This window comes from Rhizobium sp. BE258 (assembly GCF_031457345.1).
In the GTDB taxonomy this organism is placed as follows: domain Bacteria; phylum Pseudomonadota; class Alphaproteobacteria; order Rhizobiales; family Rhizobiaceae; genus Rhizobium.
The window spans coordinates 609,233-1,056,605 of record NZ_JAVDWL010000002.1; the positions used below are offsets into that span (position 1 = coordinate 609,233).

A 447,373-nucleotide genomic window follows, 5' to 3' on the forward strand; every position below is an offset into this window, starting at 1 on the left:
TCGAGCGCAGCGCGATCGCCCGCTTCCGCAAGGGCTAGTAGAGGCCATTCGGGAAATAACGCAGGTAGATTTCCTGCAGGCGGCCGTTGCGCGACAGGGCCGCCAGAGCGTGATCCAGCGCCGCCGTCAGGATCGCATCGTTCCGGCGCAGCATGATCGTCATGCCCTCGCCCAGGAACTGCTCCGACGGATAGGGGCCATCGAACAGCGAACAGCATTTTGCCGATGCCTGTGACGACACCCAGAAGGAAAGCTGCAGCGCATCTGCGAAGGCGGCATCGACCTTGCCGTCCTTCAGAGCCGTCAGCAGCGCTTCCTTGTTGTCGAACGGCACCGCCTTGATGGCCGGGAAATAGGCGGCGAGCATCGCTTCATGGACAGTCGACTTGACAACACCGACCGGCTTGCCTGCCAGTGCCGCTGCCGTATCGCCCTTGATCGCTGCCTTGCCGTTTCGGGCAAAACGGGCCGGAAGCATCAGATAGGGCCGTGAAAATGTGAACTTGCCGCGCAGATCCGGCGTCACCGCCAGGCCTGCGATCACCGCGTCGCCCTGCGACGCTGCAAGCGCCTCCGCAAGATCGGCGAAGGGCAAGGCCTGGATTTCGCATTTATCTGCAATCTCGAGTTCATTGCAGATATCGCGTGCCAGATCGACATTAAAACCCGACAGCTTTCCGTTTTGATCGGTAAAGTTGAACGGTGGAAAATCCACGGATGTCAGGAACCGCAGCCGCACCAGCGATGAGAGGTCCGGCTTGGCAAGGCGTTCGCGGGAATCAAAAAGTAGCGGCAGAGAGGGCGAGGCCTGCTGCGCCCCGGCCGTCACAGGAAAAAACACAACCAGCGACAACCAAAAAGTTAACAATCCCTTAAAAGCTAGGGATGCAATTGAGGATTGTGTCATTACTATCCAGCCTCGGATCAGGGGCAGGGTGTCGCCGCTTCGGTGACGGTGTATCAGAGTCATGCGTATCGGGGAATATGCGCCGGGCGGCGCCATCGACCGCCTGCGAACAAATCACAGCCAGAATGACCGGGTCGTCGTTGAGGCTGAGGACGATGAGCTTTTCCGCACAGAGGCTCGCGTTCTGCAGGAACTTGGCATCGGGAAACCGATGATCGCCGAGGCCGCCGGACTGGCGCGGCAAAACGGGACAACGATCGAGCAAGAACTGCTGTCCAGCGGCTGGATTCTTGCCGAGAACTATTATGCCGGATTGGCGCGGTTGCTCCGGCTGGAGTTTATCGACCGGCTGAATCCGGAACTCATTCACGACAGTGATGTCCTCGATACGCAGCTTATCGAGACCAAGGTTCTCAAGCTCCAATACCTGCCGCAGCATGCCCATGCGATCGTGCCGCAAGCCCGGCAGATTCCAGCCCTGCAGGCGCGGCTCGCCGCTCGCCCGGATTTGCGCGAGCAGCTGCTGATTACGACCCCGGCAGAGATGCGCAGGGCGATCTGGGAACGTGGCGCCCAGCGACGGGTGAAGCAGAGCGTCAATACGCTTTTCGAGCGTGACCCGGATGTGAGCGCACGTATCGTGCTGCTTGGAAAGCAGGGTTTCATTGCCGGTGTAGCGGTGACGGCCCTTGCTGCTGGAATTCTGGCGAATGCCAATGTCTTGCTCGTAGCGCATATCTTCGTTTCGCTATTCTATCTGGCATCGATGCTGATCCGTTTCATGGCACTCACGAAGCCGGTGCCCCGTTTCAATCTCCGCACAGCGGATGGTGATCCGCTGCCTGTCTATACGGTTATGGTCGGTCTCTACCGTGAGGCGGCGGTCGCCGAGCAGCTGATCACCTGCCTGAAGCGGCTGAATTGGCCGGTCTCGAAACTCGATATCAAGCTTGTCTGCGAGGCTGACGATCGCGAGACGATCGCAGCGCTGACGGCGCAGGCACTCGGCACGCAATTTGAAATCATAGAGGTTCCGCCTGCCCGGCCGCGAACGAAGCCGAAGGCGCTGAACTATGCACTGGCTTCGGCACGCGGCGAGCTGCTCGCCGTTTACGATGCCGAAGACCGGCCGCATCCGGACCAGCTGCGCGAGGCCTATGCGACCTTCCGGGCTTCCCCTGATGACGTCGTCTGCCTGCAGGCGCCGTTGATCATCGCCAATGCCCGCGACTCCTGGATATCGGCTGCGTTTGCGCTCGAATATTCCGCGCTGTTCCGCATGCTGCTGCCGATGCTGGCCCTGATGCGCCTGCCGATGCCGCTCGGCGGCACCTCAAACCACTTCAAGACCAGCATCCTCAAAGAAACAGGTGGCTGGGATCCGCACAATGTCACCGAGGATGCCGACCTCGGCATGCGGCTTTACCGCAGGGGATATCGCTGCGGCGTGCTGAGTTCCCAGACGCTGGAAGACGCGCCTGTCACTGCCGCGACCTGGCTCCACCAGCGCACCCGCTGGTTCAAGGGCTGGCTGCAGACGTGGCTGGTGTTGATGCGCGATCCCGCGCTGCTTATGCGGGAGATGGGCCCCGCGGGCTTTGCGGTGTTTCAGTTGCTGATCGCCGGAATGCTTTTGTCTGCGCTCGCGCATCCGTGGATGCTGTTCTTCATCAGCGCGGCTTTGCTCGACCTCGCCGAACGAAACAGTGCGAAAGATCTGGTCCACTAGATCCTGCTTGCCGTCGATAGCTGCAATGTCATCGCCAGCTACGTGCTTTTCGTCCTGCTTGGGCGCAAGGCAATGACGCGCTGGGAGCGCCGGGCGCTCAGGCTGCGCTGGCTGGCATTGCCGCTTTATTGGCTGATGCTCTCGGCGGCTGCATGGCGTGCTGTCTGGCAGCTTCGCAGCAATCCGTTTTTCTGGGACAAAACCCCGCACGTGCCCTGCCGGAAACCTGCATAGACCGCCCGGGCCATTTGCCCGCCGCGCATTGCTTGCCATCTTTTCTGTGGTTTGCCCCGCGGCGTTAGGGCAGCATTAAGCAATCTGGATTCTTATCGCCGGCGACGACACCGGCCCCCTCCCGCCGCTTGCATGATGCGCGCTGTCGAGCCTCTCCGAGGTATTTCGGAATGCCGCAAGAACCGCAGCAGATTTCGCTGAGTTTCACACATTGATTTCAAACGCGCTGCGGCAAGCAACAGGCCGCGCCGAACGCAACGGGCTTTTTCCATGCTCAAACATCTGAAAATCCGGACCAAGATCCTTTCCGTCATCGCGCTTCTCGGCGTGATCACCGTCGCCGGTGTGGGATATATCATCTCTGAATTCCTCCGCGCTGACGCAAATTACAGTGCCTTCATCGATCATGAGGCACTGGCGGCCATGCAGGGCTCGCGCGCCAGCGCTTCGCTGATTTCCTCCGTTCTTCAGACAACCACGCTCTCGAACATGAAGCCCGATACGCCGGCCTTCAAGACGGCTCTGTCGGTGCCCAGCAAGATCCCGCAGGCCCGCGACCGTCTGCAGCAGGCCTCCGATCTGGTTCCGGCGCGCAAGAGCGCGATCGATGAGCTCCTGAAGGGTATCGACGAAATCGAAGCCCTGTCGGCGAAAGTCGTCGAAGCTGGAAAATCCGGCGACATGACCAGCGCCCAGTTGGCAGCTGTCATGATGACGACAAAGCTGAACGCCCTGACACCGAAAATGACCGCCAACAACGACGCGATGATGTCGATGCTCAACGACGGCGGCGATGCGCTCTCCGTTGCCGTTCGCACGCGGATCAACATCTGCCTCGCCGTCATTGCTGCATCGATCGCCGGTGCGATGGCGCTGGGCTTCTACATCGCCCAGGCAGGTATTGCCGGGCCGATGGTGCAGCTGCGCGAGCGCATGACGTTGCTTGCCGAAGGAGAGACGGAACGCGACGTGCCCGGCCTCGATCGTGGCGACGAAGTCGGCCAGATGGCCGCAGCACTTGCCGTCTTCCGCGACAACGCCCTCGAGCGCAAGCAGATCGAGGCGCGTGCCGAGAGCGAGCGCAATCTCAGCGACAACGAGCGCCGCCAGCGCGAAGCCGAAAAGATCCGCGAAGCCAACGAACTCGCCCGCACCGTGGACGAATTGGCAAATGGCCTGAAGCGCCTGTCATCAGGCGATCTCGTCGCCCATATCGAGACTCCTTTCCCGGATCATCTCGAAGGCCTACGCGCCGACTTCAACAGCTCTGTCAGCAAGCTCAACGGCACGATGAACGCCGTCGGCGCCAATGCCCGCGCCATCGGCGCAGGTGCCAACGAAATCCGCTCCTCGGCCGACGAGCTGTCGCGCCGCACCGAACAGCAGGCGGCCTCCGTCGAACAGACGGCAGCAGCGCTCGAGCAGATCACCACAACGGTGCGAGATGCCGCCCGCCGTGCTCAGGAAGCCAGTGAGCTGGTGACACGCATGCGCAGCGGCGCCGAAAAATCCGGCGCCATCGTCCAGAAGGCTGTCGGCGCGATGCAGCAGATCGAGCAGTCGTCGGTGGAAATCGGCAACATCATCGGCGTCATCGACGACATCGCCTTCCAGACCAACCTGCTGGCATTGAATGCCGGTGTCGAGGCGGCGCGTGCCGGGGAAGCCGGCAAGGGCTTTGCGGTCGTTGCGCAGGAAGTCCGTGAACTCGCCCAGCGTTCCGCCAATGCCGCCAAGGAAATCAAGGCGCTGATCACCAATTCCGGCACGCATGTGCAGACCGGTGTGGCGCTTGTTGGCGAGACCGGGAAGGCGCTGGATGCGATCGTCCAGGAGGTGCAGGAGATCAACCAGCACGTCCACGCCATCGCCGAGGCCGCGCGCGAGCAATCGACCGGCTTGCAGGAGATCAACACGGCCGTGAACACCATGGACCAGGGCACGCAGCAGAATGCCGCGATGGTCGAGGAAAGCACCGCCGCCAGCCACAGCCTGGCAACCGAAGCGGCATCGCTGAACAATCTGCTCGCCGAGTTCAGGCTGACGGGAACCGGCGGCTTCGCTGCAGCCGCTCCGGCATCGCAAGCAACGAGCCGCCCGATCGCCTCACGCCCGGCAGCAATCCAGGCGGCCGCACCGGTAACCAAGCCGCGCCCGGCCTCGATCCGCGTTGCCAACTCCGCAACCGCCCGCCCCAAGGCCTCGCCCGCACACGCGCTCGGCCAGAAGCTTGCCAGCGCCTTCGGCGTGAACAGCCCGGCGATCGAGAGCAAGGACGCCGATTGGACGGAGTTCTGACCGCTATCGACAGGTGGCGCCTGACCAGGCGCCATTTTGCTTTCCAGCACCATCTTGCGCAGCCAGAAGAGGCGCGGCAAACGCCAGCAAGTGTCGCCAATGCTCATAATGTTATTCTCAAAGGCGCGGAGGCGATACCTTGAATATCATTCGCCTCCCGGTACATAGGCCGAGAACGCCTGTGAATTAACCTCTGCCAAATTTCGACTTTGACTTTTCAAAGTGACTGCCGCTTACTCCACTAAGGGTGGTAGAGGGCTTAAAGTCGTGCGTTGTCTTCGGGTTGCTGCGTGTATCTGGTTTTCGTTGCTTTCATCCCTGGCGTGGTCGGCCGATATTCAGATCGAAAAGCTGAAGGATGAGATCTCGCTTATCTCCGTCGTCGGGGAGTTTGTTGAAGGCGATGACACCCGCTTCAAGAATCTGGCCATTTCGACCGACAGTGCCGTCGTCTTTTTGAGCAGCTCCGGTGGACTTGCCGGCGTCGGTATGGAGATCGGCCGAACAATTTCCATCAAAGGGTTTTCGACAGCGGTAGGGGAAAGCACAATTTGTGCATCATCGTGCGGTCTTGCCTGGCTCGCAGGAAAGAATCGCTTTCTTACTGAAACATCGAAAATCGGCTTTCACGCTGTCTTCGTCGACACCACCGGCCAGCAGGATGTCAGTAGCGCCGGAAATGCCTTAGTCGGATCCTATCTCCAGCAGCTTGGCCTAGGCGCAAAAGCCATCGTCTATGTCACTGACGCGGCACCACAATCAATGCAATGGCTAACGGCTGACGATGCCAAACGCATCGGGCTAGATGTCACCCTTCTGCCCAGCGATAAGCAGGGACAAGCTTCAACGCCAGTTCCTTTCGGAACGAATGGCACGGCGAGCTATGCCCCGACAACAGTGACCGTCACGCCGCAATCTCAGCCTCAGGAGCCGGCATGGAAGTTGTTTGAACACACCGACCTACCGGGCTACGACCTTCCTGACATGCCGTTGAAACTGTTCACTGTCGAAGACTGCAAAATGGAATGTGACGGCAATGACCGCTGCCGGGCGTTCACTTTCAACGAAGTCCACAACGTCTGCTTTCTTAAGGGGATGGCGACCGAGGCGCTGCAGTTTTCCGGCGCAGTATCTGGCTATAAAGGCGATGCGTCAGATATTCGTCGGATAGGCCAGGACTTTGGCCCATCGCTTGAATTTCGCACCAGCAAGAACGTTGAAATCAAGGGTAGGCCGTTTGCAAAGTTCAATGGCTCGACGTTGGACGCGTGCCAAGATCAATGCGTTCTGACCCCTACTTGTCAAGGGTTCAACTATTATCGAAGCGGCATGTGCGTCATGCTCAATATCCGCAAGCCGACACGCGGCAACCTGCTGTCAACCGCAGGGAGCCGGTCAAATTGAATACACCACGAAGATATTTGGAGCGGGTGAAGGGAATCGAACCCTCGTATTCAGCTTGGGAAGCTGCTGCTCTACCATTGAGCTACACCCGCGCAGTGCAAGCCTTCCAACAGATGGGAGGCGGTGTCAAGGCGGTCAGATGCGGAAGTGTTTCGAGAGCTTCAGGCCCTGGGCCTGGTAGTTGGAGCCGAGGCCGGAGCCGTAGAGGCTTTCGGGTTTTTCCAGCATGTGCTCGTAGATCAGGCGGCCGACGATCTGGCCGTCTTCGAGGATGAAGGGGACCTCGTGGCTGCGCACTTCGAGAACGGCGCGGCTGCCGCGACCACCCGCCGGTGCATGGCCGAAGCCCGGGTCGAAGAAGCCGGCATAGTGGACGCGGAATTCGCCAACCAAGGGGTCGAAGGGCGTCATCTCAGCGGCGTAGTGCGGCGGGACATGCACGGCTTCGCGCGAGACGAGGATGTAGAACTCGTCCGGGTCGAGGATCAGCTCGTTGCGGCCGCGGCTATAGAGCGGCTCCCAGAAATCGAAAATGTCGTGCTGGGCCTTCTTGTCGACATCGACGACGGCGGTGTGGTGCTTGCCGCGATAGCCGATCAGGCCTTCCTTGTCGCCTGCGAGATCGATCGACAGGGCAATGCCGCCGCCTGAGACGTTCGGCTTGGCGCTGGCGACCAGCGTCTCGCTGTCATGCAGCGCCTGAAGGTCCGGTTCGCCAAGAATGGAATGGCCGACGCGGAAGCGGATCTGCGACAGGCGCGAGCCGCGGCGCACGACGATCGGGAAGGTACGCGGCGAGATTTCGAGATAGAGCGGGCCGGAATATCCGGCCGGGATCTTGTCGAATTCCTGGGCGTAGTCAGTGATGACGCGGGTGAAGATATCGAGGCGGCCGGTGGAGCTCTTCGGATTGGCGGAGGCCGACATGCCGGCCGGCAGATCCACACGCTCCATCAGGGGAACGATATAGACGCAGCCGGTTTCGAGAACAGCCCCTTCGGAGAGGTCGATGACATGCAGGCTCAGACGATCGAGCTTGTCCGACACCAGATGCGAAGGGCCAGGCATGAAGCTGGCGCGCACCCGGAACGCCTTGGCGCCGAGGCGCAGGTCGAGGCTTGCCGGCTGAATCTGGTCACGGTCAAGTTCCCGTTCGGAGATCAGTCGGCCGGTCTCAAACAACGCAGCAATGGCACGGTCGGCCAAGATTCCAGTTTCGCGAGCCATCATGCTCCATCCATAGTTCGTGGCCGACAAAACCAAATACGGGGAATTGACGCAAGCAGCTAACGGCAGTATTGCAGCTTTATCCCGTGGTGATTTGGCCGGTCGGCTTGCAGCCACGTTAAATAAGTGGCTAAAAAGACCGGGTATGAAACCGGTCTGCTTTTGCGGCCGGTTTTTTTTGTTTTTGAGGTGATGGCATGAGCAAGTCCTGGCGCCCTGCAACCCAACTCGTTCACGGAGGCACTCTGCGCTCGCAATATGGCGAGATGTCGGAGGCAATCTACCTGACGCAAGGCTTCGTCTACGACACGTCGGAGGCGGCCGAGGCCCGCTTCAAGGGCGAGACCGAAGGCTTCATCTACGCCCGCTACGGCAGCCCCACCAACGACATGTTCGAGAAGCGCATGTGCGCACTCGAGGGTGCGGAAGATGCACGCGCCACGGCCTCCGGCATGGCCGCCGTCACCGCTGCAATCCTCTGCCAGCTGAAGGCTGGCGATCATATCGTTGCGGCCCGCGCCCTCTTCGGCTCCTGCCGCTGGGTGGTCGAGACGCTGGCGCCGAAATACGGCATCGAATGCACGCTCGTTGACGGCCGATACCTGGAAAACTGGGAAAAGGCGATCACGCCGAAGACCAAAGTGTTCTTCCTGGAAAGCCCGACCAACCCGACACTCGAGATCGTGGATATCGCCGGCGTTGCCAAGCTCGCCAACCAGGTCGGCGCCAAGGTCGTGGTCGACAACGTCTTTGCGACGCCGCTCTTCCAGAAGCCTCTGGAGCTCGGCGCTCACATCGTCATCTATTCGGCGACCAAGCATATCGACGGCCAGGGCCGCTGCCTCGGCGGCGTCGTGCTCTCCGACAAGGCGTGGATCGACGAGCACCTGCACGACTACTTCCGCCATACTGGCCCGGCCATGTCGCCGTTCAACGCATGGACGCTCCTGAAGGGCATCGAGACGCTGCCGCTGCGTGTGGCCCAGCAGACCAGGAATGCCGCAAAGATTGCCGATTTCCTGGCCGAGCAGAAGCAGGTTGCCCGCGTCATTTATCCCGGCCGCAAGGACCATCCGCAGGCCGACATCATCGCCAAGCAGATGACCGGCGGCTCGACGCTGGTCTGCTTCGAGCTGAAGGGAGGCAAGGAAGCTGCCTTCAAGCTGCAGAACGCACTCGATGTGGTGACGATCTCCAACAATCTCGGCGATACGCGCAGCCTGATCACGCATCCGGCGACGACAACGCACAAGAACCTCTCGGATGAGGCGCGTGCCGAACTCGGCATTTCGGCCGGCACCGTGCGTCTTTCGGCAGGCATCGAAGATACCGACGATCTGCTTGAAGATTTCGCCCAGGCTCTGTCGAAGATCCCGGCTTAAGCAGTAAGCCGCCGGACTTGCCGGTCCGGCGGCCCGCCCCACCTAAAGCTTCAGTCAGCTCTGCTTTATTAGAGTCATTAACTTTGAATGTTAGGATTAACAATCAAAACGGCGTGCAATCGCCTGTATTTGGCTGATGATACGGTGGCATTTCTTGACGGAGCCAATGCCGTATAAGATACGAGTAAGATATCCCGACTAAGGTGTAAGGCATGTACCGGGCCCTCACACGCGATATAGAAGTTGTTGTCGAGCCGTTTTATCTGGAGGAGCAATCCGATCCGGACGACGATCGCTATGTCTGGGGATACCGCATCGTCATCAGCAACAATTCCGGCCTGTCAGTCAAACTCGTCAACCGTTACTGGAACATAACGGACCAGAACGGTGTGGTCGACGAGGTAACGGGACCGGGTGTGGTCGGCGAACAGCCGCGGCTGGAGCCCGGCGATACCTATGAATACTCGTCAGGCTGCCCGCTCGATACGCCATCGGGGCTGATGTTCGGCCACTACCAGATGGAAACGGACGAAGGCGAGCTCTTCGATGTCGAGATACCCGCCTTCTCCCTGGATTCGCCCGGCCTTCTCAGAGTGCTGAACTGACCGTCATTCGGCCGGCTGCAGCTCTGCCGGCTCGAAACGATAGGTGGTCGAGCAGAATTCACAGGTGACGGCGATCTCACCGTTTTCCTGGCTGGCCTCGATCTCCTCCGCCGAAAAGCCCTTCAGAACGCCGCCGATCTTTTCACGCGAACAGCTGCAGCGGTCGTAGACCTGCTTGGCCTCGAAAACCCGCACGCCGCGCTCGTGGAACAGGCGATAGAGCAGCCGCTCGGTTCCGACCAGCGGATCCGTCAGCTCATCGGCGTCGATGGTCTCGACCATGGCGCGGGCTTCTGCCCAGGCGTCATCTTCCTTCAAACCTGTCGCAATTTCATCGCCGTCTCCGCCATGCAGATCCGGCTGGCGCATGCGCTCGGGCGCTTCCGGCAGGAACTGCGCGACAAGCCCCCCTGCCCGCCAGCGATGCCGCGGCTTGCCGCTGCTGTCGCGGTCGAGAAGTTCGGCAGCCGCCAGACGGACGCGCGTCGGGATCTGCTCGGATTGGCGGAAATAGACGCCGGCGATATCCTCGAGCGAGGTACCGTCGAGTTCGACGATGCCCTGATAGGGCTGGCTGAACTTGCCCTGATCGATGGTGAAGGCCAGCACGCCCTTGCCGAGCAGCTGCTCGGGTTCTGTCTGCCCGGCGGCGATCGCCTGATCCAGCAGTGCCTGATCGAAGCGCGCATAGGCGCGTACGTTCTCGGGTGTGGCAAAATCGGCAACAAGCAGGTCGACCGGGCCATCACCCTTGGTCTGCACCGTGAACTTGCCTTCGAATTTCAGCGACGTGCCGAGCAGAACCGTCAGGACCACGACTTCGGCCAGAAGCCGGGCGACGGGTGCGGGATAGTGGTGGCGCTCAAGGATGGCGTCGAGCATCGGGCCGAGCTGGACGGCGCGGCCGCGCACATCCAGGCCTTCGACCTGAAAGGGGACGACGTGATCATCGCCCGCGAAGTGAAGCTCGTTGAGAGCGGCGGCTGTGTCTGCCATGGTCTTACTCCTAGTCGTCAGAGCGGCAGACCAAGCTGTCTTCCCGCTCGCGCGGCCACCAGGCCATCAGGCCGGATGTGGCGTCCAATATGGTTCAGATCGCGCCCAGGCACCATGCAAGAATCGACTTCTGCGCATGAAGACGGTTTTCCGCTTCATCGAAGACCACGGATTGCGGGCCATCGATCACATCGTCCGTCACTTCCTCACCACGATGGGCGGGCAGGCAATGCATGAACAATGCATCCTTGCCTGCTTTCGCCATCAAAGCCTGATTGACCTGATAGGGCTGGAAGACGTTGTGACCGCGAGCCCGATGTTCCTGATTCATGGAGACCCAGGTATCGGTTACCACGCAATCGGCGCCTTCGACCGCACGGTCGGCATCATGGCCAAGCATGATTTCGGCGCCCTCATTGCGGGCCCAGTTCAGATAGTGATCCTTCGGCTCAGAACCAAGGGGTACCGCCATGTTCATGCGATAGCCGAAACGGGCAGCCCCTTCGACCAGCGAATGCAGCACATTGTTGCCGTCACCGGTCCAGGCGATCGTCTTGCCCTTGACCGGGCCGCGATGCTCTTCGAAGGTCATGATATCAGCCATGATCTGGCAGGGATGCGTATCGTCCGTCAGCGCGTTGATGACCGGTACCGTCGCGTGTTCGGCAAGCTCCAGCATGCGGTGATGCTCGGTCGTACGGATCATGATCGCATCAACGTAGCGCGACAGAACCTTGGCGGTATCGCCGATCGTCTCGGCGCGGCCGAGCTGCATCTCGGTGCCCGAGAGGAACAGCGTCTCGCCGCCGAGCTGCCGCATGCCGACATCGAAGGAGACGCGCGTCCGTGTGGAAGGCTTTTCGAAGATCATCGCCAGCATCTTGCCGGCCAGCGGCTTGTCGCCCTTGCCTGCTTTGAACGCCTGCTTGCGCAGCATCGCGTCGTCCATGATGACACGCAGATCGGCAGAGCTCATCGCCGAAAGATCGAGGAAGTGTTTGGGGGAAGCCATGTCGTCCTTACCTGTTTGCCCCGGAAGGCATCTATCCGTTCAAGCCGTCTTCTTGGCCTTCGATGCGCGAATGCTTTCGGCGGCCTGCTCAATGCGGGCGAGACCCTCGCGAGCTTCCTCCGCCGTGACGACCAAAGGCGGCAGCAGACGCACAACGTTGTCGCCGGCGGGCACGCCAAGCAGATGCGCATCGCGGATGGCAGCCAGAAGTTCAGTCGAGGGAACGGCGGCCTTGATACCGAGCAGCAAGCCCTCGCCGCGGATATCCTCGATCACGTCGGGATAGCGGTCCTTGAGCGATGCCAGGCCTTGGCGGAAGACCAGAGCGACGTCACGGACATGCTGGAGGAAGCCTTCGGCAAGGACGATGTCGAGCACAGCGCCGCCGACAGCCATGGCGAGCGGGTTGCCGCCATAGGTCGAGCCGTGGGTACCGGCCTTCATGCCGGACGCAGCTTCCGCCGTTGCCAGGCAGGCGCCGAGCGGGAAGCCGCCACCGATGCCCTTGGCGACAGCCATGATATCAGGGGTGACGCCGGACCACTCATAGGCAAAGAACTTGCCGGTACGGCCGACGCCCGTCTGGACCTCGTCGAGAATGAGCAGCAGCTCCTTCTCGTCGCAGAGCGCACGCAGCGCCTTCATGAACTCCGTGGTCACCGGGCGAATGCCACCCTCGCCCTGAACCGGCTCGATCAGAATGCCTGCGGTCGCATCGGTGATTGCGGCGCGCACAGCGTCGATATCGCCAAAGGGCACCTGGTCGAAGCCAGGGGCCTTGGGGCCGAAACCTTCGAGATACTTCTCTTGCCCGCCGGCAGCGATCGTCGCCAGCGTACGTCCGTGGAAGGCGCCTTCGAAGGTGATGATATGGAAACGCTCGGGATGGCCCTTCGAATACTGATAGCGGCGTGCGGTCTTGATCGCGCATTCCAGGGCTTCCGCGCCGGAATTGGTGAAGAACACCTTGTCGGCGAAAGTCGCCTCCGTCAGCCGCCTGGCGAGTTGCTCCTGACCGGGGATTTCATAGATGTTGGACAGGTGCCAGACCTTGTCGGCCTGTGCCTTTAGGGTATCCACGACATGCGGATTGCTGTGGCCGACCGAGGTCACGGCAACGCCGGCACCGAAATCCAGATATCGTTCGCCGCTTTCGGTAATCAGCCACACGCCCTCACCTCGCTCGAACCGCAATGGGGCACGAGAATAGGTATCATATAGCGGCGCGGCTTCAGCCATGGCGCGGTCTCCTGTCAGCGTTACGGGCAACCGGACTCCGGCTAAAAAACCAGGTCCGAAAAATTAAAAATGCCGCCTTTCGGCGGCGACTGGCACTATTTACTTTTCGCACTGCAATGTCAACAAAACTGCGGCTTTCGTGGCTTCTGAGAGACGCTCAAGCAATGTCGCGTTTTATCAACAGCTAATGTTGCAGAAATGACTCTCAGGGGAAGCAAGTTGGGGAAAACCCCGAATTCGATTCATCCGGATTCCTGCGACTCTTGTCACGGAGTCAGCCTCACACTAGGTTAAAACTCAATTACTAGACTGCATGCGGCGGAACTAGTCACCAAAATTAGTCAAGCGTTTCTTGTGCCGGATTCGTCCGGGGCAAACAGTGAGGGATTCTGCCTTCGCAACGCTTAAACGGCGGAGACACAGGGCATGAACTGGACAGACGAGCGGGTCGAGAAACTCAAGAAACTGTGGTCCGAAGGGCTGAGCGCGAGCCAGATCGCTGCCCAGCTTGGCGGCGTCAGCCGTAACGCCGTTATCGGCAAGGTTCACCGTCTGGCGCTGCCGGGCCGTGCGAAGGCCGGCGGCAACGCCACGGCTGCCCGCGCTCCCAAGCGTACGGCGGCAGCACCCCGCGCCCCAACCTACGCATCGCGTCTGGCGACGACCCGTACGGTCACCCGCCAGCAGGGCGCGACGATGCTGAAGGAAGAGATCGAGATCGACGTCATGGAGGAGATGGAATACCGTCCCGCCAAGAACGTGATCGTCCCGATTTCCCGCCGTCTCGGCCTGACGGAGCTCACCGAGCGCACCTGCAAGTGGCCGGTCGGCGATCCCTTGAAGGACGATTTCCACTTCTGCGGCTGCGAAAGCCCGGATTCTTCGCCTTACTGCACCTACCACCAGCGCCTGGCCTACCAGCCGGTCAACGAGCGCCGCAGGGCAGCAGCCCGGGCAAACTGAGCCGGGTAAGCACAAACGAAAAACGGGCCTTACGGCCCGTTTTTTTGTGTCTCAATTCCGAAAGCTTCAAGCTTCCATCGAATATCCAGCGCCGCGAACGGTGCGGATGACATCCTGCATGTTGGAGAAATTCAGCGCCTTGCGCAGACGGCCGACATGGACATCGACGGTGCGCTCGTCGACATAGATGTCGTGACCCCAGACGCCATCCAGAAGCTGCGAGCGCGAGAAGACGCGGCCGGGAGAGGCCATCAGGAATTCCAGCAGGCGAAACTCGGTCGGTCCGAGACGGACTTCGCGGGTCTTGCGATGAACGCGGTGCGTCTCGCGGTCGAGTTCGATATCGCCGCATTTCAGCACGGTCGAGAGAACTTCGGGCTTGGCGCGGCGCAGCATCGCCTTGACGCGTGCGACGAGCTCAGGCGTCGAGAACGGCTTGACGACATAGTCGTCGGCACCGGTCGAGAGGCCGCGAACGCGTTCACTTTCCTCGCCGCGTGCCGTCAGCATGATGATCGGCAGGCGCTCGGTCTCCGGGCGCATGCGCAGCCGGCGGCAAAGCTCGATGCCTGATACGCCAGGCAGCATCCAATCAAGGATAAGAAGGTCCGGCGTCCGCTCCTGAAGGCGGATTTCCGCCTCATCGCCGCGCAGGATGGTGTCGACCTCGAAACCTTCGGCTTCGAGATTGTAACGAAGAAGCACGCTCAGTGCTTCTTCGTCTTCAACGACTGCAACTCTCGGGATCATTCTGCTCTGTCTCCTGAGGCCCGGTCCGGATATTATTCCGTGACCGCGCCGACGGTGTTGGCGGTGTCGTCCTTCGGACGCTCGCCCTCCGGCTGGGCGCCGGTCGCCATGTAGTAGATGGTTTCTGCGATGTTGGTGGCGTGGTCGCCGATGCGCTCGATGTTCTTGGCGCAGAACAGAAGATGCGTGCAGCTGGTGATGTTGCGCGGATCTTCCATCATGTAGGTCAGGAGCTCGCGGAACAGCGAGGTGTACATCGCGTCGATTTCCTCGTCGCGCTCGCGGATCGACTTCGCCTTATCGGCAGCGCGCGTCGTGTAGACGTCAAGCACTTCCTTGAGCTGCACGAGAGCCAGTTCCGAGAGATGCTCCAGGCCGCGGCCAAGCTTACGCGGAACGCCGGTGCTCTGCACGGCGATAACGCGCTTGGCGGTGTTCTTGCCGAGATCGCCGACACGCTCGAGGTCAGCGGCGATGCGGATCGAACCCATGATCTCGCGCAGGTCCGACGCCATCGGCTGGCGGCGGGCGATGGTGACGATCGCCTTGTCGTTGATCTCGCGCTCGGCGTGATCGAGGATCACGTCGTCGGAGATGACCTTCTGCGCCAGTGCGCCGTCGCCATTGACCAGCGCGCGCACAGCGTCGGAGACCATCTGTTCCGCCAGACCGCCCATTTCGGAAATGCGGCGGGTCAGGAACTTCAGATCCTCGTCATATGCAGAAAAGATATGTGTCGATGCCATGGGAAATGTCCTTGAGTGTCTCTATCGGAAGTCGTGACGCCAAAGATCAGCCGAAGCGGCCCATGATGTAGTCCTGGGTGCGCGGATCGTCCGGATTGGTGAACATCTTGTCGGTGTCGTTCTCCTCGACGAGGTTGCCGAGGTGGAACATGGCGGTGCGCTGCGAGACGCGGGCCGCCTGCTGCATGGAGTGCGTCACGATGACGATCGTGTAGCTTTCGCGCAGCTCGTGGATCAGCTCCTCGACCTTTGCGGTTGCGATCGGATCGAGCGCCGAGCAGGGTTCGTCCATGAGGATGACCTCAGGCGAGACCGCGACGGCACGGGCGATGCAGAGACGCTGCTGCTGACCGCCGGAGAGGCCGGTGCCGGATTCATGCACGCGGTCCTTGACCTCGTTCCAGAGGCCGGCGCGCTGCAGGCTGGTCTCGACGATCTGGTCCATGTCGGCCTTCGACTTGGCGAGACCGTGGATGCGCGGGCCGTAGGCGACGTTTTCGTAGATCGTCTTCGGGAACGGGTTCGGCTTCTGAAACACCATGCCGACGCGGGCGCGCAATTCGACGACGTCGATATCCGGATCGTAGATATCATCGCCATCGAGCGTGATCTTGCCGGTGACGCGGCAGTTGTCGATCGTGTCGTTCATACGGTTCAGGCTGCGCAGGAAGGTGGACTTGCCGCAGCCGGACGGGCCGATGAGCGCAGTCACTGTATTTTCGCGGATGTTCAGCTTGACGTCGAAGAGAGCGCGCTTTTCGCCGTAATAGACGGAAACGTCCTGGCCGATCATCTTGTAAGGGATGCTGTTCATCTTCTGGTCCAGAGCCTTCTCAACTGCTGCTTCTGTCAACATGTTCATGGGTTTGTACTCCGTTTACCAGCGGCGCTCAAAGCGACGGCGCAAGAGGATGGCTCCGATGTTCATGACGATCAGGAACAGAAGCAGGACGATGATGGCACCCGAGGTACGCTCCACGAAGGCGCGTTCGGCTTCGTTGGCCCACATATAGACCTGGACCGGAAGTGCCGTGGACGGATCGAGCGGCGTGGTCGGGGCATTGGCGACGAAGGCGACCATGCCGATCAGCAGCAGAGGCGCGGTTTCGCCGAGCGCATGAGCCAGGCCGATGATGGTACCGGTCAGGATGCCCGGCATGGCAAGCGGCAGAACGTGGTGGAACACCATCTGCATCTTCGATGCGCCGAGACCGAGAGCGGCCGAGCGGATCGACGGCGGCACGGCACGAAGCGCAGCACGCGTCGCGATGATGATGGTCGGCAGGGTCATCAGCGTCAGCACCAGGCCACCGACCAGCGACGCGGAACGCGGCAGACCCATGAAGTTGATGAAGACGGAGAGGCCGAGCAGACCGTAAACGATCGACGGAACGGCAGCGAGGTTGTTGATGTTGACCTCGATGAGATCGGTCAGCTTGTTCTTCGGCGCGAACTCCTCGAGATAAATCGAGGCGGCGACACCGATCGGCAGAGCAAGAACCAGAACGATCAGCATCAGGTAGAGCGAGCCGATGAGAGCAACGCCGAGCCCTGCCGCTTCCGGACGGCTGGAATTGCCATTGACGAACAGGCCTGTGTTGAACTGCTTGAAGAGAGCACCGCTCGCCTTAAGCTCGTTCATCCAGCCGACCTGCTTGTCGTTCACCTTGCGGTTCTTCTCATCGACAGAGAGATCGATCTGGCCTTTGCTGGCGCTATCGATATTGGCGTCGGCAAGCACCGTGACATTGACCGTCTTGCCGATGATCGACGGGTCGGAAACAACCATGTCGCGCAGCTGGATCGGAGCGCCCTTGGAGAGCATGGCCGAAGCATCGCGGACGTCAGGACGGCTCGAGGCGTTGACATTCAGCTGCTTGACGATGGCGTCACGCAGCAACGCGCCGTAGTTGGCAGAGACGAGGACCGACGGATCGGTCGCACGCTTGTTGCTCGGGTCAATGGTCTTTTCGGTGAATTCCACCGGAAGCGTGATCGCCGTCTGCTGGAAGGCGGTATAGCCCTGGCGGATGACCGTCGAGAGCAGGATCGCCAGGAAGATCAGGCCAAAAGATATGGCAGCGATGCCATAGGCCTGGAAGCGGCGTTCTGCGGCATAGCGGCGCTTGATGCCGATGTCGCGGCGTGCCGGAGCCTTGGAGACAGTGATGCCTGCAACGGGAGAAACAATATTCGTCATTCGTACTGCTCCCGGTATTTGCGCACGATGTAGAGCGCGTAGATATTGAGGCAAAGCGTGATGAAGAAGAGCGTAATGCCGAGCGCGAAGGCAACCAGCGTCTGCGGCGAGGTGAACTCGAGGTCACCCGTCAGCTGATTGACGATCTTGACCGTGACCGTCGTCATCGGCTCGAACGGATTGATCTGGATGCGGGCGGCAACACCGGCCGCAAGCACAACGATCATCGTTTCGCCGATGGCGCGCGATGCGGTCATCAGCAGCGCACCGACGATACCCGGAAGAGCGGCCGGTAGCACGACCTTCTTGATGGTTTCGGAGCGCGTTGCGCCGAGGCCGAGCGAACCGTCACGCAGCGCACGCGGCACGGCGGTGATGATATCGTCGGACAGCGAGGACACGTAAGGGATCAGCATGATGCCCATGACGATACCGGCGGTCAGAACACTCTGTGCCTGGATGAAGTTCGTGTAGTCGCCGGTCAGGAGACCGCTGACCTGCGACGACAGATCGCGCAGGAACGGGCCGACGGTGACGAGCGCGAAGAAGCCGTAGACGATGGTCGGGATACCCGCCAGAACTTCGAGCAGCGGCTTGGCAAGCGAACGAATTTTCGGCGAAGCGTATTCGGCCATGTAGATGGCGGCGAAGAGGCCGACCGGCACGGCGACCAGCATGGCGACGGCGCCGATATAGAGCGTGCCGAGCAACAGCGGGATCAGGCCGAACTGACCAAAGGACGAGCTGCCGGCACCCGCGAAGCGCGGATCCCAGACGGTGCCGAAGAAGAAGTCCGCGGCGGGAACGCTGGCGAAGAAGCGAATGGCTTCCGACAGCATCGACAGAACGATGCCGATGGTCGTCAGAATGGCGATAGACGAAGACAGCAACAGGCCCCAGAGCATGACGCGCTCAACGCGGTTGCGGGCCCTGAAGCGTGGCTTGACGCCGCGCAGGGCGTAGAGCGCGCCACCGACGGCAAGCACGAGCACGATCGCGCTCATGATCAGACGGCTGGAGGCGCTTTCGGCATTCAGCAGCTTGGCGGCATCGAGCATGTAGGGCTGCGGTTCACCGGCGAGCGGGACGCCCTTCTCGTTGAGCTTGGCCTGAACCGCCTTGGTGTCGGCACCGACTGCCGTGACTTCGTCGGATGTGAGCAGGTTCAGGCCACGACCAACGGTCGCGACCATGCTGTAGCTCAGATCCTGCTCGGCAGTGGTCTTCGCCTTCACATCGTCGGGAAAGGATTTGCGGACGGTGGATTCGATGATGCCTGGGCTGGCGGCGAGCCAGACACAGAGAACGATCAGGGCCGGAAGGATGGCCCAAATGGCGGCATAAGCGCCGTAATAACCCGGCCGCGAATGCAGCACGGAAGACTTGCCCCCGGCAAGTGCCGTGGCCCGGCTGCGGGCGGCCACATAGGCCAGCGCGCCAAGCACCACGAGACACAAGAGTATAATGGATGTGCTCATTCTTTACGTCCCCAGGCGCTCGGCCCCAAAAGCACAGGCTGCGATATCGCCGCCGGCTTCCCAATCATGGAGAAACTCGAAACCTTGCGCCTGACCGGGCAAGGGTACCTCAGTCGAAGACCGGCGCGGCACCCCCCAAGGCACCGCGCCGGCTTATTGATTACATCGTTTTTTCGGCTTCTACGGCCTTGCGGATCTCTTCGCGCTCGGCGTCCGGAGCAGCAACGAGGCCGTATTCGACGAGCGGGCTGTCAGGGCCGATCATCTGGTCGGATACGAAGAAGTTGACGTATTCCTTCAGGCCCGGAACGGCGCCGAGATGTGCCTTCTTGACGTAGAAGAACAGCGGGCGGGAAACCGGGTAGGTGCCGTCAGCGATGGTCTCGGTCGATGGAACGATACCGCTCATCGAAGCAACCTTGAGCTTGTCAGCGTTGTTTTCGTAGAAGGAGAGGCCAAATACGCCAACGCCGGTCTTGTTGGCAGCGATGCGTGCCAGCGTTTCCGGATAGTCGCCGTCGATATCGACTGCAGCGCCGTCCTTACGGACTGCGACGCAAGCCTTCTGCTGAGCAGCCTTGTCGGTGATTTCCTTGGCGATGACGTCGAGTGCGCCCGAAGCCTTGCAGCCGGCGGCCAGAACGTTCAGTTCGAAGACTTCGCGGGTGCCGTGCTTTTCGCCCGGGATGTAGGCAGCGATATCAACAGCCGGGAGCTTCGGATTGACTTCCGACCACTTCTTGTAAGGGTTGGCAACGAGCTTGCCGTCAACGACGACCTGCGCAGCGAGAGCCTTGTAGAGGTCCTCAGGAACGTAGGCGACGTCAGGGTTGGACGAGTCGGTTGCGAAGACGATACCGTCATAACCGATCTTCACTTCCTGGATGTCGGTGACGCCAGCGGTCTTGCAGGCTTCCAGTTCGTTCTTGTTGATCGGACGCGAAGCGTTTGCAACGTCGATGGTGTCTTCGCCAACGCCCTTGCAGAATTCCTTGAGGCCAGCGCCCGTGCCGCCAGATTCAACGACCGGCGTCTTGAAGTTGGTGAAGGTTTCGCCGAAGGATTCAGCGACGATCTTAGCGTAAGGCAGAACGGTGGACGAGCCGGCAACCTGGATCTGGTCGCGAGCGGCTGCAGCGCCTGCAAAAGCAACGGTTGCGGCAAGAGCGGCAACGGTAAGTTTAAGCGTGTTCATCAAAAAATCTCCCGGCATTGGGCTTTGTGTGGGCAGGCCCCCCAGGGCCCTCGCATTGCCTTTTTTCATCGGCAGCCACTCTTTAGCCCCTGATGCACAGAGCTTTTATGTCACTTTGGTGAAACATTTGTGACAGGTTAAATTATTGAAATGAAATAATAAAAATTTTGGATGTTATGGATGTGTTGCGGCTTTATGTCAAAACCGCACCGTAAAGGCCGTTCCCTTACCAACCTCGGACTTGACGATCAGCCGTGCACGATGGCGCGTGAGGATGTGCTTGACGATCGCAAGCCCCAAGCCGGTGCCCTTTTTCGACCGGCTGTCCTCGATGCTGACGCGGTAAAAGCGCTCGGTCAGGCGCGGAACATGCTCTGCCGGAATGCCCGGCCCCTTGTCGGCAACGGTAACTTCAACCGGCTGTCCGGACCCGTTCTTGACCGTCACATCGACGGCCTTGCCTTCCTGGCCATATTTGCAGGCGTTTTCGATCAGGTTCTCGAAGACCTGCACCAGTTCGTCGCGATCGCCGAGCACCTCGGCCTGACCTTCCGGCAGATGAAGGTTGATCTCGACGCCGACATCCTTCGCCAGAGGGGCGAGCGAATCCCGGACATGGCCGAGCAAGGGGACAAGATCGACCTTCTCATCCGGCGCGATATGCGACTTCAGCTCGAGGCGCGACAGAGACAGCAGATCATCGACCAGCCGGCTCATGCGCGTCGTCTGGTCGAACATGATGCCGAGGAAGCGCTCCTGCGCCTTCGCGTCGTTCTTTGCAGGGCCCTGAATGGTCTCGATGAAGCCGCGCAGGGAGGCGAGCGGCGTGCGCAGCTCATGGCTGGCATTGGCCACGAAATCTGAGCGCATGCGGTCGATACGCCTCACCTCGGAAATATCGCGGAAGGACAGAATGAAGAAGTGCTCGGCATTTTCGCCACCGCCGAGATCGATCGGCGCGCTGCGTACGATATAGACCCGCTCGGAGGGAAGCCGTTCGGAATGCTCGATCTGGTTCGGCGCGTTGGTGACGATGGTTTCGCGCACCATGTCGAGAATGCCGGGCGAACGGAGACGAGCGGAAATATGGGCGCCGATGATCATCTCGCCGAAGGCCTTCTCGGCCGCCCGGTTCTGGAAGAGAACCGAGGCATCGCCCGAGAGCACCATGACGGGAATATCCAGTCCGGCAAGCGTTGCCGAAACCTCCGGCAGACGGCTTTTCGGCGCTTCCGGTTCAGGAACGGGCAGCTCGGCGAGCTTTGCCTGCACGGCTGGCTCGGCATTCATGATGACGACAAGCAGCATGAGGGCAACAAGGGCCAGGACGCCCCATTTGTTCATGTCTGCCGCCAGCGCCACCATTCCGATGACGAGTGCGGCCAGAAGCACTGGCCGTTCCTGCCTGATGCGGGCCATCAGCCCCGATGTCCACGGCGTTTCCTCTTCCACGTGCCCCTCGCCCGCATCGGGTCCTGTTTATCGCTTCAAACTTTGCCTGATAGCGCTGATTCATGACAGAAGTTTTCGGCTGCGGCCACCAGCCGCGAAACAAGCCGTGGAAACACACAGCTTTTTCTGAATTCCCCGAGAGATTTGATTTTTCACACGAAATATGATCGCCTGCTCAAAAGCCGACGTTGCTGGAGGAAATTATGGGCGAGGATGTCGAAAGCCGCGCAGTTGAACTGGAGATCAGGGGCAAGAAGCGTGTCTTCGACGTCGATGATCCGGTCCTGCCCGATTGGATCAGCGACAACGCGCTCGAATCCGGCGACTTTCCCTACAAGAAGAAGCTGAAGGAAGAAGACTATCTCGAAGACCTCGAGAAGCTGCAAATCGAACTGGTCAAGGTGCAGTTCTGGCTGCAGGCAACCGGCAAGCGGGTGATGGCGCTGTTCGAGGGCCGGGATGCCGCCGGCAAGGGCGGCGCGATTTCCGCATCGTCTGCCCGCATGAACCCGCGTCTTGCCCGCGTCGTCGCGCTGGCGAAACCGACCGAACGCGAAGCCGGTCAATGGTATTTCCAGCGCTATATCAGCCAGTTTCCCACGGCCGGCGAATTCGTGCTCTTCGACCGCTCCTGGTATAACCGCGCCGGTGTCGAACCGGTCATGGGTTTCTGCACGCCGAAGCAGTACGAGGATTTCCTGGAACAGGCGCCGCAACTTGAGAAGGTGATTGCCCACGAGGGCATTCATTTCTTCAAGTTCTATCTGGATATCGGCCGCGAAATGCAGCTGAAGCGCTTTCACGACCGCAGACACGACCCGCTCAAGGTTTGGAAGCTATCGTCCATGGATATCGCGGCACTGACGAAATGGGGCGACTACAGCGACAAGCGCGACCGGATGCTGAAAGCGACGCATACCGAATTCGCGCCCTGGACCGTCATCCGCGCCAACGACAAGCGGAGAGCACGGATCAACCTGCTTCGCCACATGCTGAAGACGATGGACTACGACGGCAAGGACAAGAGCGCGCTCGGCGAACTCGACGACAAGATCATCGGCTCGGGTCCCGGCTTTCTGAAATAGGATGGGTTAATGCGGCCTGCAGCGGCGATCGGCGGATTTTTGACGGTATTTGGGCTCGCCGCACAGGCACATGCCTGCGTGCTGCTGCAGGATGTTGATTACAGCGTGCTCTATCGCTCAGATACGATCGTCAGGGCGAAAGTTGTCGGCTACCAGAGCCGTCCGGAGCAGAAGGACGCGCTCTTCCGTCTTGAGATCGAGCAGGTGCTCACCGGCAAGAGCGTCGAGCCTCATATCATCGAGGCGCGCTGGGAGCGGAAATACAAGCCGGCGCCGCAAATCTGGGACGGCTATACCAACGTGATCGTCGGCCTGCGGCTTTCCGGCGGCGCACCGGCGCAGATCGTTCGTGAAAGCTGTGGCTTCGACGGTATCGTCGAGGATACGCCGCAGGACCTCTCGATCCTGCTCAGCCAGGCGCCCGCCGGCAGCTGATCGAGCCTGCTTATTGCCCGGGCAGGATACGCACCGCGTAAAGATTGATCCCGCGGGCCCTGCCATCGACATCGCTGTTGATCAGCAGCTTGCCATCCGAACTCGGCGCCAGAGAGCGATCGAATCTGACTTGCAGCAGCGCATCCGACTTTTCCCGCGTGACGCTGAAACGGTGACGGGCGCAGTTCCCAAGCGTCTGGAAATCGCACTCGACGGTGATCTGCGTCGGCTCGTCGGTGGTCGATTGCAAGGTGATGGCGATGGTGGACGACTTTCCGGCGAGCTGCTGCAGCACGGCGGCGGGTACGGTGATGCCGATATTGCCGTCGGCGCCGTTGCTCTGCGAAATCAGCCGGACTGCGGCCGCGTCGTTCTCCGTCACGTTTTCCGTATGCGCCTGCGCACCATTGGCGATCTTGCTGGCATCGGATGGCTTGAAGACCTCGATCCATTCGGCCGAGAAACTGTTCTGCGGGTCGATGGTTACAGGCTCGTCGGTGTGGCTGCCGGAATTATCTGCCGTCTCGTTCTGGCTGCCGTCGAAATCCTCAGGCTGGGTGCTGGCAGGCGGATTGGCAACGCTGGTATCGCGCTCCGCGGCCGTCAGCAGCAGGCCTGACTTATGCGCCCACCAGGCCCCCATGCCGAGAAAGGCGATCAGCACGCACCAGACCAGAAGCCGGGAGAAAAACTTGCGCGGCTTTCGACGCTTGGCCGCCCCTTCCGGGCGGAAATCCATATTGCCGGGAGCCGCAGCCTTGGCCGCCGGACGTGGTTCGGCGGCAAAGGCTTCCTCCGCAGCGGGCGCAGCACCCAAGTGATCGGCAGCACCGGCATGCACGCCGTCGAGGCTCGCATCGTCATAGGCGCTGCGCGGCTCTTCAGCATGGCGTGTCTCGCCTGCCAGTTCCGGCGCGGCCGCCTCAGGCGACGGGGCTTCATGATGATAGGGTTCGGGCACTTCGACAACAGGCGGAACCGGCACTTCCGGCGGCCCCTGGCGCGGATGCATACGCTCGCGCTCTTCGGCCTCGATCATGTGGATCGTCGTCTCAAGCCGGTGACGGTGGTGCGCGACAGCATCGCGGTCGGTGACGTCCTGCTTGCGCAGCCCTGCCTCCAGCGCCTGGCGCGCGGACTGATAGATTCTGGCGCGGATCTCTGGATTGTCGCGATCGGAATTGCCAAGCGCCGTTCTGATGGCCGTTTCTAATCCGCTCACGTGCGATCCTTCACTCTTGAAACCGGCATTCCGCTCAAATCTTTACAAATGCCTAACAAAATCCGGTAGCGGCAACAGCGCCAAACCGCAAGCCTCCGGCACGCCGCCCGGCCGATCGGCAGGGGAAAACGCCGCCTTTCAGAATATCCGAAAATCGCAAAATCGGTAGCCTGCCCAGTTGGGTGGCCTTTTCGGCGCAATGTAACTCTGTTATCAAATTGACGCTTCCGTAAACGTCAATTCATGGTGACCTCATGGCGCTGCCCGAAATCCTGACGAAGAACCTGCGACTCCCGGTCGTGGCCTCGCCGCTGTTCATCATCTCGCATCCGGCCCTGACACTGGCGCAATGCAAGGCAGGCGTCATCGGCGCGTTTCCGGCGCTCAACGCCCGGCCGGAAAGCCAGCTCGACGAATGGCTGGCGATGATCACCGAGGAGCTTGCCGCCCACAATGCCGCCAATCCGGACCGGCCGGCCGCGCCGTTTGCGGTCAACCAGATCGTCCATATGTCGAACAAGCGGCTGGAGCACGACCTGATGCTCTGCGTGAAATACAAGGTGCCCGTCGTCATCTCCTCGCTCGGCGCCGTGCCGGAGGTGAATGCCGCCGTGCATTCTTATGGCGGCATCGTGCTGCATGACGTCATCAACAACCGCCACGCCAACTCGGCGATCCGCAAGGGTGCCGACGGGCTGATTGCGGTCGCCGCCGGCGCCGGCGGCCATGCCGGCACGCTGTCGCCCTTCGCCCTCATCCAGGAAATCCGTGAATGGTTCGATGGCCCGTTGCTGCTTGCCGGCGCCATCGCCAATGGCGGGGCGATCCTGGCGGCCGAGGCGATGGGCGCCGACATGGCCTATATCGGCACCCCCTTCATCGCCACCGAGGAGGCCCGAGCGAGCGACGCCTACAAGCAGGCAATCGTCGACGGGGCGGCCAACGATATCGTCTATTCGAACTATTTTACCGGCGTGCATGGCAATTATCTGAAGCCATCGGTGAAATCCGCAGGCCTCGACCCCGACAACCTTCCCGTCGCCGATCCCTCGAAGATGGATTTCGAACAGGCAGTCGGCGGCGCTAAGGCCTGGAAGGATATCTGGGGCAGTGGCCAGGGCATCGGCGCCATCAAGGCTGTCGAGCCGGTTGCAAAGCTCGTCGATCGCCTGGACAGCGAATACCGCGCCGCCCGCGCCCGCCTCAGCCTCTAGGACGATTTCCACAACGCCGGTCTTTTTTGCCAAAGCCGCCAGACGGCGCTTGAAATCTTCAAACAATGGCTGTATCAGCGCCATGCAAATCGCGGGCCGCCTGGTTCGGCCGCACGGATTGCCGCTTTAGCTCAGGTGGTAGAGCACATCATTCGTAATGATGGGGTCGCAGGTTCGAGTCCTGCAAGCGGCACCATTTGCTTTTCCCAGTCGTTTCAATACCGCTAAAAACACAGCCTATGGCTTTGTTAAGCTTTTTCATAGTTACGCAATGATTGAAATACATGGTTAACCCTTGATTGATATCCTTTCCTCCAGTTGTGATTTGGGGGATAGTTTCTATGAAAGGTTTGGCTGCCGCGGTTTTGGCGTCGGCGTTTTCGGTCGTTGGCGTTCACGGGGCGATGGCTGCCGATCTGGCGCCTAACGATCTGATGATCCCGAAGTTTCTGCTCGATGAACCGGAGAAAGTACCGGCAACGGCGAGCCGGTTCACCGGATATATCGAAGGGGGCTTCGAGACCGGCACATCGCGCGACACCGAGCTCGACAGCCGCTCGTGGCGGTTGCGCGGATCGATGAATGCGAGTTCCGACACCGGGCTCAACCTGCAGGCGGATGCCGATTACGCGCATTCCTATCTCCAGGAATACGGCTGGAACGACAATATCGGCGGTACGCTGCATGTTTATTACCGGCCTGACGGCAACTATGCGTTCGGCGTCTTCGGCCAGACCGGACGGTTTGAATCGCGCTTCCTGCCGGATACGACCGCACGCGACTATCTCGGCGGCCTGGAAGCCGCATGGCTCGGCACCGACATGACCATCTATGGTCAGGCCGGCCTCGGCACGACCGATATCGGCGGCTTTGACTATGATCACTATGCCGGCCGTGCCGGGATGCGCTATTTCTTCACCGACAATATCCGCGCCGATTTCGAAGCTGCATTCGACCGCTACCAGGATGACATCGAGACGGCCGATATCTGGAAGATCTCCGCGATCGGCAACTACCGACCGGATGGCACGCCGGTCTCCTTCTATGCGGGCTACCGCTTCGAGCATGCCAAGCTCGCTGTCGACGACTTCGGCAGCGACAGCGACATCTCCAACAACTTCCTCGTCGGCATGCGCTATCACTTCGGCTCGACCAGTCTTAAGGACGAAGAGAGCAACGGCCCGATCTGGCGCGGAGCGTCGTTCTAGGCAGAAACGGGATTGACCATGGCCGCCGCAGCGAAACCATCGCTGCGGCGGTTTTGCGTTGTGTAACCGGAAGGATAATTGGCTTTACAGAGCCCGCAGCAAGGGCCTAAAAACCAAAGCAGCACTTCGCGCCGGCGCTTGCCCCTTTCTGCCGAGCCGCCTTCGATGACGGCATAGCGAAGCATCCTGAAAGGTAAGTCATGTCTGATACGGCCCAGCGCTCGAACCGCGTTCTCGTTGTCGCGACCATCATGTTTGCCACCTTCATGGTGGCGATCGAAGCCACGATCGTGGCGACCGCAATGCCGCGCATCGTCGGCCAGCTTGGCGGTTTCAGCTATTACAGCTGGGTATTTTCGGCCTTCCTGCTGGCGCAATCGACGACCACCGTCATCTACGGCAAGCTCTCCGACATCTTCGGCCGCAAGCCGGTACTGATCGGCGGCATCGTGGTGTTCCTGATCGGCTCGCTGCTTTGCGGCTTTGCCTGGTCGATGACCTCGCTGATCGTCTTCCGCCTGCTGCAAGGCCTCGGCGCAGGCGCCATCCAGCCGGTGACGATGACGATCATCGGCGACCTCTTCAAGCTCGAGGAACGTGGCCGTGTCCAGGGCATCATGGCAACCGTCTGGGCAACCTCGGCGGTGGTCGGGCCTCTCGCCGGCGGCGTCATCGTCGACAATATTTCCTGGGCGTGGATCTTCTGGATCAATCTGCCAATCGGCGTCTTCTCGATCATCGCCTTCTCGCTGTTCCTGAAGGAAACCGTGGCGCACAAGGAGGCCAGCATCGACTATCTCGGCGCGATCCTGTTTTCGATTGCCATCATCGCCGTGCTGGTGATCCTGACCGAGACGGATGCCAGCGCCTGGATCCTGCTCTCGCTCGCCGCCGTCTTCGTCATTTCGGGCGCCCTGTTCTTCTGGCAGGAGAAACGCGCGCCCGAGCCGATCATCTCGATCGCGCTGTGGAGCCGCCGCCTCGTCGCGACGAGCAATATCTGCATGCTGCTTGCCGGTATGGCGCTGATCGGGCTTTCCACCATTCTCCCTGTCTATATTCAGGGCGTGCTTGGCCGCTCGCCGATCGTGGCCGGTTTCACGCTGACCATGCTGGTTGTCGGGTGGCCGCTGTCGGTGATGATGTCGAGCAAGCTGTTCAAGGCCTTCGGCATTCGCAACACCCTGCGTTTCGGCAGCCTGCTGTTTCCGTTCGGTGCGCTTTTCCTGCTGTTCCTGACGCCGGACAGCTCGCCGATCGTCGCCGGTGCCGGCTCGTTCTTCATGGGCTTCGGCATGGGCCTGATCAACCTGACCAGCATTGCGCTGGTTCAGGACAGCGTCGAATGGTCGATGCGCGGCAGCGCCACGGCCTCGATCATTTTCGCCCGAAGCCTCGGCAATACGCTGGGCGCCACCGTCCTCGGGGCGATCCTGAATGCCGGGATCAATCACTATGCCAGCGGCGACACCGCCGAGAACCTGCACAACGTCCTGAACCAGCCGACCGGATTGACCGAGCTCGCAGGCGATCCCGTTGTGCGCGGCATCTTCGATGCGTCATTGCACTGGAGCTTCTGGGGCATCGTCGTGGTGGCGGTGATGACGCTGATCTCGACGTGGCTCATCCCGGTCGGCGATCATCGTCGCAGGACGACGAGCGTTTCCGCTAGCGAAGCGGCATCGCACTAAGGATCAGACATCGGCCGGATTCTGCGGCAGCGATTGCAGCAGGGTCTGGCGGGCCGAGCGCAGGTGCAGGCGGGCCGAGAAATCGATCTGCGCCTGATCGCCGGATTCCAGCGCAGCGATGTAATCGAGATGCTCGTGAATGGCGCGCTCGTTGCGCTGGCGGGCGGCCGCCTTGTTCCACTGGTAGTGATAGTGGAACACGATGGCGATGGCATCGTAGAAATCGGCGATGAAGCGGTTCTTCGAAGCGCGGTGGATCAGCAGGTGGAAGCGCTCGTCGAGTGCCGAGAACTCCTTATAGCGGCGATCCATGTCGGCAAGCACATCGAGATGGTCCTGCTTGATGACGGCCAGATGCTGCCAGGCGGCATGATCCTTAGGCAGACGGCCAAAATCGGCGGCCGAGTGGAGCTCGAACATTTCGCGCACATCGGCGAGTTCCAGCGCGAATTCGCGGGTGAAGCCCTTCAATATCCAATGACTGTTCGGCCGCTTCTCGATCAGCCCGAAACGGGAGAAGCGGATCAGGAATTCGCGAACGCTTGTCGTCCCGGTACCGATCTCGCGGGCCAGTTCCAGCTCGTTGATCTGCATGCCGGGCGCGGCATCATCCGAGAGGATGCGCTGCATGAAGCTGCGCTCGATGATGTCGTGCAGCGAATCCGTTTCCTCGGATGGAAAAAGATCCTTGGCGGTCGGCGCCCTGAGCACGATCTTCTGGCGCTTGTTCCAGCGGATGATCCCCTCGTCGCTCAGGCGCGTCAGGATCGCCCGCGCGGTGCTGCGGCTGATGCCCAGCTGGGCGGCAATTTCGGGCTCCGACGGCAGCGCGGCATCCGGACGCAGTGCGGCCGCATACCTGTTGTACGCTTCCTTGAAGACGGTATTCTGTCTTGCCATGCCACCCCGCTCCTTCCCGTGCGCCGAGACCCTGCACGCGATCGTGCGGCCAGTGCGCCGGGGGCTTATCCATTGCAATCCTTATATTATTCTGGATTGCTTGCGGCTGTTTGCCTCCCTCGTCCACAGGAACAATATTCCCGTTGACTTCAAAATGTTTATTGTAGATAAAAAACAAAATCAATGCGCATTTCGCCAATGCAGCGAGCGTTTTCCTCAGGGAGAAGACAATTGGACAAACTTCCTTGGCTCATCCTTTCGGCCGGAGATAATGTCGCCGTCGCCACGTCGGCCATCGAGCCCGGAGCCATTGTTGCCGGCGTCGCCGCACGGCAGAAAATCGACCCCGGCCACAAGGTTGCGATCGCCGACATCCCGCTCGGCACGCCCGTTGTCAAGTATGGCCAGGCCATCGGACGCACGACCGCAGAAGTGAAAGCGGGTGACCACGTCCACAGCCACAATCTGCATTTCGAAAACGACCGCCTGGCAGCGACCGCCAATTCCGCGCCGGAAGCGGCGACCGCCGAAGACAAGGCCCGCACCTTCATGGGTTACAAGCGTGCCGATGGCCGCTCCGCGACCCGCAATTACATCGGCATCATCGCCAGCGTGAACTGTTCCACCACCGTCTGCCGCGCCATTGCAGACGAGGCAAACCGGACGATCCTGCCGCATTACGAAGGCATCGACGGCTTCGTGCCGATCGTTCACGACCAGGGCTGCGGCATGAGCTCGACCGGCGACGGCATGGCTGTTCTGCACCGGACGCTTGCCGGCTATACGCGCCACGTCAATTTCGGCGGCGTGCTGATGATCGGCCTCGGCTGCGAGGTCAACCAGCTGACGCTTTACGGCCAGAGCGGCGCCGGCGACACCAAGCGGCACTTCAATATTCAGGATGCCGGCGGCTCGCGCCGCGCCGTCGAGCGCGCCATGGGCATGCTGCGCGAGATCGCTGCCGATGTCGGCAAGGAACGCCGCGTGGCGCTGCCGATCAGCGACATCATCATCGGCCTGCAGTGTGGCGGCTCGGACGGCTTTTCCGGGATCACCGCCAATCCGGCGCTCGGCGTCGCGGCCGATCTGCTTGCGGCAGCGGGCGGCACATCCATTCTCTCGGAAACCTCGGAAATCTATGGTGCCGAGCATCTGCTGCGCAGCCGTGCCGTCAGCGACGACGTGGCAAGGAAGCTCGACGAGAAAATCGTCTGGTGGGAAAAATATGTCGGCCTGCATGGCGCATCGCTCGACAACAACCCCTCGCCCGGCAACAAGCGCGGCGGCCTGACGACCATTCTCGAGAAGTCGCTTGGCGCCGTCGCCAAGGGTGGGCGCTCGCCACTGACAGCCGTCTACGGCTATGCGGAACGCGTCACGGCGCCGGGTCTGGTCTTCATGGATACGCCCGGCTACGACCCAGTTTCGGCAACCGGCCAGGTCGCGGGCGGCGCCAACATGATCGCATTCACGACGGGACGCGGCAGCTGCTTCGGCTGTCGTCCCGCTCCATCGCTGAAGCTGTCTAGCAACTCGGCGCTCTATGCGGCGATGGAAGAGGACATGGATATCGACTGCGGCACGATCGCATCAGGTGACGCGACGATCTCGGGCAAGGGCCGCGAGATCTTCGAGCTCATCATCAACACCGCATCGGGCAAGAAGACCAAGAGCGAAGAGTTCGGCTACGGCGATAACGAATTCGTGCCGTGGCATCTTGGAGCAACGCTCTAATATACAGACAGACAAGTCTTCAGAGGAGGAATGATGAAGACGAGGAGGATCGGCAAGACGGATCTGCAGGTGACCGAAATCAGCTTCGGTGCTGCAGCTCTCGGCGGCCTCTACCGCGCCTGCCCGCGCGAGCAGGCGATGGACACGCTGGATGCGGCATGGAATGCCGGTATCCGCTATTTTGACGTGGCGCCCTGGTATGGCCTCGGCCTCGCCGAGCGCACTGTCGGCGACTTCCTGCGGTCCAAGCCGGAAGCCGAGTATGTGCTGTCGACCAAGGTCGGCCGCCTGCTGCGGCCGGTGCCGACCGGCACTGTTCCCGATTACAGTTATGTCGATCCGCTCTCCTTCGATGCGGACTATGACTATTCCTATGACGGCATCATGCGCTCGGTCGATTTCAGCTATGCGCGGCTTGGTCTCAATCGCATCGACATTCTCTATGTGCACGATATCGGCGGCTATACGCATGGCGCCGCGAAAAATGCCGTCCATCTGAAGCAGTTTCTCGACAGCGGCATCAAGGCGCTGGAGCAGCTGAAATCGAGCGGCGCCATCAAGGCTTTCGGCCTTGGTGTCAACGAGGTGCCTGTTTGCCTCGACGTGATGCGCAATGCCGATATCGACGTGATCCTGATGGCCGGGCGCTATACGCTGCTCGACCGTTCCGCGGTGGCCGAGCTCATTCCGCTCTGCCAGCAGAAGGGCACGAGCCTTGTGGTCGGCGGCGTCTTCAATTCGGGGATCCTGGCGACCGGGCCAGTGCCCGGCGCGCATTTCGACTATATGGCGCCGACGCCTGATGTCGTTGCCAAGGTGACCGCGATGGAAGAGATCGCCAAGCGCCACGGCGTTCCCTTGGCCGCGCCCGCGTTGCAATTCCCGCTTCGCGATTCATTCGTCTCATCGGTGCTGATCGGCACGGCCAGGGCATCCAGCCTGGAGCGCAACATGCAGCTCTTCGAGCCGCGCCTGCCCGACAGCATCTTCCCGGAATTCGAAAGCCAAACGCTCGTTGCTAAGCCATTGGGCAGCGATGCCGTTCGTATGTAGGAGCCACGCATGCTTAAGGGTGTCCACCCCGTCCTCAGCCCCGACCTGCTTCTGGCGATCGCCAGAATGGGGCATGGCGACGAGATCGTTATTGCCGACGCCAACTTCCCGTCCGCCAGCATGGGCCCGGAAATGATCCGCGCCGACGGCGTGAGCGCCACCGATATGGCCGAAGCGATCCTGACCCACTTCCCGCTAGACACTTTCGTGCCGGAAAGCGCATGGCGCATGGAAGTCGTCGGTGACGCGGCAGCCGTGCCCGAGGTCTGCGCCGAGTTCCAGGCGATCGTCGACCGCAAGGCGGGTGACAGCTTCCGCATCGCCACGCTGGAGCGCTTCGCCTTCTACGAACGGTCGCGCAAGGCCGCCTATATTGTCGCGACAACCGAATTCCGGCTCTACGGCAATCTGATCCTGAAGAAGGGCGTCGTCCTTCCCGAAGAGGTCTATCGCGGCTGACGACAATTTTAGAGTATCTTTGAATTGATGGAAAAACATAAGCTTAGGGAGGATTGAAGGAAGCGAAAAAGGCGAAATTGCCCCACTTGCAATTTCAAAAAGCCTCAGCTAGCTTCATCCGGCAAATGTTTTTTATCGATAAAAATCGTCCGCCTGCGTTCAGCGGTTTGGTTTTCTGGAGGAGAACGCAACTTGGGAGGAGAACCCACAATGAGCATGAAGTCCATCCTTTCCCGCCGGGCGTTTAGCGCTCTCGCAGGTGCAGCCTTTATCGCAACGGCAATGCCGATGCCGTCCTTCGCTGCGGAAGTGACGATCCCGATCATCGTCAAGGACACCACGTCCTTCTACTGGCAGATCGTTCTGGCCGGCGCCCGCAAGGCCGGTACCGATCTCGGCGTCAAGGTGCCGGAACTCGGCGCGCAGTCTGAATCCGACGTCAACGGCCAGATCAGCATTCTCGAAAACGCTGTTGCCGGCAAGCCGGCCGCTGTCGTCATCTCGCCGACCGAATTCAAGGCGCTCGGCAAGCCGATCGACGAAGCTGCCAAGTCCGTTCCGATCATCGGTATCGACTCCGGCGCTGACTCCAAGGCCTTCAAGTCGTTCCTGACCACCGACAACACCCAGGGCGGCCGCATCGCTGCTGACGGTCTTGCCGCTGCCATCAAGGGCGCCACCGGCAAGGAAGAAGGCGAAATCGCCATCATCACCAGCATTGCAGGTGCAGGTTCGCTCGAACAGCGCCGCGAAGGCTTCCTCGATCAGGTCAAGACCAAGTATCCGGGCCTGAAGGTGATCGCCGACAAGTATGCTGACGGCCAGGCAACCACCGGCCTCAACATGATGACCGACCTCATCACTGCCAACCCGAACATCGTTGGCGTTTTCGCGTCCAACCTGATCATGGCACAGGGCGTCGGCCAGGCGATTGCTGAAAACAAGCTCGGCGACAAGGTCAAGGTCATCGGCTTCGACAGTGACGACAAGACCGTCGGCTTCCTGAAGGACGGCGCACTGGCCGGTCTCGTGGTGCAGGACCCCTATCGCATGGGTTACGACGGCATTAAGACCGCACTCGCCGTCTCCAAGGGTGAGAAGGTCGAACAGAACGTCGATACCGGCGCAAACCTGGTCACCAAGGCCAACATGGCAGAGCCGAAGATCGACGCTCTTCTGAACCCGAAGATCAAGTAATCTTCAGTCGAGGCCGCGCGTAAGAAATTCCGCGCGGCCTTTTCTTCACCTGTGTTATCGTCCGCGTGGTAGCGCGGAACCTGGGTGGAGAAACAGGAATTCGCATATGGGAGGAGAGGTCCATGGACGGACTGGAAGAGGTCAGTCATCGCCACGATGACAGTGCCACGCTGAAAGAGGCAAGCCGTATTCCGGCAGGTTCGCCCATCCTGGAACTCAAGGGATTGCAGAAGAATTACGGCTACGTCCAGGCGCTGAAACCAGCGACGGTGACATTTCTGGCCGGTGAAATTCACGCGATCGTCGGCGAAAACGGCGCCGGAAAATCCACCCTCATCAAGCTTCTGACCGGCGTCATCACCCGCACGGCGGGTGAAATTCTCTGGTGCGGCCACCCCGTCGGTCTGTCCTCGCCGAACGAGGCGATCGCCCGCGGCATCAACGCCGTCCATCAGGAAGTGGTGCTCTGCCCGCACCTGACCGTGGCCGCCAACCTTTTCCTCGGCGACGAGGTCAATCAGTTCGGCCTGATGCGCAAGAAGCAGATGGTCAACATGGCCCAGACCGTGCTCGACGATCTCGGCTTCGGGCTGCCCGCCAGTGCGCTGCTCAGCGATCTGACCATTGGCCAGCAGCAGCTTGTGGCGACCGCCCGGGCCGCGATGCGCGGCACGCAGTTCCTGATCTTTGACGAGCCCACAGCCTATCTGACCCGCCAGGAATCGGCCCAGCTCTTCAAGCTGATCCGAAGGCTGCAGGCGGAAGGCGTGACGATCGTCTATATCAGCCACCGCATGGAAGAAGTGTTCGAGCTCGCAGACCGCGTTTCGGTTCTGCGCGACGGAACCCATGTCGGCACACGCCTGATCGGCGAGACAAACGAGACCGAGTTGATCGCCTTGATGATCAATCGCTCGATCGAGCAGATCTACCACAAGGAAGAAATTCCGATCGGCGAGACGATCGTCGAAGTGCGCGGCCTCTCCGGACCGGGCTTCGACGACGTGTCCCTGAGCGTCAAGGCCGGGCAGATCGTCGGGCTTTACGGCCTCATCGGTGCGGGGCGCAGCGAATTCGCGCTCGGCCTCTACGGCCGGGAAAAGACGACATCAGGTGAAATTCACTGGATGGGCAAGAAGGTCGATATCAAGAACGAGCGCGCCGCCATGGATCTCGGCATCGCGCTGGCGCCGGAAAGCCGCCGCGACCAGGGGCTCTGCCTCAACCTGCCGATTGGCCTCAATATCAACCTGCCTGTCTTCAAGCGGCTGAGCAGCGGGCCCGTCATCAATCATACCGTCGAGACAGCGAACGCCGACAAGCAGATCCGCGATCTCAGCATCAAGACGCCGAGCCGCCGCGTGAATGCATCCAGCATGTCCGGCGGCAACCAGCAGAAGATCGTCATCGGCAAATGGCTGAGCCATGGCGCGCGGCTGTTCATTTTCGACGAGCCGACTGTCGGCGTCGATGTCGGCACCAAGGCGGAAATCTACCGGCTCTTTGCCAAGCTATTGAAGGAAGGCGCGGGCATCATCCTGATCTCCTCCTACCTGCCTGAAGTCTACGAGCTTGCGGACCGGCTGCATGTGTTCCGCGGTGGCAAGCTTGTCGCCAGCCATGATTTCCACGCAGCGTCGCATGAAGAAGTGCTTGGCGAAGCGATCGGCGTCTGAGCAAGAAGAATAAGAGGGAGAGAGAACAGTGACTGCAACCCCCACCGAAATTGCGCCTCCGCCGCCACGCCGCAAGGTCAACATTCTGTTCGGCCTGACCCTGATCGGTCTGCTGCTCTTCCTCTGGCTGATGCTCGGAATTTTCACCGCCAGCTTCTGGACGCCCCTAAACATCAGCAACCTGCTGCGGCAGGGGTCGATGACGGCTATCCTGGCGCTCGGGCAGACCTTCGTGATCATCACGGCGGGTATCGACCTTTCGGTGGGCGCCATCGTCGGCTTTGCCGGGGTCATTATCGCCTGGCTTTTGCAGGCGGGCGTCCCGGTCTGGGCGGCTATCCTGCTTACCCTGCTGTTCGGCGTGCTGATCGGCACCTTTCACGGCTTCGGTATCGTCAAGATGGGCCTGCCGCCCTTCATCATCACCCTGGCAACGCTGACATCGCTGCGTGGTATCGGCCTTTTGATCACCAATGGCTCGTCGATCAATATCGTCAACGAGGACTTCTCGAACTTCGCCCGCGCCGACTTCCTCGGCATTCCGAGCCTGTTCTGGATGGTGATCCTGGTCGCGGTGCCGAGCTTCGTGTTCCTGCATCTCAGCCGCTGGGGCCGCTATCTCTTCGCGGTCGGCTCGAATGCAGAAGCCGCGCGCCTCTCCGGCGTCAACGTCAACCGGATGATCTTCCTCGCCTATATTCTCTCCGCCACCTTCGCCGCCTTCGTCGGCGTGCTGCTGGCCTCCCGTATCGCCATCGGCAACGCGACACAGGCGGACGGCTGGGAGCTGCAGGCGATTGCTTCCTCGGTCATCGGCGGCACGTCGCTCTTCGGTGCGGTCGGCTCCGTCCACGGCCCGCTGATCGGCGCCTTCATTCTGGCGACCATCAACAACGGCGCGAACCTGCTCAACGTCAACTCCTTCTGGCAGCGCATCATCACCGGTCTTCTGATCATCGTGATCGTCTACTTCGACCAGTTGCGCCGCCGCCGGAGCGTCTGAGACGAAAAGCGAAGCCGGTCATCGACCGGCTTCTTCACTTCTGAATGCGAGAAACAAGATGAAAGCAGTGCTTTGCCAGAAGCCCGGTGTGCTCGAAATCGTCGAGCGCCCTTCCCCCGGCACGCCCGCTCCCGGCTGGGTGCGGCTGGCGGTCAGCCATGTCGGCATCTGCGGCACGGACTACCACATCTTCGAAGGCAAGCATCCGTTTCTCGAATATCCGCGCGTCATGGGGCATGAGATATCCGCCACCGTCGTCGAGACCGGCGACGGCGTGGCGATGGCGGTGGGAATGCCTGTGATCGTCAACCCCTACCTTTCCTGCGGCACCTGCGTTGCCTGCCGGAAGGACAAGCCGAACTGCTGTACAAACATCAAGGTTCTCGGCGTCCATACCGATGGTGCCTTCTGCGAAGAGATCACGGTACCCGCGGGCAATCTCTATGCCGCAAAGGGTCTCAGCCTCGAAGCGGCGGCGACCGTCGAGTTTCTGGCGATCGGCGCGCATGCTGTTCGCCGGTCGATGGCAGCCGCCGGTTCGCGCTCGCTCGTCATCGGTGCCGGCCCGATCGGGCTCGGGGCGGCCATCTTCTCCCGTATCGCCGGTCATGAGGTTACGCTGCTCGATACCAGCGCCGAGCGTCTGCAGATGGCCGCCGATCGTTTCGGCTTCCAGTCGGGCATCGTCGCGAACGAGGCAACCGCCGATGCAGTGAAGGCTGCAACAGATGGCGATTGTTTCGATGTGGTCTTCGATGCCACCGGCTATGGCCCGTCGATGGAAAAGGCCTTCTCCTTCGTTGCCCATGGCGGCGCACTGGTACTGGTCAGCGTCGTCAAGGACGAAATCCGCTTCTCCGATCCCGAATTCCACAAGCGCGAAATGATGGTGATCGGCAGCCGTAACGCAACGCGGATCGATTTCGAACATGTGGCGGATTCGATCGCCAAGGGCCTCGTGCCAGTCGACAAGCTGATCACCCACCGCACGACGCTCGCGGACGCGCCACGCGATCTCGCCCGCTGGGCGCATGAGAAGAGCGGCCTGATCAAGGCCGTGATCAAGGTCGCGGGTTGATCAGACCGCTTCGATGACCTGACGCATCTGACGGACGATGCCTGTATCCGTCTGGTTCGAGCTCGGCGCTTCGAAACCGAAGGCAACCGCGCGCGGGTCCATGCTGGCCAGCGCCGAGCTGCAGGAGCCGTGAATTTCCCGGGCGCCGGTAGCACGCAGGATTTCGGCTGCATTGGACGGGCGCACGCCGCTGCCCGGCATGATCGAGATGCGGCCAGCGGCCGTGGCCGAAAGCCGCTTCAGGGTTTCGAGACCGTCCATGGCCTTCGGCACGCAGCCGGACGTCAGGATGCGCTCGCAACCGAGTTCGACGGCCTGTTCAAGCGCCTCATCGGCATCCGGAACCAGATCGAAGGCGCGGTGCAGCGTGGAGCCCAGACCTGCCGCATGAGCCTTGAGGCGATGGATGAGCGGCATGTCGAGCGTCCCGTCCGGCCGGTTGGCGCCGATGACGACACCTGCGAGGCCGAAAGCTCTGACGGCATCGATATCCGCCATCATCGACGCCTCGTCGGCCGCATCGAAGATGAATGGCCCGGCATGCGGGCGGATCATCGCGTAAACAGGGATCGGCGCTGCGGCTGCGGCTTTCATCATGCCTGCAACGGGCGTCAACCCGCCGAGTTCGAGAGCGGAGCAGAGTTCGATGCGGTTGGCGCCGCCTTCGATCGCGGCAGCAAGCCCCTTGGCGCTATCGACGCATACTTCAAGCAAAACCGGCATTTCTCATCTCCCGAATTGGCGCGCCGAACGCTCTACGCCATGACCGGCGATTTTGCGATGGGTTGGCCGACGATTTTGCGTACGGCGTCGATGATCATCGTGCAGGCATCGGCGGAAGCTTTCCGGTGATTGAAGGCCACATGATAGGAAATCGGGATCTGCTCGGCCAGATCGACGATCCGCACGCGATCGGCAATCGGCAGCGCGCTGACGCGGCCGAGGAACGAGACATAGCCGTGATTGGCGACGAGATCGACGATCACGGGCAGCGAATCCGCCGCACGGATATCCTGATTGCGGAAGCGGCGGCTCACCATGCCGGCGCGGCTGAGCGCCGTCGCAGCGTCGCCGAGACCCGTGCGCTCGCTTGGGGTGCAGATCGGGTGAGCGGCGACCAGTGCGGCGACATCCGTCTCCGTGCTCTCCGGCGGGGCGATGGCGACAAGATCGGTGCGCAGCAGTTCGCGGTTCTGGAAGCTCTCGAGTCCGAAAACGGAATCGAGAATGGCAACGTCGATGCGGCCGGATTTCAGCGCCTCGCGCAGATCGTCGGCGGTCATCGAGATCAGCGAGATGGCATTCTTGTTGCGGCCGGTGTTCCAATCGGCAACCAGGGCGCCGAGGCAACGTGCCACCCAGCTTTCGGCGCCGGTCGGGATGATTGAACCAATCCTCAGCGATCGGGCGGTGCGCTGATAGCGCTCGTCGGCTGCCGATTTCAGGTCGTTCCATGCCTGGCTGATCGCCGAGAAGATCGCGTAGGCGCGCCTGCCCTCCTCGGTCAGGGCCGAGCCCTGCGCCTGCCGTTCGAACAGCTTGTGGCCGGTGAACTTCTCCAGATTGGCGATCTGCAGCGAAAGCTGCGGCTGACCGAGGCCGAGACGGCGGGCAGCACGGTTGATGCTGCCTTGATCGGCGACCTCGAGAAAACGCTCCATGGTCGCGACCTTCACCGGGATGCGGGCAGCCCAGCCTTCGAAGTCTTCCGGTGCCTCACCCGAGAGATCGGCAAGTTGGTCGATCGCCTCCAGAACGGGCACCAATCCCTCGCCCACCTTGCTGCTGGCGATCAGCGTCACCAGTTCGCCGGAACTGCGTTCCGTCAGTTTCAGCGCCAATTCGCTTTCGAGATTGGAGACAGCCGCCGATACCGTCGAGGCAGCCAACGTGAAGCGCCGCGCGGTCTCTCTGACGGACCCCGATGACAGGACATGGCTGGCGATGAAAAGGGCGCCCAGATGCAATGCGTGGGTCTCCGGAAGTCACTGAAAATCGGACACTATTGTGTGTTCACGAAAAAAGATATCCCATTTCGGAATTCGCAGGCTATCGTCACCGGACAAGAAAAACGGGGCAATGGCTGATGAAGCCGTTGAGCACTCGATGATCGTGGAAACACGCAAGGGAACAAAAACAAATCCCGCCAGCATTGCATAAAGGAATGCAATTGCGCGCGCGGGACTGCTTTCACGGCGATAATCGCGCCGCGATCGCAAATACTGGAGAGGGGTTGCATCGATTTTTCGAGAACGCACACTATTTCCATGATGCTCGCAGGTCCGGCATGACGGCGGCTTTCGCCCGAGCCGGGGGACTTAACACGTGAAGGGCTCCGCCAGAGCCCTAGCGCTTGTAAACGGTGCAAACCAAGGGGACACTCCATGCTGAAGAAACTCGCACTTGCCGTTTCTATTTCCGCCTTTGCGGCGGGTGCGGCCCATGCTGCAGACGTCGTCGTTTCGTCGAAGATCGATACCGAAGGCACGCTGCTCGGCAACGTCATCGCGCTCGCTCTGGAAGCCAACGGCATCAAGACCAAGGACCGTATCGCGCTCGGCGCAACACCTGTCGTGCGCAAGGCGATCACCGCCGGCGAGATCGACATCTATCCCGAATACACCGGCAATGCCGGCTTCTTCTTCAACAAGGCCGATGACGCCGCCTGGAAGAACATCGACCAGGGTTACGCGCTCGCGAAGAAGCTCGACTACGATGCCAACAAGATCGTCTGGCTGACACCCTCGCCTGCCAACAACACCTGGGCGCTCGCCGTTCGCAGCGATGTCGCCGGTCCGAACAACCTCAAGACCATGTCGGACTTCGGCAAATGGGTTGCCGGCGGCGGCGCTGCGAAGCTCGCGGCTTCTGCTGAATTCGTCAACTCGGCTGGCGCCCTGCCCGCCTTCCAGACGACCTACGGCTTCAAGCTGACGGCCGATCAGGAAGTGGTGCTCTCTGGCGGCGACACGGCTGCGACCATCAAGGCCGCGGCCGACCAGACCAACGGCGTCAACACTGCCATGGTCTACGGCACCGACGGCGCGATCCAGGCTGCCGAGCTCGTCGTTCTCGAAGACGACAAGAGCGTGCAGCAGGTCTATGCACCGACCCCGATCATCCGCGAAGACGTGCTGAAGGCCAACCCCAAGATCGAGGAAGTGCTCGCTCCGATCTTCAAGAGCCTGACCGCCGACGAACTGCGCAAGCTCAACGCCAAGATCCAGGTCGATGGCGAGCCGGCAAAGTCGGTTGCCGAAGGTTACCTGAAGGAAAAGGGCTTCCTCAAGTAATTCACATTGCTCCGCCCTTCGGGGCGGAGCTACCTTCTTGGCGGACAGGGATGGATCGATGGAAGAAACCTTAGCGGTCCGCAAACTGGACCGGCTCGGCGTGGTGTTGGTGACTGCTGGCGTTGTTGCCGCTGCTCTTCTGCCCTTCATCTATGTGAAGGCGAACCGCATTGCCTCAGGCAAGCCGATGCTTCTCACGCAGCTTCTCGACCAGCCCGCCACCATCGTTCTCACCCTCCTGCTCATCGCCACCGCCTTTGCCGCGCTCTTCCTGCAAAATGCCGTGCTGCGGCTTGCCATCAGCACGCTGGCGCTGGCCGCACTGATCGCCGCAATCGGCTTGGCCGCCACGGCCTTCACGCCGCCGAACAGCAATGCCGCGCGCATGACGCCCGGCGGCAGCTTCTGGATCCTGCTCGGCGTCGTCGGCCTGATCGTCTCGGATGCGCTGGTGAAAATCCGGCTGACACCCTGGATGCGGGTGGCAGCACTTGCCGCCTACAGCGCGTTGCTGGCGGTCTGCCTCACCTCCGGGCTGCTCGACAGCCTGTCGATCATGAAGGAATTCTCGACGCGTTCGGCGCAGTTCTGGTCCGAGGCCTGGTCGCATCTGCTGCTGGCCTTCGGGTCGCTAGCGATCGCCATCGTCATCGGTTTGCCGCTCGGCACCTTCTGCTTCTGGGTGCCGAAGCTACGCGCCGCCGTTCTGCAGGGGCTCAGCCTCATCCAGACCATTCCGAGCCTAGCACTGTTCGGCATCCTGATGCTGCCGCTCGGCTATATCGCAACACATGTGCCGCTGGCTGCCGAGCTCGGCATCCGCGGCATCGGCACCGCGCCGGCACTGATCGCGCTGGTGCTCTATTCGCTGCTGCCGATCGTCGCCAATACCGTGGTCGGCCTTGAGGGCGTTGATCCCTCGGTGCGTGATGCGGCGGCAGGCATGGGCCTGACGCGCCGGCAGATACTGACCGGGATCGATCTGCCGCTGGCGCTGCCTGTCATCGTCACAGGCATCCGCATCGTGCTCGTGCAGGCAATCGGCCTCGTCACCATCGCGGCACTCATCGGCGGCGGCGGCTTCGGCATCTTCATCTTCCAGGGCATCGGCCAGACGGCGATGGACCTGGTCATGCTCGGCGCCGTGCCGACCGTCTTCTTCGCCTTCTCATCGGCCGTCATCCTGGATGCGGTCATCGACAGCATACGGGGATCCGTCGCATGACCATGATCGAGATCAGGAACGTCACCAAGCGCTATGGCGCTGCCACCGTTGTCGATAACGTTTCGATGAGTGTCGAGAAAGGATCGGTCACGGTGATCGTCGGCACCTCGGGCTCCGGCAAATCGACGCTGATGCGGATGATCAACCGGCTGGTGCCGATCACTGAAGGAGAGATTTTCGTCGCCGGGCAAAACGTCATGGACGTGCCGGTGACCGAACTTCGCCGCAAGATCGGCTATGCGATCCAGGGCCACGGCCTCTTCCCGCATCGCACCGTGGCGCAGAACATTGCGACCGTACCGCAGCTTCTCGGCTGGGATGGCGCGCACATCGCCAAGCGCGTCGAAGAACTGCTAGGTCTCTTCAATCTCGATCCGGCGACCTTTGCCGAGAAGTATCCGCACCAGCTTTCCGGCGGCCAGCAGCAGCGCGTCGGCGTTGCACGCGCCTTGGCGGCAGAACCCGAAGTGCTGCTGATGGACGAGCCGTTCGGCGCGCTCGACCCCGTCATCCGCGGCAAGGCGCAGGACGACCTGCTGGCGATCCAGAAGCAGTTCGGCACCACCGTTATCCTTGTCACCCACGACATGGACGAGGCCTTCCATCTCGGCAACCAGATCGCCGTGATGAGCGGCGGCAAGCTGCTGCAATGCTCGACGCCGGAGAAGATCCTCACGGAACCTGCCGATCCCTTCGTGCAGCAACTGACGGGAACCTCGGACCGGGCGCTTAAGCTGATGTCACTCTCACCGCTCAAGGAAAGCATGGCGCCCGCCAAGAGCGGCCTCGGCTTGTCGCTGCCGCAATCGCTGAGCCTGCGCGATGCGCTGGCCGAGATGATCTGGCAGGGCTCCGAGGAAGCTGCGGTCACTGATGGCGCAAAGACAGCGGTCGGGTCGATCTCGATGACCAAGCTGCTCGAGCTGGGCCGCAAGGCATGAAGTTCATCGTCGCCAATATCTTCCGTGTGGCGGCTTTCCTGCTGCTTCTGATCCTGCTGTTCAGGACGGAGTGGCTTTCCTTCATGCTCGTGCCGCTGACCAATAACAACGCGCCGCCCGTTTACACGCAAAACAGCCTGCCCTCCCTGGCGTTGGCGCATCTGGAGCTTGTGATCGGCTCGATCGTCTTCACCGCCATTCTGGCGATCCTTGCCGGCGTGTTCGTGACCCGCAAAAGTGGGGAGGATTTCCTACCGCTGTCGCGCGCCATTGCTAATGCCGGGCAGACATTCCCGCCGGTCGCAGTGCTGGCGCTTGCGGTTCCTGCCACCGGTTTCGGGGCTGCGCCGACGCTGATTGCGCTCTTCCTCTACGGGCTGCTGCCGATCTTCGAAAACACCGTCTCCGGCATTCGCCAGGTCAATCCCGCCATTCTCGATGCCGCAGACGGCATGGGGATGAACCCGACGCAGCGGCTGTTCAAGGTGGAATTGCCGCTCGCCTTGCCCTTGATCCTCGAGGGTTTGAAGGTCGCGACCGTCATCAATATCGGCACGGCAACGATCGGCTCGACCGTCGCCGCCAAGGGGCTTGGTGAGGTCATTATCGCCGGCCTGATCTCCGACAATACCGCGTTCATCCTGCAGGGCGGCCTGATCGTCGGCCTGATGGCGGTGCTGATCTATGATGCGATGGGTCTCGTCGAAAGCGCGATCACCCGCAGAATTGGCTTGCGCCCCGCCTGATCCGGCGGCTACCAAGGCTGCCGTGATACGGCATGAGGAGGCTGCCTTGGCAAAAATGATTCACTCCATGATCCGCGTTGTCGATGAGGCGCGATCCGTCGAGTTCTACGGCAAGGTGTTCGGCCTCACGGTTGCCGATCGCATCGATTTCGAGACCTTCACGCTTGTTTACATGAGCAATCCGGAGACCGGCTTCGAGCTGGAGCTGACAGTCAACAAGGGCCGCACCGCGCCCTACAATCTTGGCGACGGCTACGGGCATCTTGCTGTTTCCGTCGATGAAGTCGCCGTCGAGCACGCGCGGCTGGAGAAGGCCGGACTCAATCCCGGCAAGCTGGTCGAGCTCAATCGCGACGGCAAGCTTTTCGCCTTGTTCTTCTTCATCACCGATCCTGATGGCTACAAGATCGAAGTTCTGCAGCGCCACGGCCGTTTTCGGTAAGAGCATCCGATGATCGAAAAGACAGAACTGCATACCGGCTGGACCCTTTCCTGCAACGATACAGGTCGGCCAGGACTACCCGATAACGTTCCGGCCACCGTGCCCGGCTGCGTCCATACCGACCTGCTTGCGGCACGGCTCATCCCCGATCCCTATCTCGACGTCAACGAGATCACCAACGACTGGATCGGCCGTTGCGAGTGGGTTTACCGGCTGAGTTTCGACGCTGTGCCCGATGAAGCCAGGATCCAGGAGCTGGTCTTCGATGGACTGGATACGATCGCGACGATCCGGTTGAACGGCGAAGAAATCGGCTGGACCTTCAACCAGCACCGCACCTACCGCTTCGATGTCTCCGAACGTCTGAACGCAGGCTTGAACGAGCTCTCGGTCACCTTCCACTCCGCCTATGCCTACGGCGCCGAGATGGAGAAGCAGTATGGCTACCGGCCGAACAACTATCCCGGCCCAGGCAACCTGATGCGCAAGATGGCCTGCAATTTCGGCTGGGACTGGGGTCCGACGCTGGTAACGGCGGGCATCTGGAAACCGGTGCGGCTGGAAAGCTGGGACCGGGCGCGGCTGGCGGAGACACGTGTTTCAGCGACGCTTGCCGGTGGTGATGGTCTCGTGACGATCAACGCCAGGATCGCGGCTCAACAGGACTGCCAGGGCTGCTCGATCGTGGCACAGATCGGCGGCGTTTCGCATGCTGTCGAGGTCGGCGCTTCTGGCGAGACAAGCTTTCAGGTGACGGTTACCTCGCCGCAGATCTGGTGGCCGCATCATCTGGGCGGCCAACCGCTTTATCCGCTCTCCATCGAATTGCGCGATGCCGGCGGCGATGTTCTGGACAGCTATGCGAAGGAGATCGGCTTCCGATCCATCCGTCTCGACACCGCGCCGGACGAGCACGGCTCGGCTTTCACCTTCATCGTCAATGACGTGCCGCTGTTTGTGTGCGGCGCCAACTGGATCCCCGACGATTGTTTTCCGTCGCGCGTGACTGCCGAACGCTACGCCGCACAGATCGATGAGGCGAAGGCGGCGAATATCAACATGCTGCGCGTCTGGGGCGGCGGCATCTTCGAGCGGGACGAATTCTACGAGGCCTGCGACCGCGCCGGCATGATGGTCTGGCAAGATTTCCTCTTTGCCTGTGCGTCCTATCCGGAAGAGGAGCCGCTGCGTGGCGAGGTGGAAGCCGAGGTTCGCGACAATGTCGTCAGGCTGATGCCACATGCCTCGCTGATGCTCTGGAACGGCAATAACGAGAATATCTGGGGCTTCGACGAATGGGGCTGGCGGCCGATCATCAAGGACGGCGTCAGCTGGGGGCTCGGCTACTATCTTGATGTTCTGCCGAAGCTCTGCGCCGCGCTTGATCCCGACAGGCCGTACTATCCCGGCAGCCCCTATTCCGGCAGCATGGATATCGAGCCGAACGATGACCGGCACGGATGCAAGCATATCTGGGACGTCTGGAACGATGTCGGCTGGGAAGTCTACCGGAACTACATTCCGCGCTTCTGCTCCGAATTCGGCTGGCAGGCACCGCCGAACTGGGCAACTCTGGAAGAGAGCGTCCATGATGCGCCGCTGACGCCGCAGTCACATGGTGTCTTCCACCACCAGAAGGCAACCCAGGGCAATGAGAAGCTGATCCGCGGCCTCTCGGGCCACCTGCCGGTGCCTGAGACGATGAATGACTGGCATTTCGCGACACAGCTCAATCAGGCGCGGGCGATCCGCTTCGCGATCGAGCACATGCGCTCGCACCGCGCGATCTGCAAAGGCGCCATCGTCTGGCAGTTCAACGATTGCTGGCCAGTAACCTCCTGGGCAGCGCTCGATTCCGCCGGCCGCCGTAAGCCACTCTGGTATGCGATGCAGCAGGCCTTCGATCCGCGCCTGCTGACCATCCAGCCGCGCGGCCGCAAGCTGGCAGCGGTCGCCGTCAATGAGCGGACGCTGTTCTGGCGATCGAAAATTGCGGGCAAGCGCATGCGCCTCGACGGCACCGTGCTGGCGGAATTCGAATTCTGGCGGCTGCTCTGCGACCGGTTCGAGGCGAAGGAATTCGAACTTGCAGACGACATCGCGGCGCCGGACAACGCAGCGAACGAAGTCGTGATGGTACAAATGCTCGACAAGCGGGCGTTCCACTATTTCGTCGAGGATATCGATCTGAAATTGCCGAAGCCCGAGATGACGGTTTCGATCAATGCGACCGCCGATGGTCTCGATGTCACCGTCACGGCGGGTACTTTCCTCAAGGATCTCTGCCTGATGGCGGACCGGCTGGATCCGTCTGCTGTTGTCGATAGCATGCTGATCACGCTGTTGCCGGGCGAAAGCCATGCGTTCGCGATCAAGACCAGCAAGACATTAAAGGCTCAGGATATCACTCCGGGCATCGTTCTTCGCTGCGCCAACGATCTCCTCCCCTAAACGCCAAAAGGCCCCGCAAACAGCGGGGCCTCTTCCGGCTCGTCCCGAAGAACGAATTACATCCAGTAAGGCGGCACGCCATAGTAATCGTAAACACGGCGGCCGTTGTCGTTGTACCAGGTGTCGTCATCATCCGCGTAGCTCGGCGCTCCCTCGATCTGTTCCTTGGTCAGATCGATGCGGTAGCCGTCCAGCTGGGTATCGTAATTCAGCTTTTCCCACGGCAGCGGGTAATGATCGTGACCGATACCGAGGAAGCCGCCGAAGCTCAGCACGGCATAGGCAACACGCCCATCGCGCTTGCCGATGATCAAGCGCTCGATCGAGCCGATATGCTTGCCGTCTGCACCATAAACGCGGGTGCCTTCCACGCGGTCGCTGGCAATCAGCGAATGCGTGTCCTTGACGTTGGGATCACGGCGGCTGGCGTCTGTATCCTGGTTAAGCATTGTCTGCTCCTTTGCTGTTTTTGATGATGGGAGAACGCCACGCTGGAGTCATTGTTCCACGCCTTATCGCAAATGCGCGATTGCATATTATTGACGTTTACGTCAAAGTTAGTGTAACGCTGAATGCGGCTTGAACCATTCGGCCATTGGCATAAGCTGCCCGCAAGGATGATGGAGGATTGTCCGCCGGCAGCCGCAAACCGGCATTCGTGGCCGGATAGGGAGAGAGACACGATGAACAGCATTTCCGTCCATCCTGGCGGCGACAAGCGGGAAAGGCCCTGGCTTGCCACCTATCCGGATATTGTGCCCCCCGAACTGCCGCCGCTGGAATATGATTCGCTGGCCGAACTGCTGGAAAAGTCCTGCGAGCGCTATGCCAATCGTGTCGCCTTCTCCAGCATGGGCAAATCGCTGACCTATCGCGAGCTGGAAGTGCAGACCCGCAAGGTCGCCTCCTGGCTACAGAGCCTTGGCCTGCAGAAGGGTGATCGCGTCGCCGTCATGATGCCGAACGTGCTGCAGAACCCTGTTGCGGTCTACGGCATCCTGCGCGCCGGCCTGACCGTCGTGAACGTCAATCCGCTCTATACGCCGCGCGAACTCGAGCATCAGTTGCGCGATGCCGGTGCGAAGGCGATCTTTGTGCTGGAGAATTTTGCCCGCACAGTGGAGCAGGTTCTCGTCAAGACCGACGTGCGCCACGTCGTCGTCACCTCGCTTGGCGAGATGCTCGGCGCCAAGGGCCTGATCGTCAATCTGGTGGTGCGCAAGGTCAAGAAACTTGTGCCCTCATGGTCCATCCCGCAGCACAAGACCTTCAAGCAGGTCTTGTCGGAAGGCGCCGGTCGGTCGCTGCAGCGTCCGGCGCTCAGCGGCGATGACATCGCCTTCCTGCAATATACCGGCGGCACGACCGGCGTTGCCAAGGGTGCAATGCTGACCCACCGCAATCTGCTTGCCAACAAGCTGCAGCTGCAGCTCTGGCTGAAATCGGCCTTCGACAAGAAGAAGCAGCCGGAGGTGCTGAACTTCCTCTGCGCCCTGCCGCTCTACCATATCTTCGCGCTGACGGTGAATTCTCTGATGGGCATGTCGCTTGGCGCCCATAATATCCTGATCGCCAACCCGCGCGATATTCCGGGCTTCGTCAAGGAGTTCGGCAAGGCGAACGTCCATATCTTCCCGGGCCTCAACACGCTGTTCAATGCGCTGATGAACAATGCCGAGTTCGCCAAGCTCGATTTCTCGTCGCTCGTCATGTCGCTCGGCGGCGGCATGGCCGTGCAGCGTCCCGTGGCTGAGCGCTGGCTGAAGATGACCGGCTCGCACATCACCGAAGGTTACGGCCTCTCCGAGACCTCGCCGGTCGCGACTGCCAACCGCTTCGACTCTCCTGAATTCACCGGCTCGATCGGTCTGCCGATCCCCTCGACGGAACTCGATATCCGGGACGAAGACGGCAATTCGCTGCCGCTCGGCGAGATCGGCGAGATCTGCATCCGTGGGCCGCAGGTCATGGCCGGCTACTGGAACAAGCCGGAAGAAACGGCCCGGGTGATGACCCCGGACGGTTATTTCCGCACTGGCGACATGGGATTCATGGACGAGCGCGGCTATACAAAGATCGTCGACCGCAAGAAGGACATGATCCTGGTTTCGGGCTTCAACGTCTATCCGAACGAGATCGAGGAAGTGGCGGCAATGCATCCCGGCATTCTCGAGGCAGCAGCGATCGGTGTTCCGGATGGCCACTCCGGCGAGACGGTGAAGCTGTTCGTTGTTCGCAAGGATCCCAACCTGAGCGAAGCCGAGGTGAAGGCGCATTGCGCTGAAAACCTCACGAATTACAAGCGTCCACGCATTATCGAATTCCGCACCGAGCTGCCGAAGAGCCCGGTCGGGAAAATCCTTCGCAAGGATCTGCGCGGGTAAACTCACGTATAATTGAAAACAACCATAAGATGTGATTTGATCGCACTGTTTCCGGGCAAAAGCAGTACGGGTCGAGACCAGCCGGCCCACCGGTGAGGATGGGCCGCGCCGGCTCAGGCAAGAGCCTTGCTTTGTGAAACGGAGGTAATGCGATGTGGTATAAACCGCTAAGCGTTACGCTTATGGTAAGGAAAACCCGGACGAGCTGGTCAGTGTCCGTCCGGGTCACAATCCTTAAGTCATAGGCCACGGCAGGCGGAGCACCAACTCCGTCTGCCACTTCTTAAATATACCTGCACTCCCCCTTTTCATCAAGCGCGGCACAACTCGTGTCATTTTTTGCAGGCAGCCTGTGGCTGAACTTGATTTGCGCCCTACAAAGCGAATAGTTTCCGCAACCCTCTCCGCCTCCAAAGGAGCCTCCCATGAATGCCATCGTCGAAAAGCTGAAGAGCACTGCGGCCGCCACCAAAGCAACCGATATCCGCGCTGCCTTCGCTGCCGATCCCAAGCGCTTCTCGCGCTTCACCGCCTCTCTCGACGATCTCTTGATGGATTACTCGAAGACCGCGGTGAACGATGAGATCCTGGCTCTTCTCGTCAAGCTCGCCGAAGAAGGCGGCGTTGCCAAGAAGCGTGACGAAATGTTCTCAGGCGTGGCGATCAACTTCACGGAGGATCGTGCCGTTCTGCACACCGCGCTGCGCAACCGTTCCAACACACCTGTTATCGTTGACGGCAAGGACGTCATGCCTGACGTCAATTCCGTGCTTGCGGCCATGGGCAAGTTTGCCGACGGTATCCGCTCGGGCGCGCTCAAGGGCGCGACCGGCAAGAAGATCACCGACGTCGTCAATATCGGCATCGGCGGTTCGGATCTCGGCCCGGTCATGGCAACACTGGCGCTCGCTCCTTTCCATGACGGCCCGCGGGCGCATTTCGTGTCGAATATCGATGGCGCGCACATTGCCGACACGCTGAAGCTGGTCCAGCCGGAAACCACGCTCTTCATCATCGCCTCGAAGACCTTCACCACTGTCGAGACGATGACCAATGCGCAGACGGCGCGCCAGTTCATCGCCAAGGCCCTTGGCGATGCCGCCGTTCAGCACCACTTCGCGGCCGTTTCCACGGCGCTCGATAAGGTCGCCGCATTCGGTATCGACAGCGCTCGCGTCTTCGGTTTCTGGGATTGGGTCGGCGGCCGCTACTCGCTGTGGTCTGCGATCGGGCTGCCGATCATGATCGCCATCGGCCCCGACAATTTCGGCAAGTTCCTCGATGGCGCTCATGCTGTCGATAACCACTTCCGTAAGGCGCCTGTTGCCGAAAACCTGCCGATGCTGCTCGGCCTGATCGGCTTCTATCACCGCAACGTTCTCGGTTATGCGACCCGCGCTGTGCTGCCTTATGACCAGCGCCTGTCCCGCTTCCCGGCCTATCTGCAGCAGCTCGATATGGAATCGAACGGCAAGGGCGTGACGATCGACGGCACGCCGGTCGAGGGCAATTCCGGCCCCGTCGTCTGGGGCGAGCCCGGCACCAACGGCCAGCACGCCTTCTACCAGCTGATCCACCAGGGTACGAGCATCATCCCGGCCGAATTCATGATTGCCGCCAACGCCTTCGAGCCCGAGCTGCGCCACCAGCACCAGCTGCTGATGGCCAACGTGCTTGCCCAGTCGGAAGCGCTGATGAAGGGCCGCACCTTCGAGGAAGCCAAGAAGCAGCTCACCGACAAGGGCATGGAGGACAAGAAGGCCGATTTCATCGCGCCTCACCGTGTCTTCACCGGCAACCGCCCGTCGATCACCTTCGTCTATGACAAGCTGACGCCCTATGCGCTCGGCCGCCTGATCGCGCTCTATGAGCATCGCGTCTTCGTCGAAGGCGTGCTGTTCCGCATCAACTCCTTCGACCAGTGGGGCGTCGAGCTCGGCAAGGAACTGGCGACCGGCCTGCTACCTGTCGTCGAAGGCAAGGAAAGCGCTGCCGGCCACGACTCTTCGACTCAGGGTCTCGTCGCTGCGCTGGCGAAGCTTGCCAAGTAAGGCGACCCCCCAATCAACTATCAAGCCCATCCGCCAGCGCGGGTGGGCTTTTTTGTTTGCTGCTGTCGAATGGCGGGACATCTGTTCGTCTTATGGGAAATGCACGAGGAGATTGCCCATGGAATTCACCGACGACGAGCTTTTCAAATTTGTTAAAGATGGCGCTGAACCGCTGCCAGCTTCCGGTACGGAGGGTCGCGTTGCGAATGATGGGGTCGAGATCTGGTATGCCAGCTATGGCGATGGTCCGGCGGTGATCCTGTTGCATGGCGGGCTCGGCAATGCCGGGAACTGGGGCTACCAGGTGCCAGCGCTGGTCGATGCCGGATATCGCGTCATCGCCATCGATAGCCGCGGCCATGGACGCAGCACGCGCGACGATCGGCCGTTCAGCTATGTCCTGATGTCCGATGACGTGCTTGCCGTCATGGATCATCTGGAGATCGGGAAAGCCGCGGTGATCGGCTGGAGCGATGGCGCCTGTACAGCGCTGATCCTTGCCGACCGGCATCCAGAGCGCGTATCGGGCGTCTTCTTCTTTGCCTGCAACATGGATGCAACCGGCACGCTTGAATTCCGGCCGACGCCGGTCATCGACCGCTGCTTCAGCCGCCATCGGAAGGACTATCAGGCGCTCTCGGCAACGCCCGACGGCTTCGAAGTCTTCGTTGCCGATGTCGGGAAGATGATGCAGAGCGAACCCAACTACACCGTGGCGCAGCTACAGGCGATCAAGGTGCCGGTCGCGGTTGCGATCGGCGAGAGCGACGAATTCATCCGGCGCGAGCACATGGATTATCTTGCCAAGACCATTCCTGACGCCGAGTTCATTCTCATCCCCGGCGTCAGCCATTTTGCGCCGCTGCAGCGGCCCGCGCTCTTCAATGAAGAGGTCCTGGGCTTTCTCAAACGCAGGACCTGATCTCAGAGGCCGATTTCGCGCGCCCAGGGCGGGTTGGCGCCGGCACGCGAGACGGTGACAGCCGCAGCCTTGGCGCCGAGCGCCAGAGCGTTGCCGAGCGCCTTTTCGTCGAGCGAGGCGACCTGCGCCTTGGTCAGCAGGTTGTCCATCTTCAGCGACGCGAGAACGCCGGCATCGAACGTGTCACCGGCACCGACGGTGTCGACCACGGTCACGCGCTCGCTGGGAACAGTGACCTTGCGCTCGTTCGTATAGCCCGACGCGCCTTCGGCGCCCTTGGTGATGACGACGAGCTTGGCACCGTGCTTCAGCCAGTAGGCGGCGAGATCGTCATGGCTGCCTTCGAGGCCGAACCACTCCAGATCCTCATCGGAGAATTTCAGGATGTCCGACTTGGCCGCCATGCGCTTGATGCGCGCCATGTGGGCTTCCTTGTTCTTGATGAAGCCCGGACGGATGTTGGGATCCAGCGAGATGACGCGCTTTGCGGCCTCGCGGTCAAGCAGCGCCTCATAGGTTTCGCCGCAGGGGCTTGGGATAAGGCTGATGGCGCCAAAGTGCAGCGCTTCGCAATCGTCACCAAGAACAGGAAGGTCGTCAGTGGTGATCATGCGTCCTGCTGTTCCTTCGTCGTAGAAGGCATAGGTGGCCTGGCCGTTGACCAGCTTGACGAAAGCAATGGTCGAGGGCCGTGGCGTGATGGCGCAAGGGCTGTAGTCGACATTGCTGGCCTTCAGAGTGCCGAGCAGGATTTCGCCCATCATGTCATCGGCAATGCCGGTGAAGAAGGCGGTCGGCACGCCGAGGCGGCCGAGCGCGATCGCGGTGTTGAAGATCGCGCCACCGGCATAGGGTGCAAAACCCTTTTCGCCCTGGGTCGTCTCACGCGGCAGCATATCGATCAGCGCTTCGCCGCAGCACAAAATCATCGGATTTCCTCCCAAAAAGGCCGTGTTGCCTCAATCCATTAAGTGAGCTTTTGTCAAAAGGCTAGAGCGAAAGCTCACTGACGCCACCGCTCCGGCCGGACCAGGCGAGTGGCGCGTCCAGGAAGGCTTCCACTTCGCTCAGCGTCTTCTCGTCGAAAAGCTTCTGCTCCTTGGCTACAGCCAGAACGTTGCGCCAGGTGGCGATATGGTGGAGCTTCACCTTGCCGTCAGCAAAGCGCAAGGCACCTTCGTTGAAGATCCCGTAGTAGAACAGCGCCATGCCGTGATCGACGATGCCACCGGCTGCGCGGATCGCATCGATGAAGGTGAACATGCTGCCACCGGCCGTCGTCAGATCCTCGATAACGAGAACGCGCGAACCTTCCGGCATATGCCCCTCGATCTGCGCGTTGCGGCCATGACCCTTCGGCTTCTTGCGCACGTAGATCATCGGCAGGCTGAGACGATCCGCCAGGAGTGCCGCGAAAGGGATGCCCGCGGTCTCGCCACCGGCAATGCAATCGAAGCGCTCGAAGCCGGCGTCGCGGGTGATGACGCTAGCTGCGAAATCCATCACGGCCGAACGGACGCGCGGATAGGAGAGCAGCTTGCGGCAATCGATATAGACCGGGCTCGCCATGCCGGAGGCCAGCTTGTAGGGCTGCTCGGCGTTGAAATGGACCGCCTTGATTTCCCAGAGCATCTTCGCAAGGAGTTCTGCCATAGTGGCGCGATCGGGAAATGTCGTGTGGGTCATTGCTCTCTCCTTGGCTCACGGTGTTACGCGGCAATAGCAGCAACCAAAAAATCTTTCCAGTGCCGGAACTTTTTGACCTTTCGACGCGGGCGCGAGATGGCGCGCAGACCACAAAACCATAGCGCGCCTAAACTGATACAGCCCGCGATTTTTCCACAATGCCGAGCATACTTCAGTAATTTATGATATTCATTGCATTCCAGAGCGTTCAGCCATTTCGCCACGCCAGATCCCTGAAATTACTCGAATTTTAACGATCCATTTAACATTTGGATGAGACCTGACGGGTCACCTTCGCCGCGGTTATGAGAACCGGGCAAGGAGTCTAGAATGAGTCTGACGGTATCCGAGATTACTCAGAAGGTCAGCGCTTCCCTGACGTTCAAGATTTTCTCCATCTGCTTTGCATCCACCCACATCCCGCTCTTGGCATTGGTCGTCTATCTGGTTACCGGCTTCCGCAGCGAAGCGATGCCCGTTCTCGGTACGGTGCTTGCCGCGACGCTGCTCGGAACGGGCTTTTGCCTCGCCTCAGTCTGGATGCTGATCAAGCCTCTGCATGAGATTTCGGTCGCCGTCGAAGCGTACCGTTCGACAGGCGCAGTCAAACCGATCCGCAGTAAACGGACCGACGAGGTGGGCATCGTCACGAACGGAATTTCGATGCTGATCACAGAGCTCGATGCAACGCTCTCCCAGCTTCGCCGTCAGGCAACAACCGACGTTCTCACCGGGCTCGGCAATCGCCGCTGGCTGAAAGAGATCGGATCCATGGAAATCACCCGGGCAATGCGCGAGCGCACGCCGGTATCGGTCGTCGTCTTCGACCTCGATCATTTCAAGTCGATCAACGACGAGTTCGGTCACGACGTCGGTGATCAGGTGCTGATGGCGACGGGTGCGACCATTCAGCACAATCTCCGGCCCTACGACATCGCCGCGCGCATCGGTGGCGAGGAATTCTGCCTGGTCCTGCCGAAGACCGGCACGGCGGCAGCCATCGCAATTGCCGAGCGGCTGCGCAAGGAACTGGCATCGAGAGCGATCGGCGTCCTGCCGGCTGGGCGCGTGACTGCGAGCTTCGGCGTCTATCGCGGCGACCCGGCGAACGAAAGCTTGAAGGTCATGCTGACAGCAGCCGACCGGAAACTCTACTCGGCAAAAAACAGTGGCCGCAACGCGGTTCACTGGGCGGTGGCGAAATCGATCACCGGAGAAAGCGTTGCAAGCTGAGTGTTCCGCGGTCAGGAAGCACTTGAGATCAGCCTTTCGATATCGGCGGGCAGCATCCTCTTGTAGAGCGTGATCGCCCTCTCCCCCTCTTCCTCATCCAGCGAGATTGCATAGCGGACGGCGGCGGCGAGAAGCTGCATCAGCAACCGCGCGGGCGGCAGAAGCTCGCCCGGCGGCCGCGCGGGCCAGAGCCTTGCGAGGACTGCAAACAGGGCCTGCGCGTGAAATTCCATGTCTTCGGCATCGACCGCGCGCAACAGCCTGTCGGCTTGTGTCGCGTGCCAGATATCGCGCATGACCGGTTCGCGGCGGAAAAACTGGTAATATTCGTCGGTAATATTGGCGAGCGCCCGATGCAGCGATGCGGCATCCGAAACACGCGACAGCTCATCCTCGACGCAACGCCTGCCCTGCTCGTTGAAACGTTCGGCCAGGGTTCGGATGATCGAACTCTTGTCGGGAAAATATTGATAAAGCGCGCCGAAAGACAGATCCGCCTTTTCGACGATCTCGCTCATTTTCAGTGCGTCGCTACCCTTCTCCTCGATCAGCCCCGCTGCCACCGCCAGGATCTTTTCGAAGCGCTCGCGGCCGCGCTGCTGGCTTGGAATGCGGCGTGGCTGGCCGGTATTGTCAGCCGCGCGCTTGCGCCGGGCCGGCATTTTCTCATCCATGGTGCGCCTCTCGAAAGTTGACAAGAAAAATAAGAGAGTTTATCTCATTTTGCAAATGAGAGATTTTCTCTTGTTTTAACCGGAGGGATTCGCATGGCCGCCACTCTTCCCATTCTTCTCGTCGCCGCCGCGATCGGTAGCGGTCTCATTGCAGGCATATTCTTCGCATTCTCGACCTTCATCATGAGCGCCTTTTCGAAAATTCCGCCGGAACAAGGCATCGCGGCAATGAACTCGATCAACGTCACCATCGTTCGATCGCCCTTCATGCTGCTGTTCATCCCCGTCGCTGTCATCTGCGTGGGGATTGCGATCATCGCCTTTACGGACTGGCGCGGCAGCGCAAGCCTCTGGATGATTTTCGGTGCCGCCTGCTATCTAATCGCATCATTCGTCTCGACGATCGTCTTCAACGTACCGATGAACGATGCGCTGGCGAAAGTCAGCGGCAATGGCAGCGCAGCGGCCGATCTGTGGAATGTCTATCTGAGGGATTGGACCTGGTGGAATCATGTCCGCACCGTAGCATCGCTGGCTTCGGCGATTGCCTTCGTGCGTGCGCTGGTGCTGCTCTGAAAGCGAGGCAGGAGATATAGCTCCCGCCTCGTCGATCACTTTACGTCCGCTCGCAGAAGGCAATCTTGTTGCTGAACGGATCGATGACAGTCATCTCTGCGCCCCACGGCGCGGCCTCGACACCGGGTTTCATATAGCGATAGTCCTTGACCGAAAGCTCGGCCTGAAAGGCGCGGACACCCTTCATCCAGACGAAGGCCTTGGCCCCGGGGCTGGCATCGCCGGAATGTTCGCTCAGATGCATGATCATGCCGCTGCGCGACACCTGGCAATAGAGCGGAAAGTTTTCGCCGAAGCGGTGCTCCCAATCGAGGGTGAAGCCCAGGAAGCCGCAATAGAATTCCATGGCCTTCGCCACGTCGAAAATGCGAAAGATCGGGATCGGCGGCTCGATCGCGATCGATGGCTCGCCGCCTTTGGTTTCATCGAGCTTGGAGGCGAGGATGTTCCATTGATCGAAGCCGAATTGCCTGGCAACGATCTCCAGCGTCTCGCTGTGCGTCAGGGAAATGTCGCGGCTGGCCAGCGCCTGCCGCAGTGCTTTTGCCATGGTCTTGGCATCGCGAAAATCGCGCATCGTTCATCCTTCCATCGGCAGCGAACAGGAAGATCAGTGCCCGCGTCTGCTGACCCGTTCGCCATCGTTCGCCATTGGCAAGGATGTGAAGGATTTCATCTGGATGCATTCACCTTAGCGCTTGCGCGCCGCGGGACGGCTGGCTGCATCCGGCCAGCGCCGACATTAGCGATTAATGTTGGATGATCAAGAGGCGCTACGAACGGAGGGCGCGTCGGGAACAGCCAGCAGATGGCTGGCAAGTTCAACGCGGTTGCGGCCGGCGCGCTTGGCGGCGTAGAGCGCCTTGTCGGCTTCACTCAGCATGGTGTCGAAATCCATCGGTGTCGCGCGGCCCGGCGCCACGCCGATGCTGACGGTGCAGCGCAACGTCTCGTCTTCGACATAGATTTCGCGCTCCTCAAAGGTGCGGCGGATGCGTTCGGCAATCATCTCCGCCCGGCCCGGCATGATCTCCTTGAGGACGAGGGCAAACTCCTCGCCGCCGAGACGAGCGACTGTATCCCCATCGCGGCAATGAGCGCCGAGCTCGCCGGCGAAGACCCGCAGCACACGGTCTCCGACAGCGTGGCCATAGCGATCGTTGATCGACTTGAAATGGTCGAGATCGAAAATGATGACGGCCGTGGAGGCGCCCATCAGACGCTCGCCGTGACGATCGAACAGCGCGCGGCGGTTCATCAGGCCGGTCAGCGGATCGGTAATCGCATCCTGCCTGTGGCGGGCCGCCAGACGCCATTGATGCAGCGCCAGCGACAGGGCGCCGATACCGGTCATGCTGGCGATGCAGACGGCAAGGCTCAGGTCCTCGGCCCAGTTGTTGGGCGCAGCGCCAAGCACCATCTTGCCATCATAGATCAGCACCGCAGCGCAGAGCGCAAAGGATATGCCCGTCAGCGTATAAAGGACGGTGATACCCATGATGGGTGCCGGCGCCTCGGCCCGCGCCCGCCAGTATTGATAGGCGGTGGCGAGCAGCAGCAGGGTGATCGACGTGTTATCGGCGATGAAACCGAGCCCATCGTAGCCAGCAATCATGCTGCCGACCGGCACCAGCATCGCAAGCAGCGCATATGAGAAAATGCCCGCGAGCGGCAGACGGTTGGTGCGGAATTGATAGCCGGCACCCCATATGGCAGCGAAGCCCGCTTGAAAGAGGACAAAGCTGGCGGTGCCAGAGATCAGGCCGGGCGATGAAACATAGACACTGTAGACGAAGATGCCGCTGACGACGAGAACGAGGCCGCAGCTGCAGGTCAGCAGAAAGGTTTCGGCACGCCGTGCAAACCAGCTGCCCATCAGGGTCACAGCCAGACACGTTGCTGAAACGCCGAGCGCCAGCAAAAGGGAATTATAATCCAGCATCATGCTTTCAAAACTCCGCGGCTTCTGCCGCGCCCTACAATTCGTCCAGAAACTAGCCTGTCACTGGTGACGAATGTCTTATGCATTCTGTTAAAAAATCATGGACCGCGAACGCGAATATTCGAACCGCGAGCCTGTCATAGTATCGGCAACACGGATACCCGCCGAAATTGACGGTAAAGCCGGTTTTCTTTAGCGTTTTACATCCCAATGCAGCGGGAACATCGGATCGAAGACTGTCACAGGGCCCGCGCCCGTCTCGATCTTTGACGGAAACGTGATCGCTTCATCCCGCCTGACCAGCGTGACCTTCTCGTCATTCGGCTGCAGGCCATACCAGGCCGGGCCATTCAGCGAGGTGAAAGCCTCGAGCTTGTCGAGCGCATTCTCCTGTTCGAAAACATGCGCCAGGCAGCTCATCGTATTGATCGAGGTATAGATACCGGCGCAGCCGCAGGCGCATTCCTTCAGCGGATCGACATGGGGAGCCGAATCCGTGCCGAGGAAGAAGCGCGGATCGCCGCTGACGGCCGCCGCCCTCAGCGCCAGGCGATGGTTCTCGCGCTTGGCGACCGGCAGGCAGTAATAATGCGGACGGATACCGCCGACGAGGATAGCGTTGCGGTTGATGATCAGGTGATGCGTTGTGATCGAGCCCGCCAGATTGGCTTTCGACGACTTGATGTAGTCGATGCCATCGGCCGTCGTCACATGCTCCATCGTCACCTTCAGTTCCGGCAGACGCTTGCGCAGCGGCTCGAGCACGGTTTCGATGAAGACGGCTTCACGGTCGAAGATATCGATCTCCGGCGTCGTGACCTCGCCGTGGACGCAGAGCGGCAGCCCGATCTTCGCCATGCGCTCCAGAACAGGCATTGCCTTGTCCATATCGCGCACGCCGCCGTGAGAATTGGTGGTGGCGCCGGCTGGGTAAAGCTTCACCGCGGTGATCAGGCCACTCTTCTTGCCCTCTTCGACATCGTCGGCGCTCGTATGCTCCGTGAGATAAAGTGTCATCAGCGGCTCGAAGCGATCGCCCTGCGGCAGCGCCTTCATGATCCGCTCGCGGTAGGCGCGCGCATCCGCCGTCGTCACCACCGGCGGCACAAGGTTCGGCATGATGATCGCCCGGGCGAAATCGCGGCTGGTATCGCCGATCACCCCCTCCAGCATGGCGCCATCGCGCAGATGCAGGTGCCAGTCATCGGGACGGCGGATGGTGATCGATTGCATGGGAGCCTCCGGAGCGCTGCGGGTGGCGCTTCGATAGCATCAACAGGCCGATGGAAACAACCGTTTAGACAGCGCCGAAATCACTTGTGGGCCTCGCGCGTAGACCGGCCGGCGACAACTGCCAAAGCGGAGGCACCAACTGCGTAGCATGCATAGGCGACCGCCTGGCTCGTGAGCGGAATGCCGGCATCCAGCAGCTTACCGGCGATCAGGGGAGCGCTGCCGGTGACGACGATCCGGATCGCTTCGAAGCGCGAGCGGACATAGCCGAATTGCCCGGTGCCGAACAGATCGGCCCACAGGATAGTCCCGAGCTTGAGGTCGATCGCCGCGGATATTCCGAGAAGACCCATGTATACGGGCGCGACCCAAAGGCTGTCAAAGAGTGCAATGATACCCAGCCCTATTGCCAGTGGCAGAAGAAAGACCGGTAGAATACGGATGACGCGGATCCTGTCGATGAGGGGCGCCACGATTACGGATGTCACGGCCTGCGCAATGGCGAAGGCGGAAAAGCATCCTGCCAGCCATTCAAGCGGCCAGCCTCTTTCCGTGGCGAGGGCCGCCTGATGGAAGATCATGGCCGTCAAAATGAAGGAGACAGCCAGCATCGTGGGGCACAGAAGCAGCATCAATCCGAGCTTTGGCCGGGCTACTTCCGGCTGAGCAAATGGGCCACTGACCTTCGCCGCACGGCTGGCCGCATCATCACGCGGCAGCAAGTGGCATGCTGCGCAGACGCCGAAAACGATGGTTGCGCCGGTAAACAGCCACGTCCACCGCCACCCGGCAAAACCTACGACGGCAACCGCAGCGCCCGGTATGAAAACCAGGGCTGCCGAGTAGACGAGGCTGACGACAGCCATCGCTTTTCCGCTATCCGCCGGGAAGAACCGGACCATCGCCGTCATTGCCGTGTGGACCATCAATCCCTGACCGGCTAGCCGAAGCAGAAAGAGGCAGATGCCGAAGACGATGACCGATGCAGGCGAGAGGGCAATCAGTGCGCAGGCGGCACCGAGCAAAAGCCCGGCGCCCAGCGTGAATTTGCGAAGGCTTACCGCATCGACCTTCTGACCGAGATAAGGCAGCGCGAGCGCCGACGCGAAAGTCGCAATGGCAAACACTGCTCCCAGACTTCCGTCACCGATCGCGTAGTGGGTGCGGAACGCATCCGAGAACAGCGAGATGAAGAAGGTCTGTCCCGCGCTCGACAGGATCATCAGGATGATCGCGGAACTGAGGAGCCGGGGGTTCCGGCGTGTGAAGGCAATATAGGATCGGAGCATGTGGCAAAGGCAGACTTGAAAACGCGCGTGAGGCCTAAAAAACAAATGCCTGCAGCTGAAAATGAAAAACCTCCGGCTAGAGAAGCCAGAGGCTGAATGGATGTCGCGATTCTTGCCGATCAGCAAGAGCCGTTGATTGCCAGCCCTAGAGCGCAATCTCCAATGTCATGTCGGACGGGCGGCGGTTCTCCAGGATGAGGCGGCCGTTGGGGAGATCGTTGCCGTAGACCTTGGCGCTGGCCTCTTCTTCGGTGAGCTTGTAGCCGCGCCAGCGCTCCCAGAGGCGCTCCTCGAGCACTTCCATCGGCGGCGCTAGCATGATCGTGTAGTCGAAGATACCGTCCAGGGCAGCCCACTTGCCCTGCGTGAAGAGCAGGTAGTTGCCTTCGATGATGATGAAACGGTCGTGCGGCGAGATGGGGCGGGCGGAAGCGATCGACAGTTCGCGGGAACGGTCGAAGACCGGGACCAGAACTTCCTGATCGGCCGGACGCACGGCGCGGACGATATCGAGGAAGCCGCGGACGTCGAAGGTCTCCGGGATGCCCTTACGGGCGAGCAGGCCGCGCTCGATGAGCACGGCATTGTCCATGTGGAAGCCATCCATCGGCAGGACGGCGGCGGTTTCGCCGCGCGCCTTCAGGCCGTTGGCGAGGTTGTCGGCCATTGTGGATTTGCCGGCGCCGGGCGGGCCGGCGATCGCCACGAGGAAGCGCTTCGCACTTCCGGCGCGGTCGAGAACCGCGCCGGTGATTTCGTCTATCCTGAGGTTCATGCGGCGACCGTCTCCTGCGGAGCGGCCTTTGCACCGGTCATGAAGGCAACAGCATCCGACATTGTGTATTCCTTCGGATTGATCACCGTCAGGCGGCGTCCGAGGCGGTGGATGTGGATGCGGTCGGCCACTTCGAAGACATGCGGCATGTTGTGCGAGATAAGCACGATCGGAATGCCGCGCGAGCGGACATCCAGAATGAGCTCCAGAACGCGGCGGCTTTCCTTGACGCCGAGCGCTGCCGTCGGCTCATCGAGGATGATGACCTTCGAGCCGAAGGCGGCGGCACGTGCCACGGCAACGCCCTGACGCTGACCGCCAGAGAGCGTTTCCACCGCCTGATTGATGTTCTGGATGGTCATCAGGCCGAGTTCGGAGAGCTTGGCGCGCGCCTGTTTTTCCATCGCCGAATGATCGAGCTTGCGGAAGAACTGACCCATGAAGCCCGGTTTGCGAAGCTCGCGTCCGAGGAACATGTTGTCGGCGATCGACAGCGCCGGCGACAGAGCAAGGTTCTGGTACACCGTCTCGATGCCCGCCTTGCGGGCTTCGATCGGTGACGAGAAGTGGATCGGCTGACCTTCCAGCCGGATCTCGCCTTCGTCGGGGCGGATCGCGCCCGAGATCGCCTTGATGAGCGAAGACTTGCCCGCGCCGTTGTCACCGATCACGGCGAGGATTTCGCCGGGATAGAGGTCGAAGTCGGCATGATCGAGGGCTGTGACGCGGCCATAGCGTTTGACCAGACCGCGCGCCGTGAGAAGGGGTTCGGTTGCCATCAGCCTGCTGCCTTTCTGATCCACTGATCGATACCAACGGCGGCGATGATGAGCACGCCGATCAAGAGATAGGTCCACTGAACATCGGTGCCGAGAAGACGCAGGCCGAGCGAGAAGACGCCGACGATGAGCGCCCCGAACATCATGCCGAGAATGGAGCCGCGTCCGCCGAAGAGCGAGATGCCGCCGATCACCACGGCCGTGATGGACTCGATGTTGGCGAACTGGCCCGCTGTCGGAGAGACGGAGCCGATACGGCCGATCAAAGCCCAGCCGGCAAGCGCACAGATCAGACCCGAGAGTACGTAGGTCGACACCAGCATGCGCTTGACGTTGACACCGGAAAGGCCGGCGGCTTCAGGGTCATCGCCGACGGCATAGAGATGCCGGCCCCAGGCGGTATGGTTCAAGACATACCAGAGGACGGCGACGAGCAGGACCATGGCGATGACGCCGTAGGTGAAGACTGCGCCGCCGATGCGGAATGTATTGCCGAAGAGTTGCAGCAGCGGCGCCTGGGTTTCGATGTCCTGAGCGCGGATCGTCTCATTGGCCGAATAGAGGAAGTTCGTGGCAAGCACGATCTGCCACATGCCGAGGGTAACGATGAACGGCGGCAGCTTCATTCGAGCAATCAGCAGGCCGTTGATATAGCCGCAGAGAGCGCCGACGGCAAAGCCTGAGAGCACCGCGATCTCGACCGGAAGGCCGTAGCGGAACACGAACTGTCCCATGACCACCGACGACAGCACCATGATGGCGCCGACCGAGAGATCGATACCGGCCGTCATGATCACAAGCGTCTGCGCGGCGCCGACGATGCCGGTGATCGCCACCTGCTGCAGGATCAGCGTCAGCGAGAAGGCCGAGAAGAATTTCGTACCCAGGAGGGCGCCGAAGATGATCAGCGAAAGCACAAGAACGATCAGCGATACGGCCGAAGGCGACGAGTGCAGGAAATGCCTGAATTTCTGCAGGACCGAATTGTCATCCGTGTCGAAAGACGCGACGTCCTTCGAGCTGTCCTTGAGAACTTTTTCGTAGTCGTGATGCGGTGCGGCTGTTGTTGGCTCGCTCATGGAAATCCTCCGCGTGACCCCACTCCCTAAGGGGTGTCCGGCCGCTTTCGGGCAAGACGTGGGTTAAGCTGCACCCAATTCGGCGCGCTGTCAAAGATGAGCAGGGAGCGGAGACGCCGCTGGGCATCTCCGCGTTTTGGTTCAGGCTAGGCTGGGATCAACCCCAGCACTTGCCGAGGCCTTCCTTGGTGTCGATCGACTTGACGCCGGAGACCGGCTTGTCGGTGACGAGGGTCACGCCCGTGTCGAAGAAGTTCTTGCCTTCGGTCGGCTTCGGCTTTTCGCCGGAGTCTGCGAACTTCTTGATCGCTTCGATGCCGAGCGCGGCCATCTGCAGCGGGTACTGCTGCGAGGTGGCGCCGATGACGCCATCGGCAACATTCTTGACGCCCGGGCAACCGCCGTCGACGGAGACGATCAGCACGTCCTTCTCGCGGCCGACAGCCTTCAGCGCTTCATAGGCGCCGGCAGCAGCCGGTTCGTTGATGGTGTGGACGACGTTGATGGTCGGATCCTTCTGGAGAAGGTTTTCCATCGCGGTGCGGCCGCCTTCTTCGTTACCGTTGGTGATGTCGTGGCCGACGATGCGCTTGTCATCTTCGTCACCAATCTTGTTCGGATCCTTCGGGTCGATACCGAAGCCCATCATGAAGCCCTGGTCGCGCAGAACGTCGACGGAAGGCTGGGACGGCGTCAGGTCGAGGAAGGCTACCTTGGCATCGGCAGCCTTGTCGCCGAGCGTTTCCTTGGCCCACTGGCCGATCAGCTTGCCGGCGAGCAGGTTGTCGGTCGCAAAGGTCATATCGGCGGAATCGATCGGCTCAAGCGGGGTGTCGAGCGCGATAACGAGGAGGCCGGCATCGCGGGCCTTCTTGATGTTTGGAACGATGCCCTTGGTGTCGGAAGCAGCAATCAGGATACCTTTGGCGCCATCGGCGATGCAGGTTTCGATAGCAGCAACCTGGCTTTCGCTGTCACCATCGATCTTGCCGGCGTAGGATTTCAGCGTGACGCCGAGTTCCTTGGCCTTGGCGGTCGCGCCTTCCTTCATCTTGACGAAGAAGGGGTTGGTATCGGTCTTGGTGATGAGGCAGGCCGAGACGTCGGCAGCCATTGCCGGAGCCGAGAAGGCGACGCCGAGTGCGAGCGCGCCGAAAGCGAGAACTGATTTCTTCACGAGAACTCCTCCCAGAGAGTAAGCGGATCGCCGTCATGGCCAGACCCGTATTTTCAAGCACGAACGCCGCCTCGGATTTCGCCGGAAGCCTCCTCCAAGACCGTTCGATGCCGTTCACGATGGCGATTAAAAGCGAAAAGAAAATCGCTTGTCAATAAATAAATCCAATTGAATTATTAATTCGATGTGGCATGGTGGTTGAAAATAGGGCATAGGCCGATGATCGGGAGGAGTGCCCAATGTCGTCCCTGGAAGGCCCGGCGCATGCGCCGGCCGCACCGCCAATTCTGAACCCCGCCGGGGGCGCAAACCAGATCCGGGTGCGCGCCTATAACGAGCGGCTCGTGCTATCGCTGGTGCGCCTCTACGGCGCCCTGTCGAAGGCGGATATCGCGCGCCGCAGCGGCCTTTCGGCCCAGACCGTCTCGGTCATCATGCGGGAGCTGGAAAAGGACGGGCTGCTCTCGCGCGGCGCTCCCGTGCGCGGGCGCGTCGGCCAGCCATCCATTCCCATGCATCTCAATCCGGATGCCGTCTATTCCTTCGGCGTGAAGATGGGCCGGCGAAGTGCCGATCTGGTGCTGATGGATTTCGTCGGCAATATCCGCATGCAGCTGCACAAGACCTATGCCTATCCGTTACCCGGCGATTTTCTCGATTTCATCGTGTCGGGGATTGCCGAACTCGAAAGCCGTCTGGATGCGAAAGAGCGCAGCCGCATCGCCGGCATCGGCATCGCCGCCCCCTTCGAGCTCTGGAACTGGGCGGAGGAGGTCGGCTCGCCGCCTGGCGCCATGGATGTCTGGCGCGGCTTCGACCTGCAGGCCGAAGTGACGAAACGGGTCTCCTATCCCGTTTTCCTGCAGAACGACGCCACCAGCGCCTGCGGGGCCGAGTTGGTTTTCGGGGTCGGGCCGTCCTATCCAGATTTCGTCTATTTCTTCATCGGCTCGTTCATCGGTGGCGGCATCGTGCTGAATTCGGCGATCTTTTCCGGCCGTACCGGCACCGCCGGCGCGATCGGCCCCCTGCCCGTCCGCGGCAAGAATGGCGAGACGCTCCAGCTGCTTGAAATCGCTTCGATCTTCGTGCTGGAAAACATGTTGCGCGAGCGCGGCATCGATCCCGAGCCGCTCTGGTATTCCGCCGATGATTGGGTCGATTTCGGCGAGGCGATGGAGCTTTGGATCCAGGACTCTGCCAAGGCACTGGCACAGGGGATCGTCGCTGCCGCATCGATCATCGATTTCAGCGCCGCAGTGATCGATGGCGGCTTCCCCGGCTGGGTGCGCGAACGGATCGTGCGCGCGACCATCCGCGAGGCGGAAAAACTCGACCTTCAGGGGGTCGTCATGCCGGAGATTATCGAAGGTGCGGTGGGATCACAGGCGCGGGCGATCGGCGGGGCGAGCCTTCCGATCTTTGCGCGCTATCTCACCGACCAGAACGTGCTGTTCAAGGAGATTGAAAATGCTGAAGGGGCTTGATCCGCTCTTGAGTCCGGAACTGCTTTCGACGCTGCGCGCCATGGGCCACGGCGACGAAATCGCCATCGTCGACGGCAATTATCCAGGCGTCGAACACGCGCGACGGCTGATCCGCCTCGATGGCCACGGCCTCATCCCGGTTCTCGATGCCGTGCTCAGCGTGCTGCCGATCGACGATTTCGTGCCTGAAGCAATCTTCCGCTCGACGGTAAAGGCCGAGCGCGACAAGCTCGATCCGGTGCACGAGGAGATGATCGACTGCTGCGCCAGGCACGAGCCGCACCAGCAGGTCGTGCCGCTCGTCGGCCAGGATTTTTACGGACGCGTTCGCGCCGCTCATGCGCTGATCCAAACCAGTGAGCCTCGGCTGTATGCCAATATCATCCTGCGCAAGGGGGTGATCTATCCGTATGCCGCCGGTCAGCATGCCACAGCAAAGGGGAAGACCGACCCCTTCGAGTATTGAGCGGGCTGCGCACTTCCTGTTGCCAACGCAAATAAACGTAACTACATTAAATTATGACGATCGTTTGGGACGAACCGAAACGGCAGGCAAATCTGGATAAACACGGATTCGACTTTGCCGAGGTCGGCGAGTTCAACTGGCAAAATGCCGCGATCGAAATCGCGAGGCCCGACGCGGACGGCAGACAGCGGATGAAAGCAGTGGGCTACTACCGCGACGGAACGGCCGTCGTGATCTTCGCGTTGCTTGGAAGTGAAGCGATTTCAATCATCAGCTTCCGTAAGGCAAACGCCAAGGAAGGGAGCAAGCTTCAATGGCCAAGATAATAAAGACCTTTCAGCCTGGCCGCGGCTACTCCAAGGACGATTGGGATGCGGTCGATTCACCGCCGCTAACCGATGAAGAACTCGCGGCCCTGCGTCCTGCGAAGGAGGTTCTGCCTCAGGCGTTCTTTGACGCAATGGACGAGCAGCGCCGTTCGCGTGGCCGGCCTCCTGTCGAGCATCCAAAGAAGCAGGTGACGCTGCGCATCGACGAAGATGTCATCGCCAAATTCCGGGAAACCGGCCGGGGATGGCAGGGGCGAATGAACGCCGCCTTGCGAAAAGCTGCCGGGCTCTAAAGCCCGGCATTCCGTTTAAATCTCACCCGCCTGCGGACCCCAGACGTCCGTCAGCGCGAAACCACCGGGATGCGGATCGAAGGGGTCGAGGGCGACCTGGGAGAGGCCGAAGGTGAAGCCGCGGCCGGTGATGGTCGGGATGATTGCCGGGCGTCCGGCGACTTCGGTGACCGACTGCAGGCCGACTTCAAATTCCGAGCCGATGATCGAACGCGACGTGAAGATATCGCCGGGCTTTGCCTTGCCGCGGGCATGCAGTGTCGTCAGGTTTGCCGAGCTGCCGGTGCCGCAGGGCGAGCGGTCGGCGCGGCCGGGCCACATGGTCGTGCAGGTGCGCACCGCGCCATCCGGCTCGATATCGCGGAACATGACATAGGCCACGCCCGAGATCGCCGGGATTTCGGGGTGAACGACCTTGATGTCGCGGTTGATGATATCCTTGAGAACCATGCCGGCGCGTACCAGCTCGGCGGCATTGGACTTCTCGATCTTCGAGCCGATCTGACCGACATCGACAAGCGCATAGAAAATGCCGCCATAGCAAAGATCGACCTTGATCGTGCCCCATTCCGGCGTCTCGACGTCGACATCGAGCTCGTGAACGAAGGCCGGGACCATGGTCAGGCGGACCTTCTCGCAGCGACCGTCGTGGCAGGTTGCGACTGCCTTGACCAGTCCGGCGGCGGTCTCGAGCGTCACCACCGTTTCCGGCTCCTTCATCTCGACGATGCCGGATTCCAGCAGGGCCGTCGTCACGCAGATCGAGTTCGAGCCCGAGCTTGCATGCGCCTGATCGGGCTGCAGGATGATGAAGGCCGCATCGGCATCCGGATGCTTGGCGGGGAGCAGAAGGTTGACCGAGCCAATCGGCGCGCCGCGCGGCTCAAGGCAGAGAAAGCGGCGAAGCTCGGTGCCCTTCGGATCGGTGTTCAGCCAGTGCAGCTGAGCCGCCACCGTTTCGCCAGGAATCTTCGGGACGCCGCCGATCGCGACCTTGCCGATTTCACCTTCGCAATGAACATCCAGAAGCTGGATCGTGCGCTTCCATCTCATCCGTCTCGTCCTTCCAAAGCGAGCCAGACCGGCTCGTCGTGCAAATCAATATCTATCGATGCGGAACGGCGTCATGTCGATCGCCGGCTTCGTGCCCGAGACCATATCGCCAATCAGCTGCGCCGTCGTGGCGGCCAGCGTCAGGCCGAGATGGCCGTGTCCGGTGGCATAGAAAACACCCGGCACCTTCGACGACGCTGAGATAATCGGGATCGTATCCGGCAATGCGGGGCGATGGCCCATCCACTCGCTGGTATCCTCGACCTTCAAGCCGGGCAACACGCGCTGCGCATGGCGCACGAGAACCCGCGGGCGGCGGAAATCAGGCGCGGCATCGAGGCCTGCGAGCTCGACATTGCCGCCGACGCGAATGCCGCCCGCCGTCGGCGTGACCATGAAGGCGCGATGCGGCCAGATCACCGAATGGCGCATGGCAATGCCGGGCTTCATGATCTGCGTGTGATAGCCACGCTCGGTTTCCAGCGGGACCGGTTCTCCAAGCTTTGCAGCGAGATCGCGGGTATGGACACCGGCGGCAACGATAACGGAATCAACCTCGATGCGGCCGCCGCTTTCCAGGATAACGACCGAGGTTCCCTCGGGCTTTCTGTCGATGCTGCGCACGCTACCCGACAGGAACCGCGCACCGGCTGCCTCTGCGGCAGCCGCCAGCTTGACGACGAGCTGGTAGGGCTCGCGGATCGATTTATTGTCCGGCAGCAATACCGCCTTGGCGACCTTTGACGACAGCGCCGGCTCATAATGCTGGATCGCGCCGCCATTCAGCACTTCGAACTCGAAGCCATAGCGCTGCATCATCTCGATATGGCCGCGATCACCGGCAAACTCCGACTCGGTCTCGTAGATCGCGAGGCAGCCTTCGTCGGTCATCAGTTCGGGGGCGCCGATTGCCGAAAGCATGGCGCGGGTATCGGCGAGCGCGCGTCCGGTCAACAGCATTCCGGCATCCTCGATCTGGCGCAGACGCGAGGGTCGTCCGGCGGCGATGAAACGCAAGAACCACGGCAGCATCTTCGGCGCGTAGGATGGGCGAAGCCAGACCGGACCTTCGGGATCGAGAAGCCAGCGGGGGATCTTCTTCCAGGTGGTAGGGCCGGATCCGGCGGCGAAATCGAGCGCGATGCTCGCCATGTTGCCGTAGGAGGTGCCACGACCCGGTTCACCCTTGTCGATCAGCGTGACCTGAAATCCGCGCCTCTGAAGCTCGAAGGCAATCGAGGCGCCGATCACGCCCGCGCCAATCACTGCAACTGTTCGCTTCCCGTCTTCAGTCATCGCGTCATCCATCATAGCGGGGCCGCCTGCAGCCACCGTCAATCGATGTGATATATCAGATCGCGGACCTTGCCTATGGAAATTTTCACTGGCTCGGCAGCCCTGCCCCGACGCTGTCGCCCACTGAGCCTGCCGTGTTTTCCACCGACTGGCCAAGACGCTTCAGCTGCGCATCATAATTGCGCCGGGTGCGCGGATCGAAGATCGCAATCGGCGTGCTGACGGCAACACTGGCGGCGCTGCCGACGGTCTGCGCGGCGCCGATCGCGACGGCTCCGACGGCCTCGCCGAGACCGACATTCGAGTCGGTGATGGCCTGACCTGCAATCAGGCGATCGCCAATCAGCTTCACGACTTCGGGACTTTCTGCAAACTTTCCGTGGTTCAGCCGGTCGCCGCCCTTGAGCTTGGTCAGGTCGAGCACGGTGATGCCGGCGGCTTCCAGCTTGCTGCGATAAGGCTCCACCGACGGGTCGATCTGGCCGAGGCGATCGACATTACCGGAGATCCGCCGCGACAGTGCCAGTGCGCGGTCGTCGCGCGACACGAAGATCGTGAAATGCGGCTTCTCCTTGCCGAGGCTGGCGAACTGGCGGCCGAAGACGTCTACATCGAGATCGGGAGACGCAAGGATGACGTTGTTGATCTTCGACGCGACTTTCCCGTCGCGGATCGCCATCTGCCGGAGCGCCTCGACGGTCAGCCAGGTTCCCATCGAGTGAGCCATGATGGTGACGTCGCTGACAGCGGGGTTATCGGCCGTGCGCCGTAGCAGCTCCTCCAGCGCATCGCGCGAATAATTGGTGCTTTCCTTGTCGTAATTGTAGTCGAAGATCGAACCGCGGGATGGCCAGGTAAAGACGACGGGCGCCACATCCGCATGCGAATCGTGGACGATCTGGGCAAAGCGGTAGACGGCGTCTTCATAGAGATTGTTGAAGCCGTGCACGAAGATCAGCACGCGGCGGCTCTTCGGCATGTGGCCCTTCAGCCATCCCTCGCCTGCCTTCTCGCCCTGTAGTGGATCAACGGAAACAGTCACGAAATTGCGCAGGGGATCGGCGGGCAAGCGTGTCGGCCACTGGACCTGACCGACCTTGCGATTGGCCTCAGGCGGGATCGAGACATCGACGGCATTGACCATCAGACCGGTACCGCGTTCGCCGGAGAACAGCACGCCGGGATCGGTATCCGGCGCGCGCGTCGTGGCGACCAGCAGATTGACCTGCGATGTGCCGGGCTGAACGGATCCGACTGGCGTCATGACGCCGGTCGCGCGGCCACCGCATCCCGACAGGACAAAGGCCGACAGCATCACCGCCGCAAGCGTCCTGCGCATGGCTTCCGAGCCGCCCAGCATGCATTCTCCTCTTCGAATACCGGCGATGCGGCTCCGGCTCAAATAAGACGCCGGCAGGAGCGGAGTCAAATAAGGCAGCGATCGCGGCCATGATGAAACTTTGCGCCCGGCTTTGCCGTTACTGCCTCTGACCCCGGGACAAATCGGATGGACGCCATGAAAGCCGTTCTTATCGCCCTTGCTTCGACGACCCTGCTGCTTCCATCCCTCGCCCGCGCGGAACGTCTCGCCGAAGACGATATCCGCCGCGACATCATTGGCAGGACGATCTATCTCGCAACGCCGCTCGGCGGCGAACTGCCGCTCAACTATCACACGTCAGGCGCAGTGGACGGCAGCGGCAAGGCGATCGGCCTCGGGCGCTATTTCAAGCCCAGCGATACCGGAAAATGGTGGATCCAATCGGACCAGCTCTGCCAGAAGTTCCAGACCTGGTACAAGGGCGCACCGATGTGCTTCCTGCTGGAGCGGGCGGGCGCTGGCAAGGTGAAGTGGACGCGCGACAACGGCGAGACCGGCGTGGCTCGGATCGGCGAATAATTTTCGAGAGCTGAAATAGAAAAGAGCTCGGTGCGGGAGGAGGTGCACCGAGCTCTTGATCTTGACTGGCAACTGGGAGGAGGAGTGTTACCAGTCGGCGTAAGAGCGCTGGGAGGAGGAGTGCGCTGCTTACGGAGATATAGATAGCCCATTCATTTGGTCAGGAATAGGGATAATACCGCAACGCAGCAATGCACAATACGCATGACTAACTGTATCAATCTTGAGAAGACGCCTCATTTTGCAGCAATTTTAATCAGACGGTCAAATATTTGCGCAGAGTTTGATGGTGAAGAAGGACACGGCAGCCTAATTGCCGCCGCGTCCCGATGATGACGTCAAGCGGCCCTGAAGAGCTTCCTGCCTTCTGCGTCGAGGGCGGTGAATTCCTCCTCGGACAGCGTTATGCCGACAGCTGCAACGTTCTCTTCCAGATGCTTGACCTTGGAGGTACCAGGGATCGGGAGCATCACCGGGCTGCGCTTCAGCACCCAGTCGAGCGCGATCTGGCTTGGCGCGGCATTGTGCTTCCTGGCGATCGTATCCAGCAGCGAGCCTGGCTTTGCCAGATCGCCTGCAGCCAGCGGATACCACGGGATGAAGCCGATATTGTGCTTTTCGGCATAATCGAGCACGTCCTCGCTGGTGCGATCGACGAGGTTGTAGCGGTTCTGGACCGTTGCGACCTTGAAGTATTTCGATGCGGCCTGGATATCGGCCACCGAAACCTCGCTCAATCCCGCATGCCGGATCAGCCCGGCGGCCTGCAGCGACTTGATCGTATCGAATTGCTCGCCGGCCGGCACCTTCGGGTCGATGCGGTGCAGCTGCCAGAGATCGATCTGTTCGACACCGAGATTGCGCAGGCTCTTGTGCACCTGCTGGATCAGATATTCTGGGCGGCCGAGCGGCAGCCAGATGTCGGGACCATGGCGGGTCAAGCCACCCTTCGTGGCGATGACCGAGCCGTGGCTATAGGGATGCAAGGCTTCCTTGATCAGCCATTCGGAAACGTCGGGCCCATAGGAATCGGCCGTATCGATGAAATTGACGCCAAGCTCTGGAAGACGCTTCAGCGTGCGGATGGATTCGGCGTGATCGGCAGGCTCACCCCAGATACCCCGGCCGGTGACGCGCATGGCGCCGAAGCCCAGACGGTTGACCTCGAGATCGCCGCCGATCTTGAAGGTGCCGGATTGCGCAGCATTCAAAACGGACATGGTCTTTCCTCTCGTATGGATGCGTAAAAACAAGCGAAGTCGCCGAGCTGGCGGTGTGCTCCCTGGCGCCTGATGACTGCGCCGGCGGCGTCAGCCTCCTGCAGGCGGAACGATCCCGTTCCGTGCCAGCTTTACATGGGCAGGCAGCTCGCCGGAGGCAATATGTCTGATGCCGCCGCAGCTGCTTTTTCAGCCACAGTGCGATCGGGCGCCGGTGGAGGCCGCTCCTAGTGTCGAGAAGAAGCGTGTAGCGCCTTACTGATCGTAGACGGCGCGATAGCCTTCGGACGAAGCACAGGCGGTATAGGCCCGCCGGGCAGCGCTACGCGACACGGCCTCGCCCTCGCCCTGGTCGTATTGGCCGCTGATCTGCGAGCGCTCTTTGTGGAGCCGCATGGATTCGTCATAGGCGGCATTGCCTTCGCCCATGCACATCGTATGCGCGACGAAGGACGGATTGACCGGCGTACCGACGGGATAAAGAACCGGAGAGTTGGCCCGATCGACGCAACCGGAAAGCAAGGCTGCCGCTCCAGCAACCGACACCGCAACCAACATTCTTGCCTTCATCGCATTCACTCCTGCCTGCCTCCGGACAATCCGGCGCCAGACGCAGATAGCCGCGCAAGGTTGCGCGAAGCTAGGCTACTCGATGATTTTCAAGGAAAGAAAATGAGTGGCGCACCCGAAGAGATTCGAACTCCTGACCCCCAGATTCGTAGTCTGGTGCTCTATCCAGCTGAGCTACGGGTGCGTCTCGAAGCGGCTGAACCGCTTGCGTGGCGATCCTCTAAAGCCTCCTCCGGGGGAATGCAATAGGCTTTGTGAAAAAATCGCGACTTTCGATCTGCAGAGCTGATCTGTGAATTTTGCTTTACTTTTCAGCGTGGCTGCGGATGCGGTAATCTTCCAGCGAAACCGGGCGATCCGGCACTTCGATGCGGAACTGCGTGCCCGCTGAGGGCTTTTCCACAAGGGCAATGGTGCCGCCGTGGGCAAGCACAAGCTCACGAGCAATCGCCAGACCGAGGCCGGTGCCGCCGGAGCGGGCCGAACCGCGGAAGGCGGTGAAAAGGTTCTGACGAGCTTTCAGCGGCATGCCAGGACCGGTATCGTCGATGATGATGCTGACCACGCTGCCGACGCGTTGCGCGGAGACGGTGATGCGCTTGACGCCATCGGCACCGAGTTCGCCCGGCATCATCAACGCCTGCAGCGCATTGCGGCAGAGATTGTGGATCACCCGGAAGAGCTGTTCGTTGTCGCCGTCGATCTCGATGTCGGCGGGCATCTGCTCCAGAAATTCGATGCCGCTGGCCGGATCGATGGCCAGCATGTCACGAACGTCCTGGGTCAATTCCAGCAGCCGGATCCGGCGGCGGCGCGGCGCCGATTCGGTTGTCTGGCCATAAGACAGGACTTCGGTCGTGTAGCCGACGGCGCGGTCGATCGTTCTGAGCAGCTTCGGCGCAAAACTCTTCACCATCGGATCGTCGACATCGACGAGACGGTCAGACATCAGCTGCGCCGAGGCCAGAATGTTGCGCATGTCATGATTGATCTTGGAGACAGCAAGGCCGAGCGCTGCAAGGTTCTTCTGCTGCTTCAAGGTTTTCTGCAATTCGATCTGCATCGCCGTCAGATGACGGCCGGCGACTGCCAGCTCGTCCCGTCCGCCATCGCCGACAAAGACGTTCTGCGGGTTCTCCGGATCCGTCGAAAACTGCTGCATGCTGCCGCTCAGATTGCGGATCGGGCGGATCAGGATGCGGTTGATAACGAAGAAAACCAGCGTCGCGGTGAACAGCGAGATCAGGACCGACAGAAGCAGAACGTTTCGTGCATAGACGAACATCGCATTGCGCAACGCCCTGTCCTTCATCACCACTTCGACGCCCGTCGCAGTATCGCCGACCGGGCCATAGACGCGAATCATCCGGTTGCCGCCGAAGATCAGCGTATCGAGCGCATCGCAGATGGCGTTTACTGGAGTGACTTTCGTCAGATCGTACTGCTCATCGACGGAGGTCGGCATCTCGGTCATGGCCAGAAGCCGCGAGGTGCCGTCCTTGCGAAGGACGATCGCCTTGGTGCCGGTTGCCTCCAGGGTTTCCTTCTGCAGCATGCGCGGCAGCTCGACGGGCTGAAGGCCATCGATGACGATGGCGGCAGCGGCAGCAGTGTTGAGCTTGTCGTCAAGCCAGCGGATGCGCATGCTGGCAACCGACGGGAAGAAGATCAGAACTTCGGCCAGCATGATGAAAAGCACGGTCATCCAGAGCAGCTTGCCGGAGAGCCCACCAAACCACCCTGCAGGGCGTTCGCCGCCCGCAGCCGTCATATTCACTGGCATTTCACTTTGGTCTTGCACCGGCATCGCTGTTTCCGTTCGGCGCAAGCGCCTGCGAGGCAGAGACTTATAATAGACGGTTTGCAATCTGCTTTCAAATCTTCGCGAGGCGCGGCAAGTCGTCACAAAAGAAAACGCCGCCCGAAGGCGGCGTTTCCGATTAGAAAGCTCTGGATTCGGAGATCAAAACTCTTCCCAGCTCTGCTCGGCGACGGCCGCATTGCCGTTGAAGGCGCGGGCGACGGTGTTCATGGCGCGGCGCGCGGGCGAGGCGACCGGGCGATGTTCTTCGCGGCGGGCAACGGCCATCTGCGGTGCGGGGGCGTTGGAGACCTTGAAGCGCGAGATGAGGCGGACGAGGCCATCGGCTTCCGCAGACAGCTTGTGGGTCGCAGCCGAGGTTTCCTCGACCATTGCCGCATTCTGCTGGGTGACCTGGTCCATCTGGTTTACGGCGGTGTTGACTTCCTTGAGGCCGGTCGACTGTTCCTTCGCCGCGGTTGCGATCGAATGGATGTGGTCGTTGATGGCGATGACGCGGGTCTCGATTTCCGACAGCGCCTCGCCGGTTGCCTGCACCAGCTTGACGCCGACATTGACTTCATCGCCCGACTTGGTGATGAGCGCCTTGATGTCCTTGGCAGCGGTTGCCGAACGCTGAGCCAGTTCGCGGACTTCCTGAGCGACAACCGCAAAGCCCTTGCCTGCCTCGCCGGCACGCGCTGCCTCGACGCCTGCATTGAGCGCCAGCAGATTGGTCTGGAAAGCGATCTCGTCGATGACGTTGATGATCTGGCTGATCTCGCGGGATGCCTGCTCGATGCGGCCCATGGCATCGACCGCATTGCGGACGACGACACCGGATGCACCCGACTTGTCCTTGGCTTCGGAAACCATGACGCTGGCTTCCTGGGCACGCTCGGTCGAATTCTGGACAACCGCCGTGATCTCGTCGAGAGCGGCAGAGGTTTCTTCCAGTGCGGCAGCCTGCTGCTCGGTACGCTTCGACAGGTCGTCGGTGGCAACGCGCAGTTCGTTGGTGTTGCCGTTGATGGCTTCAGTCGTTTCGCGAACTTCGCGCATCGTTGTCTGCAGCGTCACGAAGGTGCTGTTGACGTTCTGCTGCAGTTCGGCGAAGGCGCCTTGGAATTCGCCACGCATCGTCTGCGTCAGGTCACCATCGGCAAGGCTTGCAATGACGCGGCGGGTTTCGTTGACGCCGGTGTCGACGCTGGAGAGCAGCGAGTTGATGTTCCCTGCGAAATGGTTGAGGCTTTCGTCCTCGTAGTCCTTGTCGATGCGGCGGCTGAAATCACCGGCGGCAGCGGAGGCAACGACGACGGACATGCTCGACTGCAGGTCATCGCTCTTGGCGCGCATCGCCGTTTCCTGGGCGTTGAGGCGCTTGATGGCGAGGCCGTTTTCCTTGAAGACGGCAACAGCCGCGGCCATGTCGCCGATTTCATCCTGGCGGCCTGCATAGGGCACTTCGGCTTCGAAATTGCCGTCGGCGACTTCCTTGATCGCGGTCGTCACTTTCTTGATCGGGCGGCTGAGGTGGCTGGTGCCAATATAGAAGCCAAGGCCGACGCCCGCAGCGATACCGATCGTGGTGATCGCAAGCACAAGCCAGAAGACAGAGTTGCGGAAAGCCTCGATCTCGTCATCGACGGCATCGAGTTCGGCCTTGTCGGTCTTGACGATTGCGTCGATCTCGGCCTGGAAGGCCTTGCGGTTGGCGCGGTTGGCGTCGTTATTGCCCTGATCGTTTGCGGCTGCAGGGCCGACTTCGGTGCCGAGACGTGCAGTCTCGGTGCGGAAGGCGCGGAATTCCTTGGAGCGATCGACGAGCTTGCCGAAGCTATCCTTCTGGCTCTCAGGAACCAGCGGCGCCCAGCCAGCGATCACCTTGTCGATCTCGTCGAGATCGGTGTTGATGCCTTTGGCAAAAGGAGCGACGTCCTTGATCTCCTTGGAAGCATAAATGCCACGGGCTTCCATCACGGTTGCCGTGACGAAACGATTGAGACGCTCGCCGGCATAAGCGCGGCTGGAAGCGCTTTCATAGGCGGTCAGCTTATTGTTATACTCGTTCATAGCGAACAATGCCGTCGCGCCGATGACCAGCGCAACGCCAGCCATAACGCTGACAAGCAAATTGATCTTTCCACGAATTTTCAAAGTATAGTCTCCCTAGGGGGTGAAGAGAGACTGGAAAGCAAATTCCCAGCCGAATGACCAAAATATCGGCGAAATTTCTTAAAGTTATGTTTCGGATTTTAGCTATTACGACTACAAGAAATTATCCCTATTATTCGGGCTCACAGCAGATTTTTCGCAAAAATTGCAATCAGCAAGACCGAACCAATGGGAAATCGTGGCTGCCTCAGAAGAACTTCGGCAAAATTCAACCTCATGGGGTATTGTCGTAGTCGTTAACACCCTGATGCGACTTTTTGCACATTGGCGCTTTAGCGGGCAGGCCGCGTGGATGATTTTTCCGGCTATAATTGACTTTTTTGGCGACCGTCCCTATAAGCCGCCGCACGTCCGGTCACTATAGGTCTTTTGGCCTCGCCCGTTCGCAAAAATAACGCTCCTTGCACTTTGCAAAACCTAAGAAGGGCCGCACTCCGCGGTATTAAAATAAATGAAGCGTACTTACCAACCATCCAAGCTTGTCCGCAAGCGCCGCCACGGTTTCCGTGCACGTATGGCTACTGCCGGTGGCCGCAAGGTTATCGCCGCTCGCCGCGGACGTGGCCGCAATCGTCTTTCGGCTTAAGGCCGGAATTGCCCGATAAGAGATGGCGGGCGAATTGACGACCAAACAAGAACAAGAAGAAATGACTGTCGGGCGGCTGAAAAGCCGCCCGCAGTTTCTTGCTGTTCGCGTAGGCGAAAAGCGCAGGGGCGGCTTCTTCCTGCTCGAGGTACTCGACCGCAAGGAACCCGACACCGAAGCCCGCGTCGGCTTCACAGTCACCAAGAAACACGGCAACGCAGTCGAAAGAAACCGCATGCGGCGGCGTCTTAAAGAGGCGGTGCGGCTTCATGCAGGGTTTGCAATGCAAGCCGGACACGACTATGTGGTTGTCGCGAGAAGGGATGTCTTGAAGGCATCTTTCCAACAATTGACTGCGGAGCTCAAAGCCCGCGTTGAAAACAAGCCGAAACAAAAGCGGTCGAGTGAAGACCGCTCCAGGAACGTATGATGCAAAACAACCGCAATTATTTCATTGCGATCGCTCTTTCGGTGCTGATCGTTCTTGGCTGGCAGTTCCTCTATATGAATCCGCGCATCGAAGCGCAGCGCAAGGCGCAGGAAGCTCAGAAGGCGCAGCAGACCACCGAGCAGACGCAGACGCCTGCCGCCGGTGGCGCACAGCCGGCTCAGACGAACGGCGCTGCTCCGAGCGGCCAGGTGGCAACGGTCGCGACGCGCGAAGAAGCGCTCGCCAAGTCGCCGCGTGTCGCGATCGATACCGCGGCTCTTTCGGGCACGATCAACCTGACGGGCGCCCGCCTCGACGACCTGAAGCTCAAGGGCTATCACGAGACCGTCGACAAGAGCAGCCCGATCATCACGCTGTTCTCGCCGGCTGAAACCAAGGACGGCTATTTTGCCGAACTGGGTTATGTCGGCAGCGATCAGACCGGTACGGTTCCGGGCGCATCGACCGTGTGGACGGCACCGGAAGGCGCGAAGCTGACGGAAAAGACGCCCGTTACGCTCACCTATACGAACGACAAGGGCCTGACCTTCGCTCGCACGATCTCGGTCGATGAGCGCTACATGTTCACCATCGCCGACAAGGTGACGAACAGCGGCACGAATGCCGCGGCGATCTCTTCCTACGGCCGCGTCACGCGCTACAATAAGCCGACCACGCCTTCGGTCTACGTTCTGCATGAAGGCTTCATCGGCGTCATCGGCGAAGACGGTCTGGTCGAGAGCAAGTACACGGCTGTCGAAAAGGAAGCCGTTACGCCTGCCAAGTCCACCGGCGGCTGGCTCGGCATCACCGACAAATACTGGGCGGCAACGATCGTTCCGCCGCAGAAGTCCGCCTATGAGGCGCGCTTCGCCTACTATCCCGGCACGCAGCCGAGCTATCAGGCAGACTACAAGGAAGACGCCGTCAGCATCGCTCCCGGCCAGTCCGTCGAGCTGAAGAGCCTCGTCTTCGCCGGCGCCAAGGAAGTCCCCGTCATCGACGGCTATGAGGCCTCCTACGAGATCCCGCGCTTCGATCGCCTGATCGACTGGGGCTGGTTCTACTTCCTGACGAAGCCGATGTTCAAACTGATGGACTTCTTCTTCCGTTACTTCGGCAATTTCGGCGTGGCGATCCTGCTGACCACCATCGTCGTCAAGGCGCTGTTCTTCCCGCTCGCCAGCAAGCAATACGCTTCGATGGCGAACATGAAGCGTATGCAGCCGAAGATGGAGGAGCTGAAGGTCAAGTTCGGCGACGACCGCATGGGTCTGCAGCAGGCGATGATGCAGCTCTACAAGGACGAGAAGATCAATCCTGTCGCCGGTTGCTGGCCGATCGCGCTGCAGATCCCGATCTTCTTCTCGCTCTACAAGGTGATCTACATCACCATCGAAATGCGCCACGCGCCGTTCTTCGGCTGGATCAAGGACCTTTCGGCTCCGGATCCGACATCGATCGTCAATCTTTTCGGCCTGCTTCCCTTCGAGGCGCCGACCCTGCTGCATCTCGGCGTATGGCCGCTGATCATGGGCATCACGATGTTCCTGCAGATGCGCATGAACCCGACGCCGCCGGATCCGACCCAGGCCATGATCTTCACGTGGATGCCGCTGGTATTCATGTTCATGCTGGCGAGCTTCCCGGCCGGCCTGGTCATCTACTGGGCGTGGAACAACACGCTCTCGGTGATCCAGCAGTCGGTGATCATGAAGCGCCACGGCGTGAAGATCGAGCTCTTCGACAATCTGAAGGGCGTCTTCAAACGAAAACCGGCGCCATCCAAGTAGACTTAGAAAAGCCCCGCTCCGGCGGGGCTTTTTCTTGGCGGCAGAAATGATCTATAAGGCAGCCCATGACAGAAAAGAACGATAAGCCCCTCTTCGGGCGGCCCTGGATCTTCATCCGTGGCGTGCCCTCCATGAAATTCCTGCCGCCGGAAGGCCCATTCGAAATCGCCTTTGCCGGACGCTCGAATGTCGGCAAGTCGTCGCTGATCAATGCGCTGGTCGGGCACAAGGGGCTGGCGCGCACCTCGAACACGCCGGGACGGACCCAGGAACTCAACTATTTCGTTCCCGACGGCTATTCCGGCGCCGAAGGCGACATGCCGCCGATGGCGCTCGTCGACATGCCGGGCTACGGCTATGCCCAGGCACCGAAGGATCATGTCGACGCCTGGACGAAGCTGGTTTTCGACTATCTGCGTGGCCGCGCTACGCTGAAGCGCGTGTATGTGCTGATCGACAGCCGTCACGGCATCAAGAAGAATGACGAGGATGTGCTGACGCTGCTCGACAAGGCTGCGGTCTCCTATCAAATCGTGCTGACCAAGACAGACAAGATCAAGCCGCCGGCGGTCGTGAAACTGCTCGCGGAAACGCTCGAGAAGATCAAGAAGCGGCCTGCCGCCTACCCGTTCGTGGTCGCGACCTCGTCCGAAAAGGCGGAAGGGCTCGATGACCTCAGGCAGGCGATCGCCGAGACCGTGGAAATCAGCAACTGGAAATGAAAGAGGCGCCCCGAAAGGCGCCTCCCCACATTCTCCTGCCTGCAATCATTTACATCTTCGGCAGAAGCACCTTGTCGATGACGTGGATGACGCCGTTCGACTGCTTGACGTCGGCGATGGTGACATGAGCGACGCCGCCGTTTTCATCGGTCAGCGTGATCTTGCCCATGCTTTCCTTGGCCTTGATGATGCAGCCGCCGACCGTCTTGATGTCGTGCTCGCCGCCATCATCCTTGATCATCTTGGCGACGGTCTTCGACATCGCGTCGGCCGCGACGACATGGCAGGTCAGAACCTTGGTGAGCTGCGCCTTATTCTCCGGCTTCAGCAGCGTATCGACGGTGCCGGCCGGAAGAGCTGCGAAGGCTTCGTTGGTGGGCGCAAACACCGTGAACGGGCCCTTGCCCTCAAGCGTCGAGACCAGGCCCGCGGCCTTGACCGCGGCGACCAGGGTGGTGTGATCCTTGGAATGCACTGCGTTTTCGACGATGTTCTTGGTGGGGTACATCGCGGCACCACCGACCATCGGATTCTTGGCCTGCGCTGCAAAGGCGATTGCGGACACGGCAGTGGCAAGCGCGATGGTGCGCAAAGCGGACGTAATCATGATTGTTCTCCTCGACGCCGGCTGCAGTACACTGGCCTGATGCCTCGTGCTGCCCGGTCATTGAAGCTACGGGCGGCAGGCAAAAAGAGTTTCGGAGACAGGAAAGAATTTTACGGGCGGTGTGCCGCGCCGCTGGCAACGACGGGTCCCGTCGGAGCGCCCGTCGATGAGCCGCCGAACGGCTCGAGGCTGACGGCGAAGGTCGCGCCCTCGCCGATCTGGCTGCGCAGGTTTGCCGGGATGACCAGCTCGCCGCCCTCGCCCGGCTGGAACACGCCCAGCGACTGCGGGCCGCCGCTGCCCGGAACGAGCCAGAGCTGCAGCGACTTTTCTTCCGGCTTGCCCGCGGCGACCGGGATAATGCGCAGGTGGCCGGTATCGGCCTGATACGACGCCAGCAGATTGACCTGGCTGCCGGCTGCCGACAGTTCCGCCACAAATGGTGCCGCTCCCTGTGGCGGCGGTACGATGCCGGAGGCGAAGATGATCGCCCCCGCGGCAACGACCAGCGAGGCGAAAGTCAGCGAACGCCAGAAGACCGCCGAATTCCACAGACCGCGCGAGAAAGACGGCGAATGCGCGGGATCGCCGAAGAGACGGGCCTCGACCTGCTTGAAGGTTTCGCGGCTAGGCGCGACCGTCTCGTATTCGTCGTTGAAGGCGGAGAGATTGGTTTCCCAGCGGCTGACGATCGCCGCAAACTGGCGGTCGCGGCGCATGCGCTCTTCGACAACCCGCCGATCCTGGTAAGAGAGAACGCCAAGCACATACTCGCCTGCGAGCACTTCGTCGCGAGAGCGGCCTCCCTTGCTTTGATCGGGCGATGTCATCGTTCCATGCACTCTCTCAGCTTCAAAAGGCTGCGCCGCAGCCATGTCCGCATGGTGTTGAGCGGAACGCCGAATTGGTCGGCAAGTTCCTGGTAGCTCAGTCCTTCGACATAGGCCCGCCTAACCGACGTCGCCCTGTCAGCTTCCAACTCTTCCATGCAGGTGTCAATCCGCCTTCCTTCATCACTCATCACAGCTTGCTTTTCCGGATCGAGTGCGGAGTCGGCAAGATCATAGGCACTATCGAGCTCGTCGCTGACGGGCTTTCGCGCGCGCATGGTATCGATCGCCTGGTTGCGCGCTATTGCCGCAAGCCAGGCAGTGGGTGCGCCCTGCGACGACGCGAAAACCTTGGCGCGCTGCCAGATCTTCACATAGATCTCCTGCAGCGCCTCTTCGGCTTCCGCCCTGTCTTTCAAGATACGCAGGCAGATGGAGAAAAGTTTCGGGCTCGTTTCCCTGTAAAGGGCGACGAAGGCCTGCCGGTCGGACATCGCCACGCGGCCAATCAGTCTTGCGAGTTCATCGCCGGTCATGCCGCTGCCGCTCTCCCTAATATACCCTTACATAGAGGGACGGGCGCAAAATTGACAAGAGGCCGTCAAACTAATGCGCAACGCATTATTCCATCTGTCAAAAACTTGAGATAAAAGGCCCGCGATCCATTCTGCGGGGTAAGCCATGAACCAGTCCGAAAGCGAAATGCAGGCGCATCTTCTGGCGCAGGCGCTGCCTTTCATGCAGCGCTACGAGAACAAGACGATCGTCGTGAAATATGGCGGTCACGCCATGGGCAATCCCGAGCTCGGCAAGGCTTTCGCCAGCGACATCGCGCTGCTCAAGCAATCCGGCGTCAACCCGATCGTCGTCCATGGCGGCGGCCCGCAGATCGGCGCCATGCTCACCAAGATGGGCATCGAATCCAAGTTCGAAGGCGGGCTGCGCGTCACTGACGCGAAGACCGTCGAGATCGTGGAAATGGTTCTCGCGGGCTCGATCAATAAGGAGATCGTCGCGCTCATCAACCAGACGGGCGAATGGGCGATCGGCCTTTGCGGCAAGGACGGCAACATGGTCTTCGCCGAAAAGGCGCAGAAGAAGATCAAGGACCCGGATTCCAACATCGAGCGCGTTCTCGATCTCGGCTTCGTCGGCGAAGTCGTCGAAGTGGACCGCACGCTGCTCGACCTGCTCGCCCGCTCCGAGATGATCCCCGTCATCGCGCCGGTGGCTCCCGGCCGTGACGGTGCGACCTACAACATCAATGCCGATACGTTTGCAGGTGCGATCGCCGGTGCGCTGAACGCCACCCGCCTGCTGTTCCTGACGGATGTTCCCGGCGTTCTCGACAAGCAGGGCAACCTGATCAAGGAACTCTCCGTCGCCCAGGCGCATGCGCTGATCGCCGACGGTACGATCTCCGGCGGCATGATCCCGAAGGTCGAGACCTGTATCGACGCCATCAAGGCGGGCGTCCAGGGCGTCGTCATCCTGAACGGCAAGACGGCGCATTCCGTCCTGCTCGAAATCTTCACCGAACATGGTGCGGGCACGCTGATCGTGCCCTGATCACTGGTCAAGGCGCGGCGGCATAAACCGCTGCCGTGGCTTCCTTCAACTTTTCCATCATTGCCCGATAGGGCCCGGGTCCGTAGCTGACCCGGCCGACGCCGAGGCTTGCCAGCGTCTTCACGTCAGGCACGCCGGCCCGCATCATGATGTTCACAGGCAGCGGCGACGCAGCGCAGATCTTCTCGATCAGCTTGGCATCCGCAAGGCCCGGAACGAAGAACCCACGGGCACCGGCTGCCGCATAGGCCTTGCCGCGCTCGATTGCTTCATCGGCGAGAGCGGCATGTTTCGACGGATCGCTCTCTGCCAGGAAAAGATCGGTGCGGGCATTGATGAAAAACGGAATGCCGCGGGCATCGGCCATGGCGCGGATCGCGCTGATCTTGGCCGCCTGCTTTTCCGGGGAATGCAGACCCTTGCCGCCGACGACCTGATCCTCGAAATTGATGCCGATAGCCCCTGTATCGATGACCTTGGCAACATTGGCGGCAACGCCATCCGGCTCTTCCGAATAGGCGCCTTCGAAATCGACGGAGAGCGGCAGATCGGTTGACGCAGCGATCGACCGGGCGGTGGCGATGAGCACGTCCATCGGCAGCTTCTGCCCGTCCGCATAGCCCTGCGCTGCGGCGACCGACCAGCTGCCGGTCGCCAGCGCCTTGGCGCCGCCTTCGGCAACTGCCTTTGCCGTTCCGGCATCCCAGATATTGTAGAGAACAACGGGCGTTCCCTTCCGGTGCAGCGCTTCGAATGCCTTTGCCTTATCCGCCTGGTTCATGATGCTTCCTCCATTTCGGGCCTTGCTGCCCGCATTTCTGCTTCGTGTTTCAAAAGCCACTGCTTGCGCCAGAGACCACCGCCATAGCCGGTCAGCGATCCATCCGCGCCGATCAGCCGATGACAGGGGATGACGACGGCAATCTGATTGGCGCCGTTTGCCCGGCCGACAGCCCTGACGACCTGTGGATTGTCCATGTCGCGGGCAATGTCGCCATAGGCACGCGTCTCGCCCACCGGGATGCGCATCAGCCTCGACCATATCTCCCGCTCGAAAACTGTTCCGAAGGCAAGCGCAAGCGGCGTTTCGAACTCCGTCAACCGCCCCGCGAAATAGGTTTTCATCTCCGTCTCGATCCGTTCGATCGCCGGCGTACGCCCGGCAGCAACGGTGGAGCGCGTCTTGCGCTGCAGGCTTTCCAGCTCCTTCGGCAGCGCCTTGCGGTCATGAAATTCGAGGAGATGCAGATGCGTCTGATCGGCAACCGCGATCATCGGCCCAAGCAGTGTATCAAAGAGATCGGCAAAGAGCAGTTCGCGATTCTGGACGATAACAGGCGCCATGCCGATCATCCGGTGAAAGGCGGCGCGAAAACTGCCGGCCGATTCATAGCCCGCGTCCAGCTGCGCATCGATGATACGGCCGCCATCGGCGATTTGCTTGGCGGCCTGCCCGAGGCGCCGGTAGCGGGCGATATCAAGAAAAGTCATCCCGAGCGCGCGTTTGAAGGCGCGGCGTACCGTCGAAAGATCGTAGCCGAGATCGGCGAGGCGATCCTCGGTCCAGCGCGCGGAGGGATCACGGTCCAACGCCTTCAGGAGATCGTCGACAACAGGCTCGCGCCCCGCCTGCTCCAGCGGCCTGCACCGCTGGCACGGCCGGAAGCCCGATTGCATGCAGGCTGAAATCGAGCCGCAAAAGAGCGTGTTCTCCCGCTTCGGCTTGCGCGCCGGGCAGGTCAACCGGCAGAAGACGCCGGTCGTCTTCACGCAGGCATAGGCGAGCCCCTCGTAATCGGAGCTTCGGGCAAGCAGCGCATCGTAGAGCGCGTCATCGTCAGGCAGATCGAACAGCATAAAGCCTTTCTACCACCCCGCTGAACCGCCGTCCGCCCGAAATCGGGCGTCTATTTTCGATTGTCGATGATCCCGGGCTCATGCCATAAGACGCGCATGACAAAGATCGATCGCACCCCTGAAAAATCCGACTTCGAGCATGTGAGCGAGTGGGTCTTCGACCTCGACAACACGCTCTACCCGCATCACATCAATCTCTTCGCGCAGATCGACAAGAACATGACGGCCTATGTGTCGGCGCTTTTGCAGATGGAGCGTGATGAGGCACGCAAGCTGCAGAAGCAGTATTATTACGACCATGGCACCACGTTGCAGGGTCTGATGATCCATCACGGCATCGATCCGAACGACTTTCTGGAGAAGGCGCACGCGATCGACTATACGACGCTGTCGCCGCATCCGGAGCTTGGAGACGCGATCAAGGAGCTGCCGGGGCGCAAATTCATCTTCACCAATGGCAGCGTCAAGCATGCCGAGATGGCGGCGGGGGCGCTTGGCATTCTTGAGCATTTTGACGACATCTTCGATATCGTCGCCGCCGATTTCGTGCCGAAGCCGGCGCAGGCGACCTATGACAAGTTCACGGCCTTGAAGCGGGTGGAGACGAAGAAGGCTGCGATGTTCGAGGACCTGCCGCGCAATCTCGTTGTGCCGAAGGCGCTTGGGATGAGCACCGTTCTCCTGGTGCCTCACAACCTTGAAGACACGGTCGTCGAATGGTGGGAAAAGACCAGCGGCGAGGAGGATCACATCGATTTCGTGACCGATGATCTGACCGCATTCCTGGCCAAGATTACCGGCTGACTTACGAAAGTTTCATCCAGCTTACGGAGGTTTAATTGGGTTTTCCGGAACCGCAGCCTTACCTTTTGGTCGTGAAGGGATACGAACCGAAAGGAAGTCTCATGTACCGCAACAAGCTTATCCTGGCAGGCCTCTCCGCCGTTTTGATCGCCGGTGCCGCAGGCGCGAGCTTTGCTGCTCCCGGCCATCGCCCCGATGGGCCGCAGCACCATCGCGAGATGATGGGCGGGCCGCGTGGCGCCGCTTTCCGCGAGATCGCCTTCGTGCGCATGCTGAAGCAGTTCGACGAGAACAAGGACAGCAAGATCTCGAAGCAGGAAGCGATCGACGGCGTCGACAAGATCTTCGCAGCCGCCGACAAGAACAATGACGGCAGCCTGACGCCGGGCGAAATTCGCGAATATCATCAGGCGCAGCTCAAGGCCTGGCGCGATGCACACAAGGACGCCAAGAAGGATAGCGGCGACGATCGGCAGATGGCACAGAACGACGGCAAGGGCCAGAATGGCGGACCGGACGGCCACCGCAGGGGCAAGCGCCACGGCGGCGACATGATGTTCGCCTCGATGATGCGGCGCGTCGACAAGGACGAGAATGGCCAGATTTCCAAGCAGGAAGCCGAAGATGCGATGACCCGGCTCTTCACCCGCCTGGATACCAACAAGGATGGCTTCATCTCGATCGACGACATGCCCGATCGCCCTTTCCTCTAAGGGAGGAAACAGGAAGCCCCGCCGCTCACGCGGCGGGTTTTCTTATTCATGCGGTTCGTAGAAATCCTGGATGATCTTCCAGGCCTGATCGGCAGTTTCCACGAAACTGATGAGCTTGACGTCGTCAGGCGCGATCGTCCCAAATTCCGCAAGCGCCTCGAAATTGACGATCGTCCGCCAGAACTTTTCGCCGAACAGGATCAGCGGCATCTTTTCCATGCGGCCGGTCTGGATCAGCGTCAGGCACTCGAAGAATTCATCGAGCGTGCCGAAACCGCCGGGAAACACGGCGATCGCCTTGGCGCGCACCATGAAGTGCATCTTGCGGATCGCAAAGTAGTGAAAATTGAAGCTGAGCTCCGGCGTCACATAGACGTTCGGCGCCTGCTCGTGCGGCAAGACGATGTTGAGGCCGATCGACGGTGCGCCTTCGTCGGCAGCGCCGCGGTTGCCGGCCTCCATCACGCCCGGTCCACCGCCCGTGACGATCACGTATTCATGGAAATCATGCGCTGCCGAATAGCGTGAGCAGAGACGGGCGAACTTGCGGGCCTCGTCGTAATAGACCGACGCAGCTTCCAGGTTGACCCGCTGCACATCGTTGCGTGCCGCCCACGCGCTCTGGCCGGGCGCTGGAATGCGGGCGCCGCCGAACATCACGACTGTGGATTTGATACCGCGCTCGGCCAGCAGCATTTCCGGCTTCAGCAGCTCGAGCTGCAGGCGGATCGGCCGCAGTTCCTCGCGGCAGAGGAAATCCTCGTCGACATAGGCAAGACGATAGGACGGAGAGAGCGTTTGCGGTGTTTTCGGTACGGCGCGGGCGCGATCCTTGTCCGTTTCGCTGGTCTTCAGCGGATCCCAGACCCCATCCTTACGCCGGAGCCTGCCATTCTTACCCTTCGCCATTCAAAAATGCCTTTCAGTCCTTACCAAACGCGTCTTTAACGCCTTGAATCCAGAAACGATCTGGTTCGAAAAATCATTCCATTTTGGGCGCCCATGCGATAGAGCAGATCGCATCCCGCCGATCACAATTCCCGGAGGCCCTGTAGCCTTCAGGATAAAGTTCGAAGTTTAAGGAATTCTCATGAGCGCCACCGATCTTGCATCCCTCGAAAAGACCATCGAAGCGGCCTTCGACAACCGCGACAGCGTCAGCCTCTCGACCAAGGGCGAAATCCGCGATGCGGTCGAAGCTGCGCTCGAACTGCTCGATGGCGGCAAGGCACGCGTCGCCGAACGCGGCGCTGACGGCGCCTGGACGGTCAATCAGTGGCTCAAGAAGGCCGTACTGCTCTCTTTCCGCCTGAACGACATGGAAGTCGTCAAGGGTGGCTCGGGCAACTCGACTTGGTGGGACAAGGTCCCCTCGAAGTTCGAAGGCTGGGGCGAGAACCAGTATCGTGACGCCGGCTTCCGCGCCGTTCCGAACTGCATCGTCCGCCGCTCGGCCTATATCGCAAAGAACGTCGTGCTCATGCCCTCCTTCGTCAACCTCGGCGCCTATGTCGGCGAAGGCACGATGGTCGATACCTGGGCGACGGTCGGCTCCTGCGCGCAGATCGGCAAGCATGTGCATCTTTCCGGCGGCGTCGGCATCGGCGGCGTGCTGGAGCCGATGCAGGCCGGCCCGACGATCATCGAGGACAACTGCTTCATCGGCGCCCGTTCGGAAGTCGTCGAAGGCTGCATCATCCGTGAGGGCTCGGTGCTCGGCATGGGCGTCTATATCGGCAAGTCCACCAAGATTGTCGATCGCGCCACCGGCGAAGTCACATACGGCGAAGTGCCGCCCTATTCGGTCGTCGTCGCAGGCTCGATGCCCTCGGGCAACAAGACCATGGCGAACGGCCTGCCGGCGCCGCATCTCTACTGCGCCGTGATCGTCAAGCGAGTCGACGAGCAGACCCGCTCGAAGACCGGCATCAACGAGCTGCTGCGCGACTAAGCTTGAAGTGACAGCCGGACATCGATCCGGTAAACAGACGGCGCTCTTTTTTAACGCGAGGCGGCATTCGCCTCGCCATTTCTTTGCCATCCCCGCCGGATAATTCGACCGTCATGACCGCTACCAATCCCGTCGCCAATCTCCAGACACTCATCCGCTGCCCGTCCGTCACGCCGGCTGAAGGCGGTGCGCTTTCGGCGCTCGATGCCATGCTGTCGCCGCTCGGCTTCACGGTCGACAAGGTGATGGCGACAGAGGCTGGAACACCCGATGTCGAAAACCTCTATGCGCGCATCGGAAACGATGGCCCGCACCTGATGTTTGCCGGCCATACCGATGTTGTTCCGGTTGGTGATGAGGCCGCCTGGACACACCCTCCCTTTGCCGCCGAGATCGCCGGTGGCGAGATGTTCGGCCGCGGCGCGGTGGATATGAAGGGTGGCATTGCCTGCTTCGTTGCGGCTGTTGCACGCCATATCGAAAAGCACGGCGCGCCCAAGGGCTCGATCTCTTTCCTGATCACCGGTGACGAAGAGGGACCTTCGATCAACGGCACGACCAAGCTGCTGCAATGGGCGGCGGAACGCGGCGAGCACTGGGATGCCTGCGTCGTCGGCGAACCGACCAATCCGGATGCGCTCGGCGACATGATCAAGATCGGCCGGCGTGGGTCGCTGTCGGGCAAGATCACCGTTCACGGCGTCCAGGGCCACGCAGCCTATCCGCATCTCGCCGATAATCCGGTTCGCGGCCTGCTGCAGCTGACGACGGCGCTGATGGATCCGCCGTTCGACACCGGCACGGAGAGCTTCCAGGCCTCCAATCTCGAAGTGACGACGGTTGATGTCGGCAATCCGGCAACCAACGTCATTCCCGCGAAAGCGACGGCGAGCTTCAATATCCGCTTTAACGACACCTGGACCGCCGACACGCTGCGGGCCGAAATCATCAGCCGTCTCGATGCCGCCGCTGCCGAGGGCGCATTGCGCCCTGGCCGTGATGCTGTTCGCTACGAGATCGTCTGGGCCGACCGTCCCAGCCATGTCTTCCTGACGCGCAACAACGCGCTGATCGCGTCTCTGTCTTCGGCCGTCGAGAGCGTTACCGGCAAGGCGCCGAAGCTGTCTACGACAGGCGGTACGTCGGATGCGCGGTTCATCAAGGACTATTGCCCCGTCGTCGAATTCGGCCTCGTCGGCCAGACCATGCATATGGTCGATGAGCGCGTTGCCGTCGCCGATCTGGAGACGCTGACAGTCATCTACGAAACCTTCATCGAGCGCTGGTTCGAGAATGCCGGGGCTTAGGGAAGTCCAATATTATCTGGCGGGGCTCTGGCTGCTGATCCGCATGGATCCGCGCGGCTTCCGATTCCTTGATGTCTCGGAGCGCGGCGTGAACCGCTCGTTCTGGGCGATGGTCTGGTGCCTGCCGCCGATGGGTATTTCCTGGCTCTGGTGGCGCCAGGCCTTCCTGCAGACGATGCCGCCGCATTACGATGTCGGGCTGCCTTTTTACCTCCGTCTTGGAATGGTGGAGGTGGCGAACTGGTTCGCGCCGCTGGTGCTGGCCGGGCTTTTGCTGCTGATCTTCAAGATGGGCAACCGCTTTGCCGCAGTCGTCGTCAGCGTCAACTGGCTGGGCGTGCCGCTCTCCTACATCAACGGCCTGCTGCTGGCTCTGGTCTTCTTCATTCCGGGAACGGTGAGCGTCGTCTCGATCCTGCTGCTGATCCTGATGATCGCGCAGGTCTTCATTCTGGCGCGCATCCTGCGGATGATCTTCCATGGACACGGGCTAATGGTCGGGGCGCTGACGCTGGCGCTGCTGGTGCCGACGATGATGCTTGCCGAATATCTTCAGAAGTTTCTCGGAATCTATCCCGCGTGACCCCGCGCGGGCACGACTTCACCGTCTTCCTTGGTGAATAGGCCGATATCCGGATTGGGAAGAAGATCCAGCACCCGTTCCGAAGGGCGGCAAAGTGCTGCGCCTTTTGCCGTCACGACGACAGGCCGGTTCATCAGGATTGGATGCCCTACCATCGCATCCAGCAACTGGGCGTCTGACAGGGATTGATCGCCGAGGCCCAATTCGCCGTAAGGCGTACCTTTCTCGCGCAGCAGATCGCGCACCGGAACACCCATTTTCGCAATCAGCGCCGCAAGCTCGTGCCGCGAAAGCGGCGTCTTCAGATATTCGATGACAACGGGCTCTTCGCCTGATTGACGGATCATAGCCAGAGTATTGCGCGAGGTTCCGCAGGCGGGGTTATGATAGATCGTCACCGTCATCGCTATATGCTCCCCTGCGTCTGTCCGGAATCACCTCCGGATAATCGACCTGCATGAAATAAAGCCCATCCGGCGGCGCTACCGGACCGCAAGCCTTGCGGTCACGGGCTTCGAGGGCTGCCTGCACGTCATCCGGCGTCCGCTTGCCTTCACCCGCCAGCTTCAGCGTTCCGGCGAAGGAGCGGATCTGGTTGTGGAGAAAGCTCTGCGCCGTCGCACGTATCTCGATCAGTTCGCCTGTACGCGTGACATCCAGCCTGTCCAGCGTGCGCACCGGGCTCTTGGCCTGGCAGTGAGCTGACCGGAAGGTCGAGAAATCGTGATTGCCGACCAGCCTCTGTGCCGCTTCATGCATCGCTTCATGGTCGAGTGTCTTCGGCACCCACCAGGCCTTGCCCGCTTCGATCGCAAGCTGCGCGCGGCGGGTGATGATCCGGTAGAGATAGTGACGGCGAAGCGCCGAGAAGCGGGCATCGAAAAACTCGGGCGCGGCCTGGACATCGATGATCGACACCCGCTCGCCGGCCAATCTCAGATGCGCGTTCAATGCGTTCTGAAGCTTGAAGTCAGCCCATTCCTTGGAGAGATCCGCGTGGATCACCTGACCCAGCGCATGGACGCCGGAATCGGTACGTCCTGCGCCGCGGACGGAAACCGTCTCGCCGCTCAGTGACAGGATCGCCGCCTCGATCGCGCCCTGGACCGATGGGCCGTTGTCCTGGCGCTGCCAACCGACATAGGGCGCCCCGTCATATTCGACGGTCATCCGGTAGCGCGGCATCAGGTGAGCCTTGTGCCGGGCGAAAGCGGCGTGCCACGCAGGAAATCTGCGGCAGGCAGAGGTTTGCCGCCGGCCTTCTGAAGCCTGGTCAACCGAACGGCGCCGCTCGCGCAGGCCACGAGCAGCTCATCGTTCAGCAATTCGCCCCCCGCGCCACTGCCTTCGGCAAGTTCGGACCCGAGAACCTTGACGCGCTCCGGCTTGCCGCCGATCTCGATCTCGAACCAGGCACCGGGGAACGGCGCCAGGCCGCGGATGTGGTTGTGAACGTCGGCCGCAGCCCTGTTGAAATCGATACGGGTTTCGCCCTTGTCGATCTTGCTCGCATAGAGCACGCCGTCTTCCGGCTGTGGGGTCAGCGGCAGATTGCCGGATTCGAGCGCGACCATCGCCTCTCCGATCGCCTTGGCGCCGACATGCATCAGTTTGTCATGCAGCTCTCCAGCCGTCATTTTCGGGCCGATCTCGACTTCGCGGGTGAGCGCGACAGGGCCGGTATCCAGGCCCTTGTCCATCTTCATCACCATCATGCCGGTCTTGGTATCGCCTGCCATGATCGCCCGCTGGATCGGGGCTGCGCCGCGCCAGCGCGGAAGCAGGGACGCATGGCCATTGTAGCAACCGTCCCGCGTGCCGGTCAGGATAGCTTCCGGCAGCAGAAGGCCGTAAGCGACTACGACCGCAACATCAGCATCGAGGGCGCGAAATTTCTCACGCTCTTCGGGGTCCTTGAAATTCACCGGCGTGAAGACCGGCAGGCCCAGCAGTTCGGCAGCCTGGTGGACCGGCGATTTCTGCAGATCGAGCCCACGGCGGCCGCCCGGCCGCGGCGGCTGGCTATAGACGGCAACGATCCGATGCCCGGCATCGACCAGCGTGCGCAGCGTCGGAACGGAAAATTCGGGCGTCCCCATGAAGATGATGCGAAGTGACATTCTATTCCGCCGTTTACCGATCAGCCATCTTCAAACGGGTTTACGAGCTTGAGATCAAGCCCCTCGAAGTCTTTTATGTTGCGCGTCGCCAGTGTTGCACCATGTGACAGGCAGATCGCAGCGATCATGGCATCCTGAACCGAAATAGGCCTACCGATCAATTCGCGGCGGGCACGGAGCCTGCCCGTTTCGACCGCAGTATGTCTTTCGAAAGCAAGTATTCGACCGCTGTAGACGACCAGTAGCCGATCGAGCACTTCGCGGTAGCGGGGAGACTTGTCTCGAAGCCAAATTCGTTCGGCTCCGTATGCTTGCTCCATGAGGACCACATCAGAGAGATAGAGGCGGTCTTCAGACTGGGCGGCAGCCCATGTAAGCACACGCGAATTTGAAGTCGGCCTGGCAATCTCAGATATCACATTGGTGTCGAGAACGATCAATCGAAGCCCTCAAGCGGCCGGCCAAAATCCTTTTTCCGCTCAGCTTCGATCTCGTCCATGATCCCAGCGAATTCTTCCTGCTCTTTTTCGGTCAACGGCGAGAATATTTCACGAAACCCCTCCAGCGCGGAGCGTGCCGGCGCGTTCGTGCCCGAAGTGCCTATCATCGCCTTCTGCAGCAGGCTTTTCGCCTCGTCGGAAAGGCTGTTGCCGTTCTTCTCAGCACGCGAAGCGATATCGCGCTTCATCGCGTCGGGAATATTGCGGATCAAAAGATCACCCATGCCGCACCTCCATTATGATATCACTGATATCATAATGCTTCCGGGTGAGCTTTTCAACGACGAGTCAGATCGCCTTCGACTTGGCGGCCTTGGTGAACTTCTTGATCACCATTTCGCGTTTCAGCCGCGAGATATGGTCGATGAACAGCACACCGTTGAGGTGATCGATCTCGTGCTGCAGGCAGGTGGCCAGCAGGCCGTCGGCGTCGACGATCTGCTCCTTGCCGTCACGATCGAGATATCTCAGCGTGACGACGGCGGGGCGCTCGACCTCGGCGTAATAATCCGGGATGGACAAGCAGCCTTCTTCATATACAGAACGCTCTTCCGAAGACTTGAGGATCTCCGGATTTATGAACACCTGCGGCTGCTTGTCTTCGCCTTCGCGCGCCACGTCGATAACCAGCATCCGGCGCGGAACGCCGATCTGGATCGCGGCAAGGCCGATGCCGGGGGCATCGTACATGGTCTCCAGCATATCGTCGGCGAGACGCTTCAGCTCGCCATCGACGCGCTCGATCGGCTTGGAAGCCTGGCGGAGAACGGGATCGGGAAGAATGATAAGTGGCTTGATGGTCATGGCGTTCCCATAACCTATCTTTTTAAGCGAGGGAATTATCCCGGAAGTGCTGGAGGCGCTTTTTTATGCGCGCCTCCGGAAAATTGCCGTATTCGTCTCAGGCTGCACGGCGGCTGGGCGCGCTGCTGCGCATTTCCATCCGGGTACCGAAGCGCTGCAGCAACTCCATCAGATTGTTGACTTCGCCGCGCAGGCGGCGGGTCTCGGCCGAGGTGTGCTCGACCATGCCGGAATTCTGCTGGGTGATCGTATCCATGTTGCGGATGGCAACGCTGACCTCGTTTACGCCAGTCGCCTGGTCGCGAGCGGCGGCGGCGATTTCAGCGACCACGTGATTGATCATGTCGATGCGGCTGATCATGTCGCCCAGTGCTTCGCCGGTGCTGCTGACGATGCCGACGCCCTGGTCCACCTGTGCAGAGCTCTGCGAGATCAGGTTCTTGATCTCCTTTGCCGCTTCTGCAGTGCGCTGGGCAAGCTGGCGGACTTCCTGGGCGACGACCGCGAAGCCCTTGCCTGCCTCGCCTGCGCGTGCAGCTTCGACACCGGCATTCAGCGCCAGAAGATTGGTCTGGAAGGCGATCTCGTCGATGACGCCGATAATCTTGGCGATTTCATCCGACGACTTCTCGATGCCGGCCATGGCGGAAACGGCGCTGTTCACAAGCTCGCCGGAATTCTTCGCACGCTGCTGTGTTTCGCGCACCGCATCCGAGGCCTTCTCGGCATTGGCGGCGGTCAGCCCGACGCTGACGGACAGCTGCTGGAGCGCCGCCGAGCTCTCTTCGACGCCGGCCGCCTGCTGTGCGGTGCGAAGCGCCAGATCGTCGGCAGCCTTGGAGATCGTGTCCGTGCCGCGCAGGATTTCAGCCGAGCTGCTGCGAACCGAGCCGAATGACGTGCGCAGCGCAGCGACGGCGCGATTGTAGTCGTCGGCCATATGCTTGAAATTGCCCGGAAGGTCGGCAGGCAGCTTGGCATCGAGGTCTCCGGCGGAGAGCGCTTCCAAGCCGCGGCGCAGATGGTCGAGCGCCATGGTCTGGTCGGCCTCCGCCTTGGCGCGGTCCTCCTCCAGCTTGCGGCGCTTTTCTTCCAATGCCTCGAGATAGACGGAGATCGAATAGTCCATATCCAGCATCCCGGCCTTGATGACGGCGGAAAGCTTCTCGGCCAGTACCTTGCCCTGCTGGCGGCCGAACATCGACGGCCACTGCTTGTCCATGATGCCCTTAACGAGCTCGGACATGACGATCGCGTAGCCACCGATATACCACCGCGGCTCCAGGCCGATGCGGGCGTGAGTGCGGCCGACTGCGGTGACGCCCTTCACGTAGGTTTCGTCGAAATTGCCACCAGCCAGATTGGCCCAATGGTTCTCCTGCGCCTTCTTGGCGTGGCCCATATGGGATTTGTCGGAGAAGAAGCTGGCAACGGCCGGGGTCTTGGCGATCTTCTGATAGAATTTGTCAAGCGCACCGCCGACCAGCGAGCTGATGACAGGCCGGATATCGCTCATCGTCTTGCGGGCAGCATCGTCGAGCTCGATGAAGTCGAGGCGCTGCTTGAGGTCGGATTGCGATTGCTGGCTGCTCATGATGTTCTCTGTCTGCGCGATGCGCGGTAAGGATATGTTTCGCCAGAGACATTTCTAAAATATGGTTGAGCAATCGTTAAGCATGGCCACGATTTGTCGTCCCTCTCCCAAAGTGGACTGCGGCCTTTTGATCATACCAAAGCTACCTGTGGATTCGTTCACGTTTTGATCTGGTCAATGATTTGAAGTTTGCTATGGTGGCCGGATGAACAATTCTGCCGACTCGCTCACTATCTCGCTTGCCGCCGTCAATCCGGCCATTCTCGCCATCACAGGCGGCGCCATCGCCGCCATGGTCGTCGTCCTCGTGTTCTTGCTGTTCAGAAGCAGCAACTTGCGGCGCGAGCAGAATGAGGAAGCCGCGATCCGATCGGCGGAAGCCGATATGCGCATGTCGGAGCTTCTGAAAATCCAGGCGGAGATGCAGGGCCGCATTTCGACCATGGCGGAAGTGTTCGGCACGCGGCAGGCAGAGCTCAATCAGGCGATCAACCAGCGTCTTGATGGCATGTCGCAGAGGGTCAGCCACACGATCACCGAACAGACGAAATCGACCCACGAAAACCTGCAGAAGCTGCAGGAGCGGCTTGCTGTCATCGACGTCGCCCAGAACAACATCCAGATGCTTGCCAAGGACGTCGTCGGCCTGCAGGCGATCCTTTCCAACAAGCAGACGCGCGGCGCCTTCGGCCAATCGCGGATGGAGACGATCGTCGCCGACGGACTGCCGATGGGCGCCTACGCCTTCCAGCAGACGCTTTCCAACGGCTCCCGGCCGGACTGCACCGTGAAGATGCCGAATGGCGCACCGCCGCTCGTCATCGACGCCAAGTTTCCGCTCGAAGCCTGGAACGCCATCCGCGACGCCGGCGGCCCAGATGCCACCAAGATCGCCTCCCAGCAGTTCCGGCGCGATATGGAAGTGCATATTCGCGATATCTCGGAAAAGTATCTGATCCAGGGCGAAACCCAGGACACTGCCTTCATGTTCGTGCCCTCGGAATCAATCTTTGCCGAGGTTCACGAGAATTTCGAGCCGATCATCCAGAAGGCGCATCGCGCCCGGATTGTCATCGTGTCTCCTTCCCTGCTGATGCTGTCGATCCAGGTGATCCAGGCGGTTCTCAAGGATCAGCGTATGCGCGCACAGGCGCACGTCATTCAGGGTGAAGTCGCAAACCTCATGGACGATCTCGGCCGCCTGGACGAGCGCGTGCGCAAGCTGCAGGGGCATTTCGCCATGGCGCAGAAGGATGTCGACATGATCGTCACCTCCGCCGACAAGCTGACCAAGCGTGGCTCGAAGATCGAGGCTCTCGAATTCGAAGCGACGGGCGATACCGGCAAACCGGAGCGCGAAGACCAGCCAGCTGCGAAATCGGTCGAGAGCCGGACAGGCCTTCTCAAGCTCAGGGTGGTTGACGAGGAGTGAGCCCTTCGGGCAGTGTCGCGCCAATTAAAGGACGGGACATCTACCATGATCACTGTGTTCGGCTCCATCAACATGGACCTCATCGCCACCACCGCGCGCCTGCCGAAGCCGGGTGAAACCGTGGCTGGGACTGGCTTTGCGACTGCCGCCGGCGGCAAGGGTGCCAACCAGGCGCTTGCTGCGCGCCGTGCAGGCAGCACGGTCAATATGGCTGGCGCAGTCGGCAAGGATGAATTCGCCGCCCCCGCCATCGCGCTTCTCAGTGAAGCCGGTACAGGACTTTCCAAGGTCAATCATGTGGACGGCCCAACCGGCACCGCCCTGATCCTCGTGGGCGGCGACGGCGAAAACATGATCGCGGTCGTTCCCGGCGCCAATGGCACCGTCAGCCCCGATGACGCAGAGGCCGCGGTTGCGGCAATGCAACCCAAAGACATTCTCATGCTGCAGCTCGAGGTTCCCCCGGCCGCCGTCGAGAAGGCTCTTGATGCGGCCCGCAAGAAGGGCATCCGCAGCGTACTCAATCTCGCACCGCTGATTGCCGACGCGCCGCACCTTGGGCGGCTAGCAGATATCGTCATTGCCAACGAGACGGAATTCGAGCTTCTGGCCGGACAGGAAGGCATGACCGCTGGCGATCGCGAGGCCGCCTTGAAGCGCCTTCACGGCGAAACCGGACAGACGCTGATCGTCACACTTGGCGCCGATGGCGTCATTGCCATTCGCGATGGCGAGCTCGTCCGGGCGAAAGGACTGAAAATCGAGCCCGTCGATACCGTCGGTGCCGGCGATACCTTCTGCGGCTATTTCGCTGCAAGCCTCGACGACGGTCTCGATTTCGAGACGTCACTGCGCCGCGCCGCCATTGCCGGATCCCTTGCCTGCCTCAAGGCGGGAGCCCAGCCGTCGATCCCGCTCAGCGCCGAAGTCGCAAACAAGCTATAGACTTTTCTGTTTCCGATACACTCTACGAAAACCCTGTGCCGCCCAGGCAATTCAGGGACTCAATTCGTACAGTTTCATTCAAATTTAAGAGATTTCTGGCGATCTTTCTGGCGATCGTCAGGCTTCAATTTTAACGGCGCCTGGACTTTTGCACGGCTGCTCCATGACGGTGCGGCTCACCCTCGCCTGTGCCGGAAATGTTCGTCCGGCAAGTCGCCCCGCCGAGGCACCATGTTCATCTTCCGCATGAAGTCGCTTGCCGCAAAACTCATTGTCATCACCGGCGTCGCCATCGCGCTCGTCCTTTTTGTATCAAACTTTTTCCTCATCGATCAGACGCGCAGCCGCGTGCAGACGCTGACGATGGACCAAGCGAATCTTGAGGCAAAAGCTATTGCCAACGAAATCGCCGCCAATGTCGGCGAACTGGCGAGTGCTGCGCGCTCCATGTCCGGCGTTGTCGGCCGCGGCCACGAAGGTGGCAACTTCGACCGCAAGGGCATCATCAATATCCTGAAGGCCAATCTCGAAAAGAACGCCTTCGCGTTCGGCAGCTGGTTCTGCGAACAGCTCGGCGCCTTCGACGGCAAGACCACCGAGATTGCCGACAAGCTCGACGAGGGCACCAACAAGGCCGGCGCATTCACGCCTTACTGGTCGAAGACCAAGGATGGCGCGATCCAGTTCTCGACCTTCGACAACGACTATACGGCCGAATGGTGGAAGCTCGCTGCCGAAAGCGGCAAGGGTGCCATCACCACGCCTTACCTTGCTGAAGGCACGGATGTCCCGACGCTGCTGACCTCGATCGCTTATCCCGTCGTTTCCGGCGGCAAGATGATCGGTGTCGAAGGCGTCGATATCTCGCTGAAATCGCTGACCGACAAGCTGCAGGCCCTGCATCCTTTCGGCTCCGGCCGTGTAACGCTGGTTGCCCAGAACGGTAACTGGATCGTCGCGCCGACGAAGGAGCTGATGTCGAAGCCCTACGGCGACGCTGAGGGTTCGGCCCAGGTCAAGTCCGCCCTGAGCTCGATGACGCCTGGCGTTGTCAAGAATCTCTCGCTCGACGGCTATGAGCCCTTCGATCGCGTCGTCTATCCCTTCGCCGTTCCCGATCTCAACGCCACCTGGGTCGTCCTCGTGGACGTGCCGCACAGCGCCATCAATGCTCCGGTGCAGGATCAGACCTTCATGATGATCATCGGCGGCATCCTGGTGCTCGGCGCCGTGATGCTGGCCCTCTATTTCGCCGTCCGCTCTCTCGTGCAGAAGCCGCTCGGCCAGCTGGTCGCCGGCGTTAAGAAGCTCAGCGATGGCCAATACGAGCAGCCCGTGGCCGGTCAGGAGCGTGCAGATGAAATCGGTTCGGTCGCCAAGGCACTCGAGGGCTTCCGATTTGCGCTTGCCGATACGCGCCGCCTCGAATCCGAGGCCGACAGCCAGCGCAGTGCCGCTGAGTCCGAACGCAACCGCTCCGAAAGCGAGCGCCAGCAGTCGGTCGCGCTCCAGCGCCAGATCGTTGCCATCGTCGGTGCCGGTCTCTCCGAATTGTCGCAGGGCAATCTCGGCCACCGGATCAACGACGAGTTCCCTGGCGAATATGCAAAGCTGAAGCAGGACTTCAACGCTGCACTCGCCAGCCTCGAAGAAACGATCAACACGATGAACCTCAGCGTCGGCAACATCGGCTCCGGCACCAGCGAGATCAGCAACAGTGCCTCCGATCTTGCCAAGCGCACAGAACAGCAGGCCGCAAGCCTGGAAGAGACCGCAGCTGCGCTGAACGAGCTGACCGCACAGGTCAATTCGAGCGCTGAGAACGCCCGGACTGCTGCCGAGAATGTCAACTTGGCCTGCGAGGACGCAGAGAAGTCTGGTGAAGTCGTGCAGAAGGCAATCGCTTCGATGCAGGGCATCGAGCAGTCTTCGACCGAAGTGTCGCGCATCATCGGCGTCATCGACGAGATCGCCTTCCAGACCAACCTGCTCGCTCTGAACGCCGGCGTCGAAGCTGCTCGTGCAGGTGAGGCCGGCAAGGGTTTTGCGGTCGTCGCGCAGGAAGTCCGCGAACTGGCGCAGCGCTCAGCGAGTGCTGCGAAGGAAATCAAGACGCTCATCAATACCTCTGCCGTCCAGGTCAAGGAAGGCGTCGATCTCGTCGGCCGTGCGGGTGGTACGCTGCACAAGATCGCCGATCAGGTGATGAGCATCAACGAGCTGATCCGCCAGATTTCCGCCTCTGCCAGCGAGCAGGCGATCGGCCTCAAGGAAGTCAACCAGGCCATGAACCAGATGGACCAGGTGACCCAGCAGAACGCCGCGATGGTGGAAGAAGCGACCGCAGCCAGCGTCACGCTCAACGACGAGGCACAGACTCTGAAGGCTCTGGTACTGCGTTTCCGGGTGTCCGGTCAGACAGACGGCGCGGCTCTCCGGGCCACCGCCGAGCACATGCGTGCTCCCGCGGCCCCTGCCCCGGCCTATCGCGCTCCGGCGCCGCGCCGTGCCGCAGTCGCCCATGGCTCGGCTGCAGTCGCACAGGACAATTGGGAAGAGTTCTGAGAGCTATCCCATCTCAAACGAGAAGAGGCGCCCGGTCATCCCGGGCGCCTCTTTCATTTCTACACTTGAAAATCTCAGGCGGCGTTCGAGGCCTGCTCTTCGTTGAGGAAGGCATAGATCGCCGAGGCAGAGTCCGTCGCGCGAAGCTTGGCAACCAGATCCTGGTCACGCAGCACACGGGCGATACGCGACAGCGCCTTCAGATGGTCGGCGCCCGCGCCTTCGGGAGCGAGCAGCAGGAAGACGAGATCGACGGGCTGATCGTCCAGCGCTTCGAAATCGACCGGGCTTTCGAGCCTTGCGAAGACACCGACGATCGAGCGGACGCTGGCAATTTTCCCATGCGGGATTGCAATGCCGTTGCCGACGCCCGTCGAGCCCAGGCGCTCACGCTGCAATACGACGTCGAAGATTTCCCGTTCGGAAAGGCCGGTAATCTTGCTGGCCTTTGCCGCCAATTCCTGAAGCAGCTGTTTCTTGGAATTTACCTTGAGGGCGGGAATAATCGCATCTTGGTGCAGCAGGTCTGCCAATGCCATTTCTTTTTCCTTCTGTCGCCAAAGCCGGGTGATTGGAAGAGCGGCGCAACGCGCCGCTCATCGCCCGATCTCAGCTCTTGATATTGGCTGCGTCGATCCAGCCAATATTACCGTCATGCCTGCGGTAAACGATGTTTAACTGTTCCTTGCCCGGGCTGCGGAACAGAAGCAGCGGCTCGTCCGTCATGTCGAGCGCCATCACGGCGGTCGCAACGGACATGGTCTTCAGCTGCTTCGTGCTCTCGGCTACGATAGCCGGGGCAAAATCGTCGGGAACCTCTTCTTCGTGGTCAGGAACGCCGTCCATGACCGTATAGGCGACTTCCGCAAAACCGTTCAGATGATTTCCGGCATGATGATCTTTCAGCTTCCGCTTGTAGCGGCGAAGGCGCTTCTCGATGCGTTCCGAGGCGGCATCGAATGCGACCTGCGGATCCATTGCTTCTCCTGCAGCATGCAGCACCACCCCGCTATCGAGATGAAGCTTGCAATCCGCAGAGAAGCGCGAGCTCGACTTCTCAACGATCACCTGACCAGAATATCCCCCGTCGAAGTATTTCGTGACGGCCATGGCCATTTGCTCCTCGATCTTTTGACGGAACGAGTCACCAATTTCCATATGTTTACCGGATACACGCACACTCATGGAGTTTCCCTTCTTATAGTGGTTTGCGGTACCAGTTTACGCCAAGCCTACCTCTCATCCAAGCACTTCACGCAAACTCAAGCAAGATCGGCTTAAGTCTCGTGCTTCAAGCGCCCTGAGGATGATGGGGATAAGTCTGAACGCTGTTTCACAGCGCCAATTGCGGCGGGCTAATAAAGGCAGGTTACCAAAAAGTCAACGCCAACCGCGGGAGTCCGCCTAGAAGCCTGCAACCTTTGCCAGCGCACGCTTTTCGCGCCGGCGCTGAACCGAAGAGGCGATATTCATCGCTTCGCGGTACTTGGCGACCGTGCGGCGGGCCAGATCGACGCCGCCTTTTTTCAGCATATCGACGATATCGTCATCGGAAAGCACTGCTTCCGGGCTTTCCTGCATGATCAGCGCGCGGATCTTGTGACGTACCGCCTCGGCCGAATGGCCATCGCCGCCCTCCACTGCGCTGATCGACACCGTGAAGAAATATTTGAGCTCGAAGAGACCGCGCGGCGTCAGCATGTACTTGTTCGACGTCACGCGGCTGACAGTCGATTCATGCATCCTGATGGCGTCGGCGACGGTCTTCAGGTTGAGCGGGCGCAGATGATCGACCCCGTGGAGCAGGAAGGCGTCCTGCTGGCGGACGATCTCGGCCGCGACCTTCATGATGGTCTTGGCGCGCTGGTCGAGGCTGCGTGTCAGCCAATTGGCATTCTGCAGACATTCCGAGAGGAAGGCGTGATCGTCGCCATTCTTGGTGACATTCGCAAAATAAGCCTGACTGACAAGCACGCGGGGCAGCGTGTCCGGATTGAGCTCCACCAGCCAGCTGCCATCGGACGATGGTCGCACGACGACGTCGGGCATGATCGCTTCTGAAACGCCCGCCTCAAAGCCGCTGCCCGGCTTGGGGTTCAGCTGGCGGATCTCGGTCAGCATATCGAGGAGATCCTCCTCATCGACGCCGCAAAGACGCTTCAGGGTCGCAAAATCGCGGCGCGCGAGAAGCTCGAGATTGGAGACGAAGGCTTCCATCGCCGGATCGAAGCGATCTTTCTGACGAAGCTGGATTGCCAGACATTCGGCGAGATTACGGGCGAAAACGCCGGGCGGATCGAGCGTCTGCAGTTCGGCCAGCACCCGTTCGGCGTCGGCGGTTGCAGCGCCGAGGCGTTCGGCGGCTTCGGCAATATCGCCATGAAAGTAGCCGGCCTCATCCAGCTGATCGAGAAGATGCTGACCGATCAGCCGGTCTGCAGCGTCAGTCAGAATGAAGGGAATCTGCTGGATGATGTGATCTCGCAGCGAGACCTGACCGGCGACGAAGTCGTCGAGATCATAGCCCTCGCCCTCGGAGCCGCCCGGCATCGATTTCCATTGGCTGAGAAGCTCCGGCGCATCGGCGCGCTGCGGCGCACCGTCATCCTGAAAGACGTTGGAATAATTGGCGTCGAGTTCGTCGCCGAGATGGCTGACACGGCCTTCGCCGCCATTGTCGTACCAATCGCCGGAGAGCGCGTCGCCGCTATCGCCGTCTTCGGCCTGATGCTGCGCGTGCCCCTCATCTTCGCCGTCACGGTCGCTGCCCGTTTCCGCGTCATTTGACGGAAATTCCAGCAGCGGGTTCTTTTCGACTTCCTGGGCGATGAACTGGACGAGTTCGAAATGCGTCATCTGCAGCAACTGAATGGACTGCATCAGCTGCGGCGTCATGACGAGGGATTGGTTCTGTCGCAGGAAAAGATTGGCTGACAGGGCCATGGCGGACGCGAAACTCCCGTTCATTTCCTCCGGGAAACCGCGTCGAAATAAGAATTTCGGACCACGGATATCCAGTTGGCCCAAAAATTGCTTTTTTATTCTATTTGGTCAAGCGCAAGTATGGCGGAAGGTGAATTTCCGTCGGCTTCAATCCAATCAAAGGCTGAAATTGTCGCCAAGATAGAGGCGGCGAACCTCGGGATTGTTGACGATGTCATTCGCGCGGCCATGCGTCAGCACTTCACCGGCATGGATGATATAGGCGCGGTCGATCAGGCCCAGCGTTTCGCGAACATTGTGGTCGGTGATCAGCACGCCGATGCCGCGAGCCGTCAGATGATGCACAAGGTTCTGAATATCGGAAACAGAGATCGGATCGACGCCGGCGAAGGGCTCGTCCAGCAGCATGAAGGTCGGGTCGGTCGCCAGCGCGCGGGCGATTTCCAGGCGGCGGCGTTCACCGCCCGATAGCGAAACTGCTGCAGCCTTGCGGAGCTTGGAGATATGGAATTCTTCGAGCAGCTCGTCGAGCTTCTTTTCGCGCGCTGCCTTGTTCTTCTCGTGCACTTCGAGAACGGCGCGGATATTTTCCTCTACCGTCAGGCCGCGGAAAATCGAGGCTTCCTGCGGCAGGTAGCCGACACCCAAGCGCGAACGGCGATACATCGGCATCGTCGTGACGTCGTTGCCGTCGATCTCGATCGTGCCTTCGTCGACAGGCACCAGGCCGGTGATCATGTAAAAGCAGGTCGTCTTGCCCGCGCCGTTCGGCCCGAGAAGACCCACAGCCTCGCCGCGGCGAACCACCAGCGACACGCCGTTGACAACGCGCCGGGTGCTATAGGTCTTGGTCAGACCGCGCGCAATCAGCGTGCCCTGGTAACGGCTCTTGTCTCCGGCGGAACCGTCCGCGGCCTGCGGCGCGGACTGGCCGAACATTTTGGGAAGCGAGAAAAGTTTCACGAGAGGGCCGGATCAGTTCTTCTTCTGGGACTTCGGATCAAGCTGGATCTGGACGCGGCCCCCGCAGCTATCCAGTTGCGCCTGCCCGGTCTCCATGTGAACGGTAAGCTGGCAGCCGGTGAAGACGTTCGGGCCATCGGAGAGAACGACTTTGTCGCCCTTCAGAACGAAGGTCTGTGCCGCCATGTCGAAGGCACCGTTATCGGCCGTCGCCGTCTGCGTTCCGGAGCTGACGAACACCTTGTCGCTGACCAGAATGTGGTCGATATCGGCATTGCCGGACGAGATCGACGCGGCACCTGCATCGGGCTTCGCCTTTGCATCGGTCGCCTGTCCGTCTGCTGCCGCCTTGGGCTTGTAGAACACGGTCATGTGCCCGGCCTGCAGGGTCGTCTTGCCCTGCACGACCTTCACGTTGCCGGTGAAATCGGCCTTGTGTTCCTGGTCATGAATTTCGAGCTTGTCGCTCTCGATCTGGATCGGCTCGTTCTTGTCGAGCTTGAGGCCATCCATCTGGCTGGTGGTCGCCTGCGCAAACGCGGCTCCCGCGATCATCAGAAGTGCCAGAGCGCCGCCGGTTGCTGCTGCGCCAAACTTACGTATTGAAGAGTGACAATGTTTTGTCATTAAATAACCCGGCTGTTAGGTGCCCTGTTTGCGGATGGCGGATGGATCAACGTTCATACGAACTTTCCCCTCGAACGTGATCACGCGACCCTTATCCGCCATCTTGAGGGAGTTCGCAACAACCGAAGTTCCCTCTTTCGTGATGGTAACGGGATCATCAGTCGACATGCTGCCGCCCTTGATATCGAGCTTTGCAGACTTGAAATCGGCTTTCAGTCCATTGCTCATGATAACAGTGAATGGTGAAGTCAGCGCTAGCTTGTCCGTCGCGCGGTCATAATCTGCGGAAGAGGCCTCGACGCTGGCGACTAGGCCGTCACTGACGGGAACGGCTGCCTTGATCGTCTCGAGCGTGATGAGGCTGGGGTTCTTGATATCCTGCAGTGCGCGCTCGGCGAGCATGGAATAATTGATGCCGTCGGAATTGCGGCCCGAAATCGCGGGCTTCGCCATGACGACCTTGCCGTTCTCGATCTTGGCGCCTTCGATCTTGATATTCTCCGGCAGATAGGCCCGGATCATAGAGACGGCGATGAAGATCAGCGAGATGATGACGGCGGTGACCGGCAGTAGCACTTTCAGGCGGCGGACGCGCGCGGAGTGATGCAACGCAGCGCCATAGGCGTTGCGCTCGGGTCTGGCAATTGCAGCCCCCCCGCCGCTGTTGATGGTGTTGAGCATCGGTCTGTCCGTGTCTGTTGATCGGCTTCCTATATAGGAACTACTACCGTCGATCACAGATCGTTTCGCATTATTACATTAGCTTGCCAATATGGATTTTTTTCTGCAACAAGCAACAAACGGATGAAAACGAGGTAAACCGGCATTTTCACAACACTATGCCGCCTTATCTCATGCCGCAGTGAATGAGGCCGCCGCCGGCCCTGGAGGACTTATGGACAGCTCGACGATCGCCGACCGCCGCAAACTTCGCCGGCGCCTCGGATTCTGGCGCATCGCCGCAGCGCTGCTTCTCGTCGCACTCGGCTTCTCTCTGTACCAGTTCTTCCGTGCTGATATCGAGCAGAGCCGGCCGCAGATCGCCCATGTGACGATTTCAGGACTGATCACCGACGACGACGAATTGCTGGAGCGGCTGAAGAAGATCGAGGAGAATGATCAGGTCAAGGGCGTGATCATCTCGATCTCCTCGCCAGGCGGCACGACCTATGGCGGCGAAAAGATCTTCAAGGCGATCAGGGCGATTTCAGCCAAGAAGCCTGTCGTTTCGGATGTCAGAACACTGGCCGCTTCGGCCGGCTATATGATTGCCACGGCAGGCGATACGATCGTCGCCGGCGAGAGCTCGATCACCGGATCGATCGGCGTCATCTTCCAGTACCCGCAGATCCAGCCGCTGCTCGACAAGCTCGGCGTCTCGCTGCAGGAGATCAAGTCCTCGCCTTTGAAGGCCGAGCCCTCGCCCTTCCACAACACCAGCGAGGAAGCCAAGGCAATGATCAACAGCATGGTCCAGGACAGCTATGCCTGGTTCGTCGATCTCGTTGCCGATCGCCGGAAAATGCCACGCGATGAAGTACTTAAGCTTGCCGATGGGACGATCTATACAGGCCGCCAGGCGCTGAAGGTCAAGCTTGTCGATCAGCTCGGCGGCGACCCCGAAATTCGCGACTATCTTGCCAAGCGGGATGTCAGCAAGGACCTGCCGGTGGTCGATTGGGACAAGAAGAGCAACACGCCTTTCCTGCTTGCCGGTGCGCTTTCCAAGGTCGCGACGCTTCTTGGTTACGGCGACCTCGTTAAAAGCCAAGCGCTTGAGGGCATTCTGCCACAAAAGTTGCTCCTTGACGGGCTCGTTTCAGTTTGGCAGTTTGGCCGCGATTGATAAGAAATCAATAATTTAAGGGGGCGACCGTGATCAAGTCGGAACTGGTGCAGATAGTTGCCGCGCGCAACCCGCATCTCTATCACCGCGACGTCGAGAATATCGTCAATGCCGTTCTCGACGAGATCACCGATGCACTGGCGGCGGGCAACCGCGTCGAACTGCGCGGCTTCGGCGCCTTTTCTGTCAAGAACCGCCCGTCGCGCTCTGGCCGGAACCCCCGTACCGGCGACACCGTGTTCGTCGAAGAGAAGTGGGTTCCCTTCTTCAAGACCGGCAAGGAACTGCGCGAACGGCTGAACCCCGGCCAGGCCGATCAGGACGACTGAGACCTGCCCTGCGGCGAAACCGCGCTTGAAGTTCGCCCGCCGATTCCTATTCTGCATAAAGTCTGAAAGCGCCGTTTGAACGCGGCGCTGATAATGCGCGGAGGCCATCCATGGCGAAGAAGATCACCAACCTTTTGATTTTGCTGCCGCTAGGCATCATCCTGATCATCTTCTGCGTCGCCAACCGGAAGATCGTGACGCTGGCCTTCAATCCCTTCCGGCCCGAGGATCAGGTCCTGTCGCTATCGGCGCCATTCTTTGTCTTCATCTTCATCGCGCTGATTATCGGCATGTTTGCAGGCTCTGCCGTCACGTGGTTCAGCCAGGGCAAGCACCGCAAGCGGGCGCGCAACGAAGCCAAAGAGGCCGTACGCTGGCAGAGCGAGGCGGATCGCCACAAGGCGCGCGCCGAAGAGATCGCAGGCCAGCTTCCATCGCGATAATCAGCGCGGCGGATCGAAGGTCAGCTCCTCATACTCGCCTTCCGACGACGTCCCTCCGCTGGTAACGGCGAAGCCCTTGGATAAATAGAAGGCTTTCGCCGGGGCATTGTTGACCAGGCACTTCAGCCGGTATTTATGCCGTGGCCAGTCCGGAAGTGCGGCAAGCAGCGCTGTGCCGACGCCCCTGCCCCGCCATTCCTTGCGGATATAGAGCATGTGAATGAAATCGTCGGCTGCCCAGAGCGTCATGAAACCGGCGGTCGTGCCATCGGTCGCCTCGGCGAGCCAGACGAGTTCGCCTTGCGTGTGAGCTGCAAAATCCTCGTGCCGGAACTTATACGGATCGACCCAGGTGAAGGTCTGGCGGCGAACCTGGAGATAAATGTCGGCCAGCTCTTCGCGATCCGAGTGCTGCGGGGTCCTGATCGTCACGTTCATGCTTCAGGCTTAGCTTAGACATCGCAAGCCGCCAATGGCCCGAGGCTCAGATCGCTTCCTTTTCCGAGACTGCCGCATTGAAATCGGCAAAGAATTGCTGTGCCAGTTTCTGCGACGTGGAATCCACCAGCCGGGCACCAAGTTGCGCAAGCTTTCCGCCGACCTGTGCCTTCGCCGCATATTGCAGGATGGTTTCGCTGCCGTCTTCCTTCAACACGACATCGGCGCCGCCTTTGGCAAAGCCTGCGATGCCGCCCTTGCCTTCGCCGGAGATCGTGTAGCTTTCAGGCGCGTTGATATTGGATAGCGTCACCTCGCCGTTGAAGGTGGCCGAGACCGGGCCGATCTTGATCTTGACCGTCGCCGCCAACTCGGTCGGCGATGTCATCTCCAGCACCTGACAGCCCGGAATGCATCGTTTGAGGATGTCTGGATCGTTGAGCGCGGCCCATACGGCATCGCGTGGAGCGTTGATGCGTTCCTCTCCGGTCATATCCATTCGAAATCCTCCCATTTCGGATCGCTAAACTTATCACAGCGGGAAAGCGCTTTGCCAAGGTGAAACGGAATGCTATTTGCACGGGCTCTATCGAATTGAAGACGCGGAACACCACGTTGAAACAAAAAGAACGCCGGCCGGGCGCAAAGACGCCTTCCGGCTCCTCCGGCCACCGCCGCAACGACGAGCGCCCGAACCGCCCGGCAAAGCCTGCGACAAAATCCGCGGCTGCCCGGGAAACAATGCGCGAGGCCGCCACGAGCCCTGCTGTCGAACGGCCATTGCAGACCCGGACGGGCGACCGGCCGGCTGAGCGCGTGCCTGTCATTCTGGAATCGCTGGGTGCCGGCGATTTCCACCTGATCGACAGCGGCAACGGCCAGAAGCTCGAACAATACGGGCCCTATCGCATCATCCGCCCCGAGGGACAGGCGTTGTGGCAACCGTCACTTCCCCCGCATGTCTGGGAAAAGGTCGATGCCGCCTTCACCGGTGACGTCGATGAAGAGGGCACCGGCCGCTGGCGTTTTCCGAAGGACGCGCTCGGCGAAACCTGGCCGCTCCATTTGCTCGGCGTCGATTTCTTCGGCCGCTTCACGTCGTTCCGGCATGTCGGCGTATTTCCGGAGCAGATCGTCCATTGGGCCTGGATGAAGGAACAGGTCGAGCAGGCCGGCAGGCCGCTCAAGGTGCTGAATCTATTTGGTTACACCGGTGTCGCCTCGCTGGTGGCAGCTGCAGCCGGTGCCGAAGTGACCCATGTCGATGCCTCTAAGAAGGCAATCGGCTGGGCACGCGAGAACCAGGCGCTCGGACGGATGGAAAAGCTGCCGATCCGCTGGATCTGCGAAGACGCGATGAAGTTCGTCCTGCGCGAGGAGCGCCGCGGCAACACCTATGACATCATTCTGACGGATCCGCCGAAATTCGGCCGTGGGCCGAATGGCGAGGTCTGGCACCTCTTCGAGCATCTGCCTCTGATGCTTGACATCTGCCGCGGCATCCTGTCGCCCAAGGCCGTCGGCCTAGTGCTGACTGCCTATTCGATCCGCGCCAGCTTCTATTCGATCCACGAACTGATGCGCGAAACGATGCGCGGCGCCGGTGGCGTCGTCGAATCCGGCGAGCTGGTGATCCGCGAAGGCGGTCTCGACGGCAAGACGCCGGGCCGCGCCCTTTCTACGTCTCTCTTCTCCCGCTGGGTGCCGAAATGAACGAATATCACGACCGCGGACCCCGCCGGGTCGGCCAGGTGAAGGAAGTCACCTCGCTTGCCAATCCGATCATCAAGGACATCAAGGCGCTCAGCGACAAGAAGACTCGCGAGCAGAGCGGCACCTTCATGGCCGAGGGCCTGAAGCTCGTGATCGACGCGATCGAGCTCGGCTGGACGATCCGCACCCTGGTCTATGCCAAGGCCGCGAAGGGCAAGCCGCTGGTCGAGCAGATGGCGGCAAAGACCGTCGCCTCGGGCGGGCTGGTGCTTGAGGTGAGCGAGAAAGTGCTTTCCTCGGTCACGCGCCGCGACAACCCGCAAATGGTCGTCGGCATCTTCGAGACCCGCTGGAAGCCGTTGCGTGATATCCATCCCCAGCAGGGCGAAACCTGGATTGCACTCGACCGCGTCCGCGATCCCGGCAATCTCGGCACGATCATTCGCACCGCCGATGCGGCAGGCGCCTCCGGCGTTATCCTTGTCGGCGAAACGACGGATCCTTTCTCGCTGGAGACCGTGCGCGCCACCATGGGATCGGTCTTTGCCGTGCCGGTCACCCGCGCTTCGCCAGAGGACTTCATTGCCTGGAAGAAGACGGCCGGTGTTTCGGTGGTCGCAACGCATCTTGCCGGATCGGTGGACTACCGCACGATCGACTACAAGAAGAAGCCCGTTGTTATCCTGATGGGCAACGAGCAGTCCGGCCTCCCGGATCAGCTTGCAAGCCAGGCCGATGCGCTGGCCCGCATTCCGCAGCAGGGCCTCGCCGACTCGCTCAATCTTGCCGTTGCCAGCGCCGTGATGCTCTTCGAGGCCCGGCGCCACCTTCTCTCATTATCCGAGGCAAAATGACCGAACAGACGCTCCTGCGCCCGGCCCTCTTTTCACGCCCGCTGCCGATCCTTCTGTTCATCGTGGTGGCGGTGATCCTCGATCAGGCCGTGAAGATCGCCGTCGACCACTATCTGCCGCTGCAGGAGATGGTTCCGGTCATTCCGATGCTGGCGCTCTATAGAACCTACAATCTCGGTGTCGCCTTCTCGATGCTCTCGGGTATGGACGGCTGGTTCATCGTGGGAATGCGCCTGATCATTGTCATCTTCGTGATTTGGATGTGGCACCGCACAGCGAAGGACCGCTGGATCGCGCATACCGGCTTCGCGCTGATCATTGCCGGCGCGCTCGGCAACCTCTTCGACCGCTTTCTCTACGGGCACGTGATCGATTACATCCTGTTTCATACCGAAACATGGTCATTCGCAGTTTTCAATCTTGCCGATAGTTTTATCACCGTCGGCGCGGGATGCGTGATTCTTGACGAGTTGCTGCAACCGAAAAAGGCCGAAAGCTAAAATTTTAGCTTTTTCCTGAAGGCATTCGGAAGAGCGCCTATGTTAGCCAGCATTCATGCAAAGCTTGGCTCAACTGCAGGAAAGATTGACCGCGGCATTCGGTCCCGCCAAACCGCAGGCAATGCGGACGGCGGATGATAACCTGCAATCCAAGGCTGACGCGCTGCCCGAACACCGGAAGCGGCCGCTTCGCAGCATTGTGTCATATTGGCTCGGTGGCGCCGGTCTGATTGCGGCCTGCCTCCTCATTTTTCTCGGACAGGCAGGCGGCATTCTGTTTCTATCCGCCGGACTTGCCTTCATTGCTGTCGTGTTGATCGCCTATGCCGCCGCGTCGAGCCGCAGAACGAATTCCCATCTGGCAGCGAAGACCGGACACGCTCGCGCACCGGCAAGCGAGGCAGCAGACCTTTTTGCCAATGTCCACGACGTCCTTGGCGATATCACAGTCACCCGCAGCATCGACCGGCGCATCCTTGGCGCCAACGCGACGTTCCGGCGTCTCACCGGGCGGCTGAAGCCGGAAGGACAGACCTGCGAGGAAATCGGCATTGCCTTCCGCCCCGGCGCCGAGCCGCATCGCTTCGACGTCGAGATCTCGACGCCGGAGGGACAGCGCATCTTTGTCTGGAACGACGTCGTCACCCGCGACCCCACGAGCGGCAATCTGCTGATCCAGAGCGTCGCCCGGGACGTGACCGCCGAGCGCCTGACGGCACAGGCCCGCGAAGAGGCGCGGCAGAAGGCGGAATACAACAGCGCGGCAAAGTCGCGTCTGCTTGCCACCGTCAGCCATGAAATCCGCACGCCGCTGTCCGGCATTCTCGGCATGACGCATCTGCTGACCCAGGCTCAGATGACGCAGGAGCAGCAGAACTATATCGGCGGCATCCGCCAGTCCGGCCATGCGCTGACGCAACTGGTTGAAGACCTGCTCGATTTCTCGACCATCGAAGTCGGCCGCTTCCAGCTGCGGCCGCGATCGGAATCGCTCCGGCAGTTGCTGGAAAGCGTCGTCGAAATGCTGGCACATCGCGCCCATGAGAAGGATATCGAGATCGGCGCGACAGTGTCTTCGGATGTTCCGGAATTTATGAGCTTCGATCCGGCCCGGCTTCGGCAGGTGCTGTTCAACGTCATCGGCAACGCGGTGAAATTCACCCAGGCTGGCGGCGTCTTTATTCGCGCGGCCCTGACGGACGACGATCTCGTCATCACCGTGACCGACACCGGACCCGGCATGACGGCGGAGGAGCAGTCGCGGATTTTTGCCGAATTCGAACAGGGAGGAACGATGATGGAAAAGAGCGGCGGCACCGGGCTTGGGCTGACGATCTCCGCCCGCATCATGCGCGAATTCGGCGGCTCGCTGACGGTTGCCAGCGAAAAGGGCAAAGGCAGTGAATTCACCATCCGCTTCCCGGCAGGCATGACTGAAGAAAGCCGCGGACGGCGCAAAGGGCTGCTGGCAGGAAACACGGTCCTATTGCTCGCACCGGCCGGTGCGGCGCGGGCCGCTATAGCTGAGACGGTGACGGCACTCGGCGGCGATTGCCACCTCGTCGAAGACGGCGAGACGGCCCGCGAAACGCTGCTTTACATGGCCGGCCGCGGACAACGCCCGACCGACATCATCATCGATCATCGGCTATCGGCCGAGTTCTCCAGCCACCTTGCCGATCGCGCCGACATTGCAGCGCTCGGCCTGCGCAAGATCCTGCTCGTCAATCCGGAAGAACGCAACTCCCATGCGCTCGATCTCTTCGACGCCTGGCTGATCCGGCCGCTGCGCGAGCAGTCGTTGATCGACGTACTGCGCGGCCGCATGCGCGGCATGGAAAAGCGCGACGCTCTGAACGACAATCAGCCAGGCTTCAGCGCCTCGATCCCGGAAGCCAGTCAGCAGCACGGACTGAATATCCTGCTTGGCGAAGACGATCCGATCAACGCGATGCTTGTGCGTGCGATGCTGGAGAAGGGCGGCCACACCGTCCGCCATGTCGAGGACTTCGAGGCGCTGCTCGATGGCGCCCTGTCGGAGAATGGCAGCAGGCCTGATATCATCATCAGCGACCTGACCATGCCGGGCGGCGAAGGTGTCGACATGATCGGCCGCCTGCGTGGTCACGAGCGCCGGCTCGATCTGCTGCCGGTGCCCGTCATCGTGCTGACGGCCGACAAGCGGGACGAGTCGCGCCGCGCAGTTCTGCTCGCCGGGGCCAACCGCGTCATGATCAAGCCGATCGACCCCATCCGGCTACTGACCGAGGTTCAGGCCGTCGCCGCGCTCTCCGCAAGACGCGCCGAAGCGCTCTGATGATGAGTGACACCAGCTGCATTTTTCCGTAACATTGATGTCACTTTCCTGTCGCACATTAGTGTTTTATGGCAGCTCATGAGCCGGCAACGGGAGAATCGTCAATGGACATCGACACCTTGAATCGTGAGACATTGGTGGAGGCCACACGGCCTGCAACTTCGGCCCCGCCGAAGGAAAGCGACGTTCTCGGCCGCATCGGCAACCTCGAAACCCGGCTGGCCCGCACTGCAAGCGAAATCGACGCTTCGCAGCATGTCCGCTACCGCGTTTTTGTCGAGGAAATGGGCGCGCAGCTTCCGGCTGAGACGATGCGCCGTGAGCGCGACGTCGATGCCTATGACGCCTTCTGCGACCACCTGCTCGTTCTCGACCGCTCGATCGAGGGCGACAGCGAAGACCAGATTGTCGGCACCTACCGCCTGCTGCGGCAGGACGTCGCAATGGCGAATGGCGGCTTTTACTCGGCTTCCGAATTTGCCATCGGCGAGCTGCTCGCCCGGCACCCCGACAAGAAGTTCATGGAACTCGGCCGCTCCTGCGTGCTGCCCGCCTACCGCACCAAGCGTACGGTCGAGCTTCTCTGGCAGGGCAATTGGGCCTACGCCCTAAAGCATGGCGTCAGCGCGATGTTCGGTTGCGCATCGTTTCCGGGCGTTCATCCGGAAAGCCATGCACTGGCGCTTTCCTTCCTGCACCACACGGTCGTTGCCAAGGACGAGTGGGCTGTCGATGCCCTGCCGCATATGGCACGCGCCATGGACCTGATGCCGCCGGAAGCGGTCAATCCAAAGAAAGCGTTGATGGCGCTGCCGCCGCTGATCAAGGGTTACCTGCGTCTCGGCGCCATGGTCGGCTCCACAGCGGTCGTCGACCACGCCTTCAACACCACCGACGTGCTGATCGTGCTGCCGATCTCCAGCATCTCGGACCGCTATCTGAACTACTACGGCGCTGACGCGGGACGTTTTGCGAGCTGATAGCCGTGGGCAGGCGCCGTCACTCTTGACGGCGCCCGGTTGGACATTCATCCTGAAGTCAGCGTTTCAGTAGGGCGCATCGGCATGGTGCCGGCTGGGCTATGCCCGCCTACGATCTTCAACGTTGCGCCATGCCCAATTTCGAAAATCTCAAGAAAAAAGCCAAACAGTTCAAACGCTGGCATCAGGATCGCTATTATCCTGTTGCTGCGGAAATTGGATATTGGCTCCCGCGCTTCAGGCACCTTGACGACAAGGCTATCCTCAACGCCGAGTTCAAGCTGGTTGATGCTCAAGAGTTGGTCGCCGCTATGGAGGGCTTTGAAAGCTGGGCCGCGCTGAAAGAGGGACTTAGCGAAATGAGTTCAGCAGCCAAGCAGCAGTCTGCATCAACGCCTCGAATGATCGATTCACAGCCTCAGCTGTTCGTGAGGGACATCGATTTATCGCTTTCATTTTATGCCCATAAGCTGAAATTCGAAACCACCTTCGCCTACGGCAATCCGCCCTTCTATGCCCAGGTCGCCCGCGATGCTGCGAAGCTGAATATCAGGCACGTCGATAGCCCAGCCTTCAGCGTTGAATTTCGGCGCCAAGAAATCGATGCGCTCTCGGCAACGATCACTGTCGACGACGTGAAGGCATTATTTCTGGAATATACGGCGGCCGGCGCTCCATTTTATCAGAGCCTGAAAACGGAGCCTTGGGGCGCGCGCACTTTCATCGTTCGCGATCCCGATGGCAACCTGATCATGTTCGCGGGTTGAGGACAGACTGAACAAAGCGGATGTGTCGCCAATTCCGCCTTGTCATTGCTATTCGCTTTACGACCCGGCCGCATAGGCGGCAATTGCCGCCATGTTGACGATGTCGCTGTCCTTGGCGCCCATCGAGGTGATCTGGACGGCCTTGTCGAGGCCGACGAGGATCGGGCCGATGACGGTGGAGCCGCCGAGTTCCTGCAGCATCTTGGTGCTGATGGAGGCCGAGTGGAAGGCCGGCATGACGAGGACGTTGGCCGGGCCGGACAGGCGGCAGAACGGATACTGCTCCATCGCCTTGCGGTTCAGCGCGACATCGGCCGACATTTCACCGTCATACTCGAAATCGACGCGGCGCTTGTCGAGGATCTTCACTGCTTCGCGGACGCGCTCGGAGCGCTCGCCCGACGGATGGCCGAAGGTGGAATAGGCAAGCATGGCGACGCGCGGCTGGTAGCCCATGCGGCGGGCGAGGCCTGCGGCTTCCTCGGCGATATCGGCCAGCTCTTCCGCCGTCGGCATGTCATGCACGGCGGTATCGGCAACGAAGACGGTGCGGCCGCGAGCAAGCACCAGCGAGACACCGATGACCCGATGACCCGGCTTCTCGTCGATGCAGCGGCGGACGTCTTCCAGCGCCGTCGAGTAATTGCGGGTGATGCCCGTCACCATGCCGTCGGCATCGCCGAGCGCCACCATGGTGGCCGCAAAGTGGTTGCGGTCGTTGTGGATCAGGCGCTGCGCATCGCGGTGGAGGTAGCCCTTCCGCTGCAGGCGGGCATAGAGATAGTCGATATAGGCCTCGACGCGAGTGGAGATGCGGGCGTTGACGATCTCCAGACCGGGACGGTTGAGATCGATGCCGGCGCGCTCGGCCGTTGCCTTGATCAGGTCCTCGCGGCCAAGCAGGATTGCCGTGCCGAGCTGCTGGTTGGCATAGGAGAGTGCTGCGCGCATTACCTGCTCTTCTTCCGCCTCGGCAAAAACCACACGCTTCGGACGGCGGCGGACGCGCTCGTAAAGGCTGGCGAGCGTCGAAGCGATAGGGTCGCGGCGGGCGGAGAGCTCGCGGCGATAGCCCTCCATATCGGTGATGACCTTGCGGGCCACGCCGCTTTCAATCGCAGCCTCCGCGACGGCGGCCGGGATCGCCGAGATCAACCGCGGATCGAAGGGGACCGGGATGATATACTGCGCGCCGAAGCGCGGGCGATTGCCCTGATAGGCGGCAACGACATCGTCGGGCACGTCTTCGCGGGCGAGACTGGCGAGCGCCTTGACGGCGGCAATCTTCATGTCGTCGTTGATCGTCGTGGCGCGAACATCGAGCGCACCGCGGAAGATATAGGGGAAGCCGAGGACGTTGTTGACCTGGTTCGGATAGTCCGAGCGGCCGGTCGCCATGATTGCGTCGTCGCGGATGCGGGCGACTTCTTCAGGCGTGATTTCAGGATCCGGGTTCGCCATCGCGAAAATGATCGGCCGATCGGCCATCGAGCGGATCATGTCTTCCGAGAAGGCGCCCTTCTGCGACAGGCCGAAGACGACGTCGGCGCCCTTCATGGCTTCTTTCAGCGTGCGTGCCTTGGTCTTGACGGCATGGGCCGACTTCCACTGGTTCATGCCCTCGGTGCGGCCTTGGTAGATCACGCCCTTGGTGTCGCAGAGCACGATGTTTTCCGACGCGAAACCCATCGCCTTGATCAGCTCGACGCAGGCGATCGCCGCGGCTCCGGCCCCGTTGCAGACGAGCTTCGTCGTCTTCAGGTCACGGCCGGTGAGCTCCAGCGCATTGATCAGACCGGCTGCGGCGATGATTGCGGTGCCGTGCTGGTCGTCGTGGAAAACCGGGATGTCCATCAGCTCGCGCAGGCGCTGCTCGATGATGAAACAGTCCGGCGCCTTGATATCTTCGAGGTTGATGCCGCCGAAGGACGGGCCGAGGAAGCGGACGCAATTGATGAACTCATCGACATTCTCGGTATCGACTTCAAGGTCGATGGAATCGACATCGGCGAAACGCTTGAAAAGGACCGACTTGCCTTCCATGACCGGCTTGGACGCCAAAGCGCCGAGATTGCCGAGACCGAGAATGGCCGTACCGTTGGAAATGACGGCCACCATGTTGCCGCGCGTCGTGTAGTCGTAGGCAGTGGCGGGATCGGCGGCGATCGCCTTGACCGGAACGGCGACACCAGGCGAATAGGCCAATGAGAGATCACGCTGTGTCGCCATCGGCTTGGTTGGATTGACCTCGAGCTTGCCCGGCCGCCCGATAGAGTGGAAGTCCAGTGCTTCCTTGTCGGTGATGCCGTTGGCGGGGCGCTGCTTGCTGTTCATGTCGGGCATATGTCCTCCAAATCTCCTGGCAACCATCTTCGATTGCGCCGTTATCCCTCTATAGACACGCTTATTTGGGCCGACACGACGCCTTGCGAAAAAGCCGTACGGCTACAATCGATTAAAATATCCGCCGGAGCTGACAGGTGTCCTCTCAAGGGGTTCCTGACCTCGCGGTTCGCCGAATACCTCCCTCAATCCTCCTGTGGGCTAACGGCTCCCATTTCCCGATAGCTGTTGTCTTCTATAGCCGCGCTTCGATAGGGTGGCACCTGTTTTTTAGGGAAAAGCCGACCGACGTGAACGACAGAATGGATCCTCGACACGAAGCCTTTTCGGCTGCCGAACTTTCGACGGAGGAAAGCCGCGCCTCGGCGACGCCGATGATAGAGCAGTTCATCGAGATCAAGGCGAACAATCCGGATTCGCTGCTGTTCTACCGCATGGGCGATTTCTACGAGCTGTTCTTCGAAGACGCGCTCGATGCCTCACGCGCGCTCGGCATCACGCTGACAAAGCGCGGCCAGCATATGGGTCAGGATATCCCGATGTGCGGCGTTCCTGTCCATGCCGCCGACGATTACCTGCAGAGGCTGATCGGCCTTGGTTTCCGCGTTGCCGTCTGCGAACAGGTGGAAGATCCGGCGGAAGCCAAGAAGCGCGGATCGAAATCGGTCGTCAAACGCGATGTCGTCCGCCTGGTGACGCCGGGCACGATCACCGAAGAGAAGCTGCTTTCGCCATCGGAATCGAATTATCTGATGGCGCTCACTCGTATCCGCGGCGCATCCGAACCGCTGATGGCCCTTGCCTGGATCGACATTTCAACCGGTGTTTTCCGTCTCGCCGAAACAGAGAGCTCCCGCCTGCTGGCTGACATCCTGCGCATCGAACCGCGCGAGCTGATCGTGCCGGATACGATGTTCTACGACCCGGAACTAAAGCCTGTTTTCGATGTGCTTGGCCGGGTGGCCGTGCCGCAGCCGGGCGTGCTGTTCGACAGCGCGACGGCAGAGGGCCGCATCACCCGTTATTTCGGCGTCTCGACGCTCGATGGCTTCGGGACTTTCTCGCGGGCAGAACTTGCGGCTGCGGCCGCCGCTGTCGCCTATGTCGAGAAGACCCAAATCGCCGAGCGGCCGCCGCTTGGAAAGCCCGAGCGCGAGAGCGGCGCTTCGACGTTGTTCATCGATCCGGCGACCCGCGCCAATCTCGAACTGGCGAAGACGCTCTCGGGAGACCGCAACGGATCGCTCCTGAAGGCTATCGACCGTACAGTTACCGGTGGTGGCGCACGGTTGCTCGCCGAGCGGCTGATGTCGCCGCTGACCGATCCGGCAAGGATCAACGAGCGGCTGGATTCAATCGGCTTTCTGATCGAAGAGCCGTCACTTTGCGGCGATCTGCGGGACGCCTTGAGGCATGTGCCGGATATGCCGCGTGCGCTTTCCCGCCTGGCGCTCGATCGTGGCGGACCGCGCGACCTCTGGGCGATCCGCCAGGGCCTTGGTGCCGCCAGCGAACTGGCGCGCCGTCTTTCGGATGCCCTGTTACCCGCAGAACTCGATAGCGCCTCGACCGAGCTTCGTGCGCTTCCGCCCGCGCTGGAAGCCCTGCTCGGCGAGACGCTGGCCGACGAATTGCCGCTGCTGAAGCGCGATGGCGGCTTCCTGCGCGATGGTGCGGATGCCGAGCTCGACGAAGTCCGGGCACTGCGCGACCAGTCCCGCCGCGTGATTGCCGGACTGCAGCTGCAATATGCAGATGAGACCGGCATCAAGTCGCTAAAGATCAAGCATAACAATGTGCTCGGCTATTTCATCGAGGTGACGGCGGGCAATGCCGGGCCGATGACGGATACCGCCGAAGCCAAGGCGCGCTTCATCCATCGCCAGACGATGGCCAATGCCATGCGTTTCACGACGACCGAGCTTGCCGATCTCGAAAGCCGTATTGCCAACGCCGCCGACCGGGCGCTGCAGATCGAGCTGAAGGCCTTCGACCAGATGACCGCGGCCGTCGTTGCCGAGGCCGAAGCTATCAAGGCTGGCGCCCGGGCGCTCGCGATCATCGACGTTGCCGCGGCCTTGGCCCTGCTCGCCGACGAGCAGGCCTATTGCCGCCCGATGGTCGATGGCTCGAAGATGTTTGCGATCGAAGGTGGCAGGCATCCTGTCGTCGAGCAAGCGCTGCGCCGCCAGTCGTCCGGGCCCTTCGTCGCCAACAATTGTGATCTGTCTCCCGCTTCCGACGGCAAGGACGGCGCCATTTGGCTGCTCACCGGCCCGAACATGGGCGGTAAGTCGACCTTCCTGCGCCAAAACGCCCTGATTGCGATCCTGGCGCAGATGGGCTGTTTCGTTCCGGCGGCATCGGCGCATATCGGCATCGTCGACCGGCTGTTTTCCCGCGTCGGCGCATCCGACGACCTCGCCCGTGGCCGCTCGACCTTCATGGTCGAGATGGTCGAGACCGCGGCGATCCTCAATCAGGCTACGGAGCGCTCGCTCGTGATCCTCGATGAAATCGGCCGCGGAACGGCGACGTTCGACGGCCTGTCGATCGCCTGGGCCGCTGTCGAGCATCTGCATGAGGCCAACCGGTGCCGTGGCCTCTTCGCCACGCACTTTCATGAGCTTACGGTTCTGTCGGAAAAGCTTGCCCGGCTATCGAACGCCACGATGCGCGTGAAGGAATGGGATGGCGACGTGATCTTCCTGCATGAAGTCGGCCCGGGCGCGGCGGATCGCTCCTATGGCATCCAGGTTGCACGGCTGGCCGGGTTGCCGGCCTCGGTGGTTGCCCGCGCGCGCGACGTGCTGACGCGTCTTGAGGACGCCGACCGCAAGAACCCGGCGAGCCAGTTGATCGACGACCTGCCACTTTTCCAGGTGGCGGTGCGCCGCGAAGATGGCAATCGCGGGCCGTCGAAGGTCGAGGAAGCGCTGAAAGGCATGAGCCTTGACGACATGACGCCGCGCGAGGCGCTGGACGCGCTTTACGCCCTCAAGAAGCAAGTGAAGTAGGAGCCCGCCGGATGTTCATGCGCAGCCTCGTCCGCGAGACACAGCGGCTTTCCGATATGTTCACGATCCTCGAGGCGCTGCGCAAGGCCGACGAGCATGGCAATCCGCGGGGCTGGAACTCGCCCTATGGCCTACTGGAAGTGACCCGCAGCTGCGCACTGATCTGCGAACTGGCGTCGATGATCGCCAAGGCGGGATACCGCGAATGCGACAGGCCGACGCTCGAGGCGATCACCGGTGAAGCCCGACAGGTGCTGTATTCGGTCCAGGCCCAGGCCGCCTGAAAGCCGGCGCCCGCCGAACTTGCGGCAAACCGCCTCGCCACAGCCCGCGCCAACACCTTTTCGCCAAAATTAAAGGTTCTTGAGGTATGAAGCCGGTGTCATTCGCCGGGCAGAGAGGCTATAGCGCATGCAGACGAAACGAGAGGCGCAGAACGATCAAGCCGCGCCGCGCGAACAGAGCATGGCGAAGCAAGACATCGACTTTTCCAGCATTCTTGATACCGCCTACCTGCAGAGCCAGTGCGACGCCGTCGCCGAGGCCAACAGGAACCGGCCGGATCTACTGCGCTCCGACCTTCTGGCGCTTCTCAAGAAAGCGAGCACAGAGGGCCGCCAGAAAGCCCGGACACTGCTTTCGGAAGACGGCAGCGGACTGAATTGCGCTTACCGCATCTCCTGGCTTCAGGACCAGATCATCGCGGTCCTCTACAATTTCGCGATCACCCACGTGTTTCCGAAGCAGAAGGACAAGTTCGCGGTGACCGCGGTCGGCGGCTATGGCCGCGACACGCTGGCGCCGGGCTCCGATATCGACCTTCTGTTCCTCTTCCTGCCGAAGCCGGGCGAGGAGACCCACAAGGCCGTGGAGTTCATGCTCTACATCCTCTGGGACATGGGCTTCAAAGTCGGCCACGCGACCCGCACCGTCGAAGAATGTATCGCGCTGTCGAAATCCGACATGACCATACGCACGGCGATCCTCGAAATGCGCTATATCTGCGGCCTCCAATCGCTGGAGACCGATCTCGAAGCACGCTTCGACAAGGAAATCGTCACCGGCACCGGCCCGGAATTCATTGCCGCCAAGCTTGCCGAGCGCGACGAGCGCCACCGCAAGGCGGGCGACACGCGCTATCTCGTCGAACCCAACGTCAAGGAAGGCAAAGGCGGTCTTCGCGACCTGCACACGCTGTTCTGGATTTCGAAATACTATTATCACGTCCGCGATCCCGCCGAGCTCATCAAGCTCGGCGTTCTCTCGAAGCAGGAATACCGGCTCTTGATGCGCGCCGAGGATTTCCTCTGGGCCGTGCGCTGCCATATGCACTTCCTGACCAACAAGGCGGAAGAGCGGCTTTCCTTCGACATCCAGCGCGAGATTGCCGAAGCGCTGGGTTATCAGCCGCGCCCTGGCCTTTCGGCCGTCGAGCGCTTCATGAAGCACTACTTTCTGGTGGCCAAGGATGTTGGTGATCTGACGCGCATTCTCTGCGCCGCGCTCGAAGACCAGCAAGCAAAGTCGACCCCGGGACTGAGTGGCGTGCTGAGCCGCTTCACACACCGGACCCGCAAGATCGCCGGAAGTGCCGAATTCGTCGAGGATCGCGGCCGTATTACGCTTGCCGATCCTGAGGTCTTCAAGCGTGACCCTGTCGCCATCATCCGGCTCTTCCATGTGGCCGATCTGAATGGACTGGAATTCCATCCCGATGCCCTGAAGCGGGTCAGCCGCTCGCTCGGCCTGATCGACAACGATCTGCGCGACAACGAGGATGCGAACCGGCTTTTCCTGTCGATCCTGACCTCACACCGCGATCCGGCCCTGATCCTGCGGCGGATGAACGAGGCAGGCGTGCTTGGCCGCTTCATTCCCGAGTTCGGCAAGATCGTCGCGATGATGCAGTTCAACATGTATCACCACTATACGGTGGACGAGCATCTGATCCGCAGCGTCGATGTTCTCTCGGAAATCGACAAAGGCAAGGCCGAGGAACTGCACCCGCTTTCCAACAAGCTGATGCCCGGGATCGAGGACCGCGACTCGCTCTATGTCGCGGTGCTGCTGCATGATATCGCCAAGGGCCGTCAGGAAGATCATTCGATTGCCGGCGCCCGTGTTGCCCGCAAGCTCTGCACGCGCTTTGGCCTGTCGCAAAAGCAGACCGAGACAGTGGTATGGCTGATCGAGGAACATCTGACGATGTCGATGGTCGCCCAGACCCGCGACCTGACGGACCGCAAGACGATCACCGATTTTGCCGATCGCGTGCAGTCTCTGGAACGGTTGAAGATGCTGCTGATCCTGACGATCTGCGATATCCGCGCCGTCGGCCCCGGTGTCTGGAACGGCTGGAAGGGCCAGCTGCTGCGCACGCTCTATTACGAAACCGAACTGCTGCTTGCCGGCGGCTTCTCTGAAGTGTCGCGCAAGGAGCGCGCCAGTTTCGCCGCCGAAGCCTTGTTCAACGCGCTCTCCGACTGGACGCAGAAGGACCGCAAGACCTACACGAAGCTGCACTACCAGCCCTACCTGCTTTCGGTTCCGCTGGAAGACCAGGTGCGCCACGCGCATTTCATCCGCCAGACCGACAAGGCCGGTCAGGCGCTGGCGACCACCGTTCGGACCGACAGTTTCCATGCGATCACCGAGATCACCGTGCTGTCACCGGACCATCCGCGCCTGCTTGCCGTCATTGCCGGCGCCTGCGCAGCGGCCGGAGCGAATATCGTCGATGCGCAGATCTTCACGACATCGGACGGACGCGCGCTCGACACGATCCATGTCAGCCGCGAATTTCCCAATGACGAAGACGAGCTTCGCCGTGCAGCAACGATCGGCCGGATGATCGAGGATGTGCTTTCGGGCCGCAAGCGGCTGCCTGAAGTCATCGCGACACGCACCAAGAACCGCAAGAAGAGCAAGGCCTTCGTCATTCCGCCGTCGGTCAACATCACCAACAACCTGTCGAACAAGTTCACCGTCATCGAGGTCGAATGCCTCGACCGCGCCGGTCTGCTGTCGGAAATCACCGCCGTGCTGTCCGATCTGTCACTCGACATTCAATCCGCCCGCATCACAACATTCGGCGAGAAGGTGATCGATACCTTCTACGTCACAGACCTCGTAGGTCAGAAGATCACCAGCGACAGCAAGCGCTCCAATATCACCGCCCGGCTGAAAGCCGTCATGGCGGGTGAAGAGGACGAACTGCGCGAGCGCATGCCTTCGGGCATCATCGCGCCTGCCGCCACCAGGACTTCACAGCCGAACGACAAGAAAGCCGGTTCGCCCGCATGAGCCTCGTCAAGAAATTTGCCACCGTCGGCGGCGCCACCCTCGGCAGCCGTATCTTCGGTTTTGCCCGCGAAACGCTGATGGCCGCCGCCCTCGGCACCGGGCCGATGGCCGACGTGTTCTACGCCGCCTTCCGCTTTCCGAACCTCTTCCGACGGCTGTTTGCCGAGGGCGCATTCAATGCCGCCTTCGTGCCACTGTTTGCCAAGGAAATCGAGGCAAACGGTACCGATGGCGCCAAGCGTTTTTCGGAAGAAGTCTTCGGCGTACTCTTCTCGGTACTGCTGCTCATCACCATCGTGATGGAGCTCTGCATGCCGCTTCTGGTGCGCTTCATCATCGCGCCTGGCTTTACCGACGATCCGGACAAGTTTTCGATCACCGTGCGCATGGCGGCTGTGATGTTCCCGTATCTGATGTGCATGTCGCTGACGGCGATGATGAGCGGGATGCTGAATTCGCTGCATCACTTCTTTGCCGCCGCGGTTGCACCTGTTTTCCTCAACGTCGTCATGATCGGCGCGCTGTTTTATGCGCTCTACACGGGCTCCGAGCCACTGCAGACGGCCTGGTATCTTTCCTGGGGCGTTCTGGCGGCGGGTATCCTGCAGCTCGCCGTCGTCTATATCGGCGTCCTCCATGCCGGCATGAGTATAGGCCTGCGCCGTCCGCGCATGACGCCCAACGTCAAGCGGCTGCTGATCCTCGCGGTTCCCGCAGCCGTCACCGGCGGTATCACTCAGATCAACCAGATGATCGGCCAGGCGATCGCCTCATCGCGCGAAGGTGCGATTGCAGCGCTTCAATATGCCGACCGTATCTATCAGCTGCCGCTCGGTGTCGTCGGCGTTGCGGTCGGCGTCGTCCTGCTTCCGGAACTGGCGCGCGCGCTCAAGGGCGGTAATCTGCGCGAAGCTGGCAACCTGCAGAACCGCTCGATCGAATTCGTGCTGTTCCTGACGATCCCGGCTGCCTTCGCCCTCTGGATTCTCTCCGACGAGATCATCCGCGTGCTCTACCAGCGTGGCGCGTTCCACCAGGAAAACACTGCTATCGTCGGCTCGATCCTGGCAATCTACGGTATCGGCCTTCCGGCTTTCGTGCTCATCAAGGCCTTGCAGCCGGGCTTCTATGCCCGCGAGGACACCAAGACGCCTATGCGGTTTTCAGCTGTTGCCGTCGGCGTCAACTGCGCAACGGCGCTGACGCTGTTCCCGCATCTTGGCGCCCCCGGCATCGCCGTTGCCGAGGCGACGGCGGGCTGGATCAGCACGGTGTTGCTGTTCACCACTCTTATTCGGCGCGGCCACCTCGCGTGGGAATGGGCGCTGGCGCGGCGCGCGGCGCTGCTCGTGGTCTCGGCCGCCGTCATGGGTGGCGTCATCATCTATCTGCAGCATCGCTGGGAGCCGTGGCTGGCCTCAAGCGCTCATCTGACAACCAAGATCGGCACGCTGGGACTGCTGATTGGGATCTCGATGATCGTTTATTTCGCCACGGCATTCCTGATCGGCGGCGCCGATCTCGGCATGATCCGCCGCAACCTCAACCGCAAGCCGGCACCTTCCACTGAAGGCTGAGGCTCAACAGTAGGTCCATCGCCGCTTCGGCCCGGTATCGACATGGACGATGCCGTTGCAGTAGCGGCCGATACCACCGATGCCCGGTGCGCTCTGAGCGGCTGCAATAACCACCCGCTCGGAAACGCCGGGCACGCGGATATCGGCAGCATTGCAATGCCGGTGCTGAGAGTGCGACCGGCCGGAATGCGGCCGGAAACCCGATGTGACCATCGGGCGCCTGCCGGTCTTGGCGGCGATATGGGCAAGAATTCCTCTCAGGCGCGGCGGAAAGCAGCCGACACGGACGCTGACGGTCTGCACCGTGTAGGCGGATGTGACGGCATTCTTGAGCAGCCTGACGGATGGCTTCTTGGCGGTCTGGGCATTGGCATTCAAGCAACAAGACACGGCGAAAAGACTGGCGAGCGCCAGGGATAGAATGGTGTGCATCGACGTCCCTCCGGAAAGGGCCGGGCTGAAAGGGCAGCGCCCGGCCGGATGGCGCCAGGAACGTTGGTTTCAATTGTGACCATTTTGTGAAATTTTCTACCGATTGAAAATGTGAAAATACCTCATTTATAGGATATTAACATTTTCAACATAGCTATAAATGAGTATAAAATACTCCTGACAGCCAAAACGGAATCAAGGCTTTGCCCGTTGCGCGCATAGCCCATCCGAAATCGCTTTCTGCGCGCAAAAAATGCGGCTCGGCGGCTGAAAAAAGTTTAAGAAGGGAGCCTTCATCCCGTTGAAATGCCTTGAATCAGGAGCCCGGACCCATGCAGTCGCTGTTTCTCGTCACGCTTGTTGTCGATGACTATGATCGCGCAAAGGCTTTCTATTGTGGTTCGCTCGGCTTCGACTGCCTGCAGGATGAGGCGATGCCGGACGGCAAGCGCTGGGTCGTGGTCAAGCCGCGCGGCGGCGAAGGTGCGGCCTTCCTGCTTGCGCAGGCCGCGGACGAGCAGCAGAAGACCGCGATCGGCAATCAGACCGGAGGGCGCGTCGGCTTCTTCCTGAAGACCGACGATTTCGCGCGCGACCATGCGGGAATGACTGCATCCGGCGTTCGCTTTCTAGAGGAGCCGCGGCACGAGATTTACGGCACCGTCGCCGTGTTTTCGGATCCCTACGGCAACACCTTCGACCTCATCCAACACGCCGCACCAGCAGGCTCTTGATTGCCGCGTTTGACGCGTGCATAAGCGCGCCCGTTAGCAACATGGGCGTCGTGCCCTGGGGCCCTCCACCAGCCTAATCGAGGACATCATCATGGGCGAATTCAAGAAGCTCGTATTCTCCGGCGTTCAGCCGACCGGCAATCTTCATCTCGGCAATTATCTCGGCGCGATCCGCAAGTTCGTGGCGCTGCAGGACGGCAATGACTGCATCTATTGCGTCGTCGACCTGCATTCGATCACCGCGCAGCTGGTCCACGAGGATCTGCGCGGCCAGATCCGTTCGATCGCTGCGGCCTTTATCGCCGCCGGCATCGATCCAGAAAAGCATATCGTCTTCAATCAGTCCGCCGTGCCGCAACATGCCGAGCTTGCCTGGGTCTTCAATTGCGTTGCCCGTATCGGCTGGATGAACCGCATGACGCAGTTCAAGGACAAGGCTGGCAAGGACCGCGAGAATGCCTCGCTTGGCCTGCTTGCCTATCCGAGCCTGATGGCAGCCGACATTCTCGTCTATCGCGGCACCCACGTGCCTGTTGGCGACGACCAGAAGCAGCATCTGGAGCTGGCGCGCGACATCGCCATGAAGTTCAATCTGGATTATCAGGATCACATCCGCCGGGCCGGTCATGGCACCGATATCGTGGTCGGCAACGAGCCTGTTCACGCCTATTTCCCGATGGTCGAGCCGCTGATCGATGGTCCGGCGCCGCGGGTCATGTCGCTGCGCGACGGCACGAAGAAAATGTCGAAATCCGATCCGTCCGACCTGTCGCGCATCAATTTGATGGACGACGAAGAGGCGATCTCCAAGAAGATCCGCAAGGCAAAGACCGATCCCGATGGCTTGCCGAGCGAAATCGAGGGGCTTAAGGGCCGCCCGGAAGCCGACAATCTCGTCGGCATCTATGCCGCGCTCGCCGACAAGACGAAGGCGGAAGTTCTTGCCGAATTCGGTGGTCAGCAGTTCTCGGTCTTCAAGCCAGCCCTCATCGATCTGTCGGTGCAGGTTCTCGCGCCGATCACCGGCGAGATGCGCCGGCTGATGGACGACACGACCCATATCGACGCGATCCTGCGCAACGGCGGCGAGCGCGCCCGCGCCCGTGCCGAAGCCACGATGAAGGACGTCCGCGACATCATCGGATTTCTTTACTAGGCAAACATTGTTCGAGCCGGGCGTTGTCAGCCCGGCTCAAGCTTTGCCTGCCATGGATTTCCAGCATTGTCCGGACAGTCCGGACGATCATCCAACGCTGGCGCGCTGCAAGGAACATCCATGACCCCGTCTGCCTCCACTCCAGGTGCGGCGCATTTGCCGGACGTCGAACTGCTGAGGGCCAAGGTCGCCGGGAACGGATGCCTCGTATACCAGCCCTATCTGAACGATCAGCAGCTCGCCTCGCTGGATCCGCAGGCTGTGCCGCTCGACATATCGTTCAATACCGAGGCCGCGACGCGCGAATACGAGCTGTTCCGGACGCTCTACGATCACCATAGAGCCATCGGGTTCGACCCTTCCGCCTTCTGGGGCCTTGTCTCCAGCAAGTTCGCGTTGAAGGCTGCCACGCCATTTTCCCATTTCGTATCGCAGGCGAGCGAAGCGCAACGCGCCGGTTTCGACTGCTATGCCTACAATCCGATGCTCGCCAACGCCGCGATCTTTCTCAGCGCCTGGGATCAGGGTATCGCGACCGGCCATGTCGGCATGGACAAGATCTTCGATTACCTGGCCGCAACCGGTTACCCGGTCGGCGAGCCGCAGGGGCCCGATACATTCTTCTTCTGCAATTATTTCGTGGCAAACGACCGCTTCTGGAGAGGCTACTTCTCCTATTGCGAGGCTATTCTCTACGCCCTCGAGCAAGAGGCCGCCGCCGGCAGGCAGGCAGGTCTGGCCTATATCGGCCACGGCAATTATGCGCGCGACAAGAACACGAGCATGCGGCCGTTTGTCATCGAGCGCCTTCTCGGCCTCTACATCGCCTCCGCGCGCACCAGCGGACTGAAGGTTGCCGGTTTCGTTCCCCAGGCCGAAGACTTCGCCCGCAAATTCGGCGACCGCATGGGCAGCGCCTTGTTCGATCTCTGGTCAAAAAAGAACGATGGCATTGCAGGTGAAGGCGCTTCACGTTTCGAGACGTGGAAGGAAGCCCGCTTCGCGATCGCATCGCAGCCGATCCTCGCTTTGCATGCCGACGATCCGCCGGCCTGGCTCCCCAGGATCAGCAAGCTCTAGGTGCCGAGCGAATCCGTCCGGAAGGGCTTGCCCTCGTAGGAGGGGCTTGCAAATTTTCGGGTTAGGGTGTCAGAGTCCGCGCCATGGTATCAAAGCGACTCTCCCGTCTTGAAGGTCATCGCCGCAAGTTCATGGCGGTCATTGACGGTACACCCGAATGCCAGCGCGCCGTTCACTATGCCGGCCGGCGTGCCAAGAATTCCAACGGCGGCCTCGTCCTCGTCTACGTGATTCCTGAAGGCGATTTCCAGCAGTGGCTGGGGGTCGAGGAGATCATGCGTGCGGAAGCGCGCGAAGAGGCGGAAGCCGTGGTCGCCAAATCGGCGCAGGTTGTGCGCGAGACGATCGGCATCGAACCGGAAATCGTCATCCGCGAAGGCAGTGCTGCCGAGCAGATCAATCTGGCGATCGAAGAAGACCGAGATATTGCTATCCTGGTGCTCGCGGCAAGTTCGGCGAAAGAGGGACCAGGACCCCTGGTCTCCTCGGTTGCCGGCAAGGGTGCGGCTTTTCCGATCCCCGTCACCGTGCTTCCCGATACGCTGACGAACGAAGAGTTGGACGCGCTCGCCTGAGAAGGGCAATTCTGGAGTCATTATCTCTTGAATGGCGCGGCCAAACAGCCTATTTTCTTTTGAAGAATTCTAAAGACGGCCCCGAGCGACGGCTTGGCCGCATGGAGAGCGAAATGTTCATTCAGACCGAAGCCACCCCGAACCCCGCCACGCAGAAGTTCCTGCCGGGCAAGGTGGTGATGGAGAACGGCACGGCCGAATTCCGCAGCGCAGACGAAGCGCAGGCTTCACCGCTCGCCGCGCGCCTCTTCGAAATCCCGGGCGTGACAGGCGTCTATTTCGGTTACGACTTCATTTCCGTCTCCAAGGACAATGCCGAATGGCAGCACCTGAAGCCGGCGATCCTCGGCTCGATCATGGAACATTTCATGTCGGGCAAGCCTGTCATGGGCGATGCATCGATCCTTTCCGAGGATGCGGATGCCGGCGACGAGTTTTTCGATGCAGGCGACGAGTCGATCGTCCTCACCATCAAGGAACTGCTGGACACACGTGTGCGTCCGGCTGTGGCCCAGGACGGTGGCGACATCACCTTCCGCGGCTTCAAGGACGGCAAGGTCTATCTCAACATGAAGGGCTCCTGCGCCGGTTGCCCCTCCTCTACCGCAACGCTGAAGCATGGCGTTCAGAACTTGCTTCGCCACTTCGTTCCCGAAGTGCAGGAAGTCGTCGCGGCCTAAACAACAGTATTTGCGCATCGATTCACCCGACCGGGCTATTGCAGCACGGCCGGATGAATTTATTCTGCGCGCGGAAGAATTTATTCGGAAATTGATGGCATGATAATTCTGGCGCTCGACACGGCAGGTGTGGATTGCGCTGCCGCTGTTTTTGACAGCGGTAGTGAGACGGTGCTTGGGGAGGCATCGGAGATGATTGGCAAGGGGCATGCAGAGCATCTGATGGGCATCGTCGACCGCGCATTGTCGCAGGCCGGCAAGAAGCTCGCGATGGTCGAACGCATCGCCGTGACGATCGGCCCCGGCTCCTTCACAGGCATTCGAGTGGGCGTGGCTGCCGCCCGCGGTTTCGCCCTCGCACTCGGCATCCCGACGGTCGGCGTCACGACGCTGGAAACCATGGCAGCGGCACAAAGGCTGAAGACGCCCGGCCGAGCGGTCCTTGCCGCCATGGATGCCAAGCGCGACGAAATCTACCTCCAGAGTTTTTCGGCCGAAGGCGAGCCTCTCGATGATCCGCGCGCCTTGCCGGTCGGGGAAGCCATCGCTTTCGCATCGTCTTTCGACGGCGAAATCACCGGCTCGGCCGCGCCGCTGCTGCGGCCCGAACTGACTGGGGACTATGTCAACGCATTTCCCATTTCCATCGTGGCGCGCCTCGGTGCTGCCGCTGATCCGTCTTCCGGAAAGCCGAAGCCCCTTTATCTGCGTGGACCCGACGCCAAGCCACAGGCGGGGTTTGCGATTGCGCGAGTATAACGATGCTGGAAGCCTATCTGTCGCTTAAGCCGGAATTCGAGATTGTCGCGATGGACAGCGACGACTGCCATGGGGTTGCGGTGCTCCACGGCGAACGATTTGCCCGCCCCTGGGGCGACGGCGAGTTTCACAGCCTGCTCAGCCAGGACAATGTCTTCGGTTTCGTCGCGCGCCAGACCAACGCTTTCCTCAAGAAGCCTCTGCCCGGTTTCGTTCTTGCCCGGCAGGTGGCAGGCGAGGCGGAAATCCTGACGGTCGCGGTGCAGACGAAGGCCGCGCGCTCCGGCCTCGGCTGGCGGCTGATGCAGGCGGCGATGCGTGAAGCGCATGCGCGGGGTGGTGAAAGCCTGTTCCTGGAAGTCGATGCGGGGAACGTGCCGGCACTCGGTCTTTACCGCAAGCTTGGCTTCGAGCAGGTTGGCGAACGCCGGGGCTATTACAAGGACGACAAGGGTGCGGTTTCCACGGCGCTTGTCATGAAGCGCGTTCTTCGCTAGTTCCCTCTTGGAACTGGAATCTCTTGTGAAGGCCGCCAATGACCGACGTAGCCAAGACCCTTGAGGAGCTTTGCGCCGAACGCGGCATGCGGATGACCGAGCAGCGCCGCGTGATTGCACGCATTCTCGAGGAATCGGAAGACCATCCCGATGTCGAGGAACTCTATCGCCGCTCCGTGAAGGTCGATGCGAAAATCTCGATCTCGACCGTCTACCGCACCGTCAAACTGTTCGAAGATGCAGGCATCATTGCCCGCCACGATTTTCGCGACGGCCGCTCGCGCTACGAGACGGTACCGGAAGAGCATCACGATCACCTGATCGACCTGAAGAATGGCGTCGTCATTGAGTTCCGCTCGCCGGAGATCGAGGCGTTGCAGGAACGCATCGCCCGCGAGCATGGCTTCAAGCTGGTCGATCACCGGCTGGAGCTCTACGGCATACCGCTGAAGAAAGACGAACGCTGATCCTATGACCGCAGCCGCAGGAAGTGCCCGCTGATGGTCTGGCTGCGCATTGTCTATGCCGCGATCGTCGTGGCGCTGGCGAGCCTGCTGCTGATGCCGTTCCAGCTGCTCGCGCTTTACTTTGACTGGAAGCTGCGCCGCACCCTTCCCCGGTTCTGGCACAGGATTGCCTGTCACGCACTCGGCATCCGGGTCCATGTTCACGGCAGCCTGGAACGGCGACGGCCGCTGATGCTCTGCGCCAACCATGCATCCTGGATGGATATCATGGTGATGTCGTCAGTCGCCGACGTTGCCTTCATCGCCAAATCCGAGGTGCGCAGCTGGCCAATCTTCGGACAGCTTGCGAGGCTGCAAAAGAGCGTCTTCATCGTCCGCGAGGAAAAGCGCAGCACCGGCAACCAGGCCAACGAGATTGCCGGACGCATGGCCGATGGCGAGATCGTCGTGCTGTTTCCCGAGGGCACGACATCAGATGGCAACCGCCTGCTGGAAGTGAAATCGTCTCTCTTCGGCGCGGCCGCCATGGCGGTTCCGCATTCGCCCAACGGTTCGGTCTTCGTTCAGCCTGTGGCAATCGCCTATACCAAGGTGCACGGCGTCGCACTCGGCCGCTATCATCGCCCGCTCGCGGGTTGGCCCGGCGACGTGGAGCTGATGCCGCATTTCATGGACGTCGTGAAAAACGGCGCCATCGATGTCGAGGTTCGCTTCGGCGAGCCCGTCGATTACCGCGCAGATTCGAACCGCAAAGACGTGAGTTCGACCATCGCGCGGCGCATCCGCGCGATGCTGAACAGCAGCCTGCGCGGACGCGAGATCAACTGACGCAAGATTTCGATTTTCTAGCGGGCAAAAAACCACTAAATAGCCCGCCATGACCCAAGACAGCGCCCTTCTTCAGGCCCCGGAACTCCCGAGCGAGAGCCTCCGTGATGGCAGCAACAGCCGCAAGGTCTTCATCAAGACCTACGGCTGTCAGATGAACGTCTATGACTCGACGCGGATGAGCGACGCTCTGGCCCGCGACGGCTACGAGCCGACCGAGGATATGGAAGAGGCCGACCTCGTCCTGCTCAACACCTGTCATATCCGCGAGAAGGCGGCGGAGAAGGTTTATTCCGCCCTTGGCCGCCTGCGCGAAATGAAAAAGAAAAAGGCTGCCAAGGGCAAGGAGATGATGATCGGCGTTGCCGGTTGCGTTGCCCAGGCCGAAGGCGAGGAAATCCTGCGCCGGGCGCCCGCCGTCGATGTGGTCATTGGCCCGCAGACCTATCACCGTCTGCCGGAAGCACTGCGCAAGGCCAAGGAAGGCCAGCGGATCGTTGATACGGAATATGCGCTCGAAGACAAATTCGAGCACCTGCCGATTGCCGAGGCCAAAAAAATCCGCTCGCGGGGCGTGACGGCTTTCCTGACCGTACAGGAAGGCTGCGACAAGTTCTGTACGTTCTGTGTCGTGCCCTATACGCGCGGCTCGGAAGTGTCGCGCCCGGTTTCGCAGATCGTCGATGAAGCAAGACAGCTTGTGGAAGCCGGCGTGCGCGAAATCACGCTGCTCGGCCAGAACGTCAATGCCTGGCACGGCACGGGCGCGAACGGCGAAGAGTGGACGCTCGGCGACCTGCTCTACCGGCTTGCTGAAATTCCTGGCCTCGCGCGGCTGCGCTACACCACCAGCCATCCACGCGACATGGACGACCGGCTGATCGCCGCGCATCGCCACCTCAGGGCTCTGATGCCCTATCTGCATCTGCCGGTGCAGGCGGGATCGGACCGTATTCTGAAGGCGATGAACCGCCGTCATACCGCTGCCGAATATCTGGCGCTGATCGAGCGCATCCGCGCCGCCCGCCCCGACATAGCCCTATCGGGCGATTTCATCGTCGGCTTCCCGGGGGAGACAGATCGCGATTTTGAGGATACACTCAAGCTAGTGGAGGACGTGCGCTATGCGCAGGCTTTCTCCTTCAAATATTCGACACGGCCGGGCACGCCCGGCGCGGACTTGAAGGATCAAGTGCCCGAAGAGGTCAAGGCAGAAAGGCTCGAACGCCTGCAGGCGCTTCTCCTGAAGCAGCAGCAGGAATTTGCCGAATCCTGTATCGGGAAAACGATCGATCTGTTGCTGGAAAAGCCCGGTCGCATGGAAGGACAGCTTATTGGGCGTTCTCCCTGGCTTCAGTCAGTGAATGTTGATGCAAAAGCATCGCAAATCGGTGACATTATTAAAGTGCGAATCACCGGAACTGGAACGAACAGCCTGTTTGCCGAATTTGCAGAGGGCTGAGGTTCAACAAAGGAGCTCGACCGCTTGAACGGACAAGAATTGGTTTCTTCTTCACCGCGCCACCCACGCATTGCGAGCGACGCCAATCACTTTGTCCTGACGTTCGAGAACAACCGGTTCGCCAGCGAACTTTTTGGTCAGTTCGATCAGAACCTGAAGCTCCTCGAAGAGCGGCTTCACATCGATGCACGCGCCCGCGGTAATTCCGTTGTCATCACCGGCGATGTGGTAACCACCAATCAGGCGCGGCGCACGCTCGATTATCTCTATGAAAAACTTCAGAAAGGCGGCAGCGTGGAACGATCCGACGTCGAGGGTGCCATTCGCATGGCCGTTGCGGCCGACGACCAATTGAGCCTGCCGACGATGGAGAAGAAAGCCAAATTGACCATGGCTCAGATTTCAACGCGCAAGAAGACCATCATTGCCCGGACCCCGACACAGGACGCCTATATGCGGGCGCTGGAGCGCAACGAGCTGGTCTTCGGCGTCGGCCCTGCCGGTACCGGCAAGACCTACCTCGCGGTCGCCCAGGCCGCCCAGCTGCTGGAGCGCGGCGCGGTCGAGAAGATTATCCTGACCCGCCCGGCCGTCGAAGCCGGCGAGCGCCTCGGCTTCCTGCCCGGCGACCTGAAGGAAAAGGTCGATCCGTATCTCCGCCCGCTTTATGATGCGCTCTACGATATGATCCCGGGCGACAAGGTCGAACGCGCGATTACCGCGGGCGTGATCGAAATCGCACCGCTCGCCTTCATGCGCGGACGCACACTTTCGAACGCGGCAATCATCCTTGACGAAGCGCAGAACACGACATCGATGCAGATGAAGATGTTCCTGACCCGTCTCGGCGAAAATTCGCGGATGATGATCACCGGCGACCCGAGCCAGATCGACTTGCCGCGCGGCGTGAAATCCGGCCTTGTCGAGGCCCTTCACCTGCTCACCGAAGTCGAGGGCATCTCGATCGTCCGCTTCAAGGATGCCGATGTCGTGCGCCACCCGCTTGTCGGCCGCATCGTCAGGGCTTATGACGCCACCTACACAGCGCGCGAAGAAGACGCGATCAAATAGGACTTATGGCCTTACTCGACATTCAGATCAGCGTTGAAGAAGGCGGCTGGCCTTCCGAGGACGAGTTGCAGCCTTTGACGGACCGCGTGCTGGAAAAGGCCGCGGACTATCTCAAGGCCAGTGCCAAGCAGAAGTTTCCCAAGATGGCCACCGAGGTTTCGCTGGTCTTCACCGACGACGAGTCGATCCGGGCGATCAATGCCGAATGGCGCCAGAAGGACAAGGCGACCAACGTGCTGTCCTTCCCTGCCTACCCGATCACGCCGGGCAAGATTCCGGGGCCGATGCTCGGCGACATCATCATCGCCAGGGAGACCGTGGCGCGCGAGGCGGAAGAGCTTGAGAAGCCTTTCGAAGACCATCTGACCCATTTGATGGTGCATGGTTTCTTGCATCTGTTCGGCTACGACCATATGAATGATGCAGAAGCCGAAATTATGGAGGGGTTGGAGACTCGTATTTTGGCAGATCTCGGCCTATCTGACCCCTACGAAGGTCAAGACCTTAAATTGGAACCATGAGCGACTTTTCAGCAAAGACCACGGCAGACAGCAAGGATGCCGATCAATCTTCCTCCTCCGACGAGGGTGGAAGTAGTAGAAACGCCGGGCGATCTTTCTGGGCACGCGCAGCCCGCATCCTCCGGCCACAACAAGGCTCGCGCCTGCGCGAGGACCTCGCCGACGCGCTGATGACCAGCGATACCGGCGACGACGCCTTTTCGCCCGACGAGCGGGCGATGCTGCACAACATCCTGCGCTTCCGCGAAGTTCGTGTTGCCGACGTCATGGTGCCGCGCGCCGATATCGAGGCCGTCGACCAGACGATCACCATCGGCGAGCTGATGATCCTGTTCGAAGAGTCCGGGCGCTCACGCATGCCTGTCTACGCAGACACGCTCGATGATCCTCGCGGCATGGTGCATATCCGCGACCTTCTCTCCTATGTCGCCAAGCAGGCGCGCAACAAGCGCCGGACCGGCATCAAGGCAAAAGCCGCCGAACCGGTCGTCGAGATCGCACCCGAAAACCTCCAGAAGGTCAGCCGCTCATCCAAGCCGAATTTCGATCTGGCACGGGTCGATCTGCAGAAGACGCTTGCCGAGGCAGGCATCATCCGCAAGATCCTGTTCGTCCCGCCGTCGATGCTGGCGTCGGACCTTTTGCGCCGCATGCAGGTCAACCGCACGCAGATGGCGCTCGTGATCGACGAGTATGGCGGAACGGACGGCCTGGCATCGCATGAAGACATTGTTGAAATGGTTGTCGGCGATATCGACGACGAGCATGACGATGACGAGGTGATGTTCAAGCGCGTCTCCGAGGACATGTTCGTTGCCGATGCCCGCGTCGAGCTGGAAGAGATCGCCGCGGCGATCGGCCCGGATTTCGACATTGCAGAGCAGGTGGACGAAGTGGATACGCTGGGTGGCCTGATCTTCTCCGCACTCGGCCGCATCCCGGTCCGCGGCGAAGTGGTTCAGGCGCTGCCGGATTTCGAATTCCACATCCTCGATGCCGATCCGCGGCGCATCAAGCGCGTCCGCATCACCCGCAAGCGCCAGGCGATCCGCCGTCGCGTGAGGGACGGAGACGGCGCAGGCGGCTCCGAACAGGGCGACGACAGGCCCGCAGAATCCTCTGCGGCAAACTGAGCGCCCGTAAGGCACGACAAACAGCTGCTTTTTTGAAAGACTGCGAGCCGGGTTGATTCGCGGCTTGATGGGGACTGTGCATGGAGCGGCTTGCGGACAGGGTTATCCTGCTCTGGGGTTTCAAACGGGCGTTGCTGGCAATCCTTGCGGGCGCCATCGGCGTCATCGCCCTACCCCCGATCGGCTTCTTTGCCGCGATGTTCATCTCCTTCACGCTGCTCGTGTGGCTGATCGACGGCGCGGCCGCCTCGCCGGAGGCAAGCTTCATCGGCCGGCTCTGGCCGGCCTTCGTCACCGGCTGGCTTTTCGGCTTCGGCTATTTCGTCGCCGGCCTCTGGTGGCTCGGACATGCGCTGCTGATCGATTCCGATGCCTTCGCCTGGGCGCTACCGCTGGCCATTCTGGGACTGCCCGCCGTGCTGGCGATCTTCTACGGCCTGGCCGCTGCCGCTGCCCGGATTTTCTGGTCGGAAGGTCTAGGCCGGATTGCCGCGCTAGCCGCCAGTTTCGGCCTGTTCGAATGGCTTCGCAGCGTCGCGTTCACCGGCTTTCCGTGGAATGCCATCGGTTACGGCATGATGCCGGTGCCGCTGATGATGCAATCGGCCCATGTTCTTGGTGTCATGGGCGTCACGGCGCTTTCGGTCTTCGTCTTTGCTGCACCGGCGCTACTTGGCACCCGCCAGGGCGCCAGGACGGGTGTCCTTGCCGCAGCCCTGCTGTTTGTCGCGCATATCGGTTATGGCGGCTATGTCCTCTACTATCTGCCGAAGCCAACGCCGGCGCCTGGGACCACGCTGCCTGTCGTCCGCCTGGTGCAGCCGATGATCGACCAGGCGGCCAAGCTCGACAGCGATGCCGATCGCTCGGCGATCTTCGAAGAGCATCTGAAGCTCTCCGCGGAAGCCCCGAAGAATGGCACCAAGAAGCCCGATATCATCGTCTGGCCGGAAACCTCTATCCCTTTCATCCTGACCGACAACCAGGATGCCTTGACGCGGATCGCCGATACGCTTGACGATAACCAGATCCTGATTGCGGGCGCCGTCCGTGTCGAGGAGACCGGTCCCGGGAATGCGCCGCGCTATTACAACTCGATCTATGTCATCGATGGACGCGGCCAGATCATCGCGGCATCCGACAAGGTTCATCTGGTGCCTTTCGGCGAATATGTGCCGTTCGAGAACATTCTGGATAATTTCGGCATTCAGAATATCGTCGAGATGCCGGGAGGCTTTACCGCGGCCGCTAGCCGCGAAATGCTGAACCTGCCGGGTGGCCTCGCACTATATCCGCTGATCTGCTACGAAATCATCTTTCCCGGCGAAATGACCGGGATCAATCAGGCCAACGCCATTCTCAATATTACTAATGATGCATGGTTTGGGTCTACGCCTGGGCCCTATCAGCACTTTCAGCAGGCGCGAATCCGCGCAGTTGAGACAGGATTACCGCTGATTCGCGACGCCAATAGCGGCATTTCAGCGCTGGTGAATTCACGCGGAGAGATTATTGCCGGGCTTGGGCTCAATGAGAGCGGTTTCATAGACGCAACTCTTGATGGCGAACAGGGCGATTCCACAGCGCGCTATCCACATCATGCTTACTTTTGGTTGACTGAAACGTTGCTGTTTATGATTGCGCTGATTTCTCGCATGGGTTTTATTTTCAAGCAGAATTGACCAAAAACCCCTAAAATTGCATAGTAGTTCAGATCGGCGTTGTTAACGTATGCTTGAGAGTGGGTTAATGCCTCTTGCAACGTGGCGTTACGGATGGGTTCAGGGGATGCCGGTTTCACTCGTTGAAATATCTTTTGTTAGGGCACAACCATGATTGAGAACAAGAAGAAGCCGAACCCGATCGACATCCATGTTGGCAGTCGCATTCGTCTTCGCCGTACTATGCTTGGCATGAGCCAGGAAAAACTTGGCGAAAGCCTGGGCATTACATTCCAGCAGATTCAGAAGTACGAAAAGGGCACGAACCGCGTCGGCGCCAGCCGCCTGCAGAATATTTCGAGCATCCTGAACGTTCCTGTTTCCTTTTTCTTCGAAGACGCGCCAGGCGAGCATGGCGGCGGAATGAGCGGTCTGGCGGAAGCTTCCAGCTCGAACTACGTCGTCGACTTCCTTTCGTCGTCGGAGGGCCTCCAGCTCAACCGCGCATTCGTCAAGATTTCCGATCCTAAGGTTCGCCGGAAGGTCGTCGAACTGGTAAAGGCGCTGGCCGCGGAAGCGGACGCCGACTAAGCGATCCCTAAAGCAGGTAAATTAGAAAAGGCGGTCGAAAGGCCGCCTTTTTTACGTTTTTAAGGCAAAATTTGTCATTTCACCGCAGATATAAAGATATATTTATGTCCTTCTGCGCTTGTTTTTCGAGCCTGAACTGAGTACCAATTCGTCGAACTTATTCTTTGAGGGGAATCCCGGAATGCGCGCTAATTACCTCTTCACAAGTGAGTCTGTTGCCGAAGGTCACCCGGACAAGGTGTGTGACCGTATCTCCGACGAAATCGTGGATCTGGTTTACCGCGAAGCGGCGAAAACCGGCGTAAACCCATGGGGCGTGCGCATTGCCTGCGAGACCCTGGCAACCACAAACCGCGTCATCATCGCCGGTGAGGTTCGCCTGCCGCCGAGCCTGATGAAGAAGGACAAGGACGGCAAGGACGTCATCAACCCGTCGAAGTTCAAGGCTGCTGCCCGCCGCGCCATCAAGGACATCGGCTACGAACAGGACGGTTTCCACTGGAAGACCGCGAAGATCGACGTTCTCCTGCACTCGCAGTCTGCCGACATCGCCCAGGGCGTCGACAGCGCCGCCGACCAGCAGGGTGACGAAGGTGCCGGCGACCAGGGCATCATGTTCGGTTACGCCTGCAAGGAAACCCCGGATCTCATGCCGGCGCCGATCTACTATTCGCACAAGATCCTGCAGCTGCTCGCCACCGCCCGCAAGAAGGGCGACGGCGAAGTCGCCAAGCTCGGCCCCGATGCCAAGAGCCAAGTGACCGTGCGCTACGTCAACGGCAAGCCGTCTGAAGTCGCATCGATCGTTCTGTCGACCCAGCATCTCGACGAGAGCTGGGATTCGAAGAAGGTTCGCGCCGTCGTCGAGCCCTACATCCGCGAAGCCCTCGGCGACCTACCGATCGCCAGCGACTGCAAGTGGTACATCAACCCCACCGGCAAATTCGTCATCGGCGGTCCGGATGGTGACGCCGGCCTCACCGGCCGCAAGATCATCGTCGATACCTACGGCGGTGCAGCCCCACATGGCGGCGGCGCATTCTCCGGCAAGGACACGACCAAGGTCGACCGCTCGGCAGCCTACGCCGCCCGCTACCTCGCCAAGAACGTCGTTGCCGCCGGTCTCGCAGACAGCTGCACGATCCAGCTTTCCTACGCCATCGGCGTTGCCCAGCCGCTGTCGATTTATGTCGATCTGCACCAGACCGGCAAAGGTGTAACGGAAGACCAGGTCGAAGCGGCGATCCGCAAGAACATGGACCTGTCGCCGACGGGTATCCGCCGCCATCTCGACCTCAACAAGCCGATCTATGCCAAGACCTCCGCTTACGGACATTTCGGCCGCAAGGCTGGCCGTGACGGCTCGTTCTCCTGGGAGCGCACCGATCTGGTGAAGGGCCTCAAGGAAGCCATCAAGGTCAAGGCTGCAGCATGACGGATATGGAACGCCGCGGACGCGCGACCGAAGCCTTCTTCGGCCGTCGCAAAGGAAAGGCCCTCCGCGGACAACAGGCGGAAAAGCTGAGTACCCTGCTCCCGGCTTTCCTCATCGATCTTTCAGCGGCTCATCCCGAGCCGCTGAAAAGCCTCTTTCCGGTGCCGGTGGAGAAACTCCGCCTGGAAATCGGCTTCGGCGGCGGCGAGCATCTGATCCACCGCGCGACCGAAATACCCTCGACCGGCTTTATCGGCGTCGAACCCTTCATCAATTCCATGCAGAAGCTGCTTTCCAGTGTGGAGGCGAAGGGCGCCAGGAACGTCCGAGTCTATAACGACGATGCGACGCAGCTGCTCGACTGGCTGCCCGATGGCTGCCTTGACCAGATCGATCTGCTCTATCCCGATCCCTGGCCCAAGCGGAAGCATTGGAAACGCCGTTTCGTCTCAAAGACGAATCTCGCTCGTTTCCATCGCGTGCTGAAGCCCGGCGGACTGTTCTGCTTCGCTTCGGATATCGATACTTATGTGAACTGGACGCTGCTGAAATGCCGCGACCATGGCGGCTTCGACTGGCTGGCAAGCAATGCCGCCGACTGGCTGACGCCCTATGAGGGCTGGCCAAGCACCCGCTACGAAGCCAAGGCGCGGCGTGAAGGCCGCTCTTCCGCCTATCTGACTTTCAAGAAAATATAAGCCTGCAACTTAGTGCAGGCTTACCGTCTTCAGTTCGTCCTCGGCAGCCTTGAAGAAGGTGCTCGAGCGATTGTCTGTCAACAGGATCGGCGTGCCGTCCGCGCCGAACAGGGCCCATAGATCGACGCCAGGGTCGATATCGGGCGCTTCGGGGAAGCACTTCGATACTTCTTCGTTACGCATTTTGCGGACGTAGGCGACCTCCCCGTTGCCGATACCGGCAAGTTCGGATTTGGTCAGGTGAGAATTCGCTTCTTTCATCAACATTCCTGTACCTCCAAGAGAAGGGACTAGCGGCTCAACTCGAACCGTTGTCCTACTGTGGGACCGAAATGTTAATTTTCTTGACCATGCGGGCGGGCTCCGGCCGAATAAGATCGACTGAAAGCAAACCGTTTTTTAGCCCCGCGCCAAGCACTTGCATGCCATCGGCAAGCACGAAAGTACGCTGAAACTGGCGGGCCGCAATGCCGCGGTAGAGATACTCGCGCTCGCCTTGTTCGACCTGCCGGCCGCGAATCAAAAGCTGGTTTTCTTCCGTCGTCACATCCAGCTCATCCTCGCCGAAACCGGCAACGGCAAGCGTGATTCGAAGACGCTCGGGCTGGTCATGACCGGCGGCGATGCGCTCGATATTGTAGGGTGGATAGCCATCGCTTGCCTTGGAAATACGCTCCAGCGTCTTTTCCATGGCGTCGAAGCCCAGAAGCAGCGGGCTGGCGAAGGGAGTGATACGGCTCATGTTTCAAGTCCTTGATGCAAGCGACCTTTCCGGACCTAAACTAGCATCCGGCTGTTGCTAATATGGGAATTGGCGGGCAACCGCGCAAGGTTTTGCGGACCTCGCGACAGGACCAGGAAATTTTAGGGTAAACGGTGCCTTCGTCCTTGCTTGACAAAGCGCATGCGGGCTCGCATCAAATCGTCACCCGCAAGGGCTGCGCCGATTTGCGACGCAATCATAAACAAATGGTGCCTGCCAAAACGACGTGCACCTGAGGAGGGACGACGTATATGGCAAACCCCAGAAAGATCATCATCGATACCGATCCGGGCCAAGACGACGCCGCGGCGATCATGCTCGCCTTCGGCAGCCCCGAAGAGCTCGAAATTCTCGGCATCACCACGGTCGCCGGCAACGTCCCGCTCTCCTATACCAGCCGCAATGCGCGCATCATCTGCGAGCTCTGCCAGCGCACCGATATCAAGGTCTTTGCCGGCGCCGACAAGCCGATCGCCCGCAAACTCGTCACCGCTGAACATGTCCACGGCAAGACCGGCCTCGACGGCCCGACGCTGCCCGAGCCGACCATGCCGCTGCAGGCACAGCATTCCGTCGATTTCATCATCGAGACGCTGCGCCGCGAGCCTGAAGGCAGCGTGACGCTCTGCACGCTCGGCCCGCTCACCAATATCGGCCTTGCCTTCCAGAAGGCGCCTGACATCGTTGCGCGTGTCCGCGAGCTTGTCATGATGGGCGGCGGCTTCTTCGAGGGCGGCAACATCACGCCGGCCGCCGAATTCAACATCTATGTCGATCCCGAAGCGGCCGACATCGTCTTCCGTTCCGGCGTGCCCGTGGTGATGATGCCGCTCGACGTGACGCACCAGCTTTTGACCCGCAAGGACCGCGTCAAGCGCATGGCCGATCTCGGCACCGCGCCAGCGCAAGCGATGGTCGAGATGCTGGAGTTCTTCGAGCGCTTCGATATCGAGAAATACGGTTCCGATGGCGGCCCGTTGCACGACCCGACCGTTGTTGCCTACCTCCTGAAGCCAGAGCTCTTCAAGGGCCGGGAATGCAATGTCGAGATCGAGGTGAAGTCGGAACTGACCGTCGGCATGACGGTCGTCGATTGGTGGCATGTGACCGACCGCAAGCGCAATGCCAAGGTGATGCGCTTTGTCGATGCCGATGGTTTCTTCGATCTGCTGATCGAGCGTTTCGCCCGCATCTGAGCGAAGAACAAAGACCAAAAGAAAAGGGCCGCTTCTCAGCGGCCCTTTTTCATTATGCGTCCTTCTGATCCAGATAGGAATTGGCAGCCTCTGCCTCGGGCTTCGGACCGCCCTTGGCGACGCCGACCATGGCCGGGCGCAGCACGCGCTCGCCAATGGTGAAGCCGGCCTGCACCACCTGGACGACAGTGTTGTTCGGAACTTCCGTGTTCGGCACTTCGAACATCGCCTGATGGAAGTTCGGGTCGAACTTCTGGCCGACAGGATCGAGCTGGCGAACGCCATGGCGCTCGAGCGTCGATAGCATGGAGCGCTCGGTCATCTCGACACCTTCGATCAGGGTCGTCAGGCCAGCCTCGCCCGCAGCCTTGGCTTCGGCCGGAATGGCATCGAGCGCCCGGCGCAGGTTGTCGGATACGGCGAGCATGTCACGCGCGAAACCGGCAACGGAATAGGACTTCGCGTCCTTCACTTCACGCTCGGTGCGGCGGCGCAGGTTGTCCATCTCCGCGGCAAGACGCAGATAGCGGTCGCGCAGCTCGGCATTTTCTGCCTTCACGAGTTCCAACGGATCCGGCTGGGACGATGCCTCAGCGGCCGCTTCATTCTCGACGTTTGCGGCTGCGTCCGCAGCAGCGTCAGCCGCAACAGTCTCAGGTCCGTTTTTCGTCGTTTCGTCAGTCATGACGGTCTCCGGGTAAAGGGTTCTTTCGGGATGCGCCCGATATCGAGCTTTGACCGCAAAAAATCAAGTCTGCGTGACAAAGAACCGGAAATTCCGGCTTTTTCAGAGCGACCCGCGCGACAGGCGGGAAATCAGCTGGGCGGTATAATCGACCATCGGCACGATACGGGAGTAATTCAGCCGGGTCGGACCGATGACGCCGACGGCGCCGACGATCCGGTCGTCGTCGTCACGATAGGGCGCGACGATCAGCGACGAGCCGGACAGTGAGAAAAGCTTGTTTTCGGAGCCGATGAAGATGCGCACGCCGGGGCCGCTTTCCGCGAGGTTCAGCAGCTCGATCAGACTGTCCTTCTTCTCTAAATCATCGAAGAGCATGCGCAGGCGGTCGAGATCGCCGGCACTATCCAGACCCTCGAGCAGGTTGGCACGGCCGCGGATGATCAGCTGCGCCGGCTTGCCTTCATCCGGGCTGCCGGACCAGACGGCAATGCCGCGCTCCACGAGGTCACGCGACAAGGCATCGAGCTCGTGGCGCACATCCGTTTTCAGCCGGTCGAGTTGCTTGCGCAATTCCGGCAGCGTCTGACCGGTCATGTGGGCGTTGAGGAAGTTGGCGGCTTCGGTTAGCTGCGACGACGTCACGCCCGCCGGGAGCTCGATGATCCGGTTTTCGACCTGATCATGTTCGCCGACGAGAACCGCGAGCGCCTTCGTTGGTTCCAGGCGGATGAACTCGACATGTTTCAACACCGGATCGTTCTTCGAGGTGATGACCAGGCCGGCGCCGCGGGAGATCCCCGACAGCATCCGGCTTGCCTCGTTCATCATCGATTCCACCGGATTGTCGCGGCTTTCTGCGCGCACCTGGCGGTCGATGCTGGCACGCTCTTCGGCCGAGAGGTCTCCGACCTGCATGAAGGCATCGACGAAGAACCGGAGCCCGACCTGGGTCGGCAGACGCCCGGCGCTGATATGCGGCGAATAGATGAGCCCCAGCTCTTCCAGATCGCTCATCACATTGCGGACCGAGGCCGGGGACAGCGACATTGGAAGAATACGGGAAAGATTACGCGAGCCGAGCGGCTCACCGTTTTCCAGATAGCCTTCGACGATACGGCGGAAGATTTCCTTCGAGCGTTCATCCAGCGCAGCAACGGCATCCGAAACCGACGTAGATCTGAAGCCCATGAATCCTGACACACCCACGCTGATGACAATCTGCAAAATATAATCAATCTCGCCCGCGTGGCAAAAGGGAATTTGCAAATGGCCGCGGCCAATCGTAGAAGCGGGGCAGCATCACGAAACAACGCATGATCATGCCGTGCCGCCACCCGCGGCCTAACGGACTCATGCATCAGGAGACAGAGAATGCGGCCGTCAGGCAGAAAAACCGACCAGATGCGCAAGGTCAGCTTCGAGCGCAATTTTTCCAAGCATGCCGAAGGCTCCTGTCTCGTGAAATTCGGCGACACGCATGTGCTGTGCACGGCAAGCCTTGAAGAAAAGACGCCGCCGTGGCTGCGCAACACCGGCAAGGGCTGGGTCACATCCGAATACGGCATGCTGCCGCGCGCCACGGGCGAGCGCATGAAGCGTGAAGCGGCGACCGGCAAGCAGGGCGGCCGCACGCAGGAAATCCAGCGCCTGATCGGCCGCTCGCTGCGCGCCGTCGTCGATCTCACTGCACTCGGCGAGCGCCAGATCACCATCGACTGCGACGTTATCCAGGCTGACGGCGGCACGCGCACGGCTTCGATCACCGGTGGCTGGATTGCGCTTTACGACTGCCTGAAATGGATGGAAAGCCGCAACATGATCAAGGTCGATCGTGTTCTGAAGGACCACGTCGCGGCCATCTCCTGCGGTATCTTCGCCAGCCAGCCGGTCATCGACCTCGACTATATCGAAGATTCCTCGGCCGAAACCGATGCTAACTTCGTCATGACGGGTGCCGGCGGCATCGTCGAAATTCAGGGCACGGCCGAAGGCACGCCGTTCAGCGAAGCCGAATTCGCATCGCTGATGGGCCTCGCAAAGAACGGCATTGCCGAACTCGTGGAACTGCAGAAGCAGGCAATCGCCGGGTGAACGACATGCTGGAGGGCATGCTGGAAACGGCGCTTTACGCGAAGGACCTGGACAGAGCCGAAGCCTTCTATGAAGGCGTTCTCGGTCTTTCCAAGATCACGCGGGCTGCTAACCGGCATGTCTTCTTTCGGTGCGGTCCTGGGGTGTTGCTGATCTTCAACCCGGACGAGACGGTCAAGCCACCGGCGCCGGGCGCGCTTCAGGTTCCGCCGCATGGCACCAAGGGACCGGGCCACGCCTGCTTCCGCGTTTCGGCCGGGAATATCGATGCGATGGCCGCCAGGCTGACGGAGGCCGGCATCGCCATCGAATCCGAAGTTCACTGGCCGAATGGCGGCCGCTCGATCTACTTTCGCGATCCGGAAGGCAACAGCCTGGAATGCGCCGAAGCCCGTATCTGGGGCATCGAATAGGAAACAGAATGCGCAAGCTCGACACCAAGACCATCATCGTCGCCAGCCACAATGCCGGCAAGATCCGCGAAATCCAGGACCTGATCGGCCCGCTGGGCTTCACCGCCAAGTCGGCAGCCGAGCTCAATTTCGTCGAGCCTGACGAGACCGGCACCACTTTCGAAGAGAACGCGAAAATCAAGGCACTCGCCTCTGCCAGCGTTGCCAACATGCCGGCGCTGTCTGATGATTCCGGTCTGGTGGTCGATGCGCTCGGCGGCGATCCGGGCGTTTACACGGCCAACTGGGCCGAGACCGCCGATGGCACGCGCGATTTCGCGATGGCGATGCAGAAGGTCGAGACGGCGCTCGAGACAGCCGGAGCGGCAAAGCCCGAGCAGCGTACAGCCCGCTTCGTCAGCGTTCTCTGCCTTGCATGGCCGGACGGACATACGGAGCTTTTCCGCGGCGAAGTCGAAGGCACCGTTGTCTGGCCGCCGCGCGGCACGCAGGGTTTCGGCTACGATCCGGTGTTCCAGCCGCAAGGCTATGACACCACCTTCGGCGAGATGAGCGCCGAACAGAAACATGGCTGGAAGCCTGGGGATGAGCGGGCGCTGTCGCATCGTGCGCGCGCCTTCAAAATCTTTGTCGAAACCTGCCTGGAAGCGTAAGGTCGGCTCGTGGACGATCTGAACAACCTGACTTCGCTGCGTGATGCCAAGCTTCTGCCGGATACCGGGGAGCCCGGTTTCGGCGTCTATGTGCATTGGCCCTTCTGCGCCGCGAAATGCCCCTATTGCGATTTCAACAGCCATGTGCGGCACCAGCCTGTCGATCAGGAACGTTATGTTGCGGCCTTTCTGAAGGAGATGGCCGCGATCCGCCAGTTGAGCGGGCCGAAGACGGTGACCAGCATCTTCCTCGGCGGCGGCACGCCCTCGCTGATGAAGCCGGAGACCGTGGACGCGGTCCTGAACGGCATTGCCCGGGAATGGCACGTGCCCTCGGGCATCGAGATCACCATGGAGGCCAATCCTTCGAGCGTCGAGGCGGAGCGGTTCCGCGGCTATCGCGTCGCCGGCGTCAACCGCGTCTCGCTCGGCGTTCAGGCGCTGAACGATCGCGACCTGAAATTCCTCGGCCGACTGCACAATGTCGAGGACGCGCTGAAGGCGATCAAGCTGGCGCGTGACATCTTCCCGCGCATGTCGTTCGACCTCATCTACGCACGTCCCAATCAAACAGTGGACGAATGGGAACGCGAGCTCAAGGAGGCCATCTCCTATGCCGTCGATCACCTGTCGCTCTACCAGTTGACGATCGAGGAAGGCACGCCTTTCTACGGTCTGCACAAGGCCGGCAAGCTCATCGTGCCTGACGGCGAGCAATCGGCCGTGCTCTACGAGGCAACGCAGGAGATCACCGAGCGCGAAGGCATGCCTGCCTACGAGGTGTCCAACCACGCCCGCCCCGGCGCCGAGAGCCGCCACAACCTGACCTATTGGCGCTATGGCGATTACGCCGGTATCGGCCCCGGCGCCCACGGCCGATTGACCCGCGGCTCCGAGAAGCTCGCCACGGCAACCGAGCGCAAGCCGGAATCCTGGCTCGAAATGGTCGAGCGTGACGGACACGGCGTTCTCGAAGAGGAACGGCTGGGCTACGAAGAGCAATCGGATGAATTGCTGCTGATGGGCCTGCGGCTGAAGGAAGGCGTCGATCTCGCCCGGTGGCAGCAGCTCTCGGGACGCGATCCGGATCCGGCGCGCGAGGAGTTCCTGCTGGAACACGGCTTCATCGAGCGGCTCGGCAATTCGCGGCTTCGCTGCACGCCATCGGGGATGCTGATCCTCGATTCCGTCGTGGCCGATCTCGCCTGCTAATCCTCAGGCCGCGCGCTTGCGGCCGAGCGCCAGCAACCGCCCGTCGATCGCCGCAAGGCCGATGGCAATCATCGCCATGCCGATCAGATGCTTTGTCTGCAGCTGTTCTCCCAGGATCAGCGCGCCGAGCAGGATGGCGCTGACCGGGATCAGGAAGGTGACAAGCATCAGATTGGTCGCACCCGCCGTCGCCAGAATCCGGAAGAACAGGATGTAGGCGATTGCCGTCGAGAGGATGGCGAGGCCGAACAGCGCCACCCAGGTTTCTGCACCGGGCATTGCCAGCGTCCACGGACGGTCGGCGATCAGGGCGATCGGGATCATCAGCACGGTGGAGGCCGTAACCTGGCCGGCAGCCGGCAATAGCGGCGGCATGCCCATGGCGCGGAAGCGGCGTCCCCATATCCCGGCAAAGGAATAGGAAATCGCCGCACCGAGGACGGCGAGCTGCGCCAGCACGTTCGAGCCGAGATCATGCAGCGCATCGAAGCCGATCATATAGGCCACACCGGCAAAGCCGACGACGACACCGATCAACCGGTTGGCCGTCATCTTCTCGTCCGCCGTCAGGAAATGGGCAACGACGACGGCGAAGAGCGGCGTCGTGGCATTGAGGATCGAGGCAAGCCCGCTGGCGATATGCGTCTGGCCCCAAACGATCAGGCAGAAGGGGATCATGTTGTTCAACACCCCCATGCCGAAGAATGCGATCCAGCTCTTGCCGTCGCGCGGCATGGCATGGCCCATCATCCGCACAATCAGATTAAGCGCGATGGCGGCCAGCAGCACGCGGCCGGTGACGATGGTGAAAGGCGGCAACGCCTTGACCAGGATGCCGTTGAAAAGGAACGAGCCGCCCCAGAGCAGGGAGAGAACCAGCATCATGCCCCATTCGGCCAAGCCCATCTGCTTCTGCATCGTCATCCTCCATCGCACGCAAGCGTCATAGAGCGGCCAGGCGGTAGCGGCCACCCGATTCCTGCAGACGCAGCATGCAGCTACATTCGATTTATTCTCGTCCGATATCGGCAGGCAATGTGCATTGCGGATCCGTTTGATGCCGATATTATTTCCATAATCGGATCGCGGCAAACGAGTCTTTTTCGCCTTACACTTTAGCTGAGCTAAATCATGAGCGACTATCTACCCTCGCTATCGGCCTTGCGGGCCTTCGAAGCCGCAGCCCGGCACCTCAGCATGACGCTCGCAGCCCGGGAGCTGAACGTGACGCCCGGCGCCGTCAGTCTGCAGATCCGCGACCTGGAAGCCGCGCTTGGCGTGCAACTGTTCGACCGCAAGCCGCGGGCGCTGGCGCTGACCGTCGAGGGCGCCGACTACTTCACCACGCTGAGGGCGGCATTCCGGCTGGTGCGCGAAGCGACGGCGGCGATCACCGCCCGGGCGCGCGGCGCGATCCTCAACGTCACCTGTACCGCCGGCTTTGCGACCTACTGGCTGGTGCCCCGGCTTGGCCGGTTTGAAACACTGCATCCGGAGATCGACGTGCGGATCAGCGCCTCACACCGCGTCCTCGATTTTCAGCGCGACGGGATCGATCTGGCGATCCGTCATGGGCTCGGCGGCTATGAGGGGCTGGTCAGCGAACGGCTTGTCGATGACGAGCTCGTGCCGGTCTGCATACCGAAGCTTGCCGGAGAGCTCGGCGAGCATCCCGCCCCCGGGGCGCTGGCGCCCTTCACGCTGATCCATGATGTCTACCGCCACGACTGGCAGCTCTGGCTGGAGGCCGCAGGCGCGACCGGCGTCGATGCGTCCCGCGGGCCGATCTTCATGCATGGCAATGGCGCCTATGAGGCGATGAAGGCCGGTCTTGGCTTCGCGCTGATGCGACGCTCCTTCGTCGACACGGAGCTCAAGGAAGGCGCCGTCATCGCACCCTTCCCGATCGGCGTCGCCAGCCGCCTCGCCTTCCACCTCGTCTATCCGGGCGCCGCCCTTGAACGCCCGGCCGCGGCCGCGTTCCGCCGCTGGCTACTCTCGGAGGCGCAGAGCTAGGCACGTCGATAAATCAAAGGTGAATTATTTAGTCACCTTTATCTTCCTTTTCGCTGATAGTGCGGCTATCAAGCAGTGACTGCCTGTATTGAAGCCGAACGGTGCCATGAATATCCGTTGTTCTGCCATTCCATCTGTATGGCGCGTTAAGGCGCGCTCCTGCCGCGTGGTCAGCACATGGCGGTGCTAGCAGCCACCGAGGCCCAGAGAGGCGCCTACCGCCCGTCAGAACGGCTTGCGTCACTGTTTACCGGCGAGCATGCGTGGTGTGCCGAAAAGCTCATGCTGTCGGCGAACCTGGAAGGCGCGATGTCTCTCAACAGCTTCTTCACCGGCGGAGCGTCGGAACAAGCAATCGACGGCTACGCCGCCATCTCGGGCGGAACCGACCGCCGTGCTGCCGTGTCGATGTGGACGCTCTACTACTTTGCCGGTCTGACGATCGCCTATCTGATTGCGAGGCGCGCCGGAGGCCGGAGGCTGCCGGTTGCTTTCGATGAGATGACCATTGCACTCAACGAGGACGGATTGCCGCGCGCCTTCGGCGTGCCGCATAGCGGTTGGGATGATGGCGCTGCCCGCGGCTCTTTCGAGGCGATCGATCCGCTTCTTGAAACCCATCTCTTCAAGGCCGTAGGCCAGTTGGTGAAGCACGGCATTTCCGCCAAGCTCTGCTGGAACAATGCGGCCGTCTATATCGACTATGCGCTGCGGCTGACCGCAGACAAGGACGACCCCGACTTGGCCCAGGCCGACCTGCCGGTTTTCGTGCGTGGCTGCCTGCCCGATGGCGGCGTCAATCCGCTCTCCGGCTGTATCCGGCACGTGGAGGAGAACGGCGAATGCGTGGCGCGCCGAAAGGTCTGCTGCCTTCGCTATATGCTGCCCGGCATACCCAGCTGCGGCAAGCTCTGTGCGCTCCCCGAAAGGCGCAACCAGTAGCTCAAATACGATCTCCGCCCGCGCCTAATGCCGGCTGGCGCTTCTGGCCTTGAACAGGCTGCCGGTTGGCGTCTGCAGGAACATCTCCAGTGGTATGTGCTCCTGATGCAGGAAGCCCGTCGATGGCAGCAGTCCGTCGCGCACCATCTCGATGACGGCGACGACCGAGGCTGATGTGGTCCAGGCGATCGCCGTCCGTCTCTCTCCGGCAACCTCGATCGGATAATAGGCGCGGACGAATTCCTTGCGGCGCAGGCTGCCTCGCTCGGTGCCTTCGGCGGCGACATGGACATAGACGACATCGTCATCGACAGGCGGCTTGGCGTCGGTCAGGATCTGGCCGGCAAGCTTGCGCTGGTCGCGCATCAACAGTTCGTGGAAGAAGAAATTCATCAGCTCCATGTGGCCGGGATAGCGCATGGTCTTGTAGTCGAGGTTCTCGACCTTGCCGAGCAGCGTATCGCACATGGTTCCGAGCCCGCCGGAGGTGGTGAAGGCCTCAAGCTTGACGCCTTCGACATAGATCGTCTCGTGCCACTCCATCGGCGAAACGAGCTTGCGCACACCGCCCTCGATAACCTCGCAATCGTTCAGATATTCGTTGACGACACCTTCGGGAGACCAGTTGAAGGCATAGCCCAGAAGCCCGGTCGGATGCTGCGGCAAGGCGCCGACGCGCATGCGGATCGAGCGGCAGCGTTCGAAACCGTCGGCAAGGCTCGCGCCGACGATGCCGACGAAGCCCCGCGCCAGACCGCATTGCGGCGCCATGAGGCCGCGTGCGGTCTTCGACAGCTCGATGATGAAATTCGTCGTCGGCACGTCTTCAGTGAGATCGAAATAGTGGACGCCGGCGGCATGCGCAGCGCGGGCAAGCGCGATGTTCAGGTGATAGGGCAGGCAGGACAGGACGGCCTCGACGCTGGACAGGAGTTCGGCCGCGACAGCGGCGTTCGAGATATCACCCGTCCGGCAGGCGAAGGGCACATCCGACAGCGGAAGCTGGGCATCGACGCCGGTGACCTCGAAACCGCCTTCATGCAGAAGCGTTGCGGCGAGACGTCCGACCTTGCCGAGACCGACAACGGCGATTTTCCTGAAGCTCATCCTGTTCCCTCCCAAGCAGCGACCGCTTCACTTTGAGCCGTCTTTGGAGGGGATGTACAGGATAAAAGACCCGTAAAAAGCAAAGGCCGGGATTGCTCCCGGCCGTAGATTTCCAGCGCTCAAAGGCGCACTATTCGTTGATCAGGCGCTTCAGCAGCTCGATCTCGTGTGACAGCTTGGTGTCTTCGGAGATCAGTTCCTCGATCTTACGAACCGCGTGAAGCACGGTCGTGTGGTCACGTCCACCGAAGCGGCGGCCGATCTCCGGGAAGGAGCGCGGCGTCAGCGTCTTCGACAGATACATGGCGATCTGGCGCGGCTTGACGATGACACGCGTGCGGCGGTTCGAGACCAGTTCCTGCCGCGAGACGTTGTAGTGGCGCGCGACGATACGCTGAATGTCTTCGATGCGGACGCGGCGCGGTTCGCCGGAGCCGACGAGATGCGCGAGAAGCTCATCGACGCGCTCGATCGACAGATTGGGCTCGAAGGAGCGGCGGAAGATCAGCTGGTTGAAGGCGCCTTCCAGCTCGCGGCCGCTGGCGGTGACGCTGCGGGCGACATGCGACATCAGTTCGGCCGGAATTTCTAGCGACGGATCTTCGACGCGGGCAACGGCCAGACGGCGCTTGAGGATTTCGAGACGCATCTCGTAGTCCGGGCCGTCGAGCTCGATCGCCACGCCGCCCTGCAGACGCGAACGGACGCGCGGATCGAGCGATTCCAGCTCCCACGGAGCGCGGTCGGCAGCGACCACGACCTGCTTGGCGCTGTCGAGCAGCATGTTGAGCAGGTGGCAGAACTCGTGCTGGATCATCTTGCCCTGCAGGAACTGCATGTCGTCGATGATCAGGAGGTCGATGTTGCGCAGCGAGTCCTTCAGCGTCAGCGCATCATTGTCGCGGATCGCCGTTGCGAAGCGCCACATGAAGTATTCGGCCGTCAGATAGACCACGCGCAGGGCGCGGGGGTTCTGGACAGCGGCATTGGCAATTGCCTGCAGCAGATGCGTCTTGCCGAGGCCGACCGTCGAATGAACGAAGAGCGGGTTGAAGCGCACCGCGCCCTGGCCTGCTTCCGCGATGGTCTTGGCAGCTGCCAATGCAACGCGGTTGGAGCTGCCCTCGACGAAGGTGTCGAAGGTGAAGCGGGAATCCAGCGGCGAGCCAAACAGCGGCTGGCCGAAGGTTGCCGGACGTGCCGCTGCTGCAGCGGAAACGGCCTGCTGGACGGCGTGACCGGCCGGCTGGGCCGATGCCGGACGGCGGATCGGCGTAACCTGCGAAGACGGCTCTTGGGTAGCCACCTCATCGGCAGGCTTGACGCCAGCGCGCGTTGCGGTGCGCACGAGAATTTCGACTTTCAGGATTTCCGCATCTTCCTGCTGGAACAGGCTGGTGATCAGATCCAGATAGCGGTTGTTGATCCACGACTTCAGAAAGGTCGTCGGAACAGTAAGCCGTACGACGCTCTTGGAGACCGAATGAAGCTTCAGACGCTGGAACCAGCTTGCATATACGTCCGGGCCGACCTGTGCCTTCAGACGGGCGCTAACGCGCTCAAAAAGTACGCCATGTTTCATGTCTCCCTTTTCTCCTGCCGCCTCAAGCGAAGTAGAGCCAAACGCCGATGCCTTGTCCCCGTTCTCAAGTGCACCCGCTGCCATAGAATTCATCTGCATCATGCCGCCTTCCAATTTCATTTCACCGGGCGGTCATCCGAAAAAACGGCCGCCCGATCAATTTTCCCCGTTAGACAGGCTGGCGTCCCCTCATGAGCCGCAGGCTTGCCGGTTCACTCAATACAGATGTTCCAGCTCCAAAAGAGAGCGGCGCAGAAACCCGTGGCGGAAACCGCCATCATGGGGCCTCCGTCATGTTGTCTCTTAACCGTACTGGCTGGCGGCCCTCGTTCGCCCGCTAACCAACCGGAACACAAATGTAGTTTCCCCATCCCCTTCGGCTTCACCTTAAACGTGCAGCCGTCGAGCGCACAAAAGCTATCCGTTCCGAGACCAGCCACGGCCGCGGTGCAAATATGCTCAAGTGCTTGAAAAAACGGAGAGATAGACTGCTCCGCGACAAAAGATACAAACTCATCGCCCTGCCGGTATGGCAGTTAAGACTGAACCTTTTCAGGTGATGTCCGCGCCCTTTGCTGGAAGTCATTTAGGCAGGATCGGTTGCGGATATCAACGATGAATTTTACGCAAAATTAAGGAGGGGCCATTGACTCCGGGCACCGGTTTAGGGCGTCACGCCGGTGTCAAAAAAGAATCGCAGAAGAATCAATGAGATTCCCAAAGTGGGTATTTTCGACACGCTATGAAAGAAAAAAAATAAAAATCCGCTTGACTCATTTCGCCCCCCTTCCGGAGGGGGGAGAGTCGCGCAGCGTTGAAAGAACCTAGCGCAAGTATTTGATATTAAACGATTTTTAGTGTCATCCGTCCGACACGAAATCGTCGCTGAATTCGCCATACAAAGGCTAGATCGCGGAATCGAAAAAGCCCGGTAAAATTACCGGGCTAATCATAACGAGCAGTTCGTTAACGAAATGTTATGCGCTTGCGGACGCCGAGAGCGTCTTCAGACGGGCAGCAAGACGCGAGATCTTGCGGGATGCCGTGTTGGCGTGAAGGACGCCCTTGCTTGCGGCGCGTGCCAGTTCCGGCTGCGCTGCGAGGAAGGCTTCCTTAGCCTTGGAAGCGTCGCCGGATGCGAGTGCCTCTTCGACCTGGCGGACGAACGTGCGAACGCGCGAGCGACGAGCCTTGTTGACGTCGGTGCGGCGGGCGATCTTGCGGGTCGCTTTTTTCGCCGAAGCTGTATTGGCCATGGATGCCTCTCAAAAGAATTCGAACAAAACTCCGCCATCACCGCGGGCCCTGCGGCCACAATATCCAGCAATGCGGGAGCATAATCGGAAAACCAGAGCGGCTTCCCGAACCGTGGGCGGGCATATAACTCTAAAGCCGGGCGGCGTCAACGCGGATTTTCACGGAAACGCAGCCTTTCTCCACTGAATGCCCATCAGCGGTGCTTGAAGTCTGGTTTACGCTTTTCGATGAACGCCGTCATCCCCTCTTTCTGATCGTCGGTGGCAAACAGGCTGTGAAAGAGACGGCGCTCGAAACGCAGACCTTCTTCGAGCGTCACCTCGAAGGCGCGGCTGACGGCTTCCTTGGCCATCAGCACCGATGGGCGCGACAAGGAGGCGATCTTGGCGGCGGCCTCCAGCGCCTCGTCGAGCAGGCGCTCCGGCGCCACCACACGCGAAACGAGTCCCGCGCGCTCGGCCTCGGCCGCATCCATCATCCGGCCGGTCAGCACCATATCCATCGCCTTCGACTTGCCGACCGCCCTTGTGAGCCGCTGCGAGCCGCCCATGCCGGGAATGACGCCGAGGGTGATTTCCGGCTGGCCGAACTTGGCCGTCTCGGAAGCGATGATGAAATCGCACATCATTGCCAGTTCGCATCCGCCGCCGAGTGCGAAGCCGCTGACGGCGGCGATCACAGGCTTGCGTGCCTTGGCAATCTCGTCCCAGCCGCCGATGAATTCGGCCTTATATATATCGGCGAATTCGAGCGGCTGCATTTCCTTGATATCGGCGCCTGCCGCGAAAGCCCGTTCTGAGCCGGTCAGGACGATCGCGCCAACGGCGTCGTCGGCATGAAAATCCGCATAGGCCTGCTTCAGCTCGCTCAACACCCTAGAATTCAGCGCATTGAGGGCCTGCGGCCGGTTCAGCGTGATCAGGCCGACATTGCCGCGGGTTTCGACGATCAGGGTTTCGTAGGCCATGCGTTTCTCCCTATTTCTGGCAGACGGGGCAATAGAAGGTGGAGCGGCCCGCCTGGACGATACGCGAAACCGTACCGCCGCAGCCGGGCGTGCGGCAAGGATCGCCTTCGCGATCATAGACAGAGAAGGAATGCTGGAAATATCCCAGCGAACCGTCCGTCTGGATATGGTCGCGCAGCGACGAACCGCCGGCCTTGATCGCATCGGCGATCACATCGCGGATCGACGAGACGAGCAGCTCCAGCGATTCTTTCGGTTTCCCGCTCTTGGTGACGAGGGTCTTGGCGGCTTGCGTCGGCAGGATATGCGAGCGCCATAGCGCTTCGCATACATAGATATTGCCGAGACCCGCGATGTTCTTCTGATCGAGCAATGCGCTCTTCAGCGGCTGCGCCTTGCCTGCGAAACGTTCGGCGAGATAGGCGGCGCTGAGCTCGTTGCCGGTCGGCTCCGGCCCGAGGCCAAAAAGGAACGGATTGGTCTGCAGTTCCGAACGCTCGGCAATATCCATGAAGCCGAAACGGCGGGGGTCATTATAGATGACGCGCCTTGGTCCCTTGCTGCTCTCCAGATGGAAGATGGCGTGGTCGTGCTTCTCGTCTTTCGAGCGCTCGTGATGGAAGTCGCCGGGCACGGTTTGCTGCGCGCCCTCCTCGATCCGGAAGGAGCCAGACATGCCGAGATGCGAAATGATGGTCTTGCCGCTATCGAGATCGATGAGCAGATATTTGGCGCGGCGCCCGAGACCGATGATCGTGCGGCCGGTGACATCGGCCTCGAATTTCTCCGGAAAGGGGAAGCGCAAATTGCCGCGGCGAAGCTCCAGCCGCTCGATGCGCGTGCCCTCCATCGCGGGGGTCAGGCCGCGCCTGACGGTTTCGACTTCTGGCAATTCCGGCATCGTTACCCATCTGTAGCTAAACGTATTTCAACCGCTGGCGATGTGCGCTATAGCGCCAGAAGGCCGCGGCTTGCGATCCGCGCCTACAGATAGCGTCCAAAGCATCGTTTCGCTATGGTCGCCGCACCGATTTCGAGTAACGGAGTTTTCCGATGTCAGACAGCCGCACCTCCGCCGATGGCGGCATGGAAACGTCCTACGGTTTCCGCGAAGTGTCGAACGGCGAGAAGCAGGGCCTCGTCAACGAGGTCTTCCACAAGGTCGCCAAGCGCTACGACATCATGAACGACGTCATGTCTGCCGGCATGCACCGCGTCTGGAAGGACGCGATGATCGCATCGCTGAACCCGCGCAAGGAACCGGGCTACAAGGTGCTCGACGTTGCCGGCGGCACCGGCGACATCGCCTTCCGGATCATCGAGGCTTCCAACCGGCTGGCGCATGCGACCGTGCTCGACATCAACGGCTCGATGCTCGGCGTCGGCGCCGAGCGGGCCGAGAAGAAGAAGCTCTCCGACAATCTCACCTTCGTCGAGGCCAATGCCGAAGACCTGCCCTTCGAGGCCAACAGCTTCGATGCCTATACGATCGCCTTCGGCATCCGCAACGTGCCGCGCATCGACGTGGCGCTGTCGGAAGCCTGTCGCGTGCTGAAACGCGGCGGGCGTCTGCTCGTTCTCGAATTCTCGGAAGTCGATCTGCCGCTGCTGGACAAGGTCTATGACGCCTGGTCGTTTAACGCGATCCCGAAGTTCGGCAAGGCGATCACCGGCGATGCCGAGCCCTACCAGTATCTGGTGGAATCGATCCGCAAGTTCCCCAACCAGGAGAATTTTGCCGCGATGATCCGGGGCGCGGGCTTTTCGCGCGTCAGCTACACCAACTATACGGGCGGTATCGCAGCCCTGCACTCGGGCTGGAAATTATAGAATAGATGAGTGCTTTCGGCGCATATTTCCGGCTTTGGCGCGTCGGCTGGGTGCTGGTGCGCGAGGGTGTCGTATCGGCCCTGCCGTCCGAAGGGCTTCCGCCCGTGGTGGCGCTCGCCAAATCCTCGGTAACGATCTTCGAACGCAGCAAGGCCAAGCGGCAGAAGCGCAGCGACCGCCTGGCGCAGGCCGTCGAGCGGCTCGGCCCTTCCTATGTGAAGATCGGACAGTTCCTGGCAACGCGGCCCGATGTCGTCGGCGTCGATTTCGCCAATGATCTGTCGCAGCTGCAGGACCGGATGACCTTCTTCCCGATTGCGGCGGCAAAGGCCAATATTGAGGGCTCACTCGGGCGTCCTATCGAAGAACTCTACGCAAGCTTCGGCGACCCGATTGCGGCGGCCTCGATCGCTCAGGTTCATCCGGCAGAAGTTGATGACAACGATGGCCGCAAGAAGGTGGCTGTCAAGGTCGTCCGGCCCGGCGTGCGTCAGCGTTTCGGCCATGACATCGAGGCGATGTATCTCGTCGCCCGCTTGCAGGAGCGCTTCATGCCCTCCAGCCGGCGTCTGCAGCCGGTGGAAGTCACCAAGACGCTGGAGCAGACCACCAAGGTGGAGATGGATCTGCGCCTAGAGGCCGCGGCCCTTTCCGAGATTGCCGAGAATACCGAAAAGGATCCTGGCTTCCGCGTTCCCAAGGTCGATTGGGAGCGCACCGGCCGCGACGTCATTACCATGGAGTGGATCGACGGCGTGAAGATGTCCGATGTCGAGGGGCTGCTGGCCGCCGGACATGATCTGAACGCGCTCGCCGACACGCTGATCCAGTCCTTTCTTCGCCATACGCTGCGCGACGGCTTCTTCCATGCCGATATGCATCCGGGCAATCTCTTCGTCGACGCACAGGGCATGATCGTCGCTGTCGACATGGGGATCGTCGGACGGCTCGGGAAGAAGGAGCGGCGCTTCTTGGCCGAGATCCTCTACGGCTTCATCACCCGCGATTATATCCGTGTCGCCGAGGTGCATTTCGAGGCCGGTTACGTTCCCGGCCACCACAATGTCGAGAGCTTTGCGCAGGCGATCCGGGCGATCGGCGAACCGATCCACGGCCAGCCGGCAGAGACGATCTCGATGGGTAAGCTTCTGACGCTGCTCTTCGAAGTGACCGAGCTCTTCGACATGCAGACGCGGCCCGAGCTGGTGATGCTTCAGAAGACCATGGTCGTGGTCGAAGGCGTATCGCGCATGCTCAATCCGCGCTTCAACATGTGGAAGGCGTCGGAGCCTGTCGTCGGCGAATGGATCCGCAACAACCTCGGCCCGAAGCGTATCGTCACCGATCTGAAGGACGGGTTGAAAGCGGCCGTGAAGCTTGCCGAAGCCGTGCCCGAGATCGCTGCGCAGACGGAGAAATTCCATCACCAGCTGCTGCATATGAGCGAGCATGGATTGCGCTTCGACGAGCAGACCACCGAGGCGATCGGCAAGTCCGAGGCACGGCACAACCGCTCGGCGCGCATCGCTCTCTGGATAATTGCCTTGACGCTTCTCTATATTGCCTGGACGTTGAGCTGACTTCAGGCAAAGCAAATGCATGCTGTGTTCGGCATTTGGGATATCCCATGGTGTGACGCACTCGCTTAGTCTCGCCTTCAAGGAGACCAGCAGATGAAGCATGAACGCCCCGGCATAGAATTGTCCGGCCAACCTCTCGGCTTTGCGGAGATGGTGAGGATCGGATCGGGCAAAGTGGCGCTTTCTGCTTCGGCAGCGGGCATGGCGCGGATTCAGCACGCCCGCTTGATCGTCGAAGAGGCCATCAATTCCGGCGTGCCGGTCTATGGCTCGACGACCGGCGTCGGCGCGATGAAGGATGTCGAGTGGTCGAATGACGAGCTCGAAGCCTTCAATCTCGGGCTGGTGCGCGCCCACCATTTCGGCACAGGCACTCCCTTTTCCTGCGCCGTCGTGCGCAATGCGATGGCGATCCGCATCAATACGGCGCTGACAGGCCAGGTCGGTTGCACGGCGGAACTGATCGAAGCTTATATGCGGCTTCTCGACGCCGATCTTATTCCACTGGTGCGCCGGACAGGCTCGATCGGCTGCGCCGATATCGGCCTGATGGGCCAAATCGGCGCAGTGCTCACGGGCGTTGGCGAGGCCGTCTATCGCGGCAAGCGCATGCAGGCGGCCGAAGCCTTCCAGGCGGCTGGGCTGGAGCCTGTCAGGATGGCGCCGCGTGACAGCCTGGCTTCGCTCAGCGTCAATGCCGTGAGCTTTGCCGCTGCCGGCGAAGCGACCCGCAATGCCGCCGCTTCGATCCGCGTCCTTCTTGCGACGGGCATGATGGCAGCCGGCGCGCTTGGCGCCTCACGCGATCCCTGGAAGGCCGTCCGCCATGTGGGCACGGCCCGCGAGGCGCTAATCGGATCATGGCTTTGCAACGCGTCGGACCCTTGGGACTGGCCGGTCGCAACGCATGTTCAGGACCCGCTCAGCCTGCGCATGATCGCCCAGGTGTTCGGTGCGGTGATCGAGAACCTTCTGTCGACAGGGCATAAAATTCTGGCTGCAACGGGCCGCTCCGACGACAATCCTGTCGTCGTCGAGGGCCGGGTGATGACATCGGGCGGTTCGCTACCGCTCGACGTGACGATCCTGCTCGAATCCGCAGCGCTCTGCATGGCGCACGCGGCGCGCAACGCTTTCAACCGTTGCGTCATCCTCGGCAACGGACAGCGCCGCGATCTTCCTGTCAATCTCGTTCCTCCCGGCAAGATCGCCACGGGCTTCGGGCCGATCATCAAGCTCGCCGGTGAAATCTTCTCCCGCGTGCTGTCGATGTCCAATCCCGTCTCGGCGCAGTCTCTCGTTGTGGCCGCCGGTCTGGAAGACGAAGCCGCTTTCCTGCCGCTGGTCATCGAGCGTTTCGAGCGCCAGACGCGCGCGCTCCGGCGCCTCGCGGCGTTGGAGGCCCTGTTGTCGGCGCAGGCGGCCGACATCCTTGGCGACAAGCCGAAGGGTGTGGCGGGGATGATCTATGACGTCGTTCGCAGCCATGCCGAATTCTATACGGTGGACCGGCCGCTTTCGGCCGAGGTCGAAGCGATCGAAGAGGACCTGGGCTCTGACGCCTTTGTTTCGAAGCTGATAGCCGAAATGCCGATCGCCTCCTTCGACGATTTCTTCGCGCTCGGCTCGCTGGAGCGCATCGAAGAACGGCTCGCCACCGAGCCGATGGTTCTCTGAAATTCAAGCATAGAGGAAAGCGGCATGGCTGATTTCGATCTCGTTCTACAGGGTACGGTCGTTCTGCCGGAACGCATTCTGGAGCAGGGCTATGTCGCCGTCCGCGACGGCAAGATAGCCGAAGTCGGCCAAGGCATCCCGCCTGCCGCCCGGGAAAGGCATCTGCTCGGCAAGGCTCTGATCCTGCCCGGCGCGATCGATGCGCAGACGCATTCGCTGTCTCAAAAGGATCAGGAAGACTTCATCTGGTCGACCCGCTCGGCTGCCGCAGGCGGCGTCACCACGATCGTCGACATGCCCTATGACGAGGGCAATCTGGTCTGCTCGGCTGAAGCGGTGAAGAAGAAAGTCGACCATGCCAGCCCGCAGGCACGCGTGGATTTCGCGCTCTATGGTACCGTGGATCCCGAGGAAGGCGCGAAGCGCATCCGCGAGATGGTAGATGCCGGTGTTGCCGCTTTCAAATTCTCGACCTTCGGCACGGATGCCAAGCGCTTCCCGCGCATTCCCCCTGCCCTGCTCGACGAATGCTTTGCGGCCATCGCCCCGACCGGCCTGACGGCCGGCGTCCATAACGAGGATGACGAGGCCGTCCGCACCTATATGGAAAAGGTCAAGGCGAGCGGCATCACCGACTGGCGTGCCCATGGCCTCTCCCGTCCGCCGATCACCGAGCTGCTGGCGATGCATACGATCTTCGAGACCGGCGCCAATACCGGCTGCCCGTCGCATGTCGTGCATTGCTCGCTCGGCCGGGGTTACGACATTGCCCGCGCCTACCGCCGCGACGGCTTCGCGGCAACGGTCGAGTGCTGCATCCACTATCTTACGCTGGACGAGGAAAACGATGTGAAGCGCCTCGGCGGCAAGGCGAAGATCAATCCGCCGATCCGCCCGCGCGCCGAAGTCGAGACGCTGTGGCGCAAGGTCGCTGAGGGCAATGTCTGGCTGGTTTCGACCGACCACGTCAGCTGGTCGGAAAACCGCAAGACCAATCCGGATATGCTGGCGAACTCCTCCGGCGTACCGGGCCTTGAAGTCATGTTGCCGTTGTTCGTGAAGGGCGCGCTGGAGCGCGGCATATCGCTCACCTGGGCGACCAAGCTGATGGCCGAGAACCCTGCGAAGCATTTCCGCCTCGGCCACATCAAGGGTGCGCTGACGCCGGGCAAGGACGCCGATATCGTCGTGCTCGAGCCACGCGAGACCGTTTACGACGCGGCCGCGAGCGGCAACAATATCGTCGGCTGGAGCCCCTATCACGGCATCCGCCTGCCCTGGACCGTTTCGGCCGCCTATCTGCGCGGCGAAAAGATAACCGATGGCGCCAAGGTGCTTTCCGAGCCGGGCAACGGCAAGTTCGTCCGCCCGCTGCCCCGCCACGTCCTTTCTGGAGAACCCGCATGAGCCGCAACCTGCCCGTCAACGCGGGACGCATCGCCGAAGACATCGATGCGCTGGCAAAGATCACTGAACCGGATCACCCCTGGACGCGCCGCGCCTTCTCGCCGCTTTTCCTTGAGGGCCGTGCCTATATCGAGGCGCGGATGAAGGCCGCCGGGCTTGAGACGCGGATGGACGCCGCCGGCAACCTGATCGGCCACCGTGCTGGCACCAAGCCGGGCCTCGGGACGATCATGGTCGGCTCGCATTCCGATACCGTGCCTGACGGCGGGCGCTTCGACGGCATTGCCGGGACGATCACCGCGCTGGAAGTGGCGCGATCGCTGGCGGATCAGAAGATTCAGCTGGATCACGACCTGGAGATCATCGACTTTCTGGCCGAAGAAGTCAGCATCTTCGGCGTTTCCTGCATCGGCAGCCGCGGGATGACCGGGCAGATCCCGGAAGCATGGCTCTCGCGCACCAATGGCGACCGCACGCTTGCCGACGGCATCACCGAGGTCGGCGGTGACCCCGCGACGCTGCTCTCGCAGAGCAGGCCAGACCTGAAGGGTTTCCTTGAGCTGCATATCGAGCAGGGCCCGATCCTCGAGAACGAGAAGAAGGATGTCGGCATCGTCACGGCGATCGCCGGGATCACCCGCATCGAAATCACGGTCGAGGGCCGCGCCGATCATGCCGGGACGACGCCGATGGATGGCCGTGCCGATGCGCTGGTCGCCGCCTCGCAGCTGGTCCTCGACATTCGCGAAGCCGCGGCCCAGCGGGCGAAGACGCCGGGGCATTTTGCGGCAACGGTCGGCGAATTCCGGATCGAACCGAATGCCGCCAATGTGGTGCCGTCGAAAGTCGTGTTGCTGATCGACGGACGCGCCGAGATCCGCGGTGACATGGAAGCCTTCTGCGAGTGGCTGGATGCCCATGTGATCAAGCTGGCGATCGCGCAAGGCGTGACCATCAAATCGCCGAACCGCGTTTCCGACAATTATCCGACGCCCGGCGATCCGCGCCTGCTGAAAATTCTGGAGCAGGCCTGCGACACCGTCGGCGCCAAGCATCGGCGGATGGCATCGGGTGCCGGTCACGATACGGCCTGGGTCGCCAAGGTCGCGCCCGCCGCGATGATTTTCGTGCCCTGCAAGGAAGGCCGCAGCCATTGCGCCGACGAGTGGGCGGAAAATGACGACATCGCGCTCGGCGCCGCCGTGCTGTTTGAGGCGGTCCGCGACATGGACAAGAGCTTGAATGAGGAGAAGGCCTGATGGGACGCATACTCGTTGAGAAGGACGTCGAGGCTGCGGTCAAGGGTGGCTCCGTCTATGCGGCAGGCGGCGGCGGCTGGGCCGACCATGGCCGGATGCTCGGCTATGCAGCGGTCAATGTCGGCAAGCCGGAGCTGGTTTCCATCGACGAACTCAAAGATGACGACTGGATCGCGACGGCTGCGGCCATCGGCGCGCCCGCCTCGACCACGCCTTGGGAAATGCAAGGCATCGACTACGTCAAGGCCGTGCAACTGCTGCAGGAAGAGCTTGGCGAGAAGCTGTCGGGCCTGATCATCGGCCAGAACGGCAAGTCTTCGACGCTGAACGGCTGGCTTCCCTCTGCCATTCTCGGCACCAAGGTTGTCGACGCCGTCGGCGATATCCGCGCACATCCGACCGGCGACATGGGCTCGATCGGCATGGCCGGTTCGCCGGAGCAGATGATTCAGACGGCGGTCGGCGGCAATCGCGCCGAGAACCGCTATATCGAACTGGTGGTCAAGGGTGCGACGGCGAAGATCTCGCCGATCCTGCGCGCCGCCTCGGATCAGTCGGGCGGCTTCATCGCCTCCTGCCGCAACCCGCTGCGGGCCTCCTATGTGCGCAAGAATGCCGCACTCGGCGGCATCTCGATGGCGCTGGCGCTTGGCGAAGCGATCATCGCTGCCGAGAAGAAGGGCGGATCGGCGGTGATCGACGCGATCTGCAAAACGACAGGCGGCAGCATTCTCACCGAAGGCATCATCACCAAGAAGGACGTGGTCTATACCAAGGAAGCCTTCGATATCGGCACCATCGTCGTCGGCTCCGGCGACAACGCGGTGACGATGCATGTGATGAACGAATATATGGCGGTCGACGATGCCGGCGGTACGCGCGTCGCGACCTTCCCGTCCGTCATCACCACGCTCTCTCCTGACGGCGAGCCGCTGTCTGTCGGCCAGCTGCAGGCAGGCATGCATATCTTCATCCTGCATGTGCCGATGGAGATCATTCCGCTTTCGGCCAGCGTTCTCGATCCGACGGTCTATCCCTCCGTCGAAAAGGCAATGGGTATCGAGATCGCGCGCTACGCGCTGTCATCGAAGGCCTGAGCTAAAATCCCTTTCCCCGGCGGGGCAAGGGAAGCCGCAATCAAAGAGGAATATCGCGATGCCGAAGCAGAATCCACGCCACCCGAAATTTCCGATCCCCGGCGGGCCGGAGCTGCGCGCCAAGGGCTGGCGGCAGGAGGCTTTGCTGCGGCTTCTCGAAAACGTGCTGTCGGTCGGCGAAGACCCGGAAAATCTGATCGTCTACGCGGCCCTCGGCAAGGCGGCGCGCAACTGGGCGGCCCACAAGGGTATCGTCAAGGCACTGACCGAGATGGACGAGGACCAGACACTGCTGATCCAATCCGGCAAGCCGATCGGTCTGGTGAAGACACACGCCAAGGCGCCGCTGGTGATCATGGCGAACTGCAACATCGTCGGGCAATGGGCGAAGGCCGAGGTTTTCTACGAGCTTCAGCGCAAGGGGCTGATCTGCTGGGGCGGGCTGACGGCCGGCGCCTGGCAATATATCGGCAGTCAGGGCGTCATCCAGGGCACCTACGAGATCTTCATGCGCATCGCCGAGCGCCGTTTCGGCGGCGATCTCTCCGGACGCTTCGTGCTGACGGCGGGCCTCGGCGGAATGGGTGGCGCACAGCCCCTCGCCGGGCGCATGGCGGGTGCCGCGATCCTCTGCGTCGATATCGATGCCGACAGGGCGAAGAAGCGCCAGGAGATCGGCTATCTGCAGGAAATCGCGCCTGACCTCGATACGGCTTTGAAGATGATCGATGACGCCGTCAAGGAAAAGCGCGCGCTTTCGGTCGGCCTCGTCGGCAACGCGGCAGAAGTCTACCCGAAGATTGCCCGGCGCGGCATCGTGCCCGATGTGGTCACCGACCAGACCTCGGCGCATGACCTCGTCTACGGCTACGTTCCGAAGGGCATGAGCATCGCGCAGGTGAAGGAATTGCGCGACGACGGTCAGGGGCAACTGATGGCGGCCAGCCGCGCCTCGATCGTCCAGCACGTCACGGCTATGCTGGAATTCCAGAAGAAGGGTTCCGAGGTCTTCGACAACGGCAACCTTATCCGCACCCAGGCCAAGGAAGGCGGCGTTCAGAACGCCTTCGACATTCCGATCTTCACCGAGGCCTATCTGCGCCCGCTCTTTGCCCGCGCCATCGGCCCCTTCCGCTGGATGGCGCTGTCGGGTGAAGAGAGTGACATCGCCCGCATCGACGATCTGCTGCTCGAGATGTTTCCCGACAACAAGATCATCACCAACTGGATCCGGCTGGCCCGTGAACATGTGCCCTTCGAAGGCCTTCCCGCCCGCATCGCCTGGCTCGGCCACGGTGAGCGCACGGCGCTGGCGCGGAGGGTCAACCAGCTGGTCGCCAGTGGCGAATTGAAGGGGCCCGTCGCCTTCTCCCGCGACCACCTGGATGCGGGCGCCATGGCGCATCCAAACATCATGACCGAGCGGATGAAGGATGGCTCCGACGCCATAGCCGACTGGCCTCTGATCGACGCCATGATGCTCTGCTCCTCGATGGCCGACCTCGTCGTCGTCCATTCCGGCGGTGGCGGCTATGCCGGCTACATGACGAGCTGTGGCGTCACCGTCGTTGCCGACGGCACCGATGACGCCGACGAGCGCCTCGACCACGCGCTGACCAACGACACGGCGCTGGGCGTCATGCGCTATGCGGATGCGGGCTATGAGGATGCGCTTGACGAGGTTGCCAAGAAGGACGTGCCGTATATCCGGCTTGGTTGAGATTTCGCCTAACCCCGGACGCTTGAAAACCGCCTTGCCGCATAGGCAGCGGCAAAGGCGCAGGCGAGCATGGCAAGTGTGAAGAAGACGACCGCGGACCATCCTTCGGCCGAGAAGAACCAGCCTCCGGCCGAGCCCATGACGCTGGAGCCGACGTAATAGGCCAGCATATAGAGCGACGACGCGTGGCCCTTGGTGTCTTTGGCAAGCTTGCCGACCAGGCCGCTGGCGATCGAGTGGCTCATGAAGAACCCGCTGGTCAGCACGATGATGCCGAGGATGATGACAGGCAGGGACGCCGAAAGTGTCATCGCGCTTCCGGCTGCGGTGACGGCAAGGCCGGTGAGCAACACGGCGAAATGGCCGAAACGATCGCCGAGAATGCCGCCGATCGATGAGGCGCCGATGCCGAACATGTAGACGGTGAAGATCAGGCCGAGTTCGGTTTGCGTGAGTTCATAGGGCGGCGCGACGAGCCGGAAGCCTGCGTAATTGTAGATCGTCACGAAGGAGCCCATCGCCAGGAAGGCGATGGCGAAGACGACGGGAAGTGCCGGATTGCGGAGGTGGCCGATCCATGCCCGGAGATGAAAGCGCGGGTCGAAGCCCGAGCGGCGGACAAAATTGCGCGACGCCGGAAGCAGTAGGATGAAGCCGATAGCGGCAGCAAGGCCTATGGTCCCCATCAGCGCCATCGCCGGGCGCCAGCTCAGATATTCGGCAAAGATCCCGGTCAATACCCGGCCGGACATGCCGCCGAAGGCGGTTCCGCCGACATAGAGGCCCATAGTGGCGCCGAGCCCTTTCGGATCGATCTCTTCGGCAAGATAGGCCATTGCCACAGCGGGCACGCCGCCGAGAACGAAACCTTGCATGCCGCGCAGCACCAGCAGCAAGTGCCAATCCGGTGAGAAAGCGGCGGCGATCGTCAAGAGCGAGGCACCGATGAGCGAAATCGACATCAGGCTGCGGCGGCCGAGACCTTCGGAAACGGCGGCGGCGCAGACGATGGCGATTGCCAGAAATCCCGTTGAGAGCGACAGCGCCAGAGAGCTCTCAGCCGGGCTGACGGCGAACTCGGAGGCGAAGACCGGAAGCAGCGGCTGGACGCAATAAAGCAGCGAGAAGGTCGAGAAGCCTGACAGGAACAAGGCAAGGCTCGCCCGCCGGTAGGACGCGGTGCCGCGGGTCAGATAATCCCTTGCAGGCGCCATCGCCTGCGCCTCGACCGGAGAAATGTCGCTCATTCTTGCTGCTGTCTTTGGCATATCAGGCGCCTTTCGCCTTTGATCTAGCCAGCGGGGCGCAATTTGTCCAATATATGGAACAACCATTCTCGATAGCTTTCGGAGATAGCGCAGATGGAGCTCCGGCATATCCGTTATTTCTTGGCCGTTGCCGAGGAGCGCAATTTCACCCGCGCCGCAGCCAAGCTCGGCATCGGCCAGCCTCCGCTCAGCCAGCAGATCCGCGATCTGGAGGCGGAAGTGGGCGCTGCGCTTTTTCATCGAGTGCCGCACGGGGCGGAACTGACGGCGGCCGGTGAAGCCTTTCTCGGTGAGGCGAAAGCATCGCTCGCCGCCGCCGAGAAAGCCAAGCTTGCAGCGCAACGGGCGAACCGCGGCGAGACTGGGCGGCTGGCGCTCGGCTTCACCGCGTCCTCGGCATTCAACACCGTTGTCAGCGCAACGATCCGGCGATTCCGGGCACAATGGCCGGAGGTACGGCTGTCATTGACCGAGATGAACACGCTGGCGCTGATGGAGAAGCTGCAGCGTGGCGAGCTCGACGCGACCTTCATGCGCCCGAGCCTGGATGATCCGCCCGGTGTCCGGCTGAAGCGGCTTGCCGACGAACCGATGGTCATCGCACTTCCGGCACGCCATCCGCTGGCAAAGCGCGCCGCACTGCCGCTCTCGCTGCTCGCCAACGAGCCGTTCATCCTCTTTCCGCGGCTTGTGGGACTCAGCCTGTTCGATGACGTTGTGCTCGCCTGCCGGAAGGCCGGATTCGAACTTGAAGTGGCACAGGAAGCGCCGCAGATCTCCTCGGTCGTCAATCTGGTCGCCGCGGAACTCGGCGTGTCCATTGTTCCGGAATCGATAGCGCAGATCAGGCTCGACGGCGTCGCCTACCGGCCGATCGAGGGACCGCCCGCCGTTGCCCGGCTGGCGCTCGCGGTTCTCAAGACCCAGCGCTCGCCGGTCACGGAAAACCTGATGAGCCTGCTGTAGATCTCCAGCTTCAGGATGCAGGCCGATCCCAATAGGGCGGATCGCCGAAGACCTTCTTCAGATGATCGGCAATGGCGCGCAGCTTGGCCGAGGGATTGCGGCCTTCGGGATGGGCCATGTAGATGAATTCCGGTTCCGGCTTGCTGCCGACGTCGATCTCCGCAAGCGCGCCTTCGCGAATGGCAGGTCCGGCAATGAAGGCCGGCAGAAGCGCAATCCCGAGACCCGCGATCGCCGCATCGCGCAGCATGTCGCCATTGTTCATGCCCATCGCCAGTTGGGCGCGCACTACGGCGACACCCTCTGCGGTCTGGAAGCGCCAGTCGGCAACACCGCGATTGGTGTAGAAAAGTCCCCTGTGCTCCTGAAGACTGGCCAGAGTGCGCGGGATGCCCACCTTGGCAAGATAGTCCGGCGAGGCGACAAGCATGCGGCGGCTCGGAGCGAGCCTCCAGGCGACAAGACGCGAGTCAGCGATGGGGCCGTTGCGAATGATGGCGTCGTAGCCCTCCGATGCCGCATCGACGCGGCGATCGTCAATATCGAGCGTCAGGGCGATCTCCGGATGTTCGGCGAGAAACGGATAGAGGGCAGGCCCAAGATGCATGCGCCCGAAAGTGACGGGGGCGGCAATCCGCAGCGGACCGGCGAGCGTGCCGCGGCGCTCCGCCACGCTGGCCGACGCCTCCTCGACCTCGTGGACGATGCGCAGCGCGCGCTCCAGAAAGGCAGTCCCATCCTCCGTCAGCGTCAGCTTGCGGGTGGTGCGATGGAGAAGCAGGCCGCCCAGCGTTTTCTCAAGTTCCGCAAGGCGTTCGCTGACGACGGATTTCGACAGGCGGAGCCTACGTGCCGCTTCGCTCACCGAACCTGCCTCGACCACGGCGACGAAAGCCGCAATTCCCTCAATCTTGATCATTGTTCGGTATTTCCGAAATCGAGTTCCACCATTTGCAGACTAATCCGAACAAATAGAAAATGCCATCTTCCAATCATCGAAGGGGCACAACGCCCCGCAAATAGGAGATGGAATTATGAACCGCCTGAACAACAAAGTTGCAATCGTAACCGGCGCAAGCTCGGGTATCGGCCGTTCGACGGCCAAACTGTTTGCCGCCGAAGGCGCCAAGGTCGTGGTCGGCGCCCGCCGTCAGGCGGAGCTCGATAGCCTCGTTGCCGAAATCAAGGAGGCCGGTGGCACTGCCATCGCGGTTGCGGGCGACGTACGCTCGGAGGATTACCACAAGGCACTCGTTGACGCTGCCGTCGGCAATTACGGCAAGCTCGACATCGCCTTCAACAATGCCGGCATCCTCGGCGAAGCCGGCCCGAGCACCGAGGTTTCCGAAGCAGGCTTTACCGAAGCGCTGACGATCAACCTCGTCGCCTCCTTCCTTGCCGCCAAGCACCAGATCGGCGCCATGGTCAAGACTGGCGGCGGCTCGGTGATCTTCACCTCGACATTCGTCGGCTACAGCTTCTCCTTCCCCGGCGTTGCCGGCTATGCAGCCAGCAAATCTGGCCTGATCGGCCTGACACAGACGCTTGCCGCCGAATTCGGGGCGCAGAATGTGCGCGTCAATGCCGTGCTGCCCGGTGGCGTCGACACTGACATGTATCGCGAGATGAACGACACCGAAGACAAGCAGGGCTTCATCACCAACCTGCATGCGCTGAAGCGCGTCGCCAAGCCGGAAGAGATTGCCCAATCGGTGCTCTACCTCGCCTCCGACGACTCGAGCTTCGTCAGCGGCACGGCATCGCTGGTCGATGGCGGCGCATCGATCACCCGCACGTAAGCCTTTCAACATCGAAGCAAGGCCGCGGTACGAGAGCGCCGCGGCCTTTCGCGTCAGCGGGTTTCGATCAGCGTGCGGATCGCCGTTTCGAAATCCGTCTTTGCCTTTCGCGAACCGCTCGCGCCGGCTTCGAACTCGATCCAGCCTTCGTTGAAACCATCGAGCATGCGCATACGCGGGCCGGGGTTCTGCATGCCCTGCGAAAGGAACAGTTCCTTCCAGCTTTCCCTTGCAACCGCCTCAGCATGGACCTGCCGGCCGAGTGCTAGCGAAAGAGCTTCCGCCATCTGTAACGGCGTGATGCGGCAGGGACCTTCCAGCTCGACGATGCGGCTCCCCGTCCAGATTTCCTGCAGCAATCCGGCGCCGGCCGCGCCGACATCGCGAACCGCGACCATTGGCACCGGCTTGTCGAGCGGTTGAAGGAAGCTCGGCAAGACGCCGCCTTCCCGCGCTGAAGCGATATCCCAGGCGGAATTCTCCATGAACCAGGCGGCCCGCAGGAACGCGACCCGCACCGGCAGCGCGGAAAAGACCTGCTCGGCAATACCGAGCTGGGTCAGAAGGTTTTCCTGCTGCGCCTGAGCGCCGATGGTGGAGAGGCAAACGATCTTCTTCGGGCTTGCCGCAATCACCGCCGCCTTCACCGCCTCGATGATGGCGCGCGCCTGCGGAAAGCCCGGTGCCGGATCGAAGGCAGGTGGCAGCAGCACGAAGACGCCTTCGGCACCCTCGAAAGCCTTGGCGAGCGCATCCGCATCCGTCATCTCGGCGATCGCGATTTCGGCACCGTGATCCCGCCACGCCTTGCCCTTTTCCGCGTTGCGCATCACGGCGCGCACGGCATGGCCTTCAGCCAGCAATCGCTCGGCCACCACCGCGCCGACCTGACCCGTCACTCCAGTTACTGCAAACATCGTCACGCTCCTTTTCCGGCAGCAACAGGCTGCCGCGATGCGCGGAAGATGCACGCAATTTATTTTTGACTGAATTGCGCTTTTGTCATACTATTCATGACAGAAAATCACGGATCAGATGATGTTGGACGGACGACTGTTGACTGGTGTCAGCGTTCTGGCGGCGGTGGTCGAAAGCGGCAGTTTTGCGCGTGCCGCCGAGGCACTTGGTTTAACCGCATCGGGCGTTAGCCGTGCCGTATCGCGGCTGGAGGGGCGGATCGGCGTCCGGCTCCTCGACAGGACGACGCGGTCGCTCAGATTGACTGATGACGGCGCGCGTTTCTACGAACAGGTCGTACCCCTGCTCGGCGGCATCGAAGAAGCGGCCAGTTATGCCGCCGGCACCGCACAGGCGGTGCGCGGGCGCCTTCGCGTCAACGCCGATCCCTATTTCTCCAGGCTGATCCTGGCGCCGGAGCTTGGCACCTTTCTTGATCGCTATCCTGATCTCCAGCTCGAAATCATCACCCGTAACGAGATCGGCGACCTGGTGGCCGATGGCATGGATGTGGCGGTGCGCTTCGGAGAGATCCCGGCCAGAAGCGCGCTGATTTCCCGGCAGCTGTTTCGCACACGGGTCATCACGGTCGCGGCCCCCACCTATCTCGAACGCTATGGACGCCCCAGACTTCCGGCCGATCTCGGCGATCACACCTGCATCCAGTATCAGGATCCGCTTACCGGAAAGCCCTTCGAGTGGGAATTGCGGCGCGGCGCGGAAGTGGTGCCGATCGCCACGCGCGGGCGGATCCTCGTCAACGATGCCGGGACGACGCTTGCCACATGTCTCGCCGGCATCGGCATTGCCCAGGTATTTTCGCTCGGCATGAAGCCCTATCTCGACAGCGGGCAACTGGTCGATCTCTACCCGGATTGGCCGGGCGAAACCTTTCCGCTGCACTGCTTCTACCCCTCGCGGCATCACGTGCCGGCCAAGGTCCGTGCCTTCATCGATTTCTGCGCCGAAATCGCCCGCTAGATGTCGCTGGTGAGACTTGTTTCCAGGTGCGGCCAGGCCTATCAACGATGCTGAAATCCACTTCATCTTCCGGCCCTTGCGCCTCCGGTGCCTCATGCTTCTCGGTATACTTTGCGGCCTCGCCACCTGTGCGTTGTGGGGACTGACCTTCGTCGTGCCCCGCGCCATCGCGCCGTTCACGACCATGGATTTGACGGTCACGCGCTACGGACTGTTTGCGCTGGCCAGCATCGTGCTGATGGTCAGCCCGCGGTTTCGGCCGAAAAATATCAGGCCGCGCATGGCGATCACCGCCCTATTGCTCGGCGGCATCGGCTATGTCGGCTATTTCGTCAGCGTCGCCTATGCGGTGCGGCTTGCGGGCGCGGCCATTCCGCCGCTCGTTATCGGCACTATGCCGGTATTGCTCGCCATCATCGCCAACCTGCGCGACCGCTCGGTTGCCTGGAAGCTGCTGGCGCTGCCGCTGATCCTGATCGCGACCGGCATCGGCTGGGTCAATGTCTCGATCTTCGCGGCAACACCTTCGGGCGACCAGAGCGCGATCTGGCTCGGCATCGGATCGGCGCTGATTGGCCTGACGCTCTGGGTGATCTACGGGCTGGCGAGCACGGCGGCGATGCAATCGCCCGATGCGCCAGATATCCTGCAATGGACGGGCTTGCAGGGCATCGGCGCCGGGATCGGCTGCCTCGTGCTGATTCCCTTTACCTCCATCGGGACTGATATCGTCTTCACCGGAGCGGAACTTCTGCGCTTCATCCTCTGGTCGCTGATCATGGGGCTGGCCGGCGCCTGGCTTGCGACCTTGCTCTGGATGATCGCCTCCAAGCGGCTGCCGCTGGCGCTTGCCGCGCAGCTGATCGTGGCGGAAACCGTATTCGGACTGATCTTCGGCTTCCTGTTCGAGCAGCGGCTGCCGACGATTGCCGAAGCGGGCGGCTCGATCCTGCAGCTTGCCGGCGTCGGCTTGGCGATTGCCATCTTCACGCCCTCCCGCAAGCGGCGGGCCCACTGACCAGCCGCGCATTGCATGTTATTCGCCAAAGGCTTAGGGTCGTTCGACGAATAGGACGACGGGTAAAAGGCCATGGCTCTCAGCGGCAAACGCATCCTGCTTATCATCTCGGGTGGCATCGCGGCCTATAAGAGCCTCGACCTGATCCGCAGGCTGCGTGAACGCGGCGCATCGGTGCGCCCGGTCATGACATCAGGCGCGCAGGAATTCGTGACGCCGCTTGCCGTCGGCGCGCTTGCTGCCGATCATGTCTTCACCGATCTCTTTTCCCGGCAGGACGAACAGGACGTCGGACATATCCGCCTGGCGCGCGATTGCGATCTGGTACTGATCGCGCCGGCGACTGCCGATCTGCTGGCGAAGATGGCGAATGGGCTGGCAGACGATCTTGCCTCGACCGTGCTGCTCGCGACCGACAGGCCGGTGCTTGCCGCGCCTGCGATGAACCCGAGGATGTGGGCGCATCCGGCCACCCGGCGCAACGTCGCGACCCTTGCTGCCGACGGCATCCGCATGATCGGGCCGATGGCCGGCGAGATGGCCGAGAGCCGCGAGGCCGGTGTTGGCCGAATGGCGGAGCCGCTGGAAATCGTCGCCGCAGCCGAGGCGCTTCTGGACGACGGACCGAAGCCGCTTGCCGGACGCAAGGCTGTGGTCACGTCAGGCCCGACCCACGAGCCGATCGACCCGGTCCGTTACATCGCCAACCGCTCATCCGGGCGCCAGGGGCATGCGATCGCGGCAGCACTTGCCAAACTCGGCGCCGATGTGACGCTGGTTTCGGGACCGGTGACGATCCCAGACCCTTCTGGCGTGAAAACCATCCATGTCGAGCGGGCCGAAGAGATGCGCGACGCCGTGCTGGCAGCGCTGCCTGCCGATATCGCTGTGATGGTAGCCGCCGTTGCCGACTGGCGGGTGGCCTCGGCCGCCGACCAGAAGATCAAGAAACAGCCCGGCGAATCCATCCCGACGCTGGCGCTGACCGAGAACCCGGACATCCTGAAAACCGTCGGCCATCATACGATGCGGCCGAAGATCGTCGTCGGTTTTGCAGCCGAAACGCAGGATGTCGAGAGCAATGCCAAGACCAAACTGGAGCGCAAGGGTGCCGACATGATCGTCGCCAATGACGTCTCTCCGGCGACCGGCATCATGGGCGGGACGCGTAACAGTGTGAAGCTCATCAGCCGCGCAGGCATCGACCAATGGCCCGATATGGCGAAAGAAGATGTGGCGGAAAAGCTTGCTGTCCTGATCGCCGAACGGCTCAGGCAGGGATAGCGAGGCTTGCTGCTCTTTCCACCCGCCGCTCGGGCTGGAATGGTGTAATCGTGATTCCCGCCTCGTTGACTGTGACGGCGCTGCCATCCGGGATTTCCATCCAGGCATCGACGTCATCATTCAACGGCTCCGACACCAGGCAATGACCCATGCGCATCGGCGATGCGTAAAGGGTCGGCGCCTTGCGGTCCGTCGCATAGCGGATGCCGTAGAGCGATGCGCCATCGGAAAAGGCGGCGGTGAAGCGGAGATGGGCGTCACCGAGAATGTTTTCGGCCAGTCCTTCGACAAAGCTCACCATCTCCGACATGGCGGCGACCGGCGCCTGACGGAGGCCGAACTGCATGGCGAGCAGAAACATCAGCTCCGAATCCGTCGTGCCGCTTCTGGCGTGGAAGAGTTCGTCATCGAGCATCGCTTCCATCGGCCGGCGCAGCCTCTCGAAGCCGCCAATCTGGCCATTGTGCATGAACGACCAGTTTTCATGGGTGAAGGGGTGGCAATTGTCGCGGCGCGTACCGCCGCCGGTCGCGGCGCGCACATGGGCGAGGAACAGCGGCGACCGGATCTGCCGCGCCAGGCTCTTCAGATTGCAATCGGCCCAGGCCGGGAGAATATCGCGGTAACGACCAGGCTCCGGACGGTCGCCATACCAGGCGATACCGAAACCATCGCCGTTGGTGGCGGTCTTGGCGCGGGTGGCGCAATGCGACTGTTCGATCAGCGAATGGGCAGGCGACGACACCAGCTCCTCCAGATAGAGGGGGTCTCCGCGATAGGCTGCCCAACGACACATGCTCTTTGCTCCAGCCCGCCGTCTGTGCAGCAGGAATGCCCGAAAACACGAGACCCGATTGTCGGGCGACGTGGTGAATAAAAACTTAAGGGTTGTAGAGCTGGCAAGCGTTTGTGATGGATTGTTGGCAACGCCAGCAAGCGTTTGTGACGGATTGTTGGCAACGCCGGCGATCACATTGCGTAGCCGCCAGCATTTCAGCGTGAACGGCGAGACCAATAGGCGTGGTAGCATCGCGCTGATTATTCTTGGAAAACACCTTTGAGACGTAGCGGGGGGAAAACCCGCGCCATCTCACCACTTCCGCCGGACTGCCGATTTTTTCTTGCATCGACGGCGAATCGGCCTACCTTCAAGGTGTGTTCAACGAAATGAAAGGAAGGTGATCCAATGTCTAATGAGATTTCGGTCTTTGTAGCAGGCATGGAAGTGGTGACGAAAGCGGGGCAGCCCTCGCTCTAAAGCCTACCTTCCTAGGATCGCTTTGACGGTCCGGCCAGTTCAAGGCCAAACTCATGGAAAGGGTCGCGAAAGCGGCCCTTTTTCACGTCCGGCAGAATCCATTTGACCTCATCAGCCACCGGGCATATTCATAAAGTCATCTGATGACTTTATGAATATGCCGATGCAGCCTCTGAGCAAGACCAATCTCGCCGATACAGCAATCGAAGCGATCCGCAGCGAAATCGTCGCCAAGCGCTGGGCCGTGGGCGAAAAGCTGCCGAACGAGGCTGCCCTCTGCAGCATGCTGTCCGTGAGCCGCGGGACCGTGCGCGAGGCAGTTCGCGTCCTGGCGTCACAGGGATATCTTGAGACGAGACAGGGGTCCGGCACCTACGTGCTGTCGACCGCCGACGCCAGCCGGCCGCTCACCATGGCGAGACGCTCAAGCTTGCGCGACCAGTTCGAGGCGCGTTGCGCGCTGGATGTCGAGGCTGCGCGTCTGGCGAGCCTCAGGCAGACGCCAGAGATTATCGCCGGATTGCGGGCGCTGCTCGAAAAGCGCGGCAACTACGAGGGCGGCGACAAGGCTGCCTTCATCAGGCGCGATCTGGCTTTTCATCAGGCGGTTATCGCCGCATCGCAAAACCGCGCGATGATCGAAATATACGATTTCTTCTCCGCATCGATCGCCGAGACCATCGAGGCGACCCTCGGCCAGGACGTGCCGGAGCCGGATATGCAGGCGCATGCCGATATCGTCGATGCCATCGAAACAGGCGATCCCGAACGGGCGGATGCGGCGGTTCGCCGTTTCATGGCCCCCGTCATCGCCGCACTGGACCGGATGCTGCTTTCATGAATACCCCTCACGCCGATACCGCGCATGCTTTCGATGCGTCCGGCGAGCAACTGATCGATGCCGAGGCAGACAGCATGCCGCCGGTTCAACCACCTGCGAAACTTTCCGCAACAGCCCGCATATTGCTTGGCGTGAGTCTGGTGCTGATTGCCTTCAATCTCCGGCCGGTCTTTTCCAGCGCTTCTGCGCTGCTTCCCGAAATCCGCTCCGGCCTCGGTCTGTCGGCGCTTGGCGCCAGCCTGCTCACCACCCTGCCGGTCGTCTGCCTCGGCGCCTTTTCGCCACTCGCACCACGGCTTGCCCAGCGCATCGGCTCGGAGCGGACACTTCTCTGCGTCATCTTCCTGCTGGCGCTTGGAACGGCGATGCGCGGGCTGAACTCGATACCGCTGCTGTTTCTGGGAACTGCCCTTGCCGGTGGCTGCATTGCCGTCGGCAACGTGCTGCTGCCGGGTCTGGTGAAGCGCGACTTTGCGGACCGGGCCGCGCTGATGACCGGTTGCTACACCATGGCGCTCTGCGCCGGTGCTGCCAGCGCCGCCGGGCTGACGCTGCCGGCCGAGCATATGCTGGGCGGCTCTCTTTCCGGTGCGCTTGCCATCTGGGCCCTACCCGCCCTTGCCGTTGGACTGATCTGGCTTCCACAGGTGCTGCGCACCAAGAACACCGCCAAGCGTAGTGGCTTCCGTGTCGAAGGTCTCTGGCGCGACAGGCTCGCCTGGCAGGTGACGCTTTTCATGGGGCTGCAATCGGCTCTTGCCTACTGCGTCTTCGGCTGGCTGGTGCCGATTCTCCGCGAACGCGGCCTCGACGGCGTGACCGCCGGAGCGATCGTTTCCATGTCGGTCATGGTTCAGGCCGCGGCATGTCTGGTTGCGCCGCAAATTGCCGTGCGCGGCAAGGATCAGCGCGTCATCAACGCTTCGCTCTGCATCGTCGCCGTCGTTGCGCTGCTCGGCCTGCTGTTTGCGCCTCTCTGGACCGTCTGGTTCTGGGCGGCGCTGCAGGGCATCGGCCAGGGCGGACTGATTGCCGTCGCGATGACCGCCATCGTGCTTCGCTCGCGCGATTCCCACATCGCGGCCCATCTTTCCGGCATGGCGCAATGCGTCGGCTACCTGCTTGCCGCCATCGGTCCGCTTGTCGTCGGCATGATCCGCAGCTGGACGGGCAGTTTCGCCTGGTGCGCGGTGCTGTTCGTCATCCTCGGCCTTGGTGCTGCGATCAACGGCTGGAACGCCGGGCGGGCGCTGCATGTCAATGCGAGGACGATCGAGACGCCTTAAGGAGACCTTTTCTCCTTGAGGGATGAGCTGCGCTCACCCTGGGATCACCATGTCTTGATGAGCCTTCGCGGCAGGCGATGGTAGGTTAGCTCCGGGCTGGACCAATCCGACGGAGGAGATCATTTGCCGCATCGCTCTCTCATGCTGACCATCGCGCTCGCCGCATCCCTTGCCGCCGCACCGGCATTGTCCCAGGAACGCCCGGGCGTGCTGAAGCTGTTGCCCGGCAATGCTGTGACCGAGCACGAAGCGACGATCGGCGGCCGCAAGCTGGACTATACGGCAACCGCGGGAACACTCGATCTCTTCAGCCAGGACGGCAACCAGACGGGGGCGATCTTCTACACCGCCTATACCGCCAAGAATGCGGGTACAAATCGTCCAATCACCTTTGCGTTCAACGGTGGACCCGGGGCAGCGTCCGCCTTTCTCCATCTCGGCCTCGTTGGCCCGCGCATCCTCGATTTCGGGCCTCAGGCGCGCGACGGAGCCAATGCCAAGCTTGCCGACAATCCGCAGAGCTGGCTCGACTTTACCGATCTTGTGCTGATCGATCCGATCGGCACCGGGTGGAGCCGGACGGCGAAGGCCGACGATGCCAAGGATTATTACAACGTAGGCTCGGACGCGCAGAGCATCGCCAAGGCGATCGCGCTTTACGTTGACCATAACAACCGCTCTAATTCGCCGAAATACCTGCTCGGCGAAAGTTATGGCGGCTTCCGCGCGGCGCGGGTCGCGGGTGCTTTGCAGCAGAACCAGGGAATCATCGTTTCGGGCGCCGTCATGCTCTCGCCGCTCATCGAGGCGCAGCTGATGTTCAATGCCGACGAGTTCGCTTTGGGTGCCGCTCTGGAGCTTCCCTCGCTCGCAGCCGCCGACATGGACCGCCGCGGCGCCTTTTCGGAGGATGCGCAGCGTGAGGCGGAAAAATTCGCGCTCGGCGACTATCTGACGACGCTTGCCGGCCCAGAGCCAACAGGCGACGCGGCAAAGGCCTTTTACGGCAAGATATCGGCGATAACCGGCATTCCGGAGGATGTCGTCACCCGCAACCGTGGCTTTCTGGGTGACGCCTATGCCAAGCATTCCGGCAAACCCGCCGGTGAGGTGATGAGCCCGTATGATGCGGCTTTCGCATCTCCCGATCCCTATCCCGAATCCGACTATGACCGCGGTGACGACGCCATTCTCGACGGGTTCACCCGCGCCTATGGCGGTGCGTTTTCCGGCTATGCCCGCAACGAGCTCAGCTTCAAGACGGAGATGACCTATTCGCTGCTCGACAGCGATATCAGCCGTCAATGGGAATGGGGTGGACGCGGCGGCGGATCGCGGCTGCAGGCCAGTATAACCGGCGATATCCGCCAGCTGCTGGCGTCAAACCCATCCTTCCATCTGTTGATCGCTCATGGCTACAGTGACCTCGTCACGCCTTATGGCGTCAGCCGCTATGTCGTCGATCACCTGCCGCAAAGTCTCGCGAAAGACCGCGTCAAGCTGGATGTCTATCGCGGCGGCCACATGTTCTACACGAATGCCGAACAGCGGGCCGCCTTTACGGCGGATGCGAAGGCATTCTACGCGCAGAGCGGCACAGCGCAGCCCGCGGACTAGGCTCCGGTTGGCGTATGAGGGTTGCCGCAGTGCAGCACTGACCTAGATAGACCCCATGTCCTACCAAAAGCAGCCGCTTGTTATCGCGGAGCCGGATGCGGCTTCAGGCGAGGAGTCCATGCTTGCCGCACTCGCCGGAGCGCCGCAAGACTGGGCGCTCTTTCTCGATATCGACGGGACGCTGCTCGATCTCGCAGAAACACCCGACGGCATCGAAGTCCCCACCGGTCTCCCGGGCCAGCTCGATGCTCTCTCGCAAAAACTTGGTGGTGCGCTGGCGCTGGTCACGGGCCGCGGCCTTGCCTATGCAGACAGCTTATTTGCACCGCTCCGCTTTCCGATTGCCGGGTTGCACGGCGCCGAACGCCGCGATGCCGACGGAACGCTCACGACCGCCGCGGCAACCGCGGCCTTCGACGCCGTGAAGGCTGATCTCGCCGCCCAGACGGTCGGCTGGCCGGGCATCCTCATCGAGGATAAAGGTGCAGCGGTCGCCGCGCATTACCGTCAGGCGCCGGAGCGGGAAATCGATCTGGAGCCGCTGATGCAGCAGGCACTCGACCGTGCCGGCCCCGGCTGGCACATCCAGCATGGCAAGATGGTGATCGAAATCCGTCCCTCAAGCGCCGACAAGGGACATGCCGTCGAAGCCTTTCTTGCGCAGCCGCCCTTCGAAGGACGGCGCGCCATCGCTATCGGCGACGACGTGACCGACGAGGCGATGTTCCGTGCCGTCAGCCGGCTTGGCGGCTTGTCGATCCGCGTCGGCCCGCTTTCGCCTGCCAGCGAGGCGACAGCCTCTTTCCCGTCCGCTGCTGCCGTGCGCGATGTCATCGCCCGGCTGACGGCGTGAACCATTTCAGCATCTAAAACATTTCCTGAGAAAAGGACCCTTTCATGAGCCGCCTCGTCGTCGTTTCCAATCGCGTCCCCGTTCCAGAGAAGGGCGGCATTGCGCCCGCCGGTGGGCTTGCGGTTGCCCTCAAGGCAGCGCTCGAAGAGCGCGGCGGCATCTGGATGGGCTGGTCGGGGAATTCCAGCGGCGCGCAGGAGCCGGAAAAGCTGAAGGAAATCCAGCAGGGCAGTATCACCTACGCGCTGACCGATCTCACCGATACCGATGTCGAGGAATATTACCACGGCTTCGCCAACCGCGTGCTCTGGCCAATCTGTCACTACCGGCTGGATCTCGCCGAGTATGGCCGCAAGGAGATGGCGGGATACTTTCGCGTCAACCGTTTCTTCGCCCACCGGCTTGCGCCGCTGATCAAGCCCGATGACGTCATCTGGGTGCATGACTATCACCTGATTCCGCTGGCAGCCGAGCTGCGGCAGATGGGGTTGAAAAACAAGATCGGCTTCTTCCTGCACATCCCCTGGCCGCCGGCGGATGTGCTGTTCACCATGCCGGTCCACGAAGAGATCATGCGCGGGCTATCCCATTACGATCTCGTCGGCTTCCAGACCGACCATGACCTCGAGAATTTTGCGGGCTGCCTGCGCCGCGAGGGCATTGGCGACGAGCTGGGCGATGGCCGCTTCAGTTCGCATGGGCGGACCTTCAAGGGCGGCGCCTATTCGATCGGCATCGAGACGGCAGCCTTTGCCGAATTCGCCCGCAAATCGGCAACCCACAGCATGGTCAGGAAAGCACGCGAGAGCATCAAGGGCCGCAGCCTGATCATCGGCGTCGATCGCCTCGACTATTCCAAGGGACTGACGCAGCGCATCGACGCTTTCGAGCATTTCATCCTGACAAACCCGGCCCAGCAGGGCCGCGTGACCTATCTTCAGATCACGCCGAAATCGCGCTCTGAGGTGCCGGAATACGAGGCGATGCAGCGGACGGTCGCCGAACAGGCCGGGCGGGTGAACGGCGCTCTGGGTTCCGTCGACTGGGTGCCGATCCGCTACATCAACCGTTCGGTCGGACGCCCCATTCTTGCCGGCCTCTACCGGCTCGGCAAAGCCGGTCTGGTGACGCCGCTGCGCGACGGCATGAATCTCGTCGCCAAGGAATATGTAGCGGCGCAGGATCCGGAGGATCCTGGTGCTCTGGTGCTTTCCCGCTTTGCCGGCGCTGCCCGCCAGCTGAAAGGCGCGCTGCTGGTGAACCCCTATGACATCGAGGGAACTGCCAACGCGCTGGCGCGCGCACTCAGCATGCCGCTGGAAGAGCGGCAGGAACGCTGGAAATTGATGATGGATCAGCTCCTCGAATTCGATGTGTCGCGATGGTGCAGGGATTTCCTGAAGGATCTGGCGCCTTAGGCTTCACGCGGTCGCGACTTCGGATTGCAGCCACGCAATAAGCCTGCCGGTCTCCTCCGTCATCTCTTTCGGCGGCGCCAGCCAGTAGCCGCGGTCCGAGGCCTCGACCATCGGGCCGGCCACGACCAGCATGCCTGATGCCAGCAGTGAGTCGACTAACCCCATCCAGCCGATCGCAACACCCTGTTCGCCGACAGCGGCCTGCACCACCAGCGAATAGGTGTTGAAGCTGATCTCGCCGGGCGCGGCAGCGGCATTGCGGCTGATGGCGAACTCGTCAAGATAGCTCGTCCAGTCGAACCAGGGCGGCGTCCCGCGGGCATCGAGATGCAGAAGGCGCGCAGCGGAGAGACGCTCCGGCGTCCCGAGCGGACCGTGCCGCTCGGCAAAACCCGGCGAGCAGACCGGCACCACTTTTTCCGGCAGCAGCAAGATGCCATGCCCGCCAAGCTCGCGCCGGCTTCCAAAGACGATCGCGGCGTCGCTTGCGTCCGGCGCGCCCTGTTCGACGAATTGGGTGGCGACGATCTGGATATCCATGCCGGGGTAGAGCTGGCGGAAGCCATGCATGCGCGGAATCAGCCAGAGCGACGAGAAGGCATAATCGGTGCGCAACCGCACCGTCGATCGCTCCGCCTCGTTGCGAAAACTGCGCGCAAGCGCGTCCACGTCTCCGACAGTGCGGGCGGCGACATCGAAGAGCCTGCGGCCCTCGGCCGTCAATTCGACGCCACGATGACGCCGCTGCAGCAGGCTGACCTTCATCTGCTCTTCGAGGCGGCGGATCTGGTAGCTGACGGCCGGTTGCGTCAGCCCGAGGGCGCGAGCCGCCGACGACAGATTGCCGAGTCTGCCGATCTCCGCGAGAATGCGAAACCATCCGAGATCCACCGGCCGCTCAGCCATAAAAAATCCTTTTGGCACGCATCGAAAAATTTCAGCTTCACAAGGGCCGTGAGCCGTTGTTGAATAAAATGCTCGAATAGCGGGCGGAACGCAACGACCTTCGAAGACCGCGCGTGACCCTGCTCCACATCATCAGGACATGACAGCATGGCGCGCCCGAATATTCTCATCCTCATGGTCGACCAGTTCAACGGTACGCTGTTTCCGGATGGCCCTGCCGATTTCCTGCATGCGCCGCATCTGAAGGCGCTGGCCCAACGCTCGGTACGCTTCGCCAATACTTATACGGCGAGCCCGCTCTGCGCCCCGGCGCGCGCCTCCTTCATGTCCGGCCAGCTGCCGAGCCGGACGCGCGTCTATGACAACGCCGCCGAATTCGCCTCCGATATTCCGACCTACGCCCATCACCTGCGTGCCGCCGGTTACCAGACTGCGCTATCCGGCAAGATGCATTTCGTCGGCCCGGACCAGCTTCACGGCTTCGAGGAACGGCTGACGACCGATATCTATCCGGCGGATTTCGGCTGGACGCCTGACTATACCAAGCCAGGCGAGCGCATCGACTGGTGGTATCACAATCTCGGCTCGGTCACCGGCGCGGGCGTCGCCGAGATCACCAACCAGATGGAATATGATGACGAGGTCGCCTACAACGCGACCCGCAAGCTTTACGACCTGTCACGCCGCCAGGACGACCGGCCCTGGTGCCTGACCGTCAGCTTCACGCATCCGCACGACCCCTATGTCGCCCGGCGCAAGTTCTGGGATCTCTACGAGGATTGCCCGGCGCTCAACCCGGCCGTTGCGCCTCTGCCCTTCGAGGAACTCGATCCGCATTCGCAGCGCCTGCTCGAAGCCTGCGACTACAAGGCGTTCGATATCACGCCCGAGCAGATCCGCCGCGCGCGGCAGGGCTACTTCGCCAATATTTCCTATGTCGACGAGAAGATCGGCGAGATTCTCGATGTGCTTGATCGCAGCCGGATGGCAGACGACACCATCATCCTCTTCGTATCAGACCATGGCGACATGCTGGGCGACCGCGGTCTGTGGTTCAAGATGTGCTTCTTCGACGGCTCTGCCCGCGTGCCGCTGATGATCGCGGCGCCCGGCTGGACCCCGGCAAAGATCGACCGACCGGTTTCGACGCTCGACGTGACGCCGACGCTCGCCGGTCTCGCCGGCCTCGACATCTCGTCGCTGAAGAAATGGACCGACGGCGAGGATCTGGCGCCGCTGGCAACCGGAAACGGCAGCCGCAGCCCGGTGCCGATGGAGTATGCCGCGGAAGGGTCGATCGCGCCGCTCGTCGGCATCCGCGACGGCCGTTTCAAGCTTTCGCTTTGCGTCAAGGATCCGCCGATGCTGTACGATCTCGACGCCGATCCGCACGAGCTGAACAATCTCGCTGAGAACCCTGACTATGCTCAAGTCCTGGCGTCTCTCAAGGACCAAGCCGATGCCCGCTGGAACCTTGAGACCTTCGACGCAGCCGTGCGTGAAAGCCAGGCGCGCCGCTGGGTCGTCTACGAAGCGCTGCGCAATGGCGCTTACTATCCTTGGGACTACCAGCCGCTGCAGAAGGCATCGGAGCGCTACATGCGCAACCACATGGACCTCAACATCCTCGAAGAGAGCCAGAGGTATCCGCGCGGAGAGTGACCTTTCCAGCCTATTACAGTGCCTTCGGCAGAGCCGCGGCCACCCGGCGTTCGGCCGGCCAAAGCAAGGCGGCCATGAACAGACTGTAGAGCGTCGCGAGAATGATATAGCCGATGCGCGTGGCGAATGTTTCCGCCGCCGTACCGGGCAGCGGCGATATTCCCGATCCCAGCACCACGAGGAATATCGTCAATGCACCTGCAAACACCTTGGCGGAAGGCCGCGGCAACACCGCACGGCCACCGAGTATCAGACTTACCGCGAGAATGCTGAGGAACATAAAAAACAGCGAGTGCCGCAGTGTGACGAAACCAAAGACCACACTCGCCGCAGCGCCACCGAATATGTTGACAAGGATGAGGCCAAAGGCCGCTCTTGCGCCGGCAAGGACATCCAGCTGCATCAGCATCGACGCGACGGTAATCGGAATGACCAGCGCTGTGGCGAAGCGATCATTTGTCAGGCAGATGGCGACAGCGCCCAGCAATATCGCTCCGCTTGCCAGCGCCCGGGCTATCGGTCTCTGGTGATGAATAGCGGGCGGCTGACCGCTGCCAGGTAATCCGCGGTGGGGAAAGGCGGCGTGCGCTGCCCAGCCCCAGACGATACCCTCGACGATGCCCCCGACCAGCAGCGCGAGGACCGAGCTGCCGAGGTCGTAGTGCAGCAACGTCAGAAGCGGCAGCATGACGGCCACGACGAGGATCATGAATGGCAGCGCGCCTGCCCTTCCTGTCGCTTGCGCGAGAAAGCAAAGGAAGTAAATCGCGCCAAGGAAGATGAGGATCACCGGTGGATTATCGGCGGTGACCGCCAGGAACATCTGCAGGCAGAGCCCTGTGAGCGTCACAATCAGCGCCATGCCGAGTGCCTTGCCGAATGGCATCGGCGTGCGATCCGTCAGCAGGAACTGGACGGCGAAGAGCGCGCCGAGAAACGGGATAACGTCTCCAGCGGCAACGGACCAGGTAAACGAAAGCGTGGCGGCGAATGCCACGCGAAGACCTTGCGAAGCCTCAGGCGAATGCCACCAGCGATGACCCGATACGGCGTCAGCTGACATAGGTCAGAACCGAGATGATGCGCATCCACAATGCACCCAGCGCGTTGGTCACCGGATTGTCTCCGGTATAAATCACCACATTCGCCTGAGCGCCGTAGCGGATGCCCTTCGGCCGCTCGCCGTCGAGAATGAGCCGCACGGGGAAGCTCTGTGGCGTGCGGATCCAGCCGCTCTGATCCGATACTTTCGGCAGGCCCGTATTCGGATCGACATTGCCCTGAGCGACACCGAAACCGACGCTTTCGACATGAGCAGGAAACAGCTTTCCGGGCAGCGCATCGAACAGGATTTCCGCCTTGTTGCCGCTTGCGACATTCTCGAGGCTGTTCTCCTTGAAGTTGGCCGCTATCCAGATCGTGCCTGCATCGATGAAGGTGACGGCGCTCTTTCCGGTGTTGACAAAGCCACCGACGGACAGCTGAAGATTGGTGACGACGCCATCGGCGGGCGCGAGCACGGTGGTGCGGAGCAGATCGAGCCTGGCCCGCTCCAGCGCTGCAAGAGCGTCCTGTAGCTGCGGGTTATCCTGGCCGGCCGGTCCGAGCTCTTTCTCGGCGCTCGCAAGTTCTGCATCGGCCGCAGCTGCTCCCGCCTGCGCCTGCTGGAGCGTGGTCCGCGCCTGATCCGCCCGCGTCTGCGCGATGACCCCGCGTTTCAGCAAGGCCTCCGAACGGTTGGCCTGTTCCAGCGCGTTGTCGCGTACGGCGCGCGCTTCGACGACTTTCGCCTGAGCGCCATCGAGCGCGGCGATGGAGGCGCCGATCGACTGGCCGACCTTGGCGAGCTGCGCCTCTGCTTGCGCCAGCGCCAGTTCGTACTGTTGCGGATCGATGCGAAACAGCATCTGACCCTTGGTGACCGGGCTGTTGTCGGAAACCGCGACATCCACCACCCGGCCGGAAACTTCAGGCGCGATGCCGACCACATAGGCGTTGACCGTCGCCTGCGCAGTTATCGGCGTGCGGCGCTCCATGAAAACAGAAACCGCGAAGGCGAGGACAAGAAACACGAGGACGCAAATCGCGGCCCGACGCAGCGGGTTTCGTGCGCTCACCGGCGCGGCAACGTCCTGCGCAGCTCTGTTGTCCTGCTGATCCATTCGCCCCTCCCGAAATCTCTGCGAGAATGATCAGCTGGCCTGGACGTTCTCAGCGGTGTTTACCGAGCGCGCGGTCCGCACAAACAAGGCCCGGATCTTGCCCCAGAAATTGCCGCCGAGAACGAAGATGCTGGCAATCAGCATAAGGTCGCCGAGCAGCTGAAATTCCCAGCGGTTCGGGCGAAAATCCGGCCAGATGTTATCGACATAGGGTTCGAACAGCGCGGAAACGAGCGGCAGGCAGAACATCACGAGGCCAATGACATGGCGCACTGGACTGACGATCTCGTCTTTCAGCGATGGCAGATAGCCGCCGAGCGTCCGCTTCAATTCCTGGAAGCCCGCTTTCCCCATCACGGCGATCATTACGACAAGGATGATCTTGTTGCCGACGAAGATGGCGCCCGTCAGCGCCGCGACGCGCGCCGGCGGCATTCCGGACATCGCCAGAACCGGGATTGCTACGACCAGCAGCAACATCAGCGCAAAGAGCGCAATGCCACATTTGAAACGCCAGCCGCCACTAGCAGGCACATTCTCCAGCTCGATATTCGTGCTCACGTTCGCCAGCCCCCCATGGATGAACGATTTACGAATATCTAATGTACATTAGTATGATTGCGCAGTCATCCCAGCATTTCGGCGAGATCACGCCGCCTTGGCGACGTGATATTCCTTGATGGCGTCCATCTTGATTGCCGGGAAACGCTCGGCTTCGTAACGCAGCGAAAAGCTGTCCTGCGCGAGGAACACCGGGTCGCCGTCGAGATCGCGGGCGATATCGCCGCGCTTGACGGTGAGGAACTTGTCGAGATCAGCGCCATTCTCGGACGAAACCCAGCGGCAGACCGAGAAGCGCGACATTTCGAAGGAGACCGGCAGGCCGTATTCCTGCTGCAGGCGCTCCTTCAACACGTCAAGCTGCAGAGCGCCGACAACGCCGACGATCGCCGGCGAGCCGTCTTCGGGCGAAAACAGCTGGACGACGCCCTCTTCGGCCATCTGCTGCAGCGCTTCCTTCAGCTTCTTAGCCTTCATCGCGTCTTCGAGACGGACGCGGCGAAGAATTTCCGGCGAAAAGTTTGGCACGCCCTGGAAGACCAGCGGTTCACCCTCGGTCAGCGTGTCGCCGATGCGCAGCGTTCCATGGTTCGGGATGCCGACCACGTCACCAGCATAGGCGGTATCGGCCAGCTGGCGCTGCGAGGCGAAGAAGAACTGCGGCGCAGTGAGGCCGAGTTGTTTGCCGGTGCGGGCAAGACGGGCCTTCATGCCGCGCTCCAGCTTGCCGGAGCAGATGCGGGCAAAAGCGATACGGTCCCGGTGGTTCGGGTCCATGTTCGCCTGGATCTTGAAGACGAAGGCGGTCATCTTGTCTTCGTTGGCATGGACCGTGCGGATATCGGCCACCTGGTCGCGCGGCGGCGGCGCAAAATCGGCAAGCGCGTTGATCAGATCGCGCACACCCAGATTGCGCAGCGCCGAACCGAAAAAGACCGGCGTCATATGGCCTTCCAGAAATGCCTGGCGATCAAAGGGGCGGCACGCCTCCTTGGCGAGGTCGACCTCGTCGATGAAAGCCGCGCGTTCGTTTTCCGGAAGGCGATCGGCCACGCCCTGCGGGCCATTGACCACGATCGCATCTTCGTTGTCCGATCCGCGCGCCCGGTTTGCGGCGAGGTGGTAAGTGCCGCAGAAGCTCTTTGAGCGGCCGATCGGCCAAGTGACCGGGGCGGTATCCAGTGCCAACTTTTCCTCGACTTCATCGAGAATTTCGAAGACATCGCGGCTTTCACGGTCCATCTTGTTGATGAAGGTGATGATCGGGATGTCGCGCATGCGGCAGACTTCGAAGAGCTTCAGCGTCCGCGGCTCGATACCCTTGGCGGCATCGATGACCATGATGGCGGCATCCACCGCCGTAAGGGTGCGGTAGGTATCGTCGGCGAAGTCTTCGTGACCGGGCGTATCGAGAATGTTGAAGACCTTGTCGGCATATTCGAAGGTCATCACCGAAGTGACGACCGAAATGCCGCGCTCGCGCTCGATCTTCATCCAGTCGGAACGCGTCTGGATGCGATCCTTCTTCGCCTTGACTTCACCGGCGAGCTGAATGGCGCCGCCGAACAGCAGCAGCTTTTCGGTCAGCGTCGTCTTGCCCGCGTCCGGGTGCGCGATAATAGCGAATGTGCGGCGGCGGGAGACCGCCTCGGCGAGTGTTTCGGCCATCATGTGAATCCTGTGGAATTGCGGGCTATCTAGCGATTTAGGCCGGGCATTGCAATTGACCTTCGGCGGCCGGACGCAAACTAATGCCCGCATGGACATTCAAAACGACCTCCGCCCGAAGCTCAATCTCGTCCGCCTCGCCAATGGCGAAGGGCTGGACCTGCCCTCCTACGAAACGTTAGGGGCTGCCGGGATGGACCTGCGCGCCGCTGTCGATGACGGCGCACCGCTGGTGCTGGCGCCGGGCAAGCGCGCTCTGGTGCCGACAGGTTTCATCTTCGAGGTGCCCGAGGGTTTCGAGGCGCAGATCCGCCCGCGCTCCGGCCTCGCCTTCAAGAACGGCATCACTTGCCTCAATACGCCGGGCACCATCGACAGCGATTACCGCGGTGAAGTGAAGGTGCTTTTGATCAACCTCGGCGACGAGGCTTTCGAGATCAGCCGGGGAATGCGGATTGCCCAGATGATCATTGCGCCAGTGACCCAGGTCCGCGTTGCCGAGATCACCGAGACCAGCGCCACGGCGCGCGGCGCCGGCGGCTTCGGCTCCACCGGGGTATGAGCGCCGCGCCTGACACGACGGGTCTGACGTTCCGGCAGGATTACTTTGCCGACCGAACCGCCTGGCGGGCACTGGTTTCGCTTCTCCACGACACATTCGGCATCGATATCGGCCCATTGATGGAGCTCGGCGGGCCTGATCCATCCAGCATGCCCTTCGGCTGGTTTGCCGAAGACGGGACGCTGGCCGCCAATCTTTCGGCCTTCGCCATGCCTATCGTCGTCAACGGCCGCCGGATCAGTGCAGCTGCTCTACAATCTGGCGCCGTGCGGCCGCCCTGGCGCGGCCGCGGGCTCTATCGCGATGTGACGAATAAGGCGCTCGACTGGTGCTCGTACCAGGGCTTCGAGGCGATCGTGCTCTATACGGACAAGCCTGCGCTCTATGAGCCCTACGGCTTCCGGACATTGCCGATGCACAGCTTCGAGGGTGATGCGCCGAAACCGGATGGCGCCCCTGACGCAAGAACGCTCGATCCCCGGGTCGCTGCTGACCTCGCCTTGCTCCAGGATCTGCTGGCGCGACGGGAGGCGGTGTCCGACACGCTGGCCGTCACCGGCAGCCCGGCGATGTTTCTGATCAATACCCAGCTCGATCCCAATGTGCAGCTGACATTCATCGAGAAGCTCGATGCGGTCATTGCCTGGAAGCTCGATGGCGAGCGCTTTATCCTGCTCGATGTGCTGGCGCCCTCGATCCCGTCCCTTGCCGCCATTCTCGGCGGGCTCGGCATCAAGCCCTCGCGCGCTGAGATCCTGTTCAACCCCGAGAAGCTTGGCTGGAACGGCGCGCCGCTGCCTTCGTCTTTGCACGGGACGCATTTCATGATCCGCGGACTGGACGGCCCTGAGCTGCAGGCCCCCGCCATGCTCTCGCCGATGGCGGATTTCTGATCAGACCGGCGGCAGGCGGCGCTTGACCGGCGACGACTTGATCATCGAGGTGTTGGTTTCGGCGCGCTCCGCGATCTTGTCGAGGATGCCATCCAGCTCTCCCATCGAGCGCACGACGAGGCGGGCGATGAAGCAATCGTCGCCCGTCACCTTGTCGCATTCGATAAATTCAGGGGTTTCCTGGATCAGCTTCTCGACGATATGCAGCTGACCTGGCAACGGGCGGACGCGGACGATCGCCTGTAGGGGATAGCCGAGTGCGGCCGGATCGATATCGATGGTGAAAGCCCTGATGATACCGCGTTCCTCCAGCCGGCGCAGCCGCTCGGCGGCACTCGGCGAAGACATGCCGGCGGCCTGGGCGAGTTCCTTCAGGGAGAGGCGGGCATTGACGGCGAGCGCATCCAGCAACTTCTGGTCCGTTTCGTCGATTCTGTCGTAATTAGCCACAACACTCCTTTCACCTAAAATTATTAGGCAAGACGCTTCCACTCTGTTTTACACGATATAGAGACGGCAGCGTTTGCGCAATAATCTGCGCCTCCATCACGGGAGAGTTGCGATGCAGAGCGAGATCAGGCGGGGAAGCGCGGAAATGACGGCGGCAATGCTGATTTCGGGCAGCATCGGCTGGTTCGTTATCATGTCAGGGCAGCCGGTTGGCAATGTCGTGTTCTGGCGCTGCCTGTTCGGGGCCATCAGCCTGCTTTTCATCTGCGCGTTGCTCGGGCTTCTCAATCCTCGCCTGCTGTCGTTGAAGAGCTTCGGCATCGCCGTTTTCGGTGGCATCGCCATCGTGCTGAACTGGCTGATGCTATTTGCTTCCTATTCGCATGCGTCGATCTCGATCGCCACGACGGTCTACAATACCCAGCCCTTCATGCTGCTGGCGCTGGGTTCGGCCTTTCTCGGCGAGAAGATCACCGGCACGAAGCTGTTCTGGCTCGGGCTCGCCTTCGCGGGCATGGCGACGATCGTCGAGGCGAAACCGGATAGCGGCGCGATCAGCGGCAGCTATGGCATGGGGATCGCGCTGGCGCTCGGAGCCGCCTTCTTCTACGCGCTCGCGGCGCTGGCGGCCAAATGGCTAAAGGGCACGCCACCGCATCTGATCGCCCTCATCCAGGTTTCGACCGGCATTCTGATGCTGGCGCCCTTTGCCGATTTTTCGGCCATGCCTACGGCGGCGGGGACTTGGTCGCTGCTGGTGACCATGGGTGTCGTCCATACCGGGCTGATGTATGTGCTGCTCTATGGCGCGATCCAGAAGCTGCCGACCCATCTCACCGGTGCGCTGTCCTTCATCTATCCGATTGCCGCAATCGCGGTTGATCGCATCGCCTTCGGCCACGCGCTGCAGCCCCTGCAGGTGGTGGGAGCGGCGATCATTCTGCTTGCCGCTGCGGGCATGAACCTCGGCTGGACGCCGGGGCGGTTTCTGCGCGTGGTCAGAAGCTGACCTCGGCGGCCTTTGACAATCCGACGCCGTGAGAGCCGGCACCGAATCCCCAGAGAACCATGTTGTGATGTGCGATGATCTGCTCGAAGCCGAGTGCGCCGATATCGCCGCTCATGTGACCGTCCGTGATTAACGTCACATCGAAGCCGAGGGAGACGGCGCGGCGAACCGACGTGTCGATGCAGAAGGGCGTGACGCAGCCGCCGATGACGAGATGGGTGATGCCGCGCCTGCGCAGCTCGGCTTCCAGCGGCGTCTCGAAGAACGCATCGCATGCCTGCTTGTTGATCAGCAACTCACCCGGCAGAGGCGCGACTTCGGCCCTGATTTCCCAGCCCTTGCTACCCTTGGCAATCGGATCGCCTTCGGCTTCGTCATGCTGGACGATGATAACAGGGACGGCTTCCGATCGCGCTTTTGCGAGCACGGCTGCGAGCCGCCTGGTCACCGCATCGTAGGCTTCCTGGATCGCCGGTGCACGCTCTTTCGCACCCATGCCTTCCAGCACGGCATTCTGGACATCGATCAGCAGCAAGGCCTTGGACATTTCATCCCCCGTGACGTCATTTTCGAAGTCGCTTGAAAGCCATTTCGCACAGACGTAGATAGGCGGCAATCAGGGAGAGACAAATGACGATTGCAGCGCTCATTGCCTATAGCGGCGCACTGTTCATTGCAGCAGCCATTCCGGGGCCGGGTATCACGGCGATCGTGGCGCGGGCGCTGGGCTCGAACTTCCGCGAGACCTTCTTCATGGGTCTCGGCCTGGTGCTGGGTGACATGACCTATCTGACGGCGGTCATCCTCGGCCTCGCCTTCGTGGCGCAGACCTTCACCGAGATCTTCCTGGTCATCAAGTTCGCAGGCGTGATCTATCTCTGCTACATCGCCTACAAGCTCTGGACTTCCGGACTTCTGCCGCAGGATATCTCAGCGCGCAAATCGAGCAGCATGGGCATGTCTTTTCTTTCGGGCCTGCTCGTAACCCTCGGCAATCCGAAAACGATGCTCTTCTATGTGGCATTGGTGCCGACGCTGATCGACATCCATACCATCGGCCTGCGCGAATATGGCCTGCTGCTGGCCGCGACCTTCATCGTTCTGCTGACGGTGCTGATCCCCTATATGCTGCTGGCAACCCGTGCCCGCAGCATGCTGAAGCAGCCGCGCGCATTGCAGGCCCTGAACCGGACGGCGGCCGGCATTCTGGCGGGCACCGCAGCCTTTATCGCCACCCGCGCGGCCTGAAAAATTCATCCGTCAAACGGCGGTTTTCAAAGGATTTTTTCTCTGGCTTGCCACTCCCGCGCGTGAGGCCGGTCTGGTCTGGCGCGCGCTTTGACCCTATTGTCTGCGCAACACACTTCAAGGGAGAGCACTCATGTCGAAAAAACCGGGCCGCGGCCGCATCTACTCGTCGATCACCGAAACCATCGGCGATACGCCGATCGTGCGCCTCGACAAGCTTGCCAAGGAAAAGGGCGTGAAGGCCAACCTGCTGGCAAAGCTCGAGTTCTTCAATCCGATCGCCTCGGTCAAAGACCGTATCGGCGTGGCGATGATCGAGAGCCTGGAAGCACAGGGCAAGATCTCGCCCGGCAAGACGACGCTGATCGAGCCGACCTCCGGCAACACGGGCATTGCACTCGCCTTCGCCGCCGCTGCCAAGGGTTACAAGCTGATCCTGACGATGCCGGAAACCATGTCCGTCGAGCGCCGCAAGATGCTGGCGCTGCTTGGCGCCGAACTGGTGCTCACCGAGGGGCCGAAGGGGATGAAGGGCGCCATCGCCAAGGCCGAGGAGCTGGCCTCGACCCTGCCTGACGCGATCATTCCGCAGCAGTTCGAAAACCCGGCCAACCCTGAAATCCATCGCAAGACGACGGCCGAGGAAATCTGGAACGATACCGACGGCGCAGTCGATATCTTCGTTTCCGGCATCGGCACCGGCGGCACGATTACCGGCGCTGGACAGGTGCTGAAGTCGAAGAAGCCCGGCATCAAGGTCATCGCTGTCGAGCCGGAAGAATCGCCCGTGCTTTCGGGCGGCCAGCCCGGACCGCACAAGATCCAGGGCATCGGCGCCGGCTTTGCGCCCGCCATTCTCGACACCAAGATCTACGACGAGGTCGTCACCATCAATAGCGCATTGGCCATGGAAACCGCCCGTCTGGTCGCCAGGCTCGAAGGCGTGCCGGTCGGCATCTCGTCCGGTGCGGCGCTTGCCGCCGCCATCAAGGTCGGCAGCCGCGAGGAAAATGCCGGCAAGACCATCGTGGTGATCATCCCGTCCTTTGCCGAGCGCTATCTTTCGACGGCGCTATTTGATGGGCTCGGGAGCTGATCAGCGAATAGCGAATAGCGAATAGCGAATAGCGAATAGCGAATAGCGAATAGCGAATAGCGAATAGCGAAGCTTGCTCGGCCCTGAGTGCTAAGCAAGCTTTTCTTTTTCTATTCGCTATTCGCTACTCACTATTCGCTTCCCTTCATGCTGCAGCCGTCAGCCGCTCGCCCGCGATCCGATAGGAGATCGCTTCAGCCAGATGGATACGACCAACCGTTGTCTTTCCATCGAGATTGGCGAGCGTACGCGCGACTTTCAGAACGCGATGATAGCCGCGGGCGGAGAAGCGCATCTTCTCCGCCGCATCCCGCAACAGCCGCAAGCCGCCGGCATCCGGCTCGGCGTATTTCTCGATGAGCGCCGTCGAGCAGCGCGCGTTGGTGACGATGCCGCCGAGGCCCGCAGCGATGAACCGGTCGGCCTGCAAATCTCGCGCCCGCGCAACGCGGGCCGCCACGGTGCTGCTCGCCTCAGCCGGCATCGGCCGGATCAGGTCGGTCGCGGCCACGGCCGGTACGTCGATATGGATATCGATGCGATCCATCAGCGGGCCGGAAATCCGCCCCTGATAGTCGGACTGGCAGCGAGGGCCACGGGCACAGCTGTGGCCGGGCTCTCCGGCCATGCCGCAGCGGCAGGGGTTCATGGCGGCGACCAGCTGGATACTGGCCGGATAGGAGACCCGGTGATTGGCGCGGGCGATGATGCATTCGCCGGTCTCCAGCGGCTGACGCAATGCATCGAGCGCCTGCGGCGAGAATTCCGGAAACTCATCGAGAAAGAGCACGCCATGATGGGCAAGCGACGCCTCGCGGGGCCTTGCCCGCAAACCGCCGCCGACCATCGCGGCCATGGTTGCCGAGTGATGCGGGGTACGGAATGGACGCCGATCGGACAGCTTGCCGCCGGAGAGCTGCCCGGCGATCGAGTGGATCATCGACACTTCGAGAAGCTCGGCAGCCGAAAGCGGCGGTAGAATCGATGGCAGCCGCGCTGCGAGCATCGATTTGCCCGAGCCGGGAGGCCCAACCATCAGCAAATTATGATTTCCGGCAGCGGCGACCTCTAGGGCGCGCTTAGCGCTCTCCTGTCCTTTGATATCAGCAAGATCAGGCAGGTTGGCAGCGTTGGCGCGGATCGACGGCTCGGGGCGCGACAGAACCTGCGTGCCGCGGAAATGATTGGCGAGAGCGATCAGGCTTCTCGGCGCCAGTATATCAAGGCCGGTCCCGGCCCAGGCCGCTTCCGGGCCGCTGTCGGCCGGGCAGATCAGGCCTTTACCAAGGCCATTGGCTCCGATCGCCGCCGGAAGCGCGCCGGCAACCGGGGCAATCGTGCCATCCAGATTGAGTTCACCAAGCACGACATAATCCGCGAGCGCATCGCCGGGAATGGCGCCGAGCGCCGCCATCAGGCCAAGCGCGATCGGCAGATCGAAATGCGAGCCTTCCTTCGGAAGATCGGCAGGTGCCAGATTGACGGTCACCCGCTTGGCCGGAAGCGCCAGCCCCGACGCATGAAGGGCCGCCTGAACCCGCTCGCGGCTTTCCGCCACGGCCTTGTCGGGAAGGCCAACGATCTGCATGCCGACCTTGCCCGGAGCGACCATCACCTGGACCTCGACCGGCACGCCCTCAATGCCCTGAAATGCAACAGTACTGACGCGCGCGACCATGCCCCTGCCCCCGCAACCAACTACATCGCGTTTTACGACCCATCATGGCCGTCAATTGCAATCTGGCATGGAAAACAGAATAAAACAAGAACAATAAACGAACAGATTCCCGCACCCGCTGCGCTCAGGTTGCAGCGGGTTGTATCGGCTCATCAAAATGAGAACAAAACACCCTTTTAGGTGCGCTTGCGCTCGATGGCATCCCAGAGAAGGCTTGCGATATCGGCGCCCCCGAACCTGGCGACTTCGCGTAAGCCAGTGGGAGACGTGACGTTGATCTCCGTCATGTAGTCGCCGATGACGTCGATGCCGACCAGCAGGAAGCCGCGGTCCTTCAGAGCCGGGCCGATGCGCTTGCAGATTTCCATCTCGCGCGCCGTGAGCTCGGTCGCCTCGGCGCGGCCGCCGACATGCATGTTGGAGCGGCTGTCATGCTCGGCCGGAACGCGGTTGATCGCGCCGACAGGCTCGCCATCGACAAGGATGATCCGCTTGTCGCCTTTGCGCACGTCAGGCAGATATTGCTGGGCGATGAAGGGCTCGCGGAAGAGCTGGCCGAACATCTCGAGCAGCGAGGAGAGGTTGCGATCGTCCTTGGTCGAATGGAAGACACCGGCGCCGCCATTGCCGTAGAGCGGCTTGAGGATGATATCGCCCATTTCATCGCGGAAGCGGCGGATTTCGGCGGCATCCTTGGTGATCAGCGTCTTCGGCATCAGATCGGCGAATTCGGTGACGAAGATCTTTTCCGGCGAGTTACGCACCCAGGCCGGATCGTTGACGACGAGCGTCTTCGGGTGGATGCGCTCGAGCAGATGCGTCGAGGTGATGTAGGCCATGTCGAAGGGCGGATCCTGGCGGAGCAGGACGACATCCATGGTCGCGAGATCGATACGCTCGGGGGCGCCGAGCTCGAAATGGTCGCCCTTGACGTCGCGCAGGATCATCGGCTCAACGGAGGCGAAAACCTGGCCATCGCGGAAACTCAGACGATCCGGCGTGTAGTGAAAGAGCTTGTAGCCCCGGGTCTGCGCCTCAAGGCTCATGGCGAAGGTGGAATCGCCTGCGATGTTGATGCCCGAAACATGGTCCATCTGGACCGCTACGTTCTTGATCTTGGCCATTTCCGTCCCTCACTGAATGCCGGACAGATGTAGGTCGCAAGACGGCTGAACGCAACGGCCAATCAATGGCTTCGTGATATCGCGATCAAGGTTTCTTCAGGCCGCGAGGCCCTGCTGTCCGGTGTTGCGCAGCATGTTGCGGAGGCGGTAGGCGAGCGCCACCGGCTTCGGGAAAGGCTTGCGCAGGAAGGCAACCTTGCGGACGTAATTGTCGACCCGCCAGCTGGCCCAGGTGCCGCCGGCAAAGAAGGCGACGTCGCCGGCGCGGAGTGTGCGCTCGGTGCCGTCTTCCGCAGTGATATGGACCTCTCCCTCGATGATCATCACGGTCTCGTCCCAGCCGAAGAACCAGCGGAACTCGCCTGCCGTACAATCCCAGATCGCCGTCAGCGAAGCTTCGTCGTGGCCGCGCGAGTGCTCGGCGGTGCGGGCCTGCGGGTCACCGCTGACCACCCAGTCCGGGTTGATCGGCGTCGACTTCATCGGCAGATGGTCGCTCGAATGCGCGATGAAGGATTTGCCGCGCGGCATCGCCACAGCATACGGCACCGTGCGCGCAGCCATTGCGACCGCACTTGCAAGCATAAGCTTCCAGGCCATGAAACACCCCGTTTGCTACCCCAATGTTCGTGGAATAACAGACAAGTCGTAAGAGAGGCGTTCAAGCAGCCGCTAAAATTTTAACGTATCCTGACGAAGCCTACTGGACTGGCTCGGCGGCGACCGGCGCGCTTGTGCTGGCCGCAACGCCGGCACCGATCCTCTTGCCGCTATCGGCCGCGAAGAAGTGAAGCTTTTCGGGAGCGATGATGAAGCGCATTTCACTGGCGATCGGCGTTTCCGGCGAGACGACCGCAGTCAGCTGCTGATCGCCGAGCATACCGTGGACGAGGCGCTGCGAGCCGAGTTCCTCGACATATTCGACGGCGAGCGGCATCGCATATTCGTCTGCCCGCGCGAGACGCAGGTCCTCGGCGCGCATGCCGATGGTAACGGGACCGGAGGCCGGAGCGTTGCCAGCGAGATCGATCAGGCTCGGGCCGATCGCCAGCTTGTCGCCATGGAGCTCCGCCTTCAGGAGGTTCATGGCCGGTGAGCCGATGAAGCTGGCGACGAAGGTGGAGGCCGGGGTGTGGTAGACATCGAGCGGCGCGCCGATCTGCTCGATCTCGCCGCCGTTCAGGACGACGAGGCGGTCCGCCAGCGTCATCGCTTCCAGCTGGTCGTGGGTGACATAGATCGAGGTGGTGCCGAGGCGGCGCTGCAGACGCTTGATCTCGCCGCGCATCGAGACGCGCAGCTTGGCATCGAGGTTTGACAACGGCTCGTCGAAGAGGAAGACGGCCGGCTTGCGAACAATGGCGCGGCCCATGGCGACGCGCTGGCGCTGACCGCCCGAGAGGGCTTTCGGCTTGCGCTCCAGATATTGCTCGATCTGCAGCATGCGGGCGGCTTCGGCGACGCGGGCGTCGATTTCCGCCCGAGGCGTCTTGCGGTTCTTCAGGCCATATTCGAGGTTCTGGCGGACCGACATATGCGGGTAAAGTGCATAGTTCTGAAACACCATGGCGATGTCGCGATCGGCCGGCTCCACGTTGTTGACGACGCGGTTGCCGATCTTCACCTGTCCCTCGGAAATGCTCTCAAGACCGGCGATCATGCGCAGCAGGGTGGACTTGCCGCAGCCGGACGGTCCGACGAGGACGATGAACTCGCCGTCCTTGATGTTGATGCCGACACCCGAGACAGCCTTGACGCCGCCCTGATAGATCTTGCCGACGCCTTCTACATCGATAGAGGCCATTGTCATTTCTCCGTTTCGACCAGGCCTTTGACGAAAAGGCGCTGCATGACGATGATGATGAGAACCGGCGGCAGGGCGGCGAGGATGACGCCTGCCATCACGAGGTTCCATTGGGTGTCGCCGTCCAGTACCGAGGCCAGACGCTTGATACCCATGACCGCCGTGTAATAGCCGGGATCGGTGGTGATCAGCATCGGCCAGAGATACTGGTTCCAGCCATAGATGAAGAGGATGATGAACAGCGCCGCGATATTGGTACGCGACAGCGGCAGCAGGATATCCCGGAAGAATTTCATGGCGCCTGCGCCATCGACTCGGGCCGCTTCCATCAGTTCTTCCGGGATGGTCAGGAAGAACTGGCGGAACAGGAAGGTCGCGGTCGCCGAGGCGATCAGCGGGATGACGAGACCCGGATAGGAATTCAGCATGCCGAGATCGGCGACCACCTTGTAGGTCGGCAGGATGCGGACCTCGACCGGCAGCATCAGCGTCAGGAAGATGATCCAGAAGGCCACCATGCGCAGCGCAAAGCGGAAATAGACGATCGCGAATGCGGAGATGATCGAGATGGCGATCTTGCCGACGGCGATCATGACAGCCATCAACAGGCTGTTTGCCAGCATCAGCGCGAAAGGCGGCGCACCGGCCACAGAATTGCCGGCGCTGAGCAGCTGGTCGAAATTGGTGATCAGCTGATCGCCTGGAAGCAGTGGCATGAGGCCACTCATGAAGTCGGTCGGACCATGGGTGGCGGCGATGAAGGCGAGGTAGACGGGGAAGACCACCGTGACGACGCCGACGATCAGGATGAAATGCGTCAAAAAGTTCAGAAAGGGACGGTTCTCGATCATCGCACGGGCCTCAATACTGGACTTTTTTCTCTATCCAGCGGAACTGGATGACGGTCAGGGCGACAACGATCAGCATCAGCACCACCGACTGCGCAGCCGACGGGCCGAGGTTCAGGCCGACGAAACCGTCGGCATAGACCTTGTAGACGAGCGTATTCGTCGATTGCGAGGGTCCGCCTGACGTCGTGGAATCGACGATCGGGAAGGTGTCGAACAGCGCATAGGTGACGTTGATGACCGCCAGGAAGAAGGTGGTCGGTGAGATCAGCGGGAAGACCACCGTCCAGAACCGTTTGAACGGTCCGGCGCCATCGATCGATGCAGCCTCGATGACGGACTGCGGGACGGATTGCAGGCCTGCGACGAAGAACAGGAAATTGTAGGAAATCTGCTTCCAGGCCGATGCGATGACGATGAGGATCATCGCGTCATTGCCGTCGAGGCGGTGGTTCCAGTCATAGCCGAACTGGCGAAGGATATAGGGCAGGATGCCGATGCTGGGGTTGAACATGAACCACCAGAGCAGGCCGGCAGCGGCAGGCGCCACGGCATAGGGCCAGACGAGCAGCGTCGTATAGATGCGGCCGCTCTTCAGAACGCGATTGACGCAGACAGCAAAGAGCAGTGACAGACCCATCGACAGAACGGTGACGGAGACCGAGAAGATCAGCGTCACCCACAGCGCGTTCATATAGTCGGCGCTGCCGAAGAGCTTGGTGTAATTGGCGAACCAGACAAAGGTGGTCTTCATGCCGAAGGGGTCTTCGCGCAGGAAGGACTGCCGGAAGGCCTGAAAGGCCGGCCAGATGAAGAAGACCAGGGTGACTGCGAGCTGCGGCGCCAGAAGAAAATATGGCAGGACGCGGTTCGAGAAGATTGTGCGCTTTGTCTGCATGGCTCGCCCGATATGGAAAGGCCCTCCCCGGACTGGGGAGGGCTCAGCTTCTGCTTCGAAAGCTTAGTTCGAGTTGGCGGCTTCGAATTCGCGCAGGATGGCGTTGCCTTCCTTGACGGCTTCGTCGAGTGCCTGCTGGGCGGTCTGCTTGCCAGACAGCACGGTTTCGAACTGCTGGTCGATGACGTCGCGGATCTGGGTCAGGTTGCCGAAACGAACGCCCTTGGAGTTTTCGGACGGCGTGCCGCGGAGTATCTGCTTCAGACCGACGTCGGAGCCCGGGTTCTTGTCGTAGTAACCCTGCGACTTGCCGAGATCGTAAGCAGCGTTGGTGATCGGCAGGTAGCCCGAGAACTGGTGCCAATCAGCCTGAACTTCCGGCTGGCTGAGGTAGGTGTAGAACTTGGCAACACCCTTGTAGACCTCAGGCTTCTGGCCGTTCAGCGTCCAGAGCGTTGCGCCGCCGATGATCGAGTTCTTCGGATCCTTGGTGACGTCGTCGTAGTAAGGCAGCGTCGAGAAGCCGACCTGGAATGCTTTGGCGTTGTTGATCACGCCAGCGCGCGAGCCCGAGGAGCCCATGTAAATGGCGCATTCCTGCGAGTAGAACTTCGGAGCTGCATCGGGGCCGCCGCCCGGACCGCCGTACTGGAAGTAACCGGCATCCTGCCACTTCTTCAGATCGCTCCAGAGACGAGCCTGGTTCGGACCGTTGAAGCTCAGCTCAGCCTTGGTGCCGCCGAAGCCGTTCTGCAGCGTGCCGTAGGGCAGGTCGTGGATGGCCGAGAAGTTTTCGAGGCCGAGCCAGGTCGCAGCATAGGTAATGGTGAAGCCGCACTTGGCAGCGCCGGAGTCAACGATCTTCTTCGAGAACTCAGCCAGTTCGGCATAGGTCTTCGGGGCAACTTCCGGATCGAGGCCAGCCTTCTTGAAGACGTCCTTGTTGTAATAGAGGATCGGCGTCGAGGAGTTGAACGGGAAGGACAGGATGTTGCCTTCCGGATCGGAGTAGTAGCCGACGACAGGCGCGATGAACTTCGACGGATCCCAGGGCTCGCCCTCGTCGGCCATCAGCTTGTAAACCGGATAGACGGCGCCCTTGGCGGCCATCATCGTGCCGGTGCCGACCTCGAAGACCTGAACGATAGCCGGCTGCTGACCTGCGCGGAAAGCGGCGATAGCGGCAGTCAGGGTCTCAGGATAGGTGCCCTTGAAAACCGGGGTCACGTGATATTCGGTCTGGCTGTCGTTGAACTTCTGAACGATCTGCTCGAGCTTCTGACCGAGTTCGCCACCCATGGCGTGCCACCAGGTGATCTCGGTTGCGGCGAACGATGCCGACGAAGACAATACGACCGCGGCAGCGGCCAGAGAAAACGTCTTGAACATGGATAAATCCTCTCCACCAATTGTTGGGGTGAGGAAGCCAATAGAGGCCTTACGTGACGCCTCCTTTACATTTGCATGACAGAAAAATTACAAAGCCTGGCTGTCTGCACGCCTATGCAATGCTGCTAGAAGGCATTTGGGAAATGCCGGGGCAAGCGGCCGGGCAACACGGCCACGATGTCGTAACGCTGCGATAGCAGGTGATTGGCTGGCTGGCGGGCAAGCCAGAGGTCGCTGGCATCACGGATGCGTTTCTGAGCCGCATAAGAAACAGCGTCCACCGCGCCGCGCTCGTCACGCCGCGCTTTGACCTCGACGAAAATGGCGAGATCGCCCTTGCGGGCGATGATATCGATCTCGCCGAGCTTGGTGCGATAGCGGAAGGCGGCGATGCGGTAGCCCTTCAGGATAAGAAACAGTGCGGCCGCGTATTCCGAGAACCGGCCCCGGCGCAGCGCCTTCTGCCTGTCCGCGCGAGGGCCGCTACCGCTCATCCGCCTTCATCTCCAGCAAGCGGTGATAAAGCTCCTTGCGGGGCAGACCCGTCAGCTTTGCGGCCTCGGCTGCCGCCTTGGCTGTCGGCATCGTGCCCGAGAGATCGGCAAGGATCGCATCGACATCGGCCGCATCGGCCGGCTTCTCGGCGGCCGGTGCCACGACGAGCACGATCTCGCCCTTCACATTGTCGTTCTCGGCGTAGTGGGCGGCAAGTTCCGCGAGCGTGCCGCGTCGGAATTCCTCATAGGTCTTGGTCAGTTCGCGGCAAACCGAGGCAAGGCGTTCACCGCCCAGCACGTCGGCCGCAGCCGCCAACGTCGCGCCGATGCGATGCGGGGATTCGAAGAACAGCAGTGTCGCCGGCGTGGTTGCGAATTCGCCCAGCCGGTCGCGGCGCGCCTTGTCCTTGACCGGTAGAAACCCGGCAAAAAGAAAGGCTTCGTTTGGCAGACCGGAACCGACGAGGGCCGCCAGCGGGGCCGAAGCACCCGGGATTGGAACGACCTTGTAGCCGGTCTCGATGGCGGTCTGCGCCAGACGATAGCCCGGGTCGGAGACCAGCGGCGTTCCGGCATCCGAGACCAGCGCGACCGATTTTCCGGCCTCGATCGCCTGCATCAGACGCGGACCGGCCTCGTCTGCATTGTATTCGTGATAGGAAAAGGGCCGGTTCTGGATGCCGTAGCGGTCGAGAAGCACGCGCGTCACACGCGTATCCTCGCAGGCGAGCACATCGGCTCCCGCCAGCGTTTCCAGCGCGCGAAGCGTGATATCGCCGAGATTGCCGATCGGCGTTGCGACCAGATACAGCGCCGCTTCGAGCGGGCGGGCGGGGATGCTGACATTGTGCAGGCGGTAGGTGCGAAGCTTGCCGCCCTCGCCCGCCGTCTCTTCATTACTCAATTTCAAAGGCCCTCTCTGGCGTCGGCTCTTTATGCGCGCAGGCTTCGTTCGCGGCAAGGGTTCGGATTTCTGTGAGGATCATTGGGTAAATGCGCCTTTGCAGGCCTGCAAAGCCTTGCACCCCTTGCAATGCCCGGCAAAGTTCTGCCATTTTGCCCGTCCACTCCTCCGGCCATGGAGCCGGAAAGGCATTTTTCTGGCGCGCTCGCGCGCCCGGACAGTCACGGTCGAAAGCGGTAGCATCCCATGCGTATTACGATTGAGCGTTCCAACCTCCTGAAGTCGCTGAACCACGTTCACCGCGTCGTCGAACGACGGAACACGATCCCGATCCTGTCCAACATCCTGCTGCGCGCCGACGGCCAGAACCTCGACATGAAGGCGACCGACCTCGATCTCGAAGTCACCGAAGCGACGCCCGCCAATGTCGAACAGGCCGGTGCGACCACTGTTCCTGCCCATCTTCTTTACGACATCGTCCGCAAGCTGCCCGATGGTTCGGAAGTTCTGCTTGCGACATCGACCGATGGCGGCTCGATGACCGTCCAGTCCGGCCGCTCGAAGTTCTCGCTGCAGTGCCTGCCGCAATCCGACTTCCCGGATCTGACCGCCGGCACCTTCACCCATTCCTTCAAGCTGAAGGCAACGGATCTCAAGATGCTGATCGATCGCACCCAGTTTGCGATCTCCACCGAAGAGACCCGCTATTACCTGAACGGTATCTTCTTCCACACGATCGAAAGCGAAGGCGACCTGAAGCTGCGCGCCGTTGCGACCGACGGCCATCGTCTCGCCCGCGCCGACGTGAAGGCGCCTTCGGGCTCCGAGGGCATGCCCGGCATCATCATTCCGCGCAAGACCGTCGGCGAGTTGCAGAAGCTGGTCGATAGCCCGGATGCACTTGTTACCGTTGAAGTTTCCGACGCCAAGATCCGCCTCAGCATCGGCTCGATCGTCATGACATCGAAGCTGATCGATGGTACATTCCCGGATTACCAGCGCGTCATTCCGACCGGCAACGACAAGGAAATGCGCGTCGATTGCACCACTTTCGCCCAGGCCGTCGACCGCGTCTCGACGATTTCGTCCGAGCGTGGCCGCGCCGTGAAGCTGGCGCTTTCCGACGGACAGCTGCTGCTGACGGTCAACAATCCGGATTCCGGCAGCGCAACGGAAGAAGTCGCCGTCGGCTACGACACGGATTCGATGGAAATCGGCTTCAACGCCAAATACCTGCTGGATATCACGGCGCAGCTTTCCGGCGATCAGGCGATCTTCCTGCTCGCCGATGCCGGTTCGCCGACGCTCATTCGCGACACGGCTGGCGATGATGCTCTCTACGTTCTGATGCCGATGCGCGTGTAAACGCGCGTCGCATTTGGCGGGCAAAGTTTTCAGATTGCGACGTTTGGTCTTGTTTTACTGCCGGATGATTGCAATTAGATAGCCAGCGGTTTGTTGCTTGACGAGGAGGACGGCATGGCGTTGCGGCTGAAAGAACGGCTCGGCAAAAAGTTCGATGAGGAAATCCGTTTCTTCAAGGGAATGATGCAGGGGCCGAAGACTGTCGGCTCCATCGTTCCCACCTCCTCGATTACCGCCAAAAAGATGGCAAGCGTCATCAACATCAATTCCGGTCTGCCGGTGCTTGAGCTTGGACCCGGTACGGGCGCGATCACCAAGGCGATCCTCGGCCGCGGCATTAAGCCAGAAAAGCTTGTCGCAATCGAATATTCGACGGATTTCTACGAGCACCTCGTTCGCCTCTATCCGGGCGTCCACTTCATCAACGGCGACGCTTTCGATCTCGACAAGACGCTCGGCGCACTGAAGGGACAGATGTTCGATTCCGTGGTGTCCGCCGTGCCATTGCTGAACTTTCCGATGCAGGCCCGCAGCGCACTTCTGGAAAGCCTTCTCGACCGCGTTCCGGCTGGCCGGCCCGTCGTCCAGATTTCCTATGGGGCCATCTCGCCGATCATCGCGCGGCCGGATCGTTACCACATCCAGCATTTCGACTTCATCGTCCGTAACATCCCCCCGGCTCAGCTCTGGATCTACCGCCGCGGCTGATGTTCGCGCTCTATATCACTCACCCACAGGTCAGGATCGATCCCGATGTCCCCGTTCCGCAATGGGGTCTGTCGGAAACAGGTGCTGCCCGCGCCGGACTAGCCGCCGAACGCCCGTGGGCCACGCAGCTGCGGCGGATCGTCTCCAGCGACGAGACCAAGGCGATAGAGACAGCAGGCATTCTGGCCGAAGCCGCCGGGATCCGTGTTGAGATCATCCATGGCATGCATGAGAACGACCGGTCGGCGACCGGATTTCTGCCGCCAGCGGAATTCGAAAAAGCCGCCGACTGGTTCTTTGCCAATCCGGACCTCAGCTTCAAAGGCTGGGAGCGGGCTATCGATGCGCAGGCCCGCATCGTTTCCGCCGTCGATCGCATCCTGTCATCGCACAATAAGGACGATCCGATCGCCTTCGTCGGGCATGGCGGCGTCGGAACCCTGCTGAAATGCCACCTGGAAGCAAAGCCGATTGGGCGCGACCGCGACCAGCCCGGCGGAGGCGGCAATCTCTACGCTTTCTCCCTTGCAGACCGGCGCTTATCATGCGACTGGACGCCCATTGAAAGCTGGCAGGGGTGGATGCGATGAACGCACGCGAACGGTTGATCGTCGGGCTCGATGTTCCGACACTGGGCGAAGCGGAAAAGATCGTTTCAACGCTCGGCGACGACATTCTCTACTACAAGATCGGCTATCAGCTGGTCTTTGCCGGCGGGCTGGAATTTGCTCGCGAGCTTGCCCAGAGCGGCAAGAAGATCTTCCTCGACATGAAGCTCCTCGACATCGACAACACGATCGCATCGGGTGTCGAGAACATCGTCAAGATGGGCATGTCGATGCTGACATTGCATGCCTATCCGAAGGCAATGAAGGCGGCTGTCGAGGCCGCAAAAGGCTCCGATCTTTGCCTGCTCGGCGTTACGGTGCTGACCTCGATGGACGAGCAGGATCTGACAGCGGCCGGTTACGAATATGATCCGCACACCCTGGTGTTGCGGCGCGCCGAACAGGCGCTCGCTGCCGGGATGGGTGGCATCGTCTGCTCGGCCGAGGAATCGTCAGCCGTCCGCAAGATCGTTGGCCCTAACATGGCGATCGTTACCCCGGGCATCCGCCCGGCCGGCAGCGACAAGGGCGACCAAAAGCGCGTGATGACGCCGGCAGACGCCTTGAAGGCGGGCTCCAGCCATCTTGTCGTCGCGCGCCCGATCGTCAAGGCGCCGGATCCGAAGGACGCCGCCCGCGCGATCCTGGCCGAGATGGACGCAGCGCTCCGTTAAGCAAAGAGAGGGAGAGGAAGATCATGGCTAAGGGTTACTGGATCGCGCGCGTCGATGTTCGCGACGCCGAGCGCTACAAGGACTATGTCGCGGCCGCAAAACCGGCCTTCGAGAAATACGGCGCCAACTTCCTCGCCCGCGGCGGTGCGATCACCGAGCTCGAGGGCAAGGCGCGGGCGCGCAATGTCGTGATCGAGTTCCCGTCGATGCAGGCAGCCGTTGATTGCTACAACTCGCCGGAATACCAGATCGCCGCCAAGATCCGCCAGGAAGTCGCGGATGCCGAAATGGTGGTCGTTGAAGGAGCCTGAGGCACCTTCGCAGATGCGAAACTGCGGCGCGATGGGCCTTTCCGTCGCGTCTGGATTGGGCTAATACGGGAGCCAACAACCACTCTCTCCCAAGCCTTTCGAGGAACCTGCCATGACACTTGCCAACCTGCCGCCGCTCGTCACCGTGTTCGGAGGCTCCGGCTTCGTCGGCAGGCACGTGGTTCGCGCGCTTGCCAAGCGTGGATACCGCATCCGGGTCGCGGTGCGCCGCCCCGATCTCGCAGGTTTCCTGCAGCCGCTCGGCAATGTCGGCCAGATCTCCTTCGTGCAGGCCAATCTGCGCTACCGCCAGTCGGTCGAGCGCGCCGTCGAAGGCTCAGACTGTGTGATCAACTGCGTTGGCATTCTTTTCGAGACCGGCCGCAACACCTTTGACGCGGTGCAGGATTTCGGTGCGCGCGCCGTTGCCGAAGCAGCGAAGAATGCCAAGGCTCGTCTGATCCACATTTCGGCGATCGGCGCCGATGAGAAGTCGGAATCGAGCTATGCCCGCAGCAAGGGCCGCGCCGAGACGGCGGTGCTGTCGATCAAGAAGGACGCGGTGATCTTCCGCCCGTCGATCGTTTTCGGACCCGAGGACAGCTTCTTCAACAAGTTTGCCGACATGGCCCGTTTTTCGCCGGTTCTGCCTGTCATCAGCGGCGGCAAGACCAAGCTGCAGCCTGTCTACGTCGAGGACGTTGCCGAGGCCGTGGCGCGCGCTGCCGACGGCAAGGCTCTCCCTGGCAAGATCTACGAACTCGGCGGTCCTGAAGTCCTCAGCTTCCGTGAATGTCTCGAGATCATGCTGAAGGTGACAGCGCGCAAGAATCCGCTGGTATCGATGCCGGCAGGTATCGCCTCGCTGATCGGCAGCATCGCATCGCTGATCCCCTTCGTTTCACCGCCGATCACGCCTGACCAAGTTCGCCTGCTGAAATACGACAACGTCGTATCGGCAAAGGCGGAGAAAGAAGAGCGCACGCTGAAAGGCCTCGGCGTCACGCCGACGATGGCGACCTCGGTTCTGCCGTCCTATCTGGTGCACTACCGTCCGCATGGGCAGTACACGGGCACCGGCAAGGCCGCTTGATTCGTCCCATTAGAATTAACCGAAACGCCGCCTGCGGATTTCCACAGGCGGCGTTTCTGTTTTGGGTGAAAGCTCAAATCTGGCGCAAGTTTCGCGTGTTTTTGTGACCTGAAAACCGGATTGGCGTTGCATAAAAGCCGCATGAAAAAATTAGTGAAATTAACGTCACATTTAGCAGGAACATTTATTGCTATTTGCCATTCCACTGACTACACACCCGGCGCGCAACTAGCGGCTCACGAGGCTTGGCAGGCGCGTTCAATCGATTTGAAAGGCTTTATACCGATGGGCAAGTCAATCGCGCTTCTCTTTGCGTGTGCGGCACTGGTTATCCTGGCCGGCTCCTTCATCGCGCCCGGCTCGGTCGCGGCTGTGAAGGATGGCTGTGCGCCGGCTTACGGTGTCGACCCCTGCTCGACGGCAAGCATTCCCCAATAAGTGGGAGCTTTTCCGCGCGGCTGAGTTGAACAGCCCGCTTGGCGGAAAGCAACGATTTTCAAAATAGTCTGAATTGGTTTCAGCCCCCTGCCTGCCGGCAAGGGGCTGTTTTTCGTCGAGGCTCAGGCAATGATGCCGGCATAGGCCATGCCGAGCAGCACGGCGCCGAGAATGATGCGGTAGATCGCAAAGACGGTGAAGCGGTTGCTCTGGATATAGGAGAGCAGCCATTTGACGGCGATGAAGGCAACGATGGTCGAGACCACGAAGGCAATGCCGAGCGCGGTCCAGTCTTCGTTTGCCGCCCCGCCATCCTTCACGGTCTTGAACAGCTGATAGGCACTAGCCGCGTACATGGTCGGAATGCCGACGAGGAAGGCGAATTCGGTGGCCGCGGCGCGATTTGCCGTTCCCGCCAGCATGGCGACGAAGATCGTTGCGCCGGAGCGCGAGGTGCCCGGGAAAATTCCGGCGACGACCTGAGCAATACCGACCAGGATGGCAACCATCCAGGTGATGTCCTTGTAGGGCGGCTTCTTGGCGGCTGCCCATTCGGCAAAGATCATCCAAAAGCCGCCGATAATCAGCGCCCAGGCGATTGGTGTGGCATGTTCCGGCAGCTCGAAGCCGAGCTTCTTGACGATCAGGCCGAGCACGGCGGTGATCAGGAAGGCGACGATGAGCCTGGAGGCGTAGCGGCGGTTCTTGGGTTCCCGCCAGCCGACGACCAGATCCACGAGGCGGCGCCAATAAATGATGGTGACGGCCAGAATGGCGCCAGCCTGAATGACGATATTAAACGTGTCGGACCGGGCGCCGAGCCACTGCTCTGCAATGATCAGGTGGCCGGTACTGGAGATCGGCAGGAACTCCGTTATCCCCTCGATGATACCCAGGATGATCGCGTTTATATAATCCATCTATAGTCTCCGGTTAAAATTCCTGGCCGCCGAATCAGGACCGGGCAAGCGCCGGCGGCGGGCAACTCATTGGTCATCAGGATGGCGGAAAAAGGCCGGATCTTTCGGGAGATCATGAAAAACCCATCATTGGCCGCACTTAGAAGCGGCTGTAACCCTGCTTCGCAGTTGAAGCCGCCATCCAATCCTATATCTTTCTTAAACTCTAATTGTTAGGAGTTTGAGAAGGACACAATGTCGCCGAAACGCGGGCGGACCGAAAACCCATAATGCCAGTACTTTATCATCACCCCATGTCGACCGCCTCCCGGTTTATCCGGCTGGTGCTTGCAGAATACGGCTATCAGGTCGATCTCGTCGAAGAGCAGACCTGGGACAAGCGCCGTGACTTCCTGGCGCTGAACCCCGCCGGGACGCTGCCGGTCTATGTCGACGACAGCATGCGCGCACTCTGCGGCGCCATGGTCATCTCCGAATATCTCGACGAAACGCACGGCGTCCTCAAGCGGGACCGCCGCCTTCTGGCAGAAGACCCATTCCAACGCGCCGAAATCCGCCGCCTCGTCGAATGGTTCATGCTGAAGATGGAAACCGACGTGACGCGCCCGCTGGCGCGCGAGCGGGTCTACAAGCTGCAGATGACAGCGGAGCAAGGCGGCGGCGCGCCTGACTCCAAGATGTTGCGCACCGCGCGCAGCAACATCCGCCAGCATCTGAAATATGTGACCTGGCTTGCCGGCTCGCGCCAGTGGCTGGCGGGCGAGCGCATGAGCTATGCGGATCTGGCCGCTGCGGCATCGATTTCGATCCTCGATTATCTCGGCGAGATCGACTGGGCCGAAACTCCTGTCGTCAAGGACTGGTACCAGCGCATCAAGTCGCGGCCGTCCTTCCGCCCGATGCTCAACGAGCGGGTTCGCGGCCTGACGCCGGTTTCCCATTACGCCGACCTGGATTTCTGACGGGGGCTCTCGATGCCCCCACGATCAGAGCAGGATAAAGAGCGAAAGAAGCGCGAGAGCCTGACCGCTTTCGTGCGCGCCGAGGCAGCAAGCCTCGGCTTCGAGCTCTGTCGCGTGACCCGGCCGGACTCCATTCCTGAAGCCAAGGCACGGCTCGGTGAATTCATTGATGCCGGACGGCACGGAACGATGGAATGGATGGCCGAGACGCAGGAGCGGCGTGGCGATCCCCGCACGCTCTGGAGCGATGTCCGGTCCGTCGTGGTCTTCGGACTAAATTACGGCCCGGAAGAGGATCCGCGCAGCATTCTCGAGAAGCCCGATAAGGCGGCAATCTCGGTCTACGCCCGCAATCGCGACTATCATGATGTCATCAAGGGCCGCCTGAAGGAAATCGCCACGCGCTTTGCCGCACGCGCCGGAGCCGATGTGAAAGTCTTCGTCGACACCGCGCCCGTCATGGAAAAGCCGCTTGCGGCGGCAGCCGGGCTTGGTTGGCAGGGAAAGCACACGAACCTGGTCAGCCGCGCGCATGGCTCCTGGCTGTTTCTCGGCTCGATGTTCACCACCGCCGACCTTGATATCGACGCGGCGGAGAGCGATCATTGCGGCTCATGCCGCGCCTGCCTCGATGCCTGTCCGACCAATGCCTTTCCCGCCCCCTACCAGATCGACGCGCGGCGCTGCATCTCCTACCTGACGATCGAGCACAAGGGGCCGATCGCCCCTGAATTCCGGCCGATGATCGGCAACCGCATCTATGGCTGCGACGACTGTCTCGCCGCCTGTCCCTGGAACAAGTTTGCGGCGTCTGCCTCCGAGATGAAGTTGCAGGCCCGCGAAGACCTGAAAGAGCCGGAGCTCGCTTTCCTGCTGACGCTCGACGATGCCAGCTTCCGCACGTTCTTCAGCGGCTCGCCCGTCAAGCGGATCGGCCGCAACCGCTTTATCCGCAACGTCCTGATCGCCGCCGGCAATTCCGGCCAGCGGCAATTGATCGATCTCTGCCGCAGCCTCAGCCGCGATCCCTCGCCTGATGTGCGCGGAATGGCGGTGTGGGCCCTTTCGCGGTTGATGGACGCTGGCGAATTCCAGTCGTTTGCGGCAGAAAGGCAAGTCGAAGAGGACGGCGACGTCCTGAACGAGTGGCGGCTGGCGGGAGTATTGTGATGAAGCTGATGATCTTCGGATGTGGCTTTTCAGGGATGGCGATTGCCAAGGCATTTGCCGCAGCGGGTGCCAGCGTCGGCGGCACGACCCGCAGCCACGACAAGCTGGATCAGCTGCGCGCCGCTGGGATCGACGGCCATATCTTCGACGGCGAGAGCTTGAGCCCGGAGCTGATGGCGGCGATGTATGGGGCAACGCATCTCGTGCAATCGATCGCGCCACGCGAAAGCGGCGATCCCCTCGTCAATATTGCCGGATCGTCCCTCCGGACGCTGATGCCGCAGCTGCAATGGATCGGTTATCTTTCGACAGTCGGGGTCTATGGCGATCACAAGGGTGCCTGGGTCGATGAGGAGACCGTGTGCGTGCCGGTGTCCGGCCGTTCCAAGGAGCGGCTGGAGGCGGAGCAGGCCTGGAGCGACCTCGGCACAGCACTGAATGTACCGGCTGCCATCCTCCGCCTCTCCGGGATCTATGGACCGGGGCGCAACGCCTTCGTCAATCTTGAGCGTGGCACGGCGCGGCGGCTGATCAAGAAGGATCAGGTCTTCAACCGGATCCGTGTCGAGGATATCGGCGGTTCGGCGCTGTTTCTTTCGCAGAGAAAACTGGGTGGCATCTATAATGTCACCGACGATCTGCCAGGCCCACCGCAGGATGTGATCGTCGAGGCGGCCCACCTGATGGGTGTCGAGCCGCCTGCCGAACAGGCCTTCGAGACCGCCGAACTGACGCCGATGGCCCGCTCCTTCTACGGGGAGAACAAGCGGGTCTCGAACGCCAAGCTGAAAGCCGCCGGTTTTGCTTTCGCCTTCCCGAACTATCCCATGTCGCTCGCCCAGATGTGGCAGGACGGGCGATGGAAAATCTAACACTTCCGAGCTACCGATCTAACCCCTCAAAGAGCAGAAAATTCCTACTTCCGAATTTTAGCAATCAAAATTTCGCGCCCATTTATGGTTAACGGCCTCTAAATTTGCGCAAATACGGCAACAAATATGACGGTCTAGCAAAATTATTTTTGTGATCACCGTAACATTCCGTGAGCAGACTCAGCCCTCGGAAAAATTGTTCTAATTTTACCTGATTCTATTGTCTTTTTTCCATGAATGCCGCAGCAAGACTTTATTGACCTTAATCCGCCGGGAATCACGAATATTACAGACTGTAACATTCCGTGATTGCGGATGGCACTTTTTCGCCACTTTTGAGCGGATTCAAGCCCTCACCGCCCCCAAGGCGCAAGTTCAATAGTTGAGGGATACTCCGTTTTGAGGAAAACCAGCCGTTCTCTAATCACTGCCGCGGCGATTGCAGCCTGTTCTTTCATCCTTCCTGCCGAAGGATTTGCTGCAGCCGGATGTGGTGGTGCTTCGTGGTACGCACTGCACTCCAAAACAGCTTCCGGCGAACGCATGAACCCCGCCACACTGACTGCTGCACATCGCTCGCTGAAGTTCGGTACCAAGCTGAAGGTCACCAACCGCAACAATGGCCGTACGGTCATCGTTCGCGTCAATGACCGTGGCCCCTTCATTCGCGGCCGCGTCCTCGATCTTTCCCGTGCCGCCGCTCAGAACATCGGCATGGTCAGCTCCGGCACCGCCAAGGTCTGCTACGAAGTCGTCGCCTCCCGCTAGGCGTCCATCTGCTTGCGCCGAGGCGCTTGCTCTTGCCGTCAATCGCGTTTACCACGCGCTTGAGACTTGTGAATTATCCGCTGCATCCGTCTTCTTTCCCGCGGATCGTTCACAAGCCGTTGGCAACAGGAGACTTGTGAATGCGTTTGGGCGGCCGCCTCGAAGGGGCGATTTCGGTTCTGGCTGACATCGAGCAGCGAAAGAGACCTGTCGCCGACGCTCTCAAGGACTGGGGCCTGGCGCACCGCTTTGCCGGATCTGGCGACCGCGCCGCGATCGGCAACATCGTCTATGACGCGCTGCGCATGCGGCTCTCGCATGCTTTCCTGATGGATGACGACAGCCCGCTGGCGCTTGCCTATGCGGTGATGCTGCGTCAGTGGGGCTTTACACAGGAGAGCCTCGCTGCCGAACTTTCCGGCGACAAATTTGCGCCGCCGGAACTGCCGGATGCGGCAGCCGCCGCTTTCGCAAGCCGCGACCTTTCGTCTGCTCCCGCGCATATACAGGGCGACATACCCGAATGGGTGCAGCCGTCCTTCGAGACTGCCTTCGGCGGCAGCTGGCTTGCCGAGGCGCAGGCGCTTGCCGCCCGCCCGACACTCGACCTGCGCGCCAATATCCTCAAGGCCAGCCGCGAGAAGGCCGTGAAGGCGCTGGAACGCGCAGGCGCGCAGGATGCCAAGATCGCCCGCTACGGCATGCGCATACCGGCCGGCGAAGGTGCCTCAAGACTTCCAAACGTCACGGCAGAGCTTTCGTTCCAAAAAGGCTGGTTCGAAGTTCAGGACGAGGGGTCGCAGATCGTCGCCGATCTGGTGCTGCCGAAGGATGGCGAGCAGGTGCTCGACTATTGCGCCGGCGGTGGCGGCAAGACACTCGCCATGTCGGCGGCCATGCATAACAAGGGTCAGGTCCACGCCTATGACGCCGATCGCAAGCGCCTTGCGCCGATCATCGAGCGGCTGAAGCGGGCGGGAACGCGCAATGTCCAGGTTCATGACGACGCGAGAGCGCTCGCAAGTCTCAAGGACCGCTGCGACAAGGTTCTGGTCGATGCGCCCTGCACCGGCACCGGCACCTGGCGCCGCCGCCCAGACACCAAGTGGCGGCTGACCGCCAAGAATCTCGACGAGCGCACCAGCCAGCAGCAGGACGCGCTGACCCAGGCCAGCGCCTTCGTGCGTCCCGGCGGCGAACTGATCTATGTGACCTGCTCGGTCCTGCCGCAGGAGAACGAGGAACAGGTCCGCAAGTTCACCGCCGAGAACCCGGAATTCTCGATCGCCAGCGCCCTGCCTGCCTGGAAAGACCTGTTCGGTGCGGCAGCGCCGCAACCGCGCTCCTCCGATCAGCAGACGATTACGCTGACGCCGGCATCGACCGATACCGACGGCTTCTTTTTCTGCCGGATGCAGCGGAAGGCGTAAGGCGCTTTCGGCACTGTCGCGAGATATCCACGCCACCGCGGGATGCGTTTTTGAAACGCGGACGTTTTAGCACTTTCGATCCTTAAAACCATTCCAAACTAGAGTGTTTGACACCAGTTTGCTTTTGGGCGATGAGACTCCCGCATTTCAGACGGATACCCGTCAAGGAGAGGACCATGAAGCTCAACAAGAATGTCTGCGCAGCACTGGCGCTGGCGGTAGCGCCCCTATCCGCCGCTCCGGCTCTCGCAGCAGCCCCGAAGGCTGCCGAAGTCGTCAAATATTATACCGAAGTCGCGCATGCGAAATACGAGGACTCGCTGACCACGGCGAAGACGCTCGACGCAGCAATCGACGCCTTCCTGAAGGCGCCGACCGACGAGACGCTGAAGGCTGCCCGCGACGCCTGGATCAAGGCACGCGTTCCCTATCAGCAGACGGAAGTCTACCGCTTCGGCAACCCGATCGTTGACGATTGGGAAGGCAAGGTGAACGCCTGGCCGCTCGACGAAGGCCTGATCGACTATGTCGACGCCTCCTACGGCACCGAAAGCGACGAGAACTCGCTCTACGTTGCCAACGTCATCGCCAACAAAACGATCAAGATCAACGGCAAGGATGTCGATGCATCCAAGTTGACGCCCGAGTTCCTCTCCGGCACGCTGGCTGAAGCAGGCGGCGTCGAGGCAAACGTTGCGACCGGCTACCACGCCATCGAATTCTTGCTCTGGGGCCAGGATTTGCACGGCACCGGGCCGGGTGCCGGCGAACGTCCTGCCAGCGACTACGACCTGAAGAATTGCACGCACGGCAATTGCGACCGCCGCGCCGAGTATCTGAAGTCGGCCTCCACCCTGCTGGTCTCCGACCTGCAGGAAATGACCGACAACTGGGCTCCGGATGGCGCTGCCACCAAGCATGTCGAGGAAAATGCCAAGGCTGGCCTCACCGCCATCCTGACCGGCATGGGTTCGCTCTCCTACGGCGAGCTTGCCGGCGAGCGCATGAAGCTCGGCCTTCTGCTGCACGATCCCGAGGAAGAGCACGATTGCTTCTCCGACAACACCTACAACTCGCACCTCAACGATGCGATCGGTATCGCCGCTGCCTACACGGGTGACTACACCCGCGTCGACGGCAAGAAGATGACCGGCCCGTCGCTTCACGACCTCGTCGCCGCGAAGGACAAGAAGCTCGACAAGGAAGTCGAAGGCAAGCTGAAAACCACGCTCGACGCCATGCACGCCATGGCCAAGCGCGGCGAGACGGTCGAGAAGTACGACCAGATGATTGCCGAGGGCAACAAGGAAGGCAACGCGACCGTTCAGGCCGCCATCGACGGCCTCGTCGATCAGACCAAGTCGATCCAGCGCGTTATTGCCGCACTCGATCTCGGCAAGGTCGAGCTTGAAGGTTCGGACAGCCTGGATAATCCTAACGCTGTCTTCAAGTAAGCAATAAAGGCGGGCCGTCCTGAAACAGGGCGGCCCGAACTCCGAAATGCCCCATCCACCGGCTCGCCGTCTCTATCTCAGCGTCGCGCTTCTCGCCACGCTTGCCGGTCTTCCCGTCGCCCTCGCCGCCAATTTCGATCTGCCGGTGAAGCGGACCGATCTTTCCGACGCCGACATGAAGCGCGTTGCCGACGTGACGCGCCCAACCGCGGATTTCGCGAAAGCGGAGCCATACGAGGCCATGCAGGCCGGGGCAGCGACATCGATCGATCCCGTCACCGAAGACAGTTTCTCGCATATCTCCGCCAACATTCCCTTCGAGGAAGAGCAGAACTTCAAGCTCGGCAATGCGCTGTTCAAGAAGCTTTGGGTATCCGCGCCATCCTCGACCCAGGCATCCGACGGGCTTGGCCCGCTTTTCAACGCGCGCTCCTGCATGAGCTGCCACGTCAATGACGGGCGCGGCAAGCCGCCGGAGGGCGGTGCCAGCGCAACGTCGATGGTCCTGCGGCTGGCGCGGCCACCAAAGACATCAGCGGAAGAAAAGGCGATCGCCGATGCCGAAACGGTGAATTTTCCCGATCGGGTCTACGGGCACCAGCTGCAGGACCTCGCAGTTCCTGGCCTTGCCGCCGAAGGCAAGATGGCGATCCGCTATACCGAAAGAAGCGTGATGCTGGCGGGCGGCGAAACCGTCATGCTGCGTACGCCCGAATATTCGGTGACCGGTCCCGCCTATGGGCCGCTCGATCCGGCGACGACAATTTCGCCGCGCGTCGCACCGGCAATGATCGGGCTTGGCCTCATCGAAGCGATCCCTGCGGCAGATATCCTGGCGCATGCCGATCCTGACGACCGAGATGGCGATGGAATCTCCGGCAAGGCGGCGATCGTGCGCGACCACCGCACCGGCGACATCGCGCTCGGCCGCTTTGGCTGGAAGGCGCAGAACGCCACGGTGCGCGACCAGAGCGCTGATGCGTTCTCCAACGATATCGGCATCTCCACCCCGGACCGGCCGGATGCCTATGGCGACTGCACGGATGCCGAGACCAAATGCCGCAAGATGCCGACGGGCGTTCAGAAGCGGCTCGGCAACGAGGAGGCGCCGGGGCCGGTGCTTGATCTCGTGACCTTCTACTCCGCCAATCTCGCCGTACCCGCCCGCCGCAAGGCGAGCTTTCCGGATACGCTGCGCGGCAAGCAGCTGTTTTATCAGTCCGGCTGTATCTCCTGCCACGTTCCGAAATTCGTCACCCGCCGCGACACGGCTGAAAAAGCTCAATCTTTTCAGCTGATCTGGCCCTATTCCGATTTTCTGCTGCATGACATGGGTGATGACCTGGCCGACGGTCAGCAGGTCGGGCTTGCAAGCGGACGTGAATGGCGCACCCCGCCGCTATGGGGTATAGGACTGACCCGGACTGTCAGCGGACACAGCTTTTTCCTGCATGACGGCCGCGCCAGGAACCTCACCGAAGCGATCCTATGGCATGGCGGCGAAGCAGAAAAAGCCCGCAACGCATTCTCCTCTCTGCCGAAAGACGATAGAGAGGCCCTGATCAGATTCCTGGAGTCCCTGTAATGCGCCTTTGGCAGCCTCTCGTTCTTTCGCTTGCCCTTGCCGGCCAGGCAGCCGCACAGACGGCAGCGCCTCCCTCAGGTCTCAACGAAGATGCCGTGCCGCAGGTGATGGCCCGCGCCGTCGACGAGGTGATCCGCCCCGGCTACCGCAACATGCAGCAGTCGGCGGCCCGGCTGACGACGGTGATGAAAGACCTTTGCGCCGACGGCACGCAGCAGACGCTCGACAAGGCGAAGTCGACCTTCGACGATACGATCCGCTACTGGTCGAATATCGAGATCGTCCAGACAGGACCGGTCATTCACGACAACCTCTTCGAACACATCCTGTTCTTCCCCGATCGCAAGGGCGTCGGCCTCAAGCAGGTGCAGGCGCTGATCGCCAAGGCCGATCCGAAGGATACGACCGTCGATGCGATTGCCGGCAAGAGCGTTGCGCTGCAGGGTTTGACGGCGCTGGAATACGTGCTCTACGGAAACGGTTCGGAAGACCTGATCAAGCAGAAGAACGGCTTCCGCTGCCAGTACGGCGCGGCCGTCGCCGGCAATATCCAGCGCGAGGCCGGTGAAGTCGTCGCGGCCTGGGAAAAGCCGGATGGCGTGCAGGCGAGCTGGAAGCATCCAGGCCCTGAGAGCGAAGACTTCATGGACAACAAGGAAGCCGTCACAGCACTGCTCGGCATCCTCGTCCATGGCGCCGAGACGGTGCGCGACCAGCGGCTGGAACAGTTCTATAAGGGCAAGGACACCGCGCCGCGTCCGCGCATGGCGATCTACTGGCGCTCCAAGAACACCTGGAAGTCGATGACGGCCAATATCGACGGTCTGCGCACGCTCTGGCAGAAGGCCGGCATGGCCGAGCTGCTGCCCGCCGACAAGAAGCCGATCGCCGATGCGATCGACGCCAATTTCAAGACGCTGCTCGACACCGTGCCGAAGCTCAACCCTGACATCGACATCGCGACCAGCGATGCCGAGAAGGCCAAGCTCGATGCATTTCTGGCGACCAGCCGCGACCTGATCACCCGGATCAGCGACGATTTCGGTGGTGCGGTCGGCCTTTCGGCCGGCTTCTCCTTCTCCGACGGGGACTGATGCCGATGTGGCGCAGCGCTGCGATCGACCGGCGCGGCTTCATGAAGGCCGCAGGCGTGACGTTTCTTGCGGCGCTGCAGCCACGCAGCCTTTTTGCACTCGAGCGCGCCGACGCCGTCTATGCCTCCGGTATCCGGGCGGCGGACGGTTCTTTCGCGGTGGCCACGGTCACCGAACGCGGTGAAATCATCGATCAGGTAGCCTTGCCTGCCCGTGCGCATGGCATGGCCTTCAGCAAGGCGACCGGCAGGACCGTGGCCTTTGCCCGCCGTCCCGGCACCTATGCGATGATCTTCGATCCCTGGAACAATGGCGAGCCCGTTGTCATCACTTCGGTCGAAGGCCGGCACTTCTACGGGCATGGTGCCTTCTCTCCCGATGGCCGCATCCTCTATGCCAGCGAGAACGATTTCGACGCCAATCGCGGCATGATCGGGCTTTACGACGCGACCAACCGCTTCGCCCGGATCGGCGAATACGAGACCTACGGCGTCGGCCCGCACGACATGACCGTTTCCGATGACGGAAAGATGCTGATCATTGCCAATGGCGGCATCGAGACACATCCGGATTTTGGCCGCACCAAACTCAATCTCGACAATATGCAGCCATCTCTGGCGCTGATCGACGCTGCATCGGGCGCGCTCATCGAGCGGCGAACCTTGCCGCCGCAATGGGCGCAGGTCTCGACCCGGCATGTCGATCTCGATGATGATGGCCGCGTCTGGTTTGCCTGCCAGTACGAAGGGTCGCGGCGCGATCTTCCGCCGCTGGTCGGCCACTTCTCCAAGGGCGAGGATCTCACCCTCATCGACCTGCCCGAAGAGACGACGCGCCGGCTCGGCAGCTATATCGGCGCCATTGCCGTCAACCGCGCCGACCGGCTGATCGGCATCACCTCGCCGAAGGGTGTTTCGGTCACCATCGATGCCCGCACGGGACGGATGGTTGCAGAAGACGCTCTGTCGGATGCGGCAGGTATCGCGCCCGCGGAACACGGGTTCGCAGTGTCTTCCTACGAGGGTGAATTCCTGTCGACCCAGAGCGATGTGGCATGGGATCAACACATCGTCCGAATTCAGCGCAAAGGCGCCTGACATCGCTGGACCGCGGGCCGCACGGCCCTAACTTCGCGGCATGAACAAAGCGCTCACCTATATCGTCTTCATTGCCGTCTCCCTCGGCGGCGGCCTGCTGATCGGCACCAACAATCTGCCCGGCGAATGGTACCAGTCGCTGGCCAAGCCGGTCTTCAATCCGCCGAACTGGATCTTCGGCCCCGTCTGGTCGATCCTTTACGTGCTGATCGGCATTGCCGGCGCACGGACCTGGCTGCGCGGTCACCTCTCGGCAGCCATGCTGATCTGGGCCGGGCAGATGGTCTTCAACTTCCTCTGGTCGCCGTTCTTCTTCGGCGCCGAGATGCCCAAGGCGGCGCTGGTGGTCATCGTTATCCTGCTCGGGCTGGTGCTTGCGTTCATTGCCAATCGCTGGTCCTCGGACCGGATATCCGCCACCCTTTTCCTGCCCTATGCCGCATGGGTCGGCTTTGCGACAATTCTCAACGCCTCGATCGCCTACCTGAACTGATTTACCCCTTGGCATCCTTGTCGAATCCGGCGCGCCGTGCCACTTTCGCGGTTCGAAGGGGACAAGGCATGAGCGTCGGTAATAACGGTGATTTCCGCGAACGGATCAGGCAGAGCTTTTCACGCCAGGCGGCGATGGAAACGATCGGAGCGGAACTGACGCGCGTGGAACACGGCGTCGTCGAGATCGAGCTGCCGTTCGACGTGAAACTGACACAGCAGCACGGCATTTTGCACGCGGGCATCATTTCCGCCGCGCTCGACAGCGCCTGCGGTTTCGCCGCCTACACGATGATCGATGCCGATGCCTCGATCCTGACGATCGAATTCAAGGTGAACCTGATGTCTCCAGGCCGCGGTGACCGCTTCCTCTTCCGCGGAGAGATCACCAAGCCGGGCAGCAACATCATCGTCGCGGACGGGCGCGGCTACGCGATCGGCGACGGTCCGGCCAAACTGATCGCATCGATGACAGGCACGATGATGGTCGTGCGGGGAAGAGAGGGAATTACCGGATGAAGTTCGAACTGAAATCCGTTGCCGGAAAGTCGATCCTGTTCGTGATGGCAGCGGAGGCGGAATATGGTCCGTTCCTCAAGTCGCGCTTCGAACCGCTAATGACCGGTATAGGCCCGGTCGAGGCAGCTGTGGCGATGACGAAGACGCTGACGCGGCTCGATGCAGCCGACGATCTTCCGCAGCTCGTCGTCTCTTTGGGATCGGCCGGTTCCGCCAAGCTGGAGCAGACGGAAGTCTATCAGGTTTCCTCGGTCGCCTATCGCGACATGGATGCCTCGCCGCTCGGTTTTGAGAAGGGCAAGACGCCGTTTCTCGATCTTCCTGCGACGCTCGACCTGCCTCTGCGCATTCCCGGCATCCCCGAGGCGACGCTTTCGACCGGCGGCAACGTCATTTCAGGCGCCGCCTATCAGACGATCGATGCCGATATGGTCGATATGGAAACCTTCGCGATCCTGCGGACCTGCCAAGGATATAACCTGCCGCTGATCGGGCTGCGCGGTATTTCCGACGGCATCGAGGAACTGCAGCATATTTCCGGCTGGACGGAATATCTGCATGTCATTGACCGCAAGCTTTCCTATGCCGTGGACAGCCTCTTTACAGCGCTCGAAGACGGTGTCTTCTGGTTCTGAAAGCCTTGCAGGCAGGGACAATCGGGACAATAAAATCGGCCAGGCCGTGATTTCCCGCATTGCAAGACCGGGTGCTATTCATTAAAGGCTCGCCATGACCCAGACAGCACATCCCGACAGCGTTCTCATCGTCGATTTCGGCAGCCAGGTAACCCAGCTGATCGCGCGCCGTGTGCGCGAAGCGGGTGTCTATTGCGAGATCGTTCCCTTCCAGTCCGCCGAAGAGGGCTTCAAGCGCCTCCAGCCGAAAGCCGTGATCCTGTCCGGCAGCCCGGCCTCGACGGTCGATGAGGGTTCGCCCCGCGCGCCACAGATCATTTTCGACAGCGGTCTTCCTGTCTTCGGCATCTGCTACGGCCAGCAGACGATGTGCATGCAGCTCGGCGGCAAGGTCGAGAGCGGCCATCACCGCGAATTCGGCCGCGCCTTCCTTGAGGTCGACGAAGACAGCAAGCTGTTCGAGGGCCTCTGGTCGAAGGGTTCGCGCCACCAAGTCTGGATGAGCCACGGCGACCGCGTTACCGCGCTGCCCGACGGCTTCAAGGTCGTGGCGACCTCGCCGAACGCGCCTTATGCCTTCATCGCTGACGAGAAGCGCAAATATTACGGCGTGCAGTTCCACCCGGAAGTGGTGCATACACCCGATGGCGCCAAGCTGATCGGCAACTTCATTCACAACATCGCCGGCATCAAGGGCGACTGGTCGATGTCGGCCTACCGCCAGAAGGCGGTCGATATGATCCGCGAGCAGGTCGGCGACAAGCGCGTGCTCTGCGCCCTCTCCGGCGGCGTTGACAGCTCCGTTGCGGCGCTTTTGATCCACGAAGCGATCGGCGACAAGCTGACCTGCGTGCTCGTCGACCACGGCCTGATGCGCAAGGACGAGGCGGCCAATGTCGTCGCCATGTTCCGCGAACACTACAATCTGCACCTGATCCACGTCGACGCGTCCGACAAGTTCATCGGCGAGCTCGAAGGGGTCAGCGATCCCGAGACGAAGCGCAAGATCATCGGGCGCCTGTTCATCGAGACCTTCGAGGAAGAGGCCAAGAAGCTCGGCGGCGCAGATTTCCTCGGCCAGGGCACACTTTACCCTGACGTGATCGAAAGCGTCTCCTTCACCGGCGGCCCGTCGGTGACGATCAAGTCGCACCACAATGTCGGCGGCCTGCCCGAGCGCATGAACATGCAGCTCGTCGAGCCGCTGCGCGAACTGTTCAAGGACGAAGTGCGCGTGCTCGGCAAGGAGCTCGGCCTGCCCGACAGCTTCATCGGCCGCCACCCCTTCCCGGGTCCGGGCCTGGCGATCCGCTGCCCAGGCGGCATTACCCGCGAAAAGCTGGAAATCCTGCGTGAAGCCGACGCCATCTATCTCGACGAAATCCGCAAGGCCGGTCTCTACGACGCGATCTGGCAGGCTTTCGCGGTACTGCTGCCGGTCCAGACCGTCGGCGTCATGGGCGACGGCCGCACCTACGAATTCGTCTGCGCGCTGCGCGCCGTGACCTCGGTCGACGGGATGACAGCGGATTTCTACCACTACGACATGGAATTCCTCGGCCGCGCCGCCACTCGCATCATCAACGAAGTCCGCGGCATCAACCGCGTGGTCTACGATGTGACGAGCAAGCCGCCCGGCACGATCGAGTGGGAGTGAGGGCGACAACGCCCTCGCTTTTGCCTGGATCGCTTCGATCCTGATCGGCACCGCCTATTTTTTTGGTTCGATCAGACTTGCAATGACCGGTGTCAGCAATTCGACGAGCAAAGCCGGTTCGGCTTTCGTCAGCGGCTCGAGTTCGAGCATCTGACGCATCATCTGCACACCGGCAACAACCGCCAGAAATAGAGCTGCACGCTCCGAAGCGTGGTCCCCTGAAATGGCCTCTGTCGCGGCTGCGTGATGTACCTTGGCGATACGCTCGCGGGCAATACGCGCTGCTGTCGCACTTCCAGTAGAGCGAAACAGGATCAGAAATCCGTCAAGCGGCACCTTGCCTTGCGTAGTGACCCCGACGAGCGCTTCCGCAAAGGCGCGGGATAACTCGGCCCGCTTCAGATTGTCCTGTGACAGGATGATCGGATCCCGCATCGTGTCGGTGACCACCTCGCCGAACAAGCCCTCCTTCGATCCGAAATAGCGTCCGACCATCATCGCGGTAACACCCGCTGCTTCAGCGATGCCACGCAGGCCCGCGCCGTCATAGCCATGTTCCACAAAGGCTCTTCGCGCCGATGCGAGGATCGCGGCACGTGTCGCGTCGGCCTTGGCGGCGCGGCTATTGGGCGGCGGCGTTGATTTCATCATACACCTGTAGACTTAACTCGAAATTCAGTATACGGTCGTATATCGAATGTCACAACCGCGATCCGTTCGTACCCTATAACGCCGATCGCTCAATATCCTCAGGAGTTTCATATGGACGAACTTGTCCTCGTCACAGGCGGAACCGGCTTTATCGCACAACACTGCATCATCGCCCTGATCAATGCCGGCTACCGAGTCAGGACAACAGTGCGATCGTTGTCGCGCGAGGCAGAAGTGCGCGCCAACTTGAAGGCCGGTGGTGTCGAGCTTGGCGAGCGGTTGTCTTTCATTGCTGCCGATCTCAATTCCGACGATGGATGGGCAGAAGCGGCAGCCGGTTGCGCCTACGCCTTTCACGGTGCTTCACCCACGCCATCCGGAAGCTATGCGAGCGAGGAGGAATGGATCAAGCCTGCAGTCGATGGCAACCTCCGCGTTCTGCGTGCATCGCGCGATTCAGGCGTCAAGCGGGTCGTTCTCACCTCGGCCTTCGGCGCAATCGGCGCTGGGCACAAGCCGCTCGCCCGTCCGTTCGTCGAGACCGACTGGACCGACCTGACCGGAAACGTCGCGCCCTACCAGAAATCGAAGACCCTTGCCGAACGGGCGTCATGGGACTTCATTGCCAACGAAGGCCGCGGGCTGGAGCTCGCGTCTGTCAACCCCACCATGGTACTCGGACCGGCGCTGGGGCCGGATTATTCGCATTCGATCCGCACGATCAGAGAAATGCTGGAGGGTCAGCCCGGATACCCGAAGATCAAGACCTGCGTGGTCGATGTGCGGGATGTCGCCGACCTGCATCTGCGTGCCATGACCGATCCTGCTGCAAACGGCGAACGCTTCCTGGCCACCTCAGGCGAAGGGCTTTGGCTGGCGGAAATTGCTAAGCTGCTTAAAGAGCGTATGGGCATGGCTGCTAGCCGTGTCTCGACGCGTGTGTTGCCAAACATACTCGTGCGTTCGATGGCTCTCGCCAACCCAGCAATGAAAGGTCTCCTGCCGCTTCTGGGGGCCAAACTGGACGCCAGCGGAGAAAAGGCAGAACGCCTGCTCGGCTGGACGCCTCGCTCGCGAGAAGAGGCAATTGTGGCCAGCGCCGAAAGTCTGCTAAGGTTGGGCCTTGTCAAAACCTGATTGCCGATCAGCAGATCCCGCCGTAAACTCGAAAGGCAGATGGGAGCAGAACCCCTCTCGCTGCCTAAAACCCCAGCGACTGTTGGGCCGGTTCAGGCGGACCGAGGTTGACACCCTCCAGTTCCAGCATCTTCGCTTTGGAGTTCGACCCGCCAGGGGCCGAGAAGCCGCCGAGCTTGCCGCCGGCGGCAAGGACGCGGTGGCAGGGGATGATCAGCGCGACCGGATTCTTGGCCATGGCCTGGCCAACGTCGCGGGCGGCTTCCGGGCCGCGGCCAAGTTCCCTTGCGAGCGTGCCGTAGGTCGTCGTCCTGCCCCAGCCGACGCGACGGGCGGCGGCGTAGATTTCCCGGAAGAACTCATCCTGATTGGACAGATCCACCGCAACATCTGAGAAGTCCACGGTCTCCCCGGCGAAGTAGCGTTTAACGGATTCGATCGTCGCCGCGACCGCAACCGGCGGATCGGCGCGCAGGCCCGACGACAGGCGTTTCAGTAGAAGTTGTTCGGTCGAACTTTCAGCCTTTGTCGGCAGCTGGAAGCGGGTGATTCCCGCTGCATTCCAGGCGACGCCGCAATAGCCGCCGGCGGTCTGAAAAATGCAGTAGTGATGCGTTGCCTCGCTCATGACGCAACCTCCGTGATTGACTGCCCCAAAGATCGTATGCCTGCGCTCGGCCTTCAACCCGATTCTTGCGCGTAACCGTCATCTCAACATTTCGATTATTTGTTCTCTTTTTGTTCTTGTCAATTCCTGCACTGATTGCTAGCCTCTGGTCCTTCATGAGGAGGCGGCGGTTGCCGGTTGAAGATGGTTGCTCAGAACCAGGCGGAATTTTCATTTGACCGTGCGCCTGACCCCGCGGCGCCAGGTCGCGGCGGAGCGGATCGAAAGCCTTGCAATTTTTACTTCGCGCTGCGCCCCGACGAGCGGGCGGCAGAGCAGACGAGGCGCATGGCGGGTGATCTGCGGCGGCGTTTCGGCTTGCGGGAGAAGCCACGGCCCAAGCGCCTGCTCCACGTCTCGCTCTGCCATCTCGGCGAGTGGGATGCGATCCCGCCGAGCATGCTGTTCGATGGTTTGGCGGCCGCCGCTGCCGTCAGAATGCGCCCCTTCAAGCTGACCTTCCGGCGCGCCGTGAGTTTTCGCCAGGGCAAGCCGGCACTGGTTCTGCGGGCAGACGAAGGGCGGCAAGAGGTTCTCTCATTGCATGCGCAGCTCGCCTTGTCGCTGCTCAACCGAGGCGTCAGCGTCCGGGTCCAGCCGAAGCTCGAGCCGCATATGACGCTGCTCTATGATTATCGCAGCGTGCCCGAGACGATCCTTTCGGAGCCGATCGTCTGGACGGCGAAGTCTTTCGTGCTGGTGAACAGCCTCGTCGGCGAAGGCCGGCATGTGGATATCGAAGAATGGCCGCTGCTTGGATGAGGAGCCCCTATTGACGCTTGCGCCGGTGCGGCGGAGTTGCTTAAAGCTGCTCCCAGCAGATTTTGCGGAGTGCTGACATGGATACGACCGAGATCATCATTCCTGGCGATACGCCGGGCATCGAATGGCGCCTGCCGGTGCTGCATTTCAAGGGCAGCGATCCGCATGCGCCGCGGATCTACATTCAGGCAGCTCTGCATGCCAACGAGCTGCCGGGAACGGCACTGCTGCATTTCCTCTGCCGGAAGCTCAGAGCTGCCGAAGATGCCGGAAGGATCGCCAGCGACATTACCATCGTTCCGCAGGCCAACCCGATCGGCGCGGCGCAATCGCATTTCGGCGAGCTGCAGGGACGTTTCGATCTCGGATCGCGCACTAACTTCAATCGCGACTTCCCGCTGATTTCGCTGCGCGACCGCGATACGCTGGTTGAGGATCTCGACCGGTATCCGGCTACGGATCGTCTCAAGCGGCAGCTGATCCATATGGCACTCGGCGCCGATCTGGTGCTCGACCTGCATTGCGACGATGAATCACTGCAATATGCCTATATCGACGAGGCCTTCTGGCCCGAGGCGGCCGATCTGGCCAGCGCTCTGTCGATGGATGCCGTGCTGCTTTCGGATGGCGAAAGCTCGGCTTTCGAGGAAGCTGTCGGTTTTGCGTGGAAATACGAGGTGCCCGGCGAGAAACGCAGCCGCTTGCCCGGCAAGCTCTCCGTAACGGTGGAGCTTCGCGGCCGCCGCGACGTCTATCCTGACATGGCATCTGCTGATGCCGATGGCGTCTTCGCCTTCCTCGCCGCCCGCGGGGCGATCAGGGACAGCGCAACTCTCGGTGCTTTCACCGGACCCGCCGTGCCGCTCGACAATATCGAGATGATCCGCACGCCGGTTGCCGGCACCCTTCTTTTCCACCGCGACATCGGCGAGACGGTCGCTGCCGGCGATCTTTTGGCAACCATCGTCGCGCGGCCGGGTATGGCCGATGGCGAGACGGAGATTCGTGCCCCGCAGGCAGGCTTGATCGTGACGCGCACGTCCGACCGGCTGGTGCGGCGGCGCGCAGACCTGATGAAGATTGCCTGTGGCGAGCCAAGCACGGCGCTGCGCAAAGCCGGAACGCTGGAAGACTGACGATGGCAACGACGATTTACGGCATTAAGAACTGCGACACGATGAAGAAGGCGCGCACCTGGCTCGAGGAGAATGGGGCGGGCTACGACTTCCACGATTACAAGGCCTCGGGCATCGACCGGGCACATCTGGAAGCCTGGGTCGGCAAGGCCGGATGGGAAACGGTGCTGAACCGTGCAGGAACAACCTTCCGTAAGCTGCCCGATGCCGATCGCGAGAACCTGACGCGCGACAAAGCGATCGCGCTGATGCTGGAGCAGCCTTCGATGATCAAGCGCCCGGTACTGGAGCATGACGGCAAGCTGCTTATTGGCTTCAAGCCTGATCTCTACGCTGCCGAATTCGGAAAGTGATCATGTCGAAGACGACGCGTGCCACGCAGGTCCTTGCCAAATCGGGCGTCGAATTCACGGTCCATACCTATGACTACGATCCGAACGCTCAACTCGTCGGCCTGCAGGCGGCGGAAGCGCTCGGCGAGGAGCCGCACCGGGTTCTGAAGACACTGATGGCCGAAGTCGATGGCAAAGCGGTCTGCGTCGTCGTGCCATCCGACCGTGAAGTGAGCATGAAGAAGCTGGCCGCAGCCTTCGGCGGCAAGTCCGCCAACATGATGAAGCCTGCCGACGCCGAACGGCTGACCGGGTATCATGTCGGCGGCATCAGCCCCTTCGGCCAGAAGAAGCTTGTGCCGACGGCCCTTGAGGAAGCAGCGCTGACAGAAGCCCTGGTCTATATGAACGGCGGGCAGCGCGGGCTGCAGGTGAGGCTCGCGCCTGGAGATGCGCTCAAGGCGCTGAACGCAAAGGCGGCATCGCTGATCGCCTAGGCCGACAGGTTCTTCAAAAGGCCTGCGAGCGCTTTTGCGGACGCATCGTCGAGCTTCGAGCCGACATGCCTTTCGATCGCCTTCGAATAGACCACCCACATCCGCTCGCGAAGCGCCCGGCCCGCATCGGTCACGACCACCCATCGCCCACGGCCATCCTCCGCAAATGTCTGGCGGCCGACCAGCCCCTCACGTTCGAGCCGGTCGATCAGGCGCGAGAGATTGTATTGCGCCAACAGCGTGCGCTCTTCGATCTCGAAGGGCCTCAGACGGCTATCCGGCGCGCGGACCAGTTCCCACAAGACATCGTACCAGCCGAGCGGCGGCATGCCCGCCTGTTTCAGGTCGGCCTCGATTGCCAGAAGCAACTTCTGCTGCGCACGCATGATACCGATCCACGCTTCGGTGGCGGCATCGGATGGGGTGGTTTTCTCCGGCATGGATGCAATTACATCTATCTTGACGGATGCCGCAAGCGTATTTATATGCAATTGCATCTATCATGGAGATACCGATGCTCAAGCTGACCCTCATCTCGCACCATCTTTGCCCTTACGTGCAGCGCGCCGCGATCGCGCTCGGCGAAAAGGGCGTCCGCTTCGAGCGTGTTGTCATCGACCTCGACAACAAGCCCGAGTGGTTTTCGAAGATTTCGCCGCTCGGCAAGGTTCCGCTGCTGCTCATCGAGGACGATGGCGAACAGACAGCGCTCTTCGAAAGCGCTGTAATCTGCGAGTATCTGGACGAAACACAGCCGGGACCGAGACTGCATCCTGGCGATGCGTTGCTGCGGGCACGGCATCGCGGCTGGATGGAGTTCGGCTCGTCCATCCTCTCCGATCTCTGGACCTATGAGACGACAAGCGATGCACGGCAGCTGGAAGACAAGCGCAAGGTGATTGCCGGGAAATTCAAAACCATCGAGGCGGAGCTCTCGGCCGGCCCGTTTTTCGCTGGCGATAATTTCAGCCTGGTCGATGCCGTCTTCGCGCCGATTTTCCGGTATTTCGACGTTTTCGATACGCTCGGCGAAAGCAATATCTTCAACGGGCTGCCAAAGGTGCAGGCATGGCGTAGCGAACTTGCGAAACGCCCCAGCGTGCGCGCGGCGGCCGCACCCGATTATCCGGAAAGGTTGATGGCATTTCTTGAAAAGCATCAGTCGGCACTGCTTCGGCAAACGGCTGCCTAGGGCCACATTCTCAAGCGGCGAATTCGATGCATCGAGCTTCATTTTCGCCGCAAACGGGTCTAAGTCTGCTGCCTGCAATTTATCAGGAGGTCCCGACCATGAACTTCATGCCCCAGAACCATTCGATCGACCCGGTCAAGCTGGATAAGCTTGCCGAGGTCGCGGTGAAGGTGGGCCTGCAGCTGCAGAAGGGCCAGGATCTGGTCATCACGGCGCCAGTCGTTGCCATTCCGCTCGTCCGCCTGATCACCAAGCATGCCTACCAGGCCGGCGCCGGCTTGGTGAATGCCTTCTATTCCGACGAGGAATCGACGCTCGCCCGCTATCAGTATGCGAGCGACGAGAGCTTCGATCGCGCCTCCGGCTGGCTCTACGATGGCATGGCCAAGGCCTATGCCAACAATGCCGCCCGGCTTGCCATCGCTGGCGACAATCCGATGCTGCTTTCGGACCAGGATCCGGGCAAGGTCAGCCGCGCCAACCGCGCCAACTCGAGCGCCTACAAACCGGCGCTCGAGAAGATCTCGAATTTCGACATCAACTGGAACATCGTTTCCTATCCAAACCCTTCCTGGGCCAAGCTCGTTTTCCCCAATGATCCCGAAGCGATTGCCGTTGCCAAGCTCGCCAAGGCGATCTTTGCCGCGTCGCGCGTCGATCTCGATGATCCGATTGCCGCCTGGGCAGAGCACAACGGCAACCTCGCCAAGCGTTCGGCATGGCTGAACGGCCAGCGCTTCGCGGCCCTGCACTTCACCGGACCGGGCACGGATCTGACGGTCGGGCTTGCCGACGGCCACGAATGGCATGGCGGCGCATCGACGGCGAAGAATGGCATTACCTGCAACCCGAACATCCCGACCGAAGAGGTCTTCACCACGCCGCATGCGCTGCGCGTCGAAGGCCATGTGTCGAGCACCAAACCGCTCTCGCATCAGGGCACGCTGATCGACAATATTCAGGTGCGTTTCGAAGGCGGCCGCATCGTCGAGGCCAAGGCGTCGCGCGGGGCCGAAGTGCTGAACAAGGTGCTGGATACCGACGATGGCGCACGCCGCCTGGGCGAGGTGGCACTGGTTCCGCATTCCTCGCCGATCTCGGCCAGCGGCATCCTGTTCTACAACACGCTGTTCGACGAGAATGCCTCCTGCCACATCGCGCTCGGCCAGTGCTATTCAAAGTGCTTTGTGGATGGCGCAACGCTCAGCCAGGACCAGATCAAGGCGCAGGGCGGCAATTCGAGCCTGATCCATATCGACTGGATGATCGGTTCCAACAAGGTCGATATCGACGGCATCAAGCCGGATGGATCGCGGGTGCCGGTCATGCGCCATGGCGAGTGGGCGTAACGCAACACAGGCTGGCGCACGATACCATCGAGCGGCCGGCTCTCCGGGCGTCCTAGAAGAGGCTTCCCTGCTTCGGAGGGGGCGCCTGTTCGCCGGACTTGGGCGCACGCTTCTTCGTCGCTGGCGGCGCTCCGCCCTCGGTGGTTACGGCACCGACGCGGCCATCCGAGAATTCGATCGAGATCCCGGCACCTGCCGTCAGCATGGCGGCCTGCGAGACCGGCCGGTCATCGTCATCCCTGATCAAGGCATAGCCGCGCTTCAGCACGTTCTTGTAGGAAAGCGACTGCAGCACCCGATCCTGAGCGGCCAGCTCTCCCCGCGCCCGTGTCAGCTGATGGCGCACGGCCGTGTCGCCATGGCGGGACAGATTGGCAAGGTGATCGCGCATGCGGGCGGTCTGCGTCGTCAGGCGCGCGGGGACAGACGACAGCGTCACGCCGAAACGCTCGACCCGGCCTTTCAAGGCGTCGATACGGCGCTCGACGATGCGCTCGGCCCGCGTCATCCGCTCGGCCAGCATCTGCCGCCGCTCGGTGATCCTGTTGGACAGCACATCCGGGCGCAGATGCGATGCCACGCGCTCGAAACTGCGGCGCTTGTTGATGGTGTTGAGTTCCAAACCACGCCCGAGACCGGAGGCCGCTTCGTCGAACCGGCGGCGCGGCAGGGCCAGCAGCTGATCGAGCGATGGCAGCGCGCGCATCAGCGCCCGCACGGACTGGCGACGATGATCCATCTGCCGTGTGATACAGGCCTGAAGACGGGCGGAAAGGCCGGCGATCTGCGCTTCGAGTTCCGCCTTGACCGGCACCGCCATTTCACCCGCACCCGTCGGCGTCGGCGCCCTGACATCGGCCGCGTAATCGATCAGGGTCCAGTCCGTTTCGTGCCCGACGGCCGAAATCAGCGGGATGGCACTTTCGGCCGCGGCACGAACAACGATCTCGTCGTTGAAGCTCCATAGATCCTCAAGACTGCCGCCGCCGCGGGCAACGATCAGCACATCGGGCCTTGGCATCTCGCCCGCAGGCTCGAAAGCGTTGAAGCCGCGGATGGCATTGGCAACCTCTTCGCCGGATCCCTCGCCCTGCACCTTCACCGGCCAGACAAGCACATGAACGGGAAAGCGATCGGAGATGCGGTGAAGAATATCGCGGATGACGGCGCCCGTCGGCGAGGTGACCACACCAATTACCTTCGGCATGTAGGGAAGGCGGCGCTTGCGCGCCGGATCGAAAAGCCCCTCGGCACCGAGCTTGCGCTTCCGCTCCTCGATCAGCGCCATCAGCGCGCCGGCACCGGCCGGCTCCAGCGTTTCGATGACGATCTGGTATTTGGACGATCCCGGGAACGTCGTGATCTTGCCGGTGGCGATAACCTCCATGCCTTCCTCAGGCCGGAAGCGGAGACGCGAGAAAACACCCTTCCAGATGACGGCATCGATGCGTGCGCGGTCATCCTTCATCGAAAAATAAGCGTGGCCGGACGAATGCGGCCCGCGATAACCGGATATTTCGCCGCGCACGCGGACCTGATCGAATGCGGTCTCGACCGTGCGCTTGATCGATCCCGATAGTTCGGAAACCGAATATTCCGTGAGGTTTGTCGGCGAATCGCCGTCGAAGACATTGCTCATGTCTTCGTTCTATCCGAAGTGGGGCGAAAGATCAGCCGGAAGATCGCCAGTCGGGGGCGTCAATCCACCGGCTTGAAGAGGAAATACTGGACGCCTTCAGCCTTGGCATAAGGCTGAAGATAATCCGGCACATTGCCTTCGGCGAGCTGGGCGTAGAGGCCGTCTGGCTTGAGTTTTGCGAGCTGCGCCGACGACACATCCTCCTGGCAATAAGCCAGTGCAGTCGCCCCCACGCCACGCAGGAACGCCTCTGCCTCCTTGGGCTCGGCCAGGCCGATATGCAATTCCGTGAGCATGCCTCGCGGGTTGCGGTGATAGGGAGCCGTCAGCACATGCTGGGCGCTGAACCGGAGGATCGGTACGCCCATTTCCCAAGGCGCGACGACCATCCCTTGTGGCATGTTGTCGAGCGGCGCTATCGCCTGACGCGATTTGCAGGCGGATTCGGGTTCGTCTTCGCTTGCAACGGCGCTGGCCGCCGGGTTCACTTGCATGGCAACAAGATCGCCGGCGACGCCCCAAGCTGCCGGAACGCTGCCGATCACTACGAGGATGTAGCAGAGTGCCGCTGCGATATTTTCCCGGTCTGCATTGGAAACCTTGCGCACATCAATGATCAGAAGGGTCAGAGGCAGGATCGCCAACATGTTCGAGAACGTCGCACCCCGCACCTGCACCAGGGCGATAGCAAAGCTAACCCCCAGCAGGAAAAGAAGCGTCAGGTGAACTTCCACGCGGTCGCGTTGCATGATGCGGAACACGCATATGGCGACACCGAAAAGGCCGGTCGCATAGAAGGCACCCAGAATATACGTTTCGGTGCGTGCCATCTCCACGAAGGATCGCGCCTCGGAGATGCTATCCAACCAAAGCTCGACAAGCATCGGATCAAGATTGCTCAGCGGATTCTGCAGGCATTGCGGCGCGATAAGCAGCGCGGAGATCGCGATGCAAAGGCCAACACCGGCGAGTACAGCAAAACGCGTGAGGCGCGGCGCCCTGCTCGCAAAGGCGGCAGCAACGAAAAGCAAACCACCCCCGATCGCTGACAGGCTATAGAAACCAAGCGAGAGATTGTCGCAGGTTACGGCCGAATAAAGCCGTGGCGGGACGGTGCCGAAGAAGAAGATACTGACGAAGACGGCAAGCGAGAGGCCGAAGGCTTTCGCGGCACTCGCATAAACATCGCCATGCCACGCCCAGGCAATCGCAACGATTAGGCAGATGGAGGCCACTGCCGGCGTTGTTTCGGCGCCTATCGCGATCGCGACTGCGGCACAAAACCCGGCGACGGCGAAACTCCATCCGCGATATTTGTCGTCGAGCAGCATTGCCACCATCATCGCGACGAGGCCCATCTGCGCATTGTGATGATCGATCGCGCCGGGCAAGAACCGTCCGCTCGTCAAGATCATCAAGAATGTCAATGCGAGCGAGATGTGCATTGCCAGCGCGCCGCCGATACGGCGGCCGGCGATCGCCATTGCAAGCATCAAGGGCAGGACGAGCGAAATCGGCCAGACCGCCAGCGCCAGCGCGTCGGCTCGCTCTCCGGAAAAGAACAGTCCGAAAAACTTGATCAGCGCGGCAATCGGCAAATCGATCAGGCGCGACCAATGCATCAATGTCCCGCCGACGCCGAGACGATACTGCATGAGATCGAACCAGCCCTGACCGGCCAGCAGATCACGAACCTCGACAAGCCGCATGCCGTCGTCGTTGTCCGGACCGACGTAGTCCTTCGCATGCGGCAGCTTGATAAGCAGGATCGCCACGAGCAAGACTGCGCTATAGGCGAATACAGAGGGCCAAAGCCGCGAGAACAGCGCCTGAAATCGTGCAAGCTTGCTGCCTGAAGGGGAAATGGCGGTCATCTCTACAGCGTTCGTCATTTCGGGAACTCGTTGCCAGTTCCAGCTGGTTTATCAGCAGGCGATCAAGAAAGAGTAAAACGTGTCAGTTGAGCGCAATTGGCTGCCTGCGTCATAGCGTCTTATTAACATTGGCTGACTTATACTGCGCCCCGGCCAAACCCGGTGAGCAAGATCATGAACCGATCGCAGAACGATACTCCATCCATTGCCGTGCTCCTCCCCTGCTACAACGAGGCAGCAACGATCGGCGCCGTGGTTCGCGGGTTCAAGGCAGCGCTTCCCGAGGCCCAGATCTACGTCTACGACAACAATTCCACCGACGGCACCGCGCTGCATGCAATGCTGGCCGGCGCAAATGTCGTGCGCGAGCGGCGTCAGGGCAAGGGCCATGTCGTGCGCCGGATGTTTGCCGATATCGATGCCGATATTTACCTGATGGCCGATGGCGACGGCACCTATGCACCGGAAGACGGCGAAGACCTGATCCGCACGCTTCTGACGGAGCGCGCCGACATGGTGGTCGGCACCCGCCGGAACGTCCGCGCCGACGCGGGCCGTCAGGGCCACGCCTTCGGCAACCGGATTTTCAACGTCCTCTACCGGACTATCTTCGGCCCTGATTTCACCGATATCTTTTCCGGCTATCGCGCCTTCTCGCGCCGTTTCGTCAAGAGTTTTCCGGCGGTATCGGGCGGCTTCGAAATCGAGACCGAAATGTCGGTCCATGCCTCGCGCCTGAAGCTGCCGGTCAGCGAGCTCGAGCTCGATTACGGCCGCCGGCCGGAAGGCTCGCATTCCAAGCTCTCCACCTTCAGGGACGGCGGCAATATCCTCTGGATGTTTGCCATGTTGATGAAGGAAACACGGCCCTTCGCCTTCTTTGGCATCATCAGCGCAACATTCATGCTGGCAAGCCTTGGCTTTATGACGCCCGTGCTGGCGGAATATTTCGCGACCGGTCTCGTCAGCCGCATGCCGACCTGGGTTCTGTCCATGGCGCTGATGATGATCTCGTTCATGCTTTTCACCGCGGGCACGATCCTTGATTCCGTTGCGCGCTCACGAGCGGAGCAGCTGCGCATCCACTATATGGCAGCTGGTGCCGCAAGCCGACGCGAGCGGCAGCGCACAGAGCTTTCCGAGAATATTGCCGAGCCAGCGCGCAAGCCTGTCGCGGCTCGCAAGGCAGGTGCCGCGTGAAGAAGCTGCTGCGCTTCGGTATCGCAGGCGGGATTGGCTTCGTTGTCGACGCCGGATTGCTGACGCTGCTGCTGCATGTCACACCGCTCGGCCCGTTCATCGCCCGGCTGATTGCGATCGCGCTGGCGATGGTCGTCACCTGGATCTTCAATCGGACATTCACCTTCGACCGGTCGCCGCATTCGCTTGCCGTCGAAGGTTTCCGCTACGGATCCGTCGGGATCACGTCTGCGCTTGTCAACTACGGCCTCTACGCCGCCCTGCTGTTGACGATGCCCGCGCTGCAGCCACTGGCGGCGCTGGTGCTTGCCACCGCCGCGTCGATGTTCTTCAGTTTCTTCGGCTATTCCCGCTTCGTTTTCCGCAGCGAGTGATCAGACCGGCTCCCAGCCGTCCTTCTCGCTGGCACGGTAGATCGCGTCGATCACCTTCTGGTTCAGTTTCGAATTTTCCAGCGTGACGATCTCTTCCTGCTCGCCCTTGGCGGCGCGGGCAAAGGCTTCCGCCTGCTTGCGATACTGGCGGCTGTCCTGGAAGCGGAAGATGGTCGACTGGTTGTGGCCGCGGTTGCTGAGCTCGATCTCCTCGGGCCCCCAGCGGTCAGCATTGAAGGGGGATTTCACCTCGATGAAGCCTTCGGTGCCGTGGAACACCATCAGCTGGCGATTGGCCATCTGAGTCGAGATATAGAAGCTCAGCTCGAAGTCGCCGAAATCGGCCTTGACGCTCGAATAGATGTCGGTGCCGAATTCCGGATCGCGTTCGGTCACGGCCTGGATGCGCAGCGGCTCCAGACCGGTCGAGAAGCGGGTGCTGATCGTCGGGTAGACGCCGATATCGGGCAGGCCGCCGCCGCCAAGCTCGGGGATGTTGCGCATGTTGCCCGGATCGCGATTGAAATAAGTGAAAACACCCTGGACATGGCGTAGCTTGCCGATGGCGCCTTCGGCGATCAGCGAGCGGACTTTGCGCCAGACCGGCGCATAGGTGACCATGAAAGCTTCCGAGATCAGCACCTTGTTGCGGTCCCGCGCCGCGATCAGCTTGTCGATCTCCGCAGCCTTCAGCGCGATCGGCTTTTCGCAGAGGACGTGCTTGCCGGCATCCGCCGCCTTGATCGCCCATTCGATATGCTGCGACGTCGGCAGCGGGATGTAGACGGCGTCGATCTTGTCGGATGCCAGCATTTCTTCGTAGGAGCCGAAGGCATGCGGGGCAGAGAAACGGTCCGCCATCTCACGGGCGCGGGCCAGATCACGGCTGGCGACGGCGCTGACGACGCAATTTTCGGCATCCTGAATGGCGGGCACGACAGCCTCGCGACCGATCTTGGCGGTGGAAATGATACCGAAACGCAGCATGGATGAGCCTCCCAAAGGTTGATTGCGCGCACCTTATTCACCGGGCGGCAGGCAGGCAATGGCGCGGCTGCAGATCACGAAAGTTTGGTTTCCTTCGGCGCCGGGCTGCACTAGGTTATTCCCCGGCGGCGTTCTGCCGTGTCTGCACTTTCAATTAAATCAGCACTTTAGGAGAGCGCCATGGAAATGCGCCGGCTTGGAAAAACAGGTCTTTCAATTTCCCCGATCGTTTTCGGCGGCAACGTTTTCGGCTGGACTGCCGACGAAAAGACATCCTTCGAGATTCTCGATGGCTTCTTCGACGCTGGTCTCAACACGATCGACACCGCAGACGTCTATTCGGCCTGGGTTCCGGGCAACAAGGGTGGCGATTCCGAGGAGATCATCGGCTGCTGGCTGAAGAAGGGGAAGGTGGCGCGCGACAAGGCTGTCATCATCACCAAGGTCGGTTCCGACATGGGTCAGGGTAAGACACTGAAGGAAAAGTATATCCTCAAAGCAGTGGAAGACTCCCTGCGCCGTCTGCAGACGGATTACATTGACGTCTATCTCTCCCATTGGCCGGATGCCGATACGCCGCACGAGGAAAGCCTGACCGCCTATGCCAAGCTGAAGCAGCAGGGCAAGATCCGCTCCTTCGGCTGCTCGAATTACGATGCGCCGCTGCTGCAGGCATCCCTGGACGCGGCTGACAAGGCCGGGCTGCCGCGCTACGATGTGCTGCAGCCGGAATATAATCTCTACGAGCGCTCAAGCTTCGAGGGACCGCTTGCCGATCTTTGCGTCAAGGAAGACATCGGCGTGATCACCTATTTCAGTCTGGCAGCCGGTTTTCTGTCCGGTAAATACCGCACCAAGGCCGATACGGAAGGCCGGGCGCGCGAGGGGCGTGTTTCCCAATATCTCGACGCCAAGGGCATGCACATCCTCGACGCGCTGGACAAGGTTGCCGCTGAAACAGGTGGAAAGCCTGCGGAGATTTCGCTCGCCTGGTTGCTGAACAAGAAAGGCGTGACGGCGCCGATTGCCAGTGCTACCAGCCTTTCGCAGCTCGAAAGCCTGGCAAAGGCCGCAAGGCTGCAGCTTTCCAGCGAAGCTATGGCGCTGCTCGACAAGGCAGGCGCCTGAGGAGATAATCGATGACAGTGACGATCCGGGATGCGAGACCTGAAGATGAAAGCCGCTGGCGGGACCTCTGGAAGGACTATCTCGAATTCTATGACGTCACCGTCGATGAAAGCATCACGGATTCCACCTGGCGCCGGGTTTTCGATCCGGCGTCGGCAATCTTCATGCGTGTTGCCGAGATAGATGGCGCTGTCGCCGGCTTCAGCTTGTCGCTGACGCATGAGGGTACTTGGATCCATGGTAAGGACTGCTATCTCGAGGATCTCTTCGTCGATCAATCGATCCGCGGCAAAGGTATAGGGCGTGCCCTGCTCGACGATCTCGTCGATCTCTGCAGAACGAACGGCTGGTCCCGGCTCTACTGGCATACGAGCGAGAGCAACACGCGGGCACGCGCACTCTACGACAGCTATGTTGAGAGCGACGGACATATCCGGTATCGTATCAATATCTGAGCGGCGGGAAGCCCCGGTAGAATTCCGAATGATCGCCCTCCCAGTTGGCCATGCCTGACTTGGTCAGGATACCCCGCGGGCGCACGTAGCTCTGGATGATCCGCCGCGGACGCTCGTGCCATTGAATGTTGAAAGCCCATAGCTTCGGGAAGAAACAGAGCGCCGCATAGGGAAGCTTGTCGTGGATCCACCAGGCAAGCCGCTGCCAATCCTGTTCGTCGCGGTAGGTATCGACGAGCCAAGGGACCACAACGCAGGCTGTTGCTCCCATGCAACCGTCGAGATCCCGCATATCCCAGATATGATCGGCTGCCGTCGCGGCATTTGACGAGCAGTTCAGCTTGTTCCTGTTGCCGAAGCCGTTCACTTCTGCGGACCGGTATCCCGACCGGATGTGAAGGCGGCCGAACGTCGCCTGCAGCGGTTCCAGAAGCTCCTCGCAAAGCCGCCTGCCCGCCTCGATCGCCAATTCCGGATCGTCGGGAATATTCGGAATGCGATAGAAATCGGCGATCTCGGAATGGAGGAAGTCGCGGAAGAAGAAATTCTTCGACAGGCGGGCACGCCCCATGTCTTCCAAAGACTTCATCGATCCCGGCTTTTTCATCAGCACCCTCCTCTTGCCACGCAGAGCATCGGCGAATTCGCTGCGTGTTTCCACCCGGTTTCGGCAAAACGGTCGCGATCCCGGGTTGGTAGCGCGGCGCTGGCCCGCAAAGTAATTCGAGCGACCGCGTGTGCCAGAAAAGCGAAACGGCAGAAAATCTGAACTCAACACGCGTCACGGATCAATAAAGGCAGCGGATCCGGCGAATAAAACGGCTCGCAACTTATAATACCAAAGGTATTGCGGCTTTCGCACAACCTAGCCTTCTTTTTGCATCGACCGGCACTAGTTAGAAGGCGTGACCGGAAATGGGGGACAAATCATGCCGGATGCCAAGAAGGACAGTGCCAAAGCGACATCAAGCAATCTGTCCGATATCGAAGGCCGTATGCTCGTGCTGGAAATCGTGGCGATGACATCGCTCGCCATGGTGCTCGATACATCCGATCCCGAGAATGCCAAAATCGGTCGAGGCGTGCTCTATCTCATCCGCGAGGCGGTGGAGAAAAAGTGTGAGGAAATGAACCTGTCCGAAGAGGCGACGGATACGGCGCAGGTCTATGTGGAGGAGCTTCTCCAGACAGCGATGCATTCGCTCTTTCCGGAGAAACACTAGAGACAAAGAAAAACCGGCTTCCGCCGGTTTCTCGTTTGATTTTCTGAACCTTAGCTTCGCAGCACGCCGCCGGTGAATTTTGTCACGCTGGCGATGATCTTCTGCGTCAATGCTTCGAAATCTTCGTCCGTCAGCGTCCGCTCGACTGGCTGGATCTGAACTTCGATGGCCACCGACTTCTTGCCCTCACCAAGCGATGCGCCTTCGAAGATATCGAAGACGTTGACGCCGGTTATCAGCTTGCGGTCGACGCCGCTGGCGGCCTTGAGGATGGCGCTCGCTTCAACCGTCTTGTCAACGACGAAGGCGAAATCACGCTTGACGGTCTGGAAGGCCGAAAGCTCGAGCGCCGGCTTGGTGCGCGTCGCCTTTTTCTTCGGCTCCGGCATGGCATCGACATAAACTTCGAAGCCGCAGAGAGCGCCGGAGACGTCGAGCGCTTCCAGCGTCGAGGGATGGAACTCGCCGAAATAGCCGAGGACGACCTTCGGACCCATCTTGATCGTGCCGGAGCGGCCCGGATGATACCATTCGGGGCCGCCCTGCTCGATCTGGATATTGCCCATCGGCAGACCGCAGGCTTCGATCACGGCAAGCGCGTCGGCCTTGGCATCGAAGACATCAGCGGGCTTGCCGCCGCCCTTCGCCGCGTTCGACCACATACGGCCGGCACCGGCCATCGTTGCCGTTCCGCGGCGGATGCCGCCAGCAACGCGGCGCTGGCCTTCTGGCCGGTCACTTTCGTAGGTGCCGGAGACTTCGAAGATCGCGACGTCGCCATTGCCCTTGTCAGCATTGCGCTGGGCCGCGGTCAGCAGGCCGGGGAGCAGCGACGGACGCATATCCGACATTTCCGCTGCGATCGGGTTGGCAAGCTTCAGCGCCGGCGAACCGCCGCCGAAAAGCTTCGCCTGATCTTCCGGGATGAACGACCAGGTGACGGCCTCCAGCATGCCACGTGAGGCAAGCGCGCGCTTGGCGGTGCGGGTACGGATCTGCAGCGTCGTCAGGATCTTGCCGTTGACGGCAGCATGACTTTCGAGCGGCGCCGGCTTGATCTTGTCAACGCCGTGGATGCGCATGACTTCCTCAACGAGATCGGCCTTGCCATCGACATCGGGACGCCAGGAGGGAACGGCGACCGAAACGCGCTCGCCGGAGCCGGAGACATTGAAGCCAAGGCGACCGAGGATCGCATTGCTCTCATCGGTCGAGACCTCGAGGCCGGTCAGGCGCTTGACCTCGGAATAGGGGAAATCGACAATCCTGGCTTGATAGCCCTTGTATCCGACAACCTCAGCCTTGGCAGGCTTGCCGCCGCAAAGTTCCAGAACCAGCTCGGTGGTGCGCTCGAGGCCCGGGATCATATATTCCGGATCGACGCCGCGCTCGAAACGGTAACGGGCATCGGTGATGATGCCGAGGCCGCGGCCCGACTTTGCGATGTTCATCGGATCCCAGAGGGCCGACTCGATCAGGACATCGACGGTATTCTCATCACAGCCGGAGTGCTCACCACCCATGATGCCGCCGATCGACTCAACGCCGTTGTCGTCAGCGATGACGACATTGTTGGCGCCGAGCTTGTATTCGCGCTGATCGAGCGCCAGTACCGTTTCGCCATCCTTGGCGCGGCGAACCGTCAGGTTGCCCTTGACCTTGGCAGCGTCGAAGACGTGCATCGGGCGGCCCTGGTCGAAGGTCATGTAGTTGGTGATATCGACCAGCGCGTTGATCGGACGCAAACCGATTGCCAGCAGGCGCTGCTGCATCCACTTCGGGCTCGGGCCGTTCTTGATGCCGCGCACGATGCGCAGGCCAAAGCCCGGGCAGAGCTTCTCATCATCGAGATCGAGCGTCACCTTCACCGGCGTCTCGCCTTCGACAGCGAAGGACGGCGCTGGGCGGGTCTTCAGAGTGCCGAGACCGGAAGCCGCGAGATCGCGGGCGATGCCGTAGATCGAGGTGCAGTCCGGACGGTTCGGCGTCAGGTTGATCTCGATCATGGGATCGTCGAGATGAGCATAGGCGGCGAAAGACGTGCCGACAGGCGCATCGGCAGGCAGGTCGATGATGCCGTCGTGACTATCCGACATGTTCAGCTCCTTTTCGGAGCACATCATGCCGTGGCTTTCGACGCCGCGAATCTTGCCGACGCCAAGCGTCACGTCGATCCCGGGCACATAATCGCCTGGTTGCGCCAGCGCGCCGACGAGACCGGCGCGGGCATTCGGCGCACCGCAGACGATCTGCAACGGCTTGCCGCCGTTAACGTCGGGGCCGGCATCAACCGACAGCACCTTCAGACGATCGGCTTCCGGATGCTTTTCAGCCGACAGAACCCTGGCGATGACGAAGGGCTTATACGCAGCCTTGTCATCGACATCCTCGACCTCAAGGCCGATTTCCGTCAGGCGGGCGCAGATTTCATCGAGCGTGGCGTCGGTATCAAGGTGATCCTTGAGCCAGGAGAGCGTGAATTTCATAGGTCCAATCCTCCCTTACGCGCTCAGACCGCCGAACAGCGTCGGCATGTCGAGCGGGCGGAAGCCATAGTGGTTCATCCAGCGGACGTCGGCGTTGAAGAAGTCGCGCAGGTCGGGCATGCCGTATTTCAGCATGGCGATGCGGTCGAGGCCCATGCCCCAGGCAAAGCCCTGATATTCGTCCGGATCAAGGCCACCGGCGCGCAGCACGTTCGGGTGAACCATGCCGCAGCCGAGGATTTCCATCCAGTCGGTGCCTTCACCGAACTTGACGATCGGGCCGGAGCGGTCGCACTGGATGTCGACCTCGAAGGACGGTTCGGTGAACGGGAAGAAGGACGGGCGGAAGCGCATCGTCACGCTATCGACTTCGAAGAAGGTCTTGCAGAACTCTTCCAGCACCCAGCGGATATTGGCGACGTTGGCCTTCTTGTCGACGACGAGGCCCTCGACCTGATGGAACATCGGCGAGTGCGTCGCGTCGCTGTCCTGACGATAGGTCTTGCCGGGGATGATGATGCGGATCGGCGGCTTCTGCGCTTCCATGGTGCGCACCTGCACCGGCGAGGTGTGCGTGCGCAGAACCTTGCGCTCACCGTTCTCGTCCGGATTGAAGAAGAAGGTGTCATGCATTTCGCGGGCCGGGTGTCCCTCGGGGAAATTCAGGGCCGTGAAATTGTAATAGTCGGTTTCGACGTCAGGACCCTCGGCGATCGAGAAGCCCATGTCGCCGAAGATCGCGGTGATCTCGTCGACGATCTGGCTGATCGGGTGGATGCGGCCGCGCTCTGCCGGAGACGAGCGGACCGGCAGGCTGACATCGACGGTCTCCGCCTTCAGGCGCGCATCGATGGCCGCCCGCTTCAGATCGCTCTTGCGCAGGTTGATGGCATCGGTGACCACAGTCTTCAGCGCATTGATCGCCGCACCGCGCGTCTGGCGCTCTTCCGGCGACATCGCGCCGAGCGTCTTCAGCAGCTCGGAGACGGATCCCTTCTTGCCGAGTGCGCCAACCCGCACCGCTTCGATCGCAGGCTCGTCGGCAGCGGCCGCGACATCGGCCAGCAGTTGCTTTTCCAGAGTTTCGAGTTCGGTCATCTTTTCCTGCCTTGCGGGCGTCAATGTGCTTCAGGAAGCGTGTTTCAAGTAACTGGTGGCCATGATGAACTGCCGCAGATCACTACCCATGTGAACGCGGCCAATCAACCGGGCAAACCACAAAAAGGCGCCCAGAAAGCCGGTGAGTTTGTGCAGTTCGTCAATGGCGCCGGCCGGTGCTGCCTCGCACCACGCTTTATAGGCCCGGTCATGGGTTTGACTGCCCAGCCGGGCGCGGCCTGCGATCTGCAGGAAGAGCAGCCAGATGTCGCGCGCCTGCGCCGTTGTCAGCGGCATGACGGTGTCGGGTTCTTCTTCGAAATCCATGAAGCCGATGCGGCCATCCTTGACGAACATGTCGCGCGGAAACGGGCGACCATGGCACAGACCCTTGGCATGAAGCCGGCCGAGTTCGCCAGCGCAGAGGACGAGCAGATCGTCATGGGCTACCGGATCGCTGCCAGCCATTGCGCGCAGCTGCTGTCCGACAGTCAAGCCGACATCACTGAAAACGACGGCGCTGCCGGACGAATAGACAACGCGCGCGGTCGGTACGTCCTTGGATGCGAACATGGTGATACGCCGGATTTCGCGTTGTGCCATGCCTTCGTCATCCAGCGCCGGTGACGGCCGGAGAAACGGCGCACCAACCAGATTGGCGATCATCCGCTGCAGAACGACCCAGCGCGAAGTGCACTCCGTGCCATAGCGCTTGATCCAGACAGCACCCTGCGACAGCGGCACACACGCGACCCTGTGCGAACCCGACAGCAGCGCAGTGAGAAGAACCGGAATGTCCTCCTCGCTCAGGCCGCGTCCGGCTTTCAGATTGTCGATAGCGTCCGCCACGTTCCCGTGACTCCCATTTCAAATCGCAAACAAAAACCCGCGCCAGCTAGCCAGCGCGGGTTTAAAAACATCGAAACTGAAGTTCGATAGCGCCGGCTTAGTTAACCGCTGCTTCAAACTCGTTCTTCGTGCCGGCGTCCTTGAGGTACTCAAGGGCCTTCTTGGATGCATCGACGAGGGCGCCGAATGCTGCAGGCTCATGGATCGCCATGTCGGAGAGAACCTTACGGTCGACTTCGATGCCAGCCTTGTTCAGGCCGTCGATGAAGCGGCCGTAGGTCAGGCCGAATTCGCGGACAGCAGCGTTGATACGCTGGATCCAGAGCGCGCGGAAATTGCGCTTGTTGACCTTGCGGTCGCGGTAAGCGTATTGCTTGGAGCGGTCAACCGCTGCCTTAGCCGTACGGATGGTGTTCTTGCGGCGGCCGTAAAAGCCCTTTGCGGCCTTCAGAACCTTCTTGTGCTTGGCGTGGGCGGTAACGCCTCTTTTTACACGTGCCATTTCATGATCTCCTTAATCTACAACGTTCGCGGAAGAGTCTTAGAGACCGTTCGGCAGATAGTTCTTCACAACCTTGCGGCCATCGGGTTCAGCCAGAACCATCGTGCCACGTGCATCGCGAATGAACTTGTTGCTACGCTTGATCATGCCATGGCGCTTGCCAGCAGCTGCAGCCTTGACCTTGCCGGTTGCGGTGATCTTGAACCGCTTCTTGGCAGAGGACTTCGTCTTCATCTTGGGCATTTTGCTACTCCGTTTCTGTCCTCCCTGCATGTTTCAAAGAAACCCTCGAGCGATGTCCGGAAAACCGGCCGTCGCAACCAGGTGCGGGAGCGTTTGTTGTTGATCTGCGGGCCCGGTGACGAAACCTGCCCGCAAGCATTCGAAACTGCCACGGCATGCCCTGCCGGTCAGTTCGGACGCGCGCTTATAACCGCAGTGTCATGAAAGTGCAACGGGGCGGCCGGCGGAATCTTGGCACTCAGGCCGCGGGCATCAGATTCTTCGGCGCGGGCAAGGCCAAGGTGACTTCCAGGCCGCCGAGATCCGAGCGCGAAAGGACAATCCTGCCGCCGTAAGCCTCGGCGATGTCGCCGGAAATGGCAAGCCCGAGACCGGAGCCTGCATGCGCATCGTCAGCGCTGACGCCGCGCTTCAGCATCATCGCATAGTTTTCGGGAGGCACGCCAGGGCCATCGTCGCCGACCCGGAGGATAACGGCCTCGCCTTCCCTGGACGCCGAGACATCGATGCGGGAGCGGGCAAAGCGCACCGCATTGTCGAGAATGTTGCCCATGGCCTCGGCGACATCGGCGGGATCGGCTTCGATGGTCAGCGCCGGATCGATATCGACTTTCCAGCCGACGCCCTTGCCGTCAGTGACGGGCGAGAGAACACTGACCAGCTTGCCCGATATGCCGAGAAGCGACGTCGTCGCCATGCGTTCGACACCCATCCTCGCGGCCTGCAATTGCCGGTCGGCCCGCTGGCGCACGAGTTCGATCTGCTGCAGGGCGGTATCGCGCTTGTCATCCGGCAGGCTTTCGACGAGATGGGACAGAACCGTCAGCGGCGTCTTCAATCCATGCGCCAGATCGCTGGCCCGCGATCGTGCCCGTTCCACCGCGGTTTCGCGCTCCGCCAGCAGAAGATTGATCTCGTTGACCAGCGGGCGGACCTCGCTCGGTCCTTCGGCACCGATATGGGCGCTGCGTCCGGCGCGGATATTCGCCACCTCGTTGCGCAGGCGCACTAGCGGCTTCAGGCCGATCAGCCCCTGCAGAAAAGCGGCGGCAAGCAGAAGCAGGCCGGTTGCGGCCAGCATGAGCTGCAGCGGCCGGTGATAATTCGACAGCGCGCTTTCCATCTCGTCCTTGGAGAAGGCCGTATAGATCGTAAAGTGTTTGCGCGCATCACCCTCACCGACGGACATCGCCTTCACGGTGACCAGGATCGTCGCTCCATCCGGCCCCTCGGCCTCGTGAAACCCGCAATAGAGATCCCTGGAGAGGCTATCCCTGGTCAGTTCCTCGTCCCAGAACGATCGCGAGCGGAGCGGCGGCTGAGTGGGGTCGTCGGGCGTTATCTGCCAATAGCGTCCGCCGGCCGGTGTCTGGAACCGCGGATCGGACGGTTCGCTGATCAGCGAAAGCGCACCGTTTTCGATCGCCAGACGGGCACCCAGAGCATCCGATACCGCGGTCATCTCGTTCGCATATTGGTCGGCCAGATAGTCTTCGAACAGATGACCGAGGACGAACCAGACCAGTGCAAGAGCCACCGCAATCGCAACAAGGGCGCCAGCGGCCAGACGGAAGCGCAATGATTTCGTCATCGTGTCTTGCCCGGCAGCAGGTATCCGAAGCCGCGGCGCGTTTCTATCGCGCCGCTATCGGTCTTCTTGCGCAATCGCGCCACCATGGCCTCGACGGCATTTTTGGCGGCGTCGTCATCGCGACCCTGGACCTGGCTCGCAAGTTCCGCTGGCGTCAGCACGGCGCCCGGACGATCGATGAACACGGAGATCATCCGGTATTCGAGAGGGCTCAGATCAAGTTCGCGGCCATCGAAGGTCACACGGCGGGCCTGTTCATCCAGCGTGAAGCGGTCGGCCGATTTCACGCGTTGCTGCATCCTGCCTGATCGACGCAGCAGAGCGCGAAGGCGTGCCAGCAGCTCCTCGCTGCGGAAGGGCTTCGGCAGGTAATCGTCGGCCCCAGCATCGAAACCGTCGACGCGTTCCATCCAGGAGCCGCGGGCCGTCAATACGAGAACCGGCGTTTCGAGACCATTGGCCCGCCAGCGCTTGAGGATCGACAGGCCATCCATGCCGGGAAGACCGAGATCGAGGACGATGGCAGCGTAATCACCGGTTTCGCCCTGCTCCCAAATTTCGGGGCCGGAGTTCAAGGTTTCGACGAGATAGCCTTCGCGTCCCAATGTCTCGGCAAGGTGCACCGATATATTGGCGTCGTCTTCGGCGAGCAGGATCTTCATCGGTCACTTGTCCCCGATCACTTCGCCACTGCGGGCATCGACACGCAGCGTGCGTATGGTGCCTTTTCCATCCCGAAGCTTGAGCTGATAGACATCACTGAACAGCGAGCGGCTGAGACTGACGTCGATCACCCGGCCGTAACGGCGGGAATCGATCTTCTGCAGCAGCGATTTCAGCGGCAGGATGCGGCCTTCGCGCACGGCATCGCGTGCGCGATCGTAATCGGCGCGACCGGAGCCGCTGCCGCTGCTGGTTCCGCGGCCACCGTGATCATCGCCTCCGCCGTCGTCATCACCGCCGCCATGGCCGCCATGATCGTCTCCGCCATCGTGGCCGGAGCCTCCCGATCCCGAGTTCGAGCCTGAACCGGATGAGCCGGAGCCGCTCGAACCGCTGCTGCCGGAACCGCCACTACTGCCGCCGCCATCTTTTGCCGCCGCCGGAGACGCAGACAGTGCGGCCGCAAAGATGGCGGCTGACAGCAGGAGAGCGGTCGATCTGCGGGTGAAAGACATGCCTGATCCGGACCTCATATACGGCTGATAAACTGAACGCTTACATGCACCCGCACAAGAGGCACAGGAAAGCGGGCTTGAAACGGCAGATGCTCCGCCGGCAAACGGCGGAGCATCGATCTTCCGGGGCGGGCGGAAGAACCAGGCGATTACGGCGCTGCCGTAGGCCTGATGGAAACATTGGTGATTGGGCCGGGGTTACGGACGGCATCGGAGCGGTGCGGCTTCACCTCGACGGTCTGGACGCCGTGTTCCAATTCGACCTCGACTTCCAGCCTGCGGCCCAGCTGATCGACGGCGATAAGCGAACCGTTGAGGAGGCCTTGAAGACTTGCAGCAGAAACCGAGAGCGGAACGCGGGGACGATCGGTGCGGTCATTCTCGCGGCCGCGGCGTCCGCTATCATCCGCCCCCGCAGCAACCGTCCGGCCGCCATGGCGATCGCCGCCATTGTCGTCATCGCTGGAGTTGCCGCCACTCCGGCCGCGGCCACTGTTGCTGCCACTGTCGTGGCCGCCGCCATGGTCGTCGCCGGAGGCATCGTCGCTGCCGCCGCGGCCCGAACTGCCGCTGCCGCCGTCATGACCGCCACGGGCATAGGCAGCTGCGGAAAAGAGGGAATATCCCGAAGGCTGAAGGGCGGGTAGAGCAGCGGCCAGCGCAAGCGCGGCGGCCGAGGCCAGCATGATCCTTTGAAGACGGGGGGCCATGGTCGTTTCCTTTCCATCCGTGTTTCGATGGAAGGGGCATGACATCTCCTGGCTGACAGGCCGCTGAGCGGCTCTGTCAGCAGACTGTCAGAAAGCAGGCCCAGAAAACACAAAAGCCGCCCTTGCGGACGGCTTCGATGCATCTTGATGGACCGCGCTCACTTGGGCGCGAGCACCATCATCATCTGTCGGCCTTCAAGCTTCGGCTCGGCTTCGACCTTTGCATATTCGGTCGTGTCGGCCTTGACCTGCTGAAGCAGCTTCATGCCCAGTTCCTGGTGAGCCATTTCACGGCCACGGAACTTCAGCGTTACCTTTACCTTGTCGCCTTCTTCGAAGAAGCGGCCCATCGCCTTCATCTTCACGTCATAGTCATGCGTGTCGATGTTCGGACGCATCTTGATTTCTTTGACTTCGACGATCTTCTGCTTCTTGCGCGCTTCGGCAGCCTTCTTCTGGTTGGCATATTTCAGCTTGCCCAGATCGAGAATCTTGCACACAGGCGGCTCGGCATTGGGGGAAATTTCCACCAGGTCGAGACCGGCTTCCTCAGCCATTTTCAACGCCTGATCGGTGGCAACGATGCCCAGGTTCTGTCCCTCTGCGTCAATCAGCTGAACACGGGGTATGCGAATTTCCCGGTTCGAACGCGGCCCTTCCTTAACGGGCGCGTCGGTTTTAAAAGGTCTGCGAATGGTCGTACTCTCCTCGAGTTGTTGAATGCTGCAGCTCGTACTCCCACGGGGGCACAAACGGGGTCTCGTTATCGCTACAACGGAGTCAGTAGCACGCTTTAGCGGAAAAATCACCCGCTGTCAGCCTGTCAAGAATCTGTTTTATAGGCAGGAACAACAGGAGTTCAGCCGTGTCCGAGACATCCATCGTCCCTCAGCCGAAGTTTATCACCGCCGGAGAGGGTGACGACGCCCGCCAGATCGCCTTCATTCTGCGTCAGGCGAATGCTGGACCGGACGCCCCTGTGCTGCTCTGGCTTTCGGGATATCGCTCGGACATGAGCGGCACCAAGGCCGTCGAGCTCGACAGGCTGGCGGCGGAAACCGGTCTTGCCTGCCTTCGTCTCGACTATTCGGGCCACGGGCTTTCCGGCGGCAAGTTTACCGACGGGACGATCTCACGCTGGCTTGAGGAGACGCTCGCGGTTCTCATCCATGTCAATCCGAAGCGCGTCATTGCAGTCGGATCGTCGATGGGAGGGTGGATCGCGCTGCGCCTGGCCCAGGAACTGGGCAAGATCGCCGATGGACCGAAGCTTGAGGGCATGGTGCTGATCGCGCCCGCGCCGGATTTCACCTCGGATCTGATCGAACCGCATCTGACCAAGAAGGAACGCGCCTCTCTGGAAGAGCGCGGCTATTTCGAAGAAAAGTCGGAATACAGCCCTGAGCCCAATATCTATACCCGGGCCCTGATCGAGGACGGCCGCGCCAACAGGGTGTTGACCGGGATCATCCAGACAGGATGCCCGGTTCATATCCTGCAGGGCATGAAAGATCCCGATGTGCCCTATGCACATGCCATGAAGCTGATCGAGCATCTGCCGTCCGACGACGTGGTGCTGACCTTCGTACGCGACGGCGACCACCGGCTTTCGCGGCCGCAGGATATCGAGCGCATGCTTTCTGCCGTCAGTGCGTTTATCGGTCAATAAGCGAATTCGGATACACGAATAGTATCTCCGGTTGAGAGGATATCGCGCAAGCCCACCTTCTGTGGCATTTTAACCATGTCCGAGAGTTGTAACTCCCTACCAAGAAGTAACGATTGACTCCGAACGCCCCTCCCCGTTAACTCTTTGTTAATAAATACAAGGGCGATGCAGGGAATACGGGCGTGCGGATCAAGGGTTACCTCGTGGCCATGATGGCCATGCTAGCGATGTCTTCGGCTGCCTTGCCGGCTTCGACATCCAACCTCTCCATGGTTACCGGCGGAGCGACATCGCAGCCGATCGGCCATTACGATTTCTGTCAGATCCACCGCGACGAATGCGGCCCGAACCGCAATACTGCGAACATGCAGATGACCCCCGACCAGTGGACGCTGGTGCGTTCGGTCAACACGACAGTCAACACCACGATCAAGCCGATGACCGACAAGGAAATCTACGGCAAGGACGAAGTCTGGGCCTATCCGACGACGGCAGGCGACTGCGAAGACTATGCGCTTCTGAAGCGCCGCATCCTCATTCAGCGCGGCTTTTCGCCGGCAAACCTTTTGATGACGGTCGTACGCAAGCCTGACGGTGAGGGGCATGCGGTTCTGACGCTGCGCACCACGGATGGCGATTTCATTCTCGACAATCTGTCGACCAACGTGAAGCCATGGTTCGACACGAACTATTCCTTCATCAAGCGCCAGTCGAGCTACAATGCTGGGCGCTGGGTTACCATCGAGAACGGCCGCGACGTTCTGGTTGGCGCCCTGCAATAATCACTTCTACCGGTTCTTGGGTGGCCTTCCGAAGCTTGCTTCGGGAGGCCTTTTTTCTTTGTCGCGGAAGTCAACCGTTGCCGATCAGGATGCCGGCGCCGAGCACAAGTCCGCCGCCGAGAACCACCTGGAAGGCGGCGCGCAGGAACGGCGTTTCCATATACTTGTTCTGAATGAAGGCGATCGCCCAGAGTTCGAAGAAGACGACGACGGCCGCGGTGATCGTCGCCGTCCAGAAATGCGGGATCAGATAGGGCAGCGCGTGCCCGAGGCCGCCGAGCGCCGTCATGATGCCGCAGGCAAGGCCGCGCTTGATCGGCGATCCACGACCGGAAATCTTGCCGTCGTCATGCGCCGCCTCGGTAAAGCCCATGGAGATACCGGCGCCTACAGAAGCGGAAAGGCCGACGAGGAAGGTTTGCCAGGTATCCTGCGTGGCGAAGGCGGCGGCGAAGATCGGCGCCAGCGTCGAGACCGAACCATCCATCAGACCGGCCAGGCCGGGCTGGACATAGGTCAACACGAACTGGCGGCGGACGCCTTCGTTCTCTTCTTCCTTGACGGTCTCCGGTGTGTGCTTTTCTCCGAGCATGCGGGCGATATCCTCATGCCCCTGTTCGGCCAGCGCCAGATCGCCAAGAAGCTGACGGGTCGAGGCGTCAGTCGTCTGCTTGGCCGCCTCGACATAGAAGCGGTAGGCCTGCTCTTCCATGGCCTCCGTCTCGCGCCGCATGGCGTCGAGCGACAGGTTCTTGCGCAGCCAGTCCGGCTTGCGATCGTAGAAGCCCTGCACATGCTCGCGGCGGATCAGCGGGATGCGCTCGCCGAAGCGCTGGCGATGGATTTCGATCAGCGACCGCCGATGGGTACTTTCTACCTCGGCCATGTCTTCAAACACCTGCGCGCTCGCAGGATAGTCGCGCTTCAGCTGATCCGCATAGGCGAGATAGATGCGCGCATCATCCTCTTCCGAGGCGATTGCAAGTGCCAGGATTTCCTGTTCAGACAATGATTTGAAGGATCGCTTCTGCGACCTGAAAAGACGCGCCAACATAGGCATGCTCCAATAATTTAGAATTATTCTAATCTAAATAGCCCCGCGGCGACGGTCAAGATCGAACACGCCTGATTTGACAGATTGCCGCAATCTTCAGTTCCGCCTTTGGCCGCGCGCCCGCAACGCCTATATGAAAAGCGCCGTAGCATATGGCAAAGCCGGGGTGGTTTTAAAAATGAACAACGAATTGCAGGGCCGCGCTGCCCATGTTGCGGCGATCCGCGAGCGTGCGGAAGCCGAGATGAAATCGATCGGCATCGACGATGCCTTTATCGGGACGCTGGTCGAGACATTCTACAGCCGGGTGCTTTTACATCCCGAACTCGGGCCGGTCTTCGATGCGCGGCTTTCGGGGCGGTGGCCGGAGCACATGGAAAAGATGAAAAGCTTCTGGTCTTCCGTTGCCTTTCGCAGCGGGGCCTATGGCGGAAAACCGGTTCAGGCCCATACCGGCGTCGCCAACATGACGCCGGAGCTGTTTCCAAAATGGCTGGCGCTGTTTGCAGCGACACTTGACGATATCGCTCCGACCCCGGAGGCCAAGGCCTGGTTCATGGCAACCGCAGAGCGTATTGCCCGAAGCCTGACCCTCTCGCTGTTCTACAATCCGGCTCTCGACGATCCGGCACGCGAACGCGCCTGACCGTCACGCCTTGCCGGCGAAGAAGGTCGCGCCGGCACTTGCCAGCACCACGAGTGCCGTTCCGGCCATCTGCAGCAGCGTCATCGGTTGCATCAGAATGACGAAGCCGGCGGCGGCGCCGATCGCCGGTTCCAGGCTCATCAGGATGCCGAAAGACGCCGTGGGCATGCGCCGGAGCGCCGTCATTTCCAAGGCATAGGGCAGAAGCGGCACGAGAAGGGCCAGTCCCGCCATCTCGATCAAGCCGGAGCCATCAAGGTGGGGTACGGCACCCATGAAGCCGAAAGGCGTGGCGACGACGGCGGCAACGAGCAGCGACATCGACAGGCCTTCGAAGCCCTTGAAGGTTGCGCCGACCTTCTTCGTCAGCAGGATATAGATGGCCCAGCCGGTTCCGGCACCGGCAGCGAACAGTACGCCCGGCAGGTTGCCGACCCAGCCTTCGCCATCATAGGCAAGGAACAGCACGCCGGCGGCTGCGACGACGGGCCAGATCAGACGGCGCGTCAATCCATAGCCGAATGTCGCAACCGACAGCGGCCCCAGAAAGTCGATGGCGACGGCAAGGCCGAGCGGAATATGCTGGATCGCCGCGAAGAAGCAGATGGTCATCAATGCCGTGATCGTGCCAAGCACGAGAGCACTGACCCATTGATCTCGGCTATAGCGCAGAACCGGCGGACGAACGATGACTGCAAGGATCAGCGCCGCGAAGACCAGGCGGAGCCAGGAAGCGCCTGCGGGTCCATAGGTCGCGATCGCATGCGAGGAAAGCGCCGCACCGAACTGGATCGACGACATCGAAAGAAGGCACATCAGTGCGCCTGCCGCGACGCCGCTCGACGGCACGGCCGCTGCCGAGCCGTCCGCATTCAACGCCGTATTTTCAGGCTGTACGCCCATTTCTTCCTCCCTATTTGCCGCCCTGAATAAGGCTGCGAAGCGACGGGGGCAAATTCAAACTTCTGATGCGAGGAGAAGCTCTATTGATGGCTAGCGATTGCGCCCGGTATCCAGCGCTTCTTCGGCATCATCAAGTGACATCTCAAAAACCTTCTTGCCGATATCGAAGCTGAAGCCGGCCCGGGCAAAAGCCGACAGTTCCTTGGCCTTGCGCTTCTCATCGAGCTCGCTCTTGCGGAACGGGCCGAAGGCGCGCTTGCGGGCCAGAACGACGGCTGCGTAAAGGTCGTCCGCTTCGGCGACGGCGGCCGCAACCGTCGGCTTGGCTACGCCCTTTTGTGATAGCTTCTGGGCGATCGCGCGCTTCGACTTGCCGTTGCGCATGCCCGAGCGCGTGCCGATTTCGGCATAGGCGGTGTCGTCGAGCGCCTTGTTGTCATAAGCAAACTTCACGGCGGAATCGGCAAGCGCCTTGACCTGCGCCTCGCTGATATCCTCGAACTTCTGCCGCGCCTTGCGGGCGATGGCATCGAACAGCTGCTTCTCCGTATGCATCCGCCGCTCCAGGCGGTAGATCGCCGAATTGCGCGCCCATGAGAACATGCGCGGCGTCGGCACGTCGGATGGCGGCGTTTCCTCTTCCAAGCCGCTTAAGCCTCCAGACCCTTGAGGACATTGGCGACATTCAAGCCGATTTCCGGCACGCCGTAACCACCTTCCATGCAGGTCAACACCGGCAGCCCCGTTGACGCAATCATCGCTCCCATGCGGATGAAATCGTCCGAAGTGAGCTTGAAGAAGGAGATCGGATCACGCTCGAATGTATCGACGCCGAGCGAGACGACGATTGCTTCGGCGCCGAACGCCTTGATGCGACTGAGCGAATCGGCAAGCGCCGCAGACCATTCTTGCCAGGCAGTTCCGCGCGGCAGCGGATAGTTGGCATTACTGCCCTCGCCCTCGCCTTCGCCTTCACCCGTCTCGTCCGCATAGCCCCAGAAATACGGAAAGGCGTTGGCGGGCTCGCCATGCAGCGAGGCGAAGAAGATGTCGCCGCGGCGATAGGTGATATCCTGCGTGCCGTTGCCATGATGAAAATCGACATCGAGGATCGCAACCTTCCTGGCGCCGAGATCGAGAAGGCGCTGCGCGGCGACGGCAGCATTGTTGATAAAGCAATAGCCGCCGAAGAGATCGATGCCTGCATGGTGACCGGGCGGGCGGCAGAGCGAAAAGGCGAAGCGATTGCCTGAATTCAGCCAGTCGGCACCCGACATCGCGCATTGCATCGAGGCGATCGCCGCCTCATAGGTGCCATTGGTAATCGCGGTCTCCGCCGCATTGGCATAATAGCCGAGAAGCGCGCCGATGTCGGTCGGCACCCGCAAGGTCGAGCGGCGCACGGGAAAGGACGCCGGGATCGCCTCGCCTTCAGCGCCTGTCGCCGCCCACATGTCCCAGGCCTTTGACAGGAAATCGAGATAACCGGCATCATGCACCTTGCGGGCCGTTTCCAGACCATGGCGGACCGGCGCGGCAACATCTCTGAACCCGGCATCCTTGACGGCATCCAGAATCCATTCGGCGCGGAAGGGGCCTTCAAAGGGCGTGACGAGCTGTCCGTTGTGCAGCTCGGTCTTCGCGTCACGCAGCTTGTGGTCCTCGGAATAGATGACGCGCATGGCGCATGCCCCTCGTTATGTCGCGGATAAGGCGCGGTGAGGCGCCGATTTGTCAATGGGTCCGGAGCGGCTCAGACAGCCAGCCGCTTGTAGAACAGCGTCGTCGAGCAATAGCCGCCATCCGGCCACATCGCGTATTCAGGAATCACGCCGGCGCGTTCCCAGCCGAAGCGTGAATAGATCGCTTCCGCGTCGCTGCCGGTCGCCGTATCCAGAACCAGAAGATGCTTGCCGTGACGGGCAGCCTCCTTCTCGATCGCCTCCATCAGGAGACGTGCGAGCCCATGACCACGCGCCGAGCGGTGAACGAGCAGTTTCTTCAGGTCGCCGCGGTGCGGCTGGTTCGGCATCGTGGCAAAACCGACCTGAACGGTACCGAGGATCCGGCCATCGATGACAGCCACGGCTAGCAGATTTACCCCGGCTTCGACGCTCTCGGCGACACCTTGCCAGTAGGGCTCGGCATCCTCGGCCGTATAGGGCTGCATGAAGCCGACGGAGGCGCCGCCCGCGACGCAATCCGCCAGCACATCGCAGAGCTCTGGAATGGCAGCGCGGGCTTCGTCGGCGGTCAAAAGGCGTATCGAAGTCATCAAGTATCTCCTGGATATCATCGTGAACTGCGGCTCAGCACGACGCAGTAACGGGCGGGCTTGCTCGACGGATTGTGGAAGACATGCCCCTCGCCGACAGGCATGAAGAGGCAATCGCCGGGAAAGAGACGGTGAATCTTGTCCCCGGCCGTCATCTCCATCTCGCCTTCGAAAACCCAGATATGCTGGGTCATGCCGTGGCTCGCCGCATGCGGCGGAAAGCTGACGCGGGCGCCGGGCGGAAACTCGACGTCGACGATATCGACGTCCGACGTGGTGCCGGGCGGGGAGACGGCGCGTCTGATATAACCGGTCTCCGGATCCCGCCACACCTGTTGCTCGTGACGCCGGGCAAGCGGTGACGCCGCGCTTTCATCCTCCGCAAAGAAGGTCGAGAGTGAAAGGCCAAGTGCTGCGCAGACGCGCGCCAGAAGCGATGCCGTCGGGCTTGCCTCAGCGCGTTCGATGCGCGAGATCATCGCCCGGCTGACGCCGGAGCTGGTTGCGAGATCCTCCAGCGTCAGGCCTTTTTCCAGCCGCAGACTGCGGATCCTGGCGCCGATCGCCGCTTCCAGTTCCTGCTCCAACACTCTGCTCCGTATTTCTACTATACGAGAAATACATGATCCGATGATGGAATCAAGTGGCGCCTGGCGCCGCCATTTATCCTAAACAAACTCCTGCTTTTCCCCTATGCGTCAGGGGAAGGCGCTGCTATATGGCGCGCATGAGCACCAATTCTACCCGCACTCCGCTTGACCATATCCGCAACTTCTCGATCGTGGCCCATATCGACCACGGCAAGTCGACGCTGGCCGACCGTCTGATCCAGACGACCGGCGGACTGGCCGAGCGCGACATGTCGGAACAGGTGCTGGATTCGATGGATATCGAGCGCGAGCGCGGCATCACCATCAAGGCCCAGACGGTTCGCCTGCATTACAAGGCGAACAACGGCGAAACCTATATCCTGAACCTCATCGACACGCCCGGCCACGTCGACTTCGCCTATGAAGTCTCGCGGTCGCTGTCAGCCTGCGAAGGCTCGCTGCTCGTCGTCGATGCCTCCCAGGGCGTCGAGGCTCAGACGCTTGCCAACGTCTATCAGGCGATCGACAACAACCACGAGATCGTCACCGTCCTCAACAAGATCGACCTGCCGGCCGCCGAGCCGGACCGCATTCGCGAGCAGATCGAGGAAGTGATCGGCATCGACGCATCACAGGCCGTGCTGATTTCCGCGAAGACCGGCCTCGGCATTCCGGATGTTCTGGAAGCCATCGTTCACCAGCTGCCGGCGCCGAAGAGCGAAGGCGGCGACAAGGCGCCCCTGAAAGCGCTGCTGGTCGATAGCTGGTACGACACCTATCTCGGCGTCATGGTTCTGGTGCGCATTCTCGACGGCGTGCTGACCAAGGGCCAGACCATCCGCATGATGGGCACCGATGCCAAGTATCAGGTCGAGCGCGTCGGCGTGCTAACCCCGAAAATGCTGGCCGTCGATAGCCTCGGCCCGGGCGAGATCGGTTTCTTCACCGGCTCGATCAAGGAAGTGGCCGATACCCGCGTCGGCGACACGATCACCGAAGACAAGAAGCCGACGGCACAAGCGCTGCCGGGCTTCAAGCCGGCCCAGCCGGTGGTGTTTTGCGGACTCTTCCCGGTCGATGCGGCCGATTTCGAGGACCTGCGCGCTGCCATGGGCAAGCTGCGCCTCAACGACGCCTCCTTCTCCTTCGAAATGGAATCGTCCGCCGCCCTCGGCTTCGGCTTCCGTTGCGGCTTCCTCGGCCTGCTGCATCTGGAAATCATCCAAGAACGCCTAGAGCGCGAATTCGACCTCGACCTGATCGCCACGGCGCCTTCGGTCGTCTACCACCTGTCGATGACCGACGGCTCGACGCGCGAGTTGCATAATCCGGCAGACATGCCTGACGTCGTCAAGATTTCCGAGATCGAGGAACCCTGGATCAAGGCGACGATCCTGACCCCGGACGACTATCTCGGCGGCATCCTGAAGCTCTGCCAGGACCGCCGCGGCATCCAGACCGAACTCACCTATGTCGGCAAGCGCGCCATGCTCTCCTACGAGCTGCCGCTCAACGAAGTGGTGTTCGATTTTTACGACCGCCTGAAGTCGATCTCCAAGGGTTACGCCTCGTTCGATTACCATCTGCATGGGTATCGCGAAGGCAATCTCGTGAAGATGTCGATCATGGTCAATGGCGAGCCGGTCGACGCGCTCTCCATGCTGGTTCACCGTTCCGCCGCCGAAAAGCGCGGCCGCGACATGTGCGAAAAGCTGAAGGACCTGATCCCGCGGCACATGTTCAAGATCCCGATCCAGGCAGCCATCGGCGGCAACGTCATCGCCCGCGAAACGATCTCCGCCATGCGCAAGGACGTGACCGCCAAGTGCTACGGTGGCGACGCCACCCGCAAGCGCAAACTTCTGGACAAGCAGAAGGAAGGCAAGAAGCGCATGCGCCAGTTCGGCAAGGTCGACATCCCGCAGGAAGCGTTTATCGCCGCGCTGAAGATGAAGGACGAATAGGCATCTTTTTTCCAGTTTCGTGCGCATATAATCTGCACATGAAACTGGAAGATTAGTCATGCCACGATCAGCCCGAAAGGCCGCCAATCTTTCGCTAAACGCCACTTTGGTAGCGTCTGCGCGTGAACTCGACATCAACCTATCCCGCGCAGCTGAAGACGGGCTGACCCGCGCCATCAAGGCCGAACGGGAACGCCGCTGGCTGGACGAGAATGCCGAAGCGAACCGCCTTGAAAACGAGGATGTCCGGAAACACGGACTGCCTTTTGCGAAATATAGGCAGTTCTAACGGCGCGTTTCACGGTCTGCCGGATGCGACCTCGTGGCCAATTGGCAATCGATCTTCAAAGCAACGCGCTCGAGGCCCTTCCATCACGCATGATGGCGCCGCTCTATGCCGCAAGCAACATGTCCTGGTCGATCTCTCGGCTTAACCCGCGCTTCATGATCGGCGGCGAAGCGCATGTGGGCCACGCAGCGAATGGCAGGTACTCCAATCTCCGAGATCGGCGATGCGGTTATCAGCCTGGAAGCCGAGGTGGACGACATCACAGCGGCCTAGACTTCCTCTTCCAGGGCCTCTAAGCCGGCTGCGCCATATATTCCTTCACCAGCCCCTCATACGCATCCATTTCGGGCAATGCCGGATAGCTGTGTCTTGCTCCCGTTTCGGCAAAAGCCAGCTTCTCGCTCGTCCAGGTCTCGATGAAGGGCGCGAACCAACTGGTATCGTCGAACATCGTGGCGCGGACATTGACGAACCAGTCCATGCCCTCTGGCTTGGTGAACATCCAAGTCATGCAATAGGGGCAGAAATAGTGGTGCGCCTCGGGGCCGTGAATGCCACCGATCACCGGCTCGCCCCTGGTGACCTCGAAGCCCGCTGCCGGAATGGCGGCACTCAATGAATAGGCGCTCGAGGACATCTTCTGGCAGCCCGTGCAGTGGCACGCCATGGTCAACAGCGGCTTGGCGCTGATCTTCAGCCGAACCTGACCGCAACGGCAACCACCCTCCCAAGGCAACGCGTTCTCGCTCATCCTCTCCTCCTGTTGTCACTTGCTGATCTAGGACGCATGTACGGCGCTTCCAGCACTAGTCTCGCTTGACCGGCCGGGCCGGATTGCCGACCACAGTTTCGCCGGCAGCAACGTTCCTCGTCACCACTGAGCCCGCGCCGACGATCGCGCCATCGCCGATCGTCACCCCACCGAGAATGATCGCGCCGCCGCCGATCCAGACATCTTCGCCGATCACGACCGCGCGGGCGATCTCGATGCCCTGGCGACGCAATTGAGGATCCTTGTGATGCTCGGCGCAATAGATCTGAACGCCCGGACCCAGCATCGAGCTGCTGCCGATATGCACGCGCCCGGAATCGAGGATCGTGCAGCCGGCATTCAGATAGACGCGCTCGCCGAAGCTCAGATTGATGCCATAGGAACAATGGAACGGCGCCTCGATGAAAACGTCATCCGAAACATTGCGAAACAGGGCCTTCAGACCCGGAGCCATCATGCCGCGCGCATCGGGCGCCATCGTATTGTGCTGATGTACCGCATGCCGCGCCGCGATCCGGAGACGATCGAGTTCGGCGTCGAGACAGCAGTACCACTCACCTGCCGCCATCTTTTCGTAGTCGCTGGCCATGGCTGCCTCAGGCGCTCAGGCGGCTGTCTGCAGCGCCTTCCGAGGCGACCGACGGCCTGATGGTGCCGATGAAGGCGCGCGCGATCGCGAGGCCAGCCTGATCGGCATCGGCGGCATGTCTGGCCGCAGTCTGCGGAAACCGTTCGTGCCAGCCGGGCTCGATGCTCTCGACCATATCACGGAATTCGGCATTCCATTTGGTGACGACTTCCAAATTGGCTTCGAAATGAAACTGCGTGCCATAGACGGCCCTGCCGATGCGGAAGCACTGGTTGGGAACAGCCGCAGTCGATGCGAGACGGATGGCGCCGGGCGGCAGCGTGAAGGTATCGGAGTGCCACTCGAAGATCGGGAAGCGATCGTGGAGCTCGCCAAAGAGCGGATCGGCACGCCCGTCCTCCGTGACATCGACGGACGTCCAGCCGAATTCGCGCGTCGCGTCCAGAATATTCTCAGCACCATAGGCACGGGCGAGAACCTGGCTGCCGAGGCAGATGCCCAGCACGGATTTCCCGGCATCGCCGAATTCGCGCATCAAAGCGGCGAGTGCCGGCAGATAGGGATGATCCTCATCATCGACAGCGCTCTGCTCACCGCCGAGTACGACAAGCGCGTCGTAGCCGTCGCGACCGGCAGGCAAGGCCTGGTCCTTCCACGGACTGAACCACTCAAGCACGGCACCGGCCTCATGGAGGGCATTACCCAGCGCGCCGATATGCGTGTTCGGCATGTTTTCAACGACGGCGACCCGCATTCTCACCTCCTGCTTCGTACCGGGAAGTGACCATGGGCGGCGGCGACATGCAAGCAGCCAGATTGCGCGGGCCGGGCTAAACTTCTAAATCGGAGAGAGATCGAAAGGAACGCTGCATGACCGACAAAGCCCGTGTGACCATTCTCTATTGCACGCAGTGCAACTGGCTGCTGCGCGCCGGCTGGATGGCTCAGGAACTGCTGCAGACCTTTACCGACAGTCTGGGCGAAGTGGCGCTCATTCCGGGCACCGGCGGCAATTTCGAGATAAGGGTGAATGGCGACCTGATATGGGAGCGAAAGCGCGACGGCGGCTTTCCCGGACCGAAGGAGCTCAAACAGCGGGTGCGCGATATCATCGAGCCAGGCCGCGATCTCGGCCATACCGACCGTGCCTCGCTCGAAAGCTGACGCTCAGTCGAATGGCGAATTGCAGGTCTTGTAGACGCCCTCGTAGGTGACGAAGCGGTCGGTCTTCGGATTGTAGGACCGGTACTGGTTGCGGCACCACTCTCCATGCATGCCCTGATCCTTCAGCGCCGGCTGAACCCTGCGGATCGGCGCCGGGTCGTAGGAGAGCGCCGGGCGCCCCGTGCGTGGCGCCTGTGCCCTCGGCTGATAGTAGGTCGGACCGGTGACGCCGCGCGGCCGGTAGTTCGGCTGCACATAGGCAGGGCGATGCCATTGCTGCGGTCCGAAACCGAAGCAGCCGCGATAATCGCACATCGTCGATTGCACATTGATAATATCTGGATTGCGCACCTGGAACGGCGCAGGCACGGGCGCCGCCTGCGCGGCCAGTGGCAGAAAACCGGCAACCAGGCCGAAGATGGTGCTGCGTAAAGCGGACATCAGTGATTCCTTTCCGATGCTTTTCATATAGGTCACGGCATCCGTTCGAACATCGGCAGAGGCAAGCCAAACGTTCAGTTCCCCGTGAACGCGGCCTTTCGCACCGTCCCGGCAATTCTTTTTTACATACTGTCAGGAAAACTTCAAAAACCCTGTTGACAGCAAAGAGCCACCCCCGTACATGGCTCTCCGTCGCCCAGATGGCGGAATTGGTAGACGCGCCAGCTTCAGGTGCTGGTACCCGAAAGGGTGTGGAGGTTCGAGTCCTCTTCTGGGCACCATTCCCATTTAAAAATAGCAGCTTAGGCCGGTAGCAACCGCTCCCGAAAGCTCGCTATTTTTCTCTTCACCACCGCAGATATCGCGAGCCGATCAGCGCCCCAAGCGCGGTAACGGCCGTGGCGGCCGCCGTGTACCAGGTCGCCAGAAACAACGGGCTGTCGTCGGGGCAATGCCAGGCGTAGAGCGCGGCCGCGAGCCCGGCGGAGGCGAGGCCTGCGACGGCACCGCCGAGGGTCGGGTTTGCCGGTGCGGCACTCTTCAGCGCCCAGAGAAAGCCCGCCAGCGGCGCCAGCGACAGGACAGGAATGAAGAAGACGCAGAAGGCCGCGTTGCGGCCCATCAGCGCCGTGCGCCAGGCGTCCTCAGGGATGGTCGTCAATTCGGTTGCGACGCCCGCGATCACCATGGCCAGCGGGATGAGCAGGCTGAGAGCCGATATCTTGAGTGGAATGCCGGGGCGGCCGATGCGGAAGACGAGTCCGCAGGCGGTGACGGCGAGTGTCAGCGTGGTCACGATCTTGAAGAGGACGCGCGCGGTCTCGATGGCGCTTGCCATGTCGTGGCGAATGCCGATGGTTGCCAGCAGCAGGGCGGCGGAGATGACGACGCCGCCGAGAAGCGCGCCAAGAAGCATCGGCCCCAGGCGGATCCGCACCGGCGCGTCCTCGGAAAGCATGCTGATCAGGTCATCGGTCTTCACTCGTCTCACTCCGGTATAAGGCTGCCAGCGACTTCAGAGCGCGATGCAGCGCGACGCGCACCGCTCCTTCCGTCATCTTCAGCCTCTCGGCCGTTTCCCGTATTCCCGCCCCCTCTATCGAAATGGAGCGGACGATATCGCGTTGCGGATCTTTCAGCCGCTCCAGCATATGCTCGGCGTCGAGCCGGTCCAGGTTGCCTGCCTGCTCTTCCGCCTCGAGCGTCGCCATGACGTCGTCGATCGGAACGTCGATGTGGCGGCCGCGGCGGCGCAGGCTGTCGATCAGCTTGTTGCGCACGATCGTCGACAGCCATGGCCCGATCGGGCGCGCCGGATCCCACGTGCCGCGCTTGAGGTGGACGGCGAGCAGCACTTCCTGCACCACGTCCTCCGCTTCGCTCGCCGGAGCGCCGAACTGGTCGCAGCGCCGGCGCGCCATTGCGCGCAAGTGGGGTGTCACAGCCGACAGGAAGCGGTGGTAGGCCTGCGCATCGCCCTCGATGGCGCTGCGCATCCAGCCTGCCCATTCCTCTTCACGCGCCGAATGTTTCACCCGACATAGTCCTCTACGGATGGGCACACATTTTTGTTACTGCCGCATCTCAAATATTTCGAACAGACGCGGATGCCTTTGTTTTCAGGGTTTTCGCTTGCCATCCCGTAAACGGCAAGAGCTTCCGGCGCAAAAATTCCAAGAGGGCGCTGTAACAACGGCTGCCGCAGCTCCGTAGCCCACCATGCAAGCCAATCACGGCTCGGCAATCTTACGGAGATGAAACCATGAAGAACAGCATCGTCACGCTTGCACTGGCAGGCTCCATCGCTTCGGCGCTCGCAACCATTGCAGCGCCGGCAGCATCCGCCGCCGACAACAAGGAAAAGTGCTACGGCGTCGCCATGAAGGGGCAGAACGATTGCGCGGCCGGCAAGCATGATTGCGCCGGCAAATCGACGGTCAGCTACGACAAGATGTCCTTCAAGCTCGTTCCGGCCGGCACCTGCGTCTCTATGAAGACGCCCAAGGGCCATGGTTCGCTGACCCCGGCCTGACCGTTCCGAACGCCCCCAGAAACTCACCACACCGGAGAAGACCCATGACAAAACTACCTGTCACCGTGCTTGCGGCCTCGGTCGCGACTGCGCTCTCGCTGATCGGCAGCGTAACGACCGTTTCGGCCCAGGATGCCGCAAAGGAGAAATGCTACGGCATCGCCCTCAAGGGGCAGAACGACTGCGCAGCAGGCCCGGGCACGACCTGCGCCGGAACGGCCAAGATCGACTACCAGAAGAACGCCTGGAAGCTGGTGCCGGCCGGGACCTGCATGTCGATGAAGACGCCTGATGGCACCGGATCGCTGACACAGGGGCCGGCTCCGGTCTGATCCGCTTCCGTCGACAAGAGGCGGCGCCACCGACGGCGCCGCCGGACCAACCGGAGAGAAATGGAATGAAACCCTCCGCACTTGCCGGCCGTCCCGGCGTGGGCTTCAAGCCCGAGCATTTTGCCAGCATCATCGCTGCCCGCCAGCCGGTCGGCTTCTTCGAGGTTCATGCCGAGAACTACATGGGCGATGGCGGGCCGCCGCACGCCCAGCTCGGCAAGCTGCGCGAGGACTATGCGCTGTCGATCCACGGGGTCGGCCTGTCGATCGGCTCGATGCAGCCGCTCGATACCGACCATCTGCGAAGGCTGAAAACCGTCTGCGACCGCTATGAGCCTGAGAGCTTCTCGGAGCATCTCGCCTGGTCCTCGCATGACACGGTTTTCCTCAACGACCTGCTGCCCCTTCCCTATACGCCGGAAACGCTGTCGCGCGTTTCCAATCATATCTCGCAAGTGCAGGATGTGCTGCAGCGGCAGATGCTGCTGGAAAACCCGGCCACCTACCTGCTGTTTGCCGAAAGCACGCTCGAGGAGACCGAGTTTCTCAGCGAGATCGTCAAGCGCACCGGCTGCGGGTTGCTGCTGGATGTCAACAACGTCTTCGTTGCCGCGACGAACCACAATATCGATCCGCGGGCGTATCTTTCCCGCTTTCCGGTTCAGTCCGTGCGCGAGATCCATCTCAGTGGCCATTCCGAAACGGTGGATGACGACGGCGCGCCGCTACTGATCGATTCGCACGATACGCCGGTCAAGGATCCCGTCTGGGCGCTCTACGAAGAGCTGATTGCCCGCACCGGCCCGATCGCGAGCCTCGTCGAGTGGGATAATGACGTTCCCAACTGGCGAATTCTGAGAGCCGAGGCGGAAGCCGCAGGCGAAATCCTGGAGCGCGCCGCCAAGCGGCGCGCGGCGTGAGGTCAGACCATGTCGATCACCACACAGAGACGCTTTGCGTCTGCCCTGAGAGACGGCGATTTGCCGGTACCCGCAGGGCTTGTCTCCTGGAATACTGCACAGCCGCCGCGCCGCTTCGACGTCTACCGCAACAACGTGATTTCGGGTCTGATCGGCGCGATCGTCTCGCGATTTCCGGTGGCGGAAAGGATCACCGGCGCAGAGTTTTTCGCCGCGATGGCGCATGAGTTCGTGCTGTTCCATCCGCCGCGATCACCGCTGCTGCTCTCCTATGGCGATGATTTCGGGGATTTCGTCGAGAGCTTCGAACCCGCGCAGGAGATCCCCTATCTGCCTGACGTGATCCGGCTGGAAGCGGCACGCGGCAGGGCCTATCACGCCGCCGATGCCGCGCCGATGGTGGCAGAGATGCTGGCTTCGGTATCCGCGGAGCAGACGGCCGGGCTGACCTTCTCCCCTCACCCCTCGCTATCCGCCCTCCGGTCGGAACACCCTGCCGTGACGATATGGGCGATGAACGCCGGAGAGATGGCATTTGGCCCCATCGAGGATTGGCGGGGTGAGGATGCGTTGGTCGTCCGCCCGCAGATGATCGTCGAGGTTCACCGGCTGCCCCCGGGCGGTGCCGTCTTCCTCAATGCCCTCGCGCAAGGCGCCACGCTTGCCGCAGCCGCGGGTGAGGCCCTGTCGCTTGCTGCCGATTTCGACCTTTCCGCCAATCTTGCCGGAGCGCTGCAGGCAGGCGCATTCACCGGCCTATCCACAGGAGCAGACGATGAATGAGAACATGACACTTTCAGCACCTGATGGCCGCGGCTTTGCCCAAATATTCAAGAGCGCCGCCGCGCTTCTCGACCGCATCCCGCATGATCTGATCGCCACCATTTCCCGGCTATCGATTGCCGCGGTCTTCTGGCAATCGGGGCAGACAAAGGTGGACGGCTGGCAGGTGACGGATAATGCGGTCTATCTGTTCCAGACCGAATACAAGCTGCCTCTCGTCGACCCCTGGCTTGCCGCCCATCTCGCAGCCTTTGCCGAGCACTTCTTTCCGCTATTGCTGGTGTTGGGACTGGCGAGCCGCCTGTCGGCGCTGGCCCTGCTTGCGATGACGCTGGTGATCGAGACCTTCGTCTATCCCGATGCCTGGCCGACGCACGGCACATGGGCCGTTTGCTTCCTGATCATTATCGCCAGAGGGCCGGGGCGTCTGTCGCTGGATTATCTGATATCGCGCTATTTTGCTCGCAAAGGCTGATCAGCGAACCGGCTGGTAGTGGCCACGCAGAGGGACCTGCGTGCCCTGAGTGACGAGTCCATCGCGATCGCAGACATAGACGATCGTGGGCATGCCGCCGGAGCGGAAGATCCAGTCACCCTGCCGGCGAATATGGCCGGTCTCGGTGTGGCAGGCGTATTGTTCCTCATCCTTCTTGTCCGCTTGCGCCTTGACGCCCGGCAGATCGGTATAGGGATAAAGCCTTTGGACGCCGGATGTGCCGGCGGCGCTCCAATCCGTTGCAGAAGCCTGCAGCGGCAACAGGCCGGTAAGGGCAGCTGCCAGGATCAGTAACAAGGAACGCATCATCATCTCCCTCGGCACGATGCCCCGGAACTCTTTTCCTGATGTAGGATGAGAGCGCCACCGCATCAAGCGCGGCGGAAATATCCGCGTACTACTGGATGGGCGCAAAGGCTGGCCAGAATGGCAAGCGCTGCGCCGAGCGCGAAGCCTGCGAACAGCCCGCCGAGCAGGCCTGCGATCATCAATGTCTTCTTGCCGGGACCGTCCGGCTTTACCGGCGGCTCGGCTTCGGAAATCACACGAATGTTACTCTGCGGCAGGTTCTGTTCTTCCGCCGTCTGGCTGGAGCGCTTCAGCAACGTCTCGTAGATGTTACGCACGGCGGTCGCCTTGCGCTGCAACTCGTTGAGCTCCACCTGCTTGTCGGATGCGGTGGCCTGCAGCGCCTTCTGGATATTCAGTTCCTTGGCAACCGCGTCTTCGGCCTTCTTGGCCTGATCATATTCGGCCTTGGCCGAGGTCACCATGCGCTGGAGTTCGCCCTTGATCTCGTCGCGGGTGCTCTGCAGGGACGAACGTGCCGCCTGGAGGCGCGGATGGCGGGAGCCCATCTGGCTTTCGAGGCTGCCGACGATGGCTGCCTGCGTCGCATATTGCTGCCGCAGGCTTCCGAGCGCCGAGTTGACCGAAGAGCTGCCGCTCTCTGTCTGGCCGCTGGCGACAACGGCCTCGAAACTCATGCTGGCGGCCGCATCCGCACGCGTCTTGGCCTGGATCGTCTTGTCCTGAGCGGTGACGAGCAGCGTATTCAGCGAACCGAGCCGCTGGTCGGAGATCAGCTTGCCATCGGTTTCCGACATGTCGTTGTCGGAGCGGAAGCTTTCGACCGCCTGCTCGGCATCCTGCACCTGCTTGCGAAGATCGGCGAGCCGCCCATCGAGGGTCGCGGTGGTGTTTTCGTAAAGCCCGGTCGAGGCACTGCTTTCCTCCTGCATGAAGGAGGCAACGACCTGGTTTGCCAGTTTGGCCGACTTTTCCGGGTTATGGGTGACCGCCGTCAGCGAAACCACGTAGGTGCCGGTCTGGCGGGCAATGGTCAGCGACTTCTGAAGTGCGCTGATGACAGCCGCATCATCCGTCCGTCCGCCGTTGAAATCAGGATCCTCGTTGAGTTTCATCGTGTCGGCAACGCGCTTCAGCACATTGCCCGAGGTCAGGATCTGCACCTGGCTGTCGATCATCGACGAAATCATTTCCGGCGAGATCGTTGATTGCTGCGTGGAAGGGTCGGCAAGCCCGATCTGCCGGGGATCAAAATAGAGGCTGGCCGTTGCCGTGAATTTCTGCGGCAGCATCGGCAAAACGGCAGCGCCTGCGACTGCGCCGAGTGCGGCGAGTGCGGCAATGAGCAGTTTGCGGTTCCAGATGGCGAAGATCGCCGAGCGGACATCGAGCAGCGGTTCATCGGCAAGGATAACGGCGATGACGGGCTCAGGACGGACGGCCGCCGCTTCAACCGCTGCCGGCGCGGGCGGTGCAGCCTGCGGAGCCGCGGGCTCGCTGCGCAAGGCCTCGGGCTCCTGCGGCAGTTCGGCAGTTACCTTAGCAAAATCAGAGGGACGCAGCACGGGCGAACGCGGACGCACGGGTTCGGATGCAGCCTGAACGGGCTCGAAGCTCCGCCAGCCCGGCAACCGGCTCACCCTGTTCCTGTCGAATTGGCTCATCAGCGCTCTCGTGGCCCGCCGGCAGACTGCAGCGGAGGTAGGTTAATTTTAGAAATCCTTAGCTAACGGACCGTTAAGATGCGCCCACCGATATTAGCGGCTACTTCTGAAACCTGGGAAAACCATGAGAGCCACCTCCTGCCACTGGCGCCGCCTGCTGACGATTGCCGCAGCGCTTCTGCCCCTGCAGGCGAGTGCTGCCAGCACTGCGGGGCCATGCCTTCGGGGCGTCAATCTTTCCGGCGCCGAATTCGGCAACCCCGATGGAACGGTTTTCAAGGACTATGCCTATCCGTCCGAGGAAACCGTTACCTATTTCCAGAAGAAGGGCATGAACACGGTGCGCCTGCCATTCCTTTGGGAGCGGCTGCAGCCGGAGCTTGGCCAATCCCTGAACGAAGACGAGCTTCAGCGGCTGAAGGATGCGGTGGCGCTGCTGCGCAAGCACAAGATGACCATCATCCTCGACCCGCATAATTATGCCGAATACAAGAAGACGCAGATCGGCACCGCGCCGGTGACGACGCTCGCCTTTGCCGATTTCTGGACGCGCCTGGCTGCCGAATTTTCCGATCAGAACGACGTGGTCTTCGGGCTGATGAACGAGCCGCACGACATTTCTGCCACCAAATGGCTGGAGGCCGCCAATACCGCCATTCGCGGCATCCGCACCGTCGGCGCCAAGAACTATATCCTCGTGCCCGGAACACGCTGGACCGGCGCGCATTCCTGGCAGAGCGGCGATGACGATGCCAACGGCACCGTGATGCTCGGCATCAAGGATCCGCGCAAGAATTTCGGCTACGAGGTTCATCAGTATTTCGACAGCGACTCCTCAGGCACCAAGGACGAATGCAGCGGCAACGCCAGCGCCAAACAGGCCATTCTCGACATGTCCGACTGGGCCCGCAAGAACGACACCCGAGTGCTGCTTGGCGAATTCGGCGTCTCGCAGGTACCCGAATGCGTTGCCGGGCTGAAGGATGTGCTCTCCGCCATGCAGGACAATGCCGACGTGTGGCTCGGCTGGACGTACTGGGTGGCGGGCGACTGGTGGCCGGAGACCGAACCGCTCAACGTACAGCCGCATGACGGCAAGGACCGCAAGCAGCTGGCAGCCTTGCAAGCCGCCGCCAAGGCGCCCGCAGCCGCCAAAGACGCATGCGTGCTGATGGGCAAGTGACGCGATGAAGGCGGCAGGCACAGAAACGGTCGAACCGATACAGTGGGGCATTCTCGCTGCCGGTGTGCTGTCGGTGACATATAACGCCATCCTCGCCTTCATCAATCACAACATCATGCCGCTTTCGCCGGCCTATGTGGTGATGAGCGAAATGCTGATCCTCGGCTACAGCTTTGCGTTCATCCTGCGAAAGGGCATTTTCGAGGAAGATCTCGTCCCGCTCGGCTACCTGCTGGCGACGATCGTGCTGACCGTTTACGTCATGGCGATCAGCAAATCGGCCTACATTGACCACCTGCGCAATATCCTGATTGTCTTCGCCTTCGTCGTCATGGGGCGCTGGACAAACGAGCGGACGTTGAAGCTGGTCTTCAAGATCTGCTGCCTGGCGGTTCTTTCGGTGCTGATCTGCGAAATCGTTTCGGTGACGGCCTATGTGGCGCTCTTCCATCCCGCGGAATATTTCGAGAATACGCGCGGCGTGCCGCGAGCGACTTATAGCGATCTCGGCCTGTTTCGCGGCGCGCTTGGCTTTCCCGATCGCTTTTCCTTCGGCATCATCGACCACCGCTCGTCATCGATCTTCCTGGAACAGGTTTCGCTGGCGAATTTCTGCGGTGTGATGGTGATCTATCTCGTCAGCTTCTCGAACCGGCTGACGTTCTTCGATCGCATGATCTTCGTGGCGACTGTCGTCCTTATCCTGCTCACCAATGACACCCGCACCATGTTGATCTTCAGCGTCGTCTGCCTTGGCGGCTATGTCATTTATCCCTGGCTGCCGAAGATCCTCGACTTCTTCATGATGCCCGGGATCATCGTCGTTGGCTTCATCATCCACGCCTTCAAACCGAACGCTCATGACGACGACTTCGTCGGCCGTATCAGCGGCACGGTGCGCAACATCATCGCCATGGACCTCCCGGCAACCCTGGGGCTGGAGCTCGAAAAAGGACTGGGCTACGTCGATAGCGGCTATGTCTTTATCACCTACAGCGCAACGATCTTCGGCCTCATCCTTTTCTGGCTGTTCGTTTCCTTTTTCCCGGCGGGAAAGACGCCGAACCAGAAGCGGCTCAGCCATTCGCTGTCGCTCTTCATGTTCCTCAATCTGATGATCGGTTCGACAGCGATCTTCTCGATGAAGACCGCAGGGGTGGCATGGCTGCTCGTCGGCTTCCTGAAGGTCAACGAGGGAACGCGCCGGGCGGCGCCTCTCGCGGCCGACCCTGCAGTGGTGGCCGCTGCCGTCAGATAGCTGCGCGGCGGGGATATGCGACGACGCAAGCGGAACGGACTTTCTTCAAGTCAGCGGTCATTGATAGATGCATCGACAGAATGCGGGAGCTTGCAAGCGCCTGATAGCTTGCCTTGCAAAATGTTGCACGAATGAAAGAGCCGTGGCCTATTCGACGGGCAACGTTTGATCTAAGCAGCCTGCCGGCGAAGCCGCGAGAAGGAAGACGGACATGACGAACTATGTTTTGACGGTGACGTGCAAATCGACGCGCGGGATCGTTGCGGCGATTTCCAACTACCTTGCCGACAAGGGCTGCAACATCGTCGACTCCAGCCAGTTCGACGACCTCGACACCGGCAAGTTCTTCACCCGCGTCTCCTTCATCTCCGAAGAGGGCGTGAAGCTGCCGGCTCTCGTTGAAGGCTTCAAGCCGATAGCCGAAAAGTTCGAGATGGACGCCGAGATCCACGACGGCCAGAGCCGCATGAAGGTGCTGCTGATGGTGTCGCGCTTCGGCCATTGTCTGAACGACCTTCTCTACCGCTGGAAGATCGGCGCGCTGCCGATCGACATCGTCGGCGTAGTCTCCAACCATTTCGAATACCAGAAGGTTGTCGTCAATCACGACATCCCCTTCCACCACATCAAGGTGACCAAGGAAAACAAGCCGCAAGCCGAGGCGCAGATCCTCGAGATCGTCGAGCAGACCGGCACCGAGCTGATCGTGCTCGCCCGCTACATGCAGGTCCTCTCCGATGCAATGTGCAAGAAGATGTCCGGCAAGATCATCAACATCCACCACTCTTTCCTGCCGAGCTTCAAGGGTGCTAATCCCTACAAGCAGGCCTACGAGCGTGGCGTGAAGCTGATCGGCGCGACGGCGCATTATGTCACCGCCGATCTCGACGAAGGCCCGATCATCGAGCAGGACACGGCCCGCATCACCCATGCGCAGTCAGCAGACGACTATGTCTCGATCGGCCGCGATGTCGAGAGTCAGGTTCTGGCCCGCGCCATCCATGCCCATATCCATCACCGGGTCTTCCTGAACGGCAACCGCACGGTGGTGTTCCCGGCAAGCCCGGGCTCCTACGCATCCGAACGTATGGGCTGATTGCGCCCGAAAGGCGTGCTGCCAGACGCTTGCCCATAGCATGCATTCGATTATCTGCTTAGTGTGAACAATCGAATCATGCCCTGGGGGATGCGATGACCGACGAAGCGCTCACCGATCGTATGGAGCTGCCGCGACCGGACGTGACGCCGGATGAAGCCTTAAGCATCCTCGAAACCCGCTACGGACTGTCGGGTACGATCATCGAGCTCGGCAGCCAGCAGGACCGGAACTACCGGCTCGACACTGGCAACGGCCGCTTCGTCCTGAAGATCTGCCACATGGCCTACGAGACTTTGGAGCTCGAGGCGCAGAATGCTGCCATCCACCACCTGACCACGATCGAAGGCGCACCGCGCGTGCCGCGGCTGCTGACATCGACCGACGGGCAGGAAATCATTGCGGTGACCGTTCGCGAGCAGACCTATCAGGTTCGCGTGCTCGAATATCTGGAAGGCGAAAGCCTCACCCATCGCAAGTATCTGCCGAAGAATTCGGTGACGGCTCTCGGCGCCCTCTGCGCCCGTTTGGCCCAAGCGCTCGCTGATTTCGATCATCCGGGTCTTGAGCGCAGTCTTCAATGGGATCTGCGACGGGCCGGACCTGTCGCCGTCCAGCTTCTGTCGGCGATCACCGACAGCGCGGCCCGAGACCGGATTGCCAAGACGATGGTGCTTGCCGTCCGCCGCATCCAGCCGCTGGCCTCGGCGCTTCGCGTTCAGGCCGTCCATCATGACGTGACCGACGACAATGTCGTCAGCCTTCCCGATGCCCATGGCCGGCTGATCCCCGACGGGGTGATTGATTTCGGCGACATCATTCGCGGCTGGCTGGTTGGCGATCTGGCCGTGGCATGCGCTTCGCTGCTGCATCACGCCGATGGCGATCCGCTCTACATCTTGCCGGCCGTCAAGGCCTATCACGAGATCTACCCGCTGACGCCGGAGGAGCTGAAGGCGCTCTGGCCGCTGATCGTGGCGCGCGCCGTGATCCTGGTTGCCAGCGGCGAGCAGCAGATTTCTGTTGACCCCGACAATGACTATGCCCGCGGCAATCTGGAGCATGAACGCATCATCTTCGACACGGCGATGTCGGTGCCGTTCGAGCTGATGGAGGCCGCTATCCTGAAGGTTGGCGGGATCGAGCCTGCGCTCCCGGAAAATTCATCCTGGCTGCCGCTTCTGCCCGATATCAACACGGCCGACATCACCTATCTCGATCTTGGCGTGCAGAGCCGCCATTTCGCCGGTGGCAACTGGCTGAATGCGGAGATGGACTGGCGGCTGCTTGCCCGCGTCGCCAATGACAGCGGCGCTGCGGCAACGCGATACGGCGAATACCGGCTGTCACGCGCCAGCACGCTGAGCGCCAGGCCACATTCGACCTTCGCGCTGCATAGCGATATCTGCCTTTCCGGCGGCAACCCGGTCGCGGCTCCCTTTGCGGGGCGGATCGATCTGAAAAACCATCATCTGGTGCTCGCAGGCACGGGCGTCAGCCTGCATCTCGACGGCATCGAGCCGACAGTGGAGGATGGCGCAGAGGTCGAGGCCGGGCAGCCGATCGGCACGGTTTCGGGTGACAGCGCATCGCTCGGCGGCCTGCGCATCCAGCTTTGCACCGTTGCCGGCCTGGAGCCGCCGCTCTTTGCCACGGCAGGCGATGCCGGCGCCTGGGCAGCCCTTTGCCCCTCGCCTTCGCTGCTGCTCGGCGATGGCTGCAATGCGCCGAAGCCCGATACGGAGAGTTTGCTTTCCAAGCGGCAGGCGCATTTCGCCAAACCGCAGAAGAATTATTACGACCGGCCGCCACAGATGGAGCGCGGCTGGAAAGAGCACATGTTCGATGTCGAGGGCCGCGCCTATCTCGACATGGTCAACAACGTGACGATTCTCGGTCATGGCCACACGCATCTGGCCGACGCAATCGCCGACCAGTGGCTGAAGCTCAACACCAATTCGCGCTTTCACTACGAGGCGCTTGCCGACTTCTCCGAGCGTCTCGCGGCACTCGCGCCCGAAGGGTTGGACAGGGTCTTCCTCGTCAACAGCGGTTCGGAAGCCAACGATCTGGCTCTAAGGCTTGCCTGGGCGCATAGCGGCGCGCGCAACACGCTTTGCCTGCTTGAAGGCTATCATGGCTGGTCGGTGGCGAGCGATGCGGTCTCCACGTCGGTGGCCGACAATCCGCAGGCGCTCTCGACACGGCCTGCCTGGGTTCATCCGCTCGCAGCGCCGAATACCTATCGCGGCGAATTCCGCGGGCCGGAATCAGCGCGCGATTATCTGGCCGCCGCCATTCCGGTGCTGCAGGCGATCGACAACAGCGGCCAGGGGCTGGCGGGCGTCATCGCCGAGCCTGTCTATGGCAATGCCGGCGGCATTCCGCTGCCCGAGGGCTATCTCGCCGGTCTCTACGCGGAAGTTCGCGCCCGCGGCGGCGTGTGCATCGCCGACGAGGTACAGGTCGGCTATGGCAGGCTTGGCCACCACTTCTGGGGCTTCGAGCAGCAGGGCGTCGTTCCCGATATCATCACCATCGCCAAGAGCATGGGCAACGGCCACCCGCTCGGAGCCGTGATCACCACGCAGGCCATCGCCGATTCGCTGGAGCGCGAGGGATATTTCTTCTCTTCGTCCGGCGGCAGCCCGGTCAGTTGCGTTGCCGGCATGACGGTGCTCGACATCATGCGCGAGGAGAACCTGCAGGAGAACGCCCGCGAGGTCGGCGATCATCTGAAGGCGCGGCTTGTGAACTTGATCGAACGGTTTCCGATCGCCGGTGCCGTCCATGGCATGGGCCTCTATCTCGGCCTCGAATTCGTTCGCGACAGGGAGACGCTGGAACCGGCAACAGGAGAGACCGCGGCAATCTGCGAACGCCTGCTGGAACTCGGTGTTCTCATGCAGCCGACCGGCGATCACCTGAACGTGTTGAAGATCAAACCGCCGCTGTGCCTGACGATCGAGAGCGCCGATTTCTTTGCAGACATGCTGGAAAAGGTGCTTTCCGAAGGCTGGTAATAAGCCCGCCGAGCATTAACGAATTCGGTCATTTCGCGGCATACCGCTTTTTAATGAATTGCACCATTGCCGGAATCAGACAGGCTTCCTATGTCTGCTGCGGTGATCGAAGGAGCTGTTCGACCGTCACGTGAATTGCACAAAGTCTTGATAAGTTCTTTCTGCCAATTCGGATATGATGGAATGAAATTGTTCTGATCGCCGAAATTTTGACACGTTTCGGAATATGTTTCTGACTGACGATCCGCTATTCTCTACTAGGTAAGTAGATTATTGGAAGTCAGTCATCGCCGGTCCTGGCTCTACGGGACCATCACGAGTGCAACGCTAACGCAAGGAACGAGACATGATTGAAATCGATATTCTCGCCTATCTCCTTGGGCGCCCTGTGCTCGGCAATGACCGTCCGGGCGCCCTCTCCCGCCCGAACTGTCGAATGTGACGTTCGTCCCCCTTTCAACGGTACAAGACAAGTCAATTCGCCGTCGCTCGCGCAGTCCGCGCGGCAGGAGTTCTACGCATGAAAAAGCAAGTCATAGAATATGCAGGCGTTCCCGTCGGGATCGTCATTCCGGATGAAGACCGGCTGAAGTTCATCGCCGTGAAGTTTCACGTGCACGACCTCGACGAGCAGCGTTTCCGCTCGCCCGACGAGGTGAAGCTCGCGATTCACGACCTGATGACCCGCCGTCATCCAAAGCCGCTGCATGCCTGATTGCAGGCACGGGCTTCCCCAATTCGTTTCTTCGGAAGAATTCTGACCGGCGCCATCACCTGGGGCCGGTCTTGTTTTTTGGCCGTTGTTGCGCTCCTAATCGCCGCACACACCGGGGACCGATCTTGCTCAATCTCATTACCGATATTGCCGGAATTTCCATCGGCCATGCCACCGACCTGACACTTGGGTCGGGCGTAACCGCCATCCTTTTCGACGAACCGGCCGTGGCGTCGGGCAGCGTGCTCGGTGGTGCACCCGGCGGACGGGACACGGCACTGCTCGATCCGTCGATGACGGTCGAAAGGGTCGATGCCTTCGTGCTGTCAGGCGGTTCGGCCTTCGGGCTGGATGCTGCGGGTGGCATTCAATCCTGGCTGCGCCAGGCCGGGCGCGGTTTTGCCGTCGGAGACATCCGCGTGCCGATCGTGCCGCAGGCGATCCTGTTCGACCTGCTGAATGGCGGCGACAAGGATTGGGGGCTGCACGCGCCCTATCGCGACATGGGCTACGAGGCCTGCCGGAATGCCGCCAAAGGCGTTTTCGATCTTGGCACGGTCGGCGCGGGAACCGGTGCAACGACCGCGACGTTCAAGGGCGGGCTCGGTTCGGCCAGCGCGCTCGGCAGCGGCGGGCACGTGATCGCCGCCATCGTCGCTGTCAATGCGCTTGGCTCGGCAACGATCGGCAGCGGCAAGCATTTTTGGGCCGCGCCTTTCGAGCAGGATGGCGAGTTCGGCGGTCTCGGAATGCCTCCGTCCATCGACCACCGGATGCGTCTCAAGGGCATGAATGCGCCGGCGACGACCATCGGTGCGATCATGACCGACGCCGTGCTGACCAAGGCGGAGGCGCATCGCCTTTCGATCGCCGCGCATGACGGACTGGCGCGGGCCCTGTTCCCCGCCCATCTGCCGCTCGACGGCGACACCGTCTTTGCTGCGGCGACCGGCGCCAAGCCGATCGAGACGCCCGGGACCTTCATGGAGCTTTGCCATCTCGCCGGTGTCGTCATGGCCAGGGCCATTGCCCGCGGCGTCCACGAAGCAACGGCGCTGCCGCACGAAGGAGCGCAGCGCGCCTGGCGCGACATCTAGCCTCGCCCGGCGCGATTGCCTAAAGAGAAGCGCAGAGCAGAAGGCGGGAGAGACGCATGCAGATCCGGGCGCTGATGTATTTCGACGAACTGGTCAGAACCAGTTCGATGCGCCAGGCGGCGGAGAACCTCTCCGTTGCGCCGACAGCCGTCAGCCGACAGATCGAAAACCTTGAGGAATTCTTCGGTACGCCGCTCGTCGAGCGCAGCGCCCGCGGGGTGACGCTGACTGCCGCCGGCGAACTGCTGGCCACCCGCGCCGGGCGGACGCTGCGGGAGCTCGAGCACGTCCAGCAGCTGATCGAGGACCTGAAAGGGCTGGAGCGCGGGCGGGTAACGATCTTTGCAAACGGCGCCATCGTTGCCAGCCTGCTGACCCCGGCGCTGGCCGAATTCGGGCGCAGCTATCCGAATATCCGCTTCGAGGTGATCATCACCAGCGCGCGCCAGGCGATTGAGGCGGTCAATTCCGCGCAGGCCGACATAGCATTGACGCTCTTTGCACCCGGGACGACAGAGGCGAAAGTGGTCGCCCGCTCGGAAATCGCGTATGACGTCATCGCTTCCGGCAGGCATCCGCTTGCCGGCCTCAAGGAAGTGACGTTGCGCGAGCTTGCCCGCCATACGCTGGCGCTTCCTGAAAAATCCTTCGGTTTCCGGCAGAGCTTCGATGCCGCCGCCGGGCGGCAGGGTCTGATCATCGAGCCGGCATTCACCGTCAGCGCGCTTGAGATGCTGAAGGAGCTGGTGTTGAGCGACATGGCCGTGACGCTGCTGCCGCAGCTCTCCGTGCGGCGCGAGATCGAGGCCGGGGCGCTGACGGCCGTAAAGCTCGCCGCCGAAAGCGCGATCCGCACCCATGCCGAACTCTCGATCGCGCCGGACCGGCAGCTTTCTTTTGCCGCGGCAAAACTCAGCGGCTTTATCGAGGATTTCATGCGCAGCCAGCTAAAGGCGCGCTGAGGCTGCGGCAGGCGGGCTCTTGCGTTGCCCGCCGTTTTAGTGTGTATCGCTTTTCGATACACAGAGAACACAATTTGTGTTCGCCGAAACCGACGGGATATCGATGATCCGCCTTGCCCCCTCCGTCCGCCTTCTTCCCATTCTCGCCGTTCTTTACGCTGCGGCTCCCGGCGCAATCATCCCTGCCGATGCAGCGCCGAAGACGACACTCAATCTCGGCATGGGCGTGGAACCGACCGGGCTCGACCCCACCATCGCGGCGCCTGTGGCAATCGGCCAGGTGACGTGGCAGAACGTCTTCGAAGGCCTCGTCTCGATCGACGAGAGCGGCAAGGTGCGGCCGCAGCTCGCCAGGAGCTGGAACGTGTCTGCAGATGGCCTGACATACACATTCAAGCTGCAGAGCGGCGTTACCTTCCACGATGGTGAAATCTTCGACGCGACCGCGGCGAAATTTGCGCTCGATCGTGCCCGTGGCAAGGACTCAGTCAATCCGCAGAAGCGATTCTTCGCCTCGATCGCGTCGATCGATACGCCGGATGCCGAAACGCTCGTCCTGCATCTGTCTGCACCCACCGGCAGCCTGCTCTACTGGCTCGGCTGGCCGGCATCGGTGATGGTCGGCCCGAAATCGGCCGACAACGACAAGACCGTGCCTGTGGGGACCGGGCCGTTCAAATTCGTCAATTGGGCGAAAGGCGACAAGGTCGAGCTGGCGAAGAACGAGACCTACTGGAACAAGCAGGTTTCGGTGAAGCTCGACACGGTGACCTTCCGCTTCATCGCCGATCCGCAGGCGCAGGCAGCAGCCCTCAAGGCCGGCGATATCGATGCGATCCCGGAATTCGCGGCACCGGAGCTGATGAGCTCGTTCGATGGCGACCCGCGGCTGACGACAAAAATCGGCAACACCGAACTCAAGGTCGTCGCCGGCATGAACAACACCAGGAAGCCCTTTGACGACAAGCGGGTCCGCCAGGCGCTGATGATGGCGATCGACCGGCAGACGGTAATCGAGGGCGCGTGGTCCGGTCTGGGAACGGCGATCGGCAGCCATTACACGCCGAATGATCCCGGCTATCAGGACACGACGGGCGTGCTGGCCTATAATCCGGAGAAGGCCAAAGCGCTGCTTGCCGAAGCCGGCTATCCCGAAGGTTTCAGCTTTACCGTCAAGGTGCCGCAAATGGCCTATGCGCCGCGCAGCGCGCAGGTGATGCAAGCGATGTTTGCCGAAATCGGCGTGACGATGAACATCAAGCCGACGGAATTTCCCGCGAAGTGGGTGCAGGACGTCATGAAGGACCGCGCCTTCGACATGACCATCGTGGCTCACGCCGAACCGATGGATATCGACATCTATTCGCGCGATCCCTACTACTTCAACTACAAGAACCCCGGCTTCAACGCCCTGATGACAAAGGTGCAGCAAACGGCGGACCCGGCCGAGCAGAACCGGATCTACGGCGAGGCCCAGAAAATCCTGGCAGAGGACGTGCCGGCGCTTTATCTCTTCGTGATGCCCAAACTTGGCGTGTGGAACAAGAAGCTGACGGGCCTTTGGGAGAACGAGCCTATTCCTTCGAACGTTCTGACGAATGTTTCATGGACGGAATAATCGGTATTGTCGGTTAGCAGCGGTACAGACGATCTTGGGTTGGTTAGATGCCGGAACTTGTTTGCGCCCTTCATCTTTCCTCACTCCTGTGCTTGTCACAGAAATCCAGTGCGCTCCAGTCCTGGGGCGCGAGAGACCGCGGCGACGCGCGGTGGCTGGATCGCTGTGACAAGCAAAGGGATAAGGGAGCGTGGAGAACCCACCTAGCCCTTGCCAGGGCGGCGATCGCATGATGCATCTGCTTGCCCGCCGCATCGCCGGTCTGCTGCTCACGCTGGCTATCGTATCCTTCCTGATCTTCGCGGTGATGGATCTGCTGCCGGGTGATCCCGCATCGATCATGCTGGGCACGTCGGCAGCGCCTGACACGCTTGCAGCCTTGCGCCATGAACTCGGGCTCGATCAGCCGCTGATCCTCCGCTACGGGCATTGGGTCGCCGGCGTTCTCAGCGGCGATCTCGGCCAATCCTATACCTATGGCGTTCCCGTTGCCGGGCTGATTGCCGAGCGGCTGGCTGTCACCCTGCCGCTGGCGATCTTCGCGATCGCTCTCTCGGTGACGATTGCACTGCCGCTCGGCAGTTTTGCCGCGGCCCGGCGCGGCGGGATCGCCGACGTCGTCGCAACCCTGTTTTCGCAGATCAGCATCGCCGTTCCCGCTTTCTGGGTCGCCCTGCTGATGATCATTCTGTTTTCGACGTCGCTCGGGCTGATGCCGGCCGGTGGTTTCCCGGGATGGGGAAATGGCATCTGGGCGGCACTGCACGCGCTCGTGATGCCCGCCGTGGCACTCGCCTTGCCGCAGGCCGGCGTGCTGACACGGGTGACACGATCGGCGGTGCTCGAGGTGCTGCACGAGGACTTTTCGCGGACAGCGCGGGCCAAGGGGCTTTCGTCCGCCGCCGTGCTGTGGCGGCATGCGGTGCCGAATGCGCTGGTGCCCGTCATGACGATCCTCGGGCTGCAGTTCACCTTTCTGGTGGCGGGGGCAGTGCTGGTCGAAAACGTCTTCAATCTTCCCGGCCTCGGACGCTTGGCGCTGCAGGCGCTGGCGCAGCGCGACATCATCGTCATGCAGGACGTCGTGCTGTTCTTTGCGGCGCTGGTGATCGTCATGAATTTCGTCGTCGACATGTCCTATCTGGCGATCGACCCGCGGCTGCGGAGGGCGGCGTGATGGCAAACATCTCTGCGGGCACCATGCTGCCGGTCAGAAAAATTAGCCGGCAAATTACATTGTCTGCTGGCATATTGATCGTTGGCGCGCTGGTGACGGTCGCGGTCCTGTCCCTGTTCTGGACGCCGCTGCCGCCGGCGAAAATGCAGATCGTCCACAAGCTTCAGCCGCCGCTCGCCTATGGTTTGCTCGGCACGGACCAGTTCGGGCGCGACGTGCTGTCGATGCTGATGGCCGGGTGCTGGAATTCTTTGTCGATCGCCCTCACTTCCGTTGCGATCGGCGGCGCGATCGGCTCGATCATCGGCATTTCCGCCGCGGCGATCAGGGGCATGTTCGAAGCCCTGCTGATGCGGGCCTGCGACGTGATTTTCGCCCTCCCCCCGATCCTTTCGGCGATGATCCTCGGCGCGTTTCTCGGAACAGGGCGCTTCACGGCGATCATTGCGATTGCCGTCTTCATGGTCCCGGTCTTCGCGCGCGTGACGCTGGCGACCGCGATGCAGGCCTGGAGCCGCGATTATGTGCTGGCAGCACAGGCGATCGGCAACAGCAGCCTGACGATCTCCTTGCGGCACGTTGCGCCCAACATCATGAGCCAGATCATCGTGCAGGCGACCATTCAGCTCGGGCTGGCGATCCTGACAGAGGCGGGCCTTAGCTTTCTTGGCCTCGGCATGGCGCCGCCTGCGCCGACCTGGGGGCGCATGCTGGCGGATTCGCAGACATTCATGGGGGCGGCACCGTGGCTCGCAATCCTGCCCGGCCTGGCGATTGCGCTCGCTGTTCTCGGCTTCAACCTGCTCGGCGATGGGCTCCGGGACTGGCTGGACCCGCGGCAGCGTTAGAACGGCCGGCGGTAGCCGTTTGGCTGCTCGTAGAGCCAGCCGATGCGCTCGACCGCTTCCTCGAAGTTCTCGCGGGCGACCGTCATGGTGTGGCCATTGGCATGGATGATGGTTTCGGCGTCCTCCATGACAGCCACATGCCCCTTCCAGAACACCAGATCGCCGCGGTGAAGCTCGGAGCGGTCGATCGGTGTGCCGAGGCCTGCTGCCTGCATGTCTGTATCGCGCGGCGCGGCGCGGCCGGTCATCAGCAGCGCCAGCTGGACGAGGCCGGAACAATCGATCCCCAGGCCGGAGCGCCCGCCCCAGAGATAGGGCGTGTTCAGGAACTGCAGGGCGATCTCCACGTAATCCGCATCCTTGCCCGAGCCGATCGGCTGGAGATGCTTCGAGAAGATCGCCGTGCCGTCAGCGAGCAGATAGTAATGATTACCCCTGGCTTCCGCCTCGCCGGTAATGTGGACGCGGCTGCCCATCGACAGGACCGACCGGTAGGGTTTGCGAAGCTCAGGCTCCTGATAGACAAAGGTCCGCTGGACGTTGACCATATGCGTGGGCTCGGAAGCCGCCGTTGTCAGCATCTCTTCCGGCATGTAGCCGACATAGCCATCGGACGCCGCCTTCAGCCAGCACCAGCCGCCGGAGCGCTCGAAGATCGTCACGTCTTCGCCCATCAGCAGTTCGGTATCGATACCGCGCGCGAGATCGGCAACCGGGCGAAGCGGCGCGACCGGAACCGCGACACGTGCCGGAGAGCCGTTGACGAAGCGCGCGGCCTCGACCTTGCCCTCAAGCGAGGCATCGGCGAGATCCGGTCTGTGGGCATTGAGGCGCCGGTCGAGCATGGTCATGACAGTTCCTTCAAGGCGAAAGCTTGCGGCCCTGCTCGCGCACGAGATCGCCCAGCTTTTCAAGATAGAGCGCACCGCCGACGGTGCGCTTGATGATGACATTACGCCGATCCGCGTCGTCGCGCACCCTGTCGACCAGCCCCATTTCACCCATCGTATCCAGGGCGCGGGTGATGACCGGCTTGGTCACCTCAAGCGTGGCAGCAAGACCGCGAACGGTGTGTGGCGGCGGCACGAGGTAGATGTGCAGAAGGATTGCCATCTGCCGAAGTGTCAGGTCGCGATTATCATGGCGCACCTGATCGAGGGCAACGCCATGCCAGAGCCCCAATGCCTGCGAGGCAGTCAGTTCGATCGGCACAGGCCCTCCGGAGATCGTTACGCTAACGTTCCTATTGTCCGCAGCGCGGGCGCATACGCAAGAGGCGGCAGAATCTGCCGCCTCTCAAGGTGAATAAAATTTTAACGATCGCCTCAGAGGCTCTGGCGGATATGGTGATAGAGCGCGCGGATCGCCTGCGCCTCGCCGCCGCCCGGGGAATGCGCCCGTTCCGATGGCGCCCAGCCGTAGATGTCGAAATGGGCCCAGCTCTTCGTCTTGCTGACGAAACGTTTCAGGAAGAGTGCCGCGGTGATGGCACCTGCCATCCCGCCTGCCGGCGCGTTGGTGATATCGGCAAGCTTCGAACGGATATCCTTGTCGTAGCCCATATAGAGCGGCAGACGCCAAAGTGGGTCGTCCGTCTCCAGGCTCGCTTCGGTCAGGTCATGTGCCAGGCTCGCATCATCCGTGAAGAAAGGCGGCAGATCGGGACCGAGGGCGACACGAGCGGCACCCGTCAGCGTTGCCATGTCGATCAGCAGATCAGGGGACTCTTCGTCGGCATAGGTCAACGCATCGGCGAGGATCAGTCGGCCTTCGGCATCGGTATTGTCGATCTGGACGGTCAGGCCCTTGCGGCTCTTGTAGATATCGCCGGGGCGGAAGGCGTTGGCTGAGATCGAGTTTTCGACAACGGGAATGATGACGCGCAGATCGACCTTCAGCTTGGCGTCCATAATCATCAGCGCCAGGCCCATGACATTGGCAGCGCCGCCCATGTCCTTCTTCATCAGCAGCATGGAGGAGGATGGCTTGATGTCGAGGCCGCCGGTATCGAAGCAGACGCCCTTGCCGACCAGCGTGACCTTGCGATGGCCCTTCTTGCCCCAGCGCAGCTCCAGCAGGCGCGGCGCATCGGCGCTGGCGCGGCCGACGGTGTGAACCAGCGGAAAGTTCTCCTTCAGCAAATCATCGCCGATGATGACGGACATTTCCGCCTTGTAGTGCTCCGCAAGGCCGCGGAAAGCCGCTTCCAGCTGCTCCGGCCCCATGTCGTTGGTCGGTGTGTTGATCAGGTCGCGGGCGAGGAACACGCCGGCAAGCTGACGCTTGATATCGGCGGCATCGGCATCGCGCGGGATCATCAGTGTCGCGGCGGCCGGCTTTTCGGAGCGGTAGCGATCGAAGCGGTAACTGCCGAGGCCAAAACCCAGCGCCAGACGGTTGGCCGTCAGCGGCGCGGTTTCGATATGCCAGTCGCCAGCCGGCAGCGAGCGTGCCAGCTTTCCGGTGATGTATGGCTGTTCTGAAGGATTCGTGCCGAGACCGAAGAGCGCGCCGCCGAGATGGCCTTCGGCCGTCGGGATCAACAGCAGAGAGCCGCTTTCGGCACGATAGCCGGCCTTCTTTGCCCAATCGAGAGCGATCGGATCGATGGTGCCGGTTTCGATATGGGCAGGCGTCACTGCGAAAATCGGGAGTGTCGAGCCGCCCTTGTTGTTGAAAGGCGTCGGTCTCTCGATAAATTGATAGGGGGCCATTGGAGTCCTTCGGCGGTATCCGGAATCGTTTCTTAACGGTCTATTAGGGTTAACAGACTATTGCTGGAGCGAAGATTGCGTCACACCTTTCCCTGTTCCGATTAGAGGTCAGGCGCCTGTTTCTGAATTCAGGAAAGCGCGATGCCTCGTTTGGCCACCACTTCGCTCAAGACCCGTCTCCTGCAGGGTGCCGTTGTGGCGCTGGTCGGCCTGACGCTCGCCGGCTGCACAACAACCAAAGACAAGATGACCACCGGATCGATCCCCGCTTCTGCGAAGCCGGTCGAGACGATGGACGTCAACGAAATGCGGTCTGCCACCGAGCGTGCCGGACAGATATACGAGAAAAACCCGCGCGATCCAACCAATGGCGTCTATTATGCGAGCTTGCTGCGCTCGGCCGGACGTGACGCTCAGGCGCTGGCCGTCATGCAGCAGGTGGCGATTTCCAATCCGAGCGACCGCAACGTTCTGGCCGCCTATGGCAAGGCGCAGGCAGCGGCGGGGCAGCTCCAGCAGGCGCTTGACACCATCAGCCGCGCGCAGACACCCGACCGGCCCGACTGGAAGCTGGTTTCTGCCCAAGGCGCAATCCTCGACCAGATGGGCAAGGCCAGCGAAGCACGGGCGCGCTATCGCGACGCGCTGGATATCATGCCGAACGAACCTTCGGTTCTTTCCAATCTCGGCATGTCCTACGTACTGACGGGCGATCTTCGCACGGCGGAGACCTACATGCGGCAGGCGGCAGGCCAGCCTAGCGCCGACAGCCGCGTCCGCCAGAACCTGGCGCTCGTCGTCGGCCTGCAGGGACGCTTTCCGGAAGCCGAGCAGATTGCCCGGCGCGAACTCTCTCCGCAGCAGGCCGACGCCAATGTCGCCTATCTGCGCTCGATGCTCTCGCAGCAGAATTCCTGGCAAAAGCTGGCTTCCAAGGATAGCCAAACGGCGAACAACACGAACTGATGCGGCGACTCTCTATCGCAACGTCACGCCCGCATAGATCAGGCGCAGACCAAGTCCGCCCATGACGACGCCGGCGGCGCGATCGATCCATGCCTTCGCCGCCAGATAAGCCTGACGCGGTCTGCGCGCCGAAAAAGCCAGCGCGACCACTGTGTACCAGCCCGTCTCGATAGCGAAAATTCCGATCGGCAAGCCGACGGCGACGGCGAGCGGAACGGATTTTGGCAGAAAAGCTGCGAAAATGCTGGCGTAGACGACAATGGTCTTCGGATTGCTGAGCTGCGTCAGAAGTGCCGTCGAGAAGCTGCGCCGGAGTGACGAGTGGCCCTCGGTAACGCCTGTCATCTCAAGCGGTTCAGCGGCACCCTGCCAGATGCGATAGGCGATGTAGACGAGATAGGCGCCGCCGGCGATCTTCAGTACGAGATAAAGCCACGAGAATTGCGTCAGCAGCGCGGTCAATCCGGCGAGCGCGAGCGCGCTGAAGATGACGCCGCCGATGCCCATGCCCAGGGCGGCGCAAAGGCCGTCGAGGCGCGATCGGGAAATGGCGATCCGGGAAACGACGACAAAACTCGGACCGGGGCTCATTGCTCCGATAAGCATGGCCGCGAAAATACTGGCAAGAATGGCAGCAGGTGACATGAGAGCTCCTTGGTCACCGAAGAGCGCGACAGCTGCTCTTCCGGTCGATCAGGCTCCATGGCTAGACGGGTTGGCCGCGCTCTTCAAGCACCTCAGAAGCGATCGGCGACCTGGATACCCGCTGGGCCAAGGATGACGGCGACCAGAACCGGCAGAAAGAACAGGATCATCGGCACCGTCAGCTTCGGCGGCAGAGCGGCTGCCTTCTTTTCGGCCTCGTTCATACGCTCGTCGCGGCCTTCTTGGGCAAGAACACGAAGCGCCTGCGAGATCGGCGTGCCGTAACGGTCGGCCTGGATTAGGGCCGCGGTGACCGAACGGACGATGTCGATCTGCGTTCGGGTGCCGAGGTTTTCGAGCGCCTGACGGCGATCGGGCAGGAAGGACAGCTCTGCGGTCGTCAAGACCATTTCTTCGGCAAGCGCTGGTGATTGTTCTCCCAATTCTTCCGAGACGCGGCGCATCGCGGCTTCGATCGAGATCCCCGATTCAACGCAGATCAGCATCAGATCGAGTGCATCCGGCCAGGCGCGCTTGATTGAGTGCTGACGCTTGCCCATACGGTTGGAGATGAAAATATTTGGAGCGTAGAAGCCCAGATAGGCGGTTCCGATGACCACGAGAAGCCTGATCGGGAAAGGCTTTTCGATCATGTGGCCAAGGCCGAAGATGTAGAATGCGGCGCCCGCAAGAAACACAAACGGCAAAAGGAAACGCGCCACGAGAAAGGTATTCAGTGCATTTTCAGACCGGAAGCCTGCGGCCTTCAGTTTGTTCATGGTATTTTCGTCGACCAGCGCTTCGCGCAGATTGAAACGCTCGACGATCTGGCGAACGGAACGATTGTTCTGCGTTCTCAGCGAGGCCTTGCTCGACGTGGTATCGGAGTTCATTCGCGCGCGTTCACGTGCCCGGATCTGATCGCGCTCGGTCGAAACAGCGCGCATGCGCTTATTGAGATCGCCGCGCTCGAAGAAAGGGACCGCAATCGTATAAAACGTTGCGAAGACGGCGATCGCGACGAACAGCGCGACCAGCATGGACGGATCTGTCAAACGTGATGCAAGATCTGAAGACATGGCTTGCTTCCCTCTCCGTCAGATATCAAAACTGACCATTTTCTTCATCACGAAGATGCCGATAGACATCCAGAAGGCCGACAGGCCCATGATCAGATGGCCGCGCGGATCGGTAAAAAGGATCATCATATATTGCGGCGAGCTCAGATAGACGAGCGTCGCGACGATGAACGGCAGAGCGCCAATGATGCAGGCTGAGGCCTTCGCTTCCATTGACAGAGCCGAGACCTTTGCCTTCATCTTCTTGCGATCCCGAAGGACCTTGGAAAGATTGCCGATCGCCTCCGAAAGGTTACCACCGGCCTGAGACTGAATGGCGATGACAATGGCAAAGAAACTGACTTCCTGCAGCGGCATATAATTTGTCATACGGGCGCAGGCATCGGGCACACTGAGACCGAGCTGCTGCGATTCCACGACGCGGCGGAACTCCGTCTTGACCGGATCACGGCCTTCATTGGCGATCAGTCTGATGGCGTCGTTGAGCGGCAGGCCGGACTTGATCGAGCGGACGATGACATCGAGCGCATTCGGAAACTCGGTCAGAAAGTTGTTCTGACGGCGCTTGATCAAGAAGCTCAGTATCCAGCGCGGCAGACCGAGGCCCGCAATGACGGGCACAGCCAGGACCATCAGTGTGGGAGCGCCCGCCAGGAAGGCAATCAGCATCAGGAAAAAGCCGAAGCTTGCGCTGAACATGTAGAATTTCGCCGGGGTGATGGAAAATCCAGCCTGCGTCAGACGCGATTTCAGAGAGAGCTTGCGCTTGTGGTTCTCCTGCTGCCGCTTCTCGAGATCCTTCAGGTTGTCCTGCACCGACTTGCGGCGTTTGGACATTTCCTGAACGCGATCGCGCGCCGCCTTGACGTTCGACCGGTCTGCTTCGGCCGAACCGACGCGGCTGACGCGGCTCGCGGCCTTTTTCTCGGTCTCCATGCGGGTGAAGAGAAAGCTGTAGCAAACGGCCCCCGCGGCGATGGCCACGAGGAGAATGATGCCAAGGACGATGGGATCAAAACCAAACATCACGCCCCCTTCGACTTCGTTTCCATTTCATCAAGGGCTGCGGCAAGCCGCTTCTCTTCGTTGTAGTAGCGGGCGCGATCCCAGAAGTTCGGCTTGCCGATGCCCGTGGACATGTGACGGCCAATCAACCGGCCTGCAGCATCTTCGCCATCGATCTCGTAGCGCATCAGGTCCTGGGTGATGATCACATCGCCTTCCATGCCGATCACCTCGGTTATCGCCGTGATGCGGCGCGAACCATCGCGAAGGCGGGCCGCCTGAACGATGACATCGATCGATCCGGCGATGATTTCGCGGACGGTCTTTGCCGGCAGGCTGAAGCCGCCCATCGCGATCATCGATTCGATACGGCTCAGGCATTCACGCGGCGAGTTTGAGTGGATCGTTCCCATCGAGCCGTCGTGGCCAGTGTTCATCGCCTGCAGAAGGTCGAACACTTCAGGTCCACGCACTTCGCCGACGATGATGCGTTCAGGGCGCATACGCAGGCAGTTCTTGACCAGGTCACGCATGGTAATCTCGCCTTCGCCTTCGATATTAGGCGGGCGGGTTTCGAGACGCACGACATGCGGCTGCTGAAGCTGCAATTCGGCCGTATCTTCGCAGGTGATGACACGCTCATCGCGGTCGATATAGTTCGTCAAACAATTGAGAAGTGTCGTCTTGCCGGAGCCGGTACCGCCCGAAATGACAACATTGCACCGGACGCGGCCGATGATCTGCAGCAGAGTTGCGCCCTCGGGCGTGATTGCGCCGAAGCGGACCAGCTGATCGAGCGTCAGCTTGTCTTTCTTGAACTTACGAATCGTCAGTGCCGGGCCATCGATTGCCAACGGCGGCGCGATGACGTTCACACGCGAACCATCAGGAAGGCGCGCATCGCAGATCGGGCTCGATTCATCGACGCGGCGGCCGACCTGGCTGACGATGCGCTGGCAGATCGACAGCAATTGGCCATTATCGCGGAATCGGATTTCCGATTCGATAGTCTTGCCGCCGACTTCGATGAAGGTCTTCCCGGCGCCATTGACCATGATGTCGGCAATATCGTCGCGTGCCAGCAACGGCTCCAGCGGGCCGTAACCCAGGACGTCGTTGCAGATGTCTTCGAGCAGCTCTTCCTGCTCCGAGATCGACATCGCGAAATTCTTGATCGTGATGATGTCGTTGACGATATCGCGAATTTCTTCGCGGGCACTTTCCGCATCGAGTTTGGCAAGCTGAGACAGGTCGATCGTATCGATCAGCGCGGAGAAGACCTGCGCTTTGGTGTCGTAATATTCGTCCGTGCGCGCCGGGCGGCGACGCTGCGGTGTCTGCATCGGCGGCGGCGTTACCTGAGAGCGTGCGGGTTCGCGGTTCGGTTCGACGATGACGCTCGGAGAGGCCGACGGCGAAACAGCAGCGGCAGCCGGCGGCGGCGGGGCTGCAACGCCGCCGGCCTTTCCGAAACCTTCATTTCCGCGTTTTCCGAACATGCCAGATTCCAATCTACACTTTTACGTCTGTCACTTGCCGCGCTTCAAAAGCCCGAGAAGGCTGCCGCGTTTGGCCTTCTTGAGGGCAACCCGGCCGGTGACGATGTGGGCAACCTGCGAGAAGGTTTCCGCCGTGGGTGATTTCGCATCCATTTCGGAGATCATCCGGCCGCTGTTTGCAGCGTTTCCAAACAGATTGATGTCGAATGGAATGATCGCGATCGGGTCGATCTCCAAAGGCTCGCAGAAGTCGCCCGGGGTAATTTCCGGACGTTTGGGCATGCCGACCTGATTGAGAATGAGATGCGGTGCCTTGTCGTTTGGCCGCACCTTGCGCAGGGCGTCGAGCATATTCTTGGTGTTGCGCAGGTTAGCCAGGTCTGGTGCGGCGCAAATCACCACCTCGTCGACCGAGCCAAGGACAGAGCGCGTCCACTCGGACCACGTATGCGGAACATCGAGCACGGTTATAGGTGCATTGCGCTGCAGCACATCGAGGACAGGCTGGAAGGCCTGACCGTCGAAATCATAAACCCTGTCGAGGAGAGATGGAGCCGCAAGCATCGACAGGTGCTCGGAGCACTTCGTCAACAACCGGTCCAGGAAAACTTCGTCGAGCCTTTCAGGCGCGAAGACCGCTTCGGCAATGCCCACGGTTGGATCCTGGTCGAAGTTGATATTGGCGGTTCCGTAAGGAAGATCGAGATCGGCGAGGATCGTTTCCGTCGAGAACAGGTTGGAGATACCGAAGGCGCAGTTATGGGCGATCGTCGAGGCGCCGACACCACCCTTGGCGCCAATGAAAGCAATGCTCTTGCCGAGCGGCTCGGCGTCCGGATCGACAAAGATTGCCGCCATAGCCGTCATCAGATCCGGCATGGCGACCGGCTGGACGATATATTCGGAAATCCCGTTGCGGATCAGATCGCGATAGAGGGAGATGTCGTTGTAGTAGCCGACAACGACGACCTTGGTCGAGGGATCGCAGACACTTGCCAGCGGCGCGAGCTCAGCCATGAGGCTCGCAGCATTCGCCTTGGTTTCCAGAATGATCAGATTCGGTGTCGGAGTGGTCTGAAACATATTCGCAGCGGCCGCAATGCCGCCGCTCGTTATGCGCAGGCTGACCTTCGACATGCGGCGATCGTTGCCGCAGCGTTCCATCGTTTCCTGAAGACCTTCGCTCTCGCAAAAGGCGTGAACCGAGATACGCGGAAGTGGCCGCATATTCTCGAGCTCGGCCATGCGAACCGCTTCTTCGGCATTGCGAAGTTCGGTCGTGTTCTTGATCTCGTAATCGACTGCGCTCATTCGTTCAATTCCGCATTAGAAGTCGGAGCTACCGTTCGTCTCGATTGTCGTGCGATAGGTGCGATATTCGGTGATGGCGTCGTTGCGCCGTGCCGCGTCGATCGGCGTCATGCCGCGGGGCGCGATGAAATCTTCCGGATTGGCGACCTGGGCAGCCAGATTGTTCTGATAGGCGCAACCGAAATTGTAATAATTCTGGTTGTCGAAGCCGCCTCCGATATCCTTTGGCCACTGGCCGCATTGGGTCGTTACGGCCGTGGTCCCGGTGAAGGTCAGACGGATCGGGGCTGCATCGCCGCCGCCTGCGGCCGCATAGGACGCATAAACGATCTTTGATGTGGGGATACCGCGCGAGGCGAGTTCGGCGCGCACCTGCCCGCGAACCTGGCTGACGGCAAACGCATTTGCCGAGCCCTGCGGTGACATCAGATAGACAGGACCGGATGCGCGCGAAGTATAGGTTGTCGCAAAGCCCCGGATCAGATCTCGCTGAGCAATCGTCAGACGGCGGTCCGTGCTTGCGACAGGAATATCGACCGCCTGTTCGGCTTCGGTAACGACGATGGGATGACGCTGACGATAGTCATCCGGGATGCCGCCGGTGGTGAGATTGTCACGCGGAGCAGCGCAGCTTGTCAGCGCGGCCGCAGCGAGCAGACCGGCCGCCGTCAGCAAGTTCGATGCGCTTCTTTTGATCTTCGTCATATCGGCCACCGCCTGATTGGGCTTCGTCATGATTGTGTCCCACCGCATCGTTTTCATTTGTAGATAAACCCGATGGAGCCGTGGAACTGAGCGTCGGCAACCGGCGCCTCTCGGCCGCCGTAGACCTTGTTCACCCGGTTCATGAAGAACGCCTGGCCATCATTTTCTGGACTGAAATTGTCGTCGGGACGGTTGAGCAGATTGCGAGCGACCGGACGCACGAGATACGGCGTCGCGATAATGACAAGCTCTGTTTCCTCACGCTGGACGCTGCGCTGGCGGAATAACGTGCCGAGCAGCGGGATCTTGTTAACCCCTGGCGTACCATTCGACGTCTGCGCAACATTGTCGCGTATCAGGCCGGCAAGAGCGATCGATCCGCCCGAAGGCAATTCGACTGAGGTTTCAGCAGAGCGGCGCTGATAGGTCGGAGCAGATCCGGTGGCAGACGGTGCTGGTTCGGAAACGTTCGTCTTGATTTCCAGGCTGATACGGCCAGAGGAAAGCACGACCGGCTTGAACGCCAGACTGATGCCGTAGTTATACGGAACGACAGTGGTATTTCCGTCATTGTCTGTCGTCGAGTACAGAACCTGGCCGCCGGAGTTGAAGGTTGCCGCCTGACCCGAGATCGCGGTCAATGTCGGCTCCGCCAGCGTGCGAACCACCTTGGCCTGCTCTAGCGCGCTCAGATAGGTCGAAATATCATAGCGGCCGATCGACGACTTGAAGAGAGCCGCGAGGCCGCCGCCAAGCGTAGCTGCGGACGAATTGGCAGTCGGCGAACCCAATTGTGCGACGTTGAGCCCCGAAGAGTTCGAGATGAGATTGTCAAAGCCGATCTGCTTTAGGATCTCACGGCGCACTTCGGCAATCGTCACCTTCAGCGTGACTTGATCCTCACCCTGGATCTGCAGCAGGTTGACCACTTGCGACTGCTGCCGGGCTTCAGCGAACAATGCGACGTCGCCCTGCTGTGCGGTACTGGAGGCGGTTTCCGTGCGCGTGGTCGCTTCACCGCCCTTCAGGAAGGCCTGCGCCAGATCGGCAGCCTGGGTCGCGTCCTGCGGCGTACGGACCGTTCCCGTCAGGACGATGTTGTCCGAGACGATCTCGACATTGATATTCGAGTCCTGAATGAAGCGCTTGAGATTGGCTTCAAGACCGGAGACATCGCGCTCGATCTCGATGTCGAGGCTGACGACTTCCTGACCGTCGCCGCCGAAAATGAAGATGTTGGTCTGGCCAACCTTCTTGCCGAACAGATAGATACGGCGCGACGTCCGCGTCACGGCATCGGCCATCGAGGGATCGGAGACGAGGATATCGTGCGCATCCTCCGGCAGGTCGATGACGACCGCCTTGTTGAGCCCGATCTTGAGACGGCGATGTGCGCCGGGCCCTGTTTGCGAGATACGGACAATACCATCGGAATCAGCAAATGCGCTTGAAGCGCCAAGAATTGGTGCCATGAAACCTGGCGTCAGGCCCGTGACGGCTGTGGTCAGCGACAGGAAGCCGGTGAGCAGAAGTCTGGTGCGCCGCATTGTCTTGGTCATCTCAACGTCCTCATTCTGCCTTGGGCGCACTGCTGTCGGTAACGATCGATCCAGACTTGATGACCTGAACCAAGGCGTTTCCGTTGTCGCCGCTCAGGAGATAGTCAGCGGCGCTCGTATCCTGATCCTGCGCGTCGGCAATCGAGCGCAACGCCAGCGACAGCCGGTCCGCCATCTGCTGCGCAACGACGAGGACCTTCGTCTGATCAGGGGTGAGCTCAAGTGTGGCAGTCGTACCAACGACGGCCTTTGAGCCATCGTCCTTCTCCTGAATCTGCTGGTCGATCGCGAGAACCCGAACATTGCTCAGAACCGTCTCAGTGATGAACTTCTCGGTACCTGTGCCCTTGCGGACCATGATCACGTCGACGCGGTCATTGGGGAGGATGAAGCCGCCCGCTCCTGTTGCAACCGAGATTTCAGTTGCAACGGCGCGCTTGCCGGCAGGCAGAAGAGCCGAGAGAATGCGGCTGTTGGAATCGGCGACCTTTTCAGGCCGGATCGGTTCGCCTTCGAATATCGGCAGGCGGACGACGGCGCCCTGCAGCTCCTTCAGAGCATCGGGCTTGTCCGTTTCTGTGATGAAGCCCTGCACGACGCCGCCCTGTGGCCAAGGCATCCAGTGCACGGCCTTGTCATCGATGCGGGCGCCAACGGGAAGATTTGAGCTGGAGACGAGAACATTGACCGTCGGCTCTTTCTCGACGACCGACTGAACCTGGGTGACGACACCACCGCGTCCAGCGAGCTTCATCGCCAAAAGGCCGGCCAGGCCGGCGGCGACAACGGCCACTGAAAGTATGAGAAGACGCGCGGGCTTCATCGATCATTCCTCGAAACGATGCATATTCGTCCCGCAGAATGGTCAGGAATTGGTATAATTATAGTTAACGGAAGCCTTACATTTTAAGTTAACGGGCGATTAAAACGCCGCTATTTCAGGGCTTCCAGCGTTGCCACGAAGATCGGCGAAGACGGGAATGCAATAAAACCTCCCGCTGCGATCGCAATACCATATGGAATCTTCTTGGCGAGAATCAGCGAATTCGGAACCGGCACACCGATCGCCAGGATCGTATTAGACTGCGTTCTCAGCAAGAGGATGGCGAAGGTTAGCAGTCCGCCGAACAGGCCAACAGCGGCGATGAACATGACAAGCGAGGGCGTGAAGCCGAACCACAATGCGGCGGCAGAAAGAAGCTTCGCATCGCCTCCACCCATGACGTTCATGGCGAACATCGCAAAACAGGCGAGAAACACAGCGACACCGGCAAGCAGTGAAAGCCCGATTGCATCAAAGGGCGTACCGGTCAGCGGTGCGGCGATCAGGAAACTGCCAACGAGAACGAGCGACACCCGGTTCGGGATCGTCATCGTAAAAAGATCGGAGAGTGCCGCGACGGCCAGGCAGAACGGAAAAATCACGAACACGGCTGCAGCAATCATGTTTCACCCCCGAAAAGGAAAAGGCTCACGTCTCAGGTGAGCCTTCGCACGGCATATCTTTTGAAGATCGCCTATCAAGCAGCTTACTTGGAAGCGGCCGTAGCGGCGTTGCTCATCTTCGTGCTCAGGTTCTGGAACACGTTGTTGATGTTGGTACCGAGGCTGGTTGCACCGGCGATGAGCGCTACAGAGATGAGCGCTGCGATCAGGCCGTATTCGATTGCGGTCGCACCAGATTCGTCCTTCAGGAAACGGCTTACAAGCTTGGTCATGTCTAACTCCTACTCCAGTTGATGTTCAGCACGTCCGCCAACTGTTTGCCGTTGATCGGATTGGCTCAACCTAGCGAGGCGCTGTTTCAATCGGCTTAAAGAAGAGGGTTACCAGACTGTTAATGCTAAAGTAGAGCCGCTCATGGTAATCAGTTTCTTAGCGGATATATTATCATTTTATCTATGCATGAAAGACGTTCACCGCCAAGCATTCACGGCGTTACATTTCAATACAACAGCCAGTCCCGGAATGGCACGCTCCCCGCTGATGCCGGCGGGAACGTCCTATTTCGGGATGCTGCGAGCCGCGATTTGGCGAAATCAGAGACTTTTAAGTCTTCATTCACCAATTTTTTCCATGCTGTTGAGAAATTCTGCAGAAATTCAAGAGAGAGTTCCATGTCATCACGCGGCAAGAGTGTATTGGTCGCCTGCATCGCTGCTTTCCCGTGGTTCGCTCTTTTGCAACCCGCGTCGGCGGAAGAAGACATGCTGCGGGTTTACATGGATCACGCGCGCGTGCTGAAGCTCGACCGGGCGGTCAGCAAGGTCATCGTCGGCAATGCCAAGGTTGCCGATGCGACGGTAGCCGATTCCAAGACGATCGTGCTGACGGGACGTAGCTTCGGAACGACCAACATCGTTCTGCTGGACATCGATGGAAACGCTATCCTCGACCAGACGATTCTGGTGTCGATCGACGAAGGCAACACCGTCCGGGTTTATCGCCAGACCGATCGCTCGGTTCTGTCCTGCTCACCGGCCTGCGAACAGCACACGCAACAGGCCGCGACCGAAGCAACAGGCGGCTAGCATATCGGCCTCGGTCGCCATCCGTTAAATTGTTGCGTCGCTCTGAAACGGAAAATCAACGATCGCTCCCTAGGATCGGTGCATGACAAACTCGCCCCAAAGCGCAATTCCCTGCCCGCAGGACCAGCCTGCCATGCCCGGCACGAAGAAGCGCGGGCGGTTTAGAGCGTTCGCGCGTTCCAAGGACGGCTCTGCAGCGATCGAATTTGCACTGCTCGCCATTCCCTATTTCATGGTGATCTTCGCGATCATCGAAACCTTCGTCGCCTTCGCGGCCGAAGAGTTGGTATCCAACGGCGTTGATACGATGGCCCGCCGCATGCGCACCGGCCAGATCACATTCAGCTTGGGCCGGGCCACGGACGTGGCGGACGTGAAGGACTTCAGGCAGCGGTTCTGCAATGAGGTTTCCATCCTCATCAATTGCTCCGCTGCCGAGGTGGCAACGCCGAACAAGCTCTGGCTCGACGTCCGGACATTCACGAATTTTTCGGACATGCCGGTAACCATTCCGATGAACGCAACGGGCCTCGATACAACCGGGATCCAGTATAGCCCTGGCGGCTCAGGTACGAAGAATATGATACGTGCCTATTACAAATGGCAGGTCATTACCGATCTGGTCCGCCCCTATATTACGCCCTATCGCAGTTCGACCGGCGCCCACCTCAATGAATTCCTGATCGTTGCCACCGCAGCTTTCCAAAACGAGCAATACCCGTGATGGCCAGCGCGCTCCAATTCAGAATCAAGTCCAAGTTGGCCGGACTTTTCGGCGATCGCAGCGGTGTTGGTGCTATTGAATTCGCGATCCTCTTTCCAATTCTCGTGATGCTCTATATCGGTGCCTTCGAGATCACGGTCGGGCTGAGCGTGAGCAAACGGGCAGCGCGTGCCGCGGGTTCGGTCGCCGACATCGTTACTCAGCAGCAGGGTGTCACGAAGACCTCGCTTCAGCAGATCACTACTGTCGCCAACGCGATCTTCGCGCCGTACAATACGTCTCAGATGCAGGTCAAGCTGACCGGCATCACGATGGACGCCAGCGCCAACGCGAAAGTGCTCTGGTCATGGGGAAATTCGACAACATCGGCACCTTATGCAACGAACTCGGCTGTTACAGGCGTTCCCGCCGATATGCAAAAGGCCAGCAGTTTTCTTGTTCGCGCCGAGTTGAGCATACCATACCAGCTCTTTGCCTTTAGCCCCGCTTTCCTGCCCGGCAATCTGCAGACGCTGACAATCCAGCGAACCTATTATTATCGCCAGCGTCAGAACGACAGCATCGCCTGCAGCGACTGCTGAGCCCGTTGCTTCGCAATTTGCCAAGCCCGCCACACCGTTATATGCCTGAGCGCCATCACGGCCTGCGGGCCGCACAGCGATTGGTTTGATGATGGCACGTGCATTTCTTTTCGTACTCGATTCCTTCGGCGTCGGCGGCAGCCCCGATGCTGCCAGCTATGGTGACGAGGGTGCCGATACGCTCGGCCATATTGCGGAATTCTGCGCGGCAGGTGCTGCAGATCGCGCCGGTTTGCGGTCAGGGCCGCTGCTTCTGCCGAACATGTCGGCGCTCGGTCTGCTCGACATCGCCAAGACCGCCACGGGACGCCTGCCGGCGGGTATGCCGATACCGGAAAAGGTTTATGGTATTCACGGCTGCGCCAACGAAGTTTCCCGCGGCAAGGATACGCCGTCAGGTCATTGGGAAATCGCCGGAACGCCCGTCACTTTCGACTGGGGTTACTTTCCAACAGAGGGCGATGCCTTTCCGCCGCATCTCGTCGAGGCTCTTTGCGCCGCCGCTGATGTGCCCGGTATTCTCGGAAATTGCCATGCGTCCGGCACAGACATCATCGCGCGGTATGGCGAAGAGCATATCCGTAGCGGCAAACCGATCTGCTACACGTCGGCAGATTCCGTGTTTCAGGTTGCCGCGCACGAGAAGCATTTCGGGCTCGAGCGCCTGCTTGGTTTCTGCCGAATCGCCCGGGCTCTGCTCGACAGCTACAATATCGGCCGGGTCATCGCCCGCCCCTTCATCGGTGAAACCGTCTCGACATTCGAGCGCACCGGCAATCGCCGCGATTTTTCGGTGCCGCCGCCGGAGCCGACGCTGCTCGACCGGCTGGTGAAGGCCGAACGTAAGGTGCACGCCGTCGGCAAGATCGGCGACATCTTCGCCCACCAAGGCGTTTCCCGCGTCATCAAGGCAAACGGCAACGAAGCGCTGATGGACGCGTCGCTGGCAGCGATGGACGAGGCCAAGGACGGCGATCTGGTGTTCACCAATTTCGTCGATTTCGACATGGTCTATGGTCACCGCCGCGACGTGCCGGGTTATGCCGCAGCGCTCGAGGCCTTCGACGCCCGCCTTCCCGATGTACATCGCAAGCTGGCGCCCGGCGATCTCGTGCTCCTGACGGCCGATCACGGCTGCGATCCGACCTGGCGGGGAACCGACCATACCCGCGAGCGCGTGCCGATCCTTGCCTACGGCCCCGGTCTGCGCTCGCGCGATATCGGGATCCGCAGAACATATGCCGATATCGGCGAGACGGTTGCCCGGCATCTCGGTATTGCCGCCGGGCCGCATGGGAGAAGTTTTCTATGACATCGCATTTGAAAAAGGTCGAACTGCACTGCCACCTGGAAGGGGCGGCGCCACCGGCGCTGACGCTGGCACAGGCGCGCAAGTACAATATCGATCTCTCGGCCTATCTTCGCGACGGCGCCTATGTCTGGCACGATTTCGCCAGCTTTCTGGAGTGCTACGACAAGGTCTCGGAGGTCTACAAGACCGAGGAAGACTACGCGCTTCTGACCGAAACCTATCTCGAAGAACTTGCCGGTATCGGCACGATCTATAGCGAGCTGATCGTGTCACCCGATCATGGCAAGCGCATTGGCCTCGGGGCCGACGCCTATATTGCCGGTGTTTGCGAAGGTATCCGGCGGGCGAAAACTGCTCACGGCATCGAGGCACGGCTGATCGTCACCGGCGAGCGCCATTTCGGTCCGGAGAGCGTGATCGGAGCAGCGGAGTATGCCGCCAAGGCCAGGAACCCGCTGATAACAGGCTTCAATCTCGCCGGCGAAGAGCGGATGGGCCGCGTTGCGGATTATGCCCGCGCCTTCGATATTGCGCGCGATGCCGGTCTTGGCCTGACGATCCATGCCGGTGAAGTCTGCGGCGCCTTCAGCGTCGAGGATGCACTCAATGATGTGCGCCCCTCACGGATCGGCCATGGCGTTCGCGCAATCGAGAACCCCGACCTCGTCAAGCGGCTTGCCGATCAAGGCACTGTTCTGGAAGTCTGCCCCGGATCGAACATCGCGCTCAAGGTTTTCCCCGATTTCGCCTCGCATCCTCTGCGAAAGCTGAAGGAAGCGGGCGTACGCGTGACCATCAGCTCCGACGATCCGCCGTTCTTCCACACGTCGCTGAAGCGGGAATACGAGCTGGCCTCTGAGGCCTTCGGCTTTAGCGACAGTGAAATCAATGATCTGACCCGGACGGGTATCGAGGCGGCCTTTGTCGATGAAGAGACTCGGCGGGCACTGCTTGCCAGGCTCTGAGGCCGCCGGCTGGGGATCATCCCCTGAAAATCGCCTGCACTCTTGCAGTCCGGGCGATTTCCATGGAAGAAACGTCCGATAACGATAATCAGAGGAAGGCTTGGCCATGGAAGGCGTCACCGTCATCGATCACCCGCTTGTTCAGCACAAACTGACCATCATGCGGCGCAAGGAGACATCGACGGGCAGCTTCCGCCGGTTACTGCGCGAAATTTCCACCCTGCTCTGCTACGAGGTCACGCGCGATCTCGAGCTGACGATGGAAACCATCGAGACACCGCTGCAGACGATCGAGTCCCCGGTGCTCGAAGGCAAGAAGCTGGTTTTCGCCTCGATCCTGCGCGCCGGCAATGGACTGCTCGAAGGCATGCTCGACCTGGTGCCCTCGGCCCGCGTCTCGCATATCGGCGTTTATCGCGATCACGAAACGCTGCAGCCGGTCGAGTATTTCTTCAAGGCACCCGAAGACATTTCCGAGCGCCTGATCATCGTCGTCGATCCGATGCTGGCCACCGGCAATTCGGCAATCGCGGCGATCGACAAGCTGAAGGAACGCGGCGCGCGCAACATCCGCTTCCTCTGCCTGCTGGCTGCCCCCGAGGGCCTGAAGAATTTCCGCGATGAGCATCCCGATGTGCCGGTCTTCACCGCTTCGATCGACAGCCATCTCAATGAGCAGGGCTACATCATGCCTGGCCTCGGCGATGCCGGCGACCGCATGTACGGAACGAAGTGATTTCAACGCCGAATTTACCAAATCAGTGCAGAAACAAGGCCCGGACAGTCTATCCGGGCCTTTTGATATCAGGCGTTAGCAACTTGTCAGCAATTATGGCGTAGCTGCTTGAAGCATGAGGCCTCGCATGATGCGCGGTTTATACAGGAAGGATTTCTGTTTCATGCTCATGCGTACGGTCATTTTCGCGAGCATTGCTGCGGCGCTGGCGACCCAGGTGCCATCGTTGTTTACGGCGACGAGCCCGGAACCCGCGAACCAGCCCATTTCAGCCAATTACGTTTCAGCCGCGCCTGATGCCGCGTCCCCTGCTGCGCCCGCTTACGGCAGCGGCACCATGCGCCTTCCGGCTGACGCGCAGGGCCATTTCAATGGCGACTTCAAGATCAACGGCAAGCCGGTGCAGGGTATGATCGATACAGGCGCCACCTATGTGGCGCTGAATGAAAGCCTGGCGCGCCGCCTCGGCTACGGCGGCAACCAGCTCGATTTCCGCTATGCGGTCAATACTGCCAACGGCCAGACAAAGGCAGCGCATGTGACGCTCGACCGCGTCGAAATCGGCGGCATTCGCGTTCAGGGCGTCGAAGCTTTCGTGCTGAAGGACGATGCGCTGTCCCAGACGCTTGTCGGCATGAGCTTCCTGAAGAAGCTGCAGTCCTACTCGGTCGCCGATGGCTCGCTAAGCCTCAAGCAGTAATCAGACGCGGCCGGAGATGACGGCGGGCAGGCCGGGTTTGCCGCTGGCTATGCGATAGGTGGCGAGAATACCGGCTGCAGCCTTTGCGGCAGAAGTTTCATCTGCTGCGTGGACCGTGGCGATCGGTTGGCCCTTCTCGACCTGCGTTCCGAGCGGCAGGAGATCGGAGAAGCCGACGCTATGGTCGATCTTGTCCGAAGGGTGTCTGCGCCCGCCGCCGAGATCGATGACGGCCATTCCGACGTCTCTGGCGTTGCAACTGGAAAGCCAGCCGCTCTCGGGCGCCAGGACCGTTTTCTGGACAGCGGCGGCCTTCAGATATTTGGATGGCTTCTCGACGAAGTCGGCAGGCCCGCCAAGAACGCTCACCATACGCCCGAATGCTTCGGCGGCGCGTCCCAACGAGAGCGCGTTGCGCGCCATTGCCTCGCCTTCAGGCAATGAGCTGGAAACACCGCTGCTCACCAGCATCTCTGCGGCAAAGGCAAGCACGATCTCTTCCAATTGCGTGCCGGACTTCTTGCCGGCGAGAAAATCGAGGCAATTCCAGATTTCGACGGCATTACCGGCGGCATCGGCCAGAGGCTGGTTCATGTCGGTGATCAGTGCCGATGTCTTGACCCCGGCGCCGTTGGCAACTTCGACCAGCGCGGCGGCGAGGATCATCGCTTCCTCATGATCGGTCATGAAGGCGCCGTTTCCGGTCTTGACGTCGAGCACCAGGGTCTGCAGTCCAGCCGCCAGTTTCTTGGAGAGGATGGACGCGGTGATCAGGGGAACAGAATCGACGGTCGCGGTTACGTCGCGCACGGCATAAAGCCTGCCATCCGCAGGCGCCAAGGATCCGGTCTGGCCGATGATCGCGCAACCGACATCTTTGACGGCTTTTCGGAACAAGGCTGCGTCAGGCGTAATTCCATAGCCGGGAATGGATTCCAGCTTGTCGAGCGTTCCGCCGGTATGGCCAAGACCGCGGCCCGATATCATTGGAACGGCGAGACCGCAGGCGGCGGCGATCGGAGCCAGCATCAGCGAGACGTTGTCGCCGACACCGCCTGTGGAATGCTTGTCGGCGATCGGCCGGTCGATGTCTCTCCAGTCGAGCATATCGCCCGACCGCGCCATGGAGAGCGTCAGCGCCACCGTCTCGGCGCGGGTCATGCCCTTGAACCAGACGGCCATGGCAAAAGCGCCGATCTGGCCTTCCGATAGACGTCCGGCCGCGAGGGCTGCGATGAACGCCTCGATCTCTTCGGTGGAGAGCGTCTCACCGTTTCGCTTGCGCCGGATGATCTCCTGCGGAATCATGCTCAGTAGCTCGAGGCCTTGGCGGGCGCCGGCTGCGTACCACCAAGCACCGCCAGGATATCGTCGAGAACGCCAGAAGCGCCGAACCGGAAGGTCGACGGCATCGGCCAGTCCGGCGTCATGATTGTTTCAGCCAGGCTCAGATAGAGTGCTGCGTCTGCGACAGAGCCGATGCCCCCGGCAGGCTTGAAGCCGACCTTTCTGCCGCTCTGGCGAATGGCGCGAAGCATGATATCGGCAGCCTCCAGGGTAGCGTTGACGGCGACCTTACCGGTCGATGTCTTGATGAAATCCGCTCCGGCCTCGATCGCCAGTTCGGAGGCACGGCGGATCAGTGCGGGATCCTTGATCTCGCCCGTCTCGAGGATCACCTTCAGAAGCGCGCTGCCGCATTCGGCACGGATCGCCGCGACCATGTGGGTCACGGCTTGTTCGTTGCCCGCGAGGAACTTCTTATAAGGAATGACCAGATCGATCTCGTCGGCGCCATCGGCGATCGCTTCGCGCGTTTCGGCGGCGACATCGGCAATTTCCATGTCGCCCGAGGGGAAATTGACGACCGTTGCGATCCTGACCTTGTGACCCTTGCCGAGTACTGTGCGGGCACGCGCAACGAAACGCGGCCAGATGCAGATCGCAGCGCTATTGCCATAAGGCGTTTGCGCGCGCTCGCAAAGCGCATCGATCTGCGCTTCGGTGCAATCGTCCTTGAGGTTCGTCAGGTCGAGTAGGGAGAGCGCGACAGCCGCTGTCTCCTTGTGCGTATGATTAGTCATTGTTGCTTCCTCCACCCGCGACCATTTCCTTGAGGATGGCTGCGAGACGCGCGCCGCCAACGGGCGCCATGTCTTTCGTTTCGTCGTGGCTGAGTTCGGCACCAGTCATGCCGGCTCCATAATTGGTGATTACCGAAGCTGCCGCAACCCTGAGGCCCAACATTCGGGCGATGATCACTTCCGGCACGGTCGACATGCCGACGGCATCGGCGCCGAGAATGCGCGCCATGCGGATTTCCGCCGGCGTTTCGAAGCTCGGACCGGAGAACCACATATAGACGCCCTGCGACAGCGTGATGCCGAGCTTTTCGGCGGCCTTGCGCATCGAGATGGAGAGTTCCGCATCATAGGCATTGGTCATGCCGACGAAGCGGTGATCACTCTCCTCGCCGATCAGCGGGTTGACGCCGGAATAGTTGATGTGGTCGGTGATCTGCATCACTGATCCTGGCGGCATGTCCTCGCGCAGCGATCCCGCCGAGTTGGTCAGGAACAGCGACTGAACGCCGAGGTCTTTCAGCACCTCGATCGGTAGCCGCATGGCATTGGCATCGCCCTTCTCATAGAAGTGCACACGGCCGGACAGCATGATGACGGGGATGCCGCCGAGGCGGCCGGCAACAACCTCGCCTGCATGGCCGGATACGGCGCTGACCGGGAAACCGGGCAGATCCCTGTAGGCAATGCGAACCGGGTTCTCCAGCTCGCCGACGAGCGAACCGAGACCCGAACCGAGAATGATTCCGTGCCGCGGCAGGAGCCCGCCGAGCTTGCCGGCGAGCAGGTCCGTTGCCGCGTTCATCCGAGTTCGGTCTCGAAGCTGAAGGGCAGAAGCTCCTCCATGGTCATGGTCTTCTTCACGCCGACTTCGTCACAAAGATAGATCTTGGTGTCCTTGGAGGCAAATTCCGAGATCTTCTGTCGGCAGCCGCCGCAGGGCGGGCAGAGCGGCAGCTTCTCGGCGATGACGGCCATTTCGACGATCTTCTTGGCGCCGCCCATGATCATGGCACTGATTGCCGTCGGTTCGGCACACCAGCCCTGCGGGAAGGACAGGTTCTCGATGTTGGCGCCGGTATAGATCTTGCCGTCCTCGGCGCGGATTGCCGCGCCGACGGGGAATTTCGAATAGGGGGCGTGGGCGAAGGCCATGGCGCCGCGTGCGGCTTCGAACAGATCGTGGGACATGGTTTAACGTTCCTTCGTATAGGGCACGCCGCCGGCCTTCGGCGGGGTTGCGACGCCGATGAAACCGGCGAGCAGCACGCAGGTGAGGATATAGGGCAGTGCCTGGAAAATCTGCACCGGCACTTCGCCGATCAGCGGCACTTCCTTGCCCTGCATGAAGTTTGCCAGCGCATCGAGGAAGCCGAAGAGCAAGCAGGCGAACATGACCGGGACCGGCTTCCACTTGGCGAAGACGAGTGCTGCCAGCGCGATATAGCCCTTGCCGGCCGACATGTCCTTGATGAAGGCCGCCGACTGGGCGATGGCCAGATAGGTGCCGGAGAAGCCGCAGAGAATACCGGCGCACATCACGGCGCGGTAGCGCAGCCATGTGACCGAAATGCCGGCGGTATCGACCGCGCCCGGGTTTTCACCGACAGCACGCAGGCGAAGGCCGAAACGCGTGCGGTAGAGGATCCACCAGGACAGCGGCACAGCGACGAAAGCCAGGTAGGTCAGGACGTTGTTGCCGGAGATGACATTGGCATAGAGCGGGCCGATGACCGGTACTTCGCGCATCGCATCGGCGCCGGGCAGCGTGATCGGCGTGAAACGTGCGTCGCCCGCCAGCTGCGGCGTACGTCCGCCCTGCCCGAACCAGGCCTGACCCAGCACGATGGTGATACCGGCGACGAAGAAGTTGATGGCGACGCCCGAGATGATCTGGTTGCCGCGATTGGTGATCGAGGCAAAGCCGTGGACGAGGCTGAGCGCCACGGAGCAGAGCACGCCCGCCACGAGGCCGAGCCACGCCGAGTCCGTGATATAGGCGACGCAGGCAGCGGCAAAGGCCGAGCCCAGCATCTTGCCTTCGAGGCCGATGTCGAAGACGCCTGCGCGTTCCGAGAAGAGACCGGCGAGTGCGGTAAAGATCAGAGGGATCGACAGGCGGATTGTCGAGCTGAGAACGCTGATGAAGATGTCATAATAGTCCATCGTGCGCCCTCACTTGCCGTTGAACTGCTGATAGATGCGGACCAGCGCCGGGCGGAACATATATTCGAGCGCACCGGCAAACAGGATAACCAGACCCTGGATGACCAGGATCATCTCGCGGGTGATGTTCGGCATCTCGAAGGAGATCCAGTCGCCGCCCTGATAGAGGATGCCGAAGAGGATTGCCGCCAGGATGATGCCGACAGGGTGGTTTCGGCCCATCAGCGATACGGCGATACCGACGAAGCCTGCGCCGCCCACGAATTCGACCTGCAGACGCGCGGACGCGCCCATCACCGGGTTCAGCGCCATCATGCCTGCCAAGGCACCCGAGAGCAGCATGGCGATCATGACGGTCCGTGCGTAGGGAATACCGGCATAGGCGGCAGCCGTTGGGCTGACGCCGAGCGTGCGCATCTCGAAGCCGAGCTTGGTGCGCCATATCAGCAGCCAGACCAGCCAGGCAACGACGAGCGCAATAACGAAGGAGACGTTGAACGGGGCAGCGCCGAGCTTGCCGCCGAACATTTCCATCACCCAGCCGAGCTTCGGCAGCTGGCCGCCATCGAGGAAGGTGCGGGTTTCAGGGGCCATCTTGCCCGGCACGATCAACACATGCACCAGCAGGTACACCATCAGCGCAGCGCCGATATAGTTGAACATGATGGTGGTGATGACGATGTGGCTGCCGCGCTTGGCCTGCAAGTAAGCTGGCACCAGAGCCCATGCTGCACCGAAGATGCCAGCGCCGATGACGGCGAGCGGCATCGTCACGTACCAGGGCACGTATTTATCGAGGGCGAGTGCCACCAGCGCACAGCCGAGACCGCCGAGATAGGCCTGTCCTTCGGAACCGATATTGAAGAGGCCGGCATGGATGGCGACGGCGACCGAGAGGCCGGTGAAGATGAAGCTCGTCGCGTAGAACAGCGTGAAGCCGATGCCTTCGCCGCTCCCGAGCGCGCCCTCGATCAGCAGCGACAGCGCGTCGAGCGGACTCTCGCCGATCAGCCAGACAACGAAGCCGGAGATCAGGAAGGCGACGAGGAGATTCAGAATCGGGATCAGGCCGTAATTGATCCATTTGGGCAGTGGGACTGAAGCAGTGCTCATAAAGGCCTCACGCGGCAATGCCGGCCATCATCAGGCCGAGGGTCTGTTCACCGGCATCGGGCGTCTTCTCGCCGACGACATGGCCGGCAAACATGACAAGGATACGGTCTGAAAGGGAGCGGATTTCATCGAGCTCGACGGAGACGAGCAGGATCGCTTTGCCCGCGTCGCGCATCTCGATGATCCGGCGGTGGATGAACTCGATGGCGCCGATATCGACGCCGCGGGTCGGCTGACCGATGATCAGGGCCGCCGGATCACGCTCGATTTCACGGGCAACGACGATCTTCTGCTGGTTGCCGCCGGAGAAATTCGCGGTCTTCAGCCGCGGGTTCGGCGGGCGAATGTCGTATTTTTCGATCTTTTCCATGGCATCCTTGCGGATCGCATCGAGATCGAGAATCGGACCTTTGCTGTAGGCCGGATTGCGGTGATAGCCGAGGACCGAGTTTTCGTATTCCTCAAACTTGAGAACCAGTCCCATGTGATGGCGGTCTTCGGGAATATGGGCGAGACCGAGCTCGCGCAGACGCGCCGGATCTGCCTTTTCGATGGACTGGCCATCAAGCAGTATCTCTCCCGAGGCGGGCTTGCGGATACCGGCGATCGCTTCCAGCAATTCCGACTGGCCGTTGCCGGCAACACCGGCAATGCCGACGATCTCCCCGGCGCGGACGTCGAAGGAAACATTGTCGACCATGGTCACGCCGCGATTGTCCTTCACCGTCAGGTTCTTGACCGACAGGATGACCTTGCCTGGATTGGCCTCGCCCTTCTGGACGCGCAGCAGGACACGGCGGCCGACCATCAGTTCGGCGAGCTCCTCGACCGTCGTTTCCGAGGTCTTGCGGGTCGCCACCATCTCGCCGCGGCGCATGACCGACACCGTATCGGTGATCGCCATGATCTCGCGCAGCTTGTGGGTGATGAGAATAACGGTCTTGCCCTGGTCGCGCAGCACCTTGAGGATGCGGAAGAGGTGATCTGCCTCGGCAGGCGTCAGAACGCCCGTCGGCTCGTCGAGGATCAGGATCTCGGCGCCGCGATACATGGCCTTGAGGATTTCGACGCGCTGCTGCAGGCCGACAGGAAGCTGCTCGATCAGCGCATCCGGATTGACCTCCAGGCCGTATTCCTTTTCCAGCCGCTTCAGCTCGGCGCGCGCCGCAGCGACGCCCCTGGCGAGCAGCGCTCCGCCTTCGGCGCCGAGCATGATGTTCTCGAGCACCGTGAAATTATCGACCAGCATGAAGTGCTGATGCACCATGCCGATACCGGCGGCGATCGCCGTCTGGCTGTCGCGGATCGAGATCGGCGTGCCGTTGACGCGAATTTCACCGGCGTCGGCATGATAGAAACCATAGATGATCGACATCAATGTCGACTTACCGGCACCGTTTTCGCCGATGATGCCATGGATAGACCCCTTGGCAACGGTAAGATTGATGTCCTTGTTCGCGTGGACGGCACCGAATTTCTTATCGATGCCCACGAGTTCGATTGCGGGCGTGTCTGTCACAGCAGGCTCCAAATAAGAAAAGGGCGTATGGCGGTAAAATCAACACGCCATACGCCCATCTCAATCGCGGATCACTTCGGGCAAGCGTTGTCCGTGGTGTAGTCGTGAACCTTGATGGTTCCTGCGATGATGTCAGCCTTTGCCTTGTCGACAGCAGCCTGCATTTCCGGGGTGATCAACGCCTTGTTGTTGTCGTCGATCGCAGCCGCAACGCCGTCTTCCTTGACGCCGAGAGCCTGAACGCCACCGGTGAACTTGTCAGCCTTGGTGTCGGCATAAGCGTTGTAGACGGCCAGGTCGACGCGCTTGACCATCGAGGTCAGGACGGAGCCCGGATGCAGGTAGTTCTGGTTGGAATCGACGCCGATCGACAGCTTCTTGTTGTCGGCAGCAGTCTGGAGAACGCCGAGACCGGTTGCGCCAGCTGCCGCGTAAACAACGTCAGCGCCCTGGTCGATCTGGTTCTTGGTGAGCTCGCCACCGCGAACCGGGTCGTTCCACGCAGCACCGGTGGTGCCAGTCATGTTCTGGAACACTTCGACGTCAGCCTTGACCGAGCGTGCGCCCTGCTCATAGCCGCATTCGAACTTGCGGATCAGCGGGATGTCCATACCACCAACGAAGCCAACCTTGCCGGTCTTCGATGCCAGGCCGGCGAGAACGCCAACGAGGAAGGAGCCTTCTTCTTCCTTGTAGACGACCGAGCGCACGTTCGGCTTGTCGACGACGGCGTCAACGATGATGAACTTGGTGTCCGGGAATTCTGCAGCAACCTTTTCTACGGCCGACGTCCAGGCGAAGGAAACGGCGACAACCGGGTTGAAGCCGCGGCTTGCGAAGTTGCGGATTGCCTGCTCGCCCTGCGTATCACCTGTTGGTTCGAAGTCGCGGTAAGCGATACCGGTTTCCTTCTTGAACTTCTCAGCGCCATTGTAGGCAGCTTCGTTGAAGGACTTGTCGAACTTTCCGCCGGTGCCGTAAACCAGAGCCGGCTTGACGTCGGCGGCGAGCGCCGTCGTGGACATCGCGGCCACGGCCAAAAGCGAAAGGAGGGTTTTTTTCATGAGTTGCAGCCCTGTTGTTGCTATTTGTTTGGGGTCCTCCCGCAAGCCTTCTTCGAGGCATGTCTGCGGAACCACCGGCCTCCCCCCGGAGACCTGGCTTCGCGCATCCTTGCATGGCTGAATGAAAATTTCACGAGAAATTTTTCGGGTGGTAAAAATTTGCCGGGGATGCCGAAAAACAGTTCAATCAGGCTGATTTCTGCGCAAAAGCCGCCAACAAACTGCTTTTTCGGTGATCAGGCCGTGAACCGGCCTGCAACCGGGGGCTTCTTATATCCGACCATCCAGAGCAGCAGCGCCAGCACCAGAAACACGCCAAAAGCGGGCTGCAACATCAGCCACTGGAAAATGAAGGTGTAGAAGCGCGGATGAACATAATAGGCGATCGACGATTGCAGCGCCACCAGCGAAGCGGGGCTGACATCCTGCCAGGCATCCCCCATGGGCGTCATCACCACAGCTGAGGCTGCGACCGACTGTATGGAATCGATGGTTCCCGCGATCACCGCAACGGCGAGCGCGACAAGACTACTCAAACGCAACAAGAAACGCATAAAACCCTCCGGCGCACTCATGCCGAAAACCCCGGCCAGCCACGCCATTTTCCACCCTCGGAGGCAGGATAAATCCGAGCCTTCTAAAGTGCAATGGATGACGCGAGCGGAGTTTTATCGGAAGAAGTCAAAAAACTGTTAGATTTAGGTTGATCCCCGAAAATTCATCGGTATATATCGCGCCGTTCCAACGATTTGTGTTTGACGATGCAGATCGAAATAGCAGGACAGGTGGCCGAGTGGTTTAAGGCGCACGCCTGGAACGCGTGTGTGCGTGAAAGCGTACCGTGGGTTCGAATCCCACCTTGTCCGCCATTTTCCTTTTCGTTTCCTCGACGTGTGCTTGAAGCAGGTGCTGCGCCGCATATGTTCCTGCGGATGAATGACGGGACGCTACCGCCTGAGACATCAGGGCTCACCAGCCTTCGCCAGAGACTGCGCGTGCTCTATCTGGGGCGCGAAAAGAAGGCGATCACGTTTCAGGCCGTCCTGGCTGTCGTCGATCTCGCAATTCTCGCCTTCTTCGTTCTGGGTCCTTATCTGCGCTCAGGCCCGTCCTACCTGATCATCGACTACTCGATTGCCTTCTGGATCGGGCTCGAGCTTTGTGCGCGGGCGCTGATCGAACGCAATCTCGGCGACTGGCTGAAGAGGCCGATTACCTGGATCGACATATTCGTGCTGCTGACGCTGCTGTTACCGGAGTTGCTGTTCAACTTCGCCTTCCTGCGGGCAATCCGCATCTGGACGATCGGCCAGAGCGCGCTTCTCAAAGTTCTGCTTCGTTATTGCGGTTTGAGGCATCTGGAAGATGTGATGCGGGCGTCGATCAACGTCATCGTCTTTCTGTTTCTCGTCACGGGCTTCGTCTACACGTTCTTTTTCCGCGGCCTTCCCGGCATCACCGGCCTCGTCGATGCTCTTTATTTTACGGTTGCGACGGTAACGACAACGGGTTTCGGGGACATCACCCTGCCGGGAACACTCGGCAAGCTGACCTCGATCGTGACGATGATTATCGGCATTTCCCTGTTCGTGCGCCTGGCTCAGGCCGTCGTACGTCCGTTCAAGGTCACGTTTCCCTGCCCGCAATGCGGGTTGCAGCGGCATGATGCCGATGCAGTGCATTGCAAGGCCTGCGGACATATCCTGAACATTCCCGATGAAGGGGCATGAGAGGCAGATTACCTCTCCTCACCCTCCCAGCCGAACACACTGCGGCCGCCCCATTCCGGCGAGTGCTTGAATTCTCCGGCAACGATCTCCTTGAGATCAGGCCCGGTCACGTAGCGCTCAAGCTGGCGGGACTGGTCGTCAAGCCGCTTGAGGGCCTCAAGCTCTTCCTCTCGCCCGAGGCGGCCCTTGTGAACCGCCGATTTCATGACCTTGATCGTTTCGTCATAGACCTTCAGCGGCACCGGGAACGGATGCCGGTCCTTGCCGCCGTGGGCGATCGAGAAGCGGGCGGGGTCTGAAAAGCGGTAGGGAGCCCCGTGCACCACTTCGGCGACCATGGCGAGCGCCTGGACGGTGCGGGCGCCGACGCCGGGAACGAGGAGAAGCTGCTCGAAATCTTCAGGGCCACGATCGGCGGCGGCAGCCAGATTGCCGTGCAGCCGCTTCATGTTGACGTCTTTCTCGCGGACATCGTGATGCGCCGGCATGATCAGGTGGGGCAAGAGCATCTGGTCGGGCAGCGGGGCGGGTTTTGCCGTGCCGAGCGCCAGCGCGGCGGCTTCACGGACGATGCGGTCGGGGCCGAGCGTTGCGAGGAGATCGAGCTGTCCGGCACGCGAGCGTTCCGCCCGCTTGTCGGCGAGATTGACGATATTGCCCTGGCTGCGGCCCTCGATCGCCGCGTGCGGCGAGTTGACAAAACTTTCCAGCCCCTCGGATAGCCAGTGGTAGCGGCGAGCCTGCCTGTTGTCGCCGTTCATCCCCTGCTGAACCACCACCCATTTGCCGTCGTCGGTGACGATGAAGCCGTGCAGATAGAGATCGAAACCATCCTGCAGTGCAGCGCTATCGACCTTGGCGACCAGGCGGCTTGTCCGCGCCAGCGAGATCCCGTCGATACCGACGCGATTGCCAATCGCGGCAAGCTCATCCGGCGTGCGCCGCGATTGCGCGCCACGACCGCCGCAGACATGCAGGCCGAGCTCACCGGAGAGCGGCGTCAGCCCACGCTTCAGCGCGCCGAGCACACTGGTGGTGATGCCCGATGAATGCCAGTCCATGCCCATGACGGCACCAAAGGACTGGAACCAGAAAGGATGTGCGAGGCGGCGCAGGAATTCGTCGCGGCCGTAATGATGCACGATCGCTTCGGTGATCACCGCACCGAGCTTCGTCATCCGGTCGCCCAGCCATTTGGGAACCCTGCCGCCATGCAGGGGAAGATCGGCGCTGCCTGCTCTTTGAGCCATGGACGCAATTATAGCTTCGTCGCGCGGCCGAAGGAAACCGATCCTTCAAAAAGAAAACGCCGGCTGCAAGCAGCCGGCGCCCTTGGGAGGAAAACCTCTTTGGATTATGCAGCAGCCGAAGCGTAGCTTTCGGTCGGCACTTCCGAAATCGTCTTCAGAACCTGGGAAGCGATCTGGTAAGGGCAGCCCTGCGAGTTCGGGCGGCGATCTTCCAGGTAGCCCTTGTAGTCGTTCTTGACGAAGGAGTGCGGCACGCGGATCGATGCGCCACGGTCAGCAACGCCGTAGGAGAACTTGTTCCACGGAGCGGTTTCGTGCTTGCCGGTCAGGCGCTTGTCGTTGTCCGGACCGTAGACGGCGATATGGGCTTCCAGGTTCTTTTCGAACTGACCCATCAGGGCCTCGAAATAGGCCTTGCCGCCAACTTCGCGCATGAACTTGGTCGAGAAGTTGCAGTGCATGCCCGAGCCGTTCCAGTCAGTGTCGCCGAGCGGCTTGCAGTGATATTCGATATCGATGCCGTACTGTTCGGTCAGGCGCTGCAGCAGGTAGCGAGCCATCCAGATCTGGTCGGCAGCGCGCTTGGAGCCCTTGCCGAAAATCTGGAATTCCCACTGGCCCTTGGCGACTTCAGCGTTGATGCCTTCATGGTTGATGCCGGCAGCAAGGCACTGGTCGAGATGCTCTTCGACGATTTCGCGAGCGACCGGGCCAACGTTGGAGGAACCGACGCCGCAGTAATACGGACCCTGCGGAGCCGGGTAGCCCTGTTCCGGGAAGCCGAGCGGACGGCCGTTCTCGTAGAAGAAATATTCCTGCTCGAAACCAAACCACGCATCTTCGTCGTCGAGAATGGTGGCGCGGCTGTTGGAAGGATGCGGGGTGACGCCGTCGGGCATCATGACTTCGCACATGACGAGGACGCCGTTGGTACGGGCCGGGTCAGGATAGATGGCGACCGGCTTCAGCACGCAATCCGAGCTGCGGCCTTCAGCCTGCATCGTCGAGGAGCCATCGAAGCCCCAGAGCGGAAGCTGTTCCAGGGTCGGAAATTCAGCAAATTCCTTGACCTGCGTCTTGCCGCGCAGATTCGGTACCGGAGTGTACCCATCGAGCCAGATGTACTCGAGCTTATACTTTGTCATTGGCCAGTCTCTCAAACGTGTGCGTGTCACAAATCCTGAGGGTGCGTTTCACCAGCGGATGCTCAATACCAAGCACGTGGCGTGCCAGTTTGGCAGAAGCCCGCCAGGGTGCGTCAAAACGCGCAGGCAGGGAGACCGCGGCGCAAGACGTTAACTTTCAATAAAAGCGCGGGGTTAGGCGGGAACCGGGCCGATACCGGCGCGTTTTTCTTTTGAAAGTGCAAACGCCTGAAAAAGATGCAGGAGCGCCATCGTATTTCGCGCACTTTATCAATCGCTTACGAAGAGCACAGCAATTGGTGATATTTTGTGCAGTTTGCATATTTCATGGGCAATCTGCTATTATGGCGGTCCGACTAAACGACGAATGTCGAAAATGGAAGGCAAATAGGATGCCGACAAACGTTCATGGCGAAACCGCCAAGATCTACCAGTTTCCGGTGAAATTGCGCCGCACCGGCGAACGCTTCGGCGCCCGCCAGCCGCTGGATATCGATCCGGATATTTGCGATGCCGCTTTCGACAGCTGGTATCATCAGGATGCGATCCGCGAGGACGAAGAGAACAACCGCAAGCCGCAGGCTTAAACAAAGACCGCCTGATCAACGCGATCTTCGCTGCCGAAGATTTTGAGATACCGCTCAACCTCGCCCGGTTCACCGGTCGCTTTTTGAGGATTGTCGGAAAGCTTGACGGCCGGACGGCCATTCGCGTCGCTGACCTTGCAGACAATCGAGATCGGATCGAGGCCGGACATATCGATGGGCGCGCAGCCCACGAAATCGTTGGTGAGGTTCGTCCCCCAACCGAAGCTCATGCGAACACGGCCCTCGAAATGCTTGTAGGTGTCGATAATCGCATCGACATCCATGCCATCCGAAAAAATCAGAAGCTTCTGGCGCGGATCGCGGCCCATCTTCTTCCACCATTCGATGATCTTCTCGCCGCCTTCGACCGGCGGTGCGCTGTCCGGGCGGAAACCCGTCCAGTCGGCAACCCATTCCGGCGCATCGCGCAGAAAGGCGGCGGTGCCGAACGCGTCCGGCAGAACGATCAGAAGATTGCCGCCATAGAGCCGGTTCCAATCGCGCAGGACCTTGTAGGGCGCCTTGCGCAGGTCGTCGTCGGTCTCCGCGAGGGCGGCGGCCACCATCGGCAGCTCGTGGGCGTTGGTGCCAACGGCTTCGAGATCGGAATCCATGGCAAGCAGAACGTTGCTGGTGCCGGTGAAAGCCGGGCCAATGCCTTCCTTCAATGCCTCAACGCACCAGCGCTGCCACAGGAAGCTGTGACGGCGGCGCGTGCCGAAATCGGAGATGCGCAAGCCGGGTAATTCCTTCAGGCGCTCGACCTTCGACCACATGCGCGCCTTGGCGCGGGCATAGAGAACATCGAGCGTGAAGGGACCGAGCGCTTTCATCGCCGAGCGCGAGCGCAGCTCATTGATGATCGCCAGTGCCGGGATTTCCCACATCGTCGTCTCTTTCCAGGAGCCGTGGAAATCCAGCACGTATTGGCCATCCTTCTTCGAGAGCTCGTATTCAGGCAGCTGGAAATGCGAGAACCAGGCGAGGAATTCAGGCTCGAAGATCTGGGCGCGGCCATAGAAGCTGTTACCGGCGAGCCAGATCATCTCCTTCTTGGAAAGACGCAAAGTGCGGGCATGGTCAAGTTGCTCGCGCAATTCGCCTTCATCGATCTCTTCGGCGAGATGCACGCGCTTGGTGCGGTTGATCAGCGTGAAGGTCGCATTCACATCCGGATAGAGCTTCCAGATCATCTGCAGCATCAAAAGCTTGTAGAAGTCGGTGTCGATCAGACTGCGGACGATGGGGTCCAGCTTCCAGGCGTGGTTATAAACCCGTCTTGCGATATCGGTCTTGGCCATGCTCCACCCCATACCAATCCGGTCGGGGGCCACCGCTGCGGCCGGCACACGACGACCGGCTCGTGCGCCTTCTTATCGAAAAATCAGCGGCCAAAGTCCAGTGCAAATACAAAGCCCTGCCGTCCGGGACGACAGGGGTTGCGATGACCGCCAGACCCATGCGCGGTTATTGCGCGGAAGGTGTTGCCGGCGCGTTGGGCTGCGCGCTACCTGCAGGGGGCGTTTCCGTCGGCACCGCGGTGCCGTTCTGCAGCGATGGCGATGCCGGCGCTGCGGGTTGCTGCGACTGCATCTGCTGGCCGGGCTGCTGCGGAGCGACCTCGCTCGCCTCACGCCCGCCCCAGATCTCCACTGGAATCCAGACAATGAAGGCGAGTACAAGGGCGACGATCAACACCGTCAGAACGCGGCGGCCGGTCCGGCCCTGTTTGGCCTTGACCGGAGAAATCTGTTCTTCCTCGTGCAGCTTGCCATCGGATTTTTCCCAACGGGTTTCCATCTGATGCGCCATTCATGTCTCCTTCCGGTAAGCGGACAGCCGGAATGCGGCCTGCCCGAAAGCTTCCGGTGAGAACAACGAAGAGAAACGGCGAATGTTCCCGGCCGGGCCGGTCAGTATCCCGCGCCGCGGTCGACCAGAAACTGAAGGGGCTCGCCCTTTTCGAAGCGGACGATCTGCTGCTCGACATGCCGGAAGAGTGCGTTTTCTTCGGAGATCGCGGCGTCGTGTGGCGTGATGAAGACGCTGTCGAGACCCCAGAGCGGATCATCAGCCGGCAGCGGCTCGACTTCGAAGACGTCGAGCGAGGCGCCGCCGAGGATGCCGCCTTCGATGGCCGCAACGATATCGCTCTGGACCTGGCTCTTGCCGCGTCCGGCATTGATGAAAACAGGTTTGCCGAGCGCGCCGCCCTGGCGCAGCTTCCTGAACAGGCCATCGTTGTAGAAGCCCGTCGTCTCGGCCGTCAGCGGCAGCAGGCCAACGAGGATATCGGTCTTCGACAGGAAGAGATCGAGGCCCGCAGCATCGAAGGTCTCGACGCCGTCTAGTTCCTTCTTCGTACGCGACCAGCCGATGACGTTGAAGCCCATCACCTTGAGCTTGCGGACGGCATCCTGGCCGAGCACGCCGAGGCCCATCACGCCAACGGTAATTTCGGCAGCTTCTGGCGGCGCCATCTTGCCCCAGATGCGATCACGCTGATGCTGGTCGTGTCCGCGCTGATCGCGCAGATGCATCAGGCACTGCATCACCACCCATTCGCTCATCCGCACCGTCAGGCTGCGATCGACGAAGCGGACGATCGGCACGTCGGGCAGGCCCGGCAGCGTCATGATGCTATCGACGCCGGCCCCGCCGGAGAAAATGATCTTCAGGTTCGGCGCCCTGTCGAAAAGATCGGCATCCGGCTTCCAGAGCAGCGCGTATTCGCAGGCGCTGAGATCCCTGCCCTTGCTCGTGGGATCGGCTAAGCTGATGCTGCCGCGATCCGCAAAGGCGGTTTTCAGGATGCGGGCGATACCTTCAGGATTGAACTTGAGATCGACGAGAACGGGCGGTCTTGCGGACATGGTCTTCTTTACTGCTGAACGGCAGGCGTCGGCACTGCCTCGATGTTGAACGCGGCGGCCATCAGCGCCTTGGTATAATCGTCCTTCGGCGCCTGGAATATCTCTGCAGACGGCCCCTGCTCCACCACCTTGCCGAAGCGCATGACGATGACGTCGTTGGCGAGCGCTTTGACGACCTTCAGGTCGTGGCTGATGAAGAGATAGGCGAGATCGTGCTTCTTCTGCAGATCGCGCAATAGATCGACCACCTGGGCCTGCACGCTCATATCGAGCGCCGATGTCGGCTCGTCGAGCATGACGAAGCGCGGCTTCAGCACCATGGCGCGGGCAATGGCGATGCGCTGCCGCTGGCCGCCGGAGAATTCATGCGGGTATCGCCAGCGGGTCAGCGGATCGAGGCCGACCTCTTCCAGCGCCCAGCAGACGCGCTGGTCGCGATCTTCGTGCGAGAGCGAGCGCTCGTGCACCTTCAGTCCTTCGGCGATGATATCGCCGACCGACATGCGAGGGCTGAGCGAGCCATAGGGATCCTGGAAGACCACCTGCAGCTGATTGCGCAGCGGCCGCATCTGCGTGAACGAATAGCTTGCTATATCCTTGCCGACGAAGCTGATGCGTCCCTTGGACGAGATCAGCCGCGTCAGCGCCAGGCCGAGCGTGGTCTTGCCCGAACCGGATTCGCCGACGACGCCGAGCGTCTGGCCGGCCCGCAGCGACAGATCGATGCCATCGACGGCCTTGACGTGATCGACCACGCTGCGCATCAGCCCTGCCTTGATCGGGAACCAGACGCGGATATCCGAGCCTTCCATGACGACAGGTTTCGTCAGGTCGGCCAGCGGCGGCTCGCCGCGCGGTTCGGAGGCCAAGAGGTGGCGGGTATATTCGTGCTGCGGCCGGGTGAAGACTTCCTCGACCGTACCGGTCTCGACGATCTTGCCCTTGGTCATGACGCAGACACGGTCGGCGAACTTGCGGACGATACCGAGGTCATGGGTGATGAACAGCATGGACATGCCATGCTCGCCCTTCAGCTTGCGCAGCAGTTCGAGGATCTGCGCCTGCACCGTGACGTCGAGCGCCGTCGTCGGCTCGTCGGCAATCAGCAGTTCCGGCCGGTTGGCGAGCGCCATGGCGATCATGACGCGCTGGCGCTGGCCACCCGACAGCTCATGCGGATAGGCCTTGAGGCGCTTTTCCGGCTCGCGGATACCGACCTGGTTGAGGAGCTCAAGCACGCGCTTGCGCGCCGCTGCACCCGTGACGCCCTGATGCAGGTCGAGGATTTCGGCAATCTGCTTCTCGATCGAGTGGAGCGGATTGAGCGAGGTCATTGGCTCCTGAAAGATCATCGTGATGTCGTTGCCGCGCACCTGGCGCAGCTCCTTGTCCGATGCCTTCAGCAGGTCCCTGCCCTTGAACAGGATCTGACCGGTCGGGTGGCTTGCCGAGGGGTACGGAAGCAGCCGCAGGACGGAGTTGGCCGAGACCGATTTACCGGAGCCGGATTCACCGACCAGCGCCACGACTTCGCCCTTGCGGATATCGAAGGAGATGCGATCCACAGCCAGCGATGTTTCGCCGCCCTGATGAAAGGCAACCGAGAGATCACGGACCGAGAGGAGGGTTTCGGGGCTCTCGCTCATTGGAACGTCTTTCTTGGGTCGAAGGCATCGCGGACCGCCTCGCCGATGAAGATCAGCAGCGAGAGCATGATCGACATGGCGAAGAAGGCGGTGAGCCCCAGCCATGGTGCCTGCAGGTTGGACTTGCCCTGGGCGATCATCTCACCCAGCGACGGCGAGCCAGGCGGCATGCCGAAGCCGAGGAAGTCCAGCGAGGTCAGCGTGGTGATCGAGCCCGACAGGATGAAGGGCAGGAAGGTCAGGGTCGCGACCATGGCGTTCGGCAACAAGTGGCGCCACATGATGGTGCGGTTGTTGACGCCAAGCGCGCGGGCTGCACGCACATATTCGAAGTTTCTGGCGCGCAGGAATTCGGCGCGGACAATGCCGACAAAGCCGACCCAGGAGAAGAGAAGCATGATGCCGAGCAGCACGAAGAAGCCCGGCGGCAGGATCGCGGCGATGATCAGCAGGATATAAAGCACCGGCATCGACGACCATATCTCGATGAAGCGCTGCAAGAGCAGGTCCGTCCAGCCGCCGAAATAGCCCTGCACCGCGCCGGCGGTGACGCCGACGACGGCCGAGCAGATGGTCAGCGCCAGGCCGAAGAGCACCGAGATGCGGAAGCCATAGATGACGCGCGCCAGCACATCGCGCGCCTGATCGTCCGTGCCCAGCCAGTTGAGATTGCCGTAGTTGCAGTTCGGGTCGTTGACGCCCTGCGGATAACCGGCGCAGCGTTCCTCGGCGCCCATCAGCCAGAAGGGCGCGGTCGGGGCGGAATGCGGGATGTTGGAATTGACCGAGCGGTAGGAATAGCGGATCGGCGGCCAGATCATCCAGCCATTGGCATTGATCTCATCGGTGATGACATCCGAGCGGTAATCGGTCTCCGCCAGGAAGCCGCCGAACTTCTCTTCCGGATAATCGACGACGACGGGGAAAAGGATCTCGCCCTTGTAGGAGGCGATGATCGGCTTGTCGTTGGCGATGAACTCGGCAAACAGGCTGAGGATGAACAGCACCATGAACAGCCAAAGGGACCAGTAGCCGCGGCCATTGGCGCGGAAATTCCGCCAGCGGCGGATATTGGTCGGCGACAGCAGCCCCTTGCGTGGCGGCTTGACGGGTGTGGCGGTAGCGGGATTGGCGGCGGTATCCATCAGACATCCCTCCGCTCGAAATCGATGCGCGGGTCGATCCAGGTATAGATCAGGTCCGAGATCAGGCCGACGAAGAGGCCGAGAAGCGAGAAGATGTAGAGCGTTGCAAAGACGATCGGATAGTCACGATTGACCACCGAGAGATAGCCAAGACGGCCGAGACCATCGAGCGAGAAGATGTTCTCGATCAGCAGCGAACCGGTGAAGAAGGCCGAGATGAAAGCGCCGGGGAAGCCGGCGATGACGATCAGCATGGCATTGCGGAAGACGTGCCCGTAGAGAACCTGGCGCTCGTTGAGCCCTTTGGCGCGCGCCGTCGTCACATACTGCTTCTTGATCTCCTCGATGAAGGAGTTCTTGGTCAAGAGCGTCGTCGTCGCGAAGGCGGCCAGCGACAGCGAGATCAGCGGCAGCGCCAGATGCCAGAAGTAATCGAGCGGCTTCTGCCACCAGGCGAGCTGGTCGAAATTGTCGGAAACCAAGCCACGGAGCGGGAACCAGTCGTAGAAGGATCCGCCAGCAAAGAGCACGATCAGCAGGATACCGAACAGGAAGCTCGGCACTGCATAGCCGACGATGATCACGCCAGACGTCCAGACGTCGAAGGTCGATCCGTCCTTGACCGCCTTGCGGATGCCGAGCGGAATGGAGATCGTGTAGGAGAAGATCATGATCCAGACGCCGAGCGAGATCGACACCGGCAGCTTGTCCTTGATCAGATCGAGAACCGAGGTGTTGCGGAAGAAGCTCTCGCCGAAATCGAAGCGGATATAATTCCACATCATCTCGCCGAAGCGGGTGAGCGGCGGCTTGTCGAAACCGAACTGCTTTTCGAGCTTGGCGATCAGCTCTGGGTCGAGGCCCTGGGCACCACGATATCGCGATCCCTCGTCACCACCCTGCCCCAGAAGATCACCGCCACCGCCGGAAAGACGCTGGTCGGCGCTGTCGGCCTGGCCGGTGAGCTGCGCGATCACCTGCTCGACCGGACCACCCGGCGCGAACTGGATGACGGTGAACGAAATCGCCATGATGCCGATGATCGTCGGTATCATCAGAAGCAGGCGGCGAAGGATATAGGCTCCCATCAGCGCGCGGCCTTCCAGGTCTTGAATTTCGCCGGGATGCGCATCCTGTCAGAAGTCGTCAATCGCTGGGCCTTTCACCGGTTAGCCCGGCTTTTTCATGGTGATTCGAATGGACCATTTGGACCTCAGCGGCCCAGCCAATGCAAGTCCGCTATTTCGCGTCCTTCGACCACCAGACATCGGGGAAGCCGATGGAATATTCCGGCAGCTCCGCCGGGTGAGCGATCTTGTCCCAATAGGCGAGACGCGAGTTGTTGCTGTAGAAGAGCGGCACGACATAATGGTTGGCGAGCAGCACCCGGTCCATCGCCTTGATCGCCGCCACCTGCTCGTCGCGATTGGGCGCGAAAATGATCATCTTGATCAGCGTGTCGATCGCCGGATTGGTGATACCGGCATAATTGCGCGAGCCCTGTTGGGCGGCGGCTTGGGAACCCCAATAGTCCATCTGCTCATTGCCCGGATTCATCGTCTCGCCCCAGATCGACCAGATCATGTCGTAGTCGAAGCTCCGGACGCGGTTTGTGTATTGCGAGGCATCAACCGTGCGCAGGCGGGCGTCGATACCGATCTTCTTGAGATTGTTGGCGAAGGGCATGACCGAGCGCTCGAAAGACGAGTTCGAGAGTAGGATCTCGAAGCTCATCGGCTGGCCGGTCTTGCTGTTGACCATCTTGTTGCCCTTCAGTTCGTAACCGGCTTCCTTGAACAACCCGATCGCCGTCTTGAGGTTATCGCGCAGCTTCTGCGGATCGCCTGCGACAGGGTTCGTGTAAGGCGTGGTGAAAACCTCCGGCGGCACCTGATCCTTCAGTCCCTGCAGGATTTCAAGCTCGCGCCCCTGCGGCAGCGCCGAAGAGGCAAGGTCCGTTCCCCAGAAGTAGCTGTCGATCCGCTTGAAGGCGCCATAGGCCAGGTTCTTGTTCAAATCCTCGAAGTCGAAAGCGTGATTGAGCGCTTCGCGGACGCGCGGATCCTTGAACTGGTCGCGGCGCGTATTGGGGGTCAACGCCTGCATGATGCCGACGGAACGCAGAGCGTTCGGCACTTCCTCCCGGATCACCCGGCCGTCCTTGACCGCCGGAAAATCATAGGCGGTCGCCCAGCGGCTTGCCTGGTTTTCCTGGCGGTAATCCACATTGCCCGCCCGGAACGCCTCGAACTCGACGTCGCGGTCTCCGAAGAACGTATAGGTGATGTTGCGGAAATTGTTCTGACCGACATTGACGTTAACGTCCTTGCCCCAATAGTCGTCGCGCAGTTCATAGCGCACTGTGGAACCGGCGGTGAAGGCAGCGATCTTATAGGGTCCCGAGCCCATGGGCGTCTCAAGCGTCGTCTTGGTTATGTCGCGCGGCTTGCCGTCAGCACCCGTCCCTTCCCACCAGTGCTTCGGCAGGATCGACAACTGGCCGAGAATATTCGGAAGCTCCTTGTTGCCCTTCTCGTCAAACGTGAAGGTCACATCGCGCTCGCCGGTCTTTTCCGCCTTCGTCACATGCTTGTAGTAATTCGAAAGAAGCGGATTGAGCTCCTTTGCCTTGTCCAGACTGAAGATGACATCATCAGGCGTCACCGGCTGACCGTCTGCCCATTTTGCTTCAGCACGCAGCCTGAATGTCGCGCTGGAGAAATCGGCGGGGTAGGAAATACCTTCCGCCAACAAGCCGTAGCTGGCGAGCAGTTCATCGTCGGCCGATTTCGTCAGCGTCTCGAACACCAGCGGCGAACCGTCCGCGAGTTCACCCTTCGAAAGCAAGGGATTGAAGGTGTCGAAGGTACCTGTCGTCGACAGATTGAGCGTGCCGCCCTTCGGCGCATCCGGGTTAACATAGTCGAAGCGCTTGAAGCCCGGCTTGTACTTGAGTTCGCCGATAGTCGACGTGCCGATCTGGAAGTTCTGCTCCTGGGCTTTAACGGGCAAGGCCAGCGCGCTCAGTGCCACGAGAGCAACAACCAGACTTTTCTTCGACCCCACAAACGCCATTCGCCAACCCCTATTGTTTCGGTTCGGGCGAGAATAAGGAAAATGGCGGCGAAAAACAGGAGAGAGTTTGGTTTTTGCCGATCTCGCGAAATTTTGACCTGCCGTTCGGAGCCCCCATGTCCCTTTACGATCCCAAGACTACCGCACTTATCTCTATCGACCTGCAGGCCTTTATCACCAGCCGGCCGGTTGCTCCTCACAGTGCTCAGCACGTCATTGAAAACACCGCGGCGATTGCCAGACAGCTGAAATCACAAGGCGGCACCGTCATACTCGTCACCGTCGGGTTCTCTGCGAACTATGCCGACGCCGTCAATCAGCCGGCCGACGAACCGGCGAGCTTCCCAAAAGGCGGACTGCCCGCCGCCGCACTCGAAGCGCCGCCGGAGATTGCGGCACTGACTGTCGATGCCCATGTCGTCAAGCGTCAGTGGAGCGCGTTCTACGGCACCGATCTCGATCTTCAGCTTCGCCGCCGCGGCATCAGGACCGTCATTCTCGCGGGGATCGCAACCAATTTCGGCGTCGAGTCGACCATTCGCGATGCCTATGCACATAACTACGCGGTCATTGCCGCCGAAGACGCGATGACGAGCTTCACCGCGGAGATGCACGGATTTGCGTGTGAGAAAATCTTGCCGCGGCTGTCGCGCGTCAGAAAGACCGCCGATATCCTCGCCAATCTCTAAGCAGAAGCGGCCCGCCTTCGCGCGAAGCGTGATGAAAACATCGATTCACCAGAATTGCTTTTCACGGTAAATTCAACCGCAAATCACCTGGCAATTTCGGGAACCCGCATGACGCTCCGCCTCGCTTCGTCCAAGATTTTCGGCAAACTCGCCTTGGCGGGCGCATTGAGCGCCGGCCTCATATCGGCTGAAGCCGATGCGCAGCAGAAACAACCGAGCCCGGGCAGTGCAAAAGCCATCTTCGGGTCGGTTTCGCTTCCCTCTCAGGGGCCCGCGCAGCCGATCGGTTTCTATGCCAAGGGCTGCATGTCGGGTGCCGTTGCGCTTCCGGCCGACGGCCCGACCTGGCAGGCCATGCGGCTGTCGCGCAACCGGCGCTGGGGCAATCCCGCGATGATCGCGCTTCTAGAGCGGCTCTCCCGCGATGCGCAGCAACAGGCAGGCTGGCCGGGTCTGCTTGTCGGCGATATCGCGCAGCCGCGCGGCGGGCCGATGTTCAATGGTCACGCCTCTCATCAGGTCGGCCTCGATGCCGATATCTGGCTCACCCCGATGCCATCGCAGCGCATGAGCGTGCAGCAGCGCGAAGATCTGCCGTTCACGACGATGCTGCAGAAAGGCAAGTTCCTGACCGTCGATCCGAAGATCTGGACGCAGCCGCGCGCCGAACTTCTGATGCTCGCCGCCAGCTATCCGCAGGTCGAGCGGATTTTCGTCAATCCGGCGATCAAGAAGAAGATGTGCGACACCTGGACCGGCGACCGCACCAATCTCGGCAAGCTGCGCCCGGAATATGGCCACGACTCGCATTTCCATATCCGTATCAAGTGCCCGCCGGGCGCCACCGCCTGCAAGCCGCAGGCGCCTGTTGCTGCCGGAGACGGCTGCGACAAGTCGCTGGCGTGGTGGTTCACCAAGGAACCCTGGGCAAAACCCGCGCCGCCGAAGCCCGGCACACCGCCGCCGAAGCCGCCGCGCGAGGGCCAAGTTTCGGATCTACCTAAGGCCTGTGCGGCCGTGCTCGATACACCTTCCGTAGCCTCGGTGGCGGCAGCGACCTATGGCGGCCCCTCGGCGGCAAGCGCGCTGACGGCGACACCAGCTGCGGCGCCTGCCGTTTCGGATCAGGGTCTGCCGCCCACCGGTCCGATTCCCGCCGACAAGCCGATGCAATGATCGCTGCGCAGGCTTGTGTTTCAAATCGCACGCTTGGTATAGAAACGGCCAAATCGATTGAAACCCGTGATGGAGGTCCTTCTTGATGGCCGGCGGCAAATGCCTCGCATTGATTGCGCATGACCAGAAGAAAGACGACATGGCGGAATTTGCCCGCCGCAACCGCGACCTTCTCGCACAGTGGAAGATCGTCGCGACGGGCACCACCGGCGGCCGCGTTCTCGATGCCGTCCCCGATCTCGACGTGACGCGCCTGAAGAGCGGCCCGCTCGGCGGCGACCAGCAGATCGGCGCGCTGATCTCCACCGGCGAAATCGGCGCCTTGATCTTCTTCGTCGACCCGCTGACGCCGATGCCGCATGATGTCGATGTGAAAGCGCTGATGCGGCTTGCGATTGTCTACGATATTCCGATGGCGCTGAACGAAGCGACCGCCGATAAACTCATTCCGACCCTTAAAGCTTGAGCGGAAAAGGCCATGTCCATGCTTGATGCCAGCGATGCCCAGATGCCCTTCCCGATCCTGATCGGCGACATTGGTGGTACCAATGCCCGCTTCTCGATCCTTGCCGACGCATCGGCCGAAGCGATCAATTTTCCGAATGTCCGGACGGCCGATTTCGAGACGATCGACGACGCTATCAAGGCAGGCGTTTTTGCAAAGACGGATCTGCGGCCGCGTTCGGCCATTCTTGCCGTTGCCGGTCCTATCAATGGCGACGAGATTCCGCTGACCAACTGTGACTGGGTCGTGCGGCCGCATACGATGATATCGGGCCTCGGCATCGAGGATGTTCTCGTCGTCAACGACTTCGAGGCACAGGCGCTGGCGATTTCGGCGCTCGCGCAGGATGAACGTGAACAGATCGGTCCAGCCTCGGGCGACCTGATCGCTTCACGTGCCGTTCTCGGGCCGGGCACGGGTCTTGGCGTTGGCGGTCTGGTTCATGCGCGCGGCTCGTGGATCCCGGTTCCTGGCGAAGGCGGCCATGTCGATCTCGGTCCGCGCTCGGAGCGCGACCTGCAGATCTTCCCCTATATCGAGCAGATCGAAGGGCGCGTTTCGGCAGAGCAGATTCTTTGCGGCCGCGGGATTGTGCATCTCTATCGCGCCATCTGCATTGCCGATGGTATCGAGCCGAAATATAGCGATCCGGCCGATGTGACGTCGCACGCACTTGCCGCAACCGATCCCGTTGCCGCCGAAACCATTTCGCTGTTTTCGACCTATCTCGGCCGGCTCGCCGGCGATATCGCGATGCTTTTCATGGCGAAAGGCGGCGTCTATCTCTCCGGCGGTATTTCGCAGAAGATCCTGCCGGCGCTCCGCAAACCGGAATTCCGCGCCGCCTTCGAGGACAAAGCGCCGCACTCGCACTGGCTGCGCGACATCCCGACTTTCGTCGTCACGCACCCGCTGGCGGCACTGGCCGGACTTTCCTTCTACGCCCGTGCACCGGAGACCTTCGGCGTTTCGACGGATGGGCGGCGCTGGCGGAGCTAGCGCCAGTCTAGCCAAGCCGCTGGCAAATCTTTATAGAGCCCCGCGAGTGCGCGGGCTTGCCACGCACACGATCTGAAACGGGAAGCGCAATTTTTGGAATCGCCCGCAAACAAGAGCGTGAATAGCGATACGGTCGCGAGCGTACTGAAGCGCATCATCGCCGAGAACGGCCGTGAGCACGTAATGGGCTACGTCTTCGCGATCGTCTGCCTGATCATCGTCGCGCTCTCGACGGCCTATACCGCCTGGATCATGCGCGCGATCATCGACGAGGCTTTTGCCAACAGGCGGGCCGACATCGTGTGGGTCATCTGTCTGTCAATCTTCATCGCCTTCGTGGCGCGCGGTTTCGCCAGTTATGGCCAGGCGGTGGCATTGTCGAAGGTTGGCAATAATATCGTCGCGCGTTACCAGCGGCGGATCTATGCGCACCTGATGACGCTGTCGGTCGGTTACTACAACGATACCCGCTCGGCGCAGATTGCCGCCCAGGTCAGCCAGAACGTCAGCGGTATCCGCGATGTAATGAACCTGACAATCACCTCGACGGCACGCGACCTGCTCTCCTTCGTCTCGCTGGTCGCGGTCATGGTTTATCAGGATCCGATCCTGAGCGTCATCATTTTCGTAATGGCGCCGCCGTTGCTTCTAGGACTTCGCTATCTTTCCAAGCGCCTTCGGGATGTCACAAAAGAATCGATCCACCTGAACAGCCGTGCTTTCGGGGCAATGCAGGAATCGATCCAGGGCATTGCGATCGTCAAGGCGTTCACCATGGAACGCGAGCTTGAAAAACGGGTCAATCAGATCATCGGCGTCGCCGAGCAGCGCGCCAACAAGATCGCCCGCCTTTCCGAACGCAATGCGCCGATGACCGAGAGCTTTGCGGGTCTGGCCGTGGCCGGTGTCCTGGCTTACGCCGCTTACCGCTCGATCTATTACAACGTTCCTCCGGGGGCGTTCTTCTCGTTTATCACCGCGTTGCTGCTTGCCTACGATCCGCTGCGCCGCCTCGCCAAGCTTCAGGTGCAGATGGAGCGCGCCGCCGTCAACGCGCGGATGATTTATGAACTGCTCGACATGGAGCCGCGGCAGCGCGATCTGCCGGATGCGAAACCGCTGACGGCGACCGAGGCCCGCATCGAATTCCGCAATGTTTCCTTTGCCTATGGCAACGACCCGGTGCTGAGCGATGTGAGCTTTGTCGCAGAAGGCGGCAAGACCACGGCTCTTGTGGGGCCATCGGGTGCCGGCAAATCGACTATCATCAATCTGATCCCGCGCTTCTACGATCCGAAAAGCGGTGAGATCATCGTCGATGGGCAGGACATCGCCCATGTGACGAAGCAGTCGCTACGCGAGCAGCTCGCCTATGTGTCGCAGCAGCCCTACCTGTTCGAAGGCTCGATCCGCGACAATATCCGTTATGGCCGTCCGGATGCGACGGACGCGGAGATCGAGGAAGCAGCCCGCCTCGCTTATGCCCACGACTTCATCATGGCCCAGCCCGACGGCTACGACACAGCGGTCGGCGAGAATGGCGTGACGCTTTCCGGTGGTCAGCGGCAGCGCCTTTCGATCGCCCGTGCGCTGGTGCGCAATGCGCCGATCCTGCTTCTCGACGAGGCGACTTCAGCGCTCGATACGGAATCGGAAGCTGCCGTGCAGAAGGCGCTCGATGAAGCGATGACCGGACGAACCGTCGTCGTCATCGCACACCGGCTATCGACCGTGGTGCGCGCCGACAAGATCGTCGTCATGCAGCAGGGCCGTGTCGTCGAGGAAGGCAATCACGAGACGCTTGCGAAGCTCGAAGACGGACTTTACGCTCGCCTCAACAATCTCCAGAGGCCGGCGGCCTCGAGTTCCATCTGATACGGGAATACGACTGATATGAGCGACGCTGCTATGAAACTGGTTGTGGTTGGAGCAGCAGGGCGCATGGGCCAGACGCTGATCCGGCTGATCGATTCCATCGACGGCGTGACATTGCATGCGGCGATCGAACGCGCAGGCTCGCCCTTCGTCGGGCGCGACTCGGGAGAGCTCGCCGGACTTGGGCCGAACGGCGTGATCATCGGTGATGATCCGCTTTCCGCCTTCCTGCATGCCGAGGGCGTGCTCGATTTCACCTCGCCGACCGCGAGCGTCGAATTTGCCGGACTGGCGGCGCAGGCGCGCATCGTCCATGTCGTCGGTACGACGGGATGCTCGGATGCCGACGATGCCAAGATCCATGCGGCCGGGCGCCATGCGCGGATCGTCAAATCGGGCAATATGAGCCTCGGCGTCAATCTTCTCAGCGTTTTCATCGAACAGGCAGCGCGGGCACTTTCGCCAGAAGACTGGGATATCGAAGTTCTCGAAATGCACCACAAGCGCAAGGTCGATGCGCCCTCCGGTACCGCGCTGTTGCTCGGGGAAGCCGCTGCAAAGGGCCGCGCAGTCGATCTTAAGACCCAGTCTGTTCGCGTTCGTGACGGCCATACCGGCGCCCGCGAAGCGGGTACGATCGGTTTCGCGACGTTGCGCGGCGGGTCCGTGATCGGCGAACATTCGGTTCTCTTTGCCGGCGAAGGCGAGATCGTCTCGATGTCGCATAGCGCAGCGGACCGTTCGATCTTCGGACGCGGCGCCATCAAGGCGGCGCTCTGGGCGCGCGACAAGAAGCCGGGTTTCTATTCCATGCTCGATGTTCTCGGGCTCTCTTCACAATAATCCCTACGGAGGCAGACTTTTATGAGCGGCACACTCGTTCTCGTTCGGCATGGCCAGAGCGACTGGAACCTGAAGAACCTCTTCACCGGCTGGAAGGATCCCGACCTGACCGAGCTCGGCATTCAGGAAGCCACGACCGGCGGCCAGGCGCTGGCAGACTACGGCATCAAGTTCGACGTCGCCTACACGTCTGCGCTGACCCGCGCGCAGCACACGCTGAAGCTCATCCTCGACAAGGTTGGCCAGCCCGGCCTGCAGACGATCAAGGATCAGGCTCTCAACGAACGTGACTACGGCGATCTTTCCGGCCTCAACAAGGACGATGCCCGGGCCAAGTGGGGCGAGGAGCAGGTCCATATCTGGCGCCGCTCCTACGACGTCCCGCCTCCGGGCGGCGAAAGCCTGCGCGACACGGGCGCCCGCGTCTGGCCTTACTACCTGACGGAAATCCTGCCGCGCGTTCTTCGTGGCGAGAAGGTTCTCGTTGCGGCTCACGGCAACTCGCTGCGTTCGCTGGTCATGGTGCTCGACCACCTGACCCGTGAGCAGGTCCTAGACCTCAATCTCGCGACCGGCGTTCCGATGGTCTACAAGCTGAAGGCCGATTCCACCGTCGCTTCCAAGGAAGTGCTGGGCGACATGTCTGCCGCACACTGAGCCGGATTCACATCGATCAGAAAAGCCGGGCCAAGCGCCCGGCTTTTTTAGTTTTCGATTGTGAACTGTACCCTGTCGGCAGCGAAGCGGGTGATGGAATATTGAACGGGAACGCCGTCGAGATCGGTATTCATCGCCTTGGTGATCAGCAGGATCGCGCCCGGTGTGAGCTCAAGATCGGCGATATCCCCGGCGTCAGCATGCGCGGCGGTGATCTCCGTCGTTGCGCGCACATAGTCCTGCAAGCCAAGCAGCGCGAAGGCCTTGGTGATCGATTCCGTCTTGCGATAGGTTTCGGCGATATCGCCAAAGCGCGCGGCCGGAAACCAGCTCGTCGCCCGTGACACCGGGCGCTTGTCCGCCTCCCTTGTCGTCTCCAGCCTGATGACAGCGTCGCCCGCGCGCATCTTCAGCCAGCGAGCGACCTCCGCATCAGCGGGTTCTGCGGCAGCCGCCAGTAGAAAGCCGCGCGTTTCTCTCGCCTGACCGCTGATACCCGTCGTGAAACGGGTGCGCTTGCTGATCGGGAAGTTCAGCCGTTCCCGACGCTCGATCAGCGTGCCGCGGCCCTGCACGGCGCGGACGATCCCTTCCTGTGCCAGCGCGGCAAGGGCGCTTCGAACCGTATGCCGATTGACGCCGAACTGCTCGGCGAGCATCGTTTCCGGTGGCACCATGCCCGTTTCATCATAGGCACCGCGGGTGATTGCTTCGCGGATTCGATCCGCTATCTGGCGCCATAGCGCCACCCCCGTCTGCCTTTGCACCTGCTTCAGCCCAGCCATTTCACCCCTGCCGTGTCACACGCTTGTCACGTCCCCGATTTAAGCGTAACCATATCTTGTATGGTTGTCTATATCAATAGACATTTCGAAGGATGTGGCGATGAGAGCAGCAGAGAAAATCGAGGCAGCCGACAGCAGGAAAAGAGTGGTCGATCTCCTCGCCCGCTCCGACCTTGCCGAATTGAATGACGCCTGGGAGGCGCTTGCGGACAAACCGGAAGTGCAGGCTGTGCGCGGCCCTGAAACCGGGCTGGTGATGGTTCGCGGCCGTATTGGCGGCGGCGGCTCGCCCTTCAATCTCGGCGAAGTGACGGTCACCCGTGCAACGATCCGGCTGGAAAGCGGGACCGTCGGCCACGGCCAGTCGCTCGGCACCGATCGGAAGAAGGCACGGCTTGCCGCTATCTTCGATGCTCTCTGGCAGGAAGAGGCAAGCAGGGCTTTCGTCGAGGAAAAGCTGCTTCAGCCGATCGCCCGGCACATTGCCGCCGCGGCGCAGCAGAAGGCCGACGAGACGGCCGCGACCCGCGTCGATTTCTTCACCATGGTGCGGGGAGAAGACTGATGGAACTCAAAAGCGATACTTTGACCGGCGGCTTTGCCGAGCCGGTTTTCCAGGCCCAGAGCGTCTTCAAGGCGATGATGGATGCCATGGCCCGCCCCGGCTCTATCCAGACGCTGGCGCCCGATGCTGCTCCGCCGGCCCCTCTTGGCGTAGCGGCCGGTGCAATCGCACTGACGCTCTGCGATCACGACACGCCCGTCTGGCTTTCGCCTGCGCTCAACAAATCTGCGGTGCCGGGCTGGCTGAGCTTTCATACCGGTGCGACCGTCACGACCGAGAAGGCCGAAGCGCGCTTCGCCTTCGTCGACAGCGGCATGGCAGTTTCGTCTTTCGGACTCTTTGCGCCGGGCACGCAGGAATACCCCGACCGCTCGACGACTGTTGTTATCGAGATCGCTTCGCTCGAAGGCGGCAAGACGCTGGCGCTGATGGGACCGGGGATCAAGACCGTGACGGAAATCGCGCCGGCGGGGCTGCCGGAGACATTCATCCGCCTCTGGAACGAGAACCGCACCCTCTTCCCGAGGGGCATCGACATCGTTCTGACGGCGGGCAGCAGTTTCCTCTGCCTGCCGCGCACCACCAAAATTACCGCAACGGAGATGTGAGCAATGTATGTTGCAGTCAAAGGTGGCGAAGCCGCCATCGCCAATGCTCACCGCCTGCTCGCCGACCGCCGCCGCGGCGACCGCTCGCTTCCGGCCATCGGCATCGAGCAGATTGTTGCCCAGCTGGCCCTCGCGGTCGATCGCGTCATGGCCGAAGCCTCGCTCTATGACCGGACGCTAGCGGCACTCGCTGTGCGCCAGTCGCGCGGTGACATGATCGAAGCGATCTTCCTGCTCCGCGCCTACCGTACGACACTGCCGCGCTTTGGTTATTCACAGCCGCTCGACACCAGCCGCATGACCATCGAGCGCCGTATCTCGGCAACCTACAAGGACCTGCCGGGCGGCCAGCTGCTCGGCCCGACCTTCGACTACACGCACCGTCTGCTCGACCCATCGCTTTTGACCGACGAAGCCGTCGAAGAGCCGGCTCAGCGTCAGGCCGAAACCGGCCGTGTCATCCGCGTTTCCGAGATCCTCGGCCAGGAAGGTCTGATCGAGGGTGATGGGGACATGCCCGAGGATCACGAGATCGGCGACCTGACGCGCGAGCCGATGGAATTCCCGATGAGCCGGGATCTGCGGCTGCAGGCACTGGCCCGGGGCGATGAAGGCTTCCTCTTGGCGCTCGGCTACTCGACACAGCGCGGTTACGGTCGCAACCACCCCTTCACTGGTGAAATCCGCATCGGCGAGGTGGAAGTCGAATTCGATGTTCCCGAACTCGGCTTTGCCGTCTCGCTCGGCACGATCCAGGTAACCGAGTGCCAGATGGTCAATCAGTTCAAGGGCTCTGCCAAGGCGCCGCCGCAGTTTACCCGCGGCTACGGTCTGGTCTTCGGCCAGAGCGAGCGCAAGGCGATGTCGATGTCGCTGGTCGATCGTGCGCTGCGCGCCGGTGAACTCGGCGAGGACGTGACGGCACCGGCACAGGACGAAGAATTCGTCATCTCGCATGCCGATAACGTTCAATCGACCGGCTTCGTCGAGCATCTGAAACTGCCACATTACGTCGACTTCCAGGCCGAACTCGATCTCGTGCGCCGCATGCGCCGCGACTTCGAGGCAAGCCGCCGCAACGGCGAAGCAATGAAGGAAGCAGCCGAATGACCGATCTTGCCACCTACAACTTTGCCTACCTTGACGAGCAGACCAAGCGGATGATCCGCCGCGCGATCCTGAAGGCGATCGCCATCCCCGGCTACCAGGTGCCCTTCGCCAGCCGCGAAATGCCGATGCCTTACGGCTGGGGCACCGGCGGCGTGCAGGTCACGGCTTCGATCATCGGCCCCGACGATGTACTCAAGGTCATCGACCAGGGCGCCGACGATACGACCAATGCCGTCTCGATCCGCGCCTTCTTCCAGAAGGTCGCCAATGTGGCGGTCACCACGCATACCAAGGATGCGACGATCATCCAGACGCGCCACCGCATTCCGGAAGAGAAGCTCGGCGCCAATCAGGTGCTAGTCTATCAGGTGCCGATCCCGGAGCCGCTGCGTTTCCTCGAACCGCGCGAGACCGAGACCCGCAAGATGCATGCGCTGGAGGAATATGGCCTCATGCATGTGAAGCTCTACGAGGACATCGCCCATAACGGCCGGATCTCGAAGACCTACGCCTATCCGGTGAAGGTTGCCGGGCGCTATGTTATGGACCCGTCGCCGACCCCGAAGTTCGATAATCCGAAAATGCACATGTCCGATGCGCTGCAGCTCTTCGGCGCCGGTCGCGAAAAGCGCATCTACGCCGTGCCGCCCTATACAGACGTCGTCAGCCTCGACTTCGAGGACTATCCCTTCGAGATCCAGCGCTTCGGCAAGCCCTGCGCGCTCTGCGGCGCCGAGGAAGTCTATCTCGACGAGGTCATTCTCGACGACAAGGGCGGGCGGATGTTCGTCTGCTCCGATACCGACCATTGCGAAGACCGCCGCGAGCACGGCCATGCCGGCGAAATGCTTGCGCCCAAGGAGGCTGCGGAATGACCGACACACCGCTTCTCAAAGTCAACGACGTCTCGAAATTCTACGGCAACCGCATCGGCTGCCGGAACGTGTCCTTCGATCTCTGGCCCGGTGAAGTGCTGGCCATCGTCGGTGAATCCGGCTCCGGCAAGACGACGCTGCTCAACTGCATCTCGACCCGCCTGATGCCGACCACCGGCAGCGTCGAGTATCACATGCGCGACGGCAGCTACCGTGATCTCTACCGCATGAACGAGGCCGAGCGCCGCTTCCTGATGCGCACCGACTGGGGCTTCGTGCACCAGAACCCGGCTGACGGCCTACGCATGACGGTCTCGGCCGGCGCCAATGTCGGCGAACGGCTGATGGCGATCGGCGACCGGCATTACGGCAAGATCCGCTCGACGGCCATCGACTGGCTGGAGCGCGTCGAGATCAATGCCGAGCGCATCGACGACCAGCCGCGCGCCTTCTCGGGCGGGATGCGTCAGCGCCTGCAGATTGCCCGCAATCTGGTGACTGGCCCTCGCCTCGTCTTCATGGACGAGCCGACCGGCGGCCTCGACGTCTCGGTGCAGGCCCGCCTGCTAGATCTGGTCCGTGGTCTCGTCAATGATCTCGGGCTTGCGGCGATCGTCGTCACCCACGACCTCGCGGTCGCGCGCCTGCTGTCTCACCGGATGATGGTGATGAAGGACGGCAATGTCATCGAGCATGGTCTCACCGACCGCGTGCTCGACGATCCGCGCGAGCCCTATACCCAGCTTCTCGTTTCCTCCATCCTGCAGGTGTGACCATGGCAACGCCACTCGTCGTTTCGGAAGTCGCAAAGAGCTTCACCATGCATCTGCGCGACGGCATCAAGCTGCCCGTCGTCTCGGATGTCTCCTTCTCGGTTGCCGCAGGCGAATGCGTCGTGCTCGGTGGCCCCTCGGGCATCGGCAAGAGCTCGCTCCTGAAGATGATCTACGGCAACTATGCCGTCGATACCGGTCAGATCCTGGTCAATCACCAAGGCAAGGTCGTCGATCTCGCCTCGGCCGATCCGCGCACGATCATCGAGGTGCGCAAGCAGTCACTCGGCTATGTCAGCCAGTTTCTGCGCACCGTGCCACGCGTTGCAGCCCTCGACGTCGTTGCCGAGCCGTTGCTCGCCCGCGGCGTACCGGCGAGCGAGGCGCGAGAGCGGGCTGCCGTCCTGCTGACCAAGCTCAACCTGCCGGAGGCACTCTGGCAGTTGCCGCCCGCGACCTTCTCAGGTGGAGAGCAGCAGCGCGTCAACATCGCCCGCGGCTTCATCACCGATCATACCATCCTGCTTCTCGACGAACCGACGGCATCGCTCGACGCCACCAACCGCGCTGTCGTCGTCGGCATGATCGCGGACAAGAAGAAGGCGGGCGTTGCCCTGCTTGGCATCTTCCATGACGAGGAAGTGCGCGAAGCAGCCGCCAACCGCATTCTCGACGTTCAGAAATTCTCTCCCAGAAAGGCCATTGCGGCATGACCCGGCAGATCGGCGAAAAGCCCTATATCCACGAGACGGCATCGGTCAGCGACACCACACTTGGCCGCTATACCGAGGTCTCGGAACGGTGCCGGATCAGCGAAGTGGAGTTCGGCGACTATTCCTACATCATGCAGGACGGCTCGATCTGGTGCGCGACGATCGGCAAGTTCGTCAACATCGCCGCCGCGGTGCGCATCAACGCCACCAACCATCCGACCTGGCGGGCGACGCTGCACCACTTCACCTACCGCGCCACCGACTACTGGCCGGATGCGGACATGGAAACCGATTTCTTCGAGTGGCGCCGGTCCAATCGCGTCACCATCGGTCATGACGTGTGGATCGGTCATGGCGCGACGATCCTTCCCGGCGTGACCGTCGGCAACGGCGCCGTGATCGGCGCGGGCGCCGTCGTCTCCAAGGATGTCGTCCCCTACACGATCGTCGGCGGCGTACCGGCAAAGCTCATTCGCGAGCGGTTCGGCAGGGGTGTCGGCGAGCGGATGGACAAGCTCGCCTGGTGGGATTGGGAGCATTCGAAGCTGCGCTCGGCGCTCGACGATTTCCGCGCGCTTTCGGCCGAGGATTTCCTTAGCCGGCACGGCGTTTGATGCAACTTTGCCGGCGCTGATTGTGACAGTCATTACACAAAACTGACATTGGAGGTTCATCAAGCGGGACTAATGCACTGCGAGACGAAGGTCCCGGATTGCAAGGAAGAGCATGATGTTCGAGCTGAAGAATGTCACCCGCCGTTTTGGCAAAAAGCTGGCAGTGGATTCCGTCACGCTCGATATTCCACAAGGACAGATGGTCGGCATTATTGGCCGTTCGGGCGCCGGCAAATCCACTCTTCTCCGGATGATCAACCGCCTGCAGGAACCGACCTCCGGCTCCATTCATTTCGGCGGCGTGGAAGTCTCGTCGCTGCGCGGCGAGGCGCTTCGCAACTGGCAGCGCGACTGCGCGATGATCTTCCAGCAGTTCAATCTGGTGCCGCGTCTCGATGTGCTGACCAACGTGATGCTCGGCCGCCTGAACCATCGTCCGACGATGCTCTCGCTGCTCAGCATCTTCAGCCGCGAAGAGCGCATCCATGCGATTGCCGCTCTGGAACGCCTTGGCATCGAGCAGACGGCGCTGCAGCTTGCGGGCACGCTTTCGGGTGGCCAGCAGCAGCGCGTGGCGATTGCCCGCGCGCTGATGCAGAAGCCGAAGATGGTTCTCGCCGATGAGCCGATCGCCTCGCTCGACCCGCTGAACGCCAAGATCGTCATGGACGCGCTGCGCGACATCAATGAACGCGAGGGCATCACCGTCATCACCAACCTGCACACGCTCGACACCGCCCGCAGTTATTGTGAACGGATCGTCGGTATGGCCGGTGGCCGCGTGGTCTTCGACGGCAAGCCCGGTGACCTCGATGCGTCTGCGGTCAAGGAAATCTACGGCACCGACAAGGACGGCGCCGGTATCGACGAAACCATGACGTCGACATCGATCAACATTCCGGCGGCAGCTGCCGCCCATCAATCCGCTGGCCTCCAACCGCTGGCGCTGGCCGGTCTCTGAGCGAGACGGCTGCGATCGAGAGCCCGCGTCAAGGGCACAGTTCTTCGTATCAAGAGAGACCACCGGGGACACCGGTCAATCAGGAGAGTACCATGTTGAAGAAAGCACTCTTTGCCGCGACGGCGCTTTTCGCGCTTTCCGGCGTTTCGCATGCTGCAGACCTCAAGGAATTCCGCGTCGGCATTCTCGGTGGCGAAAACGAAACCGACCGCCTGCGTAACTACGCCTGCCTCGCCGACCACCTGAAGACCGAATTCGGCTTCGAAAAGGTCTCGCTGTTCCCGGCCGCCGACTATGACGGCGTTATCCAGGGCCTGCTCGGCGGCACGCTCGACTTCGCAGAACTCGGCGCTTCCGGCTATGCAGCTGTCTACCTGAAGGACGCAAAGGCCGTCACCCCGATCCTGACGACGCAGCAGAAGGACGGCTCGACCGGCTACTACTCGATCGGTCTCGCCCTGAAGTCCTCCGGCATCAAGACAATCGCCGACGCCAAGGGCAAGAAGCTCGGCTACGCCGATCCGGACTCCACCTCGGGCTATCTCGTTCCGCTGACGCAGATCCCGAAGGACACGGGCATGCCGAACGACCAGTTCTTCGCCTCCACGCAGTTCAACGGCGGTCACGAGAACAACCTTCTCGCTGCATATGACGGCAAGGTCGACGTTGCTGTTGACGACTCCTCGGGCCTCGGCGATTTCAAGGACGGCTACACCTCCGGCACCTTCCGCAAGGAAGTCGACAAGGGTGCTGTCGACCCGAACAAGCTGGTCGAAGTCTGGCGCTCGCCGCTGATCCCGAACGGCCCGCTCGTCGTTCGCAACGAGCTCGGCGAAGAGTGGCAGAAGAAGCTGGCTGCATTCTTCACGGCTCTGCCGGAGAAGGACCACAAGTGCTTCACCGCTATCGAAGGCGGCGACTACAAGGGCTACGCGCCTGTCACGCACGAATTCTACAACGCCGTTGTAGACGTTCGTAAGGCTGCCATCGGCGGCTAATCGACTGACATTCATCGGGGGCGGCCGTCATTGGCCGCCCTTTTTCCTGCGACGAAGCGGACACGCCATGACCCTTGCCGATTCCCGGATCCACGCGCATGAAACCCAGCAGAGCAGCCGAGAGATTGGCGATGCCTGGGGCCGCATGGTGGCGCGCCGCCGCCTCTATACCGGCATCGGCCTGATCCTGCTTCTGATCGCCTTCGTCAGCTCGGTCCGCTTCGCCGACGAAAGCAATGCAGGTCACTTCTTCGACCGCCTTCCGCATCTCTTCGACTTCCTGAGCTGGCTGATCCCGAAGGACTGGCACGACGTCTGGCGCGCGCTGTTTGACTTGGCGAGCCCGAACGACAAGGGCGGTGAGGAGTTCAACTTCGCCAAGGGCCGGGTCTATGTTTTCGGCGACTATTACATTCCTGAATATTTCGAGCTGATGATCATCACGATCAACGTCGCGCTCGTCTCGACGATCATCGGTTTCATCTTCGCGGTGCCGCTAAGCTTCTTTGCCGCCCGCAACCTGACCAGGAACTGGCCGCTGCGGGTGTTTTCGAAGCGGGTGATGGAATTCCTTCGCGCCTTTCCCGAGATCGTCATCGCCGGGCTGTTTTCGGCGATCCTGTCGATCGGTCCGGTGGCCGCGATCATCGCCGTTTCGCTGCACACAATCGGCGCGCTCGGCAAGCTGTTTTACGAAGTCGTCGAAAACATCGATATGAAACCGGATGAAGGCATGAAGGCGGTCGGCGCCAACTGGCTGGAGCGCGTCCGTTTCGCCGCCATGCCGCAGGTCATGCCGAACTTCGCCTCCTATGCGCTGCTGCGCCTTGAGATCAACGTGCGCGCCTCGACCATCATCGGCGCAGTCGGCGGCGGCGGTATCGGCGAGGAGCTGAAGCTTTCCATCTCGCGCGGCTTCGGCGCGAAGACGGTGGCTCTCGTGCTGCTGCTCTTCGTAACGATCGTTGCCGTCGATCAGTTCTCCGCATGGCTGCGCCGCCGTCTGGTCGGCGAGCACGCTTTCCTTCTGCAACATTGAGGCCCGCCATGACGGTGATCGACGCAAACCGGATGCACGAGATCGAGGCGCGCTATCCCGAATATTTCCACCGCTCGTTCCGCCAGCGGTTCGGCGCCCTGCTGATCGTGATCGCGACGCTGCTCTATGGTCTCTACGCCGTCTGGTTCTTCGACCTGCCGAAGCTACTCGCCGAAGCCCATTGGGAGCGCGTCGGCATCTATCTCAGCCAATGGGTGAGCTACGACGTACAGCCCGAATTCCGCATTCAAGAGGACGGCTCGATCGAGACGCGCTACCCGCGCTTCTCGCCACTCGGCGACGATCCGCATCCTGATTGGGTGAAGAACGAACCCGGCAGCGTCACCGTTTTCGTCAGCGGCACGAACCGCACGGTCGTGGTCACCAAGGCAATGACGACAGTCAACGCTCATGGCATCAGCGTTCCCGTCGATCTCTCATCCGGCGCCCCGAAGGTCGTCGGCGAAGTTCCCTCGTGGATGACCGTCTATGACGACAACGTGCTTGCCGATCTCGGCTTTGCCGGTGACGTCAGCATCGCCTCCGACCGCGTGAAGGTGCGAAAGCGCTTCCTCGGCTGGGCGAATTTCGTCTTCGATACGCATTCCCCTTTCTTCGACAAGCCGGCCGCCGAAGTTCTGAGCCTGATCGTATCGGGCCCGCGCCTCGACCCCAGCCAGTCGAACATCTCGCTTGCCTTCGACAATATCTGGAACAATTCGGCCTGGCAGCACGGCGACGTCTGGACCAAGCTTTTCCAGACCATTGTCATGGCCTTCCTCGGCACCCTGCTCGGCTCGCTGGTGGCGTTCCCGCTGGCTTTCCTGGCGGCGCGCAACATCACGCCGAACCGGCTGCTGAACCAAGTGCTGAAGCGCTTCTTCGACTTCCTGCGCTCGGTCGACATGCTGATCTGGGCGCTGTTCCTGACCCGTGCTTTCGGCCCGGGGCCGCTTGCCGGTTCCGGCGCCATCTTCCTGACGGAGACCGGAACGCTCGGAAAGCTCTATTCGGAAGGCCTCGAGAATATCGACAACAAGCCGCGCGAAGGCATCAAATCGACCGGTGCCTCGACGATGCTCGTGCATCGCTACGGCATCATCCCGCAGATCGTCCCAGTCATCGTCAGCCAGACGCTCTACCAGTGGGAATCGAATGTCCGCGGCGCGACGATCATCGGCGCCGTCGGTGCCGGCGGTATCGGCCTAAAGCTCTGGGAAGCGATGCGCACGAACTCCAACTGGGAGAACGTCGCTTATATGGTCATCCTGATCCTGATCGTCGTCTTCCTGTTCGACATGGCCTCGAACGCTCTTCGCCACCGGCTGATGGGCAGCAAGACACATTAAAAAGATGATGGCGCCACGGCGTCATCATCATTCTGTCACGGAAATCTTTTAGCCGGGAACGAGCTTGCAGTCCGCGGTCAAATCACTGACATTGCGACCCCTGTTTCTGACGCTTTCCCGGGACAAGACCTTTGCGATACGCTCTCTATTTCACGCCGCCGCAGGATGATTTCCTGACGCGGGCGGCTGCCGAATGGCTCGGCCGCGATGCGTTTTCCGGCGAAACTTACCCGGCTCCCGAAGAGGCGGGGCTTCCTGCCGAAGAGCAGCCGGCACTGACCGCAGATCCGCGCCGCTACGGCTTCCACGCGACGATCAAGGCGCCATTCGCGCTTGCCTCCTCGGTGACCGAGAGCGACCTGATGGCCGTGGTCGAGGACTTCGCGGCCCGCACTCCAGCCTTCGAAATTCCCGAACTGGTACTCGGCCAGCTTGGCCGGTTCTTCGCACTCGTGCCCGGCTCGCTGCATCCGCCGCTTCAGGATTTTGCCGCAAGCGTGGTAAAGTCCTTCGAGCCGCTGCGTGCCGCCCTGTCCGAGGCCGATATTGCCAGGCGCAAGCCGGAGAAGCTGACGGAAAGCCAGAGAGCCAATCTGATGCGCTGGGGCTACCCCTATGTCATGGACGATTTCGGCTTCCACATGACACTGACCGGCCAGGTTCCGGACGAGCGCTCGGCGCTGATGAAATCGATCCTGGAGCGGCGTTTTGGCGCTTTCACCGGACGTCCGCTTTCCATTTCCGGCATCGCCGTCTTCACCGAGGAGACACGCGGCGCCGATTTCAAGGTTCATAGCCTTTTGCCGTTTACCGGCACCAAACGCTGAAAGACGATGCAATGACAAAAGAGACCGTGCTTTCCAACGCCCGCATCATTCTCGAGGATGACATCCTTCACGGCTCGCTGCTGATCCGCGACGGCAAGATCGCCGACATTTCCGAGGGCAACTCGGCCCATGGCGAGGACTTCGAGGGCGACTACCTGCTCCCCGGCCTCGTCGAACTGCATACCGACCACCTCGAAGGCCACTATTCGCCACGCCCCGGCCTGCGCTGGCACAAGACGGCAGCGATCCAGGCGCATGATGCGCAGATCGTCACCTCCGGCATCACCACCGTCTTCGACTGCCTGCGCATGGGCGCGGACGAGGATGGCGGCTTCGATCGCGGCGAGATGCGCGACATGGCCGACGCCATCCAGAAGGCCGAGCAGGAAGGCCGCCTGCGGGCCGAGCATCTGCTGCATCTGCGCTGCGAGGTCTCGGCCGACAACGTCATGGAGCATTTCGCCGACTTCGAGAACGACCCCTATGTCCGTCTCGTCTCGCTGATGGACCACGCCCCCGGCCAGCGGCAGTTCCAGACCATGGACCAGTACATCTTCTATTATCAGAAGAAGCGCGGCCTCTCCGACGAGGTGTTTGCCAAGTTCATCGAGAAGCGGCTTGCCGAATCCGCCCGCAACTCCACGCCCCACCGCATCGCCATTTCCAAGATCTGCAAGGAACGCGGCATCACGATTGCCAGCCACGACGACGCGACGCTCGATCATGTGGACGAGGCGATCGAGAACGGCGTGCGCCTTGCCGAGTTCCCGACGAGCTTCGACGCCGCAAAGGCATCGCATGAACACGGCATGAGCGTCCTGATGGGCGCGCCGAACATCGTGCGCGGCAAGTCGCATTCCGGCAATATCGCCGCCCGCGATCTGGCCGAGCGCGGCGTTCTGGATGTGCTGTCTTCCGACTATGTGCCGCTCAGCATGCTCTATGCGCCCTTCATCATCGCCGATGAGGTCGAGTCCATTTCGCTGCCGAAGGCTATTGCCATGGTCACCTCGACGCCGGCCCGCACCGTCAGCCTCGACGATCGCGGCCGGATCGCCACCGGGCTGCGCGCCGATCTGGTGCGCGTCTTCCGTGACGAAGGCGTGCCGGTCACCCGTTCTGTCTGGCGCGAAGGACGCCGTGTCGCATGATCCCGTCGCACGAACCCCACGCAGTTCCCGGCAGCGAACGCGGCATCATGGTCGTCGTTGTCGGCCCGAGCGGCGCCGGCAAGGATACGCTGATCGCCGTCGCTGCCCAGCATTTCGGCAGCCGTCCCGACGTCCATTTTGTCCGCCGCGTCATCACCCGTGATGGCGATGCCGGCGGCGAGGACCATCTCTCGGTATCGGATGCCGGCTTTGCCTCGATGGAGCAATCCGGCAGCTTTGCCGTCTGGTGGGAAGCGCATGGCCTGAAATACGGCATTCCGGCCGAGGTCTCCGTGGCGCTCGGCAAGGGACACCTGGTCATCGCCAACGGTTCACGCTCAGCCTTGCACCACTTCCAGGCCGCCTTCCCGCGTCTCAAGGTGATCAACGTCACGGCCCGGCCTGAGGTGCTCGCAGGCCGCCTCGAGGCCCGCGGCCGCGAAACCCATGAAGACATCATGGCCCGTCTTGCCCGCGGCTCGCTGACGGTTCGCGGCGACTACGACGTCACCGATCTCGACAATAGCGGGACGCTGGCCGAGGCCGAACGCAAGATCGTCGATACGCTGAACGGCTTCCTCGCGGAAGTGGGCTGATCGAAGGAGATCCCATGGCCATCGTCGTCCTACCCTACGATGACAGTTGGCCGGATCTCTTTGCGCAGGTGAGCGCCGAACTCGCGCCGGTGTTCGCCGGGTTGGCACCGGTGTTCCACCATGTCGGCAGCACATCCGTCCGCGGACTGGCGGCAAAGCCGAAGATCGATCTGCATGCGGCCTTTGCTGATCCGGAGACCGTTGCCACGGCCGTCGAGCGGATGCAGGCTGTACCCGGCTACACTTATCATGGTGACAAGTACGGCGATCAGAGCTGGACCTTCACCAGCGGCCGCGGCTCCTATGGAGCGCGGCTCTATCTCTGCACGTTGGAGAACCACGTGCTGCGCGACCGCATCCTGTTTCGCGATTATCTCAAGACGCATTCTGACAGGGCAGCCGCCTATGCCGCGCTGAAGCTGCGGCTGATGGGCGAGGCGAATGACGACTGGGATTACTATACCGGCGGCAAGACAGAGTTCGTCCGCGAGACGGTGCGCTTAGCGGAATTGCAGCGCCGTTGAACGGGCGCTGCAGCTGCCTACCTATTCGCCCTCGCCTCGCGCCGAGACGATTTCACGCTTGCCGACATGGTTTGCCGGCCCGACGAGACCTTCTTTTTCCATGCGTTCCACCAGCGATGCGGCGCGATTGTAGCCGATGCCGAGGCGGCGCTGGATGTAGGAGGTCGAGCACTTCTTGTCACGCAGCACGACCTTGACCGCCTGCTGATAGAGCTCGTCGCCATCCTCGGCGCCCATGGCGCTCTTGTCGAAGACGGCGCTGTCTTCGGCTTCCTCTTCTTCTTCGTCGCCCGCCGTGACCGTATCCAGATATTCCGGACGGCCCTGCGTCTTCAGGTGTGCCACGACCTTTTCGACTTCGAGATCGGAGACGAAGGGACCGTGGACGCGGGCGATGCGGCCACCACCCTGCATGTGCAGCATGTCGCCCTGGCCGAGCAACTGCTCCGCACCCTGCTCGCCGAGGATCGTACGGCTGTCGATCTTCGAGGTCACCTGGAAGGAGATACGGGTCGGGAAGTTCGCCTTGATCGTACCGGTGATGACATCGACCGAGGGGCGCTGCGTCGCCATGATCAGGTGGATACCCGCGGCACGCGCCATCTGTGCCAGACGCTGGATCGCGCCTTCGATATCCTTGCCGGCGACCATCATCAGGTCGGCCATCTCGTCGACGATGACGACGATGTAAGGCATCGGCGTCAGGTCGAGTTCCTGCTGTTCCTCGATCGGCGCGCCAGTGCCCTTGTCGAAGCCGACCGGGACCATAATGTGGATGGTCTCGTCCTTTTCGCGGGCCTGTGCCACGCGGCCGTTATAGCCGTCGATATTGCGCACACCGAGACGCGACATCTTGCGATAGCGCTCTTCCATCTCGCGGACCGCCCATTTCAGCGCCATCACGGCCTTCTTGGGATCGGTGACGACGGGGGTCAGCAGGTGCGGAATGCCATCATAGACGGACAACTCCAGCATCTTCGGATCGACCATGATCAGGCGGCACTGTTCCGGCGACATGCGATAAAGCAGCGACAGAATCATCGTGTTGATGGCAACGGACTTGCCGGAACCGGTGGTACCGGCCACGAGCAGATGCGGCATCTTCGCGAGCTCGGCGATGACAGGTTCGCCGCCGATGGTCTTGCCGAGACCGAGCGCCAGCTTGTAGCTGCTCTTGGCGAAATCCTGGCTTTCGATCATCTCGCGGAAATAGACCGTTTCGCGCGTCTGGTTCGGCAGTTCGATACCGATGACGTTGCGCCCTGGCACCACGGCAACGCGAGCCGAGAGAGCCGACATCGAGCGGGCGATATCGTCGGCAAGGCCGATGACACGCGACGACTTCACGCCGGGCGCCGGCTCGAATTCGTAGAGGGTGACGACCGGGCCTGGACGGACGTGGATGATCTCGCCCTTGATGCCGAAATCTTCGAGCACGCTTTCCAGAAGGCCGGCATTCTGCTCCAGCGCTTCCTGGGTCATGATTTCGCCCAGCCGCTCGGGCGGCTGCTGCAGCAACTCGTTCGGCGGGAATTCGTAGCCGGATGCATCGACCTTGGCGACAGCAGGCTTTGCAGCGGCCAGACGCGGCGCCGGCATCGTCACCGGGGCGACGGCGGGTGTGCGGACCGGGATCGGTGCGATCGGCTGCGTGCGGGCTTCTACCGGTGCCGGCTGTGGCACGGGTGCTGCCGCTTGAACCGGCTTTGCCTGGGGCGGGGCGGCTACGGGGGCTGGCGCAGCGGGCGCCGGTGCCGCGATCGGTGCCGGTGCGATTGCAGCCGGAGCAGTGGCAGGTGCCGCCTCCACGCGGCGGTGCGGGTGCCATTCCATGACGCGGAAATTGGCGATGATCGACTCGGCGGATACCTCCACCTTCGGCATCGGAACCGGGTGGAACTGCGGCGCGGCAGGTGCAGCGCCCTCTTCGAAGGCCATTACCTCCCAGAAGGCGAAGTCCGAAATCGAGGCAAGCTCACCGGCAGCATGATACGGCTCTGCCGCCACAGGCGCTTCCGGCAAAGACGGGACGTGAACGGGTGCAGCGGGCGGGGCCGGTGTGCGGACGATGGGCAGCAACGGTGGCCTGACGACAGGCTGCGTCGCCACGCGGGTCACGGGCGGGAGCGGGACGCGGACGGCTGGCGCGAGCTGCGGGGCGTGCGCGTCGAAAGGGACATCGACGACGATCGGCGTACGGCTTTCCACGGCCTGAGCCGCTTCGGCGACGACGACCTCTACCGGCTCATCCAGCTGCGGGATTTCGGGCGGGGTGCGGCGCAGCAGGTTCTCCGGCGTACGGGTGAACCGGACATTCGGCGCCAGCGAAAAATTGCTCTGCCAGATCGGCGGCGCCGGGCGCTCGCCTGTGCCGTCTTCATCCTGATGCACGTCAACTTCCGCAGAAATCTCCGCGGCATCCGTCAAGTTCGTTCTGGGAAAACGCATGCGACCTGCTGCTCACTCAAATTACCGACCTGAACGGATTAGAAAAGGAAGGTTAATAAGTTCCTTCCTTCCGCGTTAAAATGCCACGGGTATTTTGCCGTAAATCAAACGGAATCAAATACTTGGATCTTTAAGAAAAATCTTTGCAAATATCGGACGAAGCGCTCAGTGCGCTTCGTCCCAGTTGCTAGCCGCGCGCGCATCAACCTTGAGCGGAACGCGCATTTCCAGCGCCGGCATGGTGGCGTTCTCCATGACGGAGACGATGGTCGGCATGGCCTTCTCGACGTCGGCGTCCTCGACTTCAAAGATCAGTTCGTCGTGCACCTGCAGCAACATGCGCACACGATCGGCCAGACCGGCCTCGGCAAGCGCCGGTTCCATCTTGATCATCGCGCGGCGAATGACATCGGCAGCCGAGCCCTGGATCGGCGCGTTGATCGCAGCGCGCTCGTTGAAGGCGCGCACCGACGGATTGGACGAGCGGATTTCCGGATAATTGATTCGCCGGCCGAAGATGGTTTCGACATAGCCCTTGTCGCGGGCCATCTGCTTGCGGCTGTCCATGTAGTCGCGGATGCCGGGGAAGCGCTCGAAATACTTCTTGATGTAGTCGCCCGCCTCGGAACGCTCGATCGACAGCTGATTGGCGAGGCCGAAGGCCGAGATGCCGTAGATGATGCCGAAATTGATCGCCTTGGCGCGGCGGCGGACATCGCTCGGCATGCCCTCGACAGGAACGCCGAACATCTCGGAGGCGGTCATGGCATGAATATCGACGCCGTCGGCGAAGGCCTGGGTCAGCTGCGGGATATCGGCGACATGGGCCAGCACGCGCAGTTCGATCTGGCTGTAGTCGGCCGAGATCAGCTTGTGTCCCGGCGTCGAGATGAAGGCCGTGCGGATCTTGCGACCTTCGGCAGTGCGGACCGGAATATTCTGAAGGTTCGGCTCCGACGACGAAAGGCGGCCGGTCGTGGTGGAGGCCAGCGAATAAGACGTATGAACCCGCTTGGTCTGCGGATGCACGTATCCCGGAAGCGCGTCGGTATACGTGGACTTCAGCTTGGTCAGCTGGCGCCAGTCGACGATCTTGCGCGGCAGCTCGAAGCCGGCCGCGGCCAAGTCTTCGAGAACGCTTGCCGATGTCGACCACTGGCCGGTCTTGGTCTTCGTGCCGCCTTCGAGGCCCATCTTGCCGAACAGGATATCGCCCAGCTGCTTCGGCGAACCGATGTTGAAGCGCTCGCCCGCCAGCGTATAAACTTCGTCCTCGAGGCGTGCAGCGCCCTGCGCCAGCTCGCCCGAGAGGCGCGAGAGAATCTGACGGTCGACGGTGATGCCGCGCTCTTCCATATGGGCGAGAACGGGCAGGAGCGGACGCTCCAGACGCTCGTAGATCGTCGCCAGCTTGGCGGCGGCGAGCCGCGGCTTCAGAACCATCCAGAGGCGCAGGGTGACATCCGCGTCTTCGGCGGCATAATGCGTTGCCTTGGTGATATCGACGAGGTCGAAGGTGACGTTCGACTTGCCGCTACCGGCGACGTCCTTGTAGGCGATCGGCTTGTGGCCGAGGAACTTTTCAGACAGCGGATCCATGCCGTGGGCGCCGGTACCGGCGTCGAGCACATAGGAAATCAGCATCGTGTCGTCGAAATTCTTCGTCTCGACACCGTAACGCTTCATCAGCAGGTAATCGTATTTCAGGTTCTGTGCGATCTTGAGAACCGATTCGTCTTCGAGCAGCGCCTTCAGCCGCGGCAGCGCATCGCGCATCGGGATCTGGTTTCCAGCCAACCCGCCGCCGAGCAGATCGCCGACGCCTGTCTTGTGGCCGATCGGCACATAGGCGGCACGGATCGATACGCCTGTCGGGCTTTTCGAATTGTCGGCAAGCGCCAGCGAGAAGCCAACGAGCTCGGCCTGCATCGCATCCAGCGACGTCGTTTCGGTGTCGAAGGCCACGAGGCCGGTATCGCGCGCAGCGGCGATCCACTGATCGAGCGTCTCGACATCGCGGATCGTCACGTAGGCCGAATGGTCGAACGGCAAGGCAGCGAAGGCTTCGGCGCGCTGCTTGGCAAGATCGGCAGCAACGAAGGCACCCTCGACCGCACCGGCCCTGGCTTTTTCCGGGACCGGAACGGAGGCACCGGCTAGATCCGGAATACCGCCGGCAACCGGGGCGGGCTCAGCCACATCGAGATCCGGGCCGTGCGCTGCGGCGCCCCATTCGATGGCCACTTCGGCAGGCTCGATGGCATTGGCATCGCAATCGCAGGCTTCGGCGACGCGGCGCGTCAGCGTCGTGAACTGCATGGTCTTAAGGAAGCCGATGAGCTTCGGACCGTTCTGCGGCTCCAGCACCAGATCCTCGACCTTAAGCTCCAGCGGAACATCGAGACGCAGCCGCACGAGTTCTCTCGAAAGACGCGCCTTATCGGCGTTTTCCATGATCGTCTGGCGGCGCTTTTCCTGCTTGATCTCGTGGGCGCGCTCCAGAAGCGTATCGAGATCGCCATATTCGGCCAGCAGCTGCGCCGCAGTCTTCGGGCCGATGCCTGGAATACCGGGAACGTTGTCGACCGAATCGCCGGTCATCGCCTGCAAGTCGATCATCTTCTCCGGCGGCACGCCCCATTTCTCGATGACGTCAGGGATGCCGATCTGCTTGTCCTTCATGCTGTCATACATATGTACATTCGGCGTCACCAGCTGCATCAGGTCCTTGTCCGAAGAGACGATGGTGACATCGGCGCCCGTGGCTTCGGCTTGGCGGGCATAGGTGGCGATGATGTCGTCAGCCTCGAAACCTTCTGTCTCGATGCAGGGGAGGTTGAAGGCGCGTGTTGCCTGGCGGATCAAGCCGAATTGCGGGATCAGCTCCTCAGGCGGCGCCGAGCGGTTTGCCTTGTAGGCGTCGTAGAGATCCTTGCGGAAGGTCTTCGAGGAATAGTCGAAGATGACGGCCAGATGCGTCGGCGTCACCCCCACCGAGGTGTCGCGCGCGTCGGTCAGGAGCTTCCACAACATGTTGCAGAAGCCGGAGACGGCGCCAACCGGCAAACCGTCGGATTTGCGGGTCAGCGGCGGCAGCGCGTGGAATGCGCGAAAGATGAAGCCGGAGCCGTCTACGAGGAAGAGATGATCGCCTTTTTTCATGGCAGCATGGATAGCGTGGAGGCATCGCGAAATCCATATAAAGTTCTGTGGCATCCGGGATTCACCCCTTCACCGAACTGTTACCAATTTGTAATCGGCGGCTTATTCGCGTTCCCTTGAAAAACCACATTCCAGATCACAAATCAAAGTCACCGGCGTTTGATCGCGCCGCGGGTCTGATACCCGGCTTGTCCCCCGCCGCATCAGACTTGGACAAAGGCCTCATTCCCCTCTCCGGGCCTTTGTCCCCATTTTTGAGCCGCCATGGTCAACCTCCAGACCATGGCGGCTTTGTTTTCTGCGTCAATGGATAAATCTGAAGCAAAAAGGCATCTTTTGATCCATCGCATGCGATTTGTTGCATTGTTTCAGCCGCCCTTTTGGGCCTAACTACAATCATGGGATTTAATCGCATGGATTCGGGAGCCTACCTTGCCAGCCAGCTGGCGAAGGGTTTCGCCCGCTCGCTGCAGCAGCGCGCGGGGCGTCTCGGCTTTTCTCCCGGCCAGTTTCCGATCCTGCTGGAACTGTGGGCCGAAGATGGCCTGACACAGAAAAAGCTTCTTGAGCGGGTCGATATCGAGCAGGCAACAATGGCCAATACGCTGTCGCGCATGGTCCGCGACGGGCTGATCGAGCGCCGCCCGCATCCCTCCGACAAGCGAGCTCAGCTGATATTCCTGACCCCCAAAGCCCAGGCGATGCGGGACGAGGCGGTCGATACAGCCCGCGAAGCGGATCTGGCGCTGTTCGACGGCTTCAAGACCTTCGAGCGCGAACTGATGCTGGAATATATCCGCCGGCTTCTGGAGAACGCCAAGAAGATCTGAGTGTCATGCCTGGCGCGTAGCCGTGCGGTGAATTTTCAGCACCTCGGTTCCCGTCTGGGCGGAGAGGAAGCTCTCGCGCGCCGCCGCCTTGATGCTGGGTTCGATATCCGGCTTGCCAAGCAACAGCCCCTGCACCTGCGCGCAGCCTTCGTCCATGACGATCTGGCGCTGCACTTCGGTTTCGACGCCTTCCGTTACAACGGGCATTCCGAGGCTATGACCAAGGCCGATGATCGCACGGACGATCGAGCGCGCCGCAGCGTCATGTTCAAGAGCGCCGGTAAAGCTGCGATCAACCTTGATCTTGTCGAAGGGGAAAGTCCTGAGGTTGCTCAGTGACGAGAAGCCGGTTCCGAAATCGTCCATGACGATCCTGACGCCGAGTTCGCGCAACCTGACCAGCGTTGCCATGACACGCGTACGATCGCGCACCAGTGCGGCCTCCGTGATCTCCAGCTCCAGCCTGGCGGGGGCAAGCCCGGTTTCCGTTAGAATGCCGGCTATCTGATCGTAGAGATTGGGCAGCATGAACTGCACCGGCGAAACATTGACGGCTATGGATAGTGGATCAGGCCAGCGCGCCGCCTCCATGCAGGCCTGCCGCAGCACCCATTCGCCGAGCTGGACGATCGTGCCGCTCTCCTCGGCGATGGGGATGAAGATATTGGGTTCGCTCATGCCATGGCCAGGCCGGTTCCAGCGCATTAGCGCCTCGTAGCCGTTGATTTCACCCGTCCTGGTGTCGAGGATCGGCTGGTAGCTCACATGGATCTGATTGCGGATGATCGCGTGGCGCAGATCGTTTTCGATCTGGCGTCGGGCACGCACCGCCTCGTCCATCTCCGCATCGAAGAAGCAGGCGCTGCCGCGGCCCGCATGCTTGACGCGATAGAGCGCCGTATCCGCATTGTTGCAGAGATCCTCCGCAGTCGTTCCGTCGGAGGGGAAGAGCGCGATCCCGATGCTGACGCCGACGGCGGTCGGATCGCGCGTCGTGTCCATTCCGGCAGCGAATTCATCGAGGATGCGGGCTGCCAGCCGGCGGGCGGCCTCCGGCTGCTTTCCGGGCTGGATGATCGCGAACTCGTCGCCGCCCAGGCGCGCAACCGTTTCGCCATCGGCGGCGCAGCGCTTGAGGATCGCGGCGACCTTGCACAGGATACGGTCACCCTCTGCATGGCCGAAGATATCGTTGACCGCCTTGAACCGATCGAGGTCGAGGCAGAAGACCGCCACCTGGCTGCGTTTGCGGTGGGCGATCTGCAGTGCCTGGCGGATACGCGTATCGAACAGCGAGCGGTTCGGCAGGTCGGTCAGCACGTCATGATGGGCGAGATGCTCGATCATCTCTTCGGCCCGCTTGCGTTCTGTGAGGTCGCGGATCACCAGCACCTCGCAGCCGCGTCCGCGATAGACGATCTTCTTGGCCACCACCTCGACGGATATTTCGGTTTCGTCGCGGGCGATCAGCAGCATCTCGCTATGCCCTTCGCCGTCAGCGCTATGGGAGATCAAGACCACATCGGGGACATTTCCCTGAAGCTCGGCGAATTTCCAGCCGGACATCTCCTGGAAGCGCTCATTGGCATCGATGATCCGGCCGTCGCGCAGGATCAGCAGGCCTTCAAGCGAGGCGTTGGCGAGGCCGCGCAGGTCGGTGAGGTGGCTTTCGAGGAAGACTGCGCCGAGCGCGACAAGGATCAGCCCGGTCGATACAGCCATGATGATGGCTGCCAAGACATCGGTTGCGATCGTCATTTGGGCAACGTCCTTGGCCGGATCGGGAACAAGGACAATGCCGCTCATCGAGGTGAAGTGCAGTGCGCAGATCGACAGCACGAAAATCAGTGACGAGATGACGATGCGCTTCGCGCCCGTCAGCTTGAAAAAGGTCAGGAAAGACAGTGTCGCCAGGCCGGCACCGGTAACGACGGCGGCGAGCGTGACATAGGGATCGTATTCGATCGTTGCCTGCGCTTCGATCGCCTGCATGCCCGTCAGGTGCATGGTGGCAATCGCCAGCGCCATCAGCACGCCGCCTGAGGCGAAGGAGTAGCCACTTGTCCCATCCGAAGCGACGAGGATCGCGCCCCAGGATCCGGCGATCGCCAGCACGACCGAGAGACCGGTGAGACCAAGCCCGTAGCTGATCGGCAGGCCGCCATCATAGGCGAGCATGGCAATGAAATGCGTTGCCCATATGCCGATGCCGCAGGCAAAAGCCGAGGCGGCGATCCACAGGCGCCGCTGTCCTGCATCGCACTCCTGAGCGCGCGAAAGCAGCAGCATGGTGGCCAGGCTGCCGACGAGGCAGACAATGGCGGCCGCCCCGACGAGGCGCCAATCGTGATAATCCCTGACGCAAGCAATCACTGAAAACATTGGTCACCTCACCGCGTTTTCAGCCAAGCTATTTAGTGTTTGCTAAATAACCGTAAATTGCATTAGTGATTTCTTTCTCTCCATTTATTACACATTGCCAAAGTGGGACACTCGCCGGACCTGCGAGAAGCGGCCACTGAACGACATAGGTTTTTCTCCTCGAAACCCGCTGGCCTTTGGTCTATCGTCCGGCCGGAATTTCAAGAGGAGTCGGAAATGACTGACGTCACCCCGGTGCTTTCGCGCGCCGACCAGAATCTCAATTCAAGCCTCGACAAGCTGTTTGAGTTGCTGCGCATCAAATCGATATCGACGGATCCGGCTTTCAAGGCCGATTGCCGCAAGGCGGCGGAATGGCTCGTCGCCTATCTCAAGACGCTGGGCTTCGAGGCTTCGGTGCGTGACACGCCCGGCCATCCGATGGTGGTCGCCCATCACGACGGCGCGACGCCAAATGCGCCGCATGTACTTTTTTACGGTCACTATGACGTTCAGCCGGTCGATCCGATCGAGCTCTGGGAAAACGATCCCTTCGAACCCGCGATCAAGGATGCCGGCAACGGCCGCAAGATCCTGACTGGCCGCGGTACCGCCGACGACAAGGGTCAGCTGATGACCTTCGTCGAGGCCTGCCGCGCCTATAAGGAAATCAACGGTGCGCTGCCCTGCCGCGTCACTATCCTGTTTGAAGGCGAAGAAGAGTCTGGTTCGCCGTCGCTGAAGCCATTCCTGGAGGCCAATGCCGCCGAACTGAAGGCGGATTACGCGCTGGTCTGCGACACCAGCATGTGGGACCACGAGACACCGGCGATCGCGGCGGCACTTCGCGGCCTCGTCGGCGAGGAAGTCGTCATAACGGCTGCCGACCGCGACCTGCATTCGGGCCTGTTTGGCGGTGCGGCCGCCAACCCGATCCATATCCTGACGGAAGCGCTGGCAGGTCTGCATGACCAGACCGGCCGCATCACGCTCGAGAATTTCTACGAGGGCGTCGAGGAAACACCTGAGAACATCAAGTCGTCGTGGGAGAAGCTCGGACAGACATCCGAGAGCTTCCTCGGCCAGGTGGGTCTTTCCGTACCATCGGGCGAAAAGGGCCGTTCGGTTCTGGAGCTCACCTGGGCGCGGCCGACAGCTGAAGTCAACGGCATCTGGGGCGGCTATACCGGCGAAGGCTTCAAGACCGTCATCGCCGCCAAGGCTTCTGCCAAGGTCTCCTTCCGCCTTGTCGGCAAGCAGGATCCGGCCGCTATCCGCGAGACATTCCGCGCCTATATCCGCTCGAAGATTCCGGCCGACTGCTCGATCGAGTTTCACCCGCACGGCGCCTCACCGGCAATCCATCTGTCCTACGATTCACCTGTCATTACCAAGGCGAAGAACGCGCTGTCCGACGAATGGCCGAAGCCGGCTGTCGTCATCGGCATGGGCGGGTCGATCCCGATCGTCGGTGATTTCCAGAAGATGCTTGGGATGGAATCGCTGCTGGTCGGCTTCGGCCTTGCCGATGACCGCATCCACTCGCCGAACGAGAAGTACGAGCTTGCCTCCTACCACAAGGGCATCCGCTCCTGGGTGCGTATCCTGGAAGCACTGGCTTAAGACAGAAAAGGCGCGCAGCTCGAAAGAGCGCGCGCCATCCAGACAGACAAAAAGGCCGGCAAAAACCGGCCTTTCGTCATCTGCTTCGCTTCGGTGCCAGTACATCCGTGGTCAAGGAGGAAGCAGATATTGCAGCCAGACTGATCCGGAAAGGTTAACAAACCATTAAGGCGTTCGCCCTCGGACCAGAACGCGCCAGGCATCTCGTGCCTTCGCCGCGTCCGGGCTGCGATCTCTTGGACCATATATCGGTATCCGTACACCGCTTTTCAAGACACCGCGATTTTGCGCCGCCGTTCAAGCTGCATTCATCGGAAACACATTACAAGCCTTTGAAAGACAACGTGAATGCAAGCCGCCTCATAAAAGCCGGCAAGCGCTCTAGCTTTGTCTGATGCCGGCCCGAAGCCGGCTGGAGAACATATAGGCGTCGGCTTTGCCGCGCCCAATAGGGAGTTGCAACGTGCGAAACACGCTTCTCAGGATCGCGGCAACGGGGCTGCTTCTGCTTGCCCCGGCAATCGCGCAAGCCGCCGAAGGCTATGCGACTGCCAACGTCAACATGCGGGCCGGGCCGAGCACCGGCTATCCGGCAGTCGTCGTCATCCCTGCTGGCGAATCCGTTGAAATTCATGGCTGCCTTGCCGATGTCCCGTGGTGCGACGTCGAGTTCTACGGCGGACGCGGCTGGGTCGCTGGACGCTATGTCCAGGCGCTCTATCAGAGCCGCCGCGTCTATGTGGGGCCGGAATATTACCGACCGCTCGGCATTCCGACCGTGGTCTTCAGCGTCGGCAACTATTGGGACCGGTACTATCGCAACCGCGATTTCTATCGCGATCGTGACCGTTGGCGCCGCGGCCCGGAATTCTACCGCCCGCCGCCGCCCCGCGACTTTGACCGTCGCCCGGATTTCGACAGGCGTCCCGATTTCGATCGCCGTCCGGATTTTGACCGGCGTCCTGATTTCGACCGGAGGCCAGATTTCGATCGCCGCCCGGATTTTGATCGCGGCGGGGACCCGCGCCCGGATTTCAACCGCGGCCCCGACCGCAGACGGGATGACGGCGATCAGAACCGCCGCCCGCGAGCCGACCGTCAACCGGACGTCCGCGAAAACAACAATGACGACGCCCGCCAGCGTCTGCGCAACAATCTAAGGGGCATCATGCAGCACGGCGACGTCAACAACAATGACAACGGCCGCCGCAGACCGCCGCGCGGCGCCTGCCAGCCCGACGATCCGAATTGTAACAATTGATCCCCGAGGGCGGCAGCGATGCCGCCCTTTCTGTTTACCGAAGAGGCTGAACGAAAAAAGCCCGGCGCTCCGAAGGAGACACCGGGCCTGATTTCGATCGGCACGTATTGAGGGGGGACGGCCGACCTTAAGCGGAACGTGAGGGGCTGTCCCGCTGCAGAAGAAACAGCCGGGACGCCTAAAGGTTCCCAATTACCAGATGACGACACTCTTATGCGCGGCGACGAGATCCTGCATCGCTGCAAAAGGGCCGTGAAGCATCTTCAGCCGGCTCTCTTCCATCTTGGTGAGACGGTACTGCCGGGCGAAATCGTGGACGCTCCAGATTTCCCGCAGACGGGTTTCTTCAATTCTATTGAGATCGATGCTCATGACAAATGCCTATGCATTACGCTTATTGCTTTTTTCTTGGGCGCAACATGGCGGCATATATGTCAGTTTCATGACATTCGCAACGAATGGCAGCTATGCGCAAAAGCGAGAGCTCGAACCGCGTCAAATCGCTTCATCCAATAATGTTAACGCCCCCTTAAATCGCCGTATTTACAATTCAATCGGGTAGCTCCGCGTGACGAATGAAATGCGGGCGGCAAAGGGTACGACCGGTCCGGAATGGCAGGCAAAAGCAGATCACGCGACAGAATTGAACCGTCCTTCAGCGGCCGCGACCGCCGTGAGGACGATGAAGACGATTTTGCGCTCGATGACGAAGACCGTATCGACGGCCGCCGCGGCACAAAACGCAACTCCGCTCCATCCCCCAAACCATCGCGCAGCCGCACGCCTGAACGCAAGCGCCGCGACCGGCGCGAACCATCCGAACGCGATGGCGGCGGGCTTTTCGCCTTGCTGCGCCGGCTGATCTACTGGTGCATCGTGCTCGGCATCTGGGCCAGTATCGGCGTGGCCGGGCTGGTCTTCTATTATGGCTCGCGCATGCCGAGCGCCAGCACCTGGTCGATCCCGGACCGCCCACCGAACGTCAAGATCACTTCGGTCGATGGCAGCGTGATTGCCAATCGCGGCGCCACCGGCGGCGAAGCGCTGCCGCTGGAGCAGATGTCGCCTTACATTCCGCAGGCGATCGTGGCGATCGAGGACCGGCGTTTCTATTCGCATTTCGGCGTCGATCCGATGGGCCTTGCCCGCGCCTTCGTCAACAATCTGACCGGACAGCCGATCCAAGGCGGCTCGACGCTAACGCAGCAGCTTGCCAAGAACCTCTTCCTGTCACCTGATAGAACGCTGGAACGCAAGGTGCAGGAAGTGCTGCTCTCCTTCTGGCTGGAGCAGAAATACACCAAGGACCAGATCCTTGCGATGTATCTAAACCGCGTCTATTTCGGCTCGAACGCCTATGGCGTGGAGGCTGCCGCCCGCCGTTACTTCAACAAGTCGGCCCGTGACGTCAACCTTGGTGAAGCGGCGCTGCTCGCTGGCCTCGTGAAGGCGCCGACGCGACTGTCGCCGGCACGCGATCCGGAAGCCGCCAATGCCCGCGCCCAGGTGGTGCTGCAGGCGATGCGCGACCAGGGCTATATTACCGACGACGAAGTCAAGACGGCGATGTCGCAGACCCCGGCCAAGGCAAAGAGCTACTGGTCGGGCGCCGGTCAGTATGTCGCCGACATGGTGATGGACGAGCTGCCCGGATTGATCGGCGGGGCGGTGAAGGAAGACGTGATCGTCGACACGACGATCGACAAGGGGCTGGAGAAGAAGGCAGACGAGGCGCTGAACGACATCCTGTCGAAGCAGGGCGTAAAGCTCGACGCCTCGCAGGCCGCCCTCGTTTCGATCGACGGCACCGGCGCGATCCGGGCTCTGGTCGGCGGCAAGGATTATGCCGAAAGCCAGTTCAACCGCGCGGTCAAGGCCAAGCGCCAGCCGGGCTCGTCCTTCAAACCGTTCGTCTATGCGGCGGCGCTCGAAAAGGGCCTGACGCCAGCCTCCGTCTTCAACGACGCGCCGATCCGCATCGGCAACTGGACACCGGAGAATTACGAGAAGAAATACAATGGCGAAGTGACCCTGGCGACGGCGCTCGCGAAGTCGCTAAACACCGTTGCAGCCCAACTCGTGATGTATGACGGCCCCGACCAGGTGATAAAGCTGGCACACCGGCTGGGCGTCGAAACCGAACTTCAGTCCAATGCGTCCATAGCGCTCGGAACATCCGAAGTGACACTGGAAGAACTGACCGCATCCTATGCCGCCTTCATGAACGGCGGTTACAAGGCGACGCCGCATGTGATCCGCCGGGTGACGACGGCCGAAGGCAAGGTGCTTTACGAAAACACCTATGACAATCCGCCGCGCGTGCTCTCCGAAGCCATCGCCGCCAATATGAACGCGATGATGATGGGCACGATCGAGTTCGGCACCGGCCGCAGCGCGAAAATTCCCGGCTGGCAGGCGGCCGGCAAGACCGGAACGACACAGAATTCGCGTGACGCACTGTTCGTCGGCTTTACCAGCAACCTGACGACAGGTGTCTGGTTCGGCAATGACGACGGCACGCCGATGAAGAAGGTGACGGGCGGCGGGCTCCCAGCCAAGGCCTGGCAGGAATTCATGATCGCGGCGCATAAGGGACTTTCGCCGGCCCCGCTGTTCGGCAGCGGCCAGTTCGTTGCCGACCCGAACGCGATCGCCAACCAGCCGATGGCGCAGGGCGAACCGCAGCCGATGCAGGAGCAGCCTTCGACGATCGGCGGCATCATTTCGGGTGTGTTCGGTGGTGGCTCGTCCGAGCAATATCCGCCGGCACCCGTGCAGCAGCAACAGGCCTCTGGCGGCCCTCTTCCTCCCGGCGATGTCGGGCCCGACGACGGCTATGACGGCGCGGTTCCACCCGGCGATATCGGCCAGGGGCAGCCGGTGCACCAGGGCCAGCCGCGGCGCACAACGCTGCTTGATCTGATCATGGGACAGTAGAAGCAGAAAGGGACGATCCGCAACGCGCAGTTACGCTGCCGTGCAGCCGAAAACCTTTGTTTTCCGGCTACTGTAAAAATTGAAGACAACACGCTCGTTTTGCTGGATTTCGGGCTATTTCTCGCCTTGCAGTCCCGAAAACCGCTCCTTATATACGCCGCATCACCGCAATCACGATTGCGTTAGTTCGAAGACCCCCATCCCCCAAGGGGCTGTCAGGGAAATGCCTTAACCAAGGGTTCCGACAGCTTGCTTCAAGGAGTAAATGACATGGCAAAAGTAATCGGTATCGACCTCGGAACGACAAATTCCTGCGTCGCTGTCATGGACGGCAAGGACGCGAAGGTCATTGAAAATGCGGAAGGCGCGCGTACGACCCCTTCCATGGTGGCATTCTCCGATGATGGCGAACGCCTCGTCGGCCAGCCGGCAAAGCGCCAGGCCGTCACCAACCCCACGAATACCCTCTTCGCAGTGAAGCGCCTGATCGGCCGCCGCTACGACGATCCGACCGTCGAGAAGGACAAGGGCCTCGTTCCGTTCAATATCGCCAAGGGCGACAACGGCGACGCCTGGGTCGAAGCTCAGGGCAAGGGCTACTCCCCTGCACAGATCTCCGCGATGATCCTTCAGAAGATGAAGGAAACCGCCGAATCCTACCTCGGTGAAAAGGTCGAAAAGGCCGTCATCACCGTTCCGGCCTACTTCAACGACGCCCAGCGCCAGGCAACCAAGGATGCCGGCCGCATCGCCGGTCTCGAAGTTCTGCGCATCATCAACGAGCCGACGGCAGCAGCGCTCGCCTACGGTCTCGACAAGAAGGACGGCAAGACGATTGCCGTTTACGACTTGGGTGGTGGTACCTTCGATATCTCGGTTCTCGAAATCGGCGACGGCGTCTTCGAAGTGAAGTCGACGAACGGCGACACCTTCCTCGGTGGTGAAGACTTCGACATGCGTCTCGTCGAATATCTTGCCAATGAGTTCAAGAAGGATCAGGGCATCGACCTGAAGAACGACAAGCTTGCCCTGCAGCGCCTCAAGGAAGCTGCGGAAAAGGCAAAGATTGAACTGTCGTCCTCGCAGCAGACCGAAATCAACCTGCCGTTCATCACGGCAGACGCTTCTGGTCCGAAGCACCTGACGCTGAAGCTGACCCGCGCCAAGTTCGAAAGCCTGGTCGACGATCTCGTTCAGCGCACGATCGCACCGTGCAAGGCCGCCCTCAAGGATGCTGGCGTCACCCCTGCCGAGATCGACGAAGTCGTTCTCGTTGGCGGCATGAGCCGCATGCCGAAGGTGCAGGAAGTCGTCAAGCAACTGTTCGGCAAGGAGCCGCACAAGGGCGTCAACCCGGATGAAGTCGTCGCACTCGGCGCCGCCATCCAGGCCGGTGTTCTGCAGGGCGACGTCAAGGACGTTCTGCTTCTCGACGTGACCCCGCTGTCTCTCGGTATCGAGACCCTCGGCGGCGTCTTCACCCGTCTGATCGAGCGCAACACGACGATCCCGACGAAGAAGAGCCAGACCTTCTCGACCGCCGACGACAACCAGCAGGCCGTCACCATCCGCGTTTCGCAGGGCGAGCGCGAAATGGCGCAGGACAACAAGCTGCTCGGCCAGTTCGACCTCGTTGGCCTGCCGCCGGCACCGCGTGGCGTTCCGCAGATCGAAGTCACCTTCGACATCGATGCGAACGGCATCGTGCAGGTTTCGGCCAAGGACAAGGGTACCGGCAAGGAACAGCAAATCCGCATCCAGGCCTCTGGTGGTCTCTCCGACGCCGACATTGAGAAGATGGTCAAGGACGCTGAAGCCAATGCCGAAGCCGACAAGAAGCGCCGCGAAGCCGTAGAAGCCAAGAACCAGGCCGAAAGCCTTGTTCACTCCAGCGAGAAGTCGCTGAAGGATTACGGTGACAAGGTTTCGGAAGCCGACCGCACCGCGATCTCTGACGCGATCGCCGCGCTGAAGTCTTCGATTGAAGCAACCGAACCGGATGCCGAAGACATCAAGGCGAAGACCCAGACGCTCATGGAAGTTTCCATGAAGCTCGGCCAGGCGATTTACGAATCGCAGCAGGCTGAAGCTGGTACGGCTGATGCTTCCGCGGGTGATGACAACGTCGTCGATGCCGACTACGAAGAAGTCAAAGACGACGACCGCAAGAAGTCCGCGTAATCCGCGGCAAAGCGGTTATGCTAAACACTGTGATCCGGCTGCCTGACGGCAGCCGGAAATCCATTTCCGGGGTTTAAATTGGCAAAAGCGGACTTTTACGAAACTCTGGGCGTCGCCAAAACGGCGGATGAGAAAGAGCTGAAAAGCGCCTTCCGCAAGCTGGCCATGAAGTATCATCCGGACAAAAATCCGGACGATAAGAGCGCCGAAGTCAAGTTCAAGGAAATCAACGAAGCCTACGAGACGCTCAAGGACCCGCAGAAACGCGCGGCCTACGATCGCTATGGCCACGCCGCCTTCGAACATGGCGGCATGGGACCTGGCGGCGGCGGTGGCGGTTTTGCCGGCGGCGGTGGTTTCTCTGATATCTTCGAGGATATTTTCGGCGAGATGATGGGCGGCGGCCGTGGACGGCAGCGCTCTTCGGGTGGCCGCGAGCGTGGCGCCGACCTTCGCTACAACATGGAAATCACGCTGGAAGAATCCTTCTCCGGCAAGACGGCGCAGATCCGCGTTCCGACGTCGATCACCTGCGATATCTGTTCGGGTTCGGGCGCCAAGCCGGGCACGCAGCCGAAGACCTGTGGCACCTGCCAGGGTTCAGGCCGTGTGCGCGCAGCTCAAGGCTTCTTCTCGATCGAGCGCACCTGCCCGACCTGTCATGGCCGCGGCACGATCATTCCCGACCCATGCACCAAGTGCCATGGCCAGGGCCGCGTGACGGAAGAGCGTTCGCTCTCGGTCAACATCCCGGCTGGTATCGAAGACGGCACCCGCATTCGCCTGCAGGGCGAAGGCGAGGCAGGCACGCGTGGCGGGCCTGCGGGCGACCTTTACATCTTCCTGTCGGTCAAGCCGCATGAGTTCTATCAGCGCGACGGAGCGGACCTCTATTGCGCCGTACCGATCTCGATGACGACGGCGGCACTTGGCGGCACTTTCGATGTGGCAACGCTCGACGGTACCAAGTCGCGCGTTACCGTTCCCGAAGGTACGCAGGCGGGTAAACAGTTCCGCTTGAAGGCCAAGGGCATGCCGGTGCTGCGCTCCAGCCAGACGGGTGATCTCTACATCCAGATCCAGATCGAGACGCCGCAGAAGCTCTCCAAGCGCCAGCGCGAGCTGCTGCAGGAATTCGAGCAGCTCTCCTCGAAAGAGAACAATCCTGAATCGACGGGCTTTTTTGCCCGGATGAAGGAATTTTTCGAGGGCTGAGCAAGCACTTCGCGAAGACAAAGAGAAGCCGGTGGTAGCTCCACCGGCTTTTTTCGTACTACGCAGGTTGTTTCGCCCTACCCTGATAGTGCTTCGGCGCGCAGCCCATGGCGCGCTTGAAAGCCGCGCTGAAGGCGCTTTCGGACTCGTAGCCGACAGATAGCGCGATATCGGACAAGCGGTTGCGCTCCGGCGACAGCAGCGCGCGGGCCGCCAGCCGCATGCGCCACCGGAGCAGATAATCGAGCGGCGGCCAGCCGACCAAGGCTTTGAAATGCAGAGCGAAGGCCGTTCTCGACATCCCGGCCTCTTTCGCCAGAACCTCCAGCGTCCAGCGCCTTGCCGGTTCGGCATGCACGGCCCGCAACGCCCTGCCGATCCGCGGATCGTTCAACCCCTTCAGCCAACCCGGCGCCACCTCACCCTCTGCCGCCATATGCAGACGCAACGCATTGACGAAGAGGATATGGCCGAGATGCTCTGACATCAGCAGACCGCCTGGCCGCAGCTCCGTCAGTTCCTTCGCCAATTGTTTCAGCGTCCAGCGCAGCACGGCGGCTTCATCAGCGGCTGCCGGAATATGCATCACTGCGGGAAGTGCGCCGGTCAGCAGTATCTGATGACTGGCATCGAACATCAGGCGGCCACCGACCAGGAACGTATCGTCATGAGGGCCATGCCGGGCAACACGCGTCTTCAGATCGACAAAGATCGTGCGGGCATCGATCCCCGCGAGCGAAAGATCGCTGCCCAGCCAATAGGGCTGCCCGGTCAGAAGGTAGCAATCGCCCTCCTCCAGCCTAAATGGTGCCGGTTCGCCGGAGACCCTTAGAAAACATCCGCCGCGGGCCACTGCGCCGAACTTTATGCCTTCATAGCTGCGCGGAAAGTCGAGCGCCCATTCGCCGCCGGACATGACGCCATAGGTCTCGACGCTTTTTGGCTGCAATAGCGCAAGGATATCGGAAAGGGGATCCATCTCTGAACGATCCAGCAAGAAATCGGAACTTTCTTACATGTATCATCCCATCTCGGCAATCTATACCGGGCTGCGTTTTAAAAGGAGTTCGTCCATGACGACAGAACAAAAGCCTATCCATTCTGGTTTCGGTAGCAAGACGACAGCGCGAGACGCCTTGGCCGGGATCGACCTCGGCGGCAAGATCGCCATGGTCACCGGCGGCTATTCCGGCATCGGTGTCGAGACGACGCGGGCACTCAGCGAAGCCGGTGCGACAGTCGTCGTCCCGGTCAGGACGCCGTCCAAGGCCGAAGCCAATCTTGCCGGTATCGCAGGGGTCGAGCTCGCGCCGCTCGACCTGCTCGATCCGGCTTCGATCGACCGTTTCGCTGCTGGCTTCTTGGCGAGCGGCAGACCGCTGCATATGCTGATCAACAGCGCCGGCGTCATGGCCTCACCGCTGACGCGTGACAGCCGTGGTTACGAAGTCCAGTTCTCCGCCAACCATCTTGGACATTTCCAGCTAACCGCGCGCCTCTGGCCGGCGCTCGCGAAGGCGAACGGCGCACGGGTCGTGGCGGTCTCCTCACGCGGCCACCGCTTCGCCCCGGTCGATTTCGAGGATCCGAACTTCGAGACCCGCGAATACGACAAGTGGAAAGCCTATGGCCAGTCGAAGACAGCCAATGCGCTCTTTGCCCTTGGTCTCGACAAGCGGGGCGAGGTATCTGGTGTCCGCGCGTTTTCGCTTCACCCCGGCGCCATCATCACGGATCTCGTGCGCCATCTGACTGACGACGATTTCAAGGCCTTCGGCATAACCCGCCATGCCGACGGCGGGATGGACGTCAGCGAAGAGAGCCAGCGCAGTTTCAAGACTGTCGAAGAGGGTGCGGCCACCTCGGTATGGTGCGCAACCAGCCCGAAGCTCGCCGGTCTGGGCGGCGTCTATTGTGAGGACTGCGACATCTCTCCACTGGTCGGGGAAGGCCACACGGGACCTGTCGGGGTCTGGCCGTGGGCCTGCGATGCCGAGGCAGCCGAAAGGCTCTGGACGCTCAGCGAGCGGCTGACAAGCTGCAGCTTTTCGGCGTAGAGGCACGCTTGCTACACGTCCTATAATCAGTCAGAGGCGTTCCATAGCGGCACGGATGCCGTTTCCGTGCCGTTTTGGGACGGCATGAAATGCCCATATGTCGAGCATTAACGCAGGCCCTGAAACGGACTTGCAAGTTCTCTAAATCACTTCAATCTTCTGAACAGAATTGGGGAACGAACCAAAGGGCATTTCACATGACCGCAGCACTTTCCATGTCCGCTCCGGCGGATGATGTCGATGTCCTCGCCGGCGCGCTTTACTCGTGGTGCGCAGAGCGAAACATCAAGCTCCGCAGCCAGCAAGGACTGTCGATCGCCAGCATCGCGATCGATCTCTATCACGCCGGCCACCATACGCAGGATGAACTGCTGACAGCCCTGCATGAATGCGAGCGGCACTAGAAAAAGAAAGCCCGCCGTGAGGCGGGCTAAAGTACCGGGAAACGGTGTGACCCATATCCGCCGGTCGATTGGGGCGGATTACGCCGCCGTCTCATTGCTCATCAAAGTCAGGATAGTCTTGACCGCTTCCTTGCCTGCCGGCGAGTGGAGCTTGTCGTAATGCAGCGCCAGCTGATAGGCCTCCGGGCTCAGCTCGATCTTCTCGGGCTGGCTGGTTTCGGCACCTTCGAAAAGGGCTGAGATTTCGACCCCCAGAAACTGGGCGATCTGATGCAGCTTACTCGCGGAAACGCGGTTCGTGCCTTTCTCATATTTCTGAATCTGCTGGAAGGTCAGGCCGAGGGCCTCACCCAATTCCAGCTGTGAAACGCGGCGTCTGGCACGCAATTGTCTTACGTTGCGACCGACTAGGATATCGACTGGATCCGGCACGTGAGCGATCCCTCATTTAGAAACGATTTGCTCACCATAATATGCCGGGTATTTCAAATATCGCAACCCGCGAGTTGCAAAATTCAACCGACTTTTTTTGGTCTTTACGTTGCGTCAGGCCAACCCAGAGTAAGGGCATAGATCGGCGCATGGGCCGGATTGGCAATTTCGAGCAATTCGCAGATCGCGCTATGGCTGAGTGCGGCTGTCGGGCAGGCCGTCATGCCATGCGCGGTAGCCGCGAGCATGATGTTCTGGCCGATATGTCCCGCTTCGATCATCACCACCCTGTAGGCGTTCGCATCGCTGTATTTCCACATGGTCCGGTCCATATGCGCGACGAGAACGATCATGCAGGGCATGGTATCAGCCCATTCCTGGCCACCGACCAGATCCGACAATGCGGGCGTCGCGGCCGAGACGCGCGCCAACGAATGCTCCAGCGCTGAATAGTGATAGATGCCGGGCTCGAGCCCTTCGACATTCCGGGCAAACACATAGGCTTCATAGGGATTGCGGGCGCCGCCTGACGGGGTCATGCCCAGCGGCAATTCGACGACGGCATTGCGCGCCTTGCCGGTAATGCCGAGACCGGCGAACAGCGCTTCAGAGAGGGCACCGATACCGACGGCCTGCGGCAGGCCCCGGCGCTGCGTCCGGCGGCGCGACATCAGCTGTAGCAAGGTGTTGCCACCGAGCGCCGGCGGCAGCGCGATGACGTCGCTCTTGTCTGCGTTCAGGCTGTAGAGCGCGATCTCGCCCTCAGTGGCAAGCGTCGTGCGCTGCAGATCCTCCGCCTCGTTCAGCGACATGTATTCAGGGTCCTGAACGCAGAAATGCAGCAGCGCCGACGGCACACCCCATTTCCAGTTTTCGGAGAAGGCTTCTTCGCGCGCGTGGAGGGCGGAACCCTCCTCGATGAGCGCCGACATCTCGACCAGCGAGGCGAGCGTCTCGTCCAGTTCTTCGTCGCTATAGCCAGGCGCCTGATCGCGGATTGCAGCGCGATCGCTCCAGGAGGCGAGCGCGCGCAGAAACTCCAGGAGATCAGGGCTGCATTCGAACACAGCCTTGGTGAGAAAGTTGCAGGCGACGAAGGCGTCGCCATCGTTATGAAAAACGAGAGTGCGGGAAGAGCGATAGCGCATCGAATCAGATGCGCCTGCCGCGAGGCTCGCAGCAGGCGCTTATGAACTTAATCAATACGGAACATCATGCCGCGGCTGACAAACGTCGGCTTAGCCTTAACAGGCGTTACCTTGAGGTTCGGCTTCGTCTTGTTCTGCATGATCCATCTCCACGGTTGTATGAACGATCCCCTTGATCGCGGCCGGAGGATGAAACAGCAACCAGAAATATTCAATTAATGCGGAAATATTGTTTTGATACATCAAAGTGATGCATTGCTTCAATTGAAGTCAAAAACAGATAATTGCTGAATTAAATTCGTTATTTTTGTCTTTATACAGAATTATGTAGCCCAAAAAAGAGAACTATGACAATCATGATGTGAGAATAATTCGGTAGGACCGCCGGAGAAGCAGAATGGGCCTTAAAAAGACTGTACAGACCGAAGAAGAGCTGACTTTGGACGATGCCCTCGGTGGATACACCATCGACATGCTGAACACGCTGATCGCACAGAGCAGGAGCGCGAAGCAGCCGATGCTGACCTATCTCCTATCGATGGCATTGATCGAGGCGCACCGGGTCAGCGTTGAACCGGCTGCGGCGACCCACGATATGGGACTGTCGCTGAACTAGGTGAGGTCGCGCGTGACTGCGGAGATGAAGTCGGCGCGCTGCTGAACGATCATATCCCGGACGATCCGGGGCACGGCCTCATCGGTCGTGCGGTAGACCTTGGCGAGCCGCAGTGCGGTTCGCAAGTTGATGCGGCTGTTGAGCGGCACCATGACCACGGCGCTGAATGATGGCCCAGCCGGAGTAAAGATCATCGAGTGGCCGCCAAGCAGCTTGTCGGAGAAGGGCAGCCAGCGCAAACGCATCAGCGTCGGCTCCTGCGTGCCGATCTGGTTTGCGGCAGCAAAGGACAGGCAGTTCAGCCGCTCGACGACAATGCCCTTGTGATCGCCGGTGAACCGCGACCAGTATTCGCCCTTCTTGACGGCCCGATTGGTCAGCCGGCGGAAGGTGGTGGCATTGCCCTGTTTGGCAATAACGACGACCGCGCAGAGCAGGCTGTCCGGCGTACTCGGTATCGTCATATAGGCATGGTAGAGGCCCGGGGCGATCCCGGCGGCCGGATCGGCAAAGAGCAGCGGCTCCAGCGCGTCACGCGCAGCAGAGAGCACGCGTGTGCCCGAAGGACGGCCGTGATCGAGATCGACGGCGATCGGCCGCTGATACATTTCTTCCTCGGTGACATCGAGGTACTGACAGATTTTCTTGACCGAAGCGCGTCCCGGCGCCCGGCGAGCCTGAAGGTAGGATTCGATCTGCGAGCGGCCAATTTCCATGCCGCGCGCGGCAGCGCTGATGCTGCCCGCCTTTGCGAGGCAGAGCCGCCGTAAATTTTCGGCAAAATTCTCAAGTGCAGACATGTCCGCAATGGCTTTCAGGAGATGAGTCGCGCTCAAACTAGCCGCAAGCCAAGCGGAACACAAAGGGGGATAGGCCACAATTTAAGGGCTGATCCGATTGACAGACGGCTGCGTAACGATAGGTAATTTTCGCCGGAGACAAAAAGAGTTTGCCGCCCGATGGAGGCACGATCGCCGCAATGAAATTCGACATTGAATTGCCTGACGCCTTGCCCAGCATCGCAGCCGATGAAACGCAGCGAAATCTTTCCACGATACTTGATGGGCTCGCGGCGCTCCGCTTAAATATTAATCATCAGCCCGAAATTCTTTACTGGATTGAGCGCGCCGTCTTAGAGACAGAGAAACAGCTGCGGATGATCTCTCCTCCTTTCCACTAAATAATTGAATGGACATTGATTTTTCCGCTTACCGCGGTGACGCGACAGTCCCGGTAACGGCGGTCGTTTCCCTGGAAGCCGAATCGCATAGGATGCTGCCGAGTTCGATACCGGGAGCATTTCGTGTTTATCTTCTCCAAGCTTGTCTGGGTTTTCGGCCAGCCGCTGTCCGTTGCCTTCTTCCTTATCGTTCTCGGGCTCCTGGCCCTGGCGCTCCGGCTGCGCAAAAGCGCACTGTTGCTCTCCGGGCTTAGCGCCGTCGTGCTGTTCGTGACGCTTTATACGACGGCCGGCAATTATCTGCTGCAAGGCTTGGAAAACCGTTTCCCCAAACCCGCACAGGACCCGGAAAGCCTGCAATGCATGATCGTGCTTGGCGGTGCCTTCGAGAGCGAAGTCAACACCGCCCGCCACGGGATCGAATTCAGTGCCGCGGCAGACCGCTTTATAGAAGCGCTGAGACTGGCACAGAAATTCCCGCAGTCGCGGATCCTGATTTCGGGCGGAGATGGCTCGATTTCAGGCACCTACGAAGGTGATGCCGCCGCCTCGACGCGCTTTTTCCCGTTGTTCGGCGTACCGCGCGAGCGGCTGGTGGAGGAGACAGCTTCGCGCACGACCTTCGAGAACGCGATGAACACCAAGGATCTGCTTGCACAGAACGGAATTTCGAACTGCCTTCTGATCACCTCCGGATATCACATGCCACGGTCCGTCGGCATTTTCCGCAAGCTCGGCATCGACGTCACGCCCTGGCCCACCGATTTCCGGACGGACGGCGAGGTCCGCCCCGGCATCGACTTTACCCAGCCGAGCCTCAACGCCCAGAACACTTCGACCGCGGTGCGCGAATGGTTTGGCCTCGTGGGCTATTATCTGGCGGGACGAACGTCGGAGCTCTATCCTCGATAACCGCTATTTCTTGGAGATGGTGACGAACTTGGTGCCGCGGACGCGGGCCGTGACGATGCAGGGGTCACCTTCCGTGCGGTCGCAGAAGCGTGGATGCATCTTCATGGCCAGCACCATGTTGCCGAAGCGCTGGACGAAATCGTAGCCATAGATCTGCGCCGTCGCGATCATGAAGTAGCCGCCTTCGGCGACCTGGAGATAGAAATTGTAGGGGCAGCCGTCGTCGTTGCACTGCGGGCCCTTCTCGCCGTCGCAGGTCAGCTCGCCTTCATTGACGACCGCATCGATGAGGCCATCGTTGTTGATATCGAGGCGCTTGACGTAGCCCTCGCCGAATTCGGCTTTGGTGCACTGCTCGGTGAAGTGCTTCTTCTCGTAGATCTCCGGATCGGAGAGCAGCGACTGCTGGGCGAAGGCGGCGGCCGGGACCACGAGCAGCGCAACGAGATTGACGGCGATGAGAAGCGCTTTCACGGCTTTCCTCTTTCTGGCGGATAAGGGCACTGACAGTCGCGCATTCTGAACGCCCCGCCTTGCGCCGCCCTTGCCGCCGTGATTCAGTCTCGGCACGATCGCCGCTCCAAGGACCTCTGATGTCGCTGCTCGTCTATCTCGATTATGCAGGCATTGCGCTTTTTGCGGCAACCGGCGCGCTCGCCGCCTCGCGCAAGCAGCTTGATCTCATCGGCTTCCTGTTCTTCGCGACCGTGACCGGCATTGGCGGCGGTACGGTGCGCGATATCGTGCTCGGCCGCGTTCCGGTCTTCTGGGTGCTGAACCCGGCCTATATCGTCATCTGCTGCGTCACCGGCGTGGTGGTGTTCTTTACCGCCCACCTTGTCGAGTCCCGTTACCGGCTGCTGATCTGGCTCGATGCCATCGGGCTGTCTGCCTATTGCGTCATGGGCGCTGCGAAAGGATTGGCGGCGACAGGATCCCCAACCATCGCGATCGTGACGGGAACACTGACGGCGACCTTCGGCGGCGTACTGCGCGATCTGATGGCAAACGAGCCTTCCGTACTGCTGCGTCCCGAGATCTACATCACTGCGGCGCTGATCGGTGCCGGCGTCTTTACCGGTGCGACGGAATTCGGCGTGCCGCTCTACGCGGCATCAGCGCTCGGCGCAGCGGCAGCCTTCGCAATCCGCGGCGGCGCACTGTGGTTCGGATGGACCTTCCCGACCTACAAGCACAGGCCCGGCCGCCATCCCGATGATGTGATGTGACGTTTAGCGGCTCTTCGGGCGCAGGCGGATCACCACGTCGACATGGGCGATTTCCATGCCCTCAGGCGGCTCCGGCAGATTGCCGATGGTGAGATTGCTGACCGGGATATCCAGAACGTCGTTTTCACCCTCGACAAAGAAATGATGGTGATCGGAGACGTTTGTATCGAAATAGGTCTTGGCGCTTTCGACCGCGAGAACGCGGATCATGCCGGCCTCGGTAAACTGGTGCAGCGTGTTGTAGACGGTCGCCAGCGATACCGGCACACCGGCCACCACGGCTTCCTCGTGCAGTTCTTCGACGGTCAGGTGACGATCGCCCTTGGCGAACAGCAGATCACCGAGGGCAACGCGCTGGCGCGTCGGGCGAAGGCCGGCGCTGCGCAGTCTCGCTTCGATACCGATCGGGGCTTCAGCCGCCATGAAGGAAGAACTCCGTTTAATTCTAGCATCAACTAATCAAGTTTCCTAAGCCATATAACTTTTGCGCAAAAGCCTTTCAATAGTTTCAATGGGGACAATAGGGGCGGAAATGCCTTAAAATCCGGCCTTTGGCGCATTTAGGTCTGGCCGCGGCCTTGGCCTTCCTGTATGCGACCACCAAATAAGGCAGATCGCTGGTCCGGCGCGGAATGGTAGGCAGCCATGCTTATGCTTCATTTTCCGAAGAACTTGGACTAACACTCAATCCATCAGCACGTTGCGGGGGACCCAGACTTTTCATGACGACGAGACAATCCAGCTTCAACTATGAGGAAATCCTGTCCTGCGGCCGTGGCGAGCTGTTTGGCCCCGGCAATGCGCAGCTTCCCTTGCCGCCGATGCTGATGGTCCACCGCATTACCGATATCTCCGAAACCGGCGGAGCGTTCGACAAGGGTTACATTCGCGCCGAATATGACGTGCGCCCCGACGACTGGTACTTCCCCTGCCACTTCCAGGGTAACCCGATCATGCCGGGTTGCCTCGGCCTTGACGGCATGTGGCAGCTGACGGGCTTCTTCCTCGGCTGGCTCGGCGAGCCCGGCCGCGGCATGGCGCTCTCCACCGGCGAAGTGAAGTTCAAGGGCATGGTCCGTCCGGAAACCAAGCTTCTCGAATACGGCATCGACTTCAAGCGCGTCATGCGCGGCCGCCTCGTCCTCGGCACTGCCGATGGCTGGCTGAAGGCCGACGGCGAAGTGATCTACCAGGCGAGCGACCTGCGCGTCGGCCTGTCGAAAGCCTGAACCGCGGCAAGACCGCTCCAAATACAAAGACGTTATAGAAGAGGTCATCGACATGAGACGGGTTGTTGTCACAGGTCTGGGTATCGTTTCTTCCATCGGTAATGATGCACAGGAAGTCACCGCGTCGCTGCGCGAAGCCAAGTCCGGCATTTCGTTTTCCAACGATTTTGCCGAGCATGGCTTCAAGTGCCAGGTTTGGGGTTCGCCCAAGATCGACGTGACTGAACTCGTCGATCGCCGCGCGGCTCGCTTCCTATCGCAGGGCGGCATGTGGAACCACGTCGCCATGAAACAGGCGATCGCCGATTCCGGCCTCGAAGACGCCGATATCGGAGGCAACGAGCGCACCGGCATTATCATGGGTTCGGGCGGCCCCTCCACCCGCACGCTGATCGAAGCGGCCGACATCACCATCAAGAACAACAGCCCGAAGCGCATCGGCCCGTTTGCCGTTCCGAAGGCGATGTCCTCGACGGCTTCGGCGACGCTCGCCACCTGGTTCAAGATCCACGGCGTCAACTACTCGATCTCGTCGGCCTGCTCGACCTCGGCACATTGCATCGGCAACGCGGCTGAAATGATCCAGTGGGGCAAGCAGGACATCATGTTCGCCGGCGGTCACGAAGACCTCGACTGGACGATGTCGAACCTCTTCGACGCCATGGGCGCGATGTCTTCCAAGTACAACGACACGCCGGATACCGCTTCGCGCGCCTATGACGTTAGCCGTGACGGCTTCGTCATCGCTGGTGGTGCCGGCGTCCTGGTTCTCGAAGAACTCGAGCATGCCAAGGCCCGCGGCGCCAAGATCTACGCCGAAATCGTCGGCTACGGCGCGACCTCCGACGGCTACGACATGGTCGCTCCGTCGGGCGAAGGCGCGATCCGCTGCATGCGCCAGGCGCTGGCGACGGTGAAGGGCAGCGTCGATTACGTCAACACGCACGGTACTTCGACGCCGGTTGGCGACTCGAAGGAAATCGGCGCGATCCGCGAAGTCTTCGGCGACAAGATCCCGCACATCCAGTCGACCAAGTCGCTGACCGGTCACTCGCTGGGTGCTGCCGGCGTTCAGGAATCGATCTACTCGCTGCTGATGATGCAGGCGGGCTTCATCGGCGAAAGCGCCCATATCAAGGAACTCGACCCCGAGTTCGACGGCGTGCCGATCGTTCGCAAGCGCATCGACGACGCCAAGATCGACATTGCCCTTTCCAACTCCTTCGGCTTCGGCGGCACCAACGCTACGCTCGTCTTCCAGCGCTACAACGGATAATACCATGACGGGAATAATGCAGGGTAAGCGCGGCCTCATCATGGGCGTCGCAAACAACCATTCGATTGCCTGGGGCATTTCGAAGGCGCTGGCCGCGCAGGGCGCCGAGCTCGCCTTCACCTTCCAGGGTGAGGCGCTCGGCAAGCGGGTCAAGCCGCTCGCAGCCGAAACCGGCTCGGATTTCGTGCTGCATTGCGATGTCGAGGACACAGCATCGGTCGATGCCGTGGTGGACTCGATCAAGGAGCGCTGGGGCAAGCTGGACTTCATCGTTCACGCCATCGGCTTCTCCGACAAGAACGAGCTGAAGGGCCTCTATGCCGACACCACGCGCGACAATTTCAGCCGCACGATGGTGATCTCCTGTTTCTCCTTCACCGAGATCGCCAAGCGCTGCGCGCCGCTGATGGCCGACGGCGGCTCGATGCTGACGCTGACCTATAACGGCTCGACACGCGTCATCCCGAACTACAATGTCATGGGTGTCGCCAAGGCGGCTCTGGAAGCCTCCGTACGCTACCTGGCGGCCGATTACGGCCCGCGCGGCATCCGCGTCAACGCCATCTCCGCAGGCCCGATCCGCACGCTCGCCGGCGCCGGCATTTCCGACGCCCGCGCGATCCTGTCGTGGAACCAGCAGAACGCGCCGCTGCGCAAGACCGTCAGCATCGACCATGTCGGCAATTCGGCACTCTACCTGCTGTCTGACATGTCGGCCGGCGTCACCGGCGAAATCCACTTCGTCGACGCAGGCTTCAACATCACCTCGATGCCGACGCTGGACGCACTTCGGACGGCCGACGTCGAGTAAGATCAGCTACAAATAACCCGGATATGAAAAAGGCGGCCAGTGGCCGCCTTTCTTATTTCTTCGCCCAAAGAACCTTGAAGCGGGCGTTGCGGCAGGTTTCGCCGCTTTCCCGGAAGTTTGCCGCCAGCACCGGCTCATAAGGCAGGCCGCGATTGGCGACGATGAGCAGGCGGCCGCCGCCGCGTAGCGCCGAAGCTGCGGTCTTGATCATCGCCTGGCCGAGCGAAGGCTCGGCTGCGTGGCCCTCATGGAAGGGTGGGTTCATGATGACGAGGTCGTACTTGTCCTTGACCGGTTCGCCCGCCAGATCGTGCCAGAAGAAGCGCGCCGGTGCGTTCGGGCAGTTCTCTGCCAGATTGTCCTTTGCGGCCTCCAGCGAGGCGTGGTTGGCCTCATAGAGGTCGATGCGTGCGAGCTTCGGTGAGTGCGCGATGAGTTCGGCGGAGAGATATCCCCAGCCGGCGCCGAAATCGGCGGCATCGCCGGTGAAATCGGTCGGCAGGCGCGAGGCGAGCAGCTCGGAACCATCGTCGATCCGGTCATGTGAGAACATTCCAGGCGAAGCGATGAAGCGGCCGTCGACGCGAACCGGCGCCTTGGCGAATTTTGACACGGCTTCGCTGACATCGTCAGGACGGACGAACCAGAAAGCGACGCCGTGATATTTCGGCATGTGCTCGATATCGAAGCCGAAGCCGTCCATGCGCTTGCGCAGCGGCTGGATGCCGTCTTCCTTGCCACCGGCGACGACAATCAGACCGCCTGATTTCACGCGCGACAGGGCGGCGGCGATATTCGCCTCGTTCTCGCCCTTGTGCTTGGTGCAGAGTACCAGGGCCGCATCATAGTCCTCGCCCTCGATCTCAGGCGTGGTTTCGATGCGCTGCGCCTGCAGCTGCCGGTATAGCGGACGGAAGCCCTGTACGGCGCTCAGCGAGGCGGCAAAGCCCTCCGGCAGGGCAAAGCCTGCCTCGGCGCCCAGGAACAGCACGCGCTGCCCCTCGCCCGGCGCATCGACGGTGCCGCTGGCAAAGGGGTGGAACAGGGTTTTCAGCGTTTCGCGGCTCATGGGCTCATCTCGTCTTCGAATACAAAAAGGGCGCGGAAACAGTCCCGCGCCCATGAAGTTCTGGAAAGGCGCAGCTTATTCGGCTGCTTCTTCCTTCTTCTTGTCGGCAGGGATTTCCTGGCCGGTTTCCTGATCGACGACCTTCATCGACAGGCGGACCTTGCCGCGCTCGTCGAAGCCGAGGAGCTTGACCCAGACCTTCTGGCCTTCCTTGACGACGTCCTGCGTCTTGGCAACGCGCTCGGAAGCGAGCTGCGAGATGTGGACGAGACCGTCACGGGCGCCGAAGAAGTTGACGAAAGCACCGAAGTCGGCGGTCTTGACGACCGTGCCTTCGTAGATGACGCCGATTTCCGGCTCGGCAACGATCGAGTGGATCCACTTGCGGGCCGCTTCGATTTCCTTGCCGGACGAAGAAGCGATCTTCACCGTGCCGTCGTCTTCGATGTTGATCTTGGCGCCGGTCTTTTCGACGATTTCGCGGATGACCTTGCCGCCGGAGCCGATGACTTCACGGATCTTGTCGACCGGGATGTTCATGACTTCGATGCGCGGTGCGAATTCGCCGAGCTGGCCGCGGCTCTCGGTGATGGCCTTGGCCATTTCGCCGAGGATGTGCGTGCGTCCGCCCTGTGCCTGGCCGAGAGCGACCTTCATGATCTCTTCGGTAATGCCGGCGATCTTGATGTCCATCTGCAGCGAGGTGATGCCGTCGGCGGTACCGGCGACCTTGAAGTCCATGTCGCCGAGATGATCTTCGTCACCGAGAATGTCGGAGAGAACGGCGAAGCGATCGCCTTCGAGGATCAGGCCCATCGCGATACCGGCAACCGGCTTGGCCAGCGGAACGCCGGCGTCCATCAGAGCGAGCGAGGTGCCGCAAACGGTTGCCATTGAGGACGAGCCGTTGGACTCGGTGATTTCCGATACAACGCGCAGCGTGTAGGGGAACTGTTCAGCCGAAGGAAGCATCGGGCGGATAGCGCGCCATGCGAGCTTGCCGTGACCGATTTCGCGGCGGCCCGGGGAGCCCATGCGGCCGGTTTCGCCAACCGAGTAGGGAGGGAAGTTGTAATGGAGCAGGAAGCGCTCCTTGTACATGCCGGTCAGGCTGTCGACATACTGTTCGTCTTCGCCGGTGCCGAGCGTGGCAACGACGATCGCCTGCGTTTCACCACGGGTGAAGAGAGCCGAACCGTGGGTGCGCGGCAGCAGGCCGACTTCCGAAACGATCGCACGAACGGTCGACAGATCGCGGCCATCGATGCGGCTCTTGGTGTCGAGAATGTTCCAGCGAACGATCTTCGCCTGCAGATGCTTGAAGGTCGCGCCGATGACTTCGGCAGTGTACTTCGGCTCGACGCCTTCCGGGAAGAAGTGAGCCTTGACCTTTGCCTTCACGGCATCGACGGCTGCGTAGCGTTCAGCCTTCTGGGTGTTCTTGTAGGCGACGCGCAGTTCGGCTTCGAAATGCTTCAGCATTTCGGCTTCGAGCTCGGAATGATCTTCCGGCTGGAAATCGCGCGGTTCCTTGGCAGCAACTTCGGCGAGCTTGATGATCGCGTCGAGAACCGGCTGGAAGCCGCGGTGGCCGAACATGACGGCGCCGAGCATGACTTCTTCGTTGAGTTCCTTGGCTTCCGATTCAACCATCAGAACGGCATCGTGCGTACCGGCAACGACGAGGTCGAGAACGGACTCTTCCATTTCGTCGAGATGCGGGTTGAGGACGTATTCGCCGTTGATGTAGCCGACGCGTGCGCCGCCGACCGGGCCCATGAACGGAACGCCAGACAGCGTCAGGGCTGCCGAGGTGGCAACCATCGACAGGATGTCGGGGTTGTTTTCAAGGTCGTGCTGGATGACTGTGACGACGACCTGGGTGTCGTTCTTGTAGCCTTCAGGGAAGAGCGGGCGGATCGGGCGGTCGATCAGGCGGGAAACGAGCGTTTCGTTTTCCGACGGACGACCTTCGCGCTTGAAGTAGCCGCCGGGGATCTTGCCGGCTGCGTAGGTCTTTTCCTGGTAGTTGACGGTGAGCGGAAAGAAATCCTGGCCCGGCTTCGGCGACTTGGCGGAAACAACGGTCGCGAGAACGACGGTTTCACCGTAGGTCGCGAGAACGGCGCCATCAGCCTGACGGGCGATCTTGCCGGTTTCGAGCTTCAGCGGGCGGCCTGCCCACTCGATTTCCACGCTATGGGTATCGAACATATGTCTTGTCCTTCAATGCGGGAACAGGCGCCACGACCCTTTCAAGGCACAGCGCGCGATCGACCGCAATTATGTGACACATCATGGGCAAGACAACGGGAGGCTTTGCGGCTGCGGCTTTCGAGAAAGCCGGGCCAAGGTTCCGTACCTTGGCCGGAAAGCATCCGGCAATCCTGCCCCATGACAGGTCAACGGTTGTTCTGGCAAAACCGGCCCATCCGGGTCTGCCTCAGTTCCACCCCATGAAAAAATCAAATGCGGTGGTCAATCTCTGGGGCTTTCCAACCCCGAATAAGCAACCGGCGAGCGCCCGAAGAGCGCCCGCCGGAAAACCTTAGCGACGGATACCCAGGCTGGTGATCAGCTTGGTGTAACGGCCTTCGTTCTTCTTCTTGAGGTAGTCGAGAAGCGAACGGCGGCTCGAAACCATCGTCAGCAGGCCACGGCGGGAATGGTTATCCTTCTTGTGGCCCTTGAAGTGTTCCGTGAGGTTGTTGATCCGCTCGGTCAGGATCGCAACCTGGACTTCCGGAGAACCGGTGTCGCCTTCGAACGTTGCGTATTCCTTGATGAGGGCGGTCTTGCGCTCAGCAGTAATCGACATCGGATGTTCCTTTCGATGAGAGGAGATAAGGTCGCCAAAAGCCGGGATGTCGTCCAGCTTTGGCCGCAAAAGCATTCAGGCCTGCCTGATGCTGGCGCTGCCTATAGACCATTCAGACGGCAAAGGGAAGAGGCATGACCGGCAGGCCTGCGGCGCGCCGGTCGCGTCGTCAGACGAAGACGCGCTTCGGGCGGAATTCGCCCTCGCCGATCTCGCCGATGGCGATCAGCTTCCCGCGCGCCGTCGCATAGGCTTCGCTCTCGGTGATCGGGGCGTCACGGCCGCGCACGAGGATCGGGTTGCCCATCTTCAGACGGTGCGCCTGATCGTCGTTGACGGCCAGATGCGGCAGGGAAGACAGCGCTTCGCTGGTGTCGATGAGCAGCGCATCGAGAGCTGCCAGCCGCTCGTCCTGATCCTCGATCGCCTCAAGGGCGACGAGCTCGGAAAGCGGGATCATGCTGTCTTCGGGAAACGGCGCGACAAATGTCCGGCGCAGGCCGGAGACGTGGCCGTAGCAGCCAAGGTCGCGGCCGAAATCGCGGGCCAAGGCGCGAACATAGGTACCCTTGCCGCATTCGACTTCGAAATGCGCCGTGCTGGCATCCGGGCAGGAGAGCAGCGTCAGGCGGAAGATCTCGACCTCGCGCGACGGAATCTCGACGGCTTCGCCCTCGCGGGCCAGATCATAGGCGCGCTCGCCGGCGATCTTGATTGCCGAGAACTGCGGCGGCACCTGGCTGATGACGCCGGTATAATTCGGCAGAAGCGCCAGGATATCACCCTCGGCCGGACGCTTGTCCGAGCTCTGCGTGACTTCGCCCTCGAGATCGTCGGTGGCGCGTTCTTCGCCCCAGGTGACCGAGAATTCGTAGATCTTGCGGCCATCCATGACATAGGGGACCGTCTTCGTCGCATCGCCGAGAGCGATCGGCAGCATGCCCGAGGCCAACGGGTCGAGCGTGCCGGCGTGGCCGCATTTCTGCGCCTTGAACAGCCACTTGATCTTGGAAACGGCTTCCGTCGAGCCGAAATCCACCGGCTTGTCGAGGATCAGCCAGCCGGAAACCGGGCGGCCCTTGGGTTTGCGTGGTTTGGACATTCTTTTCTTCTGTTATTCGCCGTCTTTGCCGTCATCGAGATCGCGAACGACCTCGGGCGAACGCAGGAGCTCATCGATCTTCTTGTAATTGTCGAAGCTCGTGTCGTCGCGGAAGCGGACTTCAGGCATGTATTTCATCTGGCGCAGCTGTGCGCCGAGGCGGCCACGGATGTATTTCGCATTCTTGTTCAGCGCTGCGATGACCGTGTCGTGATCGGCGACGCCAAGCGGCGTGACGAAAGCGGTCGCGATCTTCAGATCGGGCGACATACGCACTTCGGAGATCGAGATGACGGTCTTTTCGATCACGTCGTCACGCACTTCGCCGCGCTGCAGAACCTGGGTGATCGCTGCGCGCACCTGTTCGCCGACGCGCAGCATGCGCTGCGAAGGTGCGGAGGTTGTCGGTCTTGTTGCCATTTTTCTTTGCCTCAAAAGGTTCGGGCGCCGGCCTTAGATGATCCGGCGCCCGTCCAAGATACAGATCCGCGCGATCAGAGCGAGCGGGTGATATGCTCGACGCGGAAGCATTCGATGACATCGCCTGCGCGGATGTCTTCGTAGTTCTCGAAGGCCATACCGCATTCCTGACCGACCGGCACTTCGGAGACTTCGTCCTTGAAGCGCTTGAGCGTCTTGAGCTTGCCTTCGTGGATGACGACGTTGTCGCGGATGAGGCGCACGCCTGCACCACGCTCGACCTTGCCTTCGGTGACGCGGCAACCCGCGACCTTGCCTGTTTTGGTGATGTTGAACACCTCGAGGATCTCGGCATTGCCGAGGAAGGTCTCGCGGCGCTCCGGCGACAGCAGGCCCGACATCGCTGCCTTCACGTCATCCACGAGATCGTAGATGATGTTGTAGTAGCGGATCTCGATGCCGCCACGCTCGGCAGCGGTCCGTGCCTGTGCATTGGCGCGAACGTTGAAGCCGATGATCGCCGCGTCGGAGGATTCCGCAAGCGCGATATCCGACTCGGTGATGGCACCAGCACCCGAATGAACGATGCGAGCCCGAACTTCGTCGGTACCGAGCTTGTCGAGAGCACCGATGATGGCTTCGATGGAACCCTGAACGTCACCCTTGATGACAAGCGGGAATTCCTTGTAGCCGGTATTCTGCAGCTTGCTCATCATCTGTTCGAGCGAACCGCGCTGGCCGGACTGGCGGGCAGCTGCCTTGTCGCGCGCCAGACGCTGGCGGTACTCGGAAATTTCGCGGGCACGGGCTTCGTTCTCGACGACGGCAAACTTGTCGCCTGCAGCAGGCGTGCCGGAAAGACCGAGCACTTCGACCGGGGTTGCCGGACCCGCTTCCTTGACATGGTCGCCCTTGTCGGTGACGAGCGCGCGGACGCGGCCCCACTGATCGCCGGCAACGATGATCTGGCCTGGCTTCAGCGTGCCCTTCTGGACGAGAACGGTCGCGACCGCACCACGGCCACGATCGAGCTGAGCTTCGATGACGGTGCCTTCAGCGGTCCGGGTCGGATCGGCCTTGAGGTCGAGAATTTCGGCCTGCAGCAGGACGGCCTCGAGCAGCTTGTCGAGGTTCGTCTTGTTCTTGGCCGAAACTTCGACGTCGAGAACTTCACCGCCCAGCGATTCCACGAAGACTTCGTGCTGCAGAAGCTGCTGGCGGACCTTGTCCGGCTTGGCCTCGTGCTTGTCGATCTTGTTGATCGCCACGATGATCGGAACACCGGCCGCCTTGGCGTGATTGATGGATTCGATCGTCTGCGGCATGACGCTGTCGTCGGCCGCAACCACCAGGATCGCGATGTCCGTTGCCTGCGCACCACGGGCACGCATGGCCGTGAAGGCGGCGTGGCCGGGCGTGTCGATGAAGGTGATCTTCTGGCCGTTCTGTTCAACCTGATAGGCACCGATATGCTGGGTGATGCCACCGGCTTCGCCAGAGACGACGTTCGCCTGACGGATGGCGTCGAGCAGCGAGGTCTTGCCGTGGTCGACGTGACCCATGATGGTGACGACAGGCGGACGCGAAACCATTTCACCAGCATCGTCGGCCTTGTCGAAGATACCTTCTTCAACGTCGGATTCCGAAACGCGCTTGACGGTGTGGCCGAATTCGCCGGCGATCAGTTCAGCGAGGTCGGCGTCGATGACGTCGCCCGGCTTCATCATCTGGCCTTCCTTCATCAGGTACTTGATAACGTCGACGGCGCGTTCAGACATACGCTGCGACAGTTCCTGAATGGTGATGGTCTCAGGCAGAATGACCTCGCGCATAACCTTTTCGCGGGTTTCCTGCATCTGGCTGCGGCGGAACTTTTCCTGACGGCGGCGCATGGCAGCCATAGAGCGGCCGCGCGCGCCTTCGTCGTCGACGCCCGCAGTACCGATCGTCAGCTTGCCGCGACGGCGGTCTTCCTCGCCCTTCGGACGGGTGGTGACCGGCTTTGCTGGCTCCGGACGCACGACGCGGCCACGAACCGGGCCACCGCGTGCAGCACCGCCGCGATCGTCTTCTTCGCCTTCACGGCGGCCGCGAGCCGCTGCCGGAGCAGCAGATCCGGGACGCGCAGCGCCAGGTGCCGGGGCGGCATCGGGGCGGCGGGCAGCCGGTGCGGACGGCTGAGCCGAACGGGCCTGAACGGGCGCTGCAGCCGGTGCCGGAGCAGGGGCTTCAACAACCGGAGGCGCCGGCGGACGGGCAGCTTCTTCGGCGGCGCGGCGCGCAGCCTCTTCGGCTTCCGCAGCCTGACGGGCAGCTTCTTCTACAGCGCGGCGCTTGTCTTCCTCGACGCGGCGGGCCGCATCTTCGGCTTCGCGAACCTGCGCCATGGCAAGTGCACGGCGGCGCGCATCCATTTCTTCCGGCGACAGGTGGTTCAGCACCACCGGACGCGGACGGTCCTGCTGGCGCGGAGAATGCTGCGACGGCTGAGAGTTGCCACCTGGCTGCTGGATACGCGGTGCCGGTGTCTGCTGCTGCGGACGTGCCTGGACTGGTGCTGGTGCAGGCTCGGCAGCGCGGGGCGCCACCGGAGCAGGTGCGACCGGACGTTCGTCTTCGGGGCGCATCGGACGCCGCTTACGGGTCTCGACGACGACCGCTTTTGTGCGACCGCGACCCATATCCTGGCGCACGGTGCCCTGGCTTATCCCCGACGGTTTCAGGGTCAGCGTCTTCTTGCCCGTTGCACCAAGTGTCTTGTCGTCATTGCTATCGGTCATTCGTTCCCGTTCCTTCGGACAGGGAGCGATGACGTCATCAGTCCCTGTCAATCAAATACAGTCGATCAATGATGGGCCGGCATCTGCCGGTCGCCCGTATCATTGTTTTTGCCGGCCCGCGCTGTCCGGTGCCCGGGACTGACCGCTGTTACGGTACTGCTCAAGCATCTTTGCGCGCTTCACTACACCCTCACCCGCCTGCCCTGCAAGCACTGCGGCATGGATAAAAGCATTCTCGCCCATCACCCCTTCCATTTCGCTCTCCGAGAAGAGACGGAAGGAAGGTATTTCTTCCTCGGTTTCCATTCCAAGGTGCCAGGCCTTGCGGGCCTGGTCTATTTTTCGCACGCCATCGTCGGCCGCACCGGTCGAATGGAACACCGCAAGGGCTGCTCCGCTTCTGACCGCGGCATCCACTTTCGCGGAGCCGGTAACGAACTGACCGGCCTTGCGGGCCATGTTCATCATCTGCATCAACTGCTTGGCGAGCAGCCGGTCGACGGTCTCGCCGAGATCAGCCGCAGCCTTCACATCCGCCTTCAAGGCGCGGGCGAAGGTCTTCTTCGCCACCGCCTTGTCGACCAGCGTGCGGTCGATCTTTACCCAGCATCCGCGTCCCGGAAGCTCGCGCTTCAGATCGGCGATGACGGTGCCATCGGGAGCGGCGACAAAGCGGATCAGCTCATCCGGCGATCCGCTTTCGCGCGTCACGATGCACATGCGGCCGTTCACGTCATAACCTGCAAGATCATCATCCTCAGGAGATGTGTCCGGCTGCGCGGTCATTACGCTTCCTGCTCGGCAGCATCGGCCTCAACAGGCTCCGCATCCTTCGCAAGGTCGTCCTCGGTGATCCAGCCAACCGCGAGGCGGGCCTGAACGACCATCTGTTCTGCTTCGACGCGGGAGATGTCGAACTTCGAGAACAGACCCTCGAACTTCTTCGTCTCGCCGTTCTTGCGCTCGCTCCAGCCGACGAGATCGTCAGCTGCGCAGCCTGCAAAGTCTTCCATCGTCTTGATGCCGTCTTCGCCGAGCGCGACCATCATCTGTGCGGTCATGCCTTCGATCTGGCGAAGATCGTCGGAGACGCCGAGCGACTTGCGCTTCTCGTCCATCTCGGCTTCGAGCTTTTCGAGGAATTCGCGGGCGCGGGTCTGGATTTCCTGCGCCGTGTCTTCGTCGAAGCCGTCGATCGAGGCGATTTCGTCGAGATCGACGTAAGCCAGTTCCTCAACGGCAGCAAAGCCTTCGGAGGCCAGAACCTGGCCGACCATTTCATCGACGTCGAGCGAGTCCATGAACAGGTTGGTGCGCTCGTTGAATTCCTTCTGACGGCGCTCCGACTCTTCGGCTTCCGTCATGATGTCGATATCCCAGCCGGTCAGCTGCGATGCGAGGCGAACGTTCTGACCGCGGCGGCCGATGGCGAGCGAGAGCTGCTCATCCGGAACCACGACTTCGATGCGCTCTGCATCTTCGTCAAGAACGACCTTGGCGACTTCAGCCGGTTGCAGGGCGTTGACGACGAAGGTCGCCGGATCCTGCGACCACGGAATGATGTCGATCTTTTCGCCCTGAAGCTCGCCGACGACGGCCTGAACGCGCGAACCGCGCATACCGACGCAGGCACCGACCGGATCGATCGACGAGTCGTTCGAGATGACGGCGATCTTGGCGCGCGAACCCGGATCACGGGCGACCGAGCGAACCTGGATAATGCCGTCGTAGATTTCAGGCACTTCCATGGTGAAGAGCTTCACCATGAATTGCGGATGGGTACGCGACAGGAAAATCTGCGGGCCACGCTGTTCGCGGCGAACGTCGTAAACATAGGCGCGGACGCGATCGCCGTAGCGAACGTTTTCGCGTGGGATCATTTCGTCGCGGCGGATAATGCCTTCGCCACGGCCTAGATCGACGATGACGTTGCCGTATTCGACGCGCTTGACGGTGCCGTTGACGATTTCGCCGGTGCGATCCTTGAACTCGTCGAACTGGCGGTCACGCTCGGCTTCGCGAACCTTCTGGACGATGACCTGCTTGGCAGACTGCGCAGCGATACGGCCGAAGTCCATCGGCGGCAGCGGATCGGCAATGAAATCGCCAAGGGCTGCATCGGGGTTGCGGTCGCGGGCCAGTTCCAGCGGGATCTGCGTGGAATAGTCTTCGGCCTTCTCGACGACTTCGAGCAGACGCTGAAGGCGGATTTCGCCGGTCTTCGGATTGATGTCGGCGCGGATATTCGATTCCGAGCCGTAACGGGAGCGTGCAGCTTTCTGGATCGCATCGGCCATTGCGGCCAGAACGATTTCGCGGTCGATGACTTTTTCGCGCGCCACTGCATCTGCGATCTGCAGAAGTTCGAGGCGGTTCGCACTGACTGCCATTGTTTTATCTCTCCGTCTCGGCTTTCCGGGTTCCCGTCCCTGGAGCCTGTAGTTGATCGGTTATTCCTGGTCTTCCGCTTCGTTCTGGTTCGCGGCTTCCGACTTCGCTGCCTTGTCGGCGCGAAGCGCATCGCGGATCAGATCGTCGGTCAGGATAAGCTTGGCTTCGGCCAGAGCCGCGAAGGGGATTTCCACCTTCTGCTCTTCGCCATAGGCAACCTGGTCACGCTCAAGCGTGAAGCCATCTGCATTCGATTCCAGTATCTTGCCACGGAACCGCTTGCGGTTGCCGATCATGATCGACGTATCGCACTTCAAAAGGTGTCCCTGCCAGCGGACGAAATCCGACTTGCGCACCAGCGGACGGTCGATACCGGCCGAAGACACTTCGAGATGATACTCCCGATCGATCGGATCTTCCACATCCAGAACCGGGGAAACAGCCGTCGAGACCGCTTCGCAGTCCTGAACGGACATGGTTCCGTCATTACGCTCGGCCATGATCTGCAGCGTCGCGCCGTTCTGATTGAGCATCCGGACGCGGATCAGGCGGAAGCCCATACCGACAAGCACTGGTTCGATGATGTCGGCAAGGCGCTGGTCAAGCCCGGTCTCGGTAATCAGCCGTGGCTCAAGTTCGTTTTCTGCGGTTGTCTGATCCGACAAGCGGCGCGCTCCTAGCAAATTTCAAGCATTTTGGATGATCGCGCTAATAAAAAAGAGCGGGTCCTTGCGGCCCACTCTTCATCACACGATCAAGAATTTGAGTGGCATATAGGCCCGTTTTTCTGAAATTGCAAGCTCCGGCGCCAAATGCGCCAAGGCTGCAATCCTTCGCTGGCCTCAGGCACGCTTCGCCATATATTGGGCGGGAATAGAACAAGACAAGCCGGAGCAAATCCGGGCGGAGGGAACGTGCCGTCGAATTCTTCCACGCTGGCGCCGCTGAAACACGAAACATACCGCCGGATCTGGTTTGCGAGCCTGGCGTCGAACTTCGGCGGGCTGATCCAGGCGGTCGGCGCCGCATGGATGATGACGACCATCACCGCCTCGGAAGACATGGTGGCGCTGGTGCAAACCTCGACAGCGCTGCCGATCATGCTCTTCTCGCTGATCTCGGGCGCGCTCGCCGACAATTTCGACCGGCGCCGGGTGATGCTGACGGCGCAGGTCCTGATGCTCGTTGTCTCGGCGATCCTGACGGTCTTCGCCCTTTTCGGCTGGATCACGCCCTGGCTTCTGCTGTTGTTCACCTTCCTCATCGGCTGCGGCACGGCGCTCAACAACCCCTCCTGGCAGGCGTCGGTCGGCGACATGGTGCCGCGCGCCGATCTGCCTGCCGCCGTGACGCTGAACAGCATGGGGTTCAACATGACCCGCAGCGTCGGCCCTGCGATCGGCGGGGTCATCGTGGCGGCAGCCGGTGCGGCGGCCGCCTTTGCGGTGAACGCTGTCAGCTATCTGGCGCTGATTTATGCACTGATGCGCTGGAAACCCGCTCTTCCCACCTCGACGCTGCCGCGTGAAAGCCTTGGCAGCGCGATCTTTGCAGGCCTGCGCTATATCTCCATGTCGCCGAACCTTGAGAAGGTTCTGGTGCGCGGCTTCACGTTCGGTGTCGGCGCCAGCTCGGTGCTGGCGCTGCTTCCGATCGTCGCGATCGACCTCGTCTCGGGCGGGCCGCTGACCTACGGCTTCATGCTCGGCTCCTTCGGCATCGGCGCGATCGGCGGCGGGGCGCTGAACGCCCGGCTTCGCGATGCACTGAGCAGCGAGATCATCATCCGCTACGCTTTTTCCGGCTTTGCCGTGAGCATGGCAATCACCGCCGCCAGTCCCTTTGCGGTGCTGACCTGCGCCGGGCTGCTGGTATCGGGCGCCTGTTGGGTGCTGGCGCTGTCGCTGTTCAACACAATAGTCCAGTTGTCGACCCCGCGCTGGGTGGTCGGGCGGGCGCTCTCGCTTTATCAGACGGTGACCTTCGGCGGGATTGCCGGCGGCAGCTGGTTCTGGGGGATCGTGGCAGAGCGCTTCGGCGTCTCGAATGCGCTCTATGGGTCTGCAGCGGTAATGGTGATCGGCGTGCTGATCGGCTTCCGCTTCTCGATGCCGGCCTTCGCCTCGCTCAATCTCGACCCGCTCAACCGGTTCGTCGAACCGGCGCTCGGGCTCGATATCACGCCGCGCAGCGGGCCGATCGTCATACAGGTCGATTATCAGATCAGCGACGAGGACCTGCCGGAATTCCTGAAGCTGATGGGCGAACGGCGGCGCATCCGCATTCGCGACGGCGCCCGCGCCTGGGCGCTGATGCGCGATCTCGAGAACCCCGGCATCTGGACGGAGACCTATCACACCCCGACCTGGGTCGAATATATCCGCCACAACCAGCGGCGCACGCAGGCCGATGCGGAAAATACCGACCGGCTGCGCAACCTGCATCGCGGCGCCGATCTGCCGCATGTACACCGGATGATCGAACGCCAGGCGATCCCACCCTCCGACGACGTCTTTCACAAGGCGCCGATCGATATCCATCACTAGAGGGCGGTAAGATGTTCAGACGAGCCAGGGAAAGCGATCTCCCAGCGATCATTGCCATGCTCGCCGATGATACGTTGGGACGCAGCCGCGAGGTGGTCTCCGATCCCGTTGACGAGCGCTACCTTGTTGCCTTTGCTGCGATCGTTGCCGACGAGAACCAGCTGCTTGCCGTCGCGGTCGATGCCGACGACCAGCCGGTTGGCTGCCTGCAGCTGACGTTCATTCCGGGGCTTTCACGCAGGGGCATGTGGCGCGGACAGATCGAGAGCGTGCGGATCACCGAAACGGAGCGCGGCACCGGACTTGGCACACGCTTCATCAAATGGGCGATCGGCGTTTGCCGGGACCGTGGCTGCAAGCTCGTGCAGCTGACATCAGACAAGTCGCGGGCCGATTCCATCCGCTTCTATGAAAGGCTTGGCTTCATGGCGAGCCACGAGGGCATGAAGCTTACTCTCTGAGGCCTATTTCAGTTTGCCCTTCATCGACGCTTCCGGATAGCAGGTCGGCTTTTCGCCGTTCTTGACCTGCCACTGGCCGATCGAACGGCGGGTCTTGTAGCCCGGCAAGCCGTCGGAACCGCCGACATCGTAGCCCTGGCGCTCCAGCGCCTTCTGCATGGCAGCGACATCCGAGCGCAGCATCTTGCCGACATCGCCCCAGGCGCCCTGGAAACCACCCGCTCCATAGGCGATCCGATCGGCCAGGTTGCCGATATAGAGCCCATAGAGATCGGAATTGTTATATTCCTTGATGACGTAGAAATTCGGCGTGACGAGAAATTCGGGGCCGTCGCGGCCGGCCGGAACCAGCATCATCCCGTCGGCCTTCAGCTCGGATGAGGGAAAGCCCTTGCCCGAGATCCTGGCTATTCCGAGCGATGCCCATTGCGACAGCGGCTTGGCGAGATCCGGCCCCTCCTGGGCACAGGAGACGGCGGCGGGGATCGTGACTTCGAAGCCCCAGTCGCGGTCGCGCTGCCAGCCCTTCTTGACCAAATAGTTGGCGATGGATGCCAGCGTATCCGGCACCGAGGTCCAGATGTTGCGGTGGCCGTCGCCATCGAAATCGACGGCATATTTCAGGTAGCTTGTCGGCATGAACTGCGGCTGGCCGAGCGCGCCTGCCCAGGAGCCCTTGAAATCGGCCGGCGCCACATCGCCGCCATCGATGATGTGGAGTGCCGCAATCAGTTCGGTGCGGAACATCTCCTTACGCGTCGACATGAACGCCTTCGTCGCCAGCACCTGGATCGCCGAGTTCGGGATCTTCGCGGCGCCGAAGCCAGTCTCGCGGCCCCAGATGGCCAGCACGATCGATCCCGGCACGCCGTAGGTCTTTTCGATCCGCTTCAGCGTCGAGGCATATTGCGAGGCAAAGCCGCGGCCTGTCATGGCGAGCTTGCTCAGACGCTCCTCGTTGAAATAGGGCGCAGGCGAGGAAAATTCGGCCTGTGTCTGCTTGCGTTCCTTCGGCGGCGGAAAGCCTGGAGGTGCCAGATCCGGAAGATCCCAATTCAGCTCGACGCCGGCGAAAGCGGCCTGAAATGTCTTGGCAGAAATGCCGTTCTTTTCGGCTTCCGGGCGCAGTTCGGTCTGCACCCATTTCTCGAACTGCGCCTCGACGGCAGCCTTCGAAGGCGCGGCGGAGGCGGGAAGATGAAACGATGCGGCAAGCATCGCCGTCAGGATCGAAAGGCGGATGATCGTCTTCACCTCAGGCATTCCCCCTCAAATGACCGTTCGTGCCCGAAGCGCGGCCGCCAATGTGCCCTCGTCGAGATAATCGAGCTCGCCGCCGACCGGCACGCCATGCGCCAGCCGGGTGATCTTGACGTCCAATCCGGTGAGCTGATCCGTTATATAGTGTGCTGTTGTCTGACCCTCGACGGTGGCGTTCACCGCGATGATCAATTCGCGAACGCCGCCTTCGCCAAGCCGCTCGATCAGCCCGCGGATGTTCAGATCATCTGGGCCGACGCCATCCAGCGGCGACAGCGTGCCGCCGAGAACGTGGTAGGCGGCATTCATCGCGCCGGCGCGCTCTAGCGCCCAGAGATCCGATACATCCTCGACGACGATGATGACCGACTGGTCGCGGCGATCATCGGTGCAGACGGTGCAGGGATCCGAGGTATCGACATTGCCGCAGCGCGAGCAGACCTTCACCTTGTCATAGGCATCGCCCATGGCATGGGAGAGAGGACCGAGAAGCTGGTCCTTCTTCTTGATCAGATGCAGCGCCGCGCGGCGCGCCGACCGGGGGCCGAGGCCCGGCACTTTCGCCAGAAGCTGAATGAGTTTTTCGATTTCGGGGCCGGTGACTCGCTTTGCCATGCGCCGTTCTTAGCCCATATGTCGTCAAAACGGAATCGCGGAAGGATTGCTGCCGCCATGAAAATCAGTGCGGTCTGTACCGGCAGCGCCGAACGGCTGCCGGGCAAGAAATACAAGACCGGAATCTTCAAGCAGCCTGTCAACGGCGCCGTGATGATCGATGCGGAAGGGCTGGTCGGCGACGCGATCTGCAATCGCACCTATCATGGTGGTGCGGATCAGGCTGTTTATGTCGAGGGATCGCGGACGCTCGACTGGTGGAGCGGCGAACTCGGTAAACCGGTCACGCCGGGTACCTTCGGCGAAAACCTCGTCATCGAGTGGCTCGACAATCGCGATGTTGCCGTGGGCGACAGGTTCATCGCAGGCGATCTTGTTCTGGAAGTAACGTCCGCCCGTATTCCCTGCGCGACCTTCGCCGCGAAGATGGAAGACCCACGCTTCGTCAAGCGCTACACCAAGGCCGGGCGGCCAGGCATCTATTGCCGGGTTCTTGCCGGCGCGATCGTCGAGGCGGGAATGCCGGTGACCTATCAGCCGTTTTCAGGCGCCAGGGTGACCATGCCTGAAATGATGGAGACGTTCGGGAAAAAGCTTTCGCCCGAAGACCGGGAGCGGTATCTCGCAGCACCCATTCACTACAAGCTGCGGGCTCTGCTCGAGGCGCAGGCCTGAGATCAGCGCGTGGCGATCGCCATCGCGGCACCGGCCATCGTTGCGGCACTCGCCCGATTGGCGATCCGCACCGCGCGAGGGCTCTTCAGGAAGCCGCGGGCTTTTGCGGCCAGGAACATCCAGCTGAAATCGACGATCGCCAGCACCACGATCAGCGTTACGGCAAGCTCCGCCCAGCCGCCGAAGGAAACGGCGCGGATGTCGATGATCGATGGCAGAAGGGCGATGTAGAACATCATGATCTTCGGATTGCCGAGCGCGATCGCCAGACCCGTCAGAAACATCCGGCTTCGCGAGCGGGCCTGCGGAAGCTCCTCTTCCTCGACATCAGGTCTTGCGAACCACATTTTCCAGGCGAGGTAGAGGAGATAGAGAATGCCGAGCCATTTGATGACGACAAAGGCGTGATAGAAGGTTTCGGCAATGGCCGAGAGGCCGGCGATGGCGCAGGTCAGCCAGATCGCATCACCCGCCCACATGCCGAAGAGGAAGGGCAGCACATCGCGCGCGCCCTTCGAGATGACGCGGGCAACGAGCGCCGCAACGCTCGGGCCGGGCGTGCCGGCGGCGATGAAAAGGGCGCCGGCAAATACCAGCAGGGCCGTCAGCGTCATCATAAAGGCTTCCTCCCGGGCTCAGCTTGATCAGAACGGCATCTTGAAGCCGGGCGGGATCGGCAGGCCGGCGGTCAGCGCCTTGGTCTTTTCAGCCGTGACGGCCTCGGCCTTGTCCTTGGCATCCTTGTGGGCGGCAACGATCAGGTCTTCGAGGATTTCGACGTCGTCTTCCTTGAACAGGGACGGATCGATCTTCAGGCTCTGCATTTCGCCCTTGCCGTTGAGGACAACGGTGACCAGTCCGCCACCGGACTTGCCTTCGGCCTTGAGCTCGGCGAGCTCCGCCTGCATCTGCTCCATCTTGGCCTGCATTTCCTTGACTTTGCCCATCATTCCCATGAGGTCGCGCATCGTCTTTTCCTTCTCTGAAAGTCTAGAATTCTATGTCGTCGCCCGGCAGGATGTCGCCATCTTCGGATTCGGCGACGGCGGGCGGCTTGATATCGCCCTCTTCCTCCGGCTCCGGCGCCCGGACGCGGACGTCGATAATCTTGGCGCCCGGAAACTGCGCGAGGATCGCCGCCACATCCGGGTCCTGGCGGGCATCGCTGACCTGCTGTTCCTTGGCCCGGGCCTCGGCTTCGACCATGGTCGGATCGCCGGGCTCGCGGCTCAGACTAACGATCCAATGGATGCCCGTCCATTCCTTGAGCTTGACCGCCAGTTCATTGAGCAGCGTTGCCGGAGCGCCGTCCGTCAGATTGACATCCAGGCGGCCGGGATCGACCCGGACAGGACGCACGAAGGTGCGGACCAGCGCCTTGATCTTTGCATCGCGCTTTTCGCCGGCCAGATTGACGATATCGGCAATCGAATTCACGGCAACCAGCGGCTTCGCCGCTTCGCTAGGCTTGGTCTCGAGACGACCGGCCTGCATCGGCTGCGGATCCGGGTTCGGAACGGCGCGCAGCATCGCGGTCGGGCCATTCGGCTGCGGGCGCGGCGCAGTTTCCGGTGCGCGTGCCATCGCTGCCGACTGATAGGAGACAGTCGCGCCTCCGCCATTGCCCGAGGAACCCGGTGCCGGGCGGCCGGAGCCGCCGCCATTATCTGAAAATTCGGCAAGCCTGCGGGCCGCATCTTCGGGTGCCGGCAGATGCGCGGCATGGGCAAGGCGGATCAGCACCATTTCGGCCGCACCCGCCGTGCGCGATGATGCCTCGGCTTCCGGAATGCCCTTCAGCAGCATCTGCCAGATGCGCGACAGAGTGGTCACCGCCACGCCCTGGGCGAATTCCGCTGCCTTGGTGCGCTCGACCTCGCTCAGAGACGGATCGTTGGCGGCATCAGGCACGTATTTCAAGCGGGTGACGAGATGGGTGAAGTCGGCAAGGTCCGTCAGAACGACAACAGGATTGGCGCCCGCCTCGTACTGTGCCTGAAACTCGTTCAGCGCCGAGGCGACATCGCCCTTCACCACATGCTGGAAAAGATCGACGATGCGGGCTCGGTCGGCAAGACCGAGCATGCTGCGGACGGCTTCCGCCTGCACGGCACCGCCGCCATGGGCAATGGCTTGGTCGAGCAACGAAAGGCCATCACGCGCCGAACCTTCGGCAGCGCGGGCGATCATGGCGAGCGCATCGGGCTCGGCCTCGATGCCTTCCTTCGACGCAATCGTCGTGAACAGGCCGACGAGATCCGAGGCGCTGATGCGGCGCAGATCGAAGCGCTGGCAGCGCGACAGGACAGTGATCGGAACCTTGCGGATCTCGGTGGTCGCGAAGATGAACTTCACATGCTCCGGGGGCTCCTCGAGCGTCTTCAGCAGCCCGTTGAAGGCTGCCGTAGAGAGCATGTGCACTTCGTCGATGATATAGACCTTGTAGCGCGCCGAAACCGGGCGGTAGCGCACCTGCTCGATGATCTCTCTGATATCGTCGATGCCGGTATGCGAGGCGGCGTCCATCTCGATCACATCGACATGGCGGCCTTCCATGATTGCCAGGCAGTGTTCGCCGGGCACACGCAGATCGATCGTCGGCTTGTCGATCTCAGCGGTCTTGTAATTCAGGGCACGTGCCAGAATGCGCGCCGTCGTCGTCTTGCCGACGCCGCGAACGCCGGTCAGCATATAGGCTTGGGCGATGCGGCCGGTCTCGAAGGCGTTGGTCAGGGTGCGGACCATCGGCTCCTGGCCGACCATCAGGTCCGTGAAATCCTTGGGGCGGTATTTGCGTGCCAGCACCCGGTATCCGGTGCCCGTCGAGGCGGCATCTTGTGATTGTCGCTCGGTGTCGCTCATCGCCCTGCTTGGCGCCCGGAATCCCGGGCAAAGGATGGAGAGAAGGGTGGGAGGCTGGCACGATGACCCGTGCCGGGCTCGTTAGGGCTGCTTCCTTCCGGACCTGACCCGGTTGGCGAGTGGCTCGTCCACCACCAACCTCCCGGATGCACATATCGGCAATATCGTCATCAAAAGCAAGCCAAGCTCAAAAAAAACTGCTAATCATTGGAAAACAATGGAGGAATGCCCGTTGACGGATTTCGCGCTCGACCCCCGGCTCGAAAAAGACAGCATCAGCGTCATGCAGACCGGCCTTTGCGATCTCAGATTATCGAAGGACGCACGCTGGCCCTGGCTGATCCTGATTCCGCGCCGCGCCGGGATCACCGAGATTTTCGAATTGACGCCGCTCGATCAGGTGATGCTGACATTCGAGACCGAGGTGGTGGCCAGCGCGCTCAAGAAGCTGACCGGGGCGACAAAAATCAATGTCGGGGCTCTTGGCAATATCGTCCGCCAGCTTCATGTTCATGTCATCGCCCGCTTCGAAGGCGATGCCAATTGGCCGGGTCCGATCTGGGGTTTCGGCACGGCCGAGCCTTATGAGGACGGGAAGCGGGAGCAGTTCATAGCGACATTGCGGGAAGCCCTTTCATCATGAGTTCTTCAATTTTCGATACGGACGTTCCGCATCCGGAGCCGAGCAACCTCACCGCCTTCGCCGCCAACGACCTGAACCGTGATTCCGAACACCGCGACGAGAAATCGGTCGAAACGGCGCTGGCGAAGGAAGGCACGCATATCTTTGCCTTTGCCAAGGACAAGCTGGTCCTGAAGCATGATGGCCAGGTGCTGGACCCGCTCTTTGCCCGCTACGAATTGCAGGAACTGCAGCCGCATTGGGACGAGACGATCCTGCTCGGCTACCGCAAATCCGGCGAACCGCGGCTGGCCGTGCCGGTCGGCGTGCCGGAAGAGCAACTCGAAAGCCACTACAAACCGGCTGATGGGCGCACGCTCTATCGCGATCAGCTTGTCGACGAGGTGCTGCTCGGCGAATTTGCGCAGGCCGCAAGCCTGATCCGCTGGAACGGCGACAACAAGTTCTGCGGCCGCTGCGGCGGCAGCATGGAGCAGAAGATCGGCGGCTACAAACGCGTCTGCACCGCCTGCGAACACATGATCTTTCCGCGCACCGACCCCGTCGTCATCATGCTGACGATCGACGAGAAGCGCGATCTCTGCCTGCTTGGCCGCGGACCGCATTTCGCGCCCGGCATGTATTCCTGTCTCGCCGGCTTCGTGGAGCCCGGTGAAACCATCGAGAACGCCGTGCGCCGCGAGACGCTTGAGGAATCCGGCATCAGAACCGGGCGCGTCCGCTATCACGCCTCCCAGCCCTGGCCGATGCCGCATACGCTGATGATCGGCTGCTATGCCGAGGCGAAATCCAGCGAGATCACCCGCGACGAAGCCGAGCTTGAGGATTGCCGCTGGTTTACACGAGAGGAAACGATCGAGATGCTCGAACGCCCCGGCGCCAACGGCCAGGCCTCTCCGCCGAAAGGCGCCATCGCCCACCGCCTGATGCGCGACTGGGTGGAGTGGAAGCGATAGGCCATGCCGGTCTCGCGCTCGGAACGGCTGCTTGCTCTTCTCCAGGTGCTTCGCCGGCACCGGCGCCCGGTCAGCGGGATCATCCTTGCCGAGCAGACGGGCGTCAGCCTGCGCACGCTCTACCGTGACATTGCAAGCCTGCAGAGCCAGGGTGCGATGATTGAGGGCGAAGCCGGCGTCGGCTATGTGCTGAAGCCTGGCTTCATGCTGCCACCGATGATGTTTTCCGAAGAGGAACTTGAGGCGCTAGTGCTGGGTTCACGCTGGGTGAACCGCTCGGCGGAACCGCGGCTAGCGGGCGCTGCTGCCGATGCGCTGGCGAAGATCGCCGCCGTGCTGCCTGCCGAGATGCGCGAGACAATCGAATCGGCGACGCTGCTTGTCGGCCCCAAGCGTGCCAACGAGGACAAGGCGGATGTCGCCCTGATCCGCAAGGCGATCCGTACCGAACGCATTCTCGAACTGCACTATAGCGACGAGCAGGGACGCATCTCGCTCCGGCGCGTTTGGCCTTTCGCCCTCGGCTATTTCGAGCATATCCGGATGGTGATGGCCTGGTGCGAGCTGCGCCGCGGCTTCCGGCATTTCCGCACGGACCGGATCATCGACATGACGCAGCACGAAGAGCGCTATCCCCGCCGCCGGACCGCCCTGATGAAAGAGTGGCGCGAGGCGGAACACGTGCCTGTCGAACGCTGAAAGCCTACTGCCAGAATCTGACAGTAGGCCGAGCTATTATCGGTACCAATCCAGAAGGAGGACCGATGATGACGAGCGTGAAACTCAGCACCGCAAATTATGGCGACTGCCTAGTCGAGACGTCTTCTGCACATGCGGGATATCCGCAGTCCCTGATGCTGCGCATGATGCAGAAAGCATCGCGCAACATGGCGAGGGGTGATGCCCCCCGCCTCGACCCGCGGTCGATGCCGGCAAACATGCGGCGCGACCTCGGCCTTTCCGGCTGGACCTCGCGAGAGGGCGAGGCATAGCCGGCAGCATACAGCCCAGCACACCCCGACAGCAGACATTTCATACCGCCGCTGCAACGCACCGCGGCACGCCTTTTCATTGCAGCCATCTCAACCAAGAGGATAAGACCATGACCAGCCCGAATTCCATCATTCTCTACGTCAAGGACCCGGCCGAAAGCGAACGCTTCTACAAGGACATCCTCGGCCGCGACGCGGCGTTCTCCTCGCCCAACTTCGTCGCCTTTCCGCTCGATGGCGGTTTCACGCTCGGCCTCTGGCGTCGCAGCAATGTCGAGCCGCAGCCGTCGGCGATCGGCAATCGCGGCGAAATCGCCTTCATGGTGCCGGGAGACCGTGCGGTGGCCAAGCAATATGAGGACTGGCGCAAGCGCGGCCTGCCGATCGCCCAGGAACTGGTCGATCTCGATTTCGGACCGACCTTCGTGGTGCTCGACCCGGATGGCCACCGTCTCCGGGTTTGCGAACCGGACAAGTGACAATGAAAAGGGCGCCCAAGGCGCCCTTTTTCGTGACTATTTGTGCAGCAGGCCGCGCATCGGATGGCCTTTGTAGACCCCGAGGATGCGAACCTTCTCGGAGAAGAACCTGAGCTCCTCGAGCGCCTGGCGGACATTGCTGTCGTTGGCGTGGCCTTCGATATCGGCATAGAACTGCGTGGCGATGAACTTGCCGCCGATCTGGTAGCTTTCCAGCTTCGTCATGTTGATGTTGTTGGTCGCGAAACCACCGAGCGCCTTGTAAAGGGCGGCTGGAATATTGCGGACGTTGAAGACGAAGGTCGTGACGATCTTCTCTTCTTCATTCGAACGGTTCGCCCATTTCTCGTCGCGCGACAGCACGACGAAGCGGGTGACATTGCTTTCGGTGTCCTCGACATTTTCGGCAACGATCTCGAGACCGTAGAGATCGGCAGCCAGGCGCGGCGCAAGCGCAGCCATCGTCCGGTCACCGGTTTCCTGAACCATCTTTGCGGCACCGGCCGTATCGCCGGCGATGACAGGCTTCCAGCCATTGGCACGGACGATCTTGCGGCACTGGCCGAGCGCATGGATATGGCTGTGTACCGTGCGGATCTCATCCTTCGAGACGCCCGGCAGCACCATCAGCTGAAAGCGGATCGGCATGAAATATTCGCCGACGATATGCAGCCTCGAATCCGGCAGCAGATGATGGATATCGGCAACGCGCCCGGCGATCGTGTTCTCGATGGGAATCATGGCGAGATCGGCTTCGCCGCTTTCGAGCGCCGTAAAGGCGTCCTCGAAGGTCTGGCAGGGAAGCGGTTCCATGGTCGGGAACATGTCGCGGCAGGCCATATCGGAATTGGCGCCGAACTCGCCCTGGAATGAAATCCGGTTTGTCTTGTTGTTCATGGCTATGTCCTCAAGCCTGTCTTGCCGCGAGAATCCGGCGGGCCTTTTCGAGATCGGCGGGGGTATCGACGCCGAGCGGTACGGTTTCGACGATTTCGGCATCGATGCGCATTCCGGCTTCCAGCGCCCGCAGCTGCTCCAGCGATTCGCGCAGCTCCAGCACCGACGGGCCGAGCGTCACGAAGCGCTCCAGCGCCGGCCGGCGGTAAGCGTAAAGGCCAATGTGATGATAGAGCGGACCCTTGCCATAGGGCGCGGTGGCGCGGGTGAAATAGAGGCCGCGCAGGCGCGTCTCGGAAAGCGGCGAGCCGACGACCTTGACGATATGCGGAGCGGTCTTGTCTTCCTCGTTGTCGATCTCGATCGTCAGCGTGGCGATATCGACCGCTTCGTCGTCGAGCGGGCGCAGAGAAGCGCGGATGGTTTCTGGCTCGATGGTCGGCAGATCGCCCTGGACGTTGACGATGATCTTGGCCCTGCCTTCGGGATCGATCTTGGTCATCGCCTCGTGAATGCGGTCCGAACCCGACTGATGGTGACCGCCGGTCATGATCACCTCGAAGCCGGCCTCGGCGACGGCGTCGAAGACGCGCTGATCATCGACCGCGACGACGACGCGACCGATGGCGGCTTCCTTGGCGCGCATGGCGACCTGAACGATCATCGGCAGCCCGCAGATATCGGCCAGCGGCTTGCCCGGAAGCCGGGTCGAAGCCATGCGTGCCGGGATCAGAACGAGGACGTCATCTAAATTTGAACCAGTCATCTGTCGGGCCTTCTATTCCGGGCGGAAAAGTGTCAAAAAGTCTCACGTACAGGACCATTTAGACAGTTGCAACGAACAGCCAAAAGACATAGGTTCCGCGCGATTTCAAGATGGTACCTTTTTAGGGTCTGCCGACTGCACGGGGAGCATTGCAGATGAATTCTTACGTCAATACGGCCGTTGGTGCACTGCTCGGAACGATTTTCGTGCTGATGTCGGTGTCCATCGCGTCCGAAGGAATCTTCCATTCCGAAGCGCCGGAAAAGGAAGGCTTCACGATCGTCGCCGAGGAAACACCGGCTGCCGGTGGGGGCGAGGCCGCTGCTGCCGCCATGGTTCCGATTGGGAAGCTGCTGCCGACGGCTGACGCCAAGGCTGGCGAAACCATCTTCAAGAAGTGTCAGGCCTGTCATGACGCGACCAAGGGGGGGCCGAACAAAGTCGGTCCGAACCTCTATGGTCTCGTCGATCGCCCGATCGCCTCGCATGAGGGCTTCGCCTATTCGTCCGCTATGAAGGACTTCTCCAAGGGCGGTGCTGAAAAGTGGACCTTCGACCACCTGAACCACTTCCTGATGGCACCGAAGAAGCAGATTCCGGGTACGGCGATGGGCTTTGCCGGTCTGCCGAAGGAACAGGATCGCGCCAACGTGCTGCTTTATCTGCACACCCTGGCCGATACGCCTGCTCCGCTGCCGGATCCGAACGCACCGGATACGATCACGCAGTAAGCTGGTCGCGATTGAGTTTGATACCGAAGCCCGGCCGCAAGCCGGGCTTTTTTCGGATTACGGCCCGAGCAGGTAGGCCCAGAGCGACACGGAAATGGCGCCAAGCGCCGTCGTCATGGTGATGGTCGATGCCGCCAGGCTGTGGCCGACGCCGAAGCGATTGGCGATCAGCCAGGCATTGACGCCTGTCGGCACCGCAGCGATCAGAACTAGCGCTGCCGTCCAGTCTTCGGCGAGGCCGACGATGTGGCTTGCAATCCAGACGCAGAAGGGCAGCAGAAGCAGCTTGCAGGCGGAGGTGACGCTGGCGATGCCGAGGTTTCCGGAAACCCCATATTTCTGCAGGGCCATGCCGAGCGAGATCAGCGCGACCGGTCCAGCAACACCGGCGATCTGATCGACGATATTTTCGACCGGGGCCGGCATGGTCAGGCCGAGCAAATGCATGGTGGCACCGGCCGCCAGACCGATCACCAGCGGATTGCGAATAAGATTAAGGCCGATCTGCTTCAGCAGCCTCAGAATGCTGCGATCGGCGGCGCCGGAAATCCTGTGTTCGGCGCGCTCCATGAGGATCGTGCCGACGACCATCATGACAGGCAGATGCACGGCAATCAGGATCGAGAGCGGAACGAGGCCCTTGTCCCCCACGGTTCGCTGCACCAGCGGCAGGCCGACGAAGATGGTGTTGGCGAAGGCCGAGGAGACGCCGGCGAGAACGCCGATGCGGGCATCACGGCCGAATAGCCTGGTCGCCGCGATATGGCCGACGGTCCAGGTGACGGCGACGCCGGAGAAATAGGCGATCCAGAGCCGGAACGGCGATGCACCGTGGAAATCGGCCTCGGCAATGGTGCGGAAGAGCAGCATGGGCACGGCGATCTTGAAGACGAAATCGCTCAGCGCATCACCGGTATCGGCGGTCATCAACCCCGCTTTCACAATGAGCCAGCCGATCAGGATCATGATGAAGATGGGAAGAACGTCGAAAACGATTGCTGTCATGCGGGGAGAACTGCCTTGGCGCGGGAGCCAAAGGTCTAGCAGCAAACGGCGCGCATTGACAAACCTGTTGGCGCAAACAAACGAAGCGGCAGAAACAAAAAAAGCGGGCAAGGCCCGCTTTTCCGCATCCGGTCTTGCCGGACATCCGGTGTGCGATGCTGCCAGTTCATCCGTGGTCAGCGCCGCTCCGGAACAGTCGAAGGGCATCATCCCTTCTCACCCGGCCGCATCCTTGGATGCTCATGCCGGTCTGCTTGAGAGCTTTTCTAGAAGTTCACAGTGACAGCCGCATGACGAATTGGCGGCATTTTTGCGAATATTATCAAATGGTCCTGGCCCCGGTCATTGCGGGAAATGCTCGACATGCGTTTCGGCCGTCCGGCCGAAATAGAGAACGCGGCGCCCCAGGAATGAGACGATATAGCCGGCACATCCCATTGCCTTCACGTTCTTGCAGAAGGCACCATAGGAATAGTCCGCGGGGTTCGCCTGCGCCCACCGAACCTGCGCGGCAATTCCGGCTTGATCAAACTCGGCCGCCACGCCGCCCTCCGACACGCGGTTTTCGAGAGTGACGCTCGTTCCATCGGCCAGGAAATACGACGTCTTATTCTGGCGGTAATCGACGGTGTAACCCTCGAAGCCGGCTGCCAGAAGCGTTCTGATAATGTCAGGAAAATCCATCGCCCTGTCATAGGCGGCGTTCAGGCACGTTTGGGCAATAGCAGTCCGTTGCGCGTCCATAGCGCCCTCCTCGGTGATCTTGATCGCTGCTGGTGTCTAATCCGTCGCGACGTTCCGCAGACTGCGTTCCGCGACGATCTTTCTCAAAAGCCGTTCCATTTCCGCGCGCTCTTCCCCGTTGAGTGCCCCGAAGAACTGGATGTCATTTGCATCCGCCAGTTTTGCCAGCCGTTCGACGAGCGGTCGCGCAGCGGCCGTAAGAGACAATGTCTGCCCGCGCCGGTCGTCTGGGTCGGCACCGCGCTCGATCAGTGCTTTTTCCGTCAGGCGATCAGCAAGCTTGGAAATCGCTCCCTTCGTCATCCCCATCCGCTCGGCGAGCTTGGAGGGCGCAACGGGGCTTGCTCCGTAAAGCATGCGAAGAAACACCCATTCGGCAACCGTAACACCCTCACGCTCGAGCTTTCGCGCGAACTCCTGGGATACGGCATTCGAGACGACACGCAGCCAATAGCCGAGATGCGAATCGAGATCGGAGATATGATTTTTGCCAGCCATCGAACCATCTTTGTTGACTAGGAAACTAATTTTAATTGGTTTCCTAGTCAACATTATTTCGCAGAAGCGCCGCCGGTTTTTGCCTGGAGGAGCTATTTTTCCTTCCCATCAGCGGAAATTCCGCTAAGACCAAATCCCGGCTATCACTTAATCCGGGACCTCCCATTTCATGACCAAATTCGATGTTCTGACTGTCGGCAACGCCATCGTCGATATCATCGCGCGTTGCGACGACCAGTTCCTCATTGACAACGCGATCACCAAGGCAGCGATGAATCTGATCGACGCCGAGCGCGCCGAGCTGCTTTACTCCCGCATGGGACCGGCGCTCGAAGCTTCCGGCGGCAGCGCCGGCAATACGGCGGCTGGTGTCGCCAGCCTTGGCGCCAAGGCCGCCTATTTCGGCAAGGTCGCCGACGACCAGCTTGGTGAGATCTTCGCGCATGATATCCGCGCCCAGGGCGTCCACTATCAGACACAGCCGAAAGGCACCTTTCCGCCGACCGCCCGCTCGATGATCTTCGTTACCGATGACGGCGAGCGCTCGATGAACACCTATCTCGGCGCCTGCGTCGAGCTCGGCCCTGAAGACGTCGAAGCCGATGTCGTTGCCGATGCCAAGGTTACCTATTTCGAAGGCTATCTCTGGGATCCGCCGCGCGCCAAGGAAGCGATCCGCGAATGCGCCCGCATTGCCCATGAGAATGGCCGGGAAGTGTCGATGACGCTCTCCGACAGTTTCTGCGTCGGCCGTTACCGCGCGGAATTCCTCGACCTGATGCGCTCGGGCACCGTCGACATTGTCTTCGCCAACAAGCAGGAAGCGCTGTCGCTCTACGAGACCGAAGATTTCGAGGAAGCGCTGAACAAGATTGCCAAGGACTGCAAGATCGCCGCGGTGACGATGAGCGAAGACGGCGCAGTGATCCTGAAGGGCAGCGAGCGCTGGTATGTCGATGCGATCAGCATCAACGAGGTGGTCGATACGACGGGCGCCGGCGATCTCTTCGCCTCAGGCTTCCTCTACGGCTACACGCAGGGCCGCACGCTCGAAGATTGCGGCAAGCTCGGCTGCCTTGCAGCCGGCATCGTCATCCAGCAGATCGGGCCGCGGCCGATGAAGTCGCTTGCCGAGGCCGCCCGCGAGGCGAAGCTTATTTAAAAGCTTCGCCGGGATAGGCACCCCAGATTTCCGGCTGCGCCACCCATCCTTCGGCGCCGTCGGCATCGGCATGGCACCAGTCGCCATTGCATTCGCCGATATGGATCATCACGCCAGGCTCGAGCTTGGCGACGATGGTCGCGGACGACTGCGGCTCGCGGCGCATGTTGACGAAAACAGATTTTCCCTTGCCCTTCATCCACGGCGCAGCCAACGCCGAACGCTGGCCCGACAGCAGCGACTGGTTGACCCAGCCCTCAGTGCCGTCGGCATCGCGGATGCGGCGCCAGTTGTCATATTCCTGGATAATCTCCACCGGCAGGCCGGCCTTGAGATACATCCAGGACGCGGCATAATCGGTACCGGGGCCGATGCGCAGATTGACGCGCTTCGACTTCAGCGTCACGAAGCGCGGCAGCGGCAGGCCGCTCGGGCCCTTGGCCGCTTGCGCATACGCAGATTCGACGGCGCTTGCCGACAGCATCAGACCAACCGCAATAGCAAGGCAGGACTTCAGAGTGATTCCACGCATGGAGGGTTCCGTTCGCTCGAATTCGTAAGCGGGGCTCTACCCGCTCGCTGTCCGGGGCTTCGACATTCGCCGACCAGTGCCCGCGAGTTTTGTTTGTCTTCGCGTGCGGGTCTGGTAGAAATTGCCCGAACGTTAAAATTATCCCCCGTCTTGGTTAAAGACATCTGAACAAGGCATGGCCGGCCGCGATGACATCGAAGAAAAAACCGAAGGTCTACATCACCCGGAAGCTGCCTGACGCGGTAGAGACCCGCATGCGCGAGCTCTTCGACGCCGAACTCAACATCGACGATTCGCCGCGTTCCGCGGCCGAACTCGCCGAGGCGGTGAAGAGCGCCGACGTTCTGGTTCCTACGGTGACCGACCGTATCGACGCCGCGCTGATCGAGCAGGCCGGACCGCAGCTGAAGCTGATTTCCAGCTTTTCGAACGGCACCGATCACATCGATGTCGAGGCCGCGGCCCGCAAGGGCATCACCGTCACCAACACCCCGAACGTGCTGACCGAAGATACCGCCGACATGACGCTGGCGCTGATCCTCGCGGTGCCGCGGCGCCTCGGCGAAGGTGCGCGCGTCCTGACCGACAAGCCTGGGGAATGGGCCGGGTGGTCGCCGACCTGGATGCTCGGACGGCGCATCCACGGCAAGCGGATCGGCATTGTCGGCATGGGCCGGATCGGTACCGCCGTTGCCCGCCGCGCCAAGGCGTTCGGCCTGTCGATCCACTATCACAACCGCAAGCGCGTCAACCCCGCGACCGAGGACGAGCTGGAGGCGACATATTGGGAAAGCCTCGACCAGATGCTGGCGCGGGTCGATATCGTCTCGGTCAACTGCCCGTCGACACCGGCGACGTTCCATTTGCTGTCGGCCCGGCGGCTCGCCCTGCTGCAGCCAACGGCCTATCTGGTGAACACCGCGCGCGGCGACGTCGTTGATGAAGCGGCGCTGATCAAGTGCCTGCGCGAAGGCCGGATTGCCGGCGCCGGTCTCGACGTGTTCGAGAACGAGCCCGCGGTCAATCCGAAGCTGATCAAGCTCGCCAACGAGGGCAAGGTCGTGCTGCTGCCGCATATGAGCTCAGCGACGATCGAGGGCCGTATCGACATGGGCGACAAGGTGATCATCAACATCCGCGCCTTCATCGACGGCCACCGGCCGCCGAACCGCGTTCTACCCGGCCGTTAAGCCAGGGTCTTGCGCATCTCGACATAGGTCACCCGGTCGTATCCCGGGTGGGATTTTTCGGCGGTCCTGGCAAAGCCCCAGGCGCCGAAGATCGCATGGTTGCCGGTAAGCTCGATCCGCGTGTCGAGCCGGATGACATTCAATTCCCGCTCCTTCGCGACCGCCTCGGCAATCGCGAACAGCTGCCTGCCGATGCCTTTGCCCTGATAATCGGGCGCGATCGCCAGCTTGCCGAGATAGAGGCTGTCTTCTTCGGGGCGCAGGAACATGCATCCGGTGAGCCTGTCGCCATCCAGCGCGACGTAGCCGATTTCGGCTGCGGCCTTCGCCTGCAACGCTTCGGGCGTCAGCGAAAGGCCGGAGGACGGCGGATCGATGCGGCCGTTCATATAGGCAAAGGATGAGAGGATGAGGTCGAGCAGTTCGGGCCAGCGGCCGAAGTCTTGATCCAGCCTGATGATATCAGTCATGTCTTCCGCCGCTTGTATCGTATGGTATCGAAACGCGTCGTCAGCGCGTCGTAGAGCAGCAGCCGCCCGATGAGCGGCTCGCCACTGCGGGTGATGAGCTTGATCGCTTCCATGGCCATCAGCGTGCCGATGACACCGGTCAGCGCACCGATGATGCCGGTTTCGGCGCAGGCGGGGATCAGTCCGTCCGGCGGAATTTCGGGAAAGAGATCCCGGTAGGCCGGATTGAGGGTGCCATCCGCGGCAGCCTCATAGGGTTTCAAAACCGTCAGCGATCCATCGAACCGGCCGACGGCGCCGGTCACCAGCGGCACCTTCGCCTGCTCGGCGGCATCGGCTGCGGCGTATCGCGTCTCGAAGTTGTCGGATCCGTCAATCAGCAGATCGAAGCCCGAGAGATGACGGCGGGCCGATTCGGAGGAGAAGCGCTCCTCGAAGCGGATGATGTTCACATGCGGATTGAGCCGGGCGATCGCAAAGGCAGCGCTCTCCGTCTTCAACTCGCCGATGGTGCCGGAATCGTGGATGACCTGCCGCTGCAGATTGGAAAGTGAAACACGGTCGTCATCAGCAATGCCAAGCGTGCCCACACCTGCAGCCGCCAGATATTGCAGAACCGGGGCGCCGAGGCCACCGGCTCCAATCACCAGTATCCGGGCGGCCTTGAGCTTCTGCTGGCCTGCCCCGCCGATCTCCGGCAGCAGGATATGACGCTGATATCGCGCGATTTCTTCCGGGCTGAGCGGTTCCATGGCGGGAATGCTACCATGGCCCGAACCGAAGAGGAAAGCACCGTCCGTCATTCACCGACATGTCCGTCGGAGACCGTCAGGAATTGCGCTCGCTCGCCGAGGGCGGAGAACATCGAGCGGTCTGTGCCGGTCATGAAGGCCTGCCCGCCGAGCGAATCGATAAGGTCGAAGAGAGCTGCGCGGCGCCCTTCATCGAGATGCGCGGCGATCTCGTCGAGCAGCAGCACTGGGGCGTGCCCCGTCAGATTGGCGACGAGTTTCGCATGGGCGAGGATCAGGCCGACCAGCAGCGCTTTCTGCTCGCCTGTGGAGCAGCGCTCCGCCTCCATCTGCTTCTCGCGGTGGCGGACAAGCAGATCGGCGCGGTGCGGCCCATCCAGCGTGCGCCCGGCGGCGGCATCGCGATAGCGGCTGTCCGCCAGCATCGCCGCATAATCGTCCTCGAGATCGACGGCGGGACGCGCGAATTGTCCATCCATGAAGCCCGAAAGCGCAAGTGCGGCTGAAGGGAAAGGCGAGGTCTCCCGCGTCTCTTCGATCAGCCGGGTCAGCAGACCGAGCATCTCCTGGCGGGCAAGCGCCATGGCGATGCCAAGGCTTGCCATCTGCTGTTCGATGCCTGAGAGCCAGGACGGATCGAACCTGCCTTCGTCGAGCAGCTTGTTGCGGCTGCGCATGGCGCGCTCGAAATCGCTGGCGCGGCGCCCATGGGCGGGATCGAGCGAGAGCACGAGGCGGTCGAGAAAGCGGCGGCGATCGGAGGAGCCACCGGTGAACAGGCCATCCATGGATGGCGTCAGCCAAAGTACGCGCAGATGATCGGTGAGCTCATCGGCCGTCTTCGCCGTCGTGCCGTTGATCCGCAACTTGCGCGCCGTATTCTCGTCCGTCGTGTCGGCCCCGGTGCCGATCTCCACGCCACCTTCCATCCCCTCGAGTTCGGTGAAGATCGAGAAGCCGGCAGAGGCGCCGACGCGAGTGATATCGGAATAGGCGGCACGGCGGAGACCCCGCCCCGGCGACAGGAACGAAACCGCCTCCATCAGATTGGTTTTTCCGGCTCCGTTGTCTCCCGTCAGCACGACATGGCGGCCGTCCATATCAAGCGACACTGCCGCATAATTGCGGAAGTCCGTCAGCTTGAGGCGGGAGAGAAAGACCTTGTGAGGCATCGTTTGTCCGGATTCTTGTTCCGGGGCAGAGCTAAGCCGAACCGGCAGGCATGGCAAGGCTAAGGCACAAACGAATGGTGCAGGCCGCGATCTGCCCCATATGCTCTGCTTGCAGCATAATCCCGGGAATGACGAAGCCCGGCCTTTCAGCCGGGCTCGTTGTCACCAATCGTATGCCCGGGCGCTCAGCGGCCTCCGGACTTGCCGCCGCCAGATCTGTGGCTGTCATCGCGGCCTTTCTGGTGGCCGCCATCTCCGTGGCTTCCGGAATGATCATTGCCGGATCTGTCATCGCCACGGTGGTTATCGCCGGGTCCGCTGCCACCGGAACGGTTGTCTCCAGGCTTGTCACCGGAGTGGCCGTTCCCGGGCTTGCCACCACCATGGTTGCCGCCGCCGGAATGGCCACCACCGTGCCTGTCGCCACCAGACTTATTGCCGCCAGGCTGTCCACCACTGGAGTGGTCGCCACCAGGCCTGCCGCCGCCGGAATTGTGGTCGCCGGGTTTACCACCGTCAGATTTGTGGCCGCCAGACTTGCCGCCGTCCTTTCTGTCACCATGGCCGCCCCAGGACTTGCCCGGATCACGGCCATGCTTTCCATCACCGGAATGGCCGCTGTCCTTGTTCCCGTTACCAGCATGCCCACCATGATGGTGATCGCCTTTGCCGGATCCCTGACCACCGCCGCCAGAACCATGACCGCCGTTACCTGGACCATGACCACCGTTGCCGGGGCCGTGACCACCGTCACCAGGACCATGGCCACCGTCGCCGGGTCCAGTTCCACCGTTGCCGGGTCCAGTTCCACCACTATCCGGGTCACCACCACTACCCGGACTGCCACCGGAACCGGCGCTCGATGCCGATACCTGCGGAGCGCCGCCGGTTCCTCCGGCATCATCGTTAGAGCCTTGGTAGTTATCCGCTGGAATCGCGGCCGTCGGGCGGCAGAGGCGGGCTTCAAGGGTTCCCGGCTTAACGAGACGACAGTCGATGCGAAGAGGAAGAGGCGCGGAGAATGCGAGACTGCTGGAGGCCATGAGATAGGCGATGGCCACGCCGTGTTTCGCTGCTGTTCTTAACATGAGGCGACTCCCTAGTTAACAAAATGCTAACGAAATAGATTTTATATTAGCTATGCATTGCTCCCAGCTATGAACGTTGCCATCGCCATTACATCTTAATCCATAGCCAACTTCCTATTCATAAGGCCTAGCTTAAAGGGACTAACACTTTTGAAGGATTGGATAAGAGGCACTACACCCCTTCATCGGCGGCCCGCTGGATTGATTTTTCTATCGTAAATCAGTGCCTTGCCGGAATGCTCCACGTAGACGAGCATGGTCTGCCGCCGTGGTTCGCGGCGTCGCGGTAGCCACGTCAGAGCCGACGATGACGCGGCGCGATAGCCTGAAGTGGATCGATCACATCAAAGATCGCGGGAGAGCCTGATAGACAACCTACATCGACGCCTATCACGAATATCGCGAGAAGGTTGGCGAGTGGCCCAGCTCATTCTTGATCTCGGAGATCCTGTCCATCCGGCACCGGGAATACCTCACCAAGACGGACAAAGCCTGGGAATGGGAAGACGGCATTCGGCAGATGGTCGCGGGTGGCCTTCAAGTCGCCGCCTCCCAGCTACTGGAACAGAGAACACAGGAGCAGGCTGGCGAGCGCGAGCTTTTCGATGGGCTTCGGGTGATCGAGAGGCAGCGAAGTGAGAACCGGGCCGCAAGAAAGCCGCCCAGCAAGGGCCGGAAGAAGCCTAAGGAGGACTTCGACCTATAGCGGCCCAATCATGGCCATGTTCACGGCTCCGATAATGTAGGCTTTCGGAAGTTAGAAACGCGCGGTCTTGGCCGCGAATTTGGAGATGCCAACATGTTCTATGCACTTCGACGCGGCGCCGGGTCCGATCGACATACGCTCGTTGAGTTCGTCGGCAAACGCGCTTTTCAGAATGCTTCAGCGTCTGGCGAGAACAAGTTTTCGATCGTCCGCTCCGACGCCGCCCGAATATCGATCAAACTACGAAAAGAGCATGAAACAGGTCTGTTCATCGACGAAGGTCGTGTTCGCTATGCGCCAAGCGGAAGGTAGTCAATAGCAGCTCTTGCAAATCCCGACGTCGATCGACCCGTGCGATCAATCCGTCTCAACGTCCTTTGCCGGGGCGCGCGCCTCAAAGAATCTCTGGACGTCATCGGGCATTTCCTCACCGCCCTCGTTGCCAGGCATCTCAGCCTCCTTTGCGGACTCGTCCCGCGCCTCGGCCTCTCTGACATTGGCTTCCCACGCCGTTTGAAACGCCTTGTAGGAATCAGGGAGAGAAGAGACAGGGCCGGACGTGAGCACCGGGTACTCAATGCCTTCGTGTCGCATGTAGTCATCCAAGAAATCATATAGGGCGACAGGCGCCACAAAAGCTTCCGCTGTGAGCAACCGCTCTCGCGCCCGCAGGCGCCGCTTCTCTGGATTTCTCTCGGTTTCGATCGACACCACTGGGTAAGGGTGATCACGATTCACGCCTTTAAGCTGCTCGCGACCGTGATAGCTGAATTGTCCTATAAACATGTTGTTCTGAGCTGCATGGGCCAGGATGTATGACAGGCCCACCGATGCCGTAAATCGATCCGTTGTAGCATTCTTGGCGACACGGAAGCCTGCATCGATGCCCGTGCCTAAGAAGTCAAACTTGTGAGGCTTGAGATCCGCCTCAAGCTCGAAGTCTTCCGTGAGGTATTCTTGGTTTTTCTTGGTGGCTGCAACGTTTCCATCAAAAACCTCAATGCTTATGTTTTCAGCCGGAAAGCCAGCCAACCAGCCAGCGCCTTTCACATCCAACGGAACGCCATCCGTATCGAGGCTTTGACCATAAGTCTCAAGTGCTCGCAGAAATGCTGTAACACAGCAGGCTAAATGTTGGACGCTATGCACGCGGCAGCAAAATATTATCTCGTCACCTACGGTCTTCCAGACCTTCGGCTCAGGGTGATCGGGATCGCCGCTATCGGTCTTTTGGTAGGCAGCGCTGAGAGCTTCCGGGAATTGCTGATAAAACTGCCGAAACCGCGAAACCCATTCCGGCAGCGGATCTCTACCGTGCCCACGCCTATTCAAAAAAGAGGACTTGTATGCTGTCGATCCGACAAGATCGACAGTCATAAATAGCCGGACACGGTATTCAGGAACACTCACGCTGCGAGGCCAAGGCTCCCTGCTCGAACTTCGGCGGCTTTAGGGCTAACGCCGAGCACCTCAACCACGTGCTCCTTACCACCTTGATGGAAAAGCTGCGTGAACAGGGCGGCCGGCATCACAAATGCCGCCGCAAACCAGTTGGCCTCCCACTCACACCGCTGCAAGTCCGGGTTTGCATCCTCGATCCAACGATAGGCTTTCATTCCAGAACTCGGGTCTTCAGCGTGAATGCGCGGAAAATGGAGATAGTAGTGGCCTAGCTCATGAGCAACAGTGAATTTATCACGGCCCATTGAGGTCATTGTCGGAAGAAATATTTTGAATGTTCCATCAGGCTCGACGACGATCGACTCTGGCTTGTTACCAACCGGGTTGCGGTAAGCGATAGCTCCGCCCAGGTTTGACACCAAGATTTCAATTGATGTCGAAGGATCGTAATTCACATGACGAGCCATCTGCTCAGCGTAGTGCGACACGCTCGCCTTCGACGCTCTCAGCGGTGATGGTTCCTTGTAAACAACCACAGGCCTGCTCCTTGCCCCGGCGACGCATTTCCGAATTGACGTTTTTAGGGCCGCGAATCACGCCGCGGCAAATGCGTGAAATCACAGTGCTTTACTCCACATAACGCCGCAATAGCGATATTGACATCCAAAAACACAATCCGACTCGCTCTAACATAAGAAAAAAAGCAAACGTTTTCAATATCATGCGATTAGACTACATCCACCGACAATGCCAATGGCCGTAAAATGCCCATAAACTAGCGAAGCAAAGGGATCAATCCTCCCACAAATTACTGATTTTTATGATTTTTTTCTGATAATGGTTTGAAAAATTGTGAGACGCGGGTTGCTCTGTGCACACCTTCCAGCTTAATAAGTTCAGCAGCGTGGGAACTCGCTCGAAACGAGCTTCGCGCTTCCCTGGCGCTCCCCAAGCAAATGGGTCTCACCAACAGAAACCCGGCCAACGTATTAACCTTCAGAATTTGCTTGTGAAAATTGGTGGAGCTAAGCGGGATCGAACCGCTGACCTCTTGCATGCCATGCAAGCGCTCTCCCAGCTGAGCTATAGCCCCATCAGGGTGGTCCGGTATTTCTTCCGGTCCTGGGATCCTCCGAAGCGGGCTAACCCGGCGGAGTGGCGGCTTATTACTTGCGGTTTTCGCAGATGGCAAGCCTAAAAAAACGGCCCGGAGATTTTTTGTCGTCCGGGCCGTGATTTATATCGGATCAGACTTCGTCTTCGTCGCCGGTAACGCCGATGATGTCGCTCATGTCGTCATCTTCATCGTCTTCGTCGGCTTCGAGGAAGGTATCGTCGTCGTCATCGCCTTCGATCTCGACGTCGTCATCGCCCATGTCAGGAATGTCGTCGCCGCTTGCGCCTTCATCGGCGTCCTCGAGCGAGACGAGTTCGACTTCCGTGCTCTCGGTATCGACTTCCTGCACGTCGTCGTCTTCGCTTGCCGCCTCAGCGGCTGCTGCAGCCGAGGTTTCCTGGAAGAAGGATAGGGGATAGGATTTGCCGGTATACGGAGAAACGATCGGATCCCGGTTCAGATCGTAGAACTTCTTGCCGGTTTCCGGATCGGTACGCTTGGTTCCAAGTTCCGTTTTCGCCACTATAAGCCTCGTGAGAATGGCCGAATACATTCGGCTGTGCCGTGTAAACCGGCGTTCTTTTCGGAATTTATAAGCCGGTCCCCATAATCGTTGCGGCCAATGATGTCAAAGCGAAACTTCGTATCGCAAGATGACCGGCAAATAACATTGTGTTAGGAAGCGCCGAAGACACAGAAACCGGCGAGAAACCAATGTATCAGCCGCCTCACTTCCGGGAAGACGATCTGGCGACCCAGCACCAGCTGATCCGCGCCCATCCGCTCGGACTGCTGATCACCGCCGGAGCGAGCGGATTGGTCGCCAATCCCGTCCCTTTCCATCTCGATGCCGAGGCATCGGAAAAGGGAACATTGCGGCTGCATCTGGCAAAAGCCAACGGCCAGTGGCGCAACATCCAGGATGGAGCACCCATTCTTGCCGTCTTCCAGGGCGCCAACTCCTATGTGACGCCATCCTGGTACAAGACCAAGCAGGAGACCGGCAAGGTCGTGCCGACCTGGAACTATGCGATCGTTCAGGCGCGCGGCAGCGCTAGCGTCATCGACGATGCGGACTGGCTTCGGTCGCAGATCAACGCGCTCACCGGCCAGCATGAGGGCAGCCGCGAGAAGCCATGGGCCGTGGACGATGCGCCCGACGATTTCATCCGGGCGCAGATGAAGGGCATCATCGGCATCGAAATCGAGATATCGGCGCTTGAAGGCAAATGGAAGGTCAGTCAGAACCGCCCGGTTGCCGACCGCGAAGGCGTTGCCGCCGGATTGAGCGCGGCAAGCGGCCAGGAAGACATGATCGAGCTCGTCAAGCGCTACGGCGGGCTGGAAGGAAACCATTGAAAACGACATTCACGATTGCCATCGACGGCCCGGCAGCGGCCGGCAAGGGTACGCTTTCGCGCCGGATCGCCGATGAATACGGCTTCCACCACCTCGATACGGGGCTGACCTACCGGGCGACCGCCAAGGCGCTCATCGATGCCGCCCTGCCGCTCGATGACGAGGCGGTGGCCGAAAAGATCGCCCGCGAGGTTGAACTCGCCGGGCTCGATCGCGATATACTTTCGAAACATGAGATCGGCGAAGCCGCCTCGAAGATTGCCGTGATGCCTGCGGTGCGCCGCGCGCTTGTCGAAGCACAGCAGCGCTTTGCCGGAATGGCGCCGGGAACGGTGCTCGACGGCCGCGACATCGGTACCGTCGTCTGCCCGGATGCCCCGGTGAAGCTCTATGTGACGGCTTCGCCCCAGGTGCGCGCGAGGCGACGCTACGACGAAATCACGGCCAAGGGGACGGCTGCCGATTTCGAGGCGATTTTCGAGGATGTGAAGCGGCGCGACGAACGCGACATGGGACGGGCCGACAGCCCTTTGAAACCAGCCGATGACGCGCACTTGCTTGATACGTCGGAAATGAGTATAGAGGCCGCGTTTCAAGCCGCAAAGTCGATCATCGATGCGGCCTTGAGCCGAAATAACTGAAATTCGAGCGGTCCGTTGGCGCCTTGCGCGGCGGGACGCTTTTTAAAAGCCTGAAATTCCGTCCAAGCGCCGGATTGCTTCCCTTAAGGAGGCGGACTGGGTTCAGGCCTGTTCAACACGAACCAACCGGCGCATACGTGGGCCTTGCAGCTATCGAAGGCCACGCAGGAGATTTTATGTCAGTAGCTACTCCCTCTCGCGAAGATTTCGCGGCCCTTCTCGAAGAGTCCTTTGCCAAGAACGACCTAGCCGAAGGCTATGTCACCAAGGGCATCGTCACCGGCATCGAAAAGGATGTCGCTGTTGTTGACGTCGGCCTGAAGGTCGAAGGCCGCATCGCGCTCAAGGAATTCGGCGCACGCGCCAAGGACGGTTCGCTGAAGGTCGGCGACGAAGTCGAAGTTTACGTCGAGCGCATCGAAAACGCCCTTGGCGAAGCTGTTCTGTCGCGCGAGAAGGCTCGCCGCGAAGAAAGCTGGATCAAGCTCGAAGCCAAGTTCGAAGCTGGCGAGCGCGTCGAAGGCGTGATCTTCAACCAGGTCAAGGGCGGCTTCACGGTCGATCTCGACGGTGCGATCGCCTTCCTGCCGCGTTCTCAGGTCGACATCCGCCCGATCCGCGACGTTTCCCCGCTGATGCACAACCCGCAGCCCTTCGAAATCCTCAAGATGGACAAGCGCCGCGGCAACATCGTGGTTTCGCGCCGTACGGTTCTGGAAGAATCCCGTGCCGAGCAGCGTTCTGAAATCGTTCAGAACCTCGAAGAAGGCCAGGTTGTTGACGGCGTCGTCAAGAACATCACCGATTACGGTGCGTTCGTTGACCTCGGCGGCATCGACGGCCTGCTGCACGTTACCGACATGGCATGGCGCCGCGTCAACCATCCGTCGGAAATCCTGAACATCGGCCAGCAGGTCAAGGTTCAGATCATCCGCATCAACCAGGAAACCCACCGCATCTCGCTCGGCATGAAGCAGCTCGAGTCGGATCCGTGGGATGGCATCCAGGCGAAGTATCCGGAAGGCAAGAAGATCTCCGGTACCGTCACGAACATCACCGACTACGGTGCGTTCGTCGAGCTGGAGCCGGGCATCGAAGGCCTGATCCACATCTCGGAAATGTCCTGGACCAAGAAGAACGTACATCCCGGCAAGATCCTGTCCACGAGCCAGGAAGTCGAAGTCGTCGTTCTCGAAGTCGATCCGTCCAAGCGCCGTATCTCGCTCGGCCTCAAGCAGACGCTGGAAAATCCGTGGGCAGCATTCGCCCGCAACAACCCGGCTGGCACTGAAGTCGAAGGCGAAGTCAAGAACAAGACCGAATTCGGCCTGTTCATCGGCCTCGACGGCGACGTTGACGGCATGGTGCACCTTTCTGACCTCGACTGGAACCGTCCGGGCGAGCAGGTCATCGAAGAGTTCAACAAGGGCGACGTCGTCAAGGCTGTCGTTCTCGATGTTGACGTCGAAAAGGAACGCATCTCGCTCGGCATCAAGCAGCTCGGCAAGGATGCAGTCGGCGACGCCGCTGCCTCTGGCGACCTGCGCAAGAATGCAGTCGTTTCCTGCGAAATCACCGCAGTCAACGACGGCGGCATCGAAGTGAAGCTCGTCGAACACGAAGACATCACCTCGTTCATCCGCCGTGCAGACCTCGCACGCGACCGCGACGATCAGCGTCCCGAACGCTTCTCGGTTGGCCAGGTTGTTGACGCCCGCGTCACCAACTTCTCCAAGAAGGACCGCAAGATCATGCTGTCCATCAAGGCTCTGGAAATCGCAGAAGAGAAGGAAGCCGTCGCTCAGTTCGGTTCGTCCGACTCCGGCGCTTCGCTCGGCGACATCCTTGGCGCGGCTCTGAAGAACCGCGGCGAGTAATCGCTTCAAGCATTGAAACAAAGAACCCGCCGGAGCGATCCGGCGGGTTTTTCTTTGCCACGATTTTTTGAAGAAGCGTTATTCCCAACCGACCATGCGCTGATAGAGCGCGAAAACCGGATCGGCGACCGGCGGCTCTTCGTGGCGCGCTTCGATCTCGGGAAGATCGGCGGGCACCCTGCCCTGCGGACGCTGCTCCTGCTGAGCGGCCGATTGCTGCTCCTCGCCAGACTGCGCATCCTGCTCTTCTTCGCCCGTACCGCCGTCATAGTCGCTGCGATGCATCTGGCCATCGCGGCGTTCGGCGCCATCCTTGGCGAATTGATAGGGCTGAGCGATATAGCCGACGCCGTCGGGTGAGCGCAGCAGACCGGATTTCTGAACCATCTCGGCAAGATCGGCCGGTAGGATCTGCGGCTGGGCGACGATCTCTTTCTGCTGGCGGGCGAGCTGGGCCGGATCGGCTGCGGGCGCTGCGCGTGCCGCTTCCGCCGGTGCCGCTTTGGTGTTCGCCATCTGGTCCGGACCATCCATCGCTTCGCGCATTTCATCACTCGCCGGCTGATCGAGCGCTGCTTCGATATCCTCAGGTGCGTCCGCCAGGGCCTCGAGAAGCGTTGCGGTCTCCTGTTCGTTGACGATGGCGACCAGCAGTTCGGATGCTTCCTCGGTGATCGACGCGAGAACAGCAGGCCAGATCTTCGGAATATCGGGTTCGGCGCGCTCCCTGGCGAGCGGCGCGTGTGGCGCTTCGGCTTCCTCAAGCACCTGCGGCGCATCAGGCGCCATCGCTTCCGTTTCCGGTTGCTCCGGGTCTTCCGATACGGCAGCCTGCGCCAATTCGTTGACGGCCAGCGGCTCTTCGGCAATCTCTTCGATCACGCCGAGCGGCAGATCGGAAAAACCGGCAAGTGGAGAAGGCGGGGTCGCAGATGCTGCCGGTCTGGCTTGCGCCTGCGGCTGCGCTTCATGCGCTGCATCGGCCCCTGATTTCGGAGCTGGCAGAACGCTGTCTTCGTGCAGTGCTATGTCAGGTCGTGGTTCCGTCCGAAGCGGTGAAGCATCGTTCTGGCGATACGAACGAACGACCGCGCGGGCAACCAGATCGCGATCCTTGTAGCGGACGGTCTCCAGATAGGCGACGACGCGGGCGGCTTCCGGCCCTGCAGGATTCTTCAGTGCTTCGGCGATCAAGCGCAGCGGCAGCGTGTGGCCATCGGCGGCGAGCTGCGTTTCGATCTCGTTGATGCGGGTTGCAGGCAGCTTCTGGATGACATCGGCAAGGCGGGACGCGAAGGCAAGATTGGTTTCGCCATCCTGACGCGGCAGCGGCAGGGCCTCGGATGCTGCATTGATGGCATCGAGCAGCGCGTCGAACATGCGTTCGCGGGCTGCCGCCAAGAGGAGGTTAAGCTTTCCGGCAATTGCCGAATTCAGATCGGAGCCTTCGATCGCTTGAACGGGCGCCGGGGCAACGATCGACCGGGTAAGTCCGCTGGCGACAATCGCCGCAGCCTGTCCGTTGGAAGAAAGACTCGTATTTGACGCTGCACGAACCGGAGTCAACATGGCATGCTCCTACTTTCGCAAGTGACAATCGAAGCAGATCACACGAGGGTCGCGCTCATCGGACCCCTCGCATTCTTCCGCAGATCCTCCCGTCCGCATGGCGCGTCATCGCACCGACGAATGCTTAAAAATTGATGATGATTCTACCGAATGGCCGTTAATGAAAAACTAACGGCCGGACAGGATGCCAATCCTGCCCGGCCGCCTCATGGCTCTCAAATATCGCGTTGCTCAACTATGAGCGAAAATATCGGTCTCTTCCCAGCCAAGGAGATCAAGCTTGGCGCGGGTGGGCAGGAACGCGAAGCAGGCGGTGGCATGGTCGAATCGGCCATCGCGCAGCAGGCGTTCGGTCAGCTTGTCGCGCAGCGCATGGAGATGGAGCACGTCGGAGGCGGCATATTCGAGCTGGGCCTGCGAGAGCGTTGCCGCCGCCCAATCCGAGGATTGCTGCGCCTTGGAAATATCGACCTCCAGCATCTCTTTCAGATTGTCCTTCAGGCCGTGGCGATCCGTATAGGTGCGCGACAGGCGCGAGGCGATCTTAGTGCAGAAGACAGGTGTCGTGGTCACGCCGAAGGTGTGGAACAACACGGCGATATCGAAGCGGCCATAGTGGAAGATCTTCTGGCGGGCCGGATCGGCCAGCATCATCGTCAGGTTCGGCGCTTCCTTCTGGCCGGAGGCGATACGGATGACATCGGCCGTGCCGTCACCCGGCGACAGCTGGACGACGCACAGGCGGTCACGGCGCGGAACGAGACCCAGCGTCTCGGTATCGATCGCGATTGCGCCCTTGTAGCGCGCGGCATCCGCCGCGGAGATATCGCCTTCATGATAACGGATGGTGGCGGCCATGGCTCTTCTTTTACCTCGCGTGTTTCTTCCGGCGCTATAGCGCAAAGGCGCTGGCGGCGATACGGTTTTCGGCCTCAGAAGGTCGGCGGCGTATTGATCCAGAGCAATACCGTCTCGCCATCATGGCGATTGCGCCAGGAATGATAGCGGCGGCTTTCGAAATAAAGCGAGTCTCCGGGGCCCAGATCGAAGAACTGGTCGGAATCCAGTACCAGTTCCAGCCGTCCAGAGAGCACATGCATGAATTCCTCGCCCTCGTGCCGGTAGGCGCCTTCGCTGGTAGCGCCGGGCGCCAGCACGAAACGATGGCAGTCCATCATCCGCCGCCCTTCGGCCAGCAGCTGCACGGTCACGCCCGGTGTGGTTTCCGGCCAGGTGCGCCATTCGCCGGAGCGGACGACCGCCGTGGCATCATCGGCTTCTTCGCCCGAGAGGCGCGAAACGGTGGTGCCATAATATTCGGCGAGATCATGCAGGGTCTTGAAGCTGACGCCCTGCGACGTGCGCTCCAGCGTCGATAGCGTCGATGACGTGATGCCCATCTCGCCAGCGACCTGATCCAGCGTCTTGCCGGCGGCATGGCGAAGGCTGCGGAGCCGGCGGCCGATATCGGACGCGCCGCCTGCCTCGCCGTTGTCGCCGGAGGGTTCCTCGCCTTCCAGTGCCTCGCGGATCGCCGCCGGATTGAGGCCACGCTCGACACGATACCAGGAGATCTTCTTCAACCGCGCGACGTCATCGGCGCTGTATTGCCGGTGACCGGTCTCCGAACGATCCGGCACAAGCAGGCCCTGGCTTTCCCAAAGCCGTACGGTGGAGGCGGAAATTCCCGCCAGCCGCGCTGCCTCGGCGACCTTGTAGCGCACCGGCCCGTTATTGTTCATTCGCCAATAAATCCCTGATTCCATGGTGCTTTATGCATCCTGCCGCGACAGAATCTCTGGTCGTGAGCATCCATCAAAAGGCGTGATGTTTGAAGCAAAAAATGCCGCTTGATTTCTTGCAGGAAAAATGTAGGACTTTTCTACATATCTTGCAGAACTTATGCAAGATAATTTCCAATCCCTTTGAGCGCAGGAGCGCATAGATGAACGCGACCACCCTTACGGACCGGAAGAATGCCGCAATTTCCCGCGGCGTCGGCATGACGACACAGATCTACGCCGACCGCGCAGAGAATGCCGAAATCTGGGACAAGGAGGGCCGCCGCTACATCGATTTCGCTGCTGGTATCGCCGTTCTGAACACCGGCCACCGCCATCCGCGCGTCATCGCTGCCGTCAAGGACCAGCTCGACCATTTCACCCACACCTGCCACCAGGTCGTGCCCTACGAAACCTATGTGCATCTTGCCGAACGTCTGAACGAGCTGGCGCCCGGCAACTTCGCCAAGAAGACGATCTTCGTCACCACGGGTGCGGAAGCCGTAGAGAATGCCGTGAAGATCGCCCGCGCCGCGACCGGCCGTTCCGCCGTCATCGCCTTCGGCGGCGGCTTCCATGGCCGTACCTTCATGGGCATGGCCCTGACCGGCAAGGTCGTGCCTTACAAGGTCGGCTTCGGCGCAATGCCTGGCGATGTCTTCCACGTGCCCTTCCCGGTCGAGCTGCATGGCGTCAGCGCCGAGCAGTCGCTCGCAGCCTTGAAAAAGCTGTTTGCTGCCGATGTCGATCCGCAGCGTGTTGCCGCCATCATCATTGAGCCGGTGCAGGGCGAAGGCGGCTTCTATGCGGCACCTGCCGCCTTCCTGAAGGCGCTGCGCGAGCTTTGCGACCAGCACGGCATCCTGCTGATTGCCGACGAAGTGCAGACCGGCTTTGCCCGTACCGGCAAGATGTTTGCGATGGATCATCATGAGGTCGCCCCCGACCTGATGACCATGGCGAAGAGCCTCGCCGGCGGTTTCCCGCTCGCCGCCGTCACCGGCCGCGCCGAGGTCATGGATGCGCCCGGCCCCGGCGGCCTCGGCGGCACCTATGGCGGCAATCCGCTCGGCATAGCCGCTGCGCATGCCGTACTTGACGTCATCAAGGACGAAGACCTCTGCAACCGCGCCAACCAGCTCGGCGGCCGCCTGAAGCAGCGTCTGGAATCGTTGCGCGACAAGGCGCCGGAAATTGTCGATATCCGCGGCCCGGGCTTCATGAACGCTGTCGAATTCAACGACAAGACCACCAAGCTGCCGAGCGCCGAATTCGCCAACAAGGTGCGCCTGATCGCTCTGGAGAAAGGACTCATTCTTTTGACCTGCGGCGTGCACGGAAACGTCATCCGCTTCCTTGCCCCGATCACCATTCAGGACAATATCTTCGGCGAAGCGCTCGATATCCTCGAAGCCTCCATTCTTGAAGCAAGCGCGGGCAAGTAACCGCCTTCGGAGTAAATGACATGGCATTCACGACCGCACTGACCAAACACGTCCCTTTCTCCTCTCCGTTCCTGCGCGACACCGGCTACATCAACGGCGAATGGACGAAGGGCGGTGCAACGAAAACCTTCGACGTCCTGAACCCGGCCAGCGGCGAAGTTCTTGCCTCGCTCCCTGATATGGGCGCTGCAGACACCCGCAAGGCGATTGACGCAGCCTATGCAGCCCAGCCCGCCTGGGCGGCAAAACCCGCCAAGGACCGCAGCGCCATCCTGCGCAAGTGGTTCGACCTGATGGTCGCCAATGCCGACGAGCTGGCGGCGATCCTGACGGCCGAAATGGGCAAGCCATTTGCAGAAGCGCGCGGCGAGATCCTTTACGCCGCCGCCTACATCGAATGGTATGCGGAAGAGGCCAAGCGCATCTACGGCGAGACCATTCCGGCACCGTCGAATGACAAGCGGATGATCGTCATCAAGCAGCCGGTCGGCGTCGTCGGCACGATCACGCCCTGGAACTTTCCGGCAGCGATGATCACCCGCAAGATCGCGCCGGCGCTTGCCGTTGGCTGCACCGTCGTTTCGAAGCCGGCCGAGCAGACGCCGCTGTCGGCCATCGCGCTTGCGGTTCTCGCCGAACAGGCCGGTGTTCCCGCCGGTGTCTTCAACGTCATCGTCGGCGAAGACGGCCCTGGTATCGGCAAGGAACTCTGCGGCAACGACAAGGTACGCAAGATCAGCTTCACCGGCTCGACCGAAGTCGGCCGCATCCTGATGCGCCAGTGCTCCGATCAGATCAAGAAAGTCAGCCTCGAGCTCGGCGGCAACGCACCCTTCATCGTCTTTGACGATGCGGATCTCGATGCCGCCGTCGAAGGTGCGATCGCTTCGAAGTATCGCAATGCCGGCCAGACCTGTGTCTGCGCCAACCGCCTCTACGTGCAGTCTGGCGTTTACGATGCCTTCGCGGCCAAGCTGGCCGCCAAGGTTGAAGCCATGTCTGTTGGCGACGGCTTCACATCGGGCGTCACCATCGGCCCGCTGATCGACGAGCAGGGTCTTGCCAAGGTCGAGGACCATGTCAGCGACGCGGTCTCCAAGGGTGCCAAGGTGCTGACCGGCGGCAAGCGTATCGAAGGTGCCGGTACCTTCTTCACGCCGACCGTACTCACGGGCGTTGCCAAGGGCATGAAGGTCGCCAGGGAAGAGACCTTCGGCCCCGTCGCGCCGCTCTTCCGCTTTGACACCGTCGAAGAAGTGATCCAGCAGGCCAATGACACCGAGTTCGGCCTCGCCGCCTATTTCTTCGCGGGCGATCTGAAGAAGGTCTGGAAGGTTGCGGAAGCGCTCGAATACGGCATGGTTGGGATCAATACCGGCCTGATGTCGACGGAAACCGCGCCCTTCGGCGGTATCAAGCAATCCGGCAACGGCCGCGAAGGCTCGCGCCATGGCGCCGATGATTACCTCGAGATGAAATATCTCTGCATCGGCAATCTCTAAAATCGAAAGGGTGCCTCCGGGCGCCCTTTTCATTTCGGCATTCAATAATGCGGCGGCCTTGTCACCGCCGGCGCTTCCAGCGATTGCTCTTCGAGCGACAGGAAGCGTTCCGTCAAGCGGTCCAGCTTCGCCCGGGTCTGTTCGACCACCTTCCATTGCTCGGCAAGCTGATCCGAAAGCTCTTCGATGGTCTTTGCCTGATGGGCCAAGGCTTCTTCAAGCTGGGTAATGCGGCTGATGTCTTCGGCCATCGTTGTTCTCCACCGGTTTGCTGCTCTTCCAAAACCTATAGCGGCGGCTGCGTCAATGGGGCGCCCAGCATCGATTCCTAAAGTGAACTCATTGGTTACTAATGGGCCTTGCCGTGTCTTTGATCGTGGAGTAGGCCCTAACCCATCAGGGAGGAAATCTTATGGATTCACGAAACGGCTTTCTTCACCAGGACCGGCTTTTTCCGGCCGATCCGGCAACCCGCAGCATCGCGCGCGACCTCTACGAGACGGTCACCGGTCTGCCGATCGTCAGCCCGCATGGGCATACCGAGCCCTCGTGGTTCGCTGACGACAAACCATTTGAAGATGCCGCATCGCTGCTCGTCATCCCCGACCATTATCTGTTCCGCATGCTGCACAGCACCGGCACCAAGCTCGATGAGCTCGGTGTTCCCCGGCTTGACGGCAAGCCTGTCGCCAAGGGCCGTGACATCTGGCGCGCTTTCGCTGCCAAATATCAGCTCTTCCGCGGCACGCCGTCCAGCCTCTGGGTCGATCATGCGATGTCTGCCGTGCTCGGCTGTACCGAACCGCTGACGCCTGAGAATGCCGACACGCTCTACGATCATATCAACGAGCAACTTGCCAAGCCCGAGTTCCGCCCGCGTGCGCTGCATCAGCGCTTCGGCATCGAAACGATCGCCACGACAGAAGGCGCGCTGGACCCTCTGGTGCATCACCAGAAAATGCAGAAGGATGGCTGGATCGGTAAGGTTCGTACGACATACCGCCCTGATAGCGTTACAGATCCTGACGCCGTCGGCTTCCGCGACAATCTCATCAAGTTCGGTGAGATCGCCGGCTCTGACGTCACCAAATGGGACGGGATGATCGACGCGCATCGCAAGCGCCGCGCCTATTTCCGCCAGTTCGGCGCCACAGCGACCGACCACGGCGTACCGACCGCATTCACCGCCGACCTCTCGGCCACCGAGCGGCAGGCGCTTCTCGACAAGGCATTGAAGGGTCCACTTTCGGCTGCCGATGCCGAGCTGTTCCGTGGTCAGATGATGACCGAGATGGCCGGGCTTTCGGCCGAAGACGGAATGGTCATGCAGATCCACGCGGGCTCGCGCCGCAACACCGACAGCGGTCTGTTTGCGACCCGCGGTCCGAACATGGGCGCCGATATTCCGACCCGGACTGACTGGATCGGCGGGCTCAATGCGTTGCTGTTCAAGTACGGCCATTCGCAGGGCCTTCGCATCCTGCTCTTCACGCTCGACGAGACGACCTATTCGCGCGAGCTGGCGCCGATGGCCGGACATTGGGAATGCCTGATGATTGGCCCACCCTGGTGGTTCCACGACAGCCCGAATGGCATCCGCCGCTATCTCGACCAGGTCGTCGAGACCGCCGGCTTTGCAAATCTTGCCGGCTTCAACGACGATACCCGCGCCTTGCTCTCGATCCCCGCCCGCCACGACGTCTGGCGCCGCGAGGTTTGCGGCTTCCTGGCGCAGCTTGCCGCCGAGCACCGGATCTCCAGGAAAGATGCGGCAATCGTCGCGCGCGAACTCTCCTATGACAACGCGAAGAAGGCCTACAAGCTGTGAGCAATCGACTGAAGGACCTGAACGGCCTGGCGCCGACCGCAAAGCTTCCCGCCTATGACCGCAGCGCGCTGAAGGCGGGCATCCTGCATCTCGGCCCCGGCGCCTTCTTCCGTGCCCATTTCGCGCCGTTTACGGATGCGGCGCTGGCCGCTGACGGCGGCGACTGGGGCATCGAGGTGGCGAGCCTGCGCACGCCTGACGTTGCCGATAATCTCAACGCCCAGAACGGCCTCTACACCGTGTTGATCCGTGATACGTCGGGCACCACGGCCGAGGTGATCGGTCCGATCCTGAAGGCGCATGTGGCTCCGCGCGATCCGTCGCTGCTCTTGTCGCGTCTCGAAGACCCGGCGATCGGCATCGTCAGCCTGACGGTGACGGAAAAGGCCTATGGCCTCGACGTGCGTACCGGCGGACTTGATCTGACGCATCCGGATGTTGCCGCCGATCTTGCCGACCGCCACGCGCCGCGCGGCGTCGTCGGCTATCTGGTCGAAGGCCTTGCCCGCCGCCGCGCCAAGGGTATCGCCCCCTTCACGCCGCTCAGCTGCGATAATCTGCCGAGCAACGGCGCGGTGCTGAAGCGCCTCGTCCTCGATTTCGCCGGCCGTGTCGATCCGGAGCTTCGCACCTGGATCGAAACCAATGTGCCCTTCCCCTCGACCATGGTCGACCGCATCACGCCCGCCAGCACCGACGCCACCTATGCGGATGCCGAGCGGCTGACAGGACGGCAAGATCTTGCAGCAATCGAGACCGAGCCCTTCACCCAATGGGTGATCGAAGACCATTTCGCCAACGGCCGCCCTGCATGGGACAAGGTCGGCGTGCTGATGGTCGATGAGGTCTCGGCCTATGAAAAGATGAAGCTGCGCATGCTCAACGGTGCGCATTCGCTGCTCGCCTATCTCGGCTACATAGGCGGCTATGAATATATCCGCGACGTCATGGACGACGAAGGATTGGCGGCTCTTGCCCGGCGTCAGATGAATGCCGCTGCCGAGACGCTCGATCCGGTTCCGGGCATCGATCTCGACCACTATGCCGACGAACTGATAGCCCGCTTTGCAAACAAGGCGATCGCCCACCGCACCTACCAGATCGCCATGGACGGCACGCAGAAGCTGCCGCAGCGCCTGCTGGAGCCGGCAACCGAAGCACTGGCCCACGGCAGCAAGGCCGAGACCTACGCCATCGCCGTCGCAGCCTGGATGCGCTATGCCATCGGCGTCGACCGCAACGGCAAGGCCTACGAGCTGCGTGATCCGCGAGCGGAAGAGATTGCGACGCTGCTCGCCGACGTGCCGCGCAACGGCAGCGCCGTTTCGGCGGCTCTGTTCAAGTTGCCGGGGCTGTTCCCGAAGGCGTTGACGGACAATGTCATCTGGACCGAAGACGTGGCGAACAAGCTGGATATCCTGATCCAGGATAACAGGTTGCCGTTGTTCTGAGGTGATCTCGGAAAAGAGGGCACCAACCTCTCCCTCCTCACCCCTGTGCTTGTTACAGGGATCCAGCCGGCCCAAGGCCTTGGGCCGGAAAGACTCTTCGTCTAACTGACAGATTCATTCACCGCGCGGACGCGCAGTGGCTAGATTCCTGTGACGTCCCGTGGGCGCAGCCCTAAGGGCACAGGAATGAGGGAAGCATTCGCGGCACCCGTGGTCTCCCAAGGGAACAGCCTACCCCTTCACCCGCGTCATCTCGGGATCATACAACGGCTTCAGCGACACCGAGCACGGCACCCGCTCGCGCGCAACATCGAGCTCGTACTTGCCTGACAGCACAAAATCCTCCGTCACACCGTCAACGTTGCGGACGTAGCCGTAGCCAATCGCCTTTCCGAGCGTGTAGCCGAACCCGCCGCTCGAGAGCCAGCCGACGCGCTTTCCATCGCGGTAGATGGTTTCGCGGCCGAGCAGGACGATATCAGGATCATCCGGCATGAAGCAGACCAGCATCTTCTTGACGCCACCTGTCAATTGACGCTCCACGGCATCGCGGCCGCGGAAGGGAGTGTTCTTTTTCGTCTTCACCGCCCAGGCAAGGCCAGCCTCGACGGGCGTATGGTCAGGACCGATATCCGATCCCCAGGCGCGATAGCCCTTTTCCAGGCGGCAGCTTTCGATGGCGCGGTAGCCGGCGTTGACGAGACCGAGGCCGTTTCCGGCGGCCATCAGCGCGTCATAGACCGTCGTTGCGTATTCGACCGGCACGTGCAGCTCGTAACCGAGCTCGCCGACATAGGTGATGCGCAGCGCCCTGACCGGGCAGCCTGCGATGCCGACGGTCTTGACGCGGCCGAAGGGGAAGGCAGCGTGCGAGACATCCGATGAGGTGACCTTCTCCAGCACGGCGCGGGCATTCGGCCCCATCAGCGACAGAACCGAATAGGCGGAGGTGACATCGACCAGCTCGGCCTGCATTCCCTCAGGAATATTGCGGGCTATCCAGTCGAAGTCGTGAGTCGCAAATCCCGTGCCGGTGACGATGTAATATTCGTTCTCGGCGATGCGGGCGACTGTGAGATCGCATTCGATACCGCCCTTGTCGTTCAGCATCTGGGTATAGACAAGCGAGCCGACAGGCTTTGCCACGTCGTTCGAAGCGATCCAGCCGAGCGCTGCTTCGGCATCGCAGCCCTTCAGCACGAACTTGGCGAAGGAGGTCTGGTCGAAGATGACGGCTGCCTCGCGCACTGCCTTGTGCTCGCGGCCAACGGCGTCGAACCAGTTCTGCCTGTTGTAGCTGTAGATATCCTTAGGCTCCTCGTTGGCGAAGAGATCGGCAAACCAGTTCGGCCGCTCCCAGCCGAGCTTCTCGCCGAAGCAGGCGCCCTGCGCCTTCAGCCGATCATAGAGCGGCGACTTGCGGCAGGGGCGACCGCTCGAATGTTCTTCGAAGGGGAAGGCCAGCGTATAATGCTTGCCGTAGGCCTCCAGCGTGCGGGTGCGGACCCAGTCGGTGTCGAAATGCGGACGGCCGAAGCGGCGGATATCGACCGGCCAGAGATCGTAGGGCGGCTCGCCCTTCGCTACCCATTCGGCCAGTGCCATGCCGGCACCGCCGCCCGACGCGATACCGAAGGCGTTGAAACCCGCTCCGACAAAGAAGTTCTTCAGTTCCGGCGCTTCGCCGAGGATGAAGTTTCCGTCAGGCGTGAAGCTCTCCGGACCGTTCAACAGCTGCTTGACGCCGGCGGTTTCGAGAGCGGGAACGCGGGCCAGTGCCTGTTCCATGATCTGCTCAAAGTGATCGTAATTGCTGTCGAGCAGCGTGTAGTGGAAGCCGTCGGGAATGCCGCCAGTTGCCCAGGGGATCGGGTTCGGCTCGTAGCCGCCCATGACGAGGCCACCGACCTCTTCCTTGTAATAGGTCAGGCGATCGGGATCGCGGAGTGTCGGCAGGTTCGAGGGTACGCCGAAGGATTCGGTGATCAGATATTGATGCTCAACGGAGACGAGCGGCACGTTGACGCCGAAGCGCGCGGCGAAGGCGCGGGTCCACTGGCCGGCGCAGACGACGACGCGCTCGCATTCGATGCGGCCATTGGCGGTGATGACGGCGCGGATACGTCCCTTGTCGATCTCGAGGTCGATGACTTCGGTGTCTTCGAAGATCGAAACACCAGCCATGCGGGCGCCACGGGCAAGCGCTTGAGTGATATCCGAAGGGTTAGCCTGACCATCGGTCGGCAGAAAGGCCGCGCCGACAAGGTCATCTGTTGTCATCAGCGGCCAGAGATCGAAAGCCTCCTGCGGCGTCAGCAGATGCATTTCGAGGCCGAAGGACTGCGCCGTGGTCGCCTGGCGCTTCACCTCGGTCCAACGCTCCTCGTTGCAGGCGAGCCTCAAGCCACCATTCATCTTCCAGCCGGTGCCGAGCCCGGTTTCCGCTTCAAGCTTCTTGTAGAGATCGACGGAGTAGCCGAGCAGCTGGGTGATGTTGGCGCTGGTGCGCAGCTGGCCGACGAGGCCGGCAGCGTGGAAGGTCGTGCCCGATGTCAGCTTCTTGCGCTCGAGCAGCACGGTATCGGTCCAGCCGAGCTTGCCGAGGTGATAGGCCGTCGAGCAGCCGATGATACCGCCGCCGATGACCACGGCCTTCGCCGTCTTCGGTAATTCCTTCGTCATTCTACTGATCCTGTTCAAATGCCTTGTAGGCGCGCTCGGAGCGGGCGAGATTTTCGGCGGTATAGGCGGCGTAATCGAAATCGATGGTCGAATGGATCTCGGAGACCATGCTCCAGAGCGTCTCGCGCAGCAGAGAGGCGCATTTCATCGCGCTGTAGCGGCGCCAGAGATCGGGGGTCAGCGGCTTTTCGAAATAGCTTTCAAGCATCGTCCGTTCGGCGGCTTCCGGGAGCTCGTTGTTCGAGGCAAGGCCGCCGAGATCGAAGAGCGGCGTGTTGAAGCCGGCATAGTCCCAGTCGATCAACCAAAGCCGTTTGCCGTCATCGAGGAAATTCGCGGCCAGCAGATCGTTGTGCCCGAAGCCGATTTCGAAGGGGCCGGCCGCAGCTTCCAGACGCTCGGCCTTTTCAAGCAAGCCGGGTAGAAGCGGTGCGTAGGCGCTACCTGCTGCGGCAAGATTAGCCGCATAATCCCGGATCACGTGGAAGACCCAGAAGATCATCGCCTGGCCGCGGAAGTGGCGAGCGATGTCGCCGTGGCAGGCCCGGACCAGCGGCAGCGTCCGCAGCAAGGTTGCTTCATCCTGCAGATCAGCCGCAGACAGCGCCCGCGATTCGATGAAGTCCAGAACGAGGATACCGGGCGCATGATGGATGACGGCGGGCGAAAGACCGGCGGCATGGGCAGCGATGCTGGCGGCGAGCTCATTCTGGCGGTTGATGTGATGAACCGGGATATCATCACCCAGCCGCACGACACGCCGCGTGCTGCGATCCCTGACGAGGTAGTTGCGGTTGGTGATGCCGCCGGTGATAGGTTCGATCTCGACCGGCCCGTGCCAGATGCCGAGTGCATGAATCCTATCTTCAGGCGTCACGCTTGTCCCCCTCGCGGCCCATTTTCAAAATGATGGGCCAGAGGGGGATCGGCTGTCAAGCAGAGGCCCGGTCAGATCGTGGCGCCGGACGCGTCGAAGACGTGACAGCGGGCCGGATCGAAGGATGTCTTCACATTGGTGCCGCGCTCGACCTTCTGCTGGCCATCGAGAGCGATGGTCAGCTGCTGGCCATCCGGCGTCGTCGTGTAAAGCATCGTGGCGCCGCCGAGATTTTCGACGAGATCGACATTGACGGTCGCAAGCGCCGTTCCGGCATCGGCAACGCCGAGATGCTCAGGGCGAATTCCGAATGTCACATCCTGGCCTGCGGAGCCCTTCAGGCGTCGAGGCAGCCGGATCGAACTGCCGCAGACGCTGACACTCGTGTCCCCTTCATTCACCTGCTCGATCTTCGCCTTCAGGAAGTTCATCTTCGGGCTGCCGATGAAACCGGCGACGAAACGGTTGGCCGGGTTGTTGTAGAGGTCGAGCGGGGCTCCGACCTGCTCGATGCGGCCGGAATTCAGCACGACGATCTTGTCTGCCATGGTCATGGCCTCGACCTGATCGTGCGTCACATAGATCATCGTATTGCCAAGGCTGCTGTGCAGCCGGGAAATCTCGACGCGCATCTGCACGCGCAGTTCGGCATCAAGGTTCGACAGCGGCTCGTCGAAGAGGAAGATGCGTGGCTCCCGGACAATGGCGCGGCCGATAGCAACACGCTGGCGCTGGCCGCCGGAAAGTGCCTTGGGCTTGCGTTCCAGCAGCTTTTCGATCTGCAGAATCTCGGCGGCGCGGCGCACCTTCGGCTCGATTTCAGCTTTCTTGTAGCCGGCTGTCTCCAGCCCGAAAGCCAGATTCTTGTAGACCGACATATGCGGATAAAGCGCATAGGACTGGAACACCATGGCGATCCCGCGCTTTGCCGGCGCGACCTCGTTCATGCGCTCGTTGTCCAGAAGCAGGGCGCCGCCGGAAATCTCCTCGAGCCCGGCGATCATCCGCAGCAGCGTGGACTTGCCACAGCCGGACGGGCCGACGAAGACGGTGAACTCACCGGGATCGATCGTCAGGTCGATGCCATGAATGACATCCAGCGACCCGTAGCGCTTCTCGACCTTCTGAAGAACGACACTCGTTGCCATCTTCCCAAATCCTCTCCTGATCCCGTTATCGCGTTTTTGCACGCCAGTCGGCGTATTTGGGGCTCTCCGGCCCGATCGGCAGCGCAACGTCAGCTCCGCTGTCCGAGGATTGATAGATTGCTGTCACCAGCTCCAGAGCGCGGCGCGCATCTGCCGACGTCACCGGCAGCGGCCCATTGCCACTGAGATAGTCGTGGAAGCGGACCATTTGCGTGTTGAAGCGCGGCGCCACCGGCTGCCAGTCGGCGAGCGTTTTGTCGATCTGCGCCTGTACGCCATCGTTTGCAGCGATGATCTGCCAGGGCCCTTTGCCCGGCGAGTAGGGTTCGTGATTGCTCTCGAACGTGACGTTTTCGAAATGCAGCCGAAGGCGGCTGATTTCCTGCTGGGAACCAAGGGTGCACGAGAGCGACACGAAGGCGCCGTTCTGCATCTCAAGGCTCACCGAGGCGCAGTCTTCCACCTCGATATCGTTGACGCGGGTGGCGACACGGCCGAAGACGCGCGCGGCCGGGCCGGCAAGATGGAAGAGCATATCGTGCAGGTGCAGCGCATGCGTGACCAGCACACCGCCAAGCTCGGTCGCCCATTTGCCGCGCCAGGGCACGGCGTAATATTCGGGTTTGCGCAGCCAGAAGGTCTCCACCGAACCCATATAGAACTTGCCGGCAATGCCTGCATCGATGATGCGCTTCGCCTGCTCGATGCCATCGCCGTAACGATACTGGAAGATTGGCATCAGCGTGCCCTTGGCTGTCTTCTCGGCACGCATGATCTCATCGACGCCAGCCAGCGATCCCGTCAGCGGCTTTTCGCAGACGACATGCTTTCCGGCTGCAAGCGCTGCGATCACCTGCTCCTTGTGGATGCCAGGCGGCGTGCAGATATCGATGATGTCGATACCGTCGTCCGCCAGAAGCTCGTCGAAGGACGTGGTGCGGCGCTCGATGCCGAATTCGTCGCCGACGGTCTTAAGCCGCTCCTCGTTCAGATCGCAGATCGCTGCGACCTTGAAGCGATCAGGATGCGGCAGATAGCCCTCGACGATATGCGAACGGCCGATACCGCAGCCGACGATGGCAACAGTCTTGATGCTCATGTCACTCTTTCCCATCGGCATCAGCGCTTCATGCCTGTTGTGGCGATGCCTTCGATCAGCAGGCGCTGGAAGAACAGGAAGAAGAAGAACACCGGCACCAGTGTCAGCGTCGACATGGCGAACAGGCCACCCCAGTCCGATGCGCTGGTCGAGTCGACAAAGGTGCGCAGGCCGAGCTGGATCGTGTAGGTGTTCATGTCGTTCAGATAGATCAGCGGCCCGAAGAAATCGTCCCAGGTCCAGATGAAGGAGAAGATGGCAGCCGTTGCCAGCACCGGCAGCGACAGCGGCAGCATGATCTTCCAATAGATCCGCCAGGCGCTGCAGCCATCCATCATTGCGGCTTCATCGAGTTCACGCGGAATGCCGCGGAAGAACTGCACCATCAGGAAGATGAAGAAGGCGTCGCTCGCCAGGAACTTCGGCACGACCAGCGGCAGGATGGTGTTGACCCAGCCGAGGTTGAGGAACAGCACATATTGCGGGATCAGCGTCACGTGATACGGGATCATCAGTGTGCCGAGCATGATCGCGAACCAGAAATTCCGGCCGGCAAAGCGGAGACGCGCGAAGGCGAAAGCCGTGAGCGAGCAGGCGATGACATTGCCGGTGACCGTCAGCAGCGAGATGACCAGCGAATTCCAGAAGAAGCGCCCGAAGCTGATATCGAGGCCGGTCCAGCCGCGCACATAGGACGCGAAATCGATCGATGACGGGATGATCGAGGTCGACGAGAAGATCTCGTTTTCCGGGCGCACCGAGGCCGATAGCATCCAGAGCAGCGGATAGAGCATCAGCAGCGACGCACCGATCAGCAGGGCATGGACGACGATCGAACCCGGCAGGCTGCGCTTGTTGATGTCGGATGGCGGCCTGGCCGCGGTGACTGCAGCGGTCATCTCAGTCATCGTAATGAACCCAATAGCGCGAGGACAGGAACGAGAAGGCGGTGAAGATCGCGATGATGACCACCAGGATCCACGCGAGTGCCGAAGCGTAGCCCATGCGGAAATTGCCGAAGGCTTCTTGATAGAGGTAGAGCGTATAGAACAGCGTCGAATTGATCGGACCGCCGGTGCCGCCTGAGATGATGAAAGCAGGCGTGAAGGCCTTGAAGGCTTCGATCGTCTGCACCACGGCATTGAAGAAAATGACGGGCGTCAGAAGCGGCAGCGTGATCTTGTAGAACTGGCGGAATGTCGAGGCGCCGTCGAGGCTGGCCGCCTCATACATATCCTGCGGGATCTGGCGCAGACCGGCGAGGAAGATGATCATCGGCGAGCCGAACTGCCAGACGGACAACGCCACCAGCGTGTAGATCGAATAGCTCGGATGCGAGATCCAGCTCGGCCCTTGAATGCCGAACTGTGCCAGCGCCGCATTAACAAGGCCGTCACCGGCGAAAAGCTGCCGCCAGAGAACTGCGATGGCGACGCTGCCGCCAAGCAGCGAGGGCAGATAGAAAATGGCGCGGTAAACAGGAAGACCGCGAATGCCCCGGTTCAGTGCCATTGCCACCATCAGCGCAAAAGTGAGCTTGAAGGGGACGGAGAGCACGACATAGGTCAGCGTCACCTTCATCGCCGCGGCGAATTTCGGATCGGCAGTGGCGATGCGCACATAATTGTCCGTGCCGACCCAGCCCGGCGCTCTCAACATGTCGAAGTCCGTGAACGACAGGTAGAGAGAAATCAGGGCGGGGCCGAGCGTCAGCCCGAAAAAACCCAGGAGCCAGGGCAGCAGGAAGAGATAGCCTGGAGCATTGGCATTCCACAGCCGCCTGAGGCGGCTGTCTGCCACTGCTCCCTGGTAACGTTCCACCGTCACGGCTCCGTCGGCCGTTGTGCGCATCGCATTGTTCATGTGGTTCAACCCCGCGCGAGGACGCGCGTAATTTCATCCACGAGCTGCTTGCCGGCATCGGCAGGGGTTACCTGACCGAAGGCAACCTGCTCGGCGAGCTGACGCAGAACCGTCTGGCCTTCACCGGCACCTGTCGGCGGCGGTGGCGGCAACGGACCGGCGAGATCGCCAAGATTGGCCACGTAGTTCAGTGGGATCTTGCCGACATCATCGAGCGTACCGGCGACGACATCACGCATCGACTTCGATTCCGGAATGCCGCGCTCGACGTCGAGCACCTTGGCGGCATCGGGATTCATGACGAAGAAGTTGACGTAATCGACGGCCTGATCGAGGACCTTGGACTGCGCCGACACCGAGAAGAACATCGATGGCTTGCGGTAGTGGCCGCCCTTCGAGTCCGCGGTGACGCGCGGGTAGTTGCTGAGCGTCAGCTTGTCCTTGACGACGGCCTGGAAGCCGACGAACTGGTTGCTGTGCGCATAGTCGATCGCAGCCTTGCCCATCGTCAGCGGGGCGGTGTCGATCGTATCCTTGTAGAGCGCCTGAACATCAGGCGGCACACAGGCGCCGGCTTCGCGGAACTTCGCCCACATGTCGAACCATTCGGACGCATCTTCGACGCCAAAGGCGATCTTCGAATCCGCCGTGTACAGCGCCTTGCCGCGCTGGCGAACGTAGTTTTCGAAGAGCGGCTCGGCGCCGCTGCCGTCGGCAAAGCCGAAGAAGCCCTTGCGTTTGCCGGCCTTGGTGATTTCAGCACCGATCTTGCCGAGTTCTTCCCACGTCGTCTTGTTGTTCGGGGCTTCGACGCCTGCTTCCTGCAGCGCAACGGTGTTGATTACAGTCGCTGCCGAGTTCGCGCCGAGGCTGATGCCATAGAGGTGGCCGTCGACCTTGCCGCCTTCGATCTGAGCCGGATCGAAATCGCCGAGTTGCAGCTTCGAGGGCATGTAGGATTCCAGCGGAGCAAGAGCGCCGCGCCGGGCGTATTCGACGATATAACGGTAATCCATCTGGATCACGTCAGGGGCGTTCTTGCCCGCAACCTGGGTCGCGAGCTTCTGCCAGTAATCGCCCCAGCCCAGGAATTCGCCGGTGATCGAAACACCGGAATTCTTGGCCTTGTAAAGATCCGACACCTTGTTGGTGCGGTCCGCGCGGGGCTGAGAGCCCCACCAGATCAGGCGGAGACGGGCGTCCTGCGCAAATGCAGGGGCACCCATACCCGAAAGCGCGAGCAGCGAAGCCCCTCCCGCCATGAAGCCACGTCTATTAATGCTGAATGTCATCTGTTTTTCCTCCTCCCTTGGGGAGCGCCTCCACACGCTCCTTGCTGGTTTCTCTTGCAACAAATAACTAATTGGTTACAAGCTATGGACAAGCACGAAGCCTGTCAAGCGGTCTTGGTTTCGCGAGGTCTCCTCTTCGAATTTCGCTTGTACAACCTCGCACCGAAGCCTTATGAGCGCAACATTAGCGTCTGGGGAGATAAGCCGATGAACGATACCGGCCAGACTGGGGACAAGAAAAAGCCGAAGCGCGCCAGCGGCGAGCGCGTGCTTCAGCGCGACCCCGAACGGACCAAGGCGGCGATCCTTGAGGCGGCAACGCAGGAATTTGCCGAAAACGGCATGGGCGGCGCCCGCGTCGATGCGATCGCCGAACGTGCCGGCACCAACAAGCGCATGCTCTACCACTATTTCGGCGACAAGGAGCAGCTGTACCTGCGCGTGCTCGAAGAAGCCTATGTCGGCATCCGCACCGCCGAACGTGCGCTGCATATCGGCGACCGCAATCCGGAAGAGGGTATCACGGAACTCGCGCTCTTCACCTGGCGCTATTTCCTCCAGCATCCGGAGTTCCTCAGTCTGCTCGGAACCGAAAACCTGCATCGCGCCCGCTGGCTGCGCCAATCGGTGCGGCTGAAGGAGCTTCACTCGCATCTGATCGGCGAACTGGCCCAGGTGCTTGAACGCGGCAAGAAGGAAGGCGTCTTCATCGAGACGGCCGATCCGCTGCATGTCTATCTGACGATCGCATCGCTCGGATATTTCTATCTTTCCAACCAGTACACGCTCTCGACCATCTTCGGCCGCCCCCTGATCGAGGCCACGAATCTGGACACCTGGGAGCGCCATATCGTCCACGTGACGCTCGCCTCCATCAAGCGCTGAGAAGCCGAAACGGATTTGCCTATTGACAGGTCCGGTTTCCTTCTGCCATCAAGTAACTGTTTAGTTACTGGCTTGGGAGGGCTGGGCCAAGCCCGCTCCCTGCCGGAAAACGATTGGCAGGGAGGAACAAATGGCACGTCTCGGGATCATTTTGCACGGCGTTACAGGCCGCATGGGATACAATCAGCACCTGGTGCGATCGATCCTGGCCATCCGCGATCAGGGCGGCCTTCTGCTGAAATCGGGGGAACGGCTGGAGATCGATCCGATCATAGTCGGCCGCAACCGCGACAAGATGGAAGAGCTGGCGAAGAAGCATAACATCAAGCGCTGGTCGACCGACCTTGACGCCGCACTTGCCAACCCCGACGACCATATTTTCTTCGACGCCGGCACGACGCTGATGCGTGCCGAGCTGCTGTCCCGGGCGCTTGACGCCGGCAAACATGTCTATTGCGAAAAGCCGATTTCCGATGACCTGCAGGTTGCGGTCGATCTTGCCCGGAAGGCCCGCTCTTCCGGGCTCAAGCACGGCGTCGTTCAGGACAAGCTGTTCCTGCCCGGCCTGCGAAAGCTGGCGCTGCTGCGCGATTCCGGCTTCTTCGGCAAGATTCTCTCGGTGCGCGGCGAGTTTGGCTACTGGGTGTTCGAGGGCGACTGGGGCGTGCCGGCACAGCGCCCGTCCTGGAACTACCGCAAGGGCGACGGCGGCGGCATCATCCTGGATATGCTGTGCCACTGGCGCTACGTGCTCGACAATCTCTTTGGCGAGGTGAAATCCGTCTCCTGCCTCGGTGCCACCCATATCGGCAGCCGCGTCGACGAACAGGGCAAGACCTATCCTTGCGATACCGACGACGCCGCCTACGCGACCTTCGAACTTGAAGGCGGGGTGATCGCGCAGATCAACTCGTCGTGGGCGGTTCGCGTCCGCCGCGACGACCTCGTAACGTTCCAGGTCGACGGCACGCATGGTTCCGCGGTCGCGGGGCTAACGAAATGCTGGACCCAGCACCGCGTCAATACGCCGAAGCCGGTCTGGAATCCCGATCAGCCGCAGACGATCGACTTCTACAAGACCTGGGACGAGGTACCGGATACGCAGGTCTTCGACAACGGCTTCAAGGCGCAGTGGGAAATGTTCCTGCGCCATGTCGCCGAAGATGCGCCGTGGCCCTATGGCATGGAGGCTGGCGCCAAGGGCGTGCAGCTCGCCGAACTCGGCCTCAAGTCGTGGGCCGAACGCCGCTGGCTTGACGTTCCCCGGCTGGAATTCTGATCATGGCAAGAACGATCAATCTCCCGCTGGACGGCAAGATCGCGCCCTATCAGCTGACCGGCGTGCCGATCGAGCTGAAGACGCGCGATGCCAAGGATTTTCCGCGCGTCGTCTATGCGGCCGCCCATGTGGTGGCCGATCCGCTTCAAGACAACGACCCGTGGCTGACACCGGCGATCGACTGGGAGCGGACGCTTGCGTTTCGCCACCGGCTCTGGGATCTCGGCCTCGGCGTTGCCGAGGCGATGGATACGGCTCAGCGCGGCATGGGCCTCGGCTGGCCTGAGGCCCGCGAGCTGATCCGCCGGGCGCTGCGCGAAGCACGCACCCGCAAGGACGCGCTGATTGCCTGCGGCGCCGGCACTGATCATCTGACACCTGGTCCTGATGTGACGGTCGATACGATCATCCGGGCTTACGAAGAACAGATCGAAGCCATCGAGTCCGAGGGCGGACGCATCATCCTGATGGCAAGCCGGGCGCTGGCCGCCGCCGCCAAGGGCCCGGACGACTATATCCGCGTCTATGACCGCATCCTTCGCCAGGTCAAGGAACCCGTGATCATCCATTGGTTGGGTGAAATGTTCGACCCGGCGCTCGCAGGCTACTGGGGCAACGCCGATCACATCAGGGCAATGTCGACGAGCCTTCAAGTGATCGAAGCCAATGCCGCCAAGGTCGATGGCATCAAGATTTCGCTGCTTTCGAAGGAAAAGGAAGTGGCGATGCGCCGCCAGTTGCCCAAGGCGGTGCGCATGTACACCGGCGACGACTTCAACTATGCCGAACTGATCGCCGGCGACGAAGAGGGGCATTCGGACGCCCTGCTCGGCATTTTCGATGCGATCGCACCGGCGGCTTCGGCGGCAATGGACGCGCTCGGGCGCCAGAGCAACAACGAGTTTTTCGATCTGCTCGACCCTACCGTTCCACTGTCGCGCCACATCTTTAAGGCGCCGACCCGCTTCTACAAGACCGGTGTGGTGTTCCTTGCCTATCTGAACGGGCTGCAGGACCATTTCGTGATGGTTGGCGGGCAGCAGAGCACAAGGTCTCTGACTCATCTCGCCGAACTTTTCCGGCTGGCCGACAAGGCCCGGGTCCTCGCCGATCCCGATCTCGCGGTCAGCCGCATGCAGCAGGTGCTTGCCGTTCACGGCGTGCAGTGACCCATCAGGCAGGGAGGACATGACATGCAGGTCGAAGGACTTTCGATCAATCTCGCAACGATCCGCGAGCAGTGCGGATTTGCAGAAGCCGTGGATCTCTGCCTGAAGCACGGCATCACCAGGATCGCGCCCTGGCGCGATCAGATCGCCAAGGCCGGTCTCGACGAGGCTGTCCGTATCGTGAAATCGAACGGCCTGAAGCTGACCGGCCTTTGCCGCGGCGGCTTCTTTCCGGCAGCCAATGACGGCGATTGGCAAAAGAACCTCGACGACAACAGACGGGCGATCGACGAGGCCGCTGCGCTTGGCGCCGATTGCCTGGTGCTCGTTGTCGGTGGATTGGCGGGTGGATCGCGGGATATCGGTGCTGCCCGGCAGATGGTTTCGGACGGCATCGCCGCCGTCCTGCCGCATGCGAAAGCCTCGGGCGTTCCGCTGGCGATCGAGCCACTGCACCCGATGTATGCCGCCGACCGCTCCTGCGTGAATACCCTGCGCCAGGCGCTCGACATGTGCGAACTGCTCGGTACCGATGTCGGCGTCGCCATTGACGTCTATCACGTCTGGTGGGATCCGGAACTCGCCGAGCAGATCGCGCGCGCCGGGCAGATGAAGCGCATCTTCGCGCATCACATCTGCGATTGGCTGGTGCCGACCAAGGACATGCTGACCGACCGCGGCATGATGGGCGACGGCGTGATCGATCTTAAAGGCATCAGGCGGATGATCGAGAAGGCGGGCTTCTTCGGCGCGCAGGAGGTCGAGATCTTTTCGGCAGACAACTGGTGGAAGCGCCCGGCGGAGGAGGTCATCGCCACCTGCGTCGACCGGTATCATGGCTGCTGCCTGGTTTAATTGGATATATTCGTTTCAGCACGTATGAAGGAGGATCATTCGATGGAGAAGCGCCGTTTTGCACTGATAGGGACCGGCAATCGCGGGACGACGATGTGGGGGAAAGACCTGCTCGCCGGCTGGCGCGAGCATGTGGATCTGGTGGCCATCGTCGAGAAGAACTCGCTGCGCGGCGAGCGTGCGCGCACGATGATCGGCAGCAATGCCCCCATCTATGACGACATCGATGCGATGCTGAAGGAGGTCAAGCCCGACCTCGTGATCGTCTGTACGCCTGACCATACCCATGACGCGATCGTCGTGCGGGCGCTCGAGGCCGGGATCGACGTGATCACCGAGAAACCAATGACGACGGCGGTCGACAAGATCCGGCGGATCATGGACGCCGAGAAGCGGACAGGCCAGCGCGTCGATGTTTCGTTCAACTACCGCTATTCGCCGACGGCAGCGCGCATCAAGGAGCTACTGAACTCCGGCGAGATCGGCCGCGTCACCTCCGTCGATTTTCATTGGTACCTGAACACCAAGCACGGCGCCGACTATTTCCGTCGCTGGCATGCATATACCGAGAATTCGGGCAGCCTCTTCGTCCACAAGGCGACACACCATTTCGATCTGCTGAACTGGTATCTCGACAGCGATCCCGAAGCCGTGACATCCTTTGCCGACCTGCAGAATTACGGCCGCAAGGGGCCGTTCCGCGGCCCGCGTTGCAAGCTCTGTCCTCACACCGCCGACTGTGACTACTATCTTGACCTCGAGGCAGATCCGTTCCTGGACACGCTTTACGAGGACCCCTCGAAGATCGACGGCTATTTCCGCGACGGCTGCGTCTTCCGCGAGGATATCGACATACCCGATACGATGGTGGTCAGCATCCGCTACCGCAACAACGTGCATGTCTCCTACTCGCTGAACACCTTCCAGCCGATCGAGGGTCATCATCTGGCGTTCAACGGCACCAAGGGCCGGATCGAGGTTCGCCAGCATGAAACGCAGCCATGGGAGGTGAAGAAGGAAGACGAGATCCTGCTGATCCGCAATTTCCCCAATGGCAAGGAAGCGCTCGAACGCATCGTCGTTCCACATTCGTCCGGCGGGCATTACGGCGGCGACGACCGGATGCGCAATATGATCTTCAAGCCCGGCATCGAAGATGGACTGCATCAGCGCGCCGGTACGCGCGCCGGGGCAATGTCTGTTCTCTGCGGGATTGCAGCATTGGAGAGCTCGCGCACCGGCAAGGTGGTGACGCTCGCCGACCTGATGCCGGAGCTCGCGAATGACGGTTCGCCGAATAGCCTAAAAGCCGGCTAATAAAATTGAAGCGCCAGTTCGAGTGGAGCTGGCGCTTTCAATTTCGGATATTGGCGCAGGCCCTAAGCAAGCCGGTCGAGATCGGCCAGCGTCAGCGCGTAGAGCAGCGGCTCGCCCTTCAGAAAGCGCTCGATCTCATCGACGGCCATTGCGCCAAGTCTGGAACGCTCCAATCCGACCGCGCCGGCGATATGCGGCGTGAGGAACACGTTCGGCAGGTCGTAGAATGCCGAGCTCGTCTCGGGAATCTCCGGATCGGTGACGTCGATAATGGCATCAATCCGGCCGGTGGCCAGCGTGATCAGCAATGCCGCCTCATCGATGATTGCGCCGCGCGCCGTGTTGATCAGCGTTGCGCCATCCTTCATCATCGCCAACTTCCGCGCATCGATCATATGGCGGGTCGATGGAAGCGACGGCGCATGCAGCGAAACGATATCCGACCTCCGCATCAATGTATCGAGGTCGCATTTCGCAACGCCCAGCTCTGCGCATTGCGAGGCGCTCAATGTCGGATCGAAAAGCAGGATCTTGAATTCGAAGGGTTTCAGCAGATCGATCACTCGCCGCCCGATACGCGAAGCGCCGATGATGCCGACCGTCCGGCCGTAGTTGCCGATCGCCAGCCGCTGCATCGGATAGGTCCGCTCGCGGTTCCGGTCATCCGTGTAGTAGTCCCGGAAGCGAAAGACCTGCTTGCCGGCAAACAGGATCGCCGCAAGGGTGAATTCCGCGACGGGAACGGCATTGGCCTCCGCCGCATGGGTGACCTGCACACCTGATCTGAAGACCTCCTCGCCGATGATGCCTTTGACCGTGCCGGCGGCATGGGCCACAAGTTTCATCCCTTTCGCGGCCGCAAGCACATCGGCACCAACAAAGGGCGCGCCCCAGCCGGTGATCAGGATTTCGGTTTCGGCAAGGATGCGCCTGGCGCGCGCATCGCCAAAATTCTCGAGCGGCTGCCGGTCGAGCAGCACACCGAGCTGTTCCAGCCGGTCGAGCAAGGCATCAGGGAGAACATGCTCCGTCCGCTGCCCGGGCTGCATGGCAAGCGCAATACCTGTTTGTCTCATGGCATTTGCCCTGGCGCCTCGATGGCGCTGACCGTGATGCCTTCCTTGGCGACGATCGCTTCCAGCGAAGACAAATCCGGCTTCCCAGGTGGCGTTAGCCACGCCCGCGACACAGCCTGCCGATCTCCCGTGGCTATGACGGCCGTGAACAACACGGTCTCTCCCGCCGGAATTTCACCGCGCAGCTGTGGCACCAGGGTCTTGGCAACGATCATGTTGGTATTCGGCAATGCCTTTTGCACGAGGCCGTGGCGCTCGATGCTGGAGCCGAGATCAGCGATGCCGGAGAAGTCAGCTTCGCCAAGGACGCAGGCCTGGCCGGCCGCGGCTTCGAGCGTATCGAGGTCGAAATCCTGCTTGGCAATCGCAAAGCCGCCCTCGGCAATCTGCAACGCACGCGGCGACTGGATGCGATGGACGCGAATATGCCAGGGCGCCGCCGGAACGAGCCAGGTTTCGACGCTGACATCCTTGAAAGGCGACCATTTTGCATAGAGCACGTCGCCGGCAATCTTCGCCACCGTATTGGTTTCACGGACGAGATAGTGAAAGCCGTCATCGCTGAAAGCCAATGCAGAATCGAACGCGCCGCCGGCAAAACTCCGCTCGTCGGCTTCGACGCTAAAGCCATAGCGGGCCGAATATGCGAATTTGGCGTATTTTTCGGTACCAAACCGCATCTGAAGATTTTCCTGCCCCGATGACAGGGCCACCGCATCTTCGCCGGTATGCATGATCACCATGCCGGGATGGCGCTGCGGTGTGACGGGTGCGGCGGCCGGTACCGCCTCTTTCGCCGTCCAGAACGGATGATCTTCCGGGATTGCCAGCGGCAGGAAAGCCTTGAACGCCCAGTATGGCGAACCGGCCGAATTATAGCTCTCGGACATCAGCAAATTCGGATAGCCGAAGCCGATCGACAGGATGCCGTCGCGGTTCGTCATCGGCTTGTCGCGCCACCAGCGCAGGTGCTGCAGGCAGAGATGCTTGACCTCTCCCCAGGGCAGCGCTTCCAGATCAGCAAACGCAAGCGCCGACCAGAAGCCTGCGCAGGCGAAACGGTAGGTGAGGCTGCGGCCGAACGGGATTGTCGCGCCATCGTCGGCAAACCAATGCCGGAAATCTTGAGCAAAGAGCAGAGCCCGTTCCCGGTAGCGCTTCGCATAGTCGTCATCGACTAGCTTCGAATAGATCAGCCCGTAGAAATGCATCGCGAAGGGAATGTAGTGATCGACGCGGCGGACATTGCCATCGCGGTACCATCCATCACCGACATAAAAACCTTCGAGCTCTTCGAGATATTGCTTGGTCAGGCTGCGATCGAAATCGGCCCCGACGCGATCGAGTGCGATGTCGACGAAGATGCGGAAGAATTTCCAGTTGTTGTCGGCATAGTCGAATTGGCGGGCATGCTTGAGATAGGCGATGACATTGGCGCGCTGGGCGGTATCGAGCGGTTCCCAGATCTTCTCCGGCACCAGCGCGATCGCAAAGCCCAGAGCCGCAAGTTCCACCATCCGCTGATCTCGGCCACCGACCTTGCCCCAATATTCCGGGTGATTGGGATCGGCGCCGTTGGCGATACCGTCGGCGAAACGCTGCCAATGGGCGAAGTCGCCCTTTCCGGCGCCAAGCGGCGCCAGGCCCCAGAGAGGCCGGGCAAAACCTTCAAGATCAGCGGCCGCCCGGTCGAAATGTGCGCCCGCGCCATCGAGCCTGACACGCGCGTTGCCCTCGGAAAAATAGGGAAGCAGCGGATTGAAGAGATCATGAAGGGCGCGGCTCATGTCGCTGCGCGTCTGGAGAGGATTGCCTGCGAGCGGATTGGCGCTGGCCGGATCATAAGTCATCTGCATCACTCATCGATTCTTGCATCTGGCACAGTCCCCCCGGCAACCGGGACGACCGCATGGCATACATGGCGCGCAGGAGCCGTCCTGTCGCGGAAGCGGGCGATCATCAAGGCAATCGCCTCTCGGCCGATCGCGGCCCGGTCGACATGCATCGTCGATAGCGGTGGATTGGTCATCATCGCACAGGGGAGATCGTCGAAACCAACGATCGCAAAGTCTTCGGGAACGCGAAGGCCCGCTTCGGTGACGGCTTCGAGGACGCCGACGGCGACGAAATCGTTCATGCAGAAAGCGGCGGTAAAACCCTTGTCTTCTGCGAGAATGGCAGCCATCAGCTCATGCGCCTCGCGCGAGGCGCTGCCCTGAAATCCCATCGACACCAGTCGCCGCTCGCCGCCATGAACGGCGACAGCCGCATCGAAGCCGCGAACGCGTTCGCGGATCGTATGGCGATGCGATCCGGTGAAGTGAAGGATCTTGCGATGTCCGGCATCGAGCAGACGCTCGGCTGCCTGATAGGCACCGAAGAAGTTTGACGGAGACACGCCGTCGATCTGCAGGCGGGGATCCGTTCCGTTGACGAGCACCACCGGCACTTTCTCCGCTTCGATCCAGCTGCGAAGCGCATCGCTCGGATCAATACCGACGAGAAAGAGCCCCTCGGCCCGCGCCGTCGTCATGTAGCTGCGAACAACCTCGGGCGTAGCGCGGTCCTCCCGGATGAGCCGGACTTCGAAAGCCATCCCAGCTTCCAGAGCGCTCGCCCGCAGACCTTCGACGATCGCTTCATAGAAGACGCTGAGCCCGCCCGTGACCCCGTCGCTGGCGATCAGCGCCAACCCGCCGGGCGGCGGCTCGACCGTGGACCTCGGTTGATAGCCATGTTCGGCGGCCACCCGCAGAATATGCTCGCGCACATTGCCGCTGATACCCGGCTCATTTGCGAGCACGCGAGAAACCGTGGAAACGGACACGCCGGCCGCTGTTGCGATATCGGCCTGCCGCGGCCGTTTGGGTTTCATTTCGTTCATGGCCCGATCTTATGCAAATAATGCAAATTTGCAATTATTATATAATTTCTTGCAAGTTTATTTTTTTTGCGTAGTCTTCGCCGCATTGCCCTCAGATGTTGGAGGACGGCGAGGGGCAGGCACAAGGAGGAACATCATGCAGATCAATCGACGGACATTTCTGATGGGTTCGGCTGGCGTCGCCACCGGACTTGCCTTCGGCGCCGGAAGCGCCATCCCCGCATATGCGGAAGGTACAGAGCTGCGCGCCATGTGGTGGGGATCGAACGATCGCGCCAAGCGGACACTCGACGTTGCCAAGCTTTATGAAGGCAAGACGCCAGGTGTGAAAATCGTTGGCGAATCCATGAGCGGTGACGGCTACTGGACGAAACTGGCGACGCAGATGGCCGGCCGCGCCATTGCCGACGTCTTCCAGCTCGAGCCGGGAACGATTTCCGATTATTCCAAGCGCGGCGCCTGCCTTGCTCTCGACGAGTTCGTCCCATCGACGCTGAAGGTCGATGCGTTCGGCAAGGACATGCTGAAGCTGACGACCGTAGACAACAAGCTCTATGGCATCGGCCTCGGGCTGAATTCCTTTGCGCTGTTCTTCGACCAAGCCGTATTCGAAAAGGCGGGCCTGCCGCTTCCGACGACGGATCTGACCTGGGACGAGTATGCCAAGCTTGCCGTCGAGCTCACCAAGGCCGGCGGCAAGGATAATTATTGGGGCGGTCCCTACGGTGCCCGCTATACCTATGTCTTCGATGCCTGGCTGCGCCAGCGCGGCAAGAGCCTTTATGCCGACGGCAAACTCGGCTTCGGCGTCGACGATGCCAAGGAGTGGTACAGCTTCTGGGAAGACCTGCGCAAAAAAGGTGGCACAGTCGCCGCCGACGTGCAAACGCTCGACCAGAACACCATCGACACAAACGCGCTGGCGCTTGGCAAGTCGGCTATGGGCATGGCCTATTCCAACCAGCTCGTCGGCTACCAGCTGATCTCCAAGAACAAGCTGGCGATCACCACGCTGCCGCGCGAGAAGAAGGGCGGACCTTCCGGCCACTACTATCGCCCGGCACTGATCTGGAGCGTCGGTGCGACGACGAAGAATGGCGAAGCTGCGGCCAAGTTCATCGACTTCTTCGTCAATGACCCTGATGCCGGCAAGATCCTCGGCGTCGAGCGCGGCGTACCGATGTCACCGGCCGTGCGCCAGGCGATCCTGCCGAATCTCAACCCGACGGAGCAGGCAGCGGTCAAATACGTGGATCTTCTGAAGGACCAGGTCGGCGACTATCCGGCACCGGCGCCATTGGGATCGACGGAGTTCGACCAGCGCCTGTTCCGCCCGATCGCCGATGAACTCGCCTTCGAACGAACCACGCCCGCCGAGGCTGCGCAGCGGCTCGTCGAAGAAGGCAAGGCGACGATCAGAAGCTGAAGTTTCAGCTGAAAACAACGAAAGAGCCCGTCGATGCGGGCTCTTTTGCGTTGCAGTTGGCGGCAGCAAGATCGAGACCACGGAAGTCTATTATCTTGCAATGAGCACTCCTCCCTCCGGAAAGGGCCTTCGTCAGCCTCAATCCAGCCTGTCGTGCCACTGGTTTCCCACCACCCGTCAGAATCAGCACGGCCGTAATGGAGAAGACATGCAAGACCTCTTACAGGCATCGGGTTACCGCAAGAACGGTAAAATCTGGACATATCAGGACGCCCGAGGCGCTTTTCGGTATAACGATGGCGACGCTTCCGAAACGCGTATTCTGAATATCATGCAGTCGGCGACCGATACCTCGCTCTTCTCGAAAGAGCTCGCAGGCGCGATCTCCGACTGGCCGTCGAACTACCATCTCAGCCCGATACGCGCCAATCTCTTCCGTCCGATCAAGCATATGCTGCGCGGACCGATCCTCGAGATCGGCGCCGGCTGCGGCGCGATCACCCGCTTCCTGGGTGAGGAAGGCCATACCGTTCTCGCGCTCGAGGGCAGTGCGCGCCGCGCAAACACCATTGCCGAGAGATGCCGCGACCTTCCGAATGTCACCGTACTCGCCGAGCCACTGCAGCATTTCGAGGTGCAGCAGAAATTCGCGACGGTGACGCTGATCGGCGTGCTGGAATATGCCCGTGTCTTCTTCGGCGCGGAAGCCGGCCAGGACGCGATCGATCACATGCTGGCAAAGGCCCGGTCCTTCCTGGAGCCCGGCGGCCAGTTGATCATCGCCATCGAAAACCAGATCGGCCTCAAGTATCTCGCAGGCTTCCCCGAGGATCACCTGTCGAGGCCGATGGTCGGCGTCGAGGACCAGTATACGCAGACGGGGCCTGTCACCTTCGGCAAGCGCGAGCTGTCGCACCGCGTCAAGGCTGCCGGCCTGCCGCATCAGAAATATTGGTTCCCCTTCCCGGACTACAAGCTGCCCCGCTTCGTGCTGAACGACGAGGCACTTGATGCAGACCTGCCGACCGACTTTTCGTCGCTGATCCGCAGCGCCGTCAATACCGACCCGCAGCGGCCGAGCCTTCTCGCGTTCGAGCAGGACCTCGCCTGGGATGTGATCGCTCGAAACGGTCTTCAGGGCGACCTCGCAAACTCGTTCCTTCTCGTGTCCTCCGATCGGGCCATCCCCGCACACGATGTCATGGCGACGCATTTCACCGGCGGGCGAGAAGCCCATTACCAGAAGCTGGTGCGGTTCGTCCGCAAGGGCAATGAACTGGTGGTCGAGCGCGAGGCACTCAAGCCTTCCGAGGATGACGCCGGAAGGCCGTTGAAGATTAATCTCGAGAACGAGAGCTTCGAGAACGGACTTCTGTGGCGCGACATCGGCAAGCGGTGCCTGCTGCAGGATGGCTGGTCCGCCGCTCATCTGGCAAACTGGATCGGTGTCTGGCGCGAGGCGCTGGCACAGCACCTTACCGGCATGGGCCATCCGGCACCCTCAGCCTTGACGGATATGATCCCGGGCTCGCTGCTCGACGCGATTCCGCGCAACCTGATCGTCGGTGAGCAGCAGCGCTTCATCGACCTCGAATGGTCCTATGACCAGCCGATCGAGTTCGGGTACTTGATTTTCCGCGCATTGTGGGACCTGCTCTCGGACATGCGCGGCGTGGCGCCTCCCACGTCCGATACCAAGGACAAGATCGGCGACTTGATCTTCCAGACCTACGAGCATCTGGGATATGACGTGGCTGCTCAGACGATCATCGACTATTACGTTGCCGATCTCCGCTTCCATAGTTCCGTCACGGGCATCAATCTGCAACCCAACGCCTCGGCGCTGGTGGCGCCCCTCGGCCGGAGAATCAACTTCGCCAATATCCGCGATCTGGTGAGCCAGTCCCGGAAACTAACAGAGCAGAATCAGGCTTTGATGCAGGAACTGGAAGCCGAGCGCCGCAAGGTCCGCGAGATGCTTGACGCGGTGAACGGGTACAGTCTGCGGACCGCCTGACCTGCGCCGGCTGATCTGACTTCAAGCGCAGCTGCAAACTGCCCTCGCTGAAAATCGCAAACAGATGTAATCTGCGGCGAGGTTTGGCGAGGATCGGTGCGCGAGAGGCGGGCGGCCGGGTTGGGAGACTTGATGGCGTTGATGATCATTCGGCGGCGGCATATCCCTGAACGGCTGCCGCGGCCATGACGAACAGTCTCACCGTCCCATCCTTCACCATGTCGCGCCTCCTGCGCCGGGAATGGTTTCTTGCGGTCGGGCTGCTAACCAGCGCCATCATCCTCGGTTTCGGCGAGCCGCTGTTTGCACAGATGTCCAGTCCGGCCGGGTTCGTGCTGGTCTTCTTCTGGCTCTTTGCGGCGGTTCTTGGCTCGGCGCTGTCGGTGGTACGGCACGCCGATCATCTGGCAGAACAGCTCGGCGAGCCCTACGGCACGCTGATCCTGACGCTCGCCATCACCTCGATCGAAGTCATGGCCATCTCGGCCGTGATGATCCATGGGGCGAACAATCCGACGCTCGCCCGCGACACGCTCTTTGCCGTGGTCATGATCATCCTGAACGGCATGGTGGGCCTGTCGCTTCTGGTTGGTGGCTGGCGGCGACCGGAGCAGTCGCACAACATGCAGGGCGCAAATGCTTATCTCGGCCTCATCGTGCCGCTGGCGGCGCTAAGCCTGATCCTGCCGAGTTTTCTCCATACCGACGGCAGCCAGGCCTCGACGCCAAGACAGATGATCCTGGTGGTCATTTCGGTTGGCCTCTACGGCGTGTTCCTGATGCTTCAGGCAGGACGCCATCACCGCTATTTCACCGATGGCAGCGAACCGCGGCATGAGAAGCGCGATGGCGCAGCGCACAAGAGCACGATCCTGCTCCACGCAGTGCTGCTCTTCGCCTATATGGCACCGGTGGTCTTTCTCGTCGAACAACTGGCGCGGCCGATCGACTACATCATCGAGACCGTGCACGCGCCCGCCGCTCTGGGCGGCATCATCATGGCAGTGCTGGTAGCAACGCCGGAGGCGCTCAGCGCCGTTCGCGCTTCGATCGCCAACAACCTGCAGCGCTCGGTCAATATCTTTCTCGGCTCCGTGCTCTCAACCATCGGCCTGACGGTTCCGGCGATGCTGCTCGTTGCCCATCTAACCAGTCATCCCATCACCTTGGGTCTCGAAGGCAGCGATCTGGTGATGCTGACCTTGACGCTTGCCGTCAGTATGATCACGTTTGCCAGCGGCCGGACCCACATGATGCAGGGAGCCGTCCATCTGGTGCTTTTCCTGGCCTACGTCCTGCTGATCTTCCAGCAATAAGCCGCAACGGCAGGAGCCTGCAGCAATGACTTTCGAGCTTCTGATTGCGAAATACGGCTTGCTGGCAGTCTTTCTTGGCGCCGGGATAGAAGGGGAGACGATCGTCATTCTGGGTGGCGTGTTTTCGCATCGCCACCTCATGACGTTCTGGGAGGCAGCCATTGCTGCGAGCTCCGGTTCCTTCATCGCCGACCAGCTGTTTTTCTTCACCGGCCGCCATGCGCGGCGCTGGCCGCGAATCCAGAAAATCGCCGGGAGACCGGCCTTTCAGCGCGCTACCCAGCTTCTGGAGCGGCACCCGGCAAGCTTTATCTTCGCATTTCGCTTCATCTACGGATTGCGGACGATCAGCCCGGTTGCGATCGGCATGTCTGATGTCCCGACCGCGAAATTCATGGCCGTCAATGCCGCCGCGGCCGTGATCTGGGGAACGGTCTTCACCGCCATCGGCTATCTCTTCGGACAAGGCATCGAACAGATTTTTGGCCATCTGCCGCTTCACCGGCACGTTCTCATCGCCATCGCGACCGCAGTGGCCCTCGTGATCGCCTGCGCATTGACCTATCGGAAAGTCCGCGCGGCCTAGCCCTTTGGTCTTAGCCTGATGCCGTCCTTCCTGTGCAATCGAGGGCTATTGCAATTCTTCAAAATGCGGCTTCATATTGTGGCAGCTTTGAACCTTGCAACCGGTAGGCTGCAAAGGGACGCGCATGAGGACTGCAACTCGTAAATTATGAGGTGACAGGATGCGTGAGGGGGGGTCTCGAGGTCTGCAATTGTTCGCCGCGGCTTTATGCGCGACGGGCCTTGCAGCATGCGACAGCGGCAGCAACACCTATGTTGCCCCGCCGCCGGCAAAGGTGCATGTGGCACCGCCGCTGCAGCAGAATGTAACCCAATATTTCGAACTGACCGGCAACACGGCGGCGTTCAAATCGGTCGATATCGAAGCCCGCGTCCAAGGGTTCGTCGAAACCATCGACTATCGCGACGGTATGATGGTGACCAAGGGCACGCAGCTCTTCGGCATCCAGAGCAACACCTATCAGGCGCAGGTCGACCAGGCGCAGGCAACGCTCGCTTCGTCGCAGGCCGCACAGGTCGGCGCCAATCAGGAATATACGCGTCAGGTCAATCTCAGCGCCCAGAAGGTCGGAACGCAGACGGCACTCGATAGCGCCAAGGCAACGCTCGACCAATCGAACGCAGCGATCCTTAATGCGCAAGCGAGTCTCGATCTCGCCAAAATCAACCTCGGATACACCAAGGTCGAAGCGCCGTTCGATGGCACAGTGACAGCGCATCTCGTCGATGTCGGCACGCTGGTCGGTGTATCCGGCCCGACGACTCTGGCGACGATCGTCCAGACGGATCCGATCTATACCAATTTCAGCATCAGCGAGACGCAGGTTCTGTTGATCAAGCAGGGTATGGCCGCTCAGGGCAGGACCTTCAAGCAGACGGACCTTCCTGCCATCCCGTTCGAAATCGGCCTGCAGGGCGAGACCGGCTATCCTTTCAAGGGCCATCTCGACTATGCGGCGCCACAGGTTGATGCGGCGACGGGCACGCTGACCGTGCGCGGGATCATCGACAACAAGGACCATGCCCTTATCCCGGGCCTCTTCGTTCGCGTTCGTGTGCCTGTTGGCCATCAGGACAAGGCGCTTCTGGTTCGGGACGATGCGATCGGCACCAACCAGCAGGGCAGCTACGTATTGGTTGTCGGCAAGGACGATACGATTGAGCAGAAAACCGTAAAGACCGGCCAGAGCGAGGGCCGCCTGCGCGTTATCGAATCCGGCCTCAGTGCTGAAGACCTGGTGGTGATCGAAGGAATCCAGCAGGCGATTCCGGGCAACAAGGTAGCACCGGAAAAGGTGACGATGGACGTTCCAGCGGCAGAGGCCTCAGCCGCTACCGCACCCCAGGCTGTCGCGCAATGAGCCCGCGCCCGGCATCGTCAGCTCAGCGGAGGAGGATGGCATGATCTCGCGCTTCTTCATCGAGCGGCCGGTTCTCGCCAATGTCCTGGCGCTGGTTTTCGTTCTCATCGGCGCCGTTGCGCTGTTCCAGCTGCCGGTGGCGCAATATCCAAATGTCGTGCCGCCGACCGTGCAGGTTTCGACCCGCTATCCCGGCGCCAGCGCCAAGACGCTGATCGACACCGTGGCACTGCCGATCGAGCAGCAGGTCAACGGCGTTCAGAACATGCTCTACATGCAATCGACGAGCGCCAGCGACGGCACCTATTCGCTGACCGTTACCTTCGCAATCGGCACCGATCCCGACCAGGCGCAGGTTTTGGTACAGAACCGTGTGGCGATCGCCATGTCGTCGCTGCCGGACGCGGTTCAGCTGCAGGGCGTCACGACGCAGAAGAAATCGACCTCGATCCTCGAATTCGTCAGCCTGACATCGCCTGACAGCCGCTACGATAGTCTCTTCCTCTCCAACTATGCCGTCATCAACCTGCAGAACGAACTCGCCCGCCTGCCCGGCGTCGGCAATGTGGCTGTGTTCGGCGCCGGCCAATATGCGATGCGGATCTGGATGAACCCCGGACTGCTGCAATCCCGCGGGCTGACGCCGCAGGATGTCATCAACGTGGTGCAGCAGCAAAGC

446 protein-coding genes, 6 tRNA genes, 1 other RNA gene and 1 riboswitch (2 of these 454 cut by a window edge) are annotated in these 447,373 nt (G+C 61.1%); of the genes, 244 read left to right on the top strand and 209 right to left on the bottom strand.

The features are described 5' to 3' along the window. A protein-coding gene (locus tag J2X43_RS08260) for a tellurite resistance TerB family protein (RefSeq protein WP_112387497.1) crosses the window boundary here: on the top strand, nt 1-38 show its final stretch. 376 nt of this gene lie to the left of the window's left edge; only the last 38 of its 414 coding nucleotides appear in the window; its start codon lies beyond the left edge, outside the window; the stop codon is at nt 36-38. Here the strand turns inward: J2X43_RS08260 and J2X43_RS08265 are convergent. Further along, nucleotides 35-907, bottom strand: coding sequence for a transporter substrate-binding domain-containing protein (locus J2X43_RS08265; RefSeq protein WP_310293138.1), 873 nt, complete (start codon nt 905-907; stop codon nt 35-37). The genes J2X43_RS08260 and J2X43_RS08265 overlap by 4 nt on opposite strands. Before the next feature lie 61 nt (nt 908-968). Between J2X43_RS08265 and J2X43_RS08270 the strand changes: the two genes are divergently transcribed. From J2X43_RS08270 to J2X43_RS08280, 3 genes are all read left to right on the top strand, one after another. Then, a complete protein-coding gene (locus J2X43_RS08270) occupies nt 969-2,636 on the top strand; it encodes a glycosyltransferase family 2 protein (RefSeq protein ID WP_310293139.1) in 1,668 nt (555 codons plus the stop codon). Between the two features lie 504 nt (nt 2,637-3,140). Further along, on the top strand, nt 3,141-5,168 hold the full coding sequence (locus tag J2X43_RS08275) for a methyl-accepting chemotaxis protein (RefSeq protein WP_310293141.1): 2,028 nt from the start codon (nt 3,141-3,143) through the stop codon (nt 5,166-5,168). 306 nt (nt 5,169-5,474) lie between these two features. Then, on the top strand, nt 5,475-6,572 hold the full coding sequence (locus J2X43_RS08280) for a PAN domain-containing protein (protein WP_310293143.1): 1,098 nt from the start codon (nt 5,475-5,477) through the stop codon (nt 6,570-6,572). A gap of 18 nt (nt 6,573-6,590) precedes the next feature. Here J2X43_RS08280 and J2X43_RS08285 read toward each other — a convergent pair. Both J2X43_RS08285 and J2X43_RS08290 read right to left on the bottom strand, forming a co-directional pair. Continuing rightward, nucleotides 6,591-6,664, bottom strand: a tRNA-Gly gene (locus tag J2X43_RS08285). 43 nt (nt 6,665-6,707) lie between these two features. Next, the gene (locus tag J2X43_RS08290) at nt 6,708-7,802 is read right to left on the bottom strand and encodes a 2'-deoxycytidine 5'-triphosphate deaminase (protein WP_162698720.1); all 1,095 of its coding nucleotides are present in this window, start codon (nt 7,800-7,802) and stop codon (nt 6,708-6,710) included. Between the two features lie 73 nt (nt 7,803-7,875). Continuing rightward, a riboswitch (SAM riboswitch) is annotated at nt 7,876-7,954 on the top strand. A 42-nt stretch (nt 7,955-7,996) separates the two neighbouring features. Between J2X43_RS08290 and J2X43_RS08295 the strand changes: the two genes are divergently transcribed. Further along, the gene (locus tag J2X43_RS08295) at nt 7,997-9,181 is read left to right on the top strand and encodes an O-succinylhomoserine sulfhydrylase (protein ID WP_310293145.1); all 1,185 of its coding nucleotides are present in this window, start codon (nt 7,997-7,999) and stop codon (nt 9,179-9,181) included. Nucleotides 9,182-9,393: 212 nt separating this feature from the next. Next, entirely contained in the window at nt 9,394-9,786 is a 393-nt protein-coding gene (gene apaG, locus J2X43_RS08300) for a Co2+/Mg2+ efflux protein ApaG (RefSeq protein ID WP_112385358.1), read from the top strand. 3 nt (nt 9,787-9,789) lie between these two features. On the opposite strand, the gene J2X43_RS08305 is transcribed toward apaG, so the two are convergent. The 3 genes from J2X43_RS08305 to J2X43_RS08315 form a co-directional block, all read right to left on the bottom strand. After that, nucleotides 9,790-10,782 carry an Hsp33 family molecular chaperone gene (locus J2X43_RS08305; RefSeq protein WP_310293148.1) on the bottom strand — a complete coding sequence of 331 codons (993 nt, stop codon included), beginning with the start codon at nt 10,780-10,782 and terminating at the stop codon, nt 9,790-9,792. 94 nt (nt 10,783-10,876) lie between these two features. Next, nucleotides 10,877-11,794: an ornithine carbamoyltransferase gene (gene argF / locus J2X43_RS08310; RefSeq protein ID WP_310293150.1), complete on the bottom strand. Its 918-nt coding sequence runs from the start codon at nt 11,792-11,794 to the stop codon at nt 10,877-10,879. 39 nt (nt 11,795-11,833) lie between these two features. Further along, a complete protein-coding gene (locus J2X43_RS08315) occupies nt 11,834-13,033 on the bottom strand; it encodes an aspartate aminotransferase family protein (protein ID WP_310293152.1) in 1,200 nt (399 codons plus the stop codon). 426 nt (nt 13,034-13,459) lie between these two features. Here J2X43_RS08315 and J2X43_RS08320 point away from each other — a divergent pair, with 426 nt between their 5' ends. Further along, entirely contained in the window at nt 13,460-13,996 is a 537-nt protein-coding gene (locus J2X43_RS08320; RefSeq protein ID WP_112385354.1) for a GcrA family cell cycle regulator, read from the top strand. A gap of 66 nt (nt 13,997-14,062) precedes the next feature. Here J2X43_RS08320 and phoB read toward each other — a convergent pair whose 3' ends face one another. From phoB to phoR, 7 genes are all read right to left on the bottom strand, one after another. Continuing rightward, on the bottom strand, nt 14,063-14,746 hold the full coding sequence (gene phoB / locus J2X43_RS08325) for a phosphate regulon transcriptional regulator PhoB (RefSeq protein WP_112385353.1): 684 nt from the start codon (nt 14,744-14,746) through the stop codon (nt 14,063-14,065). Between the two features lie 32 nt (nt 14,747-14,778). Further along, nucleotides 14,779-15,492 carry a phosphate signaling complex protein PhoU gene (gene phoU / locus J2X43_RS08330; protein WP_112385352.1) on the bottom strand — a complete coding sequence of 238 codons (714 nt, stop codon included), beginning with the start codon at nt 15,490-15,492 and terminating at the stop codon, nt 14,779-14,781. Between the two features lie 46 nt (nt 15,493-15,538). After that, nucleotides 15,539-16,354 carry a phosphate ABC transporter ATP-binding protein PstB gene (gene pstB, locus J2X43_RS08335; RefSeq protein WP_112385351.1) on the bottom strand — a complete coding sequence of 272 codons (816 nt, stop codon included), beginning with the start codon at nt 16,352-16,354 and terminating at the stop codon, nt 15,539-15,541. 15 nt (nt 16,355-16,369) lie between these two features. Continuing rightward, complete coding sequence (pstA, locus tag J2X43_RS08340; protein WP_112385350.1) at nt 16,370-17,692, bottom strand: phosphate ABC transporter permease PstA; 1,323 nt, start codon at nt 17,690-17,692, stop codon at nt 16,370-16,372. Next, on the bottom strand, nt 17,689-19,170 hold the full coding sequence (pstC, locus tag J2X43_RS08345; protein ID WP_310293155.1) for a phosphate ABC transporter permease subunit PstC: 1,482 nt from the start codon (nt 19,168-19,170) through the stop codon (nt 17,689-17,691). Before pstC ends, pstA begins: the two co-directional genes overlap by 4 nt. 160 nt (nt 19,171-19,330) lie before the next feature. Beyond that, the gene (locus J2X43_RS08350) at nt 19,331-20,365 is read right to left on the bottom strand and encodes a substrate-binding domain-containing protein (protein WP_112385348.1); all 1,035 of its coding nucleotides are present in this window, start codon (nt 20,363-20,365) and stop codon (nt 19,331-19,333) included. A gap of 198 nt (nt 20,366-20,563) precedes the next feature. After that, nucleotides 20,564-21,784, bottom strand: coding sequence for a phosphate regulon sensor histidine kinase PhoR (gene phoR / locus J2X43_RS08355; protein WP_112514028.1), 1,221 nt, complete (start codon nt 21,782-21,784; stop codon nt 20,564-20,566). 236 nt (nt 21,785-22,020) lie between these two features. Between phoR and ppk2 the strand changes: the two genes are divergently transcribed. Then, nucleotides 22,021-22,902 (top strand): polyphosphate kinase 2, encoded by an 882-nt coding sequence (gene ppk2 / locus J2X43_RS08360; protein ID WP_310293156.1) that lies wholly within the window; start codon nt 22,021-22,023, stop codon nt 22,900-22,902. A 9-nt stretch (nt 22,903-22,911) separates the two neighbouring features. Beyond that, complete coding sequence (locus tag J2X43_RS08365) at nt 22,912-23,337, top strand: hypothetical protein (RefSeq protein ID WP_112538494.1); 426 nt, start codon at nt 22,912-22,914, stop codon at nt 23,335-23,337. Between the two features lie 10 nt (nt 23,338-23,347). Here the strand turns inward: J2X43_RS08365 and J2X43_RS08370 are convergent, their stop codons facing one another. Next, nucleotides 23,348-24,559 carry a regulator gene (locus tag J2X43_RS08370; protein WP_310293158.1) on the bottom strand — a complete coding sequence of 404 codons (1,212 nt, stop codon included), beginning with the start codon at nt 24,557-24,559 and terminating at the stop codon, nt 23,348-23,350. Between the two features lie 254 nt (nt 24,560-24,813). On the opposite strand from J2X43_RS08370, the gene J2X43_RS08375 reads away from it, so the two are divergent. From J2X43_RS08375 to J2X43_RS08390, 4 genes are all read left to right on the top strand, one after another. After that, nucleotides 24,814-25,773: a nitronate monooxygenase family protein gene (locus J2X43_RS08375; protein ID WP_310293160.1), complete on the top strand. Its 960-nt coding sequence runs from the start codon at nt 24,814-24,816 to the stop codon at nt 25,771-25,773. Nucleotides 25,774-25,893: 120 nt separating this feature from the next. Then, a tRNA-Thr gene (locus J2X43_RS08380) sits at nt 25,894-25,969 on the top strand. Nucleotides 25,970-26,114: 145 nt separating this feature from the next. Next, nucleotides 26,115-26,981 (top strand): hypothetical protein, encoded by an 867-nt coding sequence (locus J2X43_RS08385; protein ID WP_310293162.1) that lies wholly within the window; start codon nt 26,115-26,117, stop codon nt 26,979-26,981. Between the two features lie 200 nt (nt 26,982-27,181). Continuing rightward, nucleotides 27,182-28,672: an MDR family MFS transporter gene (locus J2X43_RS08390; protein WP_310293164.1), complete on the top strand. Its 1,491-nt coding sequence runs from the start codon at nt 27,182-27,184 to the stop codon at nt 28,670-28,672. A gap of 3 nt (nt 28,673-28,675) precedes the next feature. Here the strand turns inward: J2X43_RS08390 and J2X43_RS08395 are convergent, their stop codons facing one another. Further along, complete coding sequence (locus J2X43_RS08395) at nt 28,676-29,572, bottom strand: GntR family transcriptional regulator (protein WP_112385339.1); 897 nt, start codon at nt 29,570-29,572, stop codon at nt 28,676-28,678. Between the two features lie 231 nt (nt 29,573-29,803). Here J2X43_RS08395 and J2X43_RS08400 point away from each other — a divergent pair, with 231 nt between their 5' ends. The 7 genes from J2X43_RS08400 to J2X43_RS08430 all read left to right on the top strand — a co-directional run bounded on the left by J2X43_RS08400 (nt 29,804) and on the right by J2X43_RS08430 (nt 37,772). Beyond that, a complete protein-coding gene (locus J2X43_RS08400; RefSeq protein ID WP_310293167.1) occupies nt 29,804-31,306 on the top strand; it encodes an altronate dehydratase family protein in 1,503 nt (500 codons plus the stop codon). A 33-nt stretch (nt 31,307-31,339) separates the two neighbouring features. Then, nucleotides 31,340-32,359: an aldo/keto reductase gene (locus J2X43_RS08405; protein ID WP_310293168.1), complete on the top strand. Its 1,020-nt coding sequence runs from the start codon at nt 31,340-31,342 to the stop codon at nt 32,357-32,359. A gap of 9 nt (nt 32,360-32,368) precedes the next feature. Beyond that, nucleotides 32,369-32,818: an RbsD/FucU domain-containing protein gene (locus J2X43_RS08410; protein WP_310293170.1), complete on the top strand. Its 450-nt coding sequence runs from the start codon at nt 32,369-32,371 to the stop codon at nt 32,816-32,818. A gap of 210 nt (nt 32,819-33,028) precedes the next feature. Beyond that, nucleotides 33,029-34,015: an ABC transporter substrate-binding protein gene (locus tag J2X43_RS08415; RefSeq protein WP_112385335.1), complete on the top strand. Its 987-nt coding sequence runs from the start codon at nt 33,029-33,031 to the stop codon at nt 34,013-34,015. A 122-nt stretch (nt 34,016-34,137) separates the two neighbouring features. Beyond that, nucleotides 34,138-35,691 (top strand): sugar ABC transporter ATP-binding protein, encoded by a 1,554-nt coding sequence (locus tag J2X43_RS08420; protein ID WP_310293172.1) that lies wholly within the window; start codon nt 34,138-34,140, stop codon nt 35,689-35,691. A gap of 28 nt (nt 35,692-35,719) precedes the next feature. Next, complete coding sequence (locus J2X43_RS08425) at nt 35,720-36,694, top strand: ABC transporter permease (protein WP_112385333.1); 975 nt, start codon at nt 35,720-35,722, stop codon at nt 36,692-36,694. A 58-nt stretch (nt 36,695-36,752) separates the two neighbouring features. Continuing rightward, nucleotides 36,753-37,772 (top strand): zinc-binding alcohol dehydrogenase family protein, encoded by a 1,020-nt coding sequence (locus J2X43_RS08430; protein WP_310293175.1) that lies wholly within the window; start codon nt 36,753-36,755, stop codon nt 37,770-37,772. Here J2X43_RS08430 and J2X43_RS08435 read toward each other — a convergent pair whose 3' ends face one another. Continuing rightward, the gene (locus J2X43_RS08435; protein ID WP_310293177.1) at nt 37,773-38,495 is read right to left on the bottom strand and encodes a copper homeostasis protein CutC; all 723 of its coding nucleotides are present in this window, start codon (nt 38,493-38,495) and stop codon (nt 37,773-37,775) included. It lies immediately after the preceding gene. Nucleotides 38,496-38,527: 32 nt separating this feature from the next. Then, nucleotides 38,528-39,739 carry a LysR family transcriptional regulator gene (locus J2X43_RS08440; RefSeq protein WP_112514042.1) on the bottom strand — a complete coding sequence of 404 codons (1,212 nt, stop codon included), beginning with the start codon at nt 39,737-39,739 and terminating at the stop codon, nt 38,528-38,530. Between the two features lie 417 nt (nt 39,740-40,156). On the opposite strand from J2X43_RS08440, the gene J2X43_RS08445 reads away from it, so the two are divergent. The 6 genes from J2X43_RS08445 to J2X43_RS08470 are packed head-to-tail and all read left to right on the top strand — an operon-like array spanning nt 40,157 to nt 46,870. Beyond that, nucleotides 40,157-41,065 (top strand): ABC transporter substrate-binding protein, encoded by a 909-nt coding sequence (locus J2X43_RS08445; RefSeq protein ID WP_112385329.1) that lies wholly within the window; start codon nt 40,157-40,159, stop codon nt 41,063-41,065. 58 nt (nt 41,066-41,123) lie between these two features. Continuing rightward, the gene (locus J2X43_RS08450) at nt 41,124-42,290 is read left to right on the top strand and encodes an ABC transporter permease (RefSeq protein ID WP_310293182.1); all 1,167 of its coding nucleotides are present in this window, start codon (nt 41,124-41,126) and stop codon (nt 42,288-42,290) included. Further along, nucleotides 42,287-43,231 carry an ABC transporter ATP-binding protein gene (locus J2X43_RS08455; protein ID WP_310293183.1) on the top strand — a complete coding sequence of 315 codons (945 nt, stop codon included), beginning with the start codon at nt 42,287-42,289 and terminating at the stop codon, nt 43,229-43,231. The genes J2X43_RS08450 and J2X43_RS08455 overlap by 4 nt, the downstream gene beginning before the upstream one ends. After that, complete coding sequence (locus J2X43_RS08460; RefSeq protein ID WP_310293184.1) at nt 43,228-43,977, top strand: ABC transporter permease; 750 nt, start codon at nt 43,228-43,230, stop codon at nt 43,975-43,977. The genes J2X43_RS08455 and J2X43_RS08460 overlap by 4 nt, the downstream gene beginning before the upstream one ends. 46 nt (nt 43,978-44,023) lie before the next feature. Then, on the top strand, nt 44,024-44,419 hold the full coding sequence (locus J2X43_RS08465) for a VOC family protein (RefSeq protein WP_310293186.1): 396 nt from the start codon (nt 44,024-44,026) through the stop codon (nt 44,417-44,419). Nucleotides 44,420-44,428: 9 nt separating this feature from the next. Next, on the top strand, nt 44,429-46,870 hold the full coding sequence (locus J2X43_RS08470) for a glycosyl hydrolase 2 galactose-binding domain-containing protein (protein WP_310293188.1): 2,442 nt from the start codon (nt 44,429-44,431) through the stop codon (nt 46,868-46,870). 56 nt (nt 46,871-46,926) lie between these two features. Here the strand turns inward: J2X43_RS08470 and J2X43_RS08475 are convergent, their stop codons facing one another. Beyond that, nucleotides 46,927-47,319, bottom strand: coding sequence for a PRC-barrel domain-containing protein (locus J2X43_RS08475; RefSeq protein WP_112385323.1), 393 nt, complete (start codon nt 47,317-47,319; stop codon nt 46,927-46,929). A gap of 234 nt (nt 47,320-47,553) precedes the next feature. On the opposite strand from J2X43_RS08475, the gene J2X43_RS08480 reads away from it, so the two are divergent. From J2X43_RS08480 to J2X43_RS08490, 3 genes are all read left to right on the top strand, one after another. Continuing rightward, nucleotides 47,554-49,254, top strand: a complete 1,701-nt coding sequence (locus tag J2X43_RS08480; RefSeq protein ID WP_310293191.1) for a long-chain fatty acid--CoA ligase — start codon at nt 47,554-47,556, stop codon at nt 49,252-49,254. A 425-nt stretch (nt 49,255-49,679) separates the two neighbouring features. Further along, nucleotides 49,680-51,305, top strand: a complete 1,626-nt coding sequence (pgi, locus tag J2X43_RS08485) for a glucose-6-phosphate isomerase (protein ID WP_310293193.1) — start codon at nt 49,680-49,682, stop codon at nt 51,303-51,305. 118 nt (nt 51,306-51,423) lie between these two features. Further along, nucleotides 51,424-52,227 carry an alpha/beta hydrolase gene (locus tag J2X43_RS08490; protein ID WP_310293195.1) on the top strand — a complete coding sequence of 268 codons (804 nt, stop codon included), beginning with the start codon at nt 51,424-51,426 and terminating at the stop codon, nt 52,225-52,227. Between the two features lie 2 nt (nt 52,228-52,229). Here the strand turns inward: J2X43_RS08490 and J2X43_RS08495 are convergent, their stop codons facing one another. Beyond that, nucleotides 52,230-53,156, bottom strand: coding sequence for a carbohydrate kinase (locus J2X43_RS08495; RefSeq protein ID WP_310293197.1), 927 nt, complete (start codon nt 53,154-53,156; stop codon nt 52,230-52,232). Nucleotides 53,157-53,217: 61 nt separating this feature from the next. Then, the gene (locus J2X43_RS08500; RefSeq protein WP_310293199.1) at nt 53,218-53,913 is read right to left on the bottom strand and encodes an orotate phosphoribosyltransferase; all 696 of its coding nucleotides are present in this window, start codon (nt 53,911-53,913) and stop codon (nt 53,218-53,220) included. 330 nt (nt 53,914-54,243) lie between these two features. Between J2X43_RS08500 and J2X43_RS08505 the strand changes: the two genes are divergently transcribed. Further along, nucleotides 54,244-55,146: a GGDEF domain-containing protein gene (locus J2X43_RS08505; protein WP_310293201.1), complete on the top strand. Its 903-nt coding sequence runs from the start codon at nt 54,244-54,246 to the stop codon at nt 55,144-55,146. Nucleotides 55,147-55,157: 11 nt separating this feature from the next. Here J2X43_RS08505 and J2X43_RS08510 read toward each other — a convergent pair whose 3' ends face one another. Next, entirely contained in the window at nt 55,158-55,820 is a 663-nt protein-coding gene (locus J2X43_RS08510; RefSeq protein WP_310293203.1) for a TetR/AcrR family transcriptional regulator, read from the bottom strand. Between the two features lie 93 nt (nt 55,821-55,913). Here J2X43_RS08510 and J2X43_RS08515 point away from each other — a divergent pair, with 93 nt between their 5' ends. Beyond that, nucleotides 55,914-56,396 (top strand): anthrone oxygenase family protein, encoded by a 483-nt coding sequence (locus J2X43_RS08515; protein WP_310293205.1) that lies wholly within the window; start codon nt 55,914-55,916, stop codon nt 56,394-56,396. Between the two features lie 40 nt (nt 56,397-56,436). On the opposite strand, the gene J2X43_RS08520 is transcribed toward J2X43_RS08515, so the two are convergent. The 8 genes from J2X43_RS08520 to J2X43_RS08555 form a co-directional block, all read right to left on the bottom strand. Then, a complete protein-coding gene (locus J2X43_RS08520; RefSeq protein ID WP_310293207.1) occupies nt 56,437-56,973 on the bottom strand; it encodes a glyoxalase superfamily protein in 537 nt (178 codons plus the stop codon). A 186-nt stretch (nt 56,974-57,159) separates the two neighbouring features. Further along, nucleotides 57,160-58,341, bottom strand: a complete 1,182-nt coding sequence (locus J2X43_RS08525) for a GGDEF domain-containing protein (protein WP_310293209.1) — start codon at nt 58,339-58,341, stop codon at nt 57,160-57,162. Between the two features lie 189 nt (nt 58,342-58,530). Then, nucleotides 58,531-59,571 (bottom strand): dihydroorotase, encoded by a 1,041-nt coding sequence (gene pyrC, locus J2X43_RS08530; protein ID WP_112538468.1) that lies wholly within the window; start codon nt 59,569-59,571, stop codon nt 58,531-58,533. A gap of 80 nt (nt 59,572-59,651) precedes the next feature. After that, entirely contained in the window at nt 59,652-60,794 is a 1,143-nt protein-coding gene (locus tag J2X43_RS08535; protein ID WP_310293212.1) for an MFS transporter, read from the bottom strand. 211 nt (nt 60,795-61,005) lie between these two features. After that, nucleotides 61,006-61,635, bottom strand: a complete 630-nt coding sequence (locus tag J2X43_RS08540) for a nucleoside triphosphate hydrolase (protein ID WP_310293214.1) — start codon at nt 61,633-61,635, stop codon at nt 61,006-61,008. Beyond that, the gene (locus J2X43_RS08545; protein ID WP_112385310.1) at nt 61,632-62,414 is read right to left on the bottom strand and encodes an ATP-binding cassette domain-containing protein; all 783 of its coding nucleotides are present in this window, start codon (nt 62,412-62,414) and stop codon (nt 61,632-61,634) included. The genes J2X43_RS08540 and J2X43_RS08545 overlap by 4 nt, the downstream gene beginning before the upstream one ends. Beyond that, on the bottom strand, nt 62,414-63,493 hold the full coding sequence (locus J2X43_RS08550; RefSeq protein ID WP_112385309.1) for an ABC transporter permease: 1,080 nt from the start codon (nt 63,491-63,493) through the stop codon (nt 62,414-62,416). Before J2X43_RS08550 ends, J2X43_RS08545 begins: the two co-directional genes overlap by 1 nt. Nucleotides 63,494-63,650: 157 nt before the next feature. Continuing rightward, nucleotides 63,651-64,670: a sugar ABC transporter substrate-binding protein gene (locus J2X43_RS08555; protein ID WP_112385308.1), complete on the bottom strand. Its 1,020-nt coding sequence runs from the start codon at nt 64,668-64,670 to the stop codon at nt 63,651-63,653. A gap of 239 nt (nt 64,671-64,909) precedes the next feature. Here J2X43_RS08555 and J2X43_RS08560 point away from each other — a divergent pair, with 239 nt between their 5' ends. Genes J2X43_RS08560 through J2X43_RS08575 form a run of 4 tightly spaced genes read left to right on the top strand, consistent with a single transcriptional unit; the run spans nt 64,910 to nt 67,245 of the window. After that, nucleotides 64,910-66,157 (top strand): ROK family transcriptional regulator, encoded by a 1,248-nt coding sequence (locus tag J2X43_RS08560; protein ID WP_310293219.1) that lies wholly within the window; start codon nt 64,910-64,912, stop codon nt 66,155-66,157. Then, nucleotides 66,141-66,623, top strand: a complete 483-nt coding sequence (locus tag J2X43_RS08565; protein WP_112514062.1) for an RbsD/FucU domain-containing protein — start codon at nt 66,141-66,143, stop codon at nt 66,621-66,623. The genes J2X43_RS08560 and J2X43_RS08565 overlap by 17 nt, the downstream gene beginning before the upstream one ends. 53 nt (nt 66,624-66,676) lie before the next feature. Then, the gene (locus J2X43_RS08570) at nt 66,677-66,949 is read left to right on the top strand and encodes a BrnT family toxin (RefSeq protein ID WP_310293221.1); all 273 of its coding nucleotides are present in this window, start codon (nt 66,677-66,679) and stop codon (nt 66,947-66,949) included. Continuing rightward, nucleotides 66,937-67,245 (top strand): BrnA antitoxin family protein, encoded by a 309-nt coding sequence (locus J2X43_RS08575; RefSeq protein WP_310293223.1) that lies wholly within the window; start codon nt 66,937-66,939, stop codon nt 67,243-67,245. The genes J2X43_RS08570 and J2X43_RS08575 overlap by 13 nt, the downstream gene beginning before the upstream one ends. A gap of 15 nt (nt 67,246-67,260) precedes the next feature. Here J2X43_RS08575 and J2X43_RS08580 read toward each other — a convergent pair whose 3' ends face one another. From J2X43_RS08580 to J2X43_RS08590, 3 genes are all read right to left on the bottom strand, one after another. Continuing rightward, nucleotides 67,261-68,298: a proline racemase family protein gene (locus J2X43_RS08580; RefSeq protein ID WP_310293225.1), complete on the bottom strand. Its 1,038-nt coding sequence runs from the start codon at nt 68,296-68,298 to the stop codon at nt 67,261-67,263. Between the two features lie 45 nt (nt 68,299-68,343). After that, complete coding sequence (locus tag J2X43_RS08585) at nt 68,344-69,594, bottom strand: FAD-dependent oxidoreductase (RefSeq protein WP_310293226.1); 1,251 nt, start codon at nt 69,592-69,594, stop codon at nt 68,344-68,346. 85 nt (nt 69,595-69,679) lie between these two features. Then, complete coding sequence (locus tag J2X43_RS08590) at nt 69,680-70,933, bottom strand: alpha/beta hydrolase (protein WP_405049581.1); 1,254 nt, start codon at nt 70,931-70,933, stop codon at nt 69,680-69,682. Nucleotides 70,934-71,110: 177 nt separating this feature from the next. Here J2X43_RS08590 and J2X43_RS08595 point away from each other — a divergent pair, with 177 nt between their 5' ends. After that, nucleotides 71,111-71,494 carry a hypothetical protein gene (locus J2X43_RS08595; protein ID WP_112385395.1) on the top strand — a complete coding sequence of 128 codons (384 nt, stop codon included), beginning with the start codon at nt 71,111-71,113 and terminating at the stop codon, nt 71,492-71,494. Between the two features lie 338 nt (nt 71,495-71,832). Here J2X43_RS08595 and J2X43_RS08600 read toward each other — a convergent pair whose 3' ends face one another. From J2X43_RS08600 to J2X43_RS08620, 5 genes are all read right to left on the bottom strand, one after another. Continuing rightward, nucleotides 71,833-72,714 (bottom strand): aldo/keto reductase, encoded by an 882-nt coding sequence (locus J2X43_RS08600; protein WP_310293229.1) that lies wholly within the window; start codon nt 72,712-72,714, stop codon nt 71,833-71,835. Between the two features lie 255 nt (nt 72,715-72,969). Then, complete coding sequence (locus J2X43_RS08605; protein WP_310293232.1) at nt 72,970-73,284, bottom strand: hypothetical protein; 315 nt, start codon at nt 73,282-73,284, stop codon at nt 72,970-72,972. A 107-nt stretch (nt 73,285-73,391) separates the two neighbouring features. Continuing rightward, nucleotides 73,392-73,468 (bottom strand) — tRNA-Arg (locus tag J2X43_RS08610). Nucleotides 73,469-73,588: 120 nt separating this feature from the next. Next, nucleotides 73,589-75,091, bottom strand: a complete 1,503-nt coding sequence (locus tag J2X43_RS08615) for an ATP-binding protein (RefSeq protein WP_405049572.1) — start codon at nt 75,089-75,091, stop codon at nt 73,589-73,591. Nucleotides 75,092-75,247: 156 nt separating this feature from the next. Continuing rightward, nucleotides 75,248-77,245, bottom strand: coding sequence for a methyl-accepting chemotaxis protein (locus J2X43_RS08620; RefSeq protein ID WP_310293234.1), 1,998 nt, complete (start codon nt 77,243-77,245; stop codon nt 75,248-75,250). A gap of 469 nt (nt 77,246-77,714) precedes the next feature. On the opposite strand from J2X43_RS08620, the gene rpmH reads away from it, so the two are divergent. The 4 genes from rpmH to yihA all read left to right on the top strand — a co-directional run bounded on the left by rpmH (nt 77,715) and on the right by yihA (nt 80,794). Further along, a complete protein-coding gene (gene rpmH / locus J2X43_RS08625; RefSeq protein ID WP_112385299.1) occupies nt 77,715-77,849 on the top strand; it encodes a 50S ribosomal protein L34 in 135 nt (44 codons plus the stop codon). A gap of 22 nt (nt 77,850-77,871) precedes the next feature. Next, entirely contained in the window at nt 77,872-78,279 is a 408-nt protein-coding gene (rnpA, locus tag J2X43_RS08630; RefSeq protein ID WP_310293237.1) for a ribonuclease P protein component, read from the top strand. Beyond that, entirely contained in the window at nt 78,279-80,072 is a 1,794-nt protein-coding gene (gene yidC, locus J2X43_RS08635) for a membrane protein insertase YidC (protein ID WP_310293238.1), read from the top strand. Before rnpA ends, yidC begins: the two co-directional genes overlap by 1 nt. Before the next feature lie 65 nt (nt 80,073-80,137). Continuing rightward, nucleotides 80,138-80,794, top strand: coding sequence for a ribosome biogenesis GTP-binding protein YihA/YsxC (yihA, locus tag J2X43_RS08640; protein WP_310293239.1), 657 nt, complete (start codon nt 80,138-80,140; stop codon nt 80,792-80,794). A 49-nt stretch (nt 80,795-80,843) separates the two neighbouring features. Here the strand turns inward: yihA and J2X43_RS08645 are convergent, their stop codons facing one another. The 3 genes from J2X43_RS08645 to J2X43_RS08655 all read right to left on the bottom strand — a co-directional run bounded on the left by J2X43_RS08645 (nt 80,844) and on the right by J2X43_RS08655 (nt 82,767). Further along, on the bottom strand, nt 80,844-81,401 hold the full coding sequence (locus J2X43_RS08645; RefSeq protein WP_112444477.1) for a fasciclin domain-containing protein: 558 nt from the start codon (nt 81,399-81,401) through the stop codon (nt 80,844-80,846). 110 nt (nt 81,402-81,511) lie between these two features. Then, nucleotides 81,512-82,231, bottom strand: coding sequence for an anti-sigma factor domain-containing protein (locus J2X43_RS08650; protein ID WP_310293243.1), 720 nt, complete (start codon nt 82,229-82,231; stop codon nt 81,512-81,514). Then, nucleotides 82,228-82,767, bottom strand: coding sequence for a sigma-70 family RNA polymerase sigma factor (locus J2X43_RS08655; protein WP_112385294.1), 540 nt, complete (start codon nt 82,765-82,767; stop codon nt 82,228-82,230). Before J2X43_RS08655 ends, J2X43_RS08650 begins: the two co-directional genes overlap by 4 nt. Nucleotides 82,768-82,912: 145 nt before the next feature. Here J2X43_RS08655 and argB point away from each other — a divergent pair, with 145 nt between their 5' ends. After that, nucleotides 82,913-83,800, top strand: a complete 888-nt coding sequence (gene argB / locus J2X43_RS08660) for an acetylglutamate kinase (RefSeq protein ID WP_112514072.1) — start codon at nt 82,913-82,915, stop codon at nt 83,798-83,800. A gap of 7 nt (nt 83,801-83,807) precedes the next feature. Here argB and J2X43_RS08665 read toward each other — a convergent pair whose 3' ends face one another. Next, nucleotides 83,808-84,581 carry an isocitrate lyase/phosphoenolpyruvate mutase family protein gene (locus tag J2X43_RS08665; RefSeq protein WP_310293246.1) on the bottom strand — a complete coding sequence of 258 codons (774 nt, stop codon included), beginning with the start codon at nt 84,579-84,581 and terminating at the stop codon, nt 83,808-83,810. Then, on the bottom strand, nt 84,578-85,657 hold the full coding sequence (locus J2X43_RS08670) for a trifunctional transcriptional activator/DNA repair protein Ada/methylated-DNA--[protein]-cysteine S-methyltransferase (RefSeq protein ID WP_310293248.1): 1,080 nt from the start codon (nt 85,655-85,657) through the stop codon (nt 84,578-84,580). Before J2X43_RS08670 ends, J2X43_RS08665 begins: the two co-directional genes overlap by 4 nt. A 96-nt stretch (nt 85,658-85,753) precedes the next feature. Here J2X43_RS08670 and J2X43_RS08675 point away from each other — a divergent pair, with 96 nt between their 5' ends. Both J2X43_RS08675 and J2X43_RS08680 read left to right on the top strand, forming a co-directional pair. After that, entirely contained in the window at nt 85,754-86,461 is a 708-nt protein-coding gene (locus J2X43_RS08675; RefSeq protein WP_310293249.1) for a pyrimidine 5'-nucleotidase, read from the top strand. Between the two features lie 101 nt (nt 86,462-86,562). Further along, the gene (locus tag J2X43_RS08680) at nt 86,563-87,174 is read left to right on the top strand and encodes a calcium-binding protein (protein WP_310293250.1); all 612 of its coding nucleotides are present in this window, start codon (nt 86,563-86,565) and stop codon (nt 87,172-87,174) included. A gap of 42 nt (nt 87,175-87,216) precedes the next feature. Here the strand turns inward: J2X43_RS08680 and J2X43_RS08685 are convergent, their stop codons facing one another. Beyond that, nucleotides 87,217-88,083: an LOG family protein gene (locus J2X43_RS08685; RefSeq protein WP_112385288.1), complete on the bottom strand. Its 867-nt coding sequence runs from the start codon at nt 88,081-88,083 to the stop codon at nt 87,217-87,219. Between the two features lie 181 nt (nt 88,084-88,264). On the opposite strand from J2X43_RS08685, the gene dapD reads away from it, so the two are divergent. The 3 genes from dapD to J2X43_RS08700 all read left to right on the top strand — a co-directional run bounded on the left by dapD (nt 88,265) and on the right by J2X43_RS08700 (nt 91,015). Further along, nucleotides 88,265-89,125, top strand: a complete 861-nt coding sequence (gene dapD, locus J2X43_RS08690; protein WP_112538449.1) for a 2,3,4,5-tetrahydropyridine-2,6-dicarboxylate N-succinyltransferase — start codon at nt 88,265-88,267, stop codon at nt 89,123-89,125. Nucleotides 89,126-89,238: 113 nt separating this feature from the next. After that, nucleotides 89,239-90,432: a succinyl-diaminopimelate desuccinylase gene (gene dapE / locus J2X43_RS08695; protein WP_310293253.1), complete on the top strand. Its 1,194-nt coding sequence runs from the start codon at nt 89,239-89,241 to the stop codon at nt 90,430-90,432. After that, nucleotides 90,419-91,015, top strand: coding sequence for a hypothetical protein (locus J2X43_RS08700; protein WP_310293255.1), 597 nt, complete (start codon nt 90,419-90,421; stop codon nt 91,013-91,015). Before dapE ends, J2X43_RS08700 begins: the two co-directional genes overlap by 14 nt. Here the strand turns inward: J2X43_RS08700 and arsC are convergent. From arsC to J2X43_RS08735, 7 genes are all read right to left on the bottom strand, one after another. Beyond that, complete coding sequence (gene arsC, locus J2X43_RS08705) at nt 91,003-91,419, bottom strand: arsenate reductase (glutaredoxin) (RefSeq protein WP_310293257.1); 417 nt, start codon at nt 91,417-91,419, stop codon at nt 91,003-91,005. The two genes, J2X43_RS08700 and arsC, sit on opposite strands and share 13 nt — an antisense overlap. Next, nucleotides 91,397-92,200 (bottom strand): tRNA pseudouridine(38-40) synthase TruA, encoded by an 804-nt coding sequence (truA, locus tag J2X43_RS08710; protein WP_310293259.1) that lies wholly within the window; start codon nt 92,198-92,200, stop codon nt 91,397-91,399. Before truA ends, arsC begins: the two co-directional genes overlap by 23 nt. Beyond that, nucleotides 92,200-93,135, bottom strand: coding sequence for a methionyl-tRNA formyltransferase (gene fmt / locus J2X43_RS08715; RefSeq protein ID WP_310293261.1), 936 nt, complete (start codon nt 93,133-93,135; stop codon nt 92,200-92,202). Before fmt ends, truA begins: the two co-directional genes overlap by 1 nt. A 20-nt stretch (nt 93,136-93,155) precedes the next feature. Then, nucleotides 93,156-93,575: a type II toxin-antitoxin system VapC family toxin gene (locus J2X43_RS08720; protein WP_310293262.1), complete on the bottom strand. Its 420-nt coding sequence runs from the start codon at nt 93,573-93,575 to the stop codon at nt 93,156-93,158. Beyond that, on the bottom strand, nt 93,572-93,859 hold the full coding sequence (locus J2X43_RS08725) for a FitA-like ribbon-helix-helix domain-containing protein (RefSeq protein ID WP_310293263.1): 288 nt from the start codon (nt 93,857-93,859) through the stop codon (nt 93,572-93,574). The genes J2X43_RS08720 and J2X43_RS08725 overlap by 4 nt, the downstream gene beginning before the upstream one ends. Before the next feature lie 64 nt (nt 93,860-93,923). Further along, entirely contained in the window at nt 93,924-94,439 is a 516-nt protein-coding gene (gene def, locus J2X43_RS08730; RefSeq protein WP_310293265.1) for a peptide deformylase, read from the bottom strand. Nucleotides 94,440-94,536: 97 nt separating this feature from the next. Continuing rightward, a complete protein-coding gene (locus J2X43_RS08735; protein ID WP_310293266.1) occupies nt 94,537-96,033 on the bottom strand; it encodes a globin-coupled sensor protein in 1,497 nt (498 codons plus the stop codon). 205 nt (nt 96,034-96,238) lie between these two features. Between J2X43_RS08735 and J2X43_RS08740 the strand changes: the two genes are divergently transcribed. From J2X43_RS08740 to J2X43_RS08750, 3 genes are all read left to right on the top strand, one after another. Then, the gene (locus tag J2X43_RS08740; RefSeq protein ID WP_310293267.1) at nt 96,239-97,465 is read left to right on the top strand and encodes a DNA recombination protein RmuC; all 1,227 of its coding nucleotides are present in this window, start codon (nt 96,239-96,241) and stop codon (nt 97,463-97,465) included. Between the two features lie 45 nt (nt 97,466-97,510). Beyond that, nucleotides 97,511-98,410, top strand: coding sequence for a ribokinase (locus J2X43_RS08745; protein WP_310293268.1), 900 nt, complete (start codon nt 97,511-97,513; stop codon nt 98,408-98,410). Between the two features lie 231 nt (nt 98,411-98,641). Then, nucleotides 98,642-100,975 (top strand): methyl-accepting chemotaxis protein, encoded by a 2,334-nt coding sequence (locus tag J2X43_RS08750; protein ID WP_310293269.1) that lies wholly within the window; start codon nt 98,642-98,644, stop codon nt 100,973-100,975. Nucleotides 100,976-101,049: 74 nt separating this feature from the next. Here the strand turns inward: J2X43_RS08750 and ptsN are convergent, their stop codons facing one another. The 6 genes from ptsN to lptC all read right to left on the bottom strand — a co-directional run bounded on the left by ptsN (nt 101,050) and on the right by lptC (nt 106,189). Beyond that, entirely contained in the window at nt 101,050-101,514 is a 465-nt protein-coding gene (gene ptsN / locus J2X43_RS08755; protein ID WP_112385274.1) for a PTS IIA-like nitrogen regulatory protein PtsN, read from the bottom strand. Between the two features lie 70 nt (nt 101,515-101,584). After that, nucleotides 101,585-102,160: a ribosome hibernation-promoting factor, HPF/YfiA family gene (gene hpf, locus J2X43_RS08760; protein ID WP_112385273.1), complete on the bottom strand. Its 576-nt coding sequence runs from the start codon at nt 102,158-102,160 to the stop codon at nt 101,585-101,587. Nucleotides 102,161-102,379: 219 nt separating this feature from the next. Continuing rightward, a complete protein-coding gene (rpoN, locus tag J2X43_RS08765) occupies nt 102,380-103,918 on the bottom strand; it encodes an RNA polymerase factor sigma-54 (protein WP_310293769.1) in 1,539 nt (512 codons plus the stop codon). Between the two features lie 156 nt (nt 103,919-104,074). After that, on the bottom strand, nt 104,075-104,857 hold the full coding sequence (gene lptB, locus J2X43_RS08770; protein ID WP_112385271.1) for an LPS export ABC transporter ATP-binding protein: 783 nt from the start codon (nt 104,855-104,857) through the stop codon (nt 104,075-104,077). A 36-nt stretch (nt 104,858-104,893) separates the two neighbouring features. After that, the gene (locus J2X43_RS08775) at nt 104,894-105,508 is read right to left on the bottom strand and encodes an LptA/OstA family protein (protein ID WP_310293274.1); all 615 of its coding nucleotides are present in this window, start codon (nt 105,506-105,508) and stop codon (nt 104,894-104,896) included. 15 nt (nt 105,509-105,523) lie between these two features. Then, complete coding sequence (gene lptC, locus J2X43_RS08780; protein ID WP_112385269.1) at nt 105,524-106,189, bottom strand: LPS export ABC transporter periplasmic protein LptC; 666 nt, start codon at nt 106,187-106,189, stop codon at nt 105,524-105,526. Nucleotides 106,190-106,403: 214 nt separating this feature from the next. On the opposite strand from lptC, the gene sppA reads away from it, so the two are divergent. The 3 genes from sppA (at nt 106,404) to J2X43_RS08795 (ending at nt 108,126) form a co-directional block, all read left to right on the top strand. Then, a complete protein-coding gene (gene sppA / locus J2X43_RS08785; protein ID WP_112385268.1) occupies nt 106,404-107,354 on the top strand; it encodes a signal peptide peptidase SppA in 951 nt (316 codons plus the stop codon). Between the two features lie 29 nt (nt 107,355-107,383). Next, the gene (locus tag J2X43_RS08790; protein ID WP_018898213.1) at nt 107,384-107,683 is read left to right on the top strand and encodes an integration host factor subunit beta; all 300 of its coding nucleotides are present in this window, start codon (nt 107,384-107,386) and stop codon (nt 107,681-107,683) included. Between the two features lie 110 nt (nt 107,684-107,793). Next, the gene (locus J2X43_RS08795) at nt 107,794-108,126 is read left to right on the top strand and encodes a LapA family protein (protein ID WP_310293277.1); all 333 of its coding nucleotides are present in this window, start codon (nt 107,794-107,796) and stop codon (nt 108,124-108,126) included. On the opposite strand, the gene J2X43_RS08800 is transcribed toward J2X43_RS08795, so the two are convergent. Beyond that, complete coding sequence (locus tag J2X43_RS08800) at nt 108,127-108,564, bottom strand: GNAT family N-acetyltransferase (protein ID WP_310293279.1); 438 nt, start codon at nt 108,562-108,564, stop codon at nt 108,127-108,129. A 46-nt stretch (nt 108,565-108,610) separates the two neighbouring features. Beyond that, entirely contained in the window at nt 108,611-109,063 is a 453-nt protein-coding gene (locus J2X43_RS08805) for a carbon monoxide dehydrogenase subunit G (protein ID WP_310293281.1), read from the bottom strand. 116 nt (nt 109,064-109,179) lie between these two features. Here J2X43_RS08805 and J2X43_RS08810 point away from each other — a divergent pair, with 116 nt between their 5' ends. From J2X43_RS08810 to J2X43_RS08835, 6 genes are all read left to right on the top strand, one after another. Further along, nucleotides 109,180-110,277, top strand: a complete 1,098-nt coding sequence (locus tag J2X43_RS08810) for a class I SAM-dependent methyltransferase (protein WP_310293283.1) — start codon at nt 109,180-109,182, stop codon at nt 110,275-110,277. Next, the gene (locus J2X43_RS08815; protein ID WP_112385263.1) at nt 110,274-111,131 is read left to right on the top strand and encodes an RNA methyltransferase; all 858 of its coding nucleotides are present in this window, start codon (nt 110,274-110,276) and stop codon (nt 111,129-111,131) included. The genes J2X43_RS08810 and J2X43_RS08815 overlap by 4 nt, the downstream gene beginning before the upstream one ends. Further along, on the top strand, nt 111,128-111,631 hold the full coding sequence (gene lspA / locus J2X43_RS08820) for a signal peptidase II (RefSeq protein ID WP_310293286.1): 504 nt from the start codon (nt 111,128-111,130) through the stop codon (nt 111,629-111,631). Before J2X43_RS08815 ends, lspA begins: the two co-directional genes overlap by 4 nt. Before the next feature lie 55 nt (nt 111,632-111,686). Next, nucleotides 111,687-113,948, top strand: a complete 2,262-nt coding sequence (locus J2X43_RS08825; protein WP_310293288.1) for an ATP-binding protein — start codon at nt 111,687-111,689, stop codon at nt 113,946-113,948. 104 nt (nt 113,949-114,052) lie between these two features. Continuing rightward, nucleotides 114,053-114,928, top strand: a complete 876-nt coding sequence (locus tag J2X43_RS08830) for a GNAT family N-acetyltransferase (RefSeq protein WP_112514095.1) — start codon at nt 114,053-114,055, stop codon at nt 114,926-114,928. A 131-nt stretch (nt 114,929-115,059) separates the two neighbouring features. Further along, nucleotides 115,060-115,695, top strand: coding sequence for a VOC family protein (locus tag J2X43_RS08835; protein WP_310293771.1), 636 nt, complete (start codon nt 115,060-115,062; stop codon nt 115,693-115,695). Nucleotides 115,696-115,752: 57 nt separating this feature from the next. On the opposite strand, the gene J2X43_RS08840 is transcribed toward J2X43_RS08835, so the two are convergent. Beyond that, nucleotides 115,753-118,038: an NADP-dependent malic enzyme gene (locus tag J2X43_RS08840; RefSeq protein WP_310293291.1), complete on the bottom strand. Its 2,286-nt coding sequence runs from the start codon at nt 118,036-118,038 to the stop codon at nt 115,753-115,755. A 302-nt stretch (nt 118,039-118,340) separates the two neighbouring features. Here J2X43_RS08840 and mutS point away from each other — a divergent pair, with 302 nt between their 5' ends. The 4 genes from mutS to murJ all read left to right on the top strand — a co-directional run bounded on the left by mutS (nt 118,341) and on the right by murJ (nt 125,935). Continuing rightward, a complete protein-coding gene (gene mutS, locus J2X43_RS08845; protein WP_405049582.1) occupies nt 118,341-121,055 on the top strand; it encodes a DNA mismatch repair protein MutS in 2,715 nt (904 codons plus the stop codon). Between the two features lie 11 nt (nt 121,056-121,066). After that, on the top strand, nt 121,067-121,339 hold the full coding sequence (locus J2X43_RS08850; RefSeq protein ID WP_112385257.1) for a hypothetical protein: 273 nt from the start codon (nt 121,067-121,069) through the stop codon (nt 121,337-121,339). Between the two features lie 127 nt (nt 121,340-121,466). Continuing rightward, complete coding sequence (locus tag J2X43_RS08855; RefSeq protein WP_310293296.1) at nt 121,467-124,358, top strand: [protein-PII] uridylyltransferase; 2,892 nt, start codon at nt 121,467-121,469, stop codon at nt 124,356-124,358. Further along, the gene (gene murJ, locus J2X43_RS08860; protein WP_310293299.1) at nt 124,355-125,935 is read left to right on the top strand and encodes a murein biosynthesis integral membrane protein MurJ; all 1,581 of its coding nucleotides are present in this window, start codon (nt 124,355-124,357) and stop codon (nt 125,933-125,935) included. The genes J2X43_RS08855 and murJ overlap by 4 nt, the downstream gene beginning before the upstream one ends. A gap of 3 nt (nt 125,936-125,938) precedes the next feature. On the opposite strand, the gene J2X43_RS08865 is transcribed toward murJ, so the two are convergent. Continuing rightward, nucleotides 125,939-126,367, bottom strand: a complete 429-nt coding sequence (locus J2X43_RS08865; protein WP_310293301.1) for a D-Ala-D-Ala carboxypeptidase family metallohydrolase — start codon at nt 126,365-126,367, stop codon at nt 125,939-125,941. A gap of 332 nt (nt 126,368-126,699) precedes the next feature. Between J2X43_RS08865 and J2X43_RS08870 the strand changes: the two genes are divergently transcribed. The 17 genes from J2X43_RS08870 to J2X43_RS08950 all read left to right on the top strand — a co-directional run bounded on the left by J2X43_RS08870 (nt 126,700) and on the right by J2X43_RS08950 (nt 141,715). Next, a complete protein-coding gene (locus J2X43_RS08870; protein WP_310293303.1) occupies nt 126,700-127,101 on the top strand; it encodes a VOC family protein in 402 nt (133 codons plus the stop codon). Between the two features lie 91 nt (nt 127,102-127,192). Next, a complete protein-coding gene (gene trpS, locus J2X43_RS08875; protein ID WP_112385252.1) occupies nt 127,193-128,257 on the top strand; it encodes a tryptophan--tRNA ligase in 1,065 nt (354 codons plus the stop codon). 120 nt (nt 128,258-128,377) lie between these two features. Then, on the top strand, nt 128,378-129,337 hold the full coding sequence (locus tag J2X43_RS08880) for a hypothetical protein (RefSeq protein WP_310293305.1): 960 nt from the start codon (nt 128,378-128,380) through the stop codon (nt 129,335-129,337). Between the two features lie 83 nt (nt 129,338-129,420). Next, nucleotides 129,421-129,912, top strand: a complete 492-nt coding sequence (locus J2X43_RS08885) for a universal stress protein (RefSeq protein ID WP_112385250.1) — start codon at nt 129,421-129,423, stop codon at nt 129,910-129,912. A 113-nt stretch (nt 129,913-130,025) separates the two neighbouring features. Further along, on the top strand, nt 130,026-130,592 hold the full coding sequence (locus tag J2X43_RS08890; RefSeq protein WP_112385392.1) for a NifU family protein: 567 nt from the start codon (nt 130,026-130,028) through the stop codon (nt 130,590-130,592). A 99-nt stretch (nt 130,593-130,691) separates the two neighbouring features. Continuing rightward, nucleotides 130,692-131,351, top strand: a complete 660-nt coding sequence (gene tsaB, locus J2X43_RS08895; protein WP_310293306.1) for a tRNA (adenosine(37)-N6)-threonylcarbamoyltransferase complex dimerization subunit type 1 TsaB — start codon at nt 130,692-130,694, stop codon at nt 131,349-131,351. Between the two features lie 2 nt (nt 131,352-131,353). After that, nucleotides 131,354-131,848: a GNAT family N-acetyltransferase gene (locus J2X43_RS08900; protein ID WP_112385391.1), complete on the top strand. Its 495-nt coding sequence runs from the start codon at nt 131,354-131,356 to the stop codon at nt 131,846-131,848. Between the two features lie 38 nt (nt 131,849-131,886). Beyond that, entirely contained in the window at nt 131,887-132,315 is a 429-nt protein-coding gene (locus tag J2X43_RS08905) for a Fur family transcriptional regulator (RefSeq protein ID WP_112385248.1), read from the top strand. Nucleotides 132,316-132,345: 30 nt separating this feature from the next. Beyond that, nucleotides 132,346-133,143 (top strand): lysophospholipid acyltransferase family protein, encoded by a 798-nt coding sequence (locus tag J2X43_RS08910; RefSeq protein ID WP_310293773.1) that lies wholly within the window; start codon nt 132,346-132,348, stop codon nt 133,141-133,143. A gap of 49 nt (nt 133,144-133,192) precedes the next feature. Beyond that, nucleotides 133,193-134,605: a tRNA (N6-isopentenyl adenosine(37)-C2)-methylthiotransferase MiaB gene (miaB, locus tag J2X43_RS08915; protein ID WP_310293309.1), complete on the top strand. Its 1,413-nt coding sequence runs from the start codon at nt 133,193-133,195 to the stop codon at nt 134,603-134,605. 24 nt (nt 134,606-134,629) lie between these two features. Continuing rightward, nucleotides 134,630-135,676: a PhoH family protein gene (locus tag J2X43_RS08920; RefSeq protein ID WP_112385245.1), complete on the top strand. Its 1,047-nt coding sequence runs from the start codon at nt 134,630-134,632 to the stop codon at nt 135,674-135,676. Between the two features lie 5 nt (nt 135,677-135,681). Further along, nucleotides 135,682-136,197: an rRNA maturation RNase YbeY gene (gene ybeY, locus J2X43_RS08925; RefSeq protein ID WP_112385244.1), complete on the top strand. Its 516-nt coding sequence runs from the start codon at nt 135,682-135,684 to the stop codon at nt 136,195-136,197. After that, a complete protein-coding gene (locus tag J2X43_RS08930; protein ID WP_112385243.1) occupies nt 136,194-137,330 on the top strand; it encodes a hemolysin family protein in 1,137 nt (378 codons plus the stop codon). Before ybeY ends, J2X43_RS08930 begins: the two co-directional genes overlap by 4 nt. An 80-nt stretch (nt 137,331-137,410) precedes the next feature. Next, a complete protein-coding gene (gene lnt, locus J2X43_RS08935; RefSeq protein WP_310293314.1) occupies nt 137,411-139,012 on the top strand; it encodes an apolipoprotein N-acyltransferase in 1,602 nt (533 codons plus the stop codon). Nucleotides 139,013-139,162: 150 nt separating this feature from the next. Next, the gene (locus J2X43_RS08940; RefSeq protein WP_112385241.1) at nt 139,163-139,582 is read left to right on the top strand and encodes a helix-turn-helix domain-containing protein; all 420 of its coding nucleotides are present in this window, start codon (nt 139,163-139,165) and stop codon (nt 139,580-139,582) included. 181 nt (nt 139,583-139,763) lie between these two features. After that, nucleotides 139,764-141,017 (top strand): methionine adenosyltransferase, encoded by a 1,254-nt coding sequence (metK, locus tag J2X43_RS08945; protein WP_112385240.1) that lies wholly within the window; start codon nt 139,764-139,766, stop codon nt 141,015-141,017. Further along, entirely contained in the window at nt 141,014-141,715 is a 702-nt protein-coding gene (locus tag J2X43_RS08950) for a tRNA (guanosine(46)-N(7))-methyltransferase TrmB (RefSeq protein WP_310293316.1), read from the top strand. Before metK ends, J2X43_RS08950 begins: the two co-directional genes overlap by 4 nt. Before the next feature lie 9 nt (nt 141,716-141,724). On the opposite strand, the gene J2X43_RS08955 is transcribed toward J2X43_RS08950, so the two are convergent. Beyond that, nucleotides 141,725-141,982: a DUF1150 family protein gene (locus J2X43_RS08955; RefSeq protein WP_112385238.1), complete on the bottom strand. Its 258-nt coding sequence runs from the start codon at nt 141,980-141,982 to the stop codon at nt 141,725-141,727. Nucleotides 141,983-142,031: 49 nt separating this feature from the next. Further along, entirely contained in the window at nt 142,032-142,457 is a 426-nt protein-coding gene (locus J2X43_RS08960; RefSeq protein ID WP_112385237.1) for an Hsp20 family protein, read from the bottom strand. Between the two features lie 272 nt (nt 142,458-142,729). Between J2X43_RS08960 and J2X43_RS08965 the strand changes: the two genes are divergently transcribed. Then, nucleotides 142,730-143,674 (top strand): nucleoside hydrolase, encoded by a 945-nt coding sequence (locus tag J2X43_RS08965; protein ID WP_310293318.1) that lies wholly within the window; start codon nt 142,730-142,732, stop codon nt 143,672-143,674. Between the two features lie 52 nt (nt 143,675-143,726). Here J2X43_RS08965 and grpE read toward each other — a convergent pair whose 3' ends face one another. Next, the gene (gene grpE / locus J2X43_RS08970; protein WP_310293320.1) at nt 143,727-144,359 is read right to left on the bottom strand and encodes a nucleotide exchange factor GrpE; all 633 of its coding nucleotides are present in this window, start codon (nt 144,357-144,359) and stop codon (nt 143,727-143,729) included. 102 nt (nt 144,360-144,461) lie between these two features. Next, complete coding sequence (hrcA, locus tag J2X43_RS08975; protein WP_112514114.1) at nt 144,462-145,550, bottom strand: heat-inducible transcriptional repressor HrcA; 1,089 nt, start codon at nt 145,548-145,550, stop codon at nt 144,462-144,464. 183 nt (nt 145,551-145,733) lie between these two features. Here hrcA and rph point away from each other — a divergent pair, with 183 nt between their 5' ends. The 4 genes from rph to hemW are packed head-to-tail and all read left to right on the top strand — an operon-like array spanning nt 145,734 to nt 148,731. After that, nucleotides 145,734-146,453 (top strand): ribonuclease PH, encoded by a 720-nt coding sequence (gene rph / locus J2X43_RS08980; protein WP_310293323.1) that lies wholly within the window; start codon nt 145,734-145,736, stop codon nt 146,451-146,453. After that, complete coding sequence (locus J2X43_RS08985; protein WP_310293324.1) at nt 146,450-146,866, top strand: VOC family protein; 417 nt, start codon at nt 146,450-146,452, stop codon at nt 146,864-146,866. The genes rph and J2X43_RS08985 overlap by 4 nt, the downstream gene beginning before the upstream one ends. Nucleotides 146,867-146,874: 8 nt before the next feature. Beyond that, on the top strand, nt 146,875-147,519 hold the full coding sequence (rdgB, locus tag J2X43_RS08990; protein WP_310293326.1) for an RdgB/HAM1 family non-canonical purine NTP pyrophosphatase: 645 nt from the start codon (nt 146,875-146,877) through the stop codon (nt 147,517-147,519). A gap of 9 nt (nt 147,520-147,528) precedes the next feature. Beyond that, nucleotides 147,529-148,731 carry a radical SAM family heme chaperone HemW gene (hemW, locus tag J2X43_RS08995; RefSeq protein ID WP_310293327.1) on the top strand — a complete coding sequence of 401 codons (1,203 nt, stop codon included), beginning with the start codon at nt 147,529-147,531 and terminating at the stop codon, nt 148,729-148,731. Nucleotides 148,732-148,734: 3 nt separating this feature from the next. On the opposite strand, the gene J2X43_RS09000 is transcribed toward hemW, so the two are convergent. Beyond that, complete coding sequence (locus J2X43_RS09000) at nt 148,735-149,655, bottom strand: DMT family transporter (protein WP_112538409.1); 921 nt, start codon at nt 149,653-149,655, stop codon at nt 148,735-148,737. 207 nt (nt 149,656-149,862) lie between these two features. Here J2X43_RS09000 and gcvA point away from each other — a divergent pair, with 207 nt between their 5' ends. Beyond that, nucleotides 149,863-150,747, top strand: coding sequence for a transcriptional regulator GcvA (gcvA, locus tag J2X43_RS09005; protein WP_310293330.1), 885 nt, complete (start codon nt 149,863-149,865; stop codon nt 150,745-150,747). 177 nt (nt 150,748-150,924) lie between these two features. Then, on the top strand, nt 150,925-151,689 hold the full coding sequence (gene fhuF / locus J2X43_RS09010; protein ID WP_310293332.1) for a siderophore-iron reductase FhuF: 765 nt from the start codon (nt 150,925-150,927) through the stop codon (nt 151,687-151,689). A gap of 24 nt (nt 151,690-151,713) precedes the next feature. Here fhuF and J2X43_RS09015 read toward each other — a convergent pair whose 3' ends face one another. The 5 genes from J2X43_RS09015 to mutM all read right to left on the bottom strand — a co-directional run bounded on the left by J2X43_RS09015 (nt 151,714) and on the right by mutM (nt 157,503). After that, on the bottom strand, nt 151,714-152,796 hold the full coding sequence (locus J2X43_RS09015; protein ID WP_310293334.1) for a saccharopine dehydrogenase C-terminal domain-containing protein: 1,083 nt from the start codon (nt 152,794-152,796) through the stop codon (nt 151,714-151,716). Nucleotides 152,797-152,926: 130 nt separating this feature from the next. Then, a complete protein-coding gene (dnaA, locus tag J2X43_RS09020) occupies nt 152,927-154,477 on the bottom strand; it encodes a chromosomal replication initiator protein DnaA (RefSeq protein ID WP_112385388.1) in 1,551 nt (516 codons plus the stop codon). 878 nt (nt 154,478-155,355) lie between these two features. Beyond that, entirely contained in the window at nt 155,356-155,634 is a 279-nt protein-coding gene (gene rpsT / locus J2X43_RS09025; RefSeq protein ID WP_112385227.1) for a 30S ribosomal protein S20, read from the bottom strand. Nucleotides 155,635-155,828: 194 nt separating this feature from the next. Further along, nucleotides 155,829-156,602 carry an enoyl-CoA hydratase gene (locus J2X43_RS09030; protein WP_112385226.1) on the bottom strand — a complete coding sequence of 258 codons (774 nt, stop codon included), beginning with the start codon at nt 156,600-156,602 and terminating at the stop codon, nt 155,829-155,831. A 10-nt stretch (nt 156,603-156,612) separates the two neighbouring features. Next, complete coding sequence (gene mutM, locus J2X43_RS09035; RefSeq protein ID WP_112385225.1) at nt 156,613-157,503, bottom strand: bifunctional DNA-formamidopyrimidine glycosylase/DNA-(apurinic or apyrimidinic site) lyase; 891 nt, start codon at nt 157,501-157,503, stop codon at nt 156,613-156,615. A 152-nt stretch (nt 157,504-157,655) separates the two neighbouring features. Between mutM and ubiE the strand changes: the two genes are divergently transcribed. From ubiE to J2X43_RS09070, 7 genes are all read left to right on the top strand, one after another. Beyond that, nucleotides 157,656-158,432, top strand: coding sequence for a bifunctional demethylmenaquinone methyltransferase/2-methoxy-6-polyprenyl-1,4-benzoquinol methylase UbiE (gene ubiE, locus J2X43_RS09040; RefSeq protein WP_310293335.1), 777 nt, complete (start codon nt 157,656-157,658; stop codon nt 158,430-158,432). Nucleotides 158,433-158,437: 5 nt separating this feature from the next. Continuing rightward, the gene (ubiB, locus tag J2X43_RS09045) at nt 158,438-160,012 is read left to right on the top strand and encodes a 2-polyprenylphenol 6-hydroxylase (RefSeq protein WP_310293337.1); all 1,575 of its coding nucleotides are present in this window, start codon (nt 158,438-158,440) and stop codon (nt 160,010-160,012) included. A 93-nt stretch (nt 160,013-160,105) separates the two neighbouring features. After that, entirely contained in the window at nt 160,106-161,689 is a 1,584-nt protein-coding gene (locus tag J2X43_RS09050) for an aromatic amino acid lyase (RefSeq protein ID WP_310293339.1), read from the top strand. Between the two features lie 24 nt (nt 161,690-161,713). Continuing rightward, a complete protein-coding gene (locus J2X43_RS09055) occupies nt 161,714-163,096 on the top strand; it encodes an amidohydrolase family protein (protein WP_310293340.1) in 1,383 nt (460 codons plus the stop codon). Next, nucleotides 163,093-164,355: a Zn-dependent hydrolase gene (locus J2X43_RS09060; RefSeq protein WP_310293342.1), complete on the top strand. Its 1,263-nt coding sequence runs from the start codon at nt 163,093-163,095 to the stop codon at nt 164,353-164,355. The genes J2X43_RS09055 and J2X43_RS09060 overlap by 4 nt, the downstream gene beginning before the upstream one ends. Beyond that, nucleotides 164,355-165,452 carry a DUF917 family protein gene (locus J2X43_RS09065; RefSeq protein ID WP_310293344.1) on the top strand — a complete coding sequence of 366 codons (1,098 nt, stop codon included), beginning with the start codon at nt 164,355-164,357 and terminating at the stop codon, nt 165,450-165,452. The genes J2X43_RS09060 and J2X43_RS09065 overlap by 1 nt, the downstream gene beginning before the upstream one ends. A gap of 58 nt (nt 165,453-165,510) precedes the next feature. Further along, nucleotides 165,511-167,172, top strand: coding sequence for a urocanate hydratase (locus J2X43_RS09070; protein WP_310293346.1), 1,662 nt, complete (start codon nt 165,511-165,513; stop codon nt 167,170-167,172). A gap of 8 nt (nt 167,173-167,180) precedes the next feature. Here the strand turns inward: J2X43_RS09070 and J2X43_RS09075 are convergent, their stop codons facing one another. Next, nucleotides 167,181-168,419 (bottom strand): MFS transporter, encoded by a 1,239-nt coding sequence (locus J2X43_RS09075; protein ID WP_310293348.1) that lies wholly within the window; start codon nt 168,417-168,419, stop codon nt 167,181-167,183. A 114-nt stretch (nt 168,420-168,533) separates the two neighbouring features. On the opposite strand from J2X43_RS09075, the gene J2X43_RS09080 reads away from it, so the two are divergent. After that, nucleotides 168,534-169,406: a LysR family transcriptional regulator gene (locus J2X43_RS09080; RefSeq protein WP_310293349.1), complete on the top strand. Its 873-nt coding sequence runs from the start codon at nt 168,534-168,536 to the stop codon at nt 169,404-169,406. 10 nt (nt 169,407-169,416) lie between these two features. Here J2X43_RS09080 and J2X43_RS09085 read toward each other — a convergent pair whose 3' ends face one another. Continuing rightward, nucleotides 169,417-170,325, bottom strand: coding sequence for a LysR family transcriptional regulator (locus J2X43_RS09085; protein ID WP_310293351.1), 909 nt, complete (start codon nt 170,323-170,325; stop codon nt 169,417-169,419). A gap of 115 nt (nt 170,326-170,440) precedes the next feature. Here J2X43_RS09085 and J2X43_RS09090 point away from each other — a divergent pair, with 115 nt between their 5' ends. Then, nucleotides 170,441-171,205, top strand: a complete 765-nt coding sequence (locus J2X43_RS09090; protein WP_310293353.1) for an SDR family oxidoreductase — start codon at nt 170,441-170,443, stop codon at nt 171,203-171,205. Nucleotides 171,206-171,258: 53 nt separating this feature from the next. Here J2X43_RS09090 and J2X43_RS09095 read toward each other — a convergent pair whose 3' ends face one another. Then, nucleotides 171,259-172,122 (bottom strand): NAD(P)H-binding protein, encoded by an 864-nt coding sequence (locus J2X43_RS09095; protein WP_310293354.1) that lies wholly within the window; start codon nt 172,120-172,122, stop codon nt 171,259-171,261. A 121-nt stretch (nt 172,123-172,243) separates the two neighbouring features. Here J2X43_RS09095 and J2X43_RS09100 point away from each other — a divergent pair, with 121 nt between their 5' ends. The 3 genes from J2X43_RS09100 (at nt 172,244) to coaBC (ending at nt 175,445) form a co-directional block, all read left to right on the top strand. Then, entirely contained in the window at nt 172,244-173,143 is a 900-nt protein-coding gene (locus J2X43_RS09100; protein WP_310293356.1) for a LysR family transcriptional regulator, read from the top strand. Nucleotides 173,144-173,237: 94 nt separating this feature from the next. After that, nucleotides 173,238-174,161 carry a DMT family transporter gene (locus J2X43_RS09105; RefSeq protein ID WP_310293358.1) on the top strand — a complete coding sequence of 308 codons (924 nt, stop codon included), beginning with the start codon at nt 173,238-173,240 and terminating at the stop codon, nt 174,159-174,161. A gap of 72 nt (nt 174,162-174,233) precedes the next feature. Continuing rightward, entirely contained in the window at nt 174,234-175,445 is a 1,212-nt protein-coding gene (gene coaBC, locus J2X43_RS09110) for a bifunctional phosphopantothenoylcysteine decarboxylase/phosphopantothenate--cysteine ligase CoaBC (RefSeq protein ID WP_310293360.1), read from the top strand. Here the strand turns inward: coaBC and J2X43_RS09115 are convergent. Then, nucleotides 175,432-176,241, bottom strand: coding sequence for a class II glutamine amidotransferase (locus J2X43_RS09115; RefSeq protein ID WP_310293361.1), 810 nt, complete (start codon nt 176,239-176,241; stop codon nt 175,432-175,434). The genes coaBC and J2X43_RS09115 overlap by 14 nt on opposite strands. A gap of 58 nt (nt 176,242-176,299) precedes the next feature. Between J2X43_RS09115 and J2X43_RS09120 the strand changes: the two genes are divergently transcribed. The 6 genes from J2X43_RS09120 (at nt 176,300) to otsA (ending at nt 182,718) form a co-directional block, all read left to right on the top strand. Further along, complete coding sequence (locus tag J2X43_RS09120) at nt 176,300-176,506, top strand: hypothetical protein (RefSeq protein ID WP_310293363.1); 207 nt, start codon at nt 176,300-176,302, stop codon at nt 176,504-176,506. 360 nt (nt 176,507-176,866) lie between these two features. Beyond that, nucleotides 176,867-177,544, top strand: coding sequence for a FadR/GntR family transcriptional regulator (locus J2X43_RS09125; protein ID WP_112538630.1), 678 nt, complete (start codon nt 176,867-176,869; stop codon nt 177,542-177,544). Continuing rightward, nucleotides 177,541-178,830, top strand: a complete 1,290-nt coding sequence (locus tag J2X43_RS09130; protein ID WP_310293365.1) for an MFS transporter — start codon at nt 177,541-177,543, stop codon at nt 178,828-178,830. The genes J2X43_RS09125 and J2X43_RS09130 overlap by 4 nt, the downstream gene beginning before the upstream one ends. 141 nt (nt 178,831-178,971) lie before the next feature. Continuing rightward, nucleotides 178,972-180,447, top strand: coding sequence for a S10 family peptidase (locus tag J2X43_RS09135; protein ID WP_405049583.1), 1,476 nt, complete (start codon nt 178,972-178,974; stop codon nt 180,445-180,447). A 55-nt stretch (nt 180,448-180,502) separates the two neighbouring features. Further along, complete coding sequence (otsB, locus tag J2X43_RS09140) at nt 180,503-181,300, top strand: trehalose-phosphatase (RefSeq protein ID WP_310293369.1); 798 nt, start codon at nt 180,503-180,505, stop codon at nt 181,298-181,300. Between the two features lie 44 nt (nt 181,301-181,344). Continuing rightward, the gene (gene otsA / locus J2X43_RS09145) at nt 181,345-182,718 is read left to right on the top strand and encodes an alpha,alpha-trehalose-phosphate synthase (UDP-forming) (protein WP_310293371.1); all 1,374 of its coding nucleotides are present in this window, start codon (nt 181,345-181,347) and stop codon (nt 182,716-182,718) included. Nucleotides 182,719-182,721: 3 nt separating this feature from the next. Here the strand turns inward: otsA and J2X43_RS09150 are convergent, their stop codons facing one another. Beyond that, nucleotides 182,722-183,624 carry a choline sulfate utilization transcriptional regulator gene (locus tag J2X43_RS09150; protein ID WP_310293373.1) on the bottom strand — a complete coding sequence of 301 codons (903 nt, stop codon included), beginning with the start codon at nt 183,622-183,624 and terminating at the stop codon, nt 182,722-182,724. A gap of 147 nt (nt 183,625-183,771) precedes the next feature. Here J2X43_RS09150 and betC point away from each other — a divergent pair, with 147 nt between their 5' ends. Further along, complete coding sequence (gene betC, locus J2X43_RS09155; protein WP_310293374.1) at nt 183,772-185,286, top strand: choline-sulfatase; 1,515 nt, start codon at nt 183,772-183,774, stop codon at nt 185,284-185,286. A 13-nt stretch (nt 185,287-185,299) separates the two neighbouring features. On the opposite strand, the gene J2X43_RS09160 is transcribed toward betC, so the two are convergent. From J2X43_RS09160 to J2X43_RS09175, 4 genes are all read right to left on the bottom strand, one after another. After that, nucleotides 185,300-186,172 carry a hypothetical protein gene (locus J2X43_RS09160; RefSeq protein WP_310293375.1) on the bottom strand — a complete coding sequence of 291 codons (873 nt, stop codon included), beginning with the start codon at nt 186,170-186,172 and terminating at the stop codon, nt 185,300-185,302. Nucleotides 186,173-186,338: 166 nt separating this feature from the next. Continuing rightward, the gene (locus J2X43_RS09165; RefSeq protein WP_310293377.1) at nt 186,339-187,448 is read right to left on the bottom strand and encodes an HlyD family secretion protein; all 1,110 of its coding nucleotides are present in this window, start codon (nt 187,446-187,448) and stop codon (nt 186,339-186,341) included. Nucleotides 187,449-187,478: 30 nt separating this feature from the next. Beyond that, the gene (locus J2X43_RS09170; protein WP_310293379.1) at nt 187,479-188,009 is read right to left on the bottom strand and encodes a transporter suffix domain-containing protein; all 531 of its coding nucleotides are present in this window, start codon (nt 188,007-188,009) and stop codon (nt 187,479-187,481) included. An 87-nt stretch (nt 188,010-188,096) separates the two neighbouring features. Beyond that, nucleotides 188,097-189,677, bottom strand: a complete 1,581-nt coding sequence (locus J2X43_RS09175) for a peptide chain release factor 3 (RefSeq protein WP_310293380.1) — start codon at nt 189,675-189,677, stop codon at nt 188,097-188,099. A gap of 91 nt (nt 189,678-189,768) precedes the next feature. On the opposite strand from J2X43_RS09175, the gene dut reads away from it, so the two are divergent. Together dut and J2X43_RS09185 are read left to right on the top strand one after the other, a co-directional pair. Continuing rightward, the gene (gene dut, locus J2X43_RS09180) at nt 189,769-190,239 is read left to right on the top strand and encodes a dUTP diphosphatase (protein WP_310293382.1); all 471 of its coding nucleotides are present in this window, start codon (nt 189,769-189,771) and stop codon (nt 190,237-190,239) included. Continuing rightward, entirely contained in the window at nt 190,236-191,132 is an 897-nt protein-coding gene (locus tag J2X43_RS09185; RefSeq protein ID WP_310293384.1) for a GNAT family N-acetyltransferase, read from the top strand. The genes dut and J2X43_RS09185 overlap by 4 nt, the downstream gene beginning before the upstream one ends. Here J2X43_RS09185 and J2X43_RS09190 read toward each other — a convergent pair whose 3' ends face one another. Further along, nucleotides 191,133-191,582, bottom strand: coding sequence for an Lrp/AsnC family transcriptional regulator (locus tag J2X43_RS09190; RefSeq protein ID WP_310293386.1), 450 nt, complete (start codon nt 191,580-191,582; stop codon nt 191,133-191,135). Nucleotides 191,583-191,694: 112 nt separating this feature from the next. Here J2X43_RS09190 and J2X43_RS09195 point away from each other — a divergent pair, with 112 nt between their 5' ends. After that, on the top strand, nt 191,695-192,591 hold the full coding sequence (locus J2X43_RS09195; protein ID WP_310293387.1) for a DMT family transporter: 897 nt from the start codon (nt 191,695-191,697) through the stop codon (nt 192,589-192,591). On the opposite strand, the gene J2X43_RS09200 is transcribed toward J2X43_RS09195, so the two are convergent. Beyond that, a complete protein-coding gene (locus J2X43_RS09200) occupies nt 192,581-193,138 on the bottom strand; it encodes a cysteine hydrolase family protein (protein WP_310293389.1) in 558 nt (185 codons plus the stop codon). The genes J2X43_RS09195 and J2X43_RS09200 overlap by 11 nt on opposite strands. Before the next feature lie 83 nt (nt 193,139-193,221). Here J2X43_RS09200 and J2X43_RS09205 point away from each other — a divergent pair, with 83 nt between their 5' ends. Further along, nucleotides 193,222-193,839 carry a LysE family translocator gene (locus J2X43_RS09205; RefSeq protein WP_310293391.1) on the top strand — a complete coding sequence of 206 codons (618 nt, stop codon included), beginning with the start codon at nt 193,222-193,224 and terminating at the stop codon, nt 193,837-193,839. 133 nt (nt 193,840-193,972) lie between these two features. Continuing rightward, nucleotides 193,973-194,935: a cysteine synthase A gene (gene cysK / locus J2X43_RS09210; protein ID WP_112385193.1), complete on the top strand. Its 963-nt coding sequence runs from the start codon at nt 193,973-193,975 to the stop codon at nt 194,933-194,935. Nucleotides 194,936-195,080: 145 nt separating this feature from the next. On the opposite strand, the gene J2X43_RS09215 is transcribed toward cysK, so the two are convergent. From J2X43_RS09215 to J2X43_RS09260, 10 genes are all read right to left on the bottom strand, one after another. Beyond that, complete coding sequence (locus J2X43_RS09215) at nt 195,081-196,613, bottom strand: YifB family Mg chelatase-like AAA ATPase (protein ID WP_310293392.1); 1,533 nt, start codon at nt 196,611-196,613, stop codon at nt 195,081-195,083. A gap of 176 nt (nt 196,614-196,789) precedes the next feature. Beyond that, a complete protein-coding gene (gene gshB, locus J2X43_RS09220; protein ID WP_310293394.1) occupies nt 196,790-197,737 on the bottom strand; it encodes a glutathione synthase in 948 nt (315 codons plus the stop codon). Between the two features lie 96 nt (nt 197,738-197,833). Continuing rightward, nucleotides 197,834-198,337, bottom strand: a complete 504-nt coding sequence (locus J2X43_RS09225; RefSeq protein WP_112385190.1) for a cupin domain-containing protein — start codon at nt 198,335-198,337, stop codon at nt 197,834-197,836. A gap of 100 nt (nt 198,338-198,437) precedes the next feature. Continuing rightward, nucleotides 198,438-199,541, bottom strand: coding sequence for a sn-glycerol-3-phosphate ABC transporter ATP-binding protein UgpC (locus J2X43_RS09230; RefSeq protein WP_310293396.1), 1,104 nt, complete (start codon nt 199,539-199,541; stop codon nt 198,438-198,440). 2 nt (nt 199,542-199,543) lie between these two features. Then, nucleotides 199,544-200,392 (bottom strand): sn-glycerol-3-phosphate ABC transporter permease UgpE, encoded by an 849-nt coding sequence (ugpE, locus tag J2X43_RS09235; protein WP_310293398.1) that lies wholly within the window; start codon nt 200,390-200,392, stop codon nt 199,544-199,546. 10 nt (nt 200,393-200,402) lie between these two features. Next, on the bottom strand, nt 200,403-201,287 hold the full coding sequence (gene ugpA / locus J2X43_RS09240; protein ID WP_112385187.1) for a sn-glycerol-3-phosphate ABC transporter permease UgpA: 885 nt from the start codon (nt 201,285-201,287) through the stop codon (nt 200,403-200,405). Nucleotides 201,288-201,350: 63 nt separating this feature from the next. Continuing rightward, nucleotides 201,351-202,676, bottom strand: coding sequence for a sn-glycerol-3-phosphate ABC transporter substrate-binding protein UgpB (ugpB, locus tag J2X43_RS09245; RefSeq protein ID WP_112385186.1), 1,326 nt, complete (start codon nt 202,674-202,676; stop codon nt 201,351-201,353). A 125-nt stretch (nt 202,677-202,801) separates the two neighbouring features. After that, nucleotides 202,802-203,170: a YraN family protein gene (locus tag J2X43_RS09250; RefSeq protein ID WP_112514158.1), complete on the bottom strand. Its 369-nt coding sequence runs from the start codon at nt 203,168-203,170 to the stop codon at nt 202,802-202,804. After that, nucleotides 203,160-204,077 (bottom strand): 16S rRNA (cytidine(1402)-2'-O)-methyltransferase, encoded by a 918-nt coding sequence (gene rsmI / locus J2X43_RS09255; RefSeq protein ID WP_310293774.1) that lies wholly within the window; start codon nt 204,075-204,077, stop codon nt 203,160-203,162. Before rsmI ends, J2X43_RS09250 begins: the two co-directional genes overlap by 11 nt. Next, nucleotides 204,070-204,228: a hypothetical protein gene (locus J2X43_RS09260; protein WP_162698717.1), complete on the bottom strand. Its 159-nt coding sequence runs from the start codon at nt 204,226-204,228 to the stop codon at nt 204,070-204,072. Before J2X43_RS09260 ends, rsmI begins: the two co-directional genes overlap by 8 nt. A 95-nt stretch (nt 204,229-204,323) precedes the next feature. Between J2X43_RS09260 and dnaN the strand changes: the two genes are divergently transcribed. From dnaN to J2X43_RS09295, 7 genes are all read left to right on the top strand, one after another. Further along, the gene (gene dnaN, locus J2X43_RS09265) at nt 204,324-205,442 is read left to right on the top strand and encodes a DNA polymerase III subunit beta (RefSeq protein ID WP_112385183.1); all 1,119 of its coding nucleotides are present in this window, start codon (nt 204,324-204,326) and stop codon (nt 205,440-205,442) included. Between the two features lie 114 nt (nt 205,443-205,556). Next, a complete protein-coding gene (gene pmtA / locus J2X43_RS09270) occupies nt 205,557-206,150 on the top strand; it encodes a phospholipid N-methyltransferase PmtA (RefSeq protein ID WP_310293400.1) in 594 nt (197 codons plus the stop codon). Further along, on the top strand, nt 206,150-206,740 hold the full coding sequence (locus tag J2X43_RS09275) for a histidine phosphatase family protein (protein WP_310293402.1): 591 nt from the start codon (nt 206,150-206,152) through the stop codon (nt 206,738-206,740). Before pmtA ends, J2X43_RS09275 begins: the two co-directional genes overlap by 1 nt. Then, on the top strand, nt 206,737-207,432 hold the full coding sequence (gene pyrF / locus J2X43_RS09280) for an orotidine-5'-phosphate decarboxylase (protein ID WP_310293404.1): 696 nt from the start codon (nt 206,737-206,739) through the stop codon (nt 207,430-207,432). The genes J2X43_RS09275 and pyrF overlap by 4 nt, the downstream gene beginning before the upstream one ends. A 23-nt stretch (nt 207,433-207,455) precedes the next feature. Further along, nucleotides 207,456-207,743, top strand: coding sequence for a DUF1330 domain-containing protein (locus J2X43_RS09285; protein ID WP_112385179.1), 288 nt, complete (start codon nt 207,456-207,458; stop codon nt 207,741-207,743). A 112-nt stretch (nt 207,744-207,855) separates the two neighbouring features. Then, nucleotides 207,856-208,836 (top strand): complex I NDUFA9 subunit family protein, encoded by a 981-nt coding sequence (locus J2X43_RS09290; protein ID WP_310293406.1) that lies wholly within the window; start codon nt 207,856-207,858, stop codon nt 208,834-208,836. Nucleotides 208,837-208,977: 141 nt separating this feature from the next. Then, nucleotides 208,978-209,274, top strand: coding sequence for a hypothetical protein (locus J2X43_RS09295; RefSeq protein ID WP_148194260.1), 297 nt, complete (start codon nt 208,978-208,980; stop codon nt 209,272-209,274). A 122-nt stretch (nt 209,275-209,396) separates the two neighbouring features. Here J2X43_RS09295 and J2X43_RS09300 read toward each other — a convergent pair whose 3' ends face one another. Then, nucleotides 209,397-210,194 (bottom strand): undecaprenyl-diphosphate phosphatase, encoded by a 798-nt coding sequence (locus J2X43_RS09300; RefSeq protein ID WP_112538370.1) that lies wholly within the window; start codon nt 210,192-210,194, stop codon nt 209,397-209,399. Between the two features lie 269 nt (nt 210,195-210,463). On the opposite strand from J2X43_RS09300, the gene J2X43_RS09305 reads away from it, so the two are divergent. The 13 genes from J2X43_RS09305 (at nt 210,464) to guaA (ending at nt 223,929) form a co-directional block, all read left to right on the top strand. Continuing rightward, nucleotides 210,464-211,156 carry a glutathione S-transferase family protein gene (locus J2X43_RS09305; RefSeq protein WP_112385176.1) on the top strand — a complete coding sequence of 231 codons (693 nt, stop codon included), beginning with the start codon at nt 210,464-210,466 and terminating at the stop codon, nt 211,154-211,156. Between the two features lie 12 nt (nt 211,157-211,168). Further along, nucleotides 211,169-212,326, top strand: a complete 1,158-nt coding sequence (queG, locus tag J2X43_RS09310; protein WP_310293408.1) for a tRNA epoxyqueuosine(34) reductase QueG — start codon at nt 211,169-211,171, stop codon at nt 212,324-212,326. Beyond that, nucleotides 212,326-213,198 (top strand): SDR family oxidoreductase, encoded by an 873-nt coding sequence (locus J2X43_RS09315; protein WP_310293410.1) that lies wholly within the window; start codon nt 212,326-212,328, stop codon nt 213,196-213,198. The genes queG and J2X43_RS09315 overlap by 1 nt, the downstream gene beginning before the upstream one ends. 399 nt (nt 213,199-213,597) lie before the next feature. Next, nucleotides 213,598-213,966: a septal ring lytic transglycosylase RlpA family protein gene (locus J2X43_RS09320; protein WP_112385173.1), complete on the top strand. Its 369-nt coding sequence runs from the start codon at nt 213,598-213,600 to the stop codon at nt 213,964-213,966. A 140-nt stretch (nt 213,967-214,106) separates the two neighbouring features. Next, nucleotides 214,107-215,396 (top strand): RsmB/NOP family class I SAM-dependent RNA methyltransferase, encoded by a 1,290-nt coding sequence (locus J2X43_RS09325; RefSeq protein WP_310293412.1) that lies wholly within the window; start codon nt 214,107-214,109, stop codon nt 215,394-215,396. Between the two features lie 176 nt (nt 215,397-215,572). Next, nucleotides 215,573-216,850, top strand: a complete 1,278-nt coding sequence (locus J2X43_RS09330) for an imelysin family protein (protein WP_112514165.1) — start codon at nt 215,573-215,575, stop codon at nt 216,848-216,850. A gap of 46 nt (nt 216,851-216,896) precedes the next feature. Continuing rightward, complete coding sequence (locus J2X43_RS09335; RefSeq protein ID WP_310293414.1) at nt 216,897-218,435, top strand: di-heme oxidoredictase family protein; 1,539 nt, start codon at nt 216,897-216,899, stop codon at nt 218,433-218,435. Then, nucleotides 218,435-219,529, top strand: a complete 1,095-nt coding sequence (locus J2X43_RS09340; RefSeq protein WP_310293415.1) for an imelysin family protein — start codon at nt 218,435-218,437, stop codon at nt 219,527-219,529. The genes J2X43_RS09335 and J2X43_RS09340 overlap by 1 nt, the downstream gene beginning before the upstream one ends. A gap of 5 nt (nt 219,530-219,534) precedes the next feature. Continuing rightward, nucleotides 219,535-220,626, top strand: a complete 1,092-nt coding sequence (locus J2X43_RS09345) for a DUF1513 domain-containing protein (protein ID WP_310293416.1) — start codon at nt 219,535-219,537, stop codon at nt 220,624-220,626. Nucleotides 220,627-220,666: 40 nt separating this feature from the next. Further along, nucleotides 220,667-221,119: a TspO/MBR family protein gene (locus tag J2X43_RS09350; protein WP_112514170.1), complete on the top strand. Its 453-nt coding sequence runs from the start codon at nt 220,667-220,669 to the stop codon at nt 221,117-221,119. Between the two features lie 68 nt (nt 221,120-221,187). Continuing rightward, nucleotides 221,188-221,637 carry a PaaI family thioesterase gene (locus J2X43_RS09355; protein WP_112385167.1) on the top strand — a complete coding sequence of 150 codons (450 nt, stop codon included), beginning with the start codon at nt 221,188-221,190 and terminating at the stop codon, nt 221,635-221,637. Further along, entirely contained in the window at nt 221,634-222,272 is a 639-nt protein-coding gene (locus J2X43_RS09360) for a 5'-methylthioadenosine/S-adenosylhomocysteine nucleosidase (protein WP_310293417.1), read from the top strand. Before J2X43_RS09355 ends, J2X43_RS09360 begins: the two co-directional genes overlap by 4 nt. 94 nt (nt 222,273-222,366) lie before the next feature. Further along, complete coding sequence (guaA, locus tag J2X43_RS09365) at nt 222,367-223,929, top strand: glutamine-hydrolyzing GMP synthase (protein ID WP_310293418.1); 1,563 nt, start codon at nt 222,367-222,369, stop codon at nt 223,927-223,929. Between the two features lie 54 nt (nt 223,930-223,983). On the opposite strand, the gene J2X43_RS09370 is transcribed toward guaA, so the two are convergent. Continuing rightward, entirely contained in the window at nt 223,984-224,577 is a 594-nt protein-coding gene (locus J2X43_RS09370) for a TetR family transcriptional regulator (RefSeq protein ID WP_310293420.1), read from the bottom strand. 114 nt (nt 224,578-224,691) lie between these two features. Here J2X43_RS09370 and J2X43_RS09375 point away from each other — a divergent pair, with 114 nt between their 5' ends. Continuing rightward, a complete protein-coding gene (locus J2X43_RS09375; protein WP_112514172.1) occupies nt 224,692-225,717 on the top strand; it encodes an aldehyde reductase in 1,026 nt (341 codons plus the stop codon). Nucleotides 225,718-225,781: 64 nt separating this feature from the next. Here J2X43_RS09375 and J2X43_RS09380 read toward each other — a convergent pair whose 3' ends face one another. Continuing rightward, nucleotides 225,782-226,345, bottom strand: a complete 564-nt coding sequence (locus tag J2X43_RS09380; protein ID WP_310293422.1) for a methylated-DNA--[protein]-cysteine S-methyltransferase — start codon at nt 226,343-226,345, stop codon at nt 225,782-225,784. 327 nt (nt 226,346-226,672) lie between these two features. Between J2X43_RS09380 and J2X43_RS09385 the strand changes: the two genes are divergently transcribed. The 4 genes from J2X43_RS09385 to ybaK all read left to right on the top strand — a co-directional run bounded on the left by J2X43_RS09385 (nt 226,673) and on the right by ybaK (nt 229,111). Beyond that, nucleotides 226,673-227,146, top strand: a complete 474-nt coding sequence (locus tag J2X43_RS09385) for a 2'-5' RNA ligase family protein (RefSeq protein WP_310293424.1) — start codon at nt 226,673-226,675, stop codon at nt 227,144-227,146. A gap of 77 nt (nt 227,147-227,223) precedes the next feature. After that, entirely contained in the window at nt 227,224-228,282 is a 1,059-nt protein-coding gene (locus tag J2X43_RS09390; protein WP_310293426.1) for a succinylglutamate desuccinylase/aspartoacylase family protein, read from the top strand. Nucleotides 228,283-228,284: 2 nt separating this feature from the next. Beyond that, on the top strand, nt 228,285-228,635 hold the full coding sequence (locus tag J2X43_RS09395) for an ArsC family reductase (protein ID WP_310293428.1): 351 nt from the start codon (nt 228,285-228,287) through the stop codon (nt 228,633-228,635). Between the two features lie 2 nt (nt 228,636-228,637). Beyond that, on the top strand, nt 228,638-229,111 hold the full coding sequence (ybaK, locus tag J2X43_RS09400; protein WP_310293430.1) for a Cys-tRNA(Pro) deacylase: 474 nt from the start codon (nt 228,638-228,640) through the stop codon (nt 229,109-229,111). Here ybaK and J2X43_RS09405 read toward each other — a convergent pair. Beyond that, nucleotides 229,108-229,551: a MarR family winged helix-turn-helix transcriptional regulator gene (locus tag J2X43_RS09405; RefSeq protein WP_310293431.1), complete on the bottom strand. Its 444-nt coding sequence runs from the start codon at nt 229,549-229,551 to the stop codon at nt 229,108-229,110. The genes ybaK and J2X43_RS09405 overlap by 4 nt on opposite strands. A gap of 74 nt (nt 229,552-229,625) precedes the next feature. Here J2X43_RS09405 and J2X43_RS09410 point away from each other — a divergent pair, with 74 nt between their 5' ends. Together J2X43_RS09410 and J2X43_RS09415 are read left to right on the top strand one after the other, a co-directional pair. Next, the gene (locus J2X43_RS09410) at nt 229,626-230,303 is read left to right on the top strand and encodes a glutathione S-transferase family protein (protein ID WP_310293433.1); all 678 of its coding nucleotides are present in this window, start codon (nt 229,626-229,628) and stop codon (nt 230,301-230,303) included. 98 nt (nt 230,304-230,401) lie between these two features. Then, on the top strand, nt 230,402-231,652 hold the full coding sequence (locus tag J2X43_RS09415) for an aminopeptidase (RefSeq protein ID WP_310293435.1): 1,251 nt from the start codon (nt 230,402-230,404) through the stop codon (nt 231,650-231,652). A 52-nt stretch (nt 231,653-231,704) separates the two neighbouring features. On the opposite strand, the gene xseA is transcribed toward J2X43_RS09415, so the two are convergent. Next, a complete protein-coding gene (xseA, locus tag J2X43_RS09420) occupies nt 231,705-233,291 on the bottom strand; it encodes an exodeoxyribonuclease VII large subunit (protein WP_310293437.1) in 1,587 nt (528 codons plus the stop codon). 59 nt (nt 233,292-233,350) lie between these two features. After that, nucleotides 233,351-235,183, bottom strand: a complete 1,833-nt coding sequence (locus J2X43_RS09425) for a hypothetical protein (protein ID WP_405049573.1) — start codon at nt 235,181-235,183, stop codon at nt 233,351-233,353. A 156-nt stretch (nt 235,184-235,339) separates the two neighbouring features. Between J2X43_RS09425 and J2X43_RS09430 the strand changes: the two genes are divergently transcribed. Further along, nucleotides 235,340-236,365, top strand: coding sequence for a glycosyltransferase (locus J2X43_RS09430; RefSeq protein ID WP_310293438.1), 1,026 nt, complete (start codon nt 235,340-235,342; stop codon nt 236,363-236,365). Next, nucleotides 236,362-236,739, top strand: a complete 378-nt coding sequence (locus tag J2X43_RS09435; RefSeq protein WP_310293440.1) for a GtrA family protein — start codon at nt 236,362-236,364, stop codon at nt 236,737-236,739. Before J2X43_RS09430 ends, J2X43_RS09435 begins: the two co-directional genes overlap by 4 nt. On the opposite strand, the gene J2X43_RS09440 is transcribed toward J2X43_RS09435, so the two are convergent. Beyond that, nucleotides 236,740-237,726, bottom strand: a complete 987-nt coding sequence (locus J2X43_RS09440; protein ID WP_310293442.1) for a Gfo/Idh/MocA family oxidoreductase — start codon at nt 237,724-237,726, stop codon at nt 236,740-236,742. 180 nt (nt 237,727-237,906) lie between these two features. Between J2X43_RS09440 and J2X43_RS09445 the strand changes: the two genes are divergently transcribed. Beyond that, nucleotides 237,907-238,854 (top strand): aldo/keto reductase, encoded by a 948-nt coding sequence (locus tag J2X43_RS09445; protein ID WP_310293444.1) that lies wholly within the window; start codon nt 237,907-237,909, stop codon nt 238,852-238,854. Nucleotides 238,855-238,865: 11 nt separating this feature from the next. After that, nucleotides 238,866-239,309: a GNAT family N-acetyltransferase gene (locus J2X43_RS09450; RefSeq protein ID WP_310293445.1), complete on the top strand. Its 444-nt coding sequence runs from the start codon at nt 238,866-238,868 to the stop codon at nt 239,307-239,309. Here J2X43_RS09450 and J2X43_RS09455 read toward each other — a convergent pair. Continuing rightward, nucleotides 239,299-239,916: a hypothetical protein gene (locus tag J2X43_RS09455; RefSeq protein ID WP_310293447.1), complete on the bottom strand. Its 618-nt coding sequence runs from the start codon at nt 239,914-239,916 to the stop codon at nt 239,299-239,301. The genes J2X43_RS09450 and J2X43_RS09455 overlap by 11 nt on opposite strands. Nucleotides 239,917-240,238: 322 nt before the next feature. Here J2X43_RS09455 and J2X43_RS09460 point away from each other — a divergent pair, with 322 nt between their 5' ends. Next, nucleotides 240,239-240,532 carry a hypothetical protein gene (locus J2X43_RS09460; protein WP_112538347.1) on the top strand — a complete coding sequence of 98 codons (294 nt, stop codon included), beginning with the start codon at nt 240,239-240,241 and terminating at the stop codon, nt 240,530-240,532. 50 nt (nt 240,533-240,582) lie between these two features. On the opposite strand, the gene pheT is transcribed toward J2X43_RS09460, so the two are convergent. The 10 genes from pheT to infC form a co-directional block, all read right to left on the bottom strand. Continuing rightward, complete coding sequence (gene pheT, locus J2X43_RS09465; protein WP_310293449.1) at nt 240,583-243,018, bottom strand: phenylalanine--tRNA ligase subunit beta; 2,436 nt, start codon at nt 243,016-243,018, stop codon at nt 240,583-240,585. A gap of 15 nt (nt 243,019-243,033) precedes the next feature. After that, a complete protein-coding gene (pheS, locus tag J2X43_RS09470; protein WP_310293451.1) occupies nt 243,034-244,116 on the bottom strand; it encodes a phenylalanine--tRNA ligase subunit alpha in 1,083 nt (360 codons plus the stop codon). 30 nt (nt 244,117-244,146) lie between these two features. Beyond that, a complete protein-coding gene (locus tag J2X43_RS09475; RefSeq protein WP_310293453.1) occupies nt 244,147-244,965 on the bottom strand; it encodes a serine/threonine protein phosphatase in 819 nt (272 codons plus the stop codon). A gap of 97 nt (nt 244,966-245,062) precedes the next feature. After that, nucleotides 245,063-245,467 carry a 50S ribosomal protein L20 gene (gene rplT / locus J2X43_RS09480; RefSeq protein WP_112385144.1) on the bottom strand — a complete coding sequence of 135 codons (405 nt, stop codon included), beginning with the start codon at nt 245,465-245,467 and terminating at the stop codon, nt 245,063-245,065. A gap of 39 nt (nt 245,468-245,506) precedes the next feature. Further along, the gene (gene rpmI / locus J2X43_RS09485; RefSeq protein WP_007813308.1) at nt 245,507-245,710 is read right to left on the bottom strand and encodes a 50S ribosomal protein L35; all 204 of its coding nucleotides are present in this window, start codon (nt 245,708-245,710) and stop codon (nt 245,507-245,509) included. A gap of 238 nt (nt 245,711-245,948) precedes the next feature. After that, nucleotides 245,949-247,301 carry a HAMP domain-containing sensor histidine kinase gene (locus J2X43_RS09490; RefSeq protein WP_310293455.1) on the bottom strand — a complete coding sequence of 451 codons (1,353 nt, stop codon included), beginning with the start codon at nt 247,299-247,301 and terminating at the stop codon, nt 245,949-245,951. Next, a complete protein-coding gene (locus tag J2X43_RS09495; RefSeq protein ID WP_310293456.1) occupies nt 247,298-247,963 on the bottom strand; it encodes a response regulator transcription factor in 666 nt (221 codons plus the stop codon). Before J2X43_RS09495 ends, J2X43_RS09490 begins: the two co-directional genes overlap by 4 nt. 3 nt (nt 247,964-247,966) lie before the next feature. After that, entirely contained in the window at nt 247,967-248,479 is a 513-nt protein-coding gene (locus J2X43_RS09500; protein WP_310293457.1) for a hypothetical protein, read from the bottom strand. Nucleotides 248,480-248,628: 149 nt separating this feature from the next. After that, complete coding sequence (locus J2X43_RS09505) at nt 248,629-249,189, bottom strand: hypothetical protein (RefSeq protein WP_310293459.1); 561 nt, start codon at nt 249,187-249,189, stop codon at nt 248,629-248,631. 158 nt (nt 249,190-249,347) lie between these two features. Continuing rightward, entirely contained in the window at nt 249,348-249,884 is a 537-nt protein-coding gene (gene infC, locus J2X43_RS09510) for a translation initiation factor IF-3 (RefSeq protein WP_112385381.1), read from the bottom strand. 170 nt (nt 249,885-250,054) lie between these two features. Between infC and J2X43_RS09515 the strand changes: the two genes are divergently transcribed. Next, nucleotides 250,055-250,858 (top strand): alpha/beta hydrolase, encoded by an 804-nt coding sequence (locus J2X43_RS09515; RefSeq protein ID WP_310293461.1) that lies wholly within the window; start codon nt 250,055-250,057, stop codon nt 250,856-250,858. Between the two features lie 182 nt (nt 250,859-251,040). Next, nucleotides 251,041-251,640 (top strand): transglutaminase-like cysteine peptidase, encoded by a 600-nt coding sequence (locus tag J2X43_RS09520; protein ID WP_112385138.1) that lies wholly within the window; start codon nt 251,041-251,043, stop codon nt 251,638-251,640. 70 nt (nt 251,641-251,710) lie between these two features. Here the strand turns inward: J2X43_RS09520 and mbfA are convergent, their stop codons facing one another. Then, nucleotides 251,711-252,694 (bottom strand): iron exporter MbfA, encoded by a 984-nt coding sequence (gene mbfA, locus J2X43_RS09525; protein WP_310293465.1) that lies wholly within the window; start codon nt 252,692-252,694, stop codon nt 251,711-251,713. 178 nt (nt 252,695-252,872) lie between these two features. Here mbfA and J2X43_RS09530 point away from each other — a divergent pair, with 178 nt between their 5' ends. Further along, nucleotides 252,873-253,340 (top strand): truncated hemoglobin, encoded by a 468-nt coding sequence (locus tag J2X43_RS09530; RefSeq protein ID WP_310293466.1) that lies wholly within the window; start codon nt 252,873-252,875, stop codon nt 253,338-253,340. Between the two features lie 3 nt (nt 253,341-253,343). Here the strand turns inward: J2X43_RS09530 and J2X43_RS09535 are convergent, their stop codons facing one another. The 5 genes from J2X43_RS09535 to J2X43_RS09555 all read right to left on the bottom strand — a co-directional run bounded on the left by J2X43_RS09535 (nt 253,344) and on the right by J2X43_RS09555 (nt 257,105). Next, nucleotides 253,344-254,243: an EamA family transporter gene (locus tag J2X43_RS09535; protein WP_310293468.1), complete on the bottom strand. Its 900-nt coding sequence runs from the start codon at nt 254,241-254,243 to the stop codon at nt 253,344-253,346. Between the two features lie 90 nt (nt 254,244-254,333). After that, complete coding sequence (gene recX / locus J2X43_RS09540; protein ID WP_310293470.1) at nt 254,334-254,888, bottom strand: recombination regulator RecX; 555 nt, start codon at nt 254,886-254,888, stop codon at nt 254,334-254,336. Nucleotides 254,889-254,893: 5 nt separating this feature from the next. Beyond that, complete coding sequence (locus J2X43_RS09545; RefSeq protein ID WP_310293472.1) at nt 254,894-255,925, bottom strand: histone deacetylase family protein; 1,032 nt, start codon at nt 255,923-255,925, stop codon at nt 254,894-254,896. A 71-nt stretch (nt 255,926-255,996) separates the two neighbouring features. Beyond that, nucleotides 255,997-256,518, bottom strand: a complete 522-nt coding sequence (locus J2X43_RS09550; protein WP_310293474.1) for a GNAT family N-acetyltransferase — start codon at nt 256,516-256,518, stop codon at nt 255,997-255,999. Between the two features lie 17 nt (nt 256,519-256,535). Beyond that, a complete protein-coding gene (locus J2X43_RS09555) occupies nt 256,536-257,105 on the bottom strand; it encodes a helix-turn-helix domain-containing protein (protein ID WP_310293476.1) in 570 nt (189 codons plus the stop codon). Between the two features lie 131 nt (nt 257,106-257,236). Here J2X43_RS09555 and lepA point away from each other — a divergent pair, with 131 nt between their 5' ends. The 3 genes from lepA to J2X43_RS09570 are packed head-to-tail and all read left to right on the top strand — an operon-like array spanning nt 257,237 to nt 259,657. Continuing rightward, on the top strand, nt 257,237-259,072 hold the full coding sequence (gene lepA, locus J2X43_RS09560; protein WP_112385130.1) for a translation elongation factor 4: 1,836 nt from the start codon (nt 257,237-257,239) through the stop codon (nt 259,070-259,072). 58 nt (nt 259,073-259,130) lie between these two features. After that, complete coding sequence (locus J2X43_RS09565; RefSeq protein WP_310293479.1) at nt 259,131-259,361, top strand: type II toxin-antitoxin system CcdA family antitoxin; 231 nt, start codon at nt 259,131-259,133, stop codon at nt 259,359-259,361. A gap of 23 nt (nt 259,362-259,384) precedes the next feature. Then, on the top strand, nt 259,385-259,657 hold the full coding sequence (locus J2X43_RS09570; protein ID WP_310293481.1) for a CcdB family protein: 273 nt from the start codon (nt 259,385-259,387) through the stop codon (nt 259,655-259,657). On the opposite strand, the gene J2X43_RS09575 is transcribed toward J2X43_RS09570, so the two are convergent. From J2X43_RS09575 to J2X43_RS09585, 3 genes are read right to left on the bottom strand one after another with little or no spacing between them, the layout of a single operon-like run. Next, on the bottom strand, nt 259,654-260,112 hold the full coding sequence (locus tag J2X43_RS09575; RefSeq protein WP_310293483.1) for a GFA family protein: 459 nt from the start codon (nt 260,110-260,112) through the stop codon (nt 259,654-259,656). The two genes, J2X43_RS09570 and J2X43_RS09575, sit on opposite strands and share 4 nt — an antisense overlap. A 55-nt stretch (nt 260,113-260,167) precedes the next feature. Next, a complete protein-coding gene (locus J2X43_RS09580; RefSeq protein ID WP_310293485.1) occupies nt 260,168-260,722 on the bottom strand; it encodes a sugar O-acetyltransferase in 555 nt (184 codons plus the stop codon). Nucleotides 260,723-260,729: 7 nt separating this feature from the next. Beyond that, nucleotides 260,730-261,476, bottom strand: a complete 747-nt coding sequence (locus J2X43_RS09585) for a type 1 glutamine amidotransferase (protein ID WP_310293486.1) — start codon at nt 261,474-261,476, stop codon at nt 260,730-260,732. Nucleotides 261,477-261,592: 116 nt separating this feature from the next. On the opposite strand from J2X43_RS09585, the gene J2X43_RS09590 reads away from it, so the two are divergent. After that, the gene (locus J2X43_RS09590) at nt 261,593-261,886 is read left to right on the top strand and encodes a SelT/SelW/SelH family protein (RefSeq protein WP_310293488.1); all 294 of its coding nucleotides are present in this window, start codon (nt 261,593-261,595) and stop codon (nt 261,884-261,886) included. Nucleotides 261,887-261,889: 3 nt separating this feature from the next. Here the strand turns inward: J2X43_RS09590 and J2X43_RS09595 are convergent, their stop codons facing one another. Beyond that, entirely contained in the window at nt 261,890-262,327 is a 438-nt protein-coding gene (locus J2X43_RS09595) for a BA14K family protein (RefSeq protein WP_310293490.1), read from the bottom strand. Between the two features lie 194 nt (nt 262,328-262,521). Here J2X43_RS09595 and J2X43_RS09600 point away from each other — a divergent pair. Beyond that, nucleotides 262,522-262,608 (top strand) — tRNA-Leu (locus J2X43_RS09600). A gap of 65 nt (nt 262,609-262,673) precedes the next feature. Here the strand turns inward: J2X43_RS09600 and J2X43_RS09605 are convergent. Then, nucleotides 262,674-263,309, bottom strand: a complete 636-nt coding sequence (locus J2X43_RS09605) for an NrsF family protein (RefSeq protein WP_310293492.1) — start codon at nt 263,307-263,309, stop codon at nt 262,674-262,676. Next, nucleotides 263,296-263,862 (bottom strand): sigma-70 family RNA polymerase sigma factor, encoded by a 567-nt coding sequence (locus J2X43_RS09610; protein WP_310293494.1) that lies wholly within the window; start codon nt 263,860-263,862, stop codon nt 263,296-263,298. Before J2X43_RS09610 ends, J2X43_RS09605 begins: the two co-directional genes overlap by 14 nt. A 227-nt stretch (nt 263,863-264,089) precedes the next feature. Between J2X43_RS09610 and J2X43_RS09615 the strand changes: the two genes are divergently transcribed. From J2X43_RS09615 to J2X43_RS09635, 5 genes are all read left to right on the top strand, one after another. Further along, nucleotides 264,090-264,359 (top strand): DUF2282 domain-containing protein, encoded by a 270-nt coding sequence (locus J2X43_RS09615; RefSeq protein WP_112385122.1) that lies wholly within the window; start codon nt 264,090-264,092, stop codon nt 264,357-264,359. Nucleotides 264,360-264,403: 44 nt separating this feature from the next. After that, nucleotides 264,404-264,691 carry a DUF2282 domain-containing protein gene (locus tag J2X43_RS09620; protein ID WP_112514207.1) on the top strand — a complete coding sequence of 96 codons (288 nt, stop codon included), beginning with the start codon at nt 264,404-264,406 and terminating at the stop codon, nt 264,689-264,691. Between the two features lie 65 nt (nt 264,692-264,756). Further along, nucleotides 264,757-265,611 (top strand): DUF692 domain-containing protein, encoded by an 855-nt coding sequence (locus J2X43_RS09625; protein ID WP_310293499.1) that lies wholly within the window; start codon nt 264,757-264,759, stop codon nt 265,609-265,611. 9 nt (nt 265,612-265,620) lie between these two features. Continuing rightward, a complete protein-coding gene (locus J2X43_RS09630; RefSeq protein ID WP_310293501.1) occupies nt 265,621-266,394 on the top strand; it encodes a DNA-binding domain-containing protein in 774 nt (257 codons plus the stop codon). Nucleotides 266,395-266,398: 4 nt separating this feature from the next. Beyond that, complete coding sequence (locus J2X43_RS09635) at nt 266,399-266,869, top strand: DoxX family protein (RefSeq protein ID WP_310293779.1); 471 nt, start codon at nt 266,399-266,401, stop codon at nt 266,867-266,869. Here the strand turns inward: J2X43_RS09635 and J2X43_RS09640 are convergent, their stop codons facing one another. Beyond that, the gene (locus J2X43_RS09640) at nt 266,870-267,202 is read right to left on the bottom strand and encodes a hypothetical protein (RefSeq protein WP_310293503.1); all 333 of its coding nucleotides are present in this window, start codon (nt 267,200-267,202) and stop codon (nt 266,870-266,872) included. It lies immediately after the preceding gene. A 59-nt stretch (nt 267,203-267,261) separates the two neighbouring features. After that, the gene (locus tag J2X43_RS09645; RefSeq protein ID WP_310293506.1) at nt 267,262-268,863 is read right to left on the bottom strand and encodes a GumC family protein; all 1,602 of its coding nucleotides are present in this window, start codon (nt 268,861-268,863) and stop codon (nt 267,262-267,264) included. A 124-nt stretch (nt 268,864-268,987) separates the two neighbouring features. Here J2X43_RS09645 and J2X43_RS09650 point away from each other — a divergent pair, with 124 nt between their 5' ends. The 10 genes from J2X43_RS09650 (at nt 268,988) to J2X43_RS09695 (ending at nt 281,840) form a co-directional block, all read left to right on the top strand. Next, nucleotides 268,988-270,046: a glycoside hydrolase family 5 protein gene (locus J2X43_RS09650; protein ID WP_310293508.1), complete on the top strand. Its 1,059-nt coding sequence runs from the start codon at nt 268,988-268,990 to the stop codon at nt 270,044-270,046. A 4-nt stretch (nt 270,047-270,050) separates the two neighbouring features. Continuing rightward, a complete protein-coding gene (locus J2X43_RS09655) occupies nt 270,051-271,304 on the top strand; it encodes a hypothetical protein (protein ID WP_310293510.1) in 1,254 nt (417 codons plus the stop codon). Between the two features lie 211 nt (nt 271,305-271,515). Beyond that, a complete protein-coding gene (gene purU, locus J2X43_RS09660) occupies nt 271,516-272,400 on the top strand; it encodes a formyltetrahydrofolate deformylase (RefSeq protein ID WP_112514215.1) in 885 nt (294 codons plus the stop codon). A gap of 95 nt (nt 272,401-272,495) precedes the next feature. After that, entirely contained in the window at nt 272,496-275,423 is a 2,928-nt protein-coding gene (locus tag J2X43_RS09665; protein ID WP_310293513.1) for an aminotransferase, read from the top strand. Between the two features lie 520 nt (nt 275,424-275,943). Continuing rightward, nucleotides 275,944-276,138, top strand: coding sequence for a hypothetical protein (locus J2X43_RS09670; RefSeq protein ID WP_112385111.1), 195 nt, complete (start codon nt 275,944-275,946; stop codon nt 276,136-276,138). Between the two features lie 122 nt (nt 276,139-276,260). Continuing rightward, nucleotides 276,261-277,235: a P1 family peptidase gene (locus tag J2X43_RS09675; protein WP_405049584.1), complete on the top strand. Its 975-nt coding sequence runs from the start codon at nt 276,261-276,263 to the stop codon at nt 277,233-277,235. A gap of 56 nt (nt 277,236-277,291) precedes the next feature. Beyond that, complete coding sequence (locus tag J2X43_RS09680; RefSeq protein WP_310293518.1) at nt 277,292-278,197, top strand: LysR family transcriptional regulator; 906 nt, start codon at nt 277,292-277,294, stop codon at nt 278,195-278,197. Nucleotides 278,198-278,300: 103 nt separating this feature from the next. Further along, nucleotides 278,301-279,815 carry an ABC transporter substrate-binding protein gene (locus tag J2X43_RS09685; protein WP_310293781.1) on the top strand — a complete coding sequence of 505 codons (1,515 nt, stop codon included), beginning with the start codon at nt 278,301-278,303 and terminating at the stop codon, nt 279,813-279,815. 229 nt (nt 279,816-280,044) lie between these two features. Next, nucleotides 280,045-280,992, top strand: coding sequence for an ABC transporter permease (locus J2X43_RS09690; RefSeq protein ID WP_310293782.1), 948 nt, complete (start codon nt 280,045-280,047; stop codon nt 280,990-280,992). Further along, the gene (locus J2X43_RS09695; RefSeq protein WP_310293521.1) at nt 280,992-281,840 is read left to right on the top strand and encodes an ABC transporter permease; all 849 of its coding nucleotides are present in this window, start codon (nt 280,992-280,994) and stop codon (nt 281,838-281,840) included. Before J2X43_RS09690 ends, J2X43_RS09695 begins: the two co-directional genes overlap by 1 nt. Here J2X43_RS09695 and J2X43_RS09700 read toward each other — a convergent pair. The 3 genes from J2X43_RS09700 to J2X43_RS09710 all read right to left on the bottom strand — a co-directional run bounded on the left by J2X43_RS09700 (nt 281,837) and on the right by J2X43_RS09710 (nt 284,554). Beyond that, nucleotides 281,837-282,691 (bottom strand): NlpC/P60 family protein, encoded by an 855-nt coding sequence (locus J2X43_RS09700; RefSeq protein WP_310293524.1) that lies wholly within the window; start codon nt 282,689-282,691, stop codon nt 281,837-281,839. The genes J2X43_RS09695 and J2X43_RS09700 overlap by 4 nt on opposite strands. A 10-nt stretch (nt 282,692-282,701) precedes the next feature. Continuing rightward, nucleotides 282,702-283,052 (bottom strand): MarR family transcriptional regulator, encoded by a 351-nt coding sequence (locus J2X43_RS09705; protein ID WP_112385105.1) that lies wholly within the window; start codon nt 283,050-283,052, stop codon nt 282,702-282,704. A 113-nt stretch (nt 283,053-283,165) separates the two neighbouring features. Continuing rightward, nucleotides 283,166-284,554, bottom strand: a complete 1,389-nt coding sequence (locus tag J2X43_RS09710; RefSeq protein ID WP_112514224.1) for a M17 family metallopeptidase — start codon at nt 284,552-284,554, stop codon at nt 283,166-283,168. A gap of 141 nt (nt 284,555-284,695) precedes the next feature. Here J2X43_RS09710 and J2X43_RS09715 point away from each other — a divergent pair, with 141 nt between their 5' ends. Then, nucleotides 284,696-285,520: a tetratricopeptide repeat protein gene (locus J2X43_RS09715; RefSeq protein ID WP_310293528.1), complete on the top strand. Its 825-nt coding sequence runs from the start codon at nt 284,696-284,698 to the stop codon at nt 285,518-285,520. A 12-nt stretch (nt 285,521-285,532) separates the two neighbouring features. Here the strand turns inward: J2X43_RS09715 and J2X43_RS09720 are convergent, their stop codons facing one another. The 11 genes from J2X43_RS09720 to J2X43_RS09770 all read right to left on the bottom strand — a co-directional run bounded on the left by J2X43_RS09720 (nt 285,533) and on the right by J2X43_RS09770 (nt 295,478). Beyond that, nucleotides 285,533-286,165: a LysE family translocator gene (locus J2X43_RS09720; protein WP_310293530.1), complete on the bottom strand. Its 633-nt coding sequence runs from the start codon at nt 286,163-286,165 to the stop codon at nt 285,533-285,535. A 92-nt stretch (nt 286,166-286,257) separates the two neighbouring features. Next, nucleotides 286,258-287,244 carry a type II secretion system F family protein gene (locus tag J2X43_RS09725; RefSeq protein WP_112514227.1) on the bottom strand — a complete coding sequence of 329 codons (987 nt, stop codon included), beginning with the start codon at nt 287,242-287,244 and terminating at the stop codon, nt 286,258-286,260. An 18-nt stretch (nt 287,245-287,262) separates the two neighbouring features. After that, a complete protein-coding gene (locus J2X43_RS09730; RefSeq protein WP_310293534.1) occupies nt 287,263-288,270 on the bottom strand; it encodes a type II secretion system F family protein in 1,008 nt (335 codons plus the stop codon). Then, nucleotides 288,270-289,748, bottom strand: coding sequence for a CpaF family protein (locus J2X43_RS09735; RefSeq protein WP_112540008.1), 1,479 nt, complete (start codon nt 289,746-289,748; stop codon nt 288,270-288,272). The genes J2X43_RS09730 and J2X43_RS09735 overlap by 1 nt, the downstream gene beginning before the upstream one ends. A gap of 30 nt (nt 289,749-289,778) precedes the next feature. Next, nucleotides 289,779-291,059: a CpaE family protein gene (locus J2X43_RS09740; RefSeq protein ID WP_112514230.1), complete on the bottom strand. Its 1,281-nt coding sequence runs from the start codon at nt 291,057-291,059 to the stop codon at nt 289,779-289,781. A gap of 15 nt (nt 291,060-291,074) precedes the next feature. Further along, nucleotides 291,075-291,794: a CpaD family pilus assembly protein gene (locus tag J2X43_RS09745; RefSeq protein ID WP_405049574.1), complete on the bottom strand. Its 720-nt coding sequence runs from the start codon at nt 291,792-291,794 to the stop codon at nt 291,075-291,077. A gap of 23 nt (nt 291,795-291,817) precedes the next feature. Then, nucleotides 291,818-293,323 (bottom strand): type II and III secretion system protein family protein, encoded by a 1,506-nt coding sequence (locus tag J2X43_RS09750; protein WP_112514231.1) that lies wholly within the window; start codon nt 293,321-293,323, stop codon nt 291,818-291,820. 10 nt (nt 293,324-293,333) lie between these two features. Further along, nucleotides 293,334-294,146: a Flp pilus assembly protein CpaB gene (gene cpaB / locus J2X43_RS09755; RefSeq protein ID WP_310293539.1), complete on the bottom strand. Its 813-nt coding sequence runs from the start codon at nt 294,144-294,146 to the stop codon at nt 293,334-293,336. 110 nt (nt 294,147-294,256) lie between these two features. Next, nucleotides 294,257-294,769, bottom strand: a complete 513-nt coding sequence (locus J2X43_RS09760) for a prepilin peptidase (RefSeq protein ID WP_310293542.1) — start codon at nt 294,767-294,769, stop codon at nt 294,257-294,259. 83 nt (nt 294,770-294,852) lie between these two features. After that, nucleotides 294,853-295,041: a Flp family type IVb pilin gene (locus tag J2X43_RS09765; RefSeq protein ID WP_112514234.1), complete on the bottom strand. Its 189-nt coding sequence runs from the start codon at nt 295,039-295,041 to the stop codon at nt 294,853-294,855. 227 nt (nt 295,042-295,268) lie between these two features. Continuing rightward, complete coding sequence (locus J2X43_RS09770) at nt 295,269-295,478, bottom strand: hypothetical protein (RefSeq protein WP_310293789.1); 210 nt, start codon at nt 295,476-295,478, stop codon at nt 295,269-295,271. Between J2X43_RS09770 and J2X43_RS09775 the strand changes: the two genes are divergently transcribed. The 7 genes from J2X43_RS09775 to J2X43_RS09805 all read left to right on the top strand — a co-directional run bounded on the left by J2X43_RS09775 (nt 295,441) and on the right by J2X43_RS09805 (nt 300,872). Next, nucleotides 295,441-295,854 (top strand): pilus assembly protein N-terminal domain-containing protein, encoded by a 414-nt coding sequence (locus J2X43_RS09775; protein WP_310293545.1) that lies wholly within the window; start codon nt 295,441-295,443, stop codon nt 295,852-295,854. The genes J2X43_RS09770 and J2X43_RS09775 overlap by 38 nt on opposite strands. Before the next feature lie 133 nt (nt 295,855-295,987). Continuing rightward, on the top strand, nt 295,988-296,578 hold the full coding sequence (locus J2X43_RS09780) for a TadE/TadG family type IV pilus assembly protein (RefSeq protein ID WP_112514236.1): 591 nt from the start codon (nt 295,988-295,990) through the stop codon (nt 296,576-296,578). Beyond that, nucleotides 296,578-297,159, top strand: coding sequence for a TadE/TadG family type IV pilus assembly protein (locus tag J2X43_RS09785; protein WP_112514237.1), 582 nt, complete (start codon nt 296,578-296,580; stop codon nt 297,157-297,159). The genes J2X43_RS09780 and J2X43_RS09785 overlap by 1 nt, the downstream gene beginning before the upstream one ends. Nucleotides 297,160-297,250: 91 nt before the next feature. After that, nucleotides 297,251-298,471, top strand: coding sequence for a phosphopentomutase (locus tag J2X43_RS09790; RefSeq protein WP_310293547.1), 1,221 nt, complete (start codon nt 297,251-297,253; stop codon nt 298,469-298,471). Continuing rightward, nucleotides 298,468-299,436 carry an adenosine deaminase gene (locus J2X43_RS09795; RefSeq protein ID WP_310293550.1) on the top strand — a complete coding sequence of 323 codons (969 nt, stop codon included), beginning with the start codon at nt 298,468-298,470 and terminating at the stop codon, nt 299,434-299,436. Before J2X43_RS09790 ends, J2X43_RS09795 begins: the two co-directional genes overlap by 4 nt. Before the next feature lie 106 nt (nt 299,437-299,542). Then, on the top strand, nt 299,543-300,172 hold the full coding sequence (gene upp, locus J2X43_RS09800; RefSeq protein WP_112385089.1) for a uracil phosphoribosyltransferase: 630 nt from the start codon (nt 299,543-299,545) through the stop codon (nt 300,170-300,172). A gap of 127 nt (nt 300,173-300,299) precedes the next feature. Then, complete coding sequence (locus J2X43_RS09805) at nt 300,300-300,872, top strand: TIGR02281 family clan AA aspartic protease (RefSeq protein ID WP_112540000.1); 573 nt, start codon at nt 300,300-300,302, stop codon at nt 300,870-300,872. On the opposite strand, the gene deoA is transcribed toward J2X43_RS09805, so the two are convergent. The 9 genes from deoA to J2X43_RS09850 form a co-directional block, all read right to left on the bottom strand. Then, the gene (gene deoA / locus J2X43_RS09810; RefSeq protein ID WP_310293555.1) at nt 300,873-302,180 is read right to left on the bottom strand and encodes a thymidine phosphorylase; all 1,308 of its coding nucleotides are present in this window, start codon (nt 302,178-302,180) and stop codon (nt 300,873-300,875) included. A 2-nt stretch (nt 302,181-302,182) separates the two neighbouring features. Next, entirely contained in the window at nt 302,183-302,956 is a 774-nt protein-coding gene (gene deoC / locus J2X43_RS09815) for a deoxyribose-phosphate aldolase (protein ID WP_310293558.1), read from the bottom strand. Continuing rightward, nucleotides 302,949-303,758 carry a purine-nucleoside phosphorylase gene (locus tag J2X43_RS09820; protein ID WP_310293561.1) on the bottom strand — a complete coding sequence of 270 codons (810 nt, stop codon included), beginning with the start codon at nt 303,756-303,758 and terminating at the stop codon, nt 302,949-302,951. Before J2X43_RS09820 ends, deoC begins: the two co-directional genes overlap by 8 nt. Next, nucleotides 303,755-304,144 carry a cytidine deaminase gene (locus tag J2X43_RS09825; protein ID WP_112385084.1) on the bottom strand — a complete coding sequence of 130 codons (390 nt, stop codon included), beginning with the start codon at nt 304,142-304,144 and terminating at the stop codon, nt 303,755-303,757. The genes J2X43_RS09820 and J2X43_RS09825 overlap by 4 nt, the downstream gene beginning before the upstream one ends. A gap of 3 nt (nt 304,145-304,147) precedes the next feature. Further along, entirely contained in the window at nt 304,148-305,119 is a 972-nt protein-coding gene (locus tag J2X43_RS09830) for an ABC transporter permease (RefSeq protein ID WP_112385083.1), read from the bottom strand. Nucleotides 305,120-305,128: 9 nt separating this feature from the next. Beyond that, nucleotides 305,129-306,232 (bottom strand): ABC transporter permease, encoded by a 1,104-nt coding sequence (locus J2X43_RS09835; protein WP_310293564.1) that lies wholly within the window; start codon nt 306,230-306,232, stop codon nt 305,129-305,131. A 7-nt stretch (nt 306,233-306,239) separates the two neighbouring features. Further along, entirely contained in the window at nt 306,240-307,751 is a 1,512-nt protein-coding gene (locus J2X43_RS09840) for an ABC transporter ATP-binding protein (protein ID WP_310293565.1), read from the bottom strand. A gap of 71 nt (nt 307,752-307,822) precedes the next feature. Next, nucleotides 307,823-308,815: a BMP family ABC transporter substrate-binding protein gene (locus J2X43_RS09845; RefSeq protein WP_310293566.1), complete on the bottom strand. Its 993-nt coding sequence runs from the start codon at nt 308,813-308,815 to the stop codon at nt 307,823-307,825. A 236-nt stretch (nt 308,816-309,051) separates the two neighbouring features. Next, nucleotides 309,052-309,369, bottom strand: a complete 318-nt coding sequence (locus J2X43_RS09850; protein ID WP_112385376.1) for a hypothetical protein — start codon at nt 309,367-309,369, stop codon at nt 309,052-309,054. 225 nt (nt 309,370-309,594) lie between these two features. Between J2X43_RS09850 and J2X43_RS09855 the strand changes: the two genes are divergently transcribed. Together J2X43_RS09855 and J2X43_RS09860 are read left to right on the top strand one after the other, a co-directional pair. Next, nucleotides 309,595-309,684 (top strand) — tRNA-Ser (locus tag J2X43_RS09855). A 51-nt stretch (nt 309,685-309,735) separates the two neighbouring features. Next, nucleotides 309,736-310,545 (top strand): potassium channel family protein, encoded by an 810-nt coding sequence (locus J2X43_RS09860; RefSeq protein ID WP_310293567.1) that lies wholly within the window; start codon nt 309,736-309,738, stop codon nt 310,543-310,545. Nucleotides 310,546-310,553: 8 nt separating this feature from the next. Here J2X43_RS09860 and J2X43_RS09865 read toward each other — a convergent pair whose 3' ends face one another. Both J2X43_RS09865 and J2X43_RS09870 read right to left on the bottom strand, forming a co-directional pair. After that, the gene (locus J2X43_RS09865) at nt 310,554-311,795 is read right to left on the bottom strand and encodes a DUF763 domain-containing protein (protein WP_310293569.1); all 1,242 of its coding nucleotides are present in this window, start codon (nt 311,793-311,795) and stop codon (nt 310,554-310,556) included. 104 nt (nt 311,796-311,899) lie between these two features. Then, nucleotides 311,900-312,940, bottom strand: coding sequence for a glutamine synthetase beta-grasp domain-containing protein (locus J2X43_RS09870; protein WP_112385077.1), 1,041 nt, complete (start codon nt 312,938-312,940; stop codon nt 311,900-311,902). Between the two features lie 392 nt (nt 312,941-313,332). Here J2X43_RS09870 and J2X43_RS09875 point away from each other — a divergent pair, with 392 nt between their 5' ends. Continuing rightward, nucleotides 313,333-313,527 (top strand): DUF2735 domain-containing protein, encoded by a 195-nt coding sequence (locus J2X43_RS09875; protein ID WP_310293572.1) that lies wholly within the window; start codon nt 313,333-313,335, stop codon nt 313,525-313,527. Here the strand turns inward: J2X43_RS09875 and pncB are convergent. From pncB to J2X43_RS09910, 7 genes are all read right to left on the bottom strand, one after another. Next, nucleotides 313,524-314,828 carry a nicotinate phosphoribosyltransferase gene (gene pncB, locus J2X43_RS09880; protein WP_112385075.1) on the bottom strand — a complete coding sequence of 435 codons (1,305 nt, stop codon included), beginning with the start codon at nt 314,826-314,828 and terminating at the stop codon, nt 313,524-313,526. The two genes, J2X43_RS09875 and pncB, sit on opposite strands and share 4 nt — an antisense overlap. Nucleotides 314,829-314,994: 166 nt before the next feature. Continuing rightward, nucleotides 314,995-315,339: a hypothetical protein gene (locus J2X43_RS09885; RefSeq protein WP_310293574.1), complete on the bottom strand. Its 345-nt coding sequence runs from the start codon at nt 315,337-315,339 to the stop codon at nt 314,995-314,997. A gap of 101 nt (nt 315,340-315,440) precedes the next feature. Then, nucleotides 315,441-316,400, bottom strand: coding sequence for a glyoxylate/hydroxypyruvate reductase A (locus J2X43_RS09890; RefSeq protein ID WP_310293576.1), 960 nt, complete (start codon nt 316,398-316,400; stop codon nt 315,441-315,443). Nucleotides 316,401-316,408: 8 nt separating this feature from the next. Beyond that, nucleotides 316,409-318,046, bottom strand: coding sequence for an ABC transporter ATP-binding protein (locus J2X43_RS09895; protein WP_310293578.1), 1,638 nt, complete (start codon nt 318,044-318,046; stop codon nt 316,409-316,411). Further along, nucleotides 318,043-319,191, bottom strand: coding sequence for an ABC transporter permease (locus J2X43_RS09900; RefSeq protein ID WP_112385071.1), 1,149 nt, complete (start codon nt 319,189-319,191; stop codon nt 318,043-318,045). The genes J2X43_RS09895 and J2X43_RS09900 overlap by 4 nt, the downstream gene beginning before the upstream one ends. Continuing rightward, a complete protein-coding gene (locus J2X43_RS09905) occupies nt 319,191-320,279 on the bottom strand; it encodes a microcin C ABC transporter permease YejB (RefSeq protein ID WP_112514248.1) in 1,089 nt (362 codons plus the stop codon). The genes J2X43_RS09900 and J2X43_RS09905 overlap by 1 nt, the downstream gene beginning before the upstream one ends. 151 nt (nt 320,280-320,430) lie before the next feature. Next, nucleotides 320,431-322,266: an extracellular solute-binding protein gene (locus J2X43_RS09910; RefSeq protein ID WP_310293580.1), complete on the bottom strand. Its 1,836-nt coding sequence runs from the start codon at nt 322,264-322,266 to the stop codon at nt 320,431-320,433. 116 nt (nt 322,267-322,382) lie between these two features. On the opposite strand from J2X43_RS09910, the gene J2X43_RS09915 reads away from it, so the two are divergent. From J2X43_RS09915 to J2X43_RS09945, 7 genes are all read left to right on the top strand, one after another. Next, nucleotides 322,383-322,955, top strand: coding sequence for a hydrolase (locus tag J2X43_RS09915; protein ID WP_310293582.1), 573 nt, complete (start codon nt 322,383-322,385; stop codon nt 322,953-322,955). A gap of 108 nt (nt 322,956-323,063) precedes the next feature. Continuing rightward, the gene (mepA, locus tag J2X43_RS09920) at nt 323,064-324,131 is read left to right on the top strand and encodes a penicillin-insensitive murein endopeptidase (protein WP_310293584.1); all 1,068 of its coding nucleotides are present in this window, start codon (nt 323,064-323,066) and stop codon (nt 324,129-324,131) included. 85 nt (nt 324,132-324,216) lie between these two features. Next, nucleotides 324,217-324,597 carry a methylglyoxal synthase gene (locus J2X43_RS09925; RefSeq protein WP_112514252.1) on the top strand — a complete coding sequence of 127 codons (381 nt, stop codon included), beginning with the start codon at nt 324,217-324,219 and terminating at the stop codon, nt 324,595-324,597. A gap of 12 nt (nt 324,598-324,609) precedes the next feature. After that, nucleotides 324,610-325,635 (top strand): glucokinase, encoded by a 1,026-nt coding sequence (locus tag J2X43_RS09930; RefSeq protein ID WP_310293586.1) that lies wholly within the window; start codon nt 324,610-324,612, stop codon nt 325,633-325,635. A 93-nt stretch (nt 325,636-325,728) separates the two neighbouring features. Beyond that, nucleotides 325,729-327,510, top strand: coding sequence for an ABC transporter ATP-binding protein (locus J2X43_RS09935; protein ID WP_310293588.1), 1,782 nt, complete (start codon nt 325,729-325,731; stop codon nt 327,508-327,510). A gap of 18 nt (nt 327,511-327,528) precedes the next feature. Further along, nucleotides 327,529-328,353 (top strand): 4-hydroxy-tetrahydrodipicolinate reductase, encoded by an 825-nt coding sequence (gene dapB / locus J2X43_RS09940; protein WP_310293590.1) that lies wholly within the window; start codon nt 327,529-327,531, stop codon nt 328,351-328,353. A gap of 21 nt (nt 328,354-328,374) precedes the next feature. Then, a complete protein-coding gene (locus J2X43_RS09945; RefSeq protein ID WP_112385062.1) occupies nt 328,375-329,010 on the top strand; it encodes a 2,3-bisphosphoglycerate-dependent phosphoglycerate mutase in 636 nt (211 codons plus the stop codon). A gap of 47 nt (nt 329,011-329,057) precedes the next feature. Here J2X43_RS09945 and phnF read toward each other — a convergent pair whose 3' ends face one another. Continuing rightward, a complete protein-coding gene (gene phnF, locus J2X43_RS09950; RefSeq protein WP_310293592.1) occupies nt 329,058-329,795 on the bottom strand; it encodes a phosphonate metabolism transcriptional regulator PhnF in 738 nt (245 codons plus the stop codon). 100 nt (nt 329,796-329,895) lie between these two features. On the opposite strand from phnF, the gene phnG reads away from it, so the two are divergent. The 15 genes from phnG (at nt 329,896) to J2X43_RS10025 (ending at nt 342,498) form a co-directional block, all read left to right on the top strand. Next, nucleotides 329,896-330,360, top strand: a complete 465-nt coding sequence (gene phnG / locus J2X43_RS09955; RefSeq protein ID WP_310293594.1) for a phosphonate C-P lyase system protein PhnG — start codon at nt 329,896-329,898, stop codon at nt 330,358-330,360. Further along, nucleotides 330,360-330,968, top strand: coding sequence for a phosphonate C-P lyase system protein PhnH (gene phnH / locus J2X43_RS09960; protein WP_310293596.1), 609 nt, complete (start codon nt 330,360-330,362; stop codon nt 330,966-330,968). The genes phnG and phnH overlap by 1 nt, the downstream gene beginning before the upstream one ends. A 3-nt stretch (nt 330,969-330,971) precedes the next feature. Further along, nucleotides 330,972-332,078 (top strand): carbon-phosphorus lyase complex subunit PhnI, encoded by a 1,107-nt coding sequence (locus J2X43_RS09965; protein ID WP_112385058.1) that lies wholly within the window; start codon nt 330,972-330,974, stop codon nt 332,076-332,078. Beyond that, a complete protein-coding gene (locus tag J2X43_RS09970) occupies nt 332,075-332,953 on the top strand; it encodes an alpha-D-ribose 1-methylphosphonate 5-phosphate C-P-lyase PhnJ (protein ID WP_112539950.1) in 879 nt (292 codons plus the stop codon). The genes J2X43_RS09965 and J2X43_RS09970 overlap by 4 nt, the downstream gene beginning before the upstream one ends. Next, on the top strand, nt 332,950-333,726 hold the full coding sequence (phnK, locus tag J2X43_RS09975; protein WP_112385056.1) for a phosphonate C-P lyase system protein PhnK: 777 nt from the start codon (nt 332,950-332,952) through the stop codon (nt 333,724-333,726). The genes J2X43_RS09970 and phnK overlap by 4 nt, the downstream gene beginning before the upstream one ends. A 2-nt stretch (nt 333,727-333,728) precedes the next feature. Then, the gene (gene phnL / locus J2X43_RS09980) at nt 333,729-334,439 is read left to right on the top strand and encodes a phosphonate C-P lyase system protein PhnL (RefSeq protein WP_310293602.1); all 711 of its coding nucleotides are present in this window, start codon (nt 333,729-333,731) and stop codon (nt 334,437-334,439) included. Next, nucleotides 334,436-335,053, top strand: coding sequence for a DapH/DapD/GlmU-related protein (locus J2X43_RS09985; protein ID WP_310293604.1), 618 nt, complete (start codon nt 334,436-334,438; stop codon nt 335,051-335,053). The genes phnL and J2X43_RS09985 overlap by 4 nt, the downstream gene beginning before the upstream one ends. A gap of 115 nt (nt 335,054-335,168) precedes the next feature. Next, nucleotides 335,169-336,014, top strand: a complete 846-nt coding sequence (gene phnC / locus J2X43_RS09990; protein WP_310293605.1) for a phosphonate ABC transporter ATP-binding protein — start codon at nt 335,169-335,171, stop codon at nt 336,012-336,014. Nucleotides 336,015-336,106: 92 nt separating this feature from the next. Next, nucleotides 336,107-337,012, top strand: coding sequence for a phosphonate ABC transporter substrate-binding protein (gene phnD / locus J2X43_RS09995; protein WP_112385052.1), 906 nt, complete (start codon nt 336,107-336,109; stop codon nt 337,010-337,012). Between the two features lie 67 nt (nt 337,013-337,079). Next, a complete protein-coding gene (phnE, locus tag J2X43_RS10000) occupies nt 337,080-338,051 on the top strand; it encodes a phosphonate ABC transporter, permease protein PhnE (protein WP_310293606.1) in 972 nt (323 codons plus the stop codon). Nucleotides 338,052-338,059: 8 nt separating this feature from the next. Beyond that, complete coding sequence (phnE, locus tag J2X43_RS10005; RefSeq protein WP_310293608.1) at nt 338,060-339,400, top strand: phosphonate ABC transporter, permease protein PhnE; 1,341 nt, start codon at nt 338,060-338,062, stop codon at nt 339,398-339,400. 131 nt (nt 339,401-339,531) lie between these two features. Next, complete coding sequence (locus J2X43_RS10010; protein ID WP_310293610.1) at nt 339,532-340,227, top strand: DUF1045 domain-containing protein; 696 nt, start codon at nt 339,532-339,534, stop codon at nt 340,225-340,227. Nucleotides 340,228-340,238: 11 nt separating this feature from the next. Further along, entirely contained in the window at nt 340,239-341,378 is a 1,140-nt protein-coding gene (locus tag J2X43_RS10015) for an alpha-D-ribose 1-methylphosphonate 5-triphosphate diphosphatase (protein WP_112385048.1), read from the top strand. After that, the gene (gene phnN / locus J2X43_RS10020) at nt 341,375-341,974 is read left to right on the top strand and encodes a phosphonate metabolism protein/1,5-bisphosphokinase (PRPP-forming) PhnN (protein WP_112514267.1); all 600 of its coding nucleotides are present in this window, start codon (nt 341,375-341,377) and stop codon (nt 341,972-341,974) included. Before J2X43_RS10015 ends, phnN begins: the two co-directional genes overlap by 4 nt. 14 nt (nt 341,975-341,988) lie before the next feature. Continuing rightward, entirely contained in the window at nt 341,989-342,498 is a 510-nt protein-coding gene (locus J2X43_RS10025) for a GrpB family protein (protein ID WP_310293613.1), read from the top strand. A gap of 21 nt (nt 342,499-342,519) precedes the next feature. Here the strand turns inward: J2X43_RS10025 and J2X43_RS10030 are convergent, their stop codons facing one another. Next, nucleotides 342,520-344,946 (bottom strand): DNA translocase FtsK, encoded by a 2,427-nt coding sequence (locus tag J2X43_RS10030; RefSeq protein ID WP_310293615.1) that lies wholly within the window; start codon nt 344,944-344,946, stop codon nt 342,520-342,522. A 165-nt stretch (nt 344,947-345,111) separates the two neighbouring features. Then, the gene (gene polA, locus J2X43_RS10035; RefSeq protein ID WP_310293617.1) at nt 345,112-348,108 is read right to left on the bottom strand and encodes a DNA polymerase I; all 2,997 of its coding nucleotides are present in this window, start codon (nt 348,106-348,108) and stop codon (nt 345,112-345,114) included. Between the two features lie 413 nt (nt 348,109-348,521). On the opposite strand from polA, the gene J2X43_RS10040 reads away from it, so the two are divergent. Further along, nucleotides 348,522-348,938 carry a MarR family winged helix-turn-helix transcriptional regulator gene (locus J2X43_RS10040; protein ID WP_112385043.1) on the top strand — a complete coding sequence of 139 codons (417 nt, stop codon included), beginning with the start codon at nt 348,522-348,524 and terminating at the stop codon, nt 348,936-348,938. 3 nt (nt 348,939-348,941) lie between these two features. Here J2X43_RS10040 and J2X43_RS10045 read toward each other — a convergent pair whose 3' ends face one another. Beyond that, nucleotides 348,942-351,320 carry an EAL domain-containing protein gene (locus J2X43_RS10045; protein ID WP_310293621.1) on the bottom strand — a complete coding sequence of 793 codons (2,379 nt, stop codon included), beginning with the start codon at nt 351,318-351,320 and terminating at the stop codon, nt 348,942-348,944. Between the two features lie 216 nt (nt 351,321-351,536). On the opposite strand from J2X43_RS10045, the gene J2X43_RS10050 reads away from it, so the two are divergent. Next, on the top strand, nt 351,537-352,922 hold the full coding sequence (locus tag J2X43_RS10050; protein WP_310293623.1) for a dipeptidase: 1,386 nt from the start codon (nt 351,537-351,539) through the stop codon (nt 352,920-352,922). A gap of 463 nt (nt 352,923-353,385) precedes the next feature. Continuing rightward, entirely contained in the window at nt 353,386-354,183 is a 798-nt protein-coding gene (locus tag J2X43_RS10055) for an SH3 domain-containing protein (RefSeq protein ID WP_310293624.1), read from the top strand. Between the two features lie 192 nt (nt 354,184-354,375). Here the strand turns inward: J2X43_RS10055 and J2X43_RS10060 are convergent, their stop codons facing one another. Further along, nucleotides 354,376-354,555, bottom strand: coding sequence for a hypothetical protein (locus tag J2X43_RS10060; RefSeq protein ID WP_112385039.1), 180 nt, complete (start codon nt 354,553-354,555; stop codon nt 354,376-354,378). 240 nt (nt 354,556-354,795) lie between these two features. On the opposite strand from J2X43_RS10060, the gene J2X43_RS10065 reads away from it, so the two are divergent. From J2X43_RS10065 to dnaJ, 3 genes are all read left to right on the top strand, one after another. Then, nucleotides 354,796-357,120 (top strand): transglycosylase domain-containing protein, encoded by a 2,325-nt coding sequence (locus J2X43_RS10065; RefSeq protein ID WP_310293626.1) that lies wholly within the window; start codon nt 354,796-354,798, stop codon nt 357,118-357,120. A 270-nt stretch (nt 357,121-357,390) separates the two neighbouring features. Beyond that, a complete protein-coding gene (gene dnaK / locus J2X43_RS10070) occupies nt 357,391-359,301 on the top strand; it encodes a molecular chaperone DnaK (RefSeq protein WP_112385037.1) in 1,911 nt (636 codons plus the stop codon). 78 nt (nt 359,302-359,379) lie between these two features. Further along, entirely contained in the window at nt 359,380-360,516 is a 1,137-nt protein-coding gene (dnaJ, locus tag J2X43_RS10075) for a molecular chaperone DnaJ (RefSeq protein WP_310293628.1), read from the top strand. A gap of 58 nt (nt 360,517-360,574) precedes the next feature. On the opposite strand, the gene J2X43_RS10080 is transcribed toward dnaJ, so the two are convergent. Continuing rightward, nucleotides 360,575-361,495, bottom strand: coding sequence for an AraC family transcriptional regulator (locus J2X43_RS10080; protein WP_310293631.1), 921 nt, complete (start codon nt 361,493-361,495; stop codon nt 360,575-360,577). 94 nt (nt 361,496-361,589) lie between these two features. On the opposite strand from J2X43_RS10080, the gene J2X43_RS10085 reads away from it, so the two are divergent. Together J2X43_RS10085 and J2X43_RS10090 are read left to right on the top strand one after the other, a co-directional pair. Then, nucleotides 361,590-362,573 carry an oxidoreductase gene (locus J2X43_RS10085; RefSeq protein ID WP_310293633.1) on the top strand — a complete coding sequence of 328 codons (984 nt, stop codon included), beginning with the start codon at nt 361,590-361,592 and terminating at the stop codon, nt 362,571-362,573. A gap of 197 nt (nt 362,574-362,770) precedes the next feature. Then, entirely contained in the window at nt 362,771-362,977 is a 207-nt protein-coding gene (locus tag J2X43_RS10090; protein WP_112385033.1) for a hypothetical protein, read from the top strand. A gap of 78 nt (nt 362,978-363,055) precedes the next feature. Here the strand turns inward: J2X43_RS10090 and J2X43_RS10095 are convergent, their stop codons facing one another. Further along, complete coding sequence (locus tag J2X43_RS10095) at nt 363,056-363,409, bottom strand: helix-turn-helix domain-containing protein (RefSeq protein ID WP_112385032.1); 354 nt, start codon at nt 363,407-363,409, stop codon at nt 363,056-363,058. A gap of 104 nt (nt 363,410-363,513) precedes the next feature. Continuing rightward, nucleotides 363,514-364,557, bottom strand: coding sequence for a SagB/ThcOx family dehydrogenase (locus J2X43_RS10100; protein ID WP_310293636.1), 1,044 nt, complete (start codon nt 364,555-364,557; stop codon nt 363,514-363,516). Between the two features lie 397 nt (nt 364,558-364,954). On the opposite strand from J2X43_RS10100, the gene J2X43_RS10105 reads away from it, so the two are divergent. Further along, complete coding sequence (locus J2X43_RS10105) at nt 364,955-365,173, top strand: hypothetical protein (protein ID WP_112385030.1); 219 nt, start codon at nt 364,955-364,957, stop codon at nt 365,171-365,173. On the opposite strand, the gene J2X43_RS10110 is transcribed toward J2X43_RS10105, so the two are convergent. Further along, the gene (locus tag J2X43_RS10110; protein ID WP_112385029.1) at nt 365,170-365,973 is read right to left on the bottom strand and encodes a helix-turn-helix transcriptional regulator; all 804 of its coding nucleotides are present in this window, start codon (nt 365,971-365,973) and stop codon (nt 365,170-365,172) included. The genes J2X43_RS10105 and J2X43_RS10110 overlap by 4 nt on opposite strands. Before the next feature lie 179 nt (nt 365,974-366,152). On the opposite strand from J2X43_RS10110, the gene J2X43_RS10115 reads away from it, so the two are divergent. Beyond that, nucleotides 366,153-366,353 carry a hypothetical protein gene (locus J2X43_RS10115; RefSeq protein ID WP_310293639.1) on the top strand — a complete coding sequence of 67 codons (201 nt, stop codon included), beginning with the start codon at nt 366,153-366,155 and terminating at the stop codon, nt 366,351-366,353. 123 nt (nt 366,354-366,476) lie between these two features. Beyond that, the gene (locus J2X43_RS10120; RefSeq protein ID WP_310293640.1) at nt 366,477-367,265 is read left to right on the top strand and encodes a YdcF family protein; all 789 of its coding nucleotides are present in this window, start codon (nt 366,477-366,479) and stop codon (nt 367,263-367,265) included. Nucleotides 367,266-367,268: 3 nt separating this feature from the next. Here the strand turns inward: J2X43_RS10120 and J2X43_RS10125 are convergent, their stop codons facing one another. Next, nucleotides 367,269-367,739: a hypothetical protein gene (locus J2X43_RS10125; protein WP_112385026.1), complete on the bottom strand. Its 471-nt coding sequence runs from the start codon at nt 367,737-367,739 to the stop codon at nt 367,269-367,271. Between the two features lie 119 nt (nt 367,740-367,858). Here J2X43_RS10125 and J2X43_RS10130 point away from each other — a divergent pair, with 119 nt between their 5' ends. Beyond that, complete coding sequence (locus J2X43_RS10130) at nt 367,859-368,494, top strand: trimeric intracellular cation channel family protein (protein ID WP_112514278.1); 636 nt, start codon at nt 367,859-367,861, stop codon at nt 368,492-368,494. 3 nt (nt 368,495-368,497) lie between these two features. Here the strand turns inward: J2X43_RS10130 and irrA are convergent, their stop codons facing one another. Next, nucleotides 368,498-368,917, bottom strand: a complete 420-nt coding sequence (irrA, locus tag J2X43_RS10135; protein WP_112385024.1) for an iron response transcriptional regulator IrrA — start codon at nt 368,915-368,917, stop codon at nt 368,498-368,500. A 299-nt stretch (nt 368,918-369,216) separates the two neighbouring features. Here irrA and fabA point away from each other — a divergent pair, with 299 nt between their 5' ends. The 3 genes from fabA to fabI are packed head-to-tail and all read left to right on the top strand — an operon-like array spanning nt 369,217 to nt 371,810. After that, on the top strand, nt 369,217-369,723 hold the full coding sequence (gene fabA / locus J2X43_RS10140; protein WP_112385023.1) for a 3-hydroxyacyl-[acyl-carrier-protein] dehydratase FabA: 507 nt from the start codon (nt 369,217-369,219) through the stop codon (nt 369,721-369,723). A gap of 52 nt (nt 369,724-369,775) precedes the next feature. Further along, nucleotides 369,776-370,999 carry a beta-ketoacyl-ACP synthase I gene (gene fabB, locus J2X43_RS10145; RefSeq protein WP_112514280.1) on the top strand — a complete coding sequence of 408 codons (1,224 nt, stop codon included), beginning with the start codon at nt 369,776-369,778 and terminating at the stop codon, nt 370,997-370,999. A 4-nt stretch (nt 371,000-371,003) separates the two neighbouring features. Beyond that, entirely contained in the window at nt 371,004-371,810 is an 807-nt protein-coding gene (gene fabI, locus J2X43_RS10150; protein ID WP_310293644.1) for an enoyl-ACP reductase FabI, read from the top strand. 52 nt (nt 371,811-371,862) lie between these two features. Here the strand turns inward: fabI and J2X43_RS10155 are convergent, their stop codons facing one another. The 9 genes from J2X43_RS10155 to rimP all read right to left on the bottom strand — a co-directional run bounded on the left by J2X43_RS10155 (nt 371,863) and on the right by rimP (nt 383,055). After that, a complete protein-coding gene (locus J2X43_RS10155) occupies nt 371,863-372,879 on the bottom strand; it encodes a class I SAM-dependent methyltransferase (RefSeq protein WP_112385020.1) in 1,017 nt (338 codons plus the stop codon). A 75-nt stretch (nt 372,880-372,954) separates the two neighbouring features. Next, nucleotides 372,955-375,093, bottom strand: coding sequence for a polyribonucleotide nucleotidyltransferase (gene pnp, locus J2X43_RS10160; RefSeq protein ID WP_112385019.1), 2,139 nt, complete (start codon nt 375,091-375,093; stop codon nt 372,955-372,957). A gap of 334 nt (nt 375,094-375,427) precedes the next feature. After that, nucleotides 375,428-375,697 carry a 30S ribosomal protein S15 gene (gene rpsO, locus J2X43_RS10165; protein WP_026283114.1) on the bottom strand — a complete coding sequence of 90 codons (270 nt, stop codon included), beginning with the start codon at nt 375,695-375,697 and terminating at the stop codon, nt 375,428-375,430. 169 nt (nt 375,698-375,866) lie between these two features. Next, nucleotides 375,867-376,799 (bottom strand): tRNA pseudouridine(55) synthase TruB, encoded by a 933-nt coding sequence (truB, locus tag J2X43_RS10170; protein ID WP_112539906.1) that lies wholly within the window; start codon nt 376,797-376,799, stop codon nt 375,867-375,869. A 12-nt stretch (nt 376,800-376,811) separates the two neighbouring features. Continuing rightward, nucleotides 376,812-377,219: a 30S ribosome-binding factor RbfA gene (gene rbfA, locus J2X43_RS10175; protein ID WP_112385017.1), complete on the bottom strand. Its 408-nt coding sequence runs from the start codon at nt 377,217-377,219 to the stop codon at nt 376,812-376,814. A gap of 74 nt (nt 377,220-377,293) precedes the next feature. Further along, nucleotides 377,294-379,999, bottom strand: coding sequence for a translation initiation factor IF-2 (gene infB, locus J2X43_RS10180; RefSeq protein WP_112385016.1), 2,706 nt, complete (start codon nt 379,997-379,999; stop codon nt 377,294-377,296). A 99-nt stretch (nt 380,000-380,098) separates the two neighbouring features. Continuing rightward, a complete protein-coding gene (locus J2X43_RS10185; RefSeq protein WP_112539904.1) occupies nt 380,099-380,785 on the bottom strand; it encodes an RNA-binding protein in 687 nt (228 codons plus the stop codon). Then, nucleotides 380,785-382,389, bottom strand: coding sequence for a transcription termination factor NusA (nusA, locus tag J2X43_RS10190; RefSeq protein ID WP_112514285.1), 1,605 nt, complete (start codon nt 382,387-382,389; stop codon nt 380,785-380,787). Before nusA ends, J2X43_RS10185 begins: the two co-directional genes overlap by 1 nt. 60 nt (nt 382,390-382,449) lie before the next feature. Continuing rightward, nucleotides 382,450-383,055, bottom strand: coding sequence for a ribosome maturation factor RimP (gene rimP / locus J2X43_RS10195; RefSeq protein WP_112385013.1), 606 nt, complete (start codon nt 383,053-383,055; stop codon nt 382,450-382,452). A gap of 249 nt (nt 383,056-383,304) precedes the next feature. On the opposite strand from rimP, the gene J2X43_RS10200 reads away from it, so the two are divergent. Together J2X43_RS10200 and J2X43_RS10205 are read left to right on the top strand one after the other, a co-directional pair. Continuing rightward, complete coding sequence (locus J2X43_RS10200; RefSeq protein ID WP_310293651.1) at nt 383,305-384,936, top strand: MFS transporter; 1,632 nt, start codon at nt 383,305-383,307, stop codon at nt 384,934-384,936. A gap of 11 nt (nt 384,937-384,947) precedes the next feature. Then, complete coding sequence (locus J2X43_RS10205) at nt 384,948-385,397, top strand: GNAT family N-acetyltransferase (protein ID WP_310293653.1); 450 nt, start codon at nt 384,948-384,950, stop codon at nt 385,395-385,397. A gap of 3 nt (nt 385,398-385,400) precedes the next feature. Here J2X43_RS10205 and J2X43_RS10210 read toward each other — a convergent pair whose 3' ends face one another. Then, nucleotides 385,401-386,615, bottom strand: coding sequence for a lytic murein transglycosylase (locus J2X43_RS10210; RefSeq protein WP_405049585.1), 1,215 nt, complete (start codon nt 386,613-386,615; stop codon nt 385,401-385,403). A 51-nt stretch (nt 386,616-386,666) separates the two neighbouring features. Continuing rightward, on the bottom strand, nt 386,667-387,272 hold the full coding sequence (recR, locus tag J2X43_RS10215; protein WP_112539896.1) for a recombination mediator RecR: 606 nt from the start codon (nt 387,270-387,272) through the stop codon (nt 386,667-386,669). 57 nt (nt 387,273-387,329) lie between these two features. Between recR and J2X43_RS10220 the strand changes: the two genes are divergently transcribed. Further along, entirely contained in the window at nt 387,330-387,947 is a 618-nt protein-coding gene (locus J2X43_RS10220) for an MOSC domain-containing protein (RefSeq protein ID WP_310293658.1), read from the top strand. A gap of 2 nt (nt 387,948-387,949) precedes the next feature. Here J2X43_RS10220 and J2X43_RS10225 read toward each other — a convergent pair whose 3' ends face one another. From J2X43_RS10225 to ffs, 4 genes are all read right to left on the bottom strand, one after another. After that, complete coding sequence (locus J2X43_RS10225; RefSeq protein ID WP_310293787.1) at nt 387,950-388,561, bottom strand: LysE family translocator; 612 nt, start codon at nt 388,559-388,561, stop codon at nt 387,950-387,952. Between the two features lie 30 nt (nt 388,562-388,591). Next, nucleotides 388,592-388,915, bottom strand: coding sequence for a YbaB/EbfC family nucleoid-associated protein (locus tag J2X43_RS10230; protein ID WP_310293660.1), 324 nt, complete (start codon nt 388,913-388,915; stop codon nt 388,592-388,594). Between the two features lie 22 nt (nt 388,916-388,937). Then, a complete protein-coding gene (locus J2X43_RS10235) occupies nt 388,938-390,809 on the bottom strand; it encodes a DNA polymerase III subunit gamma/tau (protein ID WP_310293662.1) in 1,872 nt (623 codons plus the stop codon). 46 nt (nt 390,810-390,855) lie between these two features. Beyond that, nucleotides 390,856-390,952: signal recognition particle sRNA small type (ffs, locus tag J2X43_RS10240), an RNA gene on the bottom strand. A gap of 89 nt (nt 390,953-391,041) precedes the next feature. Here ffs and J2X43_RS10245 point away from each other — a divergent pair. The 5 genes from J2X43_RS10245 (at nt 391,042) to J2X43_RS10265 (ending at nt 393,879) form a co-directional block, all read left to right on the top strand. Then, the gene (locus tag J2X43_RS10245) at nt 391,042-391,452 is read left to right on the top strand and encodes an HIT family protein (RefSeq protein ID WP_310293664.1); all 411 of its coding nucleotides are present in this window, start codon (nt 391,042-391,044) and stop codon (nt 391,450-391,452) included. Then, complete coding sequence (gene nudC / locus J2X43_RS10250; protein ID WP_112385003.1) at nt 391,449-392,408, top strand: NAD(+) diphosphatase; 960 nt, start codon at nt 391,449-391,451, stop codon at nt 392,406-392,408. The genes J2X43_RS10245 and nudC overlap by 4 nt, the downstream gene beginning before the upstream one ends. Nucleotides 392,409-392,411: 3 nt before the next feature. After that, nucleotides 392,412-393,107: a YafY family protein gene (locus J2X43_RS10255; protein WP_112385002.1), complete on the top strand. Its 696-nt coding sequence runs from the start codon at nt 392,412-392,414 to the stop codon at nt 393,105-393,107. A 68-nt stretch (nt 393,108-393,175) separates the two neighbouring features. Continuing rightward, complete coding sequence (locus J2X43_RS10260) at nt 393,176-393,400, top strand: hypothetical protein (protein WP_310293666.1); 225 nt, start codon at nt 393,176-393,178, stop codon at nt 393,398-393,400. Nucleotides 393,401-393,510: 110 nt separating this feature from the next. After that, nucleotides 393,511-393,879: a VOC family protein gene (locus J2X43_RS10265; protein ID WP_112385000.1), complete on the top strand. Its 369-nt coding sequence runs from the start codon at nt 393,511-393,513 to the stop codon at nt 393,877-393,879. Nucleotides 393,880-393,915: 36 nt separating this feature from the next. Here the strand turns inward: J2X43_RS10265 and J2X43_RS10270 are convergent, their stop codons facing one another. Further along, nucleotides 393,916-394,776 (bottom strand): prephenate dehydratase, encoded by an 861-nt coding sequence (locus tag J2X43_RS10270; protein ID WP_112384999.1) that lies wholly within the window; start codon nt 394,774-394,776, stop codon nt 393,916-393,918. Between the two features lie 10 nt (nt 394,777-394,786). Beyond that, on the bottom strand, nt 394,787-395,542 hold the full coding sequence (locus J2X43_RS10275) for a 3-deoxy-manno-octulosonate cytidylyltransferase (RefSeq protein ID WP_112384998.1): 756 nt from the start codon (nt 395,540-395,542) through the stop codon (nt 394,787-394,789). A gap of 155 nt (nt 395,543-395,697) precedes the next feature. Here J2X43_RS10275 and J2X43_RS10280 point away from each other — a divergent pair, with 155 nt between their 5' ends. Then, nucleotides 395,698-396,273 carry a cytochrome c family protein gene (locus tag J2X43_RS10280; protein ID WP_112384997.1) on the top strand — a complete coding sequence of 192 codons (576 nt, stop codon included), beginning with the start codon at nt 395,698-395,700 and terminating at the stop codon, nt 396,271-396,273. 57 nt (nt 396,274-396,330) lie between these two features. Here J2X43_RS10280 and J2X43_RS10285 read toward each other — a convergent pair whose 3' ends face one another. Beyond that, entirely contained in the window at nt 396,331-397,278 is a 948-nt protein-coding gene (locus J2X43_RS10285) for an AEC family transporter (RefSeq protein WP_310293670.1), read from the bottom strand. Between the two features lie 55 nt (nt 397,279-397,333). Here J2X43_RS10285 and J2X43_RS10290 point away from each other — a divergent pair, with 55 nt between their 5' ends. Beyond that, nucleotides 397,334-397,561, top strand: a complete 228-nt coding sequence (locus J2X43_RS10290; protein ID WP_310293672.1) for a hypothetical protein — start codon at nt 397,334-397,336, stop codon at nt 397,559-397,561. Between the two features lie 59 nt (nt 397,562-397,620). Here the strand turns inward: J2X43_RS10290 and J2X43_RS10295 are convergent, their stop codons facing one another. Beyond that, nucleotides 397,621-398,022: a DUF1398 family protein gene (locus J2X43_RS10295; RefSeq protein WP_310293674.1), complete on the bottom strand. Its 402-nt coding sequence runs from the start codon at nt 398,020-398,022 to the stop codon at nt 397,621-397,623. A gap of 36 nt (nt 398,023-398,058) precedes the next feature. Beyond that, complete coding sequence (locus J2X43_RS10300) at nt 398,059-398,520, bottom strand: MarR family transcriptional regulator (protein ID WP_310293676.1); 462 nt, start codon at nt 398,518-398,520, stop codon at nt 398,059-398,061. Nucleotides 398,521-398,689: 169 nt separating this feature from the next. Between J2X43_RS10300 and J2X43_RS10305 the strand changes: the two genes are divergently transcribed. Continuing rightward, a complete protein-coding gene (locus J2X43_RS10305; RefSeq protein ID WP_112384994.1) occupies nt 398,690-399,682 on the top strand; it encodes an adenosine kinase in 993 nt (330 codons plus the stop codon). Here the strand turns inward: J2X43_RS10305 and J2X43_RS10310 are convergent. Then, complete coding sequence (locus J2X43_RS10310) at nt 399,675-400,214, bottom strand: SH3 domain-containing protein (RefSeq protein ID WP_112514299.1); 540 nt, start codon at nt 400,212-400,214, stop codon at nt 399,675-399,677. The genes J2X43_RS10305 and J2X43_RS10310 overlap by 8 nt on opposite strands. Nucleotides 400,215-400,402: 188 nt before the next feature. Between J2X43_RS10310 and J2X43_RS10315 the strand changes: the two genes are divergently transcribed. Then, complete coding sequence (locus tag J2X43_RS10315; RefSeq protein WP_310293678.1) at nt 400,403-401,404, top strand: D-glycerate dehydrogenase; 1,002 nt, start codon at nt 400,403-400,405, stop codon at nt 401,402-401,404. Here J2X43_RS10315 and J2X43_RS10320 read toward each other — a convergent pair. From J2X43_RS10320 to J2X43_RS10335, 4 genes are read right to left on the bottom strand one after another with little or no spacing between them, the layout of a single operon-like run. Then, a complete protein-coding gene (locus tag J2X43_RS10320) occupies nt 401,401-401,874 on the bottom strand; it encodes a GNAT family N-acetyltransferase (protein WP_310293680.1) in 474 nt (157 codons plus the stop codon). The genes J2X43_RS10315 and J2X43_RS10320 overlap by 4 nt on opposite strands. Next, complete coding sequence (locus J2X43_RS10325; RefSeq protein WP_112514302.1) at nt 401,871-402,677, bottom strand: molybdopterin-synthase adenylyltransferase MoeB; 807 nt, start codon at nt 402,675-402,677, stop codon at nt 401,871-401,873. The genes J2X43_RS10320 and J2X43_RS10325 overlap by 4 nt, the downstream gene beginning before the upstream one ends. Continuing rightward, nucleotides 402,674-403,798 carry a DNA replication/repair protein RecF gene (gene recF, locus J2X43_RS10330; protein WP_310293683.1) on the bottom strand — a complete coding sequence of 375 codons (1,125 nt, stop codon included), beginning with the start codon at nt 403,796-403,798 and terminating at the stop codon, nt 402,674-402,676. The genes J2X43_RS10325 and recF overlap by 4 nt, the downstream gene beginning before the upstream one ends. Before the next feature lie 31 nt (nt 403,799-403,829). Further along, nucleotides 403,830-404,612: a hypothetical protein gene (locus tag J2X43_RS10335; protein ID WP_310293685.1), complete on the bottom strand. Its 783-nt coding sequence runs from the start codon at nt 404,610-404,612 to the stop codon at nt 403,830-403,832. A gap of 1,073 nt (nt 404,613-405,685) precedes the next feature. Here J2X43_RS10335 and J2X43_RS10340 point away from each other — a divergent pair. Further along, entirely contained in the window at nt 405,686-405,904 is a 219-nt protein-coding gene (locus J2X43_RS10340) for a hypothetical protein (protein WP_310293686.1), read from the top strand. Between the two features lie 45 nt (nt 405,905-405,949). On the opposite strand, the gene J2X43_RS10345 is transcribed toward J2X43_RS10340, so the two are convergent. The 4 genes from J2X43_RS10345 to J2X43_RS10360 form a co-directional block, all read right to left on the bottom strand. Next, nucleotides 405,950-406,969 (bottom strand): hypothetical protein, encoded by a 1,020-nt coding sequence (locus J2X43_RS10345; RefSeq protein WP_310293688.1) that lies wholly within the window; start codon nt 406,967-406,969, stop codon nt 405,950-405,952. A gap of 29 nt (nt 406,970-406,998) precedes the next feature. Further along, a complete protein-coding gene (locus tag J2X43_RS10350) occupies nt 406,999-407,529 on the bottom strand; it encodes an ImmA/IrrE family metallo-endopeptidase (RefSeq protein WP_310293690.1) in 531 nt (176 codons plus the stop codon). A 481-nt stretch (nt 407,530-408,010) separates the two neighbouring features. Beyond that, nucleotides 408,011-408,086 (bottom strand) — tRNA-Ala (locus tag J2X43_RS10355). A 154-nt stretch (nt 408,087-408,240) separates the two neighbouring features. Next, on the bottom strand, nt 408,241-408,633 hold the full coding sequence (locus J2X43_RS10360; protein WP_112385374.1) for a TIGR02300 family protein: 393 nt from the start codon (nt 408,631-408,633) through the stop codon (nt 408,241-408,243). Between the two features lie 191 nt (nt 408,634-408,824). Here J2X43_RS10360 and J2X43_RS10365 point away from each other — a divergent pair, with 191 nt between their 5' ends. From J2X43_RS10365 to rpsA, 3 genes are all read left to right on the top strand, one after another. Further along, nucleotides 408,825-409,469, top strand: coding sequence for an FMN-binding negative transcriptional regulator (locus tag J2X43_RS10365; RefSeq protein ID WP_310293692.1), 645 nt, complete (start codon nt 408,825-408,827; stop codon nt 409,467-409,469). Further along, nucleotides 409,466-410,110, top strand: a complete 645-nt coding sequence (gene cmk / locus J2X43_RS10370) for a (d)CMP kinase (RefSeq protein WP_310293694.1) — start codon at nt 409,466-409,468, stop codon at nt 410,108-410,110. Before J2X43_RS10365 ends, cmk begins: the two co-directional genes overlap by 4 nt. A gap of 176 nt (nt 410,111-410,286) precedes the next feature. Next, nucleotides 410,287-411,987 carry a 30S ribosomal protein S1 gene (gene rpsA, locus J2X43_RS10375; protein ID WP_112384986.1) on the top strand — a complete coding sequence of 567 codons (1,701 nt, stop codon included), beginning with the start codon at nt 410,287-410,289 and terminating at the stop codon, nt 411,985-411,987. Nucleotides 411,988-412,065: 78 nt separating this feature from the next. Here rpsA and J2X43_RS10380 read toward each other — a convergent pair whose 3' ends face one another. From J2X43_RS10380 to J2X43_RS10390, 3 genes are all read right to left on the bottom strand, one after another. Beyond that, a complete protein-coding gene (locus J2X43_RS10380; protein WP_310293697.1) occupies nt 412,066-413,556 on the bottom strand; it encodes a hypothetical protein in 1,491 nt (496 codons plus the stop codon). A gap of 231 nt (nt 413,557-413,787) precedes the next feature. Then, nucleotides 413,788-414,414, bottom strand: coding sequence for a ribonuclease D (locus J2X43_RS10385; RefSeq protein WP_310293699.1), 627 nt, complete (start codon nt 414,412-414,414; stop codon nt 413,788-413,790). 74 nt (nt 414,415-414,488) lie between these two features. After that, on the bottom strand, nt 414,489-415,298 hold the full coding sequence (locus tag J2X43_RS10390; protein ID WP_310293701.1) for a MerR family transcriptional regulator: 810 nt from the start codon (nt 415,296-415,298) through the stop codon (nt 414,489-414,491). Nucleotides 415,299-415,501: 203 nt separating this feature from the next. Here J2X43_RS10390 and J2X43_RS10395 point away from each other — a divergent pair, with 203 nt between their 5' ends. Together J2X43_RS10395 and J2X43_RS10400 are read left to right on the top strand one after the other, a co-directional pair. Then, nucleotides 415,502-416,782, top strand: coding sequence for a 4-aminobutyrate--2-oxoglutarate transaminase (locus tag J2X43_RS10395; RefSeq protein ID WP_310293703.1), 1,281 nt, complete (start codon nt 415,502-415,504; stop codon nt 416,780-416,782). Nucleotides 416,783-416,802: 20 nt separating this feature from the next. Continuing rightward, entirely contained in the window at nt 416,803-418,284 is a 1,482-nt protein-coding gene (locus J2X43_RS10400; RefSeq protein WP_310293706.1) for an NAD-dependent succinate-semialdehyde dehydrogenase, read from the top strand. A 41-nt stretch (nt 418,285-418,325) separates the two neighbouring features. On the opposite strand, the gene J2X43_RS10405 is transcribed toward J2X43_RS10400, so the two are convergent. Then, the gene (locus J2X43_RS10405) at nt 418,326-418,535 is read right to left on the bottom strand and encodes a SlyX family protein (RefSeq protein WP_112514309.1); all 210 of its coding nucleotides are present in this window, start codon (nt 418,533-418,535) and stop codon (nt 418,326-418,328) included. A 161-nt stretch (nt 418,536-418,696) separates the two neighbouring features. On the opposite strand from J2X43_RS10405, the gene uxaC reads away from it, so the two are divergent. After that, nucleotides 418,697-420,112: a glucuronate isomerase gene (uxaC, locus tag J2X43_RS10410; RefSeq protein ID WP_310293709.1), complete on the top strand. Its 1,416-nt coding sequence runs from the start codon at nt 418,697-418,699 to the stop codon at nt 420,110-420,112. Next, the gene (locus J2X43_RS10415; protein WP_310293710.1) at nt 420,109-421,563 is read left to right on the top strand and encodes a mannitol dehydrogenase family protein; all 1,455 of its coding nucleotides are present in this window, start codon (nt 420,109-420,111) and stop codon (nt 421,561-421,563) included. Before uxaC ends, J2X43_RS10415 begins: the two co-directional genes overlap by 4 nt. Nucleotides 421,564-421,794: 231 nt before the next feature. Here the strand turns inward: J2X43_RS10415 and J2X43_RS10420 are convergent, their stop codons facing one another. From J2X43_RS10420 to J2X43_RS10450, 7 genes are all read right to left on the bottom strand, one after another. Beyond that, on the bottom strand, nt 421,795-424,245 hold the full coding sequence (locus J2X43_RS10420) for an FAD-dependent oxidoreductase (RefSeq protein WP_310293712.1): 2,451 nt from the start codon (nt 424,243-424,245) through the stop codon (nt 421,795-421,797). Nucleotide 424,246: 1 nt separating this feature from the next. Then, complete coding sequence (locus J2X43_RS10425) at nt 424,247-425,122, bottom strand: phosphotransferase (RefSeq protein ID WP_310293715.1); 876 nt, start codon at nt 425,120-425,122, stop codon at nt 424,247-424,249. Nucleotides 425,123-425,193: 71 nt separating this feature from the next. After that, nucleotides 425,194-426,270 carry a sn-glycerol-3-phosphate ABC transporter ATP-binding protein UgpC gene (locus tag J2X43_RS10430; protein ID WP_310293717.1) on the bottom strand — a complete coding sequence of 359 codons (1,077 nt, stop codon included), beginning with the start codon at nt 426,268-426,270 and terminating at the stop codon, nt 425,194-425,196. Between the two features lie 25 nt (nt 426,271-426,295). Next, the gene (locus tag J2X43_RS10435) at nt 426,296-427,369 is read right to left on the bottom strand and encodes a Gfo/Idh/MocA family oxidoreductase (RefSeq protein ID WP_310293719.1); all 1,074 of its coding nucleotides are present in this window, start codon (nt 427,367-427,369) and stop codon (nt 426,296-426,298) included. Nucleotides 427,370-427,389: 20 nt separating this feature from the next. Beyond that, nucleotides 427,390-428,277 carry a carbohydrate ABC transporter permease gene (locus tag J2X43_RS10440; RefSeq protein ID WP_112384973.1) on the bottom strand — a complete coding sequence of 296 codons (888 nt, stop codon included), beginning with the start codon at nt 428,275-428,277 and terminating at the stop codon, nt 427,390-427,392. Next, nucleotides 428,270-429,232 (bottom strand): carbohydrate ABC transporter permease, encoded by a 963-nt coding sequence (locus J2X43_RS10445; protein WP_112539858.1) that lies wholly within the window; start codon nt 429,230-429,232, stop codon nt 428,270-428,272. Before J2X43_RS10445 ends, J2X43_RS10440 begins: the two co-directional genes overlap by 8 nt. 5 nt (nt 429,233-429,237) lie before the next feature. Beyond that, complete coding sequence (locus tag J2X43_RS10450) at nt 429,238-430,524, bottom strand: ABC transporter substrate-binding protein (protein ID WP_112384971.1); 1,287 nt, start codon at nt 430,522-430,524, stop codon at nt 429,238-429,240. A gap of 207 nt (nt 430,525-430,731) precedes the next feature. Here J2X43_RS10450 and J2X43_RS10455 point away from each other — a divergent pair, with 207 nt between their 5' ends. From J2X43_RS10455 to J2X43_RS10475, 5 genes are all read left to right on the top strand, one after another. Next, nucleotides 430,732-431,409, top strand: a complete 678-nt coding sequence (locus J2X43_RS10455) for a TetR/AcrR family transcriptional regulator (RefSeq protein WP_112514374.1) — start codon at nt 430,732-430,734, stop codon at nt 431,407-431,409. 130 nt (nt 431,410-431,539) lie between these two features. Then, on the top strand, nt 431,540-432,688 hold the full coding sequence (locus tag J2X43_RS10460) for a Gfo/Idh/MocA family protein (RefSeq protein WP_112384969.1): 1,149 nt from the start codon (nt 431,540-431,542) through the stop codon (nt 432,686-432,688). Nucleotides 432,689-432,690: 2 nt separating this feature from the next. Continuing rightward, nucleotides 432,691-433,857 carry a dihydrodipicolinate synthase family protein gene (locus tag J2X43_RS10465; protein WP_310293723.1) on the top strand — a complete coding sequence of 389 codons (1,167 nt, stop codon included), beginning with the start codon at nt 432,691-432,693 and terminating at the stop codon, nt 433,855-433,857. 24 nt (nt 433,858-433,881) lie between these two features. After that, the gene (locus tag J2X43_RS10470) at nt 433,882-434,712 is read left to right on the top strand and encodes a sugar phosphate isomerase/epimerase family protein (RefSeq protein ID WP_310293725.1); all 831 of its coding nucleotides are present in this window, start codon (nt 433,882-433,884) and stop codon (nt 434,710-434,712) included. Nucleotides 434,713-434,754: 42 nt separating this feature from the next. Continuing rightward, nucleotides 434,755-436,029: a Gfo/Idh/MocA family oxidoreductase gene (locus J2X43_RS10475; protein WP_310293727.1), complete on the top strand. Its 1,275-nt coding sequence runs from the start codon at nt 434,755-434,757 to the stop codon at nt 436,027-436,029. Between the two features lie 62 nt (nt 436,030-436,091). Here J2X43_RS10475 and J2X43_RS10480 read toward each other — a convergent pair whose 3' ends face one another. From J2X43_RS10480 to J2X43_RS10490, 3 genes are read right to left on the bottom strand one after another with little or no spacing between them, the layout of a single operon-like run. Next, nucleotides 436,092-437,105, bottom strand: a complete 1,014-nt coding sequence (locus J2X43_RS10480) for a hydroxyacid dehydrogenase (RefSeq protein ID WP_310293728.1) — start codon at nt 437,103-437,105, stop codon at nt 436,092-436,094. Continuing rightward, entirely contained in the window at nt 437,102-438,955 is a 1,854-nt protein-coding gene (locus J2X43_RS10485) for a DUF2264 domain-containing protein (RefSeq protein WP_310293730.1), read from the bottom strand. Before J2X43_RS10485 ends, J2X43_RS10480 begins: the two co-directional genes overlap by 4 nt. Nucleotides 438,956-438,960: 5 nt before the next feature. Beyond that, nucleotides 438,961-439,989, bottom strand: coding sequence for a LacI family DNA-binding transcriptional regulator (locus J2X43_RS10490; protein ID WP_310293732.1), 1,029 nt, complete (start codon nt 439,987-439,989; stop codon nt 438,961-438,963). Nucleotides 439,990-440,125: 136 nt separating this feature from the next. Between J2X43_RS10490 and J2X43_RS10495 the strand changes: the two genes are divergently transcribed. From J2X43_RS10495 to J2X43_RS10520, 6 genes are all read left to right on the top strand, one after another. Further along, nucleotides 440,126-441,415: an ABC transporter substrate-binding protein gene (locus J2X43_RS10495; protein ID WP_112384963.1), complete on the top strand. Its 1,290-nt coding sequence runs from the start codon at nt 440,126-440,128 to the stop codon at nt 441,413-441,415. Between the two features lie 208 nt (nt 441,416-441,623). Next, nucleotides 441,624-443,432: a class I SAM-dependent methyltransferase gene (locus J2X43_RS10500; RefSeq protein ID WP_310293735.1), complete on the top strand. Its 1,809-nt coding sequence runs from the start codon at nt 441,624-441,626 to the stop codon at nt 443,430-443,432. Nucleotides 443,433-443,617: 185 nt separating this feature from the next. Beyond that, the gene (locus J2X43_RS10505; RefSeq protein ID WP_310293736.1) at nt 443,618-444,748 is read left to right on the top strand and encodes a calcium:proton antiporter; all 1,131 of its coding nucleotides are present in this window, start codon (nt 443,618-443,620) and stop codon (nt 444,746-444,748) included. A gap of 25 nt (nt 444,749-444,773) precedes the next feature. Continuing rightward, nucleotides 444,774-445,334, top strand: a complete 561-nt coding sequence (locus J2X43_RS10510; protein WP_310293737.1) for a DedA family protein — start codon at nt 444,774-444,776, stop codon at nt 445,332-445,334. Between the two features lie 160 nt (nt 445,335-445,494). Continuing rightward, on the top strand, nt 445,495-446,694 hold the full coding sequence (locus J2X43_RS10515) for an efflux RND transporter periplasmic adaptor subunit (protein WP_310293739.1): 1,200 nt from the start codon (nt 445,495-445,497) through the stop codon (nt 446,692-446,694). A 40-nt stretch (nt 446,695-446,734) separates the two neighbouring features. Continuing rightward, nucleotides 446,735-447,373: the beginning of an efflux RND transporter permease subunit gene (locus tag J2X43_RS10520; protein WP_310293741.1), read on the top strand. Its footprint extends 2,514 nt past the window's final position; the window shows 639 of its 3,153 coding nt (coding positions 1-639); its start codon is at nt 446,735-446,737; the stop codon falls past the right edge of the window.

What these genes read in the sequence shown, in the direction of transcription:
- apaG (WP_112385358.1), top strand. Translation starts at nt 9,394, where the DNA reads ATGTACCGGGCCCTCACACGCGATATAGAAGTTGTTGTCGAGCCGTTT.
- J2X43_RS09795 (WP_310293550.1), top strand. Translation starts at nt 298,468, where the DNA reads ATGACATCGCATTTGAAAAAGGTCGAACTGCACTGCCACCTGGAAGGG.
- J2X43_RS09410 (WP_310293433.1), top strand. Translation starts at nt 229,626, where the DNA reads ATGCTCAAGCTGACCCTCATCTCGCACCATCTTTGCCCTTACGTGCAG.
- phnE (WP_310293608.1), top strand. Translation starts at nt 338,060, where the DNA reads ATGACGGTGATCGACGCAAACCGGATGCACGAGATCGAGGCGCGCTAT.
- J2X43_RS08590 (WP_405049581.1), bottom strand. Translation starts at nt 70,933, where the DNA reads ATGCGCAGGACGCTTGCGGCGGTGATGCTGTCGGCCTTTGTCCTGTCG.
- J2X43_RS10515 (WP_310293739.1), top strand. Translation starts at nt 445,495, where the DNA reads ATGCGTGAGGGGGGGTCTCGAGGTCTGCAATTGTTCGCCGCGGCTTTA.
- mepA (WP_310293584.1), top strand. Translation starts at nt 323,064, where the DNA reads ATGACGCTCCGCCTCGCTTCGTCCAAGATTTTCGGCAAACTCGCCTTG.
- pnp (WP_112385019.1), bottom strand. Translation starts at nt 375,093, where the DNA reads ATGTTCGATACCCATAGCGTGGAAATCGAGTGGGCAGGCCGCCCGCTG.
- hrcA (WP_112514114.1), bottom strand. Translation starts at nt 145,550, where the DNA reads ATGGGCTTCAGATCTACGTCGGTTTCGGATGCCGTTGCTGCGCTGGAT.
- J2X43_RS09665 (WP_310293513.1), top strand. Translation starts at nt 272,496, where the DNA reads ATGACCGACGAAGCGCTCACCGATCGTATGGAGCTGCCGCGACCGGAC.
- J2X43_RS09680 (WP_310293518.1), top strand. Translation starts at nt 277,292, where the DNA reads ATGCAGATCCGGGCGCTGATGTATTTCGACGAACTGGTCAGAACCAGT.
- J2X43_RS08965 (WP_310293318.1), top strand. Translation starts at nt 142,730, where the DNA reads ATGGCAAACCCCAGAAAGATCATCATCGATACCGATCCGGGCCAAGAC.
- J2X43_RS09160 (WP_310293375.1), bottom strand. Translation starts at nt 186,172, where the DNA reads ATGCCATTCGGCAAGGCACTCGGCATGGCGCTGATTGTGACGCTCACA.
- J2X43_RS09925 (WP_112514252.1), top strand. Translation starts at nt 324,217, where the DNA reads ATGGCCGGCGGCAAATGCCTCGCATTGATTGCGCATGACCAGAAGAAA.
- J2X43_RS09595 (WP_310293490.1), bottom strand. Translation starts at nt 262,327, where the DNA reads ATGTCCGCTTTACGCAGCACCATCTTCGGCCTGGTTGCCGGTTTTCTG.
- J2X43_RS09655 (WP_310293510.1), top strand. Translation starts at nt 270,051, where the DNA reads ATGAAGGCGGCAGGCACAGAAACGGTCGAACCGATACAGTGGGGCATT.
- J2X43_RS10365 (WP_310293692.1), top strand. Translation starts at nt 408,825, where the DNA reads ATGTATCAGCCGCCTCACTTCCGGGAAGACGATCTGGCGACCCAGCAC.
- otsB (WP_310293369.1), top strand. Translation starts at nt 180,503, where the DNA reads ATGTCCTACCAAAAGCAGCCGCTTGTTATCGCGGAGCCGGATGCGGCT.
- J2X43_RS08850 (WP_112385257.1), top strand. Translation starts at nt 121,067, where the DNA reads ATGTTCATGCGCAGCCTCGTCCGCGAGACACAGCGGCTTTCCGATATG.
- J2X43_RS09455 (WP_310293447.1), bottom strand. Translation starts at nt 239,916, where the DNA reads ATGAAAAAGCCGGGATCGATGAAGTCTTTGGAAGACATGGGGCGTGCC.
- J2X43_RS08745 (WP_310293268.1), top strand. Translation starts at nt 97,511, where the DNA reads ATGATCACTGTGTTCGGCTCCATCAACATGGACCTCATCGCCACCACC.
- lptC (WP_112385269.1), bottom strand. Translation starts at nt 106,189, where the DNA reads ATGCTCAACACCATCAACAGCGGCGGGGGGGCTGCAATTGCCAGACCC.
- J2X43_RS10130 (WP_112514278.1), top strand. Translation starts at nt 367,859, where the DNA reads ATGTCGCTGCTCGTCTATCTCGATTATGCAGGCATTGCGCTTTTTGCG.
- J2X43_RS09125 (WP_112538630.1), top strand. Translation starts at nt 176,867, where the DNA reads ATGCAGCCTCTGAGCAAGACCAATCTCGCCGATACAGCAATCGAAGCG.
- J2X43_RS08960 (WP_112385237.1), bottom strand. Translation starts at nt 142,457, where the DNA reads ATGAGCCGTATCACTCCCTTCGCCAGCCCGCTGCTTCTGGGCTTCGAC.
- J2X43_RS10100 (WP_310293636.1), bottom strand. Translation starts at nt 364,557, where the DNA reads ATGCGCTATCGCTCTTCCCGCACTCTCGTTTTTCATAACGATGGCGAC.
- J2X43_RS09700 (WP_310293524.1), bottom strand. Translation starts at nt 282,691, where the DNA reads ATGACCATGCTCGACCGGCGCCTCAATGCCCACAGACCGGATCTCGCC.
- ybaK (WP_310293430.1), top strand. Translation starts at nt 228,638, where the DNA reads ATGTCGAAGACGACGCGTGCCACGCAGGTCCTTGCCAAATCGGGCGTC.
- J2X43_RS09345 (WP_310293416.1), top strand. Translation starts at nt 219,535, where the DNA reads ATGTGGCGCAGCGCTGCGATCGACCGGCGCGGCTTCATGAAGGCCGCA.
- J2X43_RS10155 (WP_112385020.1), bottom strand. Translation starts at nt 372,879, where the DNA reads ATGAGCCGCGAAACGCTGAAAACCCTGTTCCACCCCTTTGCCAGCGGC.
- J2X43_RS09395 (WP_310293428.1), top strand. Translation starts at nt 228,285, where the DNA reads ATGGCAACGACGATTTACGGCATTAAGAACTGCGACACGATGAAGAAG.
- J2X43_RS09275 (WP_310293402.1), top strand. Translation starts at nt 206,150, where the DNA reads ATGTTCGCGCTCTATATCACTCACCCACAGGTCAGGATCGATCCCGAT.
- hpf (WP_112385273.1), bottom strand. Translation starts at nt 102,160, where the DNA reads ATGAGTGTGCGTGTATCCGGTAAACATATGGAAATTGGTGACTCGTTC.
- J2X43_RS09830 (WP_112385083.1), bottom strand. Translation starts at nt 305,119, where the DNA reads ATGGACTATTATGACATCTTCATCAGCGTTCTCAGCTCGACAATCCGC.
- cysK (WP_112385193.1), top strand. Translation starts at nt 193,973, where the DNA reads ATGTCGAAAAAACCGGGCCGCGGCCGCATCTACTCGTCGATCACCGAA.
- J2X43_RS09430 (WP_310293438.1), top strand. Translation starts at nt 235,340, where the DNA reads ATGAACCGATCGCAGAACGATACTCCATCCATTGCCGTGCTCCTCCCC.
- J2X43_RS08570 (WP_310293221.1), top strand. Translation starts at nt 66,677, where the DNA reads ATGACGATCGTTTGGGACGAACCGAAACGGCAGGCAAATCTGGATAAA.
- sppA (WP_112385268.1), top strand. Translation starts at nt 106,404, where the DNA reads ATGGACAGCTCGACGATCGCCGACCGCCGCAAACTTCGCCGGCGCCTC.
- J2X43_RS10040 (WP_112385043.1), top strand. Translation starts at nt 348,522, where the DNA reads ATGGATTCGGGAGCCTACCTTGCCAGCCAGCTGGCGAAGGGTTTCGCC.
- J2X43_RS08545 (WP_112385310.1), bottom strand. Translation starts at nt 62,414, where the DNA reads ATGGCAACCGAACCCCTTCTCACGGCGCGCGGTCTGGTCAAACGCTAT.
- J2X43_RS09570 (WP_310293481.1), top strand. Translation starts at nt 259,385, where the DNA reads ATGCGACCTCGTGGCCAATTGGCAATCGATCTTCAAAGCAACGCGCTC.
- J2X43_RS10030 (WP_310293615.1), bottom strand. Translation starts at nt 344,946, where the DNA reads ATGCGTTTTCCCAGAACGAACTTGACGGATGCCGCGGAGATTTCTGCG.
- rpsT (WP_112385227.1), bottom strand. Translation starts at nt 155,634, where the DNA reads ATGGCCAATACAGCTTCGGCGAAAAAAGCGACCCGCAAGATCGCCCGC.
- J2X43_RS10470 (WP_310293725.1), top strand. Translation starts at nt 433,882, where the DNA reads ATGCAGGTCGAAGGACTTTCGATCAATCTCGCAACGATCCGCGAGCAG.
- J2X43_RS09630 (WP_310293501.1), top strand. Translation starts at nt 265,621, where the DNA reads ATGTCGATCACCACACAGAGACGCTTTGCGTCTGCCCTGAGAGACGGC.
- deoA (WP_310293555.1), bottom strand. Translation starts at nt 302,180, where the DNA reads ATGATTCCGCAGGAGATCATCCGGCGCAAGCGAAACGGTGAGACGCTC.
- dnaK (WP_112385037.1), top strand. Translation starts at nt 357,391, where the DNA reads ATGGCAAAAGTAATCGGTATCGACCTCGGAACGACAAATTCCTGCGTC.
- J2X43_RS08670 (WP_310293248.1), bottom strand. Translation starts at nt 85,657, where the DNA reads ATGCTGTTCGATCTGCCTGACGATGACGCGCTCTACGATGCGCTGCTT.
- J2X43_RS09195 (WP_310293387.1), top strand. Translation starts at nt 191,695, where the DNA reads ATGCAGAGCGAGATCAGGCGGGGAAGCGCGGAAATGACGGCGGCAATG.
- truA (WP_310293259.1), bottom strand. Translation starts at nt 92,200, where the DNA reads ATGCCGCGCTACCGGATGACCGTCGAATATGACGGGGCGCCCTATGTC.
- fabA (WP_112385023.1), top strand. Translation starts at nt 369,217, where the DNA reads ATGACGACGAGACAATCCAGCTTCAACTATGAGGAAATCCTGTCCTGC.
- J2X43_RS10395 (WP_310293703.1), top strand. Translation starts at nt 415,502, where the DNA reads ATGAACGCGACCACCCTTACGGACCGGAAGAATGCCGCAATTTCCCGC.
- J2X43_RS08320 (WP_112385354.1), top strand. Translation starts at nt 13,460, where the DNA reads ATGAACTGGACAGACGAGCGGGTCGAGAAACTCAAGAAACTGTGGTCC.
- J2X43_RS08835 (WP_310293771.1), top strand. Translation starts at nt 115,060, where the DNA reads ATGCCCAATTTCGAAAATCTCAAGAAAAAAGCCAAACAGTTCAAACGC.
- J2X43_RS09760 (WP_310293542.1), bottom strand. Translation starts at nt 294,769, where the DNA reads ATGATTGCTGCAGCCGTGTTCGTGATTTTTCCGTTCTGCCTGGCCGTC.
- mutM (WP_112385225.1), bottom strand. Translation starts at nt 157,503, where the DNA reads ATGCCGGAATTGCCAGAAGTCGAAACCGTCAGGCGCGGCCTGACCCCC.
- pyrF (WP_310293404.1), top strand. Translation starts at nt 206,737, where the DNA reads ATGAACGCACGCGAACGGTTGATCGTCGGGCTCGATGTTCCGACACTG.
- trpS (WP_112385252.1), top strand. Translation starts at nt 127,193, where the DNA reads ATGGGCGAATTCAAGAAGCTCGTATTCTCCGGCGTTCAGCCGACCGGC.
- purU (WP_112514215.1), top strand. Translation starts at nt 271,516, where the DNA reads ATGACGAACTATGTTTTGACGGTGACGTGCAAATCGACGCGCGGGATC.
- recR (WP_112539896.1), bottom strand. Translation starts at nt 387,272, where the DNA reads ATGGCAAAGCGAGTCACCGGCCCCGAAATCGAAAAACTCATTCAGCTT.
- ugpA (WP_112385187.1), bottom strand. Translation starts at nt 201,287, where the DNA reads ATGCAGACAAAGCGCACAATCTTCTCGAACCGCGTCCTGCCATATTTT.
- J2X43_RS08490 (WP_310293195.1), top strand. Translation starts at nt 51,424, where the DNA reads ATGGAATTCACCGACGACGAGCTTTTCAAATTTGTTAAAGATGGCGCT.
- J2X43_RS09415 (WP_310293435.1), top strand. Translation starts at nt 230,402, where the DNA reads ATGAACTTCATGCCCCAGAACCATTCGATCGACCCGGTCAAGCTGGAT.
- fhuF (WP_310293332.1), top strand. Translation starts at nt 150,925, where the DNA reads ATGGCGGTGCTAGCAGCCACCGAGGCCCAGAGAGGCGCCTACCGCCCG.
- J2X43_RS08800 (WP_310293279.1), bottom strand. Translation starts at nt 108,564, where the DNA reads ATGAACGTGACGATCAGGACCCCGCAGCACTCGGATCGCGAAGAGCTG.
- phnK (WP_112385056.1), top strand. Translation starts at nt 332,950, where the DNA reads ATGACCGACACACCGCTTCTCAAAGTCAACGACGTCTCGAAATTCTAC.
- J2X43_RS10210 (WP_405049585.1), bottom strand. Translation starts at nt 386,615, where the DNA reads ATGCTTGCCGCATCGTTTCATCTTCCCGCCTCCGCCGCGCCTTCGAAG.
- pheT (WP_310293449.1), bottom strand. Translation starts at nt 243,018, where the DNA reads ATGAAATTCACGCTCTCCTGGCTCAAGGATCACCTTGATACCGACGCC.
- J2X43_RS08575 (WP_310293223.1), top strand. Translation starts at nt 66,937, where the DNA reads ATGGCCAAGATAATAAAGACCTTTCAGCCTGGCCGCGGCTACTCCAAG.
- J2X43_RS08900 (WP_112385391.1), top strand. Translation starts at nt 131,354, where the DNA reads ATGCTGGAAGCCTATCTGTCGCTTAAGCCGGAATTCGAGATTGTCGCG.
- J2X43_RS08880 (WP_310293305.1), top strand. Translation starts at nt 128,378, where the DNA reads ATGACCCCGTCTGCCTCCACTCCAGGTGCGGCGCATTTGCCGGACGTC.
- J2X43_RS09900 (WP_112385071.1), bottom strand. Translation starts at nt 319,191, where the DNA reads ATGGATACCGCCGCCAATCCCGCTACCGCCACACCCGTCAAGCCGCCA.
- J2X43_RS09845 (WP_310293566.1), bottom strand. Translation starts at nt 308,815, where the DNA reads ATGAAAAAAACCCTCCTTTCGCTTTTGGCCGTGGCCGCGATGTCCACG.
- ubiB (WP_310293337.1), top strand. Translation starts at nt 158,438, where the DNA reads ATGAGTGCTTTCGGCGCATATTTCCGGCTTTGGCGCGTCGGCTGGGTG.
- J2X43_RS10405 (WP_112514309.1), bottom strand. Translation starts at nt 418,535, where the DNA reads ATGGCCGAAGACATCAGCCGCATTACCCAGCTTGAAGAAGCCTTGGCC.
- rdgB (WP_310293326.1), top strand. Translation starts at nt 146,875, where the DNA reads ATGCGCAAGCTCGACACCAAGACCATCATCGTCGCCAGCCACAATGCC.
- argF (WP_310293150.1), bottom strand. Translation starts at nt 11,794, where the DNA reads ATGGCTTCCCCCAAACACTTCCTCGATCTTTCGGCGATGAGCTCTGCC.
- phnG (WP_310293594.1), top strand. Translation starts at nt 329,896, where the DNA reads ATGAGAGCAGCAGAGAAAATCGAGGCAGCCGACAGCAGGAAAAGAGTG.
- J2X43_RS09780 (WP_112514236.1), top strand. Translation starts at nt 295,988, where the DNA reads ATGCCCGGCACGAAGAAGCGCGGGCGGTTTAGAGCGTTCGCGCGTTCC.
- J2X43_RS10385 (WP_310293699.1), bottom strand. Translation starts at nt 414,414, where the DNA reads ATGGCCGCCACCATCCGTTATCATGAAGGCGATATCTCCGCGGCGGAT.
- otsA (WP_310293371.1), top strand. Translation starts at nt 181,345, where the DNA reads ATGAGCCGCCTCGTCGTCGTTTCCAATCGCGTCCCCGTTCCAGAGAAG.
- grpE (WP_310293320.1), bottom strand. Translation starts at nt 144,359, where the DNA reads ATGACTGACGAAACGACGAAAAACGGACCTGAGACTGTTGCGGCTGAC.
- J2X43_RS09820 (WP_310293561.1), bottom strand. Translation starts at nt 303,758, where the DNA reads ATGAACGCGGCAACGGACCTGCTCGCCGGCAAGCTCGGCGGGCTCCTG.
- J2X43_RS08885 (WP_112385250.1), top strand. Translation starts at nt 129,421, where the DNA reads ATGGTATCAAAGCGACTCTCCCGTCTTGAAGGTCATCGCCGCAAGTTC.
- tsaB (WP_310293306.1), top strand. Translation starts at nt 130,692, where the DNA reads ATGATAATTCTGGCGCTCGACACGGCAGGTGTGGATTGCGCTGCCGCT.
- J2X43_RS08680 (WP_310293250.1), top strand. Translation starts at nt 86,563, where the DNA reads ATGTACCGCAACAAGCTTATCCTGGCAGGCCTCTCCGCCGTTTTGATC.
- J2X43_RS10315 (WP_310293678.1), top strand. Translation starts at nt 400,403, where the DNA reads ATGACATCGAAGAAAAAACCGAAGGTCTACATCACCCGGAAGCTGCCT.
- J2X43_RS08740 (WP_310293267.1), top strand. Translation starts at nt 96,239, where the DNA reads ATGAACAATTCTGCCGACTCGCTCACTATCTCGCTTGCCGCCGTCAAT.
- def (WP_310293265.1), bottom strand. Translation starts at nt 94,439, where the DNA reads ATGACCATCAAGCCACTTATCATTCTTCCCGATCCCGTTCTCCGCCAG.
- J2X43_RS08470 (WP_310293188.1), top strand. Translation starts at nt 44,429, where the DNA reads ATGATCGAAAAGACAGAACTGCATACCGGCTGGACCCTTTCCTGCAAC.
- rbfA (WP_112385017.1), bottom strand. Translation starts at nt 377,219, where the DNA reads ATGGCAACAAGACCGACAACCTCCGCACCTTCGCAGCGCATGCTGCGC.
- rplT (WP_112385144.1), bottom strand. Translation starts at nt 245,467, where the DNA reads ATGGCACGTGTAAAAAGAGGCGTTACCGCCCACGCCAAGCACAAGAAG.
- J2X43_RS09450 (WP_310293445.1), top strand. Translation starts at nt 238,866, where the DNA reads ATGACAGTGACGATCCGGGATGCGAGACCTGAAGATGAAAGCCGCTGG.
- J2X43_RS09380 (WP_310293422.1), bottom strand. Translation starts at nt 226,345, where the DNA reads ATGAGCGAGGCAACGCATCACTACTGCATTTTTCAGACCGCCGGCGGC.
- J2X43_RS09445 (WP_310293444.1), top strand. Translation starts at nt 237,907, where the DNA reads ATGGAAATGCGCCGGCTTGGAAAAACAGGTCTTTCAATTTCCCCGATC.
- lptB (WP_112385271.1), bottom strand. Translation starts at nt 104,857, where the DNA reads ATGTTCGGCCAGTCCGCGCCGCAGGCCGCGGACGGTTCCGCCGGAGAC.
- J2X43_RS09805 (WP_112540000.1), top strand. Translation starts at nt 300,300, where the DNA reads ATGATGCGCGGTTTATACAGGAAGGATTTCTGTTTCATGCTCATGCGT.
- J2X43_RS10080 (WP_310293631.1), bottom strand. Translation starts at nt 361,495, where the DNA reads ATGGATCCCCTTTCCGATATCCTTGCGCTATTGCAGCCAAAAAGCGTC.
- J2X43_RS10460 (WP_112384969.1), top strand. Translation starts at nt 431,540, where the DNA reads ATGGCACGTCTCGGGATCATTTTGCACGGCGTTACAGGCCGCATGGGA.
- J2X43_RS09300 (WP_112538370.1), bottom strand. Translation starts at nt 210,194, where the DNA reads ATGGATTATATAAACGCGATCATCCTGGGTATCATCGAGGGGATAACG.
- J2X43_RS08840 (WP_310293291.1), bottom strand. Translation starts at nt 118,038, where the DNA reads ATGCCCGACATGAACAGCAAGCAGCGCCCCGCCAACGGCATCACCGAC.
- J2X43_RS09635 (WP_310293779.1), top strand. Translation starts at nt 266,399, where the DNA reads ATGACACTTTCAGCACCTGATGGCCGCGGCTTTGCCCAAATATTCAAG.
- dapD (WP_112538449.1), top strand. Translation starts at nt 88,265, where the DNA reads ATGAGCGCCACCGATCTTGCATCCCTCGAAAAGACCATCGAAGCGGCC.
- J2X43_RS09215 (WP_310293392.1), bottom strand. Translation starts at nt 196,613, where the DNA reads ATGGTCGCGCGCGTCAGTACTGTTGCATTTCAGGGCATTGAGGGCGTG.
- fabB (WP_112514280.1), top strand. Translation starts at nt 369,776, where the DNA reads ATGAGACGGGTTGTTGTCACAGGTCTGGGTATCGTTTCTTCCATCGGT.
- J2X43_RS09750 (WP_112514231.1), bottom strand. Translation starts at nt 293,323, where the DNA reads ATGACCAAGACAATGCGGCGCACCAGACTTCTGCTCACCGGCTTCCTG.
- J2X43_RS08420 (WP_310293172.1), top strand. Translation starts at nt 34,138, where the DNA reads ATGGACGGACTGGAAGAGGTCAGTCATCGCCACGATGACAGTGCCACG.
- J2X43_RS09490 (WP_310293455.1), bottom strand. Translation starts at nt 247,301, where the DNA reads ATGACGAAATCATTGCGCTTCCGTCTGGCCGCTGGCGCCCTTGTTGCG.
- J2X43_RS09350 (WP_112514170.1), top strand. Translation starts at nt 220,667, where the DNA reads ATGAACAAAGCGCTCACCTATATCGTCTTCATTGCCGTCTCCCTCGGC.
- J2X43_RS09865 (WP_310293569.1), bottom strand. Translation starts at nt 311,795, where the DNA reads ATGGCTCAAAGAGCAGGCAGCGCCGATCTTCCCCTGCATGGCGGCAGG.
- J2X43_RS08475 (WP_112385323.1), bottom strand. Translation starts at nt 47,319, where the DNA reads ATGCTTAACCAGGATACAGACGCCAGCCGCCGTGATCCCAACGTCAAG.
- J2X43_RS08305 (WP_310293148.1), bottom strand. Translation starts at nt 10,782, where the DNA reads ATGGCAGACACAGCCGCCGCTCTCAACGAGCTTCACTTCGCGGGCGAT.
- argB (WP_112514072.1), top strand. Translation starts at nt 82,913, where the DNA reads ATGAACCAGTCCGAAAGCGAAATGCAGGCGCATCTTCTGGCGCAGGCG.
- J2X43_RS09135 (WP_405049583.1), top strand. Translation starts at nt 178,972, where the DNA reads ATGCTGACCATCGCGCTCGCCGCATCCCTTGCCGCCGCACCGGCATTG.
- J2X43_RS08825 (WP_310293288.1), top strand. Translation starts at nt 111,687, where the DNA reads ATGCAAAGCTTGGCTCAACTGCAGGAAAGATTGACCGCGGCATTCGGT.
- fabI (WP_310293644.1), top strand. Translation starts at nt 371,004, where the DNA reads ATGACGGGAATAATGCAGGGTAAGCGCGGCCTCATCATGGGCGTCGCA.
- uxaC (WP_310293709.1), top strand. Translation starts at nt 418,697, where the DNA reads ATGGATTCACGAAACGGCTTTCTTCACCAGGACCGGCTTTTTCCGGCC.
- J2X43_RS10185 (WP_112539904.1), bottom strand. Translation starts at nt 380,785, where the DNA reads ATGACCGCGCAGCCGGACACATCTCCTGAGGATGATGATCTTGCAGGT.
- J2X43_RS08805 (WP_310293281.1), bottom strand. Translation starts at nt 109,063, where the DNA reads ATGGATATGACCGGAGAGGAACGCATCAACGCTCCACGCGATGCCGTA.
- truB (WP_112539906.1), bottom strand. Translation starts at nt 376,799, where the DNA reads ATGTCCAAACCACGCAAACCCAAGGGCCGCCCGGTTTCCGGCTGGCTG.
- J2X43_RS09645 (WP_310293506.1), bottom strand. Translation starts at nt 268,863, where the DNA reads ATGAGCCAATTCGACAGGAACAGGGTGAGCCGGTTGCCGGGCTGGCGG.
- J2X43_RS08405 (WP_310293168.1), top strand. Translation starts at nt 31,340, where the DNA reads ATGAAGACGAGGAGGATCGGCAAGACGGATCTGCAGGTGACCGAAATC.
- J2X43_RS09550 (WP_310293474.1), bottom strand. Translation starts at nt 256,518, where the DNA reads ATGACTTCGATACGCCTTTTGACCGCCGACGAAGCCCGCGCTGCCATT.
- J2X43_RS09260 (WP_162698717.1), bottom strand. Translation starts at nt 204,228, where the DNA reads ATGGCAGAACTTTGCCGGGCATTGCAAGGGGTGCAAGGCTTTGCAGGC.
- J2X43_RS10090 (WP_112385033.1), top strand. Translation starts at nt 362,771, where the DNA reads ATGACCGCAGCACTTTCCATGTCCGCTCCGGCGGATGATGTCGATGTC.
- J2X43_RS08480 (WP_310293191.1), top strand. Translation starts at nt 47,554, where the DNA reads ATGAACAGCATTTCCGTCCATCCTGGCGGCGACAAGCGGGAAAGGCCC.
- pgi (WP_310293193.1), top strand. Translation starts at nt 49,680, where the DNA reads ATGAATGCCATCGTCGAAAAGCTGAAGAGCACTGCGGCCGCCACCAAA.
- dapB (WP_310293590.1), top strand. Translation starts at nt 327,529, where the DNA reads ATGAGCGACGCTGCTATGAAACTGGTTGTGGTTGGAGCAGCAGGGCGC.
- J2X43_RS10285 (WP_310293670.1), bottom strand. Translation starts at nt 397,278, where the DNA reads ATGACAGCAATCGTTTTCGACGTTCTTCCCATCTTCATCATGATCCTG.
- J2X43_RS09615 (WP_112385122.1), top strand. Translation starts at nt 264,090, where the DNA reads ATGAAGAACAGCATCGTCACGCTTGCACTGGCAGGCTCCATCGCTTCG.
- pmtA (WP_310293400.1), top strand. Translation starts at nt 205,557, where the DNA reads ATGGCGTTGCGGCTGAAAGAACGGCTCGGCAAAAAGTTCGATGAGGAA.
- dnaN (WP_112385183.1), top strand. Translation starts at nt 204,324, where the DNA reads ATGCGTATTACGATTGAGCGTTCCAACCTCCTGAAGTCGCTGAACCAC.
- J2X43_RS08775 (WP_310293274.1), bottom strand. Translation starts at nt 105,508, where the DNA reads ATGACAAAACATTGTCACTCTTCAATACGTAAGTTTGGCGCAGCAGCA.
- J2X43_RS09585 (WP_310293486.1), bottom strand. Translation starts at nt 261,476, where the DNA reads ATGCGGGTCGCCGTCGTTGAAAACATGCCGAACACGCATATCGGCGCG.
- J2X43_RS08395 (WP_112385339.1), bottom strand. Translation starts at nt 29,572, where the DNA reads ATGGCAAGACAGAATACCGTCTTCAAGGAAGCGTACAACAGGTATGCG.
- J2X43_RS08605 (WP_310293232.1), bottom strand. Translation starts at nt 73,284, where the DNA reads ATGAAGGCAAGAATGTTGGTTGCGGTGTCGGTTGCTGGAGCGGCAGCC.
- J2X43_RS09205 (WP_310293391.1), top strand. Translation starts at nt 193,222, where the DNA reads ATGACGATTGCAGCGCTCATTGCCTATAGCGGCGCACTGTTCATTGCA.
- rph (WP_310293323.1), top strand. Translation starts at nt 145,734, where the DNA reads ATGCGGCCGTCAGGCAGAAAAACCGACCAGATGCGCAAGGTCAGCTTC.
- J2X43_RS08950 (WP_310293316.1), top strand. Translation starts at nt 141,014, where the DNA reads ATGACGGATATGGAACGCCGCGGACGCGCGACCGAAGCCTTCTTCGGC.
- J2X43_RS09535 (WP_310293468.1), bottom strand. Translation starts at nt 254,243, where the DNA reads ATGGGCGTACAGCCTGAAAATACGGCGTTGAATGCGGACGGCTCGGCA.
- phoU (WP_112385352.1), bottom strand. Translation starts at nt 15,492, where the DNA reads ATGGCATCGACACATATCTTTTCTGCATATGACGAGGATCTGAAGTTC.
- polA (WP_310293617.1), bottom strand. Translation starts at nt 348,108, where the DNA reads ATGAAAAAAGGCGATCATCTCTTCCTCGTAGACGGCTCCGGCTTCATC.
- J2X43_RS10430 (WP_310293717.1), bottom strand. Translation starts at nt 426,270, where the DNA reads ATGGCAACGAGTGTCGTTCTTCAGAAGGTCGAGAAGCGCTACGGGTCG.
- J2X43_RS09590 (WP_310293488.1), top strand. Translation starts at nt 261,593, where the DNA reads ATGACCGACAAAGCCCGTGTGACCATTCTCTATTGCACGCAGTGCAAC.
- J2X43_RS09495 (WP_310293456.1), bottom strand. Translation starts at nt 247,963, where the DNA reads ATGAAGATCCTGCTCGCCGAAGACGACGCCAATATATCGGTGCACCTT.
- J2X43_RS08585 (WP_310293226.1), bottom strand. Translation starts at nt 69,594, where the DNA reads ATGACTGAAGACGGGAAGCGAACAGTTGCAGTGATTGGCGCGGGCGTG.
- J2X43_RS10455 (WP_112514374.1), top strand. Translation starts at nt 430,732, where the DNA reads ATGAACGATACCGGCCAGACTGGGGACAAGAAAAAGCCGAAGCGCGCC.
- metK (WP_112385240.1), top strand. Translation starts at nt 139,764, where the DNA reads ATGCGCGCTAATTACCTCTTCACAAGTGAGTCTGTTGCCGAAGGTCAC.
- phnE (WP_310293606.1), top strand. Translation starts at nt 337,080, where the DNA reads ATGACCCTTGCCGATTCCCGGATCCACGCGCATGAAACCCAGCAGAGC.
- J2X43_RS09640 (WP_310293503.1), bottom strand. Translation starts at nt 267,202, where the DNA reads ATGATGATGCGTTCCTTGTTACTGATCCTGGCAGCTGCCCTTACCGGC.
- J2X43_RS10495 (WP_112384963.1), top strand. Translation starts at nt 440,126, where the DNA reads ATGCAGATCAATCGACGGACATTTCTGATGGGTTCGGCTGGCGTCGCC.
- J2X43_RS09620 (WP_112514207.1), top strand. Translation starts at nt 264,404, where the DNA reads ATGACAAAACTACCTGTCACCGTGCTTGCGGCCTCGGTCGCGACTGCG.
- J2X43_RS09065 (WP_310293344.1), top strand. Translation starts at nt 164,355, where the DNA reads ATGGGACGCATACTCGTTGAGAAGGACGTCGAGGCTGCGGTCAAGGGT.
- yidC (WP_310293238.1), top strand. Translation starts at nt 78,279, where the DNA reads ATGCAAAACAACCGCAATTATTTCATTGCGATCGCTCTTTCGGTGCTG.
- J2X43_RS09330 (WP_112514165.1), top strand. Translation starts at nt 215,573, where the DNA reads ATGAAGCTCAACAAGAATGTCTGCGCAGCACTGGCGCTGGCGGTAGCG.
- J2X43_RS09055 (WP_310293340.1), top strand. Translation starts at nt 161,714, where the DNA reads ATGGCTGATTTCGATCTCGTTCTACAGGGTACGGTCGTTCTGCCGGAA.
- J2X43_RS08560 (WP_310293219.1), top strand. Translation starts at nt 64,910, where the DNA reads ATGTCGTCCCTGGAAGGCCCGGCGCATGCGCCGGCCGCACCGCCAATT.
- dut (WP_310293382.1), top strand. Translation starts at nt 189,769, where the DNA reads ATGGACATTCAAAACGACCTCCGCCCGAAGCTCAATCTCGTCCGCCTC.
- J2X43_RS08855 (WP_310293296.1), top strand. Translation starts at nt 121,467, where the DNA reads ATGCAGACGAAACGAGAGGCGCAGAACGATCAAGCCGCGCCGCGCGAA.
- J2X43_RS09575 (WP_310293483.1), bottom strand. Translation starts at nt 260,112, where the DNA reads ATGAGCGAGAACGCGTTGCCTTGGGAGGGTGGTTGCCGTTGCGGTCAG.
- J2X43_RS08700 (WP_310293255.1), top strand. Translation starts at nt 90,419, where the DNA reads ATGCCGGGGCTTAGGGAAGTCCAATATTATCTGGCGGGGCTCTGGCTG.
- J2X43_RS10255 (WP_112385002.1), top strand. Translation starts at nt 392,412, where the DNA reads ATGCCGGTCTCGCGCTCGGAACGGCTGCTTGCTCTTCTCCAGGTGCTT.
- J2X43_RS08735 (WP_310293266.1), bottom strand. Translation starts at nt 96,033, where the DNA reads ATGAGCAGCCAGCAATCGCAATCCGACCTCAAGCAGCGCCTCGACTTC.
- J2X43_RS09860 (WP_310293567.1), top strand. Translation starts at nt 309,736, where the DNA reads ATGTTCCTGCGGATGAATGACGGGACGCTACCGCCTGAGACATCAGGG.
- J2X43_RS08430 (WP_310293175.1), top strand. Translation starts at nt 36,753, where the DNA reads ATGAAAGCAGTGCTTTGCCAGAAGCCCGGTGTGCTCGAAATCGTCGAG.
- lepA (WP_112385130.1), top strand. Translation starts at nt 257,237, where the DNA reads ATGGCGCGCATGAGCACCAATTCTACCCGCACTCCGCTTGACCATATC.
- J2X43_RS08295 (WP_310293145.1), top strand. Translation starts at nt 7,997, where the DNA reads ATGAGCAAGTCCTGGCGCCCTGCAACCCAACTCGTTCACGGAGGCACT.
- J2X43_RS09000 (WP_112538409.1), bottom strand. Translation starts at nt 149,655, where the DNA reads ATGACGATGCAGAAGCAGATGGGCTTGGCCGAATGGGGCATGATGCTG.
- lspA (WP_310293286.1), top strand. Translation starts at nt 111,128, where the DNA reads ATGACCGAACAGACGCTCCTGCGCCCGGCCCTCTTTTCACGCCCGCTG.
- J2X43_RS09735 (WP_112540008.1), bottom strand. Translation starts at nt 289,748, where the DNA reads ATGTTCGGAAAACGCGGAAATGAAGGTTTCGGAAAGGCCGGCGGCGTT.
- deoC (WP_310293558.1), bottom strand. Translation starts at nt 302,956, where the DNA reads ATGACTAATCATACGCACAAGGAGACAGCGGCTGTCGCGCTCTCCCTA.
- J2X43_RS09425 (WP_405049573.1), bottom strand. Translation starts at nt 235,183, where the DNA reads ATGACGAACGCTGTAGAGATGACCGCCATTTCCCCTTCAGGCAGCAAG.
- J2X43_RS09625 (WP_310293499.1), top strand. Translation starts at nt 264,757, where the DNA reads ATGAAACCCTCCGCACTTGCCGGCCGTCCCGGCGTGGGCTTCAAGCCC.
- J2X43_RS08955 (WP_112385238.1), bottom strand. Translation starts at nt 141,982, where the DNA reads ATGTTGATGAAAGAAGCGAATTCTCACCTGACCAAATCCGAACTTGCC.
- J2X43_RS10025 (WP_310293613.1), top strand. Translation starts at nt 341,989, where the DNA reads ATGGCCATCGTCGTCCTACCCTACGATGACAGTTGGCCGGATCTCTTT.
- J2X43_RS10465 (WP_310293723.1), top strand. Translation starts at nt 432,691, where the DNA reads ATGGCAAGAACGATCAATCTCCCGCTGGACGGCAAGATCGCGCCCTAT.
- J2X43_RS09685 (WP_310293781.1), top strand. Translation starts at nt 278,301, where the DNA reads ATGATCCGCCTTGCCCCCTCCGTCCGCCTTCTTCCCATTCTCGCCGTT.
- J2X43_RS10340 (WP_310293686.1), top strand. Translation starts at nt 405,686, where the DNA reads ATGTTCTATGCACTTCGACGCGGCGCCGGGTCCGATCGACATACGCTC.
- J2X43_RS09875 (WP_310293572.1), top strand. Translation starts at nt 313,333, where the DNA reads ATGCCGACAAACGTTCATGGCGAAACCGCCAAGATCTACCAGTTTCCG.
- J2X43_RS09355 (WP_112385167.1), top strand. Translation starts at nt 221,188, where the DNA reads ATGAGCGTCGGTAATAACGGTGATTTCCGCGAACGGATCAGGCAGAGC.
- J2X43_RS08595 (WP_112385395.1), top strand. Translation starts at nt 71,111, where the DNA reads ATGAAAGCCGTTCTTATCGCCCTTGCTTCGACGACCCTGCTGCTTCCA.
- J2X43_RS09565 (WP_310293479.1), top strand. Translation starts at nt 259,131, where the DNA reads ATGCCACGATCAGCCCGAAAGGCCGCCAATCTTTCGCTAAACGCCACT.
- J2X43_RS08615 (WP_405049572.1), bottom strand. Translation starts at nt 75,091, where the DNA reads ATGCCGGTGCAAGACCAAAGTGAAATGCCAGTGAATATGACGGCTGCG.
- J2X43_RS09290 (WP_310293406.1), top strand. Translation starts at nt 207,856, where the DNA reads ATGACACTTGCCAACCTGCCGCCGCTCGTCACCGTGTTCGGAGGCTCC.
- J2X43_RS10305 (WP_112384994.1), top strand. Translation starts at nt 398,690, where the DNA reads ATGACCAAATTCGATGTTCTGACTGTCGGCAACGCCATCGTCGATATC.
- J2X43_RS09505 (WP_310293459.1), bottom strand. Translation starts at nt 249,189, where the DNA reads ATGGCCCCCCGTCTTCAAAGGATCATGCTGGCCTCGGCCGCCGCGCTT.
- mutS (WP_405049582.1), top strand. Translation starts at nt 118,341, where the DNA reads ATGGATCCTCGACACGAAGCCTTTTCGGCTGCCGAACTTTCGACGGAG.
- J2X43_RS09370 (WP_310293420.1), bottom strand. Translation starts at nt 224,577, where the DNA reads ATGAAATCAACGCCGCCGCCCAATAGCCGCGCCGCCAAGGCCGACGCG.
- J2X43_RS08675 (WP_310293249.1), top strand. Translation starts at nt 85,754, where the DNA reads ATGACAAAGATCGATCGCACCCCTGAAAAATCCGACTTCGAGCATGTG.
- J2X43_RS09185 (WP_310293384.1), top strand. Translation starts at nt 190,236, where the DNA reads ATGAGCGCCGCGCCTGACACGACGGGTCTGACGTTCCGGCAGGATTAC.
- J2X43_RS09500 (WP_310293457.1), bottom strand. Translation starts at nt 248,479, where the DNA reads ATGTCTTTCACCCGCAGATCGACCGCTCTCCTGCTGTCAGCCGCCATC.
- J2X43_RS10275 (WP_112384998.1), bottom strand. Translation starts at nt 395,542, where the DNA reads ATGACTGGTTCAAATTTAGATGACGTCCTCGTTCTGATCCCGGCACGC.
- J2X43_RS10440 (WP_112384973.1), bottom strand. Translation starts at nt 428,277, where the DNA reads ATGACTGAGATGACCGCTGCAGTCACCGCGGCCAGGCCGCCATCCGAC.
- J2X43_RS10235 (WP_310293662.1), bottom strand. Translation starts at nt 390,809, where the DNA reads ATGAGCGACACCGAGCGACAATCACAAGATGCCGCCTCGACGGGCACC.
- xseA (WP_310293437.1), bottom strand. Translation starts at nt 233,291, where the DNA reads ATGAGCAATGTCTTCGACGGCGATTCGCCGACAAACCTCACGGAATAT.
- J2X43_RS09580 (WP_310293485.1), bottom strand. Translation starts at nt 260,722, where the DNA reads ATGGCCAGCGACTACGAAAAGATGGCGGCAGGTGAGTGGTACTGCTGT.
- J2X43_RS08505 (WP_310293201.1), top strand. Translation starts at nt 54,244, where the DNA reads ATGAGTCTGACGGTATCCGAGATTACTCAGAAGGTCAGCGCTTCCCTG.
- J2X43_RS09710 (WP_112514224.1), bottom strand. Translation starts at nt 284,554, where the DNA reads ATGGCCCCCTATCAATTTATCGAGAGACCGACGCCTTTCAACAACAAG.
- J2X43_RS09835 (WP_310293564.1), bottom strand. Translation starts at nt 306,232, where the DNA reads ATGAGCACTGCTTCAGTCCCACTGCCCAAATGGATCAATTACGGCCTG.
- phnD (WP_112385052.1), top strand. Translation starts at nt 336,107, where the DNA reads ATGTTGAAGAAAGCACTCTTTGCCGCGACGGCGCTTTTCGCGCTTTCC.
- J2X43_RS10390 (WP_310293701.1), bottom strand. Translation starts at nt 415,298, where the DNA reads ATGAACAATAACGGGCCGGTGCGCTACAAGGTCGCCGAGGCAGCGCGG.
- J2X43_RS09985 (WP_310293604.1), top strand. Translation starts at nt 334,436, where the DNA reads ATGACCCGGCAGATCGGCGAAAAGCCCTATATCCACGAGACGGCATCG.
- J2X43_RS09965 (WP_112385058.1), top strand. Translation starts at nt 330,972, where the DNA reads ATGTATGTTGCAGTCAAAGGTGGCGAAGCCGCCATCGCCAATGCTCAC.
- J2X43_RS09720 (WP_310293530.1), bottom strand. Translation starts at nt 286,165, where the DNA reads ATGTCACCTGCTGCCATTCTTGCCAGTATTTTCGCGGCCATGCTTATC.
- J2X43_RS10105 (WP_112385030.1), top strand. Translation starts at nt 364,955, where the DNA reads ATGGGCCTTAAAAAGACTGTACAGACCGAAGAAGAGCTGACTTTGGAC.
- rpsA (WP_112384986.1), top strand. Translation starts at nt 410,287, where the DNA reads ATGTCAGTAGCTACTCCCTCTCGCGAAGATTTCGCGGCCCTTCTCGAA.
- J2X43_RS10270 (WP_112384999.1), bottom strand. Translation starts at nt 394,776, where the DNA reads ATGAACAACAAGACAAACCGGATTTCATTCCAGGGCGAGTTCGGCGCC.
- J2X43_RS08350 (WP_112385348.1), bottom strand. Translation starts at nt 20,365, where the DNA reads ATGAACACGCTTAAACTTACCGTTGCCGCTCTTGCCGCAACCGTTGCT.
- J2X43_RS09030 (WP_112385226.1), bottom strand. Translation starts at nt 156,602, where the DNA reads ATGGCCTACGAAACCCTGATCGTCGAAACCCGCGGCAATGTCGGCCTG.
- J2X43_RS09440 (WP_310293442.1), bottom strand. Translation starts at nt 237,726, where the DNA reads ATGCTGCGTTTCGGTATCATTTCCACCGCCAAGATCGGTCGCGAGGCT.
- J2X43_RS10205 (WP_310293653.1), top strand. Translation starts at nt 384,948, where the DNA reads ATGTTCAGACGAGCCAGGGAAAGCGATCTCCCAGCGATCATTGCCATG.
- J2X43_RS10400 (WP_310293706.1), top strand. Translation starts at nt 416,803, where the DNA reads ATGGCATTCACGACCGCACTGACCAAACACGTCCCTTTCTCCTCTCCG.
- coaBC (WP_310293360.1), top strand. Translation starts at nt 174,234, where the DNA reads ATGGCTCTCAGCGGCAAACGCATCCTGCTTATCATCTCGGGTGGCATC.
- guaA (WP_310293418.1), top strand. Translation starts at nt 222,367, where the DNA reads ATGACCCAGACAGCACATCCCGACAGCGTTCTCATCGTCGATTTCGGC.
- J2X43_RS09390 (WP_310293426.1), top strand. Translation starts at nt 227,224, where the DNA reads ATGGATACGACCGAGATCATCATTCCTGGCGATACGCCGGGCATCGAA.
- dnaA (WP_112385388.1), bottom strand. Translation starts at nt 154,477, where the DNA reads ATGCAGATGAATTCTATGGCAGCGGGTGCACTTGAGAACGGGGACAAG.
- J2X43_RS08270 (WP_310293139.1), top strand. Translation starts at nt 969, where the DNA reads ATGCGTATCGGGGAATATGCGCCGGGCGGCGCCATCGACCGCCTGCGA.
- J2X43_RS10280 (WP_112384997.1), top strand. Translation starts at nt 395,698, where the DNA reads ATGAATTCTTACGTCAATACGGCCGTTGGTGCACTGCTCGGAACGATT.
- rpsO (WP_026283114.1), bottom strand. Translation starts at nt 375,697, where the DNA reads ATGTCGATTACTGCTGAGCGCAAGACCGCCCTCATCAAGGAATACGCA.
- J2X43_RS09100 (WP_310293356.1), top strand. Translation starts at nt 172,244, where the DNA reads ATGTTGGACGGACGACTGTTGACTGGTGTCAGCGTTCTGGCGGCGGTG.
- J2X43_RS09405 (WP_310293431.1), bottom strand. Translation starts at nt 229,551, where the DNA reads ATGCCGGAGAAAACCACCCCATCCGATGCCGCCACCGAAGCGTGGATC.
- J2X43_RS10310 (WP_112514299.1), bottom strand. Translation starts at nt 400,214, where the DNA reads ATGCGTGGAATCACTCTGAAGTCCTGCCTTGCTATTGCGGTTGGTCTG.
- J2X43_RS10225 (WP_310293787.1), bottom strand. Translation starts at nt 388,561, where the DNA reads ATGACGCTGACGGCCCTGCTGGTATTTGCCGGCGCCCTTTTCATCGCC.
- J2X43_RS08365 (WP_112538494.1), top strand. Translation starts at nt 22,912, where the DNA reads ATGCGGCCTGCAGCGGCGATCGGCGGATTTTTGACGGTATTTGGGCTC.
- J2X43_RS09250 (WP_112514158.1), bottom strand. Translation starts at nt 203,170, where the DNA reads ATGAGCGGTAGCGGCCCTCGCGCGGACAGGCAGAAGGCGCTGCGCCGG.
- J2X43_RS09915 (WP_310293582.1), top strand. Translation starts at nt 322,383, where the DNA reads ATGTCCCTTTACGATCCCAAGACTACCGCACTTATCTCTATCGACCTG.
- J2X43_RS09825 (WP_112385084.1), bottom strand. Translation starts at nt 304,144, where the DNA reads ATGTCCCACGATCTGTTCGAAGCCGCACGCGGCGCCATGGCCTTCGCC.
- J2X43_RS09690 (WP_310293782.1), top strand. Translation starts at nt 280,045, where the DNA reads ATGATGCATCTGCTTGCCCGCCGCATCGCCGGTCTGCTGCTCACGCTG.
- J2X43_RS09765 (WP_112514234.1), bottom strand. Translation starts at nt 295,041, where the DNA reads ATGACCAAGCTTGTAAGCCGTTTCCTGAAGGACGAATCTGGTGCGACC.
- J2X43_RS09105 (WP_310293358.1), top strand. Translation starts at nt 173,238, where the DNA reads ATGCTTCTCGGTATACTTTGCGGCCTCGCCACCTGTGCGTTGTGGGGA.
- J2X43_RS08905 (WP_112385248.1), top strand. Translation starts at nt 131,887, where the DNA reads ATGACCGACGTAGCCAAGACCCTTGAGGAGCTTTGCGCCGAACGCGGC.
- phnH (WP_310293596.1), top strand. Translation starts at nt 330,360, where the DNA reads ATGGAACTCAAAAGCGATACTTTGACCGGCGGCTTTGCCGAGCCGGTT.
- J2X43_RS09200 (WP_310293389.1), bottom strand. Translation starts at nt 193,138, where the DNA reads ATGTCCAAGGCCTTGCTGCTGATCGATGTCCAGAATGCCGTGCTGGAA.
- J2X43_RS10015 (WP_112385048.1), top strand. Translation starts at nt 340,239, where the DNA reads ATGACAAAAGAGACCGTGCTTTCCAACGCCCGCATCATTCTCGAGGAT.
- J2X43_RS08865 (WP_310293301.1), bottom strand. Translation starts at nt 126,367, where the DNA reads ATGCACACCATTCTATCCCTGGCGCTCGCCAGTCTTTTCGCCGTGTCT.
- fmt (WP_310293261.1), bottom strand. Translation starts at nt 93,135, where the DNA reads ATGTCACTTCGCATCATCTTCATGGGGACGCCCGAATTTTCCGTTCCG.
- nudC (WP_112385003.1), top strand. Translation starts at nt 391,449, where the DNA reads ATGAGTTCTTCAATTTTCGATACGGACGTTCCGCATCCGGAGCCGAGC.
- J2X43_RS09770 (WP_310293789.1), bottom strand. Translation starts at nt 295,478, where the DNA reads ATGCAGGCGACCAATACACTCTTGCCGCGTGATGACATGGAACTCTCT.
- J2X43_RS08515 (WP_310293205.1), top strand. Translation starts at nt 55,914, where the DNA reads ATGGCCGCCACTCTTCCCATTCTTCTCGTCGCCGCCGCGATCGGTAGC.
- pyrC (WP_112538468.1), bottom strand. Translation starts at nt 59,571, where the DNA reads ATGCAATCGATCACCATCCGCCGTCCCGATGACTGGCACCTGCATCTG.
- J2X43_RS08600 (WP_310293229.1), bottom strand. Translation starts at nt 72,714, where the DNA reads ATGTCCGTTTTGAATGCTGCGCAATCCGGCACCTTCAAGATCGGCGGC.
- J2X43_RS09970 (WP_112539950.1), top strand. Translation starts at nt 332,075, where the DNA reads ATGACCGATCTTGCCACCTACAACTTTGCCTACCTTGACGAGCAGACC.
- J2X43_RS08410 (WP_310293170.1), top strand. Translation starts at nt 32,369, where the DNA reads ATGCTTAAGGGTGTCCACCCCGTCCTCAGCCCCGACCTGCTTCTGGCG.
- J2X43_RS09075 (WP_310293348.1), bottom strand. Translation starts at nt 168,419, where the DNA reads ATGAGCGACATTTCTCCGGTCGAGGCGCAGGCGATGGCGCCTGCAAGG.
- J2X43_RS08665 (WP_310293246.1), bottom strand. Translation starts at nt 84,581, where the DNA reads ATGAACCAGGCGGATAAGGCAAAGGCATTCGAAGCGCTGCACCGGAAG.
- J2X43_RS10295 (WP_310293674.1), bottom strand. Translation starts at nt 398,022, where the DNA reads ATGGACGCGCAACGGACTGCTATTGCCCAAACGTGCCTGAACGCCGCC.
- J2X43_RS09060 (WP_310293342.1), top strand. Translation starts at nt 163,093, where the DNA reads ATGAGCCGCAACCTGCCCGTCAACGCGGGACGCATCGCCGAAGACATC.
- mbfA (WP_310293465.1), bottom strand. Translation starts at nt 252,694, where the DNA reads ATGTTGGCGCGTCTTTTCAGGTCGCAGAAGCGATCCTTCAAATCATTG.
- J2X43_RS08565 (WP_112514062.1), top strand. Translation starts at nt 66,141, where the DNA reads ATGCTGAAGGGGCTTGATCCGCTCTTGAGTCCGGAACTGCTTTCGACG.
- pstA (WP_112385350.1), bottom strand. Translation starts at nt 17,692, where the DNA reads ATGACGAATATTGTTTCTCCCGTTGCAGGCATCACTGTCTCCAAGGCT.
- J2X43_RS09670 (WP_112385111.1), top strand. Translation starts at nt 275,944, where the DNA reads ATGAAAAAGCAAGTCATAGAATATGCAGGCGTTCCCGTCGGGATCGTC.
- J2X43_RS09650 (WP_310293508.1), top strand. Translation starts at nt 268,988, where the DNA reads ATGAGAGCCACCTCCTGCCACTGGCGCCGCCTGCTGACGATTGCCGCA.
- J2X43_RS08275 (WP_310293141.1), top strand. Translation starts at nt 3,141, where the DNA reads ATGCTCAAACATCTGAAAATCCGGACCAAGATCCTTTCCGTCATCGCG.
- J2X43_RS09870 (WP_112385077.1), bottom strand. Translation starts at nt 312,940, where the DNA reads ATGACAAAGTATAAGCTCGAGTACATCTGGCTCGATGGGTACACTCCG.
- J2X43_RS08725 (WP_310293263.1), bottom strand. Translation starts at nt 93,859, where the DNA reads ATGGGTGATCTTTTGATCCGCAATATTCCCGACGCGATGAAGCGCGAT.
- J2X43_RS10260 (WP_310293666.1), top strand. Translation starts at nt 393,176, where the DNA reads ATGACGAGCGTGAAACTCAGCACCGCAAATTATGGCGACTGCCTAGTC.
- J2X43_RS08385 (WP_310293162.1), top strand. Translation starts at nt 26,115, where the DNA reads ATGAAAGGTTTGGCTGCCGCGGTTTTGGCGTCGGCGTTTTCGGTCGTT.
- rpmH (WP_112385299.1), top strand. Translation starts at nt 77,715, where the DNA reads ATGAAGCGTACTTACCAACCATCCAAGCTTGTCCGCAAGCGCCGCCAC.
- J2X43_RS09895 (WP_310293578.1), bottom strand. Translation starts at nt 318,046, where the DNA reads ATGAGCGAGAGCCCCGAAACCCTCCTCTCGGTCCGTGATCTCTCGGTT.
- betC (WP_310293374.1), top strand. Translation starts at nt 183,772, where the DNA reads ATGGCGCGCCCGAATATTCTCATCCTCATGGTCGACCAGTTCAACGGT.
- J2X43_RS09095 (WP_310293354.1), bottom strand. Translation starts at nt 172,122, where the DNA reads ATGTTTGCAGTAACTGGAGTGACGGGTCAGGTCGGCGCGGTGGTGGCC.
- J2X43_RS10045 (WP_310293621.1), bottom strand. Translation starts at nt 351,320, where the DNA reads ATGTTTTCAGTGATTGCTTGCGTCAGGGATTATCACGATTGGCGCCTC.
- phnF (WP_310293592.1), bottom strand. Translation starts at nt 329,795, where the DNA reads ATGGCTGGGCTGAAGCAGGTGCAAAGGCAGACGGGGGTGGCGCTATGG.
- J2X43_RS08650 (WP_310293243.1), bottom strand. Translation starts at nt 82,231, where the DNA reads ATGACATCGCCCGATCAAAGCAAGGGAGGCCGCTCTCGCGACGAAGTG.
- J2X43_RS09850 (WP_112385376.1), bottom strand. Translation starts at nt 309,369, where the DNA reads ATGCGTTTCTTGTTGCGTTTGAGTAGTCTTGTCGCGCTCGCCGTTGCG.
- ybeY (WP_112385244.1), top strand. Translation starts at nt 135,682, where the DNA reads ATGGCCTTACTCGACATTCAGATCAGCGTTGAAGAAGGCGGCTGGCCT.
- J2X43_RS08550 (WP_112385309.1), bottom strand. Translation starts at nt 63,493, where the DNA reads ATGAGCGAGCCAACAACAGCCGCACCGCATCACGACTACGAAAAAGTT.
- J2X43_RS08290 (WP_162698720.1), bottom strand. Translation starts at nt 7,802, where the DNA reads ATGATGGCTCGCGAAACTGGAATCTTGGCCGACCGTGCCATTGCTGCG.
- J2X43_RS08315 (WP_310293152.1), bottom strand. Translation starts at nt 13,033, where the DNA reads ATGGCTGAAGCCGCGCCGCTATATGATACCTATTCTCGTGCCCCATTG.
- J2X43_RS08795 (WP_310293277.1), top strand. Translation starts at nt 107,794, where the DNA reads ATGGCGAAGAAGATCACCAACCTTTTGATTTTGCTGCCGCTAGGCATC.
- J2X43_RS10345 (WP_310293688.1), bottom strand. Translation starts at nt 406,969, where the DNA reads ATGACTGTCGATCTTGTCGGATCGACAGCATACAAGTCCTCTTTTTTG.
- J2X43_RS08580 (WP_310293225.1), bottom strand. Translation starts at nt 68,298, where the DNA reads ATGAGATGGAAGCGCACGATCCAGCTTCTGGATGTTCATTGCGAAGGT.
- J2X43_RS09890 (WP_310293576.1), bottom strand. Translation starts at nt 316,400, where the DNA reads ATGTCCGCAAGACCGCCCGTTCTCGTCGATCTCAAGTTCAATCCTGAA.
- cpaB (WP_310293539.1), bottom strand. Translation starts at nt 294,146, where the DNA reads ATGAAGCCCGCGCGTCTTCTCATACTTTCAGTGGCCGTTGTCGCCGCC.
- J2X43_RS10510 (WP_310293737.1), top strand. Translation starts at nt 444,774, where the DNA reads ATGACTTTCGAGCTTCTGATTGCGAAATACGGCTTGCTGGCAGTCTTT.
- J2X43_RS09115 (WP_310293361.1), bottom strand. Translation starts at nt 176,241, where the DNA reads ATGTGTCGTTGGGCAGCCTATCGCGGAGACCCCCTCTATCTGGAGGAG.
- J2X43_RS09360 (WP_310293417.1), top strand. Translation starts at nt 221,634, where the DNA reads ATGAAGTTCGAACTGAAATCCGTTGCCGGAAAGTCGATCCTGTTCGTG.
- J2X43_RS09175 (WP_310293380.1), bottom strand. Translation starts at nt 189,677, where the DNA reads ATGGCCGAAACACTCGCCGAGGCGGTCTCCCGCCGCCGCACATTCGCT.
- J2X43_RS10480 (WP_310293728.1), bottom strand. Translation starts at nt 437,105, where the DNA reads ATGAGACAAACAGGTATTGCGCTTGCCATGCAGCCCGGGCAGCGGACG.
- J2X43_RS08435 (WP_310293177.1), bottom strand. Translation starts at nt 38,495, where the DNA reads ATGCCGGTTTTGCTTGAAGTATGCGTCGATAGCGCCAAGGGGCTTGCT.
- J2X43_RS08645 (WP_112444477.1), bottom strand. Translation starts at nt 81,401, where the DNA reads ATGATTACGTCCGCTTTGCGCACCATCGCGCTTGCCACTGCCGTGTCC.
- lnt (WP_310293314.1), top strand. Translation starts at nt 137,411, where the DNA reads ATGGAGCGGCTTGCGGACAGGGTTATCCTGCTCTGGGGTTTCAAACGG.
- J2X43_RS08540 (WP_310293214.1), bottom strand. Translation starts at nt 61,635, where the DNA reads ATGAACCTCAGGATAGACGAAATCACCGGCGCGGTTCTCGACCGCGCC.
- J2X43_RS10065 (WP_310293626.1), top strand. Translation starts at nt 354,796, where the DNA reads ATGGCAGGCAAAAGCAGATCACGCGACAGAATTGAACCGTCCTTCAGC.
- J2X43_RS08830 (WP_112514095.1), top strand. Translation starts at nt 114,053, where the DNA reads ATGGACATCGACACCTTGAATCGTGAGACATTGGTGGAGGCCACACGG.
- gcvA (WP_310293330.1), top strand. Translation starts at nt 149,863, where the DNA reads ATGAGCGACTATCTACCCTCGCTATCGGCCTTGCGGGCCTTCGAAGCC.
- infB (WP_112385016.1), bottom strand. Translation starts at nt 379,999, where the DNA reads ATGACCGATAGCAATGACGACAAGACACTTGGTGCAACGGGCAAGAAG.
- J2X43_RS09305 (WP_112385176.1), top strand. Translation starts at nt 210,464, where the DNA reads ATGCCAGTACTTTATCATCACCCCATGTCGACCGCCTCCCGGTTTATC.
- J2X43_RS09695 (WP_310293521.1), top strand. Translation starts at nt 280,992, where the DNA reads ATGGCAAACATCTCTGCGGGCACCATGCTGCCGGTCAGAAAAATTAGC.
- J2X43_RS09050 (WP_310293339.1), top strand. Translation starts at nt 160,106, where the DNA reads ATGAAGCATGAACGCCCCGGCATAGAATTGTCCGGCCAACCTCTCGGC.
- J2X43_RS10500 (WP_310293735.1), top strand. Translation starts at nt 441,624, where the DNA reads ATGCAAGACCTCTTACAGGCATCGGGTTACCGCAAGAACGGTAAAATC.
- gshB (WP_310293394.1), bottom strand. Translation starts at nt 197,737, where the DNA reads ATGGCCAAGATCAAGAACGTAGCGGTCCAGATGGACCATGTTTCGGGC.
- J2X43_RS08390 (WP_310293164.1), top strand. Translation starts at nt 27,182, where the DNA reads ATGTCTGATACGGCCCAGCGCTCGAACCGCGTTCTCGTTGTCGCGACC.
- J2X43_RS09745 (WP_405049574.1), bottom strand. Translation starts at nt 291,794, where the DNA reads ATGACGAAGCCCAATCAGGCGGTGGCCGATATGACGAAGATCAAAAGA.
- dapE (WP_310293253.1), top strand. Translation starts at nt 89,239, where the DNA reads ATGACCGCTACCAATCCCGTCGCCAATCTCCAGACACTCATCCGCTGC.
- J2X43_RS08500 (WP_310293199.1), bottom strand. Translation starts at nt 53,913, where the DNA reads ATGACCCACACGACATTTCCCGATCGCGCCACTATGGCAGAACTCCTT.
- J2X43_RS10445 (WP_112539858.1), bottom strand. Translation starts at nt 429,232, where the DNA reads ATGAACAATGCGATGCGCACAACGGCCGACGGAGCCGTGACGGTGGAA.
- J2X43_RS08265 (WP_310293138.1), bottom strand. Translation starts at nt 907, where the DNA reads ATGACACAATCCTCAATTGCATCCCTAGCTTTTAAGGGATTGTTAACT.
- J2X43_RS10380 (WP_310293697.1), bottom strand. Translation starts at nt 413,556, where the DNA reads ATGTTGACTCCGGTTCGTGCAGCGTCAAATACGAGTCTTTCTTCCAAC.
- nusA (WP_112514285.1), bottom strand. Translation starts at nt 382,389, where the DNA reads ATGGCAGTCAGTGCGAACCGCCTCGAACTTCTGCAGATCGCAGATGCA.
- J2X43_RS08890 (WP_112385392.1), top strand. Translation starts at nt 130,026, where the DNA reads ATGTTCATTCAGACCGAAGCCACCCCGAACCCCGCCACGCAGAAGTTC.
- phnC (WP_310293605.1), top strand. Translation starts at nt 335,169, where the DNA reads ATGTTCGAGCTGAAGAATGTCACCCGCCGTTTTGGCAAAAAGCTGGCA.
- J2X43_RS09375 (WP_112514172.1), top strand. Translation starts at nt 224,692, where the DNA reads ATGGACGAACTTGTCCTCGTCACAGGCGGAACCGGCTTTATCGCACAA.
- J2X43_RS09790 (WP_310293547.1), top strand. Translation starts at nt 297,251, where the DNA reads ATGGCACGTGCATTTCTTTTCGTACTCGATTCCTTCGGCGTCGGCGGC.
- pncB (WP_112385075.1), bottom strand. Translation starts at nt 314,828, where the DNA reads ATGGCCAAGACCGATATCGCAAGACGGGTTTATAACCACGCCTGGAAG.
- J2X43_RS10265 (WP_112385000.1), top strand. Translation starts at nt 393,511, where the DNA reads ATGACCAGCCCGAATTCCATCATTCTCTACGTCAAGGACCCGGCCGAA.
- pheS (WP_310293451.1), bottom strand. Translation starts at nt 244,116, where the DNA reads ATGACCGAACTCGAAACTCTGGAAAAGCAACTGCTGGCCGATGTCGCG.
- arsC (WP_310293257.1), bottom strand. Translation starts at nt 91,419, where the DNA reads ATGACGGTGACGATCTATCATAACCCCGCCTGCGGAACCTCGCGCAAT.
- J2X43_RS09740 (WP_112514230.1), bottom strand. Translation starts at nt 291,059, where the DNA reads ATGAGCGCAGTCGATTACGAGATCAAGAACACGACCGAACTTCGCAAT.
- J2X43_RS10475 (WP_310293727.1), top strand. Translation starts at nt 434,755, where the DNA reads ATGGAGAAGCGCCGTTTTGCACTGATAGGGACCGGCAATCGCGGGACG.
- J2X43_RS10435 (WP_310293719.1), bottom strand. Translation starts at nt 427,369, where the DNA reads ATGAGCATCAAGACTGTTGCCATCGTCGGCTGCGGTATCGGCCGTTCG.
- J2X43_RS09385 (WP_310293424.1), top strand. Translation starts at nt 226,673, where the DNA reads ATGGCGGGTGATCTGCGGCGGCGTTTCGGCTTGCGGGAGAAGCCACGG.
- J2X43_RS08415 (WP_112385335.1), top strand. Translation starts at nt 33,029, where the DNA reads ATGAGCATGAAGTCCATCCTTTCCCGCCGGGCGTTTAGCGCTCTCGCA.
- J2X43_RS09080 (WP_310293349.1), top strand. Translation starts at nt 168,534, where the DNA reads ATGGAGCTCCGGCATATCCGTTATTTCTTGGCCGTTGCCGAGGAGCGC.
- J2X43_RS10320 (WP_310293680.1), bottom strand. Translation starts at nt 401,874, where the DNA reads ATGACTGATATCATCAGGCTGGATCAAGACTTCGGCCGCTGGCCCGAA.
- ptsN (WP_112385274.1), bottom strand. Translation starts at nt 101,514, where the DNA reads ATGGCATTGGCAGACCTGCTGCACCAAGATGCGATTATTCCCGCCCTC.
- irrA (WP_112385024.1), bottom strand. Translation starts at nt 368,917, where the DNA reads ATGGCGGCTGAAGCCCCGATCGGTATCGAAGCGAGACTGCGCAGCGCC.
- J2X43_RS08685 (WP_112385288.1), bottom strand. Translation starts at nt 88,083, where the DNA reads ATGGCGAAGGGTAAGAATGGCAGGCTCCGGCGTAAGGATGGGGTCTGG.
- J2X43_RS08535 (WP_310293212.1), bottom strand. Translation starts at nt 60,794, where the DNA reads ATGATCCTGTCGAGCGCGGGACAGACCTTCTTCATCTCGCTGTTCTCG.
- ugpE (WP_310293398.1), bottom strand. Translation starts at nt 200,392, where the DNA reads ATGATCGAGAACCGTCCCTTTCTGAACTTTTTGACGCATTTCATCCTG.
- J2X43_RS09730 (WP_310293534.1), bottom strand. Translation starts at nt 288,270, where the DNA reads ATGTTTGGTTTTGATCCCATCGTCCTTGGCATCATTCTCCTCGTGGCC.
- J2X43_RS09295 (WP_148194260.1), top strand. Translation starts at nt 208,978, where the DNA reads ATGAAAAAATTAGTGAAATTAACGTCACATTTAGCAGGAACATTTATT.
- J2X43_RS10485 (WP_310293730.1), bottom strand. Translation starts at nt 438,955, where the DNA reads ATGACTTATGATCCGGCCAGCGCCAATCCGCTCGCAGGCAATCCTCTC.
- J2X43_RS10300 (WP_310293676.1), bottom strand. Translation starts at nt 398,520, where the DNA reads ATGGCTGGCAAAAATCATATCTCCGATCTCGATTCGCATCTCGGCTAT.
- J2X43_RS10490 (WP_310293732.1), bottom strand. Translation starts at nt 439,989, where the DNA reads ATGAACGAAATGAAACCCAAACGGCCGCGGCAGGCCGATATCGCAACA.
- J2X43_RS09725 (WP_112514227.1), bottom strand. Translation starts at nt 287,244, where the DNA reads ATGTCTTCAGATCTTGCATCACGTTTGACAGATCCGTCCATGCTGGTC.
- J2X43_RS10220 (WP_310293658.1), top strand. Translation starts at nt 387,330, where the DNA reads ATGAAAATCAGTGCGGTCTGTACCGGCAGCGCCGAACGGCTGCCGGGC.
- J2X43_RS09130 (WP_310293365.1), top strand. Translation starts at nt 177,541, where the DNA reads ATGAATACCCCTCACGCCGATACCGCGCATGCTTTCGATGCGTCCGGC.
- ubiE (WP_310293335.1), top strand. Translation starts at nt 157,656, where the DNA reads ATGTCAGACAGCCGCACCTCCGCCGATGGCGGCATGGAAACGTCCTAC.
- J2X43_RS08375 (WP_310293160.1), top strand. Translation starts at nt 24,814, where the DNA reads ATGGCGCTGCCCGAAATCCTGACGAAGAACCTGCGACTCCCGGTCGTG.
- J2X43_RS09945 (WP_112385062.1), top strand. Translation starts at nt 328,375, where the DNA reads ATGAGCGGCACACTCGTTCTCGTTCGGCATGGCCAGAGCGACTGGAAC.
- J2X43_RS09930 (WP_310293586.1), top strand. Translation starts at nt 324,610, where the DNA reads ATGTCCATGCTTGATGCCAGCGATGCCCAGATGCCCTTCCCGATCCTG.
- pstB (WP_112385351.1), bottom strand. Translation starts at nt 16,354, where the DNA reads ATGAACATGTTGACAGAAGCAGCAGTTGAGAAGGCTCTGGACCAGAAG.
- J2X43_RS10110 (WP_112385029.1), bottom strand. Translation starts at nt 365,973, where the DNA reads ATGTCTGCACTTGAGAATTTTGCCGAAAATTTACGGCGGCTCTGCCTC.
- J2X43_RS08525 (WP_310293209.1), bottom strand. Translation starts at nt 58,341, where the DNA reads ATGATGCTGGATTATAATTCCCTTTTGCTGGCGCTCGGCGTTTCAGCA.
- J2X43_RS10505 (WP_310293736.1), top strand. Translation starts at nt 443,618, where the DNA reads ATGACGAACAGTCTCACCGTCCCATCCTTCACCATGTCGCGCCTCCTG.
- J2X43_RS08460 (WP_310293184.1), top strand. Translation starts at nt 43,228, where the DNA reads ATGAAGTTCATCGTCGCCAATATCTTCCGTGTGGCGGCTTTCCTGCTG.
- J2X43_RS09315 (WP_310293410.1), top strand. Translation starts at nt 212,326, where the DNA reads ATGAAGCTGATGATCTTCGGATGTGGCTTTTCAGGGATGGCGATTGCC.
- J2X43_RS08510 (WP_310293203.1), bottom strand. Translation starts at nt 55,820, where the DNA reads ATGGATGAGAAAATGCCGGCCCGGCGCAAGCGCGCGGCTGACAATACC.
- J2X43_RS09885 (WP_310293574.1), bottom strand. Translation starts at nt 315,339, where the DNA reads ATGGCGCATCAGATGGAAACCCGTTGGGAAAAATCCGATGGCAAGCTG.
- J2X43_RS09905 (WP_112514248.1), bottom strand. Translation starts at nt 320,279, where the DNA reads ATGGGAGCCTATATCCTTCGCCGCCTGCTTCTGATGATACCGACGATC.
- J2X43_RS10085 (WP_310293633.1), top strand. Translation starts at nt 361,590, where the DNA reads ATGACGACAGAACAAAAGCCTATCCATTCTGGTTTCGGTAGCAAGACG.
- upp (WP_112385089.1), top strand. Translation starts at nt 299,543, where the DNA reads ATGGAAGGCGTCACCGTCATCGATCACCCGCTTGTTCAGCACAAACTG.
- J2X43_RS09325 (WP_310293412.1), top strand. Translation starts at nt 214,107, where the DNA reads ATGCGTTTGGGCGGCCGCCTCGAAGGGGCGATTTCGGTTCTGGCTGAC.
- J2X43_RS10060 (WP_112385039.1), bottom strand. Translation starts at nt 354,555, where the DNA reads ATGAGCATCGATCTCAATAGAATTGAAGAAACCCGTCTGCGGGAAATC.
- J2X43_RS10450 (WP_112384971.1), bottom strand. Translation starts at nt 430,524, where the DNA reads ATGACATTCAGCATTAATAGACGTGGCTTCATGGCGGGAGGGGCTTCG.
- J2X43_RS09715 (WP_310293528.1), top strand. Translation starts at nt 284,696, where the DNA reads ATGCCTCGTTTGGCCACCACTTCGCTCAAGACCCGTCTCCTGCAGGGT.
- J2X43_RS09340 (WP_310293415.1), top strand. Translation starts at nt 218,435, where the DNA reads ATGCGCCTTTGGCAGCCTCTCGTTCTTTCGCTTGCCCTTGCCGGCCAG.
- rnpA (WP_310293237.1), top strand. Translation starts at nt 77,872, where the DNA reads ATGGCGGGCGAATTGACGACCAAACAAGAACAAGAAGAAATGACTGTC.
- J2X43_RS09785 (WP_112514237.1), top strand. Translation starts at nt 296,578, where the DNA reads ATGGCCAGCGCGCTCCAATTCAGAATCAAGTCCAAGTTGGCCGGACTT.
- J2X43_RS09285 (WP_112385179.1), top strand. Translation starts at nt 207,456, where the DNA reads ATGGCTAAGGGTTACTGGATCGCGCGCGTCGATGTTCGCGACGCCGAG.
- J2X43_RS08495 (WP_310293197.1), bottom strand. Translation starts at nt 53,156, where the DNA reads ATGATTTTGTGCTGCGGCGAAGCGCTGATCGATATGCTGCCGCGTGAG.
- ugpB (WP_112385186.1), bottom strand. Translation starts at nt 202,676, where the DNA reads ATGTTCAAGACGTTTTCTCTGGCCGCTGCCGCGGTCGTATTGTCTTCG.
- J2X43_RS08455 (WP_310293183.1), top strand. Translation starts at nt 42,287, where the DNA reads ATGACCATGATCGAGATCAGGAACGTCACCAAGCGCTATGGCGCTGCC.
- J2X43_RS09530 (WP_310293466.1), top strand. Translation starts at nt 252,873, where the DNA reads ATGAACAACGAATTGCAGGGCCGCGCTGCCCATGTTGCGGCGATCCGC.
- J2X43_RS09225 (WP_112385190.1), bottom strand. Translation starts at nt 198,337, where the DNA reads ATGGCCTGGAAGCTTATGCTTGCAAGTGCGGTCGCAATGGCTGCGCGC.
- J2X43_RS08930 (WP_112385243.1), top strand. Translation starts at nt 136,194, where the DNA reads ATGAGCGACTTTTCAGCAAAGACCACGGCAGACAGCAAGGATGCCGAT.
- J2X43_RS09910 (WP_310293580.1), bottom strand. Translation starts at nt 322,266, where the DNA reads ATGGCGTTTGTGGGGTCGAAGAAAAGTCTGGTTGTTGCTCTCGTGGCA.
- J2X43_RS08940 (WP_112385241.1), top strand. Translation starts at nt 139,163, where the DNA reads ATGATTGAGAACAAGAAGAAGCCGAACCCGATCGACATCCATGTTGGC.
- J2X43_RS09090 (WP_310293353.1), top strand. Translation starts at nt 170,441, where the DNA reads ATGAACCGCCTGAACAACAAAGTTGCAATCGTAACCGGCGCAAGCTCG.
- J2X43_RS09460 (WP_112538347.1), top strand. Translation starts at nt 240,239, where the DNA reads ATGCCGGATGCCAAGAAGGACAGTGCCAAAGCGACATCAAGCAATCTG.
- J2X43_RS10230 (WP_310293660.1), bottom strand. Translation starts at nt 388,915, where the DNA reads ATGCGCGACCTCATGGGAATGATGGGCAAAGTCAAGGAAATGCAGGCC.
- J2X43_RS08445 (WP_112385329.1), top strand. Translation starts at nt 40,157, where the DNA reads ATGCTGAAGAAACTCGCACTTGCCGTTTCTATTTCCGCCTTTGCGGCG.
- J2X43_RS10050 (WP_310293623.1), top strand. Translation starts at nt 351,537, where the DNA reads ATGACTGACGTCACCCCGGTGCTTTCGCGCGCCGACCAGAATCTCAAT.
- queG (WP_310293408.1), top strand. Translation starts at nt 211,169, where the DNA reads ATGCCCCCACGATCAGAGCAGGATAAAGAGCGAAAGAAGCGCGAGAGC.
- J2X43_RS09165 (WP_310293377.1), bottom strand. Translation starts at nt 187,448, where the DNA reads ATGGATCAGCAGGACAACAGAGCTGCGCAGGACGTTGCCGCGCCGGTG.
- J2X43_RS10420 (WP_310293712.1), bottom strand. Translation starts at nt 424,245, where the DNA reads ATGACGAAGGAATTACCGAAGACGGCGAAGGCCGTGGTCATCGGCGGC.
- pstC (WP_310293155.1), bottom strand. Translation starts at nt 19,170, where the DNA reads ATGAGCACATCCATTATACTCTTGTGTCTCGTGGTGCTTGGCGCGCTG.
- J2X43_RS09230 (WP_310293396.1), bottom strand. Translation starts at nt 199,541, where the DNA reads ATGGCCTCTATCGATGTAGAAGGCGTCGGCAAGATCTATCAGGGCGGC.
- J2X43_RS08870 (WP_310293303.1), top strand. Translation starts at nt 126,700, where the DNA reads ATGCAGTCGCTGTTTCTCGTCACGCTTGTTGTCGATGACTATGATCGC.
- phoB (WP_112385353.1), bottom strand. Translation starts at nt 14,746, where the DNA reads ATGATCCCGAGAGTTGCAGTCGTTGAAGACGAAGAAGCACTGAGCGTG.
- J2X43_RS09150 (WP_310293373.1), bottom strand. Translation starts at nt 183,624, where the DNA reads ATGGCTGAGCGGCCGGTGGATCTCGGATGGTTTCGCATTCTCGCGGAG.
- phnL (WP_310293602.1), top strand. Translation starts at nt 333,729, where the DNA reads ATGGCAACGCCACTCGTCGTTTCGGAAGTCGCAAAGAGCTTCACCATG.
- J2X43_RS09335 (WP_310293414.1), top strand. Translation starts at nt 216,897, where the DNA reads ATGCCCCATCCACCGGCTCGCCGTCTCTATCTCAGCGTCGCGCTTCTC.
- J2X43_RS08750 (WP_310293269.1), top strand. Translation starts at nt 98,642, where the DNA reads ATGTTCATCTTCCGCATGAAGTCGCTTGCCGCAAAACTCATTGTCATC.
- rpoN (WP_310293769.1), bottom strand. Translation starts at nt 103,918, where the DNA reads ATGGCCCTGTCAGCCAATCTTTTCCTGCGACAGAACCAATCCCTCGTC.
- miaB (WP_310293309.1), top strand. Translation starts at nt 133,193, where the DNA reads ATGACCCAAGACAGCGCCCTTCTTCAGGCCCCGGAACTCCCGAGCGAG.
- J2X43_RS08815 (WP_112385263.1), top strand. Translation starts at nt 110,274, where the DNA reads ATGAACGAATATCACGACCGCGGACCCCGCCGGGTCGGCCAGGTGAAG.
- murJ (WP_310293299.1), top strand. Translation starts at nt 124,355, where the DNA reads ATGAGCCTCGTCAAGAAATTTGCCACCGTCGGCGGCGCCACCCTCGGC.
- recF (WP_310293683.1), bottom strand. Translation starts at nt 403,798, where the DNA reads ATGCCTCACAAGGTCTTTCTCTCCCGCCTCAAGCTGACGGACTTCCGC.
- J2X43_RS08520 (WP_310293207.1), bottom strand. Translation starts at nt 56,973, where the DNA reads ATGCGCGATTTTCGCGATGCCAAGACCATGGCAAAAGCACTGCGGCAG.
- phnN (WP_112514267.1), top strand. Translation starts at nt 341,375, where the DNA reads ATGATCCCGTCGCACGAACCCCACGCAGTTCCCGGCAGCGAACGCGGC.
- J2X43_RS09775 (WP_310293545.1), top strand. Translation starts at nt 295,441, where the DNA reads ATGTCATCACGCGGCAAGAGTGTATTGGTCGCCTGCATCGCTGCTTTC.
- J2X43_RS08655 (WP_112385294.1), bottom strand. Translation starts at nt 82,767, where the DNA reads ATGACCGGCGATGAACTCGCAAGACTGATTGGCCGCGTGGCGATGTCC.
- rpmI (WP_007813308.1), bottom strand. Translation starts at nt 245,710, where the DNA reads ATGCCCAAGATGAAGACGAAGTCCTCTGCCAAGAAGCGGTTCAAGATC.
- J2X43_RS10115 (WP_310293639.1), top strand. Translation starts at nt 366,153, where the DNA reads ATGAAATTCGACATTGAATTGCCTGACGCCTTGCCCAGCATCGCAGCC.
- phoR (WP_112514028.1), bottom strand. Translation starts at nt 21,784, where the DNA reads ATGGCCCGCATCAGGCAGGAACGGCCAGTGCTTCTGGCCGCACTCGTC.
- J2X43_RS09015 (WP_310293334.1), bottom strand. Translation starts at nt 152,796, where the DNA reads ATGAGCTTCAGGAAAATCGCCGTTGTCGGTCTCGGCAAGGTCGGACGT.
- J2X43_RS09545 (WP_310293472.1), bottom strand. Translation starts at nt 255,925, where the DNA reads ATGCGCGTCATCTATTCCGAGGACCACAAGCTGCGTGACGCGAAGACC.
- J2X43_RS09085 (WP_310293351.1), bottom strand. Translation starts at nt 170,325, where the DNA reads ATGATCAAGATTGAGGGAATTGCGGCTTTCGTCGCCGTGGTCGAGGCA.
- J2X43_RS08450 (WP_310293182.1), top strand. Translation starts at nt 41,124, where the DNA reads ATGGAAGAAACCTTAGCGGTCCGCAAACTGGACCGGCTCGGCGTGGTG.
- ppk2 (WP_310293156.1), top strand. Translation starts at nt 22,021, where the DNA reads ATGGGCGAGGATGTCGAAAGCCGCGCAGTTGAACTGGAGATCAGGGGC.
- J2X43_RS10325 (WP_112514302.1), bottom strand. Translation starts at nt 402,677, where the DNA reads ATGACGGACGGTGCTTTCCTCTTCGGTTCGGGCCATGGTAGCATTCCC.
- J2X43_RS09070 (WP_310293346.1), top strand. Translation starts at nt 165,511, where the DNA reads ATGCCGAAGCAGAATCCACGCCACCCGAAATTTCCGATCCCCGGCGGG.
- yihA (WP_310293239.1), top strand. Translation starts at nt 80,138, where the DNA reads ATGACAGAAAAGAACGATAAGCCCCTCTTCGGGCGGCCCTGGATCTTC.